Source organism: Hyphomicrobium sp. ghe19 (assembly GCF_902712875.1).
Lineage (GTDB): Bacteria > Pseudomonadota > Alphaproteobacteria > Rhizobiales > Hyphomicrobiaceae > Hyphomicrobium_B.
In genome coordinates this window covers 2,950,725-3,412,097 of record NZ_LR743509.1, presented here as the reverse complement: position 1 = coordinate 3,412,097, position 461,373 = coordinate 2,950,725, and the positions used below count along the sequence as shown (strand labels likewise).

General features: G+C 59.1%; 399 protein-coding genes, 2 tRNA genes and 3 pseudogenes (2 of these 404 running past the window's edge). 215 read left to right on the top strand and 189 right to left on the bottom strand.

Features of this window, described 5'->3' with window-relative positions; genetic code table 11:
* Positions 1-1,928, bottom strand: partial view of a propanediol/glycerol family dehydratase large subunit gene (locus AACL53_RS16150; protein ID WP_339085559.1) — the 5' portion only. Its footprint begins 355 nt before the window's first position; only the first 1,928 of its 2,283 coding nucleotides appear in the window; its start codon is at positions 1,926-1,928; its stop codon lies off the left edge, out of view.
* Between the two features lie 239 nt (positions 1,929-2,167).
* On the opposite strand from AACL53_RS16150, the gene AACL53_RS16145 reads away from it, so the two are divergent.
* A complete protein-coding gene (locus AACL53_RS16145; protein WP_339085558.1) occupies positions 2,168-3,505 on the top strand; it encodes an aspartate aminotransferase family protein in 1,338 nt (445 codons plus the stop codon).
* Positions 3,506-3,539: 34 nt separating this feature from the next.
* Complete coding sequence (locus AACL53_RS16140; RefSeq protein WP_339085557.1) at positions 3,540-5,018, top strand: aldehyde dehydrogenase family protein; 1,479 nt, start codon at positions 3,540-3,542, stop codon at positions 5,016-5,018.
* Between the two features lie 9 nt (positions 5,019-5,027).
* On the opposite strand, the gene AACL53_RS16135 is transcribed toward AACL53_RS16140, so the two are convergent.
* The 5 genes from AACL53_RS16135 to AACL53_RS16115 form a co-directional block, all read right to left on the bottom strand.
* Positions 5,028-5,789: an ABC transporter permease gene (locus tag AACL53_RS16135; RefSeq protein ID WP_339085556.1), complete on the bottom strand. Its 762-nt coding sequence runs from the start codon at positions 5,787-5,789 to the stop codon at positions 5,028-5,030.
* Positions 5,786-6,712, bottom strand: a complete 927-nt coding sequence (locus AACL53_RS16130; protein WP_339085555.1) for an ABC transporter ATP-binding protein — start codon at positions 6,710-6,712, stop codon at positions 5,786-5,788. The genes AACL53_RS16135 and AACL53_RS16130 overlap by 4 nt, the downstream gene beginning before the upstream one ends.
* 64 nt (positions 6,713-6,776) lie before the next feature.
* Positions 6,777-7,526: an SDR family NAD(P)-dependent oxidoreductase gene (locus AACL53_RS16125; protein WP_339085554.1), complete on the bottom strand. Its 750-nt coding sequence runs from the start codon at positions 7,524-7,526 to the stop codon at positions 6,777-6,779.
* A 50-nt stretch (positions 7,527-7,576) separates the two neighbouring features.
* Positions 7,577-10,792, bottom strand: coding sequence for an efflux RND transporter permease subunit (locus tag AACL53_RS16120; protein ID WP_339085553.1), 3,216 nt, complete (start codon positions 10,790-10,792; stop codon positions 7,577-7,579).
* Positions 10,793-10,827: 35 nt separating this feature from the next.
* Positions 10,828-12,036, bottom strand: a complete 1,209-nt coding sequence (locus tag AACL53_RS16115; protein WP_339085552.1) for an efflux RND transporter periplasmic adaptor subunit — start codon at positions 12,034-12,036, stop codon at positions 10,828-10,830.
* A 494-nt stretch (positions 12,037-12,530) separates the two neighbouring features.
* Here AACL53_RS16115 and AACL53_RS16110 point away from each other — a divergent pair, with 494 nt between their 5' ends.
* The 9 genes from AACL53_RS16110 (at position 12,531) to AACL53_RS16070 (ending at position 22,514) form a co-directional block, all read left to right on the top strand.
* Positions 12,531-13,130 (top strand): TetR/AcrR family transcriptional regulator, encoded by a 600-nt coding sequence (locus AACL53_RS16110; protein WP_339085551.1) that lies wholly within the window; start codon positions 12,531-12,533, stop codon positions 13,128-13,130.
* 133 nt (positions 13,131-13,263) lie between these two features.
* A complete protein-coding gene (locus AACL53_RS16105; RefSeq protein ID WP_339085550.1) occupies positions 13,264-14,589 on the top strand; it encodes a sorbosone dehydrogenase family protein in 1,326 nt (441 codons plus the stop codon).
* Between the two features lie 34 nt (positions 14,590-14,623).
* Positions 14,624-15,625, top strand: a complete 1,002-nt coding sequence (hpnA, locus tag AACL53_RS16100) for a hopanoid-associated sugar epimerase (protein WP_339085549.1) — start codon at positions 14,624-14,626, stop codon at positions 15,623-15,625.
* Positions 15,622-16,782, top strand: a complete 1,161-nt coding sequence (locus AACL53_RS16095) for a glycosyltransferase (protein WP_339085548.1) — start codon at positions 15,622-15,624, stop codon at positions 16,780-16,782. Before hpnA ends, AACL53_RS16095 begins: the two co-directional genes overlap by 4 nt.
* A complete protein-coding gene (gene hpnC / locus AACL53_RS16090) occupies positions 16,779-17,669 on the top strand; it encodes a squalene synthase HpnC (RefSeq protein WP_339085547.1) in 891 nt (296 codons plus the stop codon). Before AACL53_RS16095 ends, hpnC begins: the two co-directional genes overlap by 4 nt.
* A complete protein-coding gene (hpnD, locus tag AACL53_RS16085; protein ID WP_339085546.1) occupies positions 17,659-18,501 on the top strand; it encodes a presqualene diphosphate synthase HpnD in 843 nt (280 codons plus the stop codon). Before hpnC ends, hpnD begins: the two co-directional genes overlap by 11 nt.
* Positions 18,502-19,755, top strand: a complete 1,254-nt coding sequence (gene hpnE / locus AACL53_RS16080) for a hydroxysqualene dehydroxylase HpnE (RefSeq protein ID WP_339085545.1) — start codon at positions 18,502-18,504, stop codon at positions 19,753-19,755.
* Positions 19,756-19,785: 30 nt separating this feature from the next.
* Positions 19,786-21,786 (top strand): squalene--hopene cyclase, encoded by a 2,001-nt coding sequence (shc, locus tag AACL53_RS16075; RefSeq protein ID WP_339085544.1) that lies wholly within the window; start codon positions 19,786-19,788, stop codon positions 21,784-21,786.
* A 47-nt stretch (positions 21,787-21,833) separates the two neighbouring features.
* Positions 21,834-22,514 carry a phosphorylase gene (locus AACL53_RS16070; RefSeq protein ID WP_339085543.1) on the top strand — a complete coding sequence of 227 codons (681 nt, stop codon included), beginning with the start codon at positions 21,834-21,836 and terminating at the stop codon, positions 22,512-22,514.
* Here AACL53_RS16070 and hpnH read toward each other — a convergent pair.
* Together hpnH and ispH are read right to left on the bottom strand one after the other, a co-directional pair.
* A complete protein-coding gene (gene hpnH / locus AACL53_RS16065) occupies positions 22,458-23,606 on the bottom strand; it encodes an adenosyl-hopene transferase HpnH (protein ID WP_339085542.1) in 1,149 nt (382 codons plus the stop codon). The genes AACL53_RS16070 and hpnH overlap by 57 nt on opposite strands.
* A gap of 46 nt (positions 23,607-23,652) precedes the next feature.
* Positions 23,653-24,582, bottom strand: coding sequence for a 4-hydroxy-3-methylbut-2-enyl diphosphate reductase (gene ispH / locus AACL53_RS16060; protein ID WP_339085541.1), 930 nt, complete (start codon positions 24,580-24,582; stop codon positions 23,653-23,655).
* A 352-nt stretch (positions 24,583-24,934) separates the two neighbouring features.
* Here ispH and AACL53_RS16055 point away from each other — a divergent pair, with 352 nt between their 5' ends.
* Positions 24,935-27,556 carry an MMPL family transporter gene (locus AACL53_RS16055; RefSeq protein ID WP_339086965.1) on the top strand — a complete coding sequence of 874 codons (2,622 nt, stop codon included), beginning with the start codon at positions 24,935-24,937 and terminating at the stop codon, positions 27,554-27,556.
* Between the two features lie 162 nt (positions 27,557-27,718).
* Here AACL53_RS16055 and hpnJ read toward each other — a convergent pair whose 3' ends face one another.
* A complete protein-coding gene (gene hpnJ, locus AACL53_RS16050; RefSeq protein WP_339085540.1) occupies positions 27,719-29,143 on the bottom strand; it encodes a hopanoid biosynthesis associated radical SAM protein HpnJ in 1,425 nt (474 codons plus the stop codon).
* A gap of 12 nt (positions 29,144-29,155) precedes the next feature.
* A complete protein-coding gene (gene hpnI / locus AACL53_RS16045) occupies positions 29,156-30,289 on the bottom strand; it encodes a bacteriohopanetetrol glucosamine biosynthesis glycosyltransferase HpnI (protein WP_339085539.1) in 1,134 nt (377 codons plus the stop codon).
* 113 nt (positions 30,290-30,402) lie between these two features.
* Between hpnI and AACL53_RS16040 the strand changes: the two genes are divergently transcribed.
* Positions 30,403-31,371 (top strand): VacJ family lipoprotein, encoded by a 969-nt coding sequence (locus tag AACL53_RS16040; protein ID WP_339085538.1) that lies wholly within the window; start codon positions 30,403-30,405, stop codon positions 31,369-31,371.
* A gap of 213 nt (positions 31,372-31,584) precedes the next feature.
* On the opposite strand, the gene AACL53_RS16035 is transcribed toward AACL53_RS16040, so the two are convergent.
* Positions 31,585-32,220 (bottom strand): ABC transporter substrate-binding protein, encoded by a 636-nt coding sequence (locus tag AACL53_RS16035; RefSeq protein ID WP_339085537.1) that lies wholly within the window; start codon positions 32,218-32,220, stop codon positions 31,585-31,587.
* A gap of 254 nt (positions 32,221-32,474) precedes the next feature.
* Between AACL53_RS16035 and dxs (AACL53_RS16030) the strand changes: the two genes are divergently transcribed.
* Complete coding sequence (gene dxs / locus AACL53_RS16030) at positions 32,475-34,409, top strand: 1-deoxy-D-xylulose-5-phosphate synthase (protein ID WP_339085536.1); 1,935 nt, start codon at positions 32,475-32,477, stop codon at positions 34,407-34,409.
* A 60-nt stretch (positions 34,410-34,469) separates the two neighbouring features.
* On the opposite strand, the gene AACL53_RS16025 is transcribed toward dxs (AACL53_RS16030), so the two are convergent.
* The 6 genes from AACL53_RS16025 to AACL53_RS16000 form a co-directional block, all read right to left on the bottom strand.
* Entirely contained in the window at positions 34,470-34,757 is a 288-nt protein-coding gene (locus AACL53_RS16025) for a hypothetical protein (protein WP_339085535.1), read from the bottom strand.
* A gap of 45 nt (positions 34,758-34,802) precedes the next feature.
* Positions 34,803-35,081 carry a cysteine rich repeat-containing protein gene (locus AACL53_RS16020; protein ID WP_339085534.1) on the bottom strand — a complete coding sequence of 93 codons (279 nt, stop codon included), beginning with the start codon at positions 35,079-35,081 and terminating at the stop codon, positions 34,803-34,805.
* Between the two features lie 137 nt (positions 35,082-35,218).
* Positions 35,219-35,698, bottom strand: coding sequence for a hypothetical protein (locus AACL53_RS16015; RefSeq protein WP_339085533.1), 480 nt, complete (start codon positions 35,696-35,698; stop codon positions 35,219-35,221).
* 141 nt (positions 35,699-35,839) lie between these two features.
* On the bottom strand, positions 35,840-36,712 hold the full coding sequence (locus AACL53_RS16010) for a DUF1289 domain-containing protein (RefSeq protein WP_339085531.1): 873 nt from the start codon (positions 36,710-36,712) through the stop codon (positions 35,840-35,842).
* 106 nt (positions 36,713-36,818) lie between these two features.
* The gene (locus tag AACL53_RS16005; protein WP_339085530.1) at positions 36,819-37,589 is read right to left on the bottom strand and encodes a CbtA family protein; all 771 of its coding nucleotides are present in this window, start codon (positions 37,587-37,589) and stop codon (positions 36,819-36,821) included.
* 21 nt (positions 37,590-37,610) lie between these two features.
* Positions 37,611-37,820 (bottom strand): CbtB domain-containing protein, encoded by a 210-nt coding sequence (locus AACL53_RS16000; protein WP_339085529.1) that lies wholly within the window; start codon positions 37,818-37,820, stop codon positions 37,611-37,613.
* Positions 37,821-38,024: 204 nt separating this feature from the next.
* Here AACL53_RS16000 and AACL53_RS15995 point away from each other — a divergent pair, with 204 nt between their 5' ends.
* From AACL53_RS15995 to AACL53_RS15985, 3 genes are all read left to right on the top strand, one after another.
* Entirely contained in the window at positions 38,025-38,585 is a 561-nt protein-coding gene (locus AACL53_RS15995; protein ID WP_339085528.1) for a histidine phosphatase family protein, read from the top strand.
* Positions 38,586-38,871: 286 nt separating this feature from the next.
* Positions 38,872-40,584, top strand: coding sequence for a PQQ-binding-like beta-propeller repeat protein (locus AACL53_RS15990; protein ID WP_339085527.1), 1,713 nt, complete (start codon positions 38,872-38,874; stop codon positions 40,582-40,584).
* A gap of 89 nt (positions 40,585-40,673) precedes the next feature.
* On the top strand, positions 40,674-41,282 hold the full coding sequence (locus tag AACL53_RS15985) for a cytochrome c4 (RefSeq protein ID WP_339085526.1): 609 nt from the start codon (positions 40,674-40,676) through the stop codon (positions 41,280-41,282).
* A 9-nt stretch (positions 41,283-41,291) separates the two neighbouring features.
* Here AACL53_RS15985 and AACL53_RS15980 read toward each other — a convergent pair whose 3' ends face one another.
* The 9 genes from AACL53_RS15980 to AACL53_RS15940 all read right to left on the bottom strand — a co-directional run bounded on the left by AACL53_RS15980 (position 41,292) and on the right by AACL53_RS15940 (position 49,360).
* Positions 41,292-42,221, bottom strand: a complete 930-nt coding sequence (locus AACL53_RS15980) for an ankyrin repeat domain-containing protein (protein WP_339085525.1) — start codon at positions 42,219-42,221, stop codon at positions 41,292-41,294.
* Positions 42,222-42,250: 29 nt separating this feature from the next.
* Positions 42,251-42,541 (bottom strand): hypothetical protein, encoded by a 291-nt coding sequence (locus AACL53_RS15975; protein ID WP_339085524.1) that lies wholly within the window; start codon positions 42,539-42,541, stop codon positions 42,251-42,253.
* Positions 42,538-43,212, bottom strand: coding sequence for a hypothetical protein (locus AACL53_RS15970; protein WP_339085523.1), 675 nt, complete (start codon positions 43,210-43,212; stop codon positions 42,538-42,540). The genes AACL53_RS15975 and AACL53_RS15970 overlap by 4 nt, the downstream gene beginning before the upstream one ends.
* Before the next feature lie 66 nt (positions 43,213-43,278).
* A complete protein-coding gene (locus AACL53_RS15965) occupies positions 43,279-44,664 on the bottom strand; it encodes an APC family permease (RefSeq protein WP_339085522.1) in 1,386 nt (461 codons plus the stop codon).
* The gene (locus AACL53_RS15960) at positions 44,661-44,846 is read right to left on the bottom strand and encodes a hypothetical protein (RefSeq protein WP_339085521.1); all 186 of its coding nucleotides are present in this window, start codon (positions 44,844-44,846) and stop codon (positions 44,661-44,663) included. The genes AACL53_RS15965 and AACL53_RS15960 overlap by 4 nt, the downstream gene beginning before the upstream one ends.
* A 9-nt stretch (positions 44,847-44,855) precedes the next feature.
* Positions 44,856-45,242: a hypothetical protein gene (locus AACL53_RS15955; RefSeq protein ID WP_339085520.1), complete on the bottom strand. Its 387-nt coding sequence runs from the start codon at positions 45,240-45,242 to the stop codon at positions 44,856-44,858.
* Positions 45,243-45,258: 16 nt separating this feature from the next.
* Positions 45,259-45,549, bottom strand: coding sequence for a hypothetical protein (locus AACL53_RS15950; protein ID WP_339085519.1), 291 nt, complete (start codon positions 45,547-45,549; stop codon positions 45,259-45,261).
* A gap of 361 nt (positions 45,550-45,910) precedes the next feature.
* Complete coding sequence (locus tag AACL53_RS15945) at positions 45,911-47,881, bottom strand: glycosyltransferase (protein ID WP_339085518.1); 1,971 nt, start codon at positions 47,879-47,881, stop codon at positions 45,911-45,913.
* A 12-nt stretch (positions 47,882-47,893) separates the two neighbouring features.
* Complete coding sequence (locus tag AACL53_RS15940) at positions 47,894-49,360, bottom strand: HlyD family secretion protein (protein ID WP_339085517.1); 1,467 nt, start codon at positions 49,358-49,360, stop codon at positions 47,894-47,896.
* Between the two features lie 526 nt (positions 49,361-49,886).
* Between AACL53_RS15940 and AACL53_RS15935 the strand changes: the two genes are divergently transcribed.
* Positions 49,887-52,115 carry a TonB-dependent receptor domain-containing protein gene (locus tag AACL53_RS15935; RefSeq protein WP_339085516.1) on the top strand — a complete coding sequence of 743 codons (2,229 nt, stop codon included), beginning with the start codon at positions 49,887-49,889 and terminating at the stop codon, positions 52,113-52,115.
* 94 nt (positions 52,116-52,209) lie between these two features.
* Entirely contained in the window at positions 52,210-53,301 is a 1,092-nt protein-coding gene (locus AACL53_RS15930; protein ID WP_339085515.1) for an energy transducer TonB, read from the top strand.
* Between the two features lie 160 nt (positions 53,302-53,461).
* On the opposite strand, the gene AACL53_RS15925 is transcribed toward AACL53_RS15930, so the two are convergent.
* From AACL53_RS15925 to AACL53_RS15905, 5 genes are all read right to left on the bottom strand, one after another.
* Positions 53,462-53,767 (bottom strand): hypothetical protein, encoded by a 306-nt coding sequence (locus AACL53_RS15925; RefSeq protein WP_339085514.1) that lies wholly within the window; start codon positions 53,765-53,767, stop codon positions 53,462-53,464.
* Positions 53,768-53,945: 178 nt separating this feature from the next.
* Positions 53,946-54,761, bottom strand: a complete 816-nt coding sequence (locus AACL53_RS15920) for a dienelactone hydrolase family protein (RefSeq protein WP_339085513.1) — start codon at positions 54,759-54,761, stop codon at positions 53,946-53,948.
* Positions 54,762-54,995: 234 nt separating this feature from the next.
* Positions 54,996-55,862, bottom strand: coding sequence for an HlyD family secretion protein (locus AACL53_RS15915; RefSeq protein WP_339085512.1), 867 nt, complete (start codon positions 55,860-55,862; stop codon positions 54,996-54,998).
* The gene (locus tag AACL53_RS15910; RefSeq protein WP_339085511.1) at positions 55,862-56,068 is read right to left on the bottom strand and encodes a DUF1656 domain-containing protein; all 207 of its coding nucleotides are present in this window, start codon (positions 56,066-56,068) and stop codon (positions 55,862-55,864) included. The genes AACL53_RS15915 and AACL53_RS15910 overlap by 1 nt, the downstream gene beginning before the upstream one ends.
* Positions 56,065-58,098, bottom strand: coding sequence for an FUSC family protein (locus tag AACL53_RS15905; RefSeq protein WP_339085510.1), 2,034 nt, complete (start codon positions 58,096-58,098; stop codon positions 56,065-56,067). The genes AACL53_RS15910 and AACL53_RS15905 overlap by 4 nt, the downstream gene beginning before the upstream one ends.
* Before the next feature lie 200 nt (positions 58,099-58,298).
* On the opposite strand from AACL53_RS15905, the gene AACL53_RS15900 reads away from it, so the two are divergent.
* Both AACL53_RS15900 and AACL53_RS15895 read left to right on the top strand, forming a co-directional pair.
* Positions 58,299-58,970: a TetR/AcrR family transcriptional regulator gene (locus tag AACL53_RS15900; RefSeq protein ID WP_339085509.1), complete on the top strand. Its 672-nt coding sequence runs from the start codon at positions 58,299-58,301 to the stop codon at positions 58,968-58,970.
* Positions 58,971-58,984: 14 nt separating this feature from the next.
* Positions 58,985-60,025 carry an LLM class flavin-dependent oxidoreductase gene (locus tag AACL53_RS15895; protein ID WP_339086964.1) on the top strand — a complete coding sequence of 347 codons (1,041 nt, stop codon included), beginning with the start codon at positions 58,985-58,987 and terminating at the stop codon, positions 60,023-60,025.
* Here AACL53_RS15895 and AACL53_RS15890 read toward each other — a convergent pair.
* Positions 60,009-61,085: a hypothetical protein gene (locus AACL53_RS15890; protein WP_339085508.1), complete on the bottom strand. Its 1,077-nt coding sequence runs from the start codon at positions 61,083-61,085 to the stop codon at positions 60,009-60,011. The two genes, AACL53_RS15895 and AACL53_RS15890, sit on opposite strands and share 17 nt — an antisense overlap.
* Before the next feature lie 490 nt (positions 61,086-61,575).
* Between AACL53_RS15890 and AACL53_RS15885 the strand changes: the two genes are divergently transcribed.
* The 9 genes from AACL53_RS15885 to AACL53_RS15845 all read left to right on the top strand — a co-directional run bounded on the left by AACL53_RS15885 (position 61,576) and on the right by AACL53_RS15845 (position 70,443).
* Complete coding sequence (locus AACL53_RS15885; protein WP_339085507.1) at positions 61,576-62,427, top strand: ABC transporter permease; 852 nt, start codon at positions 61,576-61,578, stop codon at positions 62,425-62,427.
* Positions 62,428-62,441: 14 nt separating this feature from the next.
* Positions 62,442-63,737, top strand: coding sequence for an ABC transporter ATP-binding protein (locus AACL53_RS15880; protein WP_339085506.1), 1,296 nt, complete (start codon positions 62,442-62,444; stop codon positions 63,735-63,737).
* A gap of 60 nt (positions 63,738-63,797) precedes the next feature.
* Positions 63,798-64,547 carry a bifunctional 2-polyprenyl-6-hydroxyphenol methylase/3-demethylubiquinol 3-O-methyltransferase UbiG gene (locus AACL53_RS15875; protein ID WP_339085505.1) on the top strand — a complete coding sequence of 250 codons (750 nt, stop codon included), beginning with the start codon at positions 63,798-63,800 and terminating at the stop codon, positions 64,545-64,547.
* A 36-nt stretch (positions 64,548-64,583) separates the two neighbouring features.
* Positions 64,584-65,618 (top strand): glycosyltransferase, encoded by a 1,035-nt coding sequence (locus AACL53_RS15870; protein WP_339085503.1) that lies wholly within the window; start codon positions 64,584-64,586, stop codon positions 65,616-65,618.
* 10 nt (positions 65,619-65,628) lie between these two features.
* Complete coding sequence (locus AACL53_RS15865; protein WP_339085502.1) at positions 65,629-66,996, top strand: glycosyltransferase; 1,368 nt, start codon at positions 65,629-65,631, stop codon at positions 66,994-66,996.
* Positions 66,997-67,120: 124 nt separating this feature from the next.
* The gene (locus tag AACL53_RS15860; RefSeq protein ID WP_339085501.1) at positions 67,121-67,567 is read left to right on the top strand and encodes a VOC family protein; all 447 of its coding nucleotides are present in this window, start codon (positions 67,121-67,123) and stop codon (positions 67,565-67,567) included.
* A 220-nt stretch (positions 67,568-67,787) separates the two neighbouring features.
* Complete coding sequence (gene egtB, locus AACL53_RS15855; RefSeq protein ID WP_339086962.1) at positions 67,788-69,026, top strand: ergothioneine biosynthesis protein EgtB; 1,239 nt, start codon at positions 67,788-67,790, stop codon at positions 69,024-69,026.
* The gene (gene egtD / locus AACL53_RS15850) at positions 69,026-69,988 is read left to right on the top strand and encodes an L-histidine N(alpha)-methyltransferase (RefSeq protein ID WP_339085500.1); all 963 of its coding nucleotides are present in this window, start codon (positions 69,026-69,028) and stop codon (positions 69,986-69,988) included. The genes egtB and egtD overlap by 1 nt, the downstream gene beginning before the upstream one ends.
* Before the next feature lie 200 nt (positions 69,989-70,188).
* A complete protein-coding gene (locus AACL53_RS15845) occupies positions 70,189-70,443 on the top strand; it encodes a GlsB/YeaQ/YmgE family stress response membrane protein (RefSeq protein WP_339085499.1) in 255 nt (84 codons plus the stop codon).
* Between the two features lie 243 nt (positions 70,444-70,686).
* Here the strand turns inward: AACL53_RS15845 and AACL53_RS15840 are convergent, their stop codons facing one another.
* Positions 70,687-70,959, bottom strand: a complete 273-nt coding sequence (locus AACL53_RS15840; RefSeq protein WP_339085498.1) for a hypothetical protein — start codon at positions 70,957-70,959, stop codon at positions 70,687-70,689.
* A gap of 533 nt (positions 70,960-71,492) precedes the next feature.
* Here AACL53_RS15840 and AACL53_RS15835 point away from each other — a divergent pair.
* From AACL53_RS15835 to AACL53_RS15825, 3 genes are read left to right on the top strand one after another with little or no spacing between them, the layout of a single operon-like run.
* Positions 71,493-72,974 carry a CHASE3 domain-containing protein gene (locus AACL53_RS15835; RefSeq protein WP_339085497.1) on the top strand — a complete coding sequence of 494 codons (1,482 nt, stop codon included), beginning with the start codon at positions 71,493-71,495 and terminating at the stop codon, positions 72,972-72,974.
* A 4-nt stretch (positions 72,975-72,978) separates the two neighbouring features.
* The gene (locus tag AACL53_RS15830; protein WP_339085496.1) at positions 72,979-73,425 is read left to right on the top strand and encodes a response regulator; all 447 of its coding nucleotides are present in this window, start codon (positions 72,979-72,981) and stop codon (positions 73,423-73,425) included.
* Positions 73,426-73,427: 2 nt separating this feature from the next.
* Positions 73,428-74,453 carry a sensor histidine kinase gene (locus AACL53_RS15825; protein ID WP_339085495.1) on the top strand — a complete coding sequence of 342 codons (1,026 nt, stop codon included), beginning with the start codon at positions 73,428-73,430 and terminating at the stop codon, positions 74,451-74,453.
* 22 nt (positions 74,454-74,475) lie between these two features.
* On the opposite strand, the gene AACL53_RS15820 is transcribed toward AACL53_RS15825, so the two are convergent.
* Together AACL53_RS15820 and AACL53_RS15815 are read right to left on the bottom strand one after the other, a co-directional pair.
* Positions 74,476-74,820 carry a response regulator gene (locus AACL53_RS15820; protein ID WP_339085494.1) on the bottom strand — a complete coding sequence of 115 codons (345 nt, stop codon included), beginning with the start codon at positions 74,818-74,820 and terminating at the stop codon, positions 74,476-74,478.
* A gap of 65 nt (positions 74,821-74,885) precedes the next feature.
* A complete protein-coding gene (locus AACL53_RS15815; protein ID WP_339085493.1) occupies positions 74,886-77,219 on the bottom strand; it encodes a PAS domain S-box protein in 2,334 nt (777 codons plus the stop codon).
* A gap of 240 nt (positions 77,220-77,459) precedes the next feature.
* On the opposite strand from AACL53_RS15815, the gene AACL53_RS15810 reads away from it, so the two are divergent.
* From AACL53_RS15810 to AACL53_RS15780, 7 genes are all read left to right on the top strand, one after another.
* Positions 77,460-77,750, top strand: coding sequence for a hypothetical protein (locus AACL53_RS15810; protein WP_339085492.1), 291 nt, complete (start codon positions 77,460-77,462; stop codon positions 77,748-77,750).
* A 278-nt stretch (positions 77,751-78,028) separates the two neighbouring features.
* On the top strand, positions 78,029-78,388 hold the full coding sequence (locus AACL53_RS15805; RefSeq protein ID WP_339085491.1) for a response regulator: 360 nt from the start codon (positions 78,029-78,031) through the stop codon (positions 78,386-78,388).
* A 6-nt stretch (positions 78,389-78,394) separates the two neighbouring features.
* Positions 78,395-78,805 carry a response regulator gene (locus tag AACL53_RS15800; protein ID WP_339085490.1) on the top strand — a complete coding sequence of 137 codons (411 nt, stop codon included), beginning with the start codon at positions 78,395-78,397 and terminating at the stop codon, positions 78,803-78,805.
* Positions 78,806-78,934: 129 nt separating this feature from the next.
* Entirely contained in the window at positions 78,935-79,981 is a 1,047-nt protein-coding gene (locus AACL53_RS15795; RefSeq protein WP_339085489.1) for a cupin domain-containing protein, read from the top strand.
* Positions 79,982-80,084: 103 nt separating this feature from the next.
* Complete coding sequence (locus AACL53_RS15790) at positions 80,085-80,249, top strand: hypothetical protein (protein WP_339085488.1); 165 nt, start codon at positions 80,085-80,087, stop codon at positions 80,247-80,249.
* Positions 80,250-80,424: 175 nt separating this feature from the next.
* Complete coding sequence (locus AACL53_RS15785; protein ID WP_339085487.1) at positions 80,425-81,516, top strand: glycosyltransferase; 1,092 nt, start codon at positions 80,425-80,427, stop codon at positions 81,514-81,516.
* A gap of 190 nt (positions 81,517-81,706) precedes the next feature.
* Positions 81,707-84,007 (top strand): Tex family protein, encoded by a 2,301-nt coding sequence (locus tag AACL53_RS15780; RefSeq protein WP_339085486.1) that lies wholly within the window; start codon positions 81,707-81,709, stop codon positions 84,005-84,007.
* A gap of 184 nt (positions 84,008-84,191) precedes the next feature.
* Here AACL53_RS15780 and AACL53_RS15775 read toward each other — a convergent pair whose 3' ends face one another.
* Positions 84,192-86,042, bottom strand: a complete 1,851-nt coding sequence (locus tag AACL53_RS15775; RefSeq protein WP_339085485.1) for a glycoside hydrolase family 15 protein — start codon at positions 86,040-86,042, stop codon at positions 84,192-84,194.
* The gene (locus AACL53_RS15770) at positions 86,029-88,209 is read right to left on the bottom strand and encodes a glycogen debranching N-terminal domain-containing protein (protein ID WP_339085484.1); all 2,181 of its coding nucleotides are present in this window, start codon (positions 88,207-88,209) and stop codon (positions 86,029-86,031) included. The genes AACL53_RS15775 and AACL53_RS15770 overlap by 14 nt, the downstream gene beginning before the upstream one ends.
* Before the next feature lie 191 nt (positions 88,210-88,400).
* Between AACL53_RS15770 and tkt the strand changes: the two genes are divergently transcribed.
* The 7 genes from tkt to AACL53_RS15735 all read left to right on the top strand — a co-directional run bounded on the left by tkt (position 88,401) and on the right by AACL53_RS15735 (position 99,027).
* A complete protein-coding gene (gene tkt / locus AACL53_RS15765; protein WP_339085483.1) occupies positions 88,401-90,503 on the top strand; it encodes a transketolase in 2,103 nt (700 codons plus the stop codon).
* Positions 90,500-93,328, top strand: coding sequence for a bifunctional transaldolase/phosoglucose isomerase (locus AACL53_RS15760; RefSeq protein WP_339085482.1), 2,829 nt, complete (start codon positions 90,500-90,502; stop codon positions 93,326-93,328). Before tkt ends, AACL53_RS15760 begins: the two co-directional genes overlap by 4 nt.
* A complete protein-coding gene (gene zwf, locus AACL53_RS15755; RefSeq protein ID WP_339085481.1) occupies positions 93,279-96,005 on the top strand; it encodes a glucose-6-phosphate dehydrogenase in 2,727 nt (908 codons plus the stop codon). Before AACL53_RS15760 ends, zwf begins: the two co-directional genes overlap by 50 nt.
* Positions 96,002-96,829: a Cof-type HAD-IIB family hydrolase gene (locus AACL53_RS15750; protein WP_339085480.1), complete on the top strand. Its 828-nt coding sequence runs from the start codon at positions 96,002-96,004 to the stop codon at positions 96,827-96,829. Before zwf ends, AACL53_RS15750 begins: the two co-directional genes overlap by 4 nt.
* Before the next feature lie 66 nt (positions 96,830-96,895).
* Positions 96,896-97,651 (top strand): 6-phosphogluconolactonase, encoded by a 756-nt coding sequence (pgl, locus tag AACL53_RS15745; RefSeq protein WP_339085479.1) that lies wholly within the window; start codon positions 96,896-96,898, stop codon positions 97,649-97,651.
* On the top strand, positions 97,632-98,399 hold the full coding sequence (locus AACL53_RS15740; protein WP_339085478.1) for an ROK family protein: 768 nt from the start codon (positions 97,632-97,634) through the stop codon (positions 98,397-98,399). Before pgl ends, AACL53_RS15740 begins: the two co-directional genes overlap by 20 nt.
* A gap of 313 nt (positions 98,400-98,712) precedes the next feature.
* Positions 98,713-99,027: a hypothetical protein gene (locus tag AACL53_RS15735; RefSeq protein WP_339085477.1), complete on the top strand. Its 315-nt coding sequence runs from the start codon at positions 98,713-98,715 to the stop codon at positions 99,025-99,027.
* A 95-nt stretch (positions 99,028-99,122) separates the two neighbouring features.
* On the opposite strand, the gene AACL53_RS15730 is transcribed toward AACL53_RS15735, so the two are convergent.
* From AACL53_RS15730 to AACL53_RS15695, 8 genes are all read right to left on the bottom strand, one after another.
* Positions 99,123-100,229, bottom strand: a complete 1,107-nt coding sequence (locus AACL53_RS15730) for a Hint domain-containing protein (protein WP_339085476.1) — start codon at positions 100,227-100,229, stop codon at positions 99,123-99,125.
* Positions 100,230-100,577: 348 nt separating this feature from the next.
* Positions 100,578-101,156, bottom strand: a complete 579-nt coding sequence (locus AACL53_RS15725) for a hypothetical protein (protein ID WP_339085475.1) — start codon at positions 101,154-101,156, stop codon at positions 100,578-100,580.
* A 468-nt stretch (positions 101,157-101,624) separates the two neighbouring features.
* Positions 101,625-102,308: a hypothetical protein gene (locus tag AACL53_RS15720; RefSeq protein WP_339085474.1), complete on the bottom strand. Its 684-nt coding sequence runs from the start codon at positions 102,306-102,308 to the stop codon at positions 101,625-101,627.
* Between the two features lie 164 nt (positions 102,309-102,472).
* A complete protein-coding gene (locus AACL53_RS15715) occupies positions 102,473-103,261 on the bottom strand; it encodes a sulfite exporter TauE/SafE family protein (protein ID WP_339085473.1) in 789 nt (262 codons plus the stop codon).
* Positions 103,258-104,925 (bottom strand): bifunctional protein tyrosine phosphatase family protein/NAD(P)/FAD-dependent oxidoreductase, encoded by a 1,668-nt coding sequence (locus AACL53_RS15710; RefSeq protein ID WP_339085472.1) that lies wholly within the window; start codon positions 104,923-104,925, stop codon positions 103,258-103,260. The genes AACL53_RS15715 and AACL53_RS15710 overlap by 4 nt, the downstream gene beginning before the upstream one ends.
* Before the next feature lie 17 nt (positions 104,926-104,942).
* Positions 104,943-105,371, bottom strand: a complete 429-nt coding sequence (locus tag AACL53_RS15705; RefSeq protein ID WP_339085471.1) for a DUF6691 family protein — start codon at positions 105,369-105,371, stop codon at positions 104,943-104,945.
* A complete protein-coding gene (locus AACL53_RS15700) occupies positions 105,368-105,802 on the bottom strand; it encodes a YeeE/YedE family protein (protein ID WP_339085470.1) in 435 nt (144 codons plus the stop codon). The genes AACL53_RS15705 and AACL53_RS15700 overlap by 4 nt, the downstream gene beginning before the upstream one ends.
* Entirely contained in the window at positions 105,802-106,722 is a 921-nt protein-coding gene (locus tag AACL53_RS15695; protein WP_339085469.1) for an MBL fold metallo-hydrolase, read from the bottom strand. Before AACL53_RS15695 ends, AACL53_RS15700 begins: the two co-directional genes overlap by 1 nt.
* Positions 106,723-106,805: 83 nt before the next feature.
* On the opposite strand from AACL53_RS15695, the gene AACL53_RS15690 reads away from it, so the two are divergent.
* The 5 genes from AACL53_RS15690 (at position 106,806) to terL (ending at position 111,506) form a co-directional block, all read left to right on the top strand.
* The gene (locus AACL53_RS15690; RefSeq protein WP_339085468.1) at positions 106,806-107,444 is read left to right on the top strand and encodes a peroxiredoxin; all 639 of its coding nucleotides are present in this window, start codon (positions 106,806-106,808) and stop codon (positions 107,442-107,444) included.
* A complete protein-coding gene (locus tag AACL53_RS15685; protein WP_339085467.1) occupies positions 107,441-107,851 on the top strand; it encodes a helix-turn-helix transcriptional regulator in 411 nt (136 codons plus the stop codon). Before AACL53_RS15690 ends, AACL53_RS15685 begins: the two co-directional genes overlap by 4 nt.
* A 582-nt stretch (positions 107,852-108,433) precedes the next feature.
* The gene (locus tag AACL53_RS15680; RefSeq protein WP_339085466.1) at positions 108,434-109,729 is read left to right on the top strand and encodes a DNA methyltransferase; all 1,296 of its coding nucleotides are present in this window, start codon (positions 108,434-108,436) and stop codon (positions 109,727-109,729) included.
* Positions 109,726-110,094 (top strand): DUF5681 domain-containing protein, encoded by a 369-nt coding sequence (locus AACL53_RS15675; RefSeq protein ID WP_339085465.1) that lies wholly within the window; start codon positions 109,726-109,728, stop codon positions 110,092-110,094. Before AACL53_RS15680 ends, AACL53_RS15675 begins: the two co-directional genes overlap by 4 nt.
* A complete protein-coding gene (gene terL, locus AACL53_RS15670; protein ID WP_339085464.1) occupies positions 110,094-111,506 on the top strand; it encodes a phage terminase large subunit in 1,413 nt (470 codons plus the stop codon). The genes AACL53_RS15675 and terL overlap by 1 nt, the downstream gene beginning before the upstream one ends.
* 22 nt (positions 111,507-111,528) lie before the next feature.
* Here terL and AACL53_RS15665 read toward each other — a convergent pair whose 3' ends face one another.
* Positions 111,529-112,056, bottom strand: a complete 528-nt coding sequence (locus AACL53_RS15665; protein WP_339085463.1) for a hypothetical protein — start codon at positions 112,054-112,056, stop codon at positions 111,529-111,531.
* A gap of 195 nt (positions 112,057-112,251) precedes the next feature.
* Between AACL53_RS15665 and AACL53_RS15660 the strand changes: the two genes are divergently transcribed.
* Positions 112,252-112,503, top strand: a complete 252-nt coding sequence (locus AACL53_RS15660; RefSeq protein ID WP_339085462.1) for a helix-turn-helix domain-containing protein — start codon at positions 112,252-112,254, stop codon at positions 112,501-112,503.
* A 300-nt stretch (positions 112,504-112,803) separates the two neighbouring features.
* Here AACL53_RS15660 and AACL53_RS15655 read toward each other — a convergent pair whose 3' ends face one another.
* Positions 112,804-113,577, bottom strand: a complete 774-nt coding sequence (locus AACL53_RS15655) for a helix-turn-helix transcriptional regulator (protein ID WP_339085461.1) — start codon at positions 113,575-113,577, stop codon at positions 112,804-112,806.
* A gap of 58 nt (positions 113,578-113,635) precedes the next feature.
* Here AACL53_RS15655 and AACL53_RS15650 point away from each other — a divergent pair, with 58 nt between their 5' ends.
* The 3 genes from AACL53_RS15650 to AACL53_RS15640 all read left to right on the top strand — a co-directional run bounded on the left by AACL53_RS15650 (position 113,636) and on the right by AACL53_RS15640 (position 116,432).
* Entirely contained in the window at positions 113,636-114,628 is a 993-nt protein-coding gene (locus AACL53_RS15650) for an MBL fold metallo-hydrolase (RefSeq protein WP_339085460.1), read from the top strand.
* A gap of 131 nt (positions 114,629-114,759) precedes the next feature.
* The gene (locus tag AACL53_RS15645) at positions 114,760-114,966 is read left to right on the top strand and encodes a hypothetical protein (RefSeq protein WP_339085459.1); all 207 of its coding nucleotides are present in this window, start codon (positions 114,760-114,762) and stop codon (positions 114,964-114,966) included.
* A complete protein-coding gene (locus tag AACL53_RS15640) occupies positions 114,963-116,432 on the top strand; it encodes a sodium:solute symporter (protein WP_339085458.1) in 1,470 nt (489 codons plus the stop codon). Before AACL53_RS15645 ends, AACL53_RS15640 begins: the two co-directional genes overlap by 4 nt.
* An 18-nt stretch (positions 116,433-116,450) precedes the next feature.
* On the opposite strand, the gene AACL53_RS15635 is transcribed toward AACL53_RS15640, so the two are convergent.
* From AACL53_RS15635 to AACL53_RS15625, 3 genes are read right to left on the bottom strand one after another with little or no spacing between them, the layout of a single operon-like run.
* Positions 116,451-117,173 (bottom strand): GntR family transcriptional regulator, encoded by a 723-nt coding sequence (locus AACL53_RS15635; RefSeq protein WP_339086961.1) that lies wholly within the window; start codon positions 117,171-117,173, stop codon positions 116,451-116,453.
* 42 nt (positions 117,174-117,215) lie between these two features.
* Positions 117,216-118,529 (bottom strand): hypothetical protein, encoded by a 1,314-nt coding sequence (locus AACL53_RS15630; protein WP_339085457.1) that lies wholly within the window; start codon positions 118,527-118,529, stop codon positions 117,216-117,218.
* A gap of 49 nt (positions 118,530-118,578) precedes the next feature.
* Entirely contained in the window at positions 118,579-119,574 is a 996-nt protein-coding gene (locus AACL53_RS15625) for an isopenicillin N synthase family oxygenase (protein ID WP_339085455.1), read from the bottom strand.
* A gap of 267 nt (positions 119,575-119,841) precedes the next feature.
* On the opposite strand from AACL53_RS15625, the gene AACL53_RS15620 reads away from it, so the two are divergent.
* From AACL53_RS15620 to AACL53_RS15610, 3 genes are all read left to right on the top strand, one after another.
* Positions 119,842-120,654, top strand: coding sequence for a hypothetical protein (locus AACL53_RS15620; protein WP_339085449.1), 813 nt, complete (start codon positions 119,842-119,844; stop codon positions 120,652-120,654).
* Positions 120,655-120,688: 34 nt separating this feature from the next.
* Complete coding sequence (locus tag AACL53_RS15615; RefSeq protein ID WP_339085453.1) at positions 120,689-121,225, top strand: GNAT family N-acetyltransferase; 537 nt, start codon at positions 120,689-120,691, stop codon at positions 121,223-121,225.
* A gap of 79 nt (positions 121,226-121,304) precedes the next feature.
* Positions 121,305-122,543, top strand: a complete 1,239-nt coding sequence (locus AACL53_RS15610; protein WP_339085452.1) for an NAD(P)-binding domain-containing protein — start codon at positions 121,305-121,307, stop codon at positions 122,541-122,543.
* 124 nt (positions 122,544-122,667) lie between these two features.
* On the opposite strand, the gene AACL53_RS15605 is transcribed toward AACL53_RS15610, so the two are convergent.
* Genes AACL53_RS15605 through AACL53_RS15595 form a run of 3 tightly spaced genes read right to left on the bottom strand, consistent with a single transcriptional unit; the run spans position 122,668 to position 127,409 of the window.
* Positions 122,668-124,746 (bottom strand): hypothetical protein, encoded by a 2,079-nt coding sequence (locus tag AACL53_RS15605; protein ID WP_339085451.1) that lies wholly within the window; start codon positions 124,744-124,746, stop codon positions 122,668-122,670.
* Positions 124,747-124,769: 23 nt separating this feature from the next.
* Entirely contained in the window at positions 124,770-126,548 is a 1,779-nt protein-coding gene (locus tag AACL53_RS15600) for a carbamoyltransferase N-terminal domain-containing protein (RefSeq protein ID WP_339085450.1), read from the bottom strand.
* A gap of 48 nt (positions 126,549-126,596) precedes the next feature.
* Entirely contained in the window at positions 126,597-127,409 is an 813-nt protein-coding gene (locus AACL53_RS15595; protein ID WP_339085449.1) for a hypothetical protein, read from the bottom strand.
* Between the two features lie 294 nt (positions 127,410-127,703).
* On the opposite strand from AACL53_RS15595, the gene AACL53_RS15590 reads away from it, so the two are divergent.
* Positions 127,704-128,630 carry a DMT family transporter gene (locus AACL53_RS15590; RefSeq protein ID WP_339085448.1) on the top strand — a complete coding sequence of 309 codons (927 nt, stop codon included), beginning with the start codon at positions 127,704-127,706 and terminating at the stop codon, positions 128,628-128,630.
* Positions 128,631-128,718: 88 nt separating this feature from the next.
* The gene (locus AACL53_RS15585) at positions 128,719-129,006 is read left to right on the top strand and encodes a helix-turn-helix domain-containing protein (RefSeq protein WP_339085447.1); all 288 of its coding nucleotides are present in this window, start codon (positions 128,719-128,721) and stop codon (positions 129,004-129,006) included.
* Here AACL53_RS15585 and AACL53_RS15580 read toward each other — a convergent pair.
* The 3 genes from AACL53_RS15580 to AACL53_RS15570 are packed head-to-tail and all read right to left on the bottom strand — an operon-like array spanning position 128,956 to position 136,138.
* The gene (locus AACL53_RS15580; protein ID WP_339085446.1) at positions 128,956-129,261 is read right to left on the bottom strand and encodes a hypothetical protein; all 306 of its coding nucleotides are present in this window, start codon (positions 129,259-129,261) and stop codon (positions 128,956-128,958) included. The genes AACL53_RS15585 and AACL53_RS15580 overlap by 51 nt on opposite strands.
* A 24-nt stretch (positions 129,262-129,285) precedes the next feature.
* Complete coding sequence (locus AACL53_RS15575) at positions 129,286-129,735, bottom strand: hypothetical protein (RefSeq protein WP_339085444.1); 450 nt, start codon at positions 129,733-129,735, stop codon at positions 129,286-129,288.
* Positions 129,725-136,138, bottom strand: a complete 6,414-nt coding sequence (locus tag AACL53_RS15570) for an FG-GAP-like repeat-containing protein (RefSeq protein ID WP_339085442.1) — start codon at positions 136,136-136,138, stop codon at positions 129,725-129,727. Before AACL53_RS15570 ends, AACL53_RS15575 begins: the two co-directional genes overlap by 11 nt.
* A 397-nt stretch (positions 136,139-136,535) precedes the next feature.
* On the opposite strand from AACL53_RS15570, the gene AACL53_RS15565 reads away from it, so the two are divergent.
* The gene (locus AACL53_RS15565; RefSeq protein WP_339085440.1) at positions 136,536-136,829 is read left to right on the top strand and encodes a hypothetical protein; all 294 of its coding nucleotides are present in this window, start codon (positions 136,536-136,538) and stop codon (positions 136,827-136,829) included.
* 18 nt (positions 136,830-136,847) lie between these two features.
* Here the strand turns inward: AACL53_RS15565 and AACL53_RS15560 are convergent, their stop codons facing one another.
* The 11 genes from AACL53_RS15560 to gspD form a co-directional block, all read right to left on the bottom strand.
* On the bottom strand, positions 136,848-137,351 hold the full coding sequence (locus AACL53_RS15560; RefSeq protein ID WP_339085439.1) for a hypothetical protein: 504 nt from the start codon (positions 137,349-137,351) through the stop codon (positions 136,848-136,850).
* Entirely contained in the window at positions 137,348-137,959 is a 612-nt protein-coding gene (gspM, locus tag AACL53_RS15555) for a type II secretion system protein GspM (RefSeq protein ID WP_339085438.1), read from the bottom strand. Before gspM ends, AACL53_RS15560 begins: the two co-directional genes overlap by 4 nt.
* Positions 137,956-139,053 (bottom strand): PilN domain-containing protein, encoded by a 1,098-nt coding sequence (locus AACL53_RS15550; protein WP_339085437.1) that lies wholly within the window; start codon positions 139,051-139,053, stop codon positions 137,956-137,958. Before AACL53_RS15550 ends, gspM begins: the two co-directional genes overlap by 4 nt.
* Positions 139,050-139,991 (bottom strand): general secretion pathway protein GspK, encoded by a 942-nt coding sequence (locus tag AACL53_RS15545; protein ID WP_339085436.1) that lies wholly within the window; start codon positions 139,989-139,991, stop codon positions 139,050-139,052. Before AACL53_RS15545 ends, AACL53_RS15550 begins: the two co-directional genes overlap by 4 nt.
* Positions 139,988-140,770, bottom strand: coding sequence for a hypothetical protein (locus AACL53_RS15540; RefSeq protein WP_339085435.1), 783 nt, complete (start codon positions 140,768-140,770; stop codon positions 139,988-139,990). Before AACL53_RS15540 ends, AACL53_RS15545 begins: the two co-directional genes overlap by 4 nt.
* Before the next feature lie 306 nt (positions 140,771-141,076).
* The gene (locus AACL53_RS15535) at positions 141,077-141,535 is read right to left on the bottom strand and encodes a GspH/FimT family pseudopilin (RefSeq protein WP_339085434.1); all 459 of its coding nucleotides are present in this window, start codon (positions 141,533-141,535) and stop codon (positions 141,077-141,079) included.
* Positions 141,519-141,977 carry a type II secretion system major pseudopilin GspG gene (gspG, locus tag AACL53_RS15530; RefSeq protein ID WP_339085433.1) on the bottom strand — a complete coding sequence of 153 codons (459 nt, stop codon included), beginning with the start codon at positions 141,975-141,977 and terminating at the stop codon, positions 141,519-141,521. The genes AACL53_RS15535 and gspG overlap by 17 nt, the downstream gene beginning before the upstream one ends.
* A 12-nt stretch (positions 141,978-141,989) precedes the next feature.
* Positions 141,990-143,207 (bottom strand): type II secretion system F family protein, encoded by a 1,218-nt coding sequence (locus AACL53_RS15525; RefSeq protein ID WP_339085431.1) that lies wholly within the window; start codon positions 143,205-143,207, stop codon positions 141,990-141,992.
* A gap of 9 nt (positions 143,208-143,216) precedes the next feature.
* Positions 143,217-144,929 (bottom strand): GspE/PulE family protein, encoded by a 1,713-nt coding sequence (locus AACL53_RS15520; RefSeq protein WP_339085429.1) that lies wholly within the window; start codon positions 144,927-144,929, stop codon positions 143,217-143,219.
* A 9-nt stretch (positions 144,930-144,938) separates the two neighbouring features.
* Complete coding sequence (locus AACL53_RS15515) at positions 144,939-145,454, bottom strand: A24 family peptidase (protein WP_339085427.1); 516 nt, start codon at positions 145,452-145,454, stop codon at positions 144,939-144,941.
* Complete coding sequence (gene gspD / locus AACL53_RS15510; RefSeq protein ID WP_339085426.1) at positions 145,433-147,592, bottom strand: type II secretion system secretin GspD; 2,160 nt, start codon at positions 147,590-147,592, stop codon at positions 145,433-145,435. The genes AACL53_RS15515 and gspD overlap by 22 nt, the downstream gene beginning before the upstream one ends.
* A gap of 451 nt (positions 147,593-148,043) precedes the next feature.
* Between gspD and AACL53_RS15505 the strand changes: the two genes are divergently transcribed.
* A complete protein-coding gene (locus tag AACL53_RS15505; RefSeq protein ID WP_339085425.1) occupies positions 148,044-154,475 on the top strand; it encodes an FG-GAP-like repeat-containing protein in 6,432 nt (2,143 codons plus the stop codon).
* A 4-nt stretch (positions 154,476-154,479) separates the two neighbouring features.
* On the top strand, positions 154,480-154,764 hold the full coding sequence (locus AACL53_RS15500; RefSeq protein WP_339085424.1) for a hypothetical protein: 285 nt from the start codon (positions 154,480-154,482) through the stop codon (positions 154,762-154,764).
* Between the two features lie 425 nt (positions 154,765-155,189).
* Here the strand turns inward: AACL53_RS15500 and AACL53_RS15495 are convergent, their stop codons facing one another.
* Complete coding sequence (locus tag AACL53_RS15495) at positions 155,190-155,351, bottom strand: hypothetical protein (protein WP_339085423.1); 162 nt, start codon at positions 155,349-155,351, stop codon at positions 155,190-155,192.
* A 514-nt stretch (positions 155,352-155,865) separates the two neighbouring features.
* On the opposite strand from AACL53_RS15495, the gene AACL53_RS15490 reads away from it, so the two are divergent.
* From AACL53_RS15490 to AACL53_RS15445, 10 genes are all read left to right on the top strand, one after another.
* Positions 155,866-158,547, top strand: a complete 2,682-nt coding sequence (locus AACL53_RS15490; protein ID WP_339085422.1) for a hypothetical protein — start codon at positions 155,866-155,868, stop codon at positions 158,545-158,547.
* The gene (locus AACL53_RS15485; protein WP_339085421.1) at positions 158,505-159,386 is read left to right on the top strand and encodes a DEAD/DEAH box helicase; all 882 of its coding nucleotides are present in this window, start codon (positions 158,505-158,507) and stop codon (positions 159,384-159,386) included. The genes AACL53_RS15490 and AACL53_RS15485 overlap by 43 nt, the downstream gene beginning before the upstream one ends.
* 266 nt (positions 159,387-159,652) lie before the next feature.
* On the top strand, positions 159,653-161,650 hold the full coding sequence (locus AACL53_RS15480; protein WP_339085420.1) for an ATP-dependent endonuclease: 1,998 nt from the start codon (positions 159,653-159,655) through the stop codon (positions 161,648-161,650).
* Positions 161,647-163,683, top strand: coding sequence for a UvrD-helicase domain-containing protein (locus tag AACL53_RS15475; protein ID WP_339085419.1), 2,037 nt, complete (start codon positions 161,647-161,649; stop codon positions 163,681-163,683). Before AACL53_RS15480 ends, AACL53_RS15475 begins: the two co-directional genes overlap by 4 nt.
* 68 nt (positions 163,684-163,751) lie before the next feature.
* Positions 163,752-164,225: a hypothetical protein gene (locus AACL53_RS15470; protein ID WP_339085418.1), complete on the top strand. Its 474-nt coding sequence runs from the start codon at positions 163,752-163,754 to the stop codon at positions 164,223-164,225.
* A 213-nt stretch (positions 164,226-164,438) separates the two neighbouring features.
* Positions 164,439-165,677 (top strand): hypothetical protein, encoded by a 1,239-nt coding sequence (locus AACL53_RS15465; RefSeq protein ID WP_339085417.1) that lies wholly within the window; start codon positions 164,439-164,441, stop codon positions 165,675-165,677.
* Positions 165,678-165,847: 170 nt separating this feature from the next.
* Entirely contained in the window at positions 165,848-166,999 is a 1,152-nt protein-coding gene (locus AACL53_RS15460) for a reverse transcriptase family protein (protein WP_339085416.1), read from the top strand.
* Positions 167,000-167,480: 481 nt separating this feature from the next.
* Entirely contained in the window at positions 167,481-167,846 is a 366-nt protein-coding gene (locus AACL53_RS15455) for a DUF3489 domain-containing protein (RefSeq protein ID WP_339085415.1), read from the top strand.
* The gene (locus AACL53_RS15450) at positions 167,800-168,291 is read left to right on the top strand and encodes a DUF2924 domain-containing protein (RefSeq protein ID WP_339085414.1); all 492 of its coding nucleotides are present in this window, start codon (positions 167,800-167,802) and stop codon (positions 168,289-168,291) included. Before AACL53_RS15455 ends, AACL53_RS15450 begins: the two co-directional genes overlap by 47 nt.
* Positions 168,288-169,985, top strand: coding sequence for a recombinase family protein (locus AACL53_RS15445; protein ID WP_339085413.1), 1,698 nt, complete (start codon positions 168,288-168,290; stop codon positions 169,983-169,985). Before AACL53_RS15450 ends, AACL53_RS15445 begins: the two co-directional genes overlap by 4 nt.
* A 207-nt stretch (positions 169,986-170,192) precedes the next feature.
* On the opposite strand, the gene AACL53_RS15440 is transcribed toward AACL53_RS15445, so the two are convergent.
* Both AACL53_RS15440 and AACL53_RS15435 read right to left on the bottom strand, forming a co-directional pair.
* A tRNA-Gln gene (locus tag AACL53_RS15440) sits at positions 170,193-170,266 on the bottom strand.
* A 239-nt stretch (positions 170,267-170,505) separates the two neighbouring features.
* Positions 170,506-171,300 (bottom strand): M15 family metallopeptidase, encoded by a 795-nt coding sequence (locus tag AACL53_RS15435; RefSeq protein WP_339085412.1) that lies wholly within the window; start codon positions 171,298-171,300, stop codon positions 170,506-170,508.
* A 189-nt stretch (positions 171,301-171,489) separates the two neighbouring features.
* Here AACL53_RS15435 and AACL53_RS15430 point away from each other — a divergent pair, with 189 nt between their 5' ends.
* From AACL53_RS15430 to AACL53_RS15405, 6 genes are all read left to right on the top strand, one after another.
* On the top strand, positions 171,490-172,815 hold the full coding sequence (locus AACL53_RS15430; protein ID WP_339085411.1) for a Ppx/GppA phosphatase family protein: 1,326 nt from the start codon (positions 171,490-171,492) through the stop codon (positions 172,813-172,815).
* Positions 172,816-172,889: 74 nt separating this feature from the next.
* A complete protein-coding gene (locus tag AACL53_RS15425; RefSeq protein WP_339086960.1) occupies positions 172,890-173,564 on the top strand; it encodes an RlmE family RNA methyltransferase in 675 nt (224 codons plus the stop codon).
* Positions 173,565-173,868: 304 nt separating this feature from the next.
* Positions 173,869-175,383 carry an IMP dehydrogenase gene (gene guaB / locus AACL53_RS15420; RefSeq protein ID WP_339085410.1) on the top strand — a complete coding sequence of 505 codons (1,515 nt, stop codon included), beginning with the start codon at positions 173,869-173,871 and terminating at the stop codon, positions 175,381-175,383.
* Between the two features lie 45 nt (positions 175,384-175,428).
* Positions 175,429-175,851, top strand: coding sequence for an MAPEG family protein (locus AACL53_RS15415; RefSeq protein WP_339085409.1), 423 nt, complete (start codon positions 175,429-175,431; stop codon positions 175,849-175,851).
* A gap of 38 nt (positions 175,852-175,889) precedes the next feature.
* On the top strand, positions 175,890-177,179 hold the full coding sequence (locus AACL53_RS15410; protein WP_339085408.1) for an RsmB/NOP family class I SAM-dependent RNA methyltransferase: 1,290 nt from the start codon (positions 175,890-175,892) through the stop codon (positions 177,177-177,179).
* A gap of 300 nt (positions 177,180-177,479) precedes the next feature.
* Positions 177,480-178,064 (top strand): SET domain-containing protein, encoded by a 585-nt coding sequence (locus AACL53_RS15405; RefSeq protein WP_339085407.1) that lies wholly within the window; start codon positions 177,480-177,482, stop codon positions 178,062-178,064.
* 15 nt (positions 178,065-178,079) lie between these two features.
* Here AACL53_RS15405 and AACL53_RS15400 read toward each other — a convergent pair whose 3' ends face one another.
* The gene (locus AACL53_RS15400; protein WP_339085406.1) at positions 178,080-178,475 is read right to left on the bottom strand and encodes an SET domain-containing protein; all 396 of its coding nucleotides are present in this window, start codon (positions 178,473-178,475) and stop codon (positions 178,080-178,082) included.
* 154 nt (positions 178,476-178,629) lie between these two features.
* Between AACL53_RS15400 and AACL53_RS15395 the strand changes: the two genes are divergently transcribed.
* The 3 genes from AACL53_RS15395 to guaA all read left to right on the top strand — a co-directional run bounded on the left by AACL53_RS15395 (position 178,630) and on the right by guaA (position 182,892).
* Complete coding sequence (locus AACL53_RS15395) at positions 178,630-180,657, top strand: acyltransferase family protein (RefSeq protein ID WP_339085405.1); 2,028 nt, start codon at positions 178,630-178,632, stop codon at positions 180,655-180,657.
* Positions 180,658-180,762: 105 nt separating this feature from the next.
* A complete protein-coding gene (locus AACL53_RS15390) occupies positions 180,763-181,212 on the top strand; it encodes a TspO/MBR family protein (protein ID WP_339085404.1) in 450 nt (149 codons plus the stop codon).
* Between the two features lie 132 nt (positions 181,213-181,344).
* The gene (guaA, locus tag AACL53_RS15385; protein ID WP_339085403.1) at positions 181,345-182,892 is read left to right on the top strand and encodes a glutamine-hydrolyzing GMP synthase; all 1,548 of its coding nucleotides are present in this window, start codon (positions 181,345-181,347) and stop codon (positions 182,890-182,892) included.
* 8 nt (positions 182,893-182,900) lie between these two features.
* Here guaA and AACL53_RS15380 read toward each other — a convergent pair.
* A pseudogene (locus tag AACL53_RS15380) lies at positions 182,901-183,298 on the bottom strand (LysR substrate-binding domain-containing protein); the annotation flags it as partial.
* Between the two features lie 292 nt (positions 183,299-183,590).
* Between AACL53_RS15380 and AACL53_RS15375 the strand changes: the two are divergent.
* Positions 183,591-184,805 carry a GGDEF domain-containing protein gene (locus AACL53_RS15375; RefSeq protein WP_339085402.1) on the top strand — a complete coding sequence of 405 codons (1,215 nt, stop codon included), beginning with the start codon at positions 183,591-183,593 and terminating at the stop codon, positions 184,803-184,805.
* 88 nt (positions 184,806-184,893) lie between these two features.
* Here the strand turns inward: AACL53_RS15375 and AACL53_RS15370 are convergent, their stop codons facing one another.
* The 8 genes from AACL53_RS15370 to AACL53_RS15335 form a co-directional block, all read right to left on the bottom strand.
* Positions 184,894-185,577, bottom strand: coding sequence for a DNA-3-methyladenine glycosylase (locus AACL53_RS15370; protein ID WP_339085401.1), 684 nt, complete (start codon positions 185,575-185,577; stop codon positions 184,894-184,896).
* Positions 185,578-185,607: 30 nt separating this feature from the next.
* A complete protein-coding gene (aat, locus tag AACL53_RS15365) occupies positions 185,608-186,291 on the bottom strand; it encodes a leucyl/phenylalanyl-tRNA--protein transferase (RefSeq protein ID WP_339086958.1) in 684 nt (227 codons plus the stop codon).
* A 60-nt stretch (positions 186,292-186,351) separates the two neighbouring features.
* A complete protein-coding gene (gene accC / locus AACL53_RS15360; protein WP_339085400.1) occupies positions 186,352-187,692 on the bottom strand; it encodes an acetyl-CoA carboxylase biotin carboxylase subunit in 1,341 nt (446 codons plus the stop codon).
* A 41-nt stretch (positions 187,693-187,733) separates the two neighbouring features.
* On the bottom strand, positions 187,734-188,222 hold the full coding sequence (accB, locus tag AACL53_RS15355) for an acetyl-CoA carboxylase biotin carboxyl carrier protein (protein WP_339085399.1): 489 nt from the start codon (positions 188,220-188,222) through the stop codon (positions 187,734-187,736).
* 60 nt (positions 188,223-188,282) lie between these two features.
* Positions 188,283-188,738 (bottom strand): type II 3-dehydroquinate dehydratase, encoded by a 456-nt coding sequence (gene aroQ, locus AACL53_RS15350; RefSeq protein WP_339085398.1) that lies wholly within the window; start codon positions 188,736-188,738, stop codon positions 188,283-188,285.
* A gap of 164 nt (positions 188,739-188,902) precedes the next feature.
* On the bottom strand, positions 188,903-189,760 hold the full coding sequence (locus AACL53_RS15345; RefSeq protein ID WP_339085397.1) for a DsbA family protein: 858 nt from the start codon (positions 189,758-189,760) through the stop codon (positions 188,903-188,905).
* A gap of 37 nt (positions 189,761-189,797) precedes the next feature.
* Positions 189,798-191,207 carry a M48 family metalloprotease gene (locus AACL53_RS15340; protein ID WP_339085396.1) on the bottom strand — a complete coding sequence of 470 codons (1,410 nt, stop codon included), beginning with the start codon at positions 191,205-191,207 and terminating at the stop codon, positions 189,798-189,800.
* A 258-nt stretch (positions 191,208-191,465) separates the two neighbouring features.
* Positions 191,466-194,648 (bottom strand): ribonuclease E/G, encoded by a 3,183-nt coding sequence (locus tag AACL53_RS15335; protein ID WP_339085395.1) that lies wholly within the window; start codon positions 194,646-194,648, stop codon positions 191,466-191,468.
* 800 nt (positions 194,649-195,448) lie between these two features.
* Between AACL53_RS15335 and AACL53_RS15330 the strand changes: the two genes are divergently transcribed.
* From AACL53_RS15330 to prfB, 3 genes are all read left to right on the top strand, one after another.
* Entirely contained in the window at positions 195,449-196,684 is a 1,236-nt protein-coding gene (locus tag AACL53_RS15330) for an N-acetylmuramoyl-L-alanine amidase (protein WP_339085394.1), read from the top strand.
* 164 nt (positions 196,685-196,848) lie between these two features.
* Positions 196,849-199,431 (top strand): penicillin-binding protein 1A, encoded by a 2,583-nt coding sequence (locus tag AACL53_RS15325; protein WP_339085393.1) that lies wholly within the window; start codon positions 196,849-196,851, stop codon positions 199,429-199,431.
* Between the two features lie 128 nt (positions 199,432-199,559).
* A protein-coding gene (gene prfB / locus AACL53_RS15320; protein ID WP_339085392.1) for a peptide chain release factor 2 occupies positions 199,560-200,694 on the top strand; the annotation gives its coding sequence in 2 pieces (ribosomal slippage) (positions 199,560-199,628 and positions 199,630-200,694; 1,134 coding nt in all).
* A 45-nt stretch (positions 200,695-200,739) separates the two neighbouring features.
* On the opposite strand, the gene AACL53_RS15315 is transcribed toward prfB, so the two are convergent.
* Positions 200,740-201,066, bottom strand: coding sequence for a hypothetical protein (locus AACL53_RS15315; RefSeq protein ID WP_339085391.1), 327 nt, complete (start codon positions 201,064-201,066; stop codon positions 200,740-200,742).
* A 151-nt stretch (positions 201,067-201,217) separates the two neighbouring features.
* Entirely contained in the window at positions 201,218-201,649 is a 432-nt protein-coding gene (locus tag AACL53_RS15310) for a helix-turn-helix domain-containing protein (RefSeq protein WP_339085390.1), read from the bottom strand.
* 142 nt (positions 201,650-201,791) lie between these two features.
* Here AACL53_RS15310 and AACL53_RS15305 point away from each other — a divergent pair, with 142 nt between their 5' ends.
* The 5 genes from AACL53_RS15305 to AACL53_RS15285 all read left to right on the top strand — a co-directional run bounded on the left by AACL53_RS15305 (position 201,792) and on the right by AACL53_RS15285 (position 205,911).
* Complete coding sequence (locus AACL53_RS15305; RefSeq protein WP_339086957.1) at positions 201,792-202,400, top strand: FMN-dependent NADH-azoreductase; 609 nt, start codon at positions 201,792-201,794, stop codon at positions 202,398-202,400.
* Positions 202,401-202,551: 151 nt separating this feature from the next.
* Positions 202,552-203,496 (top strand): class I SAM-dependent methyltransferase, encoded by a 945-nt coding sequence (locus AACL53_RS15300; protein WP_339085389.1) that lies wholly within the window; start codon positions 202,552-202,554, stop codon positions 203,494-203,496.
* Positions 203,493-204,302, top strand: coding sequence for an RNA methyltransferase (locus AACL53_RS15295; protein ID WP_339085388.1), 810 nt, complete (start codon positions 203,493-203,495; stop codon positions 204,300-204,302). The genes AACL53_RS15300 and AACL53_RS15295 overlap by 4 nt, the downstream gene beginning before the upstream one ends.
* A 1-nt stretch (position 204,303) precedes the next feature.
* Complete coding sequence (locus AACL53_RS15290; protein ID WP_339085387.1) at positions 204,304-205,242, top strand: 50S ribosomal protein L11 methyltransferase; 939 nt, start codon at positions 204,304-204,306, stop codon at positions 205,240-205,242.
* 72 nt (positions 205,243-205,314) lie between these two features.
* A complete protein-coding gene (locus tag AACL53_RS15285) occupies positions 205,315-205,911 on the top strand; it encodes an NnrU family protein (RefSeq protein ID WP_339085386.1) in 597 nt (198 codons plus the stop codon).
* Here AACL53_RS15285 and AACL53_RS15280 read toward each other — a convergent pair.
* The 3 genes from AACL53_RS15280 to AACL53_RS15270 all read right to left on the bottom strand — a co-directional run bounded on the left by AACL53_RS15280 (position 205,908) and on the right by AACL53_RS15270 (position 209,552).
* Positions 205,908-206,537 carry a hypothetical protein gene (locus AACL53_RS15280; RefSeq protein ID WP_339085385.1) on the bottom strand — a complete coding sequence of 210 codons (630 nt, stop codon included), beginning with the start codon at positions 206,535-206,537 and terminating at the stop codon, positions 205,908-205,910. The genes AACL53_RS15285 and AACL53_RS15280 overlap by 4 nt on opposite strands.
* A complete protein-coding gene (locus tag AACL53_RS15275; protein ID WP_339085384.1) occupies positions 206,534-207,667 on the bottom strand; it encodes a sialidase family protein in 1,134 nt (377 codons plus the stop codon). The genes AACL53_RS15280 and AACL53_RS15275 overlap by 4 nt, the downstream gene beginning before the upstream one ends.
* Before the next feature lie 169 nt (positions 207,668-207,836).
* A complete protein-coding gene (locus tag AACL53_RS15270) occupies positions 207,837-209,552 on the bottom strand; it encodes a L,D-transpeptidase family protein (RefSeq protein ID WP_339085383.1) in 1,716 nt (571 codons plus the stop codon).
* A 373-nt stretch (positions 209,553-209,925) separates the two neighbouring features.
* On the opposite strand from AACL53_RS15270, the gene panB reads away from it, so the two are divergent.
* The 9 genes from panB to AACL53_RS15225 all read left to right on the top strand — a co-directional run bounded on the left by panB (position 209,926) and on the right by AACL53_RS15225 (position 217,674).
* Positions 209,926-210,807 carry a 3-methyl-2-oxobutanoate hydroxymethyltransferase gene (gene panB, locus AACL53_RS15265; protein ID WP_339085382.1) on the top strand — a complete coding sequence of 294 codons (882 nt, stop codon included), beginning with the start codon at positions 209,926-209,928 and terminating at the stop codon, positions 210,805-210,807.
* A 154-nt stretch (positions 210,808-210,961) separates the two neighbouring features.
* Positions 210,962-211,741 carry a tetratricopeptide repeat protein gene (locus AACL53_RS15260; RefSeq protein WP_339085381.1) on the top strand — a complete coding sequence of 260 codons (780 nt, stop codon included), beginning with the start codon at positions 210,962-210,964 and terminating at the stop codon, positions 211,739-211,741.
* A gap of 24 nt (positions 211,742-211,765) precedes the next feature.
* Positions 211,766-213,118, top strand: coding sequence for a PQQ-binding-like beta-propeller repeat protein (locus AACL53_RS15255; protein ID WP_339085380.1), 1,353 nt, complete (start codon positions 211,766-211,768; stop codon positions 213,116-213,118).
* An 88-nt stretch (positions 213,119-213,206) separates the two neighbouring features.
* Positions 213,207-214,616, top strand: a complete 1,410-nt coding sequence (gene der, locus AACL53_RS15250) for a ribosome biogenesis GTPase Der (protein ID WP_339085379.1) — start codon at positions 213,207-213,209, stop codon at positions 214,614-214,616.
* 139 nt (positions 214,617-214,755) lie between these two features.
* The gene (locus AACL53_RS15245; protein WP_339085378.1) at positions 214,756-215,016 is read left to right on the top strand and encodes a hypothetical protein; all 261 of its coding nucleotides are present in this window, start codon (positions 214,756-214,758) and stop codon (positions 215,014-215,016) included.
* Between the two features lie 184 nt (positions 215,017-215,200).
* Positions 215,201-215,647 carry a DNA polymerase III subunit chi gene (locus AACL53_RS15240; RefSeq protein WP_339085377.1) on the top strand — a complete coding sequence of 149 codons (447 nt, stop codon included), beginning with the start codon at positions 215,201-215,203 and terminating at the stop codon, positions 215,645-215,647.
* 57 nt (positions 215,648-215,704) lie between these two features.
* On the top strand, positions 215,705-216,547 hold the full coding sequence (rlmJ, locus tag AACL53_RS15235) for a 23S rRNA (adenine(2030)-N(6))-methyltransferase RlmJ (RefSeq protein WP_339085376.1): 843 nt from the start codon (positions 215,705-215,707) through the stop codon (positions 216,545-216,547).
* A 240-nt stretch (positions 216,548-216,787) separates the two neighbouring features.
* Positions 216,788-217,003 (top strand): cold-shock protein, encoded by a 216-nt coding sequence (locus AACL53_RS15230; protein WP_013948788.1) that lies wholly within the window; start codon positions 216,788-216,790, stop codon positions 217,001-217,003.
* A 407-nt stretch (positions 217,004-217,410) separates the two neighbouring features.
* Complete coding sequence (locus AACL53_RS15225; protein ID WP_339085375.1) at positions 217,411-217,674, top strand: hypothetical protein; 264 nt, start codon at positions 217,411-217,413, stop codon at positions 217,672-217,674.
* Between the two features lie 95 nt (positions 217,675-217,769).
* On the opposite strand, the gene AACL53_RS15220 is transcribed toward AACL53_RS15225, so the two are convergent.
* Positions 217,770-218,054 carry a hypothetical protein gene (locus tag AACL53_RS15220; protein WP_339085374.1) on the bottom strand — a complete coding sequence of 95 codons (285 nt, stop codon included), beginning with the start codon at positions 218,052-218,054 and terminating at the stop codon, positions 217,770-217,772.
* A 292-nt stretch (positions 218,055-218,346) separates the two neighbouring features.
* Between AACL53_RS15220 and AACL53_RS15215 the strand changes: the two genes are divergently transcribed.
* Positions 218,347-218,649: a hypothetical protein gene (locus AACL53_RS15215; protein WP_339085373.1), complete on the top strand. Its 303-nt coding sequence runs from the start codon at positions 218,347-218,349 to the stop codon at positions 218,647-218,649.
* Positions 218,650-218,844: 195 nt separating this feature from the next.
* A complete protein-coding gene (locus tag AACL53_RS15210; protein ID WP_339085372.1) occupies positions 218,845-219,630 on the top strand; it encodes a hypothetical protein in 786 nt (261 codons plus the stop codon).
* 49 nt (positions 219,631-219,679) lie between these two features.
* Here the strand turns inward: AACL53_RS15210 and AACL53_RS15205 are convergent, their stop codons facing one another.
* The 3 genes from AACL53_RS15205 to AACL53_RS15195 form a co-directional block, all read right to left on the bottom strand.
* Positions 219,680-220,048 carry a PleD family two-component system response regulator gene (locus AACL53_RS15205; RefSeq protein WP_092867888.1) on the bottom strand — a complete coding sequence of 123 codons (369 nt, stop codon included), beginning with the start codon at positions 220,046-220,048 and terminating at the stop codon, positions 219,680-219,682.
* A gap of 173 nt (positions 220,049-220,221) precedes the next feature.
* Entirely contained in the window at positions 220,222-220,869 is a 648-nt protein-coding gene (locus AACL53_RS15200; protein ID WP_339085371.1) for a histidine phosphotransferase family protein, read from the bottom strand.
* Positions 220,869-221,051, bottom strand: coding sequence for a hypothetical protein (locus tag AACL53_RS15195; RefSeq protein WP_092867886.1), 183 nt, complete (start codon positions 221,049-221,051; stop codon positions 220,869-220,871). The genes AACL53_RS15200 and AACL53_RS15195 overlap by 1 nt, the downstream gene beginning before the upstream one ends.
* Before the next feature lie 99 nt (positions 221,052-221,150).
* Here AACL53_RS15195 and AACL53_RS15190 point away from each other — a divergent pair, with 99 nt between their 5' ends.
* The 9 genes from AACL53_RS15190 (at position 221,151) to AACL53_RS15150 (ending at position 230,961) form a co-directional block, all read left to right on the top strand.
* Positions 221,151-222,005 (top strand): 3'(2'),5'-bisphosphate nucleotidase CysQ, encoded by an 855-nt coding sequence (locus AACL53_RS15190; RefSeq protein WP_339085370.1) that lies wholly within the window; start codon positions 221,151-221,153, stop codon positions 222,003-222,005.
* Positions 222,006-222,279: 274 nt separating this feature from the next.
* Positions 222,280-223,074: a DUF1134 domain-containing protein gene (locus tag AACL53_RS15185; RefSeq protein WP_339085369.1), complete on the top strand. Its 795-nt coding sequence runs from the start codon at positions 222,280-222,282 to the stop codon at positions 223,072-223,074.
* Positions 223,075-223,228: 154 nt separating this feature from the next.
* Positions 223,229-224,662, top strand: coding sequence for a hypothetical protein (locus AACL53_RS15180; protein WP_339085368.1), 1,434 nt, complete (start codon positions 223,229-223,231; stop codon positions 224,660-224,662).
* 129 nt (positions 224,663-224,791) lie between these two features.
* Positions 224,792-225,823, top strand: a complete 1,032-nt coding sequence (locus AACL53_RS15175) for a cation diffusion facilitator family transporter (RefSeq protein WP_339085367.1) — start codon at positions 224,792-224,794, stop codon at positions 225,821-225,823.
* A gap of 145 nt (positions 225,824-225,968) precedes the next feature.
* On the top strand, positions 225,969-227,018 hold the full coding sequence (locus tag AACL53_RS15170; RefSeq protein ID WP_339085366.1) for a YeiH family protein: 1,050 nt from the start codon (positions 225,969-225,971) through the stop codon (positions 227,016-227,018).
* A gap of 16 nt (positions 227,019-227,034) precedes the next feature.
* A complete protein-coding gene (locus AACL53_RS15165; protein WP_339085365.1) occupies positions 227,035-227,961 on the top strand; it encodes a LysR substrate-binding domain-containing protein in 927 nt (308 codons plus the stop codon).
* An 81-nt stretch (positions 227,962-228,042) separates the two neighbouring features.
* Positions 228,043-228,936, top strand: coding sequence for an NAD(P)-dependent oxidoreductase (locus tag AACL53_RS15160; RefSeq protein WP_339085364.1), 894 nt, complete (start codon positions 228,043-228,045; stop codon positions 228,934-228,936).
* Positions 228,933-230,177: a class I SAM-dependent methyltransferase gene (locus AACL53_RS15155; RefSeq protein ID WP_339085363.1), complete on the top strand. Its 1,245-nt coding sequence runs from the start codon at positions 228,933-228,935 to the stop codon at positions 230,175-230,177. The genes AACL53_RS15160 and AACL53_RS15155 overlap by 4 nt, the downstream gene beginning before the upstream one ends.
* A 7-nt stretch (positions 230,178-230,184) precedes the next feature.
* The gene (locus AACL53_RS15150) at positions 230,185-230,961 is read left to right on the top strand and encodes a glycosyltransferase family 2 protein (protein WP_339085362.1); all 777 of its coding nucleotides are present in this window, start codon (positions 230,185-230,187) and stop codon (positions 230,959-230,961) included.
* A gap of 26 nt (positions 230,962-230,987) precedes the next feature.
* Here the strand turns inward: AACL53_RS15150 and AACL53_RS15145 are convergent, their stop codons facing one another.
* The gene (locus AACL53_RS15145) at positions 230,988-232,424 is read right to left on the bottom strand and encodes a tetratricopeptide repeat protein (RefSeq protein ID WP_339085361.1); all 1,437 of its coding nucleotides are present in this window, start codon (positions 232,422-232,424) and stop codon (positions 230,988-230,990) included.
* Between the two features lie 116 nt (positions 232,425-232,540).
* Positions 232,541-232,933, bottom strand: a complete 393-nt coding sequence (locus AACL53_RS15140; protein ID WP_339085360.1) for a PilZ domain-containing protein — start codon at positions 232,931-232,933, stop codon at positions 232,541-232,543.
* A 259-nt stretch (positions 232,934-233,192) separates the two neighbouring features.
* Here AACL53_RS15140 and AACL53_RS15135 point away from each other — a divergent pair, with 259 nt between their 5' ends.
* The 4 genes from AACL53_RS15135 (at position 233,193) to AACL53_RS15120 (ending at position 240,086) form a co-directional block, all read left to right on the top strand.
* Entirely contained in the window at positions 233,193-233,435 is a 243-nt protein-coding gene (locus AACL53_RS15135; protein ID WP_339085359.1) for a hypothetical protein, read from the top strand.
* A 993-nt stretch (positions 233,436-234,428) separates the two neighbouring features.
* Positions 234,429-238,577 carry an autotransporter domain-containing protein gene (locus AACL53_RS15130; RefSeq protein ID WP_339085358.1) on the top strand — a complete coding sequence of 1,383 codons (4,149 nt, stop codon included), beginning with the start codon at positions 234,429-234,431 and terminating at the stop codon, positions 238,575-238,577.
* Between the two features lie 156 nt (positions 238,578-238,733).
* A complete protein-coding gene (locus tag AACL53_RS15125; RefSeq protein WP_339085357.1) occupies positions 238,734-239,270 on the top strand; it encodes an invasion associated locus B family protein in 537 nt (178 codons plus the stop codon).
* 111 nt (positions 239,271-239,381) lie between these two features.
* Complete coding sequence (locus AACL53_RS15120; protein ID WP_339085356.1) at positions 239,382-240,086, top strand: hypothetical protein; 705 nt, start codon at positions 239,382-239,384, stop codon at positions 240,084-240,086.
* 8 nt (positions 240,087-240,094) lie between these two features.
* Here the strand turns inward: AACL53_RS15120 and AACL53_RS15115 are convergent, their stop codons facing one another.
* The 4 genes from AACL53_RS15115 to AACL53_RS15100 form a co-directional block, all read right to left on the bottom strand.
* Positions 240,095-240,793: a response regulator transcription factor gene (locus tag AACL53_RS15115; RefSeq protein WP_339085355.1), complete on the bottom strand. Its 699-nt coding sequence runs from the start codon at positions 240,791-240,793 to the stop codon at positions 240,095-240,097.
* Positions 240,794-241,034: 241 nt separating this feature from the next.
* Positions 241,035-242,738 (bottom strand): bifunctional diguanylate cyclase/phosphodiesterase, encoded by a 1,704-nt coding sequence (locus AACL53_RS15110; RefSeq protein ID WP_339085354.1) that lies wholly within the window; start codon positions 242,736-242,738, stop codon positions 241,035-241,037.
* Positions 242,739-242,869: 131 nt separating this feature from the next.
* Entirely contained in the window at positions 242,870-244,576 is a 1,707-nt protein-coding gene (locus AACL53_RS15105; protein WP_339085353.1) for an O-antigen ligase, read from the bottom strand.
* Positions 244,577-244,619: 43 nt separating this feature from the next.
* Positions 244,620-245,096, bottom strand: coding sequence for a hypothetical protein (locus tag AACL53_RS15100; RefSeq protein ID WP_339085352.1), 477 nt, complete (start codon positions 245,094-245,096; stop codon positions 244,620-244,622).
* Positions 245,097-245,325: 229 nt separating this feature from the next.
* Here AACL53_RS15100 and AACL53_RS15095 point away from each other — a divergent pair, with 229 nt between their 5' ends.
* The 14 genes from AACL53_RS15095 to AACL53_RS15030 all read left to right on the top strand — a co-directional run bounded on the left by AACL53_RS15095 (position 245,326) and on the right by AACL53_RS15030 (position 261,606).
* Positions 245,326-246,096 carry a tyrosine-protein phosphatase gene (locus AACL53_RS15095; RefSeq protein WP_339085351.1) on the top strand — a complete coding sequence of 257 codons (771 nt, stop codon included), beginning with the start codon at positions 245,326-245,328 and terminating at the stop codon, positions 246,094-246,096.
* A 223-nt stretch (positions 246,097-246,319) separates the two neighbouring features.
* Positions 246,320-246,889, top strand: coding sequence for a polysaccharide biosynthesis/export family protein (locus AACL53_RS15090; protein WP_339085350.1), 570 nt, complete (start codon positions 246,320-246,322; stop codon positions 246,887-246,889).
* Positions 246,890-246,934: 45 nt separating this feature from the next.
* Positions 246,935-249,217 (top strand): polysaccharide biosynthesis tyrosine autokinase, encoded by a 2,283-nt coding sequence (locus AACL53_RS15085; protein ID WP_339085349.1) that lies wholly within the window; start codon positions 246,935-246,937, stop codon positions 249,215-249,217.
* Between the two features lie 68 nt (positions 249,218-249,285).
* A complete protein-coding gene (locus tag AACL53_RS15080; RefSeq protein WP_339085348.1) occupies positions 249,286-249,792 on the top strand; it encodes a hypothetical protein in 507 nt (168 codons plus the stop codon).
* Positions 249,789-251,087, top strand: a complete 1,299-nt coding sequence (locus AACL53_RS15075; RefSeq protein ID WP_339085347.1) for a hypothetical protein — start codon at positions 249,789-249,791, stop codon at positions 251,085-251,087. The genes AACL53_RS15080 and AACL53_RS15075 overlap by 4 nt, the downstream gene beginning before the upstream one ends.
* Positions 251,088-251,317: 230 nt before the next feature.
* Complete coding sequence (locus AACL53_RS15070; RefSeq protein ID WP_339085346.1) at positions 251,318-252,418, top strand: glycosyltransferase family 4 protein; 1,101 nt, start codon at positions 251,318-251,320, stop codon at positions 252,416-252,418.
* Positions 252,415-253,566, top strand: a complete 1,152-nt coding sequence (locus AACL53_RS15065; protein WP_339085345.1) for a glycosyltransferase — start codon at positions 252,415-252,417, stop codon at positions 253,564-253,566. The genes AACL53_RS15070 and AACL53_RS15065 overlap by 4 nt, the downstream gene beginning before the upstream one ends.
* Positions 253,554-254,702, top strand: coding sequence for a glycosyltransferase family 4 protein (locus AACL53_RS15060; protein WP_339085344.1), 1,149 nt, complete (start codon positions 253,554-253,556; stop codon positions 254,700-254,702). Before AACL53_RS15065 ends, AACL53_RS15060 begins: the two co-directional genes overlap by 13 nt.
* Positions 254,695-255,915: a glycosyltransferase family 4 protein gene (locus AACL53_RS15055; protein WP_339085343.1), complete on the top strand. Its 1,221-nt coding sequence runs from the start codon at positions 254,695-254,697 to the stop codon at positions 255,913-255,915. The genes AACL53_RS15060 and AACL53_RS15055 overlap by 8 nt, the downstream gene beginning before the upstream one ends.
* 57 nt (positions 255,916-255,972) lie before the next feature.
* Positions 255,973-257,328 carry an oligosaccharide repeat unit polymerase gene (locus AACL53_RS15050; RefSeq protein WP_339085341.1) on the top strand — a complete coding sequence of 452 codons (1,356 nt, stop codon included), beginning with the start codon at positions 255,973-255,975 and terminating at the stop codon, positions 257,326-257,328.
* A complete protein-coding gene (locus tag AACL53_RS15045; RefSeq protein WP_339085340.1) occupies positions 257,325-258,503 on the top strand; it encodes a glycosyltransferase family 4 protein in 1,179 nt (392 codons plus the stop codon). Before AACL53_RS15050 ends, AACL53_RS15045 begins: the two co-directional genes overlap by 4 nt.
* 13 nt (positions 258,504-258,516) lie before the next feature.
* The gene (locus tag AACL53_RS15040; RefSeq protein ID WP_339085339.1) at positions 258,517-259,698 is read left to right on the top strand and encodes a glycosyltransferase; all 1,182 of its coding nucleotides are present in this window, start codon (positions 258,517-258,519) and stop codon (positions 259,696-259,698) included.
* Positions 259,688-260,263, top strand: a complete 576-nt coding sequence (locus AACL53_RS15035; protein ID WP_339085338.1) for a WcaF family extracellular polysaccharide biosynthesis acetyltransferase — start codon at positions 259,688-259,690, stop codon at positions 260,261-260,263. The genes AACL53_RS15040 and AACL53_RS15035 overlap by 11 nt, the downstream gene beginning before the upstream one ends.
* Positions 260,260-261,606, top strand: a complete 1,347-nt coding sequence (locus AACL53_RS15030) for a glycosyltransferase family 4 protein (protein WP_339085337.1) — start codon at positions 260,260-260,262, stop codon at positions 261,604-261,606. The genes AACL53_RS15035 and AACL53_RS15030 overlap by 4 nt, the downstream gene beginning before the upstream one ends.
* Here the strand turns inward: AACL53_RS15030 and AACL53_RS15025 are convergent.
* On the bottom strand, positions 261,514-262,038 hold the full coding sequence (locus AACL53_RS15025; RefSeq protein ID WP_339085336.1) for a transcription termination/antitermination protein NusG: 525 nt from the start codon (positions 262,036-262,038) through the stop codon (positions 261,514-261,516). The two genes, AACL53_RS15030 and AACL53_RS15025, sit on opposite strands and share 93 nt — an antisense overlap.
* A 176-nt stretch (positions 262,039-262,214) precedes the next feature.
* Between AACL53_RS15025 and AACL53_RS15020 the strand changes: the two genes are divergently transcribed.
* The 4 genes from AACL53_RS15020 to AACL53_RS15005 all read left to right on the top strand — a co-directional run bounded on the left by AACL53_RS15020 (position 262,215) and on the right by AACL53_RS15005 (position 266,981).
* Positions 262,215-263,654 (top strand): sugar transferase, encoded by a 1,440-nt coding sequence (locus AACL53_RS15020; RefSeq protein WP_339085335.1) that lies wholly within the window; start codon positions 262,215-262,217, stop codon positions 263,652-263,654.
* Between the two features lie 343 nt (positions 263,655-263,997).
* On the top strand, positions 263,998-264,726 hold the full coding sequence (locus AACL53_RS15015; RefSeq protein WP_339085334.1) for a Crp/Fnr family transcriptional regulator: 729 nt from the start codon (positions 263,998-264,000) through the stop codon (positions 264,724-264,726).
* 310 nt (positions 264,727-265,036) lie between these two features.
* The gene (locus tag AACL53_RS15010; RefSeq protein ID WP_339085333.1) at positions 265,037-266,140 is read left to right on the top strand and encodes an alpha/beta hydrolase; all 1,104 of its coding nucleotides are present in this window, start codon (positions 265,037-265,039) and stop codon (positions 266,138-266,140) included.
* 214 nt (positions 266,141-266,354) lie between these two features.
* Positions 266,355-266,981 (top strand): hypothetical protein, encoded by a 627-nt coding sequence (locus AACL53_RS15005; RefSeq protein ID WP_339085332.1) that lies wholly within the window; start codon positions 266,355-266,357, stop codon positions 266,979-266,981.
* A gap of 66 nt (positions 266,982-267,047) precedes the next feature.
* Here the strand turns inward: AACL53_RS15005 and meaB are convergent, their stop codons facing one another.
* Positions 267,048-268,049, bottom strand: coding sequence for a methylmalonyl Co-A mutase-associated GTPase MeaB (meaB, locus tag AACL53_RS15000; protein ID WP_339085331.1), 1,002 nt, complete (start codon positions 268,047-268,049; stop codon positions 267,048-267,050).
* A 177-nt stretch (positions 268,050-268,226) separates the two neighbouring features.
* Between meaB and AACL53_RS14995 the strand changes: the two genes are divergently transcribed.
* From AACL53_RS14995 to AACL53_RS14985, 3 genes are all read left to right on the top strand, one after another.
* Positions 268,227-269,972 (top strand): alpha/beta hydrolase, encoded by a 1,746-nt coding sequence (locus AACL53_RS14995; protein WP_339085330.1) that lies wholly within the window; start codon positions 268,227-268,229, stop codon positions 269,970-269,972.
* A gap of 450 nt (positions 269,973-270,422) precedes the next feature.
* Entirely contained in the window at positions 270,423-270,932 is a 510-nt protein-coding gene (locus AACL53_RS14990; protein ID WP_339085329.1) for a DUF4142 domain-containing protein, read from the top strand.
* Between the two features lie 469 nt (positions 270,933-271,401).
* Entirely contained in the window at positions 271,402-272,331 is a 930-nt protein-coding gene (locus tag AACL53_RS14985) for a glutaminase (RefSeq protein ID WP_092867849.1), read from the top strand.
* 268 nt (positions 272,332-272,599) lie between these two features.
* Here AACL53_RS14985 and AACL53_RS14980 read toward each other — a convergent pair whose 3' ends face one another.
* Entirely contained in the window at positions 272,600-272,800 is a 201-nt protein-coding gene (locus AACL53_RS14980) for a DUF2735 domain-containing protein (protein WP_339085328.1), read from the bottom strand.
* Positions 272,801-273,250: 450 nt separating this feature from the next.
* On the opposite strand from AACL53_RS14980, the gene AACL53_RS14975 reads away from it, so the two are divergent.
* Entirely contained in the window at positions 273,251-274,288 is a 1,038-nt protein-coding gene (locus AACL53_RS14975; protein WP_339085327.1) for a glutamine synthetase beta-grasp domain-containing protein, read from the top strand.
* Between the two features lie 106 nt (positions 274,289-274,394).
* Here the strand turns inward: AACL53_RS14975 and AACL53_RS14970 are convergent, their stop codons facing one another.
* The 5 genes from AACL53_RS14970 to AACL53_RS14950 all read right to left on the bottom strand — a co-directional run bounded on the left by AACL53_RS14970 (position 274,395) and on the right by AACL53_RS14950 (position 280,330).
* Entirely contained in the window at positions 274,395-275,294 is a 900-nt protein-coding gene (locus tag AACL53_RS14970; protein ID WP_339085326.1) for a polysaccharide deacetylase family protein, read from the bottom strand.
* A 923-nt stretch (positions 275,295-276,217) separates the two neighbouring features.
* Positions 276,218-276,424 (bottom strand): hypothetical protein, encoded by a 207-nt coding sequence (locus AACL53_RS14965; RefSeq protein WP_339085325.1) that lies wholly within the window; start codon positions 276,422-276,424, stop codon positions 276,218-276,220.
* A 238-nt stretch (positions 276,425-276,662) separates the two neighbouring features.
* On the bottom strand, positions 276,663-279,338 hold the full coding sequence (locus AACL53_RS14960; protein ID WP_339085324.1) for an ATP-binding protein: 2,676 nt from the start codon (positions 279,336-279,338) through the stop codon (positions 276,663-276,665).
* 221 nt (positions 279,339-279,559) lie between these two features.
* On the bottom strand, positions 279,560-279,751 hold the full coding sequence (locus AACL53_RS14955) for a CsbD family protein (protein ID WP_339085323.1): 192 nt from the start codon (positions 279,749-279,751) through the stop codon (positions 279,560-279,562).
* Positions 279,752-279,913: 162 nt separating this feature from the next.
* Positions 279,914-280,330, bottom strand: a complete 417-nt coding sequence (locus AACL53_RS14950) for a response regulator (RefSeq protein ID WP_339085322.1) — start codon at positions 280,328-280,330, stop codon at positions 279,914-279,916.
* A gap of 203 nt (positions 280,331-280,533) precedes the next feature.
* On the opposite strand from AACL53_RS14950, the gene AACL53_RS14945 reads away from it, so the two are divergent.
* Entirely contained in the window at positions 280,534-280,788 is a 255-nt protein-coding gene (locus AACL53_RS14945; protein ID WP_339085321.1) for a hypothetical protein, read from the top strand.
* Positions 280,789-281,888: 1,100 nt separating this feature from the next.
* The gene (locus AACL53_RS14940) at positions 281,889-282,194 is read left to right on the top strand and encodes a hypothetical protein (RefSeq protein ID WP_339085320.1); all 306 of its coding nucleotides are present in this window, start codon (positions 281,889-281,891) and stop codon (positions 282,192-282,194) included.
* A gap of 428 nt (positions 282,195-282,622) precedes the next feature.
* On the opposite strand, the gene AACL53_RS14935 is transcribed toward AACL53_RS14940, so the two are convergent.
* Together AACL53_RS14935 and AACL53_RS14930 are read right to left on the bottom strand one after the other, a co-directional pair.
* Entirely contained in the window at positions 282,623-284,440 is a 1,818-nt protein-coding gene (locus tag AACL53_RS14935) for an ATP-binding protein (RefSeq protein WP_339085319.1), read from the bottom strand.
* Positions 284,433-284,792 (bottom strand): hypothetical protein, encoded by a 360-nt coding sequence (locus tag AACL53_RS14930; protein WP_339085318.1) that lies wholly within the window; start codon positions 284,790-284,792, stop codon positions 284,433-284,435. The genes AACL53_RS14935 and AACL53_RS14930 overlap by 8 nt, the downstream gene beginning before the upstream one ends.
* Before the next feature lie 373 nt (positions 284,793-285,165).
* On the opposite strand from AACL53_RS14930, the gene AACL53_RS14925 reads away from it, so the two are divergent.
* Positions 285,166-285,822 carry a hypothetical protein gene (locus tag AACL53_RS14925; protein WP_339085317.1) on the top strand — a complete coding sequence of 219 codons (657 nt, stop codon included), beginning with the start codon at positions 285,166-285,168 and terminating at the stop codon, positions 285,820-285,822.
* Positions 285,823-285,856: 34 nt separating this feature from the next.
* Here the strand turns inward: AACL53_RS14925 and AACL53_RS14920 are convergent, their stop codons facing one another.
* Positions 285,857-289,012, bottom strand: coding sequence for an efflux RND transporter permease subunit (locus AACL53_RS14920; RefSeq protein ID WP_339085316.1), 3,156 nt, complete (start codon positions 289,010-289,012; stop codon positions 285,857-285,859).
* Entirely contained in the window at positions 289,009-290,208 is a 1,200-nt protein-coding gene (locus tag AACL53_RS14915; protein ID WP_339085315.1) for an efflux RND transporter periplasmic adaptor subunit, read from the bottom strand. Before AACL53_RS14915 ends, AACL53_RS14920 begins: the two co-directional genes overlap by 4 nt.
* A 540-nt stretch (positions 290,209-290,748) precedes the next feature.
* Between AACL53_RS14915 and AACL53_RS14910 the strand changes: the two genes are divergently transcribed.
* A complete protein-coding gene (locus AACL53_RS14910; RefSeq protein ID WP_339085314.1) occupies positions 290,749-291,732 on the top strand; it encodes a hypothetical protein in 984 nt (327 codons plus the stop codon).
* A 6-nt stretch (positions 291,733-291,738) separates the two neighbouring features.
* Positions 291,739-294,879 (top strand): efflux RND transporter permease subunit, encoded by a 3,141-nt coding sequence (locus AACL53_RS14905; RefSeq protein WP_339085313.1) that lies wholly within the window; start codon positions 291,739-291,741, stop codon positions 294,877-294,879.
* Between the two features lie 12 nt (positions 294,880-294,891).
* Here the strand turns inward: AACL53_RS14905 and AACL53_RS14900 are convergent, their stop codons facing one another.
* The 14 genes from AACL53_RS14900 to AACL53_RS14835 all read right to left on the bottom strand — a co-directional run bounded on the left by AACL53_RS14900 (position 294,892) and on the right by AACL53_RS14835 (position 307,043).
* Positions 294,892-295,104: a hypothetical protein gene (locus AACL53_RS14900; protein ID WP_339085312.1), complete on the bottom strand. Its 213-nt coding sequence runs from the start codon at positions 295,102-295,104 to the stop codon at positions 294,892-294,894.
* A gap of 105 nt (positions 295,105-295,209) precedes the next feature.
* Positions 295,210-296,295, bottom strand: a complete 1,086-nt coding sequence (locus AACL53_RS14895; protein WP_339085311.1) for an ABC transporter ATP-binding protein — start codon at positions 296,293-296,295, stop codon at positions 295,210-295,212.
* Complete coding sequence (locus AACL53_RS14890; RefSeq protein WP_339085310.1) at positions 296,285-296,911, bottom strand: cupin domain-containing protein; 627 nt, start codon at positions 296,909-296,911, stop codon at positions 296,285-296,287. The genes AACL53_RS14895 and AACL53_RS14890 overlap by 11 nt, the downstream gene beginning before the upstream one ends.
* Before the next feature lie 69 nt (positions 296,912-296,980).
* Positions 296,981-298,045, bottom strand: coding sequence for an ABC transporter substrate-binding protein (locus AACL53_RS14885; RefSeq protein ID WP_339085309.1), 1,065 nt, complete (start codon positions 298,043-298,045; stop codon positions 296,981-296,983).
* Positions 298,046-298,068: 23 nt separating this feature from the next.
* Positions 298,069-298,905 carry an ABC transporter permease gene (locus tag AACL53_RS14880; RefSeq protein ID WP_339085308.1) on the bottom strand — a complete coding sequence of 279 codons (837 nt, stop codon included), beginning with the start codon at positions 298,903-298,905 and terminating at the stop codon, positions 298,069-298,071.
* Positions 298,902-299,798: an ABC transporter permease gene (locus tag AACL53_RS14875; protein WP_339085307.1), complete on the bottom strand. Its 897-nt coding sequence runs from the start codon at positions 299,796-299,798 to the stop codon at positions 298,902-298,904. Before AACL53_RS14875 ends, AACL53_RS14880 begins: the two co-directional genes overlap by 4 nt.
* A gap of 63 nt (positions 299,799-299,861) precedes the next feature.
* Entirely contained in the window at positions 299,862-301,148 is a 1,287-nt protein-coding gene (locus AACL53_RS14870) for an FAD-binding oxidoreductase (protein WP_339085306.1), read from the bottom strand.
* Positions 301,149-301,303: 155 nt separating this feature from the next.
* Positions 301,304-301,576, bottom strand: coding sequence for a DUF4242 domain-containing protein (locus tag AACL53_RS14865; protein WP_339085305.1), 273 nt, complete (start codon positions 301,574-301,576; stop codon positions 301,304-301,306).
* Between the two features lie 97 nt (positions 301,577-301,673).
* A complete protein-coding gene (locus tag AACL53_RS14860) occupies positions 301,674-303,158 on the bottom strand; it encodes an aldehyde dehydrogenase (RefSeq protein ID WP_339085304.1) in 1,485 nt (494 codons plus the stop codon).
* Between the two features lie 84 nt (positions 303,159-303,242).
* Positions 303,243-303,398: a hypothetical protein gene (locus tag AACL53_RS14855; RefSeq protein ID WP_339085303.1), complete on the bottom strand. Its 156-nt coding sequence runs from the start codon at positions 303,396-303,398 to the stop codon at positions 303,243-303,245.
* Positions 303,399-303,441: 43 nt separating this feature from the next.
* Positions 303,442-303,741 carry an EthD family reductase gene (locus tag AACL53_RS14850; RefSeq protein ID WP_339085302.1) on the bottom strand — a complete coding sequence of 100 codons (300 nt, stop codon included), beginning with the start codon at positions 303,739-303,741 and terminating at the stop codon, positions 303,442-303,444.
* The gene (locus AACL53_RS14845) at positions 303,738-304,268 is read right to left on the bottom strand and encodes a flavin reductase family protein (RefSeq protein ID WP_339085301.1); all 531 of its coding nucleotides are present in this window, start codon (positions 304,266-304,268) and stop codon (positions 303,738-303,740) included. The genes AACL53_RS14850 and AACL53_RS14845 overlap by 4 nt, the downstream gene beginning before the upstream one ends.
* Positions 304,255-305,970 carry an amidohydrolase gene (locus AACL53_RS14840; protein ID WP_339085300.1) on the bottom strand — a complete coding sequence of 572 codons (1,716 nt, stop codon included), beginning with the start codon at positions 305,968-305,970 and terminating at the stop codon, positions 304,255-304,257. The genes AACL53_RS14845 and AACL53_RS14840 overlap by 14 nt, the downstream gene beginning before the upstream one ends.
* Complete coding sequence (locus tag AACL53_RS14835; protein ID WP_339085299.1) at positions 305,967-307,043, bottom strand: LLM class flavin-dependent oxidoreductase; 1,077 nt, start codon at positions 307,041-307,043, stop codon at positions 305,967-305,969. Before AACL53_RS14835 ends, AACL53_RS14840 begins: the two co-directional genes overlap by 4 nt.
* A gap of 165 nt (positions 307,044-307,208) precedes the next feature.
* Between AACL53_RS14835 and AACL53_RS14830 the strand changes: the two genes are divergently transcribed.
* From AACL53_RS14830 to AACL53_RS14795, 8 genes are all read left to right on the top strand, one after another.
* Positions 307,209-308,225, top strand: coding sequence for an Lrp/AsnC family transcriptional regulator (locus tag AACL53_RS14830; RefSeq protein ID WP_339085298.1), 1,017 nt, complete (start codon positions 307,209-307,211; stop codon positions 308,223-308,225).
* Positions 308,226-308,329: 104 nt separating this feature from the next.
* Positions 308,330-309,616 carry an MFS transporter gene (locus AACL53_RS14825; RefSeq protein WP_339085297.1) on the top strand — a complete coding sequence of 429 codons (1,287 nt, stop codon included), beginning with the start codon at positions 308,330-308,332 and terminating at the stop codon, positions 309,614-309,616.
* 9 nt (positions 309,617-309,625) lie between these two features.
* Complete coding sequence (locus tag AACL53_RS14820; RefSeq protein ID WP_339085296.1) at positions 309,626-311,020, top strand: cytosine permease; 1,395 nt, start codon at positions 309,626-309,628, stop codon at positions 311,018-311,020.
* Between the two features lie 632 nt (positions 311,021-311,652).
* Complete coding sequence (locus AACL53_RS14815; RefSeq protein ID WP_339085295.1) at positions 311,653-312,816, top strand: PotD/PotF family extracellular solute-binding protein; 1,164 nt, start codon at positions 311,653-311,655, stop codon at positions 312,814-312,816.
* Positions 312,817-312,824: 8 nt separating this feature from the next.
* Positions 312,825-313,829 carry an ABC transporter ATP-binding protein gene (locus AACL53_RS14810; RefSeq protein ID WP_339085294.1) on the top strand — a complete coding sequence of 335 codons (1,005 nt, stop codon included), beginning with the start codon at positions 312,825-312,827 and terminating at the stop codon, positions 313,827-313,829.
* Positions 313,830-313,846: 17 nt separating this feature from the next.
* Positions 313,847-314,719 (top strand): ABC transporter permease, encoded by an 873-nt coding sequence (locus AACL53_RS14805; protein ID WP_339085293.1) that lies wholly within the window; start codon positions 313,847-313,849, stop codon positions 314,717-314,719.
* Complete coding sequence (locus AACL53_RS14800; protein WP_339085292.1) at positions 314,712-315,521, top strand: ABC transporter permease; 810 nt, start codon at positions 314,712-314,714, stop codon at positions 315,519-315,521. Before AACL53_RS14805 ends, AACL53_RS14800 begins: the two co-directional genes overlap by 8 nt.
* Before the next feature lie 95 nt (positions 315,522-315,616).
* On the top strand, positions 315,617-318,067 hold the full coding sequence (locus AACL53_RS14795) for an FAD-dependent oxidoreductase (RefSeq protein WP_339085291.1): 2,451 nt from the start codon (positions 315,617-315,619) through the stop codon (positions 318,065-318,067).
* A gap of 4 nt (positions 318,068-318,071) precedes the next feature.
* Here the strand turns inward: AACL53_RS14795 and AACL53_RS14790 are convergent, their stop codons facing one another.
* On the bottom strand, positions 318,072-318,635 hold the full coding sequence (locus tag AACL53_RS14790; protein ID WP_339085290.1) for an NAD(P)H oxidoreductase: 564 nt from the start codon (positions 318,633-318,635) through the stop codon (positions 318,072-318,074).
* Entirely contained in the window at positions 318,632-320,143 is a 1,512-nt protein-coding gene (locus tag AACL53_RS14785; protein WP_339085289.1) for an aldehyde dehydrogenase, read from the bottom strand. Before AACL53_RS14785 ends, AACL53_RS14790 begins: the two co-directional genes overlap by 4 nt.
* A gap of 200 nt (positions 320,144-320,343) precedes the next feature.
* Here AACL53_RS14785 and AACL53_RS14780 point away from each other — a divergent pair, with 200 nt between their 5' ends.
* Positions 320,344-320,955, top strand: coding sequence for a helix-turn-helix domain-containing protein (locus tag AACL53_RS14780; RefSeq protein ID WP_339085288.1), 612 nt, complete (start codon positions 320,344-320,346; stop codon positions 320,953-320,955).
* Positions 320,956-320,973: 18 nt separating this feature from the next.
* On the opposite strand, the gene AACL53_RS14775 is transcribed toward AACL53_RS14780, so the two are convergent.
* Complete coding sequence (locus AACL53_RS14775) at positions 320,974-321,582, bottom strand: cupin domain-containing protein (protein WP_339085287.1); 609 nt, start codon at positions 321,580-321,582, stop codon at positions 320,974-320,976.
* Positions 321,583-321,660: 78 nt separating this feature from the next.
* On the opposite strand from AACL53_RS14775, the gene AACL53_RS14770 reads away from it, so the two are divergent.
* The 5 genes from AACL53_RS14770 to AACL53_RS14750 all read left to right on the top strand — a co-directional run bounded on the left by AACL53_RS14770 (position 321,661) and on the right by AACL53_RS14750 (position 325,984).
* Positions 321,661-322,590, top strand: coding sequence for an AraC family transcriptional regulator (locus tag AACL53_RS14770; protein ID WP_339085286.1), 930 nt, complete (start codon positions 321,661-321,663; stop codon positions 322,588-322,590).
* A 92-nt stretch (positions 322,591-322,682) separates the two neighbouring features.
* Positions 322,683-324,086 (top strand): acyl-CoA dehydrogenase family protein, encoded by a 1,404-nt coding sequence (locus AACL53_RS14765; protein ID WP_339085285.1) that lies wholly within the window; start codon positions 322,683-322,685, stop codon positions 324,084-324,086.
* A complete protein-coding gene (locus AACL53_RS14760) occupies positions 324,083-324,604 on the top strand; it encodes a flavin reductase family protein (protein ID WP_339085284.1) in 522 nt (173 codons plus the stop codon). The genes AACL53_RS14765 and AACL53_RS14760 overlap by 4 nt, the downstream gene beginning before the upstream one ends.
* 12 nt (positions 324,605-324,616) lie before the next feature.
* Positions 324,617-325,141, top strand: a complete 525-nt coding sequence (locus AACL53_RS14755; RefSeq protein ID WP_339085283.1) for a 2,4'-dihydroxyacetophenone dioxygenase family protein — start codon at positions 324,617-324,619, stop codon at positions 325,139-325,141.
* A gap of 612 nt (positions 325,142-325,753) precedes the next feature.
* Positions 325,754-325,984, top strand: coding sequence for a hypothetical protein (locus AACL53_RS14750; RefSeq protein ID WP_339085282.1), 231 nt, complete (start codon positions 325,754-325,756; stop codon positions 325,982-325,984).
* Positions 325,985-326,083: 99 nt separating this feature from the next.
* Here the strand turns inward: AACL53_RS14750 and AACL53_RS14745 are convergent, their stop codons facing one another.
* The 3 genes from AACL53_RS14745 to AACL53_RS14735 form a co-directional block, all read right to left on the bottom strand.
* The gene (locus tag AACL53_RS14745) at positions 326,084-326,275 is read right to left on the bottom strand and encodes a hypothetical protein (protein WP_339085281.1); all 192 of its coding nucleotides are present in this window, start codon (positions 326,273-326,275) and stop codon (positions 326,084-326,086) included.
* 115 nt (positions 326,276-326,390) lie between these two features.
* Positions 326,391-327,644 carry a M20 family metallo-hydrolase gene (locus AACL53_RS14740; protein WP_339085280.1) on the bottom strand — a complete coding sequence of 418 codons (1,254 nt, stop codon included), beginning with the start codon at positions 327,642-327,644 and terminating at the stop codon, positions 326,391-326,393.
* A gap of 171 nt (positions 327,645-327,815) precedes the next feature.
* Positions 327,816-328,757, bottom strand: a complete 942-nt coding sequence (locus AACL53_RS14735; protein ID WP_339085279.1) for a glycosyltransferase family 2 protein — start codon at positions 328,755-328,757, stop codon at positions 327,816-327,818.
* A 928-nt stretch (positions 328,758-329,685) separates the two neighbouring features.
* On the opposite strand from AACL53_RS14735, the gene AACL53_RS14730 reads away from it, so the two are divergent.
* The 10 genes from AACL53_RS14730 (at position 329,686) to AACL53_RS14685 (ending at position 338,943) form a co-directional block, all read left to right on the top strand.
* Positions 329,686-330,780, top strand: a complete 1,095-nt coding sequence (locus AACL53_RS14730; protein WP_339086956.1) for a HoxN/HupN/NixA family nickel/cobalt transporter — start codon at positions 329,686-329,688, stop codon at positions 330,778-330,780.
* Between the two features lie 384 nt (positions 330,781-331,164).
* Entirely contained in the window at positions 331,165-331,467 is a 303-nt protein-coding gene (locus AACL53_RS14725; protein ID WP_339085278.1) for an urease subunit gamma, read from the top strand.
* Positions 331,468-331,525: 58 nt separating this feature from the next.
* Positions 331,526-332,002, top strand: a complete 477-nt coding sequence (locus AACL53_RS14720; protein ID WP_339085277.1) for an urease subunit beta — start codon at positions 331,526-331,528, stop codon at positions 332,000-332,002.
* A gap of 72 nt (positions 332,003-332,074) precedes the next feature.
* On the top strand, positions 332,075-333,796 hold the full coding sequence (locus tag AACL53_RS14715) for an urease subunit alpha (RefSeq protein ID WP_339085276.1): 1,722 nt from the start codon (positions 332,075-332,077) through the stop codon (positions 333,794-333,796).
* A gap of 33 nt (positions 333,797-333,829) precedes the next feature.
* On the top strand, positions 333,830-334,480 hold the full coding sequence (gene ureE / locus AACL53_RS14710) for an urease accessory protein UreE (protein WP_339085275.1): 651 nt from the start codon (positions 333,830-333,832) through the stop codon (positions 334,478-334,480).
* Positions 334,440-335,183 (top strand): urease accessory protein UreF, encoded by a 744-nt coding sequence (locus AACL53_RS14705; RefSeq protein ID WP_339086955.1) that lies wholly within the window; start codon positions 334,440-334,442, stop codon positions 335,181-335,183. The genes ureE and AACL53_RS14705 overlap by 41 nt, the downstream gene beginning before the upstream one ends.
* A 15-nt stretch (positions 335,184-335,198) precedes the next feature.
* On the top strand, positions 335,199-335,837 hold the full coding sequence (ureG, locus tag AACL53_RS14700; RefSeq protein WP_339085274.1) for an urease accessory protein UreG: 639 nt from the start codon (positions 335,199-335,201) through the stop codon (positions 335,835-335,837).
* A gap of 5 nt (positions 335,838-335,842) precedes the next feature.
* Positions 335,843-336,748, top strand: coding sequence for an urease accessory protein UreD (locus tag AACL53_RS14695; protein ID WP_339086954.1), 906 nt, complete (start codon positions 335,843-335,845; stop codon positions 336,746-336,748).
* An 8-nt stretch (positions 336,749-336,756) separates the two neighbouring features.
* Positions 336,757-337,803 (top strand): urea transporter, encoded by a 1,047-nt coding sequence (gene yut / locus AACL53_RS14690; RefSeq protein ID WP_339085273.1) that lies wholly within the window; start codon positions 336,757-336,759, stop codon positions 337,801-337,803.
* A gap of 54 nt (positions 337,804-337,857) precedes the next feature.
* Positions 337,858-338,943, top strand: coding sequence for a hypothetical protein (locus AACL53_RS14685; RefSeq protein ID WP_339085272.1), 1,086 nt, complete (start codon positions 337,858-337,860; stop codon positions 338,941-338,943).
* Positions 338,944-338,949: 6 nt separating this feature from the next.
* Here AACL53_RS14685 and AACL53_RS14680 read toward each other — a convergent pair whose 3' ends face one another.
* Genes AACL53_RS14680 through AACL53_RS14670 form a run of 3 tightly spaced genes read right to left on the bottom strand, consistent with a single transcriptional unit; the run spans position 338,950 to position 340,923 of the window.
* Complete coding sequence (locus tag AACL53_RS14680) at positions 338,950-339,354, bottom strand: CrcB family protein (protein WP_339085271.1); 405 nt, start codon at positions 339,352-339,354, stop codon at positions 338,950-338,952.
* Positions 339,355-339,366: 12 nt separating this feature from the next.
* Complete coding sequence (gene crcB / locus AACL53_RS14675; protein ID WP_339085270.1) at positions 339,367-339,756, bottom strand: fluoride efflux transporter CrcB; 390 nt, start codon at positions 339,754-339,756, stop codon at positions 339,367-339,369.
* A gap of 27 nt (positions 339,757-339,783) precedes the next feature.
* Entirely contained in the window at positions 339,784-340,923 is a 1,140-nt protein-coding gene (locus tag AACL53_RS14670; RefSeq protein ID WP_339085269.1) for an FUSC family protein, read from the bottom strand.
* A gap of 285 nt (positions 340,924-341,208) precedes the next feature.
* Here AACL53_RS14670 and AACL53_RS14665 point away from each other — a divergent pair, with 285 nt between their 5' ends.
* A complete protein-coding gene (locus AACL53_RS14665; protein ID WP_339085268.1) occupies positions 341,209-341,973 on the top strand; it encodes a DUF2092 domain-containing protein in 765 nt (254 codons plus the stop codon).
* A 99-nt stretch (positions 341,974-342,072) separates the two neighbouring features.
* Here AACL53_RS14665 and AACL53_RS14660 read toward each other — a convergent pair whose 3' ends face one another.
* Entirely contained in the window at positions 342,073-342,576 is a 504-nt protein-coding gene (locus AACL53_RS14660) for an Hsp20/alpha crystallin family protein (protein WP_339085267.1), read from the bottom strand.
* A 432-nt stretch (positions 342,577-343,008) separates the two neighbouring features.
* Between AACL53_RS14660 and AACL53_RS14655 the strand changes: the two genes are divergently transcribed.
* Positions 343,009-343,272 carry a hypothetical protein gene (locus AACL53_RS14655; RefSeq protein WP_339085266.1) on the top strand — a complete coding sequence of 88 codons (264 nt, stop codon included), beginning with the start codon at positions 343,009-343,011 and terminating at the stop codon, positions 343,270-343,272.
* Positions 343,273-343,302: 30 nt separating this feature from the next.
* Here the strand turns inward: AACL53_RS14655 and AACL53_RS14650 are convergent.
* Positions 343,303-344,831: pseudogene (locus AACL53_RS14650) on the bottom strand (FAD-dependent oxidoreductase).
* Here AACL53_RS14650 and AACL53_RS14645 point away from each other — a divergent pair.
* A complete protein-coding gene (locus AACL53_RS14645; protein WP_339087032.1) occupies positions 344,810-345,067 on the top strand; it encodes a hypothetical protein in 258 nt (85 codons plus the stop codon). The pseudogene AACL53_RS14650 and the gene AACL53_RS14645 sit on opposite strands and share 22 nt — an antisense overlap.
* Here AACL53_RS14645 and AACL53_RS14640 read toward each other — a convergent pair.
* Positions 345,051-346,598: a hypothetical protein gene (locus tag AACL53_RS14640; protein ID WP_339085265.1), complete on the bottom strand. Its 1,548-nt coding sequence runs from the start codon at positions 346,596-346,598 to the stop codon at positions 345,051-345,053. The genes AACL53_RS14645 and AACL53_RS14640 overlap by 17 nt on opposite strands.
* A gap of 402 nt (positions 346,599-347,000) precedes the next feature.
* Between AACL53_RS14640 and AACL53_RS14635 the strand changes: the two genes are divergently transcribed.
* The 4 genes from AACL53_RS14635 (at position 347,001) to AACL53_RS14620 (ending at position 350,831) form a co-directional block, all read left to right on the top strand.
* Positions 347,001-347,309: a hypothetical protein gene (locus tag AACL53_RS14635; RefSeq protein WP_339085264.1), complete on the top strand. Its 309-nt coding sequence runs from the start codon at positions 347,001-347,003 to the stop codon at positions 347,307-347,309.
* A gap of 123 nt (positions 347,310-347,432) precedes the next feature.
* The gene (locus AACL53_RS14630; RefSeq protein ID WP_339085263.1) at positions 347,433-348,002 is read left to right on the top strand and encodes an HdeD family acid-resistance protein; all 570 of its coding nucleotides are present in this window, start codon (positions 347,433-347,435) and stop codon (positions 348,000-348,002) included.
* 575 nt (positions 348,003-348,577) lie between these two features.
* Entirely contained in the window at positions 348,578-350,311 is a 1,734-nt protein-coding gene (locus AACL53_RS14625; protein ID WP_339085262.1) for a globin-coupled sensor protein, read from the top strand.
* 52 nt (positions 350,312-350,363) lie between these two features.
* On the top strand, positions 350,364-350,831 hold the full coding sequence (locus AACL53_RS14620) for a chemotaxis protein CheW (RefSeq protein ID WP_339085261.1): 468 nt from the start codon (positions 350,364-350,366) through the stop codon (positions 350,829-350,831).
* Here AACL53_RS14620 and AACL53_RS14615 read toward each other — a convergent pair.
* Positions 350,776-352,599, bottom strand: a complete 1,824-nt coding sequence (locus AACL53_RS14615) for a bifunctional diguanylate cyclase/phosphodiesterase (RefSeq protein ID WP_339085260.1) — start codon at positions 352,597-352,599, stop codon at positions 350,776-350,778. The genes AACL53_RS14620 and AACL53_RS14615 overlap by 56 nt on opposite strands.
* A gap of 254 nt (positions 352,600-352,853) precedes the next feature.
* On the opposite strand from AACL53_RS14615, the gene AACL53_RS14610 reads away from it, so the two are divergent.
* A complete protein-coding gene (locus AACL53_RS14610) occupies positions 352,854-353,462 on the top strand; it encodes a MarR family winged helix-turn-helix transcriptional regulator (protein WP_339085259.1) in 609 nt (202 codons plus the stop codon).
* Between the two features lie 100 nt (positions 353,463-353,562).
* Here the strand turns inward: AACL53_RS14610 and AACL53_RS14605 are convergent, their stop codons facing one another.
* Together AACL53_RS14605 and AACL53_RS14600 are read right to left on the bottom strand one after the other, a co-directional pair.
* Complete coding sequence (locus AACL53_RS14605; RefSeq protein ID WP_339085258.1) at positions 353,563-353,982, bottom strand: CBS domain-containing protein; 420 nt, start codon at positions 353,980-353,982, stop codon at positions 353,563-353,565.
* A gap of 187 nt (positions 353,983-354,169) precedes the next feature.
* Complete coding sequence (locus AACL53_RS14600; RefSeq protein ID WP_339085257.1) at positions 354,170-354,388, bottom strand: ChaB family protein; 219 nt, start codon at positions 354,386-354,388, stop codon at positions 354,170-354,172.
* Positions 354,389-354,480: 92 nt separating this feature from the next.
* On the opposite strand from AACL53_RS14600, the gene AACL53_RS14595 reads away from it, so the two are divergent.
* Positions 354,481-355,287 (top strand): ribonuclease HII, encoded by an 807-nt coding sequence (locus tag AACL53_RS14595; protein WP_339085256.1) that lies wholly within the window; start codon positions 354,481-354,483, stop codon positions 355,285-355,287.
* An 11-nt stretch (positions 355,288-355,298) separates the two neighbouring features.
* Here the strand turns inward: AACL53_RS14595 and AACL53_RS14590 are convergent, their stop codons facing one another.
* From AACL53_RS14590 to AACL53_RS14570, 5 genes are all read right to left on the bottom strand, one after another.
* Positions 355,299-356,132 carry an ABC transporter permease gene (locus AACL53_RS14590; protein WP_339085255.1) on the bottom strand — a complete coding sequence of 278 codons (834 nt, stop codon included), beginning with the start codon at positions 356,130-356,132 and terminating at the stop codon, positions 355,299-355,301.
* Positions 356,132-356,998: an ABC transporter permease gene (locus AACL53_RS14585; RefSeq protein WP_339085253.1), complete on the bottom strand. Its 867-nt coding sequence runs from the start codon at positions 356,996-356,998 to the stop codon at positions 356,132-356,134. Before AACL53_RS14585 ends, AACL53_RS14590 begins: the two co-directional genes overlap by 1 nt.
* 102 nt (positions 356,999-357,100) lie before the next feature.
* The gene (locus AACL53_RS14580) at positions 357,101-358,264 is read right to left on the bottom strand and encodes a spermidine/putrescine ABC transporter substrate-binding protein (protein ID WP_339085252.1); all 1,164 of its coding nucleotides are present in this window, start codon (positions 358,262-358,264) and stop codon (positions 357,101-357,103) included.
* An 18-nt stretch (positions 358,265-358,282) separates the two neighbouring features.
* Positions 358,283-359,371: an ABC transporter ATP-binding protein gene (locus tag AACL53_RS14575; protein ID WP_339085251.1), complete on the bottom strand. Its 1,089-nt coding sequence runs from the start codon at positions 359,369-359,371 to the stop codon at positions 358,283-358,285.
* A 268-nt stretch (positions 359,372-359,639) separates the two neighbouring features.
* Positions 359,640-360,989 carry a dicarboxylate/amino acid:cation symporter gene (locus tag AACL53_RS14570; RefSeq protein WP_339085250.1) on the bottom strand — a complete coding sequence of 450 codons (1,350 nt, stop codon included), beginning with the start codon at positions 360,987-360,989 and terminating at the stop codon, positions 359,640-359,642.
* 166 nt (positions 360,990-361,155) lie between these two features.
* Between AACL53_RS14570 and AACL53_RS14565 the strand changes: the two genes are divergently transcribed.
* The 6 genes from AACL53_RS14565 (at position 361,156) to AACL53_RS14540 (ending at position 370,357) form a co-directional block, all read left to right on the top strand.
* Positions 361,156-362,046 carry a bestrophin family protein gene (locus tag AACL53_RS14565; RefSeq protein WP_339085249.1) on the top strand — a complete coding sequence of 297 codons (891 nt, stop codon included), beginning with the start codon at positions 361,156-361,158 and terminating at the stop codon, positions 362,044-362,046.
* Between the two features lie 221 nt (positions 362,047-362,267).
* Positions 362,268-365,462 (top strand): efflux RND transporter permease subunit, encoded by a 3,195-nt coding sequence (locus AACL53_RS14560; RefSeq protein WP_339085248.1) that lies wholly within the window; start codon positions 362,268-362,270, stop codon positions 365,460-365,462.
* Positions 365,463-366,650: an efflux RND transporter periplasmic adaptor subunit gene (locus tag AACL53_RS14555; RefSeq protein ID WP_339085247.1), complete on the top strand. Its 1,188-nt coding sequence runs from the start codon at positions 365,463-365,465 to the stop codon at positions 366,648-366,650.
* A 160-nt stretch (positions 366,651-366,810) separates the two neighbouring features.
* On the top strand, positions 366,811-367,476 hold the full coding sequence (locus AACL53_RS14550) for a response regulator (protein WP_339085246.1): 666 nt from the start codon (positions 366,811-366,813) through the stop codon (positions 367,474-367,476).
* Positions 367,473-368,891 carry an ATP-binding protein gene (locus tag AACL53_RS14545; RefSeq protein WP_339085245.1) on the top strand — a complete coding sequence of 473 codons (1,419 nt, stop codon included), beginning with the start codon at positions 367,473-367,475 and terminating at the stop codon, positions 368,889-368,891. Before AACL53_RS14550 ends, AACL53_RS14545 begins: the two co-directional genes overlap by 4 nt.
* A 416-nt stretch (positions 368,892-369,307) precedes the next feature.
* Positions 369,308-370,357: a DUF2776 family protein gene (locus AACL53_RS14540; RefSeq protein ID WP_339085244.1), complete on the top strand. Its 1,050-nt coding sequence runs from the start codon at positions 369,308-369,310 to the stop codon at positions 370,355-370,357.
* Between the two features lie 302 nt (positions 370,358-370,659).
* Here the strand turns inward: AACL53_RS14540 and AACL53_RS14535 are convergent, their stop codons facing one another.
* Positions 370,660-371,379: a type 1 glutamine amidotransferase gene (locus AACL53_RS14535; protein ID WP_339085243.1), complete on the bottom strand. Its 720-nt coding sequence runs from the start codon at positions 371,377-371,379 to the stop codon at positions 370,660-370,662.
* A 5-nt stretch (positions 371,380-371,384) separates the two neighbouring features.
* Positions 371,385-372,071: a TetR/AcrR family transcriptional regulator gene (locus AACL53_RS14530; protein ID WP_339085242.1), complete on the bottom strand. Its 687-nt coding sequence runs from the start codon at positions 372,069-372,071 to the stop codon at positions 371,385-371,387.
* A 683-nt stretch (positions 372,072-372,754) separates the two neighbouring features.
* On the opposite strand from AACL53_RS14530, the gene ftcD reads away from it, so the two are divergent.
* From ftcD to AACL53_RS14490, 8 genes and pseudogenes are all read left to right on the top strand, one after another.
* Positions 372,755-373,696, top strand: a complete 942-nt coding sequence (gene ftcD, locus AACL53_RS14525; protein WP_092863961.1) for a glutamate formimidoyltransferase — start codon at positions 372,755-372,757, stop codon at positions 373,694-373,696.
* Between the two features lie 159 nt (positions 373,697-373,855).
* Entirely contained in the window at positions 373,856-375,463 is a 1,608-nt protein-coding gene (locus tag AACL53_RS14520) for an APC family permease (protein ID WP_339085241.1), read from the top strand.
* Positions 375,464-375,694: 231 nt separating this feature from the next.
* On the top strand, positions 375,695-377,377 hold the full coding sequence (locus AACL53_RS14515) for a formate--tetrahydrofolate ligase (protein WP_339085240.1): 1,683 nt from the start codon (positions 375,695-375,697) through the stop codon (positions 377,375-377,377).
* A gap of 109 nt (positions 377,378-377,486) precedes the next feature.
* A complete protein-coding gene (locus tag AACL53_RS14510; protein ID WP_339085239.1) occupies positions 377,487-378,110 on the top strand; it encodes a cyclodeaminase/cyclohydrolase family protein in 624 nt (207 codons plus the stop codon).
* Positions 378,076-379,464 (top strand): folylpolyglutamate synthase/dihydrofolate synthase family protein, encoded by a 1,389-nt coding sequence (locus tag AACL53_RS14505; RefSeq protein WP_339085238.1) that lies wholly within the window; start codon positions 378,076-378,078, stop codon positions 379,462-379,464. Before AACL53_RS14510 ends, AACL53_RS14505 begins: the two co-directional genes overlap by 35 nt.
* A 22-nt stretch (positions 379,465-379,486) precedes the next feature.
* Positions 379,487-380,419, top strand: a complete 933-nt coding sequence (metF, locus tag AACL53_RS14500; RefSeq protein WP_339086952.1) for a methylenetetrahydrofolate reductase [NAD(P)H] — start codon at positions 379,487-379,489, stop codon at positions 380,417-380,419.
* A gap of 191 nt (positions 380,420-380,610) precedes the next feature.
* Positions 380,611-380,827: pseudogene (locus AACL53_RS14495) on the top strand (NAD(P)(+) transhydrogenase (Re/Si-specific) subunit beta); the annotation flags it as partial.
* A 37-nt stretch (positions 380,828-380,864) separates the two neighbouring features.
* Positions 380,865-381,488 carry a cyclodeaminase/cyclohydrolase family protein gene (locus AACL53_RS14490; protein ID WP_339085237.1) on the top strand — a complete coding sequence of 208 codons (624 nt, stop codon included), beginning with the start codon at positions 380,865-380,867 and terminating at the stop codon, positions 381,486-381,488.
* Between the two features lie 806 nt (positions 381,489-382,294).
* Here the strand turns inward: AACL53_RS14490 and AACL53_RS14485 are convergent.
* The 4 genes from AACL53_RS14485 to AACL53_RS14470 are packed head-to-tail and all read right to left on the bottom strand — an operon-like array spanning position 382,295 to position 386,925.
* Positions 382,295-383,611: a glycosyltransferase family 1 protein gene (locus tag AACL53_RS14485; RefSeq protein ID WP_339085236.1), complete on the bottom strand. Its 1,317-nt coding sequence runs from the start codon at positions 383,609-383,611 to the stop codon at positions 382,295-382,297.
* Between the two features lie 7 nt (positions 383,612-383,618).
* Entirely contained in the window at positions 383,619-384,770 is a 1,152-nt protein-coding gene (locus AACL53_RS14480) for a hypothetical protein (protein WP_339085235.1), read from the bottom strand.
* Positions 384,771-384,808: 38 nt separating this feature from the next.
* Positions 384,809-385,966, bottom strand: a complete 1,158-nt coding sequence (locus AACL53_RS14475; RefSeq protein WP_339085234.1) for an FkbM family methyltransferase — start codon at positions 385,964-385,966, stop codon at positions 384,809-384,811.
* Entirely contained in the window at positions 385,963-386,925 is a 963-nt protein-coding gene (locus AACL53_RS14470; protein ID WP_339085233.1) for a glycosyltransferase, read from the bottom strand. Before AACL53_RS14470 ends, AACL53_RS14475 begins: the two co-directional genes overlap by 4 nt.
* A 540-nt stretch (positions 386,926-387,465) precedes the next feature.
* Here AACL53_RS14470 and AACL53_RS14465 point away from each other — a divergent pair.
* Positions 387,466-388,629 (top strand): acyltransferase, encoded by a 1,164-nt coding sequence (locus tag AACL53_RS14465; protein WP_339085232.1) that lies wholly within the window; start codon positions 387,466-387,468, stop codon positions 388,627-388,629.
* A gap of 479 nt (positions 388,630-389,108) precedes the next feature.
* On the top strand, positions 389,109-390,344 hold the full coding sequence (locus AACL53_RS14460; protein ID WP_339085231.1) for a tyrosine-type recombinase/integrase: 1,236 nt from the start codon (positions 389,109-389,111) through the stop codon (positions 390,342-390,344).
* 325 nt (positions 390,345-390,669) lie between these two features.
* Here AACL53_RS14460 and AACL53_RS14455 read toward each other — a convergent pair whose 3' ends face one another.
* The 4 genes from AACL53_RS14455 to AACL53_RS14440 all read right to left on the bottom strand — a co-directional run bounded on the left by AACL53_RS14455 (position 390,670) and on the right by AACL53_RS14440 (position 397,749).
* The gene (locus AACL53_RS14455) at positions 390,670-393,345 is read right to left on the bottom strand and encodes an ATP-binding protein (protein ID WP_339085230.1); all 2,676 of its coding nucleotides are present in this window, start codon (positions 393,343-393,345) and stop codon (positions 390,670-390,672) included.
* 399 nt (positions 393,346-393,744) lie between these two features.
* Positions 393,745-395,559 (bottom strand): hypothetical protein, encoded by a 1,815-nt coding sequence (locus AACL53_RS14450; protein ID WP_339085229.1) that lies wholly within the window; start codon positions 395,557-395,559, stop codon positions 393,745-393,747.
* 572 nt (positions 395,560-396,131) lie between these two features.
* Positions 396,132-396,653: a hypothetical protein gene (locus AACL53_RS14445; RefSeq protein WP_339085228.1), complete on the bottom strand. Its 522-nt coding sequence runs from the start codon at positions 396,651-396,653 to the stop codon at positions 396,132-396,134.
* Positions 396,654-397,158: 505 nt separating this feature from the next.
* On the bottom strand, positions 397,159-397,749 hold the full coding sequence (locus AACL53_RS14440; protein WP_339085227.1) for a recombinase family protein: 591 nt from the start codon (positions 397,747-397,749) through the stop codon (positions 397,159-397,161).
* A gap of 406 nt (positions 397,750-398,155) precedes the next feature.
* On the opposite strand from AACL53_RS14440, the gene AACL53_RS14435 reads away from it, so the two are divergent.
* Positions 398,156-399,085 (top strand): hypothetical protein, encoded by a 930-nt coding sequence (locus AACL53_RS14435; protein ID WP_339085226.1) that lies wholly within the window; start codon positions 398,156-398,158, stop codon positions 399,083-399,085.
* Here AACL53_RS14435 and vsr read toward each other — a convergent pair.
* The 6 genes from vsr to AACL53_RS14405 all read right to left on the bottom strand — a co-directional run bounded on the left by vsr (position 399,062) and on the right by AACL53_RS14405 (position 403,689).
* Complete coding sequence (gene vsr / locus AACL53_RS14430; protein ID WP_339085225.1) at positions 399,062-399,490, bottom strand: very short patch repair endonuclease; 429 nt, start codon at positions 399,488-399,490, stop codon at positions 399,062-399,064. The genes AACL53_RS14435 and vsr overlap by 24 nt on opposite strands.
* Positions 399,487-400,203 carry a hypothetical protein gene (locus tag AACL53_RS14425; protein WP_339085224.1) on the bottom strand — a complete coding sequence of 239 codons (717 nt, stop codon included), beginning with the start codon at positions 400,201-400,203 and terminating at the stop codon, positions 399,487-399,489. Before AACL53_RS14425 ends, vsr begins: the two co-directional genes overlap by 4 nt.
* Positions 400,200-401,045 (bottom strand): NaeI family type II restriction endonuclease, encoded by an 846-nt coding sequence (locus AACL53_RS14420; protein WP_339085223.1) that lies wholly within the window; start codon positions 401,043-401,045, stop codon positions 400,200-400,202. Before AACL53_RS14420 ends, AACL53_RS14425 begins: the two co-directional genes overlap by 4 nt.
* 60 nt (positions 401,046-401,105) lie before the next feature.
* Positions 401,106-402,083 carry a DNA cytosine methyltransferase gene (locus tag AACL53_RS14415; protein WP_339085222.1) on the bottom strand — a complete coding sequence of 326 codons (978 nt, stop codon included), beginning with the start codon at positions 402,081-402,083 and terminating at the stop codon, positions 401,106-401,108.
* Positions 402,084-403,109: 1,026 nt separating this feature from the next.
* A tRNA-Glu gene (locus tag AACL53_RS14410) sits at positions 403,110-403,185 on the bottom strand.
* A gap of 126 nt (positions 403,186-403,311) precedes the next feature.
* A complete protein-coding gene (locus AACL53_RS14405) occupies positions 403,312-403,689 on the bottom strand; it encodes a hypothetical protein (protein ID WP_339085221.1) in 378 nt (125 codons plus the stop codon).
* 39 nt (positions 403,690-403,728) lie between these two features.
* On the opposite strand from AACL53_RS14405, the gene AACL53_RS14400 reads away from it, so the two are divergent.
* The 3 genes from AACL53_RS14400 to AACL53_RS14390 all read left to right on the top strand — a co-directional run bounded on the left by AACL53_RS14400 (position 403,729) and on the right by AACL53_RS14390 (position 406,933).
* Entirely contained in the window at positions 403,729-404,775 is a 1,047-nt protein-coding gene (locus AACL53_RS14400; protein ID WP_339086951.1) for an RluA family pseudouridine synthase, read from the top strand.
* A 177-nt stretch (positions 404,776-404,952) separates the two neighbouring features.
* Positions 404,953-405,858 carry an RNA polymerase sigma factor RpoH gene (gene rpoH, locus AACL53_RS14395; protein ID WP_339085220.1) on the top strand — a complete coding sequence of 302 codons (906 nt, stop codon included), beginning with the start codon at positions 404,953-404,955 and terminating at the stop codon, positions 405,856-405,858.
* Between the two features lie 136 nt (positions 405,859-405,994).
* Complete coding sequence (locus tag AACL53_RS14390; protein ID WP_339085219.1) at positions 405,995-406,933, top strand: diacylglycerol kinase family protein; 939 nt, start codon at positions 405,995-405,997, stop codon at positions 406,931-406,933.
* Between the two features lie 629 nt (positions 406,934-407,562).
* Here AACL53_RS14390 and AACL53_RS14385 read toward each other — a convergent pair.
* The 6 genes from AACL53_RS14385 to uvrC all read right to left on the bottom strand — a co-directional run bounded on the left by AACL53_RS14385 (position 407,563) and on the right by uvrC (position 415,255).
* The gene (locus AACL53_RS14385) at positions 407,563-408,864 is read right to left on the bottom strand and encodes an N-acetylmuramoyl-L-alanine amidase (protein ID WP_339085218.1); all 1,302 of its coding nucleotides are present in this window, start codon (positions 408,862-408,864) and stop codon (positions 407,563-407,565) included.
* 186 nt (positions 408,865-409,050) lie between these two features.
* Positions 409,051-409,518, bottom strand: coding sequence for a molybdenum cofactor biosynthesis protein MoaE (locus AACL53_RS14380; protein ID WP_339085217.1), 468 nt, complete (start codon positions 409,516-409,518; stop codon positions 409,051-409,053).
* 1 nt (position 409,519) lies between these two features.
* Positions 409,520-409,798: a molybdopterin converting factor subunit 1 gene (gene moaD / locus AACL53_RS14375; protein WP_339085216.1), complete on the bottom strand. Its 279-nt coding sequence runs from the start codon at positions 409,796-409,798 to the stop codon at positions 409,520-409,522.
* 5 nt (positions 409,799-409,803) lie between these two features.
* The gene (gene pgsA / locus AACL53_RS14370) at positions 409,804-410,391 is read right to left on the bottom strand and encodes a CDP-diacylglycerol--glycerol-3-phosphate 3-phosphatidyltransferase (RefSeq protein ID WP_339085215.1); all 588 of its coding nucleotides are present in this window, start codon (positions 410,389-410,391) and stop codon (positions 409,804-409,806) included.
* 98 nt (positions 410,392-410,489) lie between these two features.
* The gene (locus AACL53_RS14365) at positions 410,490-413,231 is read right to left on the bottom strand and encodes a mechanosensitive ion channel domain-containing protein (RefSeq protein WP_339085214.1); all 2,742 of its coding nucleotides are present in this window, start codon (positions 413,229-413,231) and stop codon (positions 410,490-410,492) included.
* Between the two features lie 32 nt (positions 413,232-413,263).
* Positions 413,264-415,255, bottom strand: a complete 1,992-nt coding sequence (uvrC, locus tag AACL53_RS14360; RefSeq protein WP_339085213.1) for an excinuclease ABC subunit UvrC — start codon at positions 415,253-415,255, stop codon at positions 413,264-413,266.
* Positions 415,256-415,387: 132 nt separating this feature from the next.
* Here uvrC and AACL53_RS14355 point away from each other — a divergent pair, with 132 nt between their 5' ends.
* A complete protein-coding gene (locus tag AACL53_RS14355) occupies positions 415,388-416,359 on the top strand; it encodes a hypothetical protein (protein WP_339085212.1) in 972 nt (323 codons plus the stop codon).
* 41 nt (positions 416,360-416,400) lie between these two features.
* Here AACL53_RS14355 and AACL53_RS14350 read toward each other — a convergent pair whose 3' ends face one another.
* The 3 genes from AACL53_RS14350 to AACL53_RS14340 all read right to left on the bottom strand — a co-directional run bounded on the left by AACL53_RS14350 (position 416,401) and on the right by AACL53_RS14340 (position 420,210).
* Entirely contained in the window at positions 416,401-417,864 is a 1,464-nt protein-coding gene (locus AACL53_RS14350) for a glucosaminidase domain-containing protein (RefSeq protein ID WP_339085211.1), read from the bottom strand.
* A 30-nt stretch (positions 417,865-417,894) separates the two neighbouring features.
* Positions 417,895-419,274, bottom strand: coding sequence for a glucosaminidase domain-containing protein (locus AACL53_RS14345; protein WP_339085210.1), 1,380 nt, complete (start codon positions 419,272-419,274; stop codon positions 417,895-417,897).
* Positions 419,275-419,469: 195 nt separating this feature from the next.
* Positions 419,470-420,210, bottom strand: a complete 741-nt coding sequence (locus tag AACL53_RS14340; RefSeq protein WP_339085209.1) for an SDR family oxidoreductase — start codon at positions 420,208-420,210, stop codon at positions 419,470-419,472.
* 388 nt (positions 420,211-420,598) lie between these two features.
* Here AACL53_RS14340 and AACL53_RS14335 point away from each other — a divergent pair, with 388 nt between their 5' ends.
* Together AACL53_RS14335 and AACL53_RS14330 are read left to right on the top strand one after the other, a co-directional pair.
* Positions 420,599-421,426, top strand: coding sequence for a TorF family putative porin (locus tag AACL53_RS14335; RefSeq protein ID WP_339085208.1), 828 nt, complete (start codon positions 420,599-420,601; stop codon positions 421,424-421,426).
* 268 nt (positions 421,427-421,694) lie between these two features.
* On the top strand, positions 421,695-422,450 hold the full coding sequence (locus AACL53_RS14330) for a hypothetical protein (RefSeq protein WP_339085207.1): 756 nt from the start codon (positions 421,695-421,697) through the stop codon (positions 422,448-422,450).
* An 80-nt stretch (positions 422,451-422,530) separates the two neighbouring features.
* Here the strand turns inward: AACL53_RS14330 and AACL53_RS14325 are convergent, their stop codons facing one another.
* Entirely contained in the window at positions 422,531-423,514 is a 984-nt protein-coding gene (locus AACL53_RS14325) for a ribonuclease T2 (protein WP_339085206.1), read from the bottom strand.
* A 57-nt stretch (positions 423,515-423,571) separates the two neighbouring features.
* Positions 423,572-424,978, bottom strand: a complete 1,407-nt coding sequence (locus AACL53_RS14320) for a dipeptidase (protein WP_339085205.1) — start codon at positions 424,976-424,978, stop codon at positions 423,572-423,574.
* Positions 424,979-425,128: 150 nt separating this feature from the next.
* On the opposite strand from AACL53_RS14320, the gene ppdK reads away from it, so the two are divergent.
* Positions 425,129-427,840 carry a pyruvate, phosphate dikinase gene (ppdK, locus tag AACL53_RS14315; protein ID WP_339085204.1) on the top strand — a complete coding sequence of 904 codons (2,712 nt, stop codon included), beginning with the start codon at positions 425,129-425,131 and terminating at the stop codon, positions 427,838-427,840.
* On the opposite strand, the gene AACL53_RS14310 is transcribed toward ppdK, so the two are convergent.
* The 8 genes from AACL53_RS14310 to AACL53_RS14275 form a co-directional block, all read right to left on the bottom strand.
* The gene (locus AACL53_RS14310) at positions 427,837-428,061 is read right to left on the bottom strand and encodes a hypothetical protein (RefSeq protein WP_339085203.1); all 225 of its coding nucleotides are present in this window, start codon (positions 428,059-428,061) and stop codon (positions 427,837-427,839) included. The two genes, ppdK and AACL53_RS14310, sit on opposite strands and share 4 nt — an antisense overlap.
* 93 nt (positions 428,062-428,154) lie before the next feature.
* Entirely contained in the window at positions 428,155-429,051 is an 897-nt protein-coding gene (nadC, locus tag AACL53_RS14305; RefSeq protein WP_339086949.1) for a carboxylating nicotinate-nucleotide diphosphorylase, read from the bottom strand.
* On the bottom strand, positions 429,048-430,712 hold the full coding sequence (locus AACL53_RS14300) for an L-aspartate oxidase (RefSeq protein ID WP_339085202.1): 1,665 nt from the start codon (positions 430,710-430,712) through the stop codon (positions 429,048-429,050). Before AACL53_RS14300 ends, nadC begins: the two co-directional genes overlap by 4 nt.
* Positions 430,713-430,747: 35 nt before the next feature.
* Positions 430,748-431,806, bottom strand: a complete 1,059-nt coding sequence (gene nadA / locus AACL53_RS14295) for a quinolinate synthase NadA (RefSeq protein WP_339085201.1) — start codon at positions 431,804-431,806, stop codon at positions 430,748-430,750.
* Positions 431,807-431,992: 186 nt separating this feature from the next.
* A complete protein-coding gene (locus tag AACL53_RS14290) occupies positions 431,993-433,048 on the bottom strand; it encodes an NrtR DNA-binding winged helix domain-containing protein (RefSeq protein WP_339085200.1) in 1,056 nt (351 codons plus the stop codon).
* Positions 433,049-433,157: 109 nt separating this feature from the next.
* Positions 433,158-433,766, bottom strand: a complete 609-nt coding sequence (locus tag AACL53_RS14285) for an HD family hydrolase (RefSeq protein WP_339085199.1) — start codon at positions 433,764-433,766, stop codon at positions 433,158-433,160.
* Entirely contained in the window at positions 433,763-434,371 is a 609-nt protein-coding gene (locus AACL53_RS14280; RefSeq protein WP_339085198.1) for a DNA-3-methyladenine glycosylase I, read from the bottom strand. Before AACL53_RS14280 ends, AACL53_RS14285 begins: the two co-directional genes overlap by 4 nt.
* On the bottom strand, positions 434,368-435,273 hold the full coding sequence (locus AACL53_RS14275; protein WP_339085196.1) for a folate-binding protein YgfZ: 906 nt from the start codon (positions 435,271-435,273) through the stop codon (positions 434,368-434,370). The genes AACL53_RS14280 and AACL53_RS14275 overlap by 4 nt, the downstream gene beginning before the upstream one ends.
* 83 nt (positions 435,274-435,356) lie before the next feature.
* Between AACL53_RS14275 and AACL53_RS14270 the strand changes: the two genes are divergently transcribed.
* Entirely contained in the window at positions 435,357-436,694 is a 1,338-nt protein-coding gene (locus AACL53_RS14270; RefSeq protein ID WP_339085195.1) for a dihydroorotase, read from the top strand.
* Between the two features lie 31 nt (positions 436,695-436,725).
* Here AACL53_RS14270 and AACL53_RS14265 read toward each other — a convergent pair whose 3' ends face one another.
* A complete protein-coding gene (locus tag AACL53_RS14265) occupies positions 436,726-437,475 on the bottom strand; it encodes a L,D-transpeptidase (RefSeq protein WP_339085193.1) in 750 nt (249 codons plus the stop codon).
* A gap of 125 nt (positions 437,476-437,600) precedes the next feature.
* A complete protein-coding gene (locus tag AACL53_RS14260) occupies positions 437,601-438,113 on the bottom strand; it encodes a hypothetical protein (protein WP_339085192.1) in 513 nt (170 codons plus the stop codon).
* Positions 438,114-438,342: 229 nt separating this feature from the next.
* Here AACL53_RS14260 and AACL53_RS14255 point away from each other — a divergent pair, with 229 nt between their 5' ends.
* On the top strand, positions 438,343-439,008 hold the full coding sequence (locus AACL53_RS14255; RefSeq protein ID WP_339085190.1) for a LysE family translocator: 666 nt from the start codon (positions 438,343-438,345) through the stop codon (positions 439,006-439,008).
* 30 nt (positions 439,009-439,038) lie between these two features.
* Here AACL53_RS14255 and AACL53_RS14250 read toward each other — a convergent pair whose 3' ends face one another.
* Both AACL53_RS14250 and AACL53_RS14245 read right to left on the bottom strand, forming a co-directional pair.
* Complete coding sequence (locus AACL53_RS14250; RefSeq protein WP_092867658.1) at positions 439,039-439,284, bottom strand: hypothetical protein; 246 nt, start codon at positions 439,282-439,284, stop codon at positions 439,039-439,041.
* Between the two features lie 158 nt (positions 439,285-439,442).
* On the bottom strand, positions 439,443-439,871 hold the full coding sequence (locus AACL53_RS14245; protein WP_339085188.1) for a TIGR02301 family protein: 429 nt from the start codon (positions 439,869-439,871) through the stop codon (positions 439,443-439,445).
* A gap of 87 nt (positions 439,872-439,958) precedes the next feature.
* On the opposite strand from AACL53_RS14245, the gene AACL53_RS14240 reads away from it, so the two are divergent.
* The 4 genes from AACL53_RS14240 to AACL53_RS14225 all read left to right on the top strand — a co-directional run bounded on the left by AACL53_RS14240 (position 439,959) and on the right by AACL53_RS14225 (position 444,040).
* Positions 439,959-440,642 (top strand): SOS response-associated peptidase, encoded by a 684-nt coding sequence (locus AACL53_RS14240; protein WP_339085187.1) that lies wholly within the window; start codon positions 439,959-439,961, stop codon positions 440,640-440,642.
* 160 nt (positions 440,643-440,802) lie between these two features.
* Complete coding sequence (locus AACL53_RS14235; RefSeq protein WP_339085186.1) at positions 440,803-442,509, top strand: Clp protease; 1,707 nt, start codon at positions 440,803-440,805, stop codon at positions 442,507-442,509.
* 166 nt (positions 442,510-442,675) lie between these two features.
* A complete protein-coding gene (locus AACL53_RS14230; protein ID WP_339085185.1) occupies positions 442,676-443,743 on the top strand; it encodes an acyltransferase in 1,068 nt (355 codons plus the stop codon).
* A gap of 108 nt (positions 443,744-443,851) precedes the next feature.
* Positions 443,852-444,040 (top strand): hypothetical protein, encoded by a 189-nt coding sequence (locus AACL53_RS14225; protein ID WP_339085184.1) that lies wholly within the window; start codon positions 443,852-443,854, stop codon positions 444,038-444,040.
* Positions 444,041-444,060: 20 nt separating this feature from the next.
* Here AACL53_RS14225 and AACL53_RS14220 read toward each other — a convergent pair whose 3' ends face one another.
* Positions 444,061-445,023, bottom strand: a complete 963-nt coding sequence (locus AACL53_RS14220; protein WP_339085183.1) for an L-threonylcarbamoyladenylate synthase — start codon at positions 445,021-445,023, stop codon at positions 444,061-444,063.
* A gap of 81 nt (positions 445,024-445,104) precedes the next feature.
* Between AACL53_RS14220 and AACL53_RS14215 the strand changes: the two genes are divergently transcribed.
* The 7 genes from AACL53_RS14215 (at position 445,105) to AACL53_RS14185 (ending at position 452,465) form a co-directional block, all read left to right on the top strand.
* Positions 445,105-446,874, top strand: coding sequence for an acyl-CoA dehydrogenase (locus AACL53_RS14215; RefSeq protein WP_339085182.1), 1,770 nt, complete (start codon positions 445,105-445,107; stop codon positions 446,872-446,874).
* A complete protein-coding gene (locus tag AACL53_RS14210; RefSeq protein ID WP_339085181.1) occupies positions 446,871-447,644 on the top strand; it encodes a crotonase/enoyl-CoA hydratase family protein in 774 nt (257 codons plus the stop codon). Before AACL53_RS14215 ends, AACL53_RS14210 begins: the two co-directional genes overlap by 4 nt.
* A 102-nt stretch (positions 447,645-447,746) precedes the next feature.
* On the top strand, positions 447,747-448,628 hold the full coding sequence (locus AACL53_RS14205) for an NAD(P)-dependent oxidoreductase (protein WP_339085180.1): 882 nt from the start codon (positions 447,747-447,749) through the stop codon (positions 448,626-448,628).
* A 29-nt stretch (positions 448,629-448,657) separates the two neighbouring features.
* Positions 448,658-449,602 (top strand): histone deacetylase family protein, encoded by a 945-nt coding sequence (locus AACL53_RS14200; protein ID WP_339085179.1) that lies wholly within the window; start codon positions 448,658-448,660, stop codon positions 449,600-449,602.
* A gap of 37 nt (positions 449,603-449,639) precedes the next feature.
* Positions 449,640-449,918 carry an exodeoxyribonuclease VII small subunit gene (locus tag AACL53_RS14195; RefSeq protein ID WP_339085178.1) on the top strand — a complete coding sequence of 93 codons (279 nt, stop codon included), beginning with the start codon at positions 449,640-449,642 and terminating at the stop codon, positions 449,916-449,918.
* Positions 449,919-450,143: 225 nt separating this feature from the next.
* Positions 450,144-452,051 (top strand): 1-deoxy-D-xylulose-5-phosphate synthase, encoded by a 1,908-nt coding sequence (dxs, locus tag AACL53_RS14190; RefSeq protein WP_339085177.1) that lies wholly within the window; start codon positions 450,144-450,146, stop codon positions 452,049-452,051.
* 45 nt (positions 452,052-452,096) lie between these two features.
* Positions 452,097-452,465, top strand: coding sequence for a DoxX family protein (locus tag AACL53_RS14185; RefSeq protein WP_339085176.1), 369 nt, complete (start codon positions 452,097-452,099; stop codon positions 452,463-452,465).
* A 22-nt stretch (positions 452,466-452,487) separates the two neighbouring features.
* Here the strand turns inward: AACL53_RS14185 and AACL53_RS14180 are convergent, their stop codons facing one another.
* The gene (locus AACL53_RS14180; RefSeq protein ID WP_339085175.1) at positions 452,488-452,910 is read right to left on the bottom strand and encodes a DUF4399 domain-containing protein; all 423 of its coding nucleotides are present in this window, start codon (positions 452,908-452,910) and stop codon (positions 452,488-452,490) included.
* A gap of 77 nt (positions 452,911-452,987) precedes the next feature.
* On the opposite strand from AACL53_RS14180, the gene AACL53_RS14175 reads away from it, so the two are divergent.
* Positions 452,988-453,719, top strand: a complete 732-nt coding sequence (locus tag AACL53_RS14175) for a TlyA family RNA methyltransferase (protein ID WP_339085174.1) — start codon at positions 452,988-452,990, stop codon at positions 453,717-453,719.
* The gene (locus AACL53_RS14170) at positions 453,712-454,944 is read left to right on the top strand and encodes a class I SAM-dependent RNA methyltransferase (RefSeq protein ID WP_339085173.1); all 1,233 of its coding nucleotides are present in this window, start codon (positions 453,712-453,714) and stop codon (positions 454,942-454,944) included. Before AACL53_RS14175 ends, AACL53_RS14170 begins: the two co-directional genes overlap by 8 nt.
* Here the strand turns inward: AACL53_RS14170 and AACL53_RS14165 are convergent.
* From AACL53_RS14165 to AACL53_RS14135, 7 genes are all read right to left on the bottom strand, one after another.
* On the bottom strand, positions 454,941-455,645 hold the full coding sequence (locus AACL53_RS14165) for an NAD-dependent deacylase (protein WP_339086948.1): 705 nt from the start codon (positions 455,643-455,645) through the stop codon (positions 454,941-454,943). The genes AACL53_RS14170 and AACL53_RS14165 overlap by 4 nt on opposite strands.
* A gap of 15 nt (positions 455,646-455,660) precedes the next feature.
* Complete coding sequence (gene aroC / locus AACL53_RS14160; protein WP_339085172.1) at positions 455,661-456,749, bottom strand: chorismate synthase; 1,089 nt, start codon at positions 456,747-456,749, stop codon at positions 455,661-455,663.
* 695 nt (positions 456,750-457,444) lie between these two features.
* The gene (locus AACL53_RS14155) at positions 457,445-458,062 is read right to left on the bottom strand and encodes a histidine phosphatase family protein (RefSeq protein WP_339085171.1); all 618 of its coding nucleotides are present in this window, start codon (positions 458,060-458,062) and stop codon (positions 457,445-457,447) included.
* Positions 458,059-458,910 (bottom strand): enoyl-ACP reductase FabI, encoded by an 852-nt coding sequence (gene fabI / locus AACL53_RS14150; protein ID WP_339085170.1) that lies wholly within the window; start codon positions 458,908-458,910, stop codon positions 458,059-458,061. The genes AACL53_RS14155 and fabI overlap by 4 nt, the downstream gene beginning before the upstream one ends.
* Before the next feature lie 175 nt (positions 458,911-459,085).
* Positions 459,086-459,826 (bottom strand): ABC transporter ATP-binding protein, encoded by a 741-nt coding sequence (locus AACL53_RS14145; protein ID WP_339085169.1) that lies wholly within the window; start codon positions 459,824-459,826, stop codon positions 459,086-459,088.
* Positions 459,827-459,846: 20 nt separating this feature from the next.
* On the bottom strand, positions 459,847-461,061 hold the full coding sequence (locus AACL53_RS14140) for an ABC transporter permease (RefSeq protein ID WP_339085168.1): 1,215 nt from the start codon (positions 461,059-461,061) through the stop codon (positions 459,847-459,849).
* A gap of 108 nt (positions 461,062-461,169) precedes the next feature.
* Positions 461,170-461,373, bottom strand: the 3' portion of a protein-coding gene (locus tag AACL53_RS14135; RefSeq protein ID WP_339085167.1) for a hypothetical protein. It continues 360 nt past the right edge of the window; 204 of the gene's 564 nt are visible here — the last part of the coding sequence; the start codon falls outside the window, past its right edge; it ends in the stop codon at positions 461,170-461,172.

The following is a 461,373-nucleotide window of genomic DNA, read 5'->3' as shown; positions in this document are numbered from 1 at the left end:
GTATCTGCCGTGTGGCGCATCCGGACGACGCGGGCTGTGCAGCCGCCTTCCGTTATGCCGGCGATCAGCACCCGCAAAATCGCGGAGAGGGGATGACCGGCGACCGTTTGAAAGAGCTTCAGCCCGAAAGCTGGGCTGATGCCGATGACGACTTCCTTCGGATTGTGGGTTGCGGCGGCGGGGCCTGTCGGCCGGTAGGCGACCCGGGTCACTTCCCCGGGCCTGACGGCCGCCTCGACCCGCAGCACTTCCTGGCGCGTCAGCACATCGCGAATGGCGACGATTTCCTCGCGACGCTCCTCGGTGAGACGGTAGCCGGTGCCGGGACCCTGATAATCGTTGGGATTGTTGACGGCGCTGACGATGCGCCCGTCGCGAACGACCGCCGACGTCTGCAGATAATCGCCGGAAACGCGGAGCCTCACGAGCTTCAGCAGGTTTTCCGCCTCTTCGGTGAAACCCCGCGCCGCAAGCGCCTTGATGACGTCGATGACCGTGATCGACCGGTCGTAGATGGCTTCGCTGATCAGCGCCACGTCGCGGCCGGAAAACGTCCGCGTTTCATCCGAGCCGGACGCGGCAACGACCGAGAGCTTCATGTCGGCAGTCGGTTTCGCGAGCCCGAGTTCTTCCAAAACAGCGCTGATCGCATCGACGGCCCGCGACCTGAGCTCCATGACGCGCGTCTCGCCGACCGGAGTAAGCCCGCCATCGGCCTCGAAGTCGCGCTGCAGAACCAGATAATCCTCGAGCTCCTCACCGTTGAGCAGCGAGGCGTTGAACGAATTGTCGTACTTGAGGATCGAGCCGAAGCCGGAACAGATGAGATCGGACCCCGCGATGAGATACGGCAGGATCTTTGCGCCGACGCGGATTTCCGATTCCGTCGCGCGAGCGTCGTTGCCGGACGCGCATTCGAGATCGAGCCAGACGGCGATCAGGTTCTCGGCCATCAATTCGCGCATGCCGCCGGGAACGGTGCACGTGACGGGCGCCCCGTCGATGCCGCCGTTCTGCGTGCCCTGCACGCCCATCGCGCGCTGCAGGCAAAGGCACCGCGCCTCGAGATAGAGCAACGATTTGCGGTCGTGAAAGCCCATCAGCAACTCGGAGCCCGCACCCGACGTGCACCGCATCTTGATGCCCCGCGAAGCGTAGGCCGCCGCGAGAAATGCTTTCGACCAAGGCGTATCGTCGCCGTCGATGAAGCTCTTCTCGGTGCCGTAGACCGACACGGTCTCGGCGTAGGAAGTGAAGCCCGCCATGCCGATCTTGAGTTCTTCCGCTTCTTCGCTGGAGCACTGAAAGAGCGCGCCCCACCGTCCGACGGCGGCCCCGACGGCGCAAGCGACGGCGTTCGACCAGGAGTTGCGCGCAACTCGCATCGTCGTCTCGATTTCGTCGAAGCCGAACGCCACGGCAGTTGCGGCATCGGCCGCCATCTGCAGGGGGTCGTCTTTCGCGTTCGTGACGTGCGCTTGATTGCCGGGCGTCTGCCGCGCCCGCATCTTGCTGTAGGCGAAAGCGATCTCGAGCGATGAAAGATGACTGACGACATCGGCGAGCTTGGCGGGCGTCATGCCGTGCGCGAGCCGAACCAGCGTCTTCCGCGGCACGTTCATGTCGACGAGCATGCGCGCCACTTCGAGAGACGGCATCGCCATCGCTTCCGGCGCAATTTCGGGATCGAGATGATAGCGGGCAATGAAAACGTCGATCATATCGAAGTCGCGGACGGCGATGCCATCCATGGACTCGACGACGCCAGCGCCGAGAGACAACCCTGGTTTGGGATCGAAGGGGCTCTTGAACGCCGAAAACCCGCTCGCAGCATCTTCGGCGGCGAATTTGTCGAGCCTGAGCGGGCGCTCGTCCCAATCGGAAAATCGCTTCCAACGATTCGGCCGTGCCTGCGTTTCATCAGTCATGCTTGTTTTCTCGACGATGGAGAGCCCGATTGCAATCGGAACCGACGTTACTCTGAGCGCCGCCACGGGATTTGACCAGAGCAGCCCCGAAGTTGACGGGGTTCTCCGGCCGCGGCTCCTGTCAAACTGAACAGGCCCCGCGTCCAAGGGTCAAGCTGTTGCCGGCGGCGTGCCCTATATTGAGCGATACCGATGCGGAGACGCAGCCCATTTGCCAGGGAGCTTGCCCAAGGGGCCCTATGGAAGCTACGCGAAAAATTCTCGATCTCAATGCCTTCGACATGAACGCGGCCGACAAGTTGCCGCCCGCGGTCACGAGCCTCGTCAAACGCCGGAAGCAGACATTCGGGCCGACCTCGATGCTGTTTTACGAACGGCCGCTGAACCTCGTCAGGGCCGAGGGCGTCTGGCTCCACGATGCCGATGGCACGCGCTATCTCGACGCCTACAACAACGTGCCGTCCGTCGGGCACTGTCATCCCCGCGTCGTCGAAGCCATATCGCGGCAGCTCGGCACGCTGAATACCCACACCCGTTACCTATACGACAATATCTACACGTATGCCGAACGGCTTCTGGCCACGATGCCGGAGCCGGTCTCGAATATCGTGTTTACGTGCACCGGCAGCGAAAGCGGCGATCTCGCACTGCGCATCGCCCGCGCAGTGACAGGCGGCACGGGCTTCATCGTGACCGAGAACGCCTATCACGGCAACACCACGGCCGTGACGGAGATATCGCCATCGTCCGCGAGCGCCGAGCCGCGGCCGCCGTACGTGTTCCTCGTGCCCGCACCAGACACGTATCGCCATGGTAGCGGAGCCATCGGAGCCAAATTCGCCGAGGACATTCGCAAAGCCATTGCGGGAATGGAGGCAGCCGGCATTCGCCTCGCCGGGTTGATCGCCGACAGCATCTTCTCGAGCGACGGCGTCTACCCGGGCGAGCCGGGATTTCTCACCGAAGCCGTCGCGGCAGTGCGCGACGCAGGAGGCGTCTACATCGCCGATGAAGTTCAGCCCGGCTTCGGCCGCACGGGAGAGAAGATGTGGGGTTTCGCCCGCCACGGCGTGGTGCCCGACATGGTCGTAATGGGAAAACCGATGGGCAACGGCTTTCCGATGGGCGGCGTCGCTGTCAAACCCGCTATGCTCGAGTCATTCGGATCGAGATCCGGTTATTTCAACACATTCGGCGGCAATCCGGTCGCGGCTGCTGCGGGATTGGCAGTCTTGGATGTCTTGAACGAGGAAGGCTTGCAGGAAAACGCCTTTGATACCGGCGCCTATCTCCGCTCGGAGCTTCGCATTGCCGGAGGCAATGGCGAGCGCGTCGGCGATGTTCGCGGCTCCGGCCTCTACATCGGCCTCGAACTCGTGAAGGATAAGGCGTCAGCCGCGCCCGACCGCGCTCTCGCCGAGAGAATCGTCAATGGCATGCGCGAGCGCAATATCCTCATCGGGATAGCAGGCGGTCACGGCAACGTCTTGAAGATCCGTCCGCCGCTCTGCTTTACTCGAGAGCATGCCGATATCTTTATCGATGGCTTCAGAAGCACGTTGGCGAAAGTCATCTGAAACCCGATCCAGAAACTGTCTACCCGGAACTGTGATGCAATCGAAACTTTTCATCGACGGAAAGTGGTGCGACGCGCTGGGTGCTCGCACGCTCGACGTCGTCAACCCGGCAAACGAACGAACCTTCCACCGCTGCGCTGCCGGATCAGCAGCGGATATCGACGCGGCAGTCGCCGCCGCGATGGCCGCGATGGCCGGCCCATGGTCGCGCACGACCGGCCGTGATCGGGCCGCATTCCTTCGCGCGATCGGCGCGGCGATTGAAGAGCAAAAGCAGGCGCTCGCCGAGATCGAGGTAAGAGACAACGGCAAGCCGCTCCCTGAAGCCCTCTGGGACATCGGTGACGCCGCGTATTGCTTCAATCTCTACGCAACGTACGCGGAGGAATTGGACTCGCGCCAAGGCGAAATCATCGGCGTGCCCGACGCGCGTTTTCAGTCGCGCGTCAAATACATGCCAGCAGGCGTCGCCGGGCTCATCGTGCCGTGGAACTATCCCCTGTTGATGGCGGCATGGAAGGTCGCGCCTGCGATCGCGGCAGGCTGCGCGGTCGTGCTGAAGCCGTCCGAGTACACGCCGCTGACCGCGCTGGAACTCGCGCGCATCGCAGCGGAAGCGGGCCTGCCCAATGGCGTCTTGAATGTCGTCACGGGATATGGAGCGGACGCTGGCGCGCGTCTCGCGTCGCATCCCGATGTCCGCAAGCTTGCCTTCACGGGCTCCGTCCCGACGGGCATTGCCGTTGCGTCCGCCGCGGCGCGCGATGTCAAAAGCATCAGCCTGGAGCTAGGCGGAAAATCACCGATCATCATCTTTGACGACGCCGACATTGAGCAGGCCGTCGAATGGGTGATGTTCGGGATCTTCTGGAATCAGGGACAAGTCTGCAGCGCCACATCGCGGATGATTGTCGAGAAGGGCATCGCGCCGAAGCTCATCGACCGGCTCTCAGCGGAAGCCAAGAAGATCACGATCGGCGACGGCATGGCGCCGGGCACACTGCTGGGACCGCTCGTCAGCAAAACCCAATACGACAAGGTGCTTGGATATATAGATGCCGGAAAGAGCGAGGCAACGCTCGTAACCGGCGGCGGCCGCCCCTCGCATCTCAACGAAGGCCACTTCCTGGAGCCGACGATCTTTGCCGATGTGGCGCCTACTGCGCGAATTTGGCGCGAGGAGATTTTTGGCCCCGTCCTTGCCGTCACGACGTTCGATACGGAAGACGAAGCCCTGACCTTGGCCAATGATAGCGAGTTCGGCTTGGCCGCAGCCGTCATGTCGGGCGACTTGAAGAGGGCGGAACGCGTCGCCGATGCCTTCGAGGCCGGCGTCGTTTGGATCAATTGCTCGCAGCCGAATTTTCTCGAGCCACCATGGGGCGGTGTGAAAAAAAGCGGTGTCGGTCGCGAGCTTGGAACTTGGGGACTGAACAACTTCCTCGAGCCGAAGCAGATCACTGCCTACACAACCCGTGAGCCGTGGGGCTGGTATCTGAAGGGCGGCGGCTGACGAACCCGGTCACGCCTTGAGACGGTATCCCGTCCTGAAGATCCACCAGGCGACAGCCATGCAGGCAGCAAGGAACAACGAGGTCATCAGAAGGCTCACGCCAACATTGACGTCGGAGATTTCAAAGAAGCTCCAGCGAAAGCCGCTGATCAAATAAACGACAGGATTGAAGAGCGTCACGGTTTGCCAAAAAGGCGGTAGCATCTTGACCGAATAGAAGGTGCCGCCGAGAAACGTCAGGGGCGTGATGACGAGAAGCGGGATGATCTGAAGCTTCTCAAACCCGTCGGCCCAGATCCCGATGATAAAACCGAGCATGCTGAAGGTTATCGCGGTAAGCAGCAGGAATAGGATCATCCAGAAGGGATGCGCAATGCGAAGCGGCACGAAGAGGCTTGCCGTGACCAACACCAGCAGCCCAAGGATAACCGATTTCGTCGCTGCAGCGCCGACATATCCGAGAACGATCTCGAAAGCGGAGACCGGAGCCGACAGATGCTCGTATATGGTGCCGGTGAAGCGCGGGAAGTAGATGCCGAACGAGGCGTTGAGCGTGCTCTGCGTCAAAAGCAGCATCATCACGAGCCCGGGAACGATGAACGCTCCGTAGTCGATTCCATCGACCTGCGAAATGCGTGAACCGATCGCTGAGCCGAAGACGATAAAATAAAGACACGTCGAGAGCACCGGCGAGACGATGCTCTGCATCAGTGTGCGTCCCCAGCGGGACATCTCGAAACCGTATATTGCGCGGACAGCCTCGATATTCACCGCTTTTCCCTCACGAGATCGACGAAAATGTCTTCGAGCGAGCTTTGCATGGTCGAGAGATCTTTGAATGTTACGCCGGCCGCTCGCATGTCGTTCAGAAGCGCGGTGATGCCCGTCCGCTCGGCCCGCGTGTCGTAGGTGTAGGTCAGCTCGTTGCCGTCGGCGCCGAGGTGCAAATCGTAGGCGCCGAGCCCTGCCGGTATTTCCGTCAGCGGGGCGGACAACTGGAGTACGAGCTGCTTCTTGCCGAGCTTGCGCATCAGCTCGTTCTTTTCTTCGACGAGAATGATCTCGCCCTTGGCGATGACGCCGACGCGGTCGGCCATCTCCTCGGCTTCTTCGATGTAATGCGTCGTCAAGATAATCGTCACGCCTTCCGCGCGAAGCTTCCGCACGATCTCCCACATCTCGCGCCGAAGCTCCACGTCGACGCCCGCGGTAGGCTCGTCGAGGAACAAAATCCGCGGTTCGTGCGCCAACGCTTTTGCGATCAACAGCCGGCGCTTCATGCCGCCCGAAAGCGTCATGATCCGGCTGTCTTTCTTGTCCCAAAGCGAAAGCGCGCGCAGCACCTTCTCGACATAGGCATGGTTCTGCGGCTTACCGAACAGCCCGCGGCTGAAGTTGACCGTCGCCCACGGGGTTTCGAACATGTCCGTCGCGAGTTCCTGCGGCACGAGGCCGATCATCGCGCGCACGGCGCGATAATCGGCGACGATATCCTTCCCGTCGACGGTGATTTTCCCCGCCGTGGGATTGACGATCCCGCAGATGCAGCCAATCAGCGTCGTCTTGCCCGCGCCGTTGGGCCCGAGAAGCGCGAAGATCTCGCCCTGACTTATCTCGAGATTGATGTCCTTGAGGGCAGTAAATCCCGATGCATACGTCTTGGAAAGATGTTTGACACGAATAACTGCTGGCATCGATTAGGACTCTGTCTGATGACGGGCATCAATTCGGCACGCATCGCAGCGTCTGCTATCGTTGTCAACGGGCTCCGCCGGAAACCGTCAGTCTGTCGCCGGTAATCCAGCCGGACTCGTCGGATGCGAGAAAAACGGCGACCTTCGCGATGTCGTCCGGCTGGCCAACGCGTCCCAGCGGCGTTTGCTGAATCGCGTGTGACTCGAAGTCGGTGCCCAGGATTCCCATCGTATGCACGCCTTCAGTTTCGACGAGACCCGGAGCAATTGTGTTCACGCGAATTTTCTTCGGCCCAAGCTCTGCAGCTAGCACCCGCGTTACGGCATCGACCGCGCCCTTGGTTGCGGAGTAGACCACGGTGTTGGGAAACGCAGCTAGGCTAACAACGGAACTGACATTGATGATGCTGCCGCCTTCAGGACCGAAATACTTTGCGGCTTCCTGTGCCGCCAGTATCGTACCGAGAACGTTCGTGTTGAATTGCCGTTGAAACTCGCCGTCGGTCACGGCTTCGAGTGGCTGAAACGCATAGACGCCGGCATTGTTGACGAGGATGTCGAGCGAGCCGAAAGCCTTCTTAGTTTCAGCAAATATATTTTTGATGTCGTCGGCGTTTGCGACGCTGCCTTTGACAGCGATCGCCTTGCCGCCTTTGCTTTTGATATCGGCGACGACCTTTTCGGCACCTTCTTTGCTCGAGGCATAGTTCACAGTGACGGCAGCGCCCGCTTCGGCGAGGGCCCTTGCGATTTCGGCGCCGATGCCTTTTGAGGCGCCCGTTACGATTGCAACTTTACCTTTGAGATTAGACATTATTTCTCTCCATATTTGGACTTCGGGGGGAAGCGCCAAGTTCGGTCGTGTTATTCCGCGGCTGTCGGTGCCAAGTGGCCATGGGATCCGGCCGCCGCGACGACTGGCGAGATGACCTCGCCAGTATGCTTGAGAGGTTTGTTTCCGCTGAGTTTTCGCAAGATGACGTAGAAGACCGGCGTCAGGAAAATGCCGAAGATCGTCACGCCGATCATTCCTGAGAACACGGCGATGCCCATGGCTTGGCGCATCTCGGCGCCGGCGCCGATCGAGGTCACGAGCGGAACGACGCCCATGATGAACGCCATCGACGTCATCAGGATTGGCCGGAGACGCAAGCGGCTCGCTTCGATTGCCGCCTGCACCGGATTACGGCCCGCGAGTTCGAGCTCGCGCGCAAACTCGACGATCAAAATGGCATTCTTCGCGGACAACCCGACAAGAACGATCAAACCGATCTGCGTGAACACGTTGTTGTCGCCATGCGAGAGATACACGCCCGTCATGGCGGCGAGCAGGCCCATCGGCACGATCATGATGATCGAAAGCGGCAGCACGAGACTCTCGTACTGTGCGGCAAGCACGAGGAACACGAGGAAGATCGACAGCGGGAATACCCAAACGCCGGAATTGCCCGCAAGGATCTCCTGGTACGTTAGCTCGGTCCACTCAAAGCCTATGCCCTTCGGCAAGACTTGCGCCGCGATGCGTTCAACCGCTGCCTTCGCTTGTCCCGACGAGTATCCCGGAGCAGCGCCGCCGTTGACGTCGGCGGTCAGGAAGCCGTTGTAGCGCATGGCGCGCTCGGGCCCCGCGACCTGCTTCACGTTGAGCAGCGCTGAAAGCTGGATCATGGCGCCGGTGTTGGACCGAACCTTCAACAGCCCGATATCCTCGGGACGCGCACGATACTTCGCATCGGCCTGAACGCGGACTGAGTACGTCCGGCCGAATTTATTGAAGTCGTTGACGTAGAGCGATCCGAGATAGATTTGCATCGTCGCGAATACGTCGGTCACCGCCACGCCGAGCTGACGCGCCTTCGTCCGGTCGATCGCAGCGAAAAGCTGTGGCACGTTCACCTGATATGAGGTGAAAACACCGGCGAGCTCGGGCGCCTTGCTGAGTGCTCCCGTGAATGCGTTCATTGCATCGCTCAAGGCGTCATAGCCAAGGCCGGCACGATCTTCGACTTGCAGCTTGAATCCGCCGATGGTCCCAAGCCCCTGAACGGGCGGCGGCGGAAACATCACGATGAATGCGTCTTTGATGCCCGCGAATTGCCGATTGAGGTTCATCGCGATCGCTGGACCGCTGAGTTCCGGTGAGCGACGGTCTTCGAACGACTTCAAACCGGCGAAAACGATTCCGGAATTGGAGCTGTTGGTGAAACCATTGATCGACAAGCCGGGAAACTGCACGGCATTCTCGACACCGGGAGTCTTGAGCATGATGTCGCCCATCTGCCGAATGACATCTTCGGTGCGGTCGAGCGTGGCGCCGTCCGGAAGCTGCGCAAAGCCGACAAGATATTGCTTGTCTTGGCCCGGCACGAAGCCGCCAGGAACAGCCTTGAACATCGCACCGGCCGCTCCGATCAGAACCAGATAAATGAGAAACGCCGCTGCCTTGTGCGAGAGGATGCGTTTGACGCCGCCGCTGTAGGCATTCGACCCCCTGGTGAACGCGCGGTTGAAGCCGCGGAAGAACCAGCCGAATGCGAAGTCCATACCCCGCGTCAGCCGATCCTTGGGCGCGTCATGACCTTTCAAGAGAACTGCGGCGAGCGCGGGCGATAGCGTCAGCGAGTTGATCGCCGATATCACCGTCGAGATCGCGATCGTCAGCGCGAACTGCTTGTAGAACTGCCCGGTCAAACCGGTGATGAGAGCAAGCGGCACGAAGACCGCAACCAGCACCAGGGCAATGGCGATGATCGGTCCAGAAACCTCGCGCATCGCCTGAATGGTCGCCTCGCGCGGAGCCAAGCCGTTCTCGATATTGCGCTCGACGTTCTCGACGACGACGATCGCATCATCGACCACGATGCCGATCGCGAGCACGAGGCCGAACAGCGTCAGCGCGTTGATCGAGAATCCGAAAACATGCATCACTGCGAACGTGCCGACGATCGAAACCGGCACCGCGATCAGCGGAATGATCGACGCGCGCCACGTCTGCAGGAAGACGATGACGACGAGCACGACCAGCGCCACGGCTTCGAGAAGCGTGTGAATGACCGCCTCGATCGAAGCCCGCACGAACTGCGTCGGATCATAGACGATGTTGTAATCGACGCCTTCGGGCATGTACTGCTTGAGCTCTGCCATCGTCGCGCGGACGTTGTCTGAGATCTCAATGGCGTTCGAGCCGGGAGCCTGGAAGATCGGGATCGCGACGGCCTGCTTGTTGTTGAGCAGCGAACGCAGCGAATAGTCGGCCGCGCCGAGTTCGATGCGCGCGACATCGCGCAAGCGCGTGACCTGATTGTTCGCGCCGGCCTTGACGACGATGTCGCCGAATTCATCTTCGCTCGCGAGACGGCCTTGCGCGTTGACGGACAGCTGGAAATCGAGATTGGGAAGCGAGGGAGACGACCCGACGACGCCGACGGCGGCCTGCACGTTTTCGGCGCGGACCGCATTGACGATGTCGCTTGCCGAAAGTCCGAGTTCGGCGGCCTTCGCCGGATCGACCCAGACCCGCATCGAATAGTCGCCTGATCCGAAGATCTGCACATCGCCGACGCCGTTGATGCGCGCAAGCCGGTCTTTGACGTTGATCACCGCGTAATTGCGCAGGTACGTCATGTCATAGCGGTCGTTCGGCGACAGCAAGTGCACGACCATCGTCAGGTCAGGTGAGCTCTTGACCGTCGTGATGCCGAGTGCGCGCACGTCTTCGGGCAAACGGGGTTCGGCCTGAGAGACGCGGTTTTGAACGAGCTGCTGGGCCTTGTCGGGATCGGTGCCGAGCCGGAACGTGACGGTAAGAGTCATCAAGCCATCGGTCGTCGCCTGGCTGCTCATGTAGAGCATGCCTTCGACGCCGTTGATCTGCTCCTCGATCGGCGTCGCAACCGTTTCGGCGATAACTTTAGGGTTGGCGCCCGGATAGTTCGCCCGCACGACGACCTGCGGCGGCACGACTTCCGGATACTCCGAAATCGGCATCGCAGGGAGTGCCAACAGGCCGCCCAGGAAAATCAGGGTGGAGAGCACGCCCGCGAAAATCGGACGATCGATGAAGAATTTCGAGATGTTCATATGCGGGCTCGCCCTTTGGCTTCTCGCGTGAAAGTCTATTGCGGTGTGGCGGGCGACGGCTTGTCGGCAGCGGCCTGTTTTTCTGGCAACGGACGCCCATTCATCGCCACCGGCTCCGGCGCGACTTCGTCGCCCGGCCTCACATGCTGTAAGCCCGCGACGATGATGCGGTCACCCGCTGCAAGACCGCTCGTGACGATGCGAAGATCGTCGGCCATCGCGCCGAGTTTGACCTCGCGATAAGCGGACTTGTTATCCTTGCCGACGACGATCACGTACTTTTTGTCTTGATCGGTGCCGATGGCGCGCTCGGAGATCGCAATGATCGGAGCCGTACGCGGTTTTGCCATCCGCACGCGGACGAATTGACCGGCGATGAGAAGCCCGTCGGTGTTTTCGAACGTCGCGCGAAGCCGCACCGTGCCGCTCGCCACGTCGACCTTGTTGTCGATCAACTGGAGCGTGCCGCGGCGCCACTGGCCCTCATTCGCAGCGGTCGACATCGACACTGGGATTTGCTCGATGCGGGCCGTTGCGTTCGCTTCGGGCGAAAGCGTAGCCAATGCGCGGGCAACGACGTTCTCGTCCGCATTGAAGCTCGCGTAAATCGGATTGACCGATACGATCGTCGTCAGTATCGGCGCGTTGGAGCCGCCTTCGACGAGGTTGCCGACTGTGATCTCGTGCCGGCCGACGCGCCCCGACACGGGTGCACGCACATCGGTCCACGCGAGGTTGAGCTTGGCGGTTTGAAGCGCGGCCTGCGCGCTCTTCAGATTGGCGACAGCAGCGTCATAAGCGTTCGCGCGGGTATCGAGTTCTCGCTCCGAAAGCGCGTTGCCGATGATCTGGCGCGCGCGAGCGACGTCCGCCTTCGTGAATACGACCTGAGCCTGCGCCGCACCGACGAGGCCCTCCAGACGCTCGACTTCGGCAGCGTAGGGCGCCGGATCGATCGTCACCAGCGCGTCGCCCGCCTTCACCAGCGAGCCTTCGCGGAAATGGATAGCAACGATCTGGCCCGCAACACGAGGCCGAAGGTCGACACGCTCGATCGCTTCGAGCCGTCCGGAGAACTCGTCCCAGGTGTCGACCTCATGCGGCTCGACGGTCGCGACGGAGACGGGCACCGCTGCATGCTCCTGGGCAAGGGCCGCGCCAGCGTGCGCCGTCACAAGTAGCGCCGCGATTGCTGCCGAAGCCAGCAAACCTCTTGAGGACTGGAATGGTGCGTGAAATCTCATGATCAACCCCTCGGATGTTCGCGGCAAACTCTCGTCATTTCGCCGGCGATGTCGCTGGCGGCGAGTGTGAAGCGTGTGGTGGAAGCGAGAGCGCGGCGAGCATTTAAGCGGCGTCGCTCGCGCTACTCGCCGTTAGGAAAAGTTGTCGTGACTGAGCCCGGGCGGCCAACGGTCGCGCAATGTGTCGAACTGACCGGGATTTTGCGCAGTGTCTCCTTCGCGCCGCGATTGGTATCCACAAGCAGATACAACAAATGGGACATGAAGCTCGTCGTACACATCGTTTGGGCGCCGGCTCGAAACCCATCCCGCAAATCTCGTGAGGACCGCTGTCGCGCTATTGAGGGAGCTTTTCATCATGCGCATCTTCCCTATATATGTACTGAGTGGTACCGATATAGGGTGGCGATCGGGGCTGTCAACTGATATCTGTATCGATGAGTATGAAAATGTACAGGTGTAAGACGGAAAGAACGAACACTGGGAGAGAAGCGGTGCAAAAAGGCCGCCCACGGGAATTCGACAAGGAGCAAGTGCTGGACAAGGCCCTCCATGTGTTTTGGGAGCGCGGTTACGAAGGAACGTCGCTTTCCGATTTGACGGAAGCGATGGGCATCAACCGCCCGAGCCTCTATGCGGCATTTGGGAACAAGGAGGAGCTATTTCGGCGGGCTCTCGATCGCTACGCCGAAAAGGGCCCAGGCGCCGTGCACCGCGAGGCTCTCGCCGAGCCGACCGCGAAAGCGGTGGTTGAGCGCCTGCTAAAATCCGCTGCTGACAGTTTGACTGACCCGGCCAATCCGCCGGGATGCCTCGCTGTGCAGGGCGCGCTCTCGTGCGGCGACGCTGCTGAATCGATCAAGAAAGAACTCTGCCAGCGCCGGTCCCTGGCAGAACAGGAACTTCGCCAGCGTTTCGAACGCGCCAAGGCCGAAGGTGACCTTGAGCGACGGTTCGAACCTGAAAGTCTTGCGCGTTACGTTATGACGGTCCTGCAAGGCATGGCCGTGCAAGCGGCCGGCGGAGCTGCGCGCGCCGATCTCCACGCTGTCGCCGCCATGGCGATAAGTGGACTAGCGGCCGCGGAAAACTAATCCGCGGCACGGGGTTGTCGTCACGCCTGCGGTCCTGTAGCTGGCGTCCGCGAACGCTCGGCAACCGAGCATGCTCAAGCCGTTCCCGTGAGCGCAATCATCTGGTGGAGATTACATTGTGCGGAGTTCTTCGATGGCTGACTTGCAAAGCGCTGGCGTCGCCAGGAAACTGGCCAGCGGCTTGACCGCGAAAGCTCTCGTCCTCCCGTTCGCTTTCTTCGCCCTCATGCATCTGCCGATCGAAAGTCGCGCTCACCCAGCCGATGCGAAGTCCTGCGACGGTAATGCAGGCCTCACGTTGCCGAAAGGTTTCTGCGCCACGATCTTTGCAGACCACGTCGGCGCACCGCGTCACATGGCCGTCGCGCCCGACGGCACTGTCTACGTCAACAATCGCAACCGCAAACCGTCCCCTGACGGCTCATTGCTCGCCTTGAAAGACAGCAAAGGCGACGGCCATGCCGACATCATCGAACGGTTCGGACCGGCGGACGGCGGGGGGACCGGCATCGCCATCTATAAAAATGGCCTCTTCGTAGACCTCGGCGATAAAATCGTTCGCTACGATCTCGCGCCCGGCGACATCGCACCCAAGGGCAAACCCGAAACGGTCGTGTCCGATATCCCGGTCAACGGGGATCATAAATCCCGGCCATTCTCGATCGATCCGAAAGGCAACCTCTTCGTCGATCTCGGCTCGGCAACGAATTCCTGCCAGCAAGATAATCGCGCAGAAGAATCGCCGGGCATCGATCCCTGCGAAGAACTGAAAACGCACGCCGGAATCTGGCGCTTCGACGCAAACAAAACAGGACAGGTCTTCTCGCCAGCCGAGCGTTACGCGACCGGACTTCGCAATGCCGCAGGCATCGACTTCGACGACGCAGGCCGGATATTCGCGACCCAACACGGCCGCGATCAGCTCTACGAGAACTGGCCGAAGCTGTATTCCTCGAAGCAAGGTACGGATCAGCCGGCTGAAGTCCTCGTCGCGCTTCAAGAAGGCGGCGACTACGGCTGGCCCTACTGCTATTACGACGCCATTCAGCAAAAAAACGTTCTCGCGCCCGAGTACGGCGGCGACGGTGGCAAGGCCGTAGGCCGATGCGCCGAAAAGCTTCCGCCCATCGCTGCATTTCCCGGACATTGGGCGCCGAACGATCTCACGATCTACAAAGGGAAGGCGTTTCCGGAAACCTATCGCGGCGGGGCTTTCATCGCCTTTCATGGTTCCTGGAATCGCTCCTCCGGGCCCCAGGAAGGCTATAACATCGTGTTTCAGCCGCTCGAGAGCGGCAAAGCAGCGGGCCCTTACAGCATCTTTGCCGACGGTTTCCGCGACGGAGATAAAACAGGAACCGAGCATCGTCCGACAGGACTTGCGGTCGGACCCGATGGCGCGCTTTACGTCAGCGACGACGCGGCTGGCCGTATCTGGCGGATCACTTACAACGGGTGACGATACTTTCGACGCATCGGGGGGCGCGAGAACATTGGCCGCAAAAGACATCGTGTTTCTGACGGGCGCCTCGGGCTTCGTGGGCACGGCCGTCGCGCGTCGCCTCATCGAGGAAGGAATGTCGGTTCGGGCGCTCGTTCGCCGGACCAGCAATCGCGCGAACCTCTCAGGGCTCGACCTCGAAATCGTTGAAGGCGATATTCGCGACACCGGACTGCTGGACAAAGCGGTGCGCGGTGCCCGTTACGTTTTTCATGTCGCGGCGGACTACCGCCTCTGGGCCCCGGACCCGCAAGAGATCATTGCGACGAATACGAACGGCACCCGTGCCGTCATGGCGGCTGCACTGAAGGCGGGCGTCGAACGCGTCATCTACACGTCCAGCGTCGCGACACTGAGACTAACCGGCGATGGCTCGCCTTCGGACGAGACCATGCCGCTCGATGAAGCGCATGCAATCGGCGCTTACAAGAAAAGCAAGGTTCTCGCGGAGCGGCTGGTCGAGCGGATGATCTCGGAGGAGAGGCTGCCGGCAGTCATCGTTAACCCTTCGACACCGATCGGTCCGCGTGACGTCCGGCCAACGCCGACCGGACGCATCGTCGTCGAGGCAGCGTCGGGCCGAATGCCCGCCTATGTCGATACGGGCTTAAATCTCGTACATGTCGATGACGTCGCGAACGGCCACGTTGCTGCCTTGAAGCACGGGCGAATTGGCGAGCGTTATATTCTGGGGGGACAGGACATGACGCTCGGAGAAATGCTCGCCGTAATCGCGCGTCTGGCAGGCCGAAGGCCACCGTCGATCAAACTCCCGCGCCAGCTGATCTATCCCATTGCCTACGGTGTGGAAGCTATGGCCCGCATGACGGGACGCGAGCCCTTCGCGACTGTCGACGGCCTGCGCATGGCCAAATACAAAATGTTCTTTTCCTCGGCCAAAGCTGCGCGCGAGCTAGGCTACCGGGCACGTCCCGCAGCTGACGCCCTGGCGGAAGCCTATCGCTGGTTTCGCGACGCGGGATATCTGAAGTGACCGCGGTCGATCTCATCGCCGCGATCGGCCTCGTTGCGTGGATTTACCTGCTGCTGCTCAACGGCGGATTTTGGCTCACCAGCGAGCGCGAGGAGTTCGAGCGCGGAAAATTCGCTGGGCCGGGCGCTTGGCCGCGAGTGACGGCCGTAATTCCCGCGCGCAACGAAGCCGACATGCTTCCGTTGTCCCTCACATCGCTCGTCGCGCAGGATTATCCCGGCGAATTCTCAATCGTACTTGTCGATGACCAAAGCACCGACGGCACCGCCGAAATTGCGCGCAAGATCGCTGCGGGTTCGACGAGGGAGGTAAGCATCATCGAAGGCGCACCGCTTCCTGCCGCGTGGACGGGCAAGGTGTGGGCCATGCATCAGGGAATAGCCGCGGCAACGTCATCGAAGGCGCCCGATTATCTTCTGCTGACGGACGCCGACATCGGCTACACGCCGGAAATGCTGACATCGCTGGTGACGAGTTCGCGCGCGAACGGCCGCGCCATGACATCGGTGATGGCCAAGCTCAAATGCGAAAGCTGGGCCGAGCGAGCGCTTGTCCCGGCCTTCATTTTCTTCTTTCAGATGCTCTACCCGTTTCGTTGGGTGAACAGCGAAACGGCGTCGACCGCGGCGGCAGCGGGCGGCTGCATGCTGGTCGAGCGTACGGCATTGGAACGCGCTGGCGGGATCGCCGCCATCCGCGGCGCGCTCATCGACGATTGTGCTCTCGGAAAACTGTTGAAAAAGCAGGGCCCGATTTGGCTCGGACTTTCACACGGCGTGACCAGTCTTCGCGTTTATCCTGCATTTGATGATATTCGCCGAATGGTTGCGCGATCGGCGTATGCCCAACTGCACTATTCGCCAGTGCTACTGCTCGGAACTGTCGTCGGAATGGGGCTTATTTATCTGGCACCGCTGGCATTTGCCATGTTTTCGAACTATCCGGCGAACGTTATCGGGGCTGCAACATACGCGCTGATGGTTATCGCCTTTCAACCGACGTTGCGCTTTTACAACCGTTCTCCACTTTGGGGCCTTGCGCTACCAGTTATAGCGACGGCCTATGTGGGTTTCACGCTAGATTCGGCGTATCAGCATATGCGCGGTCGTGGAGGTCTCTGGAAGGGCCGGGTTCAGGCCGAAGTAGGAAGGCAATGACGGTCGACGGAAAGTACAAATCCGGCAAGTCTGAGCGTGACGAGAATTTTCCTGTCGCGTCCCGCGTCATTGCCTCGCGTCACCGCGCGCCGATCCTCGCATTCTATCGTTTTGCCCGGGCGGCAGATGATGCAGCCGATCATCCGACCCTCGATGCACAATCGAAGCTTTCGATCCTCGATGCGCACGAAGCGACACTGCTCGGCCGCTCCGACGCCGCAGTCGACGCACTCGCGCTTCGCGAACAGCTGCGCCTGAGAAATCTCAGCGCGCAACACGCTCTCGATCTTCTCAAGGCCTTTCGCCAGGATGTCACGAAGAACCGCTACGGCACGTGGGACGAGCTTCTCGACTATTGCCGCTATTCGGCAATGCCGGTCGGCCGGTTCGTCCTCGATGTCCACGGTGAACCGAAGTCCACATGGCAGCACTCGGATGCATTGTGCACGGCCTTGCAGATAATCAATCATCTTCAGGATTGCGGTAAGGACTATCGCAAGATCGACCGGGTCTACATTCCGCTCGACGATCTTTCTTCCCGCGGGCTCGGCGTTCGCGATCTGGGCGAGCCGAAGTCTTCTCCGGAGCTGCGCGCTTGCCTGCGGTCGTTGGCCGTGAAGACCGAGGCAATGCTTCCCGAAGCGGCGCTGTTGCCGTCGAGCGTCACGGACCTGCGCCTTGCGGTCGAAACGTCGGTGATCGTTGGCCTCGCTCGCAAGATCATCGGGCTGCTGAAGACGCGCGACCCGCTGTCGGAGTCCGTCCACCTTTCGAAACCATACGCTGCGATGATTGCTGCACGCACGGCCGCTGCCACTATTGCGGGTCGCACTTTCACACGCTCAGCGTTTACGAAGTCGTCAAGGATGATGCCGCATGAGCGCTGATGTCGACACCCTGATTGCTGACGAAACGCCGGCCGCGGCAAGCAGCTCGTTTTACGCGGCCATGCGCGTTCTGCCGCGTGAACAGCGCGAGGCGATGTATCACGTCTATGCATTTTGCAGGGCCGTCGACGACGTCGCCGACAACGGCGGCTCGAGAGATGTGCGCCTTGCCGACCTCGTGCAATATCGGGACGACATCGAACAACTCTACGCAACGGGTCAGCGGACATCGCGCACGCGCGATCTCGCAGGCCCGATTGCGCAATACGGTCTTCTGAAGGAAGACTTCATCGCCGTCATCGACGGCATGGAGATGGATATCGTCCGCGACCTGCGTGCCCCTGAATGGAAGGTTCTCGACCTCTATTGTGACCGCGCCGCCTCCGCAGTCGGCAGATTGTCGGTGCGGATTTTCGGCATGGAGGAGACGCCGGGTATTGAGCTTTCCCATAACCTCGGTCGCGCGCTCCAGTTGACGAACATTCTGCGCGACATCGATGAAGACGCGGCGATGGGCCGCCTCTATCTCCCCAAGGAAGCATTGCGCGAATGCGGCCTCGCAGACCTTTCGATCGCCGATATTCTGGTCGATCCGCGCCTCGATCGCGTGTGCCGCGGCGTCGCCGAGAAGGCGCGGAAATACTACGATAGGTCGGAAGCCATCATGGCTCGCTCTTCGCGGCGTACCGTAAGATCGCCACGCATGATGGCGACGGTCTATCGGGGCATTCTCGAGAAACTGATCGCACGAGGGTGGGGCGCGCCGCGCGTTGATGTGCGCCGTTCGAAGCGCACCGTCCTCTGGGCGGTTCTGCGTGACGGCATTTTTTAAATGAGCGACGGCACTATTCACATTGTCGGGGCCGGTCTTGCCGGTCTTTCGGCGGCGGTCACGCTTGTCGGACGGGGACGCAATGTCGTCGTCCACGAGCTTGCACGCCACGCCGGCGGACGCTGCCGCTCGTATTTCGAGTCCGCGCTCGGACTGACGATCGACAATGGCAACCACCTTCTTCTATCGGGCAACGCGAGCGCGCTCGGGTATTTGAATACGATCGGCGGCAGGCATCTGCTTGATGATCCGCAGCACGCCGAGTTCGCATTTTGCGATTTCATGTCCGGCGAGCGATGGACGCTGAGGCCGAACGACGGGCCGCTGCCCTGGTGGATTTTCTCTGGACACCGTCGCGTGCCGGGCACGCGCGCCCTCGACTACATTCGCGTTGGAAGTCTACTCCAAGCAAAAGCCACCGATACGATTGGCCAACGCGTGGATACCGGTTCGTTGGTCTTCGCTCGTCTCATGAATCCGGTGTTGGTCGCGGCTCTGAACTGCGATCCGTCGGAAGGCTCCGCAAAGCTTGCCGCCACGATCATCCGCGAAACGCTGGGGCGTGGCGGCAAAGCCTGCCGCCCGCTGTTCGCAGCCAACGGACTGGGACCGGCTCTGGTCGATCCCGCCCTTCAGTTTCTCGGAAAGCGCGGCGCCGAAGTCCGGTTTGACCATTCGTTGCGGGCGATTGAATTCTCAGATGGGCGCGCCCGCACGCTGCAATTCGCGGACGGCGCCGTCGAACTGAACAGCACCGACGATGTCATCCTCGCCGTACCAGGCTGGGTCGCGCGCACCCTGATACCGGATTTGGTCGCGCCGACCGAATACCGTTCAATCTTGAACGCTCATTTTGCCGTCGCGCCCCCGGCCGGACTTCCGAAGATCACGGGCGTCGTCAACGCGACGACGGAATGGCTGTTCGCATTTGAAAACCGGCTGTCGGTCACCGTCAGCGTCGCAGATCGTTACAATGAGGCCGAGAGAGAACCTCTTGCACGGCAGATCTGGACCGAGGTTGCGAAAATTGCGGGCCTCGAAACGGAACTTCCGCGCTGGCAGATCGTGAAGGAGCGGCGTGCAACTTTCGCAGCAACGCCCGGACAGAATGCCCTGCGGCCGAAAGCGCAAACACGTTGGAAAAACGTGCTTCTCGCGGGTGATTGGACAGACACCGGTCTTCCGGCCACGATTGAAGGCGCGATAAGGTCGGGGGAAGCGGCCGCGAAACTGGCGGCGTCGGCGCACTTCTGATAGGACGCTCGAACTTCTGGGAGAGCATCTATGAATTTCGACTCTGCGACGCATTCCGCTCGCCTGCCGTCCGATAGCGCGATGCGCGAGATCTCAACGCCTGACATCGAAAACGCGATAACCGCCGCCAAAAAGGCGCTGCTGGCGCTGCAGCGGGACGACGGTCATTTCGTTTTCGAACTCGAGGCGGACGCGACGATCCCCGCAGAATACGTTTTGATGCGCCACTATCTTGCCGAGCCGGTGGACGCCGCTCTCGAAGCCAAGATCGCCAATTATCTCCGCCGCATCCAGTCCGAGAATGGCGGCTGGCCGCTTTTTCATGATGGCGCGTCGAACATCAGCGCGAGCGTGAAAGCCTACTATGCGCTGAAGATGATCGGTGTCGGCACCGACGAGCCTTACATGAAGAAGGCGCGCGGTTGGATCCTCTCGCAAGGGGGCGCCTCTCACGCCAACGTTTTCACGCGCAACCTGCTCGCGCTTTTCGGCACCATACCTTGGACCGGCGTTCCGGTAATGCCCGTCGAGATCATGGTGCTGCCGCGATGGTTCCCGTTCCATCTCGACAAGATCTCCTACTGGGCACGCACCGTGGTGGTGCCGCTGACGGTGCTTAACGCCTTGAAACCGAGGGCGCGGAATCCGAAAGCTGTCGGCATCTCCGAGCTGTTCACGATCCCGCCGGAGGACGTCAAAGTCTGGCCGAAAGGCCCGCATCAAAAATCGCCGTGGTCGGAAATATTCGGCGCAATAGATCGCGTGCTGCGGTTCTTTGAGCCGTATTTCCCGAAGTCGCTACGGAAACGCTCGATCGATAAGGCTGTGGCGTTCGTGGACGAGCGGCTGAACGGCGAAGATGGCTTGGGCGCAATCTTCCCGGCAATGGTCAATTCCTTGCTGGTCTATGACGCGCTCGGATATTCCCACGATCATCCGAATTACCGTACCGCGCGCGGCTCGATCGAGAAGCTGCTGATCGTCAAGGATGACGAGGCCTACTGTCAGCCCTGCTTGTCGCCTGTCTGGGATACGGCGCTTTCAACGCATGCACTTATGGAAGTCGGCGACACACAGGCCGAGGCGGCCGCCACGCGCGCGCTCGAATGGCTGAAGCCGTTGCAGGTGCTCGACACTGTCGGCGATTGGGCGGCGAGCCGTCCAGGCATTCGTCCCGGCGGTTGGGCGTTCCAGTACGCAAATCCCCACTATCCCGATACCGACGACACGGCCGTGGTCGTGATGGCGATGGACCGCGCCCTGGGTCGCGTAGAGCCCAACGGGGAAGCATATCGCGAATCGATCGCGCGCGGCCGCGAGTGGATCGAAGGCATGCAGAGCAAGAACGGCGGCTGGGGCGCCTTCGACGCCGACAATAACTACGAATACCTCAATCAGATTCCGTTTTCCGATCACGGCGCGTTGCTCGACCCGCCGACTGCCGACGTCGCCGCGCGCTGCGTTTCAATGCTGGCACAACTCGGCGAACGCCGCGGCCAAAGCTATGTTCTCGATAACGCGGTCGCCTACCTGGAACGGACGCAGGAAAAAGACGGCAGCTGGTACGGCCGCTGGGGAATGAATTACATCTACGGTACGTGGTCGGTGTTGTGCGCGCTCAACGCCGCGGGCGTCGATCCGGCATCGAGCGTGGTCCGTAAGGCCGTCACGTGGCTTCTTGCGATCCAGAACAACGACGGCGGCTGGGGCGAGGACGGCGAAAGCTATCGCCTCGATTACAAGGGCTACAACCCGGCACCGAGCACAGCGTCGCAAACGTCATGGGCGCTCATGGGGCTGATGGCGGCCGGTGAGGTCGACAATCCCGCCGTCCAGAGAGGCGTCGCCTACCTCGCCGCGACTCAAGGGGCAGACGGCTTCTGGGACGAGAAGCGCTTCACGGCAACCGGCTTCCCGCGCGTCTTCTATCTTCGCTACCACGGCTACCCGAAATTCTTCCCGATGTGGGCTTTGGCGCGCTACCGCAATCTAAAAGCCTCAAATACCCGATCAGTTATGGTCGGAATGTAAGAAGATGGGATAGGCTGAGGGGATAATCCGGGGGATGATGTGAGGGAATGAGGGGGGTCGTAGTCGCCGCAACGGGGCTGAGGGCCGAAGCTCGGGTCGCGCAACGATCCGGGTTCGTGAAAGCTTTGGCCGGCGGCGGCGATGAGCAGCGCCTCGCATCACTGATCGAGCGGTCCATCGCCAATGGCGGCATCCGCGGTCTCATCAGTTTCGGGATCGCAGGCGGCCTAAGGCCGGGCCTGGCATCCGGAACGATTGTCGTCGGCACGTCCGTCGTCAGCGGCGGGACGCCCTACATGGCGGACGAACGCTGGAGCGATCGCCTCTTCGAAGCGGTGCCGAACGCAGAGTCCGGAGCAATCGTCGGAGCGAAAGCCGTCATCTCCGAGCCGGGCGACAAGCAGAAACTCTACATGGCGACCGGCGCCTTCGCGGCCGATATGGAAAGCCACATCGTTGCGCGCCTCGCCGCCGAGCATCAATTGCCGTTCGCGGTTCTCCGCGTGATCGCCGATACATCGAAGCAGCGGCTTCCGCCGGCGGCCGTCAACGGCCTGAAGCCTGATGGGACGCCGGACATTTCCGCCGTCCTCAAGTCATTGATGGTTCGTCCGGGCCAGCTCCCGAGCCTGCTGCTGACCGCCAACGCAACGCGCCGGGCGATGCGCGGATTATTCCGCTGCTACCGGCTTCTTGGCCCGGGCCTCGGCTTCGCTGATCTCCGTTAGCTTGTTCTCGACGTGCCGTGAGAACACGAACTCGGCCGGACGCTGCTTGTCGAGCGGGATTTCAGGCGCCATCGGACCGTCCGTCTTGACGCCTCTAAGCGCGACGGCCGCGATCTTCCAAGGCTTCTTCACCGCATCCATGACGGCTGTCGCTTCGAAGCCCGAGTGCACCATGCAATCTGCGCACTTCTCGTAATTGCCGGTGCCGTACTTGTCCCAGTCGGTGCTTTCCATCAGCTCCTTGAAGGTCTTCGTATAACCTTCGCCGAGCAGATAGCAGGGCTTCTGCCAGCCGAACACGGTGCGCGTGGGATTGCCCCACGGCGTGCACTGATAGGTCTGGTTGCCCGCGAGGAAGTCGAGGAACAGCGCCGACTGGAAGAACGGCCACGCGCGTCCGCCACGACCGCGCTTGAGGATGTCGCGGAAAAGCTGCTTCGTCTTCGTGCGATTGAGGAAGTGCTGCTGATCAGGCGCGCGCTCGTAGGCATAGCCCGGCGAAATGGTGATGCCGCCGATGCCGATCTTGTTCATCTCGTCGAGGAAGTTTGCAACCTGCTCCGGCTTCGCGTCGCTGAACAGCGTCGTGTTGATGTTGACGCGGAAGCCCTTGGCCTTTGCAACCTTGATCGCTTCGATTGCCCGGTCGTAGACGCCCTTCTGGCAAACCGACCTGTCGTGCATCTCCTTGTCGCCATCGAGATGGATCGACCAGTTGAAGCGGCTGTGCGGCTTGTAAAGATCGATCTTCTTTTCAAGTAGCAGCGCGTTCGTGCAGACGGTGACGAACTTGCCCTTTTTGAGCGCGCCTTCGACGATCTCCGGCAGCTCCTTGTGGAGCAGCGGCTCGCCGCCGGCCAGCACGACGACCGGCGCTCCGCATTCGTCCATCGAATGCAGTGCGTCAGCGACCGAGATGCGCTGGTTGAGGATCTTGTCGGGATAGTCGATCTTTCCGCAGCCCGCGCAGGCGAGATTGCAACGGAAGAGCGGCTCGAGCATCAGCACGAGCGGATAGCGTTTGCGCCCCATGAGGTGCTGTCTGATGACGTAGGCACCTACCGACAAAGCTTGGTTTAATGGAATTCCCACCCGACAGGGCTCCTTCTTGCGGCGCTCGAACCAGCATTATTCCCGATCATGATGCCTCGAGCAATTCAGGCGGCAGGCGGAATGTAATTTTCTCTTCGACGCCATCGAGGATTTCGATCTCGATCGGTGAGACCCTTCCGATGGCGGCGATAACGTCTTCGACAAGAACATCAGGCGCCGAAGCACCTGCTGTTACGCCAACTAGGTTCACTCCGGCAAGCCATGCCGGGTCGACCTCGCCACCGTCTGCGACGAGATAGCTTGGTATTCCGCATTCGGCACCGATTTCCCGTAGCCTGTTCGAGTTCGAGCTATTGCTCGCTCCAACGACCAGAAGAACCTCGACGAAGCGGCAAAGGTCGCGAACGGCTGTTTGCCGGTTTTGCGTCGCGTAGCAGATGTCACGTGTTTCCGGCCCAATGACGTCGGTGAAACGTTCTTTCACCGCCTCGATCGTCGCTCGGGTGTCATCCACGCTCAAAGTCGTCTGAGTGATGTAGGCAACGGGCGTATCGTCCGGAATATCGAGTTTCGCCACGTCGTCGCGGCTTTCGACAAGGTAAACGGGCCCGGAAATGCGCCCGAGCGTGCCTTCGATCTCCGGGTGGCCCGCATGACCGATCAGGATCACAGCCCGCCCGAGCGATGAATATCGCTGGCCTTGCTTGTGGACCTTGGACACGAGAGGGCATGTCGCGTCGACGACGGTGAGGCGGCGCGTTTTCGCGTCGGCTTCGACGGCGCGCGACACGCCGTGAGCGCTGAAAATCGTGAGCGCGCCATTGGGCACTTCCGCCAGATCTTCGACGAAGCGCGCGCCCTTGGCTTTGAGGTCGTTGACGACATGACGGTTGTGAACGATTTCGTGGCGCACATACACCGGCCCGTTGCGTTGGGCGAGCGAGCGTTCGACGATGTCGATTGCTCGAACCACGCCTGCGCAAAAACCCCGGGGCTGCGCCAAAATCACTTTCATGCAGAAACCCCCGTTCTGCGAATGCGCAATATCTCGCGCCGTCAAAGACCTAATAGATCAACGCATCCCGTTAATGACGTTCGGCGTGTTCGGTCATGGTCGTCCACGACTTTATGCGCTAGTTCAATCGATAGGCAGCCGAGGCAACGTCGCGCCGTTCATGCAGTTGAAGTGTCGTGTCTCAAAAGCAACACACTGAAAGATGTCATCTGTTTATGTACTCGACAGGTTCGACATCGTAGGTGCCTGTTGAGAGAAACGATCCCTCCCCCGGGGTACCATGAGTCCGTTCTAGAATGTCGAATTGCGATCTCAATATCCAACGCCGTCCAACACGACCGGCTGCGCGCACATGATCGAGCGCGTCGTTTCCGCTATCGTCGACATCTCTGTGCGACTGCGCTGGGCCAGCATCTTGCTGGGCCTGGCATTGACGGCAGGCGCCATTTTCTACGTCGTCAACCATTTCGCCATCACAACCGATACGAGCGAGCTGATCTCGTCGGACCTCGATTGGCGGCAGCGCGAGCGTCAATTCGACGCCGCGTTTCCTCAGCACACCGACACCATCGATATAGTCATTGACGGTAAAACTCCGGAGCTGACCGAAGCCGCCGCAGCCAGTCTCGCGGCGGCCTTGAGCGAATCGAAACCCGATCCTTTCCAAATCGTCCGGCGACGTGATGGCGGTCCCTTCTTCGAAAAGAACGGCCTCCTTTATCTGTCGCTGCCGGAGCTCAAGGAGACCACCGAGGGCCTGATCAAAGCGCAGCCCGTGCTCGGCACGCTCGCTGCCGATCCGACGCTCAACGGGTTGGCGAAGGCGCTCTCTTTCGTCCCTCTGGGTGTGAAGGACGACCGCGCCAAGTGGTCGGACTTCGACAAGCCGCTGGGCGCGCTGGCGAACGCCATCGATGACCTCATGGCGGGCCGGGAAACGGCATTCTCCTGGGGTCAACTTTTGACGGGCGGACGCCCGAACCCCTCCGAACTCCGCCGCTTCCTCGAGGTGAAGCCCGTTCTCGATTATTCCGATTTGCAGCCCGGCGCCGACGCAACCGCGTTGATCCGCAAAACCGCGGAGCGCCTGGAATTGACGCCCGAGAACGGCGTGCGGGTTCGGCTGACGGGATCCGTCCCGATGGCGGATGAGGAATTCGGGACCGTTGCCGAAGGCGCAGCCATCAACACGGCCGTCACGATCGCAGCCGTTCTTTTCATTCTTTGGCTGGCGCTCAGATCGGGTCGCATCATCTTCGCCGTGCTCGTCAGCCTCTTCGCCGGACTTGCGATGACGGGTGCGCTGGGTCTCTACCTCGTCGGCGCACTCAACCTTATCTCGGTCGCGTTCGCGGTGCTGTTCGTTGGCATCGGCGTCGATTTCGGCATCCAGTTCTCGGTCAGGTACCGCCACGAGCGTTTCAACAAACATGGCCTCCGCGACGCCTTGATCGCGGCGGGCAAGAACGCCGGGAAGCCTCTCGCGCTCGCAGCCGCAGCGACAACCGCGGGCTTCTACGCATTTCTGCCGACCGATTATCGCGGCGTATCCGAGCTTGGCCTCATTGCCGGCAGCGGCATGATTATCGCGTTCCTGACGAGCATCACTTTCTTGCCGGCGATGCTCTCCGTTCTTAATCCTCCGGGCGAGCCGCACGACGTCGGCTACCAGTCTCTCGCGCCGGTAGATCGCTTCATGGCACGCCACCGTCACGTCATTCTTGCGCTGACGGCGATCGGCGTCGTCGCCGGACTGCCGCTTCTCACCAAGCTGGAGTTCGATTTCAATCCGATCAACTTGCGCAGCAACAAGGTCGAATCGGTCTCGACCTTCAACGATCTGATGCGCGATCCGTTGACCGCTCCGAACACGATCGAAATCCTGGCGCCGAACCTCACCGACGCGAAGGCGCTGGGAGCAAAGCTCGATAAGCTGCCGGAAGTCGGCCACACGGTAACGCTGGCGAGCTTCGTGCCCGACCATCAGGACGAAAAGCTGGCCATCATAAGAGACGCGGCGGACCTGCTCGGTCCGACCATCGAGCCCGACGAGATTGCGGCGACGCCGACGGACGCCGAAACGCAGGCGACGCTCAGAGATACCGCCAAGGCATTTGAGGACGTCAGCAAATTGCCGGGCGCACCGCCGCTGGCCACCGACATGGCTGCGACGCTTCGCAAACTCGCGGACGCGCCGCCCGACGTGCGGGCAAAGGTTGAAAAGGCACTGCTCGACGGCCTCAAACTGCGCCTCACGCAAATTCGTTCAGCGCTCAAGGCTGAGCCGGTAACGCTTGAAAGTCTGCCGCCGGAGATCATTGCCGACTGGACAACGGCCGATGGCCGTGCGCGGGTCGAAGTCGGGCCGAAGGGCGATGGCAACGACAATGCGAACCTTCGCCGCTTTGCGTCAGCCGTGCTCGCCGTTGCGCCCGAAGCAACCGGCGTGCCGATCCTCATCCAGGAATCTGCGAAGACGGTTGTGCGCTCATTCATCCAGGCGGGCTTGCTGGCGCTCGTTTCGATAACGATCATCCTGTTCGTTGCGCTCCGCCGCGTCTCGGACGTGCTGCTGACGCTCGTGCCGCTGTTGCTCGCCGGCGTCGTCACGCTCGAGCTATGCGTGCTGCTCAAGCTGCCTTTGAATTTCGCGAACATCATCGCGCTGCCTGTGCTGCTGGGCGTCGGCGTCGCCTTCAAGATTTATTATGTGCTCGCTTGGCGCGAAGGCGAAACAAGCTTGCTCGCGTCGCCGCTGACGCGCGCGGTCATGTTCAGCGCCATGACGACGGCCGTCGCGTTCGGCAGCTTGTTCTTCTCAAGTCATCCCGGAACGTCGAGCATGGGCGAGCTGCTTGCGCTGTCGCTCGTGACGACGCTTGCGGCGGCCGTTTTCTTCCAGCCGATCCTGATGGGTCCGCCTCGGAACGAGGCCAAGCACGAAAACGAAAAGGCCCCACAAAGCGCGCCATAATCAACCCGCCCAAGCTGGTCATTCACGCCTAGACTTGCGATGAACTATTTGCTTGGTCGGATCCCCGCCCTGCGCGGGGATTACGTTATTGGAAGAAGGCCACCCACACCCCGTCATCCCGGCGGAGGCCGGGATCCATCCAAGTCGATGGCAGCTCAGAAACTACGCGGCGTTGCGGCGTTCACGCAGGAACTGGAAGAATTCGACGCCCTCACGGAGGCGCCGCTTCATCATGTCGGGCTGCGTTATCATCTCGCCGACGATCGAAGCAATCTTCGGCACCCGGAAGTAGAACTTGCGATAGAAGTCCTCGACCGAAGAGAAGATCTCGGTGTGCGACAGACCTGGATAGTGCAGCGGCGCGATCTGGATGCCGTTGGCGTTGATGAGTTCGGCGTTGTCGACGTCGAGCCAGCCGTTCTCAGACGCCTGCTTGTAGAGGAATGTGCCCGGATAGGGCGCCGCGAGCGAGACCTGGATCGTGTGGGGGTTGATCCGCGTCGCAAACTTGATGGTCTCCTCGATCGTCTCCTTCGACTCTCCCGGAAGGCCGAGGATGAAGGTGCCGTGGATCTTGATGCCGAGTTCGTGGCAGTCCTTCGTGAACTTCTCCGCAACCTCGACCCGCATGCCCTTCTTGATGTTGTGCAGGATCTGCTGGTTGCCGCTCTCGTAGCCGACGAGCAGCAAGCGCAGGCCGTTGTCCTTGAGCACCTTCAGCGTCTCGCGCGGTACGTTCGCCTTGGCATTGCACGACCACGTGACGCCGAGCTTGCCGAGTTCCTTGGCGATTGCTTCCGCGCGCGGCAGGTCGTCGGTGAAGGTATCATCGTCGAACATCAGCTCTTTCATCTGCGGGAACGCCTTGAGGATGTAGCGCACCTCCTCGATGACGTGCCCGACTGAGCGGGTCCGATAGCGATGGCCGCCAACGGTCTGAGGCCACAGGCAGAATGTGCAGCGGCTCTTGCAGCCGCGCCCCGTGTAGAACGAGATGTACGGGTGCTTCAGATAGCCGATGAAGTAATTCTCCATCACCAGGTCGCGCTTGTAGACCGGCGTAACGAAGGGCAGCGTGTCCATGTCGTGCATCACAGCGCGGTCTTCGTTGTGCACGATGACGCCCTGCGAGTTGCGGTAGGAAAGACCCTTGATGTCGCTCCAGGCCAAGCCGTCGGCGACGTCCTTGATCGTGAAGTCGAACTCGTTGCGGGCAACGAAGTCGACAATCGGCGCATCCACCAGGCTTTCGTTGGACTGCACCGCGACCTTGGCGCCGATCAATCCGACCTTGAGGTTCGGGTTGGTCGCCTTCATCGCCTCGATGACTTTGACGTCGGAATCAAACGACGGCGTCGAGGTGTGCAGCACCGCGAGGTCGTAATCCCGCACTTGAGCGAGAACATCCTGCAGGCTGGTACGGTGCGGCGGCGCGTCGATGAGCTTGGAATTCTCGACCAGAGCTGCCGGCTGCGCGAGCCACGTCGGGTACCAGAAGGACTGGATTTCGCGACGCGCTTGATATCGTGATCCGGCTCCGCCGTCGAAACCGTCGAACGAAGGAGCCTGCAAGAATAGTGTGCGCATCGTGGGCGCCTTTCATATCGGCTTAACAGTCCCATCGGCGCCGACGCTGTAGCGGCGGCCCCTCCAACTGACAGCTCCGGGCGCGTAGCTTGCGATGAACATCGCAAAGCTCAACAGGTCGCGCAAAGGTGTGAGCCAAATCGAACTCTTCCCCCCGCCAGGCAGTCGCTCAACTTGTAACGGAACCAAAAGGCGGCACGCAAGCGTCCCAAAAACCATCATCCACGCTATGACGCTGAAGCCACTCAAAGGCAACGCTGCCAGCGCGAACGGCAGCGGATGAGTAATGACGGAACCGGCATAACCAATTGGGTCGACGAGCCTTATCGTACGCGCCCATCGAAGCTCATGCGCGAGAAGTGCTGCAAATGAGTCTTCCGAAAAAGTATGTCCGACCGTGAAAGGCGCGATCGCGACTTTCAGGCCCTTTCGACGGACGGCGTCGCCCATGGCGTAGTCATCGGCCAACGTGTCGGCGAAGGCTTCGAACCCCCCGATCTCGGCGAGCGTGCTCCGGCGCATCGCAATCGTCGAACCGAAACATGGCTTCGCGAGGCCGAAATGAACGCCAACGAGCACGCTCGGAAGAAAATGCTGGTCGACCGCTGCGGCGGCAAGTCGCGACCAGAACCCTCCGATCGCGCATCCGCGATAGAGGCAGGTGACGAGCCCAACTTCCGGTTGCTGTAATGTGGCGACGACATCCCGGACGTAGGTATCTTCGACGCGCATATCGCTGTCGCTGAGAATCAGAATGTCGTGTGGCGCGCGCGGGAAAATGTTGAGGACGTTGGAAATTTTCGGGTTGCCGCCAGCATTTCGCGAGGATGCAACAAGTTCGATATCCGCTCCGGGAAACCGCTCTTCAAGGTTGCGCACAACGGCTATCGCCGGGTCGGCGGCATTCTGAACACCGAATAGTATTTTAACTTCGCCCGTGTAGTTCTGCTGAAGGAACGATCCGAGATTGGCGCACAGCCCTGGTTCAGCGCCGTAAAGCGGCTTGATCAGCGCGACATTTTCCGATCGCCCTAAAATCGACTTGGGACGGCAGGCAAATCGTGTCACCAAGAAAGCAGCCAATATCGCATAAACGCTGCCGATAACGGCAACGAGAGTGCATACAAGCCACAGACAGGACGTCATTCTGACGTTACTTTCTGGTTTGATCTGGGGGAAAGCCTACTGGCATCGGTAGGTAATCTAGCGTTCTGCATGTGGCTGCGATAGATCTGAGGTTGCTCGGCCGTGGGGCCAGCATGGGGGAATATCGGGACTTGAAAGTCAGCGCTATCCTGAATTGGGTCGGCTTAATTTTAGTCGGCGTGGGCCTGTCGGCCTGCGCGAGCACGTCTGCGCCTTCAATTTCCGCGCAACATCTGGCATCGGCCGAATACGACTCTGAGCCGAAGGCCATTGCCGACCCCAACGAGAAGTTCAATCGCTCGGTGTTCGAGGCCAACCAGGATTTCAATCACGATGTCCTGTATCCGGCTGCGAAATCCTATAACGAGAACGTGCCTGAGGAAGTCCGCGATCGCGTCGACGCGTTCACGACGAACCTCTCCGAGCCGATGACGTTCGCGAACAACATCTTGCAGCTCCGGCTCCAGGCTGCCGCAACGACATTCGGCCGTTTCGCCCTCAACTCGACGCTGGGCCTCGGCGGACTGTTCGACGTTGCGGTAACGCAAGGCATGACTCACCAGTCCGGTGACTTCGGACAGACGATGTATGTCTGGGGTTACAGGGATAGCGCTTATCTGGTCCTGCCGATCATTGGGCCGACGAACGTTAGAGACGCAATCGGCACCGGCGTCGAATTCGCCGCGCAAATACCGGCCGGCGCTTTGATTCCGACAAAGGCCGCAACGCTTGCCAGCCGCATAAATCTCGCGGGCAGCGTGACCAGCCCGCTCTCGAACTTGAGCAAAGTCGAAGATATGCAGACGCTCGAGGATAGCTCGATCGACTTCTATTCGATGCTGCGCAGCGTTACGGACCAGAAGCGCCAGGCTGAATTGCAGGAAGCGTTGGAAACGAGCGCGCTAACGGGAACGCCCAAGCCGCCGGATCCCAATGCGATCGAGCCTGTTATGACGCTCGTGTCCTCGCCGACGATGCTCGAAAAGAGACGGATGACCGACGTACCGAAAATGTCGAGCGCATCCGAACATGGCAGTTCGATTGTTGTCGTTGGCCCGCCGACGCCAATCGAGACGCGCTAGAGTCGATCCCGACTTACCGCGGCGAAGCCATGTGGCCCGTCGTTTTCACAACGTGAATAGGCTTTGATCCGTTTCGGATAACGCGCTCGCCGGACGTTCGAAGCTTTGGGTAGAGCGGCGGACGAGAGAGCCGGCGCACGAAGACGGGCAGCGAAGGAAAGTGTGTTGCGCGACCGGCCCGATCGCAATCGGGCCGGCCACGAATTTGCGAAATCAGCTTCCGGATAACAGCCTGTCGCCTTGCTTCTTGAGCGAGGCGATGAGGGCATCGGGTCCGCCCGCATTGAGTATCGAAGTGAACTCCGCACGCCGGCTAGCGAGCTCGCTGATTGTGCCGTCGAGATAGACGTCGACAATCTTCCACTGCGGTCCCGTTTTGCGCATCAAGTAATTGATCGCCACCGGTTTGCCGTTGCTCTGCACGATCCGGGTTTTCACCATCTTATCGGTCGGCGCCCGGTCGGTGATCTCGGCGATCTCGAACGTTTCGCCCGAAAAACCGTCAAATCGCTTCGCATAGGTCGCGATCATCATGCGCCCGAATGCTTCGGTAACGGCGGCCTGTTGCTCTGGCCGGAACGTCTCCCAGCTTCGCCCGACGGCCACGCGGGACATCGATCCAATGTCGTACGTCGTGGCCAGAACCGGTGCGAGCGCATCATAGCGGCCCTGCACGCCAAGGGCCTGCGCCTGCTTCATAGTATCGAGAAGCTTGGCGTTCAGTCCATTGATCGTCTTCTCCGGCGCGTCGGCGGCTTGCGCGTGGGCAAACTGAGGTGTGGCGAGAAGCGCCGTCATCAAAGCGGCGATCGACGCCCCCAAAACACGTAATTTTCTGGCCGGGACCATTGCCCCTCCCCTGATTGATTTCAAATACCGTTGGCCATCGGCGAGTCTCCCGCGGCGGGAAAGTCTCCTAGGTTGACACGGTGGCGGCATTTAGCCGTTACACTCGCAGGTGTTTGCCATTTGTGAGGCTTGGCTGCAACACTTCCCCGCAGAGTCCGGTTCGTTTCGCATGTTCCATTTTTTGCGCCGTGTCATGGGTTCATATTTAGAACGGTTGTGGACTCGGGCATGACGCTTTTGGGGGAGTTCGGTCTATGGATGCAGTAGTACCTCGGGTATCCAAAACACCGCTTTTGGACCAGGTGGATACGCCTGCCGATCTTCGGCAACTGTCCGAACAGGAACTTCCGCAGCTCGCTGCGGAACTCCGCGCGGAACTCATTGATGCCGTATCGCAAACGGGCGGCCACCTCGGCGCGGGATTGGGTGTCGTCGAGCTGACGGTCGCGCTGCACTATCTTTTCGATACGCCGAACGATCGCCTGATCTGGGACGTCAGCCACCAATCGTATCCACATAAGATCCTGACCGGCCGTCGCAGCCGGATGAGGACGTTGCGTCAGCCCGGCGGCCTTTCCGGATTCACGAAGCGAACCGAGAGCGACTACGATCCTTTCGGCGCGGCTCACTCATCGACATCCATATCCGCCGGCCTCGGCATGGCTGTGGCGCGCGAATTGTCGGGCGGAACGAACAACGTGGTCTGCGTGATAGGCGACGGCGCCATGAGCGCCGGCATGGCCTACGAAGCGATGAACAACGCGGGCGCCCGCAACGAACGGCTCATCGTCATCCTGAACGACAACGATATGTCGATCGCCCCGCCGACTGGCGCGCTGTCGTCATATCTTGCCCGGATTAGCTCGAGCGACTCGTACTTTTACGTTCGCGATATCGCCAAGCAGCTGGCAAAGAGATTACCCAAAAGCTGGGAACGGCGCGCCGCGCGCGTCGAAGAATATACGCGCAGTCTCTGGCAGGGTGGCGCCTGGTTCGAGGAACTCGGACTTCATTACGTCGGGCCGATCGACGGCCACGATCTGAACCAGCTATTGCCAGTCCTGAAAAATGTTCGCGATGCCGGCGAGGGCCCGATCCTCGTTCACGTCGTGACGCAGAAGGGCAAGGGATACGCGCCCGCCGAAGCATCGGCCGACAAATATCACGGCGTCGCGAAATTCAACGTCGTCACCGGCGTGCAGGCGAAGCCCGCAGCGTCGGCACCGTCCTATACGCGCGTGTTCGCCGATAGCTTGATCGCTGAAGCCAAGAAAGACGAGAAGATCGTCGCCATCACCGCGGCAATGCCGGATGGCACGGGCCTCGACGTATTCGGTCGCGAGTTTCCGGACCGGACGTTCGACGTCGGCATTGCCGAGCAGCATGCTGTAACTTTTGCGGCGGGCCTCGCCACCGAAGGCATGAAGCCGTTTGCCGCTATCTACTCGACGTTTTTGCAGCGTGGCTATGATCAGGTCGTGCATGACGTCGCGCTGCAGAGCTTGCCCGTGAGATTTGCGATCGACCGCGCTGGCTTCGTCGGCGCGGATGGCGCGACCCACGCCGGAACGTTTGATCTGGCCTACCTCGGTTGCTTGCCGAATATGGTCATCATGGCGGCTGCCGATGAGGCCGAGCTGAAGCACATGGTTGCCACCGCTGCTTCGATCGACGATCGCCCGAGCGCATTCCGTTATCCCCGCGGCGAGGGAACGGGCGTCGCCATGCCCGAAGTCGGCATCCCGCTCGAAATAGGCAAGGGCCGCGTTTTACGCGAGGGAACGACGATCGCGCTCCTCTCGTTGGGAACGCGCCTGCAAGAGACCTTGAAAGCAGCCGATCAGCTGGCGGCGCTGGGCCTCTCCGCAACCGTTGCCGACGCGCGCTTCATGAAGCCGCTGGATACCGAACTCATCCGGCAGCTCGCCGAAAATCACGATGTTCTCGTGACGATCGAAGAGGGCTCGGTCGGCGGCTTCGGTAGTCACGTCCTGCATTATCTGGCGGAGAACGGACTGCTCGATCGCGGGCTTAAGGTGCGCTCGAAGGTCATGCCGGATGTCTTCGTGGATCAGGACAAGCCCGAGGTCATGTATCAACGTGCGGGACTGTCGGCCCAAGGCATCGTCGAGACGGTCTGCGATGCGCTTCAAATGAACAAGGCAAAGGCCGTCCGCGGTCGCGCCTAGTTCTGTCGGAACAAGCGGGGCGCTCGCTGTAAGGAATACGGCAGCGCCAGTCCGAACCGTTCAGCGTTTTGTCTTATCGGATTTCTTGTCGGCTGCGGCGTCCGGCGGTCCGTCGATGACCTTGCGGCAAGCGGGGCTCAATTTTTTCAAATTGCGATTGAGACACGCGACGATGCGGTCTTCGCTCGGAATGTCCCAGAAGCAAAGACTGAGCACGTCCGGGGTGCACGCGGATTGCTCCTCAGCTGTTCCGCTGTGAGCAAAGGCCGCGCGAGGGTGAGCGAATGTGGTCAGGGCTCCCGCAATGCAGACGACGAGCAAGTTCGGAATTAGAATTTTGCTTCGCACGGTTCCGTCCTCGCAAGAACTGTCGTTTCTCTCAAATAACGGGGCTCATCGTGCCTCACGCGATTTCCGCGTGGCCGGGCCGCCCGACATCACCGAGCGGCAAGCGGGGCTGAGCTTCGCAAGATGCCGGTTCAAACACGCGACGATGCGCTCTTCGTTGGGAATTTGCGCCGAGCAGTAGCGGAACACGTCCGGCGTGCATGCATCTTGCTCCTCCTGCGTGCCGCTGTGGGCGAAGCTCTCGCTCGCAACCGCGAATATCAGCGTGATACCGGCCAGTGCCAGCGATGCGTTGCGCAATCCCGAATTCTTCACTTTTCTCACGATCTCTCACTGATGAAAGGGAAGTGTTTTCGGCATATGCCCATAGGGCGTGGTGGGACTAAGGCAAACGACGCCATAAACGACCCGGAAAAGTCGCTTGGCGAACATTTTGCGGCTGGCGGGTTTCCACCTGCGCCTTAAGGCGTCGTTCCGGGCGGCGGCGAGTTTGGCGCCGTTGCAGCCGGCGGCTCGGCGGCAGGCGGCTCAGCGGCCGGCGGTGGGGTTGCCGGAGGCTCGGAACTTGACGTCGAGCCTGATGGCGCGGACGGAGGCGCAGCGCTCTCGGCGACCATGGCTGAACGGACTTCACAGAGCGTCGCCGAGTCGAGTGAGGCCTTGTTCATGAAGGCCCAATTCGCAAATGCGACGTAGCACACCGCGACGGCGTCTTTGTTCTGGAGTGTGACGACCACGTTGTCCGTCTTGACCTTCTCGGTCACCCGTTTGGCGACCTCGAGAGGTATGAGCGTTACGGATTTCACCTCGAAGCCTTCGCCGAGGAGCGCAGTAAACGAGGACTGCATGCGCTCGTCCGCCGAAGCCTGAGTAGAGAGCGATCCCCCAATGGCGGCAAACGTGATGGCGGCGATTGCGAGTCCGGGGCCAATGTTGCGCATGAGATCCTCACTGATCTTTGGGGCATCCGTAGTCCGTAAAAAAGTCACTACTACGGCGCCGCACCCCCCTCAATAACACAACGCCTCGCGCGACCTTAGACTTGGGGACAAGAATGTGGGGCGCCACAGCTTGGCTTCGTTCTAACGGCGCATTTCGTCGGGATAAAATATAGCGACCGGTGCGGCGTAGTCGGGCGGCGCAAGGCTCGAGGCAATTTCTTCGCCGCTCTCGAGGTAACCGGGAAGGAAATGCGTGTGTGCTCCGGGCGGAGATTGCTCGCCGGGCAAAGGAATTTTCGCGAACACTTCGAGGCGCGCCGCCGCGCTCTCGACGACGCGTGTCGGACTGGCAGAAAGGACCTGCATGCCGATCGCTTTCATCACGTCCGCCCAATGGCGGCCGGCATTATCGGACAGTGCGGACAGAAGAGCAGCGTCGCTCGTGCGAACGCAGAAGCGGCTGTTCTTACGGCCGATGCCATAATCGAAAAGCTGCTCCCCTTCGTGCGCGGCATCGATCGCATCCGAGTCGGGACCAAGCGGCGTAAGCACCGATGTCGAACGGATCGCGGCGCGCGCCTTGGGCAGACCTAGAACGATCGGTCCGTCATCGGAAAATGCAAAAGCCCTGACTTTGTCGCTGACGCGCAAACGGAACGAAGCATCCGGCGCGCGCGCGATGAGCGAATCTTGCTCGAGAGCCACGCTAATCGTGCGCCCGCTTGTGCAGGGAAATTCCGCAACAGCACCCGGCGCACCGGTACACCAAGTTCCGCGCCGCGCCTCGATGGTATCGCCCACCCAATTGATGAGTTCGTCTCGCGTCCAAGGCAGCAACCGCACGCGAACGGAGAGGGCCGAGAGCCGGTCCGGCAGCGTCAGCCAAACCGCATCGCGCTGACCTTCGCTCATCGAGATCCAATTGCCGATCTCGGTGCTGGTGCGGCCGCATCCGAGGCAGTAACCCGAGGCATCGTCGAGCTTGCAGATGCCAATGCATGGCGAATGACGCATTAGGGAAAAACGGCTTTCGATCGGAGGAGGGGATGAAAATCAAATCGCGACGGAGGCGGCAAACTTTGCGCGCCTCCGCTTTGCAATCTGAACATCGGCACGAAAGTCAGCGCGCAAATCTTTCGCGGCTGCCAACCACGAGCCAGCCGAACAGCAATCCTATTGCAGCCCAGAGGATGGCTTGCGTACCCAATGCGGCGATGCGGAAGTTCCAAAGCAGGTCTGCGGGAAACTTCTCAGGCACCTCGTTGATCGCCGGCAGCGCGTAGGCCGCAATAGCAACCAACACCAGATAAACGCCGGCCCCGAGGATCGACGCGTTCCAGCCGCCGAGCTTCTCGAATGCCTGCCGCCCGAAGCTCACCGCAATCGCCAGCGCCATGAGCGAAAAGACGAGCATTCCGAAATAAAGCTGCGTGCGATAGCCGATCGTCTCGCCTTGTCCAACCGCAGGCGGGTTTGCCGGGTATTTGAGGTAGGGCACGAAGTACAGCACGAGAAAGCCGATCGCTGCGAGCACGAGCGCCGTGCTACGCGGCGGCAGATGAAGAAGGCGACCGCTGATGAACGCGTAAGCAAGGGCGAAAAGGCCGCCGAGCGCCGTCCCGTACACGGCGACGCCTGTTAGAAGCCCGACGCCTGCCTGCACCTCGCGGCTGACGAGTTCCGGCTCTTCACCCGCCTCGGCCGCTCCAACGTGCGAGTGTTCCGACTGCGCATCCGCCGCCCCGCCGTGGGAGTGACCGCCCTCAGAATGCGCTTCCTCGAGCGCGATGGCGCGTTCGACCTGCGGTTCTCCGATGATCTTGGCGAACCCGAATGCCAATAGGCTAGCGATCAGCCCGGCAATCATGCCGCGCAGGAGCAAATTTCCCATAGCTGCAAATCTCCGGTGATCTTAATGGCAGGGGAAGCCGAGGAGATGGCGTCCGTCGTGCACGAACTCGTGCACATACATGCTATTGAAGATCGACATAGCGCCTTCTTCCACGCCCACGAAATACATGGCGAGAATGAACAGCAACCCGCCGAAAACGGCCCAGGGCAAAATTTCTTTGAGAGGAATGGGCGCTGCTGAGGTGCCCGAAATGATTGCAGACTGTGACATGAGGAAATGCCTCCTTGGGATTACGCGTCCCGTTTCAAGCTTTGCGGTAATCACAGGGAGGGTCTGACTTTCGATGGACGCAACGAGCGTCCCCAAATTACAGTGGCGCGACCGTGCCGGAATCTCACCGGTTTCCTGCCTATGACGATGCACCGGTCACATTAAGCCCGGCCGCAATTTTGTCAATGTAAGCAGTCAGCCCGCATGCAGTCTCGCCTCACATTCATCGCCAACGCCTCGACCCCGGCGGTCAGGGCAGCCGCTTTTCCCCTTGATGAGGGCATTGACGAATTCGGAAGGCGAGATGCCGCGGCGCTCGCAAAGGAGATGCCCCGTTCGAGGGTCGTCCTGACGAGCCCGGCCGCGCGCGCGGTCGAAACGGCAACCGCGCTTGGATTCGAGGCGGCGATCGACACAGGGCTGCGGGACCTGGATCTCGGTCGCTGGGCGGGCCGCACGCTGAATAGTATTGCAGCCTCCGAGCCGGAGGCCCTCGAAAGCTGGCTTTCCGATCCAGGCGCTGCCCCGCACGGCGGCGAAACAGTCGACGGCCTCATCGCACGATCTGCAAATTGGCTGAACGACGTGTTGCCGCGACAGGAAAATGTTATCGCAATTACGCATCCGGCAGTCATTCGAGCGGCCATCCTCGCAGCGATCAAGGCAGGGCCGGGATCGTTTTGGCATATAGATATCGGGCCATTGAGTGTCGTGGAGCTGAGTTCCAACGGCCTGCGCTGGACTCTGAGAGCAATTAAAAACTGAACTCCGGCAACTTTGGGAATTGCCCACTCAACAAGCATGCAGTCGTCTATTTTAACCTTGGTGTATCCGCTGACGGACAATCAGCAGGCGGCATGTGTGCCGGAATATAGGCCTCGATAACATTCCTGATACTCTAGAATTTCATGCCCGATTGCCGGGAAAAGCTGGCAAGTGCTCTAATCGGAGCGTGAACTGAGCAAAATGACCGGCACCGCTCTCGCTTCCCACGAAGCTTGGTGCCGACGCGCGAACTGAGCCCCAGTAAAGCGAGGACAATATGGTCGGGATGAAAAGTAGCCACGCGTATGCGGCGGCGCTGACGACGTTGCTTGCATTTTCGGCATTGCCCGCATCCGCCCAGGAAATCGAACACCACAAGAACGAGAAGGCTAAACCCGCTGCGCCCGCACCAACAGTCACTCAGGAAATGCTGACGAAAGCGGGAAGCGACGCCAAGCAGTTCCTGCACACGAACGCCAACTACGAGCAGACCCGCTTCTATCCCGGCAAACAGATCAATGCATCGAACGTCTCGAAGCTTCGTCCGGCATGGATCTTCCAGTTGGATGTGAGAGAATCGCTCGAGACATCGCCGATCATCGTTGGGGAGGTGATGTACGTCACGACGTCGTTCGATCACGTTTACGCGCTCAATGCCAAAACGGGCGAGGAATATTGGCACTACAAGCACAAGATGGGCCCGATCACGACATACTGCTGCGGTCCCAACAACCGCGGCGTCGCGGTGCTTGGTGACAAAGTTTATTTCGCAACGCTCGACGCCAAGCTCGTTGCTCTCGATGCAAAAACGGGCAGCCTCGTCTGGGAAACGGAGATCGCGGATCCCGAGTTGGGCTACAGCGAAACGATGGCGCCGACGGCGGTCAACGGCAAGATATTGATCGGCACGAACGGCGGTGAATACGGTATCCGCGGTTTTGTCCGTGCCTATGACGCCAACACCGGCAAGCAGGTCTGGAATTTCGATACGATCCCGGAAAATTCGGTTGGCGTTTGGGCGACGAAGGATGCGACCGGCCATGATCTGCATCGCGACATCGCGGCTGAAAAGGCGCAACTCGCGAAGACAGGTGATCCATTCAAAACGCTCGGAGGCGGCGTTTGGCAGAACCCGGCCGTCGATCTCAAGCTGAACCGGATCTACTTTGTGGTCGGCAACCCGTCGCCTGATCTCGACGGTGCGCCGCGGCCGGGCGACAATCTCTATACGGATTCGCTCGTCGCGCTCGACCTCGATACCGGCAATTATATCTGCCACTTCCAGTACATACCCCACGACGTATGGGATCTCGATTCCGTCAGTCCGCCCATCCTCATCGACGTTAAAGACAAGGATGGCAAGACCGTGCCCGGCGTCGTCCATGCCGGAAAGACGGGATACGTCTACGTCAACAAGCGCGATGATTGCAGCATGATCCGCTTCTCGGACCCCATGGTGGCTCAAGAGAACTTCTGGACGCTCCCGACGCCGGAAGGCGCGAGGATGCTGCCCGGTGCAAACGGCGGCGTGGAATGGTCGCCAATGGCGGTCAATCAGAAACTCAATCTCGCATACGCCGTGAACCTTCACCAGCCGATGACCTATCAGGTGCAGTCGAGCCCTTATCCAGACGGCAAGCTCTGGCTCGGCGGCGCTTTCAAAGTCATCCCCGGTGAAGAGCAATTCGGCAATATCTCTGCGGTGAACTACAACACCGGGAAGATCAAGTGGAAGGTGGTAACCCCGCAGCCGATGATGGGAGGCGTGCTCGCGACCGCTGGCGATCTCGTATTCACCGGCGAGGCGGATGGTTGGTTCCGCGCCTACAACGCCGACAGCGGGAAGATTCTGTGGTCGTTCCAGGCAGGTGCGGGTGTCAACGCTCCGCCGTCCGCGTATGCGCTCGACGGCAAGGAATACATCGTCGTCGGTGCAGGCGGTAACACGCAGATCGATTTCAAGCGCGGCAACAATATAATCGCCTTCACGCTTGACTGATCGAACGAGAGCGGCCCGGAAGGAGAATGTCCGCTCCTTCCGGGCTCCGCCAAATGATCATGACGAGACCGGTCAATCGGAGTTCAGAAATGATGAGAGTGATGCGATCGGCGCACATCGCGATTGTTGGCGTCGTTACGGCATGCCCGCTTATGACAACGGCGGTCGTTGCCGCGAGTGTCGAGGAAAACGCGCAGATCTGCGCCGGCTGCCACGGAGAGAACGGTGTCCCCCAAGAGAAAACCACGCCGATCATCTGGGGGCAGAATGAGGGCTACCTGTATCTTCAACTGCGCGACTATAAGAGCGGCGCGCGAAAAAACGAGCAGATGTCCGCAGTCGTCGCCGGGCTCGAGAAGGCAGACTTCAAGGCTTTGGCCTCTCACTTCGCTGGCCTGAAGTGGCCTAACATGAACTTTCCTTCGCCGCCGAAAGATGTGACGAAGGTGGCCCTGACGGCGATTGGATCGGTCGGCTGCACCTCATGCCATCTCGATCAATTTCAAGGTGACGGCACGACGGCACGCCTTGCCGGTCAGCAGTCTGAATATCTATTTAATACCATGACCGCATTTCGCGACGGCTCACGAGCCAATAATCCCGGCATGTCGGATCTCATGAAGGCAGTGCAGCCGGCTGACCTCAAGCCCATCGCCGAATATCTTGCGAGCCTTCAGGTCGTTGGCGGCCAGCAGTGACCGATAGAGCTAGCTGACCGCTAGCTTCCTGCGCAGCGCATCGTTGGCCGCGAGGTCGGCCGCAGTCTTGCCGGTAGAGTCGCGCAACGTCTTGTCTGCGCCGCGCGCGAGGAGAACATCGACGGCCTTGTCGTGTCCGAGCGAAGCCGCGATCATCAGCGCCGTGCGCCCGCGATTGTCCTTTTCGTTGATGCGCGCGCCGTGATCGATCAGAAGCGCGAGTACGTCCGCCACGTCGTTCGAGCCCGCCGCATCTTCATGCCCCGCCGCCCACATGAGGGCGGTCAAATCATTGCCGTATCGGGCATTGACGTCGACGGCGTGATTAAGAAGCAAATTCACGACGGGAGGGAAGCCGCGGGCGACCGCGTAGCAAATCGGCGCCTTGCCGGTCGCGTCGGCTTTTTTGGGATCGGCGTCTTTGTCGAGCAGCAGTCGGACGACACGCTCGTTACCCGCAAACGATGCAGCCGCGATTGGCGTCAAACCCGTTCGACCCGGAATGTTCACGTCCGCGCCATGCGCGAGGAGAGCTTGCACGGCGGAAGGATTGTCATGCTCGGAAGCCGCAAAGAGTGCCGTCCCTCCATCGAGGTCGCGGGCATTGATATCCGCGCCGTGTGCGAGGAAAAGTTCGACAATATCCGTATGCCCGGTCCTTGCGGCGTGCGTGAGCGGCATCGCACCGGAGCGATCGCGGGACGCGAGCGAAGCGCCATTGTCGAGCAGCCTGCCAGCGAGTTCGATACAACCTTTGTCGGCGGCAGCGGCAAGTGCAGCGTTGATCTCCAGCGGTCCGGCTGCCTGCATTATCTGAGAATAATGTTGCTCCTGTTCCTGACAGACGCGCGCCTTGGCGAGCGCATCGCTGGCCAAGGCAATGCAGCAGGAAGCAGCGACAAGAGCGGTAGTCACCGAAGTGCGGAGACAATCGGGCACTGGGAGGCTCCTTTGCCGGAGCCCGTTACTTAGCTCCGAAACCTTTTCGATTTCCACACTTCGTATTGGACACGCGCAAGCTTGTAAGCGTCCGGGATCGAAAGAGCCCAAACGAATAGGCCGCCTGCGGCACGTCCGACGAGCGACTGTTCAGGTGTCGAGAAGTGCCAGGTGAAGGCCGCGAACAGCAAGGTAAAGAAAGCGAATCTTAAGCCTCTTTCCGGATAGCCGGTCACAACATGTCCGGCACCGGGGAACGCCACGGCGATAGCCAGAACTAGATAAGGGTTTAATGGCGGGCGTTGGACCACGGTGCTCATGCTGCCCTTGCGTTCCGGGTGTTGTCGATTGCAGTGCTCAAATCATCGAAATCCTTCAGTCTCGCCGCGAGCGCCTCTGGGGCGACCGCAGCATTGTCGAAACGGGATTGCCGTAGGATCAAATGTTGACCTCTGTCCCCTTCGCCGGCCTGCCAAACGAGGCGAAGGCCTTTGCCCGTGACGGCAACTTCCTTCATGCGCGGCTCGGCAAAGATGCGTCGCATAACCGGCGCGAGGCTATTGAGCAGTTGTTGCGAGGCCGGACCGCCGCCTTTTACGAGGATTTCCTGCGGGACCCCTGAAGGCGGTTCGAGAACCCGCGTGTGATTGTGCGTCAGCGAATAGAACTCATTTCCGGTCGGCCGGGTCAGCATCGAGAATTCCGGCAGTCCCGGGCGATTTTCAATTCGCGTCATCTTCAGCCAGAGCTGAGGAAGCCTGCGGATGGTCATTGTGTCGGGAAGGAGTTCGACGCGGACGAAGCAGTCGCCGTGATACCCTTCGAGGCTCGGAAATCCATCGCCTCCGTGAATGATGACCGCTTCCGAAAGCAGGCCCGTGCAACGGTCGAGCAATATCCGCCGCGAAGCCAAGACCTTCGCGTGTTCGCGCATGGCGACTATCGAGATCGTCACCAGCGCGATGACGGCAAACGTCAAGGATAAATACATCGTCTTCCTTCGACAGGAGAAAAGAGAATGGCCGGCGACGAATCGCCGGCCATTCTTCGTGGAGGTTTAATAGCCTACCGGCCGCGGCCACTGCATCGTGAACTGATCGCCACGCCGCACGTATTTATACCGATGGAAATGGAACCAGAGCGAAGCGACGACGAAGAAGATCATCATCGCGACGAGCTGCGTGCCGTAACCAAGGAACACCGCAAAATACGTCGTCGAGCAGATCGTCAAGAGAACGAGCGCAGGCAACGGGTGGAAGGGATGAATGTAGCCGCGTTTGATCGTATCGAGCGGCCACTTCTTCCGGAACATGATCACCTGTATCGACATGTACGTGTAGCCAAGAAGTCCCGACAGGATCGAGAACGTGATCACCTGATCGAGTGGCGCGAAATACGCAAAAACGAGTGCCACGGGAACAAGAAACACGATCGACCGGAAGGGAGTTCTATTCTTGGGATGCACGGCGCCGAACCACGTTGGTAGGTACCGGTCGCGACCCATCGAGAACCATGCCCGTGATGCGTCGTTGATGCAGCCGTTTGCCGAAGCAAGCGTCGAGAACATCGTTCCAATGAACAACAACACCATCAGCGGCATCGAGTCCGTCAGTCGGGCGGCGTCAAACAGAGGCGTGGTGGCTTGGCCGAGGTATTCCCACGGCATCAACCCGGTGCAGAGGTACCAAGTCATCGTCGCCGCGATAAGCAGTGTGATGATGCCCGTCATCGTACCGAGCGGCAGCGATCGGGCAGGCGAACGCACCTCTTCCGCCGCTTGGCACGTTCCCTCGATGCCGAGATAGTACCAAAGGCCGAAGTGCAGCGAGGCCACGACTCCGAGCCACCCATAAGGCAGACCGGTGAGCAGTTCCCGATGGTTTAGAAGTTCATTCGACCACGGTTTGACGCAGGCGAAGAGAACGACGACCGCGGTGAACGCGGTTGCTGTAAGCACCAGATTGACCGTAAGCGTCGCGTAGACACCTCGGTAATTTAGCCAAGCCAGGAACATGATCGACAAAACGATGAACGGCTTGTCGTGCGCCTCCGCGAAGCCTGCCATCTGGCCCACCGTTTGGACGAGATACCCGAGCGTGATGGCATTCGCCGCTTCAAGCATGGTGTACGCGAAGACAAGATAGAGACCGACGTTGAACGCCATAAGCGGTCCGACGATATGTTTTGCCTGCGCGTATTGACCGCCGGCGGCCGCAACCGTCGAAGTCACCTCTGAATCGATCATTGCAACGCAGGTGTAGAGCAAGCCCGCCACCCAGCATGCAATGAGCGCCGCGATGGCGCCGCCTTTGCCGACGGCAAAGTTCCATCCCATGTATTCGCCGACGAGAACGATGCCGACGCCGAGAGCCCAGACATGCGCTGGACCGAGGACGCGAAGAAGCGAGATTTTCTCGCCATGGACAACTGTAGTTTGGCTCACCGGTGTCCCCCTTGATGTGTCGGGTCGATGACGAGTGCGTCGTCGATTTCGCCTTCTTTTGAGGACGTCAGCAGGTCCTCATTATATGCGAGGTTGGTTTTGATCATGTCGAAGAGCATCCACAGGCCGAGGACGGCAGACAGAGCCCAGGCGGCGTATTCGATGATTTCGAAGTTGTTCATGGCTGGATCTCACTTTCTGCCGAAGCGTTCTTCGAGGACTTCGCGATATTCACGTTTGGAAAACGCGAACAGCAACGCGAAATAGCCGATCACGACGACCGCCGTGATGACGAGTTCGGTCACGTTGAAGCTGTAGTCGAAACGTGAAGTGATCATTGGCGCCGCGGTCTCGGGCGTCATCCCCAACTTCACCCATTGGGCCTGCTGCACGGCATTTTGGCCGAGCCCTTCCCAAGTCTTTGTGTCGGCGAGAGCGAGATCCGTTTTGCCGCCGCCGGCGAGCTTCAGATAAAGCGGCGTGAACAGCGCCGCGAAGACGAGGACCAGCAAGAATAAGCTGTCGAATAGTTGCCCGAATGCGGATTGCTTCGGGGGTTCATAATGAGGTTTGTCCACGATGCCACCGTTGGTTTCAGGATTTTCGTTTCGATAAATCGAGATAATGCAAATCGAGACCGTAGATCTCGTCGCGCTCTTCGCTGAGATGAGCGACCATCGCGAAGATCGCGGCCGTGTTGAACAAGAGCACTAAGCCTCCGGCCGTAGCCAGAGCCCAAAATACTTCCGTCGAACCGAGGTAGTTTCTGATCTGGTAAAAAACGAATGCGTAGAGAAGCCAGAGAACCGCCACAGCAGTCAGCGACCAAGTCCGATCACCGGAAAATTTCCCGGCGACCCGAGGATCGGTATTCAACTTTTGCATTTTCCCTCCTTTTAGAGCCGGGGCGCTTGGTGATCGAAGTTCCGTATCGAAGCATTGATCGGATCAATGCTGAGATCGGCTCCACGTCCGCTCGCCCCTTAGTGTGGGTTACGTGCTGCGACATTAAGTGACGCAGGGAGGCAGCGCGGCGTCAACATTTTTTCGTCCTACGAAACATGAATTCGATGATGCGGTGCGCAAAAACGTGCTGCACAGCAGTATCCGGAATCAATAAAATCAGAGACTTAGTCTGAGTGCACCGCAAACACGCGGCGAGAGTTTAAGCAAATTCAATCTATTTGGCGGAGCAGCATGCCTCGCATTTGAGCTTCTTAATTCAATGACCGGAAGCCGTAGATATTCATCGAAAAATGCGTGCGGCCAATGCTGTTGCAACGAGATGAGGTTTGATTTTGCCGACCGACGTGGAGGTTCTGCCCGAAAAAATGAACCTGAGAAGGTGCGCTTTCGACTGTGCGGAGTTCTCGAACTCGAGACCAAATCCGTGCTCGGTCTTGCGCCGGATGTTGGCGTCGATCGACACGTCCGCGAAGCGCGCGCGAACGGGACTTCCGATAGGTAAGGGCGGTTCTCCGAGAAGATGGATGCCGCTGACTGAAACATCCGACGCGTAAAATCCGTACGAAACCCCGCCGGCGCTTATCGTCACCGGGACGCGAACATCGAACCGCTCGCCTTTGCGTCGCTGTTGCTGCTCGCTGCAAACGTAGCAGCACAGAGTGAGGACAACGATATTGTACCAGCTCCAGAACAGCGCGATGGCGCTGGATTCAGCGAGCGGCCGAGTTGGATCGATGAGAAAGGCGTTGGCAATTCCGATCGCGGTCACAGCGAGCAAAAAGCCGAATATTCGAAGTAGCGGCCATTGAATGAATTGCTTGCTCCGATCACCGCCCTTCGCGGTCACTTTGAACTTCTGACCCTTCGGTCTCAGAAGCCCCGAGACGACGCCTTTCAAGACTTCGGTTGAGCACAGCATTTGATAGAGATCTGACATCAGCGGGATCACCCGCCCGTCGGTCAGCCACAAGAAGATACCGATTTGGGCGGCAAGAAAGGGTGCGAGATACCAGATCGCATCTATGACGTTGGCGTGGACCGCTTCGATCCCGAACAGCAGATAGAGCGCCGGTACGATCACGCCGAGGACACGAAAAAGATGGGTTGCCGACCAGTGCAGGAACGTCTCGCAAAGCATGATGCGATCGACGAAAGGAAGCCCATTCCCGATTTTCAGGGGACCGCTTGGGCCACGGCAGATCTGCACGAAGCCGAGGCACCAGCGGGCGCGCTGACCGGTGTACTCCGCAAGCCCTTCTGGCGCGAGACCGAGCGAAAGCACCTCGTTCAAATAGACCGTGCCAAAACCTTTTTCGCGCAAGCGAAGCGAAACGAGATAATCCTCAGTCACGGAATCGGTCGGGAACCCGCCGATGCTTTGCAGCGCGTCGAACCGGATGATCGATGAAGTTCCGCAGCAGAATGCGCCGCCCCAAGCGTCTTTCGACGCCATGACGATGTCGAAGAAAAAGCGCTGCTCGTCCGGCCACACCCGGGTCAATGCCAGATTGCTTTGGATCGGATCTGGATTGAAGAAGTGCTGCGGCGTCTGCACGACACCCACATCGGGGCTGAGCGCAAGAGACAACCCGCGTGTCAGAAATTCGGGGAGCGGCACGAAATCCGCGTCGAGGATCGAGATGAAATCCGGTTTCTCATCGAGCGCCGCAAGCTTCTTCAATGCGGCGTTGATGTTGCCGGCCTTCGCATGTGCGTTGTCGCTCCGCGTCAGATAGCCGACGCGATGGCGCTCACAAAGCGCCTGAAGCCACGGGCGCCGTCCGTCGTCGCAAACCCACACCCGGAAGTTCGGATAGTTGATTGCGAGCGTCCCGATGATCGTACGCTCGAGAATGTTCTCGTCTTCGTTATAGGTGCAGATGAGAACGTCGACTTTCGGCAACTTCGGCAGGGCGAGCAACTTCGGAACGTTCCGGTTGGCTTCTGCGGTGCGGTTGCGCGTGCGTGTCAGGAAGATCTGCGATGCCGTGGCGCCGACCATGGTGATGGCTTCGACGGCCGTGAAGATGAAGCCGACCATGAAGTCGACCGGATTGTTCACTGAAGGGATGGTGCTGAACATCCGCCACGTCATGTACCGCCAGCCGAGGCCGACGCAGATCACGATGGCGACAGTTCTGACGACCGTATTGTTTCGGTTGACCCACGGAAGTATCGCCGTCGCGAGCAAGCCGATGATCAATGCCGGCATCAAAGCGTCGAGATAGCTCATTCCAGAAGCGGACGTCATGCCGGCGCCCGCTCAATACAAGCTGGAAAAAGCGGACGTACTGGCGGTGTCGAATTTCACGAGCCCCGATCGCCCGATGCGGCAGTCGGCGTGCTTCAAGAGGTCCGGGAAGCGCAGAGTGACGTGATAAGGTTCGCGAGTGAGCGCATTTTGCTGGATCGCGCTGTTGGATGCGACGGCTGCCAGGCCGTTCAAGCTGACGACCGTGCCCGTCAGCTCGTCTCCGCCGTCGCGCGGTCTGAATGTCGCCGTTTGGCCCACAGCCAGTCGTTGATAGGCAGTTTCGCTGACGCTCGCAGTCACCAGGGCGCTTCCGCAATCGAGAAGCTTCACGAGATCCTGACCGGCGTTGACGTGCTCGCCCGGAGCGGTCAGCATTTCCCACACGCGGCCGTTTACGGTCGAGCGGATCTCGACTTTCGCAAGTCCGTCGTGACGCCCTTGTTCCTTCACGAGTTCCGCGTCGAGGCTTTCGAGCTCGGCTCGGGTGCCGACAAGGCGCGCCTGCACGTCGGACAGCTCGAGCGAAACTTCCATCTTCCTCTGCGCGGACTGAGGCGTATCGTTATAGCTGTCGCCGACGTAGGTTCCCCTTTTCGCAGCGTCGAGCTCGACGAGCATGCCCTTGCGGCGCTCGACTTGTCCCTTGACCGTCTGTTCGGCGACATGAGCTTCGCCCGCGGCTTTATCGAGAAATGCCTGGCTGACAGCGTCTGTCTTGCGCAGCGTCTCGGCCCTTTTTAGCGCATCCGACGCGACGGAATATTGCGCCTCTGCGGCTGCCATATCCGTGTCCGCTTGGCGTAACCGCTGCTCGAGCTGCTCGATGCGCCCGATGCGAAAACGCTCCTGCTGCATCGAGAGTTCGTCGAAGCTGGCAAGGAGAAGCTGCTTCTTTCCCTCAAGCGCGCCGATCGTCGTTCTGAGTTGGTTGCGATCTCTCATCAGGTTCGCAAGATGCGAGGAGTCGGCCCGCGGATTGCGGACGACGAGAATACTTTGATCGACGCGGAACAAGCTGCCGACATCGGTATCGGCATCCGCCATGCTGACCTCGCCCTCGATCGGGGCCCTGAGCGTAATCACCCGTGCATTGACGACCGCTTCGGCGCTTGTCGTTGCGAGTAGACGCTGAACCGGAAGCCAGCCAAGTCCCAACGCGAGAGCGATCGCCACGAGAGATTTGACGATTGTTGCGGGCCGGATATTGCCCGGCAACGAAACGGCTCTGGAGGCTTTGGCGGGTTCCTCGGCGGGTTCGATGACGGTTGTGACGCCGGGTTCGGGATTTTCCTCCGGGCTGCCCTCTCGCCAGTTTTTTACAACGGATTCGAGAAAGGCGATTTGGACGTCCGCCGTGAACTCGCTCTCCCGCGCCGCTTCAAGCTCTGCGGCGTCCGGCGCCTCGGGAAATGCGGGCGAGCGCAGCCTTGGAGACCGGGAGGTTACGGTTTTGCTTGGGAAGAGATTCGACGACATGGGTCACGCGATCCATTTGGATGTTGCGACGCATACGGTAAAAGGAAATGGATAACGTTATGCTGAGGATTTGATTTAATTACCTCTTACGGATGATCGAAAGAGAGACGTTCAGGCCGCTATAGCGCGGTCCATGCGGTGCGCCGGCGGCTTCTATTTCTTCTGACCGAAGGCCATCAGGACTAGCCAATCTTGAACCGCCCGTCGGCTTCCGAGTCGGCATGAGAGCCACCAAGCCGGCATCGCGGGATCGCCGAGCGCGGCAAATTTCCTATAGAAACCGGCGTTTTCGTCATTTGTTGACTAACGGCGTACACTTTAATAGTGTGGCTTATCCCGGCTGAGGCCGGGTCTTCTTTGCGTGCTCTCCGGGGGAGGTACCGCAACGGAGGAGGCAAGCCCGCCATTGAGCGCAAAAGCGCTCAGCCAGCCAGCCCGTAACAATTTGGAAACACGGGGGACTAAGGCGATGGCAGTGCGTGGGTTTGATGTATTCAGTTCGAGATCAATACGTGTCGGGGCTTCCGTGCCTTCGCACACGCGCGGATCATTCAGTAAAGCCGCTCTCGCGCTAACGGCATCGGCCGCAGCGCTGACGCTGGCTGGCACGGCATTCGCGCAAGAAACGCAGCTGCCCGGCATCAACGTTCAGGGCGCTCAAGCGAAGAAAGCCAGCGCGCCGAAAGCGAAGCCAAAGCCGAAGCCCGTTCAGGCGGTTCAGTCGGAGCCTGTGTCCCCGGTTGCAACGGACGGCGGGAATCAAGCTGCCGCGAGTGATGCACCTTACAACACGCCGGCCAGTGTCAGCGTCGCCGGGCAAGGCGAGATTCAGACTTTCGGCCAGACCAACGTTCAGGATGTCTTGCGCGCCATGCCGGGCGTCTCGACCGGCAACGATCCGAATAATCCCGGTATCGCCGTCAATATCCGCGGCTTCGAGGGCCAAGGCCGCGTAAACATGATGATCGACGGCGTGCGGCAAAACTTTAGGATCACCGGACACACCACAGGGGGATTTGCCTATGTCGACCCTCTACTTCTGGCGAGCATCGAAGTGCAGCGCGGCGCGGTTTCCGGAGTCGGCGGTTCTGGAGCCCTCGCGGGTTCTGCAAATATGCGTACTCTCGATGTCGATGACGTTTTGAAGCCCGGTAAGTATTACGGGGCGCTCACCAGCTTGACTTGGGGCAGCAACGGCATCGGATTTTCAGAAATGGGCGCGGGCGCTATTCGCAGCGGCGCAATCAGCATCGTCGGAGCGATCAGCAAGCACGATCAAGACGACTACGACAACGGTCGCGGGCAGCGAGTTCCGTACACGGATCAGGATCTGATCTCGGGCCTGGCGAAAGCTCACATCCAGATTGATTCCGCGCAGCAGGTTTCCTTCGGCACTGTTCTCTATAACAACGATTTTACGGCCAATTCCTACAATCAAAACATCGATTCGAAGATCTACACCGCCAGCTACACTTACAATCCTGCTTCGAACGATCTCATCAACTTTCGCGCCGGCTTCTCCGGCAGCGATCTCAAGATGCGGTATTTAAGTGGGATAGGAACCGCATCGTCCGGAACCGGACGCACCATCGAAGATCTCGGTCTGGGTTTTGACGTCTCGAACACATCGCTCTTCAACTTGGGCGGAATCGCTGTCAAGTCGAACTACGGATATGAGTACTACCACGACGCCGTTGATGCCTTGAATTCCATCGACCCATCCAAGGGGGGTGGCGTCAATCCGTCAGGAAAATCTACGAATCGCGGAGCGTTCTCAGAAACGACGTTCTCTAAGAGCATTTTCGATCTCATCGTCGGCCTGCGTTACGACGATTATAATCTCAACGGCAACGCCGTCGTTGACCCCCACGTGCCTCCGTATCTTCCGCCCAACTTTCCCATTCCGCTGCCTCCCGGGCTGGAGCTTGGCAATCTCCATGTGAATAATTCCTACGGGGATTTCAGCAAGAAGTTCACGTTGGCGGCTAAGCCTGTCGAATGGTTCCAACCTTATGTGACATGGTCGAACACATTCCGTGCTCCATCGATTTCAGAAACGCTGGTTGACGGCAGCCATCCCGCCAGCGCATTCGAACCGAACTTTTTGCCCAATCCATTCTTGCAGCCTGAGAAGCAGAGAGGCTGGGAATTTGGATTCAATTCCAAATACAGCGGCCTTTTCCAGTCGGGAGATACCTTCCGCTTCAAAGGTAATTACTACACCATGGACGTCGACAACTACATTACAGCGTCATGCGATGCTATGGGGCTGGTCTGCTCGTTCTACAATAATGTCGGCACGTCGAAAGTCGAAGGTGTCGAATTGGAGGGCGCTTATGATGCCGGCTACTTCTTTGCCGGTTTGAGCTACAGCCATAACCACACGACATTGCCGTCGCAGATGGATGGTCTGGGCCTGCACAGCTATCTGCCGGGTGACATCACGACGATCACCGCGGGATTGCGCTTCTTCAATGAGCGACTGACGGTAGGTGGTCGCACGTACATCACCGGAAAGAGTCAGAAGGGCGACATCAACGTAGGTCCTAACGAACCACTCTTTTACGACGGTTACACGACCTACGACCTCTTCTCCAACTACAAGGTCACTGATGATATCGACCTCGGTTTGACGGTCTCCAACCTTACCGACGTTGCCTACACGCCGGCGCTTAGCTCTTTGGGTACAGGCAACAGTCCCGTCGAAACCGGACGCGGACGCACGTTCCTGCTGACGACACGGGCGCAGTTCTGATCTGCCGTTGAACGACATCGAGAAACGACCCACCGGCGAGTTCTACTCGCCGGTGTTTCGCGAAAAGCAGGGCTAACCAGGGAGACGAGCGAAATTGACGTTCCTCGAACGGCATGATCGTCGGCCGCGCGAAACGCGCTCGTCGGACTTCCAATCCCGCACGCTCGAGCCTTGGCCCATACAAGGCAACGTCGTGCCGTTTGCTTTCGACAAGGCCGCAGGCAACGACCGGAGGACACAGGATCGTGCGCCGGTAGCAGTGGCAAAGGTGCGGGTTCAGCCCCAGACTGCGCAACGCGAGCCGCGCAAGATCCTGATGGCCACGATCGTCGTTTCCTTAGCCGTCCACGCGGCGGCGATCGCGTCGGTCATGTCGGGCGACGCAGGCGAACAGTTCGGTACGCTATCGAGCAAGTCCGATACGTTCAGCCTCTCCACGACACAATCGATCGTTCTTGAGTCGATCTCTTCACATGACGTCGACATGGCGTCCGCCGCCTCTGCGGACTCCCAGGCCGGAAGCGTGCAAGCGGCGGAATCCGCGCCTCAGGAACTTACAGAAGTTAAGGAAACGCCTCTCACCGATCAGCCTCCGCCGAAGCCGATCAAGGTTGCTGACGTGACGCCGTCGGCACTCGCGCCAACGGACGAGCCGCTGCCGGTTCTGCGCGGCGGCGGCGAGCCGGACGCGGCCAGCGCCATCAAGGCCGAAGAGGTCTCTGAAAACCCGGTCGAAGAAGCACCCGAAGAGATCGAGACCAAAGAGGACGCTGCCGCAAAGGCGAAGAAGGAAGAGAAGGTCGAAAAAGAGCGCAAGGTCGAGCAGGCCCAATCGCATCAGCAGGTCGCGGGCAGCTCGGCGTCGCGTTCTAGCACCGCCCATGCCGCAGTCGACGGGCGCGTTTCCGCGAGCGCCGGTAATGCTCTGAGCTATGCCGCTGGCGTCCGCGCGCAGGTGGAGCGCAACAAACCGTCGGGGAACGGTTTGCGAGGTACGGTCCGCGTGTCGTTCGGCATCAATGCGACGGGCGAATTGAGCTACGTGAGACTTTCGGAATCGTCCGGCAGCGCCAAGCTCGATGAAGTTGCACTGAACGCCGTGCGACGGGCAGCCCCATTCGGCGAGCCGCCTTCTAACCTATCGCCATCGCAACTCGCGTACGTCATTCCCTTCTTTTTCCGCTGACGCCTCCGGGGCGTAGGCTGGCGTTTTGGCCCTGAAAATCATCTGCGGCGTTGATGCAAATTGGGTCATCTCCGTACACCGAACTTAAACTAGAAACGACGGGAGCACCCGAATGGCTCGAGTGCTCCCGGCAATACTTGTTGAAACCCCGAGTCTATCTCTAGACGAGGGCCTCTTCCTTCTCGGCGGTTTCGTTCGCGGGCAATGCCAGCGGATGCTCGATTTGCGTATCGCAAACACGCGCCACGACGCCTGGTCCGAGGGCCTGAAGTGTTATCACTCGGCCATTACTGAAGCGGACGGCGTCCCGGTGGAATGGACCGTCCACCTGCGTGAACGTCGTCAGTTCCCGGTCCGATACGTCTGCATGCTCTTGAATGAACGAAGAAATGCCGGAAAGCTGAAGTTCCATATCGCACGCCATGCAAATAGCGACCGACTGATCTCCGCGGGCTACAAAACCCACGGTACCACTCGGGAACTTATTGCTGATGTACTCTTCGCCCTGTCGCGCCGGCCTGCTCTGAAACATCTCTAGAGAATAGTCGCACATGTCTGACCTCATCAGTTTGTGCCTCTATCTCAAAAAACCGGGACCTGACTTCGAAGTTCCGGCAGTGCACCACCATTTCAGATGAAACGGTTCAGGGCAGAACCTTCCATCGCTTGAACCACTTTTCAGCCTGTATCCAGGCATCCTTGGCGGCTGCCTCATGGTAACTGGGACGGTAATCAGCATGGAAACCATGAGGGGCGCCGGGATAAATTTTGAATTCGGCAGTTTTGCCCGCGGCGGCTAAGGCAGCCTTCATCATATCCACTTGAGCGGGCGGAATTCCCTGGTCGTCGCCTCCGTAGAGGCCCAAGACCGGCGCCTTCATGTCGGAAGCAAGCTCGATCGGACTTTTGGGCCAAAGCCCTTTTTGCGCGGCGGGGTCGACGAGGGAACCGTAGAACGCGACCCCGGCCTTCACGTTGGGATTGGCGGCGGAATAAACCCATACCGCCCGGCCACCACGGCAAAAGCCTAAAATGCCGAGCTTCTCCGCGTCCCCGCCTTGGGCTTTGGCCCAGCGGACGGTTGCATCCAAATCGGAGATAAGTTGGGCATCGGGTTTCGAATTGACGAGCGGCATCAGGTCTTTGATGTCGCTGAGCTTCGTCAAGTCGCCGAGCCTGAAGTAATAGTCCGGAGCGACCGCGAAAGCGCCGAGCTTGGCGAGCCGCCGCGTGACGTCCTTGATATACTCATGAAGACCGAAAATCTCCATCGCGACCAGAATGATGGGAGGATTTTGCGCGCCTGCGGGTTTCGCAAAATAGACCGGCATAACGCCGTCCGCCGTGTCGATCTTTGCAGTCCCGGTATCGAGTCCGTCGGAGCCGGTCGTGATGGGGTTCGCGCGCACAGGGCCGGCCGCAAGCGTATAGCCCGCCGCTGCAGCCGCAGATGCCGTCATAAAGCGCCGTCTCGAAAGGTATGCGCGCCGAATAAGTCCGATGAAGTCCGAGGCGACTTGCGGGTGAGCGGCCATATCAACATCCCTTTCGACACACAGTCAGTCTACATCGATGTTAGCCCTTCGGCTTTTCACGATATATCTGACGGCGAGGCGGCGGAATGACGACAGTTGGACGAACGAAAACTGCTCAACGACAATGTGCAGTCGCGCCGAACCGCTTCACTTGATTGGTTAGGGGTTGATAACCACAGTCGACGTGCGGCCGGCCACGAGCTGCAGTCCTTCCGGAACATGGTCCAGCGCGATGCGCACGGGAATGCGCTGCGCGAGGCGCACCCAGCTGAAGGTGGGATTGACGTTGGCGAGCAGGTTCGTGCCATCTGTTCTGTCGCGATCTTCAATGCCGCCGGCGATGCTTTCGACGTGGCCGATGATGTCCCGATCTTCACCCATCATATGCACCGTCGCTCGGTTGCCCACGTGAATGAGCGGCAATTTCGTCTCTTCGAAATATCCGTCGACATGCAGAGAATCCTGATCGATGAGCGCAGCGACGCCCTTGCCGGCCGTAACGTAGTTTCCGGGCTTCAAGTCGAAGTTCGTGATCGGACCGTTGACCGACGCGCGAACCTCGGACCGCTCGAGATTGAGCTTCGCCACGTCTCTGTCAGCCTCTGCGCGATGCAAGTCCGCTTCGGCTTTTGCCTCGATCGCGGTTACCTGCTCGACCTTTTGCTGACTGACCGCGATGTTGCTCATGTTGTGATAACGCACGAGGTCCTTTTGGGCAGCATCGAGCGTCGCCTTCTGGCCCTCGACATTGGCTTCGGACTGCCGCAGCGACAGCTCAAAGCGATCTCGGTCGATGCGGAAGAGAATGTCTCCCTTTTTCACGACTTGGTTGTCGCGCACGAGAACCTCGCTGACGAGGCCGGAGACGTCAGGGGCGATCTCAATGATATCGGCACGGACGCGTCCATCGCGCGTCCACGGCTCGAGCTCGTAATGGACCCAAAGCCGCCATCCGATGAATAGGGCGAACCCGACAATCATGAGTGTCGTGATCAAGCGGCCGAGTTTGGCCAACAGGGAAGTCATTAGTAAACCTTCGTAAGAAGCAGGACGCTCAAGCCGAGCAGGCAAACAAACACGGAGAGATTGAAAAGCGATCGATGCCAGACGAAGCGGTAGGCGCCGGCATAGCGCAGGCAGCGTGCAACGACGGCCATCCCTAAATACGCAACGACCGCGCAAACGAGAACGGATGGCACGAGGACACCGAAGATGCTGATCTCGGCGTTCATTCGGCGGCCTCCAAAAGTTCGGGTGTATGCTGCAAGTCGGGCGGTGGCGATACTCCGGGGAAGAGACTGCGCCTCAACCCGACAAGTCCAAGAAGCGCCTTACGCGCTGAAACACCCTGTTCGTCGCGCACGGCATCGATGGCGCTGTTGATCGCAGTCAGAAGAAGATCCGACGCCTGAACCTCTTGGCCGTCGCGATAGCGCCGCTTCAACCTGATGAGAACGGCATCGATTCTGCGTCGCGAATACGTCGTGAGATCTGCGCGCGCGCGCCGAAGGTCGACGATGTTGAAGCCTTGTCGCAATTGACCGATCGCATCGGGAAGCCTGTGACCGGCGGCCTTTGCGCGCGGAGCCAAGAGCACGAGCCGGTCGAGCATCAGTCCCGTCAAACGCCCATCATTGGAAGGGTCATCGGAATTTGCGATTTCCGAGAGCGTGACCCGGTTCGCGTTCTCGAGGCGTCGAATGCTCCATTCGGCGCCGACTGTGCGCAGCAGAGACGTCATGACGGCAGCAAGCCCGACGCCGAAAGTCGTCGCGATGCTCAAATTTATGAATGCGGCGGCATCGACGTTGAAGGTGACTTGGAGACCGAGCGTCGCCATGAAATTGATGCCCATCGAAAGACCGATCAGCAGCGTTTCGGGCTTTGATATGAACAACCCCGTCATCAGAAGCGCCGGCGCCAAGGCCAGAACGAGAGTTTCAAAATTGTGGACGTGCGGAAGAATGCCGAACACGTATACGCCGGCTAAGATCGCGGCGATCACGGCCCACTTGGCGAAGGCCACAATGGACGGCACCGGATTGTCCTGAGCCGCAAACAGCGCTCCCGCGACGGCGGCCATCATGGCTGCCGCTCCGCCCTCCGGCCATGCAAGAAAAATCCAGAAGGTGCAGCACACGATGATTGTCGCGAAGCTGACGATGGCGGAAGCGAGCGCCAAGCCTCGGTCGCGATGGCGAACTGGATCGGCAAGGTCGGCAATCTGATAAGCGAAATCGTTCGAACGAGGCTCGGTATTCCCTTCCATGGCAGTCATCACGTGCAGACAATCGCCGCGGATCGCAACGAGATCGCGCAGGCGCATCAGGAGCGTGAGCTCGATGAGATCTCGCCACGTCCGTGAAGACGAGTGGCCCTCGATGCGTGCATCGATATCTTTGCGCAGAACGTCGACATCCTGCGATTCGGCCGAACGCTCTGGCGTCAGCCAGCGCTCCGTGCGCTCGATAAGCGCATGTGCCGCACGCGACGCATCGCCGAGCGAAGCAAGCTCGCGCAGCCCATCGGAAATGGATGACAATATCGGGAGTAACATCAGCATTCGCGGCCGGATGTCTTGGATGAGACGCGGCAGTTCCGGATGTCCGCCCGCATCGTAGCTGAGATGGCTCGCGAGATTTTCGATCTCGCCCGTATCGGCTGCGAGACGCAGGCGATGCGCGTCGGCTTCGGGCCCGGACTTCGCTTCGAGAGCATCGCGCGAACTGGCGTCGGCGCTCATCAGCCATGACTTCAGTCTTTGAGCGACGGCCGTAACGACAGGCCGGGGAAAGACGACGCTTGAGACCACGGCGGCGCAGACGATGCCGAGAATGATTTCCTCTGCACGCGCTAGCGCCACGTCAAAAATAGTGCCTGGAGCATCGACTGTCGGAAACCCGATCAGGGCCGCGGTATAGCCGGCAAGCATGAACACGTAGCTTCTCGGTGTACGATCCAGCAGCGAAATATAGAGACAAGCCGTTATCCAGATTGCCATCGCGAGCACCAGCAATACGGGTGCGTTTGAAAGGTTGGGAACCATGATGACGGCGGCAGTAGCACCAATGACCGTTCCGAGAACGCGAAAGATCGCCTTCGATCGCGTCGCACCCGATAGCGGATTGGACGCGATGTAGACCGTGGCAACGGCCCAGTACGGGTTCGGGAGCGCAATCCAAAGACTGATCAGCAGCGCCAGAACGGCAGCCGCGAACGTCTTGATGGAGAACAGCCATTGTTGTGTCGTGGGCAAGCCCATCGCATTTCCTGGAGACCGAAGGGCATACCCCGCGGCTCAAAGTTTGATCTTGAATACGTAAGCTGTTGCATATAAATGACCGGGCAGTCACTTTTGTCAAGGCGTACACTGACGCTCCAGCATGCAACTAATGCATGGGTCGCAATCGCAAACCGAAGGGCTCGACGGCCAAGGCTCGCTCGGGCAGAACATGAGGTCATATGCAGAAGGCTTCACAACAGGAGACGCGTCCGGCAGGCCGCCGCCGTGCACCGGTCGTTCGCCGCCGGGGCGCGAGCCCGGAAAAGACCGCTCAAACGCGGCAAGCGATTGTCGATGCGGCATTGGCGGAATTCGTCGAAAAGGGTTTTGCCGACGCCACAATAGAAAGCGTTGCGAAGCGCGCTGGCGTCGCGAAGGGACTGATCTATCGCTACTTTGAAGCCAAGGAAGCGCTCTTCTCGGCCGTGGTTCAGCAGGAAATCGTCCACGCCCACATAGATGTGGACGACTCCAAGAGGGCGGCCGGCGAGAGCGTCGAGGCGTTCCTGCGTCGAACGCTTGTCCCGTCTATTCACAACATCGAGAAGAAGAGCCGCGCGGTCATAGCCAGCGTCGTGATTGCGGAGGGCGCGAGATTTCCCGCGCTCGTCGAAATTTATCGCCGCGATGTGATCGATCCGCTCGTGCAGAAAATCAAGCGCCTCGCGCTTTCGGCAAAAAAGTCGGGTGAGATGGTCGACGATCGCCTCATAAAGAATCCGCATTTTCTGCTGGCTCCGATTTGGGCAGGCATCGTCATCAACAAATTTTTGGATAAATCCAATCCGGTCGATATCGGCGAGATGTTTGAAACGCAACTCGACATGATATTTTCCGGCAAAGACAGATGACGGAGACGACTCGATTGGAAGTTGGCATCGACAGTTTTGCGGCAATTATGCCGGGCGCTTCGGATGAGACACTCTCGCCCGCCGCCCGGATCGCCAATCTCATTGAAGAAATCGAAACCGCGGACAGGTGTGGGCTCGACGTATTTGGCATCGGCGAGCACCATCGCCCCGAGTTTCTCGATTCCGCGCCGGCCGTTATCCTCAGCGCCGCTGCAGCGCGAACCAAAACGATCCGGCTGACGAGCGCTGTCACGGTTCTAAGCGCGGCCGATCCGGTGCGAGTTTTTCAAGAGTTCGCAACGCTCGATCTGATTTCAAAAGGCCGGGCCGAACTCGTCGTCGGCCGGGGTTCGTTCGGCGAGGCCTATCCCTTGTTCGGGCTGCGCTTCGACGATTACGACGCGTTGTTCGTCGAGAAGCTTGAACTGTTGCTGCAAATACGCGCCAACGCGCAAGTTCATTGGTCGGGAAAATTTCGCCCCGAACTTACCGGGCAGGGCATCTATCCGAGGCCCTGCCAAGCGGAACTTCCTGTGTGGCTGGGTGTCGGCGGCACGAGACAATCCTTCGTTCGTGCCGGTCTCCTCGGATTGCCCTTGATGGTCGCAATCATCGGCGGCGAATTTCGTCGTTTCCGCCCGCTTGTCGATCTCTATCGCGAGGCGTGGCGCCGCGCCGGCCATCCGGTGGAACGCCAAAGAGTAGGAGTTCACGCTCTCGGCTTCGTCGCCAAGACTTCAGCCGAAGCAAGAGACACATTCTTTCCCGGATGGTCACACATGTTCACCCAAATCGGACGCGAGCGAGGATGGCCGCCCGTCACGCGCGCTCAGTTCGATGCCATGTGCGGGCCCGGCGGCGCATTTCTAATTGGCGATCCCGAAACCGTTGCCCGGAAGATGATCGAAGCGAGCGCCGATCTCGGCGGCGTGTCGCGTTTCACGTTCCAGATGAGTTCCGCGTCAACCGAACACCAGGCGATGATGAAATCGATAGAGCTTCTCGGAACTGAGGCTGCTCCTATCGCGCGCGAAAGCATCAGTACTGGTTCTTGAGGATGTCCTGAAGCGAGTGTGGAAGCCACGGTTCGCTTTTGGGCGGCGTCTCCTGTTGAACAACAGGCTCCTCCAGCGGCGGCGGATTGCCCAGGAAAAAGAGCAGGGGCGGAAGTGCGGGCTTCTCTTGCTGGACGATCACTGTTTCGACAACGACCGGCGCCGGGCGATCGATCCGGGGAGCACGCCGGGAATAGGCAAGAACCCTGCTTTTCCGTCTTTCAGCAGGACGCTTGGTTTGGACGAGAGGACCGACAGCCGGGTCATCGTTCTCAGAAGCAATACTCCCGAATCCTTCCGGAAAGCTCGAAAGTGCTACCTCCGTCTTGAATGACGCCTGCGGGCTGGCGGGCAAATCGGCGATCGCGTAATCCTGACTGTTGAACGGCAGGCTCCAGCGTCTCTCGTCCATCACAATCGCCGGCAATGCGGGGCTGTTCGTTTCAGGCACGGTTTCAGCCGCCGTCGCGGGCGCCTCGGCCGAAGGAGCCTTCTCCGAACCTTCGTAGGCGGCGGGCGGTGCTTCGGTCGTCGCTGCCTCAGTAGTTACAGCAGAGAAGCCTTCGCGGTCCGGGCGAAACGAGACGCTCTGCGAGGCCAATCGTTGCCGCAACCCCTCGGCAAAACCCAGGCGATCTTCCAATATAAAATCGGGTGGCTGGATTTTCGCCGTTCGAGGCAAACGGCTCGGCGTTAAAGCGAATGCGAGCGGAACCAATAGCAACATGAGCGCAACCCGCGCGGTAAGCTCCGCATCTTTGGGGCGCAACCGCTCGAAGGAAAGACCGGCGAAGCGTTGGCTTAGACGATCTCTCCAAGCGTCAACTCTCCAGCCGTCGAAGATTTTTGCAAACGTCTCTGCAAAGCCGGCGGCGACGGGCGCTAGGGAAACATCGGCTCGTGGATCAACTTGAGGATACTCAGTAGAGGCGCTGAGAAAAACAGGGAGGTCGCGGTGCTCCGGCTGGAATTCGCTGGATTCTGTCGGTTGCGCAAAGCGCAGCTTGCGAAGCCGCCGCACGGTGTCGGTGCCATTGCCTTTATGACCGTCGGCCGCCACGTCGTGAGGTTCCTGATTAAAGAAATGCTCGATTGGGCTGTAAATTAGCGAAAAATGCGATGTGCTTCTGAAAGCAATAGACCGCGGAATAAATCGTTGCAGATGTATTGCTCGGCAGGGTTGACGGAATCTTGCTGACGTTCAGTATACATCGTATAATTCATTTCACGTCGCTGTGACGGCCATTCAGTGGGTCCGCTTATTCACATCAGAAGTTGAAACTGGTCACCGGTGGGCAATTGGAGTGTCCACAGGTGGCGCCAAAATATAGTTGACCGCAGAGGTTGTTATCTGCGACAAGCGCTGCCAGCGAATGAAGAATTGTTCGTATCTGCGGTTGAATAGCCGCTGACCTGAAAGCGGGTGAACGTGCTTCACCCGTCGTTCGGAAGATTTTCTCCCTAGCCAAACATTGTGATGCTTTCGCTTGCCGCTTGGCAGGCCGAAAACCCGCCGTCTTTGCCAAACGATCATAACAAGCTGATAGCGAGTGGATTGTCCTATTTTACAATCTGAGCAAACGCGCGTCCTCGTTCTCGAAGCCTCGCGAAGCCAGCGGAATTACTGGTCCGACCTTTGGCATTATCGCGAGCTGTTCGCCATCCTCGCTTGGCGCGACGTCGCGGTGCGGTACAAGCAGACAGTCATGGGTGTCGCCTGGGCAATCGTCCGGCCGCTGGTGACGATGATCATCTTCACAGTCGTGTTCGGCAAGCTCGCGAAACTGCCGAGCGACGGGGATGTGCCGTACCCCATCCTGGTGTTCGCCGGGATGCTTCCGTGGTTCCTGTTTTCGAGCATTCTCAGCGAAGCTTCGAACAGCCTCATCAGCAACGCCAGCCTGATCAGTAAGGTCTATTTCCCGCGCCTGATCGTGCCGGCGTCCGCAGGCGTCGTCGCCCTCGTCGATTTCATGATCAACCTCGTTATCCTCTTTGGCTTGATGGCATGGTATGGTTTTGTACCCGGCTGGCACATTGTGTTTCTTCCTGCATTCATTGCATTTGCCGTCGTGGCGAGCCTTGGGCCAGCCCTCTTCATCACCGCGCTGAACGTCAAATACCGAGACGTCCGGTATGCTATCCCCTTTGCGATTCAATTCGGCCTCTATGTTTCGCCCGTCGGCTTTTCGAGCGACATCATCCCCGCCGACGTGCGGTTCTGGTACAGCCTCAACCCGGTCGTCGGCGTTATCGATGGATTCCGTTGGAGCCTTCTCGGGGGCGAGAGCCAACTCTATGTCCCGGGCATTTTGGCGAGCCTCGGCGTTACGGGTTTTATGATGTGGTACGGGCTCAGATACTTTCGCGGCGCTGAACGTGCGTTCGCGGATCTCGTGTAGGCTTCGTTCCGTCGGTGAAGGACGTCGTCATTCGCGCCGAACATCTCGGCAAGCGCTACGTCATCGGACTTCGCGCCCCGCGCGAGAGTTACACCTCACTGCGTGATGTGGTTGCGCGCACGACGACGCGATTTTTGCGCACCGCCTTCGACGTCGCGCGGGGGCGGCAGCTCATTCCAGGCGATGAAATTGAGGAATTCTGGGCGCTGAAAAATGTCTCGTTCGAGCTCAAGCGCGGCGATGTCGTCGGCGTCATCGGTCGTAACGGAGCAGGCAAATCGACGCTTCTGAAAGTCCTCTCACGCATCACCGAACCGACGAGCGGAAGGGTCGAAATCAGGGGCAGCATCGCGAGCCTTCTGGAAGTCGGCACCGGCTTTCATCCCGAACTGACCGGGCGGGAAAACATCTTCCTCAATGGCGCCATTCTCGGCATGAGGCACGCTGAGATCGAACGGAAGTTCGAAGAAATCGTCGCGTTCGCGGAAGTGGAGAAATTCCTCGACACGCCGGTGAAGCGCTACTCGAGCGGCATGTATGTGCGCTTGGCTTTCGCTGTCGCGGCCCACCTGGAGCCGGAGATTCTGGTCGTTGATGAAGTGTTGGCGGTCGGCGATGCGGAATTTCAGAGAAAGTGTCTCGGCAAGATGAAGGACGTCGCCGGACAGGGGAGAACCGTCATCTTCGTCAGCCACAACCTCGCGGCAGTCAAAGCTCTGTGTACCCGAAGCATTCTCCTCGCAGCCGGCCGTGTCGATTGCGACGCTTCGGTCGACGCCGTCATCAAGCAATACGTTAGTGCGAGCGATGCCGCCCATTCGATTTCGTTTGACGAGAATAAAGCGCGGCCCGCGATCTCGGCGATCGAGGTGAATAGCGAGGCGCTCGTCGAACGCGACTTGATCGTCGACATCCATTTTGCGTCGCCGCGGCCTCTGCACACCGCAGTCGGCGGCATTGTGCTGCGAGCCGATACCGGCGAGCCGGTCTGGGGCTCCAATGGACGGTTTCATCCAAACGTAAAACTCGTCAAGGGCCTCACGCACGGAGTTCTGCGATGCGAGGCGCGCCAACTACCAATTCGCCCCGGCCGATATTCCCTATCGGCATGGCTCGGCGACTGGCACGAAGACTACGACGCCAGGATCGATGTTCTGAGTTTCGTCATCGGAGAAGATGACGCGCACGTTCTGCGTCCGCCAGTATCCGCACTGGGTCACCTCGATTGGCCCGCGGAATGGGGCGCGGTCGACGCGGCGCTTCCACAACTTGGGCCGTGCGTGGCCACCAACTTCCAAGCGCGCGTGTAAGCCCCCGAAGTCCGTCAATCGAGAATTCTCCCACCATCATATCCCGGGCGAGATCTTCCCATGAGAAGCATTCCGTACAACTTTCACCGCAACCTGCATTCGCTTTCCGGCGCACGGCACGCGCTGGCCTATCTCCTGTCCGGGAACGAATATTCGAGCCTTCTGGATGTCGGAGCAGGGGTCGGAAACTGGCTGCGTGCCGCGCGCGAGATGGGCATCGACGACGTGCTGGGCATCGACGGCGTTGCGGCCGATTTGACAGAGCTTCATGTCGAAGCCAATTGCATCAAGATCTTTGACCTGCGCGAACCTGTGTGGCTCGGCAGGCGCTTCGACGTCGTACTTTGTCTCGAGGTCGCAGAACATCTTCACGAGGAATGGGCCGCTACCCTGGTGCGGACGCTCTGCACGCACGGAGAGGTTATATTCTTCTCCGGTGCAGCACCCGGCCAGCGCGGCGAGCATCACGTGAACTGCCGCTGGCCGACATACTGGCAAACCCTATTCAACGAGCGTGGCTTCGTCTGCCAAGATGATGTGCGACCGATGATCTGGAGCGACAGCATGATCGAACCTTGGTACCGGCAGAATATCTTTTCCGCGCGCTTCGATCCCGAAAACGCAGGCAGGGAGCCGCGCATCCAGCATCTCATTCATCCCGAAATGACACCGCACATGGATTTTCCCGATTCACCCATCGCGAAGCGGCATCTGGACCTCTCTCAGGGCAAATATCATCCGACTCATTATTTGCGACTGCTCAACCGATCGGTAGGCAAACGCTTCGGAATGCGGCTGCCGATCCGCTGACGTACGAACGCCCGCAGCGTCGGATAGGAACACCAAGTGTCGAACGGCATCTCTGTCGTCATTTGCGCTCACAATAGCGCCGAGCGTCTTCCGCCAACGATCCAGGCGCTGGCTCGATGCAAAGCGGAGTTTCCGGTCGAGATCATTCTCGTCGACAATGATTCGAGCGACGACACGGCGGAGCGGGCGAAAGCGGCTTGGACCGATTGCGGAAACGTCTGCTTCGCTTTCACGATCATCTGGGAGCCGCAGCCCGGCCTGTCATACGCGCGCCGTGCCGGAACGCGCGCTGCATCATTCGACGTCATCCTGTTCTGTGACGACGATAATTGGCTCGCCGAAGACTACCTGATCAACGCCGTGAGGATCATGCAGGATCCCACAATCGGGGCGGCAGGCGGCTGCTCGACTCCGGCGAACCCGGATGGCCTGCCGCCCTGGTTTTATACGTTCTCCTGGGGCTTCGCTGTTGGCGTTCCAATATCGAGAATTGCGCGTCTGCCCGATGCACCGGAAACGGAAAGACAGGTCGATGCCCTTTGGGGCGCCGGCCTCGTCACGCGGCGAGATCTCATCGCATTTCTATACACGTTGCCGGGGTTTCCCATGCTGAGCGGGCGGAAAGGCGAGAAGCTCCTTTCCGGAGAAGATATTGAGATCTCCGCTTGTGTGGCGTGCGCTGGATACAAACTGATTTTCAGCGAAAGACTGAGGTTCAAGCACGCCATCACGCCGTCGCGGCTGACAACAGCTTATGCGAAACGCCTATTCGCAAGCTTCGAGGAGGGGTTTGCGGTCACCGGTCAATACACGAAGATTATCGCAGCTTTCGAATCTCCGGGGCGCGCGGCGGCTGTTAGCTGTGCTCGCATCTTCAAGCACGTTCTGCTTCGCCGATTGACGCGGGAATCGTTCCTGTCGCTGCTCGCCGCGCTGCGTCTGCCCGGATTGATGACGAGCGATCAGAAGCAAATTTATCGAACGGTTGAGAGCGTTCGTGCGCATGGTTCAGTACCGCATAAATCGGTGCGGCCGGCACTGCGAAACGTAGTGTCTGAAAACCCGGCTTAGCGCTGCGTCGATGCCCGCAACCTTGAACGTCGGCGAGGTGGAACGGCGATCTGGCACTTTCGCGCCGACCTGTCTTCACCTGCTCGGCGCATCGAGCGTCACGGGTGGTGGCGGCTCGAATACCTTCGTGCGCGCGTTGGCAAAGCGACAGACCAATCTCGGTTGGAAATCCATCGTCGTCCTGAATCAAGCCCTCGGCGATTGTGAGGCGCCATCTCCTCTTATCGCGTCTCCGCTGGACGTACGCATGCTGCCGCCCGTTCTGGGCACGGGCCGAAAAGCTTATTATGCGCGTCGTCCGGATGCCGCGCCCGGCGTTCGCGAATTATTTGCAGAAACGACGCCTGCCGTCGTGCACTTTCATACGCTCGGTCTCGCCGCGGGCATGTTGCACCTCGAGGCCGCAAAGGCGATCGGTGCGCGGACAGTCGTAACCTACCACACCGGAGGCATATCATGCCCGCAAACCGGCCTGCTGGAAAACGGCTTCTCGCCTTGCGACGGACGTCTTGAAATCGCTCGCTGCACGCGCTGCCGGCTGGCAAATCGCGGCATGCCGGTGAAACTCGCAGACCTCATCGCGCGGATCGAAGTCGGAGACGGCAGCGGAGGCGATGGGACCCTCATCGGTCGCCTCATCTCGTCGCGTTCGATGACCAAAGCCTTTATCACTTCGTTTCAATCGGCAATCGAGTTGATAGATGTCTTCCACATCCAGTCTCGGTGGATCGCTGACGTCCTCCGCCGGAACGGCGTCCCCGAAAGAAAAATAGCCTTCGTCGAAATGGGCGTCTCGCAAGAGCCTGTCGCGATCGGCGAGCGGAAGTGCGAGACGTTCACTGATGCGCGGCCATTGCGGCTAGTGTTCGCGGGGCGATGCAGCGACGTCAAAGGAATAGAAGCGATCCTCGGCGCTTTGAGACAAATCGATCAGCAGGCGCCCATATCCATTTCACTGCTCGGATCGGGCTGGAACTCCGAGTATGGCCAGCGCCTGCTCGGGCCGTTTGCAGGAGACAAACGACTACGCGCGCCGCGGGTCGTTGCTGCGGAGCAAATGCTCCACGAACTCGTCACGCATGATGCCTGCCTGGTGCCGTCGGTGTGCCTCGAGACGGGGCCGCTCGCCGTCTATGAGGCTATGGCCGCAGGACTTCCGGTGATCGGCAGTCGCCTCGGAGGGATCGCGGAGCGAATTCGAGATGACGTCGATGGATTGTTATTTCCGCCCGGAAACGCAACGGAGCTAGCGAAGACGATTGAGTACGTTCTCGCCGCCCCACGCGAGCTCCGCAGGCTTCGCCGCAATATTCGCCCGCAACGAACCTTCGATGATATGGCGCGGGAACTCGACGCGATCTACCGGGGTCGCAACTAAAAGAGCCGGGCTTATTCCGGGCGCCGCCTCGGAACTCCACCGTGGCAGAAGGGTTTGCAGATCGATTGAGGCCGGCCGGATTTGTTAGAGCGGATCGGTGCACTCGAAAGGATCTGAAGCACCCATGTCGCGTGTCGTCTGCATCGACCATATCTCCGTCCGCGTGAGCGACTTTTCGAAATCGAAGGCCTTCTACAGCGGGCTTTTCGATTTTTTGGGATTCGATGTCTTGGACGAATACGAAGACTCGATCGGCTGGACGAACGGGAAAACGCGATATTGGATTTCTCAAGCCGACGCAGTTGGACGAAAGCACATGCACAGAACCGGCGACGTAGGTCTGCACCACTACGCCTTCCAGCTACGAAACAGAAAAGACGTCGATGAACTCCAAACGTACTTGAAGAAGCACCGCGTCACGATCGTGGATCCTGCCGATGAGTATTACGAAGATTACTACGCGGTGTTCTTTCTCGACCCCGACGGCATCAAGCTCGAGGGCATGAAATACGGCGAGAAACACGAAAAAACCGAGGCGAAACATGATGGTAATGCGGCGGCCAAGAAATGAAGCCGCTTATCTATGTTCGCTATTGCAGCGGGTTAGGGAACCATCCAGGATGGGATGGCGTTTGACGGTTTGGTCTCAGCGGTCTGCGCGCGGCGGCGCGGGTTAAAACTCCAGAGAATTTCGTTTGGAACATCCTGCGGCCGATAAGGCTCCCCAAAACCAAAGCAACGTCTCGTTTTCGCAATCTGATGATGGGGCGGATGCGCGTGTCAGCGAAGCGCTGGAAGCTCGTCTGTTCGAGACTCGGCAACACTCTCTTAACCTCGCCGAACCGCTGTCAGCTGAAGATATGGTGGTGCAAGCGTCCGACGATGCCAGTCCCACCAAATGGCATCTGGCGCATGTAACTTGGTTTTTCGAGAATTTCGTTTTAAGGCCGCACTTGGCCGATTACAGAGTCTTCGACGACAAATTCAATTACTGCTTCAACTCTTATTATGAAACGCTAGGCCCACGCCATCCGCGTCCCAAGCGCGGGATGCTGACGCGGCCGACGTCGGAGAGGGTCTTCGCGTATCGTCAGCACGTCGACGAGGGTCTTCGCCGTCTTCTTGCGCGAGACGATTTCGATCGTGATGAGATCAGCCGGCTCATCGAAATCGGCATCAATCACGAGCAACAACATCAAGAACTGCTGCTCACCGATATTCTTGCGCTCTTTGCATCAAATCCGTTGCGCCCCGCCTATCAGGCGCAGCCCGTCGGGCTCGACATCGCCGAAGCAATGCCGCTGAGGTGGACGGAATTCACGGGTGGCATCGTACGAATAGGCCATTCCGGTGAAGGCTTTTCATGGGACAACGAGCTGCCGTCGCACGACGCGCTGGTGCAGCCGTTCAAGCTCGCGGATAGGCTGGTGACCAACGCCGAATGGTTGGCATTCATAGAAGATGGCGGCTACGTGACGCCAACGTTGTGGCTGGCGGACGGCTGGTCGGCAGTCAATCGCGAGGGCTGGGAAAGCCCGCTCTATTGGGAAAAGACAGACGGCGGCTGGTCCCAGATGTCGCTCCAGGGGTTGCTTCCCGTCGCGCGTGCCGAGCCCGTTACGCACATCTCCTATTACGAGGCTGATGCGTTCGCGCGGTGGGCCGGTAAGCGTTTGCCGACGGAATTCGAATGGGAAGTCGCAGCCAACGCAACTCCCAAACAGACGGCGAAATTGCCAAGCGTGCTGCGGCCACAAAGAAGCGATGCCTCGCAAGGTGCCGGGTCGAAGCAGCTTTTCGGCCAGGTCTGGCAATGGACGGCAAGCGCGTATCTTCCCTATCCGGGGTATCGGCCGCCGGCCGGCGCGATAGGCGAATACAACGGAAAATTCATGGTCGGACAGCACGTCCTGCGCGGGTCGTCGTGTGCAACGCCGTCGGGTCATTCCCGCGCGACCTATCGCAACTTCTTTTATCCTCATCAGCGCTGGCAGTTCATCGGCTTGCGCCTCGCGGCGGAGGTCGAGTAATGCGTCACATGCCAACGCTTGAAAGGTTGTCCGCAAGCGATACGACGATTTCGGACTTCGGGCTGAGCGTCATCGAAGGATTGTCGCGAACGCAGAAATCGCTTCCGTGCCGCTACTTTTATGATGCGCGCGGGAGCAGCCTTTTCGAAGAAATCACGCAGCTTCCTGAATATTACCCGACGCGGACCGAGATCGGAATCCTCCAAGCATGTGCTGCGGAAGTCGTTGAGGGATTTTCGGCCGGCGACGTACTTCTCGAGTTCGGCTCAGGCTCGAGCATCAAGACCGAGATCCTCCTCGACCGGATCGCTGATCGCGTCGTCTATGTTCCACTGGACGTCTCCGAAGCGGCATTGGCTGACGCCGTAGCGCGACTGGTGGAGCGCTATCCGGCGCTCGAGATTCGGCCGGTCGTTGCCGATTTTTCAAAGCTGGTGACGCTTCCGAAGGAGTTTTCGAATTCGCGCATAACCGGATTTTTTCCGGGATCGACGATCGGAAACCTCGCGCCAAAGGAGGCGGTCCGGCTGCTGTCGAACTTCAGGAAAGTTCTGGGACAGAGCGGGCGACTGATCATCGGCGTCGATTTGAAGAAAGATCCGCGCGTCCTTATCCGCGCTTACAACGACGCGGCCGGCGTCACCGCAGACTTCAATTTGAACTTGCTCTTACGCATCAATCGCGATCTCGGCGGCACGTTCGATCTGGAAGCATTCCGCCATAAGGCTCTCTATAATCCACGCGCAGGCCGCATTGAAATGCACCTCGTGACGGATCGCTCGCAGGACATCACGGTTTGCGGCCGTCTGTTTCATTTCGCTGACGGCGAAAGCATCCACACCGAGAATTCCTATAAATACACTGTTCCCGAGTTCCGCGAACTTGCAGAGAAGGCCGGTTGGAAAACCAACCGCGTTTGGACCGACCCCGATAACCAATTCAGCGTTCACGAGTTGACTTGAGGATCGTCCATCGGGCGGCGCGAAACCTATTCCCTGTTTTTTTCTGAACTCCTACGCGCCGCAACGCCCTTAGGCGAACTCCGATGTCTGGCGTCGCATACCCGGCACTGAGCAGCCGGTTCCCTGCGTTGTGGAACTTAATGACGCGTCTAGGCATTGACGGAGGCTTGTCGGGAACAGCTCACAACACGGAGGAACACATGCTTGCCCCAGAATCGATTCTTGCCTGGATAGTCATCGGTGCAATCGCGGGGTGGCTCGCGGGTCTTCTCGTCAAGGGGTATGGCTTCGGATTGATCGGCAACATCATCATCGGCATTCTCGGCGCCGGTATCGCCGGCATTCTCGCGCAAAGCATGGGGCTTTATACGGAATCGACAGCCGGAAACATCGTGGCCGCCGTGATCGGATCACTCATCCTTCTTTTTGTCGTGGGCTTGGTCCGGCGCGCATAAGAACGATCGCCCAGTGAATGAAAGCGTGCGGGCGAACCACGTCGACCGCACGCTTTTTTTATTCAGGCGGATCTTTGAGGTCTTCGAGACATTCGGCTCTTATCCACAACGGCCTTGAGGCGGAGCAGGAATGGACCTAGGCGCCACCCCGTTTTTTTCAGGAACGGAAAAGGAAAAACGCCATGACGCCGAACCTCTTGCCGCTTGAAATCATCCTCGCCCTGCAGTCGATAGCGGGCGCAATTATTTGCTGGATCCTGGTCTTCGGGCCGAAGGACGAGTGATGTCGTGATCGGTATCGCCCCTGTGCGCCTGTTCGACATCGTGCAAGCGGTTGAGACGCTCGAGGATCGGCCGAGACGTCATCCAATCCATATCTTCTTGCAGAATTTCCTTCAGAGGTTCGGTCACTCGATCTTTGAAGATCTCGACCCAGTGGCTCTGATGCTCGTCAGCGGGAGCGATCTCCGACCGCTTGCGCGGAAGACGCCGGTTACTCAAGTTACTCAAACTCACTGGGATGTTCCAAACGGCTGCAAATTTTCAACGGGCCAGACGAAATAGCCATTCGCGGCAACGCCGCGAAGTATTGGTTCCGGGTCAACTCCGAAAGGCGTTACTTCCTGTACGCCCAACGGGAATTCACCCTTAAAATTCCATCGGCAAATTGCGGGATGCGGTAAGTTGCGTCCCTCGCGATCGAGCGTGACTGCGCTCAGTGTGCGAGCCGAATTGACGAATAAAAACGCCTTCCGGGCGTCGTCCTGTTCGCACTCACTCATGACGGTTAGATCCTCAGGGTGCGTGATCGGCTTCGCTGGCCGGAACCAGTACCGCCTCCATACGGCCTCGCGGCGCGACCCCAACGTAGAAGAGAAACAATGGATCGTCGAAGTTGGTTCCCGCATAGACGCAGTGAAGGGGAGCCCGGCCTCGCGAAGTGACGATTCCGTAATTAATATTGTTCGGCGGCACGATGCTTGGCGGCTAGCCACACGGAAATGCACTTGGTAAGTAAGGCTTCCCTCTGAAGTATCGCCAAGAGCGAGATGCCCCCCAACCCTCAAAGACTTCTTCGTACAACATATGCCTTTGGCGCCGCGGGGTTCGCGGCCCTCTTGCTGTTGATGTTGGCATCGTTCTGGCTTGCTCAGCGCACCCAGTCGACGACCGAGAATGTCTTGAAGGCCCGCGCACAGCGTACGGTCCTCGTGCGATTGCTGTCGACGGTGCAGGACGCTGAAACAGGGCAGCGCGGATATTTGCTGACCGGCGAAGATCGCTATCTCAAGCCATACGAGACCGCCATCGCGGATATCGGGCAGCGTCTCAAAGATGTTCGGGCGGCTTTCAGTGAAAATCCGGATGAAGGCCCGGCGATCGAGGAAATCGACAAGGCGATTGACGACAAGCTCGCGGAATTAGCGAAGACCATTAGCGCGTTCAAGGCAGGCAAGCCTTCCGAAGCTCTCGATATCGTCAAGAGCGATCGCGGTAAGGATCTGATGGATCACATCCGCGTCTTGATCGGAGAAGCGTTTCAGCGCGTCGATAAGAAACTGAGCGAAGGCGTCGAGCAGCAGCGGGTCGACTCCTCGGCGGCTCGTGAGTTCTCGCTTTTAGCAGGCATCTTCATTCTGCTTACAGCCCTGGGAAGCATCGCGACCATCGTCAGGTATACGCGCCAGCTCGTTTCGGCGCGCAATGAACTTCAGGAACTCAACACTGGTCTGGAAAATCGCGTCGCGGAAAGAACGGCCGATCTGCAGCGCGCCAACGAAGAGATCCAACGGTTCGCCTACATCGTAAGCCACGACCTGCGAGCCCCGCTCGTAAACGTCATGGGATATACGAGCGAGCTGGAAGCCAGCTTGGAGACGCTGCAGGCGTTGACGAAAGATCCTCAGATCGATGTCCTGGCGACTGCCGAAGCGGCGAAAGCTGCGGTGACGACGGATATGCCTGAATCCATCGGATTCATCCGTACCTCGACCCAAAAAATGGATGGCCTCATAAAAGCTATATTGAAGCTTTCCCGTGAAGGGCAGCGGGTGCTGGCGCCGGAACGGATAAACCTCGCCGAGTTCTTCGATTCAGTCGCCGACAGCGTGCAGCACCGCGTTTCGTCCGCCGGGGGAGAAATTCGCGTTGTGAAGCCTCTCGCCTCCATCGAGGGAGATCGGCTCGCCCTGGAGCAAATCTTCGGAAACCTCGTGGATAATGCCCTGAAATATCGCGCCAAGGATCGCCCGCCGGTCATCAAGATCAGTCAGGTCTCGCACCGCTGGGGTGCCGTCGACATTGAGGTTCAAGATAACGGACGCGGCATTGGGGATGAGGACCGGGAGAGGGTTTTTGACCTCTTCCGCCGGGCCGGACCCCAGGATCAGCAAGGGGAGGGCATCGGCCTCGCCCACGTCCGGACCCTCGTCAGAAGGCTAGGCGGCGAAATAACGATGACATCGCAATTAGGTCGTGGCACCACATTCCGGGTGACGCTGCCGAGCAAGTTGAACACCCGGGGACAATGATCCAATGACGAACATCGGCGACGCAGTACGAATCGTAATGATCGAAGACGATGCTGGGCACGCCCGGCTCATCGAGCGGAATATCCGGCGGGCGGGCGTTAATAACGAAATTCTTCCTTTCACGACAGGAACGGATGCCCTGGATTACGTGTTTGGACCCGATGGCAGTGGCGAAGTCAGCTCCAAGAGGCATTTATTGGTGTTGTTGGACCTCAACCTACCCGACATGACCGGCGTCAGTATCCTCGAAAAAATCAAAGCGAATGAGCATACTCGCCGCATTCCGGTGGTCGTCCTGACGACGACTGACGACGAGCGCGAAATCAAACGCTGCTATGACCTGGGGGCAAACGTTTACATCACGAAGCCGGTTGACTACGACAGCTTCTCCAACGCCATTCGGCAGCTCGGATTGTTCTTCTCCGTGATACAGGTTCCGGAAACCCAGTGACAATGTCACGCTCGACGGTCCTGTACATCGATGACGATCCCGGCATTGCGAGGCTGGTTCAAAAGACGCTTGAAACGCGCGGATATGACGTCGTGATTGCAGCGTCCGGCCCCGAGGGGTTGGAGCTTATGACGAGCCGGCTCTTCGACATTGTTGCGCTGGATCATCATATGCCGGGCCATACGGGCCTCGAGGTCCTGAAAGACATTCGCACGCTCCCCGGCGCTCCCCCCGTGATCTATGTGACGGGGTCGGAAGACAGCCACATCGCAGTCACCGCGTTGAAATCGGGCGCCGTGGACTACGTCTGGAAAGACGTCCAAGGCCACTTTCGCGAGCTGCTTGCGAAGGCCATAGCAACGGCGCTGGATCAAGAAAAGCTGCGCCGCGAAAAGGAGGCCGCCGATCAGGAGGTTCGCCTCGCGCGTGACCGGGCGGAGCTATTGCTGAAGGAGGTCAATCACCGGGTCGCTAATTCGCTCGCGATCGTGGCGGGCCTCGTCGGGCTTCAACGTAACTCGATAAAGGACGCATCCGCGCGCGATCTTCTCGCCCGCGTGCAGGGAAGAATAATCGCCATCGCCAGTGTCCACCGCCGGCTTTACACGTCGCCGGACGTTCGTAACGTCGATGTCTGCGATTACCTGGCCGGGTTGGTCGAGGATCTGAAAGCCGCGATGGTTGACGAGGGGCGAAACCATTCTATTCGGCTCGACTGCACAAAATTGCTTCTTCCGACCGACAAGGCCGTTTCGCTCGGGATCATAACAACCGAGCTTGTCACGAACGCCTATAAATACGCCTACCCGGAAAACCGGATGGGCGAAATCCGCGTCATCCTCACGACCGAAGGTGGCCGGGGCTCGCTCGCCGTCGAAGACGATGGCGTCGGGCTGAATGCGCAGACGCCGAGCGGCACGGGGCTGGGTTCGAAAGTTATCGCCTCGATGGCAACGAACCTTGGCGGAGAGCTGCGATTCACAGCCGGGACGCATGGCACCAGCGCCGCGCTTTCCTTCCCCCTATGAAATCCCGGTCGTCAAATGCCGGTTAGGAAACCATAGCCGCCAACACGCGCTCTACATCTTCGAAGATGTAGGGCTTGGTGATCATCGGACGTTGCTTGAAGTCCTTCGGCAAGGAGTCGGCGCCGCGCCCCGTCGCGAATGCGAAAGGAACGGCCGCTTTCGCGAGTACTTCCGCAACCGGCGTACTCTCCTGCGGTCCGAGCGCGCAGTCCAGAATTGCGCAATCCGGGCGGCCGTCATTCAACAGCGAGAGCGCATGCTCGACGGTCGCCGCAGGTCCGACGACCTCGTGCCCCAGCTCTTCGACATACATCCCGAGAAGCTCTGCAATCAGAGCCTCGTCCTCGACGATCAGAATACGCGCCAAACTGTTCAGCTCTCGCTCGCTCCGCCCCGGGCCATCTCGGAAGAGAGTGCCGAAGGCGAGTTCATTTATGATTTGTCCGTCTTCGCGGCGCGGAGCCGCTTGGCGTCTTGGAGGTCGACCAAATTCCAATTCTGCAACTGCTTGCTACGCGCCTGTAACAAGTTCTGGATCGCCCGATCGAGTTCCGAGATCTGATACGGCTTTTGCAAGGTGACGAACTGGCCCTGCGCCTGTTCCACGCGCTTGTTGGAGCCGCTTGCGAGTATGACGGGAAGGCCCGGCCAAGTCCGGCGGATGAATTCTGCGAATTCCAATCCATCCATGGCACCGGGCATCATGATGTCGCTGAAAACAAGATCGAATGCTTCTTGCTCGAGAATGCGCAACGCGTCGTTTGTATTGCTGGCCAGCTGAACCGTGTGACCGAGTTGCATGATGAGCGCGGCCGTAACCTCGGTAACGTCGGGATTGTCTTCAATGACGAGAATACGGGCCTTTCCGCGCGGGCCGGGCTGGTCCTTTGCGGCCTCAGCTTTCCGAGCTTCCGGGAACGCGCGCGGCAGGAACATCGTCACTCGCGTTCCGGCGCCAACCTCGCTGTCGATCGAGACCGTACCGCCGGATTGGTGCGCGAAGCCGTAAACCTGCGAGAGGCCGAGACCCGTCCCCTTGCCGGTCGCCTTGGTCGTGAAAAATGGATCGAACACTTTGTTGATAACGTCTTTGGGGATGCCCGCGCCCGTATCGGAAACGCTGAGGGCAATGAATTCCCTTTTCGGTTCTTCCGAACTCCCGTCCGCCGGGAGCGTGACGTTATCAGCCGAAATCGTGATGCAGCCGCCCAGAGGCAGCGCATCTCGCGCATTCAGCACAAGGTTCATGAGTGCGAGCTCAAGCTCGTTCGGGTCTGCCATGACCATCCAAGTGTCGGGCAGCACCGCACCGTTGAGACGCGTATTGGCAGGCAGCGAGGTGGCGAGCATGGACTGTAGCCCGGGCAGCCGCTCCGAGAGCGAAACGGGCTGAGGCTCCAGCCGCTGCATACGCGAAAAGCCGAGCAACTGTCGCGTGAGGGAGGCGCCGCGTTGGACGGTCGCCTCAATGCTCTCGATCGCCTTGGTGCCCCGGGGCTCTGTCACTTTCGACTTGAGGATGCGTGCTTGCCCGCCGACGATCATCAGCAGATTGTTGAAGTCGTGCGCGATGCCGCCCGTCAACTGTCCTAACGCTTCCATCTTCTGCGCATGAGCCAGTTGCTCTTGCGCGCGTTGGAGGGCGATTTGCGCATCGCGGCGTTCGGTGATGTCGCGCGTGATCTTGGCGAACCCGATAAGATGGCCAGTTTCGTCGCGAATGGCATCGAGAACAACGTTCGCCCAGAACCTCGTGCCGTCTTTGCGAACGCGCCAGCCTTCGCCCTCGAACCGGCCCTCGTGGGCGGCCGTATGGATCGCGCGGGCTGGACCGCCCGCTAATCGATCTTCCTCGGTATAAAATCGGGAGAAGTGACTTCCGATAATTTCCTTGGGGCTGTAGCCCTTGATCTTTTCGGCACCCGCATTCCAACTCACGATGACGCCGTTCGGGTCGAGCATGAAAAGGGCGTAATCGATGACGGCCGAGACGAGCATGCGAAACTGCCGCTCGCTCTCGCGTAGCGCTTCTTGCGCGCTTCGACGCTCCGTGATGTCACGCGTGATTTTGGCAAATCCGACGAGATCGCCTGCTTCGTTGCGAATGGGTTCGATGACGACCGAAGCCCAGAAGCGGCCGCCGTCTTTGCGCAGGCGCCAGCCTTCGGTTTCGAACTTGCCTTCGGACCGGGCGGTCTCAAGCGCGATTGCCGGCAGACCGCGCGCGCGATCCTCTTTCGTGTAAAACCTGCTGAAGTGGGTGCCCACGACCTCTTTGGCGGGGAAGCCCTTGATGCGAGCGGCGCCTGCATTCCAATTGGTAATTACCCCGCTCGGATCCAGCATGTAGATCGCGTAATCGACGACGCTATCAACGAGCAGATGGAAGCGCTGTTCGCTCTCCATGAGAGCTTTGTTGCTCTCGTACTTGTCGGTGATATCGCGAGTTACTTTGCCAAAGCCGAGAAGCGTTCCCGCCTCGTCCCTGATCGCTTGAATGACGGAAAGGGCCCAGAACCGGCTTCCGTCCTTGCGGACGCGCCATCCCTCTGCCTCGTAGCGCCCGGCGTCGCGCGCGATAGAGAGGATCTTCTGCGGAAGACCCTGCCGCTGATCGGCGTCGGAAAAGAAGCGCGAGAAGTGCTGCCCGATGATTTCTGACTCTTGGTAGCCCTTGATCAGGCGGGCACCGGTGTTCCAGGTGGCGATGAAGCCATCCGGATCGACCATGTAAATCGCATAATCGCTAAGCGTCTTAACCAGCAATTCGAATTGCCGGCCTTGGTCAAATTGATGAAGTCTGGCAATATCGGGCGACGACATCGGGACTATTACTACTTCGATATGCGGCGGGGATGTCTTGAACAGATTTCCAGCTTTGGAATATACCATAGGCTCGAGCTGGCCGGGAATTCTTTTTGCTGCGTCAAGCTAGACACGAATATACAGTAAGTACCGGTTAAATCTCATGATCTCCCCACCGCTCATTGTCCCGGACGACCTCTGATGATGGGGAAACAAGCCTGCTATCGTCTTTCGGCCGCCGGTGGCCCGGATGACGGACCGGACGGGCGTATAAGTTCATCCCCGGGCACGTCCGGTTTGCGAGACCTTCCTTATCGGGTCGAGTTGTGGGATCCGGCAAAAGCGACCGTCGAGCTTGTGCTAGCGGCGACGGTCAGCGGCAGCATTGGCTATGCCGCGTATCATGCGGCAACGGTTGAATTTCCGGACCGTTATATCGTCCTCCGTCATAAGGATGCCGTGCTGTCCCGATGGAACGCCCCAACGCATTGATCAAGGACGAGAATGGTCGGTGATATTTGCTCGGTGGCATTGAACGCAAAAAGATCCAGTGGCCGGTTGCCTTCGTACCGGTCGCTGTAATTTGACGACCCACGGTACGAGCAACAACCTTGCGACCTTCGGATAGTCGGGGTTTAATCTATGCCACATACCATTCCCTGGAACTGATTTGGCCTCACGCTATTTAGCGTCACGCGCGAAGGAGAACGGCAATCGAACTGGCGCCTGTAGGAAAGGGGGAGGGCCTGGCACAGCGTTCGATACTCGTTGTGGAGGATGAGATCCTCATCCGGCTGCATCTGGCAGAGGAATTGCGCGAGGCTGGATACGCAGTTGTCGAAGCGACCGACAGCCACGAAGCGATGACCGTATTGACGAGCCGCGATGATATTGGGCTTGTGGTGACGGACATACGCATGCCGGGTAACATAGACGGCGTGGCTCTGGGCCGTTGGATACGCACCAAGTTCCCTCACATTAAAATCGTGCTCGTCTCTGCCGAATTCTATTCCGAGAACTTCATGGAATTCGACGGCGGGTTCACGAAGCCGGTCCGCGTCAATGAACTGCTGCGCCGGGTGCGACAATTGCTTCCTCAAGCGGAACACGGTGGTTCGCGCGGTCGTTAAAACCACGTGAAACCTGACGCCAAAAAACCCATCTCCGCAACGGTATTAGTCGTTGAGGATGCTGTGCTCATTCGGATGCCGATCGCGGCTTACCTGCGCGATTGCGGATACCGAGTTATTGAGGCAGCGAGCAGCGACGAGGCTCTCGTCGTTCTGCAGCACCACACCACAATCGATGTCCTTTTCAGCGACGCCGAGGTGGCAGGAGCCCTCGACGCGTTTGCACTTTCCCAATGGACGCGAAAAAACCGCCCGCAGACAAAAATAGTTTTGGCAGGCTCCCCGAAGACAGCTGCGAAGGCGGCGGGCAAGCTCTGCGAAGAAGGGCCCCATCTTGCAAAGCCCTACGAACCGGAGGCCGTCGAAGACTATATTCGCCGGTTGTTGGCCCTTCAAAGCGCCGACGAGTCCAGCTAGCGGTTTGCACCGCTGGCCGAGGTACACGCAATCGCTTGAAGCTTCGACTTTATCAACGAAACTAAAGCATCCACTAACCCGACGCGGTGTCTCTAGACGCTGGACCTTTGACAGCGCGGAGGAAGGGACGTGGACACCCCAAAAAACGTATACCGCTATCGCTTGGAAAAAGAACCGGCGACCCACGTCAAGCCGGGCGGAAGCACGCGCGAAGCATCCGCAAAGCAATTCCCTGTCAGCCAGGGAATTGCGGGAGTCTCGATGCGGCTCGCCCCGGGCGGTATGCGGGAATTGCATTGGCACGCCAATGCAGCCGAATGGGGCTTTGTCGTCAAAGGCAGCGTCCGCACGACGTGCTTGCATCCGGATGGCTCATCATACATCGACACGTTCAATCCGGGCGACGTTTGGTATTTCCCGCGTGGGTACGGTCATTCGATTCAATGTCTCGGCCCAGGCGAGTGCCATTTCATTCTTATCTTCGATAACGGGTATTTCTCCGAAGATCACACATTCAGCATAACCGACTGGTTGTCGCGAACCCCAGCTGCGATCGCCGCCCAGACCCTCGGTGTCGGCGCCGACGTCGTCGCCAAGCTTCCGAAAGGCGAAGTCTATTTTGCAGGACCCGGCCCGATACCAAACGATGTCTCTCCATATGCAGCCCCTCGTCATGATCCGGCGCTATTGAGCATGCACCGCTATCCACTCATGGCGCAGCAGCCGCGGCGTTCTCCGGGTGGCGGCACGCAGCGCACGGTGACAGTCGATGAGTTCCCGATCTCCGCGACGATGGCAGGCTCCGTCCTCGAAATCGAACCGGGCGGCATGCGAGACCTCCACTGGCATCCGGGCGCCGATGAATGGCAGTACTATCTTGAAGGATCGGCAGAGATGGCGGTGTTCCTCGCCGAAGGAAGCGTCGTCTTGAACGAGTTCGAGCAAGGCGATGTCGGGTACGCCCCGATGGGGACGGGCCATTACATCAAGAATACCGGAGGCGGCCTATTGAGGGTCCTCGTCGGATTTAACAATGGTCGCTATCAGGCCAATGACCTGTCCGCGTGGATTAGCTCGAACCCGCCCGACGTTATATCCACGAATCTCGGCCTTCCGATGGATGACGTCAAAAAGCTCCCCGCGGCCGCGCACTTCTTCGTGCGTGGCACAGTTTGATCAATCGCCCCACGATGGTGGATGACTGTATCATCGCGCCTTGCGGACGATCGGACATGCGCAGTAAATGCAATTATCAATGGGCAAACGCGGCGAATCTCACATGACATTTTTCACCGACTATTTCGAAGCAATCGACGTCATCGCGATCCTCGCGTGCGTTGCGCTGGTCCTTGCGGCGTTTGTCCGGCGCGAAAATATCTGGCTGGGCATCCTCGCAGTAGTCGTTATCCTATGGGCCGTAACGAGACTGCTCCACATCGTCTAGACGACCTTTTCTACGAATTCAGTGGAAGCATCGCGGTGTGACGAGCTGCGATCTGGACTTTGCTTGCTCGAAGATGCAACCCGACAGCGATTTTGACGGCGATCGAATATTCCGAGGAACCGCATCGAGAGAATGTTAAAGGCCGCTCGGCCCAGGCACCTTCGAGATAGAGCGCATGATGAACATGGTCGACCGAAGCTTATACACGATGCCGCGCGTGACCGTCGCCGTGTGCGCGTACAATCAAGCGCAATATGTCGAAGCAGCCCTGAATTCTGCCTTCAACCAGTCTTACGAAAATATCGAATTTGTCGTCGTTGACGATCACTCTTCGGACGGAACATCAGACAAGATCCAAGAGCTTCTCGACGCGACCGAAATGAATGCGAAATTCATTCGGCGCAAGAGTAACGGCGGCCAGATGGCTGCAATGCTCGACGCCTTGGAGGCCTCGACCGCTCCGTTTATTGTTTGGGTCGATGGCGACGATCTGCTGAAGCCCGATTTCGTACAAACGCATGTCCGGTATCATTTGAACGCCACGGCTGGATGCGCCTTTACGAGTTCGAATATGGCGGTGATAGATTTTCGCGGCCAAATTATTTCTGGTGCGGTTCCCTTTCTTTCGAACAGTTTCGTTCTGAGGCCGCAAAGTGGAGATATCGAAATTTGGCCCCTCTCGCACGATCGGGAGCCGGCGACTGCGGTTTTGCTTCCAAAGGGATATCGGAATTGGGCTTGGTCGGCGACGTCGGGAATGATGTTCCGAACGTCAGTGATAAAGCTCATCCGTCCCGAGCGGCCCGAAATGATCAGAATATCGGCCGACAACTATTTCGCGCGCTTCGCGCACGTCGTAGGGGGATCGTTGGTTATCCCGACGGTTCTCGGATTCTACAGGATTCACGGCAATAACAACTTTTCGCGGTTTGAAATTCTAGGCGATCGGATCAATGGCGCTAAGAATTCCGACCATCAAATCGACGCTATGAATGAGGAATTCGCGAAGGTGTTGGCGCGCGAACCCGCAATTATCGCCTCATGCATAGATTCAACGGACCTTTATAGGATTGTCAAAAGGATCGGAACCTCGAAAGGGAGCATGGGCCTTTTGCTCCAAAACAAAGTGCTTTGGAAAGAACTGCCCTTACGTAAGAAGGTTTCTGTGGTTGCACGAAACGTCCTTCTCCGCTTTCGGGGCGCTCTCGATGGCTCCCAAGGCCCACGCATCCGCGACAAGCTCATTCAGGCTTTTGCTTGGAGATGACGCGCTGACGATTGCCCACGCAAGCTCCCAGAACAGCGCGCCAAAGCGGCAAAAAATCACTTGCCTGCTTTGATGTGAGCGATTGAGTGCTATAACTTTTTTCATTCGGCCACACCAGTGGGGCGAGCGCTTCGTTGTGCCGCCTGCCGGCCGAGTATCGTCAGAACCAAACTGCGCTAGAGGATATTGCTTGGACTCGATCAACACCCGCATCGCCAAAGAGCTTAACGTTCAGGTTGCCCAAGTAACGGCAGCCGTCGAACTCCTCGGCGATGGCGCGACTGTGCCGTTCATCGCGCGCTATCGCAAAGAGAAGACCGGCGGCCTCGATGACACGCAGTTGCGCAAGCTCGAAGAACGCCTTGGATACCTGACCGAACTCGAAGGCCGGCGCGCGGCTGTGCTCAAGAGTATCACCGAGCAAGGCAAGCTGACGCCGGAGCTCGAACGCGCACTCCGCGGGGCCGATACCAAGGTCGACCTGGAAGACCTCTACGCGCCATTCAAGCCGAAGCGGCGAACCAAAGCTCAGATCGCGCGCGAAGCCGGACTTGAACCGCTGGCTGACGCGCTGATTGCCAATCCCACGCTCGATCCATCGAAAGAGGCCGAAAAGTTCGTCGCCGTCGATAAGGGCGTGAGCGATGGCAAGGCGGCGCTGGAGGGCGCGCGTTCCATCCTGATCGAGCGGATGACAGAGAACGCCAAACTCGTCGGCGATTTACGCCAGTGGCTTTGGTCGACCGGGCTCGTCACGTCGAAAGTTCTGAAAGGCAAAGAGACCGAAGGGGCAAAATTTTCCGATTATTTCGATTTTCGTCAGGCCGCCCGCCAGATTCCGTCGCATCGCGCGTTGGCTCTTTTGCGTGGCCGCAACGAAGGGCTTCTCGGCCTCGATCTTGATGTCGAATTGGCGCCGGGGCAGGCGCATCCCGCCGAAGCTAAAATCATGACCGCGTTCAACATCGCCGAGCGCAATCGCGCGGCCGACAAATGGCTGATCGAAACAGCCAAGCTTGCTTGGAAAACCAGATTGCATGGCTCGCTCGCAGCCGATCTTTTGGCGCGCATAAAGGAAGACTCCGACACCGCCGCCATCGGCGTTTTTAAAACGAACCTCAAGGATCTCCTGCTGGCGGCTCCGGGCGGTGCGCGCGTGACGATGGGGCTTGATCCCGGCATACGCACCGGCGTCAAGGTCGCCGTCGTCGATCAGACCGGCAAGGTTCTTGATACCGCGACCGTCTATCCGCACGAGCCGCGCAATGATTGGAACGGCGCGCTGGCGGCTATGGCCGCGCTCAGCATCAAACATAAGGTTGATATCATTGCCATCGGCAATGGAACCGCGAGCCGCGAAACCGACAAGCTTGCCGGCGATCTCATGAAGAAAATGCCGGACCTCAAGCTCACCAAAGTGATGGTCTCGGAAGCGGGCGCGTCGGTCTATTCCGCATCCGAGATCGGTGCACAAGAGTTTCCGAACCTCGATGTTTCTCTGCGCGGCGCCGTATCGATCGCGCGCCGTTTGCAGGACCCGTTGGCGGAACTCGTCAAGATTGAACCGAAAGCCATCGGCGTTGGCCAATATCAGCACGACGTCAACCAGACCGAGCTTGCGCGTTCGCTTGATGCTGTGGTCGAGGATTGCGTCAACTCTGTCGGTGTCGATGTCAACATGGCGTCGGCGCCGCTGCTGGCGCGCGTTGCCGGACTGAACGCAACGATTGCGAGCAATATCGTCTTGCATCGAAATGAGAACGGCGCCTTCAAGAGACGTACGGAAATCAAAAAGGTCGCGCGCCTGGGACCGAAGGCATACGAGCAGGCCGCTGGCTTCTTGCGCATCGCGAATGGCGCCAACCCGCTCGATGCTTCCGCAGTTCACCCGGAAGCTTACGACGTCGTCGAGCGCATCGCCAAAGAAATGAAGCGGCCTATCAAGGCCATGATTGGCGACAGCGCCTTTCTGAAATCGCTGGACCCCAAGCAGTTCGCCGACGAACGTTTCGGTACTCCGACTGTCGTGGACATTTTAGCCGAGCTCGAAAAGCCGGGCCGCGATCCGCGTCCCGAGTTCAAGACCGCCGAATTCAAGGAGGGCGTCGAAAAAATCGCGGATTTGCGTCCAGGCATGATGCTCGAAGGCGTGGTGACGAATGTGACGGCGTTCGGCGCCTTCGTCGATGTCGGCGTGCATCAGGACGGCCTGGTCCACATATCGGAGCTCGCCGACAAGTTCGTGAAGGATCCGCGCGAGGTGGTCAAAGCAGGCGACGTCGTTAAGGTGCGGGTGAAGGACGTCGACGTCGACCGCAAGCGCGTGGCGCTGACGATGAAGTCGGGAGCAATCGAGAGCCAGTCGCCCCCGCGCGATCTCCGTGCTGACGTCCGTCGTTCAAGCGCTACGGCGCCAAGCACGAAAGCCCCCGAGGGGGAATCTGCGCTCGCCGCAGCTCTCCGCCGCGCGCGCGAATCTGGAAAGAGCTGAGGAGACCGCGGCATCCATTCGCGGTTAAGGCCTTCAGCCCTGGCCCAATTCGAACTTCCTGTAGTGCTCGAGAATAAATGCCTCGAAAGCCTTCGCTGCGTGCTTCGCGATATGACCATCTATCCTAACGCGAAGCGGCCCCATCGCAATTGAGAAAGTTCCAAGCGTATTGTGAGTGAAACTTTCAACACCCAGTCGATGAGCCGCCACGCCGCATTGTCGCCCGTCGTGAGTTCCACTCCGAGCATTCTTCGGACATGCCCTTGTAGAGCGTGAGATTGTAGGCAGAATTGATGAGGGAGACGTGGCTGAAGGCCTGCGGAAAATTGCCCATCTGATGCTTCGAGACGGGATCATATTCTTCGGCGAGAAGTCCGACGTCGTTGCAGAGTGAGACGAGGCGTTCGAACATGGCTTCGCCTTCGTCAATGCGACCCTGCAGGACAAGATTGTCTACAAACCAGAAACTGCATGCAAGGAACGCTCCTTCGCCGGGTGGCAAACCATCTTCAGTCTCGGTCGTCGCGTAGCGGTAGACCAATCCATTGCGCAGAAGACGGCGCTCGATCGCTTTGACGGTGCCCAGTATTCGTGGGTCGGACGGCGGCAGGAAGCCGACGATGGGGAGTAGCAACAGGCTCGCATCGAGAAACTTCGAGCCATAGGCCTGCGCAAAACTGTTCAGCTCGGTGTCGAAGCCGTTGCAACAGACGTCGTTGTGAATTTCGTCGCGTAACGAGCGCCACCGATCCAGCGGCGCCTCTTCGGCGTGCCCCTCGGCCCACCTCACCATACGGTCGAACGCGACCCATGTCAGAACTTTCGAATGAACGAAGTGCTGTGGCGGCCCTCGCACTTCCCAAATCCCCTCGTCGGGCTGGCGCCAGGCCGTTTCGAGGTGATCTAGGAGCGCGAGAGAGATTGCATGCCAACGATCCGCAGGGGGCAACCCGTGTGCGCGCGCTTGGTACATGGCGTCGGTAATCTCGCCGTAAACGTCGAGCTGGAGTTGAGTGGCGGCGGCGTTTCCGACCCGGACTGGTCGTGCGCCCCGGAATCCAGGCAGCCATTCGACCACCCATTCCTGCAGACGACGCTTGCCATTGATCCCGTACATGATCTGCAGTTGGTCCGGGCTGCCTGCAATGGCCCGAACAAGCCAATCACGCCAGTCGCGCGCTTCTTCGTAGTAGCCCGCGCTTCCAAGAGCGAGCAGAGTCAACGTCGCGTCGCGCAGCCAGCAGTATCGATAGTCCCAGTTCCGGACGCCGTCCTCTAGCTCCGGCAGTGACGTCGTGGGGGCAGCAACGATGCCACCGGTTGGAGCGTAGGTCAGGCCTTTCAATACGCACAGCGAGCGTTTGACGAGGGGTGTCCAACGTCCAGCCGAAACGCAATGGCCGGACCAGTCGCGCCAATATGCTTCTGTGCTTTTGAGCGCGGCCTCCGGGTCCACACCTTCGGGCGGCTTGCGTTGTGAGGGACCGTAACTCAAAACGAAGGGCACATTTTCACCGGCTGAAACGTGAAAATCCGCGACGGTCGTCAGATCCTCGCCACGCAAATCCACAGGCGCGCGCAAAATGACCATATCGGGACCGGCAATCGCGCGGAGGCTCTCGTCGAAACGTTCGACCCAAGGGACGAACGCGCCGTATTCGAAGCGAATAATCAACTCCATATGCAGCGGGACATGCCCTTCGACACCGCGAACGATGCGGACCAGATCCGCGCTCTCGTCGTGCGGTGGCATGAAATCGATCAGTTCTGCGGTCCCACTCGCCGTTTCGAATGTCGTGACCAGGACCAAAGAGTTGTCGATGTACCGGCGCGTGATCCGCTTGGCAGATGCTTTCGGCGCGATGAGCCATCGCCCGTGTTCGGGGTTTCCCAAGAGAGCGGCAAAGCACGCGCTGGAGTCGAAACGGGGCCAGCATAGCCAATCGATGGAACCGTTGCGTCCGACCAGAGCGGCAGATTGGCAATCGCTGATTAGCGCGTAATCTTCGATCCACAGTCGATCAGGTTGGGACATGATCCACGCCTCCAGCGGATGCGGGTGTGGCGAGCGCAGCCCTTTCAACGGCTGCGGCATCCCCCTTGAGCACCTCGAACAGGGTCTCTTTTCCATCTCGCCAGAAGTGGATATCGAACCGCGCTCGGCCAAGCCGGAGGTCCCTCAGCGTGATATCGGGCAACCAATCGGGCAATACGGGATCGACGTAAATTTTGCCGCGAGGAGCATCCTGCTGCAGTCCCAAAAGCGCTTGAAGTAGCAGAAACGGCGTGCCCGCCGCCCAGGCTTGCGGAACATTGGCACCGAGATATTGAATTGGGAAGCCGTCCTCCTCGCGCTGCAATCCACCATAGAGCTCTGGAAGTTGGTTCAGAAGGAAATGGCTCGCCGCGCCGCTCAGTTCCCGTGCGACGAGGGCGGCTTCGCGCGGAAAGCCGTATCGTTTCATGCCGAGTGCGATGAGGGAATTATCATGCGGCCAGACGGCGCCTGTCTGGTAATCGTATGGGTTGAACGCGGGATGATCTGCCGATAGCGTGCGGATGCCCCAGCCCGAAAGCATGTCCTTACGCATCAAACGTTTCACGACCTGATCTGCTCGCTCCGGCGCGATGATGCCGGACCAGAGACAGTGTCCGACGTTGGAAGCGACCGTCAGGACCTTCTTCTTCGCGCCGTCGAGCGCGAGAGCATAGAAGCCCGACTCCTCATCCCAGAAGTCTTCGTTGAACTTTTCAAACAGGTGCGCCGCTTTTCGGCGTAAGGCACCGGCCCGCCGTTTGTTATCAAATGCTTCATAGATCTCGGCCATGCGGAGCCATGCGTCGTAAACATAGCCTTGCAATTCGCACAGCGCTTTTGGTCCGTCGACCAGCGCGCCGTCGGGATAGACGATCGAATTTCCTGCGTCCTTCCAGCCCATGTTCTCGTAACCGGCGGGCGACCGCGTCTGATATTCCTGAAATCCATCGCCATCGCGATCGCCGTATTTATCGATCCAGTCGAGGCAGGCTTCTGCGGTGGGGAGAAGCCGCTCGATAAGATCCGCGTCGCCGGTCGCGCGCCAGGCGGCGTGCAGCGCGACGAGATATAACGGCGTGGCGTCGGCAGTGCCATAATACGGCGTGTGCGGAATTTGGCGGAAATGGGCGAGCTCGCCGTAACGAAGCTCGTGCAGAATTTTCCCTGGCTCGGCGTCACGGTAATCGTCACGTTCATGCGCTTGGTATTGCGCCAGGACGTCGAGCGTCCCTTCTGCGAATTCCGGATAGACGATCATGGTCTGCAGCGAAGCGATCAACGTATCGCGGCCGAACAAAGCCAGGAACCAAGGCAGGCCCGCCGCGGGAACGAATACCATTCCGCTCGTTCCCTTGAGCGGCAACCGCAGCGCGGCCATATCGAGTACGCCTTGATTGAAGTTGCGGTAGAATTCCTCGTTGCTGGTCACGATTTTGAGAACCGTGGTTTGCCATTCCGAAATTTTCTGCGAGTGTCGCTCCTCGCCGCTTGTGTCGATGCACCCGCGCGGCGCCAGAACACGTTCTTTCCCGTCAATGAATTCGTAGTACAGACAGCGATGCCAAACCTCGCCCGGCTTGAGCGCGATCTCGAAAGTCAGGCGGCCATTGGCGTAGACGGCATGTTCACCGTCGCCGGCGTCCGCTCGCACGATAATTTCGCGATGGAAATCTTTATTCCGGTAACTATCGTGAACCATCTGTCTCTGTGGCGACCACGTCGTCGTTATAGAGCCGCGACGGACGACGGCGTTTGCTTTCACTTCGAAGATGTCGGCAAAATCCGCGCGAGTGGCGATTTCCAAATTGAAACGGACGGCTCCGAGCCCGCTGTTCGAGACGTAGATGTCTTCGTGCATTCCTCCTTCGATATGGCGGCCGATGAGTAAACCCAAGGTTCGGGCGGCGATTGGCCCGTCTTCGGTCATGAAGCTGGGGTTTGTCGCGTGGATACGTGCGGCGTTCGAGGCCACGGCGCCGCCGTTCAGTAGATCCCATTTCTCACCGTTTACATAAATCGCCCAAGTGCTGATGAGCCGGGTGTCGCGAAAATAGAGCCCGTGGTTGCCGGGAGATTTCACTTGGCCATCGGGACGCGTAACGAAAACCGTCTGCCCCTGATGAATGGCAATTTGAGCCGGACCGACCTGTACTTTGAACGACATCGATGAAGCCAGGGAGAGAGGTTGTGGCTTTTTGAAAGTCGCCACATCTGTTGCGGAACGAGTTGAGCGCCGATCCGTTTCCCCCTCGACGTCGATCATTGTGGCGGCTGTCGTGGCGGCCCTGTTCGTAAGGTGTTTTCCAACTCGCTCCAGCTGCCGCCATTCGACGATTAGTCTTCTGGATCTGCCCGATGAGCCGCGGCACCGCAACAAAACCGCAAGTTTTGCAACGTGAGCTGAATATCGATGACGTGTGCATCAATACCATCCGCACGTTATCCATGGACGCCGTGCAGAAGGCGAACTCCGGTCATCCCGGCACGCCAATGGCTCTGGCGCCCCTCGTTTATACTCTTTGGCAGCGCTTTCTGCGCTTCGATCCCGATAATCCGTATTGGCCCAATCGCGACCGCTTTGTTTTATCGAACGGCCATGCCTCGATGCTCCTGTACTCCATTCTGCATCTTGCAGGAGTCAGAGAGCGGAACGCCAAAGAAGGTAGACCGAACGGCCTAGCTGTCACATTGGAAGATATCAAAGCGTTCCGCCAGCTCGACAGCAAATGCCCGGGACACCCAGAGTATGGCCGCACCACCGGCGTCGAAGCGACGACCGGGCCGCTCGGGCAGGGCTGCGGCATGAGTGTGGGAATGGCTCTCGCCGGGAAATGGCTGGCAAAGAAGTTCAATCAGCCCGGCCTCACCTTATTCGACTACAACGTTTTCGCCGTCTGCGGCGATGGCGATATGATGGAGGGCGTCGCGAGCGAAGCGGCCTCGTTCGCCGGTCATCTGATGCTCGGCAATCTCTGCTGGATCTATGACAACAATCGCGTGACCATCGAAGGCCACACGGACCTCGCTTTTAGTGAAAACGTGGGCGACCGCTTTCTCAGCTATGGTTGGAACGTCGACCACGTAGGCGATGTCAACGATACCGAAAGACTTGCCGAGGCGCTGACGAAATTCCGCGATACGCCCGATGTTCCGTCGTTGATTATCGCCGACAGCCACATCGGCTATGGCGCTCCGCACAAGCACGACACGAGCGCAGCGCATGGCGAACCGTTGGGCGAGGAAGAAGTTCGTCTGGCAAAACGCAGCTACGGTTGGCCAGAGGATGCAATGTTCCTTGTCCCGGATGGCGTCACGAAGCATTTCGAGACCGGTATCGGCGCAGGCGGCAAACAAGCTTGGCAAGCTTGGAACAAGAGTCTTAAAGACTTCAGATCCAAGTGTCCCGGTCTCTCTGCGGAATTCGACCTGCTCGAATCCAAGGGCTTGCCGCAAGGATGGGATGCGGCTCTGCCGAGCTTTCCTGCGGACGCCAAAGGCCTTGCGACGCGAGCCTCCGGAGGCAAAGCCCTAAACGCGATCGCCGCGCACGATCCGCTCTTCATCGGCGGCGCTGCTGACCTTGCTCCGTCGACGAAAACCAACATCGATGGCGGTGGTGACGTCGAGGCAAACAACTACGGCGCGCGCAATTTGCATTTTGGTATTCGCGAACATGCAATGGGCGCCATCGTCAACGGCCTCGTGCTCAGCGGTGTGCGAGCCTACGGGTCCACCTTTCTCAATTTTTCCGACTACATGAAAGCGTCCATTCGTTTGAGCGCGTTGATGGAGATTCCGGCGATATACGTCTTCACGCACGACTCGATCGGGCTCGGCGAAGATGGCCCGACACATCAGCCCATCGAACAGCTGCTGGCTCTGCGTGGCATTCCAGGGCTCATCACATTGCGACCCGCCGACGCGAACGAAACGGTCGAGGCCTGGCGCGTAATGATGCAGCTGAAGAAGAACCCCGCGTGCCTCGCTCTTAGCCGCCAGCCTCTGCCGACCTTCGATCGCAAGAAGTTTGCTCCCGCGACGGGTGTTGCGCGCGGCGCCTATGTGATGGCGGATGCCAAGCAGGGCACTCCAGCCGTGATCCTGATTGGCACCGGAAGCGAGGTCTCGATCTGCGCGGAAGCGTTCGAAGAGTTGAAGCGGAAGGGCGTTGCCGCACGCCTCGTCAGCATGCCGTCTTGGGAGCTGTTCGAAGAACAGGACGCCGAGTATCGCGAGAGCGTCTTGCCTCGAGGCGTCAAGGCGCGCGTTTCCGTCGAAGCAGGCTCGGTGATCGGCTGGGATCGGTATGTCGGCGTCGATGGCGCGCGGATCGGAATGCGCACGTTCGGTGCGTCGGCGCCGATCAAAGATGTCATGCGAAAGTTCGGCTTCACCGTAGAAGCCGTTGTCGCCGCAGCCAAACATCAGATGGCCCTGATGGAAGGGAGCGCGAAGTGAACAGGCTGAAACAACTCGAAAGCTTCGGCCAGTCGATCTGGCTGGATGATTTGAGGCGCGACCTCATCACGAGCGGAAAAATTCGCTCGCTTATCGAACGCGACGGCTTGAAGGGCATCACGTCGAATCCGTCGATTTTCGAAAAGGCCATTGCCGAGACCGATGTGTACGCCAGTGCGCTGAAGCAATTCCAGTTGCGCGGCGATCATCGCGTCATTGACATCTACGAGCATTTGGCGCTGGCCGATATTCGTGACGCGGCGGACATTTTACGCCCCGTATATGATCGGTCGGGTGGCCGCGATGGCTATGTCAGCCTCGAATGCTCGCCCTATATCGCGAACGATACCGAGGCGACCCTCGCCGAAGCGAAGAGGCTTTGGGCAGCGGTCGATCGCCCGAATTTGATGGTGAAGGTCCCTGGCTCGCCGGCAGGAATCCCTGCCATACGTGAGCTGATCGGCGCCGGCATCAATATCAATATCACGTTGCTTTTCTCGATCGCCGTCTACGAGGAGGTTGCGGAAGCATATGTCGCGGGCCTCGAAAATTTCTCGAAGGCGGGCGGTGACGTCTCGCACGTCGCAAGTGTTGCAAGCTTTTTCGTGAGCCGCATCGATATCGCCGCGGACAAAAAATTGGATGCTCTCCCGGACAAAAAAATCACAGATTCATTGCGCGGCAAAGTGGCGATCGCCAATGCGAAGCTCGCGTACGAACGATACAATGCGATCTTCTCAAGCGAGCGTTGGCACCGGCTCGCAGGAGCCGGAGCCAAAACCCAGCGTTTGCTGTGGGCTTCGACGAGCACAAAAAATCCCGCCCACAAAGACACTCTTTACGTCGAGGCTTTGATCGGACGCGATACGGTCGACACGATGCCACCCGCGACGATGGATGCATTCCGCGATCACGGTGAGGCGAAGGCGGACCCCATCGAAGATCGCCTTGCCGACGCCCGTTTAGTTCTTGAGACGCTCGGCAAACAAGGGATTTCCCTCAAGGACATCACGGATCAGCTGGTTGTCGATGGGGTGCAGCAGTTTGCCGACGCCTTCGACAAGCTTTGCGGAGCCATTGCGCGAAGGCGCCTCGCTTTCATGGAAGGCGATCACATTGGCCAAAAAATCTCCACTGGCTTCCCCGAGCTGCAGGCCGCCATCGATCGGGAGCGAGACGATTGGCGCAGGAAGGGACTTGTAAGGTCTCTTTGGTCCGGCGATGCCGCGCTTTGGACCAACAAAGGCGAAGAAAAATGGGTCGGGTGGCTGCAAATCGTCGATCGCGAGCTTCGAGACGTTGGCGCACTGGAAGCTTTCGCAAACAACGTGAGACGAGAAGGCTTCGGGGATGCTGTTCTTCTGGGAATGGGAGGTTCCAGTCTCGGACCCGAGGTGATCGCCGAGACGTTCGGCCGCCAATCGGGGTGGCCGCTTCTGCATGTCTTGGACAGCACTGATCCCGCTCAAATCCACACGATCGAAGAAGGGGTGCAGTTGGACAAGACGATCTTTATCGTTTCGTCGAAGTCAGGAAGCACAGTCGAGCCCAATATTCTCCTCGACTATTTCTTCGCGCGGGTCAGCGCGTCGGTGGGCAGAGATCGCGCCGGAGAGCATTTCGTCGCCGTGACGGATCCGGGCTCCTCGCTGGAGAAACGCGCGAAGCGATCGGGCTTCCGTCACATCTTTTATGGCTTGCCGGGAATCGGCGGGCGCTATTCGGTGCTGTCGAATTTTGGGCTCGTTCCTGCCGCTCTCATGGGCGTAGATATCAAGCGCCTGCTTGAAACGGCATCGGTCATGGAGCGATCGTGCGGTCCTGATGTTCCGCCGGCCGCGAATCCCGGCGTCGAACTTGGCATTGCGCTCGGCGTTGCGGCAGCCTCATTCGGCTGCAACAAGGTGACGATCGTCGCGTCGCCGAAGATCGATGATCTTGGCGCCTGGCTCGAACAACTCCTCGCCGAGAGTACCGGCAAAAACGGACGGGGACTTATCCCGCTCACGGACGAGCCGCTCGGCACGCCGGACAAGTACAGCGCCGATCGGTTTTTCGTTTACGTCGAGCTCGAGGGAATGGCCGATACGTATCAGCGCGAAGCGATATCGGCGTTGGAAAAGGCCGGTCATCCCGTTGCACGGATCACGGTCAAAGACATCTGGCATCTCGGCCAGGAATTCTTCCGCTGGGAAATCGCAACCGCGGTGGCCGGTGCGGTTATCGGTATCAATCCGTTCGATCAACCGGACGTCGAGGCGAGCAAGGTCAAGACGGCGGCGCTGACCAAAACATACGAGAAAACACATAAGTGGCCCGACGAGCATCCGCTTTTTCGAGAGGACGGAATTGCCGTCTATGCGGATCCGAATAATGCGTCTGCGCTCGGCCGCCACAATACCCTTCAAGGCATATTGAAGAGCTATTTCGATCGCGTCGAACCGAACGATTATGTGGCCCTTCTCGCCTATATCGAGCGGAACAAAGCCCACACGAAAGCTATGAGTGCGATGCGCGAAAGCATTCGCGACAAAACTCATGCTGCGACCTGTCTTGGCTTTGGGCCGCGTTTTCAGCATTCGACAGGCCAAGCCTACAAGGGCGGACCGAACATCGGCGTCTTCATGCAGATTACGACCGACGATCCCGAAGATATCGAGATACCGGGTCACCGTTTGAGTTTCGGCGTCGTCAAAGCCGCGCAGGCGCAGGGCGATCTCGATGTTCTCGTCGAGCGCGGCCGCCGCGCCTTGCGAATTCATCTGAAAGATGTCGATGCCGGTCTGGCCGAGTTGGAGCGAGCCGTGGCCGAAGCGCTCGCCTGAACCGGCAATTCAAATGGAGTTTGTGGTCATGGAGATCGGCGTTATTGGCCTCGGCCGCATGGGCGGCAATATCGCACGCCGGCTGATGAAGGCTGGCCATCGATGCATCGTATTCGATGTCGACTCCAAAGCGCGAGACGCGCTCGCGCGTGAGGGCGCCAAGGATGTAGCATCGCTGGAGGACGTCGCCGCAGCGCTGACCAGCAAGCCACGCGCTGTCTGGATCATGTTGCCGGCAGGGCGGATCACGGAAGAGACAGTCGAGCATTTCGCGCGGATTCTCGCGTCCGGCGACATCATCATCGACGGCGGCAATTCATTTTATAAGGACGATATCAGGCGCGCGAGGCGATTGGCCGAGCGCGGCATCCATTATGTAGACTGCGGGACTTCGGGCGGCGTGTGGGGCTTGGATCGTGGCTATTGCCTGATGATCGGAGGTCCGAAGGAAGCCGTCGAGCACCTAGATCCGATTTTTGCAGCACTCGCTCCCGGATCGGGCAGCATCACGAAGACTCCTGGCCGAGCCAAATACGATCAGCGCGCCGAGCGCGGCTACATCCACGCTGGGCCTGCGGGGGCCGGGCATTTCGTCAAGATGATCCACAATGGCATCGAATACGGGCTGATGCAGGCCTATGCCGAAGGTTTCGATATCCTGCGAAGCAAGAACTCGGCCGAGCTGCCCGAAGAGGAACGGTTCACGCTTAACATTTCGGATATCGCGGAAGTTTGGCGTCGCGGCAGCGTCATATCCTCCTGGCTTTTGGACCTCAGCGCAGCCGCCTTAGCGAAGGATCCGCAACTCAAAAGCTTTTCGGGATTCGTCCAGGATTCCGGCGAAGGCCGCTGGACCATCGAGGCGGCAATCGAGCAGTCGGTGCCGGCCGAAGTCCTTTCGAGCGCGCTCTACACGCGTTTCCGCTCACGGCAGGAGCACACCTTCGCCGAGAAAATGCTGTCGGCCATGCGTCTCGGGTTTGGTGGACACATCGAAGGCAGCGAGCCTGAAGCTCATGCACCAGAAGGTCATCCAACGGCACAAAACGCGGCAGAGTACAAAATGACAGTCGACACGCTCGTCCGGCCTTCTCAAACATCCGCACTCATCAAGTGCCCGCCGTATCGGAAGCCGAAACCGGCTGATCCGTGCGCGATGGTGATTTTTGGCGCCTCGGGTGACCTGACGAAGCGGTTGATCGTCCCCGCGTTGTATAATTTGGCTCGGACCGGATTGCTCCCGGAGCATTTTGCCTTGATAGGCGTGGCGCGAAAGGAAATGACTGCCGAAAGCTGGCGCGACGAACTCTACGGCATGCTCAAACATTTTGTCGGGGATCCGGCCGGGGAGTTCGAAATCGATCGTGTCGATGAGGCGGCGTGGAAACGCCTCTCAGGGTCGATCTCATATTTGCAGGGTGATCTGAACGATCCGGAGATGTACGCCGGCCTTCGTCGCGAACTCGAGAAAGTCGAAAAAACCCACCACACACATGGGAACGCGATCTTTTACCTTGCGGTGGCGGACCAACTATTCGGTCCGACGGTGGATCAACTCGGCAAGGCGGGGCTCGCGGAGCAGTCCGAGGATCGTGACGGCAAACGAAGCCGTTGGCGTCGGGTCGTTATCGAAAAGCCGTTCGGCCATAGCCTCGACTCGGCGCGCGAGCTCAACACGCGCATCCGCAGAACTTTGCAGGAGGACCAGATCTACCGGATCGATCACTTCCTCGGAAAGGATACCGTTCAAAGCATCATGGCCTTCCGCTTCGGCAATGGGATCTTCGAGCCGATCTGGAACCGCGACCGCATCGATCACGTGCAGATCACGGCAGCCGAGACGTTGGGCGTGGAAAAACGCGGTGCCTTTTATGAAGCGACCGGCGCACTTCGCGACATGATTCCGAACCACGCATTCTCGCTCTTATCGATGGTGGCCATGGAACCGCCGGTGGGTTTCGATGCGGCCTCTATTCGCAATATGAAGGCTGACGTTCTTGCCGCCATCCCTGCGATCGATCCCAAATGTCCAGTGCGCGGCCAATACACCGCCGGCACAGTGCTCGGCAAGTCGGTGAACGGATATCGGCAGGAACCGAGCGTTGCGCCGGAGTCGAATGTCGAAACGTACGCCGCATTGAAGGTCGAAATCGACAATTGGCGGTGGGCCGGCGTTCCGTTCTTCATTCGCACAGGAAAGCATCTGGTCGCGCGCATGACGGAAATCGCCATTTGCTTCAAGCCGGCGCCTTATACGGCTTTCCAGAATACGCCTGTCGAGGCGCTGCGCCCCAATTGGCTGGTGTTGAGCATCGCGCCGGAGGAAAGCATTTCGCTGCAATTTGAAGTCAAGCCTCGCGGGCCTGTCGTCGATCTCGCAGCGGTCAAGATGGATTTTTGCTACAACGAGTGGTTTTCGAAGGAGCCGAACGTCGGCTACGAGACGCTGCTCTATGACGTGATGATTGGCGATCAAACGCTCTTCATGCGCGCAGACATGATCGAGGATAGCTGGCGCATCGTCCAGCCTGTGCTCGATGAGTGGAGCAAGAAACAAGCGGATATTCCCACCTATCCATCCGGCAGCAACGGCCCCGTTGCTGCCGACGAGTTGTTGGCACGCGATGGCAATCGCGCCTGGCGTCCGATCGATCAACCAGCGAAATGCAAAAGATGAGCGGGAACCGCGTCATACGTCTGCTGCTTGCCGATGTCGACGGCACGCTCGTGACAACCGAGAAGGTTTTGACGGAAGCGGCTAAGCGTGCCGTTCGCGATCTCGATGATGCGGGCATCACCTTCGCGATCACGAGTGGCCGGCCGCCCCGCGGAATGGCCATGCTCGTCGCGCCTCTCGCGCTTCGGACACCAATAGCTGCGTTCAACGGCGGCATATTCGTGAAGCCGGATCTCTCGGTAATCGAGGCCCATCTCCTCCCGCCGAAGGTGGCTGCGCATACGCTTCAATTTCTCGTTGACCGGGGAACGGACGTCTGGGTTTACACCGAGGACGAGTGGCTGATCCGGGACCGCCTCGCTCCGCATGTCGAACGCGAGACGAACACCGTGAAATTCCGGCCGAAAGTCGTCAGCTCTTTTACTGCCGATCATCTTGCGCACGCCGCCAAAATAGTCGGTGTGTCCGACGATCCTAAGCTCATCACGGACAGCGAACGCGCTCTCGCGGATGATTTGGGACGAGACGCGAGCGTCGCGCACTCCCAAGCCTATTATCTCGACATCACGCCTTATCAAGCCAACAAAGGAGCGGTGGTGAAAGCGCTGTCGAGGCTTCTTGGGATTCCGGCGGAAGAGATCGCAACGATTGGCGATATGCCGAACGACATCCCGATGTTCAACGAAAGCGGCTATTCGATTGCGATGGGCCAAGCGAGTGACGACGTGAAGGGCAAGGCGGATGCCGTCACCGACAGCAACGAAAACGACGGGTTCGCTAAAGCTGTAAGTCGATATGTCTTGGCTCAAACAGGAGTTCAATGATCGGCTTCGCAGCCAAGATACATAGCGAGTATCCGGTGTTTCGTTGCTCAATAGGATTGCGGGTTCGTGTCAGAGCTTCAGAAGATAAAATATGAGACCGTCGCGGATGTCGACGCGCTCTCGAAGCAGGTTGCGGACTGGCTTCTCGATATAGCTGCCGGAACTTCGGGCCCTGTTGCCATCTGTTTGTCCGGCGGGTCTACGCCGCGAACGCTCTATGAGCGCCTCGCCGAAGCGCCCTACCGCGATCGCTTTCCATGGTCACGAACGCACGTCTTCTGGGGTGATGAGCGCTTCGTGCCGCGCGGTGATCCGCTGAGCAACTATCGCATGGCGAATGACGCCTTGCTCTCGCGGGTGCCGATCCCGGCAGCCAACGTTCATCCAATTCCCACGGAAGGTCTCACTCCCGAAGAAGCCGCACGGCGATACGAGCAGGCGCTGAAGTCATTCTATGAAGCGACCCGCGGCGCGACGATGCGACGGTTGTTTGATGTAACGCTCCTCGGTCTGGGCGAGGACGGCCACTTAGCATCGCTATTTCCCGGATCGGACGCATTACAGGAACGGGAGAGATGGGTGGTTGCTGTCACGGGCGTCAAGCCGGAAGCCCGCATCACTCTGACCTATCCTGCGCTCGAGAACAGTGCAAACAGCGCGTTCCTCGTCGCGGGTGACCAAAAAAATGAGATGCTCGCCCGGTTTCGCCGCCACGATGAAACGTTACCCGCAGTGCATTTCAGGCCTCTCGGAGAATTGCGGGTCGTTGCCGACGAGAAGGCCGCCGGAGCACGCGATCTGCATGAACGCACCCCAAATTGATCGCAGCCGCGCCGAGGCGAGCGGTCCCCTCACGCTTGCAATCGATATCGGGGGAACCGGGCTCAAGGCATCAGTTCTGGACGGCGCCGGTCGAATGATCGCGCCCAGAGTTCGCGTTGACACGCCTCACCCGTGTCAACCCGAATCCCTTTTGGCGGCGCTCGAGAGACTGGTCGCACCGCTGCCGCCAAGCGACAGGATTTCCGCAGGCTTTCCCGGGGTCGTTCGCGACGGCCACATTCTGACGGCGCCTCATTTCGACGGGCCGGCCTGGTCAAATTACGCTCTTGCGCAAGCGCTGTCGGAGCGCTTCGGCAAGCCGGCGCGGGTTCTCAACGATGCCGAAGTGCAGGGACTGGGCATCGTCACCGGAAAGGGTTTGGAAGTCGTGCTGACGTTGGGGACCGGAATTGGGAGTGCGATATTCTCAAACGGACGGCTCACGCCACATCTCGAACTCGCTCACCACCCGATACACAAGGATGAAACGTACAACGAATATGTCGGTGAGGCGGCCCGGAAAGCTCACGGCCGCGAGAAATGGAATAGCCGCGTTCGCCATATGATAGATGTCGTCTCTTCACTCATTCACTTCGACGTTCTGTATCTCGGCGGCGGAAACTCGGTTCACGTCGAAGCCCGCGATTTGCCTCCGAACGTCCACATCGCTTCGAACGATGCCGGCATCACCGGCGGGGCGCGGCTTTGGCAGGAGCCCATCTGGGATTCGGTTTCTCAACAAACGTGATGCGGCTTGCCCTCTATCGCACCATCGACTTACAGTTCCGGCTCGGACCGCGCAGCGGCGCAGCCGGACTGATAGCGGGGATAGGCAGAGACCCGGAACGCCCTCGAAGAAATGGCGGGGGATGGTCGGCGACAAGAACCGACTCCCCCTGACCCGACACCGCCTGTATTCGAGATGCGGGTTTGGCAAATACTATCGCGATACGCGATTGCGCCCATTTCCCAAGACGCAATTAAGTTAATAAATTGAAGGCAAATACTCCCTAACGCGATCCGTAATTTCGCGCAAATTCATATAATGCAATAAAGGGCAATTGGGTGATGGCGTCGACATGCAGTTGCCTCTGTCCTCGGGTGAGATGCAACCGTTGCCAGCGATGAAATCTTCTTGGTTCACTCTCCAAATATGGCCAAATGCTCTGGAGATGCAAAAGCTGACTGGCCGGCATGAGAGCACTTCGAACCAATCGTCGGAGCCGAAAACCCTCAACGAATTCGACGACGATTGCCGCATGAAGCCGCCGTCTCATTACGATCGCGTGGTAGACGTAATGGAGGAGCGGGTGAAGTGCACGCCGCTCACCCTTGACCGCGCGGCGTATCGAGTGGATCGCTACAGCGATTTTTAGTCGACGGGCCGACGGTTCGAGCCCGTGATCACCCACCAATCATGGCCTCGGTCGTAAGCTGAACGATCGTAGGCGGCGCCTTCCGGCGGCCCGCACTACGCAATCGCAAACTCGAATTCCGATCGTTCTTCAATTCGATCGCGAATCTTATCGAATGTCGTGCGGGTATCGAACCAAGGTGAAATTGCGCTCCTCAGCCGCGAATTTAGTTCGAAGCGACGGCCGCCAGTCCAGATTGGTGCGAATGGCGTCATCGATTCCACAAACCGAGACTCGACCGGCGCGCCATTCGCCCAAATTACATGATGATCTTCAAACTCGATGTGGAAATACGTGATCGAGTCGCGGTCATAATCCGAGCACCGCACGATCGACCTGCCGTTGACCAAATTGCGGGCCGGTATAAGAACGCCATCGACGTAGAGAGCGTGATTGGGCGAGAGGTAGAGGTCTTTCCGAGGGATGTTCGGACCAAGCGCACCCTGGCACACTTTGATAGGAGCGACGTCGTCACTCCATTTCTCGTTGTCAGGACGTTCGGCCGTCCAACTTCGAATTTTCTGAATTGCTCGGGTGCCGCCTGAAATGGTCGGGAGGGTATCTCCGACTCGAAGGTCCTGCACCGTTTTCTCGGCGCTTGCCGTGAGGATCTTGGTGCCTGCTAGAAAGCAAGCCAACCGGCCACCGCCGCCGCCACCCCAGCCCGAGCCACCGGAACTCGGGCCGTCGCCTCCAAAACCAAAGTCCCAGCCACCGCCGCCGCCGGAACTGCCACCGCCACCATCGGCGCCGCCGCCGCCGGACTTTCCGCCACCAGCGTTAGCACTGCCGCCACCGGAATTGCCACCGCCGCCGCCACCGCCACCACCGCCGGAGTTCCCGCCGCCAGCGTTGCCATTACCGCCGCCGGAATTTCCGCCTCCGCCGCCTTGGCAGATATGATGGGAAGAATCCGAATTGCCGCGCAAATTACCGCCGCTTTCGCTACGGGTGTCGCAAAATCGATCATTCGTGCTTGCGCTATTCCCAGGGCCGTCGGCCGCACGGGCCAATCCGGCGAAAGCGCTTCTCGCTGTGATAGTCGATGCGAGAGCCGTAGAGCCAACGATACCCGCAATTGCAATGACATTGCGCCGTGTTCTTCCAGGGCAGACCTTCGTCACATCGCCGGACTGGGCCATTTGCGTTTTAATCTGGGACATTTTTTCATTACTCACGACAACTTTGGTGCCCACCTTGCAAGATGGGTGACAACGTAGGGCACGACGCAATTTGCGAGCGGCATAACCTGATTAAGGAGACCCCCACCACGCCGCAGGATTTAGCTAGACGTGGCATCTCATTCTCTTGCTACGCCCACGTGGTGCTTGAGTTGGCATAGACCGAGGTTGTCTCAAGGTCCCCCTGCCCAAGAGTCTGGCTAATCAACGGGGAATTTTGTTGCGGCCGCTGCGCGGAATGACCAGCCACTATGTCAACGAGCCGACCTCTGCGACCGGCGTCGAGTTGCTCAAATCAACTTCGGGCTTCCGACGTGAAGATCTGCTGCTTCAATCGAGATTGTGCGCGTAATACTCGATTTCATTGTCGCGCCACGCGGCTGGATGGCCGGAAAAACCCTTCTTAGTACTGACGACGTTGTAATTGTGCTCGCCGGCCTGGACAATGTCGGGGCCTTCTTCTGCAATTGTTTCGGTGTTCTTGGCGCTGGGCCGAACGATGGCAACGTGGCCCGGTTTATCGTCGTGATGATTGTGATAGGAGGCGATGACGAGCTTGCCGGCATTGGCAGCGTTCTGCGCTTCAAAACCATCTTTGAGCTGAAGCCAGCCTTGTGCCGGGCCTTCACTCGCTAGCCATTTGCTCTGAGCATTGGCAAGAAGCTTTTGGCCGTGTTCAGGTGGTCGCAGAATGTAGACACCTAATTGCTTGGCTGCTGACGCAACGAACGCACTGCAGTGCGTATGCTTGCCCTCGGTTTTTTCTGGCACCCCGGTTGGGACACCCGTCTCCCAATTAATGTGTTGGCCTGCAGGCCAATGCTTCTCGACTTCAAAACTATCGAGCTTTTCGGCGAGCCGCTTTCCGGCCTCGGAGATGTCACCCGCCTGTGCAGCCGCCGTTTGCAATCCTAAGAGGATTGCGAGAAAGGAAGCAGCGGCACACGTCAGAATGTTCATGGGTGATTTTTCCTATGTGCTTTTCACGCTCGATAAGAAGGACTTGCTGGCGGCATCTGAGCATTTGTCATAGCGTAGATGTTGTGGCCATCTGTCCTTCGGACTCGAACTGCAAATCGAGCGGCCGGTAATCTCGAGCTTCAATTGGGATGACAAGACAGATGTTTGCTCGGTTGATCTCCCGGCTAGCGCTTCTTTTAGCTCTTACAGGCTGTGCTGCATCGCCCGATGCAGGATGCGCTGCTCACCGTTGCGATCCTTCGATTGACGAGCAGTTCAAGCGTAACGCGAGTTGGGACGCTCGGACACCCGACGAGTACGCCAAGGTTCCTGCAAAGAACTAAGGGTGCTGGGGCGCCGGGTATTCGATCGGGGCGTGCTCCGCCGTTTCTGTCCGTCTTCTAAAAGAATCAGTCTTCAGAATGCGCCAGACGTCACCAGAAGTGGCGCGTTGTCTCCGCTCAGCAGGGCGCCGGAGAAGAATGTTGGCACGTCGGCTTTAACGGTGACGGCAGGCGGATCGGTAGCCAGGGCTTTGTCGAGCCATCCGCTCTCGGCGGGCAGCGTGACGGAAATCGTCATGTCGAGTTTCGAGGCGGGTTCGATGAGATTTTTCCCGCCCGAGGCCGAACGATAAAATAATATAGTGCCGGTGAAGGCGCTGCGGCCCGACACGGAGATCGGCGCAAATGGAGCTTTCGGACGCTTCAGACGCTCCGCGACGTCGTCCCGGCTTCCGAAATACTGGGCATCAGCAACATAGCTGCTCTTGAATTTTTCTGTTTGGCCCGTCGCCGAGTTCTTCGCTTCAAGATGAAGCGAGAGAACAGCGCCGTCGCGCGCTCCGCTATTGGTTATGGTCAGCGGTACGGCTAGGACCTCGAAAGGTCCAAAGGGATCGCGTGTATACTGAATGTTTTCCGAAACATAGAGCTTGATTTCGGGCTGTCTCAGCGTGGTCTCCCACAAAGATACGGCAGATCCGGTCAGCGCCAATCCCGATATTAGAACAGCTAGCCAATTGCCCGTTCCGTGCGTTGCGGCTTCGCCCGTGATTTCGGTAGCATCGTTGACGATGGACGGTGCGTTCGACGATTGCATGTTCACCCCCGTATTCACCCCGACAAATGCCGAGTATCTGCTCTACGGCAGCTACATGAAACCAAATGTTGGCCGAAATTATTCCGGCGCAGTTTAGTTTCGGTGCGTCTTTTCCCTCAATCATTTCTCTTGCCCGCAACCGAGGCGCCCCGTGGTTCCTCTCGCTACAATCCGATCGCTGAGAGGCTTTTCCAGATCATGTATGCGGCGACCACGAAGATGAGGGCGGCGAATACGGTCGTCAGCATGCCCCGCTCTTTCGCTATGTGACTGGCGACGCGGGTGCCAACCAATCCTCCGGCAACGCCGCCGGCGATGAATACGAATGCGAGCGGCCAGTCGATGAGACCGGAATAGGCGTAATTTATCGCGGTCGTCAGCCCGAACGCCGTGACGGCAATCAGCGACGTGCCGACCGCATTCAGTATCGGCATTCCCGTCGAGCCAACGAGACCCGGCACGATGAGAAAGCCGCCGCCGATACCGAAGAACCCGGAGAAGAGTCCGGTGCCAAGGCCGTAACTCAGAACCTTCGGAGCTTTCTCGCGATTGCATTCGGCGCCGGGGTTGCCGGGATTGCCACGCCCCTTCAGCATCAGAACACCGATGAGCACCATGACCATCGCAAACAGAATGAGGAGCTTGTGGCCGTCGATCGCCTTGCCCATGGTCGAACCGAGAAGCGCGCCGATCACGCCGGCGGTCGCATACATTCCGCCGCAGCGCCATTTCACCGTGTGCGCGCGGGCATGACCTATGAGTCCGGTCGCTGCATTTACGGCGACGGCGAACGCGCTCGTTCCGATGGCGATGTGCGGGTTGGCAACGCCCACCAGGTAAACCATCAGCGGCACGGCGAGTATCGATCCGCCGCCGCCGACAAGGGCAAGCGTGAACCCGACCAGTGATCCCGAAGCGGCGCCGAGGAAATATTGGAGCGGCTCGAGCGTCACACCGAATTCTCGATGAGGTGCGGATGAGCCATCCATTCGCGGCCCTTGAGCATTCCCCGCCAATAGATCGGCGGCAGCAGTCGCTCTTTGAGGAACCACGCGGTGCGGCTGGGGCGCGTGCCGTCGATCAGCCAAGTGGGGAAGCTTGGAAGCAGCTTGCCGCCATAGCCAAATTCCGCGAGCACGATCTTGCCGCGTTCGACGGTGAGAGGGCAGGAGCCGTAGCCATTGTAATCGGCGGCGGGTTGTTTGCCCTCCAGCACAGCGAGCGCGTTGACGGCGACGACGGGCGCTTGCTTGCGCGCGGCTGCAGCTGTCTTCGCGTTGCTCGTTCCCGCCGCATCGCCCAGACCGAAGACGTTTTGATAGCGCACGTGCTGCAGCGTCGCCGGATCGACTTCGATGAAGCCACCGGGACCTGCGAGCGGGCTGCTGGCAACGAACTCGGGCGCCACCTGGGGTGGCACAGCATGAAGCAGGTCGAATGATCGCTCGACGCGTTCAAGGACGCCGTCGGCGCTCTTGCGTTCGAGGGTTGCTATTTTCCTCTGGCCATCGACCGCCACCAGCTTTGATTCCAGGCGAAGGTCTATGCCGTATCGTTCGATGTAGTTTTTGAGCGCCGGCACGTAGGCCGGAACACCGAAGAGCACCGCACCCGCGTTATGAAATTCCACGTCGATATTCTGAAGCACGTGGGCGTCGCTCCAGATGTCGCAAGACAGGTACATCGCCTTTTGCGGGGCGCCTGCGCATTTGATCGGCATCGGCGGCTGAGTGAATAGCGCGCGACCGCGGCGGAGTTCTCGCACCAGCCGATAGGTGTAGGGCGCGAGATCGTAGCGATAGTTGGATGTCACGCCGTTGGAGCCGAGTGCTTCCGCAAGGCCCGGTATGGCGTCCCAGGCGAGCTTGATGCCCGGTGCAGCCACCATCACGTGATATTTCGCGACGCGCCCATCGGCGAGCTGGACCTCGTTCTGCTCGGGGCGGAACTCGGTGACAGCCGCCTGAATCCATTCGACGCCTTTTGGAATGACGCTCGCTTCGCTGTGCCGTGTCTGCTCGGGCGAGAACACGCCAGCACCGACCAACGTCCAGCCCGGCTGATAGTAATGAGTCTCGGCAGGATCGATGACGGCGATGGAAATTTTCCGATTGCGCTTGCGCAGGCTCGCCGCCGTAGAAATTCCAGCCGATCCGCCGCCGACGATGAGAATGTCAAAGGTCATTGGGCGGCCTGCTTTAGCGCGTCGCTCGAGCGACGGCATGATGGAGCTCAGGTCGTAGCCCGCGCGCTTCGCGGTTTCGATCGTGATCCCCGGCTCTTTCGGGTCGGAATCGGCTAATGCCCACAGCGTTGCCGAACGCGTGCCGCTTCGGCAGAACGCCAATATCGGGCGAGGGAGATGCGCGAGTGCATCGCGCATCGCGTCGACATCGTTGCTTGTGATCTGCCCCGGAACGACAGGCACATGCGCGAATGCCATGCCGTTGCTTTCGGCGACGCGAGACATGTCCGACGCCGTGGGTTGTCCCATCTCTTCGCCATCGGGCCGATTGCATACGATCGACCGGAAGCCCATTTTTGCGGCTTCGGCAATGTCTGCTTCCGTCAATTGCGGCGCGACGGAAAATGTCGGGCTGAGTTCCTTGAAAGGCATGTAAAAAAACTCCTGCTTTACGCTCGGCTCAGGCTTCGCGCTGAAAAAATGAAACTGTGCAATCGCATGCCCGCGGCCATGGCTATCGAGAAGAGGAGCGCCGACATCGGCTGGACCGCGAGAGCTGCTATGCTGGGGCCCGGGCAAATGCCGGCAACGCCCCAGCCGATTCCGAAAATCGCCGCACCGCTGATCAATCGGAAATCGACATTGCTCGTCGAAGGAATGCTATTGGACGCGAGCGGCTTTTGACGGCGTTTCAAGACCTGCCAAGCAACGGCCATCGGCAGCAGCGCGCCGCCCATGACGAATGCCAAGGTCGGATCCCAATTGCCGGTCACGTCGAGAAACGCGCGGACTCTCGCCGGATCAATCATTCCGGAAATGGCAAGGCCCGCGCCAAAGAGTGCGCCGCTGAGGAGGGGGAGTACGTTCTCTCTCGTCATGGCGACAATCCCAGTAGTCGCATCATCGTGACCGTGATCACGCCTGCGCTCATGAAGGTGAGCGTCGCGAAGATGGAGCGCTTGGAAAGCCGCGAAAGGCCGCAAATGCCATGCCCGCTCGTGCAGCCCGATCCGAGCTGCGTGCCAAAGCCGACAATCACACCTGCGACGAGCAGCAAGGTCGGAGTGGGGAACTTCGCATTCACGCCGACGACAAGCTCGACCAATCCGGCCCCGATGGGCAGGCCGATGATGAAGGCCCATGCCAGCTGTCGCGGTGTTTCACCGGGCGATATGCTGAGTGCCCGTGCGAACAGTCCGCTGACGCCGGCGATGCGCCCGTTGCCGAGCAACATGATTGCGGCGGCGAGACCGATGAGAAGTCCGCCGACGAGGCCCTCTACCGGGGCAGCCTGAGGGAAGCCGGGCATCACAGCACGTTCAGTGGGAGCTTCAGATAGCGCGTTCCATTGTCCTCGGCCTCGGGGAGGCGTCCGCCGCGCATGTTGACTTGGACCGAAGGCAAAATGAGCTTGGGCATCGCGAGCGTCGCGTCCCGGGTTGTCCGCATGGTCACGAATTCGTCTTCGCTCACGCCTTCGTGCGCGTGGATGTTACCAGTTCGCTCGGCGCCGACCGTCGTTTCCCAGGCATATTCATCCCGCCCGACAGCCTTGTAGTCGTGGCAGAGGAAAAGACGGGTCTCGTCCGGCAGCGTCATGAGGCGGCGTATCGAGCGATAGAGCTGATGCGCATCGCCGCCCGGGAAATCCGCACGAGCGGTGCCGTAATCAGGCATGAACAACGTATCGCCTGTGAAGACCGCGTCACCGATGACATAAGCCATGTCGGCTGGCGTGTGTCCCGGTACGTGGAGCGTCATGGCCTCGATCTCTCCGATCTGAAAGCGGTCGCCATCGGCGAACAGCCGATCGAATTCTGATCCGTCGCGTTCGAACTCGGTGCCGACATTGAAGATTTTGCCGAAGACGTTTTGCACTCGAATGATCTCGCGTCCGATCGCCAGTTTGCCGCCGAGCACATTCTGCAGATACGGCGCGGCCGAGAGGTGATCGGCGTGCGCGTGCGTTTCCAGCAGCCACTCGACCTTCAACCCGTTGGCGAGGACGTAGGCGATGATCGCATCCGCCGACTTCGTGTCCGTGCGGCCGGCCGCTTGGTCGAAATCCAATACGCTGTCGATGATCGCCGCTGCGCGGGTCGCAGGATCATGCACGACGTAGCTCACCGTGTTCGTCGGTTCGTCGAAGAAGGCCTGTATCGCCGGTTTCACTGCGGATTTGCGTGAACTGCGGATCAAGGCGTCGGCTTGACGGGCAACGGGGTCCATGGGCATAACTCCTATAATTTCATAATTTATGTAATTGTGTATTTTGCTTGCGTCAAGGGGGCTTGATGTGGCAAGCAGGCGCCATGGAAAACACAGTGACGACGGGCGATAGGCCTCTTCGAATTGGAGATTTGGCGCCCAATTTCCGGGCGCGCACGACCCAAGGCGAGGTGACCCTCGATCAGTTTCGCGGAAGATGGGTGGTGTTCTTCTCGCACCCCGCTGATTTCACGCCGGTGTGCACGAGCGAATTCGTTGCCTTGGCAAAGGCGGCGCCGCGGTTTGCCGAGATGGACTGCGCCTTGCTCGGATTGTCGGTCGATAGTCTGTTCTCTCACGTCGCGTGGTTGAATGCGATCAGGGAGCTATCCGGTATCGAGGTTCCGTTTCCTGTCGTCGAAGATCCGTCGATGGCGATCGGGCGTGCTTACGGGATGCTCGATGAAAAAGCGGCGGATTCCTCCGCCGTTCGCGCGGTCTATTTCATCGATCCCAAAGGGGTCATCCGCGCGATGAACTGGTATCCGATGAACGTCGGACGATCCGTCGAAGAAATGCTGCGCTTGGTGGCAGCGCTTCGACGATCTGAAAACGGAGACGCGCTTACTCCCGCCGATTGGCAGCCCGGCGACAATGTTCTTGTCCCGCTGGTCGTGCCGCAGGGCCGCTTGCCGGCGGCTCTCCCGCACGACTGGTTCTATCGTTTGAAAGCAGACAGATGACCGCGCTTTTCCAGTCTCGTGAACTCGCGGATGCGGCGACCGAAAAGATTCGTGTCTTCGCACAGCCGCAGCGACTGATGATCCTTTCGTATCTCCTCGGCGGTGAGCGCGGCGTAGCGGAGATCGAGAAAGCGACGGGCATCGGTCAGCCAACGCTCAGTCAACAACTTGCAGAGCTTCGCCGTGCAGATCTCGTCGTCACGCGCCGCGAAGCGAAGCTCGTCTACTATCGCCTTGCGAGCGATAACGTGGTGCTTTGCGTGCGTACGCTGGAGGCGATGTTTGGTCGTGATGAGATCGCCGGGGTGGCAGAGCGACAGGATCAGCCGAGCCCGCCTGCCGTCAAAGCCCAGGCTCCGACTGTGGATCTCTCTACCGGAGCAGCGGCCTTCGCGCGGATTATTTGATTCACAAGCCGCGATAGCGAGAGAATAGCTCTGGGGATGCCATCGCCGCGCATCAAGGCTTTGGTCGTCTGGGAGACTTTTTAGATTGGCTGTGCTCGCAGTCTGCGGCGAACCCGTCTCTTCAGGAAATTCCCTGATATGGGCCGATTTACAGGGAATTCCGCATAAAACGGCTTTGGACAGTCGAAGCCGCATTTAAATAGCCCTGATCCACGGGCATTTCTGAACAATATTCCCTACCCCAGCTTACAGGGAATTCACTGCCCGCATCAGAGCAAACCTCCGTCGGGAACAGGCTGACGGTAAAGCGAGCCGATAACTTGGATGGGCTCATCCATTTAAAAAAAAATCGATGAGAACTCGAAGAGCGGTTTTGAATCGTTTTACAGTGTGACGTTGTTCCGCCGGAGCGTTGGAAGAGTTCGCCATTCCGGTCCCTGTTTGCGTTTGTGCATTAAAAATTGACCACTCATTGGATGCGCGAGAACTTCGCGCTGGGGATACATGGCGCGAAGTTCTCAAGACAAAATCCGGGCGACTGCATTCGAACATCCAAAGATAGCGCTGCGGAATCCCCGGGCATTGAAGGCCGCGCATCGCAATGCGCGCACGCATTCGGCGAAGCAAATCCGTCAGATCGCTGACAGCATTGACGCTTTTGGCTTCGTCAGTCCCGTACTCATCGATGCTGAAGATCGGATCGTCGCCGGACACGGGCGAGTGGATGCCGCGCGCAAATTGGGCTTGGCAACGGTCCCGGTGATCTGCCTCGAACACCTGAGCGAGGCGGAGTTGCGCGCTTACGCGATCGCAGACAATCGGCTTGCGGAGCTGGCCGGCTGGGACAAAGACGTTCTGGCCATTGAATTGGCAGATCTCGTCACGATCGACAGCGATTTTGATGTTTCGGTGACGGGCTTCGAGCATGCCGAGATTGATTTGGCGATCCAGCGGCAGTCCGAGCCTCCAGATATCATGGATGAGCTACCAAAGGTCCCGTCGGCTGAGGAAGCAGTTACGCAGGTTGGCACGCTGTGGTGCCTTGGTGAGCATCGCATCATCTGCGGCGATGTCCGCGATCGAGATGTAGTCGCGCGTTTGATGGATGGCGATCGAGCGAGAATGGTGTTCACCGATCCGCCCTATAACGTGCCGATTGATGGCCATGTGTCGGGTCTCGGCCGGCAGCGTCACAAGGAGTTTGCCGTCGCCAGCGGAGAAATGAGCCCTGCGGAATTCACCGAATTTCTCGAAGTCGCGCTGGGCAACCTTGCATCGGTAAGCAGTGATGGATCACTCCACTATGTGTGCATGGATTGGCGGCATCTAGGCGAGCTCACGGCTGCAGGAAACCGTGTCTACGCGGAACTCAAGAACCTCTGCGTTTGGAACAAGACGAATGGCGGCATGGGCTCCTTCTACCGATCAAAACACGAGCTTGTCTTCGTCTACAAATTGGGGCGCGCCAGCAACACGAACAATATCGAACTCGGGCGTTTTGGACGGTACCGTTCGAACGTTTGGGAATATGCAGGCGTCAACACGTGGCGGAAGGGCAGGGACAATGATTTGTCGGACCATCCGACGGTGAAGCCTGTGCTGTTGGTGGCCGACGCCATTCAAGATGCCAGTAACCGCGGCGATATCGTGCTCGATGGTTTTGGCGGTGCCGGCACAACACTGATGGCCGCCGAAAAAGTCGGCAGGCGAGCCCGGCTTATCGAATTGGAACCGCGGTATGTCGACGTCACGGTCCTGCGTTGGCAAAAATTGACCGGGCAACAAGCGACCGACGCTGTAACGGGCCGTCCATTCTCTGAGATCCAGGCAGGGGGCGGCTCGATCAGCATGAGGAAAAGAAAGACGTCTCGATCTTGAAGAAGAGCAAATACAGTGTCGGTTATGGCAAGCCGCCCAAACATTCCCGCTTCAAGCCAGGCCAGTCGGGCAACCCCAAAGGACGACCGAAGGGTGCCCGAGGGTTTAAGGCGGAACTCGACGACGAGCTGAGGCAGCTTATTACAGTCACCGAGGCGGGTCGAACGTGGAAGCTGAACAAACGAAGAGCGATCATTAAGTCTCTCATCGCCAAGGCTTTAAAGGGCGACCCGAGAGCTTTGCAGCTGATCTTAAGCCAGAGCAATAGCTTAAGCGATCCTACGGCGTTGCAACCTACCGAACTCGATCCGGTAGACCAGATGATCCTCGACAAATATGCCCGCAAACATGAAAGCGATGACTAGTGGCGGCTCCAAGCAAAAGTGAGATTTTCAATGCCGTTCTTCGCCAGGATTTGGCCTCCTTCATCGCCAGAGCTTTCGCGACCGTCGATGGGAGTCAGCCGTTCGCGGCGAACTGGCATATAGACCTGATTGCCGATCGGCTGATGCGCGCCTATCGCCGCGAAATTAAACGCCTGATCATCACGCTGCCGCCGCGCAATCTCAAATCCATTTCCGCGTCCATTGCTTTCCCTGCGTGGGCACTGGGAAAGAACCCAGCACTGCGCTTTATCTGCGCAAGCTACTCTCAGGAACTTTCGGGCAAACTGGCACGCGATTGCCGGACGGTCATGTCGGCGCCGTGGTACCGACGGGCATTAGCTGCCGGCGGACTCAACCCCCACAAGCAGGCGGAAGGCGAATTCGAGACGCTCGCCGGTGGCTACCGCTTGTCAACGTCGGTGGGTGGTACGCTGACGGGGCGCGGCGGCAACTTCATCATTATAGACGATCCGATCAAACCGCAGGATGTGCAATCGGAACCACGGCGCCAATCCGTCAAGCAATGGTACGATTCCACTCTCTACTCGCGGCTCGACAACAAGAAGGATGACGTCATCATCCTTATTATGCAACGCGTGCACGTTGATGATCTCGTGGCCCACGTCATGGAGAAGGAGCCTTGGGAACATCTTCGACTTCCGGCGATTGCGGAAGAGGATGAGAGCTACGTATTATTAGATGGACGGAAGGTGGGCCGTCGCGAAGGTGAACCCCTGCATCCCGAACGCGAGCCGCTGAAAGTGCTACGGCAGCTCCGGGCCTCAATGTCATCCTATCAGTTTTCGGCACAATACCAGCAGGCGCCTGTCCCCGCAGAAGGCAATCTTCTCAAATGGCGCTGGTTCCAACGTTACGAATCTTTGCCGCCGCGGGGTGGCAATGATCGGATCGTGCAGAGCTGGGATCTGGCGACGACGTCGGGTGAGACATCGAATTGGTCTGTCTGTACGACGTGGCTCATTCAAAAAGGAAAATATTATCTGCAGGACGTGCTGCGTATGCGGATGGAGTTTCCCGACTTGAAGCGGAAGGCCGTAAGCCATGCGCGGGCGTTGAGAGCCAACGTCGTCCTACTCGAAGAGGCGGGCATTGGAATCGGTCTGATTCAGCAATTGCGCTCGGAAGGCAATGGCATCCGATGGATAGGGATGCGGCCGGAAGGATCAAAGGTGGATCGGGTCGCAGCTCAGTCGGCGATCATCGAGGCGGGAGCTGTATTCATTCCGCGCCACGCACCATGGCTCGATGACTTCCGAAATGAGCTGCTGGCATTTCCCAACGGCCGCAACGACGACCAGGTCGATAGCCTGTCGCAATTGCTCAATTGGGCCGAGACCCGATCCCTAAAGCGTGTCGGCAGCTTATTTTAACGGAGTAATTAGGGCACGATAGTTAGCATCCGCCTAGAGATAGAGACACGCCGGCTTCGTCAGGCCGCGCTGCTCCATTTAGGGCTTCAAAGATAGCGACGACGAGATCCCTGGCACTGTCGTGTCTGAACGTGCGATAGCGGTCGTTGGAGTCGCTCGCGATCGCGGGCATCACGGCATATGTCCCCGACTTTTCCACGCCGAGAACGGCAACCCGTGCCATGGGGATAAACCAGGACGTCGTCAGCGCGGGATTTACGGGATCAAATAGGACGCCGAGCAGGAAACGGTTGGGGTCGTCGCGGAATGATGATTTGCGGACTCCGAATTGCACGGTAGGTCGCGGCGGCTTCTCGATTCTGGACTTCACCTGAATGCAAAGGCTTCGGCGTGTCTCTTTATCGAGGACGATAAGGTCGATCCCGCAATCGTCGGACAACGGGGTAAAAGGCGAAAGGCGACCGCCTGAAGCCAAGATCAGGCTCGAAGCAACGAGCGATTCGGCAATTCTGCCTTTTTGAATCGAGGTGAGTTCATGGTCAGTGTTCATCTGTTCCTCATTGGGGTGGCTACAACTTGAGCCCACCACGAAGGCGCACCTCCTACGGCCGGAAGCAAATCCGTTAAGTGGGCGAGTGTTTAGGGGGGGGGCAGAGACTCATAGGCTACACTACGTCCGATCCATCGCTCGGTTGCGGCCTGAAGTCCAGTCATTTGAGACTCATAGTCTGTAGATCAATCGTCGATGGCGCCGTTCCTTGGCGTCATGGATGTGCGGCGCCGGGTTGGGATCAATCTCAAGAAATTTCGTGAGGAGCGGGGCTTCTCGCAGGAGGCCTTTGCCGACCATTGCGGCCTGCATCGCACCTATATCAGCGGCATCGAGCGTGGCGTCCGCAATCCAACTGTGCTGATCGTTGAGAAGATCGCAAAGGCTTTGAAGATTTCAGCTGCGGAATTGCTTCAGGAAATCAAAGTGTCGTCCAGAGGCGAATAATCGAGGCTTCAAAAGTCCAACTGCGAACCTCTTGGGAACAATGATGCGGATATGGGCCTTGGGGCGCTCCATCGTCCCGGTTATGGCTCTCGGGTCATTATCGAGAGTATCGTCTGGTTGAACCATCGAACGATTGTGAAATCGCTCGCCGCGAGCGTTGTGAGTCCGCGAGAGAGTAAGACCAACGGCGCGGATCCGGTGCCATAGGATATGCATTGTTGTGTCAGCGAACGGGCGGCGATCTCTGCCTAATTATCCTCCGCATGATGCGTTCGTTCGGCACCACAGCTTCTGCCGTCGTTACTTTCGTAATTGCAGAAGGGTCGGCGACGCGGACGCGCCGAACGCCTTGCGAAAGTGATGTGCGAAATGCGCTTGATCATAGAAGCCCGTCGACTGGGCGGCCGACGTCAAGTTGGCGCCTTTAGAAACCTCGCGTATAGCAGCGCGCAATCGATGCCAGCAACGATAGCGCTGATAAGATACCCCAACCTCGCGCGCGAACACGTGTTGGAATCGTGACGTCGATAATCCAACGCTGCGTGCAATATCATCAATTGGCCTCAGATCATCGTACCTGTGGCGCATCCTTTGGGTGACACGGGTAATACGTGGATCGAAGTCGCGGACGGCCCGCGGTTTCGCGAATGACACCAAATTGTCCGCCGCCTCGCTGACCCAAGACATTCCCGATCTATCTTCATAGAGTTCGCGCAGTAGCGGTGTCCCGTTCGCTTTACTGATGGAGCAGCCCGCAACCTGGTCCGCGCTCGGGATCAGCGGTCGCAATGCGTCGACCCCGGCCACGCTCGGCTCCAGGTAAAGCACTGCTAGAGGATTTCCCCTGATATCGAGTGCATACGTCACGCCCGCAGGAATGACTGCTGTACGGCATACGGTCCAAGGCCTGTTCTCTATGCGCAATAGAAATGGCTCATAGAGCCCCGCGATATAAACCGGCACGCTGTGTTGGTGCGCCGCGTTGAAAGAGAGCGGGCCGGCAAACAGGGCCCATCCTTCGTCGACATTCCAAATGGGCTTAAGAGTTTTGGCGGCTGCGGTGGAATCGTACAAGCGCGAGCTCCTGACTAAGTGCTAGCTTCCTGACGTTGTCTGAATTCCTGGAGTTCACATGACTTCGACGAATAGTGCACCAAGCCGCCGCCACATTCTAGCCGCCGGTTCCGCGGCGGCGGTGTCGCAACTTTTGGGACGATCCCCGCCTGCAAGTGCGAAGGCTTCAAAGCTTGGTCCCTTCCAACAGAAGTCATGGCGTGTGAAGTTTGGCGCCTTCGAACTTACCACGGTTGCGGATTCCGAAGCGTTCATCGACGGCCCGTACCCGCTCATCGGCCGCAACGGCAGTGAGCAAGAGGTTCGCCATTTGATGCGGGACAACCTACTGCCGGAAACCCGATATCAGCCTGGATTCTCTCCGACCATCATCAACACAGGGAATGAGATCATCCTGTTTGACGCCGGTAACGGCTCCAACGGCTTCGTTCCAAGACCGCAAGGCGGCTGGCTCGCCGCGCAATTGGGACCCGCCGGCTTCAAGCCGGAGGATATTGACATCGTTGTCCTCAGCCATGGCCACCCCGATCACATTGGCGGTATCATCGAAGGCGGCGCGCCACTGTTCCCCAATGCGCGGTACGTCATCTCCCAAGTCGAACACGATTTCTGGGCGCCGGAAGGCAAGCACACTGGTGATCTGGAAAAGTTCGCCCAGGTTTACCGTGCCAACTCAAAACCAGTTGCCGAAAAAATTAGCTTTCTAAAGCCCGGTGACGACGTTGTGCCAGGCATCCGCGCCATCGAAGCCTATGGACACACCCCCGGCCATCTCATGTTCTTGATTGAGAGTGAGGGACGACAGATCTTGTTTTGGGGCGACTGCGCCCATCACCACGTAGCGTCATTGGCCCGGCCGGATTGGCTTTGCGTGTTCGACACAGATCAAGAAGTGGCAGCGGCAACACGGAAGCGTGTGTTCGACATGGTCGTCACGGATCGATTGTGTGTCATCGGCTATCACATGCCGTTTCCGTCGATCGGCTACCTAGAGCGGCTACCGTCCAGAGGGTATCGCTGGATCCCCCATAGCTTCCAGCTCTACCTCTAACTTTTCTGCACCTTTTTTCTCTTTCGCTCAACTCACCGTGCGGGCCAACGGCGATGTCGGATTGCTATCAGGAGCACTTGCAGGCCATGCGAGAGGGGGAGCAGAAAAGCTCGAACTGGGAGGAACCTAAATTGCCTGGTTGGATCCGGCTGTGGTTTGCCTTCGACGCAGTTATCGCGATGGCGCCGCCGGTGTATTGGCTTTTTGCCGAACCAGCCGAATCCATTACCGGCATTCCAAACGCACTGGTCTATTTTCTTCTCGTCGGCACGATCATCTGCGCCAGCATCATTGCGGCATACCTCGTTCAGGTGCGCGCGATCGGTGATGTCGTATGATCATAACATTTGGCGCTGTCACCATCTTCTTTCTGGCCATTACTACCATCCTCCAATTCAGCCAGATCGGCGACAAGACCTTTGCCAACTACGCCGTAGGCAATCGTTCATTCGATGCCCGCTACCAGGCCATGTCGTTCCTGAATACTTGGTACCCCGGCGCAATATTCACAGCGTTCGGAGGCATGGCAGCATCGTCGGGGATCATTTCATTCTACCTCCTATCATACAGCCTGCTTACCGTGGTGCTGATGTACCTCATAGCCAAGCCGGTTTGGGTTTGGGGTAAGACGTTCGATCTGCGTACGCAGGCAGATCTTTTCGCGCTCCGCTATGACTCCCGCCACATCCGCACGATCGCGGCCGTCATAGGAATCGTCTCCGGATTTCCGTGGCTCGTTCTAGGGATGCTCTCGCTGGGTGTGCTTTTTCATTATTTATCACTTCGCACCTTGTCGCTTCCCTCGGCTGTCCTCGTCGGAATCGGCGTCATAACCTTGAGGCAGATTTGGACGATCCGGCTCGGCATGCGCGGCGTTGTCATTTCGGATTTCTTCCAGGGCCTGGTGGCGTATGGCGCGGGAACCATTCTTCTCGTCGGACTTATCGCGTGGCTGGTGTTGAGCAAGGGCATAACCTTCGCATCGCTCGATTCCGGAATGCTGGTGCTACCCGGTCTTAGCTCCAAAGAAGGCGCTCTCTATCTCTTCAGCCTAATCTTGACCGGCACCATTGGCGGTTGGTGCTGGCCAGCCATATTCGTCCGCCTCTTTACCGCCGATAGTGTGCGCAGTCTTAGGAAGTCGGCCGCGATCGCCGTTCCGATTTCACTTCTCTTCGCCTCCTCGCTCCTAATCTTTGCCATGCTCGGATCGAAGATACCGTCCGTAAGCGCGCACCCGAGCGATGTTTGGTTCATCGTCAGTCAGGAAGCCGGCGGTCAGTGGCTGCTTAGCCTGGCCGGTGTCGTCGTTCTGGCGGCGTCGATGGGAAATATCGACGGTCACATACAAGCGACCGGCACGCAGCTCGCCAATGACCTTGCCGGAAACTATCTGAACTTAAGTCAAAGGCAGCTCATCCTTGTGGCGAAAATTGGCATGGTACTTCTGACATTGTTTGCCGCTTGGCTTTCATGCTTGGAACTTCCGGCCTTGGTGTCGATCGCAATTATTGCTTACCAAGGAATCGTCCAACTTGCGGTCCCGCAGTTCCTAGGTATTTTTTGGAAGCGTGGAACCAAGCAAGGTGCGATTGCGGGGATGGTCGCCGGGTTTATTGTCGTGCTCTTGCTTGAGTATCATTCTCCAAATTCACTCCCCTGGGCCTGTGGACTGACCTCCGGGGTAATAGCGTTGGCCATTAACGCTGTGATCTACGTCGGAGCCGCCTACCTCCTTCCAATGCCGCATGAAGAGCGTCGGCGCGTCGACGCGCTCTTCGCGCGAATCGCCAGTCATCCTTAGAGGATTTTGAAAATCCGCTCAGGCCTCGGACGCGCAATACAGCAAATCTTCTCTCATTGCGCACCACGCAACTCGCCATTCCAATGGCGCTCCATCAAGGCGAAGGAGCAAGCGATCAAGACACATAACTCGGTCGCTAGGCTTTACTCCAAGTGCTCGCGCCGATTCACGGGGTGGCTTAACAATTTTGACTGTTTCGCTCATTTGTCCCAAAGCAAGGCCGCAGAATTGCGCAAGCTCAATTGTCGTCATTAGGCGGAGTTTGTCGTCGTCTAAGTCTTGAGGGAATACATGACTGGGAGTTATCGAGATCTCGAATTTGACCGGAACTCCCAGATCATCCTCACAAAGCCTTTTAGCGCAAAAAATTTTGTTGTTCGCTTGCATTCCCAATTTGCGTTGTTCCTCCGCAGATGCATCGCGTCGATCCACGGTGCATTGCTTAATATCGAACTGCGGGCGGCGGCCATCCGCGTAGTGGATCCGCTCATACTTGCCGCAGATGTCGTCTATTTTCTTCAGAAACGTGCCTATCCCCTTTCGACGAACAATAATTCCCTGTTCGTCGAGAAGTTCAAATGCCCGGCGCGCAGTGCCGACACTCACGCCCAATTCGTTAGCAATTTCGGCCTCATTGGGCAGTAGGTTGCCGGGAACCCATTCCCGCTTTGCGATCCGGCACAAGAGTCTTTCGTGGACTTGCATATATAACGGTTTTGCGACGATTTTATCCGCACGCATATCCACTGCAATTGTCCCCACATGAGCAAAAAGTTTTCATTCTTATTTGGTTAAACTAGCATTCAATCCATAGGATCCGCAACCTTTCGTTGCCGATATCTGCAAGGGATTATCTTGAGGCGACAGCAATCTGCCTGATGCGCAAAATAACCCAGATGGGAAAACAAAAACTTCGCCTGAGCGTGAAGCAGCAAGAAATGCTTCGACTGTTTTGGAGGTCAGCCCTGTGGCGCCGCTTCGTATCGCAGTCGCGGAGATTTGATCCGTTCGAATAACGGGAAGCGGGCAGATGCCGCCGCACTCGTCAAATATATTGCGCACCCAAAATCCCCCAGCGTCGGACCCGTGTATGCCGTGGATAGTCACGGCGGGATGCGCGCGTCGGATGAATTTTACAATCCCAAAGAATCCACGTGCTTCGTAGATCTGCGGAAGATCAAGCACCTCGACATGATCGGATAGGTTGGCGTCGGCGATTGCCGCCCGCAACAGTTCTCGCCGAATGTCGTATTCGTAAAACTGATTGCCGGTGGGAAAGTAGTTTTTACCAGGATCAGAAAGGGCAGTGCGCTCGTAGGTCCGCATCCCATCTTGCATTGATACCTTGAGCTCGCCTCGCTCGATTGCGGTCCGATGGAGCTTTGGTATCGTCGTTGCGTGGATGTAAATGCGCTCAAGCCTTCTCGTCTCAAGGGCCATCTTCAATATATGCAGGTGCGTTTTGTGAATCGGATTGAACGAGCCGACGAAGATTCCGATGCCGCCTTCGGGGTGCCATCGGGTTCGAACATCTGTGAGCATGCTCGTCATCAAATGACTAATATAAAGCGCTGCTGCTGCGGTGCTGACCACTATGGCGATCTGCGAGGACAAACATGCCCCCGTGGTGAGCCAGAGACCGATCGAGTACCCAAGAATGGTATTGCTGATCCGCTCGCCGTAGCCTCGGTACGCAGCAACCGTCATTAAGGTCTGGATGCCGGCCCAAGCGATCGTGAGTAAAATTATAAATGCTGGGGATTGTGTAGTCTGCTGCGGCGTGTTTGCGCTGAAAGCCAGGACGTTGACTGGACAACAATAGAGCAGCCTGAGTACTCGCGCCGGTGTGACGAGGCCGAGCCGCAGATTAATCGCGTCTTCCCACGCAACAGTCTGCTTGACGCAAGCGGGTAGCAGCCACGCCCACAAGCCCATCGCTGTGCCTATCGCCCCAGTTTTTAGGAGAGTCGGCGGCGAGCTGTGCAGAAGCGCCAATAGGGCAACGGCGCCAACGATTGAAAAGATCTTAGTCTTGTGGGCGCCAAGCCCGAACCTGGGAATTTTCGCAGGCGCATAATTCGACTTTTTTGCCGTCATCAGGACACCTAGCAGCAAAAGAAGACGGGTCTGTTTTCAATTGAGAGCCTTAGCGAAGCTGGCAATTGGGATAGATGCCCTTGTATTTATCGAAAGCATAGGGGCCGTACTTTAGTGGCTCTTGTCTCCTGTCTTGGGAGTCGTGCTCACCTCGAACCGGAACGATGATCGTGTCGAAATCGGGTTGAAAGAAAAATGGCAGTGATATCCTGGCGCGGTCGGTAAGGACGCGGTGCCGCGTTGCGACGTAGAGATTGTTTGTCCAGTACTGCAACATGTCGCCAATGTTGCAGATGTAGGCGTTCGGAATCGTCGGCGCATCGAACCAGTTTCCTTGCCGGTCGCACACCTGTAAGCCTGGACTGTTGGCCAGGAGTATCGTCAGGCAGCCGTAGTCCGTATGCGCGCCGCAGCTATAGTCGCCACGCTCTATTTCAGCGATTGGCCCGGTCTGCGGATTCTGCTCTGCGAGCCGGCGCAATTCTTCCGGTTCCGGATAGTTCGTCGTCCGAAATTGCCAGAAGGAGCGACCATGAAAGGCCCGGTAAAAATAGTCGTCTTCAAGCGACAGACTAATAGCTATGGCGCGCATAAGATCGAAGCCCAGTTCAATCATATCCGCCACGTAGTTTGATATCGCAGCTCTATATCCAGGAATGTCGGGCCACAGGTTCGGGCCGTGCATCGGCTTTCCGGCCAGAACGTCTGGATGAGACTCGTCAAAATCGACGCTGAATTCCATGAGTTCATATGAATTGCGTTTCCCATCCGCAAGCTCCGAAAGCACGGGGGCGTAGCCCCGAAAGCACCGACTCCGCCGCTCCATGGATAGCTTCATCTTATCCTCTAGCGGCAATGCAAAGAATTGCGCCGAGTTTTTGAAAACATTGTCTATTCGCTCTTTGCTTATTCCGTGCCCGCGAACGTAAAAGAAGCCGATATCGCGGCATGCTTCACCAATCTCGCGCGCTACGCGCTTTGTGCCTACGGCATCGCCAAAACGGAGAGCGGTAATGTCTATAATGGGTATCGCATCCGAAATCATCACATCCTCCGTTTATATCCGCGTCGGCAATTCAAATATCTATATATTAGACATTGAATATTGGATATTCGAATAGATATTCCCGATCGCATATTGGTGATGTTTTATATTGACCATCATTGATACTCTTGTCTATAGAGCTAGGCGTGGCGTCTCGGAATTAATGCCAGAAATAAATGGCATTTTGACGCCTCAATATTTGCGGCATTTCTGCGGAATAATAAAACGCGAAAATAAAAATATTGGGAGGCGTGCGTGGATCTAACCATGAGTAACCGCCAATGGCAGGGCGAAGGCCAGCAAAGGAAAACGTCCGATGCCGCCGAACCCTTTCCATGGCTCGCCGCTCTGTTTGAACTCACCGCGCCCAAGGAATTCGACGCGGCTGCCCTCGCTGACCTGCGCGAACAGTTCCTGCGCTGCGGTTATGTCAAGCTGCCAGGCTTCCTGACGCCCGTCGCCCTAGAGTTCCTCAAAGCCGAGCTCGACCGCCTCGAGACCAGTGCGTCGCGCCGGGCCTTCGAAATGCCTGGCTACAACACGCCGCGCAGCCTCTCCGTTCTCGGCGGAACGACCATCAAGGCCCAATCCCCGTTTCTGTTCGGTCTCTACCAACACAGCGCTTTGCGCACCTGCGTCGAACGGGTGGCGGGGCGCACCGTCTATTCTTGCCAGCATCCGGAGGAGTTCATGGTCGCAAACTTGCTCCACCGCAGCGGCGACACCCACGGCTGGCACCTCGATGATCCTGCCTTCGCTCTTGTCCTCTTCATCGACGCGCCACTCGAGGGGCAAGGCGGTGAGCTGGAAATGATCGCTAACTGGACCGATATGTGCCGCCGCAAGGGCCGGCGACCGGACGAAGACATCACCGATCTCATCGCCTGGGCTGCCGAGAACAATCTCATCGAACAGAACCATCACGCCCCAGGAGACGCCTACCTCCTGCGCGCCGACATCAACCTGCATCGCGTCAGGCCGATCACTGGTGCAGACACACGCAGATCCGTCTTGAACCTCGCCTTCCAGGCCAACTCAACGGCCAAATACTCACAAACCGCAAACCTCCTATACGCCTAAGCCAGTGGGGGAAATCAGGAATTTGAGAAAGCGTATGCTGGAAGTACCGCACAATCTTGTGCCGACCACTGCCGACTGGCCTAACCACGCGCCAGGCGCGAACTGGCTTGAAAGGGTGGAATGGTGTTGGATGCGCTTCGATGAATTGCGGCCGGCCACGCTCTACGCTGCCCTCCAGTTACGACAGCAGATATTCATCGTTGAGCAGGGCGTTCCCTATACGGACATCGACGGACGCGACCTCAAGGCGAGCCATCTCTTCTGCTTTTTTGACGGTCGCCTCGCGGGATATCTCAGAACATTGCCCACGGACCAATTTGCGCTCGGTTATGCAAGTTTTGGCCGGGTCGTCGTGCATTCACGATGCAGACGACTCGGCATTGGGCGGCAGCTCGTTGCAAGAGCCATCAGCAAACTCGCTGAAACCGAGCCGGGAATTCCTATCAAAATATCATCGCAACTGTATCTCCGGGACTTCTACGCATCATTTCAATTCGTGGCCCAAGGCCTTTCGTACATTGAGGACCGCATTCCTCATATTGCGATGATCCGGCCAGGCGATCCGAATTGACGTTTCCTCACAGGGTATCAAGCGTTTCGGAGGCACCATGATTAGATCTGGAATAGAGCCCAAGATAGCATTCGACCCTATGCACACTCCGCAGCCGGGCATCAGCCCACCACTCCCGGAAGAAAACGTGCCGGTCACGATAATCGGCGCCGGTCCTTATGGATTGTCGCTGGCGGCGCACCTACGTGAATCAGGCACGAAGTTCCGCATTTTTGGCTCGCCAATGAAAAGCTGGCTGGCGAACATGCCTCGTGGAATGTGCCTAAAATCTACAGGGTATTCGTCGACGCTCTATGATCCGAAACGAGCCTTCACTATTGGCCACTATTGCGCAGAACGCAAAATTCCATACGCCGACATTGGGTTGCCAGTGAAGGTCGAAACATTTTGCCAATATGCAATGGCCTTTAAGGACCGATTTGTGCCGGACGTCCACGAAGCCCGCCTCACAGAGCTATCGGTGGCAGGGGACGAATTCCGCCTTCGATTTGATGACGGCACCCACATTAAATCTCGCCACGTCATCGTCGGTGTTGGCTTGGAAAAATTCCGCAGAATGCCAGCGGAGCTTACGGGATGCCCCACGGCATTTGTCTCTCACAGTGGCGAACACACTGATCTGCGCCGCTTCCGCGATGCTGTCGTGGCCGTCATCGGAGCGGGCTCTTCGGCGATCGATATGTCCACGTTGATCCATGAGGCGGGTGGAAAGCCCGTTTTAGTGGCGCGGAAACAGCAGATTGAATTTGGTATCGAAGAGAGCCTGGAAAGGCCGCTGTGGGATCGCGTTTTCCGCCCCATGTCAGGCATAGGTCCGGGTTGGACTAACTATATTTGCGCGAACTACCCCGGCGTATTTCGCCAACTCCCCGACGGGGTTCGCCAACGGACGGTGAATACCTTCCTTGGCCCATCCGGCGGTTGGTTCATGAAAGAGAGGTCGAAGGCCGTCTCACGGCTTCTAGGCCATCGAATAGAGGCAGCAGATGCGCGCCAGGGAAAGGTACATCTGACACTCGTATCGGACAGTGGGGACAAGCAAATTCTGGTTGCGGATCATGTCATTGCAGCAACCGGCTACAAGATGGATGTTGAGCGGTTGGACTTTCTCTCGTCGGATATATTGCAAAGGCTGAAAGTCGTCGCTTCAACCCCTCGGTTGTCCGGCGATTTTGAATCCTCCATTCCCGGGCTATTTTTCATCGGTCCCATTTCAGCAATGTCCTTGGGTCCCGTTATGCGTTTTGCTGCTGGGGCAGGGTTTACTGCGGCTCGCCTGTCCAAACTCCTGGCGAAACGTACCGCATCACAAGCCTAGAGAACCAATCCCCGAACCTTGCGGCCGCGATCGCTTGGCTGCGACATGCCCGTGATTTACACGGCGAGCATGGGATGGAGAGAGCTCTTACGCCCTCTCCCTCTCTTAGCCGAGCGGCCTTATCTCAGATTGATGCGATTGCAAGCGTCAGGTCATGGAGTTGGCCAAAGTGCGTGCGTGTGTCTGCTCGTTGACCGGCTTCGAAATCTTCGCGAACGCGCTTGCGCATGTCTTGTCGGTTTACGTTGGGCCAACGGATAGTCATCCGGTTCAAGCCACGCGTCAGAATTGACTTGCTGACGGCAAGGGTCTCGGCGCACCATCCGCCCTTCACCTCAACCGAACCAACCTCGGTACCATTGACGTCAATGATTACATTTCCGATTTCCAGGGCGCCGGGAATTCTGCATTCGATCTTAAGCTCAAGGTTTTCGGTCTCTGTGCAAACGAATGTGAAAACACTTTCCGTCTCGTAAGCGGCCTTGAACGACCTGCGGAACCACCTGTTGGCATCCATGAGGTGCGTCCAATGCGGATGAAGCAAATCAATTTCGCGCACCAGACCCAAAGCGAAGTCGGGATCGAGCTGCCTGTCTTGTAGCTCCGGAAATTCTGCCTGCATGGCCTCAAGCATGGGAAATTCATTGATCAAACCACGCGAGATCAAGCCAAAGCCCATGAGGTACGTAGAGGCAATCTGGTGCTCGACGAGCTCGCCAAAACCTGAGATCCACACGGATGGCGCCGCGTGCCGGAACGCGTCAAAAATGAGAGGTACGCTACGGTCGCCGAGTGCGGGATGGCATGTCACGGCACGCCGGAAGTGATAACGACAAATCTCCGGCTCCTGGCCCCAATGCGCATTGTGAACACCAGCCAGCAAATGCGCCCAACCTTCTTGCTCGGACATGGGTGCCGGAGCCAGCGCTATGAGATCGTCCAGCTCGGCCGTCTCGTGCAACATTGCTTCCTTGATAGCCTGAGCAGTCGCTGCCATTGCAATCTGGATGCCTTCTGCGGTCAGATGGCAATAGTCCAGGAACTGAGTCCGGCCCGGCATTTCGTTGCGATAATGCCTTTCGAAAATGCGTGGCAAATCCACGATCTTAACGTTCTCCTCATTGCCAACGCGCCTGATCGTATCGGCTACGACCTCGAAAATTCCCGGCAGCACACGAGTGTCGTCGTTGACATCGCGACTCTGCCGAAGTGTAGAGGAAGCATCCCTTGAATTGCTCTGCTCCAGGCGAATTCGAGCGAGGAGTTCGAGGCTGCAAGACGAGGCGCCTCCGTCCAACACGATAGCCTCACGCGCATACCTTTCCGCATTGGTGAGGTGCCCGGCCTCCAACATGCGCTTGGCGTCGGTATAAGCCGCGATCCAACGTACAGCGTGATCATTGGACATCAGCGGAACATCGAGCGTTCCTGCCGGGCAACTATTCCAGTCCGCAAGATTGATTTCGGGCACAACAAAGATGAGTGGAACGCCGACCTCGCTCGCAATGCGCGCCAGTTCACGTATGGTTTCGGTTGCGATATCGCAAGCGCGCGCGCGTTGCCGCGCCATCAGCGTTGCCACCCCTCCATCTTCTGATAACAGCACACCGTCAGAGAAAGCCTCCACTGAGGTTCCACCTAATGGCTTGGCACGCCAATTATTTCCGGCAAATGCGACGAATGCGTCTGGCTGCAGCACACAAGCTGCCCGTGCCATTTCGGTAAGCCACCACGAACCACAATTGCTTTGCGCAAGGTCGATTACCTCCACGGGCTCGCCACTCTCAGTAAGTTGGCGCTCGAGAACCATCGCCGGACCGTAAAGCGGGCTGAAAAAGAAGCCTCTGGCAACGGATTCGCCCAAAAAGACGATACGCTTGCGATCAGATTTCTTCGAGATGCGTTCCACATCCGCGCAAAATCGCCAAAGGTCTATATGCTTGCGCGACCGCACGAAGTCTCCGCTATTTGCATCTTCCTCCCAAATCCCGATCGCGCGATTTGCTGATTCGCTGGGGCGGTCGAAGCCTAAGATGTCATCCCGCAGGGAGCTGAACGGACCTGTCCATATCTCTGCATTCTTTGCTGCGTCATTCGCCTTGCCTTGACACATCAGTTGCAGCATCGCCAATGCATTGGCATCGCCCTTCATGAGGTCGGCCAGACGAGAAGCCATATGTTGTCTTGCTAGCAGGTCGGTCATGGGGCAGCTCCTTCCAGACGGCGTCAAAGGAACGAGTAGACGTTGGCGCGCTCACTGACTTGCCGCTTCTTGGCATTACGCACGCCCAACATTTCGATGATCTCAGTCCAGGCCGTCGGACGTTCCGATCGGTCGATGAGACAGTCCTCCATGACGAGGACGTCGATATTTGAGATCACGAAACACCACATCGCGTGGATCGGATCCATGACAATGGCGTCGCCACGGAGATTGAAGGACGTGTTCAGCAAAATCGGGCAGTCTGTCAGCCTGTCGAATTCTGTCAGCAGTGCATGAAAGCGGGGACTGACATTCCTGTTGACGGTCTGAACACGGGCGGACCCATCGACATGCGTTATAGCTGGGAGGTCCAATTTCGACGTAACCTGGCAAGTCTCCAGCATGTAAGGCGAAGTATGTCGGAGATCGAAGTGATCTGACATTTTTTCTTCGAGTACGGCTGGCGCGAACGGCCTAAAGGCCTCGCGCATCTTGACTAGAGCGTTGATGCGGTCGCGCATCTCCGGACGTCGCGGATCGGCGAGGATGGATCGGGAACCAAGCGCACGTGGACCAAATTCCATGCGACCGTGAAACCAGCCTACGACTTTACCGTCTGCCAATCGTGCCGCGGTCGCCTCCACCAAACCGGCTTCGTCCCCGCGAAAATAAGTTGCAACTTTTCCCAACGGGCTCGCATCAACAATTTGTTGGACCTGAAGGTTCGAGAACGACGGACCGAGATAGACGTGTGTAAGAGGATGAAGACGCGAGCCGTCTTTTGCGTGTCGAGCCCAAGCAACAGCAGCCGCGCCAAGCGATCCGCCTGAATCACTCGCCGCAGGCTGGACAAATAAATGCTTGAAAGGGCCTTCCCGATGAATACGGGCGTTCGCGACGCAATTCAGTGCGACACCGCCGGCCATACACAAGTGCTCGCTCGGGTATTTGTCATGAAGATATCTGACCTTTTCGAGCAGGACGCCCTCCAGGGCTTTTTGCAAACTGGAGGCGATATCCGTGTGAAACTGATCAATATCCGATTCCGGAACGCGAGGTGGCTTCCCGAGCAGCTCACAAAGCTTGTCGGAGAACATGCGATCGCCACTTACAAAGTCGAAGTAGGAGAGATCCAAACGGTACTGGCCGTCGCTTGATGACGCGAAGAGTTGTTGAATCTTGTCGAGGTACCTGGGTGTCCCATAGGGGGCCAGCCCCATCACCTTGTATTCCGCATCGTTCACATCAAATCCGAGATAGGCGGTTACAGCGCTGTAAAGAAGACCCAATGAATTCGGGAATGTGACCTCCTCGAAAAGGTCTACAGCGTTGCCTTCAGCACGCCCATAAGTCGTGGTGGCCCATTCGCCCACGCCGTCGACGGTCAGAATGTCGGCTTCGGGAAAGCCGGAGAAATAGTAAGCACTGGCTGCATGCGAAAGATGATGGTCGACGAACTCTATTGGCCCCTCATATCCGAGGGCCTGACGGATCTCGCGTTCGGCGCGGTTCGGATCGATACGAAAGCGCGCGTCAGGCCGGTAAAGAATATCAGGCAATCCGGCCCAAAGCTGGCGAGCGAATTTCTTGTTGGGATCTTCGTAGTAGGCGATTGCAGTGATGTCCTGAATGCTCACTTTGGCTTCCCGCAGGCAATACCGAAAAGCGTTCGCGGGAATGGCACTGTCGTGTTTTAGACGAGAAAATCGCTCTTCGTCGGCTGCGGAGATAAGTTTGCCATCCTTTATCACGCAGCAAGCAGAGTCGTGATAGTGAGCGGACACGCCAACGAATACGCTCATGATCGTCTCCCGACAGCAGCCAAGTCTCGATACCTTTCCCGCGGTGGATTAGGCGTATAGGAGGTTTGCGGTTTGTGAGTATTTGGCCGTTGAGTTGGCCTGGAAGGCGAGGTTCAAGACGGATCTGCGTGTGTCTGCACCAGTGATCGGCCTGACGCGATGCAGGTTGATGTCGGCGCGCAGGAGGTAGGCGTCTCCTGGGGCGTGATGGTTCTGTTCGATGAGATTGTTCTCGGCAGCCCAGGCGATGAGATCGGTGATGTCTTCGTCCGGTCGCCGGCCCTTGCGGCGGCACATATCGGTCCAGTTAGCGATCATTTCCAGCTCACCGCCTTGCCCCTCGAGTGGCGCGTCGATGAAGAGGACAAGAGCGAAGGCAGGATCATCGAGGTGCCAGCCGTGGGTGTCGCCGCTGCGGTGGAGCAAGTTTGCGACCATGAACTCCTCCGGATGCTGGCAAGAATAGACGGTGCGCCCCGCCACCCGTTCGACGCAGGTGCGCAAAGCGCTGTGTTGGTAGAGACCGAACAGAAACGGGGATTGGGCCTTGATGGTCGTTCCGCCGAGAACGGAGAGGCTGCGCGGCGTGTTGTAGCCAGGCATTTCGAAGGCCCGGCGCGACGCACTGGTCTCGAGGCGGTCGAGCTCGGCTTTGAGGAACTCTAGGGCGACGGGCGTCAGGAAGCCTGGCAGCTTGACATAACCGCAGCGCAGGAACTGTTCGCGCAGGTCAGCGAGGGCAGCCGCGTCGAATTCCTTGGGCGCGGTGAGTTCAAACAGAGCGGCGAGCCATGGAAAGGGTTCGGCGGCATCGGACGTTTTCCTTTGCTGGCCTTCGCCCTGCCATTGGCGGTTACTCATGGTTAGATCCACGCACGCCTCCCAATATTTTTATTTTCGCGTTTTATTATTCCGCAGAAATGCCGCAAATATTGAGGCGTCAAAATGCCATTTATTTCTGGCATTAATTCCGAGACGCCACGCCTAGCTCTATAGACAAGAGTATCAATGATGGTCAATATAAAACATCACCAATATGCGATCGGGAATATCTATTCGAATATCCAATATTCAATGTCTAATATATAGATATTTGAATTGCCGACGATGGTGGAATAAAAAAGCGAAAGGCGGACGCTTGTGAGTCCTAGGAGCTTGTCGACGGCGGACTGGGGAACATTGGTGATGCTGTCCGTTCTTTGGGGCTTTTCATTTATCTTCGCCAAAGTCGCCCTTCACGAACTGCCGGTCTTTTTGTTTGTTGCGCTACGGGTGGTGCTGGCCGGAATAACTCTTGTCTGCCTTTTAAAATTCGGGGGCGCACAACTGTCGGTGCCAAGAGCTGCGCGAACGGCAGTTATTTTTATGGGGATATTGAATTGCGTCATTCCGTTTTGTCTATTTGTATGGAGTCAAAAATATATCTCGGCAGGCCTGGCATCAATTCTCAATGCCACAACGCCGCTCATCGCTATCGTTCTGGCGCATTTTACTACGCAAGATGAAAAAATTACCCGTTGTCGACTACTGGGGACAGCAATTGGTATTGGCGGGGTAATAGTAGTTGTTGGGGCCGCTGCTCTGAAAGGGGCTAAGTCCGATGCATTGGCGCAAATGGCGTGCATAGTCGGCGCATTCTCTTATGCGCTTGCTGGCGTGTACGGTCGACGCCTTGAAAATATGGGGGTGTCGCCGATGAGCGCGGCCACCGGTCAAGTTGTGGCGTCGGCATTTTTTTTGGTTCCGTTGTCAATAGTCATCGATCGACCATGGGAATTGGCATTGCCAAGTCTTGCGACTTGGGGCGCCATTGCGGGTGCAGCCGTACTTTCAACTGCCCTTGCATATATCTTGTATTTCCGGCTCTTGGCGACTGCCGGGGCCACAAACATGTTGCTCGTCGCTTTATTGGTACCCATCAGCGCAATAATACTTGGCGCCGTTTTGCTGGATGAGAGACTGCAAACGAGACAATACGTTGGAGCGCTCATTGTTGTGGCTGGGCTGGCTGTCGTCGATGGCAGGCTCCCGTCATATATGGCAAAGAGAAGCATGCTCATCGCGGGCTCAACGCAACGATAATTCCACCAGGGCGTTACATTAGTGCTGGTCGTTGACGTCTTTCGCATAGGCGCAGACGCTTGGAGTCAATGCGGTCCTACTAGAAGATATGGGATGGGGTTCGGTCCGCTTCAGCAATTGCGCTCTGAATCTGTCCGTCAACCGTATAGATGTGCAGTGCCAAGCCGGGACCAATCTCAAGAAATTTCGTGAGGAGCGGGGCTTCTCGCAGGAGGCCTTTGCCGACCTCTGCGGCCTGCATCGCACCTATATCAGCGGCATCGAGCGTGGCGTCCGCAATCCAACTGTGCTGATCGTTGAGAAGATCGCCAAGGCGTTGAAGATTTCAGCTGCGGAATTGCTTCAGGAAATCAAAGCGTCGTCCAAATACGAATAGTGGAAGCCCCTGCCAGCCGAACGGCATGCTCGCCGTGTAGACCGTCCAGTCGAACTTGCGCCGCTTGCCCCAGGCGTCGAACGGGCCTCGTTCGACGCCTGGGGCCGCTGCCGTCGGTGACGACGTCGAGCGAGTCCAATTGATCGTCAGCAGATACTGCGTCTGCGATTGCCAGCTGCCCGGAGCGGTTTGCGTGTCGATTGTCCCCGGCGCGCCGGCATACAGTAGCCATCTTACGGAGTTGGTCGAACCCAATAGCTCAGCTTTTTGCCGGGGTCGTCAGTGGCGCGTTTGCCCGATTTCACTGGCTAAAATTTCGCTTACCGCTCTATGCAGAACATTCTCGAATTCTTTGACCTGATCATCATTCGCACCGAGGTCCTTAAGGTGCGGTACGGCGTCCGCAAGGCCTCGCAGATATTCTCGAAGTTGCTCTTCAAATGTGCCTGAGACAAATACACGATAATTGAGCTGCGGTGCGCAGTCGTAGAGCCGTTCTTTCTTCCGCAACTTCGATCGTGCTGGATAGCGAGGCAGCAACATATCTGGCATAGCTATCGGCACATAGCGCACCGTTATCGGAAGCTTAGACAACGTGTCGGACCGAGCGAGAGCCCTGTGGAGATAAGATTCCACGGCGATTCGGCTGCGCCGTAGTCCGTCGTACGCATCCTTGAACACCTCTGCGGAGTTTTGAAAATTCACGTGAGGTCCGCCTTTACCTGCCATTTACGTTTAATCTTGGGTAGCTTCCATTTTCGTAGCGATAGGTCTGCAGCCTCATGAACTCGTCCAAATATGCTGCGTATCTAGATTGGTAGTAGGCTTGAGGCACGTAATCTACATTTTCTGCCTGAAGATAGGCCTGAGAATAGCGACCGGAGGGATCTGATGTCACTCCGATCTTGTCAATGGCTCCTGAATCCTTGTTGACGAGGTAATAAAGCTCAGTTCCATCCATGTTGAGTGAAGAGTTGCCATGGACGTTGGCTTGGTTGTCATTTGCATATGAGCCAGCGACCGCATCATAGAGGCTGGTCGCCATAACTGCGCCGGTGGCACCACCGGCCGAGACACCGAGCCCAAGAGCCACCGGGGTCGCCGCGGCGCAAGCTCCGAAGGTTGTAACAAGACAGCCACCGTAGACGAAAGCGCCGCCCGCAATTCCACCGAGGACTGTTCCGACTCCGGCTGCGATCTCCTTCCCGAACTTGTTATAAAGATTTGCGAATGCGGCAGTTATTGCACCGTTGACGAACTTGCCGCCGGTGATTTCCGAAGCAAGACCGCCGACGGTCGCGACGGCCAAGGTGTCAAGGTATATATTGCTGCCGATAGATGTGCCTACCGTTAACAGACCTGCGCCGGCACCCATCGCGTTCGCCGCGAAGCCTTCGAAGAAACTGCCGCCCTGGGACATCGACAGTGCACCGCCGACAACACCGTGAACGAGGGCCTTCGTAGCTATCTTCCCAACGCCCGACATTCCGCCCGTAAGGCCCGGCACTATCTTCCCGCCCGTGACCTCCCACGTGCCGACGGCTATGAACGTCATGCCCATGGCCATGATGGCCTGGCTTAGTGATCCTCCTGTCGCCAGGGTGATGACCCCTGATGCGGCGACGCAGGCAGCTGGACCGAACGTACACGCGGCGATCTGTATGAGGGCCCTTCCGATCTGGGAGTTGAGGATGGCCTTGAAGACGCCGACGATGGCCTTGAACACCGACTTGAAGAAGTTGCCGATGGCCTTGAACAGCCCGGACAGGAAATAGCCGGACGGATCGGTGAAGGAGAGCGGGTTGTTCTGGACGTAGGAGTAGGCGTTGAACGACTGCAGGTTCGTGATGTCCTGGATGGCGATGTCGGGCGACATGAAGCGGCCGAGTTCGGGATCGTAGACGCGGCCGTTCATATGGATGAGGCCGACCGGATCGAGCTGCTCGTGGAAGGTATAGCCGCGCGTCAGCGTCTGGCCCTGCCAGGCGAACGGCACGCTGGCGGTGTAGACCGTCCAGTCGAACTTGCGTCGCTTGCCCCAGGCATCGAACGACGCCCGTTCGACGATGGCGCCGCTGCCGTCGGTAACGACGTCGAGCGAGCCCAAGTGGTCAGTCAGCAGATACTGCGTCTGCGACTGCCAGGTCCCCGGGACCGTCTGGGTGCTGAGGATCACCACGGCGCCGCCGATGGTCAAGCGGCGCGTCACCTGTCCCGTTGCCGTCGTCATGACCTCGTAGGTACCGCCGGCGACGTAGTGCGTCGTCGTGGTGCCAGTCTCATTGGTGTCGATGCGCTTGAAGCGGGCGCGATCCGGACCATAGGTGATGTCGATGGCCCGGAGCCCCTGCACCACGCGCGTCGGCATGCCGAAGCCGCTCCAGGTGATGGTGCGGCCATCACCGGAGGTCATGCTGCCGTTCGGGTCATAGCAGTAGTTGGTGTTCTTGGTGCCGGCGACGGCGGTCACCGCGTGTGGTCCCGGGCCTCCGCAGGAGGTCCCCGTTCCATAGGTGTAGGCGCCGATGTCCGACTTCGACGTGATGTTGCCGAGGCTGTCGTAGGCAACGTCGACGAGGTTCGTCGTTCCACCTGTCGTCGTGGCCGACCGCGTCACCCGGTTGAGGTTATCGTAGGTAAAGTCGTCGCGAACGTTCAGCTGGTTGTCGACGCGGTTCTGCAGATTGCCGAGCTTGTCCCAGCTGTAGCTCAGGCTGCGGACGGTCGTCGCCGACACCGTCGAGGTGATGCCGGTCAGGAAGCCCGTCGCCGGGTCATAGCTGCGATTATCCTGGACGCCGTTGCCGAACTCAGCGGTCGTGATGTTGCCCCGCGCATCGCTCGCCAGCGCCTTCCAATAGACCGTCGACCCGGTTGAATCGCTGATCTTCTCGAGACGACCAGAGGCGCTGTAACCGTTGGCGGTGACGAAGCCCGAGGGATAGGTCACCGTGGCCGGGCGGCTCAAAGCGTCGTAGGTCGTCGCGACCGTGTAGGTCGCAGCGTCGATCGTCTCCGTCGCGGCCGACGGCCGGCCGAGGCTGTCGTAGGTCACCGTCGACTGATAGCCGTAGCCCGACGCCGACGTCAGCTTGCCGATGCCCTTGGGTTGCGTGTCATAGACCCAGGTCGAGGTGCGGGCGCCGGGCGTCGGCGCCGTCGCATCATCGATGCGGGTCAGGATGCGGCCGAGGACGTCGTAGGTCATCGACGTCTGCTGGCCCTTGGCGTCGGTCTGATCGACGAGCAGGCCGAGGGCATTGTAGCGGTAGGTCCAGGCCCCCTGATCCGGCGTCGTGCTCGCAATCTTGTTGCCGAGGAGGTCGTAGCTCGTCGTCGTCTGGTTCCCGGCGGGATCGGCGATGACCGTCAGCTGGCCGAGGGCGTCGTACTGATAGGTCGTGACGTTGTTGGCGTTGTCCTTCGCCGAGATCATCCGTCCGGCGACGTCCTTGGTGATGGTCTTGGTCTGGCCGAGTTCGTTGGTGCTCGTCGAGACGAGGCCGTTGTAGGCGACCAGCTGCGTCGCCGTATCCGAGCGCGTCGTCAGCGTCGGCCGATTGAGCAGGTCATAGACGATCGTGGTCCAGCGTGGCGTGTCGCCATCGAGCGTTGGATCGGAGTGCTGGACGACGTTGCCCTTGGCATCATAGATCGTGTCGACGTCGATCAGGCGGCCGTCGAGCCCCTGGCTCGTCTCGCGGATCGTCCGGTTGAGACGATCCTTGTAGACGGCGGCCAGCGGCGCCCCGGCGACCTGCGTGACGACGACATAGGCGCCGCGCGCCGGACAGAGCGTGTCGGCATCACACCAGTAGCGGTAGCCCTTGGTCGTCGTCCCGTCGGCGCGGGTCTCGACGTTGGGCAGACCGAAGGCGTCGTAGCTCTGCGTCGTTGTTAGGCCGTTGGGGCCCGTGACACTCGTCGCCAGGCCGGTGACCGGGTCATAGACCGACGTCTGGCTCTGGCCGAGCGGGTTGGTCTCGGTCGTCCGATAGCGGAAGCGCGTGTCGTAGCCGTAGCCTGTCGTCCGGCTGGTCGCAGCGATGCCGGAGGTCGCGGCCGAGCCCCACGTCTCAACTACGCTCGACACCGCGCCATAGCCGTTGCGCGTATAGGTCTTGGTGCTGGTCAGCGCGTCGCCCGGCTCGACCGTCTCGGTGGCGAGCAGGCCGGTGGCCGGATCGTAGGTGTAGCCCGAACGACGGACGATGGTCGGCTTGCCCGTTGCCTGATGCGTCGCCGTGGCACTCGTCAGGCGCCCCATGATCCACGTGCTCGTGGTGTTGCTGTAGACCATGTCGGTCGTGGTCGTGAACGTGCTCGCGCCGAGGGTCGTGATCTGCTGCTGCTGAGTGGCGAAGCCATAGTCGTCGTAGGTCGTGTTCTCGGTCAGCGTGCCGAGGGCGGCGCCGTTGAGGTCGAGCTTCGTCGTCACCGTCTGCGGCGAGTAGTTGAAGCAGCGGTAGTTGGCGGTCCCCGACGTGCCGAAGCAGCGTCTCGCCAGCGACACCGTCTTGTCCTCGAGCACGACGCCGCCCGGCGCGATGGTCCGGCTGCGCGTTAGCGAACCTTGAAAGTTGTTGGCGTAGTCCTGGCTGTACTCGAGCACCGACGCGATCCCCGTCGCATCGTCGGTGATCGTCATCTTGGCGAAGCCGAGCGAGCCCGCCCCCTTCAGGTGACTGCGCAGCGCCTCATACTTGTAGGACTGGCTGTTCTGGCCGCCGATGCCGTTATCGGTCTTGATCTGCGCGACGACGTCGATCGCTGCCTGCGTATCCTGCGCCGGATACGTCGCGCCCGTCCCCTTCGTGTAGACCGAAGAATCCGTCAGCTGCTTGTATGTAACGTCGATCCGGTTCCCCAAGCCGTTCGTGATCGATGCGATCAGGTCAGGACGCGGGTAGTTCCCCAACCGGATGTAGTCGTTCGCGTCGCCCGTGGGCGCACCGCTCGAACTCGCGGCGTAATGATAGATGTCGACCAATCCGTCGCCATTGAAGTCGCCGACGGCGCCAATCCGGTGGCCGGTCGGTACCGAGTTTACTCCCAGATCGATATCGGTGAAGCTGCCATCACCATTGGATAACCACAGATGATCCGTTGTAGTACCGGATTTACGACCGGAAGCGTCCTGCTTCATCAAATAGAAGTCGGTATTGTCATCTCCGTTGAAGTCGGCAGTCGCGCCTATCTGATATCCGGTGGGCCAGCCCGGAAGCGTGACCGGCGCCGCTCCTGTACTGTTTCCTTTTATAAGAACGGAATTCTTGGTCGTCGTACTGCCGCTCTTGGTTTGGCCGAGAAAATCGAGAATGCCGTCCCCGTTGAAATCGCCGCTCGCGATTGGCGAAGCCATTGACGTGACGTCGACGTTGTTGAAACGTCCATCGCCTCGGGCATAAAAGATTGTTTTGTGGGCGGCGGGCTCTGAGCAACCTGCGAATTGAGAGCAGTTCGCAGGCGTGTCAACGAAGAGGTCAGTAAGGCCATCGCCGTTGAAGTCGCCTACGCTTTTTATGGACGCGTTTAGGAAAACATTCCAGCAAACCCCACTTGCAGGACCGGTTAAGCACGCTTGCGTGGCCCCTCCGTCCGTGGCCCCTAGACTGACGATAGTGAACGTACCATCGCCTTTCGAAAGATAGACGTAATCGTCTGGTGAGAAGTCCGATCGCACAATATAGAGGTCGGCCAAGCCATCACCGTTGAAGTCTGCGATAGAGTTCAATGAGAAGGCGGCAGGCTGCTGCAGGTAGACATAGCCGGTCGCAGGAAATGCGAACGGATAGCTCGTGAAGGTTCCATTCGAGTTGGCCAGGACCAACGCGTGGCCCGGCATTCCTTTGCCCCCGCCGGACAAAATCAGGTCAGCAATGCCATCTCCATTGAAGTCGCCAATCGTATCGAACGTGTAATTCTGCGAGTATCTTGTAATTGCAGTGCTCGTGAAAGTGCCATCTGCAGATCCGTACCAAATGAAATCGTTGCTGCCGGAGCTCTTTGCGACATAGACATCCGTTATTCCATCGCCATTAAAGTCACCCGCGCCGACGATGCCGAGATTCGTATCCCCGCTTCCCATAATCCCGCTTGTCGAAAGGAGCTGCGGCGTGAAGTAGGTAGCGCCGGCTTGCGGATCGTCTGACGACCAGGTGAGGACGGTCGGATCGAGACAGGCCGTCGGCGTGCATTCCTTGATCTGCTGCACCTGCTTCGCCGACCGGTAGGTCAGCTGATAATCGCGGAACAGCGTCGCGTCGGCATAGACCTTGACGTTGGTCAGCCGCCGCGCCGTCGTATATTTTTGCCCGTTTGCATAGGCGATCCGCGGCTTCGGCGAGGTGTCGTAGACGAAGTCGACGTGGTTGTAGGGGGTTAATCCCTGCGCCGTGTTGCCGGTATAAAGAACGGACAGCGGCCCGAAGTCGCCGTTGGCATCGACGAAGTACTGGAACTGGATGTAGTTCCCCGCGCGATCCGAGAGTTTGTTCAGACCCCAGACGCGCGCCTCGGAGCGCCCGAGCGCCAGGATCCGGGAGTCGGTTGTGTTGCCGTATTCCAGAATCTCACCGGACTTCTTATAAACGACGAACCGCTGCGGTCCGGTTCCGGCACTGCCATACGAGATAATCTTTGAGAACTCTTCCGGCGATGTGCGGTACTCGGTGCCGTCAGCACCATAGGTGCCACTGATCGCGACCAGCCGCTGACCATTCAAACAGAACTTATCGGCGGTCGTGAAGTCGACGGCGTGAATGACACCGTCATGATAGAGATCGCTGGCACAGCGCGTGATGTAGCTCAGGCCGCTGATCGAGCCGCCGTAGCCCATCGGGCCATCGCCGCCCGGCGTCGCGAACTGCAATGCGAGCTTCGGCTGCACGCCGGTGGTGCCAATGGGCACCGTAATCGGGATCGTATAGCTGGCGCTGCCGCTCGGCGACACGCCGAACTCGGCGGCCGTGGCGCCGATGGTATCGCTTGCCGGCAGGACGCCGGCCGACCCCGCGAACCGCGTCAGCGGATCTGTCGCCGAGGCCGAATGAAAAGAAAGACCGCTGAACGCAAGCGACAAAGCAATCACGGACGCGCGCTGTACGCGCGTGCCAATACGCAAACTAAACATTATCCCCCCGGATATACGCTGATATGGGATTTATTTAGATTCTGAATTCTGCCTCATTTGATCATTTCTCAAAAAAGGCATGAGCACCCCAACCGAGTCGATGCCCAATTTTTATTCCGATCCGGAATCGGCGAGCGCCGTTGCCGGCCTACAACATATGGCCTAGGCCGACCGATATTCCATTTGACCTAATCCATCATCCGTGAAATGACGAGTCGAAATGCTTGCGTATTGGAGATTCACCTATTCGGTAATTCTCTTGAGTAAAAAATATTGCGTATAAGCGCCACACGACGGGGGTCAAAGGCGCTTGAGGGGGAAAATGTATCGCGTCCTATGCGCTGCGTATCGCGCTACCCATTTCCGCATCTTGTCTCGCCATTCCGTGCCGCGAATCGTGGATTTCGCGCCGATTTTTATCGTTTTTCTGTTGTCTGGCTGCGCGGCGAAGATGCCCAGCCTCGGCGCCAGCGATCTGGCGCCCCACGTCTCGTTCCCGCAACAATCTAACCCGCTGTCGCTATCGACGGATGGGCAGAATCCGCGCAACGGCGAAAGCCAACCCACACGTGATATTGCAAAAAGTCCAAATCCGAAGCGGGAGATTGAGAGCCACAACGCGGGAAAATATCCCGACGCATCGCGATATGAGGTGTCTTATGGCGATGGCGTATTCGTGAATAAGATATAGCCGATAATTTCTTAGGTCTTAACGATTATCCGGCAGAGCCAAATTCAATTCCATTTTCTGCACGCCTGAAGTGAGAAATGCTTTCGATCTTTCGACTTTTATGACTGTCCATCCGTCAAGCGATTGTCCCTCGAATAAGCGCAGGTAATCGGGTTCTCCCGGCTTCTCGACAATAGCCATGCGTCGCTCAGATGTGATAATTGCTCCACGAAGCGTCAGATTTGGGAGCGGCGGGGGCGCAATAGGAGCTGCTGCGGCAGTGGTCTGCGGCGTAGGTCGCGGTGGAAGAGGGCGTCGCGTCCAATGAAACAATGGCCTTTCGGCCGCATTTCCAAATTTGCTCAAGGGGTCAGCAGGCAACCAAGCGGGTACCGTCGGACCTTCTGATGAAGGCGGCCGGAAGCGGTCCGGCGCTGCCGCAGGTAAAGAAATAGGTTGCTGCCAAGTCCGCATGCATATCGCGCCTATCAGCGCTGCCAACGCAATCAAAGCCGAGCGCCAAAAACGCGCCGAAGTCATCATGGACGCCCTCCAAGTGACACGAACGCTTTAACCTGCATATCAACGTTGAGAATTAGATCATCCTCGAAGGGCCCCTGCGCGGGCGCGTCACCGGCGTTCCGCTGGGCGGATGGTTGAAGATTTGATCTGATGGCAAGGCTGTCGATCAGGATCGCGGGCTTGGCATTACGGATCTGACTAAGAAGCTGCGTCAGCCCCTTATTGGAAACGGAGAAGCTGACTGCGATTGCAACCGAAGGCGGCCTATCCTCTGCTTGTGAAGCAAGACGTTGCGCGACCTGCACCTGCCCCTGGTTGTTGCGGACAATCTCCGTTGCCGAATTTTGGAGTTTTGCGGCGGCAATTTCGAGGCTCTGCTCTTCGAAGTAGAAGCCACCAGCCAAAACGGCCTGATGCTGTGCACGACCTTGCGCCTCAACTGCTTCACGTTGGCTTGCCGTCCATCGGTAGCGCTCGTAACGGTTAGACAACTCCATCTTTGCGAGTTCGATCTCAGTAAACGATCGAAGGACAGGTTGGGCGATCGCGAACCATAGGACGGCGGCAAGCGCGACAAGAATACAGAGGGCTAGTGCTCGGGAGAGCGGTGTGCCAGCGAGCGTTGTCATGGTTCGCCTTTGAGGTCGAAAGACAGTGAAAAGCGATCGAGATTGAGGGTCCCGTCTCGCGTCACAGGAGCAATGAATTTGGCGCCGGAGAATTCGGGAACGCTGTCAATTTTCCCCAGAAGTTCTGTCGCATTCAGCGCGAAGCCTGAAAGCGAAATTGTCCTGCCAATTGCGCGATACTCGGTGATGCGGATGTCGTCGGCAAGAAGGCCGGATAATGTGTCGAGAATGGCAAGCTGATTGGCCTCTCTGTTCTTGGTCGCCACGGCCTTGGCGGCTAAGTCTGCTTCGGATGTACTCTCCTGCATTGTCGCCGCCACTTTTTCTGCGGCGGGTTTTAGTTTCTTGATTTCGGCCTCTAACGCCTCGTTGACGGCGGCGGCATGATTATGCGTGAGGCAGAGCGCGAGAATTGCCAATGCAAAGATGAGGACACTGATAACATAATCCCAATACCTAGGAGACGCACTTGAATGTGCCGTAGGAACATCAACCGAAAGGTCCGGCGTTCGATTGCCGCTTCCGACAAATACGATACGGCCAATCTCGATTTCTGCCGCTTCGGCAAACCTCTGAATGTTCTCAATGTCGCGCTTCAAAAGCAACGCGACTTTCACCCTGATATCTTTCGAATCCGATTGGGGGGCGATCACGTGCGAAGCATAGAGGACGTCAGTTTCGCGAAACGGGCTAATTCGGTTGATCTGAAACCGAACAGCATCGTTGACGTGCGCCCGCGTGGCGCTTGGTAGAGTAATAGTCTTGCAAAGATAGCTCTCCGCTGAGAGCGCCACGATCGCGCGACTCGCTTTGCCTTTCCGTCTAAAGTCTTCTAGGTCGCTTCGCAGCTTCTCAGCGTCGTGTTGCTCGTATCTGAGTATTCTTTCGTCACGCCCGGCACGGGATACGCGCACGATCACGCCTCGGGACAGGGGCTCGATACGAATCTGAGGCCCTTTGAGCCTGTCGCGAAGGGCTATAGGAACTAGCGCGGTAAGCTCGTTCTCCCACCACGTTAGAAATTGCAACACAGCGCTCTTCGCGCGCGAAAATGCGGATGTCAGATCGGATGTAATGAAGACATTCGAATTCATGGACATACTTTTTGTGAGCTTGAGGGAGTTGAAATTGCTAGGTGTCTGTTGAGAATGCGAAGTGGGTCGCGACGGTCGCCGGTCAAATATACGGTCTCCTCTAAGGCCGGCGTAGTGCGCTCATCTTCGATGGTCCACGCGGTGATGGTAACTATTCCGACAAAGCCAAGGCCTGAAACGCTAGTCGCGTTAATTGCAACCGCCGTTGGGCTGAGTTCGGTCTCATCGGCTCCATGGGTCGTGCCGAGCACCGCCTGCTTGACGATTGGGTCTGCGAGACTGAGATCGGGAATTTTAGTGAAGGTGTGCACGGTCACGAATGGACGAATCCATTCGTAAAGTTCCTCGGTTACTCCAGGGATGCGGCGGATCTCGTCCGTGCTTTGAAAGCGGCCATTTCGGGGTCCATAAGGCAAACCGAGTGCTGCGTAACCCAATTTTTCAAGACCGTGGAGGCGGACCACATCATCGTCGTCGATATAGTCTGCAATCGTATCGACTAACGCGTCAGCCCTAGTCCGCGGAATGCATGCTAAAGCGAAAAGATTGGTGAGCGCCGGATTAGAGATCTGGTTCAAGTTGATCTTTGCGCTTTCAGGCCTAACCGAAACGCTGACTGTAAATCCCTCAAACGATGTGGTTTCAATGCTTCCGTCCATGTGCGGCCAACGATCGACAGGCCCCATAAATCTCAGGAGGGTACGATTGATGACAGCCTCTTCGGCGAGTTGCCGACGAAGACCGTCCTGCGCGTTTTGAGTGGTCAGGAGATCGGCTCGGGTCGTGAGGGTCAGGCTTGAAGCGATGGCGGCGGCAATCAAGAGTGGGAACATGACGATCGCGAGGGCAATGCCGGCATCCCCTCGTGCCAGCTCACACACGATCTTTGGGAGAGCGATCGAGCGACAGGCATGTGCCAAGCGAGAAACAAGGGTCACGGCACGAGAGCTCCTGAGATTCGGGGAGCGACGAGAAGTGTTGGCCAGAACCTATTGCTGCCGTCCGGAAAGGTGATGTCGAGAGAAATTAGAACTGGAAGTTTGGTCCGATCGTTCCAGCCAAGGGACCATTCCGGTGATTGAATCTCTGTCGGCGCGCCCAAATAGCGAAATACCAAAGCCTTGATATTTGAGAGAAGGACAGTTTCTGATCTGTTTGGCGTCGCTCGCTCTCCGGTCCGGGGATCGTAGACGGACGGGAGGATAACCAGGTCGGTTTGACCGCCTTCTCGTCTGCGAGCTTTGATGGCGACTTGGTAATCTCCACCATAGCCGAATTGCTCGGGCATGCGCGCGATAAGGACGAGGTTGTCGGCGGCGCCTTCAAATTTTAGGGGCATTGTCCCCTGGGCGTTCGGGTCGACACGCGCTGACGAAAGAAAAAGGCGCAATGCATTCTGCGCAAAATAGACGTCGGCCTGGGCGTCTTGATCTTTTGTCACTTTGTCCCAGGTTTGAATGCCGATACGCAGACTCCAAGTCAGCGTCAAACTCAACAGCGACAGCAACACGAGACTGATAATCAATTCGAGGAAACCGAATCCTGCGTCGTTTGCGGGATCGAGGCGATCATTGCTCATTCGGCAGGGGTTCCCTCTTGCTAAGACGAACACCCGCAAATTCGGATTGCTGAGGGGCGCCCCCGCGCTCCCAATTGACGCGGAGAGTAAGTCTCCATGGGTGCAGGGGAGTAATCGAATCGACAGCTCCTGTGTCATCGGAGATATCGAGCTTCCATCGGAAGATGTCACCGAAGCGGCCCTCGGTCATTCCTTGGATCGGAAGCACCACCGTTCCAACACTGTCAAACTTCGATTGAGCAAAGGCCGCGACGGTTAGCCGGTCATCCAAGATTTGTCTTGCCAATGCGGTTCGCCCAAGAATCTGGAAGTAGAGGGTGAGAACGAATGCGCTAGCGGCAAGCGCAACGAGCGCTTCTAGAAGGGCAAAACCGCTCTCCGTCGAAGGAGCGCGGTCTCCTTGCTCATTGCAAGTGGCGACCGCGAGCGGAATTTCACGTATTGTCACCGCTCCTCCATTTCCACCCGGCCCGTTAGCCAATTGATTGAGATGACCGACCTATGATCGCTCTGCGCGATGTCGATGGTGGCACCGGACGATGTGCCATCGGGATAGAATCGCAAGCTGACGCGGCGGTCAGGTAGGATGTCACTCTGCGCTGTGCGAATGCGTAAATTGAGCGATTGCGGCAAGTGGCCGCTGATACGGCTCCCCGGCACAACGTAAGACTTTTCATCAAGGTCGACGACGAAGCGTACTGGGAAATTCGTCGTCAGGGCCAGCTGCCGAGCTGAACGCAAAGAGTCGGTGAATTTGGATATTGCGCTCCGTTCGTCGACGCCGCCCCTTGCACCTTGGAAGGACGGAACCGCGACGAGCGTGATCAAGGAAAAGACGGCAAGCACACAGAGCAACTCGATCAGAGAATAACCTGCCTCCTGTCCGTCACCAGCTCGTAACATCTTTGTTCACCCCGTCGCCGCCTTCGGCACTATCGGCGCCATAGGAATAAAGATCGTAGGCGCCATGCGAGCCCGGAAATTTATAGTGATACTCGTTCGACCACGGATCGACGATCATCTCGGCGCGCTTCAAATAGGGCCCATTCCATCGCGGCGCGTTGTCAGGAGCTTTCAGGAGCGCCTGTAACCCTTCGGTTTGGCTCGGATACCGGCCGACATCGAGCTTATAGAGATCAAGGGATGCACCTAGATTATCGACGGCGACGCGAGCGCTGTCTGATTTGGCGCGATCGAGGTATTGCAGGAACTGTGGGACTGCGACCGTTGTGATCAGCAAGATGATCGACATGACGACCAACAACTCGACGAGCGAGAAGCCGGCATCGTGGCTCGCCTGAGCCGGTTTCAGTTGCGGTTTGGAAATAAGGAAATGACTTGCCATTGCGACCTTTGCTTATCGAAGTGCCAACTGGTTGATGCTTAGAAGAGCAGTAAGAATAGCGGCTACGATGCCCGCGATCACGCAGCCCAAGGTTACCGTCAATGCAGGTACAAATAGCTCCATCAAACGTTTGGTGGAGCGTTCGACTCTCTCTTCGCAGAGGTCGGCGATACGGGTGAGTACACCCGGCAGGTTACTTGCTTCTTCGCCGACGGCCAGAAGATCGAGCGCATCGCTGGCGAATAGCCGTGACGTTTGAAGTCCAGCCGATAATCGCCCGCCGGTTCTGATGTGTTCGCGGGCCATATCAACCTCGGCCGCGAACGCACGGTTGGAGGTCGCATCGCGCGTCAAGGCGAGGGCCTGCGCGGCAGGAATGCCATTTTGCAGCAGCAGTGACAGCATGCGGGAGAACATGCCTGTCTGGATGTCGCGGAAGACATCTCCGATGCCTAAGGGGATCGAGAGTTTCCACCGATCCCACGTCTTGCGTCGCTCGTCGTCGAGGAGCAGTATCCGTAAGAGCAAAAGCGAAAACGCAAGCGCGACGACCACGAAGGCAAGCAAGGCGGGGAAATAGTCAGATGCAGCAAGGATGAAGCGCGTGACGGCCGGAATCTTGTCTCTGGCGCCATCAAACAACGGTTTGAATTGCGGGACGAGGACGAGCATGAGAATGCTAACCGAAATGACGGCCATTATTGTCAGAATAGTCGGATAAATAAGCCCATCTTTTATCTCAGAACGCACTTTCTGGCTGCGCTCCATGTGAGCGACGAGGCGATCAAGGACATCTTCCAAATGCCCACTCGCTTCTCCGGCTCCGATGGTGTTGGTGACGAAGTGGGGAATCTGCCCGCTCAGCATCGCCAAAGATTGCGCGAAGCTTTTTCCGCTTTTGATATCCTGCTGCAGACGGCTGGTGAAGTTCGCAATGTCTCGGCGGCTTTTTGATCGCGCGATCACAGACAAAGCCTTTTCCAAGGGGATGCCAGCGCGAATAAGCATGCGGCATTGCGAAAGAAACTCGGTCAGGACCCGCTCCGAGATGCCGGCCGGCGTGAAAGAAAAAAATCTGAGACGCGAGGGTCGCGCAGCAGCGATTTCAGAAACGTCGAGAACCGTTTGGCCCACCGAGAAAAGGTGCTCGGCCGCTGCATGGGCAGTTGCAGCCTCGAGATGCCCTTCGTGAAATTTGTTGTCACGGTCCACGGCCTTGAAGGCGAACAATGGCATCACTCAGCCTCCCGCTACCCGTTGGACTTCGTCCAAGGTTGTGACACCATTTGTGATCTTGCGCATGCCGTCGGCAGCCATCCGCGTCATGCCCTCTTGGACGGCCAAGTTCCGCAGATCCGAGGTTGGAGCATCGCGATGTATGAGGGCTCTTGCCTGTTCCGATACGAGAAAGATCTCATAGATGCCGACGCGGCCCCGGTATCCCGTGCCATTGCATTGGGGACATCCGGAAGGACCCCAGACGTGCTCACAGTGCACAAGGTCAACGGAAAGGTGGGCGGCGAAATCCCGCAATCGAGAATCAACGGCCAACTCAATTTTGCAGGCCGGGCATAAAACGCGGACCAGCCGTTGCGCGACAACGCATGTGAGAGTTGCGGTGATCAGAAATGCCGGCATTCCCATGTCGCGCAAACGCGTCACTGCCGCGATAGCATCGTTGGTATGCAGTGTCGATAAAACGAGATGCCCTGTGAGCGAGGACTGCCCGGCGATTTCGGCAGTCTCGAGGTCGCGGATTTCGCCTATGAGAATGACATCGGGATCTTGCCGCATGAGTGAGCGGAGCGAGCTTGCGAACGTCAGACCAATGTCAGGCTTAACTTGGGTCTGATTGACACCCGAGAGCTCATATTCGATGGGATCTTCGACTGTGAATATTTTCTGTCCAGCGCGGTCGAGTTGCGCCAGAGAGGCATATAAAGTGGTGGTCTTGCCGCTACCCGTCGGTCCGGTAACCAGGACCATCCCCATCGGCCGTGAGAGCACGCCGAGATAGCGCGAAAAATCTTGAGTTTCGAAGCCCAATTGATCCAGGCGCGGGGAAATTCCAGACCGATCGAGGACACGCAAGACGACGCTTTCGCCGTACATTGTTGGAAATGTCGACACGCGAAGATCAACATCCTTGCCTTTGACTGTCAGGCGTATCCGCCCGTCCTGCGGCAAACGGCGTTCGGCGATGTCGAGATGGGCCATCACCTTGATGCGGGAAGCAATGGCTGTTCGAAGCTGCGGTGACGGAGGTGGGATGTCGCGCAAAATTCCATCGATTCGAAAGCGCACTTGGAATTGGTGCTGAAACGGTTCGAGGTGGATATCGGATGCGCGGAGCTCGATCGCGGATTGGATGAGTTGGTTGACGAGGCGAATGACTGGAGCTTCAGCGGCCTGATCTCGAAGCCTTTGAATGTCCCCATCTGTCTCCTCAAGCTGCTCCGCCCCGGCGCCGGTTTGAAGGGGCAGGCCCTGCTCCGCTTTGTAAAGCTGTTCAATCGCCCGCTCGATGCGCGAGAGTTCGCCGACGAGGATTTTCACACGTCGTCTCGTCGCGAGGCCAATCGCTTTTATCGCATACGTGGAGAATGGATCCGCGACAGCGACGGCAACGGCATCAGGATCAACCGATAGTGGAAGGATAATTTCTTCCCGCAGGAATTGTTCGCTGACTTCCGTGGTGACAGGAACGGTTGGAATATCATCGTCCGTTAAAAGCCGATGCCCCAAATAGCCGCTTAAATGATGCGCAAGCGCAGCCTCCTCAATGACGCCAAGGCGCGTCATCAACCGACAATAGGGTTCGGACGTCTTCTGGTGTGCAGTTAAGATCCGTGTCGCGGCCGAAGAATCAATAATCTCTGCAGACACCAGACTTTCGAGGAATTGACTTTCCGTCCGTTCTTCGTGCTGCGTTGGAGAGGGTGTGTCGAGCATGGAGTAATCTCACCCCGCGAGTGGCCCATTGAGCCAGGTCATCCAGATTCCGAGGCAGAGAAACGTTCCAAAGGGAACCCGTTCCACTCGCGGATCTCTGCCCGCTAGAACCGCAAGTACGATACCGTAGATCGCGGCCGTTGATGCTCCGATCATGAGGACCGTCGGGATCCCCTGCCACGAGACCCAGGCTCCTCCTGCCGCCAGAAGCTTCGTATCGCCGCCGCCTAATCCATGGGCGTTTTTCAGTCTACGATAGGCGAGAGCTGCAATGGCCAGAATACCGCCCCCTAAAATCACTCCTAAGAACCGATCGCTCAGTGTTGCGAACGATAAAGGACTAGCGCAGCACAGACCCGAAATGCCGAGACAAATGTTGAGAGAGTTGGGTAATCGGAAAGAGGTAAAATCGATCATCGCAAGGGTCACGAGAAGGCCGGCAAGCAGAAGGCTGACAGGTTTCAGTTGATTGAAAAGAATTTCAGCTACCATCAGGATCACGCCTACTTTTGCCAAGTGGTCCAAGCCGACCGTTCTTTCGCATCGGCGCTTCGCACGACGTCTTCCATGCGCTGGCGTAACTCGTCGGTGATCTGGCGCGCATCCGAACGCCCCCAAACAACATGGGGCGTGATGATCACCATAAGCTCGGTGCGCGCTTTGCTATTATCGTGGGTTTTAAATACCTCTCCTAAGCCAGGAATATCGGAGACGAGAGGCAACCCGGTTCCGCCTTTCGAGCGACTTTCGCGCATCAAACCGCCTAAAACGACGGCTTCGCCGCTCTGGATGGCGATAGAAGAATCTATTTTTCTCTGCTGGATTGTGGGCGACGTCACGTTATTGCCGGTCTTGTCGGCGACATCGCTGACCTGTTGATTGATATCAAGAGTAACCAGGCCACCACTGTTCACGCGGGGCGTGACTTTCAAAATAACGCCGGTATCGAAGTATTGCACTGTTTGAATGATCGGCGCATCTGATGTGACAACGCTTTGCGACGTGCTTGTCACGACGGGGACCTGATCGCCGACTTGCAGGGTGGCGGTCTTGTTATCCCGGACCATCACACGCGGAGAAGAGACTACCCGGACGTCGGTGATCGAGGACATCGCATTTACAACGGCCGCGATATCTTGAGCCGCAAAAAAGTACGAGAAGCCCGGGAACTTCGAGAGAATTGCGCCGGTATCGAGAGAGCTAAAAGAGAATTTCGACTGCTTCTCTTTCAAAAACCACTCGATGCCGTACCGTAGACCATCGTTGAGGGTGACCTCTGCAATCGTGACCTCAATCATCACCAAGGGTGGAACAACATCCAGTCGATCGATGGCATCGAGAATTGTACTGTATTCCGGCTGGGTCGCGCGGATCAAAAGTGCATTATTTTCCTCATCCGCCACGATGCGTACACCAGGCACTTGCATCGAGTCCGCTCCGGAGTCCGTTGGGACGTCCGTGGCCGTCTCTGATCCAGCTTGGGCACTCGCAACACGAATGGGCATCGTGCCCTGTGAGGAGATTTCCGCGATGGGCGTGTCGGGTGCTATGGCGTCTTGAAGCTTTGGCGAAGTCGCCGCCGACATCGCTTGATTGCCGCCATGGAAGATCTTGTTGAGAACGCTCGAAATTTCTGAGGCATTTCGGTTCTTGAGACGATAGACGAAAAGCTTCCGCGTCGTCTGATCTCCACCCTTGTCCAAGCGCGCGACCCACTCTTTGGCCAGATCAAGAGTTCGGGGCCGGGAAGCAATTATGAGAATGGCGTTCACGCGATTGATCGGGACGATCTGCGGAACATCCATTCCAGACTGCGCAGCGTGGGCTTTCATCACCGATTGCAGTTCGGTTGCGAGTTCCGATGCCTTGGCGTTGCCCACCCTAAAATAGCCGAACGACATGCCCCTCAATGCATCGATATCGAACATGTCAACCGTGTCGAGCAAGGTCTGAATTTCAGGGCCGTTGCCGGCAAGCATGAGGAGATTGCGTGCGTCGTCGATGCGGAGGATGCTGTTGTCCGGCGCAAGCGGCTCAAGAACGTGGGCCATCTGTGAGGCCGACACATGATTGAGAACAACGGCAGTTACCCCAAAACCAGGCGGTGGTCTGCCTCGCGAAGAGACGACTGTCGGGACGCCGGAGGCCTTCGCTTTACTTTGAGGCACAATCCGATAAAGAGCGCCGTCGCGCGTCAACGCTACGCCGGCGGCCGCAAGCGTAGTCTCAACGGCGGGGATGACGGCAGTCTTAGGAATTGGCCGATTGGTTCGAAGCGTAATTTTATTGGAAACCTCTGAATCGACGACAAAATTCGCACCCAGGATGTCGCCGAGAACGGATTGCGCGAATTGCCGAACGTCGGCATCAGAGAAATTCAATACGACGTCGCCTTCTGGCGTTAGTTGCGATGCATTCCGGGAAGGAGTGCCGTTGACGAATACGCCATCGCCATAAGACACCTCATATCGCGATGCGTCGGGATATTTTCCCGCGTTGTGGCTCTCAATCTCCCGCTTCGGATTTGGACTTTTTGCAATATCACGTGTGGGTTGGCTTTCGCCGTTGCGCGGATTCTGCCCATCCGTCGATAGCGACAGCGGGTTAGATTGTTGCGGGAACGAGACGTGGGGCGCCAGATCGCTGGCGCCGAGGCTGGGCATCTTCGCCGCGCAGCCAGACAACAGAAAAACGATAAAAATCGGCGCGAAATCCACGATTCGCGGCACGGAATGGCGAGACAAGATGCGGAAATGGGTAGCGCGATACGCAGCGCATAGGACGCGATACATTTTCCCCCTCAAGCGCCTTTGACCCCCGTCGTGTGGCGCTTATACGCAATATTTTTTACTCAAGAGAATTACCGAATAGGTGAATCTCCAATACGCAAGCATTTCGACTCGTCATTTCACGGATGATGGATTAGGTCAAATGGAATATCGGTCGGCCTAGGCCATATGTTGTAGGCCGGCAACGGCGCTCGCCGATTCCGGATCGGAATAAAAATTGGGCATCGACTCGGTTGGGGTGCTCATGCCTTTTTTGAGAAATGATCAAATGAGGCAGAATTCAGAATCTAAATAAATCCCATATCAGCGTATATCCGGGGGGATAATGTTTAGTTTGCGTATTGGCACGCGCGTACAGCGCGCGTCCGTGATTGCTTTGTCGCTTGCGTTCAGCGGTCTTTCTTTTCATTCGGCCTCGGCGACAGATCCGCTGACGCGGTTCGCGGGGTCGGCCGGCGTCCTGCCGGCAAGCGATACCATCGGCGCCACGGCCGCCGAGTTCGGCGTGTCGCCGAGCGGCAGCGCCAGCTATACGATCCCGATTACGGTGCCCATTGGCACCACCGGCGTGCAGCCGAAGCTCGCATTGCAGTTCGCGACGCCGGGCGGCGATGGCCCGATGGGCTACGGCGGCTCGATCAGCGGCCTGAGCTACATCACGCGCTGTGCCAGCGATCTCTATCATGACGGTGTCATTCACGCCGTCGACTTCACGACCGCCGATAAGTTCTGTTTGAATGGTCAGCGGCTGGTCGCGATCAGTGGCACCTATGGTGCTGACGGCACCGAGTACCGCACATCGCCGGAAGAGTTCTCAAAGATTATCTCGTATGGCAGTGCCGGAACCGGACCGCAGCGGTTCGTCGTTTATAAGAAGTCCGGTGAGATTCTGGAATACGGCAACACAACCGACTCCCGGATCCTGGCGCTCGGGCGCTCCGAGGCGCGCGTCTGGGGTCTGAACAAACTCTCGGATCGCGCGGGGAACTACATCCAGTTCCAGTACTTCGTCGATGCCAACGGCGACTTCGGGCCGCTGTCCGTTCTTTATACCGGCAACACGGCGCAGGGATTAACCCCCTACAACCACGTCGACTTCGTCTACGACACCTCGCCGAAGCCGCGGATCGCCTATGCAAACGGGCAAAAATATACGACGGCGCGGCGGCTGACCAACGTCAAGGTCTATGCCGACGCGACGCTGTTCCGCGATTATCAGCTGACCTACCGGTCGGCGAAGCAGGTGCAGCAGATCAAGGAATGCACGCCGACGGCCTGTCTCAATCCGACCGTCCTCACCTGGTCATCCGATGATCCACCCGCCGGTGCCACCTACTTCACGCCAAAGCTGTTGAGCGCCAGCGGCATCATGGGGCCGGGTGATGTCAAATTTAACGTGGTCGGATCCGGCGATTTTAATGGCGACGGATTAAGCGATCTGTACGTCATGCCAGTTACGTCGGATGCGACGAACGTTCGTCTCAAATATTCGAATGGCGCCGGGACTTCCGACTTTATCTGGTACGGAACGGCCGCTGGCACTTTCAATAACACGGCAATCCCAACCCTAACTGATAACTTTAAGATAACGTTCGGGGGAGATTTCAATGGGGACGGTCTTACAGACGTTCAAACCTACAAAAACAATACGCGATATCTAAGACTCGCGCGTGCAGACGGCACATTTCAAGATGTCTTGCTGGCAGCAAGTTATTTCTCAGACAGTTCCATCCTCTTGGGAGTAAGTTATTCCGGCATTGATTTGAACGGGGACGGACGTTCAGACATGCACGTTGCCTATATAAAGGATAACGGCAGCTTTGAGGGAAGAATTAATGATAGATCAATTCTATCTAATGGGGACGGCACATTTGCGGTCGTCCCGTTGGGTCCTTCGGACGGCGGCGTTACAAGTTCGTCTACATACGAAGATGCACGAATAGCTGCTGCAGGCGATTTCAACGGCGACGGCCTTAGCGATTTTTTCGTATTCCTGCCATCTAATCCCGAAACGATATGGCTGTCGCTAGGAGACGGCCGCTTTACGAACATAAGCGCGTCTCTGCCCACCTGTGACGGCGGTCAGTGCGGAGATGGCGTGTGGGAGGACTTTAACGGAGATGGCCTCCTCGATGAGTACAGGTTTCCACGAGACTCATATGGCCGCTCTACCGGCAACAGCGCCGATGTTGTCGCGCTTTCGAAGGGTGACGGAACTTTTGTTGGATTCGACGGGCCCATTCCTACTGGAGGATATGTCGGTTACAAGGTGGCCGCCGCGGGTGACTTCAATGGTGATGGGCTCGCAGATATGTATGTCATGCGAGTCGATGGGTATGGCCGAAAGTCATCGGCAACGGGTACGGATCATTTGTGGCTGTCCAAGGGTGACAGTACATTTACAGATATCGATCTCGGAACCGCAGTTTCAGTTCCCATAGGATTTCGCATCGCGGCAGTAGGCGATTTTAATGGAGATGGTATTACCGACCTTTATGCCTACGCGGCTGACACTTACGGCCGTTCCGCTGGCGATGCAAATGACTACATATTTCTCGGCAACTATGCTCGTCCAGATCTGATCTCCTCGATCACGAACGGCCTGGGGAACCGGATCGACGTCACGTACAAGCAGCTGACGGATCCGACGGTCTACACGAAGGGGACGGGCGCGACGTATCCGGCGCAGGATACGCAGGCGGCGATCGACGTCGTCGCCCAGATCAAGACCGATAACGGCATCGGCGGCCAGAACAGCCAGTCCTACAAGTATGAGGCGCTGCGCAGTCACCTGAAGGGGGCGGGCTCGCTCGGCTTCGCCAAGATGACGATCACCGACGATGCGACGGGGATCGCGTCGGTGCTCGAGTACAGCCAGGACTATGCCAACAACTATCAAGGCACACTGACGCGCAGCCGGACCATCGCTCCCGGCGGCGGCGTGCTCGAGGACAAGACGGTCACGCTGGCGAAGCGCTGCTTCGGCACGGCGGGGACCGCCAACTACCGCTGCTTCAACTACTCGCCGCAGACGGTGACGACGAAGCTCGACCTCAACGGCGCCGCCCTCGGCACGCTGACCGAGAACACGACCTACGACGACTATGGCTTCGCCACTCAGCAGCAGCAGATCACAACCCTCGGCGCGAGCACGTTCACGACCACGACCGACATGGTCTACAGCAACACCACGAGCACGTGGATCATGGGGCGCCTGACGAGTGCCACGGCGACGCATCAGGCAACGGGCAAGCCGACCATCGTCCGTCGTTCGGGCTACACCTACGATCCGACCACCGGCCTGCTCGCCACCGAGACGGTCGAGCCGGGCGACGCGCTGACCAGCACCAAGACCTATACGCGCAACGGCTATGGCGCGGTGTCGAGCGTAGTTGAGACGTGGGGCTCGGCCGCGACCTCCGGCATCGCCGCCACCAGCCGGACGACAGGCTACGGCTACGACACGCGCTTCCGCTATCGGACGACCGAGACCAACCCGCTCGGCCAGAGCCAGACGTCGGTCTATGACCCGGTCACCGGCCTGGCGACGAGTGTCACGGGCCCCAACGGCCTAACAACGACGCAGAGCTACGACGCCTTCGGTCTGCCCAACGTCGAGACCCGCGCCGACGGGACGACGACCAAGGGCTACCGCTACTGGTGTGATGCCGACACGCTCTGTCCGGCGCGCGGCGCCTATGTCGTCGTCACGCAGGTCGCCGGGGCGCCGCTGGCCGCCGTCTACAAGGATCGTCTCAACCGGACGATCCGCGAGACGAGCCAGGGGCTCGACGGCCGCCTGATCGACGTCGACACGATCTATGATGCCAAGGGCAACGTCGTCCAGCACTCCGATCCAACGCTCGATGGCGACACGCCACGCTGGACCACGATCGTCTATGACCTGCTCAATCGGCCGACGCTGACGACGCGCTCGGATACGGCGACGCAGCTGGTCGCCTACAACGGCCTCGTCTCGACGAGCACCAACGAACTCGGCCAGACCAAGACCATCACCAAGGACGTCGCCGGACGGATGATCTCGGCGAAGGACAACGCCAACAACGTCACGACCTATCAGTACGACGCCCTCGGCCAGCTGACGGTCATCGCCGATCCCGCCGGGAACCAGACGACGACGAGCTACGACCTCCTCGGCAACAAGATTGCGAGCACGACGCCGGATCAGGGGGCCTGGACCTACCGCTACAATGCCCTCGGCCTGCTCGTCGATCAGACCGACGCCAAGGGCCAGCGGACGTCGATGACCTATGACGTCCTCGGCCGCATCCTGACCCGCATCGATGACGCGACGGCGCCGACGCCCGGCGCGCGCACCTCGACTTGGGTCTATGACACCCAGCCCAAGGGCATCGGCAAGCTGACGTCGGCGTCGGGCTACGGCTATCAGTCGACGGTGACCTACGACAGCCTCGGCCGGCCGTCGGCCGCGACGGAGACGATCGACGCTGCGACCTACACGGTCGCGACGACCTACGACGCATTGAGCCGCCCGGCCACGGTGACCTATCCCTCGGGCTTCGTCGCCGCCAACGGTTACAGCGCCTCAGGTCGTCTCGAGAAGATCAGCGATTCAACTGGGTCGACGGTCTATTGGAAGGCGCTGGCGAGCGATGCGCGGGGCAACATCACGACCGCCGAGCTCGGCAACGGCGTCCAGGATAATCGCAGCTATGACCCGGCGACGGGCTTCCTGACCGGCATCACCTCGACGGTGTCGGCGACGACCGTCCGCAGCCTGAGCTACAGCTGGGACAAGCTCGGCAATCTGCAGAACCGTGTCGACAACCAGCTGAACGTGCGCGACGACTTTACCTACGACACCCTCAACCGGGTGACGCGGTCGGCCACGACGACGGGTGGCACGACGAACACCGTCGACGTTGCCTACGACAGCCTCGGCAACATCACGTCGAAGTCGGACGTCGGCCTCTATACCTATGGAACGGGAACCTCCTGCGGAGGCCCGGGACCACACGCGGTGACCGCGGTCGCCGGCACCAAGAACACCAACTACTGCTACGACCCGAACGGCAGCATGACCTCCGGTGATGGCCGCACCATCACCTGGAGCGGCTTCGGCATGCCGACGCGCGTGGTGCAGGGGCTCCGGGCCATCGACATCGCCTATGGTCCGGATCGCGCCCGCTTCAAGCGCATCGACACCAACGAGACCGGCACCACGACGACGCACTACGTCGCCGGCGGCACCTACGAGGTCATGACGACGGCAACGGGGCAGGTGACGCGCCGCTTGACCATCGGCGGCGCCGTGGTGATCCTCAGCACCCAGACGGTCCCGGGGACCTGGCAGTCGCAGACGCAGTATCTCTTAACCGATCACTTGGGCTCGCTCGACGTCGTTACCGACGGCAGCGGCGCCATCGTCGAACGGGCGTCGTTCGACGCCTGGGGCAAGCGGCGCAAGTTCGACTGGACGGTCTACACGGCCAGCCTGCCGTTCGCCTGGCAGGGGCAGACGCTGACGCGCGGTTATACCTTCCACGAGCAGCTCGATCCGGTCGGCCTCATCCATATGAACGGCCGCGTCTACGATCCCGAACTCGGCCGCTTCATGTCGCCCGACATCGCGATCCAGGACATCTCGAACCTGCAGGCCTTCAACGCCTACTCGTACGTCCAGAACAATCCCTTATCCTTCACCGATCCGTCCGGCTACTTCCTCTCCGGGTTGTTCAAGGCCATCGGCAACTTCTTCAAGTCCGTGTTCAAGGCCATCGCCGGCGTCTTCAAGGCCATCCTCAACTCCCAGATCGGAAGGGCCCTCATACAGATCGCCGCGTGTGCGGCGGCCATACCAGCGTGTATCGCCGCGGCGGGAGCGATGGCGCTGGCAGCGGGAGGCTCAATCGTCGATGCCATAAAATCCATGGCGTTCGCGTTCGTGTCGATGAACGTATGGATAGGGGTTGGAAACTTTTTGCATCCCATCGTCCAAGCGGGAGGTCTTGCAGGTCAGGCGATCTCAACGGTTACTCACGCGGTCGTCGGCGGCGCGCTCTCTGTCGCCCAAGGCGGCAGCTTCCTTGAGGGCTTTGCCTCAGCGGGGCTCGGCAGTGTCGGCGGCTTCGCCGGCGCTGATCTCGTCGGCAACAGCCCCGATGGGCTCTTCGTCCGCACCGCCTTCGCCGCGACCGCCGGCGGCCTTGCATCCGAGATCACCGGTGGCAAGTTCTCCAACGGTGCCATCACCGCATCATTCGCTCATCTCTACAATGATGAGAATATTGGCGCGAAGTTATGGGATGATGTCGCTGCAGGCGTGCAAAAGGCAGGTCAGCAGATTGGAGGCTTTGTTCAATCCCTTTACGGTGCTGTTGTGCCGGGATATTCAGCGGCAGAATGCGCGCTCAACGGCTGCAGCACCGGCCAGTGGGGATTGGCCGCCTTAGGAGCCATCCCCGGGTATAAATGGCAGGCTGAAGGAGCGACAATGATCTACCGCGAGGTTGCAACCGCGGTTGGACCAGTTGGAATCGCAGGAAATATTCAAATTGAAGGCTCATTGTTGAAGGTCCTCGATTTTACAGTATGGCCGGTAAAGGGGGAATTTCCGGGTTCGCTCGGCACCGGCGCGGTCCTAAAAGCAGCCGCCCCGTTGCTGGACGAGGCAAAGGGACTCGGATTTAGCCAAGTGCAAATTAGTGGAATGCGGATGACCGGCGCGAATCCCAATAGACCATTCTCCTACACAATCAATCTGCAGAAGAATTGATTCCATGGATAATCTGGAGAAAACATTATCCTCTTGTGAGGCTCTCGCCAGATCCGGTGCGAGCGTCGAGGAAATCCTCAAGTGCATGAGGGACGCTGGAATAAATAAGGTGCTATCGGTTCTGCTGCTTTCCCGTTTGGGAATAGCAAATATGCAAGAAGCCAAATTAATCGTGCATAATAGTGCTGTCTGGCAGGATCTTAAGAACAGGGATGAACAATTCGAGGACGATGTGCTTCGGGCTGTAAAAGAAGTTTCGCGACGTGGAGGCAGCGATACGAAGGAGTAGAAGATAAGATAGTTCAAAAAATTACGGTAGCGTAGGTTCCGGCTGCTGGGCGCAGCAATCTGATTGCTCGAAGACGCAGTTGGGCATCAGATAGCAGTCTTTGCCCGGTTGAAACTCACTGGACCTTGCACACATTGCCGGCGCAGATCGCTGAATCGGACGGCCTGTCGGCGAGTGACCCATTGGGGCAAAAGCGGCGGAGTCCGGCATATTCCCGAGGGGCTACACTCGATTAGCAGTTTAAGTTATGTGCTGCGCATCCTCGAGTGGGTCTCGTTCGGCGCCTGAGGCAAGCGGCGCAAGTTCGACTGGACCGTCTACACCGCCAGCATGCCGTTCGCCTGGCAGGGCCAGACGCTGACGCGCGGCTACACCTTCCACGAGCAGCTCGATCCGGTCGGCCTCATCCATATGAACGGCCGCGTCTACGATCCCGAGCTCGGCCGCTTCATTTGCCCGATATCCCGATCAAGAACATCTCCAACCTGCAGGCCTTCAACGCCTACTCGTATGTCCAGAATAATCTCAGGCTTGGCGACTGCGCCATCGCTGCCGCGTTCGCCCATCTCATCAACGAGGAGGCTCATAAAGATCGCGAATCCGAGAGGTCAATTGTTGTGATGCGCTTCAGCCGAGTAACTTCTTAGAAGAGACATTTGGCGAGTTGATGGAGCGAAGGCTGCGCGAGACGGAGAGCGCCCGGGACAGGCCACGAGCCGGCCTTACCCGAGCCATCGCGCACCAATTCTTCCTGAGCCCTCAGGTAGGATTCATGACAGTCGAAGTGAGCAGGGCTCTCGCATTCCAATGCGGGACCATCGAATTGCTCTGCGTTGACAAAGAATGCAAAATCGGATGCTTCAAAACGGTCAGGCCATGTCGAGATATGCGTTAGGTTGACACCGCATTTTCGAAAGTGATCAAAATCTTCAATCTTCAATCTTCAATAGAGAGATAGCGATAGACCGTGGGTCGGATCGCAACGCCTCCTGATCGATGTCGACAATCGTCATGAATTATCTTTCCGCATCGGAATAAATGAACTCCTGATCTAGACGCGAAGCATGCCCCTTTGCAAAATGAAGCAAGCAGAGGGGTACCATGAGCCGGCCGTTTTTCAAGAGTAGTATAGAGACGCTCGAACGCGAATTTTCAGCGCGCAAATCCGATACTGAATTTCTTGAGACGCTTCGTGACGAGCTTGAATATCGATCCACCAACCGAGCTGCTCGGTTGAGAAAAAGTGTCGAGGACATCCTCTATCAAACTGGGGATGACGGACTACCAAATTCTGAAAGTTCAAACGAAGAAGAGGAAAGGCCGGTGGATGCGTCCACCGCAGCTGCAGAAAGCGAAGTTCTCGAAAAGTTGGAAGACCAAGACAATCGCGAAGACCCACCTGAGCCTAGCGAAGCAGCAAAGCCGAATACACGACCCTTTAGGATCAAGCCCGCGCCCATCACTGATGATCCTGAGGCCATTCTAGCTGCTTGGAGTGCGTTAGAAATTTTGTCGCCGCCTGCCTTCCGTCGCGAGACCGATCTGACGGGCGGAGATCGGTACGCGGTTGCGAAGCTTACTCCAAAACTGCCTTGGGAAATTGGACGCGACGGTCGAAAGAATGCGAGGCTCTACTACCAAGTCGTTTTGGGGACCATCAAGCTCGACGCCGCCATCGCATCGCTGATCACCAAGTTCGGAGATACACGAGCGGAACGCGCAGTCGCCCGAGGCGAAGCCATCTTAGCGACCATCATGCTCGATCGGAATGGTAGGCCCGTCGAAGAGCCTGCGGTTTCAATTTCGAGTTTCGCTTGGGCGGTCCCCAAGGCTCTGCGTGCCGATCTATACAAGCTTGGCGAATGGCAGATTGCTGAAGGAGCTCTCGTTGAAAAGCTTGATCGGCTGATCCGGCGAGAAAACAAAGAGGGAGAGCTGTTACCACTTGATCATCAGACAATAGAGCGCGCCTATCGATGGGCGGTGTCCGAGCTGGAATTACCTTCGGACCTCGTTGAGCAGCCTCGTTTCGCCATTCGTAGCTATCAGTACTATCGAAATAGCGATCCTCCGGAACCTCTATTACTCAACAGCTTCTTCCTGAATGACCTCGCATCGGCGCGAACACTGCTCCGCGAAGGAAAAGCCTCGCCTAATCTCAAGAAATACCTTGGAGACGATAAACCCAGCAAATGCGTCAACCTGCTCGATGCTTGCGAAGCGCTGGGTCAAGCGGTCGCCCCGAAAGAGTTCCCTCTCGCACGGTGGCCCGGCCCCGGACGTCATCCCCTTGTTTTGCTTCAGCAGGCAGCCGTGAATCTTGCACTGCGCGACCTCAGGCAAGGCGGCGTACTTGCTGTCAACGGCCCTCCCGGAACGGGCAAGACGACTCTGCTAAGAGATGTCGTAGCGGCCTTAGTCTCGCAACGCGCCGAGGCACTAGCTACTTTTGATGATCCGGCGTCTGCATTCACGAACTCCGGCCAACGTCTGAGCGCAGGAAATGCTTGGTTGCACCTCTACAAGCTCGATCCGCGGATTAAGGGCTATGAGATGCTCATAGCGTCTTCAAACAACAAAGCCGTCGAGAATGTCAGCGCTGAGCTCCCGGGCCTCAACGCTATCGCGGCCGACGCGGAGGACCTTCGCTATTTCAGCTGCCTCTCGGACAGCCTCAGCGATAGGGAGACCTGGGGCCTCATCGCAGCAGTGCTTGGCAATGCTCAAAACCGCAGCACCTTTCGCAAGGGGTTCTGGTGGGACGACGATTTTGGGATGTCGAGATACCTCGCGCACGCAAGTGGCACGCCCCAAGTCCTGGAGATCGTTGATCCTGAGACGAAGGAAATTATTGAGAAGAGACCGCCGCGAATTGTCACCGAAGAAAAAGCACCAGGAAATCCAGCAGAGGCGATCGAACGCTGGAAGACGGCACGAAAGGCGTTTCTGGCGACCATCGAAAGGAGTCGTAAGTCTCGCGCTGAATTAGAAACTGCGCGTCAACTACTAACCGAAGTGCCTCGCTTAGAAGAAACGCTGCGGCAGACGTCTCAGCAATTCAAAAATAGCGAGAAAGCACATCGTGCGGCGAAAGCCGACTTGGAAGAGCAGGTCCGGCGAACTCGGCAGTTCAACGACGCCCGAGAAACCGCACGCCACGTCTTTCGTGCACACGAACAAAGGCAGCCTGGATTCTTCTCACGATTGTTCGGGACCGCGACCTATCGAAACTGGAGATCTCTTCGAGCCGGGCTGGAAGAGGAAGCTCTTCGAGCGCAAGAACCGGCCAAACTCGCCGAAGGCGCTCACGCAGCAGCAGTGCAGTCGAATGCGACGGCAGAGGCTAATTTCCGCAGGGTCTCGGCCGCGTATGGAACTACAAGCGCCGCTTACGAGAACGGGAGAAGGTCGCTGCATCAATGGCGCAAGAAACTCGGCGATCGAATGATTGATGAGACGTTTGCCGCGCGGCAACACGTCGACCGGCATGCGCTCGCGCCATGGTTCGATGCAGAAGCGAACCGGTTGCGCGACGATATTTTCATTGCGGCGATGGACTTGCACAAAGCCTTTGTCGATGCCGCGGCCAAGCCGTTGCGCCATAACCTTGCCGCGCTCATGAACATTTTTCCGGACGCAAAATGCCGGACGCCGCCAAGGAAGCGCTTGTCCCCGATCTATGGTCGTCGCTCTTTCTCGTTGTGCCGGCGGTATCGACAACCTTTGCTTCCGTTGAGCGCATGCTCGGCCAATTGCAGCCCGAGGCGCTGGGATGGCTGCTGATCGATGAAGCGGGGCAGGCCTTGCCTCAAGCCGCGGTCGGTGCGTTGATGCGAACACGACGAGCCGTTGTCGTCGGCGATCCGATGCAAATCGAACCTGTCGTGGTGCTTCCGGACATCCTGACCCAGGCAATTTGCAGGACATATTGCGTCGATCCTGATCGCTTCAACGCTCCTTCCGCTTCGGTGCAGACCCTGGCGGACTCGGCTACGCGTTATATTGCCGAGTTTGCCGGCAAGCAGGGCTCGCGCACCGTTGGCGTCCCGCTGCTTGTTCATCGCCGGTGTACTGAGCCGATGTTCGGCATCTCCAATGCCGTCGCCTATGAACACCTCATGGTTCACGGCACACCAGCTAGGGCCTCACCAGTTAGAGATTTGCTCGGGCCTTCGCGCTGGTTTGACGTCAAAGGCGGCGGGGGCGACAAGTGGTGCCCGGAGGAGGGGGAGATGGTCCTCGAACTTCTCAAGTCCTTGCGCCAGCTGAATACGCCACCGGACCTCTACATCATAACGCCCTTCGTTATCGTTCAGGAAAACCTGCGCGGCATTGTTCAGCAAAGCGGCATACTAAATGTGTGGACTGACGACGCGCGCGCATGGGCATACAGTCGAATTGGTACCGTGCATACGGTTCAAGGACGCGAGGCCGAGGCAGTTATTCTAGTGCTAGGCGCACCCGCCGCCCATCAGACGGGCGCACGCAATTGGGCAGGCGGCAGACCAAATATTCTCAACGTCGCCGTGACGAGGGCGCGGGAAGCTTTGTATGTGATTGGAAATCGCAAGCTATGGCGAGAGGCGGGAGTATTTCGGGCGCTTGACGCTCGATTGCATTGAGCCAAGCGTGAGTCTTCACTCGCCAACATTGAAATCCCTTTTCAATATCGTCGGCTACGCAGTAAACGCGGACTCCGCGCAGACGAGTTTTATAGCGCTGTCGGAGGAGAGACCGCGGGCAGAAGTACAGCACTAAGCGGATAATACAACAAAGGACGCGTTCGGTGTTCATGCAGGCTCGTTTACCTTGCACGGACCATCGCGCTGATCCCGACTGTGTGCTAGCTCACATTGCTTCGGTCGCCGGAAATTGCCGCGGGGGGAAGATGTTCATTGCGGAGCTGCGGATAGAAAATTTCCGGCTTTTCGGAGAAGGGGACAAAGGCCTTTTCCTGAAACTCACACCCGGCCTCACTGCGTTGGTGGGCGAAAACGATTCCGGCAAGACGACGATCATAGACGCGCTGCGCCTCGTCCTTGGGACGAGGGATCAGGAAGGCTACAGGGTCGACGACGCCGATTTTCATCAGCCAAACAATGAAGACCGGCGCACGGAAATCCGCATAACCTGCAAGTTCGAAGCTCTGACGCTGACCGACACGGCGGCGTTCGCCGAATACCTTACCTATGAAGCCCGCGACGGCAAGAAAAACCCGGTTCTTTACGTGAACTGGAAGGCCGTTGCGAACGCGCGAGCATCGGCGCACCGCCGCTATACAATGATCGAGGTTAAATCTGGCAAAAACGCGGACGGTCCCCAACTCGAACAGGCCATCCGTCTGCTTCTGTGCGCGGCCTATCTTCGACCGCTGCGCGACGCTGAACGGGCTATGTCCGCAGGAAGAGGGTCGCGTCTCTCGCAAATTCTGCAATACACGAAGGAGGTACAAGAGGGCACCGACTTCGATCCGCAAGCCGGACCGCCAAACGACCTGTCCACCTTGAGCGTTCTTGGCATCGGTGACTTCGCGAACACGCTGCTCGGCGCACATCCGGGTCTGCGGGCCGCGAAGAATCGGCTCAATACAGACTACCTGAGTAATTTGGCCTTCGCCGGGAAGGCGCTCGAAGGACAAATGTCCGTCAGCGCCGGCGAGGGAGAGACCAGGAGAAGACAGCTCCTTGAAAAGCTCGAGCTCGAGTTGCGCGATCCCGACGCGAAAAACCTGCCGCCCAATCGCGGCCTGGGCTCGAACAATCTTTTGTTCATGGCTTGCGAACTTCTTCTGCTCGGCTCGGAAAGCGATGGATTTCCGCTGCTCATCATCGAGGAGCCCGAGGCCCATCTGCATCCTCAGCGGCAATTGCGCCTAATGCAGTTTTTGCAGCGCCAGGTAGAAGCCAAGCGCACGGACGGTCAGTCCATCCAGATTCTCCTCACAACGCACAGCCCCAACCTCGCTTCCGCGATCAAGCTCGACAATATCGTTCTTATGCAGCGCGGAAAGGCGTTCCCGCTGTCACCCGGCCGCACGATGCTGGACGCTGGCGACTACGCCTTCCTTGAGCGCTTCCTCGACGTCACAAAAGCCAACCTGTTCTTCGCGCGCGGCGTTCTCATCGTGGAAGGCGATGCGGAAAACATCCTCCTGCCTACCATCTCAAGGTTGATCGGCCGCGACCTGACCGAGAACGGCGTCTCTATCGTCAATGTCGGAACCGTCGGGCTTCGCCGATATGCGCGCATATACCAGAGGAATGACGCTACCGCCGACGGGACCATCGACGTTCCGGTTGCTTGCATCGCGGACCTCGATGTCATGCCGGACTGCGCTCCGGTTATCCTCGGTAAGGTTGCCGCGGACCAGGCATTTCCGACGGCGAATACGCGGCGCTGGCGCGCTGTTTCGGATTTTGCCGGCAATGCGCTCGCAGATCGCAGGGAACAAATCCGGACGCGGGCGGCAGGACAGAAGGTCGAAACGTTTGTTTCGGATCGATGGACTTTTGAATATGACCTCGCCCGTAGCGGGCTCTCCAAGGAAATGTGGCTTGCCGTGCAGCTTGCGCTGGCCGACAACAAGATCGTCAATGGAACGAAGACCCGGTTCGGCGTCACGCGCGACGCGCTCAAGTCATGGAAAGATCTTGTTGCGCAGAACCACACCGACGACGAGCTGGCGGCCCACGTGTATGCGACTCTTGCTAACAAGGATGCATCAAAACCGATAGCGGCGCAGTACCTCGCCCGCATTCTGGAACTCGACGGGAAAAATCGCCAGCGGACGGCCGCGCAATGGCGCTCCAAGTTTCCAACTTACCTTGTGTCGGCCATCGAGCATGTGACCGTTCAAGCGGCCCAAGGGAATGGAGGGAGGCCATGATGCGCGCCCAACCCTTCGAACCGCCCCAGATCAACGACGAAGACACCGCCTGGGCGGCACAGACGCTCGGCCTTCCTGCCGATGCATTTAGCGGACCGGACGGGAACGATCCCAGGCTGCAAATACTGAAATCCGTCGCGACGCTCGACGTTGAGGCTTGTCCCGGCAGCGGCAAGACGACTTTGCTCGTTGCAAAGCTCGCCATTCTGGCGCGCAAGTGGACGGATGCTCGCAGAGGCATTTGCATTCTTTCGCACACGAATGTCGCGCGGCGCGAGATTGAATCCTCTCTAGGCTTTACGCACGAGGGGCGAAGGCTTCTCACGTATCCGCACTATGTTGGCACCATCCACGGGTTCGTGAACGAATTTCTGGCCGTTCCCTGGCTGCGATCTCTGGGATATCCGGCCTCGACGTTCGACGACCAGCAATGCGAACTGCACCGGCGCCGATTGCTGCGGCTCAATCAATTCATGACCCTGCACAACTACGTTGCCGCGCGGGAAAAAAGTCCGCAGACGAACCTAGTTGCGGGCTGGCATTTGTCCACCCCCGCATTTGATGTGGTCAAAGAAAACGGCCAGCCCGAATTCGCCAACGCAAATGCAGCATCAGCGCAGCAACTACGCGCGCTCGTGAAGAAGTGCGCTGAAGACGGCTTTCACCGCTACCGGGAAGTGTTCATGTGGGCTGGCGATCTTCTCGACAAGTATCCCCATGTGGCAGAGACCATAAAGCAGCGCTTTCCGATGCTGTTCATCGACGAGGTGCAGGACAACAATGAATTTCAGTCGGCGCTGATCCATCGCCTGTTCATCGAGGGAAGCCCGGTCGCCGTCCGGCAGCGGTATGGCGACTCGAACCAAGCCATTTACGGCCACATCAACGACAAGGCAGCCGAGAGTGATGTCTTTCCTCAAGAAGACATCAGGAGAGACGTACCCAACAGCCATCGGTTCGGCCAGCAGATCGCTGATTTCGCCAATCCACTCGGCCTCGTTCCGCCCGGGCTTCAAGGGCGCGGACCGTCCGCTGCCAAGATCGCCGCTGACACAAGCGGCAGGCACTCGATATTCCTGTTCTCCGATCAGACCGTCACGCAGGTTCTTGAAGCGTACGCTTCTTACTTGGGCGCCACATTTACCGAGCAGGAGCTTCGTGACGGTACCTTCGTTGCGGTCGGCGCCGTCCATCGTTCCGGTGCGGACGACAACGTGCCGAGATTCGTGCGGCATTACTGGTCCGAGTACGACCACGAGCTCACAACGAGCGAGCCAAGGCCGGCAACTTTCTTTCAGTACGTGACGGCAGGACGCAAAACCACATTCGAAACGGGCGAGGCGCATCAAGCCGTCGACAAGATCGCCGAAGGCATTGTCCGGCTCGCGCGACTTGCAAACCCCGCTGCCCGGATTGCGGCCCGGAGGCGCAAGCATGCGCAGATTTTAGAAGCGCTATCGGAACAAGTCGAACTCAGAGAGCAATATCGCGCGCTTGTTGCCGCCTTCACGAACCCGGAGACGGATCTAACCTCGGAAAAATGGGATGCCGGCTGGTGCGCTCAGGTGATCGCAATTTCCGGGGCTCTTGCCGGCACAGCTTTTACCCGGAACCACCAAGCCGATTTCCTTACATGGCCGGTCGCCGCGCAGGCAGGGCAATCGCTTCAAAGACCGCAGCGGGACAACTTTTTCCGCTATCCGTCGGAAGCCCCGAAACTTGCAATCCGCGTGGGCTCTGTGCACTCGGTCAAGGGCGAGACGCACACCGCCACCATGGTGCTCGACACGTTCTTTCACGGCCATCATCTGCAGGAACTCAAACCCTGGCTACTCGGCGCGAATGCCGGCAAAGGCCGCGAGGGAGTCCGAATGCAGGCACGACTCAAGCAGCACTATGTCGGCGTGACCAGACCAACGCATCTGCTCTGCCTAGCCATGAAAGACACGTTCATGGCTCAGGAGATCCAGATGCTCAAAGCCCGCGGATGGCGCGTGGCACGCATTCAAACAGCAGGTATCGTGTGGCTCTAGGTCCTGATTCGCTGGGTGCGCGGCTGATTGGGTGAACGATCTCAATCGGACCTGCGGGAGGGGCGAGCATGGCGGAAGGATATAATTTCGAGCGTCTCAGAGACGCGATTTTACCGCTTAGCCGAGCGGACGACTGGGTCGCTGCGAAGAAGGAGTGGGAGCTAGTCAGCATATCTCAGGCCGAGCCGGACGAGCCTGAAACGTGCCTCTGCGGGCATCATCCAATCCTGGAGCGTTGCGAGATCAGGAATCGCCTGACGCGCAACACGGCAATCGTTGGAAACCAGTGCGTCAGGCGGTTCTTGGGCTTGGATAGCGAGGCGCTGTTCAGAGGAATCAGGCGCATTCGCAAGGATATTGGCAAGAGCATGGGTACTGATCTGGCCGTGTGGCTCTTTGAACGCGGTCTGATATCGAAGTGGGAATACGAATTCCAGGGCAGCACAGTCCGGAAGCGCAATCTGAGCGACAAGCAACTACATCATCGGCAGAGCATCAACCAGAAAGCTCTACGGGCAATAAGACGACGCGGTGTCGGCTAGGCGGACGAGGACTGATGATGCGCGCAAAGATTGCGCTCGGCACGCACTCGCAGTGCCGTGCGAAAGCAATGCTGGTCCATAGGCGAAGCGGGGACCTCGGAGCGGTCCTACTTTTTCGTTGCTTCAAAGGGAGCTGCTCATCTCGACGCGAATCGGGCAGGTCGATAGGGATAGGCAGGAAGCGGTCGTCGCGCAGGATTAGAGAAGGGTTCGATGCGAACTCGAAGCACTGAAGTCGTCGCTTGGCTGCAACAGTTTTCCGAAGCGGATCGCGCAACGGCACGCAAACTCGTCGACTGCATCCACTATATAAGCGCGGATGAATTTCGCAGCGGGATTCTCGCGCTCATAAGAGACATGGCCGCAAAGACCGACGGGCCGCTTGCGCTCTATGTGGAACGCAGAGTTCCTGGCCGCCACGGTGTGCCATTCCCACTATATAAATGGTCGCCAGGGCGCGTACGTCGCGCCGAAGGAGTGGCTCTACGCCCTGCTGATCCCGAACGTAACGACGAGCCGGATATCGGCAGCGAAGGGATCATCGCGCAGTTTGTTTCGATGCTTCAGCGTCAGAACCGAGATAAATTCCGTGTGCACCCGAGTATGCAGGATCTTCGGCAGCGTCGGCCGCGGACTTTCGTCCTGGTCACGGATTTTATCGGCTCTGGCGATCAGGTGACGCGCTTTCTCGATTCCGCCTGGAAGGTGCCGACAATTACGAGTTGGGCATCCTACGGGATTTTTTCGTTCGAGGTGGTTGCTTATTCCGGCACTGACGCAGGGATTGAAGCGGTTCGAAAGCATCCATCGAAGCCAAAGGTGACAATCGTGATGGGATGTCCGACGATTGGGCTTCTTCCAAACCCGTCGCGTGACCAATTGATCGGTCTATGCGAGGACTATTGCCCCTCTCCACCGACGGATCGGATGACATCTCTCGGCTACGGCGACACGGGAGCGCTGATCGCCTTTGCCCACGGGACACCGAACAACGTACCCCTGCTTCTCTTTCGGGAGACGAGGCGTTGGAAATCGCTTTTCAAAGCCCGCACGATCGAGGTCGGTCCGGAAGCGGAAAAAGAGAATGAAGGGCTCGAAGACGCTCGACTTTCTCTTCTAAGAGAGGAGCAATTGAAGTCGGTCAGCGGTTTGAGAAAGTTAAGCCCGGTGGCCCGGCAAACGGTACTCGTGTTGGCAGCCTTGAAGCGCCGCCCCCGAAATGAAGCAAGTGCATCGGCACGGACGGGGCTCACGATGGCGGAGGTCAGGCTTGCGATTAGGAGGGCAAAACGTGCTGGTCTGCTGACGGATAAGCTGCGTCCGACTGAAGAGGCTTACGCGGAATTTAAGTATCTGAGAAAGTCAAAGCCGAAAGAGATAGTCATTTCGGCGGATAACGACTCATTCTATTTCCCTTCGATGCTGAGACCGCCGAAGAGTCTATTTAGATGATGCTGGGGCGAGAGCCCTGGCACCGCCGGCCGCAAGGCCGGAGGCGGGGCGCAGATTCTGCGACCCTACGGAAAAGCTCGCTTCGGCAGCTGATCATCGTCGAGCTCGCTCTCGGATCGGTGTCTTCCCGCGCGAACTCGACGATCCTCACCCTACGGGTGTCAAAGTAAATGACCATTTGGCGGCCTCAGCAGTATCATCGAGCCGCTGACAAAGCGGCGACACCAGCGGAGATCTCGGATAACGCGATTGCGACGATAGAGGCGCTTCGACGCCGCTCAAGAAATGTGCCGGAGATCCTATCTTTGCGGCATCTTTCGGTTCGCGCGGGCGTGCCGTACGCTTATCTGAGAGAAATCGTCGAGCGCAACGCGACACGCGATTACCGGCTTTTCAGGATACGCAAACGCCCCGTTCGCAATCAGCGGCTGCGCTATCGCATTATTACAGTTCCCGAGGCGCGGCTCAAAAAAGTCCAGCAATGGATCGACCGTCATGTTCTCTGCGCGGCGGAGCCGGACGAAGCAAGTGTCGCTTTCACCAAGCGCTCTTCGGTCTATGCAGCCGCGTCGATACATTGCGGCGCCCGGTGGATGATCAAGATCGACATCCGGGCGTTTTTCGAGAGCATCAGCGAGCGACAAGTCTATCACGTTTTTCACGAAATAGGCTACCAGCCCCTCGTCGCCTTCGAATTAGCCCGCTTGTGCACGCGTCTTCGAAGGCGCGCTCCGCCGTTGAAGAGATGGTCGCTAGGCTTCGATCGGCGATACGAGATTTCAGCTTATATCAACGGCCAAGTCGGTCATGTGCCGCAGGGAGCGCCGACGAGTCCGCGGCTTTCGAACCTGGTCGTACGCGAGCTTGATGAAGACATTCGAACGATTGCGGCATCCGCGGGCCTCACTTATACGCGCTATGCCGACGACCTGACGTTATCGAAAACAACGGACGACTTCTCGCGCGCCGCAGCGGTAAAAGTGATCCGCAAAATCTATCGCGTGCTTGGCGCCCACGGTTTCGCACCGAACCTCGCGAAAACCCAGATCGTCCCGCCTCGGGCCCGAAAGATTGTGCTCGGATTGCTTGTTGACGGCGATCGGCCCCGGCTCCAGAGAGAATTTAAGGCGCGCATTCGCCAACACCTCCACTACCTAATGCACCCGAAGTTTGGTCCGGCCAAGCACGCCAAAGCCCAGGGGAATGCGACTATATACGGATTGCGCAATCATATTAAGGGATTGCTGGCCTTCGCGCACGGCGTGGATCCAGAATACGCGCGCAAGCAAACCGAGCTCTTCAATCGTGTTCATTGGCCTTGAGTTGAGCCACATCGTTGCTCGCTCCGAGATCACTCGCTCCCCGCGCAACCATTGTCTCATTGCGAACGGCTTTTTTACCTCAATCGGTCTGCCAGCGGGAAAGAAGCCCTGGATCGACTATCAAGGCCCCTCGTCCCAAAACACACCGACGCCCGGCAGCTGTTATCGGAAGAACGGCAGTTCTTAGGAGTGAGGAACCATCTGCAAAATACCGTGAACGTCATCGAAAGTTTGAAGCTGCGAGCGCGGGGCCGCCGGTTCGACGCGGCTACGGTGACTTTGACACAGCAATTTAAGCGACATCTCGACATCGGAGGACATGGCGAAAAACGAGCCTGGACTTCCGTCGCAAAGGACGCATTGGTGGGGTCATAGACGCCGGTTGAAATTGGCGACTGGCTGTTGGGCCAACCTCGCGATTTGCGGGGCTTTGGGTGGTGGGAGCGCCATTGGGGAGCCTCAGTAACCTTCGGAGTCCAACATGACTGCTATTGAAACGCGCGCCTCGGCCAATACCAAACGAGCCACGCCCTCACCGTCGTCTCAAATCAGCAAGTCAAAGCCACAAAAGAAATCGTCGTCAACGCAACCCACCACACCCTCGACAGCGGCGGACGACCCGCTGCAGTCGGTGCGTGTGACAAAGCATGATCGCGTTCTGACGCTGTTGAGCCGACGCGAAGGCGCGACGATTCCGGAAATGATGGCAGCAACGGATTGGCAGCAACATAGCGTCCGTGGCTTTCTTGCCGGTACCGTCAAAAAGAAGCTCGGCTTCACGCTGACGTCGAAGAAGCTCAATGGCGAGTTTCGCCGCTATCGCATCGAAACGAAACGCGGTCGCTGACGTGAGGTGCACACCGCTCGACATCGGGGCCGAGCTGACGAAGCTCGAACGCCTGACCAACTTCGAACTGCGTAGCGAATGGCGGCGGCTGTATGGGATACAGCCGCCGAAGAGCCTATCCCGCGGTCTCCTGCTTCGCGGCATCACCTATAAAATCCAGGAGAGAGCGCTCGGCGGCCTCTCCAAATCTGTTCTTCGCAGGTTAAGTGGTGCGGTGCCGGAGGCGCATCAGGGCGTTACCCGCAAAGCAGCCCCAGCGATCGTAAAGTCGGGCACGCGGCTTGTACGCGAGTGGAAGGGAGAGACGCATACTGTTCTCGTCCATGCCGACGGCGCCGAGTGGCGTGGCAAGCACTATAGGTCACTGTCGGTTGTCGCGCGGGAAATCACTGGCGCGCACTGGTCCGGTCCGCGCTTCTTCGGTCTGGACAGGCGCCCCAAATGAAACGCCTGAATTGTGCGATCTACACGCGCAAATCCTCTGACGAGGGGCTTGAAAAGGAGTTCAACTCGCTCGACGCGCAGCGGGAGGCCTGCGCTGCCTTCGTTCTAAGCCAAAAGCACGCCGGGTGGGCGTGCCTTCCCGATCTCTACGACGACGGAGGGCTTTCGGGTGGCACCATGGAGCGACCGGCGCTTCAACGGCTGCTGGCCGACATTCAAGCCGCCAAGGTTCAAATCGTCGTTGTCTATAAGGTCGACCGGCTGACTCGGTCGCTCGCTGACTTTGCGAAGATCGTCGATGTGTTCGACGCACACGGCGCCTCGTTCGTCTCGGTAACACAGCAGTTCAACACCACGACGTCCATGGGCCGGCTCACGCTCAATATGCTTCTGTCGTTCGCTCAGTTCGAACGTGAGATTGCCGGCGAGCGCATTCGCGACAAGATCGCGGCATCCAAGGCCAAGGGCATGTGGATGGGCGGCAACGTCCCGTTGGGCTATGACGCCAAGGATCGCAAGCTGATCGTGAACGAGATCGAGGCTGAGACCGTGCGCATGATCTTCCGGCGCTACGCGGAACTCGGATCGGTCAGGGCGCTCGGGCACGAACTTGCTCGGCTTAGTGTCGTCAGCAAGCGTCGCGATGGCGCCGGCGGTGTCCTGTCGGGCGGGAACCGCTTATCACGCGGTGCCCTCTATACGCTTCTGCAAAACCACCTCTATCGCGGCGAGATCGCGCATCAGGGCAACATCTATCCTGGCCAGCACGAGCCGATCATCGATGCCCAAGTCTGGCGACTCGTCCAAGAGAAGCTGTCTGCCAATCGGCACGCGCGGGTGCTTGGCACGAATGCCGAAGAGCCCAGCCTGTTTGCGAGATTGATCGCGGACGGCAACGGGCAGCGCATGACGCCGACGCATGCGGTCAAGAAGGGCCGCCGCTATCGCTACTATGTCTCGACGTCGTTGGTCACGGGCACCCGTTCGGATCACGCAAAGGGCTGGCGCCTTCCCGCAGGCGATGTTGAAGGTCTGGTCCTTGATCGGCTCCGCGCATTCTTTGCCTCGGAGCGGGATGTTGGAGACGCATTGTCATGCTTCGAGTTTGATGCCTCGAGTCTTCGGTCGGTACTTTCGAAGGCAATGCAACTCGCAGAAGGCTGGACGAGCGTGCCGTCGATCAAAGTACGAGAGCTTGTGCGATCGGTCATCGAGACTGTCGAGATCCATGATGATGAGGTCATCACGTCACTGAAGAGAAGGGAGATCGCATCTGTCTTTCTGGGTGACACTTTCAGTTCGCCAGCGATTACAGGGCCTGAAACATTTGAACTGCGCATCGAGGCGAAGCTGCGCCGAGCAGGGAAGGGGATTCGCTTGGTAGTCGGCGGCGGCATTGCCAAGAAGCCCGACGGGCAGATGGTTGCATTATTGCGCGACGCGCACGCGACCCGCGACGCGCTCATGACCGGGCGGGACGCGACCATCGACGCGATGGCCCAGCGGCTCGGCATCAAACGAGACTATCTGTCGGCGCACATGCGCGTCACTTATCTCGCGCCGGACATCGTCCGCGCGCTCGTATCGGGACAATATCCACCGGAGCTGACGCCGGCCCGCCTTCTCTCTCTTTGCAAAGACCTGCCACATGACTGGCAGTTTCAGCGCGCAGTTCTCGGGTTCGAGGCGCGGTAGCGCGTTGGCAACGCCCTAAAGCGATGCGAGTCTGACCGGCCGAAAAAGGCCGACAGAGATAAATAGGGCTCGGAGCCTAGTAACGTCCACAGAGACGCGGCCGACCGTAGACGACTCCAAATTGCCCGTCGACAAGGCGCGGATTTTGCGACGAAATCCTAGCTGCGGAAATCGAATAATATGCAGCGATATCAATAACTTAATAGCTGGCTGGGGGACTAGGATTCGAACCTAGACAGGCAGAGTCAGAGTCTGCAGTCCTACCATTAGACGATCCCCCAAAGCCGGGATCGGACGGCACATTGGCCGCCGGAGCGCGGGTCATAGCAGCAGCCTCCGATGTCTGCAAGCTCGCCATCCATGGTCTTCCGGTCGCGGGGCCGTCTTTTAAAGATCGAGAGCGATCGATCGGCGCCAAAGCCCGCAATTTGGTGGGCGATGGTGGCGGCGACGGTTTGAGCGCCAACTTTTCAGCAGTGGAAAACCGCGCCTCGCCGGAGTGCTGCAGGTGCAGCCGGAGCTACTTTCGTGGCGGCAGCAGCTCCGGCCGGTATTCGAAGTGCATCGTATCGTAATGGAACCACCGGCCGCCCCAGATGAACCCGTGCTTCTCGAAGATGTCGACGATCTCCATCGGAATGTCGTTCCGGTAGCGGCTACTGCCGGGACCACCACTTGCCCACCGCCAGTAGTGAGAGCGTCTCGTCGCTATATCGATCGCGATGCCATAGCCGTGACCCGAGCGCCGTTCGGTCCCCGCGATCGGCCGGCACACGTAGCCTCCGGCGGCGGGAACGAGAAACACATCGAATTTCGCCGGAAGAGCATCAAGCTCGCGGCTGACCGCGCTGAGATGTTCCGCGACGCCGTTCAACCGGGAAATCTGGATATGTTGCGCGGCCTTCGAAGGGAGCCACGTGATCGTCGTCAGCGATGAACGGAATTCCGGCTTTCGACAGTCGCCATAGATCTTCGAAAAGAACTGCGCATTGCGTGCGCGGCCGGGATCGAAGTCGCGGGCGGGAGGAAGAGCCGGTGCGCCGCGCGGATACATAAATCGGAACATGCCTCGGATATCGGGATTGGCGAGCCACGCGTCGAACGGTTTGTCCCGGCCGTCAGAAAGTGGAAGTCTCGAGCCGTCTTTGAAGACGACCTCATTTCCTTCGACGCCCGAGACGAATGCGGGATACGCCGATCGCAGACGAGAAGCGATTTCATCATTGCCGAGGCTGTCCGCCAAGGTCGGCGAAGCAACTCGGAAAAGTCCCGCCGCGGCGAATAGAGCGAGCAGAAATCTCTTTCGCCTCAGCATCGATAAAACGCGGCCGGTTCAGCCAACATACGCTCCGTTTGCTTCGCATCGTTAAGCAATGCCCCGCCAGAGCTTTACGGCGGGGCGCGACCTGCTACACTCGCCTCAACAGAGGTCCAGATTAAACGGCCTGACGAGCTCGGCTGCACCGCGGCAAGCCGATGCTATACCAGGTCCTGGAGAACGACGTTGAAGCCTGAACACTCAGGTCCTGACCGGTCTGACGGCGCAGGACCCCCAGACAGCTCTGACGACGACGTCGGCATTGCCCCAGGGCACGAAAAGATAGTGCCGGTGACGCGCGTCATCAACGGCGGCGAGCGCCAATTTCGCCAGAGAAACCGTGCGGGGCCGGGGGGCGTGTTGTCGAACCGGTTGGCGTCGTCGCCATGGCGCGACAGCCCGAACGAGTGGCAGCGCCAGAGCTTCGATGAGCGGGCGTTCGGGGTCGGACCCGATCATCCCGGCGAACAGATCTACGGCGCGCTCGATCTCGGCACCAATAATTGCCGCCTGCTTGTCGCGCGCCCGTCGCGGCGCGGCTTTCGTGTGGTGGACGCTTTCTCGCGCATTATTCGTCTCGGCGAAGGCGTCAGCCAGACGGGTCGTCTTTCCGAGCTGGCGATGAACCGCACGCTGGAGGCGCTGAAGATCTGTGCCGGCAAATTGCAACGTCATCATGTTTCGCGGACACGCCTTGTCGCGACGCAGGCCTGCCGGGTTGCCGACAACGGACCCGCCTTCGTCAATAAGGTCAAAGACATCTTCGATCTCGACATCGAGATACTGACGCCGGAACTCGAAGCGCACTTGGCCGTCGCGGGCTGCGCGACACTGATCGATGCCGCAGCGGACTACGTTCTGGTGTTCGACATCGGCGGCGGCTCGTCGGAGATCATTTGGCTTGATATGACGCGGCTCGGCACCCGCCGCGATGTGCTAACCGGACGCTCCGACGTGAACGATGCGATCGTCGCGTGGGAATCTCTTCCGGTGGGCGTCGTGACATTGGCGGAGCACTACGGCGGCCGCGACGTCACCCCGGGAACGTTCAAGGCAATGTCGCGTGCCGTGACCGAGCTGCTCGTGCCGTTCGAAGCGAAGCATCGTTTTTCTGAGCAGATGGCTGGCAAGTCCATCCACTTCCTCGGCACGTCGGGAACGGTTACGACGATCGCAGGCGTGAAGCTTGGGCTCGAACGCTACGATCGCAAGCGCGTCGATGGAATCTGGTTGAACGTCCCCGAGATAGACGATGTAACGTCGACGCTTCTCGGACAAACCTACGAAGAGCGCGTAATGCAGCCTTGCATCGGAAGGGAACGGGCCGATCTCGTTCTTGCCGGATGCGCGATCCTCGACGCGATACTGAAGCAATGGCCCGCGGAGCGCCTGCGGGTAGCCGACCGCGGACTTAGAGAAGGCATTTTGATGCGATTGATGATGGAAGACGGTGTCTGGCGTGCCGGACGTCGCCGGCGTGGACGTTCGAAGCAGTCAAGCGGCGTTAAATAATCGTGGCAGACAAAGGCAACAGAAAGGGCGGCAGCGGCAATCGCGCGAGCAGCCTGAGCGGCGGTCAGCGCCAGATGCGCACCACCGTCAAGACGGCGCGCAAGCGCTCCGTTTCGTCTGCGCGCTGGCTCGAGCGCCAGTTGAACGATCCCTACGTGACGGCGTCGAAGCGGGAAGGGCTGCGGTCCCGCGCGGCGTTCAAGCTGCGTGAGATCGATGCGCGATACCATTTTCTGAAATCCGGTCAGCGGATCATCGACCTTGGGGCGGCTCCTGGCGGCTGGTCGCAGGAAGCAGCCGAGCGCGTCAAGGCGGCCGAGGGCAAAGGCCAGGTGGTCGCCATCGACTACCTGAATTTCGAGCCGATCACCGGCGTCGAGATCATCGAGATGGACTTCACCGATCCGAATGCCGAAGACCTTCTGAAATCGCATCTGCGGGGTGGCAAAGCCGATGTCGTCCTGTCGGACATGGCCGCGCCGACCGTCGGCCACGCCAAGACCGATCACATGCGCATCATGGGTCTCGCTGAAGCCGCCGCCGCCTTCGCGGCCGACGTGCTGGAGCCCGGCGGCGTGTTCCTTTGCAAAGTCTTCCAAGGCGGCACCGAGCGAGACCTGCTCGATGCGTTGAAGCGCGACTTCAAGACGGTGCGCCACGTAAAGCCGCCGGCAAGCCGTGCCGAAAGCTCGGAGCTTTACGTGCTGGCAACGGGCTTTCGAGGACGGACAGAGCCAGAGGCCGAATAACGGCTCGATGCTGGCTGGCTCACCTCAGGCCGGAGGCGGGATTACGCTCGACAACGCCGCCAACAGCCCGAATTTGAAGCGAATCTCATGGGGGCTTTGAACCCCGTGAGAGCAATCTGGCAGCATCCTGCGACACCGCCATGACGGTCGGCGTTTACGCTCTCTGTTAATTGGTTATCGCTATCCCCATTTGACGCGGCTCGGGGCGCTTCCAAGCGCGGAACCTTGGTGATATAGACCCCGCGACAATGTTCCGCCCCAGGGGGCCCGAACGTGTCGCCCCCCCAAATTTGGAGAAGTCCGCATGACTTCGAGCCTATCGGCGCTCGATTCGGGGATCGCGCTTACCTTTGATGACGTGTTGCTCGTCCCCGGGCCGTCCGACGTGATGCCGGGACAGGCGGACGTCTCGACCCAATTGACCAAGTCTATCCGCCTGAACATTCCCCTTCTGTCATCGGCGATGGATACAGTCACCGAGGCTAGGCTGGCGATCGCGATGGCCCAAGAGGGTGGCATCGGCGTGATCCACCGCAATCTCACCATCGAAGAGCAGGCGCGCCACGTCGGCCTGGTGAAGCGCTACGAAAGCGGCATCGTCCTCGACCCGGTGACGATCGCCCCCCAAAAAACGCTGCGCCAAGCCCTGAAGCTGATGGCTGATAAGGGCGTCACGGGTGTTCCGGTCGTTTCGGGTGGAACGGAAGCACCCGACGGCAGCGCCGGGAAAGGCAAGCTTGTCGGCATCCTGACCAACCGCGACGTCCGATTTGCAACGAGACTGGATCAGCCGGTTTCGGAATTGATGACCCAGCAAAATCTGGTGACCGTTAAGCGCAACGTTTCGCAGGAAGAAGCCAAGCGCCTGCTCCATCAAAACCGCATTGAAAAACTGATCGTCGTCGATGACGCCGGCAATTGCATCGGCCTCATCACCGTCAAGGACATCGAGAAGGCGGCGAAGCACCCCAACGCCTCGAAGGACGCTCAGGGACGTTTGCGCGTCGCTGCTGCAACGACGGTCGGCGAAGATGGCTTCGAGCGCACCGAACGCCTCATTGCGGCCGGTTGCGACGTGATCGTCGTCGATACCGCGCACGGCCACTCCGCGAAGGTCATCGAGGCCGTCGCGCGCATCAAGCACCAGTCGAACAGTGTCCAGGTCATCGCCGGCAACGTCGCGACGGCCGATGCAACCAAAGCTTTGATCGCCGCAGGCGCCGACGCAATCAAGGTTGGCATTGGCCCGGGCTCGATCTGCACGACGCGCATCGTGGCAGGTGTCGGCGTTCCGCAGCTCACCGCCGTTATGGATTGTGCGAAAGAGGCCTCGCGCTCGGGCGTCCCCGTTATCGCGGACGGCGGCATTCGCTTTTCCGGCGATATCGCGAAGGCGATCGCAGCGGGCGCGTCCTGCGTCATGATCGGATCGCTTCTCGGCGGCACCGACGAGGCGCCGGGCGAGACCTACCTTTATCAAGGGCGAACCTACAAATCCTACCGTGGCATGGGCTCAGTCGGCGCGATGGCCCGTGGCTCGGCAGACCGCTACTTCCAAGCCGAAGTGCGCGACACGCTGAAGCTCGTGCCGGAAGGCATCGAGGGGCAGGTTCCTTACAAGGGACCCATGGAAGCCGTCGTGCATCAGCTCGTCGGCGGATTGCGCGCCGGCATGGGATACCTCGGCGCAAAGACGATCCCCGAACTGCAAAAGCGCGCGAAGTTCGTTCGCATTTCTCCGGCCGCAATTCGTGAAAGCCATGCCCACGGCGTCATGATCACCCGCGAAAGTCCGAACTATCCGGGCGCCGGCAGCTAAGGTAATGAGAAGGACGTACGCGCAAAGCCGGCGAGGGGGAAAAGCATGACAGTCACTGATTTCCTTCTGCCGGTATTCGTCCAAGTGGGGCTGACGTTTGTGCTCTTCATGATGATGGCGGTCACGCGCACCAGATTACTCAGCAGCGGCGAAGTCCGGTCCGACGCCATCGCGCTCGGTGAGCCGGGATGGCCGACGAAGGTGACGCAGTATGCCAACGCCTTCAGAAACCAGTTCGAGCTCCCGGTCCTCTTTTACGCGCTCATCGCCTTCATCTTGATCACCAAAGCCGGCGACGTTCTGCTGCTCACGCTAGCGTGGCTTTTCGTCGTCACGCGCATCATTCACGCTTACATCCACGTGACGTACAACAACGTCAGCCATCGCGGAGGCATTTACGGCCTCGGAGCGGCGGCACTGATCGCGATGTGGATCGTCTTCGCGATAAAAATCCTGACCGGAATCTGAGTCCGGCATCCGAAATTGGCACCTGAAATGATCTCTGCATGAAGTCCGGCGCACGTATCGCGGCCGCGATCGAGGTTCTCGAACAGATCCTCAATCGCTATCAACCCGTTTCCATGGCCTTGACCGACTGGGGCAAGGCACACCGCTTTGCCGGTTCCGGCGACCGCAACGCCATAGGCGGAATGGTCTACGACGCCTTGCGCCGCCGCTCGTCGATCGCCTGGGCGCTCGGATCAGACACGCCGCGCGCCCTCGCAATCGGCGCTGCCTCGTCGGCGTTGGATCTGACGCCGGAGGCTGTCATCGCCGCTTGCGATGGCGCGGACCATTCGCCCGAGCCCTTGACGGACGCCGAGCGGGTCGGCCTGACACGTCCTCTGGACGAGGCGCCCGACCACGTCAAAGCCGACATCCCCGAATGGCTGTGGCCTGCATTTTCCGCCCAGTTCGGAGATCGCGCAGTCGCCGAAGGCCAGGCAATGGCTCGCCGCGCGCCCGCCGATTTGCGGGTCAACACCCTGAAGTCCACGCGCGAAAAGGTGCTGAAAGCGCTCGCAAGCTTCGGCGCCGAGCCGTGCTCCATTTCTCCCATCGGCGTCCGAGTGCCGCCGCCCGTCGGCGCGCAGCGCACCCCGAACCTGCAAGCCGAAGCGGCGTTCCAGGCTGGCTGGTTCGAAATTCAGGACGAGGGATCGCAGATCGCCGCTCTCCTCTCCGGCGCCGGACCGAGGAAGCAGGTGCTTGATCTTTGCGCCGGTGCTGGCGGCAAGACGATGGCGCTTGCGGCGCTGATGCAGAACACCGGTCAGCTCTATGCCTACGACCACGATCGCAACCAGCTGAAGCCGATCTTCGAGCGGGTAAAGCGCGCTGGCGTTCGCAATCTGCAGGTGCTGAGAGCCGGAGACGAAGCTGCGGTCGATGCTCTCGGTCCCCGCTTTGACGTCGTCCTCGCGGATGCGCCGTGCACGGGAACGGGCACGTGGCGGCGTCGTCCGGACGCCAAGTGGCGCGTGAAGCCCGAAGCGCTGAAGGCGCGGACGGATGAGCAGCGGACTGTTCTGAAGCGCGCCGCAGCACTCGTGAAGCCCGGCGGCCGGCTGGTTTATGTCACCTGCTCACTTCTTCCCGAGGAGAACACCGAGCAAATCGCCCGCTTTCTCGAGGAAAATCCCGCTTTCACACCCGTCCCCGCCGCCGGACTTTGGGACACGGCCTCAGGCGAACTTCCGCCGTCTGCCGACGGCCGGTCCGATTCGCTGCTGCTGACGCCCGGCCAGCACGGGACCGACGGCTTCTTCATCGCCGTCCTCTCGCGCAAGGCGTGAGCAAAGTTTCTGTGGATTGATCAGTGGAGGGACGCACTCGCGCCCTCCAGTCGGCGAATGCCAAATATCGTCAGTATTCAGCTTTTCTCGGAACATTTTTTCCGCCCGCGCGATCAAGGCATGAATGCCGGCGCGCTTTCATCATGCAAATGCCTACTTTTCGCCGTTGACATCGCACGCGACGAAACTATGTGATGCGACGTTTGCTGACGGCTAGCAGCAAACCGAGGGACAGGTGTCATGGTTCGCTTTTTGCGGTTGCGCCGTGCCCACGCTCGTGAGGCCAATTGAGGTCATTGAATGAGCGGCAGGCCCCACTCTTTCCTCACGCCCAAGTGCGAAGTTCATCCGACACCCGATCGCGGCGGCCACACCGTCGTCGCACGAGACGCGATCGCCAAGGGCGAACTGATCGTCGTGTGGAGCGGCACGCTCGTCACCGGCGAGGAATTGAACGAGATGCCGCAGACGGTTCGGCGCTATTCGCTGCAAGTCGAGGAAAACCAGTACCTCGTCTCGCTTTCTGACTGTGAGCCGCCGGATTACGTCAATCACAGCTGTGATCCGAATTCCGGTCTCTCCGGCCAGATCACGCTCGTCGCCATGCGCGATATCGGGCCAGGCGAGGAAATCACCTACGACTACGCGACGAGCGACGGATCTCCCTACGACGAGTTCGCGTGCTCCTGCGGCGCGCCCCACTGCCGCGGCCACGTGTCGGGAGACGACTGGATGCGGTCGGATCTTTGGCGCCGTTACGCGGGCTATTTCTCGCCTTACCTGCAGCGTCGCATTTTGGCCGCCGAAGCGATGCGCGCGCTCGCCGCCAAGCGCCGGCGTTCCGCGCGGAAATCCATCGAGCCCGCCGTCATCCCGGGCGAGTAAGCGGACGAGAATCCGTTATTTGCCGCCGAGCTTCAGCTCGACGTGCGCGTCGAACGTTCGGTAGTCACAGGTCATTTCTTCACCCGCGCGAATATCACGAATGGCGATGTCGTAGCCCTCGATCGCCCCCTTCTCGTGGACGCCCGCCGTGTTGGGCTCGTCCGCATGGTTCATGAAACGGGCGTTGTCGGCACAGAGCACGAATAAGCCGCTCGTGGCATCGAGGTAGGTATGATCGAGAATGCTCGAGCGCGCGGGCTCCGGCAGGCTGTCGATCTCGCGCTCGGTCAGCAGCCTGTCGAAATGGCGCATGAACCGCCACGTTTCAGTGCCCTTGGGGATATCTTGATCCGCGAACAAACCAATCCCTGCAATGGCGCTGACGCCCAGCCGTGTTTTGACCATTAGCATGCACAAGCGTCTCCAACTCGCATCGCCCCTCGCAAAAACATCACCGGTGTCCCGTTTCTCGTGGGGACCGGAAGTGAACGGTTGACTGCCGCCGGGCCGCCTATTCTTATCGCCCGAAAAGCTTCAGAGGCAGCCATCGGAGCGGGATCGGGGGATGAGCTATCTGCCGTTTGTCGATGGGCTGCGGGCGCTGGCGATAATCGCCGTCGTCGCGTACCACGCTTTTCCGGGTGTCATCACGGGTGGCTTCGCCGGCGTCGATGTTTTTTTCGTCATCTCGGGATTCCTGATCACGTCGCTCGTCGTCACCGAAATATCGGACGGCACATTTTCCCTCTATCGCTTTTTCGTCCGCCGCGCCCGGCGTCTCTTGCCGGCGGCATTCGCCTGCGTCGTCGTGGTGACTGTGCTCTCGGCATTCATCCTGCTGCCGGATGCATTCTGGTACTACGGCCGCAGTCTTCTGGCGTTTATTGGTCTTTTCTCAAACGTCTTTTTCTACCTGACGGGCGGATATTTCTCGGCCCCCGCGCTCGAGAAACCGCTCCTGCACACCTGGTCGCTCGCCGTCGAAGACCAGTTCTATCTGACGTGGCCGCTCATCTTGATGCTGGCCTCGCCGTTTCTGTCGAAACGCACCATCCTCGGCTTAGTGCTGTTGTCGCTTGGCGCGTCGCTGTGGTTCGCCGAAGCAAAGGTTTCGATCGACCACGAATTCGCATTCTTCATGCTGCCCTCCCGCGCCTGGGAGCTTCTGACCGGTGCAGCGCTCGCGCTGGTCGCGTCTGAAATAAAGTTTGGACGGGCGGCAAGCGAAGCCTTGAGCATCGCCGGCATCGTCGCCGTTCTTGCGAGCTTCCTCCTGCTCAGTCCGCATTCGAATTTCCCGGGGCTGCACGCCGCTCCGGCCTGCTTCGGCACCGTTGCCATCATCGCCGGCTGCATGTCTCAGAATGTGCTGTTGACGCGCCTGCTCAGCTACCGGCCCTTGGTGTTCGTCGGGCTGATTTCCTACTCGCTTTATCTGTGGCATTGGCCGCTGCTCGCGCTCGCGAGCTATCGCCTCGAGCGGCCGCTGGATGCCGGCGAAGCATCTCTGATCGTCCTCATCAGCGTGGCCGTCGCAATTTTTTCGTGGCGTTGGATTGAGCGGCCGTTTCGCAGTTCGCGCCGGTCTGCTGCTGCGACTTCGGCAAAAGCGGCAACATGGGGCTTGTCCGACGGGAAGTTCGTCGTCGCGGCGCTGTCGTGCGTTGCGATCATGGCGATGTTCGCCGGCACCATCAAAGGCATGAAGGGTTTCCCCAATCGATACGCAGCCGAATCCCGGCGGGTATTGAGCCAGCTCGTTGCCGGCAACCCAGTTCGAATGCGGTGCGATGGCTTCGAGAACGTGTTCGCCGATGACGACGTCTGCAATTTTGGAAAAAAGCGCGATCCCGGCGGCTCCTATGAACTCGCCCTATTCGGCGACTCAATGGGAGATCATTGGGCGCCCCTCGTCGCCAAGTATGCCGAACATCGCAAGCTCACTGGACGCCAAGTGACAAACGGTGGCTGCCCATTGCTGTTCGACGTTTCAATTCCTGCCGAAACGGAGGACAAGATCGCCGAATGCACTTCCTATCAAACCGAGGCCAAAAAATTCGTCGAGCTAAATCCAAAGCTGAAGATCGCGGTCATCTCGGGCTTCTGGGAAAAGTGGTTGTGGCTCGTGAATTCCGCGGCAGCCCAGCATGCAAATTCAGCTGATCGTGCCGGAAGCCCGAATCTCAATTTTGACACCGCATTGGAGAGAACAGTGCGGACATTCACCGATCGCGGCATCAAGGTTGTGATGATCGGTCAAATCCCGATTTACGATCCGCTGCCCATTCGCTGCATCATTGGAGCGATTGAAAATCACCGGGACGTTGCAACGTGCGGCAAGCCGAAGGCGGAGGCTCTGGATGAACTGAAGCTTTCCAACGCTGCTTTGCTCCGGGTCGCAGCCGCCAATCCCGGCGTAAGCGTTTCCTTACCGTCCGATTTCATGTGTCAGGAGCAGCGATGCTCCCCGATGATGGATGGGATCTTGCTGTATAAGAACGGCGGCCACGTCAATCAGTTTGGGTCCGAGCATTTGGAACGATTCATCAAATTCCCGGAGTTCAGTGAGGAGCCGCCAGTTCCGCCGTCTTGATGCGTCTCAGCGCGCATCCAGACTGCGGAGTTATGCGTTCAATGGTTGAGGCGAAAAAGTTCCGCGCCTCCCGTCCAGAGAGATAACAAATTGGGAGCAGGGCTGTTGCGAGACTTTGGATCACTGATAATTTTTGCGATCATCGTGGCTGCCGCGGCTTCGTCTGGCTCGTCATTTATGCCGGGCGAATGGTATGCGGCGCTCGAGAAGCCGTCGTTGACCCCGCCGAACTGGGCTTTCCCGGTGGCCTGGACCATCCTTTATATAATGATCGCTATCGCAGGGTGGCTGACCTGGAGAGCCGCCGGCATCACCCCGGCTCTCGTCGTTTGGGCCTCCGGCCTGATCCTCAACGCCCTCTGGTCGTACGTGATGTTCGGCCGCCACGATATTTTCCTGGCACTTGTGGATCTCGCCGCACTCTGGCTCGCCGTCGCAGCCTTCATAGCCCTGGCGTGGCCCATCGATCCGCGCGCGAGCTACCTGTTCATGCCCTATCTCGCCTGGGTCTCGTTCGCCGCATATCTTAACTTCGCTGTTTGGAGATTGAATTGAAACGGCTTTTGGCGTTGATGGGTCCGTCCGCACCCGCGGGCTTCACTGTCGCAGCGTGAGGCCTGAGGCAGGCGTTGCGGCAACCGCCGTCTTCGCGTAGGGGATGGCCCTGAACAGAGGCTCGCCCCGACTTTGACCGACGCCGTTCTCATCATCGATTTTGGAAGCCAGGTGACGCAGCTCATCGCGCGACGCGTGCGCGAAGCAGGCGTCTATTCCGAAATCCACCCGTTCCAGAACGCCGCTGAAGCGTTCGCCAAGCTGAAGCCGAAGGCTGTGATCCTGTCGGGCGGACCCGCGTCCGTGACCGAGGAAAATTCCCCGCGCGCGCCAGACGCCGTGTTTTCCTCTGGCGTCCCGGTCTTCGGCATCTGTTACGGCCAGCAGACGATGGCCGAGCAGCTCGGCGGCAAGGTCGAGACCGGCCACGACCGTGAATTCGGCCGCGCCTTCCTTTCGATCGAGACTTCAAGCCCGCTGTTCGAAGGCGCATGGGCGCCCGGCGAACGCCATCAGGTTTGGATGAGCCATGGCGACCGCGTCACGCGCTTGCCCGACGGTTTTAAAGTCATCGCGACCAGCCAAAACGCGCCGTTCGCGGCTGTCGCCGATGAGAAGCGGCACTTCTACGCCGTGCAGTTTCACCCGGAAGTCGTGCACACGCCCGATGGCGCCAAGCTCATCGCCAACTTCGTGCACAAGATCGCGGGCCTGAAGTCCGACTGGACGATGTCGGCATACCGTCGTGAGATGATCGCCAAGATCCGCCGCCAGGTCGGCAAAGGCCGCGTGATCTGCGGCTTGTCGGGCGGCGTCGATAGCGCGGTCGCAGCCGTCCTCATCCACGAGGCGATCGGCGAGCAACTGACGTGCGTGTTCGTCGATCATGGCTTGATGCGGCAGGGCGAAGCGGACGAAGTCGTCGGCCTATTCCGCGATCACTACAACATACCGCTCGTTCACGTTGACGCCTCCGATCAATTTTTGAATGCGCTGGAAGGCGTCTCCGATCCCGAGACGAAGCGCAAGACGATCGGCAAGCACTTCATCGACGTCTTCGAGGCGGAAGCGAAGAAGATCGGCGGCGCCGAATTCTTGGCTCAGGGCACGCTCTACCCCGACGTCATCGAAAGCGTCTCGTTCACGGGTGGCCCTTCCGTCACGATCAAGTCGCACCACAACGTCGGCGGCCTGCCCGAGCGCATGAACATGAAGCTCGTCGAGCCACTGCGAGAGCTTTTCAAGGACGAGGTCCGCGCGCTCGGCCGCGAACTCGGACTGCCCGAAGCCTTCGTCGGCCGCCACCCGTTCCCAGGACCGGGGCTGGCGATCCGCATTCCGGGCGAGATCACGCGCGAGAAGCTCGAGATCTTGCGCAAGGCCGACGCGGTTTATCTCGATGAGATCCGCCAAGCCGGTCTCTACGATGCCATCTGGCAAGCCTTTGCGGTTCTCCTGCCCGTGCGCACCGTCGGCGTCATGGGCGACGGCAGAACCTACGATCACGTGCTGGGCCTTCGCGCCGTCACCTCCGTCGACGGTATGACGGCGGATTTCTATCACTTCGACATGGCCTTCCTCGGTCGCGTCGCGACACGGATCATCAACGAAGTCCGCGGCGTCAATCGCGTCGTCTACGACGTGACCTCCAAGCCCCCCGGCACGATCGAGTGGGAGTGACAGTGGAATCACCTGACCTGTTGCAGGTGATCGATCAGGGCGCGCAACTTCGGCGCTAAATTCCTGCGGCTCGGATAGTAGAGATAAAAGCCGGCAAAGCGCGGGCAGTAGTCTTCCAGAACGGATACGAGTTCACCGCGCTCGAGTGCGGGGCGAAAACTCTCCTCCATACCGAAGGTGATGCCTGCGCCGGCGACGGAGAGCTTTATCATCAGCGCCATGTCGTTGGTGGTGATCTCCGGCGCGACGGAGACGCTGAATTCTTTGCCGTGCTCCGCAAACTCCCATCGATAGGGCGCAGCCTTTGGGCGGGCCGCCAACCGATGCAACGATGCGCCGAGAGTTCGCTTGGATGCAGTGGTATCCCGAACCGGTCCCGGTAAGACGGCGAGCAAACGGCAAGCTGCCCCGCTCGCTGGCGCTGGAAGCAGCACCCCATGGACGAGAAAATTGCGGCGAGCTCGGCACCCGAAGCGTCTGACCCCGTTACGTTGCAATTGGTGCGCACCCACAACCCGATGCCGCTGGGGTAGGGGGGAAGGGCCAAATCCGTGGATGGATGCGTGAGCGAGGTAATGCTGCCAAGCGGCATCCTTTCGGCGCGATAGATCAGGTTCGACGCCGCAGGCTTAAGCTTTTTGCAATGGTAGCCAAATAGATAGTCCACGCGCTTTCGCCAACCATTCCAGAGTCCTGCCGTGCCGTTGGACTATCATTCGCTCCTGACGGCTTTTGTGCTTTCCGGCTTCGGATTGGCGATCACCTTTTTCGTCAGCTGGCTTGTCTCCAGGACGGAACACTTCCTGATTGCCTGGAAGCTCGGCGTTTCCTTCATGGCACTCGGCGTGCTCGTCTATAGCTGGTACGCAAACACAATGTCTCCGGTGCTCGGCGCGGCCGGATACACGATCTTGCTGACTGGCCTCGCCTTCGTTTTCGGTGCCGGCCGGGAGTTTCGCACCGGCGTTTTCCCCTGGCGCGGCGTGGGCATCATCGCGGTTACTTCTTCCACAGCCATCGCAGTTCCCATGCTGGCTGGCTACAACGGTGCCTCCATCATCGTGCTGAATATTGCGGCGACGGTGATCCTGCTTGTAACGGCCAGGGACTACTGGCGCGGCCGCGCCGAAGCCCGGCTAGCCATCACACTGCTGACAGTTCTTTATATCCTGACAGGGCTCTCCTTCGTTCCTTGTGCAATCTTGCTGCTCGATGCCGGCGAATGGCGGCTGTCGCAGATCCCGTCGAACTGGGCAGAGGATCTCAACATCGCCGTATGCTTGACCACCCTCGCAGGCATCGGCGCTCTTTCCTTGGCGCTTAACCAGGCACGGTTGGCACGCGGCCACAAGCGCGATGCCGAAACCGATCCTCTGACGGGCTTGCTCAATAGGCGCGCGCTACTCAGCCATGTCGCGGACATCGAAGGACCCGCCGCGCTCGTCATTTTCGATATCGATCGTTTCAAGGTTATCAATGATGTTCATGGACATCTGGCCGGCGACGAGGTGCTGCGAACTTTCGGGGAGATTCTAAAGCTCTCCTCTCCGTCGAAAGGACTAGCAGCGCGGCTCGGTGGCGAGGAGTTTGCGATGCTGGTGCCGGGCGCCTCACTCGTCACAGCGGCGCTTCTCGCGGACGTCGTGCGCATGCGCCTCGCCAAACGCAATTTCACCGGAAATGGCGGCTCATTCAACAGTACCGTCAGCGCCGGCGTTTCCTGTTCCGAGGATGCCGCCACCGACTTCGAAACGCTGCTACGCGACGCCGACGATGCACTCTATGCTGCCAAGAGGAACGGCCGCGACCGGGTCGCCGTCAATTCAGGCAAGATTGAATTCCTGGCTCACATCCGGCCGTTGCAGGACGGTCAGCGCGGCCCTATCGACCTTGTCAGACTCAAGACTGGCTAGGCGTTGCCTCGGAGTTGATGAAGCCGCAAGGCACGATCGAGTGGGAGGGAGAGCCGCAACGCCGGCAGGGATATTTTACGGCGGCCTCTTACTGATTCAGAGATCTTGAACCGCTGACAAACGGATTGTCCCGAAAATAAAATCGCAGGGGGCGGTCCGCATCACGCGAAATGCCGATCCGAATGCTCTGCCCGATATCGCCGGGTTCGTGGTCATCACGGCCGAGCCACAAAGGGCCCTTTCGGCAAAGATCGAGCCCGTCGAGCTGACGGTCAATCCGGAGAGCCGCAGCCAGTCTTCCGGGACCCCGTGCCAAGTCGCGCAAGCGCTCGATGCCGCGATTGACCCGCATGATCGGGATGCCTTCGACCGGTTCGAGCGCCCTGATCAAGACGCCGGCTCCAATCCCGCGCGCCTCGCTCGAGACATTCAGCATGTACGAGCTGCCGTAAGCGAAATAAATATAGGCGTGCCCACGTTCGAGAAACAGCGAACCATTGCGCGGGGTCATTCCCCGGTAGGCATGGCCCGCCGCGTCGCCGACGACATACGCCTCGGTCTCGACAATCCGACCGCTGACGATGCCATCAGAAAGTTCGCGCACCACGATCTTGCCGATGAGATAACGGGCGAGAGAGGCTGTATCGCTCGGCAGATCCGCGCGTGTAAGCAGCCGGTCGCCATTCCTATGCCGTCGAGGTTTCAGAGCAATGGCGCAACCTCCTTGACCATCGCCGTCGATATCGAGCCACGCGCCCTTCGTCTGGAACATGCGGTCGGCGCAAGGTTCGTTCGTGGGCGGCTACGCTTGGCGCGAATGCTCGGACGAAAATATCGCTGCGACCTCAGCTCCCGAAGCGTCAGGCCGCAAGGCATAAAAATCCGCATTTTTCTCGAGCGCGATTTCGAGCTGCCGCTGGAAAGCGCTACGGTCGAGTTCGATGGTTCCGAATTGACGCAAATGCTCAGTGACGAATTGCGTATCGAGCAGTGTGAAGCCACCTTTGATCAGCCGGGCCGCCAGATGCACGAGCGCGATTTTTGAGGCGTCGCGCTCGGTCGAGAACATGCTCTCGCCGAAGAACGCGCTCTTCAGCGCCACGCCATAAAGGCCGCCAACCAACACGTCACCGTTCCAAACCTCGACGGTGTGACAGGCGCCGATGTCGAAAAGCTCGCGATAGAGCGTGCGGATGCGCGTGTTGATCCAGGTCGACATCCGGCCGGCGCGGGGCGCTGCGCAACCATCGATCACGCGTTCATAGTCGGTGTCGACCGTAACCCTGAAAGGGGTCGTTCTGACCGTTCTGAGGAGACGGCGGGGAATATGCAACCCATCGAGGGGCAGGACGCCGCGCTGCTGCGGCTCGATCCAGTAAAGCGCAGGATCATCCGCGCTTTCTGCCATTGGAAAAATGCCGCAGCTATAGGCTTTCAGGAGAACCTGCGGCGTGATCTCGAACATCGGGTCGTCGCGCGACGCCATGCTGCCAATTGCCAAGCGAACTCTCGGACGCGCGCGGAACATATCGCGCAGAGGCAAAGTCTACTTCATCCCTAAATGTTTTTCGAGCCAGTGAATATCGTAGACGCCATTTACGATGTCGGGGTCTTTAACAAGATCCTGGAACAGCGGGATCGTCGTTTCAATGCCGTCTATGACGAACTCTGCCAGAGCGCGGCGCAAACGCATCAGGGCGTCGTTGCGCGTCTTGCCCGTAACAATGAGCTTCCCGATGAGGCTGTCGTAGAAGGGCGGAATCCGGTAACCCTGGTAAACGCCGCTGTCGACCCTGACGCCAAGACCGCCCGGCGGGTGCCAATATGTGATCTGGCCCGGCGACGGGCGAAAATCCTTCGGGTTTTCGGCGCAGATACGGCACTCGATCGCGTGCCCCTTGAGCTCGATGTCGTCCTGCGTGAAGCTTAACGGCAGCCCGGCCGCCACTCGGATTTGCTCGAGCACGAGATCCGTCCCGGTGACCATCTCGGTAACCGGATGCTCGACCTGCAGGCGGGTGTTCATCTCGATGAAGTAGAATTCGCCGTCCTCGAAGAGGAACTCGACAGTCCCGGCGCCGCGATACTTGATCTTCTTCATCGCTTCCGCGACGGTCGTGCCGATCTTCTGGCGCTGGGCCGCGTTGAGAGCCGGCGACGGGCTTTCCTCGAGAACTTTCTGGTGCCGGCGCTGCAGCGAGCAGTCGCGTTCACCGAGGTGGACGGCGTCGCCTTTGCCGTCTCCGAAAACCTGAATTTCGATATGCCGGGGCTTCTGAAGATATTTCTCGATATAGACGGCGTCGTCGTTGAAGGCGGCCTTGGCTTCCGACCGCGCCGTCGATAGCGCCATGCCGAGGTCTGCAGCCGACGTCGCGACTTTCATCCCGCGGCCGCCGCCGCCTGCCGCCGCTTTGATGAGTACGGGAAAGCCCATTTCCTTGGCGATCTTCATCGCTTCGGTTTCGCTGGTCACCGCGCCGGCCGAACCGGGCACGACGGGAATGCCGAGCTTCTTCGCCGTTTCCTTCGCCTCGATCTTGTCGCCCATGATCCGGATGTGCTCGGACGTCGGACCGATGAAGGTGATCTTGTGCTCTTCGAGAATCTCCGCGAAACGCGCATTCTCCGATAGGAACCCGTAGCCGGGATGGACGGCATCCGCGCCGGTGATTTCGCAAGCCGTGACGAGTGCTGGAATGTTGAGATAGCTCTCGCGCGCCGAAGGCGGTCCGATGCAGACGCTTTCGTCCGCGAGCCTTACGTGCATGGCGTCGGCATCAGCGGTTGAATGGACGGCGACCGTTGCGATCCCAAGTTCTCGGCAGGCGCGCTGTATCCGCAGCGCGATCTCTCCTCGATTGGCAATCAGTATCTTATCGAACATTTGCACTCCAGGGCGTCTTTGCCGGGGCTACCGGTAGCGCTCTATTCTATGATGATCAGCGGCTCGCCATACTCGACGGGCTGAGCGTTTTCGATGAGGATGGCTTTGACGGTGCCGCTGCGCGGAGCCGGTATCTGATTCATTGTCTTCATGGCTTCGATGATCAGCAGCGTATCGCCCTGATTGACCTTGCTGCCGACTTCACAAAACAATGGGGCGCCCGGTTCCGGCGAGCGGTAGGCGGTGCCAACCATCGGCGACTTTACGGCGCCGGGATGCTTCGACAGATCGCCGGGAGCGGCGGCCGGCGGCTTTGCATCGCTTGCGGGAGCCGACGGGGCGGCGACGGGAGCCGGGGCATAAGCCTGCGGCGCGGCCGTAATCGAAATGGTCTTCGCGACGCGAACCTTGAGACCGCTCTTTTCGATCTCGATTTCCGTCAGCCCCGTAGCGTTCAAAAGCTCGGCGAGCTCGCGGATCATCTGACCTTCGGCGCTTCCCGCTTTCGGCCCTTGGTCTTTTGCGCTCATCAGTCCCGTGTCCTCGATTTTGTTGGCGTGCGTCTTATAGCGTAAGCTCGGGGTTCGGCGTCACGCTTTGCTTGTGGATTTGTTCACGATGTTGGCCATCGCCTCGATGGCAAGTTCGTAGCCCTTGGCGCCAAGGCCGCAGATCACGCCCGTCGCGGCGAGTGAAATGTAGGAATGCTGGCGAAACTGATCCCGCCGGAAGATGTTCGAGAGATGAACCTCGACGACGGGAAGGCCGACGGCTTGCAAGGCATCGAGAATGGCGACGGACGTGTGGGTGTACCCGCCCGCGTTGATGATGATGCCCTTCGCTTTGCCGCGCGCCTCCTGCACCCAGCTCACGATTTCCCCCTCGATGTTGGACTGCCGGAAATCTACTGAAAGCCCGTTCTTCGCCGCCGCCTTTTCCGTGCGGATGCGAAGATCGTCGAGCGTCTCGGTACCATAGACTTCTGGTTCCCGAACGCCGAGCATATTTAGATTGGGTCCGTTCAGAACGTAAACGTGGGATGTCATGTTTTGGAGGCCGTTCGGGCACCGGACTGACGCCCGAGCCAATTGCGGAGCCCTGGGTCTATCAGCTTTCTACGAATGCGCAAAGTGCGCGGGCAGGGCCGCGCACTTTGACGTGCAAAATATGGTAACTAGCTGCGACAACTCGAGATTTCGCGCGAGCAGGCTCAGCAGGTTGCGCACTTGTTCTTGCGGAAATCCGTAACGAGCGTTTCGAGCTGTTCGTGGAGGTCCTCCGGCGCACCCGGAATCGATTTGTCGCCGACGAGGAAGTGCGGGGTGCCGTTGACGCCCATCGTCTTGGCCAACTTCATCATTTCCAAAAGCTCGTTCTTCACGTCGTCGCTTGCCATGTCGGCTTTGAACTTCGCCATGTCGAGGCCGAGCGTTTCCGCGGCCTTCAAAGACGACGCCTCATTGGCCTGCCCCTTGGAGCCGAGCATGGCCTGGTGGAATTCCCAATACTTGCCCTGCCGCTTGGCTGCGAGTGCGGCCTTCGCAGCCTCTTCCGAGCCCTTCGATAAGATGGGAAGCTCTTTGAAGACGACGCGCACATTCTTGTCGGCGGCGATCAGCTTCTGCACCTCGGGAAGTCCGTGCTTGCAGTAGCCGCAGTTGAAATCGAAGAATTCGACAACCGTGATGTCGCCATTGGGGTTGCCCGCAACCGAGCTGTTCGGCGAGCGATAGATCGACTTGGCATTTTCGGCCATGAACGACTTGAGCCGAGCTTCCTGCTCTTTCTGCGATTTCTCATCGAGCGCGTTCTGCACGTCGATCATGATCTCGGGGTTCTTGACGAGGTAGTCTTTGATGATGTCGCCAAGGGCTTTTTTCTGGTCGTCAGTGAAAGCGGTTCCACCCGCTGTCGGAGCGATCGTATCGGCGCGCGCGGCTCCGGACACAAAGTGAACTGCCGGAGAAAAAGCCGACCCGAGCAGAGCCAATCCGAGCAAGGCTGCGGCGCACCTTTTGCCGGTCGAGGCCAAGTTGAGGGTATTCCAGAATGTGGTCTTCAAGGTCATTTGATTTAATCTCGCGTTGTCGCCGACTTAGAACCGCTTAAGTCTGCGGTTTGTAATTGATGATGTCGTCATTTTTCAGCCACTCGGGTGAACCCGCCCGTAGCTGGAGTTGCGCGCGTTTCGCGAAAAGCTGCGCTTGCTTGACGTTTCCTTCGTAGAAGTAGGCTTGCGCCGTCATGGCATCGGCTTCGGGGGACTTCCCCTGCTTATAATATACATTGGCGAGCAGCCTGTAAGCGCGGCCGTTCTCGGAATCGTCTATGAGGGCTTTACGCAATAGCTCCACTGCTTCCTTTTGCGCCTCGGCGCTATCGCTGCTTTGCAGCGCAGTTGCGAGTTCGACGCGAATTAATGGGCTGTTCGGCGCCAGCTTGAGAGATTGTCGCAGGCTTGGAATTGCCGCGGCGTTTTTGCCTGACCTCATCAGGAAGTCTGCCTTGAGCTCATGGAAATAGGGGTACGACGGGTTCTCGCGGATCATCCCTTCGGTGTCCTGTAAGGCTGCTTCGAGAGCGCCAGGACCGCCTTTGAAGAATTTCCCGATCGCCCGCGCATAGCGGGCCGGAAGCGTCGTATTGCTTTCGGGGTATCGGTTGAACACGGTCTGCGGGTTTTCAAGATAGCCCGAAAGCTTCGCCCGCATGAGATCGTGGCGGAGCTGCAGGGACGGCGGGTCCTTTTGCGCGAAGTAAGGGCTCGTCGTTGCGAGCTGGTTCAAACGTGCCAAGCGGTCGACGGAAAGCGGGTGAGACCGCACAAAAGGATCTTGAAACTGATCCGTCAGATATTCCTGTTCCTTGAACCGCTCGAACGTGTCGAGCATTCCCTTGCCCGATTGCTTCGTCGCGGTGAGATATTGAATGCCGGCTTGGTCCGCGGCCGACTCTTGCGATCGCCGCTCTGCCAGCAGCCCCTTCATGATGACGCTGGTGCCACCCTGTAGCAGCGCCTGGCCGCCCTGCATCGTCTCGCGGCCGCCGGTGCCGCCTGACACGCCGCCCGCGACCATTGCGCCGATGCCGAGAACCTGAGTGAGCAACGCGCGCGTCTGATCCTTCGCGATCCGCGCTCTGAGCGCCGCCATGTGACCGCCGGCGATATGCCCGCTTTCATGCGCGATAACCCCGATGACCTCGTTCGGAGTGTTGGCCTGCATCAGCGTTCCCGTGTGCACGAACACGTTGCCGCCATCGAGAACGAACGCGTTGAACGCATCGTTGTTGACGATGCGGACCGTCACCCGGCCGCCACCGAAACCCGCGGCTTGGAAAATGGGTTTGGCATAGTCCTGCAACAGGGCCTCGATCTCCGCATCGCGGATGAGCGGAAGGCCTTGGGCGCGAACGCCACCGGTAAACGTCAGGAGCGAGCCGAAAAACACGGCAGCCATGAGCAAGCCGCTTTTGGCGGCCGAGAACGCCGCAAATGTCCTCGGAAGTTCAGGCATTGGATGTGCCCCGATCTCGATGAACCTGTCGAGACGCCACGCGCGGTCAAACTAGGCAGCAAGCCCGGCGGGGTCAAATACGACGCAAACGATTACCGCATCAGTCATCACTTTAGGGCATTCGCGTGACAAGTGAGAATGACGAAAGCCGAATGGACATTATCCAACGCTTTCAGCGCCGTCGATCTGTGACGCCCGATGGGCCACGCTCGGCAGTAGGAAAGAGGCTGAAGCACCTGCTTCAACCTCTCCCGATCATTATTCGCCGCTGAACTTTCTCTGCCACCAGCCCTTGCGCTGAGGAACAGCTTGAGCTTCCGCAACCGTACCGTCGATCTCCTCGCCGGGCCGAACGACAACGCGCTCGATGCGCGGCTCGCTCGATCCGACTTCGTGACGGCGCCGTAGCGAAGTCACCGGAGCGGGCGCGCTCTCTTCGGCGACGCGCGGAGTTTCAACCACAGGCGCCTCGACCTTCGGTTCGACAGCCGGAGCCATGACCGCAGGCGCCGCGACAGCCGGAGCAGAAGCCGCGGCCTCCACTGGTTCGCCTTCACCTTCGCCCGAGGGCTCAGATGCAACGTCCCAAATACGGCGCGGCCGATGACCTCCACCGCTGGATCTGTCGCCTGAACCGGCAGACTTGCCTTCTGCCCGCGCGCTGCGAGGAGCGTGTCTCGCCTCAGCGGGTTCGCCAGCCTCGATACCGTCCTCAACGTCAGGTTCGAACGCTTCGACGTCGACGATGTCCGGCTGCTCTCCACCGTAGCTTACGGCGTCGCTGCCTTCGGTCCCCGGGCTCGAGCCCTCGCGACCGCGTTCTCTGCCGCGACGGCCGCCACGGCGGCCTCTGCGACGGCGCCGGCCCGGCTTGTCGCCGCTGCCTTCCGCTCCGAAGGTCGTGCCGTCCACCGACGGCTGGCCATCGTGATCTTCATCGTCGCCGCCACCGGCTTCGACATCGTCGTCGCCCTGCGATTGGGCCGGTGAGTGGGTATGAGGCCCGGCAGCAATTGCGCCTTCGGCATCTCCGCGTGGCTCGAACGACTCGCGCTCGCGGCCTTCGCCGCGATCCCGTCCGCCGCGTCCACGACGACGGCGGCGACGGCCGCGCCGGCCGCCACTTTCGTCGCCGTCACCACGGCTGCCTTCGCGGGCGGTAGCTTCTTCGTCGGCATCATCCGCGCTGGGCGTAATTTCGATCTCGCCGCCTTCGAAGGAGGGCGCATCTTCTTCGCCGTCGAAGCCCCAATCCATATTGACGGCCGCACGCTCGACGCGCCGCACAGGTGCAGCCGCGCCGCCACGTTCGACAGTGAAGTTCGCGCCCTGGATCCGATCGCTGCCGAGCACGGTGATCGTGTGGCCGTGACGGGCTTCCATGTCGGTGACATAGGCACGTTTGCTGTTGAGGATGTAAAGCGCGACGGCTGGCGTCGTCGTCGCGGTCAGCGGGCCGGTCGCTCCCGCCGTGATTGCGTCTTCAAGACCGCGGAGCACCGCGAGCGCGATGCTTTCGGTCGAACGGATGATGCCTGTGCCTTGGCAATGCGGACACTGCGAGGTCGAGCCCTCGAGCACGCCTGTTCGGAGCCGCTGCCGCGACATTTCCATGAGGCCGAAGTGCGAAATGCGGCCGAGCTGGATGCGCGCGCGATCGAAACGAAGAGCGTCCTTCAAACGTCGCTCGACAGCGCGGTTGTTGCGCTTTTCTTCCATGTCGATGAAGTCGATGACGATGAGGCCCGCAAGGTCGCGGAGCTTCAACTGCCGGGCGATTTCATCGGCCGCTTCGAGGTTCGTCGCGAGTGCCGTCTCTTCGATCGAGAACTCGCGGGTCGATTTGCCGGAGTTGACGTCGATGGCGACCAGCGCCTCCGTCTGATTGATGACGATGTAACCGCCGGAGCGCAGCGTCACCTGCGGTTGGAACATGGCGTTGAGCTGGCGCTCGACACCGTAGCGCGTGAAGAGCGGTGTCGGGTCCCGGTAGGGAACGACGTTCTTCGCGTGGCTCGGCATGAGCATCTTCATGAAGTCGGCGGCTTCCTGATGCCCCGCTTCACCGGCGACGACGATCTCCTCCACGTCCTTGTTATAAAGGTCGCGGATCGACCGCTTGATCAGATCGCCTTCTTCATAAACGAGGCTCGGGGCAGTGGATTGCAGCGTCAGTTCGCGAACGCTTTCCCAAAGCCTCAGCAGATATTCGAAGTCGCGCTTGATCTCTTGCTTCGTCCGCGCAGCACCCGCCGTGCGGATGATGAGCCCCATGCCCTCCGGAACCTCGAGTTCCTGAGCGATGGCCTTGAGCCGGCGGCGGTCCTGCGGGTTGGTGATCTTGCGTGAGATGCCGCCGCCACGGGCGGTGTTGGGCATCAAAACGGTGTAGCGGCCGGCAAGCGACAGATAGGTGGTGAGAGCGGCGCCCTTATTGCCGCGCTCTTCCTTGACGACTTGGACGAGGATGATCTGGCGGCGCTTGATGACTTCCTGGATCTTGTAGCTCCGCGGGCGGCGGCGCTGACGCTGAGGAGCTTCCTCGCGATATTCCCGGCCCGAGCCGCCTTCCTCTGCGTCTCCGCCGCGCTCGTCGCGCAAGGCGTGCTGCTCGGAATGGTCGTGGGAGTGATCGTGGCCCGAGTGATCGTGGTCGGAGTGATCGTGGTCCGAGTGATGATGGTGTTCGATGTGGTCTTCGTCGTCGGCGTCGCTGCCAGCGTCGCTCTCGTCGTGATCCGGCTGATCGTCCTCGTCGCTGGACGCGTCGTCGTGATGAGCTTCTTCGCTCGCGCTAGCCGGCGCATCGTCGGCATCGTTGTCGTTGCGGGCAGCGGGCGGCGCGTCCTGGCGTTCCTTGGCGGGAAGTTCGGAGCGAACGTCGTCATCGGAGGTCGCGACCGACGCAGCGATGACGCTGACCGGCTCTTCGTCCTCGTCGCCGCCAATCTCTTCGATATGTTCGTCTTCCTCGACGTCGACGATATGCGCCGTCTCGACGCCAACTTCATCGGGGCCGTGGTCGCCAAAGTCATCGTCGCCGTTGGCTTCGCTTTCGCTCCGCTCGGCGACTTCCGAGCCGCCGCGTGAGGACGAGCGCCGCGCAAGCGCTTCCGCGCGCCGGTCCGCGGCGGCTTCGAGCTCTGCTTCGGCTGCCGCTTCCTCGTCGAGAAGCGCCTGCCGGTCGGCAACAGGGATCTGATAGTAGTCGGGATGGATTTCGTTGAAGGCAAGGAAACCGTGACGGTTCCCGCCGTAGTCTACGAATGCGGCCTGAAGCGACGGCTCAACGCGCGTCACCTTTGCAAGATAGATATTTCCGCGAAGCAGCTTGCGGGCTGCACTTTCGAAGTCGAATTCCTCTACCCGGCCATTCCGTTGAACCACGACCCGAGTCTCCTCGGGGTGGGTGGCATCGATGAGCATTTTCGTGTTGGACATTGCTTATGTTCCTTGGCGCGCCGGGGCGGCGGCTCGCATCTCGAACCGCGAACAACGGAGCGGATTGCGAGATTCGCGCGGCGGCGCGTGCTTTTGGTTGATGGCGCTGAAAACGTGGTGGGGGACCGCGCCGCTTTCTGCATCATCCCGGTCCCGCCACTGCGCGAAGCGCGCGCGGGAACGCATAGGGGTGCCGCGTGGACCGAGGTCCGTTCGGCGGCGCCGTGGTGGATGATGCAAGCTGTCGTCATGGCCTGTCGTGTATTGCCCGGCTGCATGTCCAGAATTGGGGGACGGCCAGCCGAGGTGAAAAAATTCGACACCTTCCGGCATCGCGATGGATCAACAATGGTCGCCCGGCAATCCGCGCTTTTACCCGACTGACAAATCGGGGCGACCGGCACAAAGTCTTAACGCCCCGTCAAAGAGACCGCCGGGGGTCCCGAAGCCGAGGCCGTGCAACCTGCTGAGCGACGTGATACTTACGTACGCTAGCCTCGAGCAGGTGTCATCCGTGCTCACCTAATTACCTGGGAAAGCAGAGTTTTTTATCCCCGCAGCAGGCCGATCAGGTTTCGCAAGCGTCCATTCGACAAACACCATCTAGGCGTGTGTCTCGAACGCCACCGAATACAATTCAAACTGTACGAGGTCGCCCCCGCCCTGGCAAGTGCTATAAACCTAGAGCCGAAACGTCCCCGGGCAGTGTCAATGAGCATTTTATAATACGAATGAAAACAAAGCTTTAACGATAAGCCGGGGACGAGGCGATTGGGGTGACGAGGGAGAGCAATTCGGCGATGCGCCACCCGGTAGAACTTTTGCGGAACGCCCTCGCGGCGGCGCTGGCAGTACTGTGGACGCTTGCCGGCATGTCGGCGTATGCGGCCGAGGCGCTGGATGCGCATCTGACTGTCACGGGGCGGTCTACGATCTTCGAATTGACGATGAGCGAGGGGCTGACCGCCCAAGTCTTCACCCTCGCCAATCCCTACCGCGTCGTCCTCGATTTGCCGGATCTTTCGTTCCGCCTCGACCCATCGGCCGGTCAAAAAGGGGCAGGACTCGTTTCCGCATTCCGCTACGGCCAGTTCGCTCAGAACAAATCGCGGATCGTCATCGACACCAAGGGGCCGGTGAAGATCAACTCAGCCACCATGTCGAGGCTTAAGGGCACGTCCGCCGTTAAGCTTGCGATCGCTCTGATGCCGATCGATGCGAAATCATTCGGTGCGGGGACGGGAGTGATGACCCATTCCGCAGCCTACGAGCCGGATGCGGAGCCCACCACGCCCGAAAATTCCGAAGTAAAGCGCAAGCCCCACAGCAAGCCGGTCATCGTGATCGACCCTGGACATGGCGGCATCGATCCCGGCGCCATAGGCGCGAACAACGTGACCGAAAAGACCATCGTGCTCGCCGTCGCGGCTCAACTGAAGGAGGCGCTCACGAAAACGGGCCTTTACGAAGTCAAAATGACCCGCGCCGACGACGTGTTCGTCTCGCTCGATCATCGGCTCAAGTTTTCCGCCGATAACGCCGCCGACCTGTTCATTTCGCTCCACGCCGATTCAATCGAGGAGAAAACCGCGAAGGACACGATCCGCGGCGCGACAATTTATACGCTCTCGGGACAGGCGTCCGACGAGCAGGCGCGCATCATGGCCGAAAAAGAGAACGCGTCAGATCTCATCGCCGGTATCGAAAACTTCGATCGTGGCGGCGGCGATCAGGTCAAAAACATTCTGATAGATCTGCTCAAAAGAGAGACTTCTAATTTCTCCGCGGATTTTTCGCAGGTCTTGGCGAAGCGATTGGGCAAAACGATTGCAATGTCGCGCATTCCCCGCCGGTCCGCGGCGTTCAAGGTGCTGAAACAAACGCACGCGCCGTCAGTGCTCATTGAATTGGGCTATCTCAGCAACCAGACGGATGAACAGCAAATGTTGACAGCCGATTGGCAATCGAGGGTATCAGTGGCCATCACTGAGGCGGTGCAAATTTACTTCAACAAGAGAACGGCCTCGCAGCCGTGAGGCAATGGGTCGGCATATAGGCTACGGACGACGTGCTGCCACATTCCGTGCTAATGTGCGCAGCCTCTGAGGGTATTGTCATTGTTGCGGTGCGGCAATAGACGTAGGCCCGCGATCGATCGAAAAAACTAAGCCAGCGCCAGACTGACGGAATCACGAATTTGATGCGCGCGCCAACGCTGCCGCCACCAACGGCGCCTAAGAGAAGAAAAAAGCGGCGGCGGAGTCTGCTGCTCAACTTCCTTGGGTTCGCATTTGGAACCTTCGTACTGATATTCATCGCGGGCTCTGCTGGCGCTGGGTTCTTGATCTGGCAGGCCTCGCGCGATCTGCCCGATTACGAGAGCTTGTCCAAATACGAGCCCCCGGTCATGACGCGCATCCACGCCCATGACGGATCGCTGATATCGGAGTTTGCCCGCGAGCGGCGCATCTTCGTTCCGATCAACACGGTCCCGAAGCGCGTTCTGGGTGCCTTCCTCTCGGCCGAGGACCGCCGGTTCTACGAGCACGGCGGCGTCGACCTTCAGGGCATTCTGCGCGCCGTCTACGCCGCCGTCGAATCCAAGGTCCACGGCTCCAACAAGCGGGCCCAGGGCGCGTCCACGATCACGCAGCAGGTCGCAAAGAACTTCCTGCTGACCAACGAGCGGTCGATCGAGCGCAAAATCAAGGAGGCGATCCTCGCGGTCCGCATCGAGGGCGCATATTCGAAGGATCGCATCCTCGAACTTTATCTGAACGAGATCTTCCTCGGAATGAACTCGTATGGCGTCGGCGCCGCCGCGCTCACCTATTTCAACAAAGAGCTGAAAGACCTCGATATCGAGGAAGCCGCTTACCTCGCTGCGCTTCCCAAGGCTCCGAACAATTACCACCCGTTCCGCCAGAAGGAAAAAGCAACCGAGCGGCGGAATTGGATCATCGGGCAGATGGCCGAAAACGGCTACATAACCCGGGAAGAAGCCGAAGCCGCCCGAAAGAAGCCGCTCCTCGTCAACCTGCGCCCCAACGCGGTGCATATCTCGACGGCCGAATTTTTCGCCGAGGAAGTGCGCCGCTCGCTTCTCGCAAAGTACGGCGAGGATAAGCTTTACGGTGGCGGCTTGTCCGTCCGCACGACGCTTGATCCGCAACTGCAGCAGTATGCCAAGAAGGCCCTGATCAACGGCCTCGCGAAGTTCGACCGCACGCAAGGTTGGCGCGGGCCCGTCTCCCACATCGATATTTCAGGCGACTGGGGTATCGCGCTCGGCAAGATTCCGAGCCCGTCAGATATTCAGCCATGGCGCCTCGGCGTCGTGCTGGAAACCCAAAAGACAAAGGCCATCATCGGCTTCAAGCCGGCGCGCCAGCAGGATGCGACGCTCGTCAAAGACCGCGAGGCGGTCGAGGTCTCGCTCGACGAGATGAAATGGGCGGCCAAGCGTCCCGGCGCCAAGAAGATCGACGCCAAATCGACTGCCGATATCTTGAAGCCCGGTGACGTGGTCTATGTTGCTCCCAAGGATGCCGCCAACATCCAGGGTGCCTGGTCGCTGATGCAAATTCCGGAGGTCGGCGGCGGCCTCGTCGCGATGGACCCCTACACCGGGCGCGTCCTCGCCGTCGCAGGCGGCTTCTCCTACGACATGAGCCAGTTCGACCGGGTCATTCAAGCGAAGCGCCAGCCTGGATCCGCTTTCAAGCCCTTCGTCTATGCCTCGGCAATCGACAACGGCTATAAGCCGACATCGATCATTCTGGACGCGCCGATCGAAATCGATCAGGGCGCCGGCCAGGATGTCTGGCGGCCCAAGAACTACGAGACGAATTCGACCACGGGCCCAGAAACACTACGCTTCGGTATAGAGCGCTCGCGCAACCAGATGACCGCGCGTCTCGCGCAAGATCTCGGCATGCCCGTCATCACCGAGTACGCGAGACGCTTCGGCATCTACGACGATCTTCTGCCGGTGCTCTCCATGTCGCTCGGCGCAGGCGAGACCACGCTCCTCCGCATGGCGACGGCCTATTGCATGCTGGCGAATGGCGGCAAGGAAGTCACCTCGACCCTGATCGACCGGATTCAGGATCGCTACGGCCGCACTATCTGGCGACATGACGAGCGCCAGTGCATGGGCTGCATGGCCGATCGGTGGGCGGGACAGCCCGAACCGGAACTCGTCGATGGCCGTCGTCAGATCATCGATCCGCACACTGCATATCAAATGACGAGTATCCTCGAAGGCGTCGTGCAGCGCGGTACGGCAACGGTTCTGAAATCTCTCAATCGTCCGGTTGCGGGCAAGACCGGCACGACCAACGAAGAAAAGGATGTGTGGTTCCTCGGCTATACGCCCACGATGGTCGTCGGCGTTTTCGTCGGCTACGACACACCGAAGCCGCTCGGAAAAGGCAACACGGGCGGCGCCATCGCCGCGCCGATGTTTGGCGAATTCGTGCAGGACGCGCTGGGGGCAACGCCTGCCGCACCGTTCCGCGTGCCGCCCGGCATCAAGTTCGTGCGCATCAATCCGAAGACGGGATTACGAGCCTCGGCCGACGACCCGAGTTCCATCATGGAAGCGTTCAAGCCCGACGAAGAACCGGACGACGCTTACGCGATGATCGGCATCGCAAACGCAACGGCCGACGCTTCGCCCCCGCCGCCTCCGCCACCGCCCTTCGGAGATCGGATGGCGCGCCCCGCGCCGCCGCCCTCCCGGCCGGATAGCGGAACGCTTTCCCCGAATGGGATGTGGTAATTAACGTTGCGCCGATTGCCGCGCAGCGTCCGCGATCGTTTACAGCGTCGCCGCACATCTCTATAGGTCCGCACCTGTTTTTTTGATCCATCACTGTTCGCCGGCGCGAGCCGGTCCCGGAGGCCGCTATGCGCGCTGAAGCGCAAAAACTTTCCGATGGCATCCAGGAGGCGTTTGCCCTCCTGAGGAGGTCTCTTTGACTGGGAGACGGCCGAAGACCGTCTCGCCTCGCTGAACGCGAAAGCTGAAGACCCCAATCTCTGGACTGACGCGAAGAACGCTCAGAAGGTCATGCGCCAGCGGCAATCGCTCGAGCGATCCGTGTCTGAGTTCAAGCGCCTCCAACGCGACTACGAAGATGCGCTGTTTCTTATCGAGCTCGGAGAGACCGAGAACGACGGCGACAGCGTCGCCGAAGGCGAAACCGCGCTGAAGCGCATCGATCACGAGGCGCAGCGCCGGTCGATCGAAGCGATGCTGTCGGGCGAAGCCGACGCGATGAACACTTACATCGAAGTGCACGCCGGTGCGGGGGGCACCGAAAGCCAGGACTGGGCGTCGAAGCTCGCACGCATGTACGTCCGCTGGGCCGAACGGCGCGGCTACAAGGTGAAGCTGATCGACGAAAGCCTCGGCGAAGAAGCGGGCATCAAATCCGCGACGTTCGAGATCGAAGGCGAAAACGCTTACGGCTGGCTGAAGACGGAAGCGGGCGTGCACCGCCTCGTTCGTATCTCGCCGTTCGATTCCAACGCGCGCCGCCACACGAGCTTCGCGTCCGTCACGGTCTATCCGGTGATCGACGACACGATCGACATTGACGTCAATCCGGCGGACGTCGACATTTCATTTGCGCGTTCGTCCGGCGCCGGCGGTCAGCACGTCAACAGAACGGAATCGGCCGTCCGCCTCGTCCATAGGCCGTCGGGCATCGTCATCTTTGCGCAGGAACAGCGTTCGCAGCATCAGAACAAGGACATCGCGTTCAAGCGCCTCAAGGCTCGCTTGTACGAGATGGAGCTGAAGAGGCGCGAAGCCAAGGCCAACGCCGAGCAGGCCGCGAAGACGGACATCGGCTGGGGACATCAGATCAGGTCGTATGTCCTGCAGCCGTATCAGCTCGTGAAGGACTTGCGGACCGGCGCCCAGTCGACGAACCCGGATGAAGTTCTCGACGGCGATATCGATCAATTTATCGAAGCGGCTCTGTCACAACGCATCAAGGGCGGCGGAGAAGCCGTCACGGTCGAAGATCTCGAGTAGCCGCCGCGATTGGCGCGGCTACTCAACGTATCGCGCTCTTCGCTATTAGTTGCGTTCGCGCAGTAGCGGCGTGTTGAAAGGCGTGCTCGGCTCGTTCGACGAGTTCTGCGACGACGTAAATCCGAAAGCAGACCCGGAGCCGACGCCCGCGCCGAGAGAGCCGCGCCAGTTAGAACTGGTATCTGTGCTCGATTGCGTAGAGCCGGAGCCGAACGGCGACAGAAGCGCGGACGCCTCGTCCGGGTCCTGATAACGCGCCGAGCCATCCGCATTCGTCCCGCCAATCGATGTCGTTTCGAAAGCTTGGGCTCCGGCGGCGGACAAGATCATCGACAGAAAGACCGCGGCCGCAATACCTCGATCAAATCGCATTAAGAACCCTCCAGCATCGTCACGTAACGCGCACCCTAGTGTTTCCGGCTATCTGCAATTTGCGGACGGATCTAGGCCAACTCGTTGTTTTTGAAACTGTGTTGCATTGATACTACTCTAACAATGTATGCGTTATGCGCGTGGCGCATCGTCAGGAAGCGCTACGCCAAAGGCCCGGCAGCCGTCGTTTGATCGCGGTCTTTGTCGCGCTGTTGTTCTCGGCCCGAGCATCGAATTGTTCTCGCGCCTGCTCGACTGTTCCCCGATTTGCGATAGCCCACTGACCGAGCGGCACCAGAATGCAGATGAGGGTTCGGCCGAGTTCGGTCAGCTCGTAATCAACGCGTGGCGGGATCGTCGGATAGACGGTCCGCGTGACGAGCCCATCGCGTTCCAAGCCCCGAAGCGTCAGCGTGAGCATCCGCTGCGAAATGCTTCCGACGGACCGGCGGAGCTCGTTGAAACGCATCGGCCCGTTCGACAAGAGCTGGACCACGTAGACCGTCCATTTGTCGCCGATCCGGGCCAGCACGTCCGCGACGGCACGGCAATTCTCGGTACCTTCTTTGATACGGACTTCCAAAAAAGTGCCTCCTTGCGCGGTTTCCGCCAGTGAACATTTTAGCGTTGGTCACAAAATGTGACTGGCTGGGGCGCATGTCAACCATCGCTCCCGGTCTTCGCTAAACCATTGGAGGGAGATACATCCCATGAAGCTTTTGCCCATGAGACTTTTGCATGTCGATTCGAGCATTCTCGGCCCGGGTTCGGTAAGCCGCCAGCTCTCGGCAGAGATCGTCGCCGCCGAGCAGCGGCTGCATCAGGGCCTTGAAGTCGTCTACCGCGACCTGGGCCGCGAGCCAGTCGGGCATCTCTCGGGCGCCCACCTTGCAGCCGCCCAGGGCGGCGCCGACAGCGCGCTGCCGCTTCGTCAGGATGTCGCGGCCGGCCAAGCGGCCCTCGAAGAGTTCCTGGCGGCCGACATCGTCGTGGTCGGCGCTCCGATGTACAACTTCGCCATTCCAAGCCAGCTGAAAGCCTGGATCGACCGGCTCGCGGTCGCGGGCAAAACCTTCCGCTACACGGACAAGGGCGCCGAAGGCCTGGCAGGCGGCAAGAAAGTGATTATCGCCTCGTCGCGTGGCGGCTTCTACGGGCCGCAAACGCCGATTGCGTTCCTCGATCACCAGGAAACCTACCTGCGCAACATCTTCGGCTTCTTCGGAATTACCGACGTGACGTTCATCCGCGCCGAAGGCTTGGCCCTCGGTCCCGATCAGCGGGCCAAGTCCATTGAGGCCGCCCAAGCGACCATCGCCAGCCTGGCAGCGTGATCCCTGGCAGCATGATGAATGCAAAGGGCGGAGATCTCCTTGATCTCCGCCTGAGCCCGCGGCTGAGACCCGGCCATCAGGTTTGATTTCTCGACATAAGCGACATTCGTGTTAAAGCGCGGTCCGATGTTTCCTTCGAAAACCGCCTCCGATGTCACCGCTCCATAACCTGCACCTCATCACGTCCGACGGATTTCCCGATTACGCACTGCTCGATAGCGGGCTGGGGCGGAAGCTCGAGCGCTTCGGCAAGATCGTCGTCGACCGCCCAGAGCCGCAAGCGCTCTGGCAACCGAAACTCGGCAAATCCGAGTGGGCCAAAGGGAACGCCGTCTTTTCCGCGTCCGGCGAGGACGACGAGAAAGGCAAGTGGCGGATCGACAAGCCGGTACCCGACGCTTGGCCCGTAAGGCTCGCATTGCCGCGCTCGGCAAAATCGGAAAATGCAAAAGGCGCCGACAAGCACAGCGTCACGATGCTCTGCAAGCTCGCAGGCCTTTGGCACCTCGGGCTCTTCCCCGAGCAGGAACCGCATTGGCGCTGGATGCTCGACCACTTGGCGAGCGTGAAAGGGGAGACGCCCCGCGTCCTCAATCTCTTCGGCTACACGGGCGCAGCTTCGCTTCTCGCCGCCGAAGCCGGAGCCGAGGTCACGCACGTCGATGCGTCGAAGAAAGCCGTCCAGTGGGGCAAGGAAAACCAGGAAGCGTCCAAGCTCGGTGCCGCGAAAATTCGCTGGCTCCTCGATGACGCTGCCAAGTTCGCCGCGCGCGATGTCCGTCGCGGCAAGACCTACCACATGATCATCGTCGACCCGCCGAAGTTCGGGCGCGGCCCCGAAGGCGAAATCTGGGATCTCTTCCAGAACCTGCCCGCGCTTCTCGGCGATCTAGCGAAGCTCCTCGCGCCGCAAAACGCCGCGATGGTGCTGACGATCTACGCCATCCGCGCATCGTCGCTCGCCTTTGATCAGCTGATGCGCGAACGATTGAACGGACGTGGCGGCGAATTCGACAGCGGTGAATTGGCGATCCGATCGCAAGCCGGGCCCCTCGTGCCAACGTCGCTCTTCGTGCGCTGGAAACAGAACGCATGAACGAGCCGAAGATCATCACCAGCCTGACGAACGACCGGATCAAAGCCATCCGCGCGCTCGACATGCGCAAGGTCCGCAAGGAAACGGGCCTGTTCGTCGCCGAAGGCACGTCGCTGCTTGTGACGGCACGCGACAACGGCTTCGTGCCGGAAACGCTCGTCTACCAAACGGGCACCGCGACGAGCGGTATCGCACGCGGCCTTGTCCGGCACGCGCTCGATGCGGGCGCGGAAGTGCTCGAAGTCTCCGAAGCCGTGCTCGGCAAGCTTGCGTCGAAGGACAATCCGCAAACGCTGCTCGGCGTCTACCGTCAGCGTTTTGTCGGCCCCCCCGATCCCGCCAAACTTGGCCAAGAGACGTGGCTGGCGCTCGAGGAAGTGCGCGACCCCGGCAACCTCGGCACGATTATCCGGACAGCGGATGCGGTCGGCTGTTCGGGCGTCATTCTCGTCGGCACGACATGCGACCCGTATGCCACGGAAACGATCCGCGCGACGATGGGCTCCATCTTTGCCGTCCCCGTCGTCAAGATGGATCAAGAGACATTCGTAACGTTGGCGCGGTCTTGGCCGGGCGACGTGATAGGGACACACCTTGATGCGCGCGAGGATTTCCGCAAAGTCGAATACAAGAATCCGGTGCTGGTGGTGATGGGCGGCGAAGGGCCGGGTCTCTCTCCGGGGGCAGCAGCCTCCTGCACGAACCTCGTCAAGATCCCCATGGCCGGCGATCTTGATTCCCTCAATCTCGCCATCGCGACCGCACTGATGCTCTATCAGATCCGCGGCCCATATTTGAAGCTCTGATATGCGCATCGAATATCATCGCACGCTGATCGCCGATCAGGTTCGCAACGAAGCGTTCTTCGCGGCGCTGAAGGCTGTGATTGTGCCCGGCAAATCGGTCGTCGCCGATATCGGCGCAGGCACTGGCCTGCTCGGCCTGATGGCGTCGAAGCTCGGAGCCCGCGAAGTTTTTCTGTTCGAGACCGCAGAGGTCGCGGGCGTCGCGGCGGCTGTGCTGAAGGCGAACAAGGCGAAGCGCTGCCATCTGATCCCGAGCCACTCGACAGAGTTTCAGGACAAGCTCGCAGTCGACGTCATCGTCTCGGAAACGCTCGGCAACTACGCCCTCGAAGAGAATATCATCGCGACGCTCGCCGACGCGCGCCAACGCTTCCTGAAACCGGGCGGCCACATCATTCCCGATGGATTAATTCAGTACGTCGCCCCGGTGGTGACACCGCGCATCGATGAAGAGCTTCGGGCTTGGGAACGCGTCGGCCACGGCCTCGATCTCGCCATCGCGCAGACGATGTCGCTGAACAACGCCTACGTCCGCCATCTGCAGCCGCACGAAATTCTCGACGGTTGCAGAAGCGCGATGGTGTGGGATGAGGTCGACCTGACGACCGAAACGAAATCGAAACGGCGCGGCGATGCCGAGTGGCGTCTTCCGCGTCCGGCGAAGATCTACGGCTTTGCGACGTGGTGGAAAGTCGAGCTGGTCCCCGGCATCGGATTTTCGACGGGGCCTTTGTCGCCTCGCACGCATTGGGAGCAACTGTACTTCCCGCTGCTCGCGCCGATCGACGCCCGCCCGAGCGATGTCGTCTCGATAGATCTGCGCTCGAGTTCGTCCGAAGAAGGCGGCACCGACCTGGGCTGGACCGCCGTTCATAAAAACCCGGAAGGCAAGGTCATCGCGCGCCAGGCGCTCGAACTCGACAAAGGCTATATCCCCTGACCGCCGCCGCGATTGGTGCTGGCCCTTTTTTGATGCTATGCGGGCGAGCCAATTTGAGGGAGAGCGCACGCCATGATGGTCTTGATCGTCGGATTGATTTTATTTCTGGGCGTTCATCTCATTCCCACGCAACCCGAACTTCGCGACGGCCTGAAGGAGCGCATCGGCGAGGGGCCGTATAAAACCCTCTTCGCGCTGTTGTCGCTCGCGGGGCTCGTTGTCATCGTGCTCGGCTTCCACAAGCTGCAGCTCCATCCGGGGAAAAATCCCATTCTGTGGGAACCGCCGGTCTGGACGCGCCACCTCGCCGTGGCCTTGATGCTACCGGCAATGATCCTGCTCGTAGCGTCGATCATCCCATCGCGGATCCGCACCGCGACGCGCCATCCGATGCTCATTGCGATCAAGATCTGGGCGCTCGCGCACCTGCTCGCGAATGGCGATCTCGCCTCGCTTCTGCTTTTCGGGTCCTTCCTGGCGTTCGCGGTTTTCGACCGCATCTCGGTGAAGAAGCGGGGCGCTGCGGGACCGCTCGGAACCGCGGCTCCAGCCAGTGCGCTCAATGACGTTCTCGTCATCGTCGTCGGGCTGGCGCTTTATGCATGGATACTGCTGGTCGGGCATCAGTGGCTGATCGGTGTTGCGCCGATACCGGGTCTTTCAGCCTAAGCCGGGGCCAATACCTTTTTTGTGCTGGCTCGCACGATGAGAAATCGAATGGCGATCGCAATCCACGTTGCGGTCGCGATGATCCAGGCGACCGGATCGACGACATAGTCCCAGAGATTGAGGCTTTGTCCCGCGCCCGCCAGAAACGCGATGATCGCCGCATTGATCGCCAACGCCGTGATGAAATACCCCCGGTAAATGGCGTAGGCGAGTATGACAGCAATCGCGATCGGCAGCAGATATCCGCTATAGCCGAGCACGTAGCTGTCGTAATTGAGAAAGCCTACGGCCGCCGGATAGAGGACAAGGCCCAGAACGGCGAGCATCAGCGTTCCGAAGCGGAATTCGGCTGATGCTGTGGGCCGCCGGTTCATGATTGCCGCAATCGCCAGAACGACGAGCAGCAGAAGTCCCGGGGGCGACGGGCGCTCCACCGCCGATGCGGTCCACTCGAGAAGAGATCGCGTCGAAATCGCGATGAAGAAAGCGGCGACGACGCCCGCAATCCCGGAAGCGGTGCGCCACGCCGGAGATTTGGTGACGAAGCCCGCTGCCGCCGCAGACAGGGCGAAAATTATCAAAACGGCGCTCGACCTGTTCAGCAAAAAATCGAGGGTCATCGTCATTGCCCAGCCGCCGGAGGTTGCGCGCCCTGTTGCACCCAGGCACTCGAAAACCGGACGTGATTGATGGATTTTATCGGTCGCGAATAGACGACATCGAACTGGCCCGGCGCGGACGCGATAAGATACGGGTACGTCACTGTGCTCTTCTTGATCCCGAGATCCATCTGCGCGACGACGCCGACACGTTGATACGTTTTCCCCTCGAGATCGGTGAGCGCGAGCGTGATGTTGCGCTCGATCTCAGGATCGTCATTGAACGCCATGAGGATGTGGGACGCGTCGTATCGTATAGCCGATATCGGTCCGCCGGGGTTCGGAAGATCGATGGGCGCCGGTGGCGTCCAAGTCTGGCCGCCATCCGCCGTTCGGGTTATCAGGATGCTTTTGGGGTGCCTCAGCCGCCGCACGAAGGCGATAGCCGTCGACGGCCCCGTCGGCACGATGGACGGCTGATATCCGACCTTTCCGCCATGCCCCATACGCCGCCGGTCAACGACGCGCCCGCTTTGGTCGAGCACGAGCAAGACCGGATATTTCCGGTTCATCTCGTGATACGCGGGCAGGCCAACCCGGCCGTCGGAAAACAGTATCGGAACCGATTTCGTCAGATGCGACATGTTCAAGAAGGGTGACGCATAAAGCCGCTCAGCCGGGCCCCAGGTCTGCCCGTTGTCGAAGCTGCGTATCAGTCCAATCTCGCAAGTCGCCCAGCCGCTGAGCCTGGAAGCTGCGAAGAAAAGCCATATCTCGTTCGCGGAGCGCCGGAAAGAAACCGGGTTGGCAACCGATTTGATCGTGATGCCGAAGTCATGGCTGACGCGGGTGCTTGTCGTGACGACGGCGTTCGGCGACCAGTGCGAACCGTCGAAGCGCGATGAAACGAGTTCGCCATCGACGGCCCCTTCGTAGGTCGCGCTATACCAAGTCGCGAGAAGTCCGTCTGGGGTGGCGATGACCGATGCCCCGTGGACGAATTTTTTCTGGTCCGCCGGTGTGATGATTTCGGCTTGGGTTTCGATAGGCCCACGCATCGGCGTTTCGGGAACGTTGACCGCGAACGTCCACGGCTCGCTTCGCGGCGACATCTTGTTGAGCAGTAGGGCGATGAGACCGGACGAGCAAAGAAGCATTGCCCACGTTACAAGGGCCCTGATTCCGGCATTTTTCAGCAAAATTGTGTCCCCGCCGGAGTGTTCGTGTCCGGGGGTATAGCTCTATCGAGCCCCCCGTTCAACGACACTGAAACGATATTGAACTCGAATGCCGTCGCGGGTTCGTAAAACACCCGCGGAGGTGTGGTTATCGCGTCAGCACGACGAATTCCGTGCCGTTTCCGTTTTCGTTGAGCGGCAGTTCGCCGTCGGAAACGATCAGCGACGACCCCGGGCGTGCGAGCTCTGTAATCGTCGCAAGAATATCGTCCGGGATCGTGAATGCGCTGAGCGCTTCGGTCGCCATTTGCACGTTGAGCGCGCGTCCTTGCGCCAGCGCCGTCCTGTTGCGCTTTTTCTTGCCCTCTTCGAACGGCTGTCCGGCAAGCGGCGTTTGGGCGCTGACCAGTCTCCAATCGAAGGTGTTGGGATCGGAGCTGTACCGCATGGCGGTGAACACGTGCGTTCCGACCTTGTGCGGCAGAGGTGCGACCGTGATCGGCGCCTCGAGAAGCGGATCGATCCCCTGGCGGATATAGAGCCGCTTGGCGCGAAGACTGACCAGAACCGAAACCGGTTTGGACCTGAGCCGCATTTCCTTGTTGGCGTCAGAGAGCGCGGCCTGCGCCGACGCAAGATCCGATTGCGCATCGCGCAGCACGTCCGCCGCCGTATCGCGACCCGTCTGTGCAGCGGAATAGCCCGCCTGCACTTCCGCGAAGCTCATCTCACCTTGCGCTGCTTGGGCTCGCGCCCGATCGGCTTCGATCGTCAGATCGAGCAACGCCTCCTCGAGCGCAGTTTCGCGATCGATGGAGATGTTCGCATCGGCAGATGCTAACTGCAGCGTTGTGGTCGCACCCGACATGTACGCCGCGAATGCCTTCATAGCGTCCTGCTGGCGCGCTTCTGCAGCCTTGAGGTTTTCGCGGATCGGCTCCACCGCACGCCGCGCCATTTCGTACCGTTGGCTTGAACCGTCGAATTCCTTCGCAGTGGCGGTGGCCCGTTCTTGCGCTGTTGCAAGTGCCGCCTCTGCGGTCTTGATCGATACTCGCGCGCGATCAAGCTTTTCCTGCATGATCTGATCGGCTTCGGCGCGCGTCGTCGGACGGCGCTGCGGATCGCGCGGCATATCGGCGACCGCTCTGATGAGCGCAGGTGATACGCCGATAAATAGCGGCAATTCTTGCAAAGCGTCGGACGTCGAACTGTCGTCCGGCTGGTCGTTCACGGCGAGCTGAGCCGGCTTCGACCGATCGGATTTCATCGCCGACGCTTCGTCGGCCGGAAGTGGCTGGAACAGTTTTGGGCTGTCGAAGGCAATCGGTTCGACTTCTTCAGACGTCACGACGACGCGGGTGCCAAGCTTGGTGAGGCCGTAAAGCTTCTTTGAGAAAGCAAAGGGAAGGCGAATGCAGCCGTGCGACGCGGGGAAGCCCGGAATGTCACCGGCATGAAACGCTATGCCCGACCATGTGATGCGCTCCTGATAAGGCATCGACGCGCCGGAATAGATGTTGCTCGTATGGTAGACATTCTTTTCGAGGATCGAGAACACGCCTGTCGGTGTATTGAAGCCCGGACGGCCCGATGAGATGCGAGACGATGCGATTTCGCCGTTCGCGTCATAGACGCGCACCTTCTGCCGCCTGAGCGAAACGACGACCAGAAGCGGAGACGTCGGCGGCGTGATGATCGCAGCTTCGCTGGCTGATTTCAAAACGCCGGATTTGGATTTTGCATCGACCGCAGACGGGCCGGCGAACATGCTCAATCCGAAAATGCTCAAGATGAGGGCGCTAATCGCGATGGAGCGCGATGCCGGCGGAACTCTGCCTTTGAACTTGGTCGAACAACGCACGCGTCCCACCCGACGTGAAATGAACCACACCCGTCAGAGCGCCAAGCATCAGGCAGATGGTTAACCCTCAACTTGCGCTATAAGTTGGCTATCAGAGGCCAGTCAGAAGGCGCAACCACAGTGCCGCACCGCCGACGATTCGGGGGTTGCGATGTGGCGCTAATTCAACGGTTCCGGCGATATTGCGCCATTAACTGTGGATAGTCAGTGGAGAAATTTACCAAACGATCGGGTTTTGAGCGGGCGTCTATGCTGGCGACAAAGCCCGAGGTTTCGTAAACTGTGTTTTGGCCCGATACGGGTATGACCCGAGGCCCCGCGTCGGTCCAACGGCTCACTTAGAATGCACGGCGTTACCGCCGATCGGAGTATAATGTCCATTCACGTCAAGCGCCGCCGGCTCATGGCGCCGGATATCGCCGCCCGCAAAGGCGGCGAGCCAATCGTTGCGCTAACGGCCTACCACGCGCACACCGCAGCGATCGCCGATAACCACTGCGATTTCCTGCTCGTGGGCGATAGCCTCGGCATGGTGATGCACGGCTTCGAGACGACCGTGCCGGTACCGCTCGAATTGATGATCATGCACGGCCAGGCTGTCGTGCGCGGCTCGAAAAAAGCGCTCGTCGTTGTCGACATGCCATTCGGCACTTACGAGGAAAGTCCGTCCGTGGCGTTTCGCAACGCTGCGAAAGTGATGAAGGAGACTGATTGCGGCGCCGTGAAACTCGAAGGCGGCAGGAGCATGGCGGAAACGATCCGTTTTCTCGTTGATCGCGGCATCCCGGTGATGGCGCATATCGGCCTCACGCCTCAGTCCGTGAACGTGCTGGGCGGATTCAAGACGCAAGGTCGCTCGGTTGATGACTGGCAAGCGATTGAAGAAGACGCGCGTCTGGTCGCAAAGGCTGGAGCCTTCGCCGTCGTTCTTGAAGCCATGACGGCTCCGCTCGCCGAACGCATCACCGACGCCATTCCCATCCCGACGGTCGGCATTGGCGCGTCGCCCGGGTGCGACGGTCAAATCCTGGTCATGGAAGACATGCTCGGTCTGTCGCCGAACGTCCCGAAATTCGTGAAGAAATTTGGCGCGATCGGAGCCGCCATCGACCGTGCGATAGCCTCCTATGCCGAAGAGGTCCGCGCCCGGACATTCCCCGCGCAAGAGCACGTTTACAATCTTAAGAGCCCGGAGGCCGAGGTGCCGGTCGACGCCGTCCGGGCCACGAAAAAGCCCAAGACTCCGACCACTTAGCTTAATTGGGCGGGGGTTCGGCCACGCTTACACAAAGGAAACTTCGGGCCAGGGCTTGCCCGGCGCGCACGCTCCGCTATCTATGCCCCGCCAGCCGGGCTGATCGTGAGGATATTCTCCTCAGCTCCGGCGACTGAATGAGGTTTAAGAGTTAATGGCCGACAACAATGACAGTCTGCTCCGCGAGGTCGAGGAAGAACTCCGCCGCGAACAGATGCATAAACTCTGGAAGCGCTACAACGGCGTGCTCCTGGGCGCTGCGGCGCTCGTCGTGCTCGGCGTGGCGGGCTATCAAATGCTCGAACACCATCGGATTACGGCCGCCGAGACGGGCGGAGCCGAATTCGCGGCTGCCGAGAACCTGAGCGACCAGAAAAAGAAGGACGAGGCGGACAAAGCCTTCAAGGCGATCGCGGAAAGCGGCCCCGCCGGCTACGCGGCCCTCGCAAAGCTGCAACTGGCCGGAGCCCAGGTTAAAGAGGGCAAGACGGCCGATGCTGTTGCAACCTATGATTCGCTCGCGAAGCAGACCGGCGCAGATGATCTGTTGAAAAACTTCGCACAGCTGCAGGCAGCCTCCCTACGCATGGCCGATGCGGACTATGACGAAATCCAGAATCGCCTGACACCTCTAATCGCCGAGGGCGCGCCGTTCGCGAACAGCGCCCGCGAGTTGCTCGGGGTAGCCGCATACAAGGCCAAGAAGTTCGATGACGCGCGTAAGAGTCTCGAACCTCTGCTCGTCGATCCGAACGTTCCTGACGATACGCAGGAACGCGTCAAGGTCATCATGTCCGGCATAGCCGGCTCTGAAGTTGCTGCGAAGGAGCCACCGGCCACGACGCCGGCAGCGGCGGCCGAACCAGCCAAGGCGGCCGAGCCACCAAAGACGGAAGCGCAGCCCGCCACGGGCGGAGCGGCCGATAAGAAGTAAAAGCCGCGAAGCGGTGAGGGGAGAATGGGGTTGGGCAACGGGGGATCGCAGACACGTTTCGGCGCGTCATCGCTGTTCGCGCTCGTCGCTGCGCTATTGCTCGGCGGCTGTGCGGGAGACGGTCCATCGCTTCCCAAGATGAGCGACCTCAATCCCTTCAAGGAAAAGCAAACGCCGTTGCCCGGCCGGCGCATCCCCATCGTCGAGACGACGGAAAGCATTTCCGCCAACCTGGCCGATGCGAACGCGCCGATCGCAATCCCGTCGCCGCGCACGAACGATGCATGGGCGCAGCCGGGCGGCGAACCGGGTAACGCACCGGGCAATCTCGCGCTGAACGGTGCACTACGTCAGACGTGGAGTGCGAGCGCTGGGGAAGGCTCGTCGAAGACCGGCCGCGTCACCGCAAGTCCGATCATATTCGATGGCCGCATTTACACGCTCGACGCGGGAGCGAACGTTGCAGCCTTTTCGCTGTCGGGCAGCAGTGTCTTCAAGATCTCGACGAAGCCTGACACAACCGTCGGCCTCGGCGGCTACGGTGGCGGCCTCGCCGCCGAAAACGGCCGCCTCTACGTCGCGAACGGATATGGCGTCGTCGCCGCTCTCGATCCGGCGACCGGCAAATCGATCTGGACTAAAAACCTCGACGTCCCCGTGCGCGCGGCACCGACCGCGTCTGGAGACCGGCTGTACGTCATCACGATCGACGGCAGGTTCTATTGCTTGAACGGCGTTGACGGTGCGGAAATATGGTCCGCCAGGGGACTGCCGCAAAGCGCGAGCCTGATGACGTCTGCGAGTCCCGCCGTCGACCAGGATGTCGTCGTGGTGCCGTACCCGTCGGGTGACATCATGGCGTTTAAGTTGTCGGACGGCTCGACCGTCTGGACCGAAAATCTGTCCCGCACCCGCCAGACTTCGCAGATCGCCTCGATGAGCGATGTCGCGCGGCCCGCGATCGATAACGGCACGGTCTTCGCCATCGGCCACGCCGGACGAATGATCGCCACTCACGCCAAAACAGGCGACCGGCAGTGGTCTGCGAACATTCCCGGTTCCGAGCCGCCCTGTGTCGTCGGCGACGCGGTTTACGTCGTCGATACGGGAGGGCGTCTCATGGCGCTGACCCGCAAGGATGGAAAAACGCGCTGGACGACGCAGCTCCCCGCGGCAAAGAGCTATGCTGGCCCAGTAATGGCCGCGGGAACCCTCTGGCTGGTGTCGAGTAAGGGCGATATCGTGAGCGTTGACGCCGCAACCGGTAAGGTCGGCGGCCAGATGAGCGTCGGCGATACGGTCTATATTCCGCCGATCGTGGCCCAGGGTCGCATGTTCGTTTTGACCGATTCGGCAAAACTCATCGCCCTGAACTGAGAATTGGGCTAGGAGATCAGCGTTGGCTCTCCGCTCGCGTGCGGAAAGGCAGCGCCCCCCCAGCAATCAGTTTCTTTTTGGCTCCCTTTTGAATCGCCCCGCTCAAACTCCCGTCGTTGCAATCGTAGGCCGTCCCAACGTTGGCAAGTCGACCCTGTTCAACCGCCTGACTGGAACGCGCGCCGCGCTCGTTTCCGATCTGCCGGGCTTGACGCGCGACCGCCGCGATGGCGTCGCTGACATCTTCGGAACCGAAATTCGCCTCGTCGACACTGCGGGCCTCGAAGAGGCGCAGCGCGGTTCGATTGCAGACCGCATGCGCAAACAGTCCGAGCAGGCAATCGCCACGGCTGATCTCATCCTTTTCGTTATCGACGCGCGCGCCGGCGTTACCGGCTCCGACAAGGAATTTGCCCGTATCGCCCGCCAGTCGGGAAAGCCCGTCGTCCTCGTCGCGAACAAAGCCGAAGGCCACAAAGGCACCGATGGCGTGCTCGATGCGTTTTCGCTGGGCCTCGGCTCGCCGATTGCAATCTCGGCTGAGCACGGTGAAGGCATCGCAGATCTCTCGGACGATGTTCTGGCGGCGCTCGGACTGAAGGCGGCACCAACAACAGCGAGAAGACGCCGAGGCGACGCCGCAGTGGCGGACGAGAAGCCGGCGCAAGAGCCGGAGCGCGAAAAGCGCATTCGCGTCGCGATCGTCGGCCGCCCGAACGCCGGGAAGTCGACACTGGTGAACGCGCTTCTCGGCGAAGACCGGATGATCACGGGCCCCGAACCCGGGCTGACCCGCGACAGCGTCTCGAGCGATTTCGAATACAAAGGTCAGGCGATCCGGCTCTTCGATACGGCGGGGCTTCGCCGCAAAGCCAAGATCACCGAAACGGCAGAGAAGCTGTCGGCAAGCGACGCGGTCCGCTCCATCCGGTTTGCCGAGGTCGTCGTGCTCCTGATCGACGCCGAGAGGCCCTTCGAGCATCAGGATCTGACGATCGGCCACCGCGTCGTCGAGGAAGGACGCGCGCTCGTCGTTGCGATCAACAAATGGGATCTCGTTCCCGAAAAACAGAAGACGTTGCGCGAGCTGAAGGCCCGTGTCGCCGAAAGCCTGGCTCAGGTTCCAGGAGTTCCGCTTATCGCGATCTCGGCACGTTCCGAGAGCGGCCTCGATCATCTGATGTCGGCGATCGCCAAAACATACGAAACCTGGAATCGCCGTGTTTCGACGGCGCATCTCAATCGCTGGCTCGAAGGGGCGCTGAGCCGCCACTCGCCGCCGGCGGTGCATGGGCGGCGCATCAAGATCCGCTACGTCACGCAGCTGTCGACGCGTCCACCGACGTTCGTCGCCTTCTCGCAGCGCGCGGAAGCATTGCCGCAGTCATACGTGAAGTACCTGACGAACTCTCTGCGAGAGACGTTCGATCTTCCCGGTGTTCCCGTTCGCTTCCATCTCCGCAAGAGCGAGAACCCCTTCGCTCCCGAGAAGCGGTAGACAGATCTGCGCAACATCCGTCCGGCAAATTGATGCCGTGCGAGCAAAACCTCGTGCTCGCAGAGTCGAAAAAAGTTAATTTTCGAATCGGATGCGTTTGCGTAGAGGATGCCAACCACGAAACTTCGAGGATCGACGAATGAGAAAGTTTGATGCGGCGCTGATGTCAGTTGTTTTGGCAGCTGGCACTGCACTTTTCGCCGGCGTGGCTGCTGCTGCCTACACCGCGAAAGTCAGACAGGCTTGCGCGGGAGACTATCAGAATTTCTGCGCTCAATATTCGCCTGAAAGTGTCGAATTGCGGCGGTGCATTGAAAGCAACAGAAAAGGCCTGACGCATAACTGCGTGACGGCCCTGATCGACGCGGGCGAAGTCCCCGCGAAATATCTCAAGAAATAAAATCTGAAAGAAGATCGCAGCGGGCGGGAGCGAACGGCATAGGCCGCATGCTCACCGCCCGCACGGGCGTCAGCCGATTGAACTGGCGCCGCTCCGGACAGCGTTAGATGGGTGCTCCGCGCCTCGGTTCAAGACCTGCCCGCAAATTGTTGCGTTCCGGCGCCCAGTGCGCCATGCAAGCGGGATGGACGTCTTTTTCTACCATCTTGAGCAGCAAACGCTCGACCGCGTTCTACCGAGCCTCCTCGAGAAGACGCTCGCGCGCGGCTGGCGTGCCGTCGTCCAGGTCGGCAACGAGGAACGGTTGGAGGCGCTCGACCAGGCGCTGTGGACCTACACCGACGACAGTTTTTTGCCGCACGGCACGGCGCGCATCGGTCATGCGAGCGAACAGCCGGTCTATCTGACGTTGACCGACGAGACGCCGAACGGCGCGGGTGTACGCTTCCTCGTCGATGGCGCCGAAGCGAGCGAGTTCAAGGGAGCCGAACGCTTTGTCTACGTTTTCGATGGACATGATCCGGATTCCGTCGCCATCGCACGTGCCCAATGGAAGGCCGCCAAAGCTGCAGGCTGCGCCGTCACGTATTGGCAGCAGTCTGAAACCGGGCGATGGGAACAGAAAGCCTGACGCAGTCGGCCCGCGCCATTGCGGTCTGTCGCTCACACCGAACTCGATCGCTGCACCATGAATTACCACCATGACTATCACGCCGGAAATTTCGCCGACGTCCTGAAGCACATCGTCCTGACGCGCATCCTGACGTACATGAAGCAGAAGCCACGGCCGTTTCGCGTGATCGACACGCATGCAGGCTCCGGGCGCTACGATCTCGCAGGAACGGAAGCGAGCAAGACGGGCGAATGGCGCGACGGCATCGCCCGCCTCATCGACGCCGAGTTCCCACCGGCCGTTGCGGAATTGGTGGCGCCCTATCTCGAATGCATCCGCGCGATCAACGGCGATGAGCTTCGCTATTATCCGGGAAGCCCCCTGATCGCCCGGCACCTTATGCGTGCCGACGACGTGCTGATCGCGAACGAATTGAACGTCGCGGATTTTGCGAGGCTCAAGGAGGAGTTGCGTCGCTTCAAGGCGACCACGGTTCTCAACATCGATGCCCGCCACGCCGTGAAGTCGCTGCTGCCGCCGAAAGAACGGCGCGGGCTCGTGCTGATCGATCCGCCCTTCGAGGCGAGAAGCGAATTTGCGGACCTGGCGACGGCCGTCGGCGAGGCCATGACGCGCTTTGCGTCGGGCACCTACGCGATCTGGTATCCGCTCAAGGATGAAGCGGCAGCGGACCGCTTCGTGGCGACTGCCACCTCGCGGGACGGGCTCAAATTTCTCGACGTCCGACTGGCAGTCTCGAAGTCTTTTGCGGGACTTGGCCTGACTGCGTCCGGCGTTCTCGTGATCAATCCGCCGTACCGGCTCAGAGAAGAGCTCGAAGCGATTTTGCCGGTTCTGAAAGATCTGTTGGCGGAGGGTTCCGGCTCGAACTTCGAGCTACGGTGCGCCGTTCAATAACCGTCATATAGTTGCTGTGCAGCATTTCACCTTGCAAGGAGCCCGTATTTACAGGATAAATTGCCGCACGCTAAGGCGGGCAGCGGCACGGTAGCTCCCGATGCGTTCTACGGGTCCGGCGCGAGTTAGTGCGATCCGGCAGCAGGCGCTTGGGATCATTCGGCTCCGAGGCTCGCCGCGGTGTCCATGCGAAGCTTGGATCAAGCTTGCATCGAATGCCGGGCCGCCAGGAGACGATGTATGCGCCAGACAGGTACTGTTAAATTTTATAATTCCCAGAAGGGCTACGGCTTCATCAAGCCGGATGCAGGGGGCAATGACGTTTTTGTGCATGTGACCGCAGTTGAGCGATCCGGAATTGGTGAACTCAACGAGGGGATGCGAATTTCATTTGAGACCGAGCCCGATAAACGCGGCAAAGGTCCGAAAGCCGTCGATCTCCAAAGAGCAGGCTGAAGTTCTTTGAAGACTGACTTGCTCGCGTCTCGGCTTCGGTCGCGACGCCGGGTAAGTGTTGGCTTGAGCATTCCCGACGGCAAGCTCAAGCGAATTCCGCGTCGCTTTGACGTACGACGAGTCTTACGCATTCGCGATTTGCTGGTCGCTTGCCGCAGTTGGGGAACAGCGTTGCGCGTGCATTGGCGCTATGATGCGTACGGTCAGTCCGAACGATTCGGAGACGCGCTTCGAAGCATTTGGTCTGTTCCGCATTGAGAGCTTCGAAACCGAGGCTTTGAACAAAGGTGTGACGACGGCCGAATATCCGGGATGGGGAGCGGCTCGTCAGATGCGCAACATCATATGCGCTCGTCGGCGAGATTTCGGATGCCGGTATTACGCACCGGTCCAGGGAGACTAAAGACATGAAGACACTTATTCGTACGGGGCTCATCGCGTTTGCGGCCACGGTTGGAATGGCTTCGAGCTCGGCATACGCCGGCTGCGTTCTCGCTGGCGGCGAGTCCGTCATGGTGACGGAAGATCTCGCGAAGTTCATGGCTGGCCAGGCGCTGAAGCACTCGATTGAAAACCACGGCTGGACCGCGCGTGGCGCCGTAAGGGTCAAGTGCGATACGTCGTCGGTCGGCTTGCCGCACTGCACCGCACGACAGAAGGCTTGCGGCTGAACCGCCATTCGTTCTGAGCTGAGTCTTTCTGAGACGAGCCTCGAAAATTGCGACTCGCCGGCCGCCGTGCCGGCGAGTTTTTTGCTGCCTGAACGTTACTTCGCCATGGCGTTGCGAAGAGCGCCGACGATCGCCGTCAGAATGCCGCCGCTGACGCCGGATCCCACAATTTGGGTAATGATGGCAGTTGGATCCATGGCGCCGCCAGCGACTGCTGTATGGAAGACTTGCTCGAGAATTTGCCCGCCGATGCCGCCGCCGACGATACCCGCAATGGCGTTGCCGAGCGTTCCAAGGCTCAGATTCTTCATCAGAGCACCGGTGGCATTGCCGCCGAGAGCACCGCTGAGGAGCTGGATGATCAGTGGAAGATATTCCATGCGCTGTCTCCACGAGGCCAATGGGACAACAGCGAAAGCCGTGCGGTTTTCCGCATCGGAGAAGCCGCGCGCCCTTTGGCGCTCCCACAGTGGGAATCGTACCACACCCGGCGAATAAATCGCCAAGCCTCGCTTCGCGACGGTCACCAAACTCACAGATCCGTTGTCGAGAAGTTACAGCCTTGCGCGCAATTGTGGCGCGCGACCATTTCTTCGGCTCGTGCAATGATAATTTCAGTATCTATGGGTTATAGAATTGCTCGATATTGAACGGCGCAGAGAGGCTACAGCGATGAAAATCAGGATTCTTTCGGCCATCTTCGCCAGTGCTTTGCTTTTCGGCATAGCCGCTCCCGCAATCGCTGCGGATGGCCAGTCTTCGTCGGATGGATATGCAATTCGCCACAAGCGCGGCGGCTACTCCTACGACAAGGCAGACTCGATCAACACCTACGGCACCAACCGCGGCAGGAAGCGCCACGTCGGTCCGCCGTCATTCCGCGAGCAGACGATAGCTGGCCCCTTCGACAACAGCTTCTTCTTCGACTCGGGCGTGGGCAGCATCTGGGGCGGCAACTCGCCCTACATGCACTAGCCATAGGCCATTGGTATTGCTGAGCATAATGGCCGCCTGGTCACACCGGCGGCCGTGATGCTGTGGGTTTTTCCTTCTTCCGGCGACAAACCTGTCAACTGGTGCCGATGCGCCACTCGCCCTCGTCTTGCCATTGTGCTGACAATAGAAAGGCAGCCTGATCTCAAGGTGGGGCTTTGAGGGAGAACTAACGTTATGCGCTTCTCGGTCAAACTTGTTTCCGCATTCACATTGGCCGCGACCTTCGCCGTTGCAACAGCCGTTTCGGCAAATGCGGAGTGCAAGCGTTACGGCTTCACGGTCAACGACTACGGCAAAGACGGCCCGACCAAAGACGCCAAGGATCTGCTCGACAAGCTCATTCAATCGAAAATGACTGAGCGCGGAGTCAGCGATTTCCGTACCGGCAAGAAGACCGTGTCTTGCGAGCTGTTTCTGAATTTCATCGTTTTCGATGAGCACACCTGCACCGCGGAAGCGACGGTGTGCTGGGGTGGCTCGTCGCTCCCCGGTTCCGAACAATCCTCAGCCGACGACGTTGCTGCTGAACCGGAGAAGAAAACCGCGTCCGACGTCACGCCGGCCGATGCGAAACCGGCGAAAAAGAGCGTAACGAAGGAAGCAACGGCCCACACGGACAGCGTTGCGCCAACCCACAAGACGGCCGCTCTGCCGGTGCCCGATCCGAAATCTGTCCTTGCCCACAAGGCGAAGAAGCCTGAGGAGAAGAAGGAAGCAGCAGCGCCGGCGCCCGACGCCAGCGCAGCCGCCGACGCGTCGTCTGACGCTGTCGTGAAGCCGATCCACAACGTCTCGAAGGTCGAGACGGGATCGTTACCCGATATTCCGGCGAAGCCCGCTAAGCACAAAGCGCAGAAAGCGCCGGCAGATGCCCCGGCTGCGGCTCCGGCCAAGGCGGATGCCGACGACGCAGGCTATCCGACTCCTCTGCCGCCAACAGACGGCGACGGAGCTCAGTAAAGCCAACAGCCAATTGAAGTTCGGGCTTGTTTCGCGAACCGCCGTTTGATCAAGCGGCGGTTCGAATTTCTTGAAGCTTCATTTCGACGATCTGCCGGTTGTACGGCTTCAACAGGAAATTATCGGCGCCGTGCGTGAGCGCCCGCTGGATTTCGAGCGGATCGTTTTCGGTGACCAGATAAATGATGTAGGGCCGAACGCTCAGCTGCAGCGCGCGGAGTTTCCCAAGGAACTCGATGCTGTTCGAGCCCGGCATGCGCCAATCGAGTAGGATATAATCCGGCGCTTCCGAGCCCAGCCGCTCTATCGCGGCGATCGGGCTGTCCGCCTCGCTGACGCGAAAGCCTAAGCTCTCGAAAATAAGCCGGGTGTATTTCCGGACGATCTCGGAATCATCGATGATGAAGCAGTGAAGCATATCGAGGGCGTCTCGCAAGCAGAGTGCTGCACCAACCGACAGCAAGGCGACCAGAGCAAACGATGTTCTGAAAAGTGCACGTAAAATACTAACGTGCTCTTAAGATGTATAGCGGAAAGGCAGCCGCGATCAGGAGGCCCGATCGCTTCTGGCTCAAGCCGTCCCGGTCAACCTCAGCTCGCTGGTTTCGCGACGAGAAGAATATCAGCGCCGTCCTTCAGAATCTCGAGCCTCATGCCAGCCGACGGCGCGATGCGCCACGTGTAGTACGCCTGGATCGTGATGGCATCGAGCGCAAGCGGCTTGCCGGCGACGAAGTCGGTTAGATACTGAGGCGGCCGTGCAGCTGTGCCCTTGCACCTGATCAGGAACGTCGGTTGCTCGAACGAGCCGCCGATGGAAACGTCGATCTCTCCGCCGCGCGGCAATGCCGTGACAGCCGAAGCGATGAGGTTGAGAAGAAGCTTCACCTTGTCTTTGGCGACGAGACCCGGCGCGCCACGCCATATCAGCTTGTGCTTGCCCTGCGTGATGGCGACGAAGCCGCGAGAAATTTTCTCGGCGGTCGTCAGGTCGATCATGCTGCCGGCCGATCCGGCGGCGCCGAATGCAAAACGGGCAAATTCCAATCGCGCGGAGGCCTGTTCCGTGACGTTCCGGATGACGTTCAGCGCATAGCTCTTCGCTTGTTCGTCGTCCTCCTCGTCGAGGATTTCCAGTCCGTTGAAGATAGCGCCGACCGGATTGATGATGTCGTGACAGATCTTGCTCGAGATCATTGCCGCGAGTTCGAGATCGGTCGGCGGAACGCGCTGGTTCATTAGTGACCCTTTTCTGAGATTCTCTCGATCGAGAGTGTGCCGCAGCTCAAGCGCGACAGCGCGACGCGAACCGGCGGAGGCGGCTTGCGATAATGCCCCATGCTCTGATACATGCGCCGAACGACGGTTGCCAAGTCTCGCGGCCGGTGGGCCGTCCAGGCCCGGATTTTCATGGAAGACATGAGTCTTACGCGCCACGGTAAGAGCTGGGGCGCGGTCAAGCGTATTCGTAATCGCGGGCTCGCTCCGCGCCAACTGATTCGAATGGGGTTTGCTTCAAGATGTCGCCAATCGACGTCAACGATCACGATGCACTGATCGCAGCCTTGCTTCCGGCTGTCCGTGAGGCGGGGCGCCTAGAGATGGCGCACTTCACGAACGGCGTGAAGTTCGAGCAAAAGGCCGACAGGTCGCCCGTAACGGCTGCCGATCGTGAGGCCGAGGACATTCTGCTGGCGGCGTTGGCGGCGGTTGCGCCGGATGTGCCCGTCGTTGCGGAGGAGCAGATCGCGGCCGGCGCCAAATGCGAATACGCGAAGCGTTTTTTCCTCGTCGACGCGCTCGACGGAACGCGGCTGTTCATCCGCGGCAAGCCGGAGTTTTCCATCAACATCGGGTTGGTCGAGGACAGTAAGACGCGGTTTGGTTTGATCTATCTGCCACCGTCCGAGCGCCTTTTCGTGACGAGGTCGGACGGCTTCGCTTACGAAGCCAAGCTTTCTCAAAAAGACGAACTGCCGTTTGCAGCAATGCAGTTCAAGCGCCTCGTCACACGTACCCCTGATCCGGCAGCGCTCGTAGCGTTCAATAGCCGGGGCGTTGGAAGTGCGAGCGCTGGGCTCTTGGCAACTCTCAAGGTTCAGGACACGAGACCGCTCGGATCGTCGATGAAATTCTGCCTCATCGCTGCCGCCGAAGGCGACCTCTACGCGCGGTTTGGCGAAACATACGAATGGGATACCGCCGCCGGCCAAGCCATACTCGAGGGCGCCGGAGGAACGGTCACGAAATTGGACGGATCGCTACTGACGTACGGGCATTTCGAACGTAGCTACCGCAATCCCTATTTCATCGCCTGGGGACGCCAGCCGCTTTGGAGCGGCGGCGAGACCGAATTGGCAGCGCCGAGGGCATAGGCAACGCGAACCGGCCATACTTTAGCAACACATAGCGGCGAATCTGTAGAATAGGATTCGGGCGCACGCTCGGTCTTGTGGAGGGTGCACGCATCGCGTGCGATGACCGGGCCAGATCTTGTCAAAACCCGGTCCTGCCAAAAAACGTGTTGCGAAAAAGAACAAGTGAGGGGTCACGCCGATGCGGCGCCGCGGCTTCGACAGAATAGCGCGAACTAAAGGTGCGGCCAGGAATGTGGCCAGGAATGCGGCATGTGCATCGATCTTCAGTCTGATGGCCTGCCTGATTGTTGGTGGCTCGAGCGCCGGGGCGCAAGACGACGCCTATAGGCCGCCCGCCGACACCTACACCGGCCAAAGCGGCGTCGACACGTACCGCTCATCTCCGCCGCCCCCTGACAATAGCTACGCCCCTCCGCCGCGCGGCGCCCCAGGCGGCGATCCCTATGGCCCCTACAATGGTCCCCGCAACCCAGGTGGGGACCAGGGTGGCGATCCGGGCGGCTACGGCACCCCTTACGCTCCGCCGCCGCAAGGCGCGGGCAGGGATGAACGCTATGAGTCCGGTCCGCCCCCGTCCGACAGAAGTTCGTACTCGGAAGATGAAATCATCCGCGCAGGGAACAGCTTCTTCGGAAAAATCAGCGGCGGCCTGGCGTCGGCAATCGAATGGGCCTTCCAGAAGGCTGGCCGGCCAAATGGTTACATTCTGGGACAGGACGCGGCCGGAGCGTTCGTCGCCGGTCTGGCCTACGGAGAGGGAACTCTCTACACGAAGGATGCCGGTTCCTTTAGGGTCTACTGGCAAGGCCCTTCTGTCGGCTATGATTTCGGCGCCGACGGATCTAAAGTCATGACGCTCGTCTACAACCTCCGCGATCCGAACGACATATTTGATCGTTTCGGCGGCGTTGAGGGTTCGGCTTATCTCGTAGGCGGCGTGAGCGTGCAGTTTCAGAAGTCAGGTCATGTCTCGTTAGCGCCGATTAGGGCGGGGGTAGGCCTCCGACTGGGTGCCAACGTGGGTTATTTGAAGTATACAAGGAGTCCGACCTGGAACCCCTTCTGATGCCGGTGGTCGGCTCAGTGCTGGTTCGATATTGCAGTGAGACCCAAAAGGGGGTTTCTCTGCCGGTCTGGGAACGTTGCTGTCGGCGGGGGCCGCGAAGCTTTTCATTGCAGGGCGAGTTTTCTTGATAACCCTTTCCGCCGCGATGCTCGTGATGTTGGGCTTTCTAATCGCGGCCCTGATCGTGGTTGTGCTTTTGCCTGCGTACCGCCGCCGCGTCGAACGCTTTACCTCCGAAGCATTGAAGCGGACGCTCCCGCTCACCGAAGCCGAAATTCGCGCCGACAAGGACCGCTTGCGCGCTGACTTCGCGATGGAATTGCACCGCCTCGAATCCAAGCTCGAGGAAGCCGGCCTTTCCGCTGCCCGCCAGCGGGTCGAGGTCAACCGGCGCGACGCGAAGATCCAGGAATTGTCCGAGGCGATCGCCGACCAGAAGATGAGCGTCGAGGAGCACGAAAATGCCCGCCGCGTTCTCGAACAGGCGATCCTCGATAGGCTCCCGAAAGTCGAGCAGCGTCTCGCCGAAACACGAAAGCTGCTTGCAACGCGCGATCGCGAAATCAAGACGTTGTCTGCAACGAGCGCCAAGCAGGCTGCGGCGCTCGAGGAGGCATTGCAACTCAATAAGCAACGCGAGAGAGAGCTGGCGCAGCTGCGTACGACGCTCGAAACGCGAGCCATTCGCAATCGTGGCGCCGCTGCAGGCGCGAGTGCCGATAGCAACGTTGCTCTTCGCACAGAGCTCGAGGCGATGCGGGAGAAGACGCGCGAACAGGCAGCACTGATCGAACGCTTGAAAGGCGCGGCCGCCGTCGCTCAAACGTCTCCCGATCGCGACGAACAGAATGCAGAGATCAAGAGGCTTCTGCTCGCGCTCGCCAGGACGGAAGCCGAGCTAACCTCGCTGAAGTCGAGCATCGGCGGCGACGACGCCGAGCGGATGGCGCTGGAGGATCGCGTTGCCGATCTTCAGGCAGCCGTTGATACCAAGTCGACCGAAATGGCGAAGCTCCGGGCCGCACTCAAGGTCTACGAAGAGAAGGATGCGCCGGCCGCCGGTATGATGGAGAAGGCCGACTTCAGCGCTCTGCAGGCCGAACTCGAAAACCAGCGCCGCGTCATTACGGAACTTCGCGCCGAAATCGCCTCGGGGCAGGAGCGCCTGTCGCGCCAAGCCCTCCGCTTCCACGAAGAGCTGCGCCGGATAACTCCCGAGACGGTTGTCGAAACGCCATCCGATAGGTCAAACCCGGCAAGGCCGTCGCTCGCCGAACGCATTTCAGCGCCTCGCGGACCGCGACCCTCGGATAATGTTGCCGGCAAGCCGTCGAACGGCGATGGCACAGAAGCGCCCGACCAACGCCCTGATCAGCGCCCTGATCAGCGCCCCGATCAACGCCAAGGATCGTACCTGCGCGCCTTGAACGGCAATGGTGCTGGCGGACCTGGCGATGCGGCCCCCGAGAGAGCCGACCGGCCCCCGCCGTTACCGGCCGGCGAAGCCGACAAGAATGCGGATAACCCCGTGCCGGCTCCCCATCGTCCACGACTTCTCGAGCGCATAAGCGGCATCGATAAACGCTAGCAGACTGAAACGATTGGATCGGACTCGGGGACCCAGGCGTTCTCGGATTGCGTTGTCAGCCGAAATTCCCATTTATCGGGCAGCGTAGGCGTTACGTTGCCCTGCAATTCCTCTCGCGAGCGGCGGATCATGAGCGAAGCCCCAGACCCACGAGAAGACCGACGAAGCGACCGGCATGACGGACACGATGACGGCCACGACCACGCCGGTCACAATCACGGGAGCGGATCTCACGGCCATAGCCATGCGCCGAAGGATTTCGGTTTCGCGTTTGCGCTGGGTGCGGGCCTCAACATCGGCTTTGTCCTCATCGAGGCGATTGCCGGCTTCTTTGCCAACTCGATGGCGCTCGTCGCGGACGCAGGTCACAACTTCGGAGACGTGCTTGGTCTTCTGATGGCTTGGGGCGCAAGCGTCCTCGTAAAGCGCCGGCCGACCCTGAGCTTCACCTATGGCTTCGGATCTTCGACGATTTTGGCGGCGCTTGCCAACGCGGTTCTGCTGCTCGTCGCCGTGGGCGCCATCGTGCTCGAAGCCGTTCAACGGTTGATCGAGCCCGCGCCCGTAGCCGGCGGCATGATGATCGTCGTGGCATTCGCCGGTGTCCTGGTCAACGGCTTCACTGCTTGGCTATTTGCGTCAGGCGGCGAACGGGACGTCAATATCCGCGGCGCCTATCTGCACATGATGGCAGACGCAGCCGTCTCGCTCGGCGTTGTAATCGCTGGTATCACCGTATTGCTGACGGGATGGTACTGGGTGGACCCCATCGTCAGTCTCATCATCGCTGCAGTGATCGTCTGGAGCACGTGGGGACTGCTGCAGGATTCTATGCGGCTCGCGATGCACGGAGTGCCGGGGAATATCGATGCTGCGGACGTGCAGAACCGGCTGCAGCAGCTGCCCGGAGTCGTAAGCATCCACGATCTCCACATCTGGCCGATGAGCACGACGGAAACGGCGTTGACGTGCCACCTCGTCATGCCGGACGGGCACCCGGGCGACGCTTTCATCGAAATGGCGGCTAAAATGCTCCACGACCAATTTGAGATCCGTCACGCAACCCTTCAATTCGAAGTCAGCAGCGATGCCCCGTGTGGCCTGGGCGCAGGCTGCACCGCGGGCAGCAGCACCCCGGCTACGCATAACGCGCACGCTTGAAGCCTGCCGCTGCTCTAGAAGGCTCCGCGAAAACGCAGCTCTTGCAGGGATCGATAAGTAAAATCGATTGAATTGAGAAAGATTTTGCGTTGGAATGATGTTGAGACGGAAGGCATGCTGCGGCAGAGCTTAGCCGGAGAATTTCATGCCTCCAATCGCAACAGTCATTCCGCGCTCCTCGCCAGCGAAGCACGTGCGTGCGACATTTGGGCGAGGCATCTGGCCGGGGCTCTTTCTGACAACGGCGATCGCCTGCGCGGCCTTTGCCCTTCGCGAAATCCCGGGCGTCGCGACCTTCAGCCCGATGATCCTCGCGATCGTCATTGGCATGGCTTTTCACAATATCGTGGGCACGCCCCCGCAGGCCAAGGACGGTGTCGCGTTCTCGCTTCGCCGCATCCTCCGCTTCGCGATCATCCTGCTCGGCTTTCAGTTGACGGCACAGCAGATCGCAGAGGTCGGCTCGCACGGATTTACAATCATTGTTGCGACGTTGTTGGCGACGTTCACGTTCACAACCTGGTTAGGGCGCATGATTGGCGTTGATCGCAAGCTCACTCAACTCATCGCAGCCGGAACGTCGATCTGCGGTGCGTCCGCCATCATCGCAACAAATACCGTCACCACAGGTCACGACGAAGACGTGGCGTACGCCGTCGCTTGCGTGACGATCTTCGGGTCGATCGCGATGTTTGCTTATCCGCTCCTGCCGGGTCTGCTGAACCTCGGTCCACATGCATTCGGCTTATGGGCCGGCGCCTCAATTCACGAGATCGCTCAAGTCGTCGCGGCTTCATTTCAAGATGGCCAGTCGTCCGGCGAGTTTGGAGCCATCGCCAAACTCAGTCGTGTCATGCTGCTCGCACCGATGGTGATCGGCCTCGGCCTTCTCGCAGCGCGGCGCCAGCGACACCCAGGGACGGCGGCGGCCGCGCGAAATGCGCCGATGCCATGGTTTCTATTAGGTTTCATCGCCCTCGTAGCGTTGAACAGCGTGGTCGTCATTCCATCCGAACTTAAGGCCGCGATCGTTCCGTCAACGACCTTCCTGCTGTCGATATCGCTGGCGGCAATGGGCCTCGAGACGGACATCGCGAAACTCAAGGCCAAGGGCCTCAAGCCGCTTTTGCTGGGCGCTCTATCGTCGCTATTCATTGCGGGCTTTAGCCTGGCTCTGATTAAACTCGCGACTTGACCGTGAAGAGGACCACATGACGCTCGAGCAATTGCGCATCTTTGTTGCCGTCGCCGAGCGCCAGCATGTGACGCAAGCAGCCCAGGAAATCAACATCACGCAGTCGGCGGCGAGTTCCGCAATCGCCGCGCTCGAAGAGCGCTATGCGGTGAAACTGTTCGATCGGGTTGGCCGCCGCATCGAGTTGACGGACGCCGGTCGCATATTTCTCAATGAAGCGCGAGGCGTTCTTGCGCGCGCTGCGACGGCTGAAAAGGCGCTGCAGGATCTGGCCGGAATGAAGCGTGGCACGCTGTCGATCTTTGCCAGCCAGACCATCATCAACTATTGGCTTCCGCCCTTTCTCGCGACGTTTCATCAGCGTTATCCCGACATCAAGTTGAAGCTCAGCGCGGGCAACACGCAACAAGTCGCAACCGCGACCCATGACGGCGCGGCAGACATCGGCTTCATCGAAGGCGCAATCGACAATCCTAACCTCTCGGTGCGCAGCATCGAAGGCGACAGGCTCATCATTGTTGTGGGGCCGGCTCACGCTCTTGCCGCGAAGCCTGTTCTTGACCGCTCCGATATCATGTCGATCAAGTGGGTTTTGCGCGAGCAGGGTTCGGGAACGAGAACCGAATTCGAACGTGCGCTCAGGGCGTTGTCGCTGTCCCTGGCCGATCTCGATGTTGCTCTGGAGTTGCCGTCGAACGAGGCAGTGTGTGCCGCCGTCGAAGCCGGCGTCGGAGCGGCGGCCCTTTCAAATCTGGTCGTGGAATCGGCGCTGCTTGCGGGCAGGCTCGTTTCGCCGGATTTTCCCTTGCCGCGCCGCTCCTTCCACGTTTTGCAACATAAGCAGCGCTACGTCAGCCAAGCCGAATTGGCGCTTCTGGAGCTGGTCGGGGCGGGCACGGCACCCGTACGACGCCGGGAAAAGGAGGCGCCACCGGCCAAATGATCAGTCCGGCAATCGTCACAAGGCACGCGCAAGGCGAACCTGGAACAGATCAGCTACTGTGCACATGACTCGGGGATGGCCATGAAAATTCTTCTCGTCGGACATGGCTACGTCGGGTCCTACCTGTTACCGGCCCTGGTGCAGGCCGGACATGACGTCTCGGTGTGCGATCAGAACGTCGACCGCCTCGCAGGCGTCCCGAACGCGATGCGCTGCCGGTACCAGGAACTGACCATCGCGGATCTAGCGGATTTTTCGGTCATCCTTTGGTTCGCCGGACATTCGAGCGTTCCGATGTCGCTGAGCGATCCCGACGGCGCGCTCGCCAACAACTGCCTCGACCTTCTCCATTTTGCGCGCCGCAAGCCGCTCAATGCGCGTTTGATCTACGCCAGCACCGCGAGCGTCTATTCGGTGATGATGTCGGAGAACGGCATCGCGCCGCCCTCGCTTGACGAATCCGAGACGAGGCTCGACCCGGTCAACCCCTATGACTGCTCGAAGGTTTCGATGGATGCGCTCGCCCGCTGTTTCGCGAACGCGATAACTGGCCTGCGCCTCGGAACGGTCTGCGGGATGAGTGCATTGCTGCGGCCGGAGCTGATCTTCAACGCGATGAACATCGCAGCGATGCGAGACGGCTGCGTTCAAGTGCGCAATCGCAGATCTTATCGCAATATTCTTTTCCTCGAAGACCTCGCGCATTACGTCCTGAGGATTGTCGAGCTCCGCAATGATCTGCCGCCGATTCTCAACACGGGTTCGCTCAACGTCAGCATCGGTCAGCTGGCGGATAGTATCGCAGCGTTCCACGGTGTGCCGGTCGTCGACCACGGCAACGCGCTGACTTACTCCTTCCAGATGAACTGCCAAAAGATCCAGTCGCTGTGCGGCGCGCCGCGACCCATCAGCATCGCCGAACGCTGTGAGCGCTTCCGCGAGGCCTATCACCCCGAGCTACAAGCAGCATCATGACCGCAGATTGCGAACTACAGCGCACGTGCATCGTTTGCGGCGGCGAAGCGAAGCCATTGCTGGAATTGGACATCCAGCCGGCGGCCAACCTTCTTCTCTCAGAGCCTGACGAGCCGTACGAAGCCTTTCCTCTGGGTTTCGCGATCTGCCGAACCTGCACGCATGGGCAGCTGACCCACTTCGTCGATCCGGCCAAGCTCTTCAAGCATTACCTCTATGCGAGCGGTACGAGCGGAACGCTCAAGGCTTACTTCGAGTGGTTCGCAGACACATTGCTGCGCGCGAGTAGGCCCGGCGCGCGTGTTCTGGAAATCGCTTCGAACGACGGCAGCCTTCTGGGGTGCCTGGAAGCACGAGGCTTCGACGCTGTCGGCGTCGATCCCGCGGAAAACCTCAACAAGATCGCTGCCGCGGCCGGCAGGAAAGTCGTCACCGGCTTTTTCCCCGACGCCCGGCCGGAGGGGCAGTTCGACATCATCGTCGCGATGAACGTCGCGGCGCACACGCCGGACCCGGCGACGTTCATGCGCGGCGTGCGCGAATGCCTGGCGCCGGGCGGCGTCGCGATAATCCAGACCAGCCAGGCATTGATGATCGCCAACGGCGAGTTCGATACCGTCTATCACGAGCATTACTCGTTCTACACCGTCGCTTCGATGGCGCGCCTCGCTGAAAACAACGGCTTGCGCGTCGAAGCTTCGCAGCTCACCTCGGTGCACGGCACAAGCCTCTTGTCGTTCCTCCGGCGATCGGAAGACCACGTCGCGCCGTTTGCTTTTGATGGCAGCAAACCCTTTTCCGTCGCGTGGCCGTCGCCGACGCCACCCTCGCTGTCCCGCGACCTTGGAGGCCCCGAGGTCTTGAACGCATACGCAACATTCGCCGACGGCGCGAAGACCGCAATGAGCGCCGCCGCAGCCGTCGTGAAAAAGCATCGGGCTGCGGGCCGAAAAATTGCGCTCGTCGGCGTCGCCGCGAAGGCCCTGACGTTCGTTCGCGCTGCAGGCATTGTTCCGGACGTCTATCTCGACGAAGCCTCCTTGAAGGTCGGGCTGACCATCCCGGGCACGCCGCATGCGATCGAGCCATTCAGCGCAGCGGCTGACATCGCCCACGACACGACGTTTCTCATCGGCGCCTGGAACTTCGCCGATGAGCTGATGGCGAAGATCAGGCGGCACAGCGGCAGCGCTTCGCCGAAATTCGTGATCTATTTTCCGAAGCTTGTTGAGATCGGGTGAGGCTGCAATGGCCAAGCGAGTCGTCATCTCGCACTTCTTCAACGAAGCGTATCTGTTGCCCTGGTGGCTTCGCCATCATCGCGAGATATTCGATCACGGCGTCCTGATCGATTATCATTCGACGGACGACTCCGTTGCGATCTGCCGCGAGCTCGTGCCCCACTGGGAAATCGTCTCCTCCGAAAACGCCACGTTTGCAGCGCTTCTGTGCGATTTCGAAGTGATGAAGCATGAGCAGCGCTTTCCGGACGCCTGGAAACTCGCGCTCAACACCACCGAGTTTTTCGTCGCTCCAGGATTGGAGAAGATGGAGCGCCTGATCACTCAGCACGACTTGACCGGCGTGCGCCTGCCGGGTGCCGTGATGGTCGATACCGACCCGAACAATCCGCCCGATCCGTTGCGGTCCCTGGTCGAACAAAAGGCAACAGGCATTTGGGAGGACGAGATCGACTTCGCCGCTCTCGCCATACCGGGACTGACATTTCCGACCCGAAGCAGGCTCTATCATCGCTACGCGATCGGCGCCTACACACCCGGCCGTCACGGTTCGCATTTGCCCAGCCAATGTAACGGCAGCCGCGAACTCGGATCGATCAGGTGGTACGGGTTCAGTCCGTGGTCGAATGCATTCAAGGCACGCAAGCTTCAGATTTCGCACCGGCGCGATAGCTTCGACGTCAAGAACGGTTTCGGTGCCCAGCATCAGGCCGACATCGCCGAGCTTGATGGGCGCTGGTCGAAGCTCAGGCCCTTGAGCAGCAAATTGCGTAACGCCGCTTAATACGGCTGAACGCCGCGACTGCGCGGCTAGCCGAAATTTGGCATTTCCGTCGCGGCAATCGTCTCGCGCAATATTCTCGCTTGATCACGTTTCGTGAACACCTCGAAGCCCCGTCGCTCGAGTTCCTGACGGCGCGGCTCATCGCGCACGAGCGCTACGCAGCTCCTGACGATATCGTCGTAGGGCACGGCCAGCATTGCGCTTCTGATGTCCTCGTCGATCTCCGTGCGAGGGCCGCACTCCGACACGACCGCTTTCCGGTTTGCGAGAAGATACGAGGTCCTGACGATCTCGTGGATGCTGTCTTCGTAGAAGTGCACGTTCAGAACGACTTTCGCTTCCGCAATCGCTCGATCTCGCGCCTCGCCGTAAACGCTGAAGAGATGCTTGACGTTGAGCCCGGCTCCCATCAGTCCCGCAAGGATCGCTTGGCGGCGCGGATTGGTGCTGCCGTAGAAGAGGACGTCAGTCGTCTGCTCGGATGGCGGCAGATCGCGTGTCATCTCCGGCGTGTAGCCGATGCTGAAATGGCGGACGTACCTGTTGCCCGTAAGGCGGCGCAACGCCTCGATATTGCGCACGCTGTAATCCCAAACCGCGAGCCGGCTCAAAAGGCTCAAATAGACGGGTCGCGAGCGCACATCGAATCCAGTGACCTGCTCGAGATTGATGATCACCGTGTTCGACGGAATTCGGTCCGCAAGTTCTTGCGTGCCAATGAGATGAGCGCCGAGCAGCAGATTGATGCCGGAGTTTCCGAGCGCATTGGTTTTGCGCTGAACGTCGACGCCGAGCGATTTGAATGCGCTCTCGAAGCCGAGCGTAAGATCGTCGAACGCAGCCGAGTGCGGATTGCCCTCAGGCGTGATCGTCACGATGGTGACCTGGCGCCATGCTGGAGGGATGAGGTCGTTGCTGAGGAACTCCAGCCCAAACAAGTCTGCATCGGGCAGCGCAGCGGGTTGAACAGCTGGCGGCGCGACGGACGCGGACGTGAGAGGAGCCGACCGTTGCGAAACGGCGGACTGGAGCTTGCTATGCAACTCCAGTGCGCTCGGCTCAATACCGAGGGCCGTGGTGTAAGCTTCCGCAGCCTCGTCGAACTGGCCGAGATTGATGAATATGTCGCCCAGCATCTCCCACGACGATGCGGAATTGTAGCCGAGGCTGATGGCTTTTCCTTTGGCTCTCGCCGCGAACTCGAGCTGGCCCATGGGGATGAGAACAGTTGCCAGCGCTTCGTACGCTTCAGCCGCGTCGGGCTCTTTCACGATCGCCTTGGCGAAGAGCTCTGCGGCGGCATCGAGCTCGCCGGTGCGAGCCACCTGCAACCCTTCGAGAAGCAGTTCTGTAGCCGAGGCCGCAGCGGCATCGAATGCCGCGACGTTGCCGTGAAGCCCGTCCGCTGGGGTCTCGCCGTCATCGATCAGGTCGGAAAGCGAAGGCCATTGATTCGTCGCCATCGAGTTCTCCGGGCAAACACGTTCAAACGGAGATCTCGCCGAAAAGCGGAGCCGCCGAGCGCATTTTTGAGATTTAGACCGGGAACCATGCGCGAGACTGTCACGCGCGTCCAGGCTTAGAGCGATCCGGAGCCGGAATGACCGGTGCTGCCCGCTCGCTCCTTGGCGATAGCTGCGATGGCTCGAATGCGCAGTTGCTCGATGGCGGAGGCCTGGTCTGACAGGAAGAGGTACGCCGGGTGTGCCTCGTCGAGGGCGGATACCAGTTTGATCCCCGCCTTGTGCCACACGCACCACGCGATCTCGCCGGTGAGAACTATGTCGGGAGAGAAAGAGATCTGAATGGGGTCGCCGGTCGCAAGACCCTGAATTCCATCGACGCGGAGACCGGTAGCGGAAAAATCGACGACCCTCACGTTCTGACTGACGCCCCGGCACTCCAGGATCGCAGTAAAGCTGACCCGCTGCCTCGGATCCCGTCTGCGCAAAAAATTCTGTGACAAAGCCATTGCGGCATCCGCCCCCAACCATCGTCGAACTGTCAGAGCGTGCCGGGAGAGGTAACCCACAACACGGCCTGCTCTGAACGCGATTCAAAGTGGTTACAAAGTACTATCTAAGAATTATCAGATCGTTACGACAGTTCCGAAAAACCGACGCGCGCGATCCATTCCACAACTTTGGACAATGCCCGGCACGACGAAACGTTGCATTTCACCCAAAGGACTAGTTAATTAAGGTTAATACTCTCGATTCGAGGAGAAGACTATGCGACCAGAACTTGAGGCCGTCCTTGAAGCCTACCGGCAGGATGCAGCTGTCGAGGAGCAATTGATCCAGGAGATCTTGACCGTGCTCGCCGTAACCGGTGCGGCGCGCAAGCGGACTATCCAGGAGTTATCGCAGGTCATCAGTCGTCACACCATCAAGGCTGCCGAAGACCGCGACTATCGTCAAAACTCGGAGGAGCTGGCGCGCTACGATTTTCATCAGCCGCTTCGGCAGATGTAGCGCGGGCGCGGAGCGTGCGGTCTCGCAAGCCCTCCCGCGAGGTCCGTCCTTTCATGAGCAATGCGGCCAGCCTTCGCGATGATAAATGAAAAGATGAAAAGTTCTCTTTCTTCCGTCGCCCGCGTAAGTGCCGGCATTGTCGAGATGACGGGCAACATAGCCGACGGTGTCCGTCGCCACGCATCGCGACGAAACCCGCGCGGGGACGAGTCAACGCCAAAAAACGCCCCAGACAGCCCGAAAAGCCGTGCGAACGACCAGCCTCGCCGTCAACCGGCATTGCGGCGAGCTGCAGCATCTAAGCATCAGGCGGGCGCGTCTGAATACGCGATCGAACATCGCAGCAGGCTGGAATTCGACGTCCAGCGCTTTTGTTCCGAGCTCGAGGAGTGGCGCGCCGCATTGGTCTCGCTGCCAACGGAGCCTTGCGCAATCAGATATCAGCATCCGGTGGAACAGAGCGCAGAGCTCCCGAGTCATCATCGATCGATAGCGCCTTACGAGGCGAACAAATCATCGGCTTCACTCGAAGCCAATGTAGCCGATGCCGTTCAGAGGCTCGGAGGCGACTCCAACTTCGGTCCGCTCGATCCGCGTGGCCCGTAGCGCGCGATCGCTTGATTCCCAGATGGCTATGTTGATGTTGATGATCGCCGCTGCTGCTCCGTAATCGGCGCAGGGTGTGGCGCTAGGCTCTCGTCAAAAACCGCTCTCTAATCCCTGCGTGCCGACACGTTCGTCAATGCGGCGACTACGGCTGAGGTGATTAGGCCACGGTTCCCAGAATAACCGGTCAGCGCACAGATTTATGTGAATCGAAACGAGGTTCCGGTGCGCGGGCACCTTTTATGACTACTACTCATATAGTACCTAATAACTACAACTCGCGATTCGCGGTGTCATTCACCGCGCCGCCAATTCGAACGGAAGGCGTCCGCTTTTCCGAACGCGATGTTGCGTGTGCTGCGTCCTAACATTCAGGGGACTTATTGCATGGACCGTAAGCGCGCATCAGCGCTCCACAGCCTCGGCCGAAATCGCAACGACGGGCAATCCGGGATTGGACGATGGCTGCCGAAGCGACGTCATTTTCAGCTGTTCGCACCTCCGCCCTGCTTCATCTCCGCGTTGGCGCTGAGCTTGATGGTCGGCAGCGGAGCAGTGGCCGCGGACCCGAGCGGCGGCGTCTATATTCACGACCAGAATAAAGCCAAGGTCAACAATGACCGCGATTACATCTCCAATGTCGAGGGGCCGGGCGTATGGATCGACAACATCAGCGGCAACGTGTCGGTGAAGAACCGTTTCGGTTGGGGTTGGGACGACGCCAGGATCGAGGGCTCCGAAGAGGGTGTGAGGATCACCGATGTCGGCGGCAAAATCTCGATAGATAACAGCTTCAAGGGCAAAATCATCGGCCATGGGGACGACGGGATCTACATCGACGACGCCGAGGGCAGGGTCGAGATTGATAACCGCTTCGGCGGCCGCGTCTCCGGCCATGACGACGGCGTACACATCAGAGACGTCGACGATCGTATCACCATCGATAATCGCTTTGGCGGCAGCATAACCGGCAAGCATGACGACGGCATCGACATAAGGGAAGTCAACGACGATGTGCGCATCCAGAACGACTTCGGTGGCCGGATAACGGGTCGCGACAATGGCATTCAGATTCGGGACCTTGGCGACGACGTGACGATCTCGAATAGCCACGGCGGTCAGATAACCGGCAAGCGAGGCGATGGTATCGATATCAGCCACGTCCGCGATGACGTGACGATCGACAATGAATCCGGCGGCAAAATCTCCGGCGACGACAGCGGCGTCAAGATTTCGAGAGTCCGTGGTGACGTCACGATCTATAACGACGATGGCAAGATCACGGGCCGTCACGACGATGGCGTTGATATCTCAAGGGTTCGCGGCGACGTCGCCATTTACAACTGGGATGGCAAAATCACCGGACGCGATGATGGCATTCGCGTACGTGACGTTCGCGACGACGTCACAATCAACAACAGCTTCGGCGGCGAGATCACGGGACGCCATGACGACGGCATCGATATCAGCCGCGTTCGCGACGACGTCAAAATCCACAACATCCACGGCACGATCACCGGAGGCGACAACGGCATCACTATTTCCCAGGTTGGCGACGACTTTCGCATCGATAACCGCTATGGCGGCCGCATCACCGGCTACGACGGCGACGGCATTCGCGCCAGCGACATCGACGGACACGTCACCATAAACAATGCGCACCGGGGCAAGATCACCGGGGAAGATGATGGCGTCCACATCCGGAATACAGACGACCGTGTCACGATCGACAACCGCTTCGGCGGCAGAATAACGGGCGAACATGACGACGGCATCGACATTAGAAACGTCGAAGACGACGTCAGCATCGACAACCGCTTTGGCGGAAGGATCACCGGGCGCGACAACGGCATCCAGATCGAAGACGTGGACGATGACGTTAAAATATCAAACAGCTTCGGCGGAAAAATTACGGGCCGGCGAGGTGACGGCATCCGCATTGAGGATACGGACGGTGACGTCCGCATCGAAAACCGCTTCGGCGGAAAGATCGCCGGACATGACGATGGTATCCACATTGAGAATACCGATGATGATGTGAAGATCGACAACCGGTTTGGCGGCAGGATCACGGGCGAACATGACGACGGTATCGACATCCGCAATGTGGATGATGATGTCAGCATCGACAATCGCTTCGGTGGCAGGATTGCCGGCCATGACGATGGCGTGAAGATCCGCAATGTCGACGAAGATGTAACCATCTCCAATGGCTTTGGCGGCAGGATCACTGGCGAACGGGGCGACGGCGTCAATATCCGCGATGTCGGCGAGGATGTAATCATCGTCAACAGCTACGGCGGCAGGATTGTTGGCGAGCGAGGAGACGGCATCAATATCAGCAATGTGGATGACAACGTCGGCATCGACAATCGCTTCAGCGGCAAGATTACTGGCCATGACGACGGCGTAAATATCAGCAATGTCGATGACTATGTAATCATCGCCAACAGCTACGGCGGCAGAATTCGCGGTGAGCGGGGCGACGGCATCAACATCAGCAACGTCGATGATGACGTCGGAATCTACAATGAGAGCGGGTCGATCAAGGGCCGCGAAGACGGCATCAAAATCCGGCACGTTGACGGCGATGTAACCGTCGACAACGGCGGAGGCACCATCCAGGGCCGCCGCGGAACCGGCATCGATGTCGAAGCTGATGGAGATGTCACCATCGACAACGGTGACGGCGCGATCAAAGGCCGAGAAGGTGCGGTTGTGATCAATGCGAATTCTGCAACGATCAATTCATCGGGCTTGATCCAAAGCTCCGGTGGATACGATGCGACGATCGAGCTATCGAGCGAAGATGGGGCGACAATCAACAACTATGCCGGCGGCCTCATTCGCACTTCTCGCGAGTCGACGTCGGATCTTATTGTTGATGCGAGCGGCGGCGCTGTCACCATAAACAATGCTGGCACGATGATCGGGCGCATCGATCTGTCGAATGCAGGCAGTACGGAGGCAGCGAACACTTTCAACAACACCAGCAACGATAGCTGGCACTTTACCGGCACCAGCGATCTCGGCGGCGGATTGGCGGATGCCTTCAACAACACGGGAACGATTTATACAACTGATCCCGACTCGCCGTCCTACAACGACAACACCGTTCTCGCAGGCGTCGAATTCTTCAACAACGGCGGCGTCGGTGTAACCGGGACGATCGATCTTCAGGACGGATATACGGGCGATACCTTTACGCTCGTTCCAACTGATGGGGGTACGCTGACATTCCACGGAGTTGATGGCGAGAGCGCATTGAAGGTCGATGCCTTCCTTGCCGGCCCATCAAGCTCGAGCTCGGATACGCTCATCATCAACGGCGATGTGACGGGCTCCACGGCGATCTATGTCAACAATGTCAAAGCCGGGTTTGGCGCCTACAATCCGACTGGTATTGATGTCGTGAATGCCACGGGATCTCTACCGCAAGGCAGTTTCTACCTGGCCAACGGCCCGATCGATACGGGAATGTTCCAGTACGATCTCTATCTTAATGGCGAGAACGAATGGGTTCTTGCCAGCAGCCCGAGCCATTCGTTCTTCGAACTCCCAAGTCTGACGTCCGCAGCTCAATCCATCTGGCACAACGCGTCGGGCGCGTGGCTCGACCGAACGGCGGATTTGCGCACGGCATTAAATACGACGTGTGCGCCAGTCAGCCTCAAGGATTCGACCGCGGGATGCGCAAAGCCGGCGTCTGGCGCTTGGGCGAAGGTTCTGGGATCTTCGGAATCGCGATCGACGGACCACTCATTTACGCTGATGAACACCGTCGAGAGGCATTCGGTCAATTCGCAGCTGGATGGTGGCGGCGTGATCGCGGGCTACGACGTTATCCGCACGACTGAAGGTGGAAATGGAATCTGGATGGCGGGCATAATGGGTGGCTATCTGAGGTCGCAGCTCAATTTTGACGGCTCCGCAAACAGCGCCGATTTCCAGAGCGGCGCCGTGGGTGCGTACGTGACCTACCTGCAAGGCGGTTGGTTCATCGATGGTCAGTTCATGGCCAACCTTGGAAACGTCAAATACTCAGGCGTCCAATCTACGAACGAGCACGCGAGCGTGACCGCCGTCGGCGGCGTTATCGATGCCGGATATCGATCGACGTATAACAACGCGTTTATCGAGCCTGGCTTCACGCTCTCGTACGTTAGCGCGAACATCGACTCCATGAAAATCTACGATACGTCCGTGAATTTCTCGAGCGGAGACAGTTTGCGCGGTCGTCTCGGTGTGCGCGTCGGAACGACGATTGCGAAGGAGCAAGCAAAGTATGAACCGTTCATCGGTGTTGGCGCCATCTACGAATTCCTCGGTAACAACACGGCGGACGTGACGAGCGGCGATTACGTGCTCGAGGCAACGGACAACCTCTCCGGCGCCCTCGGTGAAGTCACCGGCGGTGTCAACATGTTCAGCCTTACCGGCAATGGGCTCAGCGCCTTTGCCAAGGGCAACGTGCAATTCGGAAAGGATGATTTCGTCGGATACGGCGGAAGCCTCGGCGTCAGGGTCGATTGGTGAAGTGAGGCCGAAGGACGAACGGCTCCCTATCGTTCTTCGGTCGCACAGCGGGGTTCTGGTGCCGCAAGGCGGCGGCCCAGAATCCAGTTGTCAAAGTATCCAGTTTTCAAAGTCTGCGGTCTTCAAAGTGTGCTGTCTTCAACTGGAGATATTCGGATGAAAAAATACGCGTCGCTTTTCGCTGCCTGGGCTGCGTCGATGGCCGCGTTCGGTATTGCGAATGCCGCGGAAGTTCCGCCCACTGTCGAGGCTGCGGGCGACCCGGCAACGCGAAAGATCATCGGCGACTGGGTCTTGGCATGCACGCCCCCTGTGAAGGGTCACAAATCTTGCGTGATGTCACAGACGCTCGTTAGCGACAAACTCAAGAAGCCGGTCGGCGTACTGACGATACACAGGGATCAGGCCGGCAAACTCAAAGGGGCTTTCCGGCTGCCCGTTGGCGTATCGCTGCCGGCAGGCGTCGTCGTGGGTCTTGAGAAGGAGAATTCGTTCGCCGTCTTCTATACCGCATGCCAACGCACGGGATGTTTCGCGTCCTTCGATCTAACCGAGCCACTGCTTGAGCAGATACGGAAGGCCCCAAAAATATCCGCCGTCGTCCAAAACACGTCGAAGCAGGCGCTCGACTTCACGTTCTCGACGCGCGGTTTCCCGGACGCCTATGCGGGCTATCTCAAGGAAAGCAAATAACGCCTCTCGGATGCTGGCTCTCTCACCCGCTAGGCACAACCCATGATTGCCATTATCCATTAATGGACTTAGTTTTTATATGATGCAATTGGAAGTTGCCGGGGTTCGGCCATGCTCCTGAAGCAAGATGATGACGAGGCGGCTCGGGAGCTGACGGGAAAAGTCATAGTGATTCCGTCCGCCAAAGCCCGTTACGACGAGCCGTTAAACGAACTGGTTCTGGAGCAGGGCGGTAGGCTGGCTCTCGGCGCTTCGGCTGCCCAGTTCGAAATGCTCGACGCAAAAATCGATGGCCGCGATGGCGTCTACTGCCAACCGATAGATTTGGATCGCCCGAAGTCTGTGAGCGAGTTCTTTCAAATCGCATTCGCCCAGTTCGAACGGCTGGATGTGGTTGTCCTCGAGATCGCTGCATCGAAGCGCCAGAGGATGACGACGGAAAAAGCGATCGAACTGGAGACACGCCGTCTGCTTCATTGCCTTGACGCCGTGCTTCCTTATATCGACGGGGATCTGCACTTTCTGTGTATAGCGCCAGCATCCAGTGCTGCCGCGATACCCATCGCGACGGCGTTTCTCGCGGCCAAGTTTGCCGCGACGCGAGCGACGGCGCCGCGGATACGAATGTCCATCGTGTCGCCGCCAACTGATCGTTCCGAAGATGATGCTTCCTTTGCGAGAACGATCGTCCATCTGATAAGCGAACCGCGAATGCCCGACATTATCGAAACGGTGCTGTCGTCTGCACGGAAGAAGCGGAGGACCACAGCAAAGCCGCCCTTCGACGTCAGGGCGAAAATGAGTCTGCAGGCGTGATGCCGGAGCTAATCCTTGACGCGGATATTCAGTTGATTTGCAAGCATTGCAGCCCGCGTTCTGTTAGGCAAACGCAGCTTTTGCAATACGGCCGTCACGTGCCGCTTGACCGTATTCAACGAGCAGGAAATTTCCTCGGCGATTTCGGCATTGCTCTTGCCAGCCCCGAGCAGCATCAAAACTTCGCGCTGTCTCGGACTCAAGGAGTCGACGTCAGGATGCAGCATTGGGGTCGCCGGCGCCTCGCCAAAACCGGGGCCGAATTGTTGAAAGAGAGCCCGCGTGATGGTGTCCTGGATAAGACCGGGATTGAGCGTCACCGGAGTCTTCGGCTCCTTGGGATGAGTGTCGGCTTCTTTCGCATCGGGCACCCACGCCGCGATATCGACATGCATGAGAACGGCGCCGCTGCCGACGTCCGGGCTGACCGGAACGCCGATGACGACGAACCATTGCTTCTGCTTCGGCCGCGAAGGTACGACGAATGAGATGAGGCTGCGCTTCCGTTTGAGAAGCGATTGAATTTCGGAGCGATGCTTATCGTCATCACAGTGATCGAAATAGGAGTCGCCGACTGGGTACCGGGCGAGGGCAACTTTGTGATTGCCCTCTTGCGTTCCGGCTTTAGCGTTCACGTCCATAATCACACCTCGGCTGTCGACGAGGACGACGTAGACGGGCGGTTCGCTCGAGGTGGAAGATTTCATCGCGGTCCCGTACCAATGGCATCCGGAAATCGCTGATGACTAGCGAATAGGAATCATCCCTCCCGGATCGACGAGCAGGGATTAGCGAACACTGGTCGCCAAGGCTAGCGGCGCATTGTTGCAATCGGGAAATGAACACCCTTAATCAGCGCCACGGCAATTCCACTTTAAATTGCAACGAATGGAGCGCCGTGAAGACTAGTTAATAAGGGCTATGCGCTCGCCGCGACGATCGGGAATGTCATGATCGCGATTGAGCAAAGCTCGCAGGCTTGATGCCGGATGCTGCTGCGATGCCGTTCCCACCGGTTTCGAAATAGGCTGATACCTCGGACGCGGATTTCGCAGCGCTGAAGTAATAGCCTTGGATCTCGGAGCATCCCTCGGCCTTCACGATATCGTACTGCTCTATCGTTTCGACGCCCTCGGCGGTCGTGTGCATCCCGAGCATCCTCGCCAGTTTGACGATGGTCGAAAGAACCAATCTCGCTTCCAGGCTCGTCGTCAGGTCGTTGATGAACGATCGATCGATCTTCAGCCTGTCGAAAGAGCAGTTTCGAAGGCAGCTCAATGACGAATAGCCGGTTCCGAAATCGTCCATGGCGGTCTCGATGCCGAGTTCGCGAAGTTCTCCGAGCAGCGCGTTGGCCTTGGCAAAGTCTGACATGATTGTCGTCTCGGTTATTTCAAGCTGCAGCCGATTGGGCGCAAGACCGGTTTCGGACAGGGCCGACTTCAGTCGATCCACGACGTGCGAACATTCGAACTGGGCTCGCGAAAAGTTCACGGATATTTTTATATGATCTGGCCACCTGGCCGCGTCGTGGCATGCCCGTCGAAGAACCCAGTCGCCGATCGGCGCAATCAGGCCAAGCTCCTCCGCGATCGGAATGAATTCGGCGGGTGATATCATCCCGCGCTTGGCATGACTCCAGCGGATGAGGGCTTCGAGCCCAATCACTTCGTTCGTCGCGAGCCGCACGATCGGCTGATAGTGCACGTCGAAGCTGCGATCGGCGACGGCTTTTCGAAGTTCTTGTTCGAGTTCTTGCCGCTGTTGCAGTCGCCGGTCCATGCCGGGTTCGAAAAATTTGTAATTCCCGCGTCCCGTCGACTTCGAGCTGTAAAGCGCCGCATCCGCGCGCCTGAAGAGTTCTGAAGCCGAACTCGTGTCGGGCTGCCAGCATGCAACGCCGATGCTCGCGCCGACACGAATGTCATGATCGCCAACCGTCGTCGGCGCATTCAATAGATCCGAAATTCGCTTGGCGACGATCTCGGCTGCTGCAGGCTGTGTGCCCCTGTCCAACAGCACGGCGAATTCGTCATCGCCGAGACGGGCGACAATGTCGGTAGCTTTCACGCTACAGCGCAATCGCCCCGCAACGGTTTTGAGCAGGTGGTCGCCAACATTATGTCCGAAGGTGTCGTTGACGGATTTGAAATTATCGAGATCGATGAACAGGAGCGCAACTTCGTCGCTCCTGGATTTGGCGGCGCCGACGAGCTCGATGAGGAGGGCCCTGCTTGTGAGGCCGGTTAAGCAATCGCGATCGGCGGAATATTGTGGCCCCCACTCCATCTTCGGATCTTTCGCGGACGCGAATGCGGTCTTCGTATCGGACGGGCGGCGATGTCTCTCGAAAAGAAGGGCAGCGATCAACAGCTCTCCCGTGTTGGCGGCGGCAAAGGCCGCAGCGGCGATCAGAGATCCCCCAAGCGTGCTACTGATCATCATGGAGGTGAGCGCTGCGAACCCGACTATCACAAAGCGCAATTTGGCGTCGGATGAAAGGATGAGCGCTATCAACAGAACGGCGTGCGCGGGCAGAAACGCGACGAAATTATCGGACGAGATCGTGGTCGCGACGAAAAGGGACGCTCCCAATGCAGCAGCAACGCCAGCGGCCCACAACGCTCTGGTCATCGGCGAAAGAGGCTGCATCGGCTTCCCCAGGAATCTGCGGATAGGCGCGGGATTTGAATGCCTCTCCCCCGTTGTTCCGCGCCTTTAGAAGTAGTCCTAAAGAGTTATTATAGCCTTAATTGCGGATGGCTGACCGCTGGAGCCGCGAATTAGCCGGCTCGATCCCGTTCGAGGTGTTCAGCGAATGTCGTGGCATCGTCCGGTTGGGCCGGAATTCGGGGGCGACTCGGAGCTGCTACGGGTCGCCACGCTTCGGGCCACTCACCCCGGGGCACCCAGACTTCGCGCGCGCTCGGCAATTGGCTCGAGCCGTCGTTGCTGCCACCCGGCAATGGATCATGAGCAGGCGGCGAGCCTTGTTGCGAACTGTTACGCGGGCGCCGGCGCGTGCCATGGCGCAGGTTCTGTCTCCCGAGTAATTTTGCGGGCTTGATCAGGAACGCGAGCGCCACAGCCGCAACAGTCATCATCGCCGTCGTGCGAAGCGGATAATCGACGAACGAATGCGCGAGCAGCAAGAACACGGCCACCGAGGCTGCACGCGCAAGCCCAAGGTCGATGCCGTGGATCACGCCCGAACCATCGTTCCACAGCGAATTGGTGCGCCGGACTATCCACACGCCGAACACCCCCATCAGCGCGATGCCGAATATTCCAGTCTCCAGCCAGACCTCGAGAATATCGTTGTGAGCATGATTTGCGTAAGTGAGACCCAGATCCGAAGTCTTTTCGTAGAGCTGATAAACGGGAACGAACGATCCGAGGCCAGAACCGAACGGCATGTATTGAAGAGCGGCGGAGATCGTCTTGCGTGCGAAGCTGATGCGCGCATCCGCGAAAGGATCGGCTCCGAACCGGTCGAGAATGCGGTAGAGCGCAAGCGGCAGAAGAAGGAGAATAATTCCAGCAGCAGTTCCCACGATCAATCGACCGAAGCCGGGGTTCGAAGTTGCGATTCGCCGATCGGTCATGCCGACGGCGATTGTAGCGGCCAAGGCCAAGTCAGTCAGAACAAGTCCGGCCCGAGATCGGGCCATCAGCTGAGCGGCGGTCAGCATCAAAAGCGCCGTTAGCCACGTCAGCAGAGGTACGGCCACGTTCGCGTCTGCTCTACGTCGCGGTGTTCTTTGCCCCATGATTCCTATCGCGTCGATAAGATGGGCGGCGACGAAGAGTGTCGCGACATAGAGGAGTGCCGCGAAGTGGTTCCTATTGGCGAAAAAGCCCACCGCCTCGGTCTTGTTGGTGATCTCGTAAAACCGCAGCGCGCTGTTCGGCCCCTGAGCCAGTTGCAACAGACCGAGAAGAACGCTGACGATTCCCATTGCGATAAGGACAAAGCTGACGCTTCGTCTATGCGCGTAGCCGAGCGTCAAAGTTCCTAGAAACACAGCCGCGGGAGGGAGTAATGCCAAGCCGCTAAGGTAAGTCGCGGACGGTGTTAAGGAGAGTGGAAACGCGGGACGAGGCTGACCGATGAGAGCATAAGTTTGCAAAATGATCGCGCGTCCGGGCAGGCGAGACCACAGCTCCGCAGGCAAAGGAAGAAGCTGGACCATCGGCACGAGTGCGAGCGAGCCCAAAAAGATCAGGGGCCATTTGAAATGACGAACCGAACCGGAGAGGACGATGTCGCGAAGCGCTGCGATCAGAAGGATGATGGCAAGAAATTGAAGCAGGACATCTCCGGGATATCCGTTACGCGTCGCTCCGCCGAGCGCAATCGACGCGGCTAGAACGCCTCCCGTAAGACACGCCAGCCCGTGCTCGGAAACGATCTCCCGCCACGCAAAGCGTTGGGGAGTGCCGCCGAGCAGCAAAGATCTCGAGCCGAAAATCTCAGCGTTTGAAATCATCGATCACAATATGAAGTCATTGCGATGGCATTCCGGAGAGTCGCTACGGACTTGCCGGACTGTCATCGCCGCCGCCACCAAGACCGGCAACGGCAGCAGTGATGCCCCCGATCGCCGCCGCGCCGAGGAGGTAGGGCGCGAAATTAGGCTGCGTCGCGTTGAAGGCCGTCGTTTGCGTCACTGCGGTCCAATCCTCAGGGAGCGTGGCTTCCGCTGATGGCGGGCCGTTGCTGGCAAGCGTGGCCGGGCCACCGCATGGTGGAACCTTCGGCACGCTGAATACCATGCCGCCTCCAAGGAACACGGCACAGCCATTCGAGAACGTGACCTTCACCGAGCTTCCGGGCGAGGGGACGACAATGTCGCCCGCATCGACGTTTGCGGGTCCCTTCAGCGCCTCGTAGCCGTCGCCTCGACTGACGAGCGCCTCTCCTCGGATCAAGGTCACGCTCGCCGCCTGCGCCATGGAAATCGTCACCAGAAGCGAAGCCGCCGATAAGCCAGCGCGCGATAGCATCATGTGTTGCCTCGGGAAACAAAACTAACACCATAGAACTACAATGCGTCGTCTCTAAAAGAAAGCGCTTCGGCTGGTCGCCCTGGGGGAAAGCCGGTTAGAACGCCAATGATGTAAGGATGACACGGCCACACAGCAGACCGATTCCGAGCCTTGACACAGACCGGCGAAATGCCGATAGCTGAAAGAAGAAGTAGCACGAAAGAACTAATTCCGGGTGCGGGGGCGGCGTTTGATCGATCTTCATTGCCACATCCTTCCGGGTATCGATGATGGCGCGGCCGGTCTCGAAATATCCCTCAAAATGGCCGCCGCCCTGATCGATGACGGAGTAGAGGCGGTCGTGTGCACACCGCATATTCTGCCAGGGCTTTATCATAACACAGGACCACAAATTCGCGCGGCGACCGAGGAGCTGCGATCGGCCCTCGCCCGATCCGGATTACGACTGAATCTGTTCAGCGGTTCCGATGCCCATCTCTCTATGGACTTCGTGTCGAGGCTGAGAAGCGGAGAAATCCTCACGCTCGCCGATAGCCGCTATGTGTTGGTTGAACTGCCGATGCATGTCCGCCCCGAGCCGCTTAACAAAATATTCTTCGAGCTGATCGTCGCGGGCTATGTTCCAATTCTATCGCATCCCGAGCGCCTTCCCTGGATCGAAGACCAATACAAATTGATTGAACGTTGGGTCCAGACCGGCGTTTGGCTGCAGCTGACGTCGGGGTCGCTACTCGGAAAGTTCGGCCGGCCTGCAAAATATTGGTCGGACAGGCTTCTCGACGACGGCATCGTGCATCTTCTCGCAACCGACGCTCACAACATGAACCGCCGCGCACCCGACCTGAAGAGAGGGCGCGACGCTGCCGCGGCGCGCGTCGGCGAAGACGAAGCGAACAACTTGGTTATGGCGCGCCCCCGCGCCATTCTCGCCAACCAGTCCCCATCAAATCTTACTTTGCCATTGGCCCAAAGATCGAATGCCATACAGAAAAGCGCCTGACCGTGCTGAAACCGTAAACGACAGGAAGCCGGCTCGCGCAGCGTTGCTTTCCGCGTTCATGCTCGGGCTGATGGTTGGGGGCTGCGGCGCTTCTCTGGACGAAGGCTCGCATCTCACGGGCACCGCTTCAGTCACGAATAAAAGTGAGGCGGCTATAGGGTCATCTCATCCCGCGATTGCTCTAGGCGAAACCGAATCTCGGCAAGCCGCGGAGCTGACGTCGATGTCGAACCCGGCCAATGCTGGCTACAAAATCGGACCGATGGACGTCGTCGAGGTTTCGGTTTTTCAGGTGCCCGAACTTTCCAAAACGGTTCAGGTTGCAGCCAATGGCACAATCAACCTTCCGCTCGCCGGAGAAATCCAGGCAGTCGGAAAGACACCGCGAGACGTAGAGCGCGACCTGACGAAACGGCTCGGCCGTGACTACCTTCAGTCGCCCCAGGTGAATGTCTACATCAAGGAATACAACAGCCAGCGCGTCACCGTAGACGGCTCGGTAAAAAAGCCGGGCGTATATCCGCTCCGGGGACCGACGACACTGCTGCAGGTCATCGCGACCGCCGACGGCTTCACCGATACTGCCGACGCGTCGGTCGCGATATTCCGCAATTCGAACGGCACGAGGTCCGCCGCAAAATTCGACGTCGGAGAAATTCGCTCCGGAAGAGCCAAGGATCCACAAATCGTCGAAGGCGATGTCGTCGTCGTCAGCAGCTCGGCGATGAAGGAATCCTATCAGGCGTTGCTGAAAGTTCTCCCGGTCACCAACTTTTTTGTTCCGTTCCTGTAAGCGGTGCGATCGCCGCGCTCTGCGCATCCAATGATGATGAGGGCCATGACCTCTGCCAGTGACGCAAATAGTACGCCCCTCACGCATGCCGATATCCGGGCACTCGAGCCGAATGACGCATATGAGATGTACGGCGGTCGAGCGCTGGATCAGCCGTCACCCAACGGTTCCCACTTCGCCGCCACGGTAAGGGCGGCGATCCGGCTGTTGCGCAGACGCAAGGGGTTGATTTTCGCCGTCACCATGGCCGTGCTTTCTCTTGGCACTGTGCGAACGTTTATGATGACGCCGCTCTACACATCCAAAATCCGTCTTCAAATTGATCGGAGCGTCGCGAAGATTGTCGAAGGCGGCAACATTACGCCCGTCGAGGGAGCGGACGCCGACTTCTTGAGAACGCAATATGAGCTGCTTCTCAGTCGGAGCCTGTCTGAGAGAGTGGCGCAAATGGCGCGTCTGGCCGAAGATAAGGACTTCTTTGTCCAGCGTTCATTCTCATTCCTGAACGCGATTGTGAGCTTCCTTCAGCCCGCCCAGTCGGGCCCGCCGAAGAGCCAGAGAGAGCTTATGGATATCGCGGCCGGCATCGTGCAGCAGAACGTCACTGTGCGGCCCGTGCCCGGCTCGCGGCTTGTGGACATCGTCTACTCCGATCCGAACCCGGCGCGCAGTCAGAAAATCGCGGCCGCCTATGCGAACGCCTTTATTGCATCCAATCTCGATAAGCGCTTCGAGGCGAATGCCTACGCCAAGGCGTTTCTCGAGGACCAGTTAAAGCAGCTAAAATTGCGGTTGGAACAGTCCGAAAAGACGTTGCTGGCCTTCGCGGAAAAAGAACAAATCGTTTCCATCGGCTCAAGTTCCTCGATGGTCGAAACGGATCTCGCAAATTCCAGCGCCGCGCTCGGCAACATTTCGCGCGAACGGATTAAGAATGAGCAGCTCTGGAGGCAGGTGGAAAAATCCGATGCGCTGAACTTTCCGCAATTTCTCGCGAGCGGCGCCGTCGATGGATTGCGCGCCAAGCGCAACGATCTCGTGACGGAGTATCAGGAACGGCTCCAGACGTTCAAGCCTAATTACCCGGCGATGGTTCAGATTAAAAACAAGATTGCGGAAGTGGACCGGCAACTCAACGCCGAGGTGAAGACGATCCGCGCGTCGCTGAAAAATAGCTACGAATCCTCGCTCGGCCAAGAAAGAGAAATCGCGGCGCGCGTCGCGAAACTCCGGACCGATGTGCTCGACTTTCAGAAGCGATCCATCGAGTACAACATCTTGAAGAGGGAGGTGGACACCAACAGGGATCTCTACAACGGACTTTTACAGCGATATAAAGAAGTCGACGTGGCCGGGGGAGTTGGAAGCAACAACATCTTCGTTGTCGATGCTGCAAATCTGCCAGGATCGCCATCGTCGCCGCAGCTTTTCAAATCCATGCTGCTCGCACTGTTTCTCGGCTTCGGAGGAAGCATCGCGCTGGCTTTGGTCATTGAGAATTTCGACGATGTTATCGATTCTGTCGAAGAAGCCGAGCGTGTCGGAGGACTGGCGACGCTTGGCATCATCCCCCTTGTCAAAGCCGGCATCGGAGTAACGGATGCGCTACTCGACGTCAGGTCTCCGGTCGCCGAAGCCTATCGCTCGCTGTGCACCTCGCTGCAATTCACGACGTCGCGCGGCATGCCCAAAACGCTCTTCGTAACGAGCGCGGGGGCGAAAGAAGGGAAGTCCGTCAGCTCGATCGCGATAACGCAGCACTTCGCGCGGCTCGGTCTGAAGGTTCTTCTTATTGACGCCGATATGCGCAATCCATCGCTCCATAGATATCTCGAAGCGGACAACTCGGTTGGACTGAGCTCGTGTTTGGCCGGTGCATGTGCGCCACCGGACGCCATTCAGAAAACGGCGGATCCGAACATGGCCTTCCTCTCGTCTGGCCCCCTGCCGCCGAACGCCGCCGATCTGCTCGGCAGCCCGCATCTGATGTGGCTGCTCTCGGGAAGTCTCGAAGTGTTCGATCTCGTAATCATCGACGGACCGCCGGTGCTTGGCATAGCCGATGCTTTATTGTTGTCGAACGCGTCCGAGGCGACAATTTTCGTGATGGGAAGCGGATTGGCGCGCGGCGGCGCGGTTAGAAGCGCTCTTAAGCGTCTCGAAATTTCGAAAGGCCCTCTGATCGGCAGCGTCATCACCAAGTTGGATGCGAGAGCAGCAGGCTACGAATATGGATACGGCTACGGATACGGCGCCGATGCGTTCTCTTACGGCGCGTCGATTTCGAGCACGCGCGGCGCCTCGCAGACAATCGCCGGCCCGGCATGAGCGCAAGTCAGGCTCAGGCCCTTAAGGCCGCGCTCGATCTGCTCCGCATGCCGTCTCAAGTTCGAGTCATGCGATCAGCACCGTTGCCTCCGGGCGTGCTGCTGCTGTTGCGCCTCGCCGCCTCCGAATTCGAGGCGGAGCGCGAAGCCGGGAAGATCAATAACCGCGCGCCCGATGCCAATCGAGAGGCGGCAATATTCTTCATCGAGCAGATTCTGCTCGCGTCAAATTCGGATGCCCACCGTGTGCTGGGCCTCGACGATACGGCAACGATCACTGAACTCCGTCGCCATATGGCGTATCTGCTCAGATGGCTTCACCCAGACTTGAGTAGAGATCCTCATAAAGCGCGGCTCGCGCAGCGCGTCCTTATTGCGTGGAATGAGCTGAAGGCCGGGAAGCGTGCACGCGAAGGGCAAAACAATTTCACACCGCATCTGTCACGTGCCGAAAATTCTAGCTGTCGGCAGCGTGCATTGCGAGCGACTCGGCCACCAAGCGAACGCCACACAAAGGAGTGGGCGAGCGCCGCCGGCTTCGCAAGCCTATTTCGCCGGCGGATCTGGCCACTGTGAGTGCTGGCCTGCAGGGTGAATCGAAGTCCGGCGCAGCGATCTCGGATTTTGCGCGTCTTTGTTTGAGGGTTTCGCTGGCAGCATTGGCGGTTTTGCTGTGCTACCTCGTGCTGACGCGAACATTCGTTTCCTATCTCAACCGCGTTGATCCCAGTTTGGCGCTCGCGATCCGCGGCTCTGACGCGGAAGCCGAACTGAAGCTCGCAAGAATTCAACTCGCGAGCGCTGAAGAGCGCGACGGCGACGGACACGAAACGACTGAGCAGATCCGGCAACGGCTTCTTCATGCGCTCTCGGCCGAACCGCTCAATGCCGCGGGATTTGAGCTTCTCGGCGTTGTTTCCGCACAAGCTCGCGATACCGCATCGGCGACGGCCTTCATGCAGGCAGCCTCGGCGAGATCGCGAAGGACGCCGGGAGCGCTCCTCTGGCTGATGCATCAAAAATTCGCGGAAGGCGACACCGAAGCGGCGATCGCTTACGGCGATGCCTTGCTTCGCATTCAGCCGAAAGCCATATCCGGCGTCGTGCCGGCATTCGCTCAAATTGCCGAGATGCCAAGCGGCGCGGATCAATTGATCGCCACGCTCTCAACGCGGCCGCCGTGGCGTGAAAATGTCCTTTACGCACTCAACGGAAAAACGAGCAAACGAGAGACGCCGCTCATGTTGCTTTCGGGCCTCAAGAAATCGGAGTATCCGCCGACTGCGCGTGAAATCGGCGCCTACCTTCGCTATCTGATAGACGCCAGAAACTACGAGATTGCATATTATTCCTGGCTCCAACTTCTCGCCCCAGAGCAGCTCGGATCGGCGGGACTGCTCTTCAATGGCGGTTTCCGCTTGCAGCCCTCGGGGCTTCCCTTCGACTGGACGATTGAAGGAGGAAGCGGCGCGATCGCGGAGATAGCCATCGGGCAAGGGCCGAAAGAAACGAATGCTCTATCGTTGGAACTTGGCGGAGGCCGTGTCGACTTTCGGCCGATCTATCAACTCATCCTATTGGCGCCTGGCCGGTATCGCCTTGTTGGTCTCTCGAAAGGGCACCTCAAAGGACTACGTGGCTTGCAATGGCAGATCGCGTGCCTCGAAAAGCGATCAGAGGCCGTTGGCGTAAGCGAGCCGTTTCTCGCCGGATCTTCCGTCTGGACGGAATTCACGGCAGCTTTTGAAATTCACGCAGGCTGCAAAGCTCAAGTTCTCCGGCTTGTTCTTGATGCTCGCTCGGCTTCCGAAACTTTCGTTTCCGGATCGTTTGCTTTCGCCGGTCTCAGGATCACAAGAGACGAGGCGTGATGCCCACGAACGATGTTCCACACAAAATGATCACCTGATGCCGCAACGTGATTGCGAAACATTCAGCAAGGTGGTAGTTCTAAAGGATCATTAGTGCGCAGCAACATATCAAAACTGTTGGCCTTCACCCGGGCTGCGGAAGCAATGGCGAACGCACCGCGCGTCGAGCAGACGAGGGCCGATCGCTTCTCATCGTGCTGTCGTCCCTCGCGGCAGAAGGCACGCCACGAATGGGCCTCGTCCTATGCCGGCATTGGCTGTCGTGGGGAATTCGCCCCGTTGTCCTCATCCTACACGCCGAACCGGCAGAGCTCGCACCGGATTTCGCTGCCCTCGGCATTGATTGCATCACACTCGACATTCCTCGAACGGGTCGCACGCGATATTTCATTCTCGTCGCCCGCGTGTTTGCACTGGCTCGCAAGCATCGCGCGCTAGGTCTCCTCTCGATGCCCTTCGGATGGCACGCCTTCATCGCATTGGGGGCTCGGTTAGGCGGCGTTCGGCGCGTCGTCGCGCACGTCGGCAATTATCCGAACATTGCCAACCGCTTTGCTTTTGCAAAGTTCAAGATCCTGGTCCAGTTGGGCCGGCCCCTCACCGATCGGCTCGTTTGCTGCAGCCGTTATGTCCAACGGGGCGCGACGAAACATTTCGGCGTTCGAGAAAGTGAAACGGCCGTGGTCTACAACGGCGTCCCCGTCGAGGCATTTGCTGCCGGCACAGCGCCCCGGCCAAGCGACCCGGCCAAGCCGTTCACGATCGGCATGGTGGCGCGGCTGGAAAAGCATAAGGATCAAGCAACGCTGATCCGTGCAGCAAAAATACTGAAGAACCGCGGCCGCAACGTGCAGGTCAAGATCGTCGGCGACGGCAGTCAACGTCGCGTCCTCGAGCAAATGATAAAGACCGAACAACTCGCTGACTTAGTGAGCCTTCTTGGCACGCGCCGCGACGTGCCTGCGATCATCGCAGATCTCGATCTCTTCGTGTTTTCGACGACGCCCGACGAAGGCTTTGGCATAGCGCTCGCGGAAGCCATGATGGGGCGCGTGCCGATTGTTGCGAGCGACGTCGGCGCATGCCGCGAAGTTCTCGGCGACGGTAACCTCGGGTTGCTCGTCGCGCCCGCCGATCCGGTTGCCCTCGCCGATGCAATCGATGCGGTGCGCGCCGATCCTCAAGCGGCGAACATACGGGCAATTCGTGCGCGCGAAAAAGCCATGAGGCAATTTTCCGGGCAAGCCATGGCGCGCGCATACGGCGAGTTTTTGGGCGTCTCGCCACTCGAAAGTCCCGCAGCATCCGCTCATATTGGGCAAACGGCGTGACGGCGCGCCTGCATCTCATGCATGTCGTTCGCGGATTGGGAGCAGGTGGCACCGAGATGACGTGCTTGCGCTTGGCGCAGCATTGGCAATCTGAATTTCGTCAGCACATCGTCGCATTGGGCCCCGAGACGCGCGCACTGGAACCGGCATTTCGTCAGCTTGCAAATAGCGAGCTTACAGTCGCGGCCGGAAGACCGCTGAATCACATCGCGATGTTCTGGCGGCTACGACAAATCGTGAGAGACAAATCCCCGGACGCGCTCATCATTCATGTCTTCGGCATTCCGCATTTGGTCGCCGCGGCGGCGGCAAGGAGCGCGGGTGTGAAGTCGCTCGCGGTGAAAGCCGGAAATCCGCCACCGTTGAAAAAGGCGCTGCGCCGCAAATGGGCAGCCGTGGTGTTGGGCTCGCAATTGCTGCGCTGTCCGATCGCGTCCTGCTCTGTAGTCGTCGATAAGGAGCTTAGAAAGCTCGGGGTCGGCATGCCGAAGAATTCACGAGCGCTTCCGAACGGCATCGACATCGCTTCGCTCGCAGCCAGAGCTTCGCGTTCGCGGCGAGCGCGATCAGACCAGACGCCGGTTATTGGCATGGTCGCGCGGCTGGACGCGATCAAGGATCACGACACGCTCTTGCAGGCATTTGGCCTCGTCCGCTCAAGAATTCCGGATTGCCGGCTTTGGATTGTCGGAGATGGCGCACTGAGAGGCGCGCTCGAAGCGAAAGCACACGCCTATGGGATCGCAGATTCGACGAAGTTCCTCGGTGATTGCGCCGATATTCCCGAACTGTTGGGTCAAATGGACGTCTACGCCTTCAGTACGACACGCGATGAGGGCTTCGGCATCGCGCTCGTCGAGGCGATGGCGGCAGGAGTCGCCGTCGTGGCATCCGATGTGCCTGCATGCCGTGAAGTTCTGCGCGATGGCGAAGGTGGAATTCTCGTTCCTCCCGAAAATGCGGGCGAACTTGCTCGGGCCATCGTTGACGTCCTGCAGAACACTGCCGCGCGGGAGAATAAAATCGCAGCAGCCACAGCGCGCGTTGAGCGCGAATACACGATCGCAAAATGCGCCCTGAGTTGGGAAGCTCTGCTGTTTCCAAATGCCGAGTCTGGCCGTGTCCCGGATCTCCAATGCGCATACTGACGTGCCTCGGCGATGCAACGTCGATTGATACGTGGAGCAACACGCCATTCTTCCTATTGGAAGCCGGAAAAATCGCTGGTTTCCTCGACGATGGCTGGCGTTTGGATACGAGCGTCCTTCGCTATCATCGCCTCGCGTGGAATGCCGCTCGAACGATGCAACGACTTGAGATGGGCGGCTTTCAGTACAGCCCGTCTTTTCTGCGGCGCCTCATGGCGCAGGTCGAACCGATAGATCCTTTCGCCGAAATCATAAGTCATTTTCCACTCTTCCCGCCGGTCGAGAGCGGGCTGTGCAGAATGAGCTACTACATCGACGCGACGCTCGCTCAGAACTTCCGCGATTACGGCTTGGCCGGACGAGGCGGCGTGGGAAAGTCGATGGTGGCTGACGCCATAGCGCGAGAACGCGACCAATACGAAGCGGCGGAGCGCATCGTATGCATGAGCGCCTGGGCCGCGCGTTCGGTGGTCGAGCATTACCGAATTCCGCGCCGCAAAGTCTACGTCGTGGCGCCGGGAGCGAATTTGCAATTGGACTGCGACGGCTCATTCGCGCCAAGTCTTGCCGGACCGCTTTTCCCAGTCAGATTGGGATTTCTGGGAAAAGATTGGAAACGCAAGAATCTTCAGTTCGTGCTGGAAATCGCCGACGTTCTGCATGCGCGGCGCATCCCGGTTGAAATCGTGGCCGCCGGATTCGATCCGAATGCCGGCCCGCGCCATCACCTCATGAAAGCCATGGGCTTCATCGACAAGCGCCACGACATGGAAAAAATCGCGCGGCTCATCCGCTCCTGCCATTTCACATGCCTCTTCTCCAATGCCGAAGCACTCGGCATCTCCAATCGAGAAAGCTTGCAGCTTGGAGTACCCGTTCTCGCGCGAGACGTCGGAGGAATTCCCGATTCGATACCGGAAGGATGCGGCTATCTTTTCGATCGCGCCGCGCCTGCGGGCGATATCGCAGACACGATCCAATCGTACGTCCAAGAACCCGATCGATATTGGGCGCTCCGCGAGGCCGTCGCCGGGAGAAGCCAGGAATTCACCTGGGCCGCCGCCGTCCAGAAATTGCAGGCAATCTGGTCCGGCTCGGATCGGCACGCATATGCAAGGATGAAGTCTTATGCATGATCAGGCGTCCTTGCGTTTTGCGGTGCTGCAACCTGGTGCCCGCCTGCACTATGCGCTGCCTGCAGTTTTGCAACGCGCCGGAATGCTTCAGCGCTTGTATACGGACTTCGCCAACGGCGGCCCTTTGCGCCACCTGGAAAAGGTCTTGCCGCGCTCACTGCAGCCGGCACCGGTCCGTCGCATGCTGGGCAGGAAAGTTCCGGCGGAAATTCCGCGCTCGAAGGTGAGACAGGTTCACACCGACATCGTTCGCGAGCGTGTTGTGAGATTACTCTCGAACGGCTCCTCGAATAGCGCCGCGTCGATGCTCGCCGTCGCGCGCAAGGAGCGCTTCGGTGGCGCGAACGCCATCTATACCGTTCTCGTGAACGAAGATATCGAAGCCTGCCGCGAAGCGAAGGATGGCGGTCGCACAATCGTGCATGAGGCCATGCTTGGTCCTGACGTCGGCCTCTGGCTGGAGGAAGAGCATAAGCGATTTCCCGGCCGCCTTCATGGCGCATTCTCGGTTGACCGGGTACACGCGGGGCGCGAACGAGACCGCATGAAATATCAGCTTGCGGATCTGATAATTGCGCCATCTGACTTTGTGAAAAGGGCTGTCGTCGATCTGGGTGCCGATGTTTCACGGGTGGCAGTCGTTCCATATGGCATCGACGAAAGCTGGCTTGATGCCGATCCGCGTCCCGTGCAAGGACGCGCGTTGTTCGTTGGAAGCGTCGGGCTTCGTAAGGGTAGCCACTATCTCGCAGAAGCCACTCGGTTGCTGGCGCAAAGAAGAGTTTCCTGCGATGTGCGTGTCGTCGGCCCTGTCGATCGTCGCATCTTACGCGATCCCATGTTCTTTGGTCCTGACTATGTCGACCAAATCCCCCGAACCAAGGTGAGAGAGGAATTCGCCACCGCGGATGTCTTCGTGCTTCCGACGCTATGCGAGGGCTCCGCTTTGGTCCATCTCGAAGCGATGGCATGCGGCGTGCCTGTCATCACGACACCGAATTGCGGCTCTGTCGTCCGCGATGGCGTCGACGGCATCATCGTTCCGATCCGATCTGCGATTGCCATTGCCGACGCAATCGAACGCATCGTGACAGATCGCAAGCTGCGCGAATCCATGTCGCGCAATGCCAGAGAACGTGCCGCCGAATTTACATTGGAGCGGTATGGCGAGCGGCTCGTCTCAGTGCTTCGCAAATTGCAGCCAACCAACTAAGCCGCGAGAAACAATGCGAGCAACCGCTTTGTTCAAGCCCCGACCTTCGGTAAGCGCGTGTACTACGCACTCTTAGGCTTGTCGGCCGCCGCTGGCGCATTCGCGATATTCCGCGATTGGACGCGCTGGCGTGACGTTTTCCATCCGACGATATTCTGCGTGCCGCAGTTGTTGTTCCTCTACGTCGCGATGCCGCTCTTCGGGCTTGCGACAGACGAGTTCGAATTCGTTTCGCGCGCCGGCTACTGGGATCTACTGATCGAGTTCCAATTGATCGCCGCCGTCATGAGCATGGCATTGGTCGGCGGAATTTGGTTGGGTGCGCGTCATGCTGGAGGCGTCTCGATCTCGATCGGGGGACGGGACGCGAAGGCCATTTTCGGCGTGGCGGCTTTTATCGGGGCATTGGGATCGGTGGCTTGGATCGCCGGCATCATCAATGTCGGCGGATTCGGTGCAGCCTATGGACGGGCTTACGGCGGTGGCTGGGACGATAGCGGTTACGTTCGTGAAGCAGCTCAGCTCGGATTTGTGGCCGCACCTTTGCTCGTCCTGTCGCGCCGCAAAGGTGGAATGAGAACGCAAGACTGGATGCTCGTGTTCGTCTTTCTTCTTCCTCTGCTCGTCCAAGGACTTCTGGGTGCTCGCCGAGGACCGACGTTTCTCGCGATAACAGGCCTGACGGCAAGTTACGTTCTCGCGTTTCGCCCGCGCATACCTTTTCTGCTTGCGTCGACGGCAGCGTTCGCGATCGGCATATTGATGTTATGGCTCGTCGCCAATCGCGGCGCGATTTATCTGGGTTCTGACAAGCCGCTCGACAGTCCGGCATCTCAGATGCTCGAAAACTGGTCGGGCAACGAATATCTCTTGTCTTCCGCCATCGTCAGATACGTCAGCGCGGTGGGCGAACCATTCTATGGCAAGCGTATTTTAGCGCACATGGCGGGCCGGATCGTTCCATCAGCCATTTGGCCAACCAAATATACGGACATCGTCGCAGCGTTTGGACTCGACATCGACTTGACGCAGCAGGCCGGCATTCCGGTTGACAGCATCGCGACCGTCACCGGCTGGAGAGTAGCAAACGGCGCGGCTCCGGGCCTAGTTGGCGACTTTTGGATGGAATTCGGAATGCTCGCGCCTCTCGCGGCCTTCGCTATCGGATGGCTCTACGGCAAGCTCTGGCGTGCAAGTCGAACCGACCACAGATTGCAGCCGGTGTACGCAGTACTGGCCGCGCTTTCGATCTATATTCTGACACAGACCATCGAAGCATGGCTGTTCAGGGCTTTGCTGTTTGGCTTGCCCGCGATGCTGCTTCTGAAAATATTGGCGCGGCGCCCAAGCGCAACTCCGGCGCAGATTTGGCACGCGCATCCGCTCATGCGAACGCGTCAGGCGCGCCGATGAGAATAGCGCTGCTATTTCGCAGCTACGGGCCGTATCACATCGCGCGCCTGCAAGCTCTCCGGCTATGTCATCCGGCCGTCGCGCTGGAGCATTCCAGTAACGATCCTGATTACAATTGGGACGCGATTGAGAAAAAGCACGAAGCGCGCGTTGTCTCGCTGTCCAAAGGTGAGGGCAGTAGCAAGAGCGGTGCATACTTCATGGCCAATCTTGCTGACGAACTTGTCCGGTTCTCGGCAGACGTCATCGCTATTCCAGGATATTCTGAGCCGTTTGCTTTGGCGGCCCTCCGCGTGAGCCACGCACTTGGATTACGGGCTGTCTTGATGAGCGACACGCATGCGGGCAGCGTTCGCGGATGCTTCAGTCGCGAAATATTGAAGAGGCAGTTGCTGCCTCTCTATCAGTCGGCACTGGTCGCAGGGTCACCGCACGCGGAATACCTGGCGTCGCTCGGCTTCCCGGAAGACAAAATCGAAACCGGCTTTGATGTCGTGGACAACCGGCATTTTGCGAACGCCATTAGCAGCAGCGCGAACCACGCGTCGACGCGATACGACCTACCGCAGTCTTACTTCTTTTGTAGCGCCCGGTTCATCGGCAAAAAAAACCTGCTGAGCCTGTTGGAGGCATTCGCGGATTATCGCCGCGAGCAAGGGGGGGATGCGTGGGACCTCGTCCTGGCCGGTGATGGACCGCTCCGCGACGCCATCACTCGCCGCGCCGCCGAGCTTTGTGTCGCGTCAAATGTCTATCTCCTCGGTCACAACAGTTACGCAGATCTGCCCGGCGCTTATGCCAGAGCTGGCGCATTCGTCCTTCCGAGCATCGTCGACGAATGGGGGCTCGTTGTGAACGAGGCCATGGCAGCCGGACTCCCGGTGCTTGTATCGAAAGGCGCAGGATGCCATCGCGATCTCGTGGAAAACGGCGTGAACGGCTTCGTCTTCGATCCGATGAATGTCGCCGAACTCTCGAGACTAATGGGAGTTGTCGCGACGTCCGCCGGACGGAAGGAAATGGGCAACGCGAGTCGACGCATCATTGCCAATTGGGATCTCGACCGCTTCGCGACGGGGCTCGTCGCGGCTGCCGAGATAGCTAAGCGATCGCATTCTCGAAAGCGTTTCTGCATCGGCAGCGCGGTCGCTACCGCGCTATCGCTTCGGGTCTGAAGCTCGCCGCAGCATGAAGGTGTTGTTCGTGACCAGCAGCCTTTCGCGATCGGGCGGCGGAGTGGCGACCGCTGTTCAAGCCCTTTCCCGAAGCCTGTTGGCGACGAATGCAGACGTAAACGTTGTCGGCTTGCGAGACAGTGGCTGGGAGAGCGACACGGAGGAATGGCAAGGCATTCCGGCTTCACTGCTTCGCGTCCTAGGTCCGTCGGCCATCGGATACGCGCCGGAAGCACGCAGTTGTTTGGAGCGATCGGGCGCGGACATCGCTCACACGCACGGAATCTGGAAATATCCCTCCCGCGCCGTCGCGAAATGGGGAGCGTCGACTGGCCGGCCGTATGTCGTGTCGCCTCATGGCATGTTGGACCCATGGGCGTTGAAGCATTCCGCCTGGAAGAAGAAAATCGCTGCGCGACTCTACGAGAACGCCCATCTTCGCCGTGCGGGCTGTTTTCACGCCCTCTGCGAAGCTGAAGCGCAAGCCATCCGCGAACTCGGATTCAGAAATCCTCTCTGTGTCATTCCGAATGGTATCGCGCTGCCGTCTCTCGAAGATCGTAAACCGGCTCCTTGGCGGAGCCTCGTGCCCGAAGACCATCGCGTCATGCTATTTCTCGGCCGATTGCATCCAAAGAAGAATATCGCAGCGCTCATCGATGCGTGGCCGTCCGATACAACGAATACGAATTGGCATCTTGCAATCGCAGGATGGGATGAGGGTGGCTATGCAGAAGTCCTTCGCAAGCTCGTAAAAGCGCGGCATCTCGAAGATCGCATTCACTTCATCGGACCAATGTTCGGCGGTGACAAGGACGCCGCCTTCCGCTCTGCCGATGCATTTGTGTTGTCATCGCTCAGCGAAGGGTTGCCGATTGCGGTCCTCGAAGCGTGGTCGTATGGCCTCCCGGTGCTGCAAACCGAAGCGTGCAATCTGCCGGAGGGATTTCGCGAAAAGGCGGCGTTCCGGCTGTCGCCTGAACCAGATCGGATTGCTCGCGAAATTCGTGCCTTCATGGGAATGACACCGGAGGCACGGCGAGAGATGGGGCGGAACGGCCGTCGGCTAACCGAGCGTAGCTTCTGTTGGAGTAGTGTCGCCGAACAGCTCCTCCAAGTTTACGCGTGGCTGCTTGACGGAGGAACGCCTCCTTCATGCGTCCACGTCGAACGGAGCGCATGTAGTGCAGCTTGACGCCTATGACAGCCGCGGCTTCCAGAGAGGCAAGCCGGCCTGGGTCGAAGCACTCTGGATATTGGCGCAATGGGCTTTCTTGCGGTCTCAAATTCCGGGTTCGCCACAGCGGCGCCTGATCCTGCGCATGTTCGGCGCGCGTATCGGAACGGGCGTAACGATCAAGCCGGGTGTCCGTGTAAAGTTTCCCTGGCGGCTGACGATCGGCGACTATTCCTGGATCGGCGAAGACGTGTGGATCGATAATCTCGCCGCCGTCTCGATAGGTTCGCATTGCTGCATATCGCAGGGGACTTATCTCTGCTCCGGAAATCACGATTGGGCAGCCGTCGCCTTTGATCTCCGGGCGGAGCCAATACGCATCTGCGACAGCGTTTGGATCGGAGCACGCAGCGTCGTAGCTCCCGGCGTGACAATCCGGGAGGGCTGCATTCTGACATTGGGCAGCGTCGCGACGCGGACGACGCCGCCTTGGAGCATCAACAGCGGAAATCCTGCGAAGCCGATCAAAGCGCGTCCCCGTTCATCACCAGAGATCGCGTTGCGCGAGGCGGCGCATACGTGATCGTCTTTCCCCATTCAACAATTGAACCAGCCGTGCGCATCGTCTTCATCAATCGCTTTTTCTATCCGGACCATTCGGCGACCGGCCAGATGCTGACGGATCTGGCTTTCGGTCTCGCAGAGAACGGCGCGACAGTCTCAGTGATTGCAAGCCGGCTGCGTTACGACGAACCAGACGCGCAGCTGCCGTCGCGCGAAAAGCAAAGGGGCGTAGCGATCGAGCGCATCTCGACATCGCGCTTCGGCCGCGCGAGCCTTGCACTTCGGATGATCGATTATTTGACGTTTTACATCTCCGCGGCCTGGACGTTAGCGCACATCGCGCGTCGCGGCGACATCGTCGTCGCGATGACGGATCCTCCGGCGCTGTCGATTTTGGTGTCGGTTATCGCAAGGGCACGCGGTGCGATCTCCGTCAATTGGCTTCAGGATATTTTCCCCGAGGTCGCCGAAGCGCTTCAAGTCGCAGGAAGGCGGTCATCCCTGTTGTTCGCGCCGTTTCGCCTGCTGCGTAATCTCTCGTTGCGTCGCGCCTCGATGAACCTCGCAATCGGCACGCGTATGGCCAAGCGCCTTAGAGAATTCGGTGTCGACGAAGAGCGCATTTCCGTCATTCCGAACTGGTCGGATATCGAAGCGATATGGCCTGTGCCTTCCAAGGAAAATCGATTGCGCGCCGAATGGGGTCTATCGAACAAGTTCGTCGTTGGGTATTCGGGCAACCTTGGGCGCGCTCACGGCATTGAGACATTGCTCGACGCGATTGCCGCTACCAGTCAGGCTGATGAAGAGGCGAAGATCTGCTGGCTGTTCATCGGCGGCGGCGCGTGCTTTGAACAGTTGAGGCGCGAGACGGAACGTCAAGGCATCGCCAACGTCGTATTCCGGCCTTATCAACCTCGCGAAAAGCTCGCGGAAAGCCTGTCAGTGTCCGACGTTCATATCGTCCTGCTGAAGCCCGAACTCGAAGGCCTTATCGTGCCGAGTAAGTTCTACGGTATCGCCGCGTCAGGACGCCCGACCGTGTTTGTGGGAGCGGGCGACGGAGAGGTTGCGCGGCTGATAAATCAATTCGGATGCGGCGCGACGGTTGCCTCAGGCGACGGGCACGGCCTCGCCGAGACGCTTGCCATTTTTGCAAACGACCCTGAGCGTTGCCGCGCCATGGGTCAGCGCGGGCGAGCGATGTGTGAGGCCAATTTCGGCAAGAAACAAGCCATAGCCGCATGGAGAAAACTGCTCGAGAGCCTCCTAGACAACCGACAGCAAGTCGCCGGAAATCTTGACCCTGACCGGCCTGTTGAGGAAGTCCATCAATACGACGAGACGATCATTCTCCGCTAGGTCGATGATTTTTCCGACCAAGCCATCGAAGGCGCCGCGGCCCACGCGCACGCTTTCGCCGACCCGGGGAGATGATACGGGGCGCGCGATCACGCCATCTTTCTCGCGCGCCATCAGATCGGCGAGGAATTGGTTGGGGAGGATGCACGGCAAGTCGCGCGTACATACGACCGACCTCACGCCGACCGTCGATAAGATGGGGCGCCATCGGCTCTGCGTGGAAGCCAAGCACACAAATAGATAGCCGGGAAAGAGAGGTCGAAGCACGTCGCTCACGCGCCGGGCGTGCCGAATTTGCTTTCGGATCACCGGCGCATAAACGTCATATCCCTGGTTTCGAAGATTGAACTCCGCCGTTCGCTCGCGGTTTGGATGAGTGCTGACCGCAATCCAGATGGGATTGGAGCCGCGTTCTGAAACAAAGCAGTTCATGTGTGATCTCCCGAAAATAGCACGAAAGAACTAACACTGTAGAGCGCTGGGGGACCATGCGTGTTGACCGCTTATCCACAATTGCTCAAGATGCAGAACTTGCGGAAGTGATCAATAAGAACTAGTCCATAGTTGGCGCCGTTCGCCGGCGCGACGCGCATCTCCGGAGCCGCTGAATGCACCGTTTCGTTTTGCTGTCAGTTGATGTTGCGTTGATTGCAATTTCGACCTTGATGGCAATTGCTCTGTGCAGCCCTCAGGCATCATCTGCCCTCGCAGGGACGTATCTCCCTTTCACGATGGCCGTTGCAGTTCCTGCGCTGTTGATTTTCGGATTGAATCGCACCGTTTGGCGGTTCACGTCGCTGAATGATTGTTTGCCGATCCTCGCCGTCGCCATTTGGATCGTGACGCTGGCGATGGCGGCGGTTTTTTCCTTCGATGGCGTGCAGGCCATTCCCCTTTCATTGCCGGTGATGCACGGACTGCTCATTCTATGCCTGCTCGTGGGAGTGCGCGCAGCGATGCGTCTGCGCCACGCGCTGAGACGCCGCGCGCGGCTGGCGAGAGCACTCGCTCGCGATGGACGGCAAAGCGTTCTGCTCATCGGTCTGAGCCCGGTCGCCGAACTTTTCCTGCGTTGCGCCGCAGAGAATGCCCACGAGCGTATCCACGTCGCCGGCATATTGTCCGACGCCGAGCGGCACCACGGCCGATTGTTGCACTCATGCAGGATCCTCGGTCGCCCTGAAGCCGTGGAAGACGTATTTCATGACCTCTCGGTTCACGGTGTCCGAATCGACAGCATCGTGCTTGCAACGCCGTTAGATCAGCTGTCTGCGGCCTCGCAGAGGTCGTTGGCCCATTTGGAAAAGAGCCACGGCATTCGCGTGGACCATCTCACGGCGCAATATGGTTTGAGCGAGCTGACGTCCAATGCCGGGGCCACTGTTGATGATGTTTTGCCCGAGCGGGTAAACTCCCCGCTAGTCCCGGTCTCCGGCAGCGGCAACCTCGCGCCAAGTTCGTATTTGCGATGGAAGCGCCTGATCGACGCGACGCTGGCGTTGATCGGCATAATTTGCTTAGCGCCTTCGATGGTGGTCATCGGCATTATCGTCATGCTGGATGTCGGATATCCGCTGATATTCTGGCAGCAGCGGCCGGGGGCATTGGGGAAGCCGATACGGATACTGAAGTTTCGCACGATGGGACGCGCGCGCGACCAGAACGGACGCACGTTGACCGATGCGGAGCGTGTCTCGAAAATCGGAACTCTACTTCGCCGCCTTCGGCTCGACGAGCTGCCCCAGGTCTACAATGTGCTGCTCGGACATATGTCGCTCGTGGGACCGCGACCGCTGTTGCCAGTCGACCAGCCGTCGTTCTCCGCGGCGCGTTTGCAGCTTCGGCCCGGGTTGACCGGCTGGGCGCAAATCAAAGGCGGCCGCCACCTCTCCATAGAGGACAAGGCCGCGCTGGACCTGTGGTACATCAGGAATGCGTCGTTCGCGCTTGATATGCTGATCCTCCTCAACACCGCCCGGATGATCCTTTTCGGCGAGCGGGTCGACCATCGGGCCATAGCCCAGGCGTGGCGCGACCTCAGGTCGTAGCCCTGCCATCCAGGGCTAATGACCAACTCCGGAACCCGTTGGCGCCGCTAGAAGTTACGGCGGATAGGGAGGCAAAAGTCTGGTCTCGGAACTGGTTGCAGTATCAGAGTTAGCGGGAAACTGAACAGAGAAAGCTGTGGTAAAGTATAAATCGTACGTGGACGGACTTCTAAAACAATTGGACACAATCGAAGAAATGAGGCAGAGCATATAGGCATCTTTTTTCGCAATTTCACGTCGGCAATTTTCTCGGCCCCTGTTTTACTCCTGACACGATCGATTTTTGATCTTGCGCGTCCATTCGGACGAGGCTTTTGACGTTTTTGTGGTGTGGAGTTTGAGTATGTTTCGACCAGATTCCGAATATTGCGGCGACACGGCCCTCATTCTAACAGCGCCGGCGCGCCAGAGCGAAGTGGGAAACGTCCGCACCCTCGCACGCGACGAACTCCTTTTTGAAACAGGCGATCTCAAGACGAACGTTTATCGCGTCGAAGCCGGCGCGCTTTGCATCTCTCGCGCCCGTCGTGACGGGACGATGGAGATCGTCGAATACGCGCTTGCCGGAGATCTCGTGGGCATCGGCTTTTTGCAGCGGCATGTCTGCAACGCGCGCGCCTCTGTGAGGACCGTCGTCCGATGCCTTCGTCTCGATGCAACTGACAAGCTGATCGCCAGCGACGCTCATAACAAGGCGAGATTCGACGAAGCCGTGGAGCGCGAGTTCGTCTTCCGCCGCGAAAGCCTGGCGAGGTCTTCGCGTCATCAGCCGATGGTACGCCTCGCGGCATTTCTGACGGCTGTCTCCCGACGCAGCAAAGCCGAAGGTGCCGATCCGACGTTCATCGACGATACGGTGAACTGCGGTGTCATCGCCGATTTCCTCGGCCTCGACATCGAGGCGTTGACGGTCGCGCTTACCGAGCTCGAAGCGCGCGGACTGGTCGAAGCGGCTCCCCCCCATGGGCTGCGCTTGAAGGATCTGAACGCGCTCGAAGCGGTTGCCGACGGGCACGGCATGACGTCCGGCTCGCCAGCGTTGGATGATGTATTGCGGGCAGCGCTTCAATAATAAGATCGCCCTCGCGGCTCCCTCCCTGCACGGTCGGAATAGCGCAAGCCGTTCACGCTCCGCCAGGCGAGAGCCGAGTTCCTTGAAGCACGATGAAGCCGCGCAGTTGAGAACGTCGCTCGCCGTCGCTTGAGCGACCGCGAGTTGCCGCTGGCGCAGGAAATTGTCCCGCATCCAAGCGAGAACATCGAGCGACCTTTTGACCGCCACGATTGCCATCAAGTGGACGCTTCCCGCACATCAGTCTTGACCGCGGGAGGCGAATACACGAGTCACTTCGTCTCTCGCCAAGATGGAGAATGCAAAAACCATGAGCGATCTCTCGTTTGACGCGATCAACAAACAGCTATCGCTCTCGCGCCGTATGTTTCTCGGAAGTTCGCTCGCAGCAGCAACTCTACCCGTGGTCGCCCGAGCACAAGATGCAGCGCCTGTTGGAAACTTCCAGCCACGCCAGCTTCCGGCTCGTAGCTTGCCGGTGCCATCGACAGTCAGCAAGGAGCTGCAAGCCGTCATCGCCGCTCCATATGCGCCGGAATGGAACGCGCTTCCCGAGGATTCGGCAGCCTGGAAAGATCTTGCGGCCAAGAGCGCGGAAAGCGCAGCCCCGGCAGTCGCCGCAATTCGCGAACATTTCGGCCTGACGGTCGAGAAGACAGTGATGGCCGGCGTCCCTGTCTTCGTCATCACCCCGAAAGAGATCGCGCCGCAGAACCGCGACCGGCTTCTCGTCCACGTTCACGGCGGCGGTTACGTCCTCTTTCCGGGCGAAGCCGGAGCCGGTGAAGGCATGATGATGGCGGGCCACGGCAAATTCAAAGTCGTCTCGATCGATTACCGCATGGCGCCAGATTTTCCGTATCCCGCGGCACTTGATGACGTGATGGCCGTGTGGCGCGTGTTGATGGCCGCCTACGATCCTCGCAAGATGGCGATCTTCGGAACCTCCGTTGGTGGCGCGCTGACGTTGTGTGCGACGCTCCGGGCAAAGGCGGAAGGGCTTGCGCTTCCGGGTGCCATAGCACCCGGCAGTCCTCTAGCGGATCTCACGTGGTCGGGAGATACGATTATGGCCAACGCGTTTGTCGATAACGCCTTGGTCTCGCGACGCAGCTGGGCAACCGGGGCAAGCGCCATCTATGCCGGGCAGCAGGATCCGCGCGATCCGATGCTGTCGCCGATCTTCGGTGACTTCAGCGGCTTCCCGCCTGCGATCCTGACATCGGGAACGCGCGACCTGTTGCTGAGCGATACGGTGCGCACGCATCGAAAGCTTCGCCAAGCTGGCGTCATTGCGGAGCTTCAGGTTTTTGAAGGCCAGAGCCACGCCCAATATCTGACCCCGTCATTGCCCGAGTCGGAAGAGGCGTTCGCCGAGATAGCGAAATTTTTCGAAGCTCATCTCGCCTCCTAGTATTTGGGAGTCATAAAAGAGATTGTGACGGGCTGAAATAAAACCGTCACATTTTCGCAATCGCCGTATATCGCCCTGATGCCAAAAATGAGCATATATATTGGGCGTTTTTCATCGCATTCGATGCACGCAATTTTAAACATAATGGATTCAAATACGATCCTGCCGGCGCTGAGACAGTCGCAAATAAATTGCCAAGCGAGGATCATCTCCAATGTCATACATGCGGATCATTATCGCAACTGTCCTGACTGGACTTGCGATCCCCGCTACGGGGAACTTTGCTATCGCTGCCGAATCCACGTCGGCGGTGTCCGACGCCCAATTCGCGTGTGAGCGCAAGGCCGAGGTCAATGCCTCGGTTGCTCGCGTCGAAGCTCTGCAGACTGCCGAATTCGAACGCGATCAGAACGCCGAAATGGAAAAGGCGTTCGCTGCATACGCTGAGGCAAAATTCGCGCGCGAACGCAACGCCGAGATCAACGCATCCTTGGCCGCTGTTGCAAACCTGCGCGATCAGGAAGCGCAAGACGTCGCGGAAGCCGAATTCGAACGTCGGCAAAACGCCGAAGCTGACGCATCGATGGCCCGCGTTGCCGCTATTCAGCAAGCGGAGTTCGAAATGGCCCGCAATCGTGAAATTGACGCCGCTGTGGCCGCCTACCAGGATGCCAAATTCGCGGACGAACGCAATGCTGAGATTGCAGCGTCAGTCGCAGCCGTCGAGACAGCGCGCCGGGAAGCGGAATTCGCCGCCGCGCGAAATGCGGAAATTGAAGTCTCTCTGTCCGAGGTCAAGTCTCGCCAGAGCTCAATGGTGACCGGTAGCATCGCGCGATAATAACCGGCTTGTGCAACGCGCCGTCGGGCCCCGTCGGATCGAGCGCGGGCCCGATTGTACGAGATCTCAGATCCCCATCATCATCATGATGCGTTCAACCGCGAGCGTCGGAAGAAGCGTGCCGTTGCGAACGGATTGTTCGATTTTCGGAAGCTCCGCCGCGACGCTCGGATTGGCCCTCAGCGCACCCATGAGCCGGTCTTCGAGCATATCGCGCATCCAGGACACGGCCTGAGATTGCCGCCGCGTTTCGAATTCGCCAGTCGCCGTCATCGTCTTCCGGTGGTCAAGAACCTTTGCCCAAAGCTCCTTGAGCCCACGGTTATCCCGTCCCGACACAGTCAACACAGGCGGAAACCAACTCGCGCCATGCGGCGTGAAAATCTGCAGCGCGTTTTTGTATTCGGCCGCCGCGCTTTCCGCGCGCCGGATGTTGTCGCCATCCGCCTTGTTGATGGCGATCATGTCGGCAAGCTCGATGATGCCTTTCTTGATGCCTTGCAAATCGTCGCCGCCGCCCGAAAGCAGAAGCACCAGAAAGAAATCCACCATATCGGCGACGGCAACCTCGGACTGACCGACGCCTACCGTCTCGACGATGACGACATCGAAGCCTGCCGCTTCGACCAGCGCCATGGTCTCGCGCGTGCGCCGCGTCACGCCGCCGAGCGTGCCGGACGAAGGCGACGGCCGGATGAATGCATTCTTCTCCTGCGCCAGCGAACTCATGCGTGTCTTGTCGCCGAGGATCGAGCCGCCGGAGCGTTTCGAAGTCGGATCGATGGCGAGAACGGCGACCAGATGCCCTTCGGCGAGCAGGTTCATCCCGAGCTGATCGATCGTCGTCGACTTGCCGACTCCGGGAACGCCGGTAATGCCGAGCCGCACGGCGTTGCCGGTTTTGGGCAGCAGCTCCTGTAGCACCTGCTGGGCGAGGCGGCCGTGGTCCGGGTTTGAGCTTTCCACAAGCGTGATGGCGCGAGCGAGAAGCGCCCGGTCGCCGCTGGCGATACCGGAGACATAGTCGGCGACGGAAATTTTGTGGGCTGGGAGGGCTGTAACGGCCATGGCTGCGAAGCTGAATCCTGTTCGTTCATCGGCGGAGACGATGGGCAGGAAAGACGCTTTCCCGCAAGCCGGGAATTCGACGCTCTCCCCCGTCACAATCTCATGCCATAGAGCCGGTTGCTTGGCGGCCTTAAGCTGCCTAGCTTGTGGCCGGGCCGCGTCCTAGGGGAGGGTAGCGTGATTTGGGTTGCTGAAAGCTGGCGTAGACCAGCTCGCCGGACGGGATGGGGGCTGACGATACTCGCAGCCTGCGGCTTGCTCGCAGCCTGTAGCGAAGCTCCGAAAGTCGGCAAGACCGCCCAAGACCAGCGGGGTCAGATCGAGGAAAAATTACCACCATCCCCGCCAAAGCAAGCCACAGCACCCGAATGGCCGGAAGCGGCGCCCCCTTCCGAAGCGACGCAACAAAGCGAAGATAAGGGGGCAAGCAGGGACTCCGACACGCAGACGGATGCCTACAAAAAGGACGAGGCGGCGCCGGGCTCCGGCTCGACGTTCGAGCAAGAATTCAACGGAGGGTCCGGTCCGAGAATTCCGTCCGCTATCGGGGAGGGCCGAGACGGCGCCGGTGCTCCTTCGCCCACGGCGGAAGAGCCCAAAGAATCGGAATCTGCGGCTGCGCCACCTCCGGAGGTCGAGCCCAAAGCGGTCGGCGCTGCTCCGCCTCCGCCGCCGGAGCCGTCCGAGCCTTCCGGTGGCGCCGCGCCGCCCGAACCTCCGGCGGCTTCCGCCGAAGCACCAGCCCCTGAGCCCCGCGCGAGTTATGCGCGGCCCGCGCCTTCGGCTGCCATGCCAGCTCCGCCGCCTCCGCCCGCTCCAGCCCCGGTCCTGCAGCCGCCCGTCGCGCCAACGGCCGCCGCGCGCGCGGCTATCGAGAGCGATCCTTCGAAGAAGTTCAAAGTCGTTCCCGTTTTTTATGGAACCGATCGCGCCATCGAGCCTGATCCGGCCCGCCTGCAATTCGGATCTGAGCGGGGTCATAAACTGCAGTTGGGACGCGCGCTTATCTCAGTGCCTCTCAGTCACAAGGTGCCCCACATCGAGCGGCCAACGGTCTACGAGATCCCGTATTTCAAATACAAGATTTACGAAGAGAAAGAGGATCCGAACAAGCATTTCACGCTGCAGGAAATTAAGAGCCTCAGCGAAGAGCAGATGCTCGCGCTCGTCAAAGAGCAGCTCGCGAAATCCTCGACGTTCAAGGATCACGCGTTCGTCTTCGTACACGGCTTCAACACGTCCTTCGACTGCGCCCTCTATCGGACCGCGCAGATCACCTACGACCTCGGCTTCGACGGCGTGCCGTTCGTCTACAGTTGGCCGTCTGGCGGCAAGGTCGCAAGCTATACCTATGATCGCGGCAGCGTCGAACAGGCAGAGCCGAGGCTCGCTGAATTTCTGACGATGGTCATTCAGAAGAGCGGCGCGAAATCCATCAGCCTCATCGCGCATTCGATGGGTAATGAGCTTTTGCTGCGTGTGCTGGAAAGGCTGAAGCCCAAAATTCCGAGCGGTGTGGTGATCAGCCAAGTCATTCTCGCGGCGCCCGACGTCGACCGCGATAAGTTCAATATCATCGCTCGCGAGATTACGAGCTTCGCGAAGGGCGTAACGCTCTACGCCGCGTCCAACGATCGCGCGCTCGGTTATTCGGCGCGGTTCTGGGGCGGCGTTCCGCGCGCCGGCGATATTCCAAAAGACGGACCGTTGATCATTCCAGGCGTCGACACCATCGACGTAACGGCAGTTTCGACGGACGCGCTCGGCCTCAACCACTCGGGCTATGCGGAAAATCCCGCCTTGCTCGATGACGTCAAAGCGCTGGTCGCATTCGGCATCCGGCCACCGGACAAACGCGTGAAAAGCATCTTGGCGGTGGAGTCGGCGGCTGGAACCTTTTGGCGGTTTCAGGCGACCAATTGAGGTTCTCGCAACTGAGGCTCCCGTGATCGGGGCCTCGGTAACGGGCGACCGGGTAACTCGGCAATAACAACCGGCTCATCCCTGACGGCGCTTACTGCCGATGGTGACCCTGCGCGATGGGATATCATCTCGTTCCGAGTAGTGTCTCCGCTCCGAAATCGTCATGCCGTAAAATAGCAGCGCTCCGAGAACTATGGGCGCCCCAATGACGGACAGCAGCAAAAGCAGTTCGTTCAAATATTGGTCCACGGCTCAGATCTCCAGACCAGATCTCCGCACACGGACGTCAAAACCCGCCAGAAACCCCAAAAGTTCCTATCCATGGCCTCGGTTCAGGGAAGCGTCTGCCAGCGCGCCGAAGCCTGGTGAAGACATCCGTGACGACCGGGAACGCGAGCCGTGTGGCGGCGGTTACGAGCCACAGGTCGAGCGACCATAGGAGAGATCGATATGAGAGCAATTTTAGCAATCATCGCAATGGGCTTTGCGTTGCCGGTGCTGGCTGCGGAGGTCCCGAGCCAGACCAAGGACTTCGTATCCAACGCGACCGTCGGCAATAAATTCGAAATCGACACAAGTCAGCTTGCTTTGAAATACGGAAAGTCACCCGAGGTGCAAAGCTTTGCGCATCAAATGATCACCGATCACACAAAGGCCGGTGAGGATCTGAAGAAGGCGCTTAACGAAGCCAAGATAGAACCGCCTGAGAATGCACTCGATATGGCGCACGAAGAGAAGTACGCGAAGCTCCGCCTCTTCACGACCAAAGACGGCTTCGATTCCGCTTACGTATACGATCAGCTGAAAGCTCATGAGGACGCGGTTGCTAAGTTCAAGGATTATGCCGCCAACGGACCGACGCCTCAGGTCAAGGCCTTTGCCGCCGCATTGTTGCCAACACTTGAGCATCATCTGGCGATGGCCAAAGATCTCAATGACAAGATGCGCTCACACAGCTAGCGGTGACGAATTTTTCTAGAGCACCGCGAGAGCAGAATTAAATAGGCGCAAAATTAAAAAGGCCCCGAAGTGGGAAGCTTCGGGGCCAAGACAATATCATCTAATGAATGTACGGGAGCGTACAATACAAAAATCCTAAAACAACAGCTCCGATTCGGCAATCGCCGACATCGATTTGAGCGCCGATACGCACGCGTTTTACTGGATATTTTGGCCGGTTTTCCGAGATTTCAACATTCAACGTTCTTGCGCATATTCTGCGCGTGAAGCGTCGCACGCGACGCGCTAAGCAACCTGCATGCGATCGATCCGATCTGCTCGTCTCGTAGGAAACGCCGGGTGCGCGTCGGGAGTAAGCAGAGCCGATCTCGAAGCCGGAAGCAATTTCGCCTGCTTGTGTGCCCGCTTGTGTGATTGAGTGAATGCCCGCTAGTACGTGGGAGGATCGCAATCATGAGATGGGCATACCGTGAGTAAGCTTGACGACGTCGTCAAAGAAGTCGCTGACGAGATGCGGCGCATGCCCGAACGGGGAGAGGTCGCAACCTACATTCCCGAATTGGCGCGCGTTGACCCCAAAGCTTTCGGCATCGCCGTTATCGACGCCGAAGGAAACGTCGCGGTCGGAGGCGACGCCGATACGCCGTTTTCAATTCAAAGCATCTCGAAGGTGTTCACGCTGACCCTTGCTTTAGGAAAGGTCGGAGATAGGCTTTGGAAGCGGGTCGGCCGCGAACCCTCGGGGAGCCCCTTCAACTCGATCGTCCAGCTAGAAAACGAGAAGGGCATTCCGCGAAACCCCTTTATCAACGCCGGCGCGATCGCCGTCACGGATTTAATCCTATCCGGCCATTTGCCCCGTGAGGCGCTGGGCGAAATTTTGAGGTTCATGCAGTTCCTGGCCGATGATTCGACCATAACAATCGATCAGCAGGTGGCCGCCTCCGAGCAACGAACCGGCTTCCGCAACGCCGCGCTGGCCAATTACATGAAGTCCTTCGGGCACCTCGATAACCCCGTCGACTTCACGCTCGGGGTCTACTTCCACCACTGCGCCATCGCGATGTCTTGCAGACAATTGGCCATGGCGGGACGCTTTCTTGCACAATTTGGCAGCAATCCGTCTACGGGACATGCAGTTGTGCAGCCTGAGAGGGCGCGTCGGATTAACGCTCTCATGCTGACCTGCGGCCATTACGACGGATCGGGGGAATTCGCCTACCGCGTCGGCCTGCCGGGCAAGAGCGGAGTAGGCGGCGGTATCCTGGCAGTCGCGCCAGGCAAGGCCTCGATTGCCGTCTGGTCGCCCGGTTTGGATACGACCGGCAACTCGCGGCTGGGGCAGATTGCACTTGAGCATCTTACCCACCGAATGGGCTGGTCGATCTTCGGCGCATGAGGATTAGGGGGCGGGCCGGCGCAACGCATTGCGCTTCGAAGCGCCGAATTTTCTCGCGCGCAAGTTTTAGCAGGTGCCCCGAAATGACCAGAGAACCGTGAGGCCGGAAGTGGCCCGAATATAACCAGAATATCAACCGATTTTGCAACCGGGCGGCAATCATCGCCCGCCGCGCGGGGAAGGGCCGAAAATGCCTTTCCCGCGATATAGATCAGTGTCTGCAGTCGTTGGAATTCACGTTACGCATGACGCCTGCGACCTTCGAGCTTCAGCTCCAACGCACCAGCTCGGCGTCGTCTTCGATGGCTGCCTCGTGGTACCAGCAGCTGCCGAACTCAGCGTGTCTGGCGAGCCGTGAGGGCACGATCGCAGCAGCTTTCTTGACGAGCCGCTGTCCATGCAGGGACGCTCTTCCACCCTTCGGGAATTGGTAGATCTTTGCCGATTGTCGATACTGCGTCTCAGTCATCTTTATCTCTCCACGTCTCACCGGCCCCATAATATAGCCGGTTCGACATCCATTTTCGCCCGATAATTCTGATGCCTCAATAAAAATCAGCAGTTGCACATATTATGGGCATGCTTGGTTTTGCGTCTTTGGATAGCATCCGTGCCGTGGTGAACGCGCGCTGCAACCGTCGTGTTCCCCCACATTGCGCCAGGCTTCGTATGGGCCTGCATCAAACGAGAGGGAGAATGGATGCTGACCGGCGCGTCTCAAGTTGAGAGCACGAGACTTTGCGCTGAACTCGCGTCCGCATGCATGTCTCAAGCCGCCATCGCTGCCCGCTGGCAGCGTCAGGACGGCACTTCGGATGAAGCAGCTTCTCATCGATGCCCGAGCGCATTCGCGGCGCCCCCCGCAGGCCGCGCACGCAGTACGGAATTCTCAGACGTCAAACTTAGGGAGCACTAACGAATGACGAAGTATAAGCTCGAGTATATCTGGCTCGATGGTTACACGCCGGTTCCGAACTTGCGTGGCAAGACGCTGATCAAGGAATACAGCGCATTTCCGGATCTCGCAGACCTCCCGCTCTGGGGCTTTGACGGCAGCTCCACCCAGCAGGCTGAAGGCAGCAACTCGGACTGCGTTCTGAAGCCGGTTGCCCACTATCCGGATCCGGCCCGCACCAACGGCGTTCTCGTCATGTGCGAAGTTATGCTGCCCGACGGTGTCACGCCTCATGCTTCGAACAAGCGCGCCACGATCCTCGATGACGCCGGCGCCTGGTTCGGCTTCGAACAGGAATACTTCTTCTACAAGGACGGGCGCCCGCTCGGCTTCCCCGCCGCTGGCTATCCGGCGCCGCAGGGAACCTACTATACGGGCGTCGGCTACAAGAACGTCGGCGACGTCGCGCGAACCATTGTCGAAGAGCATCTCGACCTCTGCCTCGCAGCCGGCATCAACCACGAGGGCATCAACGCCGAAGTGGCCAAGGGCCAGTGGGAATTCCAGATTTTCGGCAAGGGGTCTAAGAAGGCTGCCGACGAGATGTGGATGGCCCGCTACCTGCTTGAGCGCCTCACTGAGAAGTATGGCATCGACATCGAGTATCACTGCAAGCCGCTCGGCGACACCGACTGGAACGGCTCGGGCATGCACGCCAACTTCTCGACCGAGTACATGCGTACGGTCGGCGGCAAGGACTACTTCGAAGCGTTGATGAAGGAGTTCGACAAGAACCTGATGGACCACATCGCCGTCTACGGCCCGGACAACGACAAGCGTCTGACCGGCAAGCACGAGACCGCGCCGTGGAACAAGTTCAGCTATGGCGTTGCTGACCGTGGCGCCTCGATCCGCGTCCCGCACTCGTTCGTGAAGAACAACTACAAGGGCTACCTCGAGGATCGCCGTCCGAACTCGCAAGGCGACCCATACCAGATCGCTTCGCAGATCTTGAAGACGATCTCTGCGGTGCCGGCCGGCGCCGTCGCGAAGGCTGCCTAATCTCTAAAACACGGCGCCGGCTCACCAGTCGGCGCCGTTATTCTATCTGGATCGGCTCGGCCGATAAGCCCGCTTCGCATTTGCGTCCGGCCAGACGGCGCAGTCCCTATTGGATTACCGCTGACCTCTTGCCGAGAAGCACCGCTTTTCTTCCGCGCGAAGACGTTCGCTGATGTTTGACCCTTCGCGATGCGGATTTGAGCGAACTCTTCTGCGGCTCCGGCGGCGTGACATCGGCAACCAGCTGCAGCGTGGTTTTCGGCTTCAGCAGCACGACCTTGTAGCCTCCCGCCTTGAGTTTCGCGAGCAGCCCAGGCACCGCGTCAGCCGTCCATTTGTGGATGTCATGCATCAGGACGATGCCGCGCCCGCGCGCCTTGAGGCCCGCCATAACCCTCGAGATCACAGGCGCAGAGCTACGCATGCGCCAGTCGGATGAATCGATGTCGACCGCGAACTGCGCGATATTCCGGCTTTTGAAGTAATCCTCGGCGAGCTTGCTGCTCGAAAGATAGGGATAGCGGAAAAACGGTGCGACCGGCAGAGGACTGAACTTTTGCACGGTGTCGAAGGTCGCTTCGACCTCATGCGTGATTTCAGGCAACGCAAGTCGCGCGAGATTGGGATGAGACCACGTGTGCGTCCCGATCGTGTGCCCCTGGTCCGCAACCTCTTTGACGATCTCCGGATGCACGACGACCATTTCGCCGACCATAAAAAAGACAGCCTTGGTGCATTCCTTCGCGAGGGCGGCGAGAATCGCACGCGTATCCTTCGGCGAGGGGCCGTCGTCGAATGTGAGAACGACCTCGTTCGGAGCAAGGAAATTCGGATCGCCATGAGGCGAGCCGATCCACGGTCCGCCGGTCGTGTCGACCTCAATCGTTCTTGAAACGCCGAGCGTTCCGGCGGGGCACGCATCATCCGCGTACGCGGGAGACAAAACGGTGGCGCCCGCCGCTATCATAGCTGCGGCGGCAGTGCCTAAAATCCAGTGTGGTCGCATGCGACATCCAACCTGAGAAGGGCCACCGATAATCATCGACGCGGATTACAACAACTGCGCAACTGGGGCGCGGCCACCGTCAGATATCCGAAGCCGGCTCACCGATGCAAGGAACCGAGCAAAGAATCTGCAAAGGGAACGTGAGGTTCTGCAGTCTCGTGCCAATCGGGAACGAATATAACAACTTGGCCTCGCGGTCAGCCAGTTTGGCGGCAAGCGGACCTCAAAAATCGGTATACCTCCGGCACGTATGCCACATCTCCAGGTTTTTCTTGCGATTTCACGAGCGTGCCGCCGCGCTTTGCACGTTGCGATTGGTCTCAGGCCACACCGCAATATGTTTCGAGATCGAATTTGATCAAAAAAGTTCGCCGGCGCAGCTTTGGCTTGGTGCGTCGGCGACGATTCAATACGCAGAACTAGCTTACCATCCCCAACCACATCCGCGCGGGTGGTGAACCCAACCCCAACCGCATGCGCTGGCGGGGGAAGCAACGGCGCCAATAGCGGTGACGGCCACAATGCAAGCGAGAACAGGCATCGCAATTCTCTTCATGATGGTGATCCTTTGTTTTGCCGGAGCGAGCGCTCCGCTTGGGCAACGGACCGCTAAAAGCTCGGTTCCGCATGCCGAAGCGCAACCGAAGCAGCTAGTTAACAATGGATTTTTTGAGCCTGGGATTTTGATCGGCAGCTACTTGGGAAGCGGCTTCGATTCCGGTGGTGATCCGCGCGAAGACTGATCTTGCACAGCGTTGTTCGCGGTCCCCTCCATCCGGGCGGGCGTCTTCATAATGAACGCAAGCGCAAAGCCACCGAGAACCAGCACCGTGATCAGCATCGACAAAATGAGGACGCGAAAATTTGTCGTTCGCGAACTGCCCTGTCTAACTTCTGTTGGTGTCTTCCGCGCCATTCCTCGGTCAACCAAAGAAATATGCGAGTGCGATCAGAATGACCGCGGCGTGAGCCACGAAAAGCGTCACCCCACGGAGGAAACCGCGATAGGTGTCGATGTGATATTCGAATTCTTGCGCATCGGGCGCATAAGGCTGCTTCTCTATCGCCGCATGCTCGATGCCCTCTTCTTGAAGCATTTCCAGCGAGGTGGGATCGTGGGTAATAGCCATTTTTGCCTCCAAGATTTGGAAGGTAAACCCTGGTCGAGAGTTCACGTTCCAAAGCGCATGACAACGAGCCGCGTGGGTGAGGCCGCCGCTGAAGCTCCGTTCAAAGGGTCCGCTAACCAAATTCGCGGAAACCTCCGGACGCTCGGACGCGATATGTATTCGTCAAAAATTGTACCGAGCGTCGCGGTTCGGCCGCGTTTTGTACGATATTCTGTAATGCGAAGTACGGACGATCGTTCTATTCGTCCAGAATTTTCCGGATCTTCGCAGCAAGCTCTTCCACGTTGAACGGCTTGCTGATGAGGCTTGTGCCTGGATCCAGAACGCCATTGTGGACGATGGCATTTCGCGTATATCCGGTCGTGTAGAGAACCTTCAGCATCGGCTGCTTCTGACGCGCGCGATCCGAAAGTTCTCGGCCCGACATGTCCGGCATGACGACATCCGTGAACAGAAGTGCGATGTCGTCATGTGCGTTGAGGAGAGCGAGTGCCTCATGCGGGCCAGCTGCTTCCAGCACACTATAACCAAGCTCATTCAGCGCTTCGGCAGACACGGCACGAACGCGAATGTCGTCCTCGACGACGAGAATGATCTCTTTTCGCGAACCCTGTCGCAGATTGGGCGTGTCTTTCGGCTGCCGGGCTTCGCTGGGTTCGCCATAGAAGCGTGGAAGATAGGCTTTCACCGTCGTTCCGACGCCAACTTCGGAATAGAGTTTGAGGTGCCCACCGGACTGGCGGACAAATCCATAAACTTGGCTTAGCCCGAGACCTGTGCCCTTTCCGACTTCCTTCGTTGTGAAGAAGGGATCAAACGCGCGCTCCATGACTTCGGGGGGCATCCCGTCGCCGGTATCAGTGACCGCAATCAGAACATATTGACCGGCAGTGACTGCGTATTCCTTGGCGTAGCCTTCATCGACAACCGAGTTCAGCGTTTCAATTGTCAGTCGGCCGCCTTTAGGCATCGCGTCTCGGGCATTCACCGCCAGATTGATGAGCGCATTTTCGAGCTGGGCAGGATCGGCAGTTGCGCGCCACAGGCCGGCTGCAAGAACGGTCTCTATCTTGATCGGCTCGCCAAGCGTGCGCGCGAGGAGCTCGCTGATACGCGACACGAATTTGTTGGCGTCGATTGGTTCGGGAGCGAGAGGCTGCTGGCGCGAGAAGGCGAGCAGCCGCTGCGTCAGGCTAGCGGCCCGCTTGGCGCCGTCGATAGCCGCATCGGCGAAGCGTTCGACGTCGGTCTCGCCTTTCGCCAGCCGGCGCTTCAAGAGATCGAGCCCGCCAAGAATGACGGCCAGCATGTTATTGAAGTCGTGCGCGATGCCGCCCGTCAATTGCCCTACGGCTTCCATCTTTTGAACCTGCCGCAATTGCTCTTCGGCTTTCGAGCGGGCGGCGATCTCATCGATCACCCGTTGTTCGAGCGTGTTGTTGAGGGCTTGGAGCGCCGCCTCGGCGCGCCGGCGTTCCGCGATTTCCCGCTCGGCGGCCTGATACAGCCGTGCATTGTCGATCGCGGTCGCGGCTTGTCCGGCAATGCCGACGAGAAGCTCTTCATGCTCGGCGATAAATTTTGCCGGCTCTTCATGGCCAAAGAATAATCCACCGATCACGCTGCCCGAACGCGAGATCACTGGCACGGCAAGATAACTCCGCACGGGGAGATGTCCCTTCGGCATGCCATAGTGCGGTTCGTTCTTCCCGTACCGCGGATCGCACAAAATATCGTCTGAGCGAACGACGCTGGCGCCCCTGAAGGTCGGTTCGAAGATCGCCGTGTTGCGCGGCATCGGAAATTTTTCGAAGCTCTCCCGTGGCACGCCGGAGAGAGCATACAACATATAGCTCTCACCGTCGTCGTCGGTCACGTTATAGAAAAATGCCCCGAACTGCGCGCCGGCCAATTCCGTACACGCGTCGGTCACCATCTGAACGATCCGTCCAACGTCGAGCTCGGCGGCAACAGCCGCGCCGATCCGGTTCAACACGTCAAGCTTGCGCGTCTCGGCGCGAATGGCGGCTTCGATGTGTTTCTGCTCGGTGACGTCATGACCTTGGATGAATATCCCCGTGGTCGTGCCGTCGCTCGTGATGATCGGCTGATAAACAAAATCGAGATAGTGCGAGGCGAACGCGCCGCCGGGCAAATGCTGAAGAGCGACCGGGACGCTGCTTCCGATAAAGGGTTCGCCGGTTTTATAAACGCGATCGAGAACCTCGATGAAGCCTTGCTTTTCCACTTCCGGAATGGCGTCCGCTACGGCTTCGCCCAGCACCGGACGATTTCCGACGAGCTTCTTGTAGGCTTCGTTGACCATCGTGAATTTATGCCGGGGGCCGCTCAAAACTGCGATGAAACCCGGCGCCTGCTCAAACATCCGCTTGAGGCTCTCGCGCTCCGCTTTCAGTTCGCGTTCTGCCTGTACCTTCGCCGTGATCTCAACGACGATCGCAATGACGCCGACGGGCGTTCCGGACTCATCCAGCAGCGGCGAATAATCGAGATCGAGCCAGACCTGCTCAGCTTGACCGCCCCGACGGTAGAGCGTGAGCGGAAATTCGCGGTAGGCCAGCGTGTCCCCCGCAAGCACGACCTTGAGAATGTTATCGTTGAAATCCGCGACCTCCGGCCACCCTTCGCGAACCTTCGAACCGAACAAGGCCGGATGGCGCTCTCCCGCAAACGCGGAATAAGCGTCGTTGTAGATCATGAACCCGTCTTCGCCCCACAGCGTCACCATGGGGATAGGCGAACGCAAAACGAGGGATATCGCCGACCGCCGGGTCGACGGCCAATCCGTGATGACACCCAGCGACGTACGCGACCAGTCGAAATCCGCAATGATTTGCGACGCTTCCCCACCGCCTGTGAGGAATTGCAGCTTATCGAAATTCGGGCCGCTCAACCGTCGCTGCTCCCAATCCCAACCTTTGTGCCCATCGTTCCTGAACGGAATTCGCGCCGAGCCAGTGGCCCGTCCATTCGCCAATCCCTCACTCGAGTATTACATTGGACGGCGGTCGGGTCGACTTTGTCTTTTCGGGATGGCGGCGATAGCTTCCATAATTAATCGGCACTTTGAGGGCTGCGCGACTCAGCCGCGACGCGCAGCCGTTGTTCGGCGGCTCAGCGCTTTTGAATCTGGTCGTCTACGGTCTTGCGAACTTTATTGGCAGCATCGCTGACCGCGCCTTCGACCTTCCCCTTCACGGCCTGAGCTGCGCCTTTGGCCTGGAGCTTGTCGGAGCCAACTGCGTATCCGACTTTTTCCTTCATCTTGCCGACTGCCGTGTCAAATTTGCTCTTGAGACTGCCCATGGTCACCTCCTGAAAATGACGTTGCTGCCAACGCCAGGCTTCGATGGAAAGTTCCGCAGGCTCACAACGCACACGCGAAGAGCGGGCGCAACCGAGCAACAAATTTGAATCTGATTGTCGGGCCGCAGTGCGCGGTCTCAATTCATCTGCGCCGGGCCAATCTCAGATGGCGGCAAGCCGGCTGGCGATGAGACTGTTCACAACCATCGAAACGTCCTCGGGATTATAGGGTTTTCCGAGGATCGGCGTATTCGGATAAAGTGAGCAGAGCTCAGCTCCCCCCGCCCCGGTGCAGATCGCGAAAGGGATGCCCTTAACGTCGAGTGCACGGGTTAGCGGCGACGCTTCCCCATCCTCGAGAAGGTAATCGATCACCGCGATATCGACCTCTTCCCGATCGAGAACTTCGAGCGCTTCCCGCACCGTCATAGATGGCCCGACGACCCGGCAGCCATACCCTTTGAGGATCTCTTCGAGGTCGAGGGCGATAAGCGTGTTGTCCTCGACAAGCAGCACGCGCGGCGGGCGCACATGTCCGAAGATGTTCGTTTCCACCATGCTTGCCGAACGAGAATACATGCCGCCAACTCCGAAAACGCCATCCTCATTCCGTTCCGGGTATTAATCAATCCGTTGAAACAGCAACTTACCGTGCGGTCGCGAAATTGTAAGCATGCGTAGGGAACGGTATCGGCGTCATCCCCGTTATCGTGGGCCGAAGCTCAAACTGAGCGGCTTACTCACTATGAGCCGGCAATTACTTGCGCCCGAGGAGGTTTGCCATGAGCGCGGCATCAAACAGAGACGAACGACTCCAGATTATGCTTGAGCCGGAAGAACTTCGAGCTGTCGATGACTTCCGCTACAAATACCGCATGCCCAGCCGTGCCGCGGCCGTACGCGAGCTGCTGAAGCGCGGGCTGACCAGCGCGCCGACGGGAGAGGTCGATGATCGCTCCCGGTCGCAGGATTTTGGGGTTCTAGGCATTGCCAACGGCAGCCGGTTTAAAGACGCAGATAGCACTGATGGGAATTAGGCGCTGCATTCGCGCGCCGGCGCGATCGACTGGGTTAAGCGCTGTGAAGCGGCGGCCTTGGGGTAGGGGATCAAAGTTTTCATTCGACACTTCGTCTGCGAATGAAATTTAACGGCGGAGCTCCGGTTTACAGCTTCAGGATCGGACACGGGGCGGTCGATGCTCGATCCTCCGACACCCGCTGTGAGATGATACGTAACCGATGCGCACGTGCGCGCTGGGCGGACTCGACGACCTTCATCGTCATCCTATGGATTGAGGCGCCGAAGAGGCCGGCCCATCTGCTGGGCACCCTACGCCAGAGAAAACTTTAGGTATCCTTCCCGCCAAAGCGGGCTCGCCTCCAGCTTTTCCCGAGCTGCGCTGCTCGCGCTCGGAAGTCAGGGCGATATTTTTGCGTGCGATGTGGAACCTGACATCGCTGTTGTCGTTTTCAACATACAATCTCCCCCAAGATTGTAGTCTCGGCGCTAAATCCCCCCGATAGTGCCGTCCCATAAGACGCCGGCTTTCCCCCGAAGCCGGCGTCTTCTCGTTTGTCATCCCCAACGAAATCTTGAAACGAAGACGTGCTGCCGCGTCCGATCGTCTCCTCAGCTTCCTTCTGCCTGCCTGAGGCGAGTCAGCAGGTTCGATACAAAAGGCGGAAGGCTGCCCAGTTCCGTCTCGAAGATTTCGCGCAAGCGTGGGCTCGCCCGGCTCCTGAACTCCGCTAGCCAATCATCCTCGTACATTTTTTTGTTTTCCTCCGACGACCACGCAGTCTGACTTACGCTAAAAGCCCGGTGAGGAATGCGCAGTTCCGCTATCTCAGTCACATATGTTTTCGAGGCGAGGGGGCATTTTTTTACGCGATCGCAATGCGGATGTGCTTTTCACATTTTGCATCGCTGTCGATAGGCCAGAGCGTCCGCAACAGCGCATTCCGAACATAAGTCGCTGGCCGATCACCGGATTCGAAGTGCGGAACCGAATTGAACTCTGCGACTGGTTGTTCAGCCGGCTGAGTTATTCGATTGTCGGCACGCAACAAACATTTATTGCGAAGGTTTGCCCATTGTCGGAGCTGTTTCAGCTCCTCAAAGAATGAGGAAAACCAAATGCAAACAATTCGTAAGTTGGCGACTGTCGCTGCCGCGGCGCTTGCGGTTACGGCATTCTCCATTTCTGCCGATGCCCACGGCGGCGGCGGCGGCGGCGGCGGCGGTCACGGCGGCGGTTTCTCGGCAGGCGGTGGGGAGGCGGCGGAATGGGCGGTGGCGGCGGCTTCGGTGGTGGCATGGGCCACGGGGGCATGGGCGGAATGGGGGAATGGGCCGTGGCGGCTTCGCCGGGCCCGGCTACGGATTCCGCGGCGGTCCTATGGGCGGAAATTCCCGTGGACAACATGGAGAACATCACTTTAACCGAGGCCGCTTCAGAGGAGGCCCGTTCTTCGTATACGGCTACGACGGCTATTACGACGATGATTACTACTGCTATTGGCGCTATGGACGGCAGTACTGCGGCTACGGCTATTGATGAAAAAGCCCCGGTCATCCGGGGCTTTTTTATGCGCGCAAGCCGTGGAAAATAGAGAGCCCTGCCATCGCTGGCAGGGCTGACAGGAACACGTCACCCTCACGCTTGGCGGTATCGGCTCCCGCTGTGCCGACCATTCAAGCAGCGACGCTCTTCCCGCTGAAGGAGGCAGCCAATACAGAAAATTGCGGTCACAAACAATTCACAATCCGACGCGGCGTGTAACAGCTTGTGATTAAGCTGCCACGCTCTGAAAGCGGCTCGCCCGCGAACTATGTGGTTCGTCCCGCGACGGGGTTTCCGCGGACGATGATCAGAAAGGATTTCTTCCGCCCGATGCGGTGACCGGAACGCGATGACGCGTGCTAATTCCTGCTCCGTCGCACACGGCTTCGATTGCATGAAGCAGCACATCGATCTCGAACGGCTTGCCGATGTGTGCCGTCATACCGGCCGCATAACAGCTCGCGATTTCGTTGGGGAGAACGTTCGCCGTCATGGCGATGATCGGAACCTGACTTTGATTAGGAGGCAGCTTCCGAATTTCCTTCGTCGCCGCGAGGCCGTTCATCCCGGGCATCTGCATGTCCATGAGGATGACATCGAATGTTTCCGACTGCACCAGCAGAATGGCTTCGGCGCCGCTCGCGGCTGCCACCGCGCGATGCCCGGCACGTCGCAGCACGGTGGACGTGAGCCGTCTGTTCGGCTCCATGTCGTCGACCACGAGAACATTGAGGCCGCCGGGTCCAGCCGGTTTCGAATCCGCAGAGCGCTCGGCTGCAGGCTGTGACCGGCTGACGGCGAGCGGCAATTCAAACCAAAAAGCCGACCCTTCGCCGAGCACACTGTCGACGCCGATCCGGCCGTCCATGGCAACGACGATGCTCTTGCTGATGGCGAGCCCGAGGCCCGATCCTGCAAAGCGCCGCTCGTAACTTCCATCGAGCTGGCTGAACCTGTTGAACAGTTCCGGTATCGACTTTTCCGGTATGCCAGGGCCGGTATCTTTGACGACGAAGCGAACGACGACGTCGTCATCCGACCGCTTTACCCACTTGGCCTGGACATCGACACGGCCAACGGAAGTGAATTTTACGGCATTGCCGACGAGATTGACGAGCACCTGCCGGACGCGTTGCGCATCCGCCGAAACTGCGACCTCATCCAACGCGCTATCGATTTCGGCGCTCAGAATTAGGCCTTTCGCCCGCGCATCGACCTGTATCAGCGACAGGCAGCTCTCGACGATCGGACGGAGCAGGGTGGGCGCAAGCAGCAGCTTCATGCGCCCGGCTTCGATCGCGGAAAAGTCGAGGATGTCGTTCACGGTATTGAGGAGCGACCGTCCCGCATCCCGCACGATCTCGAGATCGCGCGCATCTTCAGTATTGAGGCCGCGTCGCGCCAGCACGAGGCTCGTATAGCCGATGACGCTGTTCAACGGCGTTCTGATTTCATGGCTCATCGTCGCGAAGAACTCTGACTTCGCCGACGTCGCGCGCTGCGCCGCCTCATTCGCGGCCTTCGCATCGGCAATGGACACTTTGAGCCGGTCCAGAACCTTGAGCCGCTCCATGAACATGCGAGCGTTTGTCATGACGAGCACGACCAAAAAAACTAAAAAGCTCACCGCGAGCGCGCAGAGGACGAAATTTTCTCTGCCGCCGAGAATGAGCAGTTTCAGTATGAGCGGGCCAAGGATGGTCACCGCGTAGGTAAGTGCGGCCGCGGGGATGGGCGCGAGCAGAATGCTGCCGCTTGCGGCCATGCCGACGACAAACGCCGTGAGGATCGCCTCGCTGGTCCCGCTTACGGCACCGGCCCACGCCGCCGCCAAGAACGACCAGGGGAGTGCGAGTAGCACTGCGAATACAAGAGCGTTCCGAGCGCTCCGTGTCGTGTCGACATTTTGGCGGGGCCTGGAAGGCGCGCGAGGTAGCGAACGCAGTCCCACGAAGCCGCAAACGGAGAACGAGAAGAGAAGCCAAAGCAAAAGATGGTGAGCCGGGAAGGTGTTCCAGAATGCGGCCGCGGCGAGCGCCACATTGACGCCATAGCCGGCCATTGCATAGGGCGTGACGCGGGCGACGGCGGCCAATTGATCGCGATGAAGCCGCAGCTTAGTCACTGGCGGCCTCCATATACGCCCGCAACGCGGCCATGGCGCGTTCGCCAGCGTATTTCATTTCGACCTGCGCCGAAAGCATTTCTGCCCGCGCATGATGGCGGGCGCATTCTCTCAATCTCTCCGCCGCCGACATCAACTGGCACATTCCGAGCGTGCCGGTAAAATTAATGAGATCGTGGCAGATCGCTTCAATCTGCGACGGAGATAGCTCCAGCGACTGGAGATTCAGAAGGCGTTGTTCAATGGCGGTCTCGAATTCGCCGATAATGTCGCGAAAGCCGACCAAATCGAGATAGCCACGCATACGCAGCAGCTTTCCGGCATCCAGGACCGTGCCCTCGTCGATAATCAAGGCCGCGAGATTTGGAGACTTCATTGGGGGCAAATGATTGTTTCATCAACAGCGCGGGGCACGCTTATTCGACCCCCCGGAATATCATCCTTCCAATGCGTTACTCTGAGCTTAACCGAGGCTGACCGTATCCCGTTGAAATAGACGCTATTCATTTTGATCGCGCCGGAATTGAAAACGCTCGTAGCCTCTCGGTCAGAAAAGTTAACGAATACATTCGCGCGTTCAGCTAAGGTCCAGAGGCTGGAAGACCGAGCAATGAGCGCCCCGAGCACGGCGGTGCCCGCCCGTTAGTATCGCCGCGAGAACTCCAGCCTTTCTATTGCCGTCGTTGGGATTGCTGAATGGCCCTGGGCAGTAAAGGGCGTCAGTTATGAAATCAGTTGCGTCAGTCGTTGTGCCGGTTGTGGCCTTGCTCGCCGCCTATGGACCGCCGGCTTTTGCAGATCCCGTATTCGCGGCGGCCGAGCCGCTATCCGAAGGCTCGACACCGTTGCCGTCGTTCGTCCCGTCGTCGGGACAGGAAAAATATGCGTCCGCCTTGCACGCCAATCGCGGCCAAACTGTCGCCGCGCGCCAGGAGGCGGAAAAAATCAGCGCCCTTTTCGCCGGAATGACGACCGGTTCGATTTCGAAAAATGACGATGTCGCTCCAGCCAAGCATGAGCCGGCTGAGACTGATCCCGCAACGCCGGACGCGGAACCGGACCCGGAAAAGCTTGTCTCGCCGCAAATGCCCGAAGCACAGGCTGGACGCTCGATCATGCTGGCGTCGAACCAGCAGGCGGAGGACACAACCGAAAAAAACGCGCCTCCGCTGAAGGAGGCGCCGCCGCCCAATCGCGTGAAAGGCAACGGAAACACGCACCGCATTCCACAGAAAGCCCTCGCCAAAGCGACGCGAAACTCTCGAACGGCCGAACGCGAAGAACGCGAGAGGGGCACGACAACTGCAATGGCGCTCGCAAGCGCAGGGCACAAGGCAAGCGTCGTCGATCTGCTGACCAATCCAGCGTTGTGGTGGCACTGACGGCGCGGATAATGCGGCCTGCCGTCAGCGACGTTTATTTGCTGCCCGGCGAGATCATGGCCGGCTCCGCCGGCTTCTTCCGGGATCGGCGCCATTCTTCGAAGCGCTGAATGACGACGAAGAATGAGGGAACGAACAGCACCGCGAGACACGTCGAAGCGAGCATGCCGCTGAAAACGGTGACGCCGATCGATTTGCGCGCGGACGCCCCGGCGCCAGTCGCAAACACCAGCGGCGCAACGCCCAGGATAAACGCGAACGACGTCATCAGGATCGGCCGGAACCGGGCCCGCGCCGCCTCCAACGCGGAATCGAAAATCGGCTTGCCCTCGGCCCGCAATTCGCGCGCGACCTCCACGATCAGAATGGCGTTCTTCGCCGAAAGGGCGATCAGAAGCACGAGCCCGATCTGGACATAGAGGTTATTGTCGACGCCGACCGACGTCAGCACCAGCACGGGGCCGAGAAGCGACAACGGAACCGCGAGGAGAACCGACAACGGCGCGTACCAGCTCTCGTACTGACCGGCGAGCACCAGGTAGACGAGAAGCATCGCCAGCGCGAACACGTAATAGATTTGGCCGCCCACGAGCTTCTCTTGATAGGACAGCGCCGTCCACGAATAGCCGACGCCGGGCGGCAGCGTTTTCGCGGCAATTTCTTCCATGAGCTTGATGGTCTGCCCGGATGAAAAGCCCTTGGCCGGCACGCCGACGATAGCGGCCGACGGATAGAGATTGTAAAGGCTGATGAGTGAGGCCCCGATGTGGGGCGTGATCGTCAGGACGGTTCCGAGCGGGATCATGTCGCCGTTCTGATTGCGCACCCTGAGAGCAAGAATGTCGTCGGGTGACATCCGGAATGCAGCGTCGCCCTGCACGTAGATCTGGAAGACGCGGCCGAACTTGTTGAATTGGTCGACGTAGCTCGAGCCGAGATAGCTCGCAAGCGTCGAGAACACTTGGTCGGTCGTCAGCAGAAGTGTCTGAACCTTTTCGCGGTCGATCGTAATTCGGTATTGGGGCGCGGTGGCGCGGAAGGTGGTCGAAGCACGCGCAATGCTCGACTGAGTGCTGGCGGCTTTCACCATGGCGTTGACCGAGCTCTCGAGCTTGGCCAAATCGAAGCTGCTGTCGCGCAATTCGATCTGCATCGTAAAGCCGCCCGCATTGCCGATGCCTTGGATCGGCGGCGGCGGCACGACCAGAACGTGCCCGTCCTGTATGACTGCCAGCTTCTCGTTGAGAGTTTTATAGAGAGACGCCAAGTTCTGGCCCGGACCGCGCGCATCCCAATCCTTCAGCATGATGTAGGCGACGCCGGCATTTGCAAGCGACGCGCTGTTGTCGAGAGCCGATATGCCCGCAATGGTAATGACGCGCTCGACGCCCGGAACCGCGTTGGCGAGCTGTTCGACCTGCTCGAGAGACTTCTGCGTTCGCCCGAGCGCCGCACCATCGGGAAGCTGCACGGCAGCGATCATGTATCCTTGGTCCTCGATCGGCAGGAAGCCGGTCGGGACGCGAGACATTCCGTATATGGCGCCACCGATGATCGCCAGCGCGATGAGAGACATCAATCCGCTGTGGCGAGCCATGCCGCCGATCAAGCCGGCGTAGCGGTCCTCCATGCGCTGATAGACGGCGTTGAAGCCGCGGTAGAAGAAGTTGCGGTTTTCGGGCGGCACGGGACGCCGAAGCCAAAGTGCGCATTGGGTCGGCTTCAGCGTCGCAGCGTTGATGGCGCTGATCAAGGCTGTCGCGGCGATGACGAGAGCGAACTGCGCGTACATCTGCCCTGTCAGACCGGGCAGAAAGGCGGATGGCAAAAACACCGCCATCAGCACCAGTGTTATGCCGATGATCGGACCCATCAAAGCATTCATGGCGGCAATCGCGGCGTCGTGGCCGGACATGCCTTTCTCGATGTTGTGAGCGGCGCCTTCGACGACGACGATCGCATCGTCGACGACGATGCCGATAGCGAGAACGATCGCGAACAACGTCGAGAGATTGACCGAAAAGCCCAATGCCGCCATGGCGGCGAAGGCGCCGATGATCGTCACCGGCACCGTAGTGGCCGGAACCAGCATCGCGCGCCAATCCTGCAGGAACGCGAGGATGACGATCAGCACCAGAAAACCGGCTTCGATCAGGGTCTTGTAAACCTCCGATACCGCCTGCTGCACGAAAACCGTGGTGTCGAAAGGAATGGAGTACGCCATGCCTTCCGGAAATTCTTTCGCGAGCGCCTTCATCTTCGTCGCGACTTCGGTGGCGACGTCGAGGGCGTTTGCGCCCGGTGTCTGGAAAATCGCGAGGCCGGCGGCCTGCTTTCCATTGAGGTTGAAAATCTGCGCGTAGGTCTGGGCGCCGAGTTCGACCCGGCCGACATCGCGCAACCGGGTCAAATCTCCGGCCGTACCGGTTTTGACGACGACATTCGCGAACTGCTCCGCATCTTCGAAGCGCCCGACAACGTCGACCGTGTATTGAAACGTCTGCGCGCCGGCGACGGGCGGCGCGCCGATCTGTCCGGCCGTCACCTGCTGGCTCTGCTGTTGCAGCGCCTGGATCACATCCTGGGCATTGAGCCCGCGCGCTTGCATCTTTTCCGGATCGAGCCAAATACGCATCGCGTATTGACCGGCCCCGAATACGTTGACGTTGCCGACACCCGGCAACCGCGCGATTTCGTCCTTCAGCCGGATGGTCGCGTAGTTGCTGAGATAAAGACTATCAAATTTATTGTCGGGCGAGGTCAGCGTGACGATCTGCAAAATCGCCGTCGACTTTTTCTGAACGACGACGCCTTGCACTTGGACCGATTGCGGCAGCGACGCCATCGCAGCCGAAACACGGTTCTGCACGAGAACTTGCGCCGCGTTGAGATCGGTGCCGATGTCGAACGTAACGGTCAGCGAGTAGCTGCCGTCCGACGCCGCATAGGACTGCATGTAGAGCATCCGCTCCACACCGTTCACCTGCTGCTCGATCGGCAAGGCAACAGTATCGATCACCGTACGCGCGCTTGCGCCCGGATAGCGCGTCGTCACCTGCACCGTCGGCGGAACGACGTCCGGGTATTGGGAAACAGGGAGCCGAATTAATGAAACGAGCCCGATCACGACGAACAGAACCGCGATGACGTTCGCGAGAACCGGACGCTCGATGAAGAATTTCGAGATCATGGGGCGCCATCCGCTTGTCGCTCAGCTTCGGGCTTAGCGATAGTCTTCAGCTCAGGCTCGATCTTTTGGCCAGGCACGGCCGTCATCAACCCGGATATGACGACGCGATCGTCCGGAGTGATGCCCTTCTCGATAACGCGCAGATCGCCGACCTGCTGCCCGAGTTCGACTTTGCGCTGTTCGATGACGTCGTCTTTGTTGACGATGAGCACGTAGCGGCCGCTCTGATCGCTGCCGATCACGCGGTCCGGAATGAGAAGCGAGTCCGGCTGTTTGGCCCGCGGAACGCGAACGCGAACGAAATAGCCGGGAAGCAGCGAGCGATCCTTGTTCGGCAGCACGCCACGGACAGCGAGCGTTCCCGTCGCGGCCGTGATGCTTGGCGCGACATAGTCGAGCGTGCCGATATGTGGATAGCCCTTCTCGCTCTGCAGGCCGACTTCAACGGGGATTTTCTTGAGTTCCTCGTTGGTTATGCCCCGCGCCTTCATCTCGGAGCGGATCTCCTGAACGTCGACTTCGCTGATGGAAAAATTGACGTAAATGGGCTCGAGTTGAACGATGGTCGCGAGTGTCGTCGGGCTGCCCGCGCCGACGAGCTGCCCCAACGAGACTTCACGAGACGTCACGATGCCGTCGAAGGGTGCACGAACTTCCGTGTAGCTGAGATTGAGCTTCGCCTGATCGATATCGACCTGCGATTGCTGCTGCTTCGCGACTGCCGCGGCTTTATTTGCAGTCGCCGTGTCGAGCGTGGCTTGGCTGGCGATATTCTTGGCGGCGAGATCCAGCTGGCGATTGTAATCGGCCGTCGTCTGCGTAGTGGTTGCGGTCGCACTCGCAAGCCCCGCCTCGGCCTGCTGAAGTGCAAGCTGATAGGGCTGTTGCTCGATGACGAACAGCACCTGGCCGGTCTTTACGAAGTCGCCGTCCTGATACTTGATCGCTTGGATGAACCCTTGAACGCGGGCAACCAGTGTCGTGCTGTTGACCGCCGCGGTGCTGCCGGTAGTGGTCAGGTAGCGCGTCACCGATTCCTTCAATGGCAGCGCCACATCTATCTTCGGGGGAGGCGGCGGAACGAACGTATTTTTATCGCCGCACGCTGACAGCGCGAGCGTTGAAGCAACGAAGCACGCAACGGTCGCGCGCCATCCGCGGCCGGAGCCCGGCGAACGCGAGATGGCTTGTGTCATGCATCTGCGCCCGGACGATCGCAGTACGGATTCGTCACCCATAGTGAAACCCACAATGTTAAAAGAAATTGGATAAAGGCGGTACGATAACGTTAGGTGAATTTGCTCAACCCGTACAGATCCCTGATCATTGTAAATGTAGATTGCTGTACAACTACGAGAGCTGCAGGTTTTCGATTAAAATGATGCTGTGCAGCATGAGTAAGCGCTGGGCGACTTCTCGGCTTGTCAGAATATCTACCTGCCTGGTCTTTGGCCGCTTCGACATTACCCTTGGACGATCGCGTGTATCGTTGGGGCGCCGGTCCCATTGCTGATCAATCTCCATGATCACCCCCGTCGATCGGCGACTTTGGGCCGGAGCAAAGCGCTATTGGTTTCGCCGGAAGCCACGCCCTCACAAAAACCGCTAGTCTGAGCTGGATCTTTGGAGCATTGTCTCCCGAAAAGCGTGCGGATTTTTTCCTGATCTTTGAGGGAATTAATTCCGGCGCGACGGAGGCGAGCTTGCAGGTCCCCGCAATAATAAGAACATTACTAATGGTAGGCAGCGTCGCCTTTCTTGCCGGCTGCAACGCACCGCATTCCGAAGAGGCCGAAGAGCGAAACAACGTCCCCGACGTTGTTCCCCCTCCCGTGCACACGATCGTCCTCGCCGCGTCGAACGAACCTGTGAAGCTCGAGGGTATTGGGATGGTCCTCAATCCTGATGCGCTCCTACAACTCGATGCCGACATCCGCTCTGCAACGGTTGCGGCCAACTTCAGCCGCGGACAGCTCGAGCGCTTCAAAGCGTCGACCATGCTGTCGAGGCAGACTCTCGAAAACGCCGTCCGTCAGGAAGGTATCGACGCGTCCCAGCTGAAGCTGTTGCTGACGCGCCTTCAACAATCCTGGGGCGATAAGGCCCCGTTTCTGAACGCCGACGCCCGCCAGACATTGATGGCCGATATCGCAAACGGCTCGCGCGCTGTGCTTCGTCTCGACTTCTCCGACATGGCGGCAGAAGTGCCCCGGAATGTTCGTGTCGTTCCCCTTCGCGGTGGCTCGGAAACCAAGGTCGATGTCCTGTGGGCCGCGCCCTCGGGAAATCTCGCGATGCCTGGAGTGTCTTTCTTCGGCTTGATCAACGCGGGCCCTGGGCTTCGCGCCGGTGATCGGGCGCGTGTCATCGCCGATAGTCCGGAGAGACTGACCGGCGTCGTCATTCCGAGCGCGGCTCTGGTCGTCTTTGGCGGCAAATCCTGGTGCTATGTCGAAACGGAACCGCGCAAATACGAACGCAAGCTCGTGTCGTTGGAAGCGCCGGTTGACGATGGCTTTTTCGTAAAAAGCGGCTTCGATCCCGGCGCGCGCGTCGTGGTGAAAGGCGCGTCCGTTCTGCTCGCACGGGAAGCGGCGCCCGGAAGCTTCGACGACGATGATGACGCCCCGCCTCAAGCACCTGCAACGGCAGGGACGGCAAAGCCAGCTGCGTCGTCCGTGGCGCAAGGCCATTCCGCACCAACTAATGATCCGGACTAAGCCGGCATGAACGCGCTCATCCGCTGGTCGATCCGCTATCGTGGCTTCGTCGCACTGCTGTCCGTCGTCTGGTTCATCGCCGGAAGCGTTCTCGCGCTACGGGCGCCGCTCGACGTTTTCCCCGAGTTCGTTCCGCCGCAAGTCACGATCCAGACCGAGACGCCCGGCCTCGCGCCTGAGCAGGTCGAGCAGATCGTCACCCGCCCGATCGAGGCGGCGATCGTCGGCGGTCCAGGCATAGATACGGTTCGATCGGAATCCATCTACGGCCTGTCGGTCGTGCTCGTCACATTTGAAGAAGGTGCCGACGCCACCGCCGCGAGACAAGGCATCGCTGAACGTCTGACGACGCTCAATGGCAAATTGCCGGCGGGCATAGGGCCGCCGAAGCTGACGCCGTTGACGTCGAGCACGATGGACGTGCTGAAGCTCGGCCTCGTCTCCGATCAGGTTGATCCCTACACGCTACGCGATATCGCCGATTGGACCGTGAAGCCGCGCCTGCTTGCCGTGCCGGGAATTGCGCGCGTTACCGTGTACGGCGGCGCGATCAGACAAGTCCAGATTCAGCCGGACCTCGAGCGGATCGCCGCGCTCGGCCTGACCGTAACCGATGTCATGGATGCAGCCAGCGCCGCGATTGCGCTTCGCGGTGGCGGCATTGTGGAAACGACGGCTCAACGGATCACCATCGAAACGCCGCCTCCGGCGCCCGACCCGCGCGCAATATCCCAAGCCGTCGTCACGATGCAGAACAACCGGCCGGTCCGCCTTGCCGATGTCGCGACGGTGACGATCGGCCCGGCTGCAAAGATCGGCGATGCGACGATCATGGGGCAATCCGGTGTCTTGATCACGGTTTCCGGACAGTTCGGGGCCAATACGCTCGAAGCCACCAACGCGACCGAGGCAGCACTTGCCGAACTCACGCCCGCACTCGAGCGGCGCGGCGTAACGATATATCCGGCGTTGCACCGCCCGGCATCGTTCGTCGTTCGCGCATTGAAAAATCTCGAGACCGCTCTGACACTTGGATCGGCCTTGATTTTGTTCGTGCTCTACGCCTTCCTGAGAAGTGTACGCGCGTCGCTGATCTCGTTTCTCGCAATCCCGTTGTCGCTCCTCGCCGCTGTGGTCGTGCTGAGCGAATTCGGCCAGTCGTTGAACACTATGACGCTCGGCGGCTTCGCGCTCGCGCTCGGCGTCCTTGTCGATGACGCAATCATCGATATCGAGAATATCGCGAGACGATTGCGCCTCGCGGGACCTGGCGCCGACCGGCTGAGTATCATCGAGGATGCGTCCATCGAAATTCGCGGCTCCATGCTTTACGGCACGCTCGCGGTGATCTTTGCATTCTTCCCCGTGCTCTTTGCGGGCGGCGTGCAGGGCCGCTTCATCGGGCCGATGGCGTTGACGTTCGTGATCGCGGTGCTCGCCTCGATGCTCGTCGCGCTGACCGTCACGCCCGCATTGTGCGCGCTGCTGCTGACGAAGAGCGAGGACACGAAAGAATCGCCGCTCCTGAAAAGTCTCAAAGCCGCTCAGCGGTGGGTCTTGGCGCGCGTCCAACAGGCTTGGGGTACGACGGTTCTGCTGCTGACGGCGAGCGCGCTGGCGGCCGCGGCGGCCGTTCCCTTTCTCCACAGCGAGCTCATTCCTCAGTTCCGCGAAGGCCATTTCGTCCTGCAGATGTCGATGGCGTCTCCCGGAACGTCGACGGATGACGTCGTGGCTGTCGGCGAGCGCGTGACGGCGGCACTTCTGAAGCTGCCGTTCGTCGACACCGTGGGCCATCAGATCGGCCGCGCCGAAGCGGGCGAAGATACCTGGAGCGTCGACAAGAGCGAATTTCACATCGAGCTGAAGCCGGTGCACGATAAAAGCGAGGAAGAAGCCCAGAGCATCATTCGCGCCACGCTGCGCGGCTTCCCGGAGGTCAGAAGCGAGACATTGACGTTCCTTGGCGATCGCATCAGCGAAAGCCTGAGCGGCGAAACGGCTCAAGTCGTCATTAGCTCCCTCGGAACCGATCTCGCATCGCTCGAAAGCGCGGCCGCCGAAATCCAGAAAGCCGTCGCGGATGTTCCAGGCGTCACCGATCTCAGAATGCCGAGAAGCGCGATGGTGCCGACGTTGTCGGTCAAGCTCGATCCGGCCGCGCTCTCAAGCTACGGCCTTTCCGCGCGGGACGCTCTCGATACGATTCAGACCGCATTCGCCGGAACGACCGTCGGCCAGACGTACGATGGCGCGCGCACTGTGGATGTCTTCGTCATTCTGTCGCCGGATGACCGCAACCGCATTAGCGAACTCAACAAGCTGATGGTCGGCAACGCCACGACCAGAACGCCGCTGAAGAACGTCGCAACGATAGAGATCACCGAAGGCCGGTCGAACATTCAGCACGACGGCGGTCAACGTCGCGTCGCCGTGACCTTCAACGGCGCGAAGGGCTATTCGCTCCGCGAGATCGTCGCCGAAGCGCGTCAGCGCGTCGAAGCGCTTCATTTGCCCAAGGATGTTTACGTGGCATTCGCGGGACAGGCCGAGGCGGAACGCGAGGGTCAAATCCGCCTCGCCGGTCTAACCGCCATGAGTACCGCGCTCATCATCGCGGCGTTGACGATGGCGTTTCGTCGCCGGGGGCTCGCGGTGTTGGTGCTGATCAATTTGCCCTTCTGTCTGATCGGCAGCATCGCGGCCATTGTCGTGAGCGGCATCGGAATGACGCTCGGAAGCCTCGTGGGCCTGATCACGGTGTTCGGCATCGGCGCGCGCAACTCCGTCATGATGCTCGCGCACGTCGAGCATGTGGCGGACGCGGAAGGGAAGGGGTGGAGCCCCGAAACGATCCGCATCGCGGCGTCCGAACGTATGGCGCCGGTCTTCATGACGGCGCTGATGGCGGCGCTCGGGCTTGTGCCTCTGGCTTTGGGCCTTGGCCGGCCGGGACACGAAATCGAAGCCCCGATGGCGATCACCGTGCTCGGAGGCCTGACGACGGCGACGCTTCTCAATCTCGGTGTTTTGCCGGAAGCACTTATTCGGCTCGGCCGCCTGCTTCGAATTTCCGGAGCTGCGCCGAAGTCACAAACAACCGACCCGAAATTGGAGCCCGCCGCCAAAGCCACGGCGGCCGAATGAACTATCGGCGGTTCAGATCGGGAGCTTGAACTGATCGACCACGTAGATCGTCAGCTTTTTGGGGTCATGTTCGCCCGCCCTCATGAAGCCCGTGACCAGAAAGGCGATGCGCTCGCGACTGGCCGTGTCGGTCTCTTCGACGGCGAGTTCACCACAAGCGAGGTCCATCGCCTGCTGCATGATGTTGAGATGTTCGCTGTCTATAACCCCACGTGGAAACGGCATGTCGGCGCCCGCTCTCTATCAATCGCCAAGCAAGACGCCCAACTACGCCGAATAGTTCCGGGCATCGCTCGCGAGGCGGCCGAAGTGTGGCCCAAAAGTTCCAATTCATTCCCCGTTTAAGATCCGTCCGCTTCCGCGGTTGGGGCGGACGTGGACGAACGCGCCGGTTTCGATCGTCGCCGCTGCCGGGCGCCGTGGCGTATCGATCATCAATTTCTGGCCGCCGCCTATTTCCACGAACAGCCGCAACATCGGCCCATAGAACACCGTGGACATGATTTGCGCAGCGACGGCGTCATCCGAGGGAGACGCAACGACGGATAACTCCTCCGGGCGAATGCAAACGAGAACCGGCGCGCCGGGCGCTGGCGCCGACGCCCCATCCGCCGGAACTTCGAGCGTCATCGGTCCCGCCGCCACGCGATGGAATTCTCCCGTCGTCTCCAGAGCCTTGCCCTCGATGAGGTTCATCGTTCCGATGAAATGAGCGACGAAGCGTGTCGCCGGCGCGTCGTAGAGTTCCGCGGGCGACGCGATCTGCTCGATTTTCCCGCGGTTCATCACGACGATGCGATCGGAAATCGAAAGCGCTTCGGTCTGATCGTGCGTAACCATGACGAAGGTCGTGCCGAGGCGCGCCTGGAGACGCTTCAGTTCAATCTGCATCTGCTCGCGTAAATTCGCGTCGAGAGCCGAAAGAGGCTCGTCGAGCAGAAGCACGCGCGGCGAACAGACGAGCGCGCGCGCCAGGGCGACGCGCTGGCGTTGACCGCCCGACAGCATGGAAACGCGCGCGTGGATTTTGTCGCCAAGCCCGACGAGATCGAGCGCCTCTTTGACTTTCCGGCTGATCTCTGCGCCCGAAACTTTGCGGAGCGTCAAGCCGAACCCGACGTTCTCCGCGACATCCATGTGCGGGAAAAGCGCGTAATCCTGAAACACCGTGTTGAGCGGCCGGTCATAGGGGCGGAGCGCTGTGATGTCCTGCCCATCGAGAAGCACGCGCCCGCTTGTCGGTTGCTCGAAGCCGGCCATCAGCCGCAAGCTCGTCGTCTTCCCGCAACCCGACGGGCCGAGAAGGCTGACGAACTCGCCGTGCCCGATATCGAGATCGACGTCGTGGAGACCGACCGTACCGCCGTCGAAAATTTTTGAAACCGCATCGAGGCGCAGGAGCGGATCACGCACCATTGGCGATCTCATTCGGCTTCGCAGTATTGATCCACACGATCTCGCACCGCTCCTTGCCGCGATTGCGGAACGAGTGCTCAAGCGTGCTCTTGAAAGCAAAACTATCGCCGGCCTTGAGCAGATAAACGACGCTGTCGATGGTCAATTCGAATTGGCCTTTCCTCACTATGCCGAATTCGTGGCCGGCGTGGCTGTAGGAATGTCCGGTTCCGCAGTCGGGATCGACGGAGACGAGAAGCCCCGTCAGCACCGAACCCGGTGGCGAAAGAAGCTCCTTGTGAATGCCTTCCGATCGAACGGGTATGTCCTTCCGATGCGCCGACCTGACAACATAGAGATCGCCGCCGTCGTCCTGGCTTTCCGCAAGCAGGCTGTGCGGCTCGACGCCGAGAGCCGCTGCAAGCGGCCATAGCACGCGCACGCGCAACGAAGATATGCCCCGTTCTATTTGACTGAGCGCGCCGACAGAAATGCCGGCGCGCTGCGCAACGTCTGAGAGACCCAGCTTCCGCTCGAGACGCGCCGCGCGGATGCGGCGCCCGAGACGGACATCGGCCTCTGGTGGCACTTGCTCCAAGACTTCCGCGCGCCCTTCACTCGTTTTCGTCCGAACCACGTTGCTTCCTTTCCTTCGAAAGTTTCAGAGTTTTGGACTGCGGATGCTCGAACCCGGCTCGCCTGTTGGTTAGCCGCCGGCCTTCACCTTCTCGAACATTTTAGCAAGATCGTCGTTCTGCTTCATCGGTCCGGTGAAAACCGTGCTCTTCAAAACCTCGTCCGGTTCGGCCGGAAGCTGCAGCCGGTCGAGTTCCTCTTTCGGAACGAGAGCAAACGCCGCGCTCGATGCGCTGCCGTAGCCATACTGCGTGATCAGCTCTTTGCCTGACGCGGCTTCGAGTCGGCTGTTGATGAAGTCGTAGGCAAGATCGACGTTCTTGGCGTCCTTCAGCATCACGAACCCGCAGCTCCAGGTCAGCATGCCTTCCTTCGGCTTCATGAATTCGACCTTGACGCCTTGCTTCTTGAGCGTCGTGGCAGAAGCGTTCCACGTCATCGCGGCAACGAGCTCGCCACTCGCCAGCGACTGCTCGACGGATGTCATATCCGTCGTGTAGGCGCGAAGAAGCGGCCGCTGCTCGCGGAGTTTAGCCGCGACCTTCTCGAGTTCCGCAGCCGACATGTCGAACGGGCTGACGCCGGCAAGAAGGGCCGCAACGACAGGCGTATCATGCACGGCATCGATCGTTGCGATGCGACCGCTGTATTGCTTGTCCCAGAGGAGGTTCCAAGAAGGTGCCGGATCTTTCACGAGATCGGTGCGATAGAGAATGGAGGTGTTTCCCCAATCCCACGGAACCATCCAGACCTTGCCGTCGCCCGCCTGAATGTCGGCCAGGTTCTTGAACACCGGGAAAATCGTATCCCAGTTCTTGATGCGCTTCGTATCGATCGGCTGCAGCAGGCCCTCCTTGTTCCATCGCGCGATCTTGTCGTAGCAGGGATGCGCGAGGTCGGGATGGAAGCCCGCCTTGACCTTGGTGAAGGCTTCGTCGTCATCGCTGAAGACGGAAGCTTCGACGCCATCGGGATGAGCCCCGAGGAAGCTCTTGTTGAAGTCCGGCAATTCGTAACCGGACCACGTGAAGTACGTCAGCTTGTCGGCGGCGAGTGCGGGCGTTGCGAGTGAGGCGATGATCGTCGCAAGGCCGGCGGCCCTGCGAAGCATTGTGCGTGTCGTCGAACCGTCCATGACTTTATACTCCCTGTTCGCGCTCAAGAAATCGGCAGAGGTCTCGGTGTAGTGACGGGAAGTTCGTCGCTCGCCGCGCCGCGCCGCCGAATGATTTCGGCGACAGTTGCGATCACGATTGACGCAAGCAAAATGAATGTGCCGAGCGCCATGACGCTCGGAAGCGCTTTCGGGAAGCGGAGCTGCCCCCAGACGTAGAGCGGCAACGTCGGCTCCGCGCCCGATAGAAAAAACGCAACGATGAATTCGTCGAACGACGTCAAAAACGACAGCATGAACGATGAGGTGATGGCGGGCGCCGCGAGCGGCAGAACGATACGACGGAACGTCGTCCATTCATGCGCGCCGAGATCCATCGCGACTTCGCTGAAACTTCTGGGCAGCGACGCAAATCTGCCCCGCATGATGACAACGGCCGTCGGCAGCGCAACGAGCGTATGACCGAGCACGATGGCGATCCGCGACGGCCCAAGGCCCGCGAGATTGACCAGTATCAGAAGCGCAATCCCGACGATGACGCCCGGGATCAATATCGGCAGACGGCAGAGCGCCGATATCAGGCTCGATGTGCGGGTCCCCCCGGCGACTTCCATGTAGCCGACCGTGACGCCGATCGATGTCGCGAGGAACGCCGCAGAAACGCCGACGATCAAACTCGTCTGGAAGGCACGATGCAGATTGTCATTGCCGAGAAGGCTTCGATACCATTCCAGCGTGAACCCGCTCAGCGGAAAAGCGGCTTGGATCGAATTGTTGAAGGAGAAGAGCGGAATGATCGCGATTGGCAGATATAGAAACAGAACGTACGCGACGACGTAGACCGTGAGCCAAGGCGCTTTAGCGGTGCCTGCTGGTTTCACGTTCTGCTCCCAAAACGCCTGTCGGCGAGGCGCGCGCCAATGACGACCGCCAGGATCACGAGCATGACGATGACCGAGAGCGCGGCGCCGAACGGCCAGTCGTTGGCCTTTCCGAACTGCGCCTGGATCATCGAACCGATCATCGTGCTGTTTGGCCCGCCGACGAGTGCCGGCGTTACGTAGTCGCCGACCGTCGGTACGAATACGACGAGCGCCGCGGCCATGACGCCGGGCATCGAAATCGGCAAGATGATCCTACGGAATATCGATGCCGGACGCGCGCCGAGATCTTCGGCCGCTTCGATTAGGGATCGGGGCACATTCTCAAGCGCGACATAGATCGGCAGGATGGCGAACGCCGCATAAGCGTGCGCGAGTGTGATCACAACAGCCGCCGGTGTGTTGAGGAATGCGAGGATGGGCTCCGACGTTATGCCGGCCGTCATGAGCGCCGAGTTCAGGACACCGTTGAACGCCAGCACGACCTTCCACGCGAAAACGCGCAAAAGATAGCTCGTCCAAAACGGCAGCGTCACGATGAAGAGCAGGAGCCCGCGATGCTTGCCGGCGTGAAACGCTAAATAGTAGGCGACCGGATAGGCCGTCACGACGGTCGCGAGCGTGACGAGCCCGGCAATCGCCAGCGAACGCAATATCACCGTCGCGTAGAGCGGGTCTGCCAGTGCAGCTTTGAAATTGTCGAGTGTGAAGGCGCCGCCGAGCAGCGAGCCGTCATTCGTGCGGAAGCCGAGAAACAGGACAACGCCAAGAGCGAAAAGCACCAGCACCGATGTTGCGAGCGCGCCCGGTGCCGTCATGCCGATCCCGAAAAGCCGGGGCTGCCGCTCGGAAGCGGCCGGTAGCGCAAGGGCTGGTTCGGCGGATACGGACATGTACGCGTATTCCTGAATTCACCCGATAGTTTTTCACATTTGAGAAATTGTCAATCCGTCGACTTACTTTTCCAGCATGTCCACGAGGCGATACCAGGCGATAGCCGCTCCGATTCCGACATTCCGAAAAGCGTGAAACAGTATTGGGCGGATCGGCGTCGGCGGAAACGGGAGAAGCTCAGGGTCCCTCGATACGAAATAGTCGACGAGGCGAGGACCGAGGCCGGTCATCAGGCCAATACCGCGGCCTTGGCACCCCGCCGCAACGAGCAATCCGGCGTCGGGTTCATGCACGTGGGGTAGGTGATCGAGCGTCATCGCGATACGTCCGTACCATCGCTTTTCGATGGGGACATTGGAAAGCGCCGGATAGAGCCGCTTGAAGGCGTGCTCGAGATGGGCCCACGCTTTCGGATCCGTTGGATCGGCCATCGACCCGCGGCCACCGAGTAGCATACGGCCGCCGGGACCCTTCCGATAATAGATGACGATACGGCGGGAATCCGAGACGACCTGCCCGTCCGGCAGGATGCTTGCGAGAAGCGCATCCGAGAGCGGCGCAGTCGCGATTTGAAACGAATGCAGCGGCAGAAGCGTTCGCGCTAGACCCGGAATGAGAGCATCCGCGTAGGCATTCGTCGCGACGATGACGCCTTTCGCGTGAAGTGAACGGCCGTCAGTCGTTGTGAGAACCCACTCTGAATTATCGCGTTTAATCGCAGTAATCCGTGTGTTTTCCGCTATGCGCGCGCCTGCATCGACGGCCACCCGCGCCAGCTCGCGCGTATAAGCCAGCGGTTGGATGGCGCCGCCGCGCGGGTCGAGCCAACCGCCGTGGTATCCGCGTGCGCCGGTGAGGCGGTTGACATCGACCGCACTCAAAAGCTTTGCCGACACGCCCCTTGCGGTCCATTGCTTGGCGCGCTGCTCGGCGGCTCGCAACGCCGTCTCCGAGTGCGCCGCCTGGATCCAACCCGCCCGCTCGACGGGCACATCGAGGTTTTCGCGCGCAATGAGATCGAAGACGCCGTCGGCGAGCGACGCCCCGAAGCGAACGAGAGACTCGCCGCGCTTTTCGCCGAAATGCTGGAGCAGCCAATCCGGATCGTACTTCAATCCGGGGATGACTTGGCCGCCGTTGAGACCCGATGCGCGATCTCCAACATTCGCCGCTTCAAGAACACGGACGGAAAGTCCAGAACGCGCTGCGTGAAGGGCGGAGGAAAGACCAAGAATTCCGCCGCCGACGATGGCGAGATCGACTTTTTCGCCTGTCTTCAGAGCGTGGGAAGCCAGAGGCGCGAAAGTTCGCTCGGCCCACACGGACTTTGCTTGGTAGCCGGCAACCATTGTTCGCCCCCTATGAAGCGGGACGGAGGTTTTCACTAATATGAAAGATTGTAAAGCGGGTTCATACCGCAGTCCGGCCGAGGATACCGGGTGAAATGATGAGGCGCGCAGACTTTCATCCACGCGCCCCGATAGTGCCCCAACTAAATGCCGGTTCAGCCTGCAGCCGAAGGGTCAATGACCGTCTTGACCTCGACGATGCGGTTCGCGGGGAAGCCGCTGAGTTCTGCGTGCTTGCGGATCGACTCCTCGTCCTTTGCGAGATAGACGCAGAAGGTGCTGTCGCCCGCGATGTAGGAATGAAGCCACTGCACGTCCGGCCCCAACTTCGCCAGGGCAGCATTGGAAGTCGCGGCCGCGCCTTTGAGCTGATCCGCACTTGAATCGCCGACGCCGGGTATGTTCCGCTCGATGATGTACTTTTTCATTTGCACTCCCTTGGCTTCTTGGGCGCGTCCGTATCACCGGACGCGACCGCTTTAAAAACAGCGTTCTATCGGGCCGTCTATGGCAAACTTGGCAATGTTATGAAGCGTAATTTACCCAGACGGTCTTCGTCTGAAGATATTTGTCGAGGCCTTCGCGTCCGTTGTCCTTGCCGTAACCCGATTGCTTGAAGCCGCCCCAGCCGACCGCCGCATCGAACTGATTGTAGGTATTGATCCAGACGGTGCCGGCCTGGATCGCTGCGGCTGCGGCGTGGGCCTTGGATATGTCGCGTGTCCAGATGCCGGCCGCGAGACCGAAGTTGCTGTTGTTCGCCCGCGGCACGAGATCGTCGAGCGAATTGAATTTCTGGATCGTGAGAACCGGTCCGAAAATCTCTTCCTTGACGACGCTGGCGTTATCGTCTGCGCCGCAGAGGACGGTCGGCTCGTAGAATGAACCGGATGCCAGATCGCCTTTGCCGCGTGTTCCGCCGATGGCAATGTCTATGCCGCCCTTGCGCGACTGTTCGACGAAACCGTTGACCCGCGCGAGCTGATCTTCGGAAATCAGCGGCCCCATCGTCGTGTCGGCGTTGAGACCGTGGCCGAGCTTGAGCTGCTTCGCTTCCGATACGACGCGGTCGACGACACGGTCGTAGACGGCCGCATCGACCATGAGACGCGAGCCCGCCGAGCAGACCTGCCCGCTGTAGAAGAAGATTGCGCCCGCGGCGACCGAAGCGGCGGCATCGACATCGCAATCGGCAAAGATGATGTTCGGGTTTTTGCCGCCGAGTTCCAGTGAGACATGCTTGAGCGTCTTGGAAGCGCTGCGCGCGATGTGCTTGCCGACCTCTTCAGAGCCCGTGAACGAGATCTTGGCGACACCCGGATGCTCAACCAGGGCTTGGCCAGTCGTCGCGCCTTCGCCCGTCAGAACGTTGAGGACGCCGGGCGGGATGCCTGCTTCGAGGGCAAGCTTTCCGAGAATGAGAGCCGACAGCGGCGTCTGCTCGGCGGGCTTCAGGATGACGGTGCAGCCCGCAGCGAGAGCCGGCGCGATCTTGAAGCAAGCCTGGCAGAGTGGAAAATTCCACGGCACGATGGCGGCAACGACGCCGACCGGCTCACGGCGCGTATAGACGTGCATGTCAGGGGCGCCGACGGGAATGGTCTCACCGGCGAGCTTGGTGCACCAGCCGGCGTTATAGCGAAGTGCGCCGACGGCCAATGGAATGTCGACCGCTGCGATGTGCAACTTGGGCTTTCCGGAGTCGAGGCTTTCGACTTCTGAAATCCACGCGGTATCGCGTTCGATGAGGTCTGCGAACCGCATCAAGAGTGCCGCGCGTTCGCTCGGCGCCATTTTCTGCCACACCTGCTGTGCCGCTTGCGCCGAGGCGACGGCCGCATCGACGTCCGCCTGCTTGGCGTGCTGCACCGACGCCAGCACTTTTCCGAACGCCGGATCGAAAGTTTCGAAACTCTCACCCGACGCGCTGCCGATCTCGGCTCCGCCAATGACGAGCTTGTGCTGTGCGGACAGAAAATCGGTCGTCTGCTTCGAAGCGGAGTTCAACATTTAAAGGTTCACCTACGCTGGTTGAGTGTGAGCGAGCGAGGATGGCTGCTCATCGAAATATCGAGAATTGCCTGGATGCGGGTATCACCAAGGCCATCCCCAGATCAGGAGGCCAACGGGAAAGACGACTCCAAGCGTCACGAGCGCGAGCCAATCCCAAAAGGTGAAGCTTGCGTTTTCCGCCGGCGCGTTTTCGAAAGCGCGAATGCGCCGTTCAAGTTCTGGATCGAAGCCACGCATGCCGATTTCCCTATATCTGTCCGCCTGCCAAGTTCGCTGCGCCTTAGATCTCAGTCGTCAAGATCGTTACTCCGCCGTCGGCGAAATTGGCGACGTCAGCCACCGCCGCCTTGCCGGCTTCCGAGTTGAGAGACGCCTCAAGATCGGCCATGGAAGCATAGTCGAGATACGCGACGAGATGCACCGGCTTCGCGGCATCGCTGCTGGTGACGGCGCCGCGGCTATAGCTGAAGCCTTGAAGGTGGGGCATCTTTTCAACCAGCGGGCAATGCACGTCTCTGTAGTGGGCATCAAACGCCGTTGCGTTGGCCGGGACATTGTAAATGACCGTGAGGCGTATCATTGGTTCGCTCCGTCGCTTTCGAATGGCAGCATTTTTCGGCGCGCATAGACCATGGGGTTCAACTCGCCCGCCCGCTCGATTTCGACCACCCGGCCGATGACGATCTTGTGGTCACCGGATTCGATGATCTTATCGAGTTCGCATGCGACCGCGACAACGCACCCGTCGATCCGCGGGAGCCCGAAAACGTCGGCCTCCCATTCCACGCCTTTGAATTTATCCGGCGATTTGCCGGAGAACTTCATTGCGACGCTTTGCTGCCCGTGCGCCAGCACGTGCACCAGAAAACGGCCATGAGACTGGATGGCCGCGAGCGTGTTCGATCCATGATCGAAGCACGCCAACATCTGCGGCGGATCGAGGGATAGCGAAACGACCGCGGAAAGGGTTGCCCCCGATGGCGCGCCGTCGGGACCCCATGACGTGATGACCGTAACGGCGCCCGGCATGTCGCCCATCGCCGAGCGAAACTCACCAGGATCGACAGGTCGCGGGCGTTCCATCGCGAGGTCGCTAGTGTGAAGCATCAGCGCCGCCATCCCCCGTAGCCGTCGTGCGGTTCCAGATCTGCTTGCCGTTCTTGAATACGAGATCGACTTTTAGCTTCGGCAACTCGTCGACGGCAACGGCGTGCGGATCGCGATCCAGGACGATCAGATCGGCGAACTTGCCGGGGGCGATGCTACCGCGAACGTCGTCTTCGCCGAGCACGGATGCAGCGTCGAGCGTGTGCAGTCTAAGCGCCTGATCGAGTGTGATCGCTTCGTCGGCGTCGAGCGTCGCGCCGGAATACGTTTGCCGCTTGAGACAGCACCAGACGCTGAACAGAGGATTCGTCGCGTCGCTTTCCGAGCCGACCCAAACGTCCGAACTGCCCGACAATCGCCAGCCCTGCTTCATGAGCGTGGCGAACGAGAAGCGGCCGATTTTGCCGTGATCGCCGAGATAGTCGGGGAAGTATTCGCCGAAGGTGTAGAGGAATACCGGCTGGGGAACGGGGATGATGCCCGCCGCAGCCCATTTGTCCGCCGTCACCTCGGAAGGCATCAGGTTGCCCGCGTGCTCGATGCGCGTGCGGATCCGCCCTGTAGGAGCGCCGCCCATTTCAAGAAGGGTATCGCAAACCCATTCCTGCGCCCGGTCGCCGTTGGCGTGAACCGCCAACTGCAAGCCCGCATTCTGCGTCAGCTCGATCGCGCGCTGGGCAAAGCCCTTATCGAGCGCGACCTCGCCGCGGAATGTATGGCCGCCGCGGCATCCGCACACGAGATACGGAAATTTGACGGCTGCGCTCTTCGCAGAGAAGCCACCGTCGGCGAACAGCTTGACGCCCTGGATACGGAAGAGATCGTCCGGCGCCGTGACGGAAATGCTCTTCTTCCAATTGCAGGCCGCCTCGAGCGCCAGAGTTCCCGGCGCCCATAGGTAGGTGCGCACGGATACCGGCAGGTCACCGCGAGCCGCCATATCGTTCATGATCTGCTGTCCGTCGACCGTCTCGGAGATTTCCCCGATCGTCGTGACGCCGAACTGCGTGAAGAGCTTTGGAATGCCCGTCTGCAAGGCGGCGGCCAGCTGCTCGCGCTCCATCGCTGAGAACGGCAGAAGATTGTCCATCTCCTTCACGATGCCGGTCGGCTCGCCGGACTCGTCGCGCTCGACGCTCGGAAGACCCGTGATCGAGTAGGGAGGCGGCGAATAGTTGCGATCGATCATGCAGACCGCAAGCGCCTTCGAGTTGAGAATGGTGAGGTGCCCGCCGGCGCGCAGCGCGACCGGATGCGCGGTGCTCACGCGATCGAGTTCGTAGCGCGTCGGAAAGCGCTTTTCGGCGAGCTTGCGGTCGAAAAAGAGGTTGGCTTGGCCGACAACCCACTCGCCCGGTGGTGTCTCGACGGCTTTTGCAGACAACGCCGCAACGACGGCGTCGATGGTCCCGCACTGAGGCGCCCGGCAATCAACCACGCCGAAAGATGAGCGGCAGGCGACTTCGATGTGAGCATGAGGATCGACGAAACCCGGCATGACGGGACGGTCGCCGACATCGATGATCCGCGTTTTCTCATTGGCGACCGCTGAGATTTCGTCCCGGCGGAGCAGGCGCAAGATGCGCTTGCCTCGCACCGCAACGGCTTCGATCCGCGGATCGGTCTCAGGGTCCATCGTTATGATACGACGGCTGAGAACGACGATGTCTGCCGGTTCTGGAGTGCTATCGGTTCCGGTCATTCAGCTGCAATCTTATGCTCGCGGTCGACAGCGGGAATGACCTCGGTGCCGATCAAGTGGATGCTCTTCATGATCTCTTCATGAGGAACGCCGTCGATGCGTAGCAAAACCTCGTCGATGCCCATGGCTTCAAGCTTGCGAAGCCGCTCGATGAAGTCTGCCGGAGAGCCGATCAACACGGAAGGTGTCTCGGTCATCAGGAAGTCGAGATTGGTCTCGTTGGCTTCCAAGAGCTGGATGCGCTCGAGGTATTCGTAGCTCGGATTCTTGGACAGGGGCACGTAAAGATCGAGAATGAACTTGAAATAGCCGAGCGCGACATCGCGAGCGACCTTCGCTGCCTCGGCGCGCGTCGGTCCGCAGAACGAAGTCGCCACGTAAAGCCCCATGTAGGAATTGGGGTTCGGCATCAGGTTGCGGCCGGTCGGATAGGCACTGCGATAGGCGTTGATGCATTCCTGCAGGTAGTCGAACCCGAAGTAATTCTCGAAGCACATTGCGCCGATCTGCATCTCGCCCGCCGAAGCATGGGTCTTGACGCTGGAGGCGGCGACGGACACAGGAGGATGCGTTTCCTTTTCAAACGAGGGAACGATCGTTCTCTGAGGAATTTTCCAAACAGGGCCGTCATGCTCGAGCTGGTCGCTGGCGAAGATCTTGGCCAGCACCTCCATGGAATCGTTCCATTGCTCGACCGTCTCCGTCGGCTTCACGCCGAAGGCACCGAGAGTCGTGAGATTGTTGGAGCGCGCCGTACCGATCTCTGCGCGGCCATTGGAAACGATGTTGAGCGTTGCGAGGCGCTCGGCGACGAGGATGGGATGATTCCATTTCAGCAATACCGAGCACATGACGCGCAGCTTGATGCGCTTGGTGTGCTGCGAGACGGCGGCGTAGAGCACCTCGGGAGCGGAGACGGTGAACCGGGGAGGGCTGAAATGCTGTTCCGAAGTTCCCCAGGTCGAGAACCCCAACTTGTCCGCCAGAGCGACCTCTTCGATGATGTCCCGGTAGCGCTGGGCGTAACTCATGCCCGGCATCACCTCGCCCTCTTGCAAGATCCCGACTTTCACTGATGGCCGCTCCCATAACCGTAATTCGTCGAAATGCGATGATATAATACTGTAATTCGTACCAACTTTTGTGTCAAGACTGGGAAACGCATTCCGGGCTTGATCAATCGCGAGGTTCGGGCTCTTTCGCAGGAGCGGTGTATCGTGCCGGCTGGGGAGGCTTGAATGAAGGGAACTATGACGACGCCGGATTATCTCCGGCTCGTTGCATCGCTGGACAATCTCGATCGGAGCATCGTTTCGCTGCTGCAAGCGGATGGGCGCATGCCGTTCTCACGCATCGCGCGCGAAGTTGGAGTGACCGAGAAGACGGCGCGTACGCGCGTCCTCGATCTGATCGAGCAGCGGGTGATGCAGATTACTGCAGTTACCGATCCATCGGTGCTCGGCTATGGCTCAGCCGCACTCCTCTGCATGACGAACCGGCCGGACCGTCCAGCGAGTGAAATTGCGCGGCAGCTGCAGAACATTCCCTCGATCGACTACGTCGTCGTTTCGGCATCTCATTTTTCTCTCTTCGCCGAAGTTCTTTGTCGCGACCGGGCCGCCCTGCAGGCGACGATCGAAAACGAGGTCGGTAAGATCGAGGGCATTCAGACGATCGAAATAGTGCCCTACCTCAGTCTCCACTATCAGCTCGCCCACTTTGCGGCCGCGCAGAACAAGGCCGAGAGCGAGACGGGCGTGCGGCCGCGTGAGATAGATGGAATGGATGTTCGCATCATTCGCTCGCTGAGCGAGGACGGACGCAAGCCATTTTTGCAAGTCGCCGAGGAGCTCGGCGTATCCGAAGGCCAAGTGCGTTTACGCTTCAAGAATCTGTCCGACACAGGCACTGTCAGCGTCATCGCGTTGATCAACCCGATGAGCCTCGAGTTCCGGTCGATGGCGTGGGTCGGGATCAACGTGGCGGCCGGGCATAGCGTGAAGGACGTCGCCGATGCATTGGCGCGATTGGCGAATACAACTTACATCGTCATCTGCGCCGGGCGCTATGACATCCTGACGGAATTCATCTGCCAGACCGACCGCGAACTGCTTGATGTGATCGATCAAAGCGTCCGGTCGCTTCAGGGCGTCGCTCGGCTCGAAGTGTCGATCTACAGCAATCTCTTTTACAAGCGTCTCTCGACCATCCGCGATGAGACGATATCCGTCCAGCAGGAACGGGCGGGCGCCTGACGGCCCTGCGCGTCCTGCTTCTCCGCCAGTCCCATCCATCTCTTTCGAGCAGAGCATCGCCACTCGGCTGATCTCTCGGAACCCGCATCACGGATCATCGTCATATGCCGCCACCGCTCTCTCGTGCGCTCGCCAAAGTGCAGTATCGAGTCTTGCCTCTGCTGATCGCGGCTTATTTCACGGCCTACCTCGACCGGGTCAATGTCAGCTTCGCAGCGCTTCAGATGAATGCGGATCTTTCGATCCAGCCTGAAGCGTTCGGATTCATCGCCGGCGTGTTTTTTCTCGGCTATTGCCTCTTCGAGGTTCCGAGCAACCTCGTCATGTCGCGGGTGGGCGCGCGAATTTGGCTGGCGCGGATAATGGTTACGTGGGGCCTGTTGTCGGCCTCGACTGCATTCGTCACCGACGTCAACGTTCTTGCGGTTCTACGTTTCACGCTCGGTGCGGCCGAAGCGGGCTTCTTCCCCGGCGTCATTTACTATCTCACCAATTGGGTTCCGGCGGCGGAACGCGCTCGCGTCGTCTCTATTTTCATGATGGCCGTTCCGATTTCCACGGTGATCGGATCTCCACTGTCGGGCTGGATTCTGGATGCGTGGAACGGCGTCTGGGGGGTCCGTGGATGGCAATGGCTGTTCGTGCTCGAGGCCGTGCCCGCAATCATCCTCGGCGTGATCTGCTTCTTCGTTCTCGTGGATACGCCCGCTAAGGCAAAATGGCTGTCCGAAGAAGAGCGCGATGCACTGCTTGCCCGGCTCAAGGCCGACCGCGAAGTGGATATCCCAAGTCACAGTCACTCGATCCGCGGGGCTTTGACGGATCGGCGCGTGCTCGTCCTCGCCGCGTCGTGCTTCGGCACCGGAATAGGACTCTACGGGCTGGGCTTTTGGCTGCCCCAAATCGTCAAGAGCATGTCCTTGACGAATACTGAAACGGGCTTCGTCGTCGCCGTGCCATACCTGATCTCCGCGCTTTTCATGTGGGCATGGGGGCGCCATTCGGATCAGACGGGCGAACGCATCTGGCATATCGCGATCCCGGGCTTAGTCGCCGCCGCGGCCTTCGGGTTGTGCGCTTTCGTATCTTCACCAATTCTGCTGCTCGTCCTGCTGACGATCGCATCCGCTTGCACACTGTCGATTTTCCCGGTCTTCTGGACCGTGCCGGCAGCGATACTCACAGGACCCGCCGCCGCAGCCGGGATCGCACTGATTAATTCGGTCGCAAACAGCAGTGGTTTTTTCGGCCCGTATCTGGTTGGCTTCGCCAAACAGCACGGCGCGTCCTCGCAGTATGCGATTGCGCTGCTGGCTGTCTTCATGCTGGCGGGTGCCGTGTTGGTTCTCTCGATGGACTTTGGAATCAGGAAAATCGCGAAGAAATCGTAAGGGGGGGGAATGAGTTCGACGCAGGACAGCGTAGCCGAATCCGGCTGGCCGCTGACGGTCAAAGACCGGACGTGGACGACAAGACAGTTGACGGTCGTTCTGCTTGTGACCGCCTGCGGAAACTGGTCCTACCTCATTGGCCAATACGTCGCCTTCTATCTCGATTTCAAAATGGGCGTCTCGGCGTTGATCGCAGGATCGATGATCGGAATGCTGATGCTCACGCTTGCCGTCGTGCCGATGTCGACGAAATACGGCATCGACTCGATCGCAGCGTCGAAGCCTCAGTTCGGCAATCGCGGCTGGTTGATCACCGTCTTCCTTCAATATGCGTCGATCATCGGCTGGAATACCCTGCTGCTCGTCTTCTTCGGAAAAGCTGTTGCTCAAGCCCTGATCACGGTGGGATTGGCCGATCCGGAAAGCTCGCTCACGATCGTCAGGATCGTATCGGCGGTGACGTGTATCGTCGTCTATTTGGTGCTGCTTCGCGGGCTTAAGGGTCTCGAGGCCGCCTCCAACGTGCTCTTCTTCGTCGTCGTGGGGATCGGCATTTGGATGCTCTACCAGCTGCTCTCCTCGAACGCGGAAGCGCTGGCCGTCGCGAAGCCGTCGATGGCTTCGCCGAGCTTGGCCTGGAATTACGTCACGGGCGTCGAGATTAGCATCGTTTCGCTTCTGGGGTTCTGGGCATATTTCGGCACGATCGTCCGTGAATCGCCCTCTCCGTCGAAGTCCGTGTTGCCGTCCATGCTGGCGATGGGATTGTCTCTGCCATTGCTCAGCATCGTCGGGCTCGCGGCGATGTTGGTGCTGCAGGTGCCGGACCCGACCGCGTGGCTCGTGTCTCTCGGCGGCCCGCTCTATGGCCTCATTGCGTTGCTGTTGATCATGGCGGCCAATCTTGGTCCGTCGCTCGCCGGTGTCTATTCGACGGCCATTGGCCTGCGCCGCGTCCCGGCGCTCGGAGATGCGCGCTGGGGCACGCTCATTCTCTTTTCGATCGTACCGGTCGCGGCCGTCGGCATTCTCATCCCCGAAGAGTTCTTCTCGAACTTCGGCACGTTCTTGGCGTTCATCGGCGTCTTCTTTGCGCCGCTATGCGCGATCCAAATCGCCGATACCTTTTTGCTGCGCCGCAATTCGCTCAACGTCCGCGGGATCTATCAAGACGGACCGGGCACGCCTTACGAATTCTGGGGCGGCTTCAATCCGGCCGCTCTGCTCGCGATGGCGGCAGGCTTCGCAACCTATCTCTATCTTTTGAATCCCGTCTCGTACGCGAGCAGGTGGCCTTACGAATATACGACCGCTTCGTTGCCGGCCGCACTCGTTGCCGGGATCGTTTTCGTTGCCGTAACGCGTCTCCTCGTCATCCGCATGCGGAAAGGCGACTACAAGTAAGCCTTGGACTGTCGATCCCGACCGCGTGCCCAGAGCCCGATGGCGCGCGGATAACCCCGCCGCCCGCACCATTGCGCAATATTTCGAGAGACGCTTCGCGCCGTCCCGCTCAGGATGCTTACGGGAAATTGGGTGACGACGCGCGGGCGGCATCCGGGCGCGCACTGTAAAAAGAAAGCCCATAAGAGCGGAAGGGGGTCGTTGACTTAGATCAATTTGCGAAATACGGTCGTCAACGTCTTATGAAATACGCATTACGGTTTGAAGCTGCTTACCTGATGCGCAATCTGCCTCGAACATGGACAATCATTCCAATAGAGGCGCAATTCGACGGACGTGAGACGCGTCGCGCGTCGAGCGGACTATTGAACGGTCTTCAATGTCGGCCAAGCGCCGCGGGGGCACGATGCATTCTTGGAATGCCGAAGTGGCGATCGGGCCGCGCAATGCGCCGGCCGTGGCTTTTTCAAAAGCCCGGGCCATTCGTCTTCTTTGCTCCGCCGAACGCGCGCGAGCCAATCAGCGCACAGAGCTTCGTCATGCAGGGCGTTTTCCGGTCATCGAACTCGGGCAAACGCGATCCCGCCTGACCTACTTCGCAACAGCACCAGCAGCCATCGGGAGTTTCTGAAATGAATGACGGTGAAGGTAAGACCAACAAGAAGACTCTGTCCCGCCGCCAGATACTGCAGACCGGCAGTGTCCTAGCCGGCGCCGCGCTTTTGCCGATGCCCGCAATTATCGGGCGCGCTCACGCACTCGACGCCAAGGAAGCCTTCAAGGGCGAAGAGTTGACGGTGTGCGCATGGTCGGGCGGTTACCTCGACTCGTTCAAGACCGCGATTTCGGATCCGTTCAACGCCAAGTACGGCACGAAGGTGTCGCTGGTCGGCGGCTGGGATCAGATGGTCGCGCAGATGAAGGCGGCGCCCGCAGGCAAGCCTCCCTTCGATATCACCGTCTCCGAGGAATACACCACGCTCGGCGCGCTCGCCGAAGGTCTCTACGCGAAGACCGACAGATCCAAGCTTCCTCAGCTTGCCGACCTGCAGCCGTTCTTCCTCACCGCACGGCCGGAAGCGGCCCGCGACTACGGCGTGCCGTTGGGTCTGGGCTTCTCTCTGCCGCTGTTGAACACGGCCCTCACTGCCGACAAGCCGCTCAGCTGGGCGACGATGTGGGACAAAGACCTCGAAGGTAAGCTTGCCCTCGATGCCGGAGCCTACTGGTGGCTCATCGCCATCTCGGCGATCTGGGGCGCTAAGAAAGACTTCAACGCCTTCTACGACTGGAAGCCCGGAATGGTGTCCGACCCCATCTTCGAGGCGGTCGAACGGCTGCGTCCCGCCAAATACTACAAGGATGGCGCGGAACTCTCGTTCCTCATGCTGCAGGAGCAGGCATCGTTCGCGCAGATTTATTCGGCGGACGCTCTCGGCCTCACTCAGAACGGCGGCGCAACCTTCAAAACCGGCATTCCTGCCGACGGCACGGTCGCCTATGGCGATTGGTACATCAAGGTTAAAGGCACGCAGCACGATGCGCTGGCAGACGCCTTCCTCGGCTATTTGCTTGAGCAAGAAACGCAGGATCGTTTCATTCAGGTGCAGATGTCCGTGATGTCGCGTAAGGATGTGACTGTGCCGGCCTTCTGGCACAACTATCCTAAGTCGAACGATGACCTGGTGAAGAACGTGCGCTTGATGACGATGCAGGGCCTGGAGCGGCTGTTGCCGAGCTTCGATGCGATGGGCGAGCGCTTCCAGCAAGCAGTGCTCAAGACTTCAAAGGGCTAAGACTGAATATGGTTTGTGCCCTTCGATTGGAACGTGTCGTCAGGCGTTATGGAAATCACGCCGCAGTCGATGAGATCGATCTCTCCGTCGAGAAGGGTGAGTTTCTCACCCTTCTCGGCCCGAGCGGCTGCGGGAAGACGACCACACTCCGTCTCATAGGTGGGATGGATCGTCCTGACGGCGGCATCATCGAGATCATGGGGCGCAGAGTCGATCGCCTGCCGAGTTACAAGCGCGATACCGCCACCGTCTTTCAATCCGGAGCATTGTTTCCTCACCTCACGGTGGCGGAGAACGTGGCCTACGGATTGAAAATGCGTGGCGTATCGCAGGGCGATATCGCCCCGCGCGTGAAGCGCATCCTCGATGTCGTGAGAATGGAGAGCTTCAGCCAACGCTATCCGGCAGAGATGTCGGGCGGCCAGCGCCAACGCGTGGCGCTGGCGCGCGCAATGGTCGTCGAGCCAAGCATTTTGCTTTTCGACGAGCCGATGAGCGCGCTCGATCTGAAGCTGAAGCTCGAATTGCGGTCGGAGATCCGCCGCCTTCATGAAGAACTCGGCTACACCGCTGTCTTCGTGACACACGATCAGAGCGAGGCAATGGCGCTCTCCGATCGCATCGCCGTCATGAACAAGGGCAAAATCGAGCAGATCGGTCCGCCCATTGAAATATTCGAAAGACCCGCGAGCGAGTTCGTCTACACCTTCGTCGGTGAATCCTGCTCGCTGCGGCTGCCGCCCGCTCTCGGCGGAAGTGGCGCCGATGCTGCCAGCGGAAAAGTATTCATTCGTCCAACAAGCCTCGGATTGGTCAACGGATCCGGCGCCGAAAACGAGGTGCTGGCGCGGATCACATCGGTGGAGTACCTCGGCGGCACATATCGAATTCATGCCGAGACGGACCGCGGCAATCTTTTCTTCGATAGTCCGGCCGCTCCGTCCGTCGGCCCCGATCACATGGTCAAGGTCGGTTGGAAGACCGCCCACGCAACCTATTTTCCCAAATCATGACTGCCGAGGCTGACATCGTGCCGAGCCGCTCAAAGGTCTCGGCAGCACTGCCGAGCATCCCATGGCTGATGCTGCCGACGCTCGTGTTCATCGTGGTCGCCTTCGGCTGGCCGTTGCTCTATCTGCTTCGCATGAGCTTCAACGAACATCCCGCAGGCGGGATTTACGTCGAAGCCTGGTCGCTGCGAAACTATCTGGTCGTGCTGACCGAGCCCAACATGCTCGCCGTGATCGGCAGAACGATCTACATCTCGTTGGTCACCGCCATCGTCACGGTCGTCGCTGCATTTTTCTTTGCACAATTTGTTTGGCTCCGCGAAGGCCGCAACAAGCTGATGCTGCTCGCCATTGCGATCGCGCCGATGCTGATCTCGGAGGTCTCAGTCATCATCGGATGGCGGATGTTCTTTCCCTCGAACGGTCTGCTTTCCTATGCGCTGATGTCGACCGGGCTCAGCGATCAGAAGGTCAATCTCCTCGGCACCCAAATTGCGGCGGTCGTCGGCCTTTCCTACATCTCGATTTCCTATTGCTTCTTCTCGATCCTCAGCGTTCTGAACGGGATCGATCGCAATCTACTGACCGCCAGCGGCGACCTTGGCGCATCGCCACTCCGAACGTTCTTCACGGTCCTCTTGCCCCTCGCTAAAGGCGGCATAGCAGCAGCGTTTACGCAGGCGTTCGTCTTTACGATGGGCATCTACGCGACCACGAACGCGCTCGGCCCGGATTCGCTCTGGACGATGCCCTACGAAATCCAGCTTCAGATGCTGACGCGTCGCAACTGGCCGATGGCCGCCGCGATTTCCGTCGTGCTGATCGCGATCATCGCGACGACGGCGCTCGTGACGCAATGGCTCCGGCACAGAAAGGCATCGAGCCATGTTTGAAGACCGCGCCTTCGGATATCTCCATCGCGCTTTTGCGGCACTCTTCATTCTGTACGTCTTGATTCCGCTCGGCATCACCGCAGTCATGGCGTTCAGCGACGACAACGTCATCCGCTTTCCGATCCGCGGCTTTTCCGGACGCTGGTTCGGACAGTTCTTCAACGACGCGCAGTGGATCAACGCCGCTTGGAACTCACTTCACATCGCGATTCTGACCGCGTTCATGTCGATGGTCCTGGCGCTGCCGGCGTCTTACGCACTGGCGAATGGTAAAAAAGCCCAGCCTCTCTTGCAAACGCTTTTGATCTTGCCTCTCTTCGTTCCGGGCGTCGTGCTCGGCATATCGGTGGCTATGGGGCTCGGCTCCGTCAATCTGTTCGGCCAAGATCTGTTCGGCTCCAAATTCCTCGTCGCGTGCGCTCACACGCTTTGGGCGCTTCCGTTGGCGATCACGGTTCTCGTGCCGACGTTCGAAACGCTCGATAAGAGTTTGATGGAGGCGGCCGGCGATCTCGGTGCTCCGCCCCTCAAGGCCTTCTTCAACGTCATCGTGCCCGTCGCGATGACTGGCATCGTGTCGGCGGGCCTGTTTGCATTCATCACGTCGCTGAACGAATTCATCATGGCGCTGTTCTTGACGACGCGCGAAACGCAAACGCTGCCGGTCATGCTTTGGCTGTCGCTCCGTTCGAGCGCGACGCCTCAAATCGCGGTCGCGTCGTTCGTATTGGCTGCTTCGGTGTTCACGGCCGTTGGTCTCGCCTACGTCTGGTACGGACTGTCCCGTCGCAGCAGAAAATAAAGTCCAAAAAATCACATAAGTGAAAATTTCTATTGAAAATTTCACGATGACAGACGAAAGTCTGCGTAGGGAAAATCAGTCCATAGGTAGGTTTGATGTCGTCGTTCCGGAATCGCGTCGAGGTTCTGATTGTCGGGGGCGGCGTTGCCGGCGTCTCGATTGCCTATCACTTGGCGAAACTCGGCATCACCGACGTCATGCTTTGCGAACGCAAGCAGCTGACGTGCGGCACGACCTGGCATGCAGCCGGCCTCGTCACCCAGCTTCGCGCCACGCGCAACATGACTGAGCTGGCGAAATACACGGGTGAACTCTTCGCCAGCCTCGAATCCGAAACAGGACAGGCAACCGGCTTTCGTCAGAACGGTGCGCTTCGCGCCGCGAAGACGGAAGGACGTTTCGAAGAACTGAAGCGCGGCGCCTCAATGGCCAGAAATTTCGGCCTCCCAGTTGAGGTCTTGCGGCCGGAAGAACTCAAGGAGCGCTGGTCGCCACTGAACACCGACGGCCTCGTCGGCGGCCTTTGGGCGCCGAAAGACGGGCAGGTCAATCCGGTCGACGTGACGATCGCGATGGCGAAGGGCGCGCGCAAGGCCGGAGCGACGATCCTTGAGAACATCCGCGTTGAACGCATCCTCGTCAAAGGCGGCCGCGCTGTCGGCGCGATCACCGATCAGGGCGAAGTCCGCGCCGATAAGGTGGTCATCTCCGGCGGAATGTGGTCGCGCGATCTCGCCGCGCTGAGCGGCGTATCGCTTCCCCTCCACGCCGCCGAGCATTTCTACATTGTCACCGAGCAGCTGCCGAACCTGCCGCGCGATCTTCCCGTTCTCTTCGTCACCGACGAGGAGGCCTACTACAAAGAGGACGCGGGCAAAATCTTGCTCGGTTGCTTCGAGAAGAACGCCAAGCCGTGGGGACATGAAGGCATTTCGCCTGACTTCTGTTTCGACTCTCTACCCGAAGATTTCGAGCATTTTGAGCCGATATTGGAGAGGGCGATGAACCGCGTGCCGATGCTTGCTGATGCCGGCATCCAGCTCTTCTTCTGCGGTCCCGAGAGCTTCACGCCCGACGACCGGTATCTGCTCGGCGAAACGCCGGAGGTAGAGAACCTCTTCTGCGCATGCGGCTTCAATTCCATCGGAATTCTATCGTCCGGCGGCGTCGGCAAGGCCTTGTCGCAATGGATCCGCGACGGCCGTCCGCCTGTCGAGCTGACCGACGTCGACGTTCGCCGCATGATGCCGTTCCAGTCGAACTGCAAGTATCTCTACGACCGGACGACCGAAACGCTCGGCCTGCTTTTCGATATGCACTGGCCCTATCGGCAGTTCGAAACGGCCCGCAATGTCCGGCGCAGTCCATTCCACGACAGGCTGATCGCGCAGGGCGCGTTCATGACCGAGGCTGCCGGCTACGAGCGTCCTGGCTTCTTCGGCCTGCCCGGCACGAAGCCCGAAATCGAATACAGCTACGGCCGCCAGAACTGGTTCAACTTGGCAGCTGAAGAGTGCCGCGCGACACGCGACGCCGTCGCCTTGTTCGACCACAGCTGCTTCACGAAATTCGCTGTCGATGGACGCGACGCCTGCGCCGCGCTCAATCGAATTTGCGCCAACGACATAGACGTTCCGGTCGGCCGTCTCGTCTATACGCAGTGGCTGAACGAGCACGGCGGCATTGAGTCGGACGTCACCGTCACGCGACTGTCAGAGTCGTCCTTCATGGTGGTCTCGATTGCGGTATCGCAGGTTCGCGATTTTGCGTGGCTGACGCGGCACCTCCCGAAAGACGCGCACGTTTTCGCGCGCGACATCTCTTCCGGACTGCCGATGCTGGCGCTGATGGGCCCGAAGTCGCGCGAGCTTCTGAGTTCCATCTCGAATGCGGATCTCTCGAACGCGGCGTTCCCGTTCGGCACCAGCCGCGAAATTGAGATCGGCTACGCCAAGGCGCGCGTGAACCGCGTGACCTTCGTCGGCGAACTCGGCTTCGAAATTCTGATGCCGGCCGAATTCGCCCAACACATCTTCGACGTTCTCGTCGAAGCAGGAAAAGCCTTTGGCCTGAAGCAGGCCGGCTATTTCGCGATGAATTCGCTGCGCATGGAGAAGGGCTACCGGCACTGGGGCCACGACATCGGTGAGGATGACACGCCGCTCGAAGGTGGGCTGGACTTCGCGGTCGCCTGGGACAAGAAGGGTGGCTTCATCGGCCGCGAGGCGCTCCTGAAGCAGCGCGAAAGCAGTCCGCTGAAAAGGCGGTTGGTGCAAATCCAACTCGAAGGCGATGACGCGCCGTTGCTCTATCATGAGGAGCCGATCTGGCGGGACGGCAAGGTGATCGGCTCGATCACGTCCGGCGGCTACGGTCACCGTATCGGCGCGTCGCTCGGCATGGGTTACGTGCGCTGCGAAGAGGGCGTCACCGCTGAGTGGCTCGCCGCTGCGCCCCTCGAAGTCGAAGTCGCGTGGCAGCGCTATCCGGCGCGCGCGCAACTCGGCCCCTGGTACGATCCGAAGAGCGAGCGCATCAAAGCCTGAGCGCCTAGAATTCAGAACCCAGTCGCCGCGCGGCCGCGAGAATGTCCTCCGGCCCCGGCGGTCCTTCAATTGCGTCGAACAGAATTTCGAGCCGCGTCTCGGGAATCCCGCAATAACCTAGAATGCCGACTTCGAGCTGCGTGCGCATCGCGTCGTCATAGCCGCGTTTTGCGTAGGCCTCTGCTGAACTGCCCGCAATGGCCAGCATCCAAGCGCGCGACTGCGGATATTTCTTGTCGCCGTAGGCCCAACCATTATTCCAAACGCGGTCGATCCAGCCCTTGAGAAGGGCCGGCATCGACCACCACCATACTGGAAAGACCATCACGGTCGCGTCGTTACGCTCGATGCGGGCCATCTCGGCCCGCACAGCAGCGGAATAAACCTTTTTTGCATCCGACCAATCCGGCTCGTCAGGCTCTCTGAGAACCGGATCGAACCCTTCCGCCATGAGATCCGCAAGTTCGATCTCGTGACCATTGGCCTTTGCCGCCTCGGCAAAAGCCTTGGCGGCGGCATAGGTAAGCGAGTCCGCGCGCGGATGAGCCGTGACGAGAAGTATTTTCATGCGCTGGGCTCGAAGCTTTCCGCCTTGGAATACGGGAACCACCAGAAGTCCTGGTTCGAAGCCTTCGGATCGATCATGACGAACTTGGTGTTCTGGAATTGCGCAAGGCCTTCCGGACCAAGCTGACGACCGCTGCCGGAGAGCTTACGTCCGCCGAAGGGCAAGGCGTCATTATCGAGAAGCGGTGCGTTGACCCAGAGGATGCCGGATTCGATTTCGCGCACCGCCCGGAAAGCTTCATCCATGTCGAGCGAATAGAGATTGGCGCCGAGCCCGAACCGCGAACGATTGGCGAGAGTGATGGCTTCGTCGAAGCTCTTCACCTTGCAGATCGGCGCGACGGGGCCGAACGGCTCTTCGTTGAGAATCTCCATATCGGGCGTGACGCCGGAGAGAACGGTCGGCTCGACGAACCAGCCGCGATTGAGCGCTGCGGGACGGCCGCCGCCGGTCTCCACCTTGGCGCCCTGTTGGCGGGCGCGCGCGATCAGTCCTTCGAAACGATCGCGCTGCCGGCTGGTCGCGAGCGGCCCGAGATCGACGGCGCCGAGACCGTTGCCGATGCGGAGCTTGCGTGCCTCGGCGACAAGCCCTTCGACGAAGGCGTCGTGAATGTCTTCATGAACGTAGAAGCGTTCGGCCGACGTGCAGACCTGGCCGCAATTGAGATACGCAGCGAAGGCGGCGCCTCTGACGGCCATGTCGAGCGGCGCTGACGGCATGACGATAAACGGATCGTTGCCGGAAGCTTCTATGAGGCTCGGTTTGAAACTCTCCGCGCACGTCCGCGCCACGGCCTGACCGACAGCAACGGAACCGGTGTAGGCAACGCCATGCGTTTTGGGGCTCGCGATGAGGCGCTGGCCGACGCGCGCGCCGCCGGTAACGACCTGCAGCAGCCCGGGCGGCAGACCCGCGAAAACCTCCATGAACTTGAGCGTCGTCAAGCTCGTCTGCTCATGCGGTTTGATGATGACGGAGTTTCCGCCCGCCAGCGCCGCCGCGGCTTCCCAGCACAACAGAACGAGCGGATAGTTGAACGGCAGGATGATGACGATCGTGCCGAGCGGTTCCTTCACGCTGAAATGAAATTGCCCAGGAACCGTAGCGCCGGCGAGGCGTCCGGTCTCATGCCGTGCGAGTTCGGCGTAATAGTCGATCGCGGTCGCGCACCAGGAAACCTCGTCGGTGGATTCCTTGAATGGCTTGCCTTCTTCGCGCGTCAGGCATTCGGCGAACGGGCGGCTGCCACGGCGAAGTGTCGATGCGATGTCGTGCAGAATGACGGCGCGGCTTCGCGCGTCCATCGCCATCCAAACGCGGCGCGCGTCATTCGCGACGTCGATGGCGCTGTCGACTTCGTCGTCGGGACAGTCGGCGATCGATCCGAGCTTATCCTCCGTCGCCGGATCGATGACGTCGAAATGTTCGCCCGCGCGGCTGGCAACATATTTGCCCGCGACGTAGATCTTGCCGGACAGGAATGCGAAGTCGTCCAGAGCCGCCATTGGTCTCTACTCCGTTGCTGAGTTCAGACGCTCAGTGTATAAATTTATCGAACATAGCGCTATAAAAATATAATCGGCATCGCGCATCGCGACGTCAATCTGAGCGTTGACGGCCCTGCATCCAAACTTGATGACGTGGGTTACGCGCAAGCGCTGGAACGTATTTGGGAAACACAGACATTCACGTGGATGGGAAGACGATGGCTGAGCGCAAAAAAGCGGTAGTTGAAGTGACCGCAAAGGCTCGCGCACGAGCGGAGGCAAGCGAACTTGCAGTCGGGTCGCGGCTCAAGCAGGTGCGCGAAGCGGCAGGCCTTTCGCAACGCGAACTCGCCAAGCGTGCGGGCGTTACCAACGCGACCGTATCGACGATAGAGCAGGAAACCCACGCGCCATCGCTTGCGTCGCTTCATCGTCTGCTGACTGCCATACCGATTTCAATTGCGGATTTCTTCGCGCTGCCGGTGTCGCAGAAAAACGCGCTTTTTTACAATGCGGACGATCTCGCCGTCGTCTCCCGCGGCGCGGCCGATCTTCGCGTTCTCGGCAGCGAGCGCCGGGACAAGAGGCTTCAAATGTTCATTGAGCGCTATAAGCCGGGCGCCGGCACCGGCGATGATCCCATCATTTACGACGGGGAAACCGCCGTCTTGGTCATTGAAGGGACGATCGAAGTGGAAGTCGGCGGCGAGACCTACCGCCTCCGCAAAGGTGGTGGTTATCAGCTCTTCGGGCGCGTGCCCTATTGGTTACGCAACGTCGGCAAGACCGAAGCGGTTGTGGCCTGCGCGTGCACGCCACCCATCTTTTGAGCGGCAACGTCTTGAGAGTCAGTAGGACGGCGGTGTGATGGCCCAGACGACCACGGTCTCTACGCTGCCCGGGTTGCGGTAGCGATGAGGCGTTGTCGAAGGAAAGCTGAAGCTATCGCCTTCGCGCAACGTGAATGATTGTTCGCCGATCCAGAGTTCGAGCGAACCGGCGAGGATCAGCCCGGCCTCTTCGCCATGATGCGTATAGGGCGATCCGGGCTCTGTTGATCCGGGTGGAAATCGCGACATCAGCAACTCGAGCTGCCCGCGCAGATTGGGCGACAGCAGCTCGTCGGTTATCCCCGATGAAAAGCGCAGCGTACGCCTGTTGCCCGCACGCACGATAAAATCGCGCTCTTCCGGGTCTCCGCCCTCCGCGTTGTGCAGAAACCATCCGATGGTGACGCCGAGCGCCTTCGCAATATCGTGCAGCGTCTTGATGCCGGGGGAGGCTATCCCGCGCTCGATCTCGCTCAGATGCCCGATCGACAGCGACGTTGCGAGCGAAAGCTCCTTTATCGTCAGCCTCTTGGCTTTTCGCAGATCGCGAATTTCCGCACCCACGCGCGTCGGCGTCAGATCTTCGTCATCCGAAGCCGTCGCCGCCTTCTCATTTGACGCCGGCATTTGCGTTCCCCAGGCCATTGATCAGTCACGCCTAAAATTTCATCTTGTCAGGCGAAATTTGCAAGGCATAATTTCGCAATGATGAATTTGCCCGATAGCTCTGCGCCCGCGCGTGATGGCCATCCCGATATTTTGTCGGCGAAGGCGTGGATCGGCAAACTCGGCGGAAGCCCCGTGCGGCCTCGGAGCTTCGCTGCTTCGCCGGTTCTGGCGATCGGTCATTTCCGCTTCGACGGCTTGGCGGAAGAAGTCGAATGCCCGAAGCTCCCCTTTCATTACATCTCGGTTGCGCTGGGCGGACCGTTGATCATCGAAGCGTGTCTCGGCGGCGAAAAGGTCAAAGGACGTGTTCTGCCCGGTCAATCCCTGATCATGGCAGCGGAGCGCAGCAACGTGTGGCGCTGGGACCGGCCGACGGAAGAAGCGCACGTCTTCCTGCATGCTGATTTTCTAGACAGGATTGCGGCGGAGGCCGGCAACGGCCGCGCAGACATCTCCGATCGCCTCGCGTTCACGGACACGCCGCTCCGCCACACGATACTGGCGCTCACCGAAGAAATGCAGCGTCCGGGGAGTATTTCACCGCTTTTCTTCGATATGGCCGCCGATGTCATCGCGCGCCGCATCCTGTTCCGCCATTGCCAGAAAGATGGAAAAGCCGGCGCGAGCACGGCGGGGGCGTTGACGGCGCGTCAACTGCGCCGCGTGCTGTCGCTCGTCGAGGATCGCCTCTCGGAAGATATCTCGCTCGACGATCTGGCAGGCGCCGCGGGGTTGAGCCGCTTCCACTTCGTGAGAGCGTTCAAGACGGCTGTCGGGACGCCGCCGCACCGTTGGCTGGTCGGGCTGCGCATCAAACGCGCCAAAGAATTGCTCTTGAACCGCGCCACGACGATTATCGACGTCGCCTCGCTCGTCGGTTTCGAAAGCCAGAGCCATTTCGGCCAGGTTTTCCTCAGCCACGTCGGCATGCCTCCGCGTGAATGGCGCCGCCGCGCCCTTTCCTGAGCAAAATTGGCAATATTCCGAGAGACCGGCCCCTCTTCTCCCGCCCATCATTCCCCCCGCAAGGGCGAGGTGGCCGCTCGCGGGAGATGAGCATGACGACAATGTGGGGCGATAGCGCCTATTACGGACTGGATGCAGAGTTCAATCCGGACTGGTTTTTAAATGCAGAGCAAAAAGAGCTTCGCCGTGAGCTGATCGAGGTTTGCCACAACGTCCTGCGGCCGAACGCGATCGAGTGCGATAAGACGAATGCATATCCGCGCGCCAACATTGAAGCGCTAGCCAAGCTCCGCCTTCTGGCTGCCATCGTGCCCAAGGAATTCGGCGGTAGAGGCGAAAATCACGTCGGCATCACAATGATCGCCGAGACCATCGCAAGGTACGGCTGTCCGTCCACTGCGCTGATCTACATGATGCACATGGTGGCCGTCGCCGGGCTCGTCTATCGCGCCAAAGGCAATACCGAGATCGAGAGTCTGTTGTCGCGGATCGACAGCGAATGCCTCATCGGCACCGCATCATACACCGATCCCGAAACCGGTGGCCATTTCTGGTACCCCAAAATGTCCGGCGCAAAACGCGTCGAAGACGGCTGGCACGTGCACAAGAAAGCCGCCTGGACGACATCGTCCGGATACGCTGACTGGTATATCTCGCAGACCACGAGCCCGGACTTCGACGGCAACTACGGCAACCTTTCCGTATTTCTCTTTTACAAGAACGAAGTGAAAGGATCCGCCGGCAAGTGGGACGCGCTGGGAATGCACGGCAACCAGTCCGGCCCTGTCGAGATCGACACGGTGGTTCCCTCAAACCGCATCGTCGGATGGCCGGGCGACGGAGCCATGTCCAACGACGAGGCGATCGATCCGCTCGCGATGCTCATGTACGCGGGCTCATATAACGGTGTCGGGCTCGCCTGTATCGACGTCGCCAAAAGACATGTGACGCGTAAAGCGCACGTGCAATATGGCCGCCGCGTCGCCGATTATCCGACGATTCAGGATACGTTCGGCCGCGCGATCATGGATGCCCAAGCCTCGCGCTTGTATGCCTACTCTGTCGCAAAGGCTTTGGACGACGCGACGGACGGCGGACGCTGGGACATCTATTACGACGATCCCAAGGCGATGCCGCGCGCCGAGTTCGCGCTCTGGTGCTTCAAGGCAAAATTTCTTGCCACGCGATTCTCGTTCGAGGTGTCGGACAAGATGCTCCAGGCTTGCGGCGGCCGTGGCTACATGCGCGACGTTGAGCTTGAGCGTCTCCTACGAGACTCGAAGGCAGGTTGGATTATGGCGCCGTCCAACGAAGTTACCGCCCAGCTCGTCGGCAAATGGGGCCTGTTCGGCGCCGAAGCGATCGATTGGTGGAATCAGAAAGTCGACGAGCCCGTTTTGATGATTGAACTCGGCAAGCTCGACGACGCGGGCAAACAGAAAATTATTCAGAAGCTGACTTCCGAGCTTCAGACCAAGAAGGTCGCCGCAGAATGATGGCAGCCGACGATTGGATCTCGCCCGACGACCCGTTGGACCTGCGCAAGGCACTCAGCTGCTTTGCAACGGGCATCACGATCATTACCGGGACGACGGAAGAAGGTGCGCGCTTCGGATTGACGGCGTCAAGTTTCCAGCCCGTAAGCCTGACTCCGCCGCTGGTCCTTTACAGTGTCCGGAAAGGGGCAGCGAGCGTCGGCCTTGTGAAGGGCAGCGGATCGTTCTGCGTGAACGTTCTTCGTCACGAGCACGTCGAACTCGCGAAGCGCTTCGCAGCCCCGATCGCTGATCGCTTCGATGGCGTCGAATGGTACCGCGGATCATTGGGCTGCCCCGTGCTGCCGGATGCCATCGCAACATTCGAGTGCCGTCTGTGGACCACATACGATGGCGGCGATCACGAAATCGTTGTCGGCGAAGTTGTGAAAATGCGGCGCGCGCCGAAGGGCAACCCGTTGGTCTACTTCCGCGGCGAGTTCCATCCGATTGTCGCCGACACTCCACGCGTTTCCTGAGAGGTTCTGCTGATGACACTCATCGCCCCGGTCAAATCGGAACACGTCACGTTCGATCCGCCCCAGTTCGCCCATCTCGGAATGATCCCGGAGCTGGTCGTGCTGCCGGTGAAGGACGAGCGCATCTGGGTTCTGCTGGAGCCGAATGTCTGGTTTCGCCCGCTGTTTTTCGACATGAACTCCGGCGCGCACGGCGAAGTCCTGAGGGTCAAAAAGGGCGGAGTTCTATCGCGTCATCGCCATCCGTCGCCCGTGCACGGTTACGTGCTGAAGGGCAGCTGGCGATATCTCGAGCATACGTGGCGCGCAGAAGAAGGCTCTTACGTTATGGAGCCGCCTGGCGAAACGCACACGCTGACGTGCGATAGCGGCGACGAAATGCAGACTTTGTTTTTCATTCAGGGCGCGACGCTGTACATCGACGACCAAGACAAAGTCACGCTTGTCGAAGACAACTTCCAACTCATCGAAGCTTGCCGCAAGCACTACGAAGAGGTTGGCCTCGGAGCCGATTTCGTCAATCAGTTCATTCGCTGAATAAGCAGTATCCACGCCCGCGAAAACTCTGCGCACCAGTGAAATGGCGCGCAGATCTTTTTTGACGGCTCGAATGCGGTCCTAAAACTTAAGCCGAACGTTGCCCGCGATTGCGTTGTCGCGCGCATCCTTCGCGAGCTGCCCGGTATAAGAAACACCGATCTTGGCGTCAGTACTGATGCGTAAGTCAGCTCCGGCATCGATAAGAGCGGCGTTGAACGAAGGCTATGCCGTTCGATAGCGAGTAGCCCACGTCCTCGCTGCTGGACAAGCCTGCGAGTGCAGCGTCGCCACCGGCCACGGTAAAAGCGGCGCTATGCAACCGCTCCCCATGACATCGCGTAGCCAAGTTCGCCGAACGCACGGTAGGCGACGCGATCATTCAGCATTGAAGCATGTAACACTGAAGTGCTAGTCCAAATTTCGAGCGCTCGGTGCGAATTGCTGCACGCATTGACGGCCGATGAGGCCGTATACGCGACGGGCGCGGACGAGTTCGCTCGCCGATCCTCGCGGCTCCTCGTCGCTCGTATTGACGAGAACTGGATCGCAGCCGGGAACAAAGCATCAGGATCAATCATTTTCCTCCCACGAGAGTCAGGGAGAGACTTGATGGCTACAACAGAGCAGGACGTTTCTTCGACGGTCCGCAGCGCAACGAGCGTCGCTAAGCGAAATATTGATCAAACCGCCGACTACGCCGTCTCGGCATTTGACGATGTTCAAAGTGTCGGCGCCGAGTTGAGGCGCGCGATCAATAAATCGATGAAGAAGGAGCCGTATACGACGCTGGCAATGGCCGCGGCGGCGGGCTTCGTTCTCGGCGCCCTGTGGCGAGCCTGACCGGTGAAGACACGAGCGCCAGGGGCTGCGTGGCCCTTCCGCTGCCGCTTGTGAAAGGTCGATCGACCCCGCGAGTGGCCTCCGGGGTCGATCTGGTCGTTACTTCTTCTTGCGCGAATCTTCGCACTTGCCGCCCTTCCAGTACTTGAAGGTGCCCTTGCAGTCCTTTTTCTTCGCCTTGTGATGATGTCCAGCCTTGTGCGGCTTGTTCTTCGCGAAAGCTCCGGTCGTCGCCAAGCCGGTTCCGCAGAAGGTGAAAGCAGCCAGAGCGAGCACTGTCGTGAGTTTCATGAATAAGTCCCCCAAAGAAAGCCGACCGTAATGATCGGTTAGGGGTCGCTTATCCCAACTCTGTGACAAGTGAGTGTAACGAAATGCCGGTGCCAATGAAGCACCGGACACTCGCTCATTTTCTCGCTTCGCTAGCCAGTATCTCATCGTATGCGAGCACGGCATCGAGCAGCACCTGCGCGCCCGCGGCACACTCGTCCATGCTCGTCGATTCGGCCTCATTGTGACTGAGGCCGCCTTCGCACGGCACGAAGATCATCGTCGTCGGGGCGACGCGGGCGATGTAAGCCGCGTCATGTCCTGCACCCGACACCATATCGCGCATCCCGAAGTCCGATTTCACAGCGGCGCGGCGAACGCAATCAATCAACTCCGGCGCGAACTTCACGGAAGGCGATGACCAGATGCGCTTTTCCTCGTAGTTCAGCTGCAGGGGAGGGAGGCTGGTTTTCAGAGCCGCCCGCAACTCCGCTTCCATGATGTCGAGCGCGTCGTCGTCAGGATGGCGAAGATCGACGGTAAAAAATACTTCGCCCGGCACGACATTGCGGCTGTTCGGCTTGTTCTCGATGAGGCCGACGGTCGCGACACCGGGCTGATGCTTCTGTCCGATTGCATCCACCGCCTCGATCATGCGAGCGGCGCCGACCAGCGCATTCTTGCGCAAATACATTGGCGTCGCGCCGGTGTGCGCATCGACGCCCGTAACCGAGATCTCATACCAGCGCATGCCCTGCACGCCGGTCACGATTCCGATGAGCTTCTTCTCGTCCTCCAGGATCGGCCCCTGTTCAATGTGAAGCTCGAACATGGCCGAGAACGTGTGATCTCCGGCCTTCATTGGACCGCGATACCCGATACGCTCGAGCTCTTCCAGAAACGTGACGCCTTCGCGATCTGTCTGTTGGTAGGCGTGCTCCCGCGTGAGTACGCCAGCAAAAACGCCGGAAGCCATCATGGCGGGTGCAAATCGCGAACCTTCCTCATTCGTCCAATTGACGATCTCGATCGGCGCGTTCGTCTCATAATCCTGTTCGTGGAGCGTACGCATCACCTCGAGCCCGCCAAGCACGCCGAGAATGCCATCGAACTTGCCGCCGGTCGGCTGGGTATCGAGATGCGAGCCCATGGCGATCGGGGGCAGGTCGTTGTTGCGGCCGGGTCGCATAGCGAACATATTGCCGACTTCGTCGGCGCGCACCGTGCAGCCAAGGGCTTCGCACTGGGCTTTGAACCAGTCGCGGACCTTCCGGTCTTCATCCGAGAGAGCAAGACGGCGTATGCCGCCTCTTTCGGTGCCGCCGAATTTGGCGGTCTCCATCAAGCTGTCCCACAGGCGTCGTGAATTGATGCTGAGATTGGTCCGCATGGCATTCCCGTAATTGGCGCTGCAGACTAGCCGCAAATCGCTCTGAAGCAATTGAGAAAAGTGCAGCAATTTTGATCACGGAGGTCCAGCGCAAAGCACGCGATGCAATCGGACCGGGAGATCAGGGTGATTGGTGAGGCCAGCCTCGCGTATCCGGCAGTCGCTTCTGGCTCACGCGCCATCGACACGCCGGTAGTAGGTCGACGTCCGTCCGAAGAAGCCCGATAGGTTTCCCCACGCCTTGGTGACGCTGATGATGCCCTTCAGCATTGTTTTTTCGCCGGCAAATCTTCGCAGGGGCCAGAGACACGCACCGGCAAGCATCAATAAAATACCGATGAAGAACCGCCGCACGCCATGCGGCAAGCGCTTGGCCAAGGTTTTTGGGTAGCCGTCGCGCATGATGTCGAGAAACACAGCCGCCGCCGCGACCATGTAAGTGCGCTGCAGAATTCGCCCGAGTGTCAGCCGGGAGCCGGGCACCGTTTCGATAACCATCGCCTCCGCGACGAATACGATGCGCGCGCCTTTCGCATGTGCACGCCTGAAGAAATCGACGTCCTCGGCGCCGAATGTGAGACGATCGTCGAATCGCAAGCCCAGCCCATCGCGGGCAACGATGCGGGAGTTGAACAGGACGTTGTTCGTATAGGCGTCCCGCCGGAATTCACCGGTCACCCGCCGTGACTGCGAAATCGGTTTCCACCAGTGAGGTGGCTCGCTATCGGTCACCTGCGTTACCGGGCCTGTCGCAACGTCTGCGTCGAACCGGATGCACCCATCGAACAGCTGAAGCAGCCAATCCGGCTCAGCGTATTCGTCATCATCGAGCATCGCAATCCAGTCGCAATTCCCGGCGATTGCGGCTTCAATCGCGCGATTTCGAGCGTGAGGAATGCCGATTTTCGGTTCGAAATAATAGTTTATGGGAATGTCGTGCGAGCTGCGAAATTGATCGACGACGCTTAGCGACCGTTGTTCGTGATCGTTTTCCACGACGACGATGGAAAGCGAAGACTCATTCGGGATTGAAAGCCGACTCAAGCTCTCCAGCGCGCGGCTAAGCATTTGGGGCCGCTTGGAGGTGCATACTGTAACTGTGAAACGCGCCATTTACAGTATCGTATCAGCTATTTTCGCTCGCCCGATCAGTTGCGGGAGACAGTTTTTGGTGATGGGGCCTGGCGACCATGATCAATCCCTTAGCAGGTAACTACGAAAGTTAGCGGCGCAAGAAAAAAATTCCGTGGATAGCTTCTCGCATCACCTCATCGGCGATTACTGTTGGGGGCAACCTCCTTTCAAACGCGAATGCGAAATCGAACAATAGCGTCACAGCGCGTTTGTTCAAGCATAGACATCCGATCTCTCGTTCTAGTGGGACCTCGGTGCGCATAATTTCAGAGGTGACTGTGCTTGGTTCGGCTCGACGATCTGGAGTTCTTCAGCGCCTTTCCGAAGAATCAACCTTCAGGACCACGCTGGCCCAAACGCCGGTCCGAAAGTCCAAAACTGGAATGGAGTTCCGCGAATCTCTTTTGGTGCTTCGCCTCCTGTTCGACAATGACGTTCGACGCGAGCGCTTCAGATGCAGGCTATTGTGGGCGGCGAGAATTCCGCATCCAACATTTCCAGTTGGATGCCAAAACGCCCGGGCTATCCTGGCCACGAAGTTTGATTGATCGACGCGCATAGCCGTTCCTAGCGGAGGCGACGACTTAGTTCAGTCGAGGCCTTCGAACGTTTGTCGCGCTCCGGCGACTTCGAACGCAGCAATGCCCCGCAAAATAGCAGCAAATTTGCTCCGGTCCGGCGAAGGGACGGCGGACCACAGGCTCTCAGATCTTTCGAAGCCAGCATTCTCTACTGATGACGCGCGTTGCAGCCCGGCGCATCTTTTCGACGTGCGCAGAAATCGATATTGCAACCAATTCTAGAGAGCAGATCTTCATGTTTTTCGGGCGGACATCGGCATGCTACGGCACGAACCGCTTGAGGACATCCGCTCATGGCAAGCTTGTATCGAGGTGCGCTCCGGATCATCACGGTGAATCCGTTCGATGACCAACCGGATCGCGACAATGCAAAGGCAGCGTTTATTTACGCGGTATTGGCGGTGGCCAACATCGGTGCCTGGGTTTGGGCCTTCATCGCCTTATCGGATCGCCCGGCGCTGCTTGGAACAGCACTTCTCGCATATGTTTTCGGGCTCCGGCATGCATTCGATGCCGATCACATCGCGGCCATCGATAACGTCGTTCGAAAGCTGATGCAGGACGGGAAAGCACCGTATTCCGCGGGCTTTTTCTTCTCGCTCGGTCACTCGACGGTCGTCGTTCTCGCCACCATCATCATAGCCATTGCCGCTGTAGCGATGCAGAGCAAACTCGAGGCGTTTCACAGCATCGGCAGCGCATTCGGCACGATGGTGTCGTCCTTGTTCTTGCTCATTATCGGCATCATCAACCTTGTAATCCTCAGGAGCGTCTGGGCGGCTTTCACGCGCGTGAAGCGCGGAGAGAAGATCATCGACGAGGATCTCGATGCATTATTCGCGGGGCAGGGGGTTCTTGCTCGCATTTTCCGACCCTTATTCCGTATCGTCTCATCCTCTTGGAAAATGTTTCCGATTGGATTCCTATTCGGACTGGGCTTCGATACGGCAACTGAAATTGGATTGCTCGGCATCTCGGCGGCTCAAGCCGCACAAGGGATGTCCATCTGGACGATAATGGTGTTTCCGGCGCTCTTTACCGGCGGAATGGCCCTCATGGACACCACGGACAGCATTCTAATGACACGTGCGTACGGATGGGCCTTCGTCAATCCGCTTCGTAAGCTCTGGTACAATCTGACAATCACCGCAGCCTCTGTTGTCGTTGCGATTTTTATCGGCGGCATTGAAGCGCTTGGGTTGATCGGCGACAAGTTGGGACTCAAGGAGGGATTTTGGGGCGTTGTCGGAGACCTGAACGATAATTTGACGAATTTTGGAATCGTCATCGTCGGTATCTTCATCGGCAGTTGGATCATATCGACCATCCTCTATCGCGTGCTGGGATATGAGGCGTTGAATGTCGAGGAATGCCTATCTCCTTCGAGTCGCGCACCGCTGGTGAAAAAGCCGACACGATGAAACAAGAATAGAAATCCCGAGATGATCGTGCCGCGCTCACGGCCCGCTTCGACGGAGCTTGCACCGCAACGGAACTACTCACATTCGCGCACTCAGTAACTCAGGCCTAAGGACGTTGAAGGACAGTAGGAGACGGAGCAAAATCTCACTTGTAAGTTCCGCGCCCGCGACACCACTCACGCGCAACGCAATCGGAATTTTTCGGCACCGCGTGGAACGTCCGCTAGCCGACCATGATTGTACGCAACACGTTCTTTGATTCCCATGCGCACGATCTGATTTTACGCAATTGCCAATCTGATTTTGCGCGATGCCAATTGGGCCGCGTCAGTTTCTCATTCAACGCCGTCGGCAAGCATTTTGATCCGACCGGAGGTTTTGATCATGCATTTCACCCCCCGAGAGTTCGACAAGCTCATAATTCATATGGTTTCGGAAGTTGCGCTGAAGCGCAAAGCCAAGGGCATCAAGCTGAACCATCCGGAGACCGTCGCAGTGCTTTGTGCGTGGGTACTGGACGGCGCCCGCGAGGGAAAAACCGTCGAAGAGCTGATGGATAATGTCCGCACGGTCCTCAAGGCGGACGATGTGATGGAAGGCGTGCCAAGTCTGCTGCCGCTCATACAGGTTGAAGCGACGTTCTCCGATGGCAGCCGGCTCGTCAGCCTGCACAATCCCATAACCTGATCGGCAATAGCCATATCCGAATTCCAATTGCATCTCGACGCAAACGTAGGAGGCGTCTGTGGCTAAAACTCCCAGCAAACAGCAAGCACCCGCACATCCGCAACCTGAACATGCCGATGTTCCGCACAAGTCTGTAAGGCCTATCGGCGGCTATGTTCTTGCGAAGGATCCAATTGAAATCAATGCGGGCCGGTCGCGCACAAAATTGAAGGTTCGCAATACGGGTGATCGGCCGGTGCAGATCGGCTCGCATTTCCATTTCTTCGAGACCAACCGCTATCTCGAATTCGATCGTGCGCAAGCGTTCGGCAAGCGCCTCGATATCCCGGCGAATACCGCGGTGCGCTTTGAGGCAGGCGACGAAAAGGAAGTGACGCTCGTGCCTTTCGCGGGAAAGATGTTTGCGTACGGCTTCAATAACCTTGTCGACGGATGGGTTGGCGACGGTCCAACCCCGGACTATCGGCCGAACTTCGACATGGCAATCAGACGCGCCGGAAAGCGCGGCTTCAAATCCGTGACACCCCAGAAGTGAAAGGCCGCAGCCAAGTCTCGCAGGCAATATATCGGTATCGGTCGTTCAGGTGACACATCGAGGCAAATGACCATGACACAGATTTCGCGCGCACAATACGCGGACCTCTATGGTCCGACGGTCGGCGACAAAATACGCCTTGGCAATACGGACCTGTATGTCGAGATCGAGAAGGATCTTCGCGTTTACGGCGACGAAATTCAGTATGGCGGCGGCAAGACGCTGCGCGACGGGATGGGATCCGACAACCTGCTGACTCAAGAAGCCGGCTGTCTCGATCTCGTCATCACCAACGTCACGATCATCGACGCGATGCTCGGGGTGATCAAGGCTGATGTCGGGGTCCGCAATAGCCATATTGTGGGCATCGGCAAGGCGGGTAATCCATCGACCATGGAAGGCGTGACGCCGGGCCTCGTCACAGGAACGGCAACAGATGCAATTTCCGGCGAGCACTTGATCCTCACCGCGGGCGCGATGGACGTCCACGTGCACTATATCTCACCCCAGCAAGTCTACGCCGCACTGTCGAACGGGATCACGACAATCTGGGGCGGCGGCATAGGCCCCACGGACGGAACGAATGGCGTCACGACGACCAACGGTCCGCGCAACCTCGAGATGATGCTGCGCGCGATCGAGGGTCTTCCAATCAACATCGGACTCTGCGGAAAAGGCAACTGCTCCGCCCAAGATCCCCTCGTCGAGCAGATCTTGGGCGGCTGTGCCGGCTTCAAGGTGCACGAGGATTATGGTTCGACTCCGGCCGCTATCCGCGCCTGCCTCGAGATTGCGGACGACTACGATGTAGCCGTCGCGGTCCACACGGACACCCTGAACGAGTCTGGGTTCGTCGAAGATACGATTGCTGCATTCAACGGCCGCACGATTCATACCTACCACAGTGAAGGCGCCGGCGGCGGACATGCGCCGGACCTGCTGAAGGTCGTCGGCCAAAGCAATGTTTTGCCGAGTTCGACGAACCCGACGCTTCCTTGCGGCGTGAACTCCGTCGCCGAGCTGTTCGACATGATCATGGTCTGTCACAACCTCAACCCGAAAATCCCATCCGACGTCGCCTTCGCCGAAAGCCGTGTCCGCGCCGAAACGATCGTGGCGGAAAGTGTCCTGCATGATATGGGCGCGATCTCGATGATCGGCAGCGACTCTCAAGCCATGGGCCGCATCGGCGAGTCGTTCCTGCGCGCATTCCAGACAGCGGATATGATGAAGAAGGCGCGCGGTCCGCTGGGCGAGGACAAGAACAGCGGCAACGATAACTTCCGCGTGTTGCGGTACCTCGCCAAGGTGACCATCAACCCCGCCATAACGAACGGCTTGTCTGATGTGATCGGTTCGGTTGAACCTGGAAAGTTCGCCGATCTCGTTCTGTGGGAGCCGGGGTTCTTCGGCGCCAAACCAAAATTGGTTTTGAAGGGCGGCTTCATCGTCTGGGCAAATATGGGCGATCCGAACGCGTCGTTGCCAACACCACAACCCTGTTACTATCGGCCGATGTTCGGCGGAATTGGGCAGGCCGGAATTAAGAATTCGATCACGTTCGTCTCGCGCGCCTCGTATGACAACGACATCGCCGAGCGTTACGGCCTCGAGCGCATGGTTGTCCCCGTCTCGCAGACCCGCGTGCTCGGCAAGAGACACATGGTGCGCAACGACTATCTCCCGAACATTTGGGTCAATCCCCAGACCTTCGCTGTCATGGTCGATGATGTCCACATCACGGTCGACCCACCAAGATCGATCGCACTCAACCAGCTCTATTTCTTCAGTTGAATTGGAACAGGCCCTGCAACACGGAGACTGAGCATGATCATCATTGAGGGTATCGTCGGCAATTCAGGCGAACCGGATTGGGCATCTCGTCTCGAAGGTGCGCGTGTTGACTGGCTTGTACTGGATCAATGGGAAGCCCAAAAGAGCCGGCTGCGCAAAGCCACCGAAAATGATGTCGAACTCGCGCTGTCGTTGGATCGCAATACGCACCTCCACGACGGAGACATCCTGTTCTGGAACGAGCGGGACCATGAGGCGATCGTCGCGCGGATAAATCTGAAAGAGGTCATGGTGATCGACCTGACAGCCATAATGGAACAGCCGACGGAGCTCGCCCTCCGGACGATGTTCGAGCTGGGCCATGCGCTTGGCAATCAGCATTGGCCGGCCATCGTCAAAAGCTCTCGGGTGTTTGTGCCCCTCACCGTCGATCGCAAGGTGATGGCATCCGTAATGAAAACGCATGCTTTGCCGGGCATTCGCTACGAATTCATGCCAGGCGCCGAGGTCATCCCCTACATGGCGCCGCATGAAGCCCGGCGGCTTTTCGGCGGCGCGACAGAGGCATCCCATTCGCACGGCTCACGTTCGCACGGCCCACCACCGCACGGCCATGAGCATGAGGTAAATCACCATGACGGCCATGACGATACTCACGAACAGCCGCACGTCCACGGTCACTGACCTGACGGATTCGTATCGGCGCCTTCCGGAGGTGCTGCATCTTCTGCAGTTCGGAGATTCCGCGCTCCCCATCGGCGGTTTTTCATTTTCGAACGGCCTTGAGTCGGCGATCCAGCAAGAGATCGTCAGCGATGCTCCTAGTCTCAGGGAATTCGTTCTGACCGTGATGCATCAATCGGCGACGTCCGACGGCGTTGCCTTGCTCTGCGCCCATCGGGCCGCCAAGGCGAAGGATATCGATGCGCTGATGATCGTCGACCGGGCGGCGTTCGAGCGCAAACTCAACGAGGAAACACGGTTGATGACCGTGCGGATGGGGCGCAAGCTGGCCGAGCTTGCCGATGCCATCATGTCGGACCGTCTCAATCACGAATGGCTCGTCCGGATCAAGCAGGCGCAAACCGCCGGCACACATCCGGTCAGCCTCGCGCTCGTGCTCGCGGCCCTTGGCGTTGAAGCGAGAGACGCGTTCGGCGCCCAGCAATACGGCATCGCCACCACAATTCTCGGCGCCGCTTTGCGCCTGATGCGCCTATCGTTCGTCGATACCCAGAAAATCCTTCTCGAAGCAACCCGAATGGTGGCGCCTGCCTATGAGAAGGTTCGCGACGCCGAGTTGAACGACATGGCGAGCTTTCTGCCGATGGTCGACATCCTCGCCGCTGTACACGTCAAAGGCCACGTCCGCATGTTCATGAATTAGATTGGAACAAATAATATGAAGAAAATTCCCCGCATCGGCATCGGCGGCCCCGTAGGTTCCGGCAAGACCGCCATCATCGAGGCCATTACGCCCGCTCTCGTCAATTTAGGCAGCCGCGTTCTCGTTATCACGAACGATGTGGTCACGACCGAGGATGCCAAACACGTTCAGCGGACCCTCCGTGGCATCCTGATGGAAGAACGCATCATTGGCGTGGAGACGGGCGGTTGTCCGCATACCGCCGTGCGCGAAGACCCCAGCATGAACCTCGCCGCCGTTGAGGAGATGGAAGCAAAGTTTCCCGACTCCGATATCGTGCTGATCGAGAGCGGCGGCGATAATCTGACTCTGACCTTCAGCCCGGCGCTGGTGGATTTCTTCATCTATGTGATCGACGTGGCCGCCGGAGACAAAATCCCGCGCAAGAACGGTCCGGGCATAGCTCAGTCGGATATCCTCATCATCAACAAGATCGATCTGGCTCCCTATGTCGGCGCCAGCTTGCAGGTGATGGAGGACGACTCCCGCATGATGCGTGGCAAAAAGCCCTTCGTCTTCACGAACTGTAAGACCAATGAGGGCATCGCCGCGCTCGTCGAACTCATCCGGGAAAATGTGCTGTTCGACGTCAATGATCAGAAGCAGATCGCTTGATGCAAGTGCATGACACCGCGCGTGAACTGGCGAATTACCAGGACGAGCCACCGCAGCTCCGCAGCGGATCGTTCGGTAAAGTCGGCATGGTGCGGCTTGGGTTTGAGCCCCGCCCGGAACGAACAGTGCTGTCGACGCTGCATCGGCGGGCGCCGCTAATCGTTCAGCAAGCTCTGTACTGGGATGAGGAAATGCCGGCGCTTCCCTGCGTCAGCATCACCTCCAATGCCGGCGGCATCCTGCAGGGTGACCGCTACCTCGTCGAGATCGGAATGGCGCCGGGCACACAGGCTCACGTCAATACGCAGGCGGCGACGCGCATTCACGAGATGGACGCCAACTACGCCACTCAGACGCAGAATTTGACGCTCGGAGCCGATGCCTATCTCGAATACATGCCGTTCCCCATCATCCCTCACAAGCACTCCCGCTTCGTTCAGCGCACGCATATCTCGGTTGATCCGACGGCGACGCTGATCTACTCGGAAGTGCTCATGCCTGGGAGAAAATATCATAAGAGCGAGCTGTTCCAGTACGACGTATTCTCGTCCACGGTCTCGGCGGCACGCCCCGACGGCACCTCTCTTTTCACCGAGAAATTCATCATCGAGCCGGCCCAGACGAATGTCTCGCGCTTAGGCGCAATGGGCTCGTTCGACGTATTCGGAAACGTCATCGTGTTGACCCCGAAAGTGCACGCCGATCACCTGCTCGATGCCATAGAACCTGCATTTGACAAGGCGGAGCGACTTGCAATCGGAGCCAGCCGCCTGCCTCACGACGCCGGTCTGGTGTTCAAGGTTCTCGGCATGGAGACGGCGCCAGTCAATGCAGCCATTCGGAAGTTCTGGTCGCGTGTTCGCCAGCAAGTCGTCGGCGTTCCCGCGCCGGAAAAATTCCTCTGGGCGTAAGGTGAATCATGGCGGACGCGGCGAACATCAACGCGTGGGACGATATGGCGAACCGCAACCCCGTCGTCCGATTTATCGATGAATGCCTCCGCGGTGCAGGCCAAGTCATTTTCCAGAACAATCCGCTGACGGGGATATTCTTCCTGGCTGCCATCTGGTGGGGCTCGATCGTAGCAGGGCAGGTTGCCGTCGCTGTGGGGGCCACGATCGCTCTCATAATAGCAACCTTCACTGCGGTCCTGCTCGATGTCGATGAGCCATCGCTGAGGCAGGGACTATTCGGCTTCAATGGAATTCTGGTTGGAGCCGCCGTGCCGAGCTTCATCGCGCCCGGTTGGACGATGTGGATTCTGCTCATCATCGGCGCCGCCGTCTCGACCGTCGTAATGCTGGCGATCTCCAACATCATGAAGACATGGGGAGTGGCGGCTCTCACATTCCCGTTCGTCCTCACGACGTGGTTTCTGATGTTGAGCGCCTATGCCTTTCATCGCATTCCGATTGCGGGCTTGTCTGCTCCCGCACTCCCCCACGCAGCCAACGTCACAGACCTTCATGCGACGCTGGGGAATTACCTAGAGTATTTGTTCAAAGGACCGGCGCAAGTCTTCCTGATCAACAATGCCATCAGCGGACTTCTCGTCGTGATCGGGTTGTTCATCAATTCCCGCGCCGCCGCCATTTTCGCCCTGGTTGGTTCTGCGGTCGGCATAATCATAGCCTTGATTTTCGGCGGCAGCCCGAGCGCGATCGCTAATGGCCTCTATGGCTTCAGCCCAGTTTTGACAGCGGTCGCACTCGGTTGCGTCTTCTACGCGCCGTCTTGGCGCGTCACCCTCTACGCTCTGCTAGGAACAATCTTCACCGTCATCGTTCAGGCGGCCCTCGATACGGCCATGACGCCGATCGGCATACCGACTTTTACAGCGCCGTTCGTCTTCGCGACTTGGCTGTTCCTGCTGCCCAAGGCCAAGCTGAAACCGCACCCCCACGAAGAGATCAAGAACGGCCTCTTCACGAAGCACCCGGTGGCTCAGGACCTGCCGCCGACCTGAGGCCGTCACTGTCCATTGCGAGAGGCGGTTCGGCTCACGTTTTGGAGCTTTTGGATGGACACCGTATTCCGCGTTGTGGCCGTCATCATCGGCGCCCTCGGACTGTACTTTTATTTTCGTTCGATTGTGCGGGTAATGCTTATCAACCGGCGCGAACCCGATCTCGTCGAGATCGGCGCCCGCTCCGCGGCGGTGTCGTTTGTCTATAGTCTCATCGGGAAAGATAGCGACTATGCGCGGACGCAACGGCTTCAAGCCTGGATATTTCCGATCTTCATCTTCATTTGCGTCGTATGCTGGTTCCTTCTTGTCCAGATGTCGTTCACCTTCATTCTCTGGGGTCTGAGGTTGGAGCCGGGCTTTCCGGAAGACCTTAGCTCCAGCGGCTCGGCCCTAAGTACGCTCGGCTTCAAAACACCGTCGCATCTTCTCGGTGAGTACCTCGCAATCTTCGAAGCAGGCATTGGGCTCGCCGTTGTCATCCTCTTGTTCACCTTCGTTCCAGGCTACCAGGCAGCTGTCCAGGTTCGCGAGCGCAAGGTCGGCTGGCTCTACGCGCGGACGGGTCGCCGGCCCACCACATCCAGCCTGCTTGAAACGCTGCATCGCACTGGCCAGCTCAAGCACGATAGCGTCTGGGAAGAATGGGAAATCTGGTTTCGCGGCGTCTTTGAAACGCATTCGATCGCGCCGATACTTGCTTACGTGCCATCGATCTATCGCGGAGCGAGTTGGGTTGGCGCCGCTGCCGCCGTACTCGATTCCGCGTCTCTCTTCGCAGCCTGCCTCCCTGACAAGGATACGGAATCGGCGCGCATTTGCAGGCGTATCGGCACCGTTTGCCTCAAATATATTGCCGTTGAGCTAAATCCGCATACTCCGGCGGACGCCTGGTCAACACAGAGTGTCGATCCGCAACTGATCGCGAATTTCGACATTCTCTACGACAGGCTTGCCGAAATAGGATTGCCGGTGAAAAGCGATAGGGATGCGTGCCGCTCCCATTTCGTCAGGCTGCGCGCGGAATTCGAAGAGAGCGTTCGCCTGATCGCCAAATCGACACGCATGCCGGTCGAGGAGCCCTGGATACTCCCGCACGCTCATACCAAGCCCGATCACAGCCCGCCGAAACCCGCATGATGCCGCTCACCCAATGCGAGGCCGCGGAGCTGGCGTCACGCCGTCGCCGCCGAGCTTCAGACCGAGAATGACGACGATGTAACCGAGGATCAGGTTGGCCAAGAGATAAAGGATCGCAACCGTCAGATCCGACGTCGACGTCATCATCAGAATGAGCGCGCCATAGACCATGCTCGAGAAGGTCGACAGCCCACCCATGACGCCCGTGCCGAGCATAGAGTTGACATCGTCGGTTAAAACAGCGCGCTTGTGCAGCGCCGTCACCAGCCCGAGCAGAAACGCAGCTATGAGGTTGGCGACCAGAATGTCGAGCGGAAAGCCTTCCGCATGTGGAACCATCAACATTATGAATTCGCGGAGCATGGCGCCTATCGCACCGCCGACGAATACGAGAATGATGACATTGATCATCGCCAGTCTTCCTTATCCCTGTAGGCGGGCGAGCGCGAACCCGCACCACGCGGCGATCAGACCGACAATCGTTGACAGCACCAGATAGTACGTAGCGTAGCCCGCGCCATTCGATGCGTTGAGCTTGGCGGCATCGAGCTGCATACTGCTGAAGGTCGTGTAGCCCCCGAGGAATCCGGTCAGAACACCGGAATTCAAAGATGCTCCGTACCGGTCGCGCCAGTCGACGGAGAAGAGTTCCGACAGATAGCCGATGATGAAGGCGCCGGTAATATTGATCAGAAAAGTCCCGAGCGGAAAGGAGCCGTGATAGACGCGTCCTGTAACGTGCCCGACCCACCAACGCAGCAACGATCCGATCCCACCGCCGAGGCCGACCCACATCACGTCCAGAGCAGTCATTGTGATCTCCTTCGGACAGTCGTGTGGTTACGTACTCGTCGCCTCATCGGAACGGCCATCGATGCAGTCGGCGAGCGCATCGAGCGCGTAGCGAATCTGCTCAAGCGCAAAAGAGACATTTGAAATGTAGTCGGGGCCGGACTTGCCGAGAGCTGGCGGATCGGCCAGGGCGGATTTGCCGGCGTTACCGGTCGGTTGCACACCAGCACCTGTTCGCCATGCATCGAGGGCCGCGGCAGCGGCCGAAGAATACGCAACAAATCCTGTACTCAAAATTTCTTTAGACGGTGTGGAGCGAGCGGAGGTAATCGCGGCTCCCAGGGCCAGCATGTAGTCACAGATCTCAGCCGTGACCACGCGGGTTGGGACGATCATCGCGTCGCCGAAGGCCGCCGGCCACGGCTTCCGGGAGACGCTGCGGAGGACGAATACCGCCGACCGCAGATCGATCAGGTTATGCCGCAGGCGCGCCGGATCGAGGGTGCTTCGCGCAATATGGGTGGCTTCCTCCTCCGCGACTTCCTTCGTGAGCGTCGCGATTCTGCGGTAGGAACCGTCGATATCTTTATTCGCCTTCGAAATCTCGCTGTCGACCGGCTTGCCTTCCTGGCGATCGACGGAAAGCGATATCAGGTTAGCGAGAAGTGTCAGCGCATGGTTTGCCTCGTCCCGCATTGCCGTATCAGACCGCGCTGGCGCGACGAACAGCGACACAAGGATGCCGATGATGCAGCCGATAAAAATCTCGATCACGCGATGCAACGCCGAGATCCAGGCCACGGCATGGCTGGCTGGGCTTATGAGCACAATCGCAGCCGTCATTGGCGCAACACGGAAGCTTGAATCGCGTGCTGCCAGCATCCCGAGAATTCCGATAGAAACGACTAAGCCGCTCGCCGTGCCGAACACCGTCGACGGAGTTATCGTGGCAACTAAAAAGCCGGCCAATGCACCGACGATCGTGCCAACAAAGCGATCGGCGCCGGCTTTGAGTGACGCACCGACCCGCGGCTGCGCCATGATCACAATGGCTGTTACGACGGCCCAAAAGCCCTGGGGGAGGGCGAAAAACTCCGCGACACCATAAGCGAGCCCGCCGGCGACCGCCGTGCGTAGGCCGGCCTTCCAAACATCAGGTGTGGGAACAGGCATCTTTGGGAAATGCATGTTCCCTCCGAGCGGGCGCAGAGCCAACTCTTGTTAATGCTGCAGCCTCAGCCGCGTTCCGTCCCCGCGCGTGAGCTTTCGTGCGGCTCTTGGATATAAAGAACGCATGCGGATTAATAGCGAAGCGCGATTTTCACATCGCATTGACGACATGCTGAGAAGTTTGCGGAAGAAAATCAAAATCTAAATGATGTTAATGCGCATCTGCCATTCTCGAGTAGCCAGAGTGCCGGTGCTAATTCGTCATTGGCGCAAATATGAATATGAGATCTGGGGCGTCGTTCCATGTTTAGTCGCGCAGTCGCTTATTTCTTGTTTTGTCTAATAGTGGGCCCGGCCAGCGCTCAGACGGCGATGGAGGCGGAGAAAGGCGTTCCATCGGCTCCTGGCGCAGCTTCGTCACTTCCCCCAGCTCTCAAGGAGCTTCGAGCGTTTATAGATGCCCAACAGACGATGGACTTTAAAACATCCTTCCACACATCCAGCAATGTCCTGGATATCCAGTCGCAAGGCTCGGCGCACTTTCTAGTCCGGAAGCCCAATCAGTTTCGGATCGAGGTTTCGGCCCGGAACGCTTCGTATGAATACGTGTCCGATGGCACCGTGTTGACGATTTATAACGTTCCTCAAAAGACGTACGCGCAGGTCGCGGCCCGCGAGACTGTGCAAGGAAACATGTCCTTGCTTGCCGGTCTCATGGGGTTTCAGGCGCGCATTTTCGATTTTTTCGCAGCACTCGATCAAGCGTCAGACGGTCTAGCTTCTATCCAGATTGCCGCCAAGGGTGCAGGAACCGTCGGCGCACGCGAATGCGATCGTTTCATCGTGACATCGATGGTTGAGAAATGGGATGTGTGGTTAGAATTGCCGGCGCCTCATCTGCCATGCAAGCTCGTCAGCGGCGACGTGGATGATCCATCCGCGACATCACAGGTCAACGAATTCACTTGGGAAAAGGCACCGAATTTCTCTCCGGATACTTTCGTGTTTTCGCCGCCGCCGGGAGCCAAGAAGACCGATGTCGGCAGCGCATTGGCGTCGCCGCAATAGACACGCGCTGTTCCTGAAAGAAGCCCCGCCGAAACTCGGCAGGGCAATAGCAGGGCAATATGTGCTCACACTCACGCCGCTGTCGTAAAGTCGCGTGACTTACTGAGCCCGCGTAGATGGCTTGCCGTTCTTGCCCTCTTTCACCTCGATCTTCTTGGATTCGGTGTGGGCGGGCTTCGGAATTGTGATCTTCAGCACGCCGTCTGACATGGCGGCATTGACCTTGGACGAATCGACGCCGGCCGGTAGCTCAATCGTTCGAAGAAAAGTCCCGTAGGCACGTTCGCTGACATAAACATTTTTGTCCTCCCGATTTGACTCTATCCTTTTCTCGCCTCGGATCGTCAGCACGTTGTCTTCGAGAGAAATGTCGACATCACTGCGCTCTAGTCCCGGCATCTCGACGGAAATGTCTATTTCCTTACTGTTTTCGGCGACGTCGATGTTGGGCAGAAGATTAGGCATTTTGTGCTGGGCCGCGAGCCCTTGTGAGAAATCATCGAACAAGCGATCGATCTCGCGGTGCAAAGGGCCAAAGAGTACAGCGCCTGAGCGGGTTATGTCATTGCGCAGTGTCGAGGGAACTTGGTGTCTCAGTTTCATGACGAGATCCTTTCGTTGCTTTGATTCACGAGGTTTCGGGTTTGCGGCCGGGCCACACGCGATGCAGTTAGCCGACGGCGTTTGCCTTTTGGGGCCGCGATACGCTCGCCTCTTCGTCCACCGCGCAGTGCCTGGCTCCTGGCGGTTGAAACTGATAGAGCGTCACGGCATCGATTGGCGCGCCACTGTTCGGCAGCCTGTTGCAGAATGCCGGGCCTTTAAGCGAGGGGTAAGTGTTAGCCAAGCATCTTTATGATCTCTGAACAAAACCTGGAGATTTGTGCTGAGCACGCCAACGTGCAGTTCGCGCCGGGTGCTGCTCGATCTACGCGGAACAGTGACGTTTCGCTCTGGGGGCGTCGACGATAATGCTGGAACTCATTGCACCAGCGACTGTTACCCAAAATCGCCCCGCTTTCGAAAGTCAGAGCAATGACCGACGTACCCAGCCAAGGCGTCAGCAACCTGTTCCAGGTGTTGGCTTACATCGTGGCGCCGATCATTCTCGGCATTATGATATTCTACGGAGTTCAACGAACGCGGAAGCGGCAAGCTGCTGTCAGCAAGGCTCAGGACGAGGCGGTCAAGAACCTTTATTCGGATGATGAAGCGGATCGCGCCGCCAAAGAGCGCGCTGTGGAAGGATCCTCGAATCCGATCGATATCGTCAAACGCCAATCCGGAACGACGGGTTAGATCGATAGTCGGCCCTGAATGGAGAAATGCTTACGGCTGGAGGCGCTGAAAGTTCTCCCGCTCCAGTTCTAGCTCGGCTTGAAGGTTCGCGAGATCGCGCGATACCGTAGCGACCGCTATCTTTCGACCTGCTTGGAAGTAGCTGACCTTGCAATCGCGGGCCGCGGGATCGCCGTCGATTTCAATCTTGTCCCAGCGTTCGGCGTGCCCCACATAGCGGATCGCGACATGGTAATGCTGGCTCCAGAAAAACGGCACAGCGTCGAATCGCTCGTTGTGCCCGAGAATGTTGCGCGCAGCCGTCTGCCCCTGTCGCTCGGCGACGACCCAATGTTCGACGCGAATGGAAGCTCCCGTATGCGGGTCGGGCCAGCGAGCGATGTCTCCGGCTGCGAAGATGCCGTCCGCGGTTGTCCGCAAATACTCATCGACAATAATACCGTTGTCTGCGCGAAGGCCCGCTTGCGAGGCCAACGCCACCTCGGGATGAACGCCGATGCCGGCGACGACGAGATCCGCCTCGATGGCTTCTCCACTCTTGAGAGTGACGCCTCTCTCGTCGATCGCAGCCGCACTCGTGCCCAAGTGAAATTTAACGCCATGCTCCTCGTGAATGGCTCTGATCATGTCGCCGAGTTCCGGCCCGAGAACACGTTCCAGCGGACGCGATTGCGGACCGATCACATGCACCTCGAGGCCGCGCTCGCGCAGCGCCGCCGCGGTCTCCAAGCCGATAAAGCTGGCGCCGATTACAGCGACGCGTTTAGCAGTCATGGCCTTGTCGATCAGTGCGACGCTGTCATCGAACGTGCGCAGGTAGCGCAGCTTTGCGAGATTCGCGCCGGGAATGTCGAGCCGAACTGGAGAGGCTCCGGTCGCGAGTAGCAAAGCGTCGAACTCGACGCGCCCGCCATCCTCCAGCGTCACAACGCGGGCAGTCGCATCGATCGAGGCGACGCGAGCACCGAGGCGCACATCGATCCGCTTCTTCTCGTAGAAGTCTGCCGAGCGCAGCGGGATCCAATCCGCGGGGGCTGTCCCCGCAAGAAAATCTTTCGACAGATTGGGCCGGTCATAAGGTAACGCATCGTCCGAGCTCAGCATGGTGATGCTTCCGTCATATCCGTAACGGCGCAACATCTCTGCGGCGGCATTGCCGGCCGCACCGCCACCGATGATCACGACCGAGCGCAACTCGGTGCCGCTCCGCGCATGCTTGCGATCGACTTTCAACTTCTCGCGCACGAATAGCATGTCGCCATCGCGCTCGACGCGCCAGCAAGACACGGGGTTGAGTGCTGGCGCGCGCAATGCCTCCCCAGTGCGAAAGCTGAAGCAGGCGTGATGCAGCGGACAGTGTCGTCGACAAGAAGGCCATCGGCGAGAGGGCCATTGTAATGCGTGCAAATTGCGCTGATTGCGAAGATTTCTTCGCCTTGCCGGGCGACCAGAACCGCATCGTCGCCGACATGACCAAGCAGCATTGCGCCGGTGGACAGGTCCGAGGCTGCGATTCCTTTCGTTAAGTCCGGCCCACTTGGCTGCGCAGTTTCAGACATCGCATCAGTCTCCGCATCTGAAAGAGCGTGAAGTTATCGCAGGGCTGACCGCAATAAAATTATTTCTGCCCGAAGGCGGCGGACAAAGCTGGATGGCGATGCGGGCGGAGGCCGCCGGTAATACCCCTGGCGAAATTGCCGATATGATAGACAGCAAGGGGCGCCGACGCATGGCGGTTTTGATAATCAAATGCTTTGGTAACGCCCTGCACCGTTATGCTAGACCATCCTGGTAAACCCGACATTGTCCGCGATGACCGTGGTGGGACCGATCGGAAGCGGTTCCGGATTGGCGACGTCGAGCTTCTGAAAGTCGATCCTCTTCTTCCAAACCTTCCGCAGAAAGTCCTCAAAGACCTGGATGGTCAGCTGCTCGCCGGGGCAGCGCCGGTAGCCGAAGCCAAACGGCGCAAAGCCCGCGTGGTCGCACACAGGCAGCGGCTTGTTTTCGACGATGCCGTAGATCGTGCCGAACGCGCTATTATTTATGGTGGCCTTTCGGCCATCGCGAACTTCGAATGACGTCCTATCGAACGGGCACTTGGCAAAGCCGATTTGCTCGGATTTGGCTTCGTTGATCTGATGACTTGTCGGCGCGTCGATATACCGATCGGGGTCGAACTTATCTGGGTTCTTCCACTGCACAGGATCGAAGCTCGTGTCCCAATGCGGGCTGACGACGTACCCAAATCGCTGATAGGGCGGTGTCCTCACCTCGTTCATCGCCGAAATGCTTCCGCCGTTCGGAGTGATCGTGCGGAACAATTCCATGACGAACCGCTCGAGCGGTGTGAAGGCATTGCTTCCGGCGTTGTCGTAATCGCCTTCCATCGTCTTCTTGAACCAGGCCTGGGTATCAGGATCGCCGCTATCCTTCGCGAGTCTGAGCATGATGTTGTAAAGCGTGTTGCCCCATTGGCTCAGTGCCACGAAGTTATGAAAGACTTCGAAGACCACATCTTGGTGCGCAAAATGTTCTCCGTCGCCGGCGTTCTTGATCCAGTAGTAAGTGAACGTCTTTTCGGGGTTGGGCGTTGCACCGCTATTGAGATCGGTGATCTTCTTGTCGATCCACGATTTCAGGAACGCCAGGTTCTCGCGCACGACCATGTAGTTGTCGTAGACGATCTTCTGCGTCGGATCACGATACGCAAGAACGGTGTTGAAGCTCTCTCCGATCTGGCGAACTCTTGCCGGAACAGCGTCGCCCTTAACGCCGAGATGCAAATCCCAGTAGAGGTCGAAATACGTTTCCAGATAAGGCCGCATCAGAGGCCGGTTCGCGTTGCGCTCGTCGAGCAGCTTGTCAAAGAAGGCGTCAACCTTCTGGCTGTACATCGGCCCATACAAATCCGGCGTCAGGGCCGACATGTAAATGCGCTTGCGGCGATTGTCGGGTCCTCGCTTTTCCAGTCCCTGAAGAAAGACGGTGACGCCATCTTGCGGAGCAGGCTTCCAGCTTTCGCTCAGCAATCCCCAGAGGTCGTAGGGAAGCGCATTTTCCTTGGTGAACTTCACGTCGATCATCGGTAGATGCAGCCGCTCGCCCTGATATGTGCTCACCAGGAAATGCGGAACGATAACATTCTCGACGTAGGCCGGATCGAACTCCGCGAGGTATTGCTTGCGCAATCGCGCGACGGCCGCTTCGATGTCGCTGGGTGCTAGAGGCTGGCCGGCGGCCGGAGGAGATTGAGAGGCGGCGGGCCGGGCGGCCAATCCGGTGACAGCAGTCGCAGTGCCGACTAGGAAGGCTCTTCGTTCCATTTGAATTCCTCGCGGTTGGGGGAGACACCTCGTGAGAACAAGCGCGTGATCGGCGAGAGACTTGGAAAGCGCAGAGGATGTGGTCAGGCGAGACGCGGTCAGTGCATTTGAGCAGCCGCTCTAATTCGACGAAATAGTCAGACGAAAAAAGTCTCGTATAACGCGAGAATTACGCTCGCTGTTTTAATTTGCCAACCGCTCGCTGCATTAACGCTAACAATTGCCGTTTCACACGATGCAGTCGGAGACGCATGATTTCGAACAGAATAGCGCCGCGAGCTGAGCAAAAATTATCGCGATTTTTAAACACAAACATAAGAGAGGTTGCGGACATAGCGCGCTATACTGCCCAATAGACGGGGGACACTTGGAGGAATCGCCGATCACCAAGGAGTCCAAACGATGAAGTATATTATCGCGACCGCATTCGCCGCACTCTCTCTTTCCGCGGCGACGACACTGGCAATCGCCGAAGATCAGTCGGCCACAGACCCAACGCGCCACACGTTCGGCGAAGAAGGCAAGCTTCCGCCAAGTGGCGCCGTGAATAGTCGAGTTCCAGAAATGGGCGCTGACACCGGATCGAGCACGGGCACCGCAGGCACGTCTCATAGAATGGGCGACGAAGGCAAACTTCCCGCCACGAATTCAATGAGCAACGAAGTGCCGAAAATGACGAGCCCGAAGAGCCCGGACACACCGGACAAGTAGAATGTCATCGCGCCTGACTGAGGTCGTTCATTGAAAACGCGATCGGCGTTTCCTGCTCCCCGCAGGTGCGCCGGTCGCAGCTGAGAATTTTCAATTCGTTCGTAGGGTATTTAGGAGATAGCCATGACATTCAGGCCAACTCTAGAGTCTCATTCGGGAGCAGAAAATCAAAGCTGGTGGGGAGCGATGCTGGTCGGCGCCATATTTATTGTGGCCGGCCTCTTCCTCTTGGGCGACGTCGTCGCTGCAACCCTGATCAGCGCATTTGTTATCGGCATCGTACTCCTCATCGCTGGCGCAGCCGAAGTATTTCAGGCCTTCGCGGCCCCACACTGGCGCGGCTTCGTAGTCAGGCTACTCATAGGACTTCTGTACGCTGTTTGTGGGTTGATGCTTGTATCCGATCCAGCACGAGCCTCCGTCGTACTCACTCTGGTCTTCGCGCTGTCACTCATCGCCTCGGGTGCCGTCCGTATCGTCCAGGCGGTCGAGTACTGGCAATGGTACGGTTGGCTGCTGTTGGCTTCGGGGATAGTCGGCATTGCTGCTGGCCTTGTCATTCTTTCGAAATGGCCTGCCAGCGGTTTGTGGGTCCTGGGCCTCGTGGTCGCGATCGACCTTGTGCTTCACGGACTGTGGTGGATATCGCTCGGCGGCCGTTTGCGTCATGAGCGAAGTGCCATCCCAGCCTAGCGGGTCCCGCACAAGCCGGGTGAGCGCCGTCCGGCAATTGAGCGGCAGATGCCAGCCTTCGACATGCCCAGCCTTCGACATGATGGACGAGGGCTGGCGGAAGATGTGATGCTCACAAGCTCGACGGAGAAGCTCGCGGTCGGGACCGCGCGCTACAGGGTGCCGGATCCGTGGCATCCATTGTCGAGATGCGTCTAGATGCGCCGATCAAACGCTCCATATCGACGAAGCCGAGCTATTGGTCAACGAGCCGCCAGCGCGGCGACTGAACCTATCAGCTCAGAAGCTCGTGCCTTGGATCTTCCGCCGACTGTTAATTGCGAATAAAAAACATCTGATTGCGTAACGAACAGGCTTCCATTTCAGTCGCAAGCGAACGCATCAAAAAATTATCGATCCTCATTATCGACACGCCGATCGAGCGCAAATCAGCGCACAGTCAGCGTGCTGATTCTATTCTGCCGATGCGCTGCGAACTGTTGAGGCACGGGGCTAGGGAAGCCATAAGGCAATAGCGCGCGCGATATCGGATCGAGGATTGCAAACGGACATTGGGCATAAACCCGGGGGGCGATATGAGTCACGGTGCGCATTACAACGCGGCTTCTGCATCTGATGGCGGGTTGGCCGAACGTATGTCCTTTATTCAACTCGACGACGAGAGATTGAAAAGCATCCGCAGTATTAAACCCATCATCGACCGTGAGCTGCCCGTTGCGCTCGGCATGTTTTACGAGATGATCCGCAAGACTCCGGAAACGCGGAAATTCTTCAAAAGCGAGACGCACATGGTTGCGGCCAAGTCGGCCCAGGTCAACCACTGGGCGTCGATAAGCAATGCGGATTTCGATGCACGCTACGTTTCTAATGTGCGTAGAGTTGGCCAGACGCATGCACGCATCGGTCTTGAGCCCCGATGGTATATCGGTGGTTATGCTATCGTCGTCGAACACCTCATTCGTTCGGTGGTCAACGAAATGTGGCCGTCAGGATTTTCTTTTGGCCGGAAGAAAACTGACGCTGAAGATGTTGGGCGATGCGTCGGTGCGCTCGTCAAGGCAATGATGCTCGACATAGATTTCTCCATTTCGGTCTATGTCGAGGCTGCCGAGGAAGCGAGACGCAAGTACGAGGAGGACGCCGAAGCCGAGCGTATCCGGACAGAGCAGGCGAGACGCGAGGCGGAGCGACAAGCCGAAGAGGAGGCGATCGGTCGCGAACGCGCCATGGTATCCACTTCGATTGGGGCGGCCGTCGCAAAACTCGCCGCAAAAGACCTGTCGTTCCGATTGACCGACGATCTGCCGGGCGCCTATCACAAGCTGCAGAAAGAATTCAACGCGGCGCTCGAGCAGTTCGACGTGACCTTGCAATCCGTCATCGCAAGCTCGCAGAAGATGACGTCGGGAACTTACGAGATAGCGGCCGCTGCCGACGACCTCTCTCGCCGCACGGAGCAGCAGGCGGCCAGCCTCGAAGAAACGGCGGCTGCTCTCGAAGAGATCACGATGACAGTCAAAAAGTCGTCGGAGGGCGCAGCCCATGCCCGTGATACGGCCGCAGCAGCCAAGAACGCCGCCGAATCGAGCCGCGAAGTTGTTCGCCAAGCGGTCGATGCGATGGAAAACATCGAGAAATCTTCAAGGCAGATAACTCAGATCATCAGTGTGATCGATGAAATCGCCTTTCAGACAAATCTGCTGGCGCTGAACGCTGGTGTCGAAGCCGCGCGCGCCGGCGACGCCGGACGCGGATTTGCAGTGGTTGCTTCCGAGGTCCGCGCCCTCGCGCAGCGCTCGGCTGAAGCAGCCAAAGAGATCAAGACGCTCATCTCGACATCGAGTGGACAGGTCGAGCAGGGAGCACGCTATGTAGCCGAAAGTGGCAAGACGCTAGAGCAGATTATTTCCCATGTCGTCGGCATCAATCAGATGATCGCCGAGATCGCCGGCGCCTCCCAGGAGCAGGCCGGTGGATTGCAGCAAATCAACACCGCGATCAACGCCATGGATCAGACCACTCAGCAAAATGCCGCGATGGTGGAAGAAACGACGGCAGCTTGCCACTCGCTGACTGAGGAGACGAACCAGCTTTCAGACCTCATCAGTGAGTTCAAGGTCAATCAGAACTCGTCGATCAGGGCGCTGAGGCAGACGTCGGCTCAAATGACGGCCGCGCGGCAATCGAACGTGAAGCCCGGGGCGGCAAAGTCCAGGCACGACGTCCGGGCCACGGCTTTGAAAGCCCCGTCCTCGTCGGGAGGTTCATCCGCAGTGCGCAAACCAGAGGAGGGATGGGAGGAATTTTAACGTTTCTCGACGCATGACCATGATTGATCGAAGTCCGATCCGAGGCTGAGCAATGATCGAGAACCAAATGACTGAGGGAACGAAAACTCTCGAAGTTTTGGCGTTTCGCGTAGGCAACCAGGACTTCGGTATAGACGTGGTGGCGGTACGGGAGATCCGTGGCTGGACGCCGGCCACACCGCTTCCTCATGCGCCGAGTTTCCTATGCGGCGTGGTCAACCTGCGTGGCATCGTGCTGCCAATTGTCGACCTCGCGGCCCGGCTGGGGTTCCCGCCGGCCGAGCCAACTGCGCGTCACGCCATCGTCGTCACTCAGCAGGGCGAGCAAGTGATTGGCCTGCTCGTCGATGGCGTCTCCGACATTCTGACCATTGATTTGGCGCAGGTTCAGCCGACGCCCGAAGTCGCCTCTGATATGGCCAAGTCATTCGTGCGTGGCGTCATCCCGATCGACGGCCGCATGGTCAGCCTTCTTGCTTTGAATACGGTGCTGCCGGCCGTGGATCAGCACGCCGCGTAGAGGTCGCCTCTCGCCTCCACTTGATCCCTCCTAAAGCAGGCAGTGCTTCCTTAGGGATAGGAAGTCCGAAATAATATCCCTGTGCTTCTCTGCATCCGTTGTTCACGAGAAAGTCCAGTTGGAAGCGGTTTTCGACGCCCTCAGCGAGAACCTCGAGGCGTAAGCTCCGGCCGAGACCGATGATGGCCGCGGCGATGGCCTGCGCAGCACCTCCGGATTCCAAATCCGAAACGAAGCTGCGGTCGATCTTGAGCTTGTCGATCGGCAGCTTTTGAAGATATGCCAACGACGAATAGCCGGTGCCGAAGTCGTCGATGGCGAGCCGCAATCCCAAGGCCTTTAAAGCATGAAGAATAGCCACAGGGGCTTTGCCTTGCCCCATGAGCGTGCCTTCGGTTATTTCGAGTTCGACCACGGAAGGGTTGAGATCAAACTCCTTCAGGATGCTTTGAAGCGTATCGACAAATCCGGCGTGGTGGAGCTGCTGAGCCGACACGTTGACCGCCATCGTCTTGAGGTCCGCACCGCCGGCAAGAAGTTCTTTCATATCGCGGCACGCGGTCCGAAGCACCCATTCGCCAAGAGGAACGATAAGTCCCGTCTCTTCGGCGGCAGGGATGAAGTCCCCCGGCGGCACGACCTTGCCGTTCGCAGTCTTCCAGCGGACGAGGGCCTCAAGACCCGTCACCTTGCCACCGGGCATAGAAACAAGAGGCTGATAGTGGAGGATGAACTCTTCGCGCGCGAGCGCTTGCCTCAATTGCAGGTCAGCCGAAAGGCGTGTGTTGGCTGCTTCGGTCAAGCGGGTCGAGAAGAAGCGATACGTGCCCTTGCCAGCGCACTTTGCGTGATAGAGCGCCGCGTCTGCGTACTGTATCAACGACGCAGCGTCGCGTCCGTCATCGGGAAATAGGCTGATCCCGGCGCTTGCGCCAAGCCACACTTGCCGTCCCCCGGAAAGAAAATACGGCTGGCATAACTGATCTAGAATCCGGCTGACGAGATCGCCAAGCGTTGAGCGCGGCGTCCCTTCGCAAAGCAACCCAAACTCGTCGCCTCCGAACCGGGCAACCATGTCTGAGGTTCGCACGAAGGAGGAAAGGCGCTCGGCTGCGCGTATCAAAACCTCGTCTCCGGCGGAATGTCCGAGGCTGTCGTTGACAAGTTTGAATCGGTCGAGACCAACGAAAATGACGGCACCCGTCGATTGCTTGGCATTTGCTCGCGCGAGCGCTTGATCAAGCCGCGACGTGAGAAGGCGCCGATTTGGAAGTCCGGTCAGGTCATCGTGTTGCGCGCGGCGCTCGAGTTCCCGCTGCGATGATTTGATCGGAGTGAGGTCGGCGCTGCTGCCGACATAGTGTGTCAGCTCGCCAGACTCGGAACGGACGGCGTTGATTGTGAGTAGCGCCGGGTAAATGTCCCCGTTCTTCTTCCTGTTCCAAATTTCGCCATGCCAACAATCATTCGCCTTGAGGCAATTCCACATTGCTTCATAAAACGACTTCGGATGCATGCCCGATTGAAGAACGCGCATGTTCTGGTTGCGGATATCGTCAGCCGAGTAGCCCGTTATCCGCGAGAACGCTGCGTTGGCGCTGATGATGCTGCCGCTGGCGTCGGTTATGATGACGGCTTCGTGCGTGCAAGAAAGGATCGTCGAGGCGAGCTCTTGCTCGACGGTAAGCCTCAGATCACGCCGCAATGCGCCGAAGGAGAGAGCGTCTCCATTTTTCTCGTCGTGCTCTATTCCGGGGGCGAAGCTCATTTGGCAATTTTCCACTGCAAGCAGTCGCCCGCAGTGTGAGAGTGATATGGTGAAGCAAATTCTAAATCGGCGACCAATTTGCGTCGACGCTATCTATCAGCCGGACATATTGAGTCACCGCGAAAATCGATGCTTGCGATACGAAACTAGTTCCTTGCGTTTCGGTCGGGTCAATTCCATTTTCTGTTCCTTATTTTTTGTTGACTTTGGGACGCTGGATTCGGGTATGAAGGCTCTGCAGGTTCGGGGGAAGAATGGTTGCGAAAGAGGTTGTCGACGTCCTTTTGCAGTTGAGTCGCGCGCTACTTGCGGAAAACGACGGAGACCAATTGACGGCCGCGCAGTGGATCGCCCTTCGCTATTTCTCGCGATCCAACGCCTACAGCCGTACCCTCACGGGACTGGCTCAGTATCAGGCGACCACCGCGGGCACGGCTTCACAGACGATCAAATGTCTCGAACAAGCTGGCTACGTCGAGCGCGATATCTCCGCACGCGATGCGCGAAGCTCGGTATTTACTGTTACCGAAACAGGACGTGCGGTCATGGAAGACGATCCGCTCGCGCACCTTGGGCATGAGATTGACGATCTAAGCGCCGCGGACATGCTGCATCTTCGCGATGTTCTGCGCTATCTATTGGCGAATATCGGTGGAGAGCAACCGCGCCGTCCCTTCGGTACGTGCAGGGATTGCGCATTTCTGCTGACGCGCCAGACGAGGGGCCCGAACGCCGCCCGCAGCAATCAATATCTTTGCAAACTTTTGAATTTCTATATCGCGGACTCCGAACTCACCTATCTCTGCAAAAACTTCCAGGCGCTGCGGGAATTTCAGGGCCCTCAAAGTCGGGGCCCGGGTTGACCGCAACGGCAAGCGCGATCTGATGGCGGCTAACCGGCCGAACCCGATCATCTATGCTGGGCGTCGACCGGTCGCGCAGCGTTACGGGCCGATGAGCCCATTAATGGTGATGAGCAGACACCGCAGAAATGACCTCGCCGGAGAGATCGCGAGGGACACAATGCGAAATGTCTCCGATGCTCAGCATCCCGACCATCCGCTTGTTGTCGTCGATGACGGGCAAGCGTCGGATCTTTTTCTCTTCCATGATGTGCAGGGCATCCTCCAGGTCCTCTTCCGCCTTGCAGTAGACGATACCCTTGGTCATCACGCTTTCGGCGGTGAGCTTCGACGGATCGGAAGAGTCGGCAAGCCCGCGGCATATGATGTCGCGATCGGTCACCATGCCGACGAGCCGGTCGTTTTTCCCGACGGGCAAACAACCGATATCAAGGTTTCTCATCATCTGCGCGATCTGGTTTAGCGGCGTTTCAGGGCTGACCCATTCGGCGCCTTTGTGCATTGCCTCCATCACTTTCATGACAGGAACTCCCTTCATGCATCCAGTTTTAAAATCTCCTGAGCGGCTTATCGCACGCCATCGACACGGCGATGCGCCCACAACGCCGCAACTTGGATGAAGAACTGCCGAAACAGCGCATCGTTCATGGCGAACGCTAGCGTCTAGAACAATTGATCCCGAGGCGCCATGGGAAGGAAGGAATGGGTCATTCCACATCGCTTCGCGCGACCCAACGGGGCCCGACCTTCACGTAATCACGCTTGACGGCCGCCCATGCTATACGATGCGAGGCCTCCTCCTGCCGGGGATCGCCGATGTGCGCCTCGAACGAATGATTGAATGCGGCGCGATAAATATCCTGAGCGTGCTCAGGAAGGTGATCACGAACTGACGGCGGCAGGCTATGATTGTTTGGATAAGGCATTTCGGACTTCTCCGGAGAACAAAACTTGACCGAAATTTGCAACCAAATGACGCTAAACTCGTGGCCCTCGTTCTGAGTATGTTTAACTGGTTATGACCATCTCACTCGCCTACATACGACAGCGCTATTTGATCGAAGCGCAACCTCTTGATGCAGTCACCGAGTTGGCGCTCGCGGCTGACCCTCGGCCAGGCGCCAAAGCCATCTTGGAAGCCATTGCGCGCCGACGCTTTGCAAATCGCTCCGAGGGGCAGCGTCTTCGGAATTTACTGCGGTATGAGAACGCGCTGTGGGCGAAAGGCATCGTGCATGTCGCGGGCATCGACGAGGCGGGCATGAGCCCACTCGCAGGTCCTGTCGCCGCAGCTGCTGTAATTTTCAAACCTGGCTCGCGGATTCCGGGCATTGATGACTCGAAGAAGCTGAGCGCTGTGGCCCGCAATCGGCTTGCCGTGCAAATCAAGGAGTCCGCTCTCGCTTGGTCGGTAGGTTTCGCGGAAGTCCCCGAAATCGATTCAATAAATATCTACTGGGCTGGCATCCTTGCGATGCGCCGCGCTGTTGAAGGGCTTCAATCGGCTCCCGAACATCTTCTCATCGATGCGCGGCGTATAAAGGACGTCAATATAGAGCAGCAGGCTATCATTGGCGGCGATGCGAAAAGTCTGACGATCGCCGCAGCATCCATTCTCGCCAAGACGGCACGCGACCAGCTGATGGACAAGCTCGACGCCGAGCACCCGGGTTACGGCTTTTCGAAACACAAGGGCTATCCGGTTCGCGAGCATGTCGCTGCTCTGAAGCGGCTTGGTGCTTGCCCCATCCATCGCCGTTCATTCGCACCGGTGCGAGAAGTGCTCGGGCTGCCTGAGCTTCCTGCATCAGATTCATCGACGTAAGCAGGCTCTGCTCAGGCCTTTTGAACCACGTCGCCGGACTTCAGCTTCTTCTCGCGCGTCAGGAAGCGGGCCATGACGATGAGGACGAGCGAGGCGACGAGAACGATCGTCGCGATAGCGTTGATCTCGGGCGTGATGCCGCGCCTGATCGAGGCAAAGACGTAAATCGGCAGCGTTGTTTTCGAGCCCGCCACAAAGAACGCAATGATGAAGTCATCGAAAGAAAACGTGAAGGCGAGCAGAAACCCGGCAAGGATGGATGGAGCGATCTGCGGAAATACAATCTCGCGGAACGTTGTCAGCGGGGTCGCGTAAAGGTCGCTCGATGCCTCGACGATGTCCCGGCCGAGGCTTGCGAGGCGCGCCCTCACGATCATCGTCACCAGAGCCATGGTGAACAACCCATGCGCCGCGACGATCGAGCCGTACCCGAGGCCAAGCTTCGGTGGATCGGCCCCGGGCCAGACGGCGGCGATCGCGGGATTCAAAAACGAGAACAGTTCCACAAGCGCCACCAGCGTCGCGATGCCGATGACGACGCCCGGTACGACGATGGCAGCGGAAAGCAGCCCGTCGAAGACGGCTCTTGTCCGTTGACCGAGGCGCTCTAGGCCGATCGCTGCCATGGTGCCGAAAATCGCGGCAAGGCTCGCGCTGGTGAAGGCGACAATGAGACTGGTTTGAAGGGCGTCCATGAGAAAAGGATTGGAAAGCGCGCGGCCGTACCATTGCGTCGAGAAGCCGACGAGCTCGCTCGCGTTGCGGCCCGAATTGAATGAGAAGAGCACCACCAGTGCAATCGGCGCGTAGAGGAACAGATACAGGGCGAAAACCAGCGCTCGCATCAGATCAGATCCACCTGACGTGTGCCGGAGACGCGCCATGCAATGCGCATGGCCACCAGAAGCACCGCGACGACGACCACGACGAGAGTGACGGCGATGGCAGATCCGAACGGCCAGTTACGCGATTGCAGGAAGAGGTCGACCAAAGCATTGCCGATGAAGAAGACCTTTCCTCCTCCGAGGAGCTGAGGGATCAGATATTCGCCGAGCAGCAAAATCGTGACCAGCGCGACTCCCGTCATCACACCCGGCAGCGATAACGGCAGCGTGACGCCAAAAAAGGTCGAGATGGGTGACGCACCAAGATCGGCAGAGGCATCGAGCAAACGCCGGTCAAGCTTTTCGAGACTGACGTAGATCGGCAGGATCATCAGCGGCAGGTAGCCGTAGACGATGCCGAGCAGCACTGCGCCCGGCGTGTTCAGAAGCCGCACATCGTCGATACCGGCGAGTTCGAGCAGATGAGGAATTCCGCGCGCGCCAAGCAGATACATCCACGCGTAGGTACGGACCAGCATGCTCGTCCAGAACGGTATGACGATCAGCGAGATGAGGAACATCCGGTATTTTTGATCGGCTTTGATCGCCAGATAATAAGCGACCGGATAGGCGATCAGCAGACAGGCGAGAGCCCCGATCGGAGCGAGCGTCAGCGTATTTACAAAGGCTGCGGAACGAGCTCCGAGATTGGCAAACTGCGCAAGAGTGAAAGCAGGTTGATAGCCGCCCTCCGGCGCCCGCTCGCCGAATGCAAAAATGACGACGGCGGTGAAGGGCAGCACGAGAAACGTAAATAGCCAGACCGCTGCGGGCCCAACCAGGGCCGCGGTCACCAACCTTCGCTTGTTCTCGGCTGAAACCGCCATGTGATCTTGGCTTTCGGGAAGTGCTTTCCCTGAGGCAGTCCGGTTCTCGCGGCAATGGCGAGGACCGGACTGTGGTCTCAAAGGCAACTAAGGCGGGCTTGCTTAGGCGGACTTGAAGCGCGCCATCAGCTCGGCCCGGCCAGGGTCGGTCAGCGTCACGGCCGCGCCGAATTCAAGTGGCGTCAACGCGGCTTCATCCGGATAGACGATCTTGTTCGAAACGACGTCTTTGGGCAGCAGCGAGATCACCCGGCTATCGGTGGTCGGAGCGCCGTTGGCGATATGCTCCTTCACCGCGTTCTGCGGCTCCATCAGGTAATTGAGCAGCGCATAGCCTGCCGCCTTGTTCGGAGCATCCTTTGGGATAGCGTAGTAATCCGTCCAGATCTCGCCGCCGTCCGTGCCCAGAACGTATGCGATCGCCGGTATGTCGCGATTGAGCTGCGCGCCGTCGTTGGTCCAGCACATGGTCATCCAGGCATCGGTCGCGCGCATGCCAGGCTGGTAGTCGCTGTTGATCGCGAAAAGATGCGGCTTGACCTTGATGAGCAATTCTTCCGCCTTGGCGAGCTCGTCTGGTTTGATCGAATTGAAGCCGTAGCCAAGCGCCACCAGCGCATTGCCGATCGTGGTCAGCTGGTAATCATGCACCATCGCGCGATGATCGCCCTCGGTCTGGGCAACCTCGAAAAAGTCCTTCCAGGTCTTCATTGGCGTCTTGATCTTAGAGGTGTTGACGGCAAAGCCCGTGGTGCCCCAGTTCTTCGGCACAGCGTACGTCTTCCCGTCGATCTGCCCTTCCTTGGTGAAACGCGGGTTCTCGGTCGCGGCACTGAAGTTCGATAGCTTCGACAGATCGAGTTCGTCGATCAGACCCAGCTTGTGATAGGTCGAAATCGTGTAGTTGGTCGGCACGAACAGCGACCAGCCGGTAGCGCCGGCCTGCAGTTTGGCCAACATCTCTTCGTTCGAACCGAAGACGTTGACCTCGACCGCGACGCCGGTCGCAGCCTTGAAGTTTTCGAATGTCGCTGGATCGTGATAGTTCGGCCAAGTGGCGATCGACATCTTCGTGCCGAGGTCTTCCGCGGCGTATGCGGCCGTCGAAAACGCGCCTGGGGTGCGTGCCATCACAGCTGTTGCGAGGCCGAGACCGGTGACGCCGAGGAAGTGGCGCCGGGTCACCGAGCCACGCTTAAGGCGCATGAACTCGTGCATGAAGTCGTCAGGCGAGATCGGTAGATTTTCCCTGTGCTTCTTGGTCATGAGCGTGTTCCCTTCTGGTCAGGCGGTGCTTGAAACAGGAAAGAGATGAGCAGTGGTGGGATCGAAGCCGAGGAAGACCGTCTGCCCCGGCTCGACGAGTTCGCTTTCGTGAAGGTTGCGGCGGTCGGACGTAATCAGAAAGTCGCCGAGGCCCGGAACGGCGACAGAATACTCAGCGGTCGAGCCGAGGAATATCCGATTTGTCACGGTGCCCTGGAAGCCGGTGGCTCCAGGCTTGGCATGGCGATCGACGCGAATGGCTTCAGGGCGAATGGCCAGGATCGCATCGCCAGCGGTCATGCCGCGCCGCTCACCGACGTTGAGTGCCGATCCATCCGCGAGCCGCAAGGTTCGGCCGTCGGCCTCCAGCATCGCCGTCACGCGATTGGTCTTGCCGACGAAATCCGCCACGAACAGGTCGGTCGGGTGGTCGTAAACCTCCTGCGGGGCACCGAGCTGCCGGATGGTGCCGGCATTCATCACGCAAACCAGATCCGCCATCGACAAGGCTTCTTCCTGGTCGTGCGTGACGAGCACGAAGGTGATGCCGAGTTCGCGCTGCAGCGTCTGCAACTCGATCTGCATCGCAGTTCGGAGCTTTCGGTCGAGCGCCGCAAGCGGTTCGTCGAGTAGGAGAACGGCGGGCTTGTTCACAATCGCCCGCGCCAGCGCGACCCGCTGCTGCTGTCCGCCGGATAACTCATGGACGCGCCGCTGCGCAAAGCCGCCAAGGCGCACCATCTCGAGTGCCAGGGCAACCTTCCGTGCAATCTCGGACGCCTCGATGCGAGGGCGCATCTGCTTCAGCCCGTAGCCGACGTTCTGTTCGACATTGAGGTGCGGAAACAATGCGTAGTGCTGGAACACCATGTTGACGGGCCGGCGGTACGGCGCGATGCCGTTCATTTCCCGTCCGCTGATCAATACCGTGCCGGAAGTGGGCTGCTCGAAGCCTCCGATCATCCGCAGGCACGTCGTCTTCCCACAGCCTGAAGGGCCGAGGAGCGCGAGAAAGGCCCCCTTCGGTACTTGCAGATCGACATCCGAAACGGCCGTTACCGCACCATAGTTCTTGGTGACCGAACGGAACTCAATGTCATTGTGCAAACAGGATTCCCGGTCTGTATCCTTAACCCCAGTGGCGTGGCGAGTGGCGCGGCGATCGATCTTAGTAGTGAATGAAGTTTCCTGACAGATAAAGCAAAGCGGCCCCGTTACCGCAACGGCAATTTTTCGCCGGCAGCCGGAGTCAGCCCTTGACTAGAACCACAATGTGATCCGGCCGCCTGATCGACAGGCACAATGATCAATCGTCAATCCAAGTAAGGGACCGTGTCGCCAAACCCAGTCCGGAGTTGGAGCACCCTGCCCGGAGTTACGACACTCGGGATGGTTCAAGGCCCTGACCTTCCTGGCTCACGCTCGGCCCTGCGTGTCGATCAAGCTCGGCATGCATCCGTTCAATATCGAGCGCTCCCTCCATCTTGGCGACGACGACCGTCGCAACTCCGTTGCCGATGAGGTTCGTCAGTGCGCGCGCCTCCGACATGAAGCGATCGATGCCGAGTATGATCGCCATCGCGGTCACGTCGATCGTACCGCTGGCGGCAAGTGTCGCCGCGAGCACGATGAAGCCCGATCCCGTAACCCCGGCGGCGCCCTTCGAAGTCAGCAGGAGAACCGTGAGAATGCCGAGCTGTTGTGCGAGCGATAGATCGACATTGGTCGCTTGCGCGAGGAACAGCGTCGCCATCGTCAGGTAGATGCAGGTGCCATCCAGGTTGAACGCATAGCCCGTCGGGATGACCAGCCCGACGATGGACTCATCGCAACCAAGCCGCTTCATTCGCGCGATCATCCGAGGCAGAACCGACTCGGAAGATGATGTGCCAAGCACGATCAGCAGCTCATCCTTGATGTAGCGGATGAACTTGAAGATGCTGAAGCCCGCGAACCAGGAAATGGAACCCAGAACGAAAACGATGAAAATGATACACGTGAGATAGAATGTGCCCATCAAGGCTGCGAGAGAGCCGAGCGCCGAAACGCCGTATTTCCCGATCGTGAAGGCCATGGCGCCGAAAGCGCCGATGGGCGCCGCTTTCATGATGATGCCGACGATGCCGAAAAGAACATGCGAAGTCTGATCGACGAGATCGAGCACGAGCTTGCCGCGTTGGCCCATGGCCTGGAGCGCGAAGGCGAACAGCAGCGCAAAAAACAGGATCTGCAGAATGTTGCCGTCGACGAACGCGCCGAGGGCGGTCTTCGGAATGATATCGAGCAGGAACTCGACTGTGCCTTCCGCGTGCGCCTTGGTGACGTAACTCGCCACCGCGGAAGCATCGAGCTGGCTCGGATCTATGTTCATGCCCGCGCCCGGGCGAACGACGTTCGCGACCGCCATGCCGATGATGAGCGCCAGCGTCGTCACGACCTCGAAGTAGACGAGTGCCTTTATACCCGCGCTGCCAACGGCCTTCAGGTTCGACATCGACGCGATGCCATGGACCACAGTGCAGAAGATGACCGGCGCGATGATCATCTTAATGAGCTTGATGAAGGCGTCCCCGAGCGGCTTCATCTGGACAGCGATATCGGGATAAAAGTGACCCAGCAGAACACCGGCCACGATGGCGCTCAGCACCTGCACGTAGAGGTGGGAATAGAAAGGCCTAGACGGAGCCTCGGGCAGCTCATCGCCGGGCCGCGCAGTCAGCAACATTGTTTCGAACTCCCCCGAGGCTTTGGATTTTCGGGGAGTATAGGCCAAGTTCCGGCCGATGAGTCGAATCGACACGTCCGCGCACGGGGAAATGTCCTAAACACAGACTCGAATCCATGCGTCTAGGTCTTTCGCGACAAGCTTTGTCACTAAAGGAGAATCTTCTTTGATCGTCAGACCGAACGCTTCTTTGTTCGACATTCTTTTCGCGGTTCGCGGTTCGATCGCCGGCCGGGTCGCATGGCGCTGCCTGTTTATTACAATGTTGGCGTGTTTGGTCGTCTACGTCGGCAATTTTCACTTCGAGCCGCTATCACATCTCGGCACCGCTCCGTTTGGTCTGATCGGGATCGCGATATCCGTGTTTATGAGTTTCAGGAACAGCGCGGCTTACGATCGTTGGTGGGAGGGACGCAAGCAGTGGGGCGAGCTTCTGGTGCAAGCCCGGTCGTTGTGCCGGGAATTGTCGGATTTAGACGGTGAGGCAAAAAAGCGAATTTTCGTCCCGCTTATCGCCTACGTACACGCCCTTTCGGCGCGCCTTCGCGATGAAGATGAGATTGCCGCAGCGCGGCCTTGGAGGATAACCGTCTCGGCTGGCCCCAACGTCTGCGATACCATTCTCAGGCAGATTGGAGGAGAACTCCTCGCGCTTAACAAAGCTGGTGAGATCTCGGATTGGCGTTATTCCTCTGCCGCCATCCGCATGAATGCAATTTCCAATGTGCAAGCGGGTTGCGAGCGCATCAAATCCACGCCGTTGCCCTTTGCCTACACGCTTCTCATTCACCGGACAGTCTATCTGTTTTGTGCCCTGCTTCCGTTCGCTCTTGCGCCTCAGCTTGGTTGGGGCACGCCGATCATCGTCGCCTTCATCAGCTATACGTTCTTCGGCCTGGATGCGATCGGCGATGATCTGGCAGAACCCTTCGGATCGGCCGACAACAGCCTGCCTGTTCGAGCGCTGGTCAGGACGATGGAGCGAGAGACAATGGACTTTCTGGGCATGGGACCGTTGCCTGATGAACTAAAGCCAGTCGGCTATGTTTTGTTGTGAGCTATAGGCGGCACTCGCACCTGCGCGACGACTCCGGCCTATCGAGGCCCGCCTGGCCGTTCAGCGAATGGCCCGTTGAAATTTGCCGCCGAAAATGACGCGGCCGCTCCAAGTCCCGAGAGTGCGAACTTAAGCTTGGCTTAAGGTGCACCGGATTGGAGAGGCATGGGGATGCTGCACTGGGGTTGCTGCCCTGGAAAATCGTCAGAGGGCAGGAACGCATGTGGATTGTTCGTTACGCGATCAGCCATCGCCACAGCATCGGGGTGCTCGCGATGCTTCTGCTGCTTGTCGGCGGAATGGCGGCCCGGCGCATGTCGACCGACATTCTCCCGGCGGTCAACATTCCGGCCATCAACGTCATCTGGACATACCAGGGTCTTAATCCGCAAGAGATGGCGAGCAAGCTGACCTCCTTCAGCGAACTCGCGATCATGAACAACGTCGATAATCTTCGCGAGGTGCGTTCCGAAACGATCAACGGCGTCGGCATCATCCGGGTTGCTTTTCAGCCGGGCACCGATGTGACGAATGCGTTCGCGCAGGTGACATCGGTGAGCCAAACTATTCTCAGGCGGATGCCGCCGGGAACGAGCCCCCCGTTGATCGTGCCTTATGTTCCCTCCAGCGTGCCGATCCTACAACTCGTGCTCGCTTCCGATACGCTGTCGGACGGCGCCCTCTACGACTATGCGCGGCTTCAACTCCGCGCGCAGATTCAGTCCATCCCCGGCATCCGGTTGACGCTGCCTTATGGCGGCGCATCGCGCCAGGTCATGATCGATCTCAAACCGGAGGCGTTGCAAGCCTACGGTATTTCACCGAGCGAGGTCGCGCGGGCAACGGCCATGCAGAACCTGACGCTTCCATCCGGCGCGCTCCGTATCGATACCCGCGAAATCGCCATCACGACGAATGCAAGCCCCGAGCAGATCGCCAGTTTCGCCGATCTTCCGTTGCGATCCGTGGATGGCCGCGTGATCCGCGTCTCCGATGTTGCGAGCGTGCGAGACGGGCAGGCCGTGCAGAGCAATATCGCCCGTCTCGACGGACAAAACGCGGTCATAGTCTCGATTCTGAAGCTTGGAGATGCGTCGACCCTCGGCATCGTCCAGCAGATCAAGCAACGCATGGGAGAACTGCAGGCGGCGGCGCCCGAGGGCGTGACGATCGCGCCGGTATTCGATCAGTCCCAATTCGTTAGTCGCGCGATCGATAACGTGGCGATCGAGGCAATTATCGTCGGCCTTCTTGTGGCCTTTGTTGTTCTGGTGTTCCTAGGGAGCTGGCGGTCGTCGCTGATCGTACTCACGTCCATTCCGCTGGCGCTTCTTGCCTCCGTTGCAGGTCTGGCGCTGACCGGCAATACGTTCAATCTGATGACGCTCGGCGGCTTGATGCTTGCCATCGGCATCCTGGTGGACAATGCGCTCGTTGAGATCGAGAACATCAACCGGAACCTCGAGGCTGGTCTTCCGTTGCAGGAAGCAATCCTGAAGAGTGCAAGCGAGGTCGTGTTTCCGGAGTTTGTGTCGACTGTTGCGATCTGCATCGTCTTCTCGCCTCTCTTCCTGCTGACGGGCATCGCGGCGTTCGTCTTCGTCCCGCTGGCGCTCGCCGTCGTGTTCGCGATGGCGGCATCGTTCATACTGTCGAGAACTTTGGTTCCATCTCTTGCTTCGCTCATGCTGAGCGCGCACGACCCGCATCAGCCCCACCACCCGGGCCTCGTTTCGCGGGCCGTTGAAGGTGGCCTCGCCTACCTCGAACGGCGAATAGCGCGCATCGCGCAGTTTCTCCTCGCATGGAAAGTCTTTCCCGTTGCGGGCCTTGTCTTCGCACTCGCGCTCGGGACGTTCGCTGGCACGAACGTCGGCCGTGAGTTCTTTCCGGAAGCGGATGCCGGCATGATCAGGCTCTATGTCCGCGCGCAAACCGGGCTCAGACTTGAAGAAACCGCGCGCAAATTTGCCGACGTGCAGCACGAAATTCGCAGCATTATTCCCGAAGACGAAGTCGGCTTCATTGCCGAGACCATCGGCAGTCCGGAGCCGATCAATCTCGCGTGGGTCGAAAGCGGAGTCATCGGCTCCTTCGACGGCGAGATCCTCGTGCAGCTTGCCAGTTCGCACGCTCCGACCGCAGGATACGTCAGCCAAATTCGCGAGAAACTCAAAGAGCGTTTCCCTGAATTGGCATTCTATTTTCGCCCGGCGGACGCGACGGCTCAAACTCTCGCGGCCGGCACCCAGACCGCGATCGAGGTGCGCGTGATCGGACGTGACGTTGCCGGCAACGCCGAGATCGCTCGTAATTTGATGGCGCGCATGAAGGAGATCCCTGGCGCGGTCGACATCACACCGCGGCAAGTGCGCGATCTGCCGTCTTATTATCTCGAAATCGACCGGATGCGCGCGCTGCAGCTCGGCGTGACGCCGCAAGATGCGGCGACAGCGTTGCTGACGGTTCTCGGCGCCTCCGGAACCGTGTCGCCGAACTTCTGGAGCGATCCCAGCCAGGGCATGTCGTACACGGTTCAGGTCGTCGCGCCGCCGGTAAATCTAAATTCGCTGGAGCAGTTGCTCAATATACCGGTGAAAACAGCGGCGAACGGCCAGCAGATCACGCTCAGATCGTTTGCCACCCTGCAGCTTAGAACATTGGCGGCCAATATCGACCGGGTCACCTTGCAGCCCATGACGACCCTGTTGGCCAACACCGAAGGACGCGATCTCGGCGGCGTCTACCAGGACGTGCAACTCGCGGTCGACGCAGTGAGGCCCCGTCTGAAGCCCGGTAATCGCATCGAGATCGCCGGTCAGGCCCAATCGATGGCGCAGGCCTACGGCGAGATGATTTCCGGCCTGATGATGGCCGCGGTGTTCGTCTATCTCGTGATGGTCGTGAATTTCCAATCGTGGCTGATGCCGCTGATCGCCATGGGCGGTCTGCCGGTCGCTATCTCCGGGGCAATGTTTGCACTCTACGTGACGGGCACGCCGCTCTCCGTTCCGGCTCTCACGGGTCTCATCATGGTCATCGGCGTTTCAACGGCGAACAGCGTATTGGTCACGAGCTTCGCGCGCGACCGCTTGCATGAGGGCGAAACGCCGGCTCAAGCGGCGCTCGATGCCGTGCGGACGCGGCTCAGGCCGGTGCTGATGACAGCCACGGCGATGATCGTCGGCATTCTCCCGATGGCGCTCGGGCTCGGCGAGGGCGGAGAACAGAACGCGCCGCTCGGGCGCGCCGTGGTTGGCGGGCTCTTGTTCGGGACTGGCGCCACGTTGACGTTCGTGCCGTTCCTCTTTGCTACGCTGCTGTCTTTACGTCTGCGTCGAACCAGAAATCGGCTCATCGCTGATGCGGATAGCGGCGTTACCTTACCAATCGCGAAAAGTGCAGGAGCACATTGAATGGCCCCGAAGAAGTTTGTCGCCGCGACCATTCTCTTCGTTTCGTGCGCAGGCCTTGGCGGCTTGATGTTCCGGGACGGCGGCGCTGCCGGCTTCCTCGAGAAGCTGGTTGGCTTGCAGCGGGTGGCCGAAGCTGCCGACGGCGGCTCGCGCGATGGAAAAAGCTCGAGTGCCCGCTCGGTCCGCATCGTCAAACCCGAGCCCGCTTCCGAGACTTCGACGCTCACGCTGTCCGCGCGGACAGCGCCGGCAGAGCAAGCTTACATCCTGTCGCGCGTGAGCGGCGTCGTCGCCGAGCGCCTCGTTGACATTGGCGACCGCGTTGAAGGGGGCGACGTGCTCCTACGGATCGAGGCGCCGGAGGTTGATCAGGAGCTGATGCGGGCACGCGCGGCCGTCCGCCAGATCGAAGCGCGGCTCACCCTTGCAACGTTGGAGCTGGAGCGTGCGGAAGTCCTGGCGCCGAAAGGGCATGTCTCGGTGCAAATTCGCGATGAGCGTTTTGCTGCAAAGTTGACAGCCGAGGCAGACCTTGCAGCGGCTCGTGCCGAGGAGAAGCGGCTCGAGGAAATTCAGAGTTTCCAAACCGTGCGTGCACCCTTCGCCGGCACCATCATCGCGCGTCAGGTCGAACGCGGCAACAAAGTTACGGCCAATCAAACTCAGTCCGAAGGCTTTTTGCTTCGGATCGGCCGGCTCGACGAGTTGAGGCTTGAAATTGACGTCCCGCAATCGTCCTCGCTCAAGGTCGGCGCGGGGACACGGGCTCGTGTCGCGTTCGCGGAGCTACCAGGGGAAACGTTTAACGCCAGCGTCGGGCGCTCATCGGGTCTGATCGACCCGTCATCAGGCACCATGCGCGTGGAATTTCTCATGCCGAATCCCGAGCGGCGCATCCCAGCCGGATTGATCGGCCAAGTGAAGATTGATGTGAGCGACGCCAAAGGGGCCGTGCTGGTGCCGACAAACACGATCGTTACGCGTGCAGGTCGTCAGGCGGTTATCGTCGTCGACAATCAGGGCGTGGTGCGCGTCAAGCCAATTGTCGTCGATCGCGATCTTGGCGAACGTGTCGTCGTTACGTCAGGATTGACGACCGGAGATCGTGTCGTCATCAGCCCGAATGCGCTTCTCCGGGAGGGCGATAAGGTCGATGTCCAAGTGACAAAGGATCAAGGCGTCAGCTGATGCCGCAACGTCTCGCGGGGAGTAGAAAACGTCGCAGATCGGTTGCTGTTCTTAAGCCGGCCTTAAGCGGCGTCTAACTGATGCCACGATGATGGTCTTGCCGGAACCTCGGCGAGCGGCACCTGAGTGCTTTGCGCTGAAGCAGAGGATGGGAATATCGATGCGGATCCTCGTTGTTGAGGATGATGCCATTCTGCTCGATGGCTTGCAGGTGGGATTGAATCTCAGCGGCTTCACCGTGGAAATCGCGGCCTGCTACGCGGAGGCCGAAACGGCGATGCGCGCAGGTGAGTTCGATGCGATCGTGCTCGATCAGATGTTGCCGGACGGTTCCGGTTTGGACTTGTTGGGATCGTTGCGCCAACGCGGGAACACTGTTCCCGTGCTGTTGCTGACGGCGCGAGATACCGTCGTCGACCGGATCACGGGGCTCGATGCCGGCGCGGATGATTATCTCGGAAAGCCGTTCGACCTCGACGAAGTGGCCGCTCGCTTGCGAGCGCTGATCCGGCGCGCCGCGGGGCGCGCGACGGAGACCATCGCGTGGCGGGATATTGTGATCGAGCCTGCCTCGATGACAGTCAGAAAATCCGGCGACCAGGTGCGGCTTTCCCGGCGCGAATTTTCGATTTTGAAAGTCTTGATGGATCGACCCGGTCAAATTCTTTCCAAGCGCCAGCTCGAGGAAAAGCTTTACGGTTGGCAGGAGGATGTCGAAAGCAACACGGTCGAAGTCCACATTCATCACCTGCGCGCCAAGCTCGGTAATCACGTGATCGAGACCGTGCGTGGCATCGGCTATCGGCTGTACGAGGACGCACCATGAGGTCCATCCGCGCGCGCTTGTTCCTCATCCTTATGCTGACGACCGGAGGCGCCTGGACCGGCGCGGCCTGCTGGATCTATTTCAGCACGAGTGCCGAGGTGGAGCGGGCGCTTGATGCCCGCCTGATCGAAGCGGCACGAATGGTGAATTCGTTGATCACCAATCAGGAGAAACATTCCGATCGTCCTGGGCAAAGTCTGCTCGACCCAGCCGCAAATCGCACGCTTTATGAGCGGCAGCTATCTTGTCAGATTTGGGCTCTCGACGGATCGCTCGTCGGGCGCTCCGATGATGCACCCGAAACGCCGCTGACTGGAGATGCTTCGGGGTTTTCGGAAAATAGCGTCGGTGGCGAACGCTGGCGTGTCTATGCTGTCGAGAACCAAGCAGCAGGCATTCGCGTGCTTGTCGGCGACAACGTGCGGGTGAGGGAGCGGCTCGTAGCTGGAGTCATAAAAGGACTTTTGATTCCACTCATGCTCATCGCCCCCATCATGGCGGCCCTCATTTGGCTGAGCGTTGGCCGGGGACTGGCTCCTTTGAACCGGATGGCTGGCGCGCTTCGGACTCGCAGTGCATCTGATCTCAGTCCGCTCGTTGAGAGTGGAGCGCCGTCCGAAATCCGGCCGGTCATCAAGTCGCTCAACGGCCTGTTTGATCGCGTCACCGCGGCGCGCGAGCACGAGCGAAACTTTACGGCCTTCGCGGCGCACGAATTGCGAACGCCGATCGCAGGCTTAAAAGTACAAGCGCAAATCGCGCTTTCGAGCGAAGATCCCGCCGTGCGCAATAATGCTCTTCGGCAGGTTGCCTTCGGTGTCGATCGTACATCCCGCCTGCTTCGCCAACTGATGGATATAACGGCGGCCGAATCCAGTGAAGTTTATCCGTCGGAGGATGGCATTGAACTTCGCAATAGTTTGGAATTCGTCGATGAGCAACTTCGTTACCAGCTATCCCAATCGGCGCAGGTGCATTTCGATCGCAGCCTCGATGGCATTCGGCTGAACATTGATCCGATCCTGTTTGCGATGGCCGCTCGCAATCTCCTCGAGAATGCCATCCTTCATTCGCCGTCTTCCGGCATCGTGCGGTGTTCGGCTGAGCGAGATGGTAACGTCGCGGTAATCCACATCGATGACGAGGGGCCCGGAATACCAGCCGACGAGCTTGCCAACGTGAGGGATAGTTTTTTTCGAGGGCGAAATCGGACTGCAATCGGAAGCGGGCTCGGTCTCACAATCGTGGATCTCGCGCTCGCTCGCGCGAAGGGAAGTTTCGCACTCTCAAACCGATCGGGCGGCGGCTTGCGCGCGGAGCTTCGCATCGAAATTTCGGAACCACGCGTCGACGAGCCAGACACTGATAACGTCGGTCAATGCGCGCGCTCACGGCATGAAGCGATAGACGCCTAGTGGGATCGCCGACGCATTCACGTCTATCGTGCGGCGAGTGACGTGATTTCGAACTGCCCGAAGGTTTCGGATTTTCGGGGAGTATAGGTCAATTAATCGCAAAACGCCGAGCTTATTAGCAGCCTGCGGCGGGTGACTGCGGTGCGCATGCCCACGCCCACGCACTTCGACATGCGCGTGTCTTATACGCGATATCGATGCGAGTTCCCTCGGATAAGTCGACGGACGCCTAGAGCTTGACGAGGTCGCGACGGTCTCGTTGTCGAAGACGTATTCGAAATTCGAGTTAGCCCGCTAGGTACCTCTGGAACTGCGGCATGCGGAAAATGTTCTATTTCGACGCCTGCAGAGCACTTTCACCACACCTGAGGCCGCCCCGGAGCAAATACCCTCAGCCGGGGATACCCCGAGAGGCCATGATGAATCTCGCGATCAGCGTACTATTCCGCGCCATTCCCCTGATAATGGGCGCGATTTGTCTCGCATTTGGTCTTTACATTCTGTACGGCGCAACAGACGCCAATCACTTTATTGCGGGTCACGTCAATATTGCGCTGACGGCGATCTGCTACGCGCTGTTCACCACGGCGGCAACGATTATCCGCCAGCTCATCCATCGCTACAGCGAGTTCTGGCGCGTGGCCCTTCCGGCATCCGGATATATCGTTGCGCTCGCCGCCATCGCCTACGGCATCGCCCTAACAGCTTCGAGCGATGCGGGGGACCACATCGTCGCCGGAGACATCGCCATCGGCGTTGGATTGGTCGCGATCTGCGTAAGCACGGTTGCCACGGCGTCCACAGTTTTCACGCTTATCACCGTCAGTGCAGGGCGAAAGCCGGAAGACGGGCCGCCGGAAGGCGCGCATACGAAACACGTAGCTTTGCAATTAATAGCTATTCCTGTGATCTGCGCGATTGTCGGTTTCGTGTTGACGTATTGGCTTTTGATGCGAGGCGATCAGCCGGGCTACGTAGCCGGCCACGTGATGTTCGGCCTGTCTGCGATCTGCCTCAGTCTGACCGCCCTGGTCGCAACCATCGTCCGCCAGATCCGCAACGTGTTCACGGAGGGCGAGCGCATGATGTGGAGCTGGCTGGTCGTTGTCATGGGCTCGATCAACATCCTGCTCGGCATCTATGTGCTTATCAGCAACGATAACGACTATCGCCTCGCTCCGGGCATCGTGCTGATCGGACTGGGCCTCATCTGCTATAGCATTCTGTCGAAGGCGCTTCTTCTGGCGCTCGTCTGGCGCCGAAGCTTTCCGCTGGCCAATCGCATTCCCCTGCTGCCGGTTTTGACCGCATTGACCTGTCTGTTCATCGCGGCGTTCCTGTTCGAAGCGGCGGACGCCAATGCCGGCTACTTCGTGCCCTCGCGCGTGATGGTCGGACTTGGGGCGGTGTGCTTCACGCTCTTCTCGATCGTCTCGATACTGGAGGCAGGCACATCATCGAAATAGGTGTGAGCGTGACCAGCATGGGCCGAGCCAGAAGCAGCCGGCATGTCGAGTTGAACGGACAGAATCCAGGATGATGATCGCCGTGCTGGCTGTGTAGAGTACAAGTAGCCCGCGCTCTGCGCTGGTAAGCGGCCTTAGAAGCGAAACGAGTGGCATTGCCTCGCGTACGAAGCCTTCGATCAAGCGGTTGACCGAGGTCGCAAAGATCGGGCGCGGGCAGGGCCGGATCAGGTCCAGGACCAGGTTAGACGAGCCGCGACCACCTTCGCAGAGATCGGTGATTCGAATTGGCCATTACTCGATCAACGGACTTCTTCGGCAATTGAAAATAGATCAAGCCACCGCTCGAGTATGCCCGCGCAATGGTGTTCGAAGTCCGCCAGGTGCGGTTGGCTCGCGACGATAAGTGCGTCGGCGTCGATGCCGTTGGCAGCGAGATAACTCTCGTTGTTGCGGCACATGTCGGCAAGCAGTGATCTATTCACTTCAGCATGATACTGGAATCCGTATGCCTTCTGGCCATGACGGAATGTTTGCCAAGGCGTCATCTCGGATGAAGCGAGAACGATCCCGTTGGGAATATGGCGAATAACGTCGCCATGGAAATGATACGAAAGAAGCGTTTTCGGGTGTCCCTTTAGGAGAGGATCGTCCGCCGCCTCATCGCGCAATGTGAGATCGTACCAGCCGATTTCCTTTTGCGCGCCAGCGCATACATCTCCTCCCAGTGCTGCGGCAAGAATCTGCGCACCAAGACAGAAGCCAGCGATCGGCTTGTCGGCACTCATGAAGGCCGTCACGAGAGCCATTTCGCGTTCAAGGTACGGGTAGGCCTCGGTCTCATACGCACTCTGAGCTCCGCCCAGTATGATGAGCGCGCTAAAGCGCTCAGGCGTCAACTCTGCATACGGTGCGTTGAAGCCTTGGACAATGAACTGAGATAGACCGCGTTTGGCCATCAAAGTGGCGAGCGAGCCCGCCCCTTCTTGGGGGTCGTTTTGGACGATGAGAACGGGAAGCATGTGTGTCAGGCCGATTTGCGATCTGTAGAGCTGGAGCGAGACGAAGTTCGGACGGGCACTGTGCGATACCCCAGATGAAGCCAGAGTGTCCGCTTGAACTCTTCGACTGTCTTAAGCATGTCGAAATCCTTGAGCATGAGTGATCTCGCCAGAATGCCGTCCAGGAACGCGGAGATCATGGTGCACACAACCGACACATCGACCTTACGGAAAATGCCCGAGTCGATGCCGTCGTTTATGATGTCCCCGAGGATCTTCTTTTCATGGCTATAGAAGTTTTTGATTGTACTTCTCGCGTCCGAGAATTCTGGGCCACTGCAGTCCATGCTAATCTTGATGACGTTGCGCAGACGCTTGTACAAGGTCACATGCACGTCGAACCATGCATTGATCGCTGAAGCCGCGTTCTCATGCTTGCCGTTGTGAATGTTATCGTCGAAGTGTCTGAACGCCTCGCTCGTCGCACTGTCAATCGCTGCGTTAAATAAGGCGAGCTTGTCCCGGTAGTGATAGTAGATCATGGCGCTATTGACGTTAGCAGCTTTGCCGATGTCCTTGATCGTCACGGTCGAGTAATGACGCTCCGCAAATAAATCGAGAGCGATCCGTGCGAGTTCATCGGCATCGGGTCCTGCGACTACTGCCGCTCTTCGCCCAAGTTTTGGTTCAATTTCTTTTCGTTTTCGGCCCATGATACCCCGTCATAAAATCAATTGATGGATTAATTACACAGTATACCAGCGTCAAGCACTTCATTGTCGCGAGTCGCCGGCTTGCCCGTGGCGAAACCCTAAGGTGAGCCGTAGCAAACTGCTAGGATCTACGTGCAACTGAAAAAAAGTTTGACTGTGGATTCTGGGATTGCTGCTTCGCACTCTCTCATGCCGCAGCCCAGTTGAGATGACGCCTTCGTCTTCGATGCCGTCTCGAGCCGCTGATCTTAGGTTGCCATCCGCGACGGGCAACTCATCTCCTGGCGTCTGACGGAATCTCTCAATGATACTGTGCGCTTCGTCGTCTACGCGGCCGTTTGGCCGGCGCACAAGGCGGTCAGAAATCGAAATCATCATTCTGCGTCGCTTCTCGCAGCGGTTGCGCTCAGTGCGCTGCGGCCTGGAAATCGCATCAGTAATTCCGACGTCCACGAATCGCCGTTTCCTATGATGCACCGCATATAATTAATCGCTTGATTAAATAAAAAGCCGAAACTAGCCTCACTCAGGGACGGCAAGCCGCACCCTCCGATTTCTTGGTTTTGGCGATCGGGAGGTTCGTTCGGCGATGCCGCTCTCTCAAACGCAAGCATCCTCACAGGGTGCCCAACACCACAGGGATATCCCGGTAACAAATCGTTACATCCGGGCAGGAGGACTTTATGGCGAAGTACATTCTTTCAGATCCGAATTTCAGCGACGGTAAGCGTAAGGAGGTCATCGACCAGATTATTGCTCCGTATCGCAACAGGCCCGGACTGAAACTGATCGGTTATGAGCCTGATGCTGATTTCGATCGCCTTCCGGTGGAGCTGCTTGGCCGTCCTGAAGTTATGAAGGACGCGATTCTGGAGTCTTGCGCCAAGGCATACGAATTGATCGACATGGAGAAGCAGACGGGCCACCATCCGCGCATCGGTGCCGTCGATACCATCGAGATTTATCCGGCAAAGGACGTCACGATCGAGGAATGCCGGGAGCTTGCTGAGGAGATCGGCAAGGAGATCTTCAAGCGGCACCAGGTTCCGGTCTTCTTCACGGGCAAAAACGCTCGCCGGCCCGATCGCGAAGGGCTGACGGCCATTCGCAAGGGCAACTACGAAGGGCTGAGAGACGCAGTCCTCAAGGATCCGAGCCGCGCGCCGGATCTCGGTCCCGCCAAGCTGCATCCAACCGCTGGAGCGACGATCGTCGGAGCTCTTGAACAGCATGACGCTTATTTCAACGTCGTGCTCGATACCACGGATGTCGCCATCGCTAAGAAGCTTGCGAGCTATATCAGAGGCAGGACCGGCGGCTTTACCAACATCCAGGGCACTATCGGCCTGCCGAATAAGCATCGCCGAACTGGAAAAGACGTCGCCATCATTTCGATCGAAGTCAGCAATCCGCTGCAGACGCCGCTGCATAGAATTTACAATCTTCTGAAGGCTGAAGCTGCACGCTACGGCGTGAACGTTCTAGCCGGACAGATTTGTGGAACTATCGCGGCGGAAGTCCTCGTTCAGACTGCGGAATGGTACTTGCAGCTCGAGGCCATTAACGGGCCCTGGGATTACAAAACGCAAATCCTCGAAAACCATCTGCTCGAGCTCGAAGGCTAGAGCGTAACGTCCCACGTAAAATCTCAACAAAAAAAAATAACAGGAAATCGAAGCCGGCTCCATCACGACAGCGGTGTCAACCACCGAGAAAATGGATGCCGGCTTTGATTCCGTTACGCGGCGCCTAGGGAGGGCCGGCAACTATGGGAGGAAAATCAGATGGATTCTAAAGTTTCGAATCCTGAACACGTCATAGTGTCATCATCGCACAAAGAAAATATGGTTCGGGCGGTAAGCTGGTGGGAAGTCGTTTTCATTGCACTAGGCGCGTGCGCGCTGGTGATGTTCAGTCTCGGGGGGATTTCCGCGGTCACCGGAACCGTGTCACCGCTGGTTTGGACGATCTCTGCTACGATCGGGTTGATAGCCACGTTTGTCTATGCCGAAATGGCGGCGATGCTGCCAAACAAATCCGGTGGAACCGCGAACTATGGTGCAACCGCCTGGATCCGGCACATTAAGGTCGTTGCGCCGATGTCCGTCTGGGGCAACTGGATCGCATACAGCCCGATCCTTGCTATCGGCTCTGGTTTGGGGGCCGGCTACGTGCTTTCGGTCTTCGTCCCGCCGGATCACGTCTTGAACACTTGGAGTTTCACACTCGTCGATCTGAACGCGATCAAGCCGGGTCTGACACTCCGCCTCAACATGCAATTCGTTCTTGGCACCCTCATCATGTTGACGATCTGGGCTATTCAACATGCGGGGATCACGAGAACCGCACGCGTTCAGATCGCGCTGACTCTCGGTGGGCTCTTCCCGTTGGTGCTCGTTTGCTTCCTGCCGTTGTTTGGCGGCAAAGTCACGATGGAGCACTTCACGCCGTTCGTACCATTAAATGGAGCCTGGGACTTTGAAGGGTGGAAGCTGTTCTTCGGCGGTTTGTTTATAGCCGCCTGGTCGGCATACGCTGCCGAAAGTTCCGTCTGTTTTATGAGCGAGATGCGCGATCCAGAAACTGGCGGGCCAAAGGCGGTCATCTGGACTGGTGTGATCTGCCTGGTCGTATACGCCCTCGTATCCTTCGTATTCCAGGGTGGCTTGGGAACCGAAGGCATGCTGTCACCGGGAATCCAAAGTGGAGAAGGTGTAGGCGCTGCGTTTGCTGGCCTAGTTGGAGCTGGTCCATTCTTCACCAACCTGCTGGTTGTGATGCTGATCTTCAGCCTTCTGCTGGGGGTGATGACGGCCATGGCGGACTCTGCCAGAACCCTTTATCAGGGAGCACATGATGGCTGGTTTCCGAAATACCTTGACCACCTCAACGAGCACGGTGTCCCCACTCGCGCAATGTGGGTAGACCTCTTTTTCAATGCCTTTCTTCTTCTCATGTCTGACTATCTGTTCGTGCTTGCTGTTTCTGCCGTCAACTACTTGATGTTCCACACACTCAATATGAGTGCGGCATGGATACACCGCATTGACAATCCGCGTTCCAAACGGCCGTACCGCGCTTCGATGTTCTGGTTGGTCGTTGTGGGATGCCTATCGTTTGTGAACGCCTTCTTGATCGGCGCTGGTGCAAACGTGTGGGGGGATGGAGTGCTTCCTCTGGGCTTCACGGTCCTGTTTGCCGCCGTGCCGGTCTTCCTTTACCGGCACTATGTAACCGACCGCGGCAAGTTTCCCGACTATATGCTGTCGGATCTGATCCCGCCAGGCGAGACCGAACTCACTCCTACCCGAGCAGGCATCCTTCCTTATCTCGCGCTTGCCGGCAATGCGCTCGCGATATTGATCGGGTACCAGATCTTCTGGGGGAGCTGATCGCGAATCCGTTCGTAACATTGGCTGTGGCTACATCATCTTTCGGGTGATGTGCTGACGGAGATGCGGCTCCGGTTCCGCAGGGCCTCTTCCCATTTCTTGCCCGGTGATCGAGGTCGCATCTCCCCTTCTTTTTCAAAACGACTGCGCATGGCGAAAGCGGCTTCCGATTTTGGAAACCCCTCTAGCGCCCTGCTGCCGAGAACTAACGCAACTTGAGGAATACACGAGATGGTCAAGGTAGTAGGCAGCGACATCGAAGTGGCGCGGGCCGCAAAATTGCAACCGATTGAGAAGGTTGCAGAGAAGGCCGGGATTCCTGAATCGCAGTTGCTGCGTTTCGGTCCGCATAAGGCGAAAGTCGGTTTCGAATTCATCGATGAGGTTCAGTCACGTCCTGATGGACACCTCGTGCTGGTGACGGCAATTTCCCCAACGCCAGCCGGCGAGGGCAAGACCACGACGACTGTCGGGCTCGGAGACGGTCTGAACCGCATCGGCCAAAATGCTATGATTTGTTTGCGCGAGCCTTCGCTCGGTCCGTGCTTCGGCATGAAGGGCGGCGCTGCTGGTGGCGGCTATGCCCAGGTCGTGCCCATGGAAGACCTCAACCTCCATTTCACTGGTGATTTCCATGCCATCACTAGCGCGCACAATCTGCTCAGCGCGTTGATCGACAATCACATCTATTGGGGCAATGAGTTGGATATTGACACGCGCCGTGTTGCTTGGCGGCGTGTGCTCGACATGAACGACCGCGCACTTCGCGAGATTGTGACCTCACTCGGAGGCCCTGCAAACGGATATCCGGCGCTTGCCGGATTCGACATCACCGTGGCGTCCGAAGTCATGGCAATCTTGTGCCTCGCCAAAGATCGTAAGGATCTCCAAAAGCGACTCGGCGACATGATCGTTGCCTACCGGCGTGACCGTTCGCCAGTCTATTGCCGTGACCTTAAGGCAGATGGCGCAATGACGGTTCTGCTGAGGGACGCGCTGATGCCGAACCTCGTGCAGACGCTCGAGAACAATCCGGCGTTTGTGCATGGCGGACCTTTCGCTAACATCGCGCACGGCTGCAACTCCGTGATGGCGACTCGCACGGCTTTGAAACTTGCAGATTACGTGGTGACGGAAGCAGGCTTCGGCGCCGACCTCGGCGCGGAGAAGTTCTTCGACATCAAATGCCGCAAAGCAGGCCTGAGCCCATCTGCAGTTGTCATTGTTGCAACCGTACGCGCACTCAAGATGAATGGCGGGGTCAAAAAAGAAGACCTCGGCACCGAGAATGTCGCTGCACTCGAGAAGGGTTGCGTAAATCTCGGACGTCATTTGGAGAACGTGCGAAAGTTCGGTGTCCCTGCCGTCGTCGCAATCAATCATTTTTCCAAGGACACGCCTGCCGAGATCGAAGCTCTCAAGCGATATGTCGCCGCTCAGGGCTCAGAGGCCATCGTCTGCAAACATTGGCAGGATGGGTCTGAAGGCACTCAAGACCTCGCTCGAAAGGTGGTCGAGCTCTGCGCTTCTGGATCGGCTGCTTTCAAGCCGCTCTATTCGGAGGATTTGGGTCTCTTCGAAAAGATCGAAACCATTGCGCGTGAGATCTATCGCGCAGAGGGCGTGGTGGCTGACCAGAAGATCCGCGATCAACTGAAACAATGGGAGCAGGACGGCTACGGCCATCTCCCCGTCTGCATGGCTAAGACGCAGTATTCCTTCACGACCGATCCAAACAAGCGCGGGGCGCCGACAGGGTTCACCCTACCCCTGCGAGAAGTCCGTCTCTCGGCAGGCGCTGGGTTCGTGGTTGGGATCTGCGGAGAGATAATGACCATGCCGGGCCTTCCGCGCGTGCCTGCGGCTGAAACCATTCGGCTCAACGAAAAAGGCGAGATCGAGGGCTTGTTCTGAGGTCGCGAAGCCGTTTCCGCAGTTGCGCTGCGGAACTGAACAGTTGCGAACAACTGTCAAACAGAGGTCGGTGCTTCTAAGGGGCGCCGACCAAACCAGGAGAAAAGAAATGCTCGTTAAGATGACGCTCGAGGAATTCGGCGATGTACTCGGGTCCGATGCTCCAGCACCTGGCGGCGGCAGTGTGGCTGCTCTGTCAGGCGCACTTGGCGCTGAGCTTGTAGCAATGGTGTGCCGCCTGAGTATCGGCAGGAAAGATCTTGAGGCTCACGCGCAAGAAATCAAAACCGGATTACTTGAGGCCGATGGCCTTGCAGCCGGCCTGATGCGCCGCGTCGATCTCGACACGGAAGCCTTCAATGCAGTCATGGCGGCATTCAAGTTGCCGAAGGCGACCGATGCCGAGAAGCAGAAGCGCGCCGAGGCGATCCAGACTGGATACAAGGACGCCGTCCAGTCGCCTCTTTCCATTGCGCGCGAGTGCGTCAGCGTACTCAATCTCTCCAAAAGCCTTTTGGGAAAAACCAATCCCAATGCCCTAAGCGATCTCGGCGTTGCGGCGCAACAGGCCTACGCGGGTCTCGAAGGCGCAATCATGAACGTCAAGATCAACCTGCCGTCCATCAAGGATCAGCAATTCAACTCCGCAACTTCGGTCGAGGTTTCTCAACTCCTCAAGTGCGGTCGCGAGGCTAAGGATGATGTCTACAACTTCGTCAGCGAAAAACTTTAAGCCGGCTAGTGCGCCCGCTCGGCTTCCTAGCAGCAAGATTCTGCTTGAGAGGTTGAGCGGGTTGCACCCGAAGACCATCGATCTATCGCTCGATCGAATGACAAGGTTGCTCGCGGCGCTCGGAAATCCCGAGCGCCGTCTTCCCCCGGTCGTGCATGTCGCTGGAACGAACGGGAAGGGCTCGCTAGTCGCGTTTGTGAGAGCAATTGCCGAAGCACAAAGACGGCGTGTGCACACGTACACGTCGCCACACCTCGTAACTTTCCATGAACGCATTGGTCTCGCGCACGAGGACGGGAACGCGCCGATTTCGGAAGAGAGACTGATTGAATGTCTGTCTCTCGTAGAGAGCGTCAATGGCAATCAGCCCATTACTCATTTTGAGATCACGACAGCTGCTGCCTTCGTCGCCTTCTCCCAGGAGAGCGCCGACCTTCTGCTTCTCGAAACAGGGTTGGGTGGGCGGCTTGATGCGACCAATGTCGTCCAATCACCCAGGGCCACGGTGATCACTCCCATTTCCATTGATCATGTCTCGTTCCTTGGGGATACCTTGGCTTCTATCGCCACCGAAAAGGCAGGCATCCTCAAGCCTGGAGTACCCTGCATCGTTGGTCGGCAGGAACCGGAGGCGTTAGCAGTCATCGAAGCAAAGGCCGCGGAAGTTGGCGCCCAATTGCATGTATTTGGCCGCGACTTCGACGTCTTCGAGCGCGACGGTCGGCTCATATTCCAGTCGCACACGCGCATGATCAATCTCCCGTTGCCCCGTCTAGAAGGCGCGCACCAGATCGACAATGCTGGAACGGCTATTGCTACGGCGAGCCTTCTTTTCAATCAAAAGCTCTCGCTCGATTCGCTCGAAGAGGGGCTTTCTACGGCATCGTGGCCGGGGCGACTTCAACGCCTGAATAAAGAGCCGTATCAGACGTATCTAGGGCCGAACACGGAGCTATTGCTCGACGGAGGTCACAATGAAGCAGGTGGTGCAGTCGTTGCAGCGCATCTAGATGCCATGAAGGCCCGAGATCCCAGAGAAGTGCATTTGATCTGGGGCATGATGGAAACCAAGGATGCGGCCTCGGTCCTTCGGCATTTTCAGGGGCGCGTCTCGCGTGTTTATACGGTCCCGATCCCTGGAGAAGAAAATGCTTTCTCAGCTAGCGATCTTGCAGAGATTGCTGAGAGAGAGGGTTTTCCTGTTGTTCCGACACGGAGCCTTCACCACGCTTTGTTGCTTTCCAAAGCTGCCATGTCTGAGCCGGGTCGGGTGCTGATATTCGGTTCACTCTACCTCGCAGGCCATGTGCTCAGGTTCGAGCACGCATCGGATCTGACGCAAGGCGTGCGGTAGGAAAGTAGAGAGCACCGTGAGCATGATACGAAAGTCAGACTTGCCGCCGGAAGTGCCACGCATCGTGCCGCCAACACGACGGGCGAGCCGGTTTCTCGGACAGGGAGACATCGATGTTTCCTTCGAATTTTTTCCGCCGAGGACCGCAGCGATGGAAAAATCGCTGTGGCGCTCGATTGACAGGCTTGGTCCGTTGAGGCCTACGAGCCTTGCGGTAACTTCTGGTACCGGAGGGACGACGAGAGAACGCACTCGTCTAACCGTTGAGCGAATTCTTCGTGAAACGACTCTTGCGCCAGCGGTTCATCTCACACGCGTTGGGAACACCCGCGAGGAGATTGCTGCAACCGCTGCCGCGTACTGGAGCCTAGGTGTTCGGCAGCTGGTGGCTCTTCAGGGAGACTCACCCGCAGGCGAGCCTTATGAGCCCGGTCCTAACGACTACGAGTACACCTGCGATATGGTTGCCGACCTGAAAGGCATTGCAAACTTCGAGATCGCGGTTGCCGGTTACCCGGAGAAGCACCCGGCGTCGGCCACTGTTGCGGCTGATATCGCCGCTCTGAAGAACAAAGTCGATGCGGGGGCAGATCGGATCATTACGCAGTTCTTTTTCGACAATAAGCTGTTCTTCCGATTTGAAGAGCAGGCAAGAACACATGGAGTGGCGGCGCCGATCATTCCAGGCATTCTTCCCATCCATAATTTCAAGCAGGTCGCGGCGGTTGCTGCGCGCTGCGGGGTTAGCATCCCGAGCTGGTTGGCGCGCCGTTTCGAGGGATTGGAAAACGATCCAGAAACCCATCGTCTTGCGGCAGCGGCGTTTGCTGCGGAACAGGTGTTGGGCCTCGTCGATCGCGGTGTCACGGAATTTCACTTCTTCACGCTCAATCGCGCGGACCTCGTCTACGGCATTTGCCATATGCTCGGCTTGCGGGCCGCAGAAGAAGCATGAAACGAACGCTTATACGGGTGTTGGAAATCGCGTCGAGCAGCCTGTAGCAATCTGCTGACGTAACAGGTCTCGACGCGTGATGTGCAAGGGCATGAACGGCGCTGGGGGCCGTAGCGGCGAACAAAAACCGGTGAAGCTCGGGTCGGCTGAAGATGCAGCCTACTGAAGAATGCTTCCAATTCATCATTGTGCCGATCTACGGCATGCCGGTGCTTCATGTCTGGAAAGGCCGTCACTGTGTTCTTCAACAAGCGCTCTCTTGCGTCGGGATATGCCGGCGTCGACACCTCGGTATTCTATCGAGACAACACGGTGATGGTGCTCGGCGACGCCAAGAAGATGACCGGGGAGATTGCCAAAAGGCAATGGACCCCTAAGCAGTCTGGCATTAATTGTTTAATTAATTAAAAAGGCTAAGAGGGACGGGTTGACGGAAGGATACCGAATGTTGGTGAAGCAGTCGGCCGAAGAGTTCTGCAAGGTCCTTGCCTCGGACGCGACAGCGCCTGCAGGAGGACGCGTCGCAGCCTTGTCAGGTGCGTTGGCGGCAAGTCTCGTGGCTATGGTTTGTCGGCTGAGCATCGGGCGAAAAGAATGTGAGCAGTATGCAAATACGCTCACCGATGCCTTGGGAAAAACTGAAGCGCTTTCGGCAAGTCTCCTAAGGCGCGTTGATCTTGACGCCGAAGCTTTCAACGGAGTGATGGCGGCTTTTGCAATGCCCAAGGGCACGGACGACGAAAAACAGATTCGCGCTGCCGAAATTGAGAGAGCCTACAAAGAAGCTGTTCAGTCGCCCTTGAGTATTGCGAGGGAATGCCGCGACGTCGTTTTCTTTGCAAATAAGATCGTGGGGAAAGCCAACGCTGATGCCATTGGCGAACTTGGAGTAGCTGGCCAGCAAGCGCTCGCCGGTCTGGAGGGCGCAATCATGAACGTCCAGCTCAACCTCCCTCCGATCAAGGATGAAAAGTACAAGAGGGAAATGACGGACAGGGTGACGGGGCTTCTGGCGGAGGGCCGAAAATTTCAACATACGGTCTACAAGCATGTTCTCGAACAGCTTTGAAAAACGCGGAAGCGCGAGGCTGCTCGAGTGCCTAAACGGGCTGAACCCTCGGACAATTGAACTCTCTCTCTCTCTCTCTCTCTCTCTCTCTCTCTCTCTCTCTCTCTCTCTCGACCGAATTCTAAGCCTTCTCGCAAAGCATATTTTTACCGTGAAGATCCCAGGAGAGAGCGGGTCATTTGACGCTGAAAAACTTTCTTCGATCGCTCGCAAACACGGTTTGCGTGCGACGGCCGCTACCGGCATCCGGCAAGCTCTCCTGCTGACTCAGGTACAAGCGCGGCCAGCGCCACGTGTGTTGATTTGCGGCTCGCTTTATCTCGCGGGGCACGCGCTGAAATTACATGGACGTTTTCCGCGAAAGCATGAAGCGTCGAGTGTCGTAGCGGCGTTGATCAAAGCCGCCGGAGTCGCATGAGATGGATCTGGTAACCCGACCCGGCAAACGCAATCGCTCTAATTATTTTCTCGACGGGTTGTCCCCGGGCACGCACGCGGAGTCGTGCTCGAACTTGGCTGGGAGCATTGCTCCCAGCCTTTTTCATGCTTGCATCGGTGCCCGATAGGCGTCTCAACGCATGGTCAGTGGACGGAGTGTTTTGACAATGTCCCGCCGGTGTTGCAGGGCGGCCGAGCGTCGGCTACCTAAGCTACCACGTTCTGATCTTTATGGATGCCGATCATCTCCGACACCATGAACTCAAGTTCTTCGGGAAATGGCAAAACTTCTCTTTCCGATTTTTGATTGTCGAGATGTGTGCGACTTAGGATTTTTCGCTGAGGTGGCGCTCCGTGAACTGTGAACGCTACGTCATCTTCAATAGTGCAGTATGGATTTCGGAGCCATAAGTAGCCCACGACTTCATCCTCCCTCTATCAATGCGTTTTTCGTAGGAAGGGATGTAGTCCTTCTCGAAAAGTGCATTCGTTAGGGCGAGCAAGATCTCTTCTGTAGAGTAGGGATCGAAGTAAGGGCACATGTCTTGTCCCACCTCTGGGATCGAGGAGCTTTTTGAGCACAGGCACACTTTTCCGAACCACAAACTTTCGCCGACAGGAAGTCCCCAACCCTCGTACAAACTGGGGAAGATACTGCAGAACGCGTTCATATAGAGCAATTTTAGAATGTCGTCGGGCGGCTTTTGGAAAAGGAAAACGTTGCGCCGGATCGGAGATAGCGACCTCACATCTCGCGGATCATTATCCCCAACGATCACGAGATCGGCTTCAGGATCCCGAAAAAAATTCAGCGTATTCCAGGCGGACAAAAGGCGCTCGAGGTTCTTATGTGAGGACAGCGTGCCGACTGTCAGCAGATAGCGCCTATTTCTATTTGCAAGGAAAGTCTCCGCAGAAAGCTCCCCGTTCGACATCGGTTGATTACGCGTATCGGACACGGAAAGGAATTCATGAGGATTGGTTACGACACGGCACCGTGGGACGCCTTGCCCTCCGCACCGTCGCCAATGCAGCATGAAGTCCGCTTGAGTATTGTCGGAGATGCAAATGAACTCATCCGCAGAGCGCGCCGCATCCCGAAACCAGCGCCGAAACTGCCTGGTGCCAAGCCTATTTCGGTAGACCTTATTTATGAGAGGGATGAAATCGTGGACCAGCACGACAAATCGGAAGCCAGGATGCTGAGCTTTCCATTTGTGCGCGGCATGCATCGTTTCTGGAGCATCCCAACCGGCTCCGCAGAAGTAAAGCAGGTCATCTGCTTGCGGCTCGTAGTTACCTTCGATGAAATCCTCGTGCACGACCTCCTTCTTTTTAACAAATCGGCGAAGTTTGGCCTTTGCTAATTCCGTGAAATAGCGAGTCCTGCGCTGCACATACTTGTTGTAGGAATACTCTATCCTTCCCCCACCAATGTGGATTGGCTCTGAAAAATCTTCCTCGATAAACCGGTGAGATATAATTTTATGGCGGTTGGTTTCGGGGTCGTGCCTGATGATCTCAAACGGCAAGCCGAGTTTTTTCCACGCGCGTAGTAGCCCGAGGGTTATGCGATGGACTCCGGAAATTGGCTTGCCTGCAAACAAGAACCTATTCCAGTCGGTGATGTCGACGATAATTCTTTGCGACGCGCTCATGCGCCGGGTAGCTGGAGAACTCGACATTTAACGGTCATTCAACTCCGCTTGAGAAGCGCCAGTCGCCCGTCGAAAACGCCACGCGATCATTGTCTGAATAATCATTGGAATACATGCAGAGCGGATAAATTTCAGGAACTGCCATCATGAGCAGTCCTTCCCGGCGATCAGGAGGAAGTGAAACGGATATTCTCACAGGGTCGCCGGATTGCACTTTGACGTCTAATCTCTCGAGGCTGTGGCCATCGATGAAAGTCACGGACTCTGCGGCGATCCCGGCAATAAATGCTGCCTTAAATGTGATGCACTTCTGCGTATCATTCCGGCGGTAAGCAACTGATGCAACCTTGCCGGGGCCCATTCGAATTTCAGTTCCCCAATTCGGGGTCGACCGCGGCGGATACCAGCCGGACAGTAGACGAATTGTGCTTCCATTGTCGTTTTGTATGACGTCGGAATCAAAGGCCGGAACTCCGTCGCGAGCACATAAGCGCTGAATGAACTCACGGCGATAGGCATCGAATCTCCGGCACACTTCGGAATATAAGAGAAGGTCCACGGCGAACAGGTCAGCGCGGCGCCGCAGCCACTCTTGCATCCTCTGATGTTCAGCGGCATCCGTGTCTGGCGCTTGATTGGTGTTTGCCCGCTTTCCTCCCGAGGAAAGACCCAATTCGATGGAAACGAAGTCCACCAAATCATCAAGGTGATCCGTTGGAGCAACCCATCTGATACGGTCGATCGACTCATAAAGGCGGGGCAACAGCCAATGCTCGATGGGCCTTACCAGATCGCGCTCTTGTAGCGGGTGAAAGGCGCCGACCAACTTTCGCGCTTGAAAGTTGAAGAACCGATCGGCCAGCAAAGTGAGAGACCTGGAGAACGACAGGTTGTTCAACGCGGCATGCAACAGGTTCGGTGGCGCTCTCCGGATGTGCTGATAATATGAAATGATCTGAGCAATGGGCTCGCGTGCCAAGCAAACGATATCTAGATCGTTATGCCCTTGCAGGACGTGACCATTCACGTGCGCGGAAATGAACTGCTTCGACTTGAGCAGTGCCCCAAACGTTTCGGCATCGGAAGATACGCTTAGATCGCCATCCATGTAGCGAACGCTTTCGGGCGGGAAAGCAGTTGCTAGCCGTAATCCGAAAGTTTGTCCTCCGGTTTTCTGGATGTGCAAATGAAAAAGGGGCCGGCGGTTCCGCATGTGATTGAGCATCAGCGTTTCAGAACGACATCGCAATGAGGCGTGGCGCTCAATTCCTCCAAGGTAACCTGCGCGAGAGATGAGTCGTGTTCGATTCTAAAAATCGTGAAGCCATACGACTTCAAATCATCATGGAACTTTTCGATCGAGCCGTAAGCACCGGCTAATATGGATGGCGCGAATTCCATCATGATCTGAATATCCGGGTTTTCACTAAGAAGACGCTCGGCGCCTTTGAGAATAAACGGCTCTGCACCCTCGGCGTCGATCTTGATGAAATCAATTTTGGTGCCCGCTGGAAAATAAGAATCCAGCGTTACCGCGTTGACGGACAGCTCTCTGATCGAGTCATGGAACTGAGCGGCAGCGTCGGAAGTCGCAAAAATGCTGCTTGAGCCCATGTAGTGGTTGTATATTTTGAATTCGAGCGTCGTGCACTCGCTGTAGACAGCGCTAGGTACGACCGTGCTGCGATCCAGAAAACCGTTCACCATCAGGTTTCGATACGTCAGCGCAGAAAGGTCGGGGTTGGCTTCGAACGATACCAATCGCCCCGACTGGCCAATCAAGTCTGCTGCCAGAAGCGAATACCATCCGACATTTGCACCGATGTCGATCACGTTCATCCCGGGCCGTACCAAAGTTCGGAATACGTTCGTGATCCACTGCTCCCAATACCCATCGAGGAGCAGGTGCGGCGTCAAAGAGTAATCGCGCGTATCGACGTAGATCTTGTGCCCATAGATCGTTTTTGTGAGCGCTGTGTTCTGCCCCAGATATACCGTTGGCCGCGTCTCTTGGGTGACCGGTGCTGCGGCCTTTAGCCGGACCATCGCTGAGAGGAGCTCCCGGAACGCTTTGAAATGATCGGATTTCACAACCGAATTATCCTGTTCGTTGCGAACGAAGATCACAAACACTTCGTTTGCAAAGGCGGGCCCCAGATCTCTTGTCAACTCCTCCAACCTCGCCGCACCAATGAGGTCCATCTGACCTTTATGGACAACGAGCAGATCCGGCGTGCCGATACCAGGCAGCTGATCGTAGGGAAGAATGCTGGTGACCAAAGTCCGGAATTCAGTAGGACCCACCGCAAGCTTTTCTGTGATATCGCGGCTGGCAACAAATGCCGCCGCCTCTCTCCAGTATCGATCGTGAGCGACAGTCATGCCGGGAGAGCCTCATTGGTATTTGGAGAAGTGGTGCCGCTGCCCGGCATAATGTTGCGCGGTCGCGCGATCGGATCTCGTGAGGCCGTCGTACTTGCGCGCTCTTCCTGCCAGCGCGCCCTTATTTCCCGTAAGGCGCGAGCGGAAAACTTGATATCAGGTTCCGCCCAAGCGAGGTCTGCCCCCTGATAGGCAAAGGTTCTGTCTTTGTAAGGAACCAGCTCATAGGGGACCGGCACGGAATGCGGGTAGCGCCCCATGTAGTCCATGTTCCCGGACCAAGCCGTGGCTAAAGTCGGGACACCGAGTTCGAGCATCTCATGGATATTCAACCCGTAGCCCTCCGCACGGTGCAACGAAAGATAGACGTCGGCCATGCGTTGAAATGCGGCCATATCTCTGTCGCTGAAGACCTGCTCCACAAGAGTTATGTTTCTGGCCTTCCCAATTTCCCTCAGAAGTTCTCGCCGTGCGAAGGTCGTATTTTTCTTGAATCGAACCTTCATCAAGAGATGGCAAGACATATCGTTTCCGAAGGCGAGCGACCACGCGCGAACGTGGGCCAGAGGATTTTTCCGATCCGGGCAGGCGGCGAGATCCATGATCGCGAGCCCCAGGAACTGATCCCCCCGCACTCCAAACTCTGCGCGCGACAGGGGAGAAACCTCAGGACGATCGACGGCATGAGGTACCACTCTTATCGGTAGCTCGGTCCCACGCCTGAGCGCATTTGCGCTGAATGACGAGGGAGTCCAAATCTCGTGCACGATATCTAGGGCGAACTTCCAGTCGCCGGGAAATTGATCAAGTTCCCACACCCAAAGTCCGATCCGATAGGCATCGTGGAACCAGTCCGGAGCTTCTGCCAGCAGTCGAGGATAGTCCCAAGGCTGGCCAAGAATCAGAACCTGATTGCCGTCAGCATGAGCCGTGCCCTGCTTCAGGATTTGACGTCTCACCTCGTACCGGTACGCACGAGATAATCCGTTGATTGTCTCTGTGTCGCCGATGAAGCGCAGACGCGCGAGAGGATCAAACTCGGCGGATTTTTTTGGCCATGTACGAGCGAGATCGTCACCCTCGACTAGCCGCCGCTGATACCGGCGGCGTTGTTTGCGCCGCCAGGAAGACAATGCGTGAGGCAACATGGTTCTGGGGCGGTGCTCGGTTTTGTCAGTTCAACTGAGCAGCGTGTATAGCCGATGCTAAACATGTCTTGCGCACATAACATTGAGTGATCCACAACGTTGTGACGCCTCTGAGAGTTTTTAGCGACGCGAAAAACTCGGCTGAAGACGAGCCCCGTCCCGCGCCTTCGCGGCTTCACTACCGGGCCTGCTCGGGCGGCTGATGTCCACGACACGCATCTCGCGAAATCCGACGCCGCTCGATCTGCCGACCTGCAGACTGTGACGCGGCACGAAGACGTGGACAACGGCGCGGCTCGTATTGATCGAGCTGAGCGGCGCTGACATCTACGCTCTGGGGGAGAGAAGTGGATGCGGGAAGATCGAGTCGAATTCGCAAATACATTGCGGGGCATAGCTGCCCTTGTGGTGACGATGACTCACTTGATCGGGTTTTGGGGGAGCCCGGCAGATGTCGCACGAATGATCAACGCCGATGTAATTGTCCCACCAGCTGAAATGCCGAAGGCGCTTCGGTTCGTGGGTGAGAAGGTGTCAGCTGCAGGTTTAGACCTGGGCTCTCTTGGCGTTGGCGTTTTCTTTGTCATCAGCGGCTTTGTTATATCGCTATCTCTCGCCAAGACATCAGTTGTCGAGTTCGCTGTAAGGCGATTTTTCCGTTTGTGGCCGACGTACCTGACATGCTTTGCGATCATGCTGCTGTCGGTCTATGCGATAGGCTGGTATTTCGGCAAAGCGTTTCCATTCGACGAGTTCTCAATCCTCGTTCAACTGTTGCCCGGCGTAGGCGACGCTTTCGGCGTGCCGTACCTCGACGGCGTATCGTGGTCGCTGGCGATTGAACTGAAGTTTTATATCTTCACCGCCTTGTTCGCTGGCCTGCTCCCGCGCGCTGATTTGAAGGTGTTCGCCGTCGCAGTTGCCGTTAGTCTTGTCCCTTACCTCTTATGGCACCTGTACCCGAACCGAAATGATCTTGGCCTATTCGGCATTCGCTTACTTTGGGCATTCGTTTTCTTTGGCGCCTTTTTGCCTATCCTGATGGTGGGCGTCGCTTTCCAATTTCATTATGCCCGGAAGATCGGCGACAAAACATTTTGCGCTGTCGTGGCAGCGATGCTTTCGATCTTCGCTGCGATGAATCTGTTATCGGACCCCGCGATTCTAGCGCCGCGTCACGTGTGGACGTACATCGTCGCGGTCGCCGTGTTTTGGGTATGCTATCTCTTGCGAGACTACTTCCGTCCAACCCTGCCGACCACATTTCTAGCGAACATAAGTTATCCGCTCTACGCCGTTCACTGTTACGCGGGGTGGTGCTTTATGCGGATGCTGGCTGTGTTTGGGCTCTCCCAAAATTCGATCGTCATTTTTTATATCGTCGTTTGCTTTGCGACGGCATGGCTGATCCATCGAGTAGTCGAGAGGCCATCGAACCTTCTTGGCGGCGAACTTGCCAAGAAGCTTCGTTTGAAGCTGGATTATCCAACGGCCACTGGCGCCGCAGCCGCTTGACGTCCCCGGCCGCATCGTGGCCGGTCGTAAGGACTTGGCCCGAAGATGCAGCCCGCCGAGAATGCGACGCCGGACCGTCAACGCTCTAAAAGGCCATGCTCGATGAGGGCAGGGCGCTGCGATTGGGGACGGCAGGAGAGTCGCTGAAATCCTCGCAGCGGGCGGCTCTGGAATCTCGACGGCGCACACGAGAACTTTGAAAGTTTCACGATTGGGCGCGCTGCCACGGGCTTCCAAAAATTATGGTCCGGGGTCGCAGGTTGGGGGAGGACTCTCAAGTCCCACGGCTACAAGGAAGCAGCCGGCACTCTGATGTGCTTAGCTTGGATTGGCGCCCCGTAGGGGACGGGAATCCCGACCCTCTAAACCGCCAGTAATTGCAGGCATTTCAACTGATTAGGCGACTCATGTAGGCAACATCGCTAGGTCACAAATCACCCTAGTTCGGTTCGTTGCTCGAGACAAGGTTGCAGTCAGAGATGTCTGAAAAGAAATTCAAGAACCTTCGATTGAAGGGCAATCAGTACCAGCTCATCAAAAGACTTCCCAAGGACATCGCCGAGCACACGGGAAGGCAGTTCCATATCGAAAATCTGGGCACTGCCGATATCGTCCACGCTGGAAAGCTCAGGGCCAGAAAGCTCATCGAGTTAGAAGATAGTTGGGAGAGGATTAGACAGGGCGTCTGCGACGTTGATGAAGAGATCGCTCAGCAACTCAGAGATATGCCTAAGGAGTGCGACGAGGACGAGTCAAGCGACAGAGATACGTTGCTAATGTACCTCTCTGACCTAGCCGAAAAGCGTCCCGATGGTGAGGCTTGGTATAAGCGTATCACCGGGCAGGTGGTCACGGTTTCCTACAACACCGATAGGTTCTTGAGGGAAGCGCCAGCAGTAGCAACAACCCAGGCTGCTCGAAAGGCTGCGATCAAACGCTTCGAGCTGTGGCTGCAAGACGAGACGAGTAAGCCGTTCGTTCAGACCGTTACGAAGAAGATGGCAGGTGACTATGCATCGCACCTTTCCGGTCGGGGACTCGCTCAGAAATCCGTCAACTCACTGCTCTCCTACCTTTCGAGCTACTGGAAGTGGATGGTTAGACGCGGCGTCGCAAAAGCCAATCCTTGGCAGGGTCAACAAGTCTCTGCGAAAGGGAAGTCGAGAACTCGACTAGCCTGGACTCATGAGGAAGTCTCACACCTACTCAACAATGCTCCAACGAAACTCCTGCTTCATGCGATTGCCATTGGAGCACTAAGTGGTCTTCGCGCTGGGGAGATAGCTGCGCTCCGCGTGGCCAACTGTAAGGATGGCGTGTTCGATGTGCTTAAAGGGAAAACTGAGGCCGCTACGCGCAAGGTGCCAATCCATTCACAACTCGTAGGAATCGTTTCATCGCGAATAAAGGAGAGGTCTGACGAAGACTTTCTGTTCGCTGAGCTTGCTGGAAAATCGAAAGGACTCGTCAAAAGATTCGCCAGATACCGAACTAAACTTCTCGGGAAGATCCACGAGGGGCAGGCAGAGAAAACATTTCACTCGTTGCGGCACACCTTCATCACTGAAAGACTAAGGGCGAACTGCCAGAAATACCTTGTGGAAGTCGTTGTGGGGCACGTAAACGAAGGCGTCACGGTCGGTGTGTATCATCACGGACCTTCGCCGGATCAACTTAGAGAGGTGGTCGAGGCAGCTCAGCTTCCAAGCGTGTGACGAGAGTCAAGCGTAGGATGAGGGGCGAATAACAGACCGCTACCCCGAACTCGTTCAAGTTGGTCGCCCGAAGAGGACTTGGGAAAGACCAACTTTAGGGCCGGAAAGATTGGGCTTTTTTACTCTCACCCACAGCTTTGTGTACCTTTGATGTGCACCTATGACAAGATCAGTTCGTGAGGTCGCCGAGCCGTTCGAGAAAATCAACTCAGCATTTCATATTGCTTACATCCTGGCGGTTTTATCTCAGCCCGCGGCCACGTTGATTTATTGATACTTTGCAGTGAAAATGAAGCGTGCTCTCAGATGCAAGGCCAACGAAAATTCAGTCCTCTGATATAGAAACTTGTTTGTTTCGAACAAATTTTAGTACCCACGGCCTTATCTCCCCACTTACGAGCGAGGCTGCGGATATGTTGATGCGCTCAACCGTGACGACCACTTGAGGTCCCCATTCTTCAGAAACGAGTCTCCACAAAAAAGAGAGCGGGGGTTCGTCGACAATATCTCCCAATTCTTCCTCGGAAAGTACTTGTCGCCCGTACTCGAGAGCTTCTTTCATGAACTCTTCATCCAAGATGCTTTCGCCACTGTCGATAGATAAGACCATCAAATTCGGGACAATTGGCGTTGTGAAGTAGAGGGTGGTCAAATCCTCAAATGGGTAAAGTTTGAATTTATCATCGAAGCGTTCCGACTTCAGTAAAACATAAATCTCCTCGTTCGCTCTGACGAGATTACGAAATTCTGAGAAATCTTGAAAAGTGCCCCCAGCGTATCCGAATTTAAGTTCGCCAGGATCTCCCCCAACGGATAAAATCCTCCTGCTAAATCCGACCAAATCTTTCACTCGAAACTTTGAGCGATCAATCAATTTGCCTTGCTCAGACGCCCATGCGCCCATGGTCTTTTCGTCGACGGTCGCCCACGCAGTCGCGCGAGAAACATCATCGGTTGTTCCTCGTAGTAAGCCTGCAATTCGACTCATGGACGATGAGCCAACGTACAAACGCGAAGCGTACACACCCGAATAACAAAAGCCTCCAACGCTCACTAATGGTTGAGGAGTGCGATAGCTATTGCGGCCTTTGAGAAGCATCGCAGCTCTGCCAACCACGTGATCATTACAGTCCTTTAAAGTTCTCACCAGAGGGGCGTGAATTCTAATTAGTTCTCGTCTCTCATTTTCCTCTTGAGTGGCCAATACCTCGGAAAGGAAAGTCTCGGGGTTGGTGGTCTGCCATTCAGCGTGATGTGTTATCTCGCGACCTGTCAACTTGTTAGACAACTCAATTTCCACATCGACTCCAGCAATAAGTTCGAGCAGTCTATCGTCCATCGGCGGAGTGTAGGAATTCAAATCCCGAACAGAGGAGGGTCTTTGCGAGACTTTGTTGATAGCTTTAGGCTCAAGCTTGACCGCGATGCGAGTGTTGAAGTCTCGCGGGAGTTCACCGACTTGGGCGGCTCTCATTAATGGTCGATGCGAGAGATCATCGAATTCTAGAACTCGGGTATCGGCATCTCCCGTATTGTACTTTCTGCTGATTACCTTGATGTGCTTTCCGAGCATGAATACGGAAAAAAAGCCGATGCCAAATTTACCTACAGGGTCAATCCCCTTACTCATGAGGCCGGGAAATTCCTCTTGAAGTAGATCAGATGACCAAAGTGAGTTGCCAAAATCGATAAGTGGGCCTGTCATAACTCTTTCTGACATTCCAACACCGTTGTCGTCCACCAAGAGCCACACCTGGCCGGAGGCATCCGGTTCAATCGAAACTTTTACGTTGCCCCATAAATTTGCCCTGTCCTCTTGTTTCCGTCGCACCTTCACGGCATCAACTGCATTTTGTAACAGTTCGCGGATCGGCGGCACTGGGTCGTCGCCATATAGATTTTTGCCGCCTAGAGTCCGCGCCAATCGAACCGGATCGGAAACTCTCACTTCAGCGTCAATAGGAGACCAGCCAGATACGCGGACATGACGAGCTAGAAGTTTTGGAGACTCGACGCCTGAGACGTATTTGGCCTCGAACGAAGCACTGGAGGCGTCTTCGAGGATCGCATTACAGTTTCTCAATTCAACATCAATCATCCGCAACGTATCGTAGCAAAGCCACCACGACGGTGCCTCCGAGACGGTGAAGGGTTGACCAGACGAATATACGATTTTGTCGGCAACACGTGTAGGCTGATGGAGCTTGTTCTGGAAATTCCAATGCCGAGCGGACTCGCCCTTGGGGTCCGAAAGCGCGTAAAGCATTGTTGGGGCTCTTCTCGAGTCGATATGCGCAGCATCAGCGCAACGCAGGAGGCAGGCCACTTTAACTTCATCCACGGTCCACTCGGTCGGTAATCCCGGTATCGCGCCCACAACTCTTTCTAAGGCGTCCGTAAGGCGGGAATGATCCCAGTGATGGCTGGCCGCAATCTTGCCGATACTCATTCCATAGCCGTTACGGAGAGAGGTATCCTCAAGTAGAAATAGCTTCTCCTCAGTGCCCGGCCGAGCATGGGAAATTTCGATTAGGCTTTCGGCCTGATTTGCGTGAAGTTTGCGCAGAGTAATGAACAGCGTCCTCTGTTCCAGAGACTTGGAGTCTTCTTTGCCGAAGGCACGTTTCTCATATGCAGCCGCAACATCCTTCCATTCCGGCGTCTGCTTTATACTGGTCAAACCACCTGGGTATGATGCCAAAGCCATACCTGCATCGTGCAGCAAAACTGATGCGCCAAAGACGAAGAGTTCGACGGGGTTCAACTCGAAGCTCGGTCCAGCGATCGTGTCAGCTACCTCCCAAAGTGCGTCAAGGTGAGTGATGTCGTGGACGGTGATGCCGGGCAGATCGTGGTGGATTTGTGCAACAAGAGGAATGGTGCGTTTGCGCATCTCCAAGATCGCGGTCTTTAAGCGCTCGCGTTGTTCTTGATGAGTAGCGTTTCGATCTCCAAATGCCTTAACCCACAGAGAAGTGCGTTCAAAGATTTCATTGCTCATCTTGTTTTCGCTTTTTTAGTTTGTGAGGGTTAAAAACAATGGGTGATCTCGAATAGCAAAAGTTCTTTGCTCCCTCCAAGAGCATTTCGCTTCAGCGGGTGGTTTCGCTAAACATGAAAGCCTGGAGAAGTTACTCTTGCGGTTTGAACATCGCTTAGAACGGCCACCCTGGTCTTTCGCGACAAGCGATGTGTTGTTCTCGTCGGAAATGAGTCTTCCCCTGGTAATGTGGTAGCCAATAAATCCACCGGCTATTAGGTTGCGAGAGAACTGGATCCGGGGGGCAGTCATCAGTTTGAATTTTGAGTGTTGACGCAAACTCAAGGCGCCAGAGGTCTCCACAAAATGTCGGAGTCAATCCCCCGCCAGCGGTTAAGCCAGCGGGGTCAGCTTGTGAGTTCAGACGAGAGGGTCTTCCAGGCGATAGCCAATGGAATACTTATTCGAACCCCATTCGTTGAGACCTTCGGCTTCTATTGACCGCATGAACTTCGTGTTTCTCCGAACAGTGTCCTTGAGCTGCCTCAAGCTGATGTCGAGGCATGCGGCAAGTTCCTTGAACGTGAGGACGTCTCCTGGCTTGGCTGTCTTCTTCCAGCGCAAGACGATCTTGAAAGCCTTCTCCGAGTTCCCCTTGAGGTCCAGCTTCACGGGTAGCCAAGGTATAATCTTGGCACCCGGGAAGATGCGGGGCAGGGCTTTTTCGATGCCTTTGCGGGGATCCGCAATCAGGTAGAGGTTTGAAGGTGGGCATGTGTCTCCAAGCGACCGCCTAATGGAGCCTCTACATGCGGCCTGAAGCACGTCGTTTGCGCTTTCTCCGACCATGAATTCCTTCATCTGCTTTTCGGGGATGTTAGGATGGTCAGCAGTGAGTGCAGCACCGAGGCGCTTCCGTGCTTCGTACTGGGAAGTTCGATAGAATAACGTGCCTGCAAGTACGACATTGGATATGTGAGCGTAAGCGTTAGTTGCTTTGTGCGCACCCCAGTTACGGAAGCTTACTCGATTATACGTCGTCAGACTGAGCCGCCTATGTAGAGCCGTGTCCATGTCGGGAATGCCTCGAACCTGATCAGGTTTGTGATGTACGATTAGCCATTCCTCCTGGGGTTTCCGGCATATTGTTGAAGCTATGCCGTCGAGCATCTGAGGTGCTCCATCGGGTGTCGCCCACGAAGACTTACCGCCGCCTCTGCGCCACACGTGAATAGTGAGGTTTCGATAAGACTTCGGGGCGGATTTCAGCGGCGTGATCATCCCTCGTTTATCTTCCATGTCTTCGTACAGGACACGAACGCCTCTCCGGCCTGAAGCGTCGAGGACAACGATGGGTGCAAGGTCAGGCGGGATGGTGTCTACGTAGTCCACACAAGCATTGCCCTCGGGATTATCTCTCCTGACGACTACGCGTCTTCCGGAGATGATACTAAGGGCCTCCATAGAAGCTTCCATCTCATCTGCGATGGGAGACCTTCCTCGTAGAGGCGCAATGGTTTTTAGGAGTTCCTTGAGGCTTGTTGAAGTGTCCCCCATGTAGTCAGGTACGGTGTACACAGAGCCATCAGGCAGACCATCTATCTCGTCGAATGCTGCTTTGATCCTGTTCCGAAGTTCTCCTGAGGCAGACTGCACACGTTTAAGAGTGGCCATCACATCGTTGACCGATAAGCTGATAGGCGTTCCGGGCAGAAACTCTTCATCCCACACTCTGAGCTGTCGAGGCTGTCCTTTGAAATAAAGGCTCTCGGTCAACCAGAACTCACTACGCCTCGTCTCTTTCAAGACCCTCGAATGTGTGGTGATGAGCACTTGAGCGTTCTGCAGGTCCGCCCTGCCGCGGACATTAAGGTCTGAGCGTGAGGTCCAAATACCAAGCATGTCCTCGGGTATTCCTACGTCATCGATCAGACGCTCCACCTCATCGAGAGTGTTTAAGCAGATGAGACACCCAACTTCTGAATACGGTGGAAGATGTTGCGCCAGGAGTTGGTGAAGGTAGCACTTGAGCGCGGTTGTCTTTCCTAGTCCTGGATCAAGGCTCGAGAGATAGACCGTCTGCTTCGCTGTCCCCATAGCCATACTGTCGAGGCATCTTACAAGGTCTTCGAGGGCTTCCCACTGAGCAGCGGAAGGCTTGTGACCGACAGCTTCAAAACGTGTTCTCATGGTCGAAAGTGCACGGGTGACCGGCCCCAGGTTGAAGGGTTTCATCGTTGTTAGTTTCCTTATCGATGGTGATTTTCTCAGAGGCTTATGAGCGCTCTGATAGGGATGGAAAGGAGCAGGTTTCCTTATAGGTAGAGCAGGGCTGCACCTTTCACCGGACGCAAGTACTCATAGCCAAGACCTCAACGATCCTGAGCTGGAAGACTTCGGAGTTTGCTATTAGTGAACCTCAGCACGAAGCTTGAGGCTGTGGCGTTGAGTGAAATACCTCGTACAGGGTCTTAATCTGGCGATGCCAGTTCCTGGTCCATTCAAGGTGATCTGTAGACTGCGCCTAGTCGAATGGAGCGGAGGGCAACGACCCGAGCGCAATGAGCTAATAGAGAACCTACAGGCTCAGCCTTGAGTGGTTGTTAGCTGCTGCTCTTTGTCGACCTACAATTAAATACCTCGTACATGGTCTTTATCGGCGAAGCCGTATCAGGGTCTTGTTCAAGGTAGGCTGTAGGTGATGCTCCAGAAGCGTAGCGAGGGCAATGACCCGAGCGAAGCTCTCCGTTGAGGTTCGTTACAGGCAGAACCTTGAGAGCAAGTATCTCCTGCTCATGCTCGGAAGTTCATTCCTGGTATGTGAAGGTCTTAAGATCGATAGCCTTGGGAGCAACTAGGTACTCACTCCAAACGATAGGTGGAGATGTGAATTCTTCGACCTTGTTCAATCGAGCCTTTGTAGCTTCTCTCCCAGGAGCCTTGCAGTAGTAATTATCGCTGAGCTTCAAGTTCGACCTAAGCAGGTTGAGATGGTTCTTATCCAGGGTGGAGCAGGTCTCTTGCACTCCGCAATTCAGAAGCCATCGTCCGACAGCGACCGAAGCTTGAGGCTTGCCCTTGAGCTTGAAGTAGACAGTGGTCTTAGTGCCGTAGCCTCCTATCCAAAATGCAAGTGAGCCACCGCTGTTGAGAAGCTCAAGAGCATCGGTCTGGGTGATAAGGGCAAACTCCAACGGTTTTGCTAGGTGCAGCTTTCGGCGGATGCGGACGGCAAAGCAGGGTGTGTTGGAGGAAGCTTCAGGTGTGCCTGTAGGTGGGCGAACAGTGAAGCGTGAGCTGACCTCCTCGGGTAGCTTTAGGGTAAGCATGGGATGATCTTTGTGGTCTCCTCAGTTTAGGGTTGGTTGGTGCTATGAACGGGAACAGCTAATCGCAGGCACAGACACGGCGGCAATCTTGTCGGTGCATTGGGTGGTTGAGGGCTCAACTTTGAGGAGGCTCAGATTCGACTGAGGACAGCCCGTCAGCTTTGAGCCTGTCCGAGTGCCTTCCCCTCATCGATCCGCCTGTAGCGCTAACAGCGTGGGCGCTGGGAGCCTTCAAAGCTGATCCTACGCGGCTCGTATCTTTCCAACAGCCACGGCCACCCACGATCATCCCTAGCGTCGAGCGAAAGCACCCTGCGCTGTCCAAAGAGGATGCTGCAGGGGCAAGCCTTGGAAATAGGTGCATCGGAGTTGACAGGGGATAATTGTGCGGTGGCCGTAGAGAGTTGGGGGAGACCGCCAAGAGGGGAAACGGTCTCATATCCCATGACTAGGGGGCAATAAGCCGGAGGGGCTCTGGGTTTCTGCTGGTCTTGCAGCCGCTCCGCTATGTTCTGAGCCCCCGCTGGACAGTGCTCATGCTTAGGCCCGTCCTGACAGCAATCGCCTCTAACGAGAGACCTTCATCCTTTTTCAGTCTCTTCAGCAACGAGACGGTCTCGGGGTTCAGCTTAGGCTTTCGGCCGAATTTCGTGCCTTCCTCCTTCGCCCGCTTGCGGCCTTCCGCCATGCGGTCCCGGATCAGGCTCAACTCGAACTCAGCGACGGCTGCAAGCACAGCCCTAAGCAACTTGGCTGTTGCGCCCTTACCCGTGCTCATTTCGGGCTGGTCCAGGATGAGCAGTTGGACCCCCTTGGCATCGAGCCGCTCGACGATCTCTAGGAAATCTTTCGTAGAGCGGGCTATGCGGTCAGCCTTGACGCAGACGAAGGTGTCGCCCTCGCGGACGTACTCAAGCGCTGCGGCTAGCTGTTCTCTATCGCTCTTGGTGCCCGATTGCTTCTCACTGAAGACCTTCGTGCAGCCAACGTCTTTCAGCCTCTCTACTTGGGCTGAGTAGTCTTGTCCGGTGGTCGATACCCGAGCGTAGCCCACAAGCTGGCCTGCCGGATTGTTCGGTGTGATGCGACGGATCATTCGTTGCCCCAATCAAAAATACGATATGGTCAAAATACAATATGTACTTTTGACTATCAATGCATTTGACCGACATTTGACTAGGTATTTTATGGGTGGTCAGAACTTGAAACTTCTGACCGAGTCCAGTTCGATCAACAGTGGACTTTCTGCAAGGGCAACCGTCCGCCACCGGTCTTTAGGTGTTTAAAGACCTTATGCGCATCCTGTATGCTCACGGAACCACGAGCAGAAGCAGGCCAGTTGAGAAACTATAGACTCCTCGCTTTCCCTTTAGATTTCCGGACCAGTTCGAGGACCCCATGGGGGGATTATCCGACCCGGCCAAGTCTGGTCATACGGACGAAATTGCGCAACGAAAACAAATGGCCACAGTGCAACTGCGGTCGATGAAAGGACGTGCTACATGACCCTAGTATTCTGTTGGCTGGACAGATCATTCAGCAGAAATTGTATCACCTCAATAGCGGATACCAGGTCGGCCTATCAGGACGGTGCTGGGGAGTGGCAACTCCTAAACGAAACTACGACAAAGCTCTTCGGCCTCGGAGTGAAGTGCCACACATTTGATGGTCTGGGACTGGAACACTATCGAGCTCCCGATCCCTATTTCGAAACGGAAATCGGATTTGCTTTCGCGGGTTATTGCTTCGAGGCACTTTCAATCATTGCATTGATGAGGCGCTGCCTCTCGCGGCTCGTGCAAATGGATGGCAACACTGAAGTTCGCCCCACTCCTGAAGGCTATGCGCGGCTTCTAGACACCATAGGCACAAGGTATTTCGCAAGTCATCGCCGCCGGGAACATCACCTGGTCAGCTTCCTCATGAGCGGCTTTTCGGATCAGAAACCATGGGTTGTCGAATGGTCTTACCGGCCCCAAGAAGGAGCCAGGCATCAAGTGTTCGATCCGATAACAACGGACAATTTCTTCGCGATAGGCGATGCTGGCAAACACAAGAAAACGCAGGAGACGATTGATGCGATGCGCAAGGCTATCAGCCGTCATCGCTCCGGGCTTGTCAAAAGGTTCAAGGAGATTGATGAGCGCAAATTGGAAGACGCTCGACATGTTGATGCAGAAAAAAGGCTTATTGAGCGTACCGCTCTTGAATCGCTGGACGACGAGTTCAAACAGACCGTCGGCGGTGTACTGCAAAAGATGGAAGTCAAACCTATGGGAGACAAAGCGTTCGTGGACTTCTGCAAGGACGATGAAGCGGACATCCTGGATGGATTGCCAATGGTCGGCAGCAACCTAGGGTACATTCCATTGAATGAATCGATGGGAATGGGAAGCCAAGTTCAGGAATCAAATCCTGAGGAAGCTCCTTAGGCGCTTTACCAATCTCCCGGGACGGGTGACCTCGCACTCCCAGACAGTAAGCACATCCCAACCACTTGCCTTGAGCTGGTTGACGTGCCTCGCGTCGCGCTGCACGTTGCCGTCGAGTTTGCGATCCCAGTAGTCATTGTTCGATCGCGGCTTCCGCACTATCTGGCATTTGTTGCTGTTGTGTTGATGCCAAAAGCATCCATGAACGAAGATGACCTTGCGTAATGCTGCGAATACGAGGTCTGGCTTTCCTGGAAGCCGATTCGCCCCATACGCCCCGTGCAGACGAAACCTCTTGCCCAACGAGTGCACGGTTCTTCTGACAACCATTTCAGGCTTCATGTCTCGGTGTCTAATGCGAGACATGTTCTCGCTTCGCTGCTCTGGTGTGAGCTTATCGGTCAACTGCCCGTTCTCATCTGTTCGCGAAGCTCTTCAATCTTCAACCACGGAGCCTTCGAGTGTATGACTCTGTGACAATTGGCACAAACAATGGCTAAGTCACTCATCTTAGTGCGTCGGATCGTGGGCAGCGTGGCGAGGGGCAACCTATGATGCACCTCAATTACGGCGTCCGAGTACGAACCATAGATGTTGCCAAAGTCGACCTCGCATACCTCGCATTCCAGCTTACCGACACGGGTCAAAGCCTCTAGCTTTTTAGCTGTGACCAACCTCCTATCTCTTTCGCGGTAAGTGTGAAGCCTCGTCAGTATCCTCCCTTCATCGGCTTCGACCACCATGGTGTCATGCTCGTCAATCGCAGGAAGTTCGACCGCCGCTTGTTTGATCGCTAGAGCGATCCCTTTGAGCATTTGCGGATTGCTTGCGTATTGGTTCCACAATTCAGCATCGGCCCTGCCGCCCCTTTCAAGCCCCTTGCGCCCCTGCGAGGTGAAGTAAGGATCGAGGGCTTGGAAGTTGGCCAACTTCATGTAGATGGCATTCATGTTTCGATACGCAGCATCCTCGGAAGAGAGATCAGGAGCTACTCGTCGGAGCTCTTGCGAGAATCTCCATGCTACTTCGCTGGACTGCGGAGGAAATGCGGACCGGTGATCGAAGTAAAAGTCCAGAGCCAAGATCAGCTCGTCGCGTGTCCAGTTTTTTGGAGTCATTTCTTCTTCTGGTTACTCCTAACCCTTTCTATGAGTTGCTTTTGCTGTGCTGACGGCGAAAACGAAACGAACTCATCCATTGAGCAAGTGGGCAGACCCAGCTCTGCGATCAGCGATCGATCCCCCTTGCCCCAAAGCACTTCGATCCCTCTTGTTTCCAAGACGTCTCGTGCCCCGCCATTCCGGCGGATGCGCTTCATCGAATCTTTTTGAGGTGCAATTGAAAGTATCGCATTACGAGGGACTGGACGCCGCTGAACAAGAGTGAAGAGTTGAACGACTCTCTCAGTTCCACCTCGCGGCATCATCATGGTTCGAGCCAAGTCGCGGTCTATCGTTTCAAAAAAGTTTTTGGGATAAGGCTCATCTTTCAGCAGCCAACGAATGTTCACTCTTCCCTGTGCGGAAAGCGATCGCTTGGTATCGCGGTTCTTGCCTGGTCGAAGGTATTCTTGACGAGCCACTACAATACCAAAGTCACAGACTGCTTCTGTTTCTTCAGAGCGGATAAGTATACACGGATGTCCGAAGGCCTCTTGTGGGATCATCCAATCGTCGCGGGTAGTACTCTTTATGTCTACGTCAACCCCGTCGAGTTTGAGATCGAGTACTCCTCGTTCGAGCTTCAAGTAATTGCGGACCAGTATTTCGATCTTGGTTCCGAGATAGGTCTTCTCAGTTGCCTCAAGCTCACGAAAAGTTAGTCGGCCCGACCGTGGTGCATCGATCACTTCATCGACCGCCCGGCGCATCAATTCTGGAAAGGCCAATCGGAGGCCGGTACGGCCCCGGGTTCGGCGCAAGATAGATTGTTCGACCTGGTCCAGAACTTCCTCGTCCATACCAGAAGCATGGCACGCTACTTAGACTCATAAAAGTTATAACGAGGGAAGGAGATGCGGCTATGCACAGACTCTCATCTGATCAAGCAATGGCTTTTCCTTTGTTCCGCGAATTAAAGCCTTCTTGATCTGAGTTGCCACTGCGCGTGCTACAGGAGGCGGAAACGCATTGCCGACCTGTCTGTACGTGTGCGTCTTGCGTCCGACGAACTCCCAATGATCCGGGAATCCTTGCAATCGAGCCACCATCCGGACTGTAAGTTTTGGTGCGCCCTTGAAACATTCATCGGGAGCATCGTTGGCGATGCCCATTCCATCGACCCCGAGCGCCGCCCAGGCCATTTTAGCACGGGTAGGCCCAAGGTCCGGACCTCCGTGTTTCTTGGACCCTCCGACGATGGTAGGGGCAATCTGATCGGCCTGCATCTTCCAACGTTCGGCATCTGACCAGCCATTTTCAGCCATAAGATCGATGAGAGTTTCGCCGACCGTCTTTGGCCTCCGCCTCATCTTTGGCCACTCGAAGTTGCTGGCGTATTGGCGACGAAGAGCGACAAAGACCACCCTCGGGCGAAGTTGTGGAACGCCAAAGTCCGATGCGTTGAGTAACTTGAAGTCGGTTGCAAATCCAAGGGTCTCCAAGCTGTCCGTAATGAATCTTCGATAGGCTCCAAACTTAGGATCGAGGAGGCCGCGAACGTTCTCGAACATGACAGCCTTGGGCTTCACTTCCGCAATGATCCGCAGAGCGGCGGGGAAAAGATTTCGCTCATCTGCGGCTCCGAGTTGTTTGCCCGCTACTGAGAACGGAGGGCAAGGCAGCCCTCCCGCAAGCAAATCAACTCCTTCGAAGTCAGAGGCATCGAACGGTTTGAGAAGGTCAGCTTGAATGACTCTGCTTTGCGGGAGATTGGCCCGGAGGGTTCTGCAAGCGTGCTCATCGATTTCAACGAGCCCCGCATGACGGAAACCCGCTTGTTCAAGACCAAGAGCTTGGCCTCCTGCACCTGCGCAAAGCTCTAGTGACGTAAGTGGCATGTGTTCCGCCTGATTCGCTTGGTTTCGATTGTAAGCACAGTCTTCCAGAGCCTCACTAGCTCTCGGAGCTGCGCATTCACATCTTCCGTGGGAAAGGTCTCATAATCGCCCGCCGATGACCTGCGCTCCGAAAGAGAACGAGAATCCTCTGCCAGGTGGATGACGAGGACTCTCGACTCTGGGGTTAGTCTTGAGCTTTGTTCGACCTTCGAGACCGGAGTTCACCGAGGAGGAAGCCAATAACCGCAAATGCGGTCCAGACCTCCCAATCGCCAATGTGAGCCGCACGACTGGCCCCAATGACCGCAAGTCCAATCATCAACCGCAGCAACCGAGCTGGCGTCCAAAAGCCCTTCAAAATCGAAGCGATGATAATGGCCCACACAGCGATCCCCATTGCTGCTATCAAAAGCGTTGTCATCACTGCTCCCCCGCTTGCTCAGCGCCGCACGGCTGGACCACGACGCAGCTAAAGGGCTGCAACCTAGCCAATCGGACAGTCGCAGTAGCCGCCGAAAAAACAGCCTCGGCTGTCAGGCCGCTGGCTACCGCCTGTCGTCGAGGAGCAAGCACCAGCAATGCCGTTGCAATGACCCCAGCCACTATCACAGCGCCCGGCCCAGTTGAGGGTCGAGCGCGATAGTCGTTGGTGACGTCTTTGAGGTTCAGCAGGATGCGCTGGGAAATACGCAGTGCCTGGAGTTGGAGCCTGTGCCGCGTAAGGCGGTGGTCCGTCAGGCAGTCATCCTCGAAACTGGTTCGTGGCGCAGCGTCAGAGGTCCCCTCAGGAATGTTCTCGTTAGCTGTGAGTCTGATGAGGAGATCGACAGCTGCGCGATCAGTAAGTCGGCCAAGCGGTGTCGGGACAGCTCCTGGTCGAACACGAATAGACGGACGGCTTGCTGTGTGATCAGTTATAGGTAACATATTTGCAGCTCCTGCTAGGTCACATTGAGTGCCTTGCGGAAGTTGCCTACTGAAACCAAATCATTGAAACTGCTGGCAAAAACACCGTCAAAGACGGATTGGCGCCCCGTAGGGGACTCGAACCCCTGTTGCCCACGTGAGAGGCGGGTGTCCTGGGCCACTAGACGAACGGGGCAGGCGCAAAGGACGTGTAGTCGAGTGTTCGCGGCCGATCAAGCCCTGAAGCGCATGCAATTACAACCTGAGCAGGCGAGAAGACCAATCGCTCCGGAAAGGAAGCGGCAAGCCCATGAAGCGCCTGCTAATTGCGCGGCACTGATTCCACCGGCTTCACTTCGGCCACACGTTGCCCTGTTTCGATGTCGACGATCGCAATCCCCGGGCCGCTCGGCCCCTCGTGGTGGACGGCGAGCCGGTTGCCCGACAATGAAACCGACACGATCCGCGCGCCCTTTGGAATCTCCAGCGAAAGCGTCGCACCGGGCGAAACGGTGACCGTCCGCGACGTTTGTGCGCTACTAGAGCCACCCGACGCGAGACCAACCACCTTCACCGCGACGGCTCCGAGCCCCACGAGAATAAGCGCGGCAAGTCCACCGACGACGATCTTGAGATTGCGCTGGAGGCGCTGTTCGCGCATCAAGTCGGCCGAGGATGTCTGCGGCTGATCGTTAGTCATCACGAGAATTTCTTTCTGATAGTTACGAGCCCCGTGCCCATCGACGAACAAAAACAGAGCCTCATCGAGGTTGTCGCAGGCCCCGAAGATGCTGGCCAACGGCTCGATCGTTGGCTCGCCTCGAAGATTGATGGGGTGAGCCGTGCCCGTGTCCAGTCTCTCATACGCGATGGCCACGTCCGCGCGGGCGAGACGATAGGGGAGCCGCGCACACCGGTCAAACCGGGCGCGGTTTATACAGTCACCCTGCCGCAGGCGGCAGATACCGGCGTCGAGGGCGAAGATGTGCCGCTCGACATCGTCTACGAAGATGACGATCTGATCGTGGTCGACAAGCCGGCCGGCCTCGTCGTGCACCCTTCAGCGGGACACGCTTCGGGAACACTGGTCAACGCTTTGATCGCCCATTGCGGCGATAGCCTCTCTGGTATTGGCGGCGTCAAGCGGCCCGGCATCGTGCATCGGCTGGACAAGGACACGTCGGGCCTGCTCGTGGTCGCCAAGTCGGACGCGGCGCACCAGGGCTTGGCGGAGCAGTTCCAAAGCCACGGCCGCGACGGCCGGCTCCATCGCAGCTATTTGGCTTTCGTATGGGGCAAACTTCCGCTGCCTGCCGGTTCAATCGATGCCCGCCTCGGACGAAGCCGCGCCAACCGGATGAAGATCGCTGTAACGCGGGGCATGGTCGGCCGCAGCGCCAAGACGCATTATGAGGTGATCGACGTATTCCCCGGAGAAACGCCCGGCGGAGATGTGTCGCTCCTACGGCTGGTGCTGGAAACCGGTAGGACGCATCAAATCCGCGTGCATCTGGCGCATATCGGCCATCCGGTTCTGGGAGATCCGACCTATGGCGCCGGATTTAAGACGCGACTGGGCTCGCTTCCCGCCAAGGCGAAAGACGTGGCGTCAAGCCTGACGCGACAGGCGCTTCACGCCGCCGAACTCGAGTTCGAACATCCGATTTCGGGCAAAAAGCTTAAGTTTAGCAGTAAATTGCCAGCCGACCTTGAACAGCTTGGAGAGGCGTTGAAGCCTACCCAAGACAAACCGACGGAAAAGAAGCGCGCCCGTCGTTTGAAGTAGGTGATCTGGATATGTGGGTTATCGTCACGGCCGTTCAAGACGAAGTGACGGGAACCCCTAGTGAATTCCTAGATTTCATTACTATGTAACATCAGACGTTGGGGGAGCGTACAGACTCCCACAATCTGAAGGGAGCACGGGCCGAACCGGAAACGGGAGAAGGTCCGGTAGAGGGCAATGGCATCTAAAGGTCTTCCGTCACTGGCCGGCGGTTCGCTCGGCCTTACGCGGTATCTGGAAGAGATTCGCAAATTCCCGATGCTTGCGCCTAACGAGGAATTTATGCTCGCCAAGCGCTGGCAGGAACACCAGGATTCGGACGCCGCCGAAAAGCTCGTGACGTCGCACTTGCGTCTCGTTGCGCGCATCGCGATGGGGTATCGCGGCTACGGCTTGCCGATCGGCGAAGTCATATCCGAAGGAAACGTCGGCCTGATGCAGGCCGTCAAACGTTTCGATCCCGACAAGGGCTTTCGCCTCGCCACATATGCGATGTGGTGGATTCGCGCGTCGATTCAAGAGTACATCCTGCGCTCGTGGAGCCTCGTGAAAATGGGCACCACCGCGGCGCAGAAGAAGCTCTTCTTCAATTTGCGGCGCGCGAAAAGCCAGCTCCAGGCGCTCGATGACGGCGATCTGAAGCCAGAGCACGTCAAGACGATCGCGACAAAGCTCGGCGTGCCCGAGGAAGACGTGGTGAATATGAATCGCCGCCTCGGTGGCGACGCGTCCCTCAACGCGCCCATTCGCGCTGAATCGGAATCGGGCGAATGGCAGGATTGGCTCGTTGACGATACGCCGACCCAGGAAGATCGCCTCGTTGAGGACGAAGAGCTGCAACGGCGTAAGTCGTATCTCTCGTCGGCCATGGCCGTCCTGAACGATCGCGAGCGCCGGGTGTTCGAGGCTCGAAGGCTGACTGAAGATCCGGCAACGCTCGAGCAGTTGTCGGAAGAGTTCGGCGTCAGCCGCGAGCGCATCCGGCAGATCGAGGTCAGGGCGTTCGAAAAGGTGCAGAAAGCGGTGACGTCGACAGCGCGGCAGGCGGAAGCGCCTGCGGCGCTCGAAGGCGCCCGCCACTGACGTATTATCGGTCCAGTACCGGGCCAAGTACTGGGCTTGACGGGATCGTTTAAGGCGCATACCCGCTTATCTCTGTAAGCTTCACATGGCGGCGCCGACCTGGCGCCGCCATTGCCTTATGGATTGCGATCCACCAATGCGCCGCCGGTTTGCACTCGTTTTCAATTCGACCGCCGGCGTCGCCATCCCCCGCCTTCTCGACGGCGTGATCGGCCGCCTGCGCCATAGCAAGGCAGAAGTCTTCCAGGTCCCAGCACGCAGTTCTGCCGAAGCCTCGGAACGCGTTGCGGATTTGGCAAGACGCGGCGCCTGTGACGCCGTCATTGCGGCGGGCGGCGACGGCACCTTCCGCGCCGTGGCGACGGGGGCGGCCGGAACGATCCTGCCCGTCGGTCTCGTGCCCCTGGGAACCGGCAACGTGCTCGCCGCCGAGATCGGCCTGCCGAAAGGCGTTCGGGCGCTCGCCGACGTGCTGCTGACCGGCGAGCAAATCGAGACGCACGGCGGCCTCGCCAACGGCCAACCGTTTTTCCTGATGTTGGGCGCAGGCTTCGACGCGCGCGTCGTCGCGAAGCTCAATTACCGGACGAAACGCGTGTTCGGCAGGGGCGCCTATGTCTATCCCGTCATCAGGACATTTGCCGAGGCGCACCCTGTTTTCGACGTCGAGCTCGACGGGCGAAAGTTCGAAGCGAGCTGGATAATCCTATCGTTTGCGACCCGCTACGGCAGCCTGTTCACGCTGGCCCCTGATGCCGGGTTGGGGCGCGATACGCTCATTGCCGTCGTGATGGAAGCAGGCTCTCGCCGAGCAATCGGAGCCAATCTGCTATCGCTGGCGCTGGGATGGCTCGCCCGACCGGACGCGAGGCCGAAGGGCGTGCACGTTTTGCCGGTCAAGGCCGCAACGATCGGCCGGCGGGAACCCACACATTTCCAGGTCGACGGGGACGAGGGCGGAATGTCTCCTGTGGACGTTCGTGCCGACGGTCCCCGCGTTCGGCTGATCGTCCCGCCTCGCTATGTTGCTGATCTCACGAATTGTCATGCGAATCGCGTAGCCTATGAAGTGTGAAGTGTTGTTTGGCGTGTCCTTACAACTTTGTGCGAGCGTCAGAGCGAGAACCAAGGGTCAATGCCCTTCTCTTCTCTGGACCGGTTCCAGATGGACCGGCAGATGACTTCGAATGGCGCGCGGCAGCAATGGATAGGGCTGCCCGAGGGAGCGTCGTTCTGGTCCAGGTTCGGCAGCTTCACGTACCTATCCAACCCTTTCCGCATTTCCGATATCGAACTTCAGACGTTAGCGCGCCGCTCAGCGAGCCCGTGTGCTGAGAGTCCGCGTGCGTTGTCTCGATATCGGAACACTCGCTCTCCTGAGCGAGTTGGCGGACACCTGGAAGATGGAGTGCCTCATGCAGAAGCGCTGTCACCAGCCAACCGGTTTTCTCCGATCAAGCGGGGCCCACTCCTCGCGCGATTTGTCGAGGAGACGCTGGCTGATTCTGCTCTGGCGACAACAGCACAAATATCCTCCATGTAGGAGGTAACTGATGCATGCAGGAGCCGGTGCGACGAACTCCTGCCACGCAAAAAAAGAGGCCGGCTCCAATGAGCCGGCCTCTTTTTTGTTATTTCCGCGCCTTGCGGCCGGCTCGCCGGAGGGGAGTCGCAAGGCGCAATCCAAACACTGTCGCGAGACGCCTACATAGGAAGGCGCGCGATATCGTGTGAGAAGTAATTGTCGATCGCGGTCGCGATCGATTGCGCAACCTTGCTGCGCCATTCGTCGGATTTCAGGTTGCTGGCGTCTTGCTGGTTCGTCACGTAGGCAAGCTCGATCAGAACGGAAGGAAACTGCGCCGTCTTCAAAACGCGGAACGCAGCCTGCTGCTCGGGCTCTTGGCGAAGGGGAGTGCTTTCGCCCATGTTCTCGATGACCGTCTTCGCGAACATGCCGCTGCGTTCGCGCGTCATTTCCAAGTCGCGGTTGGCAAGATCGGCGAGAATGTCTTTGACGGTACCGACATCGCCGTTGGCGCTCTTGACCGTATCGATCTCGTCGGCGGACAGAACCATTTGCGCCGAGTTGCCCTTCGCGGAGCGTTCGAGCGATTTGGCGACGCCGTCACGCAACGAATAGATCGTGGCGCCGCGCGCCCGCGAGCCGTTGTCCGAGTAGTCGGCGTGGATGGCGATGAAGAGGTTTGCTTTGTTGCGCTCCGCGTACTTCGTCCGCTCGTCGAGCGGAATGAATGTGTCGTCGCTACGCGTCATCAAAACCTTATAGCGGCCGGTTTTCTCGAGAAGGTCGCGCAATACGAGGCCGAATTTGAGGACGACCTCCTTTTCGACCGTCCCGAATTTCATGGCTCCTGAGTCGTTGCCGCCATGACCGGGATCGAGAACGATGATCTGCTTGTAAGCCTTTGCGGCGCGTTCTCTCGGGGTTTCGGCAAGCCGCGGCGAGGGCGGCTGCAGGTCGGATGCGCCGAGAGCCGAGGGCTTCGCCAGTGATTTGCGGGGATCGGGAAGCGCGGCGGCCGCGGGAAGTATAGCGAGAGAGAGGAGGTAACGGCCATCCTTGTCTTTGCTGATCTTCGAGCTTTCGATCACGGCCGGCTCGGTGACGTCGATGACGACGCGTGTTTTGCCGCGTGCCGCGAGACCGGCTCGAAAACTTTTGACGAGGCCCGCCGGCTGCTTTCCTTCGAGTGTCGGAAGCCGAACGTTGACGCCGGGCAGTTCGACGACGACCCGGTTCGGGTTCGCAAGTGCAAAGACCTGATAGTCGACTTTGCTTTCGAGACCGATGACGAAGCGGGTACCCGTGGTGCTTTGGGCCGGCCTAGGCGCGGGCCCCGGCGAGACGACTGCGGTCTGCACATCGGAATTCTGAGCGGTCGTGTCTGCGGCCTTGCTCGCGGCGTAGGCCGGGCACACTGCGCCGGCGGCGAAAGCCGCTGCGATGACGCTGCATATTGAGCGTCGAGCCGAGCAACGCATAAGTGCAATCCCCCTAGGCGCGCTCACCACCCATCCGAGTGCGCCACAGATGCTTCTGTGTGCCTGGGGAAGATGGCGTTTTAGCGGTCGGAGCAATAGGTTATTAAGATTATCGGGCAACAGCAGTTAATCTCTCGTTAAGAGCTAAAATTAGCGGTTTCGAGGAAAGCTTTGGGCGGCAGCTAATCAGCTATTGCCGTTTGAAACCCAAGCTGCGGCCGCTTCGTCATCGCTTTCGCGGGCTTCGACCCATCGGGTGGTGCCGCTGACGAGCGTCTCTTTCTTCCAGAATGGCGCACACGTCTTAAGGTAGTCCATCAGGAATGCTGTCGCACCAAACGCATCGCCGCGGTGCGGCGAACACGCGATAACCAGCACGATATTATCGCCAGGCTTGAGCTCCCCGACGCGATGTATGATTAACGACGCCGACAGATTAAATCGCTGCCGCGCTTCCGCTTCGATGCGCTCGAGCTCAGCTTCCGTCATGCCGGGATAATGTTCGAGCGTCATCGAGACGAGCTTCTCAGCCCCCGCTTCGCCGCGCACCTTGCCGACGAAAATTGAGACGCCACCTATTCCGGTATCGTCTGCGGCAAGCCGCGCCATTTCTTCCGAGACATCGAAATCCGCCTCTGAAACGCGAACGGCCATCTTAGCCTCCGGTCACGGGAGGAAAGAACGCGATCTCGCGCGCGCATCCGATCTGTGCGGCGGGTTTCGCGTGGGCGTGATCGATCGCGACGCGGATCGCCTCGGGCTTCGCGAATGCCTGATCGAACGGATGACCGCGACGGGACTGCCAGAGAAGCAGGTCGCCCACGGTCAGGATCTCCGCCGGCAATATCAGGCGTTCTTCGCTGAGGCCGGTGCGCTCTCGCAGCCACGCGAAATAGCGCAGTACGGTTTCGCCAGTGCTTGGTTTTTCGGTCATGGCCCTCAGCGATCGATCGCGTGGCGAATTCCGGCTTTCAGATAGTCGTAACCGGTCAATAGCGTAAGAAGTGCGGCAATCCATAAAAGCAAAACGCCCGCCGTCGTTGTGCCGGGCAGGATGCCTTCCGCCGCCGGTCCAACGAGCAGCATCGCAAGGGCAACGAACTGAACGGCCGTCTTCCACTTGGCAAGCTGCGTGACGTGAATTTTGACGTTGAGCTCGGCGAGAAATTCGCGAAGCCCGGAAACGAGAATTTCGCGCGACAGAATGATGAGAGCCGCCCAGATCGCCCAGCCGCCGATCGTGCCGGTGTAGACGAGCATCAGGAGCGTTGCCCCGACGAGCAGCTTATCGGCGATCGGATCGAGCATGCGGCCGAGGTTCGACTGCTGCTCCCAGATCCGCGCGAGATATCCGTCGAGCCAGTCGGTGAGACATGCAGCGACAAAGATCGCGAACGCCAGCCAGCGCGCCACTTCGCCTGTCCCGAAAAACAGGACGCCGGCAAGCACGGGTACCGCCGCCATCCGGCCATAGGTCAGGATATTGGGCAGGCTCGTCGAGAGCGAGCGGTGCGCGACGTGATCCATGGTTTTTGGGTTAGCCGCAGGGGAGAGGGGCCGTCAATCCCTAGACGGCCCAGTGGATGCTCAATGGTGAATCCCCGGGCACAAAGCCGCACCACTCGTCATGAGGCGGCCGCGGGCGCGGGCAAGGCCGAGGTGCCGACGATGCCCGAACGCCTTAAAGCTTCGTACACCGCGACCCTGAGGTCGGATTGCACCCGGAGGCCGTGCGTGATGTCGGGCAGCAGGACCCGGAGCGTGTAGTCCGTCGTATCCTTGGTATAGCCTTCGAAAACCGCGATCGGCGCCGGTTCGCGCAGAATGCTCGGATGGCGATTGGCGCACTCGGTCAGAATGGTCAGCACCCGCCTCGGATCGACGTCCGGCCCGGCCGAGAACTTCAGCACGACGCGCCCGAGTGCGCTCCGGTGCGTCCAGTTCAGCACGCGGCCTGTGATCAGTTCCGAATTCGGCACAATCAGGCTCGCCCGGTCGAACGTCTCGATTTCGGTCGACCGCACGGAAATGCTCCGGACCGTCCCCTGCTCGTTGCCGACGACGACCCAATCGCCAACCTTGATCGGCCGCTCGATGAGCAGGATGAGGCCGGAGACGAAGTTGTTGACGATCGACTGCAAGCCGAAACCGATACCGACAGAAAGCGCACCGGCGACGATCGCGAGATTGGTGATGTTGAAGCCGGCGTACGAGATGGCGATGACGGCCGCGAGACCCGTGCCTGCGTAGCCGACCGCGGTGTCGATCGAATTCGCGATACCGGCATCCATCCTCGGCGCGATGAGGAGGTTATCGCGCAGCCGCCGCTGGATGAGGCGCGTGACGAACACGAGCCCGACGAAGATCGCGACGCCCAGAAGAATTTTGACGATGGAGATGCGTATCTGTCCGATCTCGAAACCGAACAGCAATCGCTCCAGCCAGTCCCGGATATCGGGCGCGGCAAAGCCCCATTGCAGCAGCAGTATAGGGAGCGTGAGGAACGCGACGCCGAGCGTCAGCACGACCTCAGTCAGCCAGCCGAGTTGCTTGCGGCGGGTTTCGTCGAATCCCATGCGCTCTTCGAGAACGACGCTGATGTGGCCGCGAGACGTCGTGCTCCCGCGCGTGAACGCGCGAATGGCGAGGTAGAGAAGCACCGCGATGAGACCGACGACACCGGTCATGACCAGCTGCTGCGACAGGAAGCGCGCCATCGCGATGTAGCCGAAAAGACAGCAGCCGATGATCGCGGCCGTGGCGATTCCGAGTGGCAGCTTGAACCAGATCGGATCGCCGCGTCTGACCGGCGTGGCCAGCGTCGTCTCGCTCGACTCGAAGGGCGTCAGCAACAACCCGATCAGGACAAACGCGAATGCAAGGCTCGCAAAGAGCGATTGCGCCACACTCATCGACAGCGGGAAGTAAAGAATTTGCCCGAAACTCGAGAGGAAAAGATCGATCGAATAGATCAGGGCCAGGATGATGAGCAGCGTCGTGATGCGCCGGGCACTGCGGTCGGACAAAGCCATGAGCCGCCGTTCGGGCCGGTTGGGCGCGAAGACGGAAATGATCAGTGCCGAAACCGCGGTGAAAACGAGTGCATACCTGAAAAACGCCGCACCTACGGGCGCCGCGGTCGGGTAGTAGAGCAGCCCAAGATATTCATGCCCGCCATAAAGCAGCAGGATCGCCGCAATGCCTGGGATGGCGCGGACGGGCGCAATCCATGAAGCCGATGCTGCACGTTGGAAGAAGCTCGGCGGGGTTGCATTGGGTCCGGGCCGGTAGCGCGTCAGCGACAGCACCACCGCCTTCAACAGCAGATAAAGGCCGATCGCCGCCGCATAGAGGACGAGCACGCTGCCTTTTTGCCTGTTGATCGAATTCCACCAGTCCTCGGCATTGTATTGAAGGCGCCATTGGACGCTCGCCCGTTGCCGCGCGATATCGTTCCAGAAGGCCGGCAGCAGCGGACTCGACATCTGCTCCGTCAGGCTGCGCACAAACATCTGCAGCCTGAGCTCGGTGATTTTGTCGATCGCCTGACGCGCGCGCCACCACGTGACTTCAAGTGTCTTGATCGCGCCTGAGACCTCGGCTTCCTGCACATCGAGCCGCGCCCGCTCAGCCGCAACGGCTGCCGGCTCCGGCGCGGCGTCCTTGGCCGGTGGATCGCCAAGCCGTTTGATCTGAACGTGGAGATCGGAAAGACGTGGGCGAAGCCCGTCGGCCGTCTGCGTCGACTTCGCGATCACGCCGTCGATGTTGTCGCGCAACCGGCCGAGATCGGCGTTGACGCCTGAAATCGCCGACAGCGTTTTTTCCGCTCCGTCCATGTCGCCGACAATGCTGCTGATCGTCGAGCTGACTTCCGGTGTAAGAACTGGCGGAGGTGGCGGCGGCGGCGGGGTAGCAGCGGCGGCAGGCTGCGCCTCGGGCGGCGCGGCGGCTGCGGGCTCTTGAGCGGGAGCAGGGAGGGAGTCCGCGGGAGCATTCGCGGGCGCGGGCTCTGCAGGCGCGGCTTGCGCCGGTACCGCCTGCGCTGGTGTCGCTGGTGCTGGCGCTGGAGCTGTCCCCGCCGCGGGCGCGTTCGCCGCACCGGCTCCCGCTGTAGGCGCAGTCGCGGCTGCCGGTGTCCCATGTGGGGCAGGTGTCGCTGACTTCCCAGCCGCGACAGGTTTGACGGCCGGCGCCCATGCCTCCTGCGCCTCAACGGCGCCCGGAACGGCAATAAGAATGGCGAGCGCAACGGTCGCAAATGCACGTCTCAGCATCGGCAGAACAGAACCTTTGAATGACAACAGCGAAATGACAATCGGGAAGTAGGCCCATGGCCCCCAAGTGCCGCGAAAATAGGGCAGCAAGCGCCTTTCTGGCTAGACTCAAATAATTGCCGCTAGCCCGCCCGCTCGTGGAAGAAATCGTAGATTTTCTTGGCCATATCGGCGGATATGCCCTCCACAGCCTTCAAATCTTCGATACCGGCCCGCGATACGGCCTTCGCTGAGCCAAAGTGCTTCAAAAGCGCCCGTTTGCGCGTTGGGCCGATGCCTTCGATCTCGTCGAGCGGATTGACGCCAAGCGATTTCGCACGTTTTGCCCGATGGGTGCCGATCGCGAAGCGATGCGCTTCGTCGCGCAGGCGTTGAACGAAATAGAGAACCGGGTCCTTGGCTTCGAGCATGATCGGCCGGTCCCGGCCGGGGATATGAAAATGCTCGCGGCCCGCATCGCGATCGGGCCCCTTTGCAACGCCGATCAGCGCAATGTCGTGCAGGCCAAATCCGGCGAGCACTTCGCGCGCGACGGAAAGCTGCCCGAGGCCGCCGTCGATCAGAACGAGATCCGGCCGGTCCGGAAATGCGCGATCCTCGACGGTATCGTCTTCTGCGACGACGACGGGCACTAACGGTCCGGCCGCCACGTCCGCTTCGATCTCTTCGACTTCCGTTTCGATTTCTTCCAGCACTTCGGCATCCGCGATCCGCTTGAACCGGCGCGTCAGCACCTCGCGCATCATCGCGTAATCGTCTCCAGGCGCCGTATCCGGAGATTTGATGTTGAATTTCCGGTACTGGCCTTTGACGAAGCCCTCAGGCCCCGCGACGATCATCGCGCCGACGGCGTTCGTACCGCCGGTGTGGCTGTTGTCGAACACCTCGATGCGGCGTGGAACCGAGGGCAGCGCGAACCGCTCGGCGATGCCTTCGAGAAGCCGTGCTTGCGACGAACTCTCGGCGAGCTTCCGGCCCAAGGCTTCCCGCGCGTTCGCGAGCGCATGCTCGACGATCGTCGATTTCGTCCCGCGCGACGGAACGCGGATTTCGACTTTTCTCTCCGCTTTCGTCGATAAAGCCTCGGCGAGAAGCTCCCGCTCCGCAATGTCGTGCGATAGCAGGATCAGCCGCGGCACCGGCTTATCGTCGTAGAACTGCGCGATGAAACTATCGAGCACGTCCTCGACGTTGAGCGAGCGGTCGGCTTTCGGATAATAGGCGCGATTGCCCCAGTTCTGGCCCGTCCGGAAGAAGAACACCTGAATGCATGTCTGCCCGCCATCCTGATAGGCGGCGAAGACATCGGCTTCCTCGACGCCTTCCGGATTTATCGACTGGTCTGCCGTAACGTGCGCGAGGGCCCAGAGCCGGTTCCGGTATTTGGCGGCCGTCTCGAACTCGAGTTTGTCGGCGGCCTCTTGCATGAGGTCTTGGTACATGCGGCGGACCGTCTGGCTGCCGCCGCTCAAGAACCGCTGAGCCTCATCGACGAGCACCGCATAGTCATCGAGACCGATTTCGCCCGTGCACGGCGCCGAGCAACGCTTGATTTGATAGAGCAGGCACGGCCGCGTCCGGCTCTCGTAGACGCTGTCGGAGCACGAGCGCAGAAGAAACGCTCGCTGCAGCATGTTGACTGTGCGACCGACCGCTCCGGCCGAAGCGAACGGACCGAAGTAGTCGCCCTTGCGATTCCGAGCGCCCCGATGCTTCATCACTGCGGGCGCCGGATGGTCGCGGCAGATGAGAATGTAGGGAAACGACTTGTCGTCCCGCATCAACACGTTGAAGCGCGGCCGGAAGCGCTTGATGAGGTTCGCTTCCAAGAGAAGCGCTTCGGCCTCAGTCCGGACGGTGACGAACTCCATTGATGCCGTCGCAAGGATCATACGAGCTATTCGGTTCGTATGGCCGTTGAGGCGTGCATAGTTGGAGACGCGGGCGCGGAGCGAGCGCGCCTTGCCGACGTAGATCACCTCGCCTGCGACATCGAGCATCCGGTAGACGCCGGGGCTCTGCGGCAGGTTCTTCAAATACGCGGCAATCACTTCCGGGCCCGTCTTTACGGGCGTTTCCGGGGGCGATGTGGATGTTGTCGGCTCTTCGGTCATGGCGCACCTAAAGTTGGGCTGCCGCCGAGGTCAAGCAAGGCATCGCGCTTGCGCCACAAAATCAACACGCCAGGGGCGTGGTGTGCAAGCTCTTTAGGACATTGGGGAAAAAGTAGCGCCGAGGGGGGTGTTATGCGTCGCGTCATCGCCGTTCTCGGCCTCGCGTTGATCGTTGTCTTGCCGGCGTTGGCGCTGGCAAAGCCGATGAAGGAAAAGCCGGTAAAGCCATTCGAGAACGCGCAAGAGCTTCTGAAATGGATTAACGGCTACCGCAAAAATCCCGAGCCTCGACGGGCGCCTGAAGCCGTGAAGGCGATGTCGGCGCAGGGCTCGATCAGGGAAGTGGATCAGGCGGGAGTCTACATCGGCTTCGTGGCGGGTGTCCTTGGCTCCAATCCGGAGATGGCCGACGATCTCATCTCGAAGATGTTTCCACTGCCGCCCGAAGACCAGGTCCTCGTCGTCAAGGCGATCGCCTATTCGGGGCTCCCGCGCTGGCGCGACACGATGGCGAAGTTCGTCGAGCGCATGCCGGCGCGCAAGGTTCTGATCGACAAATACATGTTCGGCGATAAGCCGACCCTCACGGCGATTTCGATCAAGGACGATGCGGGCGTCATCGACCTCAACTGGGGCTATTATTTTGCCACAGGCTGGGAAGCACCCGTCCGCCGCATCGTGGGCGCGCTCGAACTCTCGCAAGATAAGGACAAGGTCGAGCTGTTGACGATCGGCGCGATGGCGAAATGGACGCTGGCGCAGAATGCGTCGCGAAATGACGATTTGCTGCTGCTTCTGAAAAAGATATCCAGCGACAGCGATCCCAAAATCAGGAAGCCGCTTACCGAAGTCATCGAGGCCGCCGAAACGCTCGAGCTGACAAAACTACGCAAGGACGCGCTCGCATCCATCGACGAGTTGAAGGCCAAAGGCCCGGAAAGTCTTCGTAACTACAACTGGTGGGGGCAGACCGGACAAACCGTTTTCGCTCTCGGCTGCGTCGCGGCTGCTGCGACGGGGATGGGCGTAGCCGGAATTCCTTGCGTGGTCGGCGGAGCCGCTTCGACCGCCGCTCTCAAGTACTTTGCCCCATCGTCCGATTAATGTCTTCTGGTCGGCACGCCGTTCGCTGATCGTGCTGGTGCTCAATTTTCAGGGCAGTTGAACTTGGCGTCGACGAGAGCAGCTTCCGCCGTCGCGTACTCTCCGACGATCTCGGCGCCGACCGCTTCAGTTCGCGCATACGCGTCGAACATGGACTTCTCGAAGCCGTCTACGATCGTCAGCGCGGTGTACTGCGTTTCAGCACCCGCGTGAGAGCGGATCAGCAACGTTTTGGTGCCCCCGTAACTCGCGGCCAGCACTTTGCAGGGCGTCGCCGGAGCTGACGCCGCAGCTTTTGCCGCCGCGCCGAGTTCGGCTGGAAGTGGTCCGCCAAGACGCGAAGGCTCTTGCGGGGAGGGCGAAATCTTGAACGTCGGAAGCCACGGCGTCGAAAACAGGCCGGACGGAGCCGCGGCCTGTTGAACCGCCGGCTCCGGAACTCGCGCCACATCGTCCTGACCGCTGTTTTCAGCGGGCAATTGCCGCTCCACAACGGTGGTCCCAGCCCATGAAGTATTCATGAGCTGAGGCGAGAAACTGTCGGGTGTGCGCTTCTTGCTGTTCGCTTCTTTTGCCGAAGTCTTCTTGGCCTTCGGCGGCGTTTTGGACGCGACAGAAGGCTTGGAAGCAGGCTTCGCGCCTTTCGCAGCTTTCGCAGCCGGCTTTTTGGGTACGCCCGCAGCCGCAGGCTGCTTTTCAGTCGAACCGGCCAGAGGCTGCTTTTCACTCGAACCAGCAGCCGGCGTCGAAGGTGCCTTGTCGTCCGGCACGGGACCGCCAAGTCCGGACGGCGGACGGAATGGGGCTCGCCATTCGCTGCGCATAGGCAGCGGAGCCGGAACCGCATCCACTTCGGCGGCACGCGCCGCAGGATCGCAATACCGCTTCTGATAGAGGCTGGCGATGAAGTCGATCGACTTGCCATAAGCGCGGTCGGCTGCCCAGCGGCGTGCGAGATCGCCGAATGTCACCGGCCGCCCGAGACGCTTCGACTGAGCTGCGATGTCGTCCTGGTTCTCCCGCGTGCGCTTTGCGACCGGAGCCGCAAGACGTTCGCCCGAATAGGCGACGAGGTGCTGGATCTGCGCGTGGACGCCTGTCTCTATGTTGGGGAAGAATTCGCCGCGAACGCCGCCGCCCGTCGCGCCAATACCGGCGAAGTTGTTTTGATTTTCCCAGACGTCACCGCGCTTGCCGCCTTCGCGACGGAACTTCAGGTAGTTCGTCTCGATGACCATCTGGTAGAACGCATAGTCCCACCGCACGCGCCAGCCTTCGCCGTAGTGCTTGTACCAGTGCGCGATTTCGCGGTAGCGCGGATCAACATTCGGATTGCGTTCGCTGACGAACGCCATGAGCCGCTCGGGCGTAACGCAAGCGGGAACTTTGTTGCTTTCGCTCGTCCGAATGGGCGGAGCGGCGTTGGCGGCGTCGATCGCTAACGCGAACGACGCAGACGCTAGAGTGCAGGCAATAATACGCGATACAAGCGACTTAGTCGCCATTCAACTATCCTTTGAGATTATGTGTTGGTTTCAGCCGTCGGGGCAGAGCTCGAAAGCTTTGTCGAGGGCCTGGGAGGGATTGGAGAATTCGCCGACTGTTTCGCCGCCCTTTGCGTAGGCTGCGATGTAGGCGTCGGCTTCTCGCTTTTCCGATCCTTCGTTGACATCGAGGACGGTGTAATTGTCTTGCTGATCGGCGCGTGCGCGGATGATGACGGAATGACCGCCGCCATAGCTCGCCGTCCAGACCTTGCAGTTCGGTTTGACGCCCTTCGGCGGAACCATGATCGCCGACTTTGTGGCGGCGCCCGCCGTGACGGACGCTTTCGTTCCGGCGCCGAGCGCAGCCGTCTGGATTTTCTTGGTCGAAGTTTTCTTCGCGGGGGGCTCGACAGGAGCTGAGTCCGCCGGGCCGCGCATGTCGGCTGCCGCGCCCGATGCATCGGTCGCAGACGAAGCGTCGTCTGACGGCGCGGACGCGTTGATGATCTTGAAGGCTGTGGGTGTCTGGTCCGCGACTTCGGGTTCGCCGACCGCCGGAGCGACGTTCGCTGTCTCGATCAGGGATTCGCCGCCAAGACCCGAGCGAACGAAGGAGCCCGATTTGCGGGCTTCTTCAACGGCGCGCCGCGCGAGATCGGCGCCGGAAAGCTTGGCAGTCGATTTGTTCGGGTCTTCAACTGAAGCGGTTTGCACGCGCGTCGCGTCGGCAACCGCACCGGTCTCGGCCGGAGCGTTGCCGGTTTTCGCATAGGCAAGAAGCTCAGGCTTCGGGTCGGCACCCTTGCACGGACTGCCGTAGAACGTCTCCGCAAGAGCAGCAATATCGCGGGCATAGTGACGGGATGTCGGCGCCCACTGCTTGGCAAGCTGGCTGTAATCGATCGGTCCGTTGAGCGTCTTCTGCCACTCGGTGAGGACGCCCCACTCCTGGACTTTGCGCGTGCGTTCGGCGACCGGATCGTCGAGGTGCTCGCCCGCATAGAGCAGGAGATGCTGGAGATGCGCTTTAACGCCTGTGCTGACGTCGGCGAAGCTTTCGCCGGGGACATGTTTGCCCGTCGCGCCCATGCCGGCGAAGTTGTTCTGTTTCGAGGAGACGTCGCCCTTGAAGGTCAGGTTGCCCGTCTCGAGCATCATCTGGAAGAAGGCGATGTCCCAGCGGATGTTGAGTTCGTTGCCGACGCGCATGTAATCCGCGGCGATTTTTTCGAAGCGCGGGTCGATGCTGCGGTTGCGGCTTTCGAGGAAGCCCATGAGCCGTCCCGGCGTGGCACACGCCGGAACCTTGTTCTTTGCGCTAAGTTTGACCTGAGGAAGATCCGCCGCCTGAACCGGCAGAGACATGGCAGCCAAAGGCGCGGCTGCTGCGATGACGAACGCCAATGGCGCCCGAGCACGGCCAATCATGAATACACCCTTAAGCACGCGGCACCCCCGTAAAGGCGCCCAACAAAACCATTAAGGTTCGTAGACGCTTAACGTTAATAAAATGTTGATAAACCCCCAGCGGGATCCCGAATCGAGAGTCGCGGAGCAATGGGGCGGGAATGAGAAAGATGCGCGGTCAGATTGCGGCAGGGGCGAGCCGCCGCAACGTTTGGTTTACGTTAAATGCTGTCCCCCATCGAGAGCGATCATCTGACCGGTCAGCGATGGCGTAGCGAGGATGAACCTCACCGTCGCCGCAATTTCCTCAGCAGAAGCGCCATGTTGGAGCAGGGTCGACTTGCTCTCTCTAATGAATTCATCGTCGGTTTGATGGATGCTGCGCATCACCGGACCAGGACCGATGGCATTGACCCGGATGCGTGGCGCGAGCGCCTGGGCGAGTGTTCGCGTCGCCGTCCAAAGCCCGGCTTTCGAAATCGTGTACGAGAAGAATTCCGGCGTCAGATTCCAAACGCGCTGATCGATGATGTTGATGATGTTGCCTTCGCAACCTGATGGCAGGCTCGCGGCCATCGCCTGCGCGAGGAACATCGGCGCCTTGAGATTGATGCCGAGATGAAGATCCCAAGTGGCATCCTCCAGGCTCTGGATCGTGTCGGGTTGAAATTCCGAAGCGTTGTTGATGAGCACCGTCGGCGGGCTGAGGTCGCGGACGACGTCGGCCATGAGCTGTCGCGGGGCGTCGGGATCGGCAAGATCGGCGCGGAACGATTGTGCGCGGCCGCCTCTATCCACAATGTCGCGAACGAGGCTCTCGGCTTCGTCATCCGATTTTCGATAGTGGATGGCGACGGTCCAGCCGTCGCTCGCGAGATCCAAGGCAAGCGCCCGGCCGATTCGGCGCGCGGCCCCGGTGATGAGAGCGGTCGGAAAGTCGTTCTGAGGCTGGTTCATGATCTCTGTTTAATCAGGGGGGAGGCAGGTCCGGAATAGTAACTTAGCGAGCACATCATGCCTAACACGGCTACGAGACCGAATCCCGGCGCCGACCCGAGCTAAAACCCCGCACCTTGAGTTGCCACCCTTTTCAGCACATTACCGTCGGCCACACTTTACCGAAGAGTTTCGCTGCTCAAATTCAATGCATATCTGCAGGACGCCGGCTTCTTATCGCAGCAGAGTGGCCCGACGGTTACATCGTCAGCATAAGTCGCAATATGCTGCGTGTAATGACTTGTGTGGACAGACCGAAAAAGTTTTCCTTACGTCGGAGCGGTTGAGAGTCGCGTTGTCCGCATTGAGCGGGTTTTGCGAGCCGCAGATCTGGGACGGGGGTTGTCTTATGACGAATATCAAAGGTTTCTTGGGGGCGGCCGGTTTCGCAGCGATTGCTGTGCTTGGCATGTCCTCGGCGGCACTTGCCGACGATGCGGCGGACGGCGAACGGAAGTTCGGCTACTCGATCACCATCACGGGCACGAGCGACTATATCTTCCGTGGTATCTCGCTGACGAATAACGATCCGGCTTTCCAGCCGTTCATCGAGTTTACCTACGGAACGCCTAGCCTCACTTGGTACCTCGATTTCTGGGGATCGAACGTCAACGATGGTCTCGGCAATCCATGGGAATTGGACGTGTATGCGGGTGTTAGGCCTGTAACCGGGCCGATCAGCTGGGATTTGGGAGTGTTGTACTACACGAACCCAAGCCACCAAGCCACGCAGATCAACCCGACGGACGCCGGCACGGACTATGTCGAGTTCAAAATTGCGGCGACCATTACGCCCATCACGAACCTGAGCCTGACCGCCGTTGGTTACGTCACGCCTGATGTCGGCTTCGCCTCGCCGACAACGGAAACGGGAGAATTCGACGCGGCTTACACGCTTCCTGCCTTCGGCATATTTACGCCGACGATCAGTGGTGCGGTCGGTTACACCAATGCAGATAGAGCCGGCACCTTCGATGCCTATTGCACCAGAGAGTTCGGCGGCACCTGCAATCCCGGCACAGACGCCTACACCTACTGGAATGCGGGCGTGAAGCTGACCGTAGACAAGTACTTCATGGACTTCCGGTACTGGGATACGAGCATCAGCAAGCAGGACGACCCGAACGGTTATGCCGATGCCCGTTTCGTGTTCCAGGCTGGCGTAAACCTACCATAAGCAGACATTCTAATCCCGTCGCTGTATTGAGCCGGGGCCTGTGCGGGCCCCGGTTTTTTGCTTCGGATGTTTATGCTTGGCGGCCGGCTCGCGGAACGCGAGTCGCCGAGCATCACCAAAACTCTCCGGCCGGCGCGCGGAACGCGAGCAGTGCGCGTCGCCATACCCTCAAGTTTTCACCAACGGCCTTGACGCCCTTACTTGAGAAATTCCGCAACTCACGCCAGAGATTGATGCGAGGGTTCCCTGGTAATCTGCGGCTCAATCCGTGCTCATATCGGTCTTCGCGCTCGTAATCCTGACCACGGTGATCGCCGGCAAGGTCTTGGTGCCGCGTTTCCTGACGCACCACGTCCGGCTGGCGAATGCGCCTGACCAACCGCGCGCATTCGGCCGCGACATGGCTTGGCTTGCCATCCAAACGGACGACAGTGACGCCGTGGCTGCCGCGCTGGGATTGACCGGCCTGCGTCCCGCGAACTGGGATTCCGGTATCGGCGCGATTTATGACCCCGAAGTCTCGGCCGGACTTCTCTTCATTTCGCCCCCTGTTCGGGGCTGGACGATCGTCGCAGGTGAAGCGCTGCCGGTACCGGCCGGGTCTCCGTTCATCGACAAGATGACGCCGCTGCTGAAGCATCTCGGAAAACAGTTTCGCAACGTCCAGTACTTCGCGTCCTTCCCGATCATCGATTTCTACGCGTGGGCGCGCGCGGACAAGGGACGTCCCAAAAGAGCGTTCGCAATAGGCGAGGCAGGCATCGTCTGGGATTTGGGTAAGCCGACTCCTGAGGAGCGGCAGCTCGGCCTGTCCTACGTCGAGATCAGGGGGATCACGGAGCGCCACGGTGATGTCGGCGGACAGCTGGTGCTGCATCCGACCGAGGAGAACGTGTTTGCTGTCGCCGCTGGGTGGAGCCTCAATCCGATGACGCTGGAGGGTTTCAAGCATCCCCGCGGCGTCGGCTGGATTGCGGACGCGCCGCGGTCATGGCGCCCCGAGCGTGCCCGGCGAGTGGCCTGATCGCGGATTTCGATACCGGAAGAGACCTCAGTCCGCGGTTACTGGGCGGCCGTTGCTCTATAGAGCTTCGCTGTGCGGTCTCACTGGGCGTGGCGGCCGTAGTCGTAATCCATTCGCGGCCCCGGAAGCGGCGACGATCGGTCGGTCGCAGCCGGACTTCCGTTCGCGGATCCCGACCGCTGGCCCGACGGCTGACTGCCCGGCATGGTCTCAGCCGCCGAACGTGCCGGAGGAATGAAAACCTGGTTGGCCGTGCAGAGCTTGCGCCGCGTTTCATTCTGGCCGCACGCGCGCGGCTTACCGTCTTTCGACAGGCAGAACCGGACTTCCCTCAGACTTGCGCCTGCGCCACCGCAAACGACGGCGATCATATCCGGCCGAAACTGCGGGTTCGCCCGCAGGAACTCCCGCTCCACGTCGGCGGCAGATACGATCTGCGACTCGAATGGATTTCGAAAACGGTCGGGAATGTTGATGGTGTCGAACAGCCGATGTGCCGTCGCGAAGTACTGCGCTGGGTCCATCCCCGAGCACGTCCCATGCGTCCGGTACTCGTGGATCACGAGTCCGCGGCTCGGCATGACGTCGAGCATGCTGGAGATGACAGGGTCGGGCACGAACGGGCGTCGCGGCAATCGGCAATTCGACGGGTAGCCGTTTTCATATTGCGGCCAGAGGCCGTGGAGAACGAACGAGTAGCGGCGGCCGTCGCGGCGATTGCACTGCGTGTCGTCGTCCCGGTCGCGGCCCTCTCCGGCGCAGTAGGTCGGGCTCCACGACAGAACGAGCGCGTAATAATCGAATTCGCCCGGCACGTTTCGGCCATAGCCGCCGTAACCGTTGTCCGAACCGTTGTCGTTGGAACGCGAGCCGTAATCTCCGTTGTCGGCGCGCCTGTTTGATCCGTTCGAGTTTGATCCGCTCGAGCCGCTGCCAGCCCCCGTGTTCCCGGTCGTCACATTGCCAGGTGACAGGGCCGTTCGTTGCTCGACGACGAAGTGCGCGATGTACACGCCGAGCAGCGCGAAGACCAAAATCGTGAGAAGGATATGCGGTCTCAGCATTTCATCGTCCCGGTCGGGTTAGGTGCGAAGTCGCGCCACGGCGAATAGCGCCGCAGCCTACGCGGATTGCTTTGCGAGCGCCGCAAGAATGCGCACCCAGCTCCGGGCGCCCTTCTCGAAGCTTCGCACGTTGTACTTTTCGTTCGGCGAATGAATGCGGTCGTCGTCGAGGCCGAACCCGATCAGCAGGCTATCCATGCCGAGGGCGTCGCGGAACGACGAGACGATGGGAATGGACGCGCCGCTTCCCATCAGCACGGCAGGCTTTCCCCATTCCTCTTCGAGCGCCTTGGCGGCCGCACGCATCGATGGATCGCTGGTGTCGAACATGATCGCGCCCGACCCGCCCCGATGGCCGAGCCACGTCGCCTTGCAATCGGCCGGAATAAGTTTCTCGACGTAGTCGTGAATGGCCTTCATCACGTGATCGGGATTTTGGCCGGGAACGAGCCGGCAGGTGATCTTCACCGATGCCTTTGCCGGAATGACGGTTTTTGTGCCGGCGCCCTGGTATCCACCAGTCACGCCGTTGAACTCGAGCGTCGGCCTCGACCAGAGCTGCTCGATGACGGAGCGGCCTTTTTCGCCCGCGGGAACGTTGAGCCCGACCGATCCCAGAAACGTATCGGCTCTGACATTCAGCGACTGCCACTGCGCGAGCTGTTCGGCCGTCGGCTCCTTGACGCCGTCATAAAAGCCGGGAACGGCTATCCTGCCGGTCTCGTCGTGCAGGGCTGCCATGACCTTGGCGAGCACGCGAATGGGGTTCGCGACCGGCCCGCCGTAGATGCCCGAGTGGAGGTCGCGCGTCGGGCCGGTAATGACGAGTTCGTCGCCGGCGAGGCCACGCAGCATCGTCGTGATGGCGGGCGTATCCTTGTCCCATTGGCCGGTGTCACAAACGAGCACGAGATCGGCTTTGAGTTCGTCGCCATACTTGGCCAGAAAGTCCGGGAGAGACGGCGAACCACACTCTTCCTCCCCCTCGATCAGCACCGAAACAGCGATCGGTAGATCGCCCGCAACCTTTTTCCAGGCCCTTGCCGCCTCGAAGAAGGTCATCAGCTGGCCTTTGTTGTCTTCGGCGCCGCGAGCGACGATCACATCGCCGTTGCCCGGCTCATTCGCGATGCGCGGCTCGAATGGCGGCGTCTTCCAGAGATCCAGCGGATCCGGCGGCTGTACGTCATAATGCCCGTAGAAGAGGACATGCGGCATATTCGGATCGCGATTTAGCCGATCATGGGCCACCACCATCGGATGGCCGCTTGTCGGCACAACCTTGGCCTCGGCGAACCCGATGTCTCGAAGCGTCGCCGCGCACCATTCCGCGGCTTTGACGCAACTGGCCTTATACGCCGGGTCGGTCGATACGCTATCGATGCGCAAAAGTTCGAACAATCGATCCAGCCCCGCCGACTTCGATTGGCCGAGGGTATCGAGAACGGTTTCGAGCGTGCTCATCGTGCTAGACTTTCCGGGTTGCTGGCCTGCGGCGGGGGAGCTTGGTTCCGAAGCTAGGAATAGCGGGTCTCATTTGCTATGCCACCTCTCCCTGCGCCGGTCAGTCCTGACGAGAATGATAGGCGGCAAGAAGACCGCATTGGAGGTCTGATGGCACAGCCGAACGCCGACAGCAAAAAGAAATGGGTTTATGCCTTTGTGCCGGGTAGGGCCGAGGGCAGCGCCAGCATGGCCGAACTACTGGGCGGAAAGGGCGCCAATCTTGCCGAGATGGCATCCCTGGACTTGCCCGTGCCACCGGGCTTCACAATTACGACCGAGGTTTGCGAAGCCTTCTTTGCCGCAGACCACATGCTGCCTGAGGCCCTGAAGGGCGAGGTCATGCAGGCGCTGGAAGCCATAGGCAACACGGTTTCGGCGAAATTCGGCGACGAAAAGCGTCCGCTCCTCGTTTCGGTGCGATCAGGGTCGCGTGCCTCGATGCCGGGCATGATGGACACGATTTTGAACCTCGGTCTCAACGACAAGACGGTCGAGGGGCTGGCCCAGTTGACGGGCGACGCGCGGTTCGCCTTCGATAGCTATCGCCGCTTTATCCAGATGTACGGCGACGTCGTGCTTGGCGTCGATCACGGGGCCTTCGAGGACATTCTCGAGAATTTCAAAAACCTCAACGGTTTCGCGGCCGATACGGACCTCGATGCCGAAGCGTGGCACGAAATCATCGCGGATTATAAAGCCGCGATCGAGCGCGAGCACGGCGCGCCATTTCCGCAAGATACGAGCGAGCAGCTTTGGGGCGCGATCGCTGCCGTGTTCGATTCCTGGCACAATCCGCGCGCCGAGACCTATCGCCGGTTGCACGACATTCCTGACGCCTGGGGAACCGCCGTCACGGTTCAGGCGATGGTCTTCGGCAACCTCGGCGACAACTCCGCGACCGGCGTCGCCTTTACCCGCAATCCGTCGAACGGCGAGAAGGAAATCTTCGGCGAATATCTTCCCAACGCGCAGGGCGAAGACGTCGTCGCCGGCATCCGGACGCCCCACGCCCTGACGAAGAAAAGCAACGGCGAAACGTCCGAGACTTCGCTTGAAGTCGCGATGCCGGAAGTGTTCGCCGAGCTGAGAAAGATCTTCGATCGCCTAGAGCAGCACTATCGCGACATGCAGGACGTCGAGTTCACCGTCCAGCTCGGTAAGCTTTGGATTCTGCAGACGCGCTCAGGCAAGCGAACGACGGAAGCGGCGCTCAAGGTCGCAGTCGACCTCGCCGCGGAAGGCCTCATCACACAGGATGAAGCCATTCTCAGAATAGAGCCGTCGCAGCTCGATCAGCTCTTGCATCCGGCCATCGATCCGGTCGCCGAGCATGATCTGCTTGCGAAAGGCCTGCCGGCCTCGCCCGGTGCTGCTTCCGGGGAGATCGTGTTCCATTCGGAGATGGCGGAAGCGCTGAAAGCCAAAGGCCGGGATGTTATCCTCGTCCGTTCCGAGACGAGCCCGGAGGACGTGCACGGCATGCACGCGGCCGTTGGCATTCTGACTGCTCGCGGAGGCATGACCAGTCACGCGGCAGTGGTCGCGCGCGGCATGGGGCGGCCCTGCGTATCGGGGGCGGGAACGCTCAGGATCGACGCCAACGCCGGCATCATGCGGGCTGGCGCCCGCACGTTCAAATCCGGCGACATCATCTCGATCGACGGCAGCACGGGCCGCGTGTACGCGGGCAAGGCGAAGATGCTGCCGCCGCAGCTTTCCGGCACATTCGCGACGATCATGGAATGGGCTGACGCCACGCGCCGCATGAAGGTGCGCACCAACGCCGACACGCCGCGTGACGCGCGCCAGGCAAGATCGTTCGGCGCGGAAGGCATAGGCCTCTGCCGGACCGAGCATATGTTCTTCGAGGAAAAACGCATTCTCGCCGTGCGCGAAATGATTTGTGCGGAGGACGAGGAGGGGCGCCAGCAGGCGCTCGACAAGCTCCTCCCCGTTCAGCGCGCCGACTTCGAGGAACTGTTCGAGATCATGGCCGGGCTGCCGGTGACGATCCGCCTGCTCGATCCGCCGCTTCACGAATTCCTGCCCCACGAGGATCGCGAGGCGGCGCAAGTCGCGGCCGCGCTCGGCATGGATCTCATGCGGCTCAAGGCGCGCGTCGCCGAGCTTGAGGAATTCAATCCGATGCTCGGCTTCCGCGGCTGCCGCCTCGGCATCAAATTTCCCGAGATCACGCGAATGCAGACGCGGGCGATTTTCGAAGCGGCCGTCAACGCCCGGAAGAAAACGGGCGAGGCGATCCGGCCCGAGGTCATGATCCCATTCATCGCCTACCGGCGCGAATTCGACATTTTGCGCGAAGTCATCGCTGAGACGGCAAAGGCCGTCGAAAGGGAATCCGGCATCGCCATACCCTACGATATCGGCACGATGATCGAGCTGCCCCGCGCAGCTTTGCGCGCGGCAGACATCGCAGCCGGACCGCTGGGCGCCGACTTCTTCTCATTCGGCACGAACGACATGACGCAAACGGTGCTCGGCCTCTCGCGCGACGACGCGGCGCCCATTCTGTCGAACTACCTCGAGCACGAAGTGATCGCGATCGATCCGTTCGTGTCGATCGATCAGGCGGGAGTTGGCGAACTCGTAAAGATCGGGGTGGAGCGCGGCCGTTCAGCGAAGCCCAATCTCAAGACCGGCATCTGCGGCGAGCACGGCGGCGATCCGAGATCGATCGGCTTCTTCGAGACGGTCGACCTCGACTACATCTCCTGCTCGCCCTATCGCGTGCCGATTGCACGCCTCTCGGCGGCCCAGGCCGCTATTCGCCGGAGGCGCCGGGAACAGAAGGCGTCCTAGTAGCCGTTGTCGCGCCGGTCGATCTCGTCAAGGCGCGGCTGCCGCGGACGCGGACCTTTGAGCTTGGGCAGAAATAGCAACCAAACGACAGCCGGCGGCACGACGAAGCTCCAGCCGATCCAGTAGGAAAGGTCACGATTTTTGATGCCCGCCAAAATGCCCGCGAGAATTGAAGCGGCGATTGCGGTCCCGCCCCAAAGCACGATCCACTGCATCGCCATGGAATTTCCCTCCATGTCCAACCGGACGCTCCTATTCTAGCACGACGCGAACGCCGCGCGCGCAGTGCCAAATGCGCAGCGACTATGGCGAATTCAAGCTTTGCGAGCCGGTGACTTTTTCACGGGCGTCACAAAATCCAGCCCGAGATCCAGAACGGGCGCCGAATGGGTGAGCGCACCGACCGAAATCATGTCGACGCCGCTTGCGGCGATTTCTCTGACCGTATCGAGGTTAACGCCGCCGCTGGCTTCCGTCAGGCACCGCCCGGCCACAATGGCGACCGCTTTGCGCAGCTCGGCCGGAGCCATGTTGTCGAGGAGCACGCAGTCGATCTTTTCCCGCATGACGATTTCAAGCTGATCGAGGGTGTCGACTTCGACCTCGATTTTCGTCATATGCCCGGCCGTTGCTTTTGCGGCTTTGATCGCGGCTTCGATGCCGCCTGCCGCAACGATGTGATTGTCCTTGATGAGAACCGCGTCGAACAAACCGAAGCGGTGATTGTGACCGCCGCCGCACCGCACGGCATATTTTTCAAACGCTCTCAATCCGGGCGTCGTCTTGCGCGTATCGACGATCCTGGCGCTGGTCCCCGCCACCGCATCGGCATAACGGCGCGTGAGGGTCGCGATCCCGCACATGCGGCCCATGAAGTTCAACGCGACGCGTTCCGCTGAGAGAATGGCGCGCGCGTTCCCCGAAATGTGCGCAATCGTGCCGCCGGCCACCACCGCGCTGCCGTCCTCGATCTCGATCGTGAAAGCACATTCCGGATCGAGCTCGCGGAACGCAGCTTCCGCTAACGCTAAGCCGGATACGATGCCGGGCTTGCGCGCCGCAAGGAGTGCATCCGAACGCGCGTCCGGCGCAACCGTTGCGTTCGTGGTGATGTCGCCGCTGAGCCCGAGGTCTTCTTCGAGCGCGTTTCGTACGGCGGCAAGAACAAGATTGGGAAGGAGTGTCGCGAACGAGGAAGAGGGGGCTGTCATGTCCCGCATGGAGCTAGTGCCGGTGGTTCGCAATGAGTTTTTTTTGGCTTTTCGCCAACCGTTTCCAGATCGGCGAGCGTGATGAACGTCCGACGCGCAAGCGCCGGGTTCGTTTTCGGATAATCGGTGCGGTAATGACCGCCGCGACTTTCCTTGCGAAGCAGCGCTGCAGCCGCGATCAACTGCGCGGCGAGAAGCATGTTCGACAGGACGCGATCGTTCGAACTTGCGGCGCTAAGCGTCCTGAGTTCCGAAAGGGCCGCTTTCAAACCCTTTCCGGAGCGCTGGACGCCCACGTACTTCGTCATGATGCCGCGCAGCGCATCCATCGCCTCTTGCCGCGACGCCGTATCGGCCGCGCGGCCGCTCCCCGGAATACGGTGCGGCACGACGAAGTGGCCCACGCGATCGTTCGGGAGAAGATTGCGAATATCGCTCGCAACGCGCGCACCGAAAACGACGGCCTCGAGCAGTGAATTCGACGCAAGCCGATTGGCGCCGTGAAGCCCAGTCGAAGCAACTTCGCCGACGGCCCAAAGTCCCGTCAGGCTCGTGCGCCCGTTCGCGTCGGTCGCGATCCCGCCCATGTGATAGTGCTCGGCCGGCGCCACCGGGATCAGCTCCTTCGATGGGTCGATACCGACGCGCTGACAGTGCCCCCAGACGGTCGGATATTCTTTTTCGAAATTGGCGCCGATCGCCGTACGGCAATCGAGATAAACGCCGCGCCCCGCATTGAGTTCGGCGTAAACGCCGCGCGCAACGACGTCGCGTGGCGCGAGTTCGCCCCGTGGATCGATCGCCAGCATGAAGCGCTCGCCGTCCGAATTGACGAGCGTCGCGCCTTCGCCGCGAAGGGCTTCCGTCGCGAGCGGCGCCGGATCGATGCCCGCGTCGATGGCGGTCGGGTGGAATTGCACGAACTCCGGGTCCGCGATCACCGCGCCCGCGCGTGCAGCCATCGCAAGCGCTTCGCCTTTTGCATAGGAGGGGTTCGTCGTCAGTGCGAAGAGCGCGCCGACGCCGCCCGTCGCGACGACGACCGCAGATGCCGGAACGAAAGCATACCGGCCATTGCCGAGCGCCGTCGGCCGGATGAGCCGGACGCCTTCGATCCGATCGTTCGCGACGATGAGATCGTCGGCTTCGTATCCTTCGAGCACGCGTATCGACGGCGTTGCGCGCACGGCTGCGATAAGCGCTTGCATGATTGCGGCGCCCGCCTTGTCACCCGACACGCGGACGACGCGGTTCTCGGAATGCGCCGCTTCCTTCGACAGAATGTAGTGACCCTTGAGATCGCGGTCGAAGGGCACGCCATAGGCGAGAAGATCGCGGATCCGATCCGGTCCCTCTTCGGCAACCAGCCGCGCGACGTTCGGGTCGACGATACCCGCTCCCGCCTCGATCGTGTCGGCGGCATGCTTGGCCGTGCTATCGCCCTCGCCGACAGCGGCGGCGATGCCGCCCTGTGCCCACATGCTCGACGCGCCTTCGCCGAGTGGCGCGGCGGCGATGACCGTCACGGGCAGCGGCGCAAGCTTCAGCGCGGTGAAAAGTCCCGCGAGCCCGGCGCCGATAATGACGACGTCACCGGGGCCCGGTTCGCCTTTGAAGCCCTTGAACTCGGTAGCGGCGCGACGTTTCGTCGATGCGGCCATGAGATTGCCCTCCTGGGGCATGTGGTCCCGAAGAGCTAGTTGGTGAGATTGACCATGCGTTCGACCGCGCGGCGCGCGCGCTCGGCGACATCCGGATCGACGGTCACCTCGTACTGCATGTGCACGAGGCTCTCGTAGATGTTTTCAAGGCTGATGCGCTTCATGTGCGGGCAAAGATTGCACGGCCGAATGAACTCGACGTCCGGAACTTCGACGGCGACGTTGGACGCCATCGAGCATTCGGTGACGAGCATAACCTTACGGGGCCGCTTGTCTTTCACCCAGTGGATCATTCCGGACGTAGAGCCGGTGAAGTCGGCGGCTTCGATCACATCAGGCGGGCATTCGGGATGCGCGATGATCTTCAGGCCCGGCTCGTCGGCGCGCATCGCGCGAAGCTCTTCGCCCGTGAAGCGCTCGTGCACCTCGCACGCGCCTTTCCAGGCAATCACCTGCACCTTGGTCTGCGACTGCACCCACTTCGCCAAATACTGGTCAGGAATGCAAAGCACGCGGGGCACGCCGAGGCTCTCTACAACCTGGACGGCATTGGACGACGTGCACGTGATATCGCATTCGGCTTTCACCGCCGCCGATGTGTTCACGTACGTGACGATCGGCACGCCAGGATAGGCCTCGCGCAGCATGCGAACGTCTTCAGGCGTGATCGACGAGGCGAGCGAACAACCCGCGCGCATGTCCGGGATGAGAACCGTTTTATCGGGCGAGAGCAGTTTCGAGGTCTCGGCCATGAAGTGCACGCCGGCCTGTACGATGACCTTCGAGTTGGTCCGCGCGGCTTCCTTGGCGAGCTGCAGCGAGTCCCCGCGGAAATCCGCGACGCAATGGAAGATCTCCGGCGTCATGTAGTTATGCGCCAGTATGACCGCGTTGCGCTGGGATTTCAGCGCATTGATCGACTTGATGAGCGGCGCGTAGTGCGGCCACTCCATCGCGGTGATGATGTGCTTAACCCGGGCATAAAGAGGAGCCATCTCCGCCTCGAGAGCGGGTGACCAAGTGAAGAGTGGCGCCGTTTTCGCGGGAACCCGGTGCGAAACCGGCGTCGCCACGCCTGAGACAGAAGCAGCCATTGTAGTCGCCCTCCATATATGCTCGTTTCGAGCATATTCGGGGTGTGGATTACGCCGGCACATTCGCCGCTCACACCGTGCATCGAAATGCTCGCCGCGAGCACTCCTGAACACTGATAAAATAATGGAAGTTCGAACAAATTTCCAGGGCGGAGGTTCCCGCCCTGGAATTTCGACCATGGATCGTTAGCTGCGGCTCGGAGGTGCCGAGACCCTGACGCCGGGTGCCGGTCTCTCGAGAAGGACTTCACGGCGGAAACGGAAAAGTTTCGCCGGACGTCCACCTGTCCGCGTTTTTACTTCTCCCGTCGGTTCGACGAGGCCTGCGCCTTCGACGAGTCGACGGAAGTTCTGCTTATGGAGATGCGGACCAAGAATGGCTTCGACGGTCTTCTGAAGCTCGTAGAGTGTGAACTCGTCGGGCATCAACTCGAAGACGACGGGCCGGTATTTGATCTTGGCACGCGTGCGGCTGATCGCAGTCGCAAGTATCCGACGGTGATCGGCTTGCATCGGTAGACCGAGTTTGGGCCTGTCGGTCCATTCTTCGGCTCCGTTGCGTCCGTCCCGTGCGGCTTCGTCGGCAAGACCCGCTTCGTAGAGAAGCTCGAAACGCTCGAGAACTTTCTCTTCGTCCCACGCCGTGCCGTCTAAGCCAAAGCAGATACGTGCTCGATCGCCACGGGCGATCGAAGGTTGGCTGCCCGTCGTCGGCACAGGCTTCTCGGCCCATGCTTTGAGACGGGGTTCAATGTCCCGGGCGATGATTTCGGGGCGCCCGCGACGCCAGTCTTCCCAAGGAAAATATTGGTACCAACTCCGCCAGAGACCATTGGTTAATCCATGGTGTCCGACAGCCTGCGTCAATGCAAGATAACCAATAGAAACATAATTCGGCGCAGCGTCGCCTGGGGTGGCGTGCCGGCCGCGATCAGCAAATGTATAAAGTTGCTCGGCATAGCCGAGGTCCAAACCGGTCTGGTCTTGAACCCAGGCTCGTAAGCCGCTCTCCAATGTTCTGTGCTCGCGCGGATTAAAAGGCCCGAACGGCAATACATCTGTTGCGCCCATGCTGTCCGGATCGCCCCGGACGACAAGTGCGACTGGTTCGTTATCGGATACGGCGACGATCGCCGCATTTAGTCCGATGCCTAGCGAAGGCTCTAACTCGTGCTCGTCTTCTGGAGCGAGTTGAGACTTTTCAGGCGTCGGTTTTCTCCTGCCAGAAAGTTCCATGTTCATGTTTGTCTTCCCCGTGCTCCCCATGAGGCGAGCTAGAGGGCGATCATGGCGATTTTCAGATAGACGCCCCAAATGAAAACCGCGAAGTAGCCCCAAAATTGCCAGATTGTCAGTGCGGTGACAATTTACCAAACCGTAAAAGAAACTGAGTTTGGGCATCCCTCGCCGATACGGGATGAAGAACAGAGAGCGCGCGATGAAGTTCCCTCGGCACCTTCGGAATTCCAAAAAACAATTCCGCCTCGGCTGTCTCGAAGCCGGCGAGCAGCGTCGCTTCGTAGTAGGCCGCGATCGTATCCGCATCCTTGATTGCCGCCGCAGCAGCGACACTTAATTGCCCAACGCCGAACCGCCGATGGATCGCGTCGAGCAGATTGAGTTCGAATGCCTTGTAGTCGAGTCCGATGGCGGTTTTGAAAGGGCTGATAAGATCGCCTATGACGTATTCGGGCGCGTCGTGAAGCAACGCAGCGAGGCGCTCGTTCGGTGTCGACTCCGGCCACAGAGTTTCGAAGATGTCGGTGACGACGAGGCTGTGCTGAGCGACGGAGAAAGCGTGGTCGCCCTTCGTCTGTCCGTTCCATCGCGCAACGCGAGCGAGCCCGTGCGCGATATCCTCGATCTCGATGTCGCGAGGCTCCGGGGAGAGTAGATCGAGCCGGCGTCCCGACAGCATGCGCTGCCAGGCTCTCGGCATTTTCGCGCCTGATGGATTCATAGTCCTGCGATCTTCAGCTTCTTTTGAAGTTTGGCACATGCGCCGTGCCTGAAGCACGAGACGAGATGATCGTTGACCATGCCCGTCGATTGCATGAATGCATAGAGCGTCGTCGACCCGACAAAGCGGAAGCCGTCGGCTTTGAGTGCTTTGCTCATTCTCTTCGAAACGTCGGTCTCGGGCTTTACGTCTTTCGTTGAGGCGAGCGAATTGATAATCGGACGGCCCTCGACAAAGCCCCAAATATATTGGGCAAACGGCATCCGGGCGGAAATTTCGAGATAGGTCTTTGCATTGCCGATCGTCGCCTCGATCTTGGCGCGGTTCCGGATGATGCCTTCATTCTTGAGTAGGCGATCGATGTCGCGCGCCGTGTACGAAGCAATGCGCGCCGCGTCGAAATTATGGAACGCCTTTCTGAAATTTTCGCGCTTGCGGAGGATCGTGATCCACGAGAGTCCAGCTTGAAAGCCTTCGAGCATCAGCTTCTCGAAGAGTGCGCGATCGTCGGTCATCGGCACGCCCCACTCTTCGTCGTGATAACGAATGTAGGTGGCATCCGCGCCGGCCCACGGGCAGCGTTCGATCTCCTTTGATGTGATCATGACGAAGGTAGAGCCGCTGACGATCGCGCCGCTGCCGACGCGCGGTAATTCTCGAGCGCGATATGGTCGACAGTGACCGCGACGCCGCCCGCTGTGAGCGTCTGATTTTTCTCCTGCGCTTCGAGCGCACGATCGAGCCGAAGCATGGCGATGGCATCGCGACCGTCGACGGTGCCGACGCGTCCAATCGCAACGTCTCCGATAAGCACATCGTCGTTTGAGGTGAGGGGGGCTGCGCCCGAAATTTTGACGGCGCGTTTGCGCACGACGGTCTTGTTCTGCATCCGCGCGACGATCTCTTGCCCGACGTAACAGCCCTTGGAGAACGACACGCCGTTGAGCAGATCGAAATCCGCTTCGTGCGGATATGCGTCGCCGAAATTGTAGTCTCGTCCGCCCTGAGGCACGCCGAGCGAAACGCGAAGCGCATCGTAATCGCGAAGCGTATTTTGATCATCGAATCCGGTCGCGGAATCGTCGGTCGATCGGGCGTCGATCATGTGGCGAACGCCTAGAAGTGAATGCCTGGGGTCCGAAAAATGCATGGCGGAATTACGGTGAAAACTCGTCGCGCCGTCGCCCCACACAGCCTCGATTCGAAACGACTCCGAAATGTCGGTGATGATGACATCGGCGCGAAGCTTGTACATCGACAGGCGCTTTACGAGATCGCCGGCACTCGAGCGGAGAACATCGAGAAGGTACCCGTCGCTTTGGCCTATGACGAAAAAGTCGAAAAGTATTTTTCCTTGCGGGGAAAGGAGTGCCGCGTGACGCGCTTCACCTTGGGCAAGGCCCTCGATATCGTTCGTCACCAGCCCTTGCAGCAGCTTTTCGCTGTCGGCGCCGGTGACGCTGACGACACCACGATCTGCAAGGCGCACTATCTTCGCGGCAGACATGAAATTCACGCCTCGGTTGCAAATGGGGGAAGAGTTACGTATGCGGGGCTTTTCTCGTATGCAAGCCTAAGGAGCACCGCAAGATGGTTGAGACGTTCGACGTCATTATTCGAGGCGCGACGGTCGTCAACCATGACGGGGAAGGCATCCGCGATATCGCAATCCGGAGCGGAAGGATCGCCGCCGTCGGCGATCTCGGCAGCTCGGCCACGGCCCCGGAGATCATCGAGGCGAAGGGTTTGCACATTCTTCCCGGTGTCATCGATACGCAAGTGCATTTCCGTGAACCCGGCCTAGAGCATAAGGAAGATCTCGCGACCGGCAGTCGCGCGGCTGTCGCAGGCGGGGTGACGGCAGTCTTTGAGATGCCCAACACGAAGCCGCTGACGACGAGCGCCCAAACCCTCGCCGACAAAGTTCGCCGCGCGCGCCACCGCATGTTCTGCGACTTCGCGTTCTTCGTCGGCGGAACGCGGGATAATGTGGCGGACATCCCCGAATTCGAGAAGCTCGAAGGTTCGGCCGGCATGAAAGTGTTCATGGGCTCGTCTACCGGCGATCTCCTCGTCGATGACGGCGTGACCCTCGACCAGATCATCGCCAAGATTTCGCGCCGGGCGTCCTTTCATGCCGAAGACGAAGCAAGGCTCAAGTCGCGGATGCATTTGCGGCGGAAGGGCGATCCCACGTCGCACCCCGAATGGCGTGATCCGGAGGCGGCCCTCATCGCGACCAAGCGGCTCGTCGGTATGGCCGAGAAGCACGGCAAGCGCGTCCACGTGCTGCACGTCTCGACGGCCGAGGAGATGGAATTCCTGAGGGATCACAAAACCTACGCGACGGTCGAGGTGACGCCCCATCATCTGACGCTGGAAGGCCCGGAGTGCTACGAGCGCCTCGGTTCCTACGTTCAGATGAACCCGCCCGTTCGGGACGCGCGGCACCGCTCGGCAATCTGGGCCGCGCTCCAGTCAGGGGTAGTCGACATTCTGGGCTCCGATCACGCGCCGCATACGCGCGAGGAGAAGGATCACGTTTATCCCGATACCCACTCCGGAATGACCGGGGTGCAGACGCTAGTTCCGATTATGCTCGATCACGTCAATGCGGGACGCCTGTCCTTGCTGCGCTTCGTTGATCTGACAAGCCACGGCCCGCAACGCCTCTTCGGAATTCGCTCGAAGGGGCGCATCGCCGTTGGTTATGACGCCGATCTGACCGTCGTCGATCTGCGCCGGACGGCAACCATTACCAACAAGTGGATTGAAAGCCGCGCCGCCTGGACACCTTACGATGGCGTGAAAGTCAAAGGCTGGCCGGTCGGGACGTACGTTCGCGGCCGGAAGGTTATGTGGGAAGGGGAGATCATCGGCCCCGCCGGCGGAGAGCCCGTCGGTTTTCTCGAGGGCTTCGCCGGCTGAGGCCGAAAACGGATGGCGAACCTGCTCCCGGTCAGCCTTCGCTGCCGGTTTTGGCGACGCGCGACAGTTCCGGCGGCAACTGCTTCAGCACGTGGACGGTCGTGCCGACCTCGGCGAGGCCCGAAAGGTGGATGACATTACCGTTGGTCATGCGAATGCAACCCGATGACGTCGCCGTTCCGATCGAGGAAACTTCGTTCGTGCCGTGGATACGGTAGAGCGTATTGCCGAGATAAAGCGCCATCGCGCCAAGCGGATTGCGGACGCCGCCCGACATCCGGACGGGGAGCTCCGGCCTCCGCTTGCGCATCTCCGCCGGCGGAATCCAGTCCGGCCAAGCCGCTTTCCGCGTGATCTTTTCCGTGCCCGACCAGGCAAATCCCTGCTTGCCGACGGCAATCGGATAACGATAGGCCGTCGAGGAATCGAGCACGTAATAGAGGCGCCGTCCTGCCGTATCGATCACGATCGAGCCGGGTTCATAGCCGCTCTCAAAGCGCACCTTCGGTGGCGCCTTCGCGGCAATGCGCGGTTGTCCGCCGCCGGTCAGGGAACCCGGCGCCTGGCCGGGAACACGGCTGTCGCTGGGTGCGGGCTGATCCCAATCCCACCCCATTCCGAAAAGCTGCTGTCCGTCTCGGCGGGCGCTCTCGCGCTGCTCGCGATCCAGCTTTTTGGGGGCGACGTATCCGTAGCTCTCTTCGGAAGGATGAAAGGCATAAGCCGGCGCAGCAATGGCGCAGCTCAGAACGGCTGCTGCCAAAAGCGACATACTCTTCATCGATGAAATCCCTCGCTCTTCGTTTAACTTGTAACGAGCGGAATAACTCTTTCCGTCGGAGCTTGGATACCCGGCTGCGGCAATTGGTGATGCAAGACGAGCGCATTGGAGCAATGCGCTGAAGTTCAGTCTGCTTTTTTGAACGAGGTCCAAGATCCGTCGGCCGCGATCACGAGGCGCCACCACAGCCAGCGCTTTTTTTCGCGCATTTCGATGGCCTTGGCTGGCGTGACGAGACGGTAGAGATCGACTTCCTCGGCAGGCGTGAGCTTGTCGATCGGACGCTCGGCGAGATAGGGCCAGACATAGATCAGGTTGTTCTCGATGTCGTTGCCGAGCGGCAGGGCGACGGGCGGCATCTCGAATGTCTGAACGAGCGCGGCGAGAATTTCCCGGCCCTCGTGATCCCCCGAATGTTCCTTCAGCGCTTTGATCGGATCGCCCGCTGCGTCAATGCCGAGGTCCGGTACCACCCCGCTGACTTCAAAAGCAGTCTTCAGTTCCTCAATATTGCCCGAGTGGGCAGCCGTCAGGATTACATCGCGAAGGTCTTCGACATGAGGCGGCAGCTTCACGTTGTTGTTGCCGGCTTCGTTGGTCCCCGCCGCTGCAACGTGGACAAGTGCGGTTCCCGCCACTACGAGTACTATGAGTGCCCCAAGCAGGCCCGCTCTCTGAAGGAGCGCCTGCCGGACAGACCTAAGTCGCCTTTTGCATGTTGCTCGAGGGATTTCCCACATTGCAGTTGCGCCTTCCGTTGATCCCTGTAGCCGTCGCGCCAATAGCCGTGTTGCCAGGAGCACTGGTGAATTTGCGAACGCCGCCGAACACAACTGGCTCCCAACTCCGACACCGAGCACATACCCATTGCTGAGTTATATCCCGAACCCTCTCATCATCCCGATCGGCCTGATCGTTGGGATGCTCATTGCCGCCCCCGTCGGGCCTGTCAATGTCCTGTGCATCCAGCGCGCCATCGAGCGCGGCTTCTGGGGCGGGGTCGCAGCCGGTATCGGCTCGGTGATGGGCGACGGATTGATAGCGCTGTGCGCGGGCCTGGGCGTCGGCACGGTTTCCGGCGTCGTCCAGGAACATCGCGCGACCATCCAGGTCATCGGCGGCTTGGCGCTCATCGCCTTTGGCCTGCGCCTCTATTACAGCGCGCCGCGTTTGAAGATGACATCTGAAGCGGATGCGCAGACCGCCCGCCTGAAGGACTTCGTCTGGGACATCCCGCAGACATTCTTCCTGACGATTACGAACCCCGGGGCCGTCCTCGGCCTCTTCGCCGTTTTCGGCGGCGTCACCACATTCGTCGAGGTCCATTCGACGATCGATGTCCTGCTGCTGGTCGCGGCCATCGTCTGCGGCAGCATGCTGTGGTGGATTACGTTGTCGAACGTCATCAGCCGCTATCGGCACCGTATCGACCTGCACGTGCTGCAGATCGTCAACAGAGTCGCGGGCTTGCTGCTCGCCCTCTTCGGCGGCGTATTGATCGCCGAAGTCATCATGAAATCCGGTAATTTCTAGCGCCGGTCGCGTCTGAATCGTCGCGACTGATTATTGGTCGCGGCGCGTCAGCGTGAATTCGCCCTCGACGACGCGCTTTTCCAATCCGCGCGTCAAATGGATAACGGCATCTTCGCCGTAGATCGCGACCAGATCGGTGAGTGCGGTGAAGAGTGCCGCATAGGCCATCTGCTGTGGCTCGACCCCCGTATCGACGCCCTCGTCCCAAGCAGCGAGAATGAGGTCCAGCGCCTTAAGCGTCGGGTTCTTAGTATCGATGTCCTCGAAGCACTCCATGCAGGTCCCAATCTTCCCTCATCCCAGGCCGTCGCTTATGCGATCGGCTCCCACCGGTTGTCACCTAGCACGACCTTTTGCGATAGGTCGAAGCTGCCACTATTCACAGTAAACCGTGTGAAAAGGAACGGCCCGGCGTTAAGCGAGATTTCGCGAGATCAGTTTGGAAACGCCTTTAAGAGGCCGTCCGAGAGTTCGGAGCCTTCGGAGAGAAATCGATTGATGGCCGTTTGGGCGGAGGGGCTGCACGTATTATAGGTGCGGCTATAGCTGCGATAGCCTTGGTTGAACGCGCGGGTCAGCTTCGCGCGCCGGAGTGCGGTCGATCCCTCGGCGTCCATTAGGTCGCGCATGCGATCTCGCCAGTACTGGCCTTCGTTGGCGCCGCAAAGCTCGCGGAGATAGTGAACGGCGCCGAGTATCTCTGACAGCCTGAGCAGCCTGTCGTCGTATGGCTTCGTGTCGGACGCAGCCAAGACCGGACCACTGGCCGCTGCCCAAAGCATCATCAACGCCAGAAAAGGCGACCCAAGGTTTCGCCAAATGTAGGATGTGCGACGTTCCACGATCTGGTCCGGTTTTCTCATGTCGGCTTGCTTAAAGCAGATTCTGGGCGGCCGAGCAGCGAACGCTTATATTCAAGTTTCGTCCCGCATCAAAAGGATCAACCGGGCTTGTGCGCACGATACAGTTTGACCTCTCCGGCTGAGGCCGTGCGGGCTTTCTTCAGGGCGCCAAGCGTCGAGGATTTCCCGCCGCGCTATAATATTGCGCCGTCGCAGCCCGTCCTGATCGCCCGAAACGACGTGCATAACCGGCCCGAGATGCAACTGGTGCGCTGGGGCCTCATCCCGTCCTGGTTGAAAGATCCGAAGTCGCTGGGTTCGCCGCTGATCAACGCGCGGGCCGAAACGGCAGCCGAGAAACCCGCTTTCCGGGGTGCCATGCGCCATCGCCGGTGCCTCGTGCCGACAACCGGCTTCTACGAATGGACCGGCAAGCGCGGCGCTCGCCGCCCGCACCTCATCCAGCTGAAAGACCAGGAGCTTTTTGCGCTCGCCGGGATTTGGGAAGGATGGCTCGGTGCCGATGGCAGCGAGATCGAGACGATGGCGATCCTGACGACAGCCGCGAATGACGATATGGCGCGCCTGCACGACCGGATGCCGATGATCCTTGACCGCGCGGATTTCGATCGCTGGCTCGACTGCCGGCCGGGATCCGCCGAAGGCGTGCTCGACCTTCTCAAACCTTATGGCCCCGGTCGGCTCTCCGCGATCGCGGTTAATCCCAAGCTGAACGATGCGCGTGCGGAGGGACCGGAACTTCAACAGCCGGAGTTTTTGACGCTGCTGTAGCGAGCCGCGAGGTTCGACGCGCGGCTCGCGGTCGGCTCAATTCGGCGCTAACCTAAACATTACCCTTAAAGTGAAGACCTGTTTGTTATCCAAGTGTAGATAGCTAGCAAGGGAAGGGCCGGCTTTCTGCGGCCGCGTGGTGGGAAACGGGGAGAGCGCGATGGCTTATCACGGCGAGGATCTCGACCTCAGAACACAGCAGACTTGGACGCCCGCCGATCTTTCGCCCCAGCCTGACGCGCCTTCGTCGAACGGCAAGCGCGGACCCTTTCAAGCGGGGCCGGTCCTTGTCGACGATACGGTGCTCGCTTGTTTCAACCAGGCTTATGACATCGCGTCCGCGCATCGCTCGATCGAGGTGCGCGTCGAGCATTTGCTCAACGCAATGACCCGCGTCGATCCGGCAGCGGTTGCCCTTGAGACGCATGGCGTGCGCGTTATCGCTGTGAAACGCGAGACCGCGACCATCATCGCGGGTGACATTCCGGCGGCTCCCGGAAGTGGCGCCGTCTCACCGCGACGCTCGGAGGAACTGGCGGAACTCTTGCGGCTCGCGGCGTCGTTCGCATCGCGAAGAAATGCTGCAGTGAGCGTCGACGATCTCCTGCATGTGCTTTCCGATCAGAGATCGGATTTTTCACAGTCCGAATTGCTTTTCCGCTTTTCCTCGCGTCTCTCTCCCAGAGACCTGCCGCGAGAAATGCCCGAACCTCTGCCGCCTTTGACTCGCGCGGATGGCCGCTATCAGCCGAGCAGCCTGCGTTATTCCGCGGACTACGGGCGGCCCTCTTATCGCAACGACTATTTGGGAGCACCGGCTGACGCACTCCAGAATTCCCGCATTGATGCGCTCGAGCAAATGCTGCGGGCGCTGAGCCACGATTTCACGAATGAGCGCCACATCATTGCCGGGCTCGTCCGCGATCTGAGCCGTGATACGCTCGCCCACCAGGATGATCAGGGGCGCGGGCAGGCCGTATTGATCGAGCGCATCGGAGCCCTCGAAGCGATGCTCCGCGATGGCGGCGCGAGCGCCGGTTCAGCCGAAACACTTCCGCTCGTTTCAAAACTCGAGAACATCGAAGCAGCGCTCGAGCTTCGCCTGCAGGAGATGTCGCAATCGTGGACGGTTCTCTCGACCCGGCTTCAGGAACTGGAGGCATCGGTGCGGACGCGCCCGGTGTCCGATGGTGTGGACCTGAAGCCCATAGCCGATCGTCTCGACATCATTGAGGAGGCGGTGCTCGGCCACGATCAGCATCGCGGCATCGGCGACCTCGCGGACAGGCTCGCGAAACTCGAGGATGACATTGGCCGGGTGCTCGCGGCGTCGACGGATACCGGAAGAGCCGATGCGTTGCTCGGCGGCTTCGATAAAATCGACGGACTGTCGAATAAGCTCGATACGCACAACGGATCGTTGAATGAAATCGCCGTCGGTCTCGCCGAACGCATGAGCGAGGTGGAGCGCGCCGTCGCGGCCGAGATCGAAACGGCAGCTGCCAAGCACCAAGCCTACGCGCACGACCTGACCGAAGTCCACGAAGCCTTGCTGAAGGTCAACGAGAACCAGCACACCCTCGCTGGCTCCATGGATCAGTGGCGCACGGAATCGGCGACCGACGTCGCCAATATCCTGAACCGTCTCTCAGGGATCGATCGCGACGCGGCGTTGCCCGCTGAAACGCTCGCCGCACTGAACAACCACATGGAGGCGACGAACCGCTTCATCATCGAGCGATATCATCGCCGCCATCGCTTCATGTATTGGCTCTTTGGAACCGACGATTGGATCAGCGCCAGTTGGCCCTCGACGAAAGCGACGGTCGCGGCCGAAGAGCAGCGCCTCAAGGAAGCCGGTGCTTGAGCGACCGGCCGCTTCAAACGGACACTCGGCGCAATCGTTCGTTAACATGACTGAGAGGTTAGTGTTTACCGATTTGGCTTAATTGGTGCGGCGTCATCCTGTCGGAAAGCCAGCACCTTTCGCCATGCAATCACAACATCGCCCCTTCCTACGCCTCGCGGATATCATGTCGCCCGAGGCCAATAGCTTCGGCGTTTTGCGCCTGCTGATGGCGACATTCGTGCTGATCTCCCATAGCTATCTTTATACCGCCGGAACCGATGTAGCAGAGCCGCTGCAGCCGTGGCTTGGCCGGTCGCTCGGCGAATATGCCGTGCAGGTTTTCTTCATTTTGAGCGGCGTGCTGGTAGCCCAAAGCTTCGACCGCAGCCGCAGCGTTCTGAACTTCGCAGCAGCCCGTGTGCTTCGAATTTTTCCGGCCCTCATCGTCTGCGTCGCTGTTACAGCGTTCGTGCTCGGCCCGATGGTCTCGCGGCTGACGGTTGGCGAATACTTCGCCGACACCGGTCTCTATGCCTACGTCGCGAAAACGCTCGCTCTAACGACCGGAGCTGCACCGCTGCCCGGCGTTTTCGAAAGCCTGCCATACGCCGGCTACGTCAATTCCTCGCTCTGGACGCTGAAGTACGAGGTCCTTTGTTATGTCATCCTCGCGGCGTTGGGCGTCGCGGGCCTGTTCGAAGAGCGCTGGCGCAAGCTCGCGATCGCCGGTCTCGCTGTTCTCGTAGGCACTGTGACGCTGGGCCTGCCCGCCGAAGCAGAAGCCTACGGCTTCTCCGATAATCTGCGCTACTTCATCGTCTTCTTCTTCAGCGGCGTGCTCGCGTACATCGCTCGCAGGCATCTGGTTATCCACGGTGCCGCGCTCGCGCCTCTGGCCGTTCTTTTTGTTTGTCTTGCAAAAACGCCCCTCGCGGAAATCAGCGCCGCGCTCTTTCTGGGCTACGCCTCCCTCTGGCTGGCGACCAAAGCGCTCGGACTGCTCCGGGCCGTTTGCAACAAATTCGACGCCTCGTACGGCATCTACATCTTTGCCGGCCCGACGCAGCAGTCGCTGCTGTGGCTCATGCCGGGCCTGCCACCCGTTTGGCTGTCTCTCATGGCCTTTGCCATCGTCCTGCCGGCAGCCGTTTGTTCGTGGATCGTGATCGAGAAGCCGGCCATGAAGCTGAGATCGCTGATTACCGCGCGACTGAAGAAGCGCGAACCGGCTGCGCCGCTGCCCGCGACCTGATTGACCGCTCTTTCTGCGCTCCGTTCACCAAGGTCTGCCGAAAGACCTTGAGCCCACCGCCGCGTCCGTGCTTTCCTTAATGAAGCGTAAACGGGCGTTGGGGCGGACATGTTGCAGCGATACGTGATTGTCAACGGCGTAACGACAGCGGTCCTTTACGGCGCGGCCTATGCCTTTACCCCATCATCATTGCACATGCTGGACTCGATCCGAGCCGGTTTCGAAGGCTTCGTCATGCAAAGCCCGGTGTTAGGTCCGCTCGTGAATAAGATCATCCTCGTCATCAGTGCTCTCTGAGGTCTGAAAGCCGCGCAAGGTTATTCGCGTGGCGCGGCCGCCCGCTTCAACCGATCGTTGATCGCTTCACCCAAGCCATGCCGTGGTATCGGCGTCGCGGCGATTGTCGAGGCGCCGGAAGCATCGAGAGTGCGTAGCGCCGCGAAGAGGTTCGCCGCCGCTTCGACAAGATCGCCCGAAGGGCTGAGATTGATCACAGTGCGTGCGGGCTTTTCCGCAATGCCGCCGAACGCCAGAACCGCCTCATCCGGACCCCACTCGTACGCATCGAGCCGCAAACCCGCGCGCGGCGCGTAATGGCTTCGAAGCTGGCCAGGCGACATCGGCCGGTCTGTTGAACCGTCCTCGCGCGCAAGGCGGTGGCCCAGGACCTCTTCTATCGCTTCGACAGTCACCGCGCCCGGCCGAAGCAGAACGGGCGCCTCGTCGACAAGGCTAAGCACCGTCGATTCGAGTCCGAGTGTGGTCGGGCCGCCGTCGAGAATGAGCGCAGCCTTATCGCCGAGGTCCGCAGCAACATGCTCGGCGCGTGTCGCGCTGACATGGCCTGACCGATTGGCTGATGGCGCCGCGAGTGGGCGCTGGGCCTCCAGGAGAAGCGCACGCGCGACAGGATGATCGGGAGAACGCAGCGCGACCGTCGGCAGGCCGGCGGAGACGAGATCGCTGACATCGGACTTCGCCGTGCGCGGCACGACGAGCGTCAGCGGACCGGGCCAGAAAGCATCCGTCAGCCGCCGCGCGACCGGCGAAAACGTTCCGATGATGATCGCCTGCTCAAGCCCCAGAACATGGACGATGAGCGGATTGAACGTCGGCCGGTTTTTGGCCTCGAAAACGCGTGCGACCGCTTCGCCGTTCGTCGCGTCTGCGCCGAGGCCGTAGACTGTTTCGGTCGGAAATGCGACGAGCGCACCCGACCTGACCATTTGCCCCGCTTCGGCGATCCATTCGGCGTTGGCGGGGGCAATTCTGCCCTGCATTAATTTTCCACCCGGTTTGCTCGCACCTCTGTTCGGCATAGTGTCTGCGGCCAGTTCCCGAGAAATGTTGAGATACAATCCATGACCTATCAGGCTCCAGTAGACGACATCGTCTTTGCGCTTAAGACCGTCGCTGCCCTCGACGAAATGGGAACGAGTGGACTCTACCCGGAGCTTGATGCCGATACTGTCGTGGCCGTCATCGAAGAGGCGGGAAAGTTCGGCGCCGAGGTCCTAGCACCTTTGAACGCAATCGGCGACCGGATCGGCTCGAAATTATCTGACGGAAAAGTGACGACCCCGCCGGGCTTCGCCGATGCCTATCGCAAGTTCGTTGAAGGCGGCTGGAGCGCGCTCCCGTGTTCAGGCGCGTATGGCGGACAGGGCCTTCCCGAACTCGTTGCAACGCCGGTCGGCGAGATATGGAACGCCGCTAACGTCTCGTTCGGGCTTTGTCCGCTTCTGACGCAGGGCGCGATCCACGCCATCGAGGCCGGCGGCAGCGAAGCTCTGAAGGCCAAATTCCTGCCGAAAATGGTCGCAGGCGCGTGGACCGGCACGATGAATTTGACGGAACCTCAAGCGGGCTCCGATCTGGGCCCGCTTTCGACGCGCGCCGAGCGCCAGCCCGATGGAACGTATCGCATCACCGGCACGAAGATCTTCATCACTTACGGCGAGCACGATATGGCGGAAAACATCGTCCACCTCGTGCTCGGCCGCTTGCCCGATGCGCCGCCGGGAACGCGCGGTATTTCGCTCTTTTTGGTTCCGAAGTTTCTCGTGAACGATGACGGATCGCTCGGCGATCGCAACGACGTCATTTGCGCCGGCGTTGAGCATAAGCTCGGCATCATGGCGAGCCCGACCTGTGTCATGAAATTCGGCGAGAACGGCGGCGCGACGGGTTATCTCGTCGGTGAGGAAAACCGTGGACTCGCAACCATGTTCGTCATGATGAATGCGGCTCGCCTCGGCGTCGGCGCCCAGGGCGTCGGCGTGGCGGAGCGAGCGACACAACACGCGATCGCCTATGCGAAGGAGCGCCGCCAGGGCAAGAGCTTTACCGCGAATGGCACGGGCGGCATGAGCCCGATCATCGAGCACGCCGATATCCGGCGCATGCTGTTGACGATGAAAGCGCTGACCCAAGCCGCGCGCATGATCTGCTACGCGACGGCGAAAGAACTCGATATCGGCCATCGAGGTAGCGATGAGACAACGCGTAAGGACGCTCTCAATCGCGCCGCGCTGCTCACGCCGTTGGCCAAGGCATTCTCGACCGATATCGCCAACGAAGTCGCGTCCCTCGGTGTGCAGGTTCACGGCGGCATGGGCTTCGTCGAAGAAACGGGCGCCGCGCAATATCTTCGCGATGCGCGCATTCTGCCGATCTACGAAGGCACCAACGGCATTCAGGCCATCGATCTCGTGACGCGAAAGCTGACCCTCGATGGCGGCGCGACGGTGACGACATTTCTCGCAGGACTTGGCGAGAAGATCGCCAAAGTGCGCGCCGCGAGACGTAGCGATTTTGGCCACACCGCCGAGCGCCTGACGGAAGCCCTGAATGGCCTGCAGTCGGCGACACTGTGGATGGCGCAGACGCTGCCGGGTAATCCCGAAAAGGCCCTCGCGTCGGCGACGCCGTTCCTGCGGCTCATGAGCCTGACGGCCGGCGGCGCGTACTTGGCGAAGGGCGCACTGACGGAACCCGAAGGGTCGCCGCGCGTCTCGATTGCGCGGTTCTTCGCGGAGAATCTGCTGACTGAAGTCAACAGCCTCTCTGAATCCGTTCAGCACGGCGCCGACTCGGTGCTCGTCGATGCACATGGTGGGGTGTTCGCATGACATCGGAAATCGCAATTTGGCGCGACGGCGGCGTTCAGGTTCTTCGCATCGCGCGGCCGGAGAAGAAGAACGCGCTGACCGGCGCAATGTATCGAGCACTCTGCGACGCGCTCGAAGCAGCCGACGCCGATAGTTCCATCGCAGCCCACATCGTAACGGGATCGAACGGAGTTTTCACCGCCGGCAACGACATCGCCGATTTTCTGGCGACGTCGCAAGGCACCGGCGATCTCGGCAAGGACGTGGTGCGTTTCATCAGGCTGTTGCCCGTCATCAAGAAGCCGTTGATCGCGGCGGTCAGCGGTAACGCGATTGGGATCGGCACGACGATGCTCTTTCATTGCGATCTCGTTTACGCAGCACCTGACGCAATGTTTGCGACGCCCTTTCTCGATCTTGGAGTGACGCCGGAGGCAGCCTCCAGCCTGCTGATGACGCAGCGGATGGGCTACGCGCGCGCCTTCGCAATGCTCGCGCTCGGCGATCCGATGTCGGCTGATGACGCGGTCGCCGCCGGATTTGTGAATGCGATTGTTCCGGCCGCCGATCTCGAACAGGGGGCGCTCGATGCGGCCCGCCGCTTGGCCAAGAAGCCGCCCGAAGCATTGGCGTCGGCGCGACGCCTGATGCGCGGCGATCCAGCCGAAGTGCTGAAGCGGACCGACGAGGAGGTGGCTGTTTTTCGCGAGCGGCTCCGGTCTCCCGAAGCGATCGAGGCGTTCACGGCCTTTATCGAAAAACGTGCTCCGAATTTCAACAAATCGGTATAGATCGGGCGTTGTGCTCCTATGCCGGATCCGACGCCCCTTACGTTATCGCGGCCAACATATTAGGTTGAACTCCATATTCGGCAGGGAATGAAAGCAGCGGAAATGGCGTCACTCAAGGGCAAGACCCTCTTCATAACTGGGGCAAGCCGCGGCATCGGGCTGGCAATCGCGAAGCGAGCGGCGAGGGACGGCGCGAACATCGCAATCGCCGCCAAGACGGTCGATCCGAATCCCAAGCTCGAAGGCACGATCCATTCTGCCGCGAAGGAGATCGAGGACGCGGGCGGCGCAGCGCTTGCGCTCGAGTGCGATATTCGCAACGAGGACGAAGTCGAGCGCGCCGTCGCGCAAACAGTCGAACGCTTCGGCGGCATCGACATTTGCGTCAACAATGCGAGCGCACTTTCCCTGACGCCAATCGAGAAAACGGAACTGAAGCGCTTCGATCTGATGTTCGCGGTCAATACGCGCGGCACGTTCCTGACGTCCAAGACGTGCCTGCCGCATTTGAAGCGCGCCGAAAACCCGCACATTCTGACGTTGTCGCCGCCCCTCGACATGCATGCCAAGTGGTTCTCCGGGCACGTTGCCTATTCGATCGCGAAATACGGCATGAGCCTCTGTGTTCTGGGTCTTTCCGACGAGTTGAAGAAGGACGGCATCGCTGTCAACGCGCTCTGGCCGCGGACGACGATTGCGACGGCTGCCGTGCAGAACATTCTCGGCGGCGACAAGCTCATGCGGATGAGCCGCACGCCTGATATCGTCGCCGACGCGGCATATCTCGTCTTCAGTCAACGGGCGAAAACGTTCTCCGGTCATTTCCTGATCGACGATACGTTTCTTTACGAGACCGGGACGGTTCGCGATTTTGAAGCCTATCGCGTCGATAAGTCGATGCCGTTGGCGCCCGACTTCTTTGTCCCGGCGGAAAGCAAGCCGCCTCCAGGCGTTCAGATCGCACGTCTGTCGCAATTGGCGTGAGGCTCAGACCAGAGCAGTGACGGAAGCATATGACGACAGCATTGATCACCCATCACGCTTTCCTCAATCACGATACCGGCAATAGTCATCCCGAGCGACCAGACCGGATGCGGGCCATCGATGAGGCGTTGTCGCACGAGAGCTTCGCACTCCTGGAACGCCGGGAAGCGCCGCTCAGGGAAGATGACAAGACCTACATCGCCATGGCACACGGCGCGCAGCATATCGCTGGCCTCACCGGGGCGATCGAGCACATCGAACAGGGCCATAAATACCTCGACGTCGACACGGTCGCATCGAAGGGCACATGGGAAGCCTCCCGCCGAGCCGTCGGAGCAGGGCTCGACGCCGTCGACATCGTGATGCGAGGCGAGGCCGCGAACGTCTTCTGCCAGGTTCGCCCGCCCGGGCATCACGCCGAGAGCCAACGGGCAATGGGCTTCTGCATCTTCAACAACGTCGCTATCGCTGCACATTACGCGCGGAAAAAATATGGTGCCGAGCGCGTCGCCGTCGTCGATTTCGACGTGCACCACGGCAACGGTACTCAGGAAATTTTCTGGTCCGATAAGGATCTCTTCTACGGATCGACGCATCAGATGCCGCTCTATCCCGGCACAGGTGCGTTGCGGGAAACGGGCGTCGGTAATATATTCAACGCTCCGCTGCGTGCGGGCGACGGACGCGAACAGTTCGAGGAAGCGTTCAGAAGCCGGATCCTGGGGCCGCTGCACGACTTTGCCCCCGACGTGCTATTGATCTCGGCAGGCTTCGACGCCCATCAGCGAGATCCGCTCGCCGGGCTCAATCTTGTCGCACAGGACTTTCATTGGGCGACCGAATCCCTTTCAGAGGTGGCTCGGCGCCATGGCAGCGGGCGAATAGTCTCAATGCTTGAGGGCGGATATGATCTCACGGGGCTTGCCCAATCCGTTGCAGCCCACGTAAAGGCGTTGATTGACGCAGGCCATTGAGCGGCACGCCGATCCCCACGCCCGGAAGCAGGACAATATGAATACGAAAGCACCGGAAAAAAACTTCGCCGACATCAAGGACATGACGTTCGAGCGCGCGCTGAAAGAGCTTGAGGCCATCGTCGGCAAGCTTGAGCGCGGCGATGTCGAGCTCGAGGAAAGCATCACCATTTACGAGCGGGGCGAAGCGCTTCGGGACCATTGCGATCGCCTGTTGAAGGCGGCGGAGGCGAAGGTCGAGAAATTGACGCTTGGAGCCGACGGCACGCCGACGGGCACGACGCCGCTGGATAAGGACGGAAACGCGCCTTTTTGAACCCGGCGGCGCGTAATAGCGCCAGGCTCGGGCGGATGATACGATACGGGTCAACGCCCAGTATTAACTACTCTGCGGCACGCAAGCGCATTATGTCCTCTACGAGCCTCCGCAGTTGGGGTGATCGAAGATAGGCGTTATGAATGCAACCGCGCCTTTGAGGGATCATTGTTTACCGCACGCTTCCACAACGGCATTTGATAGCCGCCGCATCAAGGGTTTACCGTGAGCCAGACACCGCTACTTGATCGAATTCAAACGCCGCACGATCTGCGTCAATTGACGGAAGATCAGCTGCCGCAGCTCGCAGCGGAACTTCGCGACGAGACGATCAGCGCCGTCTCGGAAACCGGCGGCCATTTGGGTGCGGGCCTCGGCGTCATCGAGCTGACGGTCGCGCTGCATTGGGTCTTCAATACGCCGGACGACCGCCTGATCTGGGACGTCGGCCATCAGGCGTACCCGCATAAGATTTTGACGGGGCGCCGCGAGCGTATTCGCACCCTGCGCCAGCCGGGCGGTCTCGCGGGCTTCACGAACCGCGAGGAAAGTCCCTACGACCCGTTCGGCGCGGGACACTCATCGACCTCGATTTCCGCCGCGCTCGGCATGGCTGTCGCGCGCGATCTCAGCAACAAATCGAACAACGTCATCGCCGTCATCGGCGATGGCGCGATGAGCGCGGGCATGGCCTACGAGGCGATGAACAACGCCGGCGCGCGCGATGAGCGGCTGATCGTCGTTCTGAACGACAACGATATGTCGATCGCCCCGCCGACGGGCGCGCTCTCCGCTTACCTCGCGCGCGTCACGTCGAGCGGCACCTACGTGCATCTGCGCGATTATGCGAAACAGCTCGCGAAGCTTCTGCCCAAGGCGTGGGAACGCCGGGCGGCGCGCGTCGAAGAATATACGCGGCACCTTTGGCAAGGCGGTGCTTGGTTCGAGGAGTTGGGCTTCTATTACGTCGGCCCGCTCGACGGCCATGATCTCAATCAGCTTCTTCCCGTCTTGAAAAACGTGCGCGATCTCCAGCAGGGCCCGATCCTGGTGCATGTCGTGACGAAGAAGGGCAAAGGCTACGCCCCGGCGGAAGCCGCTGACGACAAGTATCACGGCGTTAACAAGTTCAACGTCATCACCGGCGCGCAGGTCAAACCGAAGCCCAATGCGCCGAGCTATACGAAGGTGTTCGCCGACGCTCTGATCGCGGAAGCCCGGAAAGACAAACGCGTTGTCGCGATTACGGCTGCGATGCCGTCGGGTACGGGTCTCGACCACTTCGGAAACGAATTCCCCGATCGCACCTTCGATGTCGGCATCGCCGAGCAGCATGCGGTGACGTTCGCCGCTGGTCTCGCGACCGAAGGCTACAAACCTTTCGCGACGATCTACTCGACGTTTCTGCAGCGCGCTTACGACCAGGTCGTTCACGACGTCGCGATTCAGAAGCTGCCGGTGCGCTTTGCGATCGATCGCGCGGGCCTCGTCGGCGCGGATGGCGCTACGCACGCCGGATCGTTCGACGTCGCCTATCTCACCTGCCTGCCGGACTTTGTCGTGATGGCCGCGGCAGACGAGGCCGAGCTCGTCCATATGGTCGCGACGCAAGCGCAAATCGACGATCGGCCAAGCGCGCTCCGCTATCCCCGCGGTGAAGGCGTCGGTGTCGAGTTGCCTGAAGAGGGCATACCGCTGCCGATCGGCAAGGGCCGCATCGTCCGTCAGGGATCGAAGGTCGCTCTTCTTTCGCTCGGGACGAGACTTGCCGAATGCCTGAAGGCCGCCGATCAACTCGCAGCCGCGGGGCTTTCGACGACGGTCGCCGACGCACGCTTCGCGAAGCCGCTCGATTCAGAGATGATCCGCGAATTGGCCACGAACCACGAGGTGCTGGTCACCGTCGAAGAAGGGTCGATTGGGGGCTTCGGCAGTCACGTGCTGCAGTTCTTGTCCGACGAAGGCTTGCTCGATGGCGGCCTCCGGGTGCGCTCAAAAGTGCTGCCGGATGTCTTCATAGATCACGGCAAGCCGGAAGCCATGTATGAAGCCGCTCGCCTCAATGCGTCAGGGATCGTCGAGACGGTTTTCGCGGCGCTCGGCCGTGCTGCGGCCGTCGGAGAACGCGCTTAGAACTAGAAGAGGGCCGCAAAGGCTTAGGGACTCGGAGGGAATGAAATGCATTCGATCGTGAGCCTTGTTGCGCGAATACTTCTCTCGGCAATCTTCGTTACGGCGGGCGTGAACAAGATCTCCGGGTACGCGGGCACTCAAGCCTACATGGAATCGCATGGGCTGCCCGGCAGTCTTCTCCCTCTGGTCATCGCCCTTGAGGTGGTCGGCGGTCTCGCCGTCCTGCTCGGCGTCTTTTCGCGTTGGGCTGGTCTCGCACTGGCGGGGTTCTGCTTGGCCAGCGCGGCGGTCTTTCACTTCGACTTTGCCGATCAAGCCCAGGCGACGAACTTCATGAAGAACGTCTGTATGGCGGGCGGCTTCCTGCTGCTCTTCGCCAACGGCTCCGGCCGTTACGCGCTGAGGCCCGACTGAAAGCCGGGCCCCGCGTTGGTCCTCACTCGACGGTGATGGTCACGACGTCCGATTTCACCGGCGGATCGTGCGGAATGTGGTTCTTGTCGCCGAGCAAGAGCTGCAGCGTATGTTTGCCTGGCTTGAGTTCGACGGACGCTTCCGTCTGACCTTTGCCGTAGTGGACGTGGTGATCGTCTTTGGGGATCGCCTCGCCAACGTTGGGCACGGGCGCGTCGATCAAGAGATGATGATGGCCGCTATTCGGTGTTTCGGAACCGGCGGGAGCAACCTCCATGCCCTCTATGCCGAATTTTATGGTAACCGGGCTCGAAACGGTCGCGCCGTCCTTCGGCTCGATGATAAAGACCTTCGCACCGGCTGGAGACGGTGTGCGGCCGCTGTCCGCTAGGGCCGCCATCGGCAGCGTCAGCGCAACGAGCGCTGCGAAGATTGCAGGTTTCATGTGTGTGCTCTCCATCGTTTCCCGTCGACAGAGATGGGGCCGATGCAGAGCAACGTCAATTAGGTTGGCAAAGGATCATGCGTTTGGATCAGATGCTCGTGACGCGCGGACTGGCGCCATCGCGCGCCCGCGCGCAGGATCTGATCAAGCGCGGCTTCGTGCTCGTTGGCGGCAGCGTTTGCGATAAGCCGGCGCAGGACGTGAAAGATCATCTGACGATCGAGATTTCTTCGGCAGCTCCGGCCTACGTTTCGCGCGGAGCGGAAAAGCTTTTGGCGGCCCTCGATCGCTTCGGCTTCGACCCGTCGAAACGCGCCTGTCTCGATGTTGGAGCCTCGACAGGCGGCTTTACGGAAGCTTTGCTCGAACGGGGTGCTGCTCGCGTTTATGCCGTCGATGTCGGCACGGCGCAGCTTCACGCGCGCGTGCGAGACGACGCCCGCGTGATCTCGCTCGAAAACTTCGACGCGCGCCGCCTGTCGCCCACGGAAGTGCCGGATCCGATCTCGGCGATCACAGTCGATGTCAGTTTTATCTCCGTCACGAAGCTGCTGGCTCCGGCACTACAACTCGCGGCGCCCGGCGCCTGGATGGTCGTCCTGGTGAAGCCGCAATTCGAGGTCGGACGCGACAACGTCGGCAGCGGCGGCATCGTGCGCGATGAGGCGGCGCGTCGGGGCGCAGTTGAGAGCGTTCGCGCGTGGATCGAAAGCCAGCCCGCGTGGACCGTCGTCGGAGAAATGCCGTCGCCCATTCTCGGCGGCTCGGGCAATTCGGAATTTCTACTTGGAGCACTTCGTAATGACTGACGCGCGCGAACTCTTGATCCGCCGTATCGGCGCGCAAGGTGACGGAGTTGCCGACCTCGATGGCGAGCTCGTCTTCGTGCCGTTTACGCTGCCAGGAGAGCGGATCGAAGCGGAAGTCGATGGCGAACGCGCGCGCCTGCTGCGCGTGCTTGAGCCGAGCCCTGAACGCATCGCCCCGGTCTGCAAGCACTTTGGCAAGTGCGGCGGCTGCAGCGTTCAGCATATGGCGTCCGATGCCTACGCCGAATGGAAGCGAAATCTCGTCGTCGATGCGTTTCGCTCGCGCGGCCTTGACCCCGTCGTCGATGATTTGCAAAGAACGGCGGGAAAACGCCGCCGCGCGGTGATGAAGGCGGTACGCACGCCGGCCGGTGTCGCACTCGGCTTCTATGAGGCGTCATCGCACGATCTCGTGGCGATCGAGGAATGCCCCGTTCTCGAGCCGAAGATCGTCGCGGCATTTCCTGCCATCGAGAGCCTGCTTGCGCCGCTCCTCTCAAAGCGCGGGGAAGCGCGCGTCGCGATCACGCTGACGAAATCCGGCCTCGACGTCGAGATCACCGGAACCGAGCGGCAATTGACGCCCGAAGTGAGAAGCGCCCTAGCTTCGAAGGCAAGCGATCTGAAGCTCGCGCGCCTCATCGTCGGAACCGAGCTGGTCGTCGAGACACTTCATCCGTTTTTCACGTTCGGCACCGCGGATGTGATCTTGCCGCCCGGCGTCTTCGTGCAAGCGGTGGAAGAAGCGGAAACGGAGATCGCGCGCCGCGTCGTCGGTGCCGTCGGGAAAGCCAAATCCGTGGCGGACCTTTTCTCCGGCCTCGGCGCATTTACGTTTCCCTTGGCGGCGCGCTCCCGCGTCTCCGCGTTCGACGGCGATAAGGTTGCCATCTCCGCACTCACGTCCGCCGCGAAAAAGGCGTTCGGCTTAAAGCCGATTACGGCAACCGTTCGCGATCTTTTCCGCGAGCCGTTGTCGCCGCTCGAACTCAACGAGCACGACGCCGTCGTATTCGACCCGCCGCGCGCTGGCGCGGAAGCGCAGTCGCAAAGACTGACGAAATCGAAAGTGAAAACCGTCGTCGCGGTGTCCTGCAATCCGGCGACGCTCGCGCGCGATGCGCGCCACCTCGTCGACGGCGGATACAAAATCGAATCCGTCACGCCGATTGATCAGTTTCTCTATTCCGCGCACGTCGAGGTCGTCGCAATTTTCCGCCGCTAGACGTCGCGAAGAATGCGGTCGACGAAAGCCGGGACAATTTCCGTCGCTCGTCCGTAGTGCGCCTCGTCGAAAAGGCTCGCACCCTCGGAAGGTTCGAGATTGAGCTCGACCGTATGCGCCCCATGCGCGCCCGCCTCCGCGACGAAACCGGCCGCCGGATACACGTTTCCGCTCGTGCCGATAGAGACGAACAAATCGGCTTTCGCCAGCAGAGCATTGATCCGCCCCATCTCGTACGGCATCTCGCCGAACCAGACGACGTCCGGCCGCATGCCGCCGGGAAGTCCGCAAAACGGACAAGCCGTGTCGACGCGAAGCTCGTCCCGCCACATCGTGCGATGGGAACAAAACGTACAGAGCGCTTTGAGCAGCTCCCCATGCATATGGATCAGCGACTTCGAACCCGCAGCTTCATGCAGCGCGTCGATATTCTGGGTGACGATCATCACGCTCCCGTGCTCCGCCTCGAGGCGGGCGAGCGCGATGTGCGCGGGGTTCGGTTTGACGTCTCGATGCGCGCGCCGCCGGGCATTATAGAAATCGTGCACGAGGATAGGATTGCGCCGGAAACCTTCCGGCGTCGCGACATCCCGCAAATCATGCTTCGACCAGATGCCGTCGGGATCGCGAAAAGTCGAAAGTCCGCTTTCCGCCGAAAGCCCTGCGCCGGTAAGAACGACGATGTTCCGAAAACGCGCGATTGTGTCGCCTCCGGGCTAAGCGCCGATTTGCCCCCGGTGCCGCAGGAAATGATCGGCAAGCACGATTGCCATCATCGCCTCTCCGACAGGCACGGCGCGGATGCCGACGCACGGGTCGTGGCGGCCTTTGGTGATGATATCTGTCTCGTGTCCCTGCCGGTCGATCGTCCGGCGCGGCGCGAGGATTGACGAGGTGGGCTTCACCGCGAAACGGCAAACGACGGGCTGTCCCGTCGAGATGCCGCCGAGAACGCCGCCCGCATTGTTCGACAGGAAATCCGGAGCGCCATCGTTGCCGATGCGGATTTCATCCGCGTTCTGCTCGCCTGTCAGCTCGGCGGACCCCATGCCCGCGCCGATCTCGACACCTTTGACGGCGTTGATCGACATCATCGCGCTGGCAAGATCCTGGTCGAGCTTGCCGTAAAGCGGCGCGCCCCAACCCGCCGGAACGCCCTCGGCAACAACCTCGATGATCGCGCCGACGGAAGAACCCGACTTGCGGATCTTGTCGAGATAATCCGCCCAATGCCCGGCAGCCGTCGCGTCCGGCGAGAAAAACGGATTGTTGTTGACCTCTTCCCAATTCCAGTTGGCGCGATCGATTTTAATCTGCCCGATTTGAACGAGCGCGCCGCGGATTTTGACGCCGGGAATGATCCGGCGCGCGACGGCACCAGCCGCCACTCGGGACGCCGTCTCACGCGCGGACGAACGTCCGCCGCCGCGATAGTCGCGAATGCCGTACTTTGCGTCGTAGGAGAAGTCGGCATGACCCGGCCGGTACGACTCCTTGATGTCGCCGTAGTCCTTCGAGCGCTGATCGGTATTTTGGATTTCGAGCGCAATCGGCGTGCCGGTTGTCACCTGCTTCCCCGATGCATCCGCGAAAACGCCGGAAAGAATTTTGACGGCGTCGGCCTCCTGGCGCTGCGTCGTGAAGCGCGATTGCCCCGGCTTACGTTTATCGAGGTAGGCCTGGATATCTCCTTCTTCGAGCCCGATGCCGGGCGGACAGCCGTCCACGACCGCACCGATAGCGGGCCCATGGCTTTCGCCCCAGGTCGTCACGCGAAAAAGATGGCCGAAGGTGTTGTGAGACATTGCCTGAATATTCGGAGTGGTGCCCGATGAGCGAATTCGGTGGCTCTGCAACGATTGTTGCCGGGCTGCGTCACCGTTCTTCTTAGGAGCGGTCGCGAGAGGGGGCAAGACCGCATCGCCCGCAAAGCTACGTGACAAGCTCCGGCGACGCAGATTAACTCAGCCACAGTACGCGTTCGCCGGTACGTCCTTCAGCTGATGACGGGACAAGGCGAGACCAACGCATCCGTATTGGATCGACAACTCGGCCGAGCCCGCGTCCGCTGCCCGACCGCAGCTCGCGGCGCATCGAGAGATCGCAGGTGGCGGCAATGCGGATCATCCGTTCTCATCGAACGGCGGTCTCAAGCCACGTCGCGTCGTTTCGCACGAAGTCCGCTACAGGCTCATAAAAGACTATTCTTCCCCGGATTGAGCGTCTGTGGTCGAAAGGTCTTTCATCATGCACTCTTGATTGAGTGCGGAAGAGCCGGAGAGCCGCATCTCCGGCTCTTTTTCGTTCCGCTTCTGCAGGCAATCCGCATCGGCATTATTCCGTCATTCCCGGCGCAGGCCGGGATCCGTCCAAGCCGGAAATTCGTAATGGGCGGATGTCTGGATGCATCCCCGCCTTCGCGGGGATGACGAGGTTTGGAGAGGCTCGCAGCTCATCCAATCCGTCATTTGGGCGAGGCTTGGGATCTAGGCCGAAGCCCTTAGATCCACTGCATCTTGCCGCCGGAAAACTTCAGGATCCTGTCCTGCGGAACTTCGAGAAACGGCACGATGCCTCTCTCGATGCCGAGAAGCGCGCCCCGGGCGACCCGGCTGACGCCGCCGTGGCTGACGGCAACGGTATCGGTCGTGAGGCGAGCCAGCCAATCGGAAACGCGCTGCTCGAGGTCCTGGTAGCTTTCGCCCCCGCGAGGCCGCCAGCCGTAAGGATCGGACATCTTACCGGCGACGCCCTCGGGATCCTTTGCGGGAAGCTCGGCGGCAAGCTCGCCTTCCCAATAGCCGTAGCTGAGTTCGGCGATCTCGGGAGCGATGCGAAAGTCGTCTGGATCAAGCCCGAGCGCCGAGCGCGTCAGCCGCATCGTCTCGACGGCGCGCTGAAGCGGGCTCGATACGAAATCGAAGCCGGCGACCGACGGCAGGAGTTCTTTCAAAACCTCGCCGTGACGGCGCGCCTGCGCCAATCCGGTATCGTTCAACGGGATGTCGCGTTGGCCCTGATAGCGAGATTCCCGATTCCAATCGGTCTCGCCATGACGAATGAAATAGAGCGTGATTCCGGGCTTCAACGAGACAGTGGTTGGCGCCCCGTCGCTCAAGCTTCGTCGCTCTTGACGACGGAGATGTCCGGGGCGTCCTCGTTCTTCATGCCCTGGACGTGATAGCCGCTGTCGACGTGATGGATTTCGCCGGTCACGCCGCGCGACAGATCGGAAACCAAGTAAAGCCCGGCGTTACCGACGTCGTCGATCGTTACGTTGCGCCGAAGCGCCGAATTGTATTCGTTCCACTTCAGGATGTAGCGGAAGTCTGCGATGCCGGCCGCCGCGAGCGTTTTGATGGGGCCCGCCGAGATGGCGTTGACGCGAATGCCCGTACGGCCAAGATCGGCAGCCAGATAACGCACGCTCGCCTCGAGAGCCGCCTTTGCGACGCCCATGACGTTGTAGTGCGGCATCACCTTTTCGGCGCCGTAATAGGTCAGCGTCACGAGCGACCCGCCATTGGGCATCAGCTTTTCGGCGCGCTTGGCAAGCGCGGTGAACGAATAGCAGGAGATCAGCAGGCTCTGTGTGAAGTTCTTTTCCGTGGTGTCGACATAGCGGCCGTCGAGCTCGTTCTTGTCGGAAAAAGCAATGGCGTGAATCAGGAAGTCCAGGCTGCCCCATTCCTTGGCGAGGGTATCGAACACGTTGTCGATAGAAGCGCCATCGGTCACATCGCAGTGGAGAACGGTTTTCGTGCCCAATTCGGCGGCCAGCGGCTCGACGCGCTTCTTGAGAGCATCCCCTTGATACGTCAGGGCAATTTCAGCGCCTTGCGCCGCGCATGCCTTCGCAATGCCCCAGGCGATCGATCGGTTGTTCGCGACCCCCATGATCAAGCCGCGCTTGCCCGCCATCAGCTGGCCTGGGGAAATGGACGTGTTCGGCAGAGGCCCCGCCATGGGCGCTATTTCCTTAATTATTCCAATTTGGGATTGGTGAGTTTGGGCGCATCCTACACAAATGCCCCTCCCGGTCCAGATGCCCGGTTGGGCCGAATGCGCGGCCATTGGCCCCCGGGGGCGGTCGATTCCGGGCCCCGGTGCTGCTTCTCGCCCGGTAACGGGCTCCAGGAGCCTAGTGAGCGGCCATCTCGACCGCCTTGCCGGAAATCTTGGGCCGCTCCGAGCCCGCAATCCGCCCATCGTCGATCGTTATGATGCGGTCGGCGAATTGGAGCGTGCGGTGGTCGTGGGTGACCGCAAGAACGGCGCGGCGCGTGTCCTGAGCAACTTGCGCGAGCAATTCCATGACCGCCATGCCGTTTTTGGCGTCGAGGGCCGCCGTCGGCTCGTCGGCCAGAATGACCGAGGGCGAGCCCGCCAGGGCGCGGGCGATCGAAACCCGCTGCTTTTCGCCGCCCGACATTTTCGAGGGCATGGCGTTGATGCGATGGCCAAGGCCGACGGCCTCGAGGGCCCAGGCAGCTTGGTCGTAGGCGCCCGGACCATTGATATCGCGCAGATCAAGCGCCAGCATGACGTTCTCGACCGCCGATAAGGTGGGCACGAGATTGTACGACTGGAACACGAACCCGACGTGCTTCCGTCTGAGATTGGCGAGCTGCTCTTTGCTCATGTTCTGCGTCTTGAGACCCGCGACCGTCAGCTGTCCCTGGGTCGGCGAAAGGATGCACCCGAGGATCGAGAGCAGCGTCGTCTTGCCCGAGCCCGACGGGCCCATCATGAGCGTCAACTCGCCGGTCTGAAGCTCGAGGTCGATACCTTTGAGAACCTTGATCTCGTTCGGCGCCGTCCCGAGCACCTTCACGATGCCTTCGGCCTCGACGATCACTTTGCTGTTGCTCGGCTCGGTCATGTTGGGTCTCCAGAATTCGGTTAGCGGCTGAACACGACGGCCGGGTCGATACGGACGACCTTGATGATGGCGCTAGTGGCAGCGAAAATGCACATGCCGATCGTGATCGCGAAGAGTTGTACCGCGAGCGGCGTCGTCATGATGATTGTCAGCTTCGTATCCTGTGCGGCTTGGATGGCTATGAGTGCCAAGCTCATGCCCAGTGTGTAGCCGATGAGGCCGGACAAAATGGCCTGGATGAGGATGACTTTTACGATGTAGCCCGCTCCGGCACCGAGCGCACGCAACGTGGCAAACTCGTTGATGTGATCCTTGGTGCTCGAATAAAGCGTCTGGGCAACGATGACAATACCAACGATCAGTCCAAGCAGCTTGCCTGCATCGAGTGCCGCACCGGCGCCTGTCTGTTTCAGCCAGTAATCCTGGCTGCGCGTGCGAAATTGCGCCTGCGTCAATACTTCCGTGTCGGGTAGCCGCGTTTCGATTTCCTTGCGCACGGTCTGGATATTCGCACCGGGCAGAAGCGTGACGCGCTGATAGCTCGCCTGATCTTGATTTGCGCCTGCGAGGCGTCGCGACTCTTCGAGCGACGTGAAGACAAAAGGCAGCGTGGTGAACGAACGTACCCGTTTGGTGATCGCGACGAGCTTGACCGTCGTGCCGTTGAGTTCGGCCACGTCATTGAGCTGGCTGACGCCGAGATCGTTGAAATAGCTCCGGTCGATCGCGACCGTGTTCGGCGCTTCGAGCGCCTCGCGGCTTCCGTCGGTGATGTTCAGCGGCAGCGCTTTCGGGCTTTCGCCGGCGGTTCCGATCAGCAGAACCGTCGTTTCTCCGCCGAGTGGCTTACGCCAGCGCGCGAATGAAACGAGCATGTCTTCCGAGTTCGCGACGCCAGGCGCCGACAATGCCATATAACGCTCGCGTCCCGACAGAAACGACGGATCGTCGTAGCTCTTCGTCCCGAGCGGAACCACCCAAAGATCCGCAGGCGCCGCATCGATGATGGCGGCAATCTTGTTCGCAGAGCCGAGATAGATGCCGGATTGCACGGCGACGAGCACGACCGAGAACATGATGCCGACGACGGTAACGAAAAAGCTCAAGCGATCATGGAAGAGATTGCGGTAAGCGAGCTTGACCACCATCGGCACTGTGCGCTTCCCCGACCGGGGCCGGGGTGACTTCGCGGTTCGCGCTTTCGCCAGTGCGGGCGCTGTGGCTGCAAGTTCCATGACCTTTTCCCCTCCTTGAGGCAATGGTCGAGATTTCAACGATAGCGTCTCGGTTTCAGCTTTCCCAGGGCCGAGCTGTTGGCTGGCCCTGGCGAATGTCGTTAGGCTTTATTCGCAAGGAACATCGACGAGCCCGGCAATTGCCGCAGAGTAGCGGCGGCAGACGTGCTTCGTCTCGGTGGCAGCCGCGGTCGTCTCGGTATCGGCCTTCGCCGCAGTGTCGGTCATATCCGTCGTCGTCGAAGCCTTCTTGATCGAACCCGTCGTCATCTCGCTGACGGGTTTCGTCGTTTCGCTCGCCGAAGTGGAGGC

What these genes read in the sequence shown, in the direction of transcription:
- AACL53_RS15455 (WP_339085415.1), top strand. Translation starts at nt 167,481, where the DNA reads ATGACTGCTATTGAAACGCGCGCCTCGGCCAATACCAAACGAGCCACG.
- AACL53_RS16130 (WP_339085555.1), bottom strand. Translation starts at nt 6,712, where the DNA reads ATGCCAGCAGTTATTCGTGTCAAACATCTTTCCAAGACGTATGCATCG.
- AACL53_RS15915 (WP_339085512.1), bottom strand. Translation starts at nt 55,862, where the DNA reads ATGACTTCCCTGTTGGCCAAACTCGGCCGCTTGATCACGACACTCATG.
- AACL53_RS15710 (WP_339085472.1), bottom strand. Translation starts at nt 104,925, where the DNA reads ATGCCTTTCAAGGAACTCAGCCCGACATTTTCCGTCGCGCCGCAATTG.
- AACL53_RS14380 (WP_339085217.1), bottom strand. Translation starts at nt 409,518, where the DNA reads ATGGCCGTTCGCGTTTCAGAGGCGGATTTCGATGTCTCGGAAGAAATG.
- AACL53_RS15470 (WP_339085418.1), top strand. Translation starts at nt 163,752, where the DNA reads ATGGCGGAAGGATATAATTTCGAGCGTCTCAGAGACGCGATTTTACCG.
- AACL53_RS15300 (WP_339085389.1), top strand. Translation starts at nt 202,552, where the DNA reads ATGTCACCGCTCCATAACCTGCACCTCATCACGTCCGACGGATTTCCC.
- AACL53_RS14865 (WP_339085305.1), bottom strand. Translation starts at nt 301,576, where the DNA reads ATGAAAAAGTACATCATCGAGCGGAACATACCCGGCGTCGGCGATTCA.
- AACL53_RS14230 (WP_339085185.1), top strand. Translation starts at nt 442,676, where the DNA reads ATGTCGCCCGAGGCCAATAGCTTCGGCGTTTTGCGCCTGCTGATGGCG.
- AACL53_RS14790 (WP_339085290.1), bottom strand. Translation starts at nt 318,635, where the DNA reads ATGAAAATACTTCTCGTCACGGCTCATCCGCGCGCGGACTCGCTTACC.
- AACL53_RS14440 (WP_339085227.1), bottom strand. Translation starts at nt 397,749, where the DNA reads ATGATCCGTCGCATCACACCGAACAATCCGGCAGGCCAGCTTGTGGGC.
- AACL53_RS14310 (WP_339085203.1), bottom strand. Translation starts at nt 428,061, where the DNA reads ATGGCGATGCAGTGGATCGTGCTTTGGGGCGGGACCGCAATCGCCGCT.
- AACL53_RS15875 (WP_339085505.1), top strand. Translation starts at nt 63,798, where the DNA reads ATGAGAAGCATTCCGTACAACTTTCACCGCAACCTGCATTCGCTTTCC.
- AACL53_RS14840 (WP_339085300.1), bottom strand. Translation starts at nt 305,970, where the DNA reads ATGACCGGAACCGATAGCACTCCAGAACCGGCAGACATCGTCGTTCTC.
- AACL53_RS14610 (WP_339085259.1), top strand. Translation starts at nt 352,854, where the DNA reads ATGGTTGCGAAAGAGGTTGTCGACGTCCTTTTGCAGTTGAGTCGCGCG.
- AACL53_RS15810 (WP_339085492.1), top strand. Translation starts at nt 77,460, where the DNA reads ATGATGGGGAAACAAGCCTGCTATCGTCTTTCGGCCGCCGGTGGCCCG.
- AACL53_RS14210 (WP_339085181.1), top strand. Translation starts at nt 446,871, where the DNA reads ATGACATCGGAAATCGCAATTTGGCGCGACGGCGGCGTTCAGGTTCTT.
- AACL53_RS14180 (WP_339085175.1), bottom strand. Translation starts at nt 452,910, where the DNA reads ATGAAACCTGCAATCTTCGCAGCGCTCGTTGCGCTGACGCTGCCGATG.
- AACL53_RS14740 (WP_339085280.1), bottom strand. Translation starts at nt 327,644, where the DNA reads ATGCGGACCAATCTCAGCATCAATTCACGACGCCTGTGGGACAGCTTG.
- accC (WP_339085400.1), bottom strand. Translation starts at nt 187,692, where the DNA reads ATGTTCGATAAGATACTGATTGCCAATCGAGGAGAGATCGCGCTGCGG.
- AACL53_RS14535 (WP_339085243.1), bottom strand. Translation starts at nt 371,379, where the DNA reads ATGCTTCCCGTTCTCATCGTCCAAAACGACCCCCAAGAAGGGGCGGGC.
- panB (WP_339085382.1), top strand. Translation starts at nt 209,926, where the DNA reads ATGTCCATTCACGTCAAGCGCCGCCGGCTCATGGCGCCGGATATCGCC.
- ftcD (WP_092863961.1), top strand. Translation starts at nt 372,755, where the DNA reads ATGGCGAAGTACATTCTTTCAGATCCGAATTTCAGCGACGGTAAGCGT.
- AACL53_RS14615 (WP_339085260.1), bottom strand. Translation starts at nt 352,599, where the DNA reads ATGAGCTTCGCCCCCGGAATAGAGCACGACGAGAAAAATGGAGACGCT.
- AACL53_RS15240 (WP_339085377.1), top strand. Translation starts at nt 215,201, where the DNA reads ATGGACGTCTTTTTCTACCATCTTGAGCAGCAAACGCTCGACCGCGTT.
- aat (WP_339086958.1), bottom strand. Translation starts at nt 186,291, where the DNA reads ATGGCGTCGCGCGACGACCCGATGTTCGAGATCACGCCGCAGGTTCTC.
- rpoH (WP_339085220.1), top strand. Translation starts at nt 404,953, where the DNA reads ATGGCATCTAAAGGTCTTCCGTCACTGGCCGGCGGTTCGCTCGGCCTT.
- AACL53_RS15080 (WP_339085348.1), top strand. Translation starts at nt 249,286, where the DNA reads ATGCGATCAGCACCGTTGCCTCCGGGCGTGCTGCTGCTGTTGCGCCTC.
- AACL53_RS14425 (WP_339085224.1), bottom strand. Translation starts at nt 400,203, where the DNA reads ATGACTCCAAAAAACTGGACACGCGACGAGCTGATCTTGGCTCTGGAC.
- AACL53_RS15830 (WP_339085496.1), top strand. Translation starts at nt 72,979, where the DNA reads ATGACGAACATCGGCGACGCAGTACGAATCGTAATGATCGAAGACGAT.
- ureE (WP_339085275.1), top strand. Translation starts at nt 333,830, where the DNA reads ATGATCATCATTGAGGGTATCGTCGGCAATTCAGGCGAACCGGATTGG.
- AACL53_RS15395 (WP_339085405.1), top strand. Translation starts at nt 178,630, where the DNA reads ATGAGCTATCTGCCGTTTGTCGATGGGCTGCGGGCGCTGGCGATAATC.
- AACL53_RS14320 (WP_339085205.1), bottom strand. Translation starts at nt 424,978, where the DNA reads ATGAGCACGCTCGAAACCGTTCTCGATACCCTCGGCCAATCGAAGTCG.
- AACL53_RS15475 (WP_339085419.1), top strand. Translation starts at nt 161,647, where the DNA reads ATGATGCGCGCCCAACCCTTCGAACCGCCCCAGATCAACGACGAAGAC.
- AACL53_RS14630 (WP_339085263.1), top strand. Translation starts at nt 347,433, where the DNA reads ATGACATTCAGGCCAACTCTAGAGTCTCATTCGGGAGCAGAAAATCAA.
- AACL53_RS14450 (WP_339085229.1), bottom strand. Translation starts at nt 395,559, where the DNA reads ATGAAACCCTTCAACCTGGGGCCGGTCACCCGTGCACTTTCGACCATG.
- AACL53_RS15630 (WP_339085457.1), bottom strand. Translation starts at nt 118,529, where the DNA reads ATGACGGCAAAAAAGTCGAATTATGCGCCTGCGAAAATTCCCAGGTTC.
- AACL53_RS15500 (WP_339085424.1), top strand. Translation starts at nt 154,480, where the DNA reads ATGGATAATCTGGAGAAAACATTATCCTCTTGTGAGGCTCTCGCCAGA.
- AACL53_RS14625 (WP_339085262.1), top strand. Translation starts at nt 348,578, where the DNA reads ATGAGTCACGGTGCGCATTACAACGCGGCTTCTGCATCTGATGGCGGG.
- AACL53_RS14745 (WP_339085281.1), bottom strand. Translation starts at nt 326,275, where the DNA reads ATGAAACTCACGACAGTGCTCGCTCTGGCTGCTTTCACCTTCTGCGGA.
- AACL53_RS14435 (WP_339085226.1), top strand. Translation starts at nt 398,156, where the DNA reads ATGACCCTAGTATTCTGTTGGCTGGACAGATCATTCAGCAGAAATTGT.
- AACL53_RS16140 (WP_339085557.1), top strand. Translation starts at nt 3,540, where the DNA reads ATGCAATCGAAACTTTTCATCGACGGAAAGTGGTGCGACGCGCTGGGT.
- AACL53_RS14290 (WP_339085200.1), bottom strand. Translation starts at nt 433,048, where the DNA reads ATGAACATGGAACTTTCTGGCAGGAGAAAACCGACGCCTGAAAAGTCT.
- AACL53_RS14185 (WP_339085176.1), top strand. Translation starts at nt 452,097, where the DNA reads ATGCATTCGATCGTGAGCCTTGTTGCGCGAATACTTCTCTCGGCAATC.
- dxs (WP_339085536.1), top strand. Translation starts at nt 32,475, where the DNA reads ATGGATGCAGTAGTACCTCGGGTATCCAAAACACCGCTTTTGGACCAG.
- AACL53_RS15945 (WP_339085518.1), bottom strand. Translation starts at nt 47,881, where the DNA reads ATGACGTCCGCTTCTGGAATGAGCTATCTCGACGCTTTGATGCCGGCA.
- egtD (WP_339085500.1), top strand. Translation starts at nt 69,026, where the DNA reads ATGCGTCACATGCCAACGCTTGAAAGGTTGTCCGCAAGCGATACGACG.
- AACL53_RS14870 (WP_339085306.1), bottom strand. Translation starts at nt 301,148, where the DNA reads ATGGTTGCCGGCTACCAAGCAAAGTCCGTGTGGGCCGAGCGAACTTTC.
- AACL53_RS14895 (WP_339085311.1), bottom strand. Translation starts at nt 296,295, where the DNA reads ATGGTGCGTGATCCGCTCCTGCGCCTCGATGCGGTTTCAAAAATTTTC.
- AACL53_RS14275 (WP_339085196.1), bottom strand. Translation starts at nt 435,273, where the DNA reads ATGTCTGCCGCGAAGATAGTGCGCCTTGCAGATCGTGGTGTCGTCAGC.
- AACL53_RS15400 (WP_339085406.1), bottom strand. Translation starts at nt 178,475, where the DNA reads ATGCTAATGGTCAAAACACGGCTGGGCGTCAGCGCCATTGCAGGGATT.
- AACL53_RS14660 (WP_339085267.1), bottom strand. Translation starts at nt 342,576, where the DNA reads ATGAAACTGAGACACCAAGTTCCCTCGACACTGCGCAATGACATAACC.
- AACL53_RS15910 (WP_339085511.1), bottom strand. Translation starts at nt 56,068, where the DNA reads ATGAACGCCGAGATCAGCATCTTCGGTGTCCTCGTGCCATCCGTTCTC.
- hpnJ (WP_339085540.1), bottom strand. Translation starts at nt 29,143, where the DNA reads ATGCGCACACTATTCTTGCAGGCTCCTTCGTTCGACGGTTTCGACGGC.
- AACL53_RS14550 (WP_339085246.1), top strand. Translation starts at nt 366,811, where the DNA reads ATGCGGATCCTCGTTGTTGAGGATGATGCCATTCTGCTCGATGGCTTG.
- AACL53_RS15280 (WP_339085385.1), bottom strand. Translation starts at nt 206,537, where the DNA reads ATGACGATGACCCTCGATTTTTTGCTGAACAGGTCGAGCGCCGTTTTG.
- AACL53_RS15150 (WP_339085362.1), top strand. Translation starts at nt 230,185, where the DNA reads ATGGCCAAGCGAGTCGTCATCTCGCACTTCTTCAACGAAGCGTATCTG.
- AACL53_RS14910 (WP_339085314.1), top strand. Translation starts at nt 290,749, where the DNA reads ATGGTAGGCAGCGTCGCCTTTCTTGCCGGCTGCAACGCACCGCATTCC.
- AACL53_RS16125 (WP_339085554.1), bottom strand. Translation starts at nt 7,526, where the DNA reads ATGTCTAATCTCAAAGGTAAAGTTGCAATCGTAACGGGCGCCTCAAAA.
- AACL53_RS15970 (WP_339085523.1), bottom strand. Translation starts at nt 43,212, where the DNA reads ATGTATTTATCCTTGACGTTTGCCGTCATCGCGCTGGTGACGATCTCG.
- AACL53_RS14145 (WP_339085169.1), bottom strand. Translation starts at nt 459,826, where the DNA reads ATGACCGAGCCGAGCAACAGCAAAGTGATCGTCGAGGCCGAAGGCATC.
- AACL53_RS15950 (WP_339085519.1), bottom strand. Translation starts at nt 45,549, where the DNA reads ATGCAAAAGTTGAATACCGATCCTCGGGTCGCCGGGAAATTTTCCGGT.
- AACL53_RS14760 (WP_339085284.1), top strand. Translation starts at nt 324,083, where the DNA reads ATGATGGCAGCCGACGATTGGATCTCGCCCGACGACCCGTTGGACCTG.
- AACL53_RS14220 (WP_339085183.1), bottom strand. Translation starts at nt 445,023, where the DNA reads ATGCAGGGCAGAATTGCCCCCGCCAACGCCGAATGGATCGCCGAAGCG.
- AACL53_RS15230 (WP_013948788.1), top strand. Translation starts at nt 216,788, where the DNA reads ATGCGCCAGACAGGTACTGTTAAATTTTATAATTCCCAGAAGGGCTAC.
- AACL53_RS14540 (WP_339085244.1), top strand. Translation starts at nt 369,308, where the DNA reads ATGATGAATCTCGCGATCAGCGTACTATTCCGCGCCATTCCCCTGATA.
- AACL53_RS14505 (WP_339085238.1), top strand. Translation starts at nt 378,076, where the DNA reads ATGATGTCTACAACTTCGTCAGCGAAAAACTTTAAGCCGGCTAGTGCG.
- AACL53_RS14225 (WP_339085184.1), top strand. Translation starts at nt 443,852, where the DNA reads ATGTTGCAGCGATACGTGATTGTCAACGGCGTAACGACAGCGGTCCTT.
- AACL53_RS15170 (WP_339085366.1), top strand. Translation starts at nt 225,969, where the DNA reads ATGCCTCCAATCGCAACAGTCATTCCGCGCTCCTCGCCAGCGAAGCAC.
- AACL53_RS14490 (WP_339085237.1), top strand. Translation starts at nt 380,865, where the DNA reads ATGTTGGTGAAGCAGTCGGCCGAAGAGTTCTGCAAGGTCCTTGCCTCG.
- AACL53_RS15825 (WP_339085495.1), top strand. Translation starts at nt 73,428, where the DNA reads ATGTCACGCTCGACGGTCCTGTACATCGATGACGATCCCGGCATTGCG.
- AACL53_RS14830 (WP_339085298.1), top strand. Translation starts at nt 307,209, where the DNA reads ATGAAGGGAACTATGACGACGCCGGATTATCTCCGGCTCGTTGCATCG.
- AACL53_RS15995 (WP_339085528.1), top strand. Translation starts at nt 38,025, where the DNA reads ATGCAGTCTCGCCTCACATTCATCGCCAACGCCTCGACCCCGGCGGTC.
- AACL53_RS14415 (WP_339085222.1), bottom strand. Translation starts at nt 402,083, where the DNA reads ATGCCACTTACGTCACTAGAGCTTTGCGCAGGTGCAGGAGGCCAAGCT.
- AACL53_RS16070 (WP_339085543.1), top strand. Translation starts at nt 21,834, where the DNA reads ATGAGGGGGGTCGTAGTCGCCGCAACGGGGCTGAGGGCCGAAGCTCGG.
- uvrC (WP_339085213.1), bottom strand. Translation starts at nt 415,255, where the DNA reads ATGACCGAAGAGCCGACAACATCCACATCGCCCCCGGAAACGCCCGTA.
- AACL53_RS15835 (WP_339085497.1), top strand. Translation starts at nt 71,493, where the DNA reads ATGCCCCCCAACCCTCAAAGACTTCTTCGTACAACATATGCCTTTGGC.
- AACL53_RS15625 (WP_339085455.1), bottom strand. Translation starts at nt 119,574, where the DNA reads ATGATTTCGGATGCGATACCCATTATAGACATTACCGCTCTCCGTTTT.
- AACL53_RS14335 (WP_339085208.1), top strand. Translation starts at nt 420,599, where the DNA reads ATGACGAATATCAAAGGTTTCTTGGGGGCGGCCGGTTTCGCAGCGATT.
- AACL53_RS14810 (WP_339085294.1), top strand. Translation starts at nt 312,825, where the DNA reads ATGGTTTGTGCCCTTCGATTGGAACGTGTCGTCAGGCGTTATGGAAAT.
- AACL53_RS15110 (WP_339085354.1), bottom strand. Translation starts at nt 242,738, where the DNA reads ATGCAGCCTCTTTCGCCGATGACCAGAGCGTTGTGGGCCGCTGGCGTT.
- AACL53_RS15325 (WP_339085393.1), top strand. Translation starts at nt 196,849, where the DNA reads ATGCGCGCGCCAACGCTGCCGCCACCAACGGCGCCTAAGAGAAGAAAA.
- AACL53_RS16115 (WP_339085552.1), bottom strand. Translation starts at nt 12,036, where the DNA reads ATGAGATTTCACGCACCATTCCAGTCCTCAAGAGGTTTGCTGGCTTCG.
- AACL53_RS14520 (WP_339085241.1), top strand. Translation starts at nt 373,856, where the DNA reads ATGGATTCTAAAGTTTCGAATCCTGAACACGTCATAGTGTCATCATCG.
- AACL53_RS14545 (WP_339085245.1), top strand. Translation starts at nt 367,473, where the DNA reads ATGAGGTCCATCCGCGCGCGCTTGTTCCTCATCCTTATGCTGACGACC.
- AACL53_RS14355 (WP_339085212.1), top strand. Translation starts at nt 415,388, where the DNA reads ATGCGTCGCGTCATCGCCGTTCTCGGCCTCGCGTTGATCGTTGTCTTG.
- AACL53_RS15410 (WP_339085408.1), top strand. Translation starts at nt 175,890, where the DNA reads ATGAAGTCCGGCGCACGTATCGCGGCCGCGATCGAGGTTCTCGAACAG.
- AACL53_RS14640 (WP_339085265.1), bottom strand. Translation starts at nt 346,598, where the DNA reads ATGGAACGAAGAGCCTTCCTAGTCGGCACTGCGACTGCTGTCACCGGA.
- AACL53_RS14285 (WP_339085199.1), bottom strand. Translation starts at nt 433,766, where the DNA reads ATGAATCCATCAGGCGCGAAAATGCCGAGAGCCTGGCAGCGCATGCTG.
- AACL53_RS15405 (WP_339085407.1), top strand. Translation starts at nt 177,480, where the DNA reads ATGAGCGGCAGGCCCCACTCTTTCCTCACGCCCAAGTGCGAAGTTCAT.
- AACL53_RS15190 (WP_339085370.1), top strand. Translation starts at nt 221,151, where the DNA reads ATGTCGCCAATCGACGTCAACGATCACGATGCACTGATCGCAGCCTTG.
- AACL53_RS15045 (WP_339085340.1), top strand. Translation starts at nt 257,325, where the DNA reads ATGAGAATAGCGCTGCTATTTCGCAGCTACGGGCCGTATCACATCGCG.
- AACL53_RS15015 (WP_339085334.1), top strand. Translation starts at nt 263,998, where the DNA reads ATGTTTCGACCAGATTCCGAATATTGCGGCGACACGGCCCTCATTCTA.
- AACL53_RS15115 (WP_339085355.1), bottom strand. Translation starts at nt 240,793, where the DNA reads ATGAAATCTTCCACCTCGAGCGAACCGCCCGTCTACGTCGTCCTCGTC.
- AACL53_RS15535 (WP_339085434.1), bottom strand. Translation starts at nt 141,535, where the DNA reads ATGTTACGAGCTGGTGACGGACAGGAGGCAGGTTATTCTCTGATCGAG.
- AACL53_RS14665 (WP_339085268.1), top strand. Translation starts at nt 341,209, where the DNA reads ATGTTTAGTCGCGCAGTCGCTTATTTCTTGTTTTGTCTAATAGTGGGC.
- AACL53_RS15695 (WP_339085469.1), bottom strand. Translation starts at nt 106,722, where the DNA reads ATGGACCCCGTTGCCCGTCAAGCCGACGCCTTGATCCGCAGTTCACGC.
- AACL53_RS16010 (WP_339085531.1), bottom strand. Translation starts at nt 36,712, where the DNA reads ATGCGTCATTCGCCATGCATTGGCATCTGCAAGCTCGACGATGCCTCG.
- AACL53_RS16105 (WP_339085550.1), top strand. Translation starts at nt 13,264, where the DNA reads ATGGCTGACTTGCAAAGCGCTGGCGTCGCCAGGAAACTGGCCAGCGGC.
- AACL53_RS15785 (WP_339085487.1), top strand. Translation starts at nt 80,425, where the DNA reads ATGATGAACATGGTCGACCGAAGCTTATACACGATGCCGCGCGTGACC.
- AACL53_RS14265 (WP_339085193.1), bottom strand. Translation starts at nt 437,475, where the DNA reads ATGAAGAGTATGTCGCTTTTGGCAGCAGCCGTTCTGAGCTGCGCCATT.
- nadC (WP_339086949.1), bottom strand. Translation starts at nt 429,051, where the DNA reads ATGACAGCCCCCTCTTCCTCGTTCGCGACACTCCTTCCCAATCTTGTT.
- ureG (WP_339085274.1), top strand. Translation starts at nt 335,199, where the DNA reads ATGAAGAAAATTCCCCGCATCGGCATCGGCGGCCCCGTAGGTTCCGGC.
- zwf (WP_339085481.1), top strand. Translation starts at nt 93,279, where the DNA reads ATGCCGGTCTGGCCGAGTTGGAGCGAGCCGTGGCCGAAGCGCTCGCCT.
- AACL53_RS15480 (WP_339085420.1), top strand. Translation starts at nt 159,653, where the DNA reads ATGTTCATTGCGGAGCTGCGGATAGAAAATTTCCGGCTTTTCGGAGAA.
- aroQ (WP_339085398.1), bottom strand. Translation starts at nt 188,738, where the DNA reads ATGACATCCCACGTTTACGTTCTGAACGGACCCAATCTAAATATGCTC.
- AACL53_RS15635 (WP_339086961.1), bottom strand. Translation starts at nt 117,173, where the DNA reads ATGCGTGCGGATAAAATCGTCGCAAAACCGTTATATATGCAAGTCCAC.
- AACL53_RS15505 (WP_339085425.1), top strand. Translation starts at nt 148,044, where the DNA reads ATGTTTAGTTTGCGTATTGGCACGCGCGTACAGCGCGCGTCCGTGATT.
- AACL53_RS14580 (WP_339085252.1), bottom strand. Translation starts at nt 358,264, where the DNA reads ATGACCAAGAAGCACAGGGAAAATCTACCGATCTCGCCTGACGACTTC.
- AACL53_RS14955 (WP_339085323.1), bottom strand. Translation starts at nt 279,751, where the DNA reads ATGGGCAGTCTCAAGAGCAAATTTGACACGGCAGTCGGCAAGATGAAG.
- AACL53_RS15610 (WP_339085452.1), top strand. Translation starts at nt 121,305, where the DNA reads ATGCACACTCCGCAGCCGGGCATCAGCCCACCACTCCCGGAAGAAAAC.
- AACL53_RS16120 (WP_339085553.1), bottom strand. Translation starts at nt 10,792, where the DNA reads ATGAACATCTCGAAATTCTTCATCGATCGTCCGATTTTCGCGGGCGTG.
- AACL53_RS14280 (WP_339085198.1), bottom strand. Translation starts at nt 434,371, where the DNA reads ATGATCACATCAAAGGAGATCGAACGCTGCCCGTGGGCCGGCGCGGAT.
- AACL53_RS14815 (WP_339085295.1), top strand. Translation starts at nt 311,653, where the DNA reads ATGAATGACGGTGAAGGTAAGACCAACAAGAAGACTCTGTCCCGCCGC.
- AACL53_RS14385 (WP_339085218.1), bottom strand. Translation starts at nt 408,864, where the DNA reads ATGCGTTGCTCGGCTCGACGCTCAATATGCAGCGTCATCGCAGCGGCT.
- AACL53_RS14390 (WP_339085219.1), top strand. Translation starts at nt 405,995, where the DNA reads ATGCGCCGCCGGTTTGCACTCGTTTTCAATTCGACCGCCGGCGTCGCC.
- AACL53_RS14515 (WP_339085240.1), top strand. Translation starts at nt 375,695, where the DNA reads ATGGTCAAGGTAGTAGGCAGCGACATCGAAGTGGCGCGGGCCGCAAAA.
- AACL53_RS14680 (WP_339085271.1), bottom strand. Translation starts at nt 339,354, where the DNA reads ATGATCAATGTCATCATTCTCGTATTCGTCGGCGGTGCGATAGGCGCC.
- AACL53_RS14920 (WP_339085316.1), bottom strand. Translation starts at nt 289,012, where the DNA reads ATGATCTCGAAATTCTTCATCGAGCGTCCGGTTCTCGCGAACGTCATC.
- AACL53_RS15155 (WP_339085363.1), top strand. Translation starts at nt 228,933, where the DNA reads ATGACCGCAGATTGCGAACTACAGCGCACGTGCATCGTTTGCGGCGGC.
- AACL53_RS16035 (WP_339085537.1), bottom strand. Translation starts at nt 32,220, where the DNA reads ATGGTCCCGGCCAGAAAATTACGTGTTTTGGGGGCGTCGATCGCCGCT.
- AACL53_RS15575 (WP_339085444.1), bottom strand. Translation starts at nt 129,735, where the DNA reads ATGGCAGGTAAAGGCGGACCTCACGTGAATTTTCAAAACTCCGCAGAG.
- AACL53_RS15990 (WP_339085527.1), top strand. Translation starts at nt 38,872, where the DNA reads ATGAAAAGTAGCCACGCGTATGCGGCGGCGCTGACGACGTTGCTTGCA.
- AACL53_RS15940 (WP_339085517.1), bottom strand. Translation starts at nt 49,360, where the DNA reads ATGTCGTCGAATCTCTTCCCAAGCAAAACCGTAACCTCCCGGTCTCCA.
- AACL53_RS15435 (WP_339085412.1), bottom strand. Translation starts at nt 171,300, where the DNA reads ATGCTGAGGCGAAAGAGATTTCTGCTCGCTCTATTCGCCGCGGCGGGA.
- AACL53_RS15845 (WP_339085499.1), top strand. Translation starts at nt 70,189, where the DNA reads ATGCTTGCCCCAGAATCGATTCTTGCCTGGATAGTCATCGGTGCAATC.
- AACL53_RS14705 (WP_339086955.1), top strand. Translation starts at nt 334,440, where the DNA reads ATGACGATACTCACGAACAGCCGCACGTCCACGGTCACTGACCTGACG.
- AACL53_RS15520 (WP_339085429.1), bottom strand. Translation starts at nt 144,929, where the DNA reads ATGCTCGACACACCCTCTCCAACGCAGCACGAAGAACGGACGGAAAGT.
- AACL53_RS16145 (WP_339085558.1), top strand. Translation starts at nt 2,168, where the DNA reads ATGGAAGCTACGCGAAAAATTCTCGATCTCAATGCCTTCGACATGAAC.
- AACL53_RS14405 (WP_339085221.1), bottom strand. Translation starts at nt 403,689, where the DNA reads ATGACTAACGATCAGCCGCAGACATCCTCGGCCGACTTGATGCGCGAA.
- AACL53_RS14765 (WP_339085285.1), top strand. Translation starts at nt 322,683, where the DNA reads ATGACGACAATGTGGGGCGATAGCGCCTATTACGGACTGGATGCAGAG.
- AACL53_RS15215 (WP_339085373.1), top strand. Translation starts at nt 218,347, where the DNA reads ATGAAAATCAGGATTCTTTCGGCCATCTTCGCCAGTGCTTTGCTTTTC.
- AACL53_RS14460 (WP_339085231.1), top strand. Translation starts at nt 389,109, where the DNA reads ATGTCTGAAAAGAAATTCAAGAACCTTCGATTGAAGGGCAATCAGTAC.
- AACL53_RS15605 (WP_339085451.1), bottom strand. Translation starts at nt 124,746, where the DNA reads ATGACCGACCTGCTAGCAAGACAACATATGGCTTCTCGTCTGGCCGAC.
- AACL53_RS14560 (WP_339085248.1), top strand. Translation starts at nt 362,268, where the DNA reads ATGTGGATTGTTCGTTACGCGATCAGCCATCGCCACAGCATCGGGGTG.
- AACL53_RS15865 (WP_339085502.1), top strand. Translation starts at nt 65,629, where the DNA reads ATGCCCGCAACCTTGAACGTCGGCGAGGTGGAACGGCGATCTGGCACT.
- AACL53_RS14940 (WP_339085320.1), top strand. Translation starts at nt 281,889, where the DNA reads ATGCAAACAATTCGTAAGTTGGCGACTGTCGCTGCCGCGGCGCTTGCG.
- AACL53_RS14530 (WP_339085242.1), bottom strand. Translation starts at nt 372,071, where the DNA reads ATGGGCCGAAAACGAAAAGAAATTGAACCAAAACTTGGGCGAAGAGCG.
- AACL53_RS14950 (WP_339085322.1), bottom strand. Translation starts at nt 280,330, where the DNA reads ATGTATTCTCGTTCGGCAAGCATGGTGGAAACGAACATCTTCGGACAT.
- gspM (WP_339085438.1), bottom strand. Translation starts at nt 137,959, where the DNA reads ATGACAACGCTCGCTGGCACACCGCTCTCCCGAGCACTAGCCCTCTGT.
- AACL53_RS14235 (WP_339085186.1), top strand. Translation starts at nt 440,803, where the DNA reads ATGGCTTATCACGGCGAGGATCTCGACCTCAGAACACAGCAGACTTGG.
- AACL53_RS14590 (WP_339085255.1), bottom strand. Translation starts at nt 356,132, where the DNA reads ATGCGAGCGCTGGTTTTCGCCCTGTATCTGTTCCTCTACGCGCCGATT.
- AACL53_RS15465 (WP_339085417.1), top strand. Translation starts at nt 164,439, where the DNA reads ATGCGAACTCGAAGCACTGAAGTCGTCGCTTGGCTGCAACAGTTTTCC.
- AACL53_RS15490 (WP_339085422.1), top strand. Translation starts at nt 155,866, where the DNA reads ATGAGCCGGCCGTTTTTCAAGAGTAGTATAGAGACGCTCGAACGCGAA.
- AACL53_RS15740 (WP_339085478.1), top strand. Translation starts at nt 97,632, where the DNA reads ATGAACGCACCCCAAATTGATCGCAGCCGCGCCGAGGCGAGCGGTCCC.
- AACL53_RS15600 (WP_339085450.1), bottom strand. Translation starts at nt 126,548, where the DNA reads ATGAGCGTATTCGTTGGCGTGTCCGCTCACTATCACGACTCTGCTTGC.
- AACL53_RS14245 (WP_339085188.1), bottom strand. Translation starts at nt 439,871, where the DNA reads ATGAGAAAACCGGACCAGATCGTGGAACGTCGCACATCCTACATTTGG.
- AACL53_RS15700 (WP_339085470.1), bottom strand. Translation starts at nt 105,802, where the DNA reads ATGCCCGGCTTCCCTCAGGCTGCCCCGGTAGAGGGCCTCGTCGGCGGA.
- AACL53_RS14725 (WP_339085278.1), top strand. Translation starts at nt 331,165, where the DNA reads ATGCATTTCACCCCCCGAGAGTTCGACAAGCTCATAATTCATATGGTT.
- AACL53_RS14845 (WP_339085301.1), bottom strand. Translation starts at nt 304,268, where the DNA reads ATGCTTCACACTAGCGACCTCGCGATGGAACGCCCGCGACCTGTCGAT.
- AACL53_RS14795 (WP_339085291.1), top strand. Translation starts at nt 315,617, where the DNA reads ATGTCGTCGTTCCGGAATCGCGTCGAGGTTCTGATTGTCGGGGGCGGC.
- AACL53_RS15720 (WP_339085474.1), bottom strand. Translation starts at nt 102,308, where the DNA reads ATGCAATCGTCGAACGCACCGTCCATCGTCAACGATGCTACCGAAATC.
- AACL53_RS15135 (WP_339085359.1), top strand. Translation starts at nt 233,193, where the DNA reads ATGCGACCAGAACTTGAGGCCGTCCTTGAAGCCTACCGGCAGGATGCA.
- AACL53_RS14820 (WP_339085296.1), top strand. Translation starts at nt 309,626, where the DNA reads ATGAGTTCGACGCAGGACAGCGTAGCCGAATCCGGCTGGCCGCTGACG.
- meaB (WP_339085331.1), bottom strand. Translation starts at nt 268,049, where the DNA reads ATGGCCGTTACAGCCCTCCCAGCCCACAAAATTTCCGTCGCCGACTAT.
- AACL53_RS15210 (WP_339085372.1), top strand. Translation starts at nt 218,845, where the DNA reads ATGCGCTTCTCGGTCAAACTTGTTTCCGCATTCACATTGGCCGCGACC.
- AACL53_RS14510 (WP_339085239.1), top strand. Translation starts at nt 377,487, where the DNA reads ATGCTCGTTAAGATGACGCTCGAGGAATTCGGCGATGTACTCGGGTCC.
- AACL53_RS14620 (WP_339085261.1), top strand. Translation starts at nt 350,364, where the DNA reads ATGATCGAGAACCAAATGACTGAGGGAACGAAAACTCTCGAAGTTTTG.
- AACL53_RS15585 (WP_339085447.1), top strand. Translation starts at nt 128,719, where the DNA reads ATGGGATGGGGTTCGGTCCGCTTCAGCAATTGCGCTCTGAATCTGTCC.
- AACL53_RS14915 (WP_339085315.1), bottom strand. Translation starts at nt 290,208, where the DNA reads ATGACACAAGCCATCTCGCGTTCGCCGGGCTCCGGCCGCGGATGGCGC.
- AACL53_RS15020 (WP_339085335.1), top strand. Translation starts at nt 262,215, where the DNA reads ATGCACCGTTTCGTTTTGCTGTCAGTTGATGTTGCGTTGATTGCAATT.
- AACL53_RS14945 (WP_339085321.1), top strand. Translation starts at nt 280,534, where the DNA reads ATGAGCGCGGCATCAAACAGAGACGAACGACTCCAGATTATGCTTGAG.
- AACL53_RS15920 (WP_339085513.1), bottom strand. Translation starts at nt 54,761, where the DNA reads ATGACGGCATCTGCGGCTGCAGCGGCGGGCTATACGCTTGCGGCCGGC.
- AACL53_RS15220 (WP_339085374.1), bottom strand. Translation starts at nt 218,054, where the DNA reads ATGGAATATCTTCCACTGATCATCCAGCTCCTCAGCGGTGCTCTCGGC.
- AACL53_RS16000 (WP_339085529.1), bottom strand. Translation starts at nt 37,820, where the DNA reads ATGTCACAGTCTGCAATCATTTCGGGCACCTCAGCAGCGCCCATTCCT.
- AACL53_RS15165 (WP_339085365.1), top strand. Translation starts at nt 227,035, where the DNA reads ATGACGCTCGAGCAATTGCGCATCTTTGTTGCCGTCGCCGAGCGCCAG.
- AACL53_RS14200 (WP_339085179.1), top strand. Translation starts at nt 448,658, where the DNA reads ATGACGACAGCATTGATCACCCATCACGCTTTCCTCAATCACGATACC.
- AACL53_RS14555 (WP_339085247.1), top strand. Translation starts at nt 365,463, where the DNA reads ATGGCCCCGAAGAAGTTTGTCGCCGCGACCATTCTCTTCGTTTCGTGC.
- AACL53_RS15540 (WP_339085435.1), bottom strand. Translation starts at nt 140,770, where the DNA reads ATGACACAGGAGCTGTCGATTCGATTACTCCCCTGCACCCATGGAGAC.
- AACL53_RS14595 (WP_339085256.1), top strand. Translation starts at nt 354,481, where the DNA reads ATGACCATCTCACTCGCCTACATACGACAGCGCTATTTGATCGAAGCG.
- AACL53_RS14345 (WP_339085210.1), bottom strand. Translation starts at nt 419,274, where the DNA reads ATGATTGGCCGTGCTCGGGCGCCATTGGCGTTCGTCATCGCAGCAGCC.
- AACL53_RS15275 (WP_339085384.1), bottom strand. Translation starts at nt 207,667, where the DNA reads ATGCTTCTTTGCTCGTCCGGTCTCATCGCCCTACTGCTCAACAAGATG.
- AACL53_RS14800 (WP_339085292.1), top strand. Translation starts at nt 314,712, where the DNA reads ATGTTTGAAGACCGCGCCTTCGGATATCTCCATCGCGCTTTTGCGGCA.
- AACL53_RS15485 (WP_339085421.1), top strand. Translation starts at nt 158,505, where the DNA reads ATGCTCGGCCAATTGCAGCCCGAGGCGCTGGGATGGCTGCTGATCGAT.
- ispH (WP_339085541.1), bottom strand. Translation starts at nt 24,582, where the DNA reads ATGAAAGTGATTTTGGCGCAGCCCCGGGGTTTTTGCGCAGGCGTGGTT.
- AACL53_RS14300 (WP_339085202.1), bottom strand. Translation starts at nt 430,712, where the DNA reads ATGGCCGCATCGACGAAACGTCGCGCCGCTACCGAGTTCAAGGGCTTC.
- AACL53_RS14975 (WP_339085327.1), top strand. Translation starts at nt 273,251, where the DNA reads ATGACGAAGTATAAGCTCGAGTATATCTGGCTCGATGGTTACACGCCG.
- AACL53_RS15650 (WP_339085460.1), top strand. Translation starts at nt 113,636, where the DNA reads ATGACTTCGACGAATAGTGCACCAAGCCGCCGCCACATTCTAGCCGCC.
- AACL53_RS15185 (WP_339085369.1), top strand. Translation starts at nt 222,280, where the DNA reads ATGGCCTGCCTGATTGTTGGTGGCTCGAGCGCCGGGGCGCAAGACGAC.
- AACL53_RS14250 (WP_092867658.1), bottom strand. Translation starts at nt 439,284, where the DNA reads ATGGAGTGCTTCGAGGACATCGATACTAAGAACCCGACGCTTAAGGCG.
- gspD (WP_339085426.1), bottom strand. Translation starts at nt 147,592, where the DNA reads ATGCCCAGCCTCGGCGCCAGCGATCTGGCGCCCCACGTCTCGTTCCCG.
- AACL53_RS14420 (WP_339085223.1), bottom strand. Translation starts at nt 401,045, where the DNA reads ATGGACGAGGAAGTTCTGGACCAGGTCGAACAATCTATCTTGCGCCGA.
- nadA (WP_339085201.1), bottom strand. Translation starts at nt 431,806, where the DNA reads ATGGCTGCTTCTGTCTCAGGCGTGGCGACGCCGGTTTCGCACCGGGTT.
- AACL53_RS16055 (WP_339086965.1), top strand. Translation starts at nt 24,935, where the DNA reads ATGATCGAGCGCGTCGTTTCCGCTATCGTCGACATCTCTGTGCGACTG.
- AACL53_RS15040 (WP_339085339.1), top strand. Translation starts at nt 258,517, where the DNA reads ATGAAGGTGTTGTTCGTGACCAGCAGCCTTTCGCGATCGGGCGGCGGA.
- AACL53_RS15025 (WP_339085336.1), bottom strand. Translation starts at nt 262,038, where the DNA reads ATGAACTGCTTTGTTTCAGAACGCGGCTCCAATCCCATCTGGATTGCG.
- AACL53_RS15370 (WP_339085401.1), bottom strand. Translation starts at nt 185,577, where the DNA reads ATGTTCCAGACGAAGGGCGCGTGGCTCGATATCGACGGCGATGGTCAA.
- AACL53_RS14570 (WP_339085250.1), bottom strand. Translation starts at nt 360,989, where the DNA reads ATGTTGCTGACTGCGCGGCCCGGCGATGAGCTGCCCGAGGCTCCGTCT.
- AACL53_RS15985 (WP_339085526.1), top strand. Translation starts at nt 40,674, where the DNA reads ATGATGAGAGTGATGCGATCGGCGCACATCGCGATTGTTGGCGTCGTT.
- metF (WP_339086952.1), top strand. Translation starts at nt 379,487, where the DNA reads ATGATACGAAAGTCAGACTTGCCGCCGGAAGTGCCACGCATCGTGCCG.
- AACL53_RS14445 (WP_339085228.1), bottom strand. Translation starts at nt 396,653, where the DNA reads ATGCTTACCCTAAAGCTACCCGAGGAGGTCAGCTCACGCTTCACTGTT.
- AACL53_RS15055 (WP_339085343.1), top strand. Translation starts at nt 254,695, where the DNA reads ATGCATGATCAGGCGTCCTTGCGTTTTGCGGTGCTGCAACCTGGTGCC.
- AACL53_RS15730 (WP_339085476.1), bottom strand. Translation starts at nt 100,229, where the DNA reads ATGTCCCAGATTAAAACGCAAATGGCCCAGTCCGGCGATGTGACGAAG.
- AACL53_RS15550 (WP_339085437.1), bottom strand. Translation starts at nt 139,053, where the DNA reads ATGAATTCGAATGTCTTCATTACATCCGATCTGACATCCGCATTTTCG.
- AACL53_RS14685 (WP_339085272.1), top strand. Translation starts at nt 337,858, where the DNA reads ATGGACACCGTATTCCGCGTTGTGGCCGTCATCATCGGCGCCCTCGGA.
- tkt (WP_339085483.1), top strand. Translation starts at nt 88,401, where the DNA reads ATGAGCCGCGGCACCGCAACAAAACCGCAAGTTTTGCAACGTGAGCTG.
- AACL53_RS14885 (WP_339085309.1), bottom strand. Translation starts at nt 298,045, where the DNA reads ATGGACGGTTCGACGACACGCACAATGCTTCGCAGGGCCGCCGGCCTT.
- AACL53_RS14455 (WP_339085230.1), bottom strand. Translation starts at nt 393,345, where the DNA reads ATGAGCAATGAAATCTTTGAACGCACTTCTCTGTGGGTTAAGGCATTT.
- AACL53_RS14635 (WP_339085264.1), top strand. Translation starts at nt 347,001, where the DNA reads ATGAAGTATATTATCGCGACCGCATTCGCCGCACTCTCTCTTTCCGCG.
- AACL53_RS14715 (WP_339085276.1), top strand. Translation starts at nt 332,075, where the DNA reads ATGACACAGATTTCGCGCGCACAATACGCGGACCTCTATGGTCCGACG.
- AACL53_RS14215 (WP_339085182.1), top strand. Translation starts at nt 445,105, where the DNA reads ATGACCTATCAGGCTCCAGTAGACGACATCGTCTTTGCGCTTAAGACC.
- AACL53_RS15120 (WP_339085356.1), top strand. Translation starts at nt 239,382, where the DNA reads ATGCTCCTGAAGCAAGATGATGACGAGGCGGCTCGGGAGCTGACGGGA.
- pgsA (WP_339085215.1), bottom strand. Translation starts at nt 410,391, where the DNA reads ATGGATCACGTCGCGCACCGCTCGCTCTCGACGAGCCTGCCCAATATC.
- AACL53_RS15685 (WP_339085467.1), top strand. Translation starts at nt 107,441, where the DNA reads ATGACCGCGCTTTTCCAGTCTCGTGAACTCGCGGATGCGGCGACCGAA.
- AACL53_RS16015 (WP_339085533.1), bottom strand. Translation starts at nt 35,698, where the DNA reads ATGCGCAACATTGGCCCCGGACTCGCAATCGCCGCCATCACGTTTGCC.
- AACL53_RS15130 (WP_339085358.1), top strand. Translation starts at nt 234,429, where the DNA reads ATGGACCGTAAGCGCGCATCAGCGCTCCACAGCCTCGGCCGAAATCGC.
- AACL53_RS14860 (WP_339085304.1), bottom strand. Translation starts at nt 303,158, where the DNA reads ATGTTGAACTCCGCTTCGAAGCAGACGACCGATTTTCTGTCCGCACAG.
- AACL53_RS15290 (WP_339085387.1), top strand. Translation starts at nt 204,304, where the DNA reads ATGCGCATCGAATATCATCGCACGCTGATCGCCGATCAGGTTCGCAAC.
- AACL53_RS15245 (WP_339085378.1), top strand. Translation starts at nt 214,756, where the DNA reads ATGAGAAAGTTTGATGCGGCGCTGATGTCAGTTGTTTTGGCAGCTGGC.
- AACL53_RS15900 (WP_339085509.1), top strand. Translation starts at nt 58,299, where the DNA reads ATGCAGAAGGCTTCACAACAGGAGACGCGTCCGGCAGGCCGCCGCCGT.
- AACL53_RS14905 (WP_339085313.1), top strand. Translation starts at nt 291,739, where the DNA reads ATGAACGCGCTCATCCGCTGGTCGATCCGCTATCGTGGCTTCGTCGCA.
- AACL53_RS14140 (WP_339085168.1), bottom strand. Translation starts at nt 461,061, where the DNA reads ATGGAACTTGCAGCCACAGCGCCCGCACTGGCGAAAGCGCGAACCGCG.
- AACL53_RS15200 (WP_339085371.1), bottom strand. Translation starts at nt 220,869, where the DNA reads ATGAACCAGCGCGTTCCGCCGACCGATCTCGAACTCGCGGCAATGATC.
- AACL53_RS14655 (WP_339085266.1), top strand. Translation starts at nt 343,009, where the DNA reads ATGACCGACGTACCCAGCCAAGGCGTCAGCAACCTGTTCCAGGTGTTG.
- AACL53_RS15460 (WP_339085416.1), top strand. Translation starts at nt 165,848, where the DNA reads ATGACCATTTGGCGGCCTCAGCAGTATCATCGAGCCGCTGACAAAGCG.
- shc (WP_339085544.1), top strand. Translation starts at nt 19,786, where the DNA reads ATGAATTTCGACTCTGCGACGCATTCCGCTCGCCTGCCGTCCGATAGC.
- AACL53_RS15125 (WP_339085357.1), top strand. Translation starts at nt 238,734, where the DNA reads ATGAAAAAATACGCGTCGCTTTTCGCTGCCTGGGCTGCGTCGATGGCC.
- AACL53_RS14785 (WP_339085289.1), bottom strand. Translation starts at nt 320,143, where the DNA reads ATGGCGGCTCTGGACGACTTCGCATTCCTGTCCGGCAAGATCTACGTC.
- yut (WP_339085273.1), top strand. Translation starts at nt 336,757, where the DNA reads ATGGCGGACGCGGCGAACATCAACGCGTGGGACGATATGGCGAACCGC.
- crcB (WP_339085270.1), bottom strand. Translation starts at nt 339,756, where the DNA reads ATGACTGCTCTGGACGTGATGTGGGTCGGCCTCGGCGGTGGGATCGGA.
- AACL53_RS14770 (WP_339085286.1), top strand. Translation starts at nt 321,661, where the DNA reads ATGATGAATTTGCCCGATAGCTCTGCGCCCGCGCGTGATGGCCATCCC.
- AACL53_RS15260 (WP_339085381.1), top strand. Translation starts at nt 210,962, where the DNA reads ATGGCCGACAACAATGACAGTCTGCTCCGCGAGGTCGAGGAAGAACTC.
- AACL53_RS15620 (WP_339085449.1), top strand. Translation starts at nt 119,842, where the DNA reads ATGAGTAACCGCCAATGGCAGGGCGAAGGCCAGCAAAGGAAAACGTCC.
- AACL53_RS14980 (WP_339085328.1), bottom strand. Translation starts at nt 272,800, where the DNA reads ATGACTGAGACGCAGTATCGACAATCGGCAAAGATCTACCAATTCCCG.
- AACL53_RS15060 (WP_339085344.1), top strand. Translation starts at nt 253,554, where the DNA reads ATGCGCATACTGACGTGCCTCGGCGATGCAACGTCGATTGATACGTGG.
- AACL53_RS16005 (WP_339085530.1), bottom strand. Translation starts at nt 37,589, where the DNA reads ATGGGAAATTTGCTCCTGCGCGGCATGATTGCCGGGCTGATCGCTAGC.
- AACL53_RS15225 (WP_339085375.1), top strand. Translation starts at nt 217,411, where the DNA reads ATGAAGACACTTATTCGTACGGGGCTCATCGCGTTTGCGGCCACGGTT.
- hpnE (WP_339085545.1), top strand. Translation starts at nt 18,502, where the DNA reads ATGAGCGACGGCACTATTCACATTGTCGGGGCCGGTCTTGCCGGTCTT.
- AACL53_RS14175 (WP_339085174.1), top strand. Translation starts at nt 452,988, where the DNA reads ATGCGTTTGGATCAGATGCTCGTGACGCGCGGACTGGCGCCATCGCGC.
- AACL53_RS14170 (WP_339085173.1), top strand. Translation starts at nt 453,712, where the DNA reads ATGACTGACGCGCGCGAACTCTTGATCCGCCGTATCGGCGCGCAAGGT.
- AACL53_RS15010 (WP_339085333.1), top strand. Translation starts at nt 265,037, where the DNA reads ATGAGCGATCTCTCGTTTGACGCGATCAACAAACAGCTATCGCTCTCG.
- AACL53_RS15100 (WP_339085352.1), bottom strand. Translation starts at nt 245,096, where the DNA reads ATGATGCTATCGCGCGCTGGCTTATCGGCGGCTTCGCTTCTGGTGACG.
- AACL53_RS15905 (WP_339085510.1), bottom strand. Translation starts at nt 58,098, where the DNA reads ATGGGCTTGCCCACGACACAACAATGGCTGTTCTCCATCAAGACGTTC.
- AACL53_RS14350 (WP_339085211.1), bottom strand. Translation starts at nt 417,864, where the DNA reads ATGGCGACTAAGTCGCTTGTATCGCGTATTATTGCCTGCACTCTAGCG.
- AACL53_RS15255 (WP_339085380.1), top strand. Translation starts at nt 211,766, where the DNA reads ATGGGGTTGGGCAACGGGGGATCGCAGACACGTTTCGGCGCGTCATCG.
- AACL53_RS15660 (WP_339085462.1), top strand. Translation starts at nt 112,252, where the DNA reads ATGGCGCCGTTCCTTGGCGTCATGGATGTGCGGCGCCGGGTTGGGATC.
- AACL53_RS15595 (WP_339085449.1), bottom strand. Translation starts at nt 127,409, where the DNA reads ATGAGTAACCGCCAATGGCAGGGCGAAGGCCAGCAAAGGAAAACGTCC.
- AACL53_RS14670 (WP_339085269.1), bottom strand. Translation starts at nt 340,923, where the DNA reads ATGCATTTCCCAAAGATGCCTGTTCCCACACCTGATGTTTGGAAGGCC.
- AACL53_RS15960 (WP_339085521.1), bottom strand. Translation starts at nt 44,846, where the DNA reads ATGAACAACTTCGAAATCATCGAATACGCCGCCTGGGCTCTGTCTGCC.
- AACL53_RS15145 (WP_339085361.1), bottom strand. Translation starts at nt 232,424, where the DNA reads ATGGCGACGAATCAATGGCCTTCGCTTTCCGACCTGATCGATGACGGC.
- AACL53_RS15495 (WP_339085423.1), bottom strand. Translation starts at nt 155,351, where the DNA reads ATGAGCCTCCTCGTTGATGAGATGGGCGAACGCGGCAGCGATGGCGCA.
- AACL53_RS15140 (WP_339085360.1), bottom strand. Translation starts at nt 232,933, where the DNA reads ATGGCTTTGTCACAGAATTTTTTGCGCAGACGGGATCCGAGGCAGCGG.
- AACL53_RS15775 (WP_339085485.1), bottom strand. Translation starts at nt 86,042, where the DNA reads ATGTCCCAACCTGATCGACTGTGGATCGAAGATTACGCGCTAATCAGC.
- AACL53_RS15450 (WP_339085414.1), top strand. Translation starts at nt 167,800, where the DNA reads ATGGCGAGTTTCGCCGCTATCGCATCGAAACGAAACGCGGTCGCTGAC.
- AACL53_RS15335 (WP_339085395.1), bottom strand. Translation starts at nt 194,648, where the DNA reads ATGTCCAACACGAAAATGCTCATCGATGCCACCCACCCCGAGGAGACT.
- hpnC (WP_339085547.1), top strand. Translation starts at nt 16,779, where the DNA reads ATGACGGTCGACGGAAAGTACAAATCCGGCAAGTCTGAGCGTGACGAG.
- AACL53_RS15105 (WP_339085353.1), bottom strand. Translation starts at nt 244,576, where the DNA reads ATGATTTCAAACGCTGAGATTTTCGGCTCGAGATCTTTGCTGCTCGGC.
- AACL53_RS15705 (WP_339085471.1), bottom strand. Translation starts at nt 105,371, where the DNA reads ATGACGAGAGAGAACGTACTCCCCCTCCTCAGCGGCGCACTCTTTGGC.
- AACL53_RS14340 (WP_339085209.1), bottom strand. Translation starts at nt 420,210, where the DNA reads ATGAACCAGCCTCAGAACGACTTTCCGACCGCTCTCATCACCGGGGCC.
- AACL53_RS15160 (WP_339085364.1), top strand. Translation starts at nt 228,043, where the DNA reads ATGAAAATTCTTCTCGTCGGACATGGCTACGTCGGGTCCTACCTGTTA.
- AACL53_RS15085 (WP_339085349.1), top strand. Translation starts at nt 246,935, where the DNA reads ATGACCTCTGCCAGTGACGCAAATAGTACGCCCCTCACGCATGCCGAT.
- AACL53_RS15790 (WP_339085488.1), top strand. Translation starts at nt 80,085, where the DNA reads ATGACATTTTTCACCGACTATTTCGAAGCAATCGACGTCATCGCGATC.
- AACL53_RS15340 (WP_339085396.1), bottom strand. Translation starts at nt 191,207, where the DNA reads ATGCCTGAACTTCCGAGGACATTTGCGGCGTTCTCGGCCGCCAAAAGC.
- AACL53_RS15425 (WP_339086960.1), top strand. Translation starts at nt 172,890, where the DNA reads ATGCGCACCACCGTCAAGACGGCGCGCAAGCGCTCCGTTTCGTCTGCG.
- AACL53_RS14270 (WP_339085195.1), top strand. Translation starts at nt 435,357, where the DNA reads ATGGTTGAGACGTTCGACGTCATTATTCGAGGCGCGACGGTCGTCAAC.
- AACL53_RS14475 (WP_339085234.1), bottom strand. Translation starts at nt 385,966, where the DNA reads ATGACTGTCGCTCACGATCGATACTGGAGAGAGGCGGCGGCATTTGTT.
- AACL53_RS14605 (WP_339085258.1), bottom strand. Translation starts at nt 353,982, where the DNA reads ATGAAAGTGATGGAGGCAATGCACAAAGGCGCCGAATGGGTCAGCCCT.
- AACL53_RS15070 (WP_339085346.1), top strand. Translation starts at nt 251,318, where the DNA reads ATGGGCCTCGTCCTATGCCGGCATTGGCTGTCGTGGGGAATTCGCCCC.
- AACL53_RS15975 (WP_339085524.1), bottom strand. Translation starts at nt 42,541, where the DNA reads ATGAGCACCGTGGTCCAACGCCCGCCATTAAACCCTTATCTAGTTCTG.
- ppdK (WP_339085204.1), top strand. Translation starts at nt 425,129, where the DNA reads ATGGCACAGCCGAACGCCGACAGCAAAAAGAAATGGGTTTATGCCTTT.
- AACL53_RS15640 (WP_339085458.1), top strand. Translation starts at nt 114,963, where the DNA reads ATGATCATAACATTTGGCGCTGTCACCATCTTCTTTCTGGCCATTACT.
- hpnI (WP_339085539.1), bottom strand. Translation starts at nt 30,289, where the DNA reads ATGACGTCCTGTCTGTGGCTTGTATGCACTCTCGTTGCCGTTATCGGC.
- AACL53_RS14850 (WP_339085302.1), bottom strand. Translation starts at nt 303,741, where the DNA reads ATGATACGCCTCACGGTCATTTACAATGTCCCGGCCAACGCAACGGCG.
- AACL53_RS14965 (WP_339085325.1), bottom strand. Translation starts at nt 276,424, where the DNA reads ATGGCTATTACCCACGATCCCACCTCGCTGGAAATGCTTCAAGAAGAG.
- guaB (WP_339085410.1), top strand. Translation starts at nt 173,869, where the DNA reads ATGACTTCGAGCCTATCGGCGCTCGATTCGGGGATCGCGCTTACCTTT.
- AACL53_RS15345 (WP_339085397.1), bottom strand. Translation starts at nt 189,760, where the DNA reads ATGACCTTGAAGACCACATTCTGGAATACCCTCAACTTGGCCTCGACC.
- AACL53_RS14780 (WP_339085288.1), top strand. Translation starts at nt 320,344, where the DNA reads ATGGCTGAGCGCAAAAAAGCGGTAGTTGAAGTGACCGCAAAGGCTCGC.
- AACL53_RS15860 (WP_339085501.1), top strand. Translation starts at nt 67,121, where the DNA reads ATGTCGCGTGTCGTCTGCATCGACCATATCTCCGTCCGCGTGAGCGAC.
- AACL53_RS15445 (WP_339085413.1), top strand. Translation starts at nt 168,288, where the DNA reads ATGAAACGCCTGAATTGTGCGATCTACACGCGCAAATCCTCTGACGAG.
- AACL53_RS15570 (WP_339085442.1), bottom strand. Translation starts at nt 136,138, where the DNA reads ATGTTTAGTTTGCGTATTGGCACGCGCGTACAGCGCGCGTCCGTGATT.
- AACL53_RS14585 (WP_339085253.1), bottom strand. Translation starts at nt 356,998, where the DNA reads ATGGCGGTTTCAGCCGAGAACAAGCGAAGGTTGGTGACCGCGGCCCTG.
- rlmJ (WP_339085376.1), top strand. Translation starts at nt 215,705, where the DNA reads ATGAATTACCACCATGACTATCACGCCGGAAATTTCGCCGACGTCCTG.
- AACL53_RS15330 (WP_339085394.1), top strand. Translation starts at nt 195,449, where the DNA reads ATGCGCCACCCGGTAGAACTTTTGCGGAACGCCCTCGCGGCGGCGCTG.
- AACL53_RS14750 (WP_339085282.1), top strand. Translation starts at nt 325,754, where the DNA reads ATGGCTACAACAGAGCAGGACGTTTCTTCGACGGTCCGCAGCGCAACG.
- AACL53_RS14925 (WP_339085317.1), top strand. Translation starts at nt 285,166, where the DNA reads ATGAAATCAGTTGCGTCAGTCGTTGTGCCGGTTGTGGCCTTGCTCGCC.
- AACL53_RS15415 (WP_339085409.1), top strand. Translation starts at nt 175,429, where the DNA reads ATGACAGTCACTGATTTCCTTCTGCCGGTATTCGTCCAAGTGGGGCTG.
- fabI (WP_339085170.1), bottom strand. Translation starts at nt 458,910, where the DNA reads ATGGCGGGGCCTCTGCCGAACACGTCCATTTCCCCAGGCCAGCTGATG.
- AACL53_RS14485 (WP_339085236.1), bottom strand. Translation starts at nt 383,611, where the DNA reads ATGTCGAGTTCTCCAGCTACCCGGCGCATGAGCGCGTCGCAAAGAATT.
- AACL53_RS15285 (WP_339085386.1), top strand. Translation starts at nt 205,315, where the DNA reads ATGATGGTCTTGATCGTCGGATTGATTTTATTTCTGGGCGTTCATCTC.
- AACL53_RS15770 (WP_339085484.1), bottom strand. Translation starts at nt 88,209, where the DNA reads ATGTCGTTCAAAGTACAGGTCGGTCCGGCTCAAATTGCCATTCATCAG.
- AACL53_RS14900 (WP_339085312.1), bottom strand. Translation starts at nt 295,104, where the DNA reads ATGCCGTTTCCACGTGGGGTTATAGACAGCGAACATCTCAACATCATG.
- gspG (WP_339085433.1), bottom strand. Translation starts at nt 141,977, where the DNA reads ATGGCAAGTCATTTCCTTATTTCCAAACCGCAACTGAAACCGGCTCAG.
- AACL53_RS14325 (WP_339085206.1), bottom strand. Translation starts at nt 423,514, where the DNA reads ATGCTGAGACCGCATATCCTTCTCACGATTTTGGTCTTCGCGCTGCTC.
- AACL53_RS14970 (WP_339085326.1), bottom strand. Translation starts at nt 275,294, where the DNA reads ATGCGACCACACTGGATTTTAGGCACTGCCGCCGCAGCTATGATAGCG.
- AACL53_RS15175 (WP_339085367.1), top strand. Translation starts at nt 224,792, where the DNA reads ATGAGCGAAGCCCCAGACCCACGAGAAGACCGACGAAGCGACCGGCAT.
- moaD (WP_339085216.1), bottom strand. Translation starts at nt 409,798, where the DNA reads ATGACCGAAAAACCAAGCACTGGCGAAACCGTACTGCGCTATTTCGCG.
- AACL53_RS15195 (WP_092867886.1), bottom strand. Translation starts at nt 221,051, where the DNA reads ATGTCTTCCATGAAAATCCGGGCCTGGACGGCCCACCGGCCGCGAGAC.
- AACL53_RS15205 (WP_092867888.1), bottom strand. Translation starts at nt 220,048, where the DNA reads ATGCTTCACTGCTTCATCATCGATGATTCCGAGATCGTCCGGAAATAC.
- AACL53_RS15005 (WP_339085332.1), top strand. Translation starts at nt 266,355, where the DNA reads ATGTCATACATGCGGATCATTATCGCAACTGTCCTGACTGGACTTGCG.
- AACL53_RS15305 (WP_339086957.1), top strand. Translation starts at nt 201,792, where the DNA reads ATGAGACTTTTGCATGTCGATTCGAGCATTCTCGGCCCGGGTTCGGTA.
- AACL53_RS15615 (WP_339085453.1), top strand. Translation starts at nt 120,689, where the DNA reads ATGCTGGAAGTACCGCACAATCTTGTGCCGACCACTGCCGACTGGCCT.
- AACL53_RS14775 (WP_339085287.1), bottom strand. Translation starts at nt 321,582, where the DNA reads ATGCCGGCGTCAAATGAGAAGGCGGCGACGGCTTCGGATGACGAAGAT.
- AACL53_RS15750 (WP_339085480.1), top strand. Translation starts at nt 96,002, where the DNA reads ATGAGCGGGAACCGCGTCATACGTCTGCTGCTTGCCGATGTCGACGGC.
- AACL53_RS15090 (WP_339085350.1), top strand. Translation starts at nt 246,320, where the DNA reads ATGTCGAACCCGGCCAATGCTGGCTACAAAATCGGACCGATGGACGTC.
- AACL53_RS14855 (WP_339085303.1), bottom strand. Translation starts at nt 303,398, where the DNA reads ATGCGTGGCTTCGATCCAGAACTTGAACGGCGCATTCGCGCTTTCGAA.
- AACL53_RS14990 (WP_339085329.1), top strand. Translation starts at nt 270,423, where the DNA reads ATGAGAGCAATTTTAGCAATCATCGCAATGGGCTTTGCGTTGCCGGTG.
- AACL53_RS15665 (WP_339085463.1), bottom strand. Translation starts at nt 112,056, where the DNA reads ATGAACACTGACCATGAACTCACCTCGATTCAAAAAGGCAGAATTGCC.
- AACL53_RS14875 (WP_339085307.1), bottom strand. Translation starts at nt 299,798, where the DNA reads ATGTCCGTATCCGCCGAACCAGCCCTTGCGCTACCGGCCGCTTCCGAG.
- aroC (WP_339085172.1), bottom strand. Translation starts at nt 456,749, where the DNA reads ATGTCTCACAACACCTTCGGCCATCTTTTTCGCGTGACGACCTGGGGC.
- AACL53_RS14735 (WP_339085279.1), bottom strand. Translation starts at nt 328,757, where the DNA reads ATGGCGCGTTTCACAGTTACAGTATGCACCTCCAAGCGGCCCCAAATG.
- AACL53_RS15315 (WP_339085391.1), bottom strand. Translation starts at nt 201,066, where the DNA reads ATGCGATTTGATCGAGGTATTGCGGCCGCGGTCTTTCTGTCGATGATC.
- AACL53_RS14205 (WP_339085180.1), top strand. Translation starts at nt 447,747, where the DNA reads ATGGCGTCACTCAAGGGCAAGACCCTCTTCATAACTGGGGCAAGCCGC.
- AACL53_RS15180 (WP_339085368.1), top strand. Translation starts at nt 223,229, where the DNA reads ATGTTGGGCTTTCTAATCGCGGCCCTGATCGTGGTTGTGCTTTTGCCT.
- AACL53_RS15690 (WP_339085468.1), top strand. Translation starts at nt 106,806, where the DNA reads ATGGAAAACACAGTGACGACGGGCGATAGGCCTCTTCGAATTGGAGAT.
- AACL53_RS14195 (WP_339085178.1), top strand. Translation starts at nt 449,640, where the DNA reads ATGAATACGAAAGCACCGGAAAAAAACTTCGCCGACATCAAGGACATG.
- AACL53_RS14755 (WP_339085283.1), top strand. Translation starts at nt 324,617, where the DNA reads ATGACACTCATCGCCCCGGTCAAATCGGAACACGTCACGTTCGATCCG.
- AACL53_RS14465 (WP_339085232.1), top strand. Translation starts at nt 387,466, where the DNA reads ATGCGGGAAGATCGAGTCGAATTCGCAAATACATTGCGGGGCATAGCT.
- hpnD (WP_339085546.1), top strand. Translation starts at nt 17,659, where the DNA reads ATGAGCGCTGATGTCGACACCCTGATTGCTGACGAAACGCCGGCCGCG.
- AACL53_RS16040 (WP_339085538.1), top strand. Translation starts at nt 30,403, where the DNA reads ATGGGGGAATATCGGGACTTGAAAGTCAGCGCTATCCTGAATTGGGTC.
- AACL53_RS15295 (WP_339085388.1), top strand. Translation starts at nt 203,493, where the DNA reads ATGAACGAGCCGAAGATCATCACCAGCCTGACGAACGACCGGATCAAA.
- AACL53_RS14825 (WP_339085297.1), top strand. Translation starts at nt 308,330, where the DNA reads ATGCCGCCACCGCTCTCTCGTGCGCTCGCCAAAGTGCAGTATCGAGTC.
- accB (WP_339085399.1), bottom strand. Translation starts at nt 188,222, where the DNA reads ATGAGCGCAAAAGACCAAGGGCCGAAAGCGGGAAGCGCCGAAGGTCAG.
- AACL53_RS15560 (WP_339085439.1), bottom strand. Translation starts at nt 137,351, where the DNA reads ATGATGACTTCGGCGCGTTTTTGGCGCTCGGCTTTGATTGCGTTGGCA.
- AACL53_RS14600 (WP_339085257.1), bottom strand. Translation starts at nt 354,388, where the DNA reads ATGCCTTATCCAAACAATCATAGCCTGCCGCCGTCAGTTCGTGATCAC.